426 protein-coding genes, 11 tRNA genes, 3 rRNA genes and 15 pseudogenes (2 of these 455 running past the window's edge) are annotated in these 461,373 nt (G+C 45.1%); 188 read left to right on the forward strand and 267 right to left on the reverse strand.

The annotated features are described in order from the left end of the window. The 8 genes from hemB to DYD54_RS07765 form a co-directional block, all read left to right on the forward strand. Positions 1 to 435 carry the final stretch of a porphobilinogen synthase gene (gene hemB, locus DYD54_RS07735; RefSeq protein ID WP_063514430.1) on the forward strand. It extends 570 nt beyond the left edge of the window, so only the last 435 of its 1,005 coding nucleotides appear in the window; its start codon lies off the left edge, out of view; its stop codon occupies positions 433 to 435. Positions 436 to 581: 146 nt separating this feature from the next. Then, positions 582 to 1,091 carry an isoprenylcysteine carboxyl methyltransferase family protein gene (locus DYD54_RS07740; RefSeq protein ID WP_063515014.1) on the forward strand — a complete coding sequence of 170 codons (510 nt, stop codon included), beginning with the start codon at positions 582 to 584 and terminating at the stop codon, positions 1,089 to 1,091. Between the two features lie 139 nt (positions 1,092 to 1,230). After that, positions 1,231 to 1,374 carry a hypothetical protein gene (locus DYD54_RS11420; protein WP_157079188.1) on the forward strand — a complete coding sequence of 48 codons (144 nt, stop codon included), beginning with the start codon at positions 1,231 to 1,233 and terminating at the stop codon, positions 1,372 to 1,374. Between the two features lie 35 nt (positions 1,375 to 1,409). After that, positions 1,410 to 3,743 (forward strand): NADP-dependent malic enzyme, encoded by a 2,334-nt coding sequence (locus DYD54_RS07745; protein ID WP_063514431.1) that lies wholly within the window; start codon positions 1,410 to 1,412, stop codon positions 3,741 to 3,743. Positions 3,744 to 3,837: 94 nt separating this feature from the next. After that, positions 3,838 to 5,007 carry a tRNA nucleotidyltransferase/poly(A) polymerase-related protein gene (locus DYD54_RS07750; RefSeq protein WP_063515015.1) on the forward strand — a complete coding sequence of 390 codons (1,170 nt, stop codon included), beginning with the start codon at positions 3,838 to 3,840 and terminating at the stop codon, positions 5,005 to 5,007. Continuing rightward, entirely contained in the window at positions 5,004 to 5,780 is a 777-nt protein-coding gene (locus DYD54_RS07755) for a pteridine reductase (protein WP_063514432.1), read from the forward strand. The genes DYD54_RS07750 and DYD54_RS07755 overlap by 4 nt, the downstream gene beginning before the upstream one ends. 387 nt (positions 5,781 to 6,167) lie before the next feature. Then, complete coding sequence (locus DYD54_RS07760; RefSeq protein ID WP_063514433.1) at positions 6,168 to 7,553, forward strand: APC family permease; 1,386 nt, start codon at positions 6,168 to 6,170, stop codon at positions 7,551 to 7,553. Between the two features lie 117 nt (positions 7,554 to 7,670). Further along, complete coding sequence (locus tag DYD54_RS07765) at positions 7,671 to 8,114, forward strand: DUF2799 domain-containing protein (RefSeq protein WP_063514434.1); 444 nt, start codon at positions 7,671 to 7,673, stop codon at positions 8,112 to 8,114. 107 nt (positions 8,115 to 8,221) lie between these two features. Here the strand turns inward: DYD54_RS07765 and DYD54_RS11425 are convergent, their stop codons facing one another. After that, on the reverse strand, positions 8,222 to 8,389 hold the full coding sequence (locus DYD54_RS11425; RefSeq protein ID WP_155400029.1) for a hypothetical protein: 168 nt from the start codon (positions 8,387 to 8,389) through the stop codon (positions 8,222 to 8,224). A 309-nt stretch (positions 8,390 to 8,698) separates the two neighbouring features. On the opposite strand from DYD54_RS11425, the gene DYD54_RS07775 reads away from it, so the two are divergent. The 6 genes from DYD54_RS07775 to DYD54_RS07800 all read left to right on the forward strand — a co-directional run bounded on the left by DYD54_RS07775 (position 8,699) and on the right by DYD54_RS07800 (position 14,899). Continuing rightward, entirely contained in the window at positions 8,699 to 9,586 is an 888-nt protein-coding gene (locus DYD54_RS07775; protein ID WP_063514436.1) for a LysR family transcriptional regulator, read from the forward strand. Between the two features lie 227 nt (positions 9,587 to 9,813). Beyond that, entirely contained in the window at positions 9,814 to 12,036 is a 2,223-nt protein-coding gene (locus tag DYD54_RS07780) for an NADP-dependent isocitrate dehydrogenase (RefSeq protein WP_063514437.1), read from the forward strand. 51 nt (positions 12,037 to 12,087) lie between these two features. Continuing rightward, positions 12,088 to 12,576 (forward strand): protein disulfide oxidoreductase, encoded by a 489-nt coding sequence (locus DYD54_RS07785; protein ID WP_063514438.1) that lies wholly within the window; start codon positions 12,088 to 12,090, stop codon positions 12,574 to 12,576. A 76-nt stretch (positions 12,577 to 12,652) separates the two neighbouring features. Then, on the forward strand, positions 12,653 to 13,273 hold the full coding sequence (gmk, locus tag DYD54_RS07790) for a guanylate kinase (protein ID WP_063514439.1): 621 nt from the start codon (positions 12,653 to 12,655) through the stop codon (positions 13,271 to 13,273). 6 nt (positions 13,274 to 13,279) lie between these two features. Next, positions 13,280 to 14,245, forward strand: a complete 966-nt coding sequence (locus DYD54_RS07795; RefSeq protein ID WP_323807412.1) for a multidrug resistance efflux transporter family protein — start codon at positions 13,280 to 13,282, stop codon at positions 14,243 to 14,245. Between the two features lie 3 nt (positions 14,246 to 14,248). Next, positions 14,249 to 14,899, forward strand: coding sequence for a trimeric intracellular cation channel family protein (locus DYD54_RS07800; protein ID WP_063514440.1), 651 nt, complete (start codon positions 14,249 to 14,251; stop codon positions 14,897 to 14,899). A 36-nt stretch (positions 14,900 to 14,935) separates the two neighbouring features. Here DYD54_RS07800 and hemH read toward each other — a convergent pair whose 3' ends face one another. Next, positions 14,936 to 15,898 (reverse strand): ferrochelatase, encoded by a 963-nt coding sequence (gene hemH, locus DYD54_RS07805; RefSeq protein WP_063514441.1) that lies wholly within the window; start codon positions 15,896 to 15,898, stop codon positions 14,936 to 14,938. A gap of 195 nt (positions 15,899 to 16,093) precedes the next feature. Here hemH and DYD54_RS07810 point away from each other — a divergent pair, with 195 nt between their 5' ends. The 7 genes from DYD54_RS07810 (at position 16,094) to DYD54_RS07840 (ending at position 23,663) form a co-directional block, all read left to right on the forward strand. Beyond that, positions 16,094 to 17,659: an ABC transporter substrate-binding protein gene (locus DYD54_RS07810; protein WP_063514442.1), complete on the forward strand. Its 1,566-nt coding sequence runs from the start codon at positions 16,094 to 16,096 to the stop codon at positions 17,657 to 17,659. 103 nt (positions 17,660 to 17,762) lie between these two features. After that, positions 17,763 to 18,698 (forward strand): ABC transporter permease, encoded by a 936-nt coding sequence (locus tag DYD54_RS07815; RefSeq protein WP_063514443.1) that lies wholly within the window; start codon positions 17,763 to 17,765, stop codon positions 18,696 to 18,698. A gap of 45 nt (positions 18,699 to 18,743) precedes the next feature. Then, entirely contained in the window at positions 18,744 to 19,544 is an 801-nt protein-coding gene (locus DYD54_RS07820; protein WP_218563650.1) for an ABC transporter permease, read from the forward strand. 2 nt (positions 19,545 to 19,546) lie between these two features. Further along, the gene (locus tag DYD54_RS07825) at positions 19,547 to 20,992 is read left to right on the forward strand and encodes an ABC transporter ATP-binding protein (protein ID WP_063514444.1); all 1,446 of its coding nucleotides are present in this window, start codon (positions 19,547 to 19,549) and stop codon (positions 20,990 to 20,992) included. 129 nt (positions 20,993 to 21,121) lie between these two features. Then, on the forward strand, positions 21,122 to 22,360 hold the full coding sequence (gene metX / locus DYD54_RS07830; RefSeq protein WP_084260668.1) for a homoserine O-succinyltransferase MetX: 1,239 nt from the start codon (positions 21,122 to 21,124) through the stop codon (positions 22,358 to 22,360). Beyond that, a complete protein-coding gene (gene metW / locus DYD54_RS07835; protein ID WP_063514446.1) occupies positions 22,353 to 22,976 on the forward strand; it encodes a methionine biosynthesis protein MetW in 624 nt (207 codons plus the stop codon). Before metX ends, metW begins: the two co-directional genes overlap by 8 nt. A 108-nt stretch (positions 22,977 to 23,084) precedes the next feature. Further along, positions 23,085 to 23,663 (forward strand): tetratricopeptide repeat protein, encoded by a 579-nt coding sequence (locus DYD54_RS07840; RefSeq protein ID WP_063514447.1) that lies wholly within the window; start codon positions 23,085 to 23,087, stop codon positions 23,661 to 23,663. A gap of 49 nt (positions 23,664 to 23,712) precedes the next feature. Here the strand turns inward: DYD54_RS07840 and DYD54_RS07845 are convergent, their stop codons facing one another. From DYD54_RS07845 to DYD54_RS07890, 12 genes are all read right to left on the reverse strand, one after another. Beyond that, entirely contained in the window at positions 23,713 to 24,606 is an 894-nt protein-coding gene (locus DYD54_RS07845) for a DUF72 domain-containing protein (protein ID WP_084260669.1), read from the reverse strand. After that, on the reverse strand, positions 24,545 to 26,089 hold the full coding sequence (locus tag DYD54_RS07850; protein WP_063514448.1) for a pyridoxal phosphate-dependent decarboxylase family protein: 1,545 nt from the start codon (positions 26,087 to 26,089) through the stop codon (positions 24,545 to 24,547). Before DYD54_RS07850 ends, DYD54_RS07845 begins: the two co-directional genes overlap by 62 nt. A 49-nt stretch (positions 26,090 to 26,138) precedes the next feature. Further along, positions 26,139 to 28,748, reverse strand: a complete 2,610-nt coding sequence (locus tag DYD54_RS07855; RefSeq protein ID WP_063514449.1) for a restriction endonuclease — start codon at positions 28,746 to 28,748, stop codon at positions 26,139 to 26,141. A 15-nt stretch (positions 28,749 to 28,763) separates the two neighbouring features. Continuing rightward, positions 28,764 to 30,314 (reverse strand): site-specific DNA-methyltransferase, encoded by a 1,551-nt coding sequence (locus DYD54_RS07860; RefSeq protein WP_063514450.1) that lies wholly within the window; start codon positions 30,312 to 30,314, stop codon positions 28,764 to 28,766. Positions 30,315 to 30,544: 230 nt separating this feature from the next. Continuing rightward, positions 30,545 to 30,721, reverse strand: a complete 177-nt coding sequence (locus tag DYD54_RS11980; protein ID WP_440589616.1) for a PT domain-containing protein — start codon at positions 30,719 to 30,721, stop codon at positions 30,545 to 30,547. A 136-nt stretch (positions 30,722 to 30,857) separates the two neighbouring features. Continuing rightward, positions 30,858 to 32,234, reverse strand: a complete 1,377-nt coding sequence (locus tag DYD54_RS07865; protein ID WP_063514451.1) for a diaminobutyrate--2-oxoglutarate transaminase — start codon at positions 32,232 to 32,234, stop codon at positions 30,858 to 30,860. Between the two features lie 432 nt (positions 32,235 to 32,666). Further along, positions 32,667 to 35,291: a bifunctional aconitate hydratase 2/2-methylisocitrate dehydratase gene (locus DYD54_RS07870; RefSeq protein ID WP_063515019.1), complete on the reverse strand. Its 2,625-nt coding sequence runs from the start codon at positions 35,289 to 35,291 to the stop codon at positions 32,667 to 32,669. A 194-nt stretch (positions 35,292 to 35,485) separates the two neighbouring features. Beyond that, positions 35,486 to 35,809 carry a hypothetical protein gene (locus tag DYD54_RS11595; RefSeq protein ID WP_218563651.1) on the reverse strand — a complete coding sequence of 108 codons (324 nt, stop codon included), beginning with the start codon at positions 35,807 to 35,809 and terminating at the stop codon, positions 35,486 to 35,488. An 18-nt stretch (positions 35,810 to 35,827) separates the two neighbouring features. Further along, positions 35,828 to 36,229 (reverse strand): TSUP family transporter, encoded by a 402-nt coding sequence (locus DYD54_RS11600; protein ID WP_218563652.1) that lies wholly within the window; start codon positions 36,227 to 36,229, stop codon positions 35,828 to 35,830. A gap of 218 nt (positions 36,230 to 36,447) precedes the next feature. Next, the gene (locus DYD54_RS07880) at positions 36,448 to 37,947 is read right to left on the reverse strand and encodes a tripartite tricarboxylate transporter permease (RefSeq protein ID WP_063514452.1); all 1,500 of its coding nucleotides are present in this window, start codon (positions 37,945 to 37,947) and stop codon (positions 36,448 to 36,450) included. A gap of 8 nt (positions 37,948 to 37,955) precedes the next feature. Continuing rightward, the gene (locus tag DYD54_RS07885) at positions 37,956 to 38,417 is read right to left on the reverse strand and encodes a tripartite tricarboxylate transporter TctB family protein (protein ID WP_063514453.1); all 462 of its coding nucleotides are present in this window, start codon (positions 38,415 to 38,417) and stop codon (positions 37,956 to 37,958) included. 70 nt (positions 38,418 to 38,487) lie between these two features. Next, positions 38,488 to 39,525 carry a tripartite tricarboxylate transporter substrate binding protein gene (locus DYD54_RS07890; RefSeq protein WP_063514454.1) on the reverse strand — a complete coding sequence of 346 codons (1,038 nt, stop codon included), beginning with the start codon at positions 39,523 to 39,525 and terminating at the stop codon, positions 38,488 to 38,490. A 372-nt stretch (positions 39,526 to 39,897) separates the two neighbouring features. Here DYD54_RS07890 and lipA point away from each other — a divergent pair, with 372 nt between their 5' ends. The 17 genes from lipA to DYD54_RS07975 all read left to right on the forward strand — a co-directional run bounded on the left by lipA (position 39,898) and on the right by DYD54_RS07975 (position 56,858). After that, complete coding sequence (lipA, locus tag DYD54_RS07895; protein ID WP_063514455.1) at positions 39,898 to 40,962, forward strand: lipoyl synthase; 1,065 nt, start codon at positions 39,898 to 39,900, stop codon at positions 40,960 to 40,962. 481 nt (positions 40,963 to 41,443) lie between these two features. Then, a complete protein-coding gene (gene accB, locus DYD54_RS07900) occupies positions 41,444 to 41,917 on the forward strand; it encodes an acetyl-CoA carboxylase biotin carboxyl carrier protein (protein WP_084260671.1) in 474 nt (157 codons plus the stop codon). Positions 41,918 to 41,926: 9 nt separating this feature from the next. After that, positions 41,927 to 43,306, forward strand: a complete 1,380-nt coding sequence (gene accC, locus DYD54_RS07905; protein WP_063514456.1) for an acetyl-CoA carboxylase biotin carboxylase subunit — start codon at positions 41,927 to 41,929, stop codon at positions 43,304 to 43,306. A gap of 8 nt (positions 43,307 to 43,314) precedes the next feature. Further along, positions 43,315 to 44,007 (forward strand): 5-oxoprolinase subunit PxpB, encoded by a 693-nt coding sequence (pxpB, locus tag DYD54_RS07910; protein WP_063514457.1) that lies wholly within the window; start codon positions 43,315 to 43,317, stop codon positions 44,005 to 44,007. Between the two features lie 18 nt (positions 44,008 to 44,025). Continuing rightward, entirely contained in the window at positions 44,026 to 44,949 is a 924-nt protein-coding gene (locus tag DYD54_RS07915) for a 5-oxoprolinase subunit C family protein (RefSeq protein ID WP_063514458.1), read from the forward strand. Positions 44,950 to 44,979: 30 nt separating this feature from the next. Further along, the gene (gene pxpA / locus DYD54_RS07920) at positions 44,980 to 45,732 is read left to right on the forward strand and encodes a 5-oxoprolinase subunit PxpA (RefSeq protein ID WP_063514459.1); all 753 of its coding nucleotides are present in this window, start codon (positions 44,980 to 44,982) and stop codon (positions 45,730 to 45,732) included. 69 nt (positions 45,733 to 45,801) lie between these two features. Beyond that, complete coding sequence (locus tag DYD54_RS07925) at positions 45,802 to 46,983, forward strand: NRAMP family divalent metal transporter (protein WP_063514460.1); 1,182 nt, start codon at positions 45,802 to 45,804, stop codon at positions 46,981 to 46,983. Positions 46,984 to 46,985: 2 nt separating this feature from the next. Further along, on the forward strand, positions 46,986 to 47,396 hold the full coding sequence (locus DYD54_RS07930; protein ID WP_172459597.1) for an acetyl-CoA carboxylase biotin carboxyl carrier protein: 411 nt from the start codon (positions 46,986 to 46,988) through the stop codon (positions 47,394 to 47,396). 287 nt (positions 47,397 to 47,683) lie between these two features. Next, on the forward strand, positions 47,684 to 48,085 hold the full coding sequence (locus DYD54_RS07935) for a hypothetical protein (protein WP_147285086.1): 402 nt from the start codon (positions 47,684 to 47,686) through the stop codon (positions 48,083 to 48,085). Positions 48,086 to 48,365: 280 nt separating this feature from the next. Then, complete coding sequence (locus tag DYD54_RS07940) at positions 48,366 to 49,325, forward strand: alpha/beta fold hydrolase (RefSeq protein WP_063514463.1); 960 nt, start codon at positions 48,366 to 48,368, stop codon at positions 49,323 to 49,325. Between the two features lie 56 nt (positions 49,326 to 49,381). Next, the gene (gene dapD / locus DYD54_RS07945; RefSeq protein WP_063514464.1) at positions 49,382 to 50,200 is read left to right on the forward strand and encodes a 2,3,4,5-tetrahydropyridine-2,6-dicarboxylate N-succinyltransferase; all 819 of its coding nucleotides are present in this window, start codon (positions 49,382 to 49,384) and stop codon (positions 50,198 to 50,200) included. Positions 50,201 to 50,313: 113 nt separating this feature from the next. Then, positions 50,314 to 51,033, forward strand: a complete 720-nt coding sequence (queE, locus tag DYD54_RS07950) for a 7-carboxy-7-deazaguanine synthase QueE (protein ID WP_063514465.1) — start codon at positions 50,314 to 50,316, stop codon at positions 51,031 to 51,033. Positions 51,034 to 51,120: 87 nt separating this feature from the next. Beyond that, positions 51,121 to 51,390, forward strand: a complete 270-nt coding sequence (gene rpoZ, locus DYD54_RS07955; protein WP_036361719.1) for a DNA-directed RNA polymerase subunit omega — start codon at positions 51,121 to 51,123, stop codon at positions 51,388 to 51,390. A 232-nt stretch (positions 51,391 to 51,622) separates the two neighbouring features. Continuing rightward, positions 51,623 to 53,824 (forward strand): RelA/SpoT family protein, encoded by a 2,202-nt coding sequence (locus DYD54_RS07960; RefSeq protein WP_115265748.1) that lies wholly within the window; start codon positions 51,623 to 51,625, stop codon positions 53,822 to 53,824. Positions 53,825 to 53,921: 97 nt separating this feature from the next. Next, positions 53,922 to 54,101: a hypothetical protein gene (locus DYD54_RS07965; RefSeq protein WP_063514467.1), complete on the forward strand. Its 180-nt coding sequence runs from the start codon at positions 53,922 to 53,924 to the stop codon at positions 54,099 to 54,101. A gap of 47 nt (positions 54,102 to 54,148) precedes the next feature. Beyond that, the gene (locus DYD54_RS07970; RefSeq protein WP_063514468.1) at positions 54,149 to 54,532 is read left to right on the forward strand and encodes a RidA family protein; all 384 of its coding nucleotides are present in this window, start codon (positions 54,149 to 54,151) and stop codon (positions 54,530 to 54,532) included. A 43-nt stretch (positions 54,533 to 54,575) separates the two neighbouring features. Then, entirely contained in the window at positions 54,576 to 56,858 is a 2,283-nt protein-coding gene (locus DYD54_RS07975; protein WP_063514469.1) for a primosomal protein N', read from the forward strand. On the opposite strand, the gene DYD54_RS07980 is transcribed toward DYD54_RS07975, so the two are convergent. Both DYD54_RS07980 and DYD54_RS07985 read right to left on the reverse strand, forming a co-directional pair. After that, positions 56,859 to 57,590: a TraX family protein gene (locus DYD54_RS07980; protein WP_063514470.1), complete on the reverse strand. Its 732-nt coding sequence runs from the start codon at positions 57,588 to 57,590 to the stop codon at positions 56,859 to 56,861. A 1-nt stretch (position 57,591) separates the two neighbouring features. After that, entirely contained in the window at positions 57,592 to 58,533 is a 942-nt protein-coding gene (locus tag DYD54_RS07985; protein ID WP_063514471.1) for a DUF2628 domain-containing protein, read from the reverse strand. Between the two features lie 94 nt (positions 58,534 to 58,627). Here DYD54_RS07985 and trmB point away from each other — a divergent pair, with 94 nt between their 5' ends. The 3 genes from trmB (at position 58,628) to DYD54_RS08000 (ending at position 62,184) form a co-directional block, all read left to right on the forward strand. After that, positions 58,628 to 59,452: a tRNA (guanosine(46)-N7)-methyltransferase TrmB gene (gene trmB / locus DYD54_RS07990; RefSeq protein WP_084260746.1), complete on the forward strand. Its 825-nt coding sequence runs from the start codon at positions 58,628 to 58,630 to the stop codon at positions 59,450 to 59,452. Between the two features lie 660 nt (positions 59,453 to 60,112). Continuing rightward, a complete protein-coding gene (gene recA / locus DYD54_RS07995; protein ID WP_063514472.1) occupies positions 60,113 to 61,219 on the forward strand; it encodes a recombinase RecA in 1,107 nt (368 codons plus the stop codon). 26 nt (positions 61,220 to 61,245) lie between these two features. Continuing rightward, on the forward strand, positions 61,246 to 62,184 hold the full coding sequence (locus DYD54_RS08000) for a regulatory protein RecX (RefSeq protein WP_063514473.1): 939 nt from the start codon (positions 61,246 to 61,248) through the stop codon (positions 62,182 to 62,184). On the opposite strand, the gene DYD54_RS08005 is transcribed toward DYD54_RS08000, so the two are convergent. From DYD54_RS08005 to DYD54_RS08105, 21 genes are all read right to left on the reverse strand, one after another. Continuing rightward, positions 62,181 to 63,059, reverse strand: a complete 879-nt coding sequence (locus DYD54_RS08005; RefSeq protein ID WP_228703541.1) for a PHP domain-containing protein — start codon at positions 63,057 to 63,059, stop codon at positions 62,181 to 62,183. The two genes, DYD54_RS08000 and DYD54_RS08005, sit on opposite strands and share 4 nt — an antisense overlap. A gap of 58 nt (positions 63,060 to 63,117) precedes the next feature. Next, complete coding sequence (gene ftsZ, locus DYD54_RS08010) at positions 63,118 to 64,263, reverse strand: cell division protein FtsZ (protein WP_063514475.1); 1,146 nt, start codon at positions 64,261 to 64,263, stop codon at positions 63,118 to 63,120. A 39-nt stretch (positions 64,264 to 64,302) separates the two neighbouring features. Then, positions 64,303 to 65,598, reverse strand: coding sequence for a cell division protein FtsA (ftsA, locus tag DYD54_RS08015; protein WP_063514476.1), 1,296 nt, complete (start codon positions 65,596 to 65,598; stop codon positions 64,303 to 64,305). Between the two features lie 207 nt (positions 65,599 to 65,805). Then, complete coding sequence (locus DYD54_RS08020; protein WP_063515022.1) at positions 65,806 to 66,579, reverse strand: cell division protein FtsQ/DivIB; 774 nt, start codon at positions 66,577 to 66,579, stop codon at positions 65,806 to 65,808. Positions 66,580 to 66,763: 184 nt separating this feature from the next. Beyond that, positions 66,764 to 67,681 carry a D-alanine--D-alanine ligase gene (locus tag DYD54_RS08025; protein WP_063514477.1) on the reverse strand — a complete coding sequence of 306 codons (918 nt, stop codon included), beginning with the start codon at positions 67,679 to 67,681 and terminating at the stop codon, positions 66,764 to 66,766. A 36-nt stretch (positions 67,682 to 67,717) separates the two neighbouring features. Further along, on the reverse strand, positions 67,718 to 69,163 hold the full coding sequence (murC, locus tag DYD54_RS08030) for a UDP-N-acetylmuramate--L-alanine ligase (protein WP_063514478.1): 1,446 nt from the start codon (positions 69,161 to 69,163) through the stop codon (positions 67,718 to 67,720). A gap of 26 nt (positions 69,164 to 69,189) precedes the next feature. Beyond that, positions 69,190 to 70,272 (reverse strand): undecaprenyldiphospho-muramoylpentapeptide beta-N-acetylglucosaminyltransferase, encoded by a 1,083-nt coding sequence (gene murG, locus DYD54_RS08035; protein WP_063514479.1) that lies wholly within the window; start codon positions 70,270 to 70,272, stop codon positions 69,190 to 69,192. Positions 70,273 to 70,399: 127 nt separating this feature from the next. Then, positions 70,400 to 71,236, reverse strand: coding sequence for a glycosyltransferase family 2 protein (locus tag DYD54_RS08040; protein WP_147285087.1), 837 nt, complete (start codon positions 71,234 to 71,236; stop codon positions 70,400 to 70,402). A gap of 72 nt (positions 71,237 to 71,308) precedes the next feature. Continuing rightward, on the reverse strand, positions 71,309 to 73,426 hold the full coding sequence (locus DYD54_RS08045; protein WP_063514480.1) for a PhoX family protein: 2,118 nt from the start codon (positions 73,424 to 73,426) through the stop codon (positions 71,309 to 71,311). A gap of 223 nt (positions 73,427 to 73,649) precedes the next feature. Continuing rightward, positions 73,650 to 74,600 (reverse strand): glutathione synthase, encoded by a 951-nt coding sequence (gene gshB / locus DYD54_RS08050; RefSeq protein WP_063514481.1) that lies wholly within the window; start codon positions 74,598 to 74,600, stop codon positions 73,650 to 73,652. Positions 74,601 to 74,603: 3 nt separating this feature from the next. Further along, positions 74,604 to 75,248 carry an orotate phosphoribosyltransferase gene (pyrE, locus tag DYD54_RS08055; protein WP_063514482.1) on the reverse strand — a complete coding sequence of 215 codons (645 nt, stop codon included), beginning with the start codon at positions 75,246 to 75,248 and terminating at the stop codon, positions 74,604 to 74,606. Between the two features lie 143 nt (positions 75,249 to 75,391). Then, positions 75,392 to 76,270: a translation elongation factor Ts gene (gene tsf / locus DYD54_RS08060; RefSeq protein WP_046697017.1), complete on the reverse strand. Its 879-nt coding sequence runs from the start codon at positions 76,268 to 76,270 to the stop codon at positions 75,392 to 75,394. Positions 76,271 to 76,426: 156 nt separating this feature from the next. Then, positions 76,427 to 77,182 carry a 30S ribosomal protein S2 gene (gene rpsB, locus DYD54_RS08065; RefSeq protein ID WP_063514483.1) on the reverse strand — a complete coding sequence of 252 codons (756 nt, stop codon included), beginning with the start codon at positions 77,180 to 77,182 and terminating at the stop codon, positions 76,427 to 76,429. A 190-nt stretch (positions 77,183 to 77,372) separates the two neighbouring features. Beyond that, the gene (locus DYD54_RS08070) at positions 77,373 to 77,843 is read right to left on the reverse strand and encodes a pilin (protein ID WP_063514484.1); all 471 of its coding nucleotides are present in this window, start codon (positions 77,841 to 77,843) and stop codon (positions 77,373 to 77,375) included. 138 nt (positions 77,844 to 77,981) lie between these two features. Further along, a 5S ribosomal RNA gene (rrf, locus tag DYD54_RS08075) occupies positions 77,982 to 78,095 on the reverse strand. A gap of 162 nt (positions 78,096 to 78,257) precedes the next feature. Then, positions 78,258 to 81,115, reverse strand: a 23S ribosomal RNA gene (locus DYD54_RS08080). Between the two features lie 233 nt (positions 81,116 to 81,348). Next, positions 81,349 to 81,424: transfer RNA gene (locus DYD54_RS08085), tRNA-Ala, on the reverse strand. Between the two features lie 9 nt (positions 81,425 to 81,433). Continuing rightward, positions 81,434 to 81,510 (reverse strand) — tRNA-Ile (locus DYD54_RS08090). A gap of 61 nt (positions 81,511 to 81,571) precedes the next feature. Further along, positions 81,572 to 83,101, reverse strand: a 16S ribosomal RNA gene (locus DYD54_RS08095). The 16S, 23S and 5S rRNA genes sit together here with 2 tRNA genes alongside, the layout of an rRNA operon. Positions 83,102 to 83,651: 550 nt before the next feature. Then, on the reverse strand, positions 83,652 to 84,458 hold the full coding sequence (gene pssA / locus DYD54_RS08100; protein WP_063514485.1) for a CDP-diacylglycerol--serine O-phosphatidyltransferase: 807 nt from the start codon (positions 84,456 to 84,458) through the stop codon (positions 83,652 to 83,654). Positions 84,459 to 84,461: 3 nt separating this feature from the next. Then, positions 84,462 to 85,340 carry a 23S rRNA (adenine(2030)-N(6))-methyltransferase RlmJ gene (locus tag DYD54_RS08105; protein WP_063514486.1) on the reverse strand — a complete coding sequence of 293 codons (879 nt, stop codon included), beginning with the start codon at positions 85,338 to 85,340 and terminating at the stop codon, positions 84,462 to 84,464. Positions 85,341 to 85,417: 77 nt separating this feature from the next. On the opposite strand from DYD54_RS08105, the gene DYD54_RS08110 reads away from it, so the two are divergent. Together DYD54_RS08110 and DYD54_RS11805 are read left to right on the forward strand one after the other, a co-directional pair. Beyond that, a complete protein-coding gene (locus tag DYD54_RS08110; RefSeq protein ID WP_063514487.1) occupies positions 85,418 to 86,014 on the forward strand; it encodes a 2OG-Fe(II) oxygenase in 597 nt (198 codons plus the stop codon). Then, positions 86,004 to 86,129, forward strand: coding sequence for a hypothetical protein (locus DYD54_RS11805; protein ID WP_256594038.1), 126 nt, complete (start codon positions 86,004 to 86,006; stop codon positions 86,127 to 86,129). The genes DYD54_RS08110 and DYD54_RS11805 overlap by 11 nt, the downstream gene beginning before the upstream one ends. A gap of 60 nt (positions 86,130 to 86,189) precedes the next feature. Here DYD54_RS11805 and DYD54_RS08115 read toward each other — a convergent pair whose 3' ends face one another. Both DYD54_RS08115 and DYD54_RS08120 read right to left on the reverse strand, forming a co-directional pair. After that, complete coding sequence (locus tag DYD54_RS08115; RefSeq protein ID WP_063514488.1) at positions 86,190 to 88,724, reverse strand: TonB-dependent receptor; 2,535 nt, start codon at positions 88,722 to 88,724, stop codon at positions 86,190 to 86,192. 147 nt (positions 88,725 to 88,871) lie between these two features. Continuing rightward, on the reverse strand, positions 88,872 to 89,870 hold the full coding sequence (locus tag DYD54_RS08120; RefSeq protein WP_063514489.1) for an extracellular solute-binding protein: 999 nt from the start codon (positions 89,868 to 89,870) through the stop codon (positions 88,872 to 88,874). 209 nt (positions 89,871 to 90,079) lie between these two features. Between DYD54_RS08120 and DYD54_RS08125 the strand changes: the two genes are divergently transcribed. The 3 genes from DYD54_RS08125 to dapE all read left to right on the forward strand — a co-directional run bounded on the left by DYD54_RS08125 (position 90,080) and on the right by dapE (position 94,018). Beyond that, positions 90,080 to 91,684, forward strand: coding sequence for an ABC transporter permease (locus tag DYD54_RS08125; protein WP_063514490.1), 1,605 nt, complete (start codon positions 90,080 to 90,082; stop codon positions 91,682 to 91,684). A gap of 4 nt (positions 91,685 to 91,688) precedes the next feature. Then, complete coding sequence (locus DYD54_RS08130) at positions 91,689 to 92,705, forward strand: ABC transporter ATP-binding protein (protein ID WP_063514491.1); 1,017 nt, start codon at positions 91,689 to 91,691, stop codon at positions 92,703 to 92,705. Between the two features lie 134 nt (positions 92,706 to 92,839). Then, entirely contained in the window at positions 92,840 to 94,018 is a 1,179-nt protein-coding gene (dapE, locus tag DYD54_RS08135) for a succinyl-diaminopimelate desuccinylase (protein ID WP_063514492.1), read from the forward strand. Between the two features lie 50 nt (positions 94,019 to 94,068). Here dapE and DYD54_RS08140 read toward each other — a convergent pair whose 3' ends face one another. Next, positions 94,069 to 95,637 (reverse strand): AbgT family transporter, encoded by a 1,569-nt coding sequence (locus DYD54_RS08140; RefSeq protein ID WP_063514493.1) that lies wholly within the window; start codon positions 95,635 to 95,637, stop codon positions 94,069 to 94,071. Positions 95,638 to 95,852: 215 nt separating this feature from the next. After that, positions 95,853 to 96,053: a Fe-S cluster assembly protein IscX gene (gene iscX, locus DYD54_RS08145; protein ID WP_046697028.1), complete on the reverse strand. Its 201-nt coding sequence runs from the start codon at positions 96,051 to 96,053 to the stop codon at positions 95,853 to 95,855. A gap of 95 nt (positions 96,054 to 96,148) precedes the next feature. On the opposite strand from iscX, the gene DYD54_RS08150 reads away from it, so the two are divergent. Both DYD54_RS08150 and katG read left to right on the forward strand, forming a co-directional pair. Next, a complete protein-coding gene (locus tag DYD54_RS08150) occupies positions 96,149 to 96,895 on the forward strand; it encodes an epoxyqueuosine reductase QueH (protein WP_172459598.1) in 747 nt (248 codons plus the stop codon). A 215-nt stretch (positions 96,896 to 97,110) separates the two neighbouring features. Continuing rightward, the gene (gene katG / locus DYD54_RS08155; protein WP_228703542.1) at positions 97,111 to 99,354 is read left to right on the forward strand and encodes a catalase/peroxidase HPI; all 2,244 of its coding nucleotides are present in this window, start codon (positions 97,111 to 97,113) and stop codon (positions 99,352 to 99,354) included. A 73-nt stretch (positions 99,355 to 99,427) separates the two neighbouring features. Here the strand turns inward: katG and DYD54_RS08160 are convergent, their stop codons facing one another. Together DYD54_RS08160 and DYD54_RS08165 are read right to left on the reverse strand one after the other, a co-directional pair. Next, positions 99,428 to 100,555: a restriction endonuclease subunit S gene (locus DYD54_RS08160; RefSeq protein WP_084260673.1), complete on the reverse strand. Its 1,128-nt coding sequence runs from the start codon at positions 100,553 to 100,555 to the stop codon at positions 99,428 to 99,430. Between the two features lie 8 nt (positions 100,556 to 100,563). Next, positions 100,564 to 102,618, reverse strand: coding sequence for an HsdM family class I SAM-dependent methyltransferase (locus tag DYD54_RS08165; protein ID WP_063514494.1), 2,055 nt, complete (start codon positions 102,616 to 102,618; stop codon positions 100,564 to 100,566). 200 nt (positions 102,619 to 102,818) lie between these two features. On the opposite strand from DYD54_RS08165, the pseudogene DYD54_RS08170 reads away from it, so the two are divergent. Both DYD54_RS08170 and DYD54_RS11430 read left to right on the forward strand, forming a co-directional pair. Beyond that, a pseudogene (locus tag DYD54_RS08170) lies at positions 102,819 to 104,398 on the forward strand (catalase). Between the two features lie 103 nt (positions 104,399 to 104,501). Beyond that, entirely contained in the window at positions 104,502 to 104,666 is a 165-nt protein-coding gene (locus DYD54_RS11430; protein ID WP_157079189.1) for a hypothetical protein, read from the forward strand. On the opposite strand, the gene DYD54_RS08175 is transcribed toward DYD54_RS11430, so the two are convergent. The 5 genes and pseudogenes from DYD54_RS08175 to DYD54_RS08195 form a co-directional block, all read right to left on the reverse strand. Further along, positions 104,646 to 105,233 carry a transferrin-binding N-lobe domain-containing protein gene (locus DYD54_RS08175; protein ID WP_084260674.1) on the reverse strand — a complete coding sequence of 196 codons (588 nt, stop codon included), beginning with the start codon at positions 105,231 to 105,233 and terminating at the stop codon, positions 104,646 to 104,648. The genes DYD54_RS11430 and DYD54_RS08175 overlap by 21 nt on opposite strands. Further along, positions 105,161 to 105,388, reverse strand: coding sequence for a hypothetical protein (locus tag DYD54_RS08180; protein ID WP_063514496.1), 228 nt, complete (start codon positions 105,386 to 105,388; stop codon positions 105,161 to 105,163). Before DYD54_RS08180 ends, DYD54_RS08175 begins: the two co-directional genes overlap by 73 nt. A gap of 419 nt (positions 105,389 to 105,807) precedes the next feature. Beyond that, entirely contained in the window at positions 105,808 to 108,615 is a 2,808-nt protein-coding gene (locus DYD54_RS08185) for a lactoferrin/transferrin family TonB-dependent receptor (RefSeq protein WP_063514497.1), read from the reverse strand. A gap of 30 nt (positions 108,616 to 108,645) precedes the next feature. Beyond that, complete coding sequence (locus DYD54_RS08190; protein WP_063514498.1) at positions 108,646 to 112,386, reverse strand: transferrin-binding protein-like solute binding protein; 3,741 nt, start codon at positions 112,384 to 112,386, stop codon at positions 108,646 to 108,648. Positions 112,387 to 112,662: 276 nt separating this feature from the next. Further along, positions 112,663 to 113,061: pseudogene (locus DYD54_RS08195) on the reverse strand (aminotransferase class I/II-fold pyridoxal phosphate-dependent enzyme); the annotation flags it as partial. A 24-nt stretch (positions 113,062 to 113,085) separates the two neighbouring features. On the opposite strand from DYD54_RS08195, the gene DYD54_RS08200 reads away from it, so the two are divergent. Beyond that, the gene (locus DYD54_RS08200; RefSeq protein WP_063514500.1) at positions 113,086 to 113,364 is read left to right on the forward strand and encodes a hypothetical protein; all 279 of its coding nucleotides are present in this window, start codon (positions 113,086 to 113,088) and stop codon (positions 113,362 to 113,364) included. 328 nt (positions 113,365 to 113,692) lie between these two features. On the opposite strand, the gene DYD54_RS08205 is transcribed toward DYD54_RS08200, so the two are convergent. The 9 genes and pseudogenes from DYD54_RS08205 to DYD54_RS08245 all read right to left on the reverse strand — a co-directional run bounded on the left by DYD54_RS08205 (position 113,693) and on the right by DYD54_RS08245 (position 122,812). Next, the gene (locus DYD54_RS08205) at positions 113,693 to 114,709 is read right to left on the reverse strand and encodes an L-lactate permease (RefSeq protein ID WP_147285088.1); all 1,017 of its coding nucleotides are present in this window, start codon (positions 114,707 to 114,709) and stop codon (positions 113,693 to 113,695) included. Positions 114,710 to 114,726: 17 nt separating this feature from the next. After that, positions 114,727 to 115,377, reverse strand: a complete 651-nt coding sequence (locus DYD54_RS08210) for an IS1595-like element ISMov1 family transposase (protein ID WP_063514502.1) — start codon at positions 115,375 to 115,377, stop codon at positions 114,727 to 114,729. 505 nt (positions 115,378 to 115,882) lie between these two features. Beyond that, a pseudogene (locus DYD54_RS08215) lies at positions 115,883 to 116,218 on the reverse strand (MFS transporter); the annotation flags it as partial. A 369-nt stretch (positions 116,219 to 116,587) separates the two neighbouring features. Then, a pseudogene (locus DYD54_RS08225) lies at positions 116,588 to 118,112 on the reverse strand (NAD-dependent succinate-semialdehyde dehydrogenase). A 128-nt stretch (positions 118,113 to 118,240) separates the two neighbouring features. Further along, a complete protein-coding gene (locus DYD54_RS11810) occupies positions 118,241 to 118,366 on the reverse strand; it encodes a hypothetical protein (protein WP_256594039.1) in 126 nt (41 codons plus the stop codon). Between the two features lie 251 nt (positions 118,367 to 118,617). Further along, positions 118,618 to 118,749 (reverse strand): hypothetical protein, encoded by a 132-nt coding sequence (locus tag DYD54_RS11815; protein ID WP_256594040.1) that lies wholly within the window; start codon positions 118,747 to 118,749, stop codon positions 118,618 to 118,620. An 88-nt stretch (positions 118,750 to 118,837) separates the two neighbouring features. Next, a complete protein-coding gene (locus tag DYD54_RS08235) occupies positions 118,838 to 120,142 on the reverse strand; it encodes a serine hydrolase domain-containing protein (protein ID WP_063514506.1) in 1,305 nt (434 codons plus the stop codon). Positions 120,143 to 120,436: 294 nt separating this feature from the next. Beyond that, positions 120,437 to 121,645, reverse strand: coding sequence for an NADH:flavin oxidoreductase/NADH oxidase family protein (locus DYD54_RS08240; RefSeq protein WP_063514507.1), 1,209 nt, complete (start codon positions 121,643 to 121,645; stop codon positions 120,437 to 120,439). Between the two features lie 282 nt (positions 121,646 to 121,927). Then, positions 121,928 to 122,812, reverse strand: coding sequence for a 3-hydroxyacyl-CoA dehydrogenase (locus DYD54_RS08245; protein WP_063514508.1), 885 nt, complete (start codon positions 122,810 to 122,812; stop codon positions 121,928 to 121,930). 372 nt (positions 122,813 to 123,184) lie between these two features. Here DYD54_RS08245 and DYD54_RS08250 point away from each other — a divergent pair, with 372 nt between their 5' ends. Beyond that, positions 123,185 to 123,673, forward strand: a complete 489-nt coding sequence (locus DYD54_RS08250; protein WP_063514509.1) for a YajQ family cyclic di-GMP-binding protein — start codon at positions 123,185 to 123,187, stop codon at positions 123,671 to 123,673. 107 nt (positions 123,674 to 123,780) lie between these two features. Here DYD54_RS08250 and DYD54_RS08255 read toward each other — a convergent pair whose 3' ends face one another. Continuing rightward, complete coding sequence (locus DYD54_RS08255) at positions 123,781 to 124,830, reverse strand: enoyl-CoA hydratase/isomerase family protein (protein WP_084260675.1); 1,050 nt, start codon at positions 124,828 to 124,830, stop codon at positions 123,781 to 123,783. Positions 124,831 to 125,005: 175 nt separating this feature from the next. Here DYD54_RS08255 and yaaA point away from each other — a divergent pair, with 175 nt between their 5' ends. Further along, positions 125,006 to 125,788 carry a peroxide stress protein YaaA gene (gene yaaA, locus DYD54_RS08260; protein WP_063514510.1) on the forward strand — a complete coding sequence of 261 codons (783 nt, stop codon included), beginning with the start codon at positions 125,006 to 125,008 and terminating at the stop codon, positions 125,786 to 125,788. 81 nt (positions 125,789 to 125,869) lie between these two features. On the opposite strand, the pseudogene pta reads toward yaaA, so the two are convergent. Next, a pseudogene (gene pta, locus DYD54_RS08265) lies at positions 125,870 to 126,907 on the reverse strand (phosphate acetyltransferase); the annotation flags it as partial. A 519-nt stretch (positions 126,908 to 127,426) separates the two neighbouring features. Further along, a complete protein-coding gene (locus DYD54_RS08270) occupies positions 127,427 to 128,614 on the reverse strand; it encodes an acetate/propionate family kinase (RefSeq protein ID WP_063514512.1) in 1,188 nt (395 codons plus the stop codon). 243 nt (positions 128,615 to 128,857) lie between these two features. Here DYD54_RS08270 and lptM point away from each other — a divergent pair, with 243 nt between their 5' ends. From lptM to DYD54_RS08290, 4 genes are all read left to right on the forward strand, one after another. Then, the gene (gene lptM / locus DYD54_RS08275; RefSeq protein ID WP_080945935.1) at positions 128,858 to 128,998 is read left to right on the forward strand and encodes an LPS translocon maturation chaperone LptM; all 141 of its coding nucleotides are present in this window, start codon (positions 128,858 to 128,860) and stop codon (positions 128,996 to 128,998) included. A gap of 45 nt (positions 128,999 to 129,043) precedes the next feature. Continuing rightward, positions 129,044 to 130,381 carry a diaminopimelate decarboxylase gene (gene lysA, locus DYD54_RS08280; RefSeq protein ID WP_063514513.1) on the forward strand — a complete coding sequence of 446 codons (1,338 nt, stop codon included), beginning with the start codon at positions 129,044 to 129,046 and terminating at the stop codon, positions 130,379 to 130,381. 264 nt (positions 130,382 to 130,645) lie between these two features. Continuing rightward, positions 130,646 to 131,548, forward strand: a complete 903-nt coding sequence (dapF, locus tag DYD54_RS08285; protein WP_063514514.1) for a diaminopimelate epimerase — start codon at positions 130,646 to 130,648, stop codon at positions 131,546 to 131,548. Positions 131,549 to 131,588: 40 nt separating this feature from the next. Further along, the gene (locus DYD54_RS08290; protein ID WP_063514515.1) at positions 131,589 to 132,611 is read left to right on the forward strand and encodes a tyrosine recombinase XerC; all 1,023 of its coding nucleotides are present in this window, start codon (positions 131,589 to 131,591) and stop codon (positions 132,609 to 132,611) included. A 640-nt stretch (positions 132,612 to 133,251) separates the two neighbouring features. On the opposite strand, the gene DYD54_RS08295 is transcribed toward DYD54_RS08290, so the two are convergent. Beyond that, the gene (locus DYD54_RS08295; protein WP_063514516.1) at positions 133,252 to 135,414 is read right to left on the reverse strand and encodes a TonB-dependent receptor; all 2,163 of its coding nucleotides are present in this window, start codon (positions 135,412 to 135,414) and stop codon (positions 133,252 to 133,254) included. Positions 135,415 to 135,792: 378 nt separating this feature from the next. On the opposite strand from DYD54_RS08295, the gene DYD54_RS08300 reads away from it, so the two are divergent. Genes DYD54_RS08300 through DYD54_RS08310 form a run of 3 tightly spaced genes read left to right on the forward strand, consistent with a single transcriptional unit; the run spans position 135,793 to position 138,137 of the window. Beyond that, positions 135,793 to 136,683 carry a TonB-dependent receptor plug domain-containing protein gene (locus DYD54_RS08300; RefSeq protein ID WP_115265751.1) on the forward strand — a complete coding sequence of 297 codons (891 nt, stop codon included), beginning with the start codon at positions 135,793 to 135,795 and terminating at the stop codon, positions 136,681 to 136,683. 6 nt (positions 136,684 to 136,689) lie between these two features. After that, the gene (locus DYD54_RS08305) at positions 136,690 to 137,601 is read left to right on the forward strand and encodes a TonB-dependent receptor domain-containing protein (RefSeq protein ID WP_115265752.1); all 912 of its coding nucleotides are present in this window, start codon (positions 136,690 to 136,692) and stop codon (positions 137,599 to 137,601) included. Between the two features lie 8 nt (positions 137,602 to 137,609). Further along, positions 137,610 to 138,137: a TonB-dependent receptor gene (locus DYD54_RS08310; RefSeq protein WP_115265753.1), complete on the forward strand. Its 528-nt coding sequence runs from the start codon at positions 137,610 to 137,612 to the stop codon at positions 138,135 to 138,137. A gap of 50 nt (positions 138,138 to 138,187) precedes the next feature. Here the strand turns inward: DYD54_RS08310 and DYD54_RS08315 are convergent, their stop codons facing one another. After that, positions 138,188 to 138,445, reverse strand: a complete 258-nt coding sequence (locus DYD54_RS08315) for a YfhL family 4Fe-4S dicluster ferredoxin (protein ID WP_063514517.1) — start codon at positions 138,443 to 138,445, stop codon at positions 138,188 to 138,190. Between the two features lie 248 nt (positions 138,446 to 138,693). On the opposite strand from DYD54_RS08315, the gene DYD54_RS08320 reads away from it, so the two are divergent. Next, complete coding sequence (locus DYD54_RS08320; protein ID WP_063514518.1) at positions 138,694 to 139,092, forward strand: MliC family protein; 399 nt, start codon at positions 138,694 to 138,696, stop codon at positions 139,090 to 139,092. A 94-nt stretch (positions 139,093 to 139,186) separates the two neighbouring features. Here DYD54_RS08320 and DYD54_RS08325 read toward each other — a convergent pair whose 3' ends face one another. Both DYD54_RS08325 and trhP read right to left on the reverse strand, forming a co-directional pair. Next, positions 139,187 to 139,480 carry a DUF4298 domain-containing protein gene (locus DYD54_RS08325; protein WP_063514519.1) on the reverse strand — a complete coding sequence of 98 codons (294 nt, stop codon included), beginning with the start codon at positions 139,478 to 139,480 and terminating at the stop codon, positions 139,187 to 139,189. 54 nt (positions 139,481 to 139,534) lie between these two features. Continuing rightward, positions 139,535 to 140,938 carry a prephenate-dependent tRNA uridine(34) hydroxylase TrhP gene (trhP, locus tag DYD54_RS08330; RefSeq protein WP_063514520.1) on the reverse strand — a complete coding sequence of 468 codons (1,404 nt, stop codon included), beginning with the start codon at positions 140,936 to 140,938 and terminating at the stop codon, positions 139,535 to 139,537. A 201-nt stretch (positions 140,939 to 141,139) separates the two neighbouring features. Here trhP and DYD54_RS08335 point away from each other — a divergent pair, with 201 nt between their 5' ends. Both DYD54_RS08335 and DYD54_RS08340 read left to right on the forward strand, forming a co-directional pair. After that, a complete protein-coding gene (locus DYD54_RS08335; protein WP_063514521.1) occupies positions 141,140 to 141,610 on the forward strand; it encodes a hypothetical protein in 471 nt (156 codons plus the stop codon). Positions 141,611 to 141,656: 46 nt separating this feature from the next. Beyond that, entirely contained in the window at positions 141,657 to 143,054 is a 1,398-nt protein-coding gene (locus DYD54_RS08340; protein ID WP_063515027.1) for a D-2-hydroxyglutarate dehydrogenase, read from the forward strand. A gap of 94 nt (positions 143,055 to 143,148) precedes the next feature. Here DYD54_RS08340 and groL read toward each other — a convergent pair whose 3' ends face one another. The 3 genes from groL to DYD54_RS08355 all read right to left on the reverse strand — a co-directional run bounded on the left by groL (position 143,149) and on the right by DYD54_RS08355 (position 146,696). Further along, a complete protein-coding gene (gene groL, locus DYD54_RS08345; RefSeq protein WP_063514522.1) occupies positions 143,149 to 144,786 on the reverse strand; it encodes a chaperonin GroEL in 1,638 nt (545 codons plus the stop codon). A gap of 50 nt (positions 144,787 to 144,836) precedes the next feature. Next, a complete protein-coding gene (locus tag DYD54_RS08350; RefSeq protein ID WP_046697049.1) occupies positions 144,837 to 145,121 on the reverse strand; it encodes a co-chaperone GroES in 285 nt (94 codons plus the stop codon). 99 nt (positions 145,122 to 145,220) lie between these two features. Then, on the reverse strand, positions 145,221 to 146,696 hold the full coding sequence (locus DYD54_RS08355; protein ID WP_063514523.1) for an alpha/beta fold hydrolase: 1,476 nt from the start codon (positions 146,694 to 146,696) through the stop codon (positions 145,221 to 145,223). Between the two features lie 290 nt (positions 146,697 to 146,986). On the opposite strand from DYD54_RS08355, the gene DYD54_RS08360 reads away from it, so the two are divergent. Further along, positions 146,987 to 147,628 carry a DUF3108 domain-containing protein gene (locus DYD54_RS08360; protein WP_046697583.1) on the forward strand — a complete coding sequence of 214 codons (642 nt, stop codon included), beginning with the start codon at positions 146,987 to 146,989 and terminating at the stop codon, positions 147,626 to 147,628. 70 nt (positions 147,629 to 147,698) lie between these two features. Here DYD54_RS08360 and DYD54_RS08365 read toward each other — a convergent pair whose 3' ends face one another. Then, positions 147,699 to 148,103, reverse strand: a complete 405-nt coding sequence (locus DYD54_RS08365) for a hypothetical protein (protein WP_063514524.1) — start codon at positions 148,101 to 148,103, stop codon at positions 147,699 to 147,701. 12 nt (positions 148,104 to 148,115) lie between these two features. Further along, the gene (gene wrbA, locus DYD54_RS08370; protein WP_063514525.1) at positions 148,116 to 148,709 is read right to left on the reverse strand and encodes an NAD(P)H:quinone oxidoreductase; all 594 of its coding nucleotides are present in this window, start codon (positions 148,707 to 148,709) and stop codon (positions 148,116 to 148,118) included. Between the two features lie 351 nt (positions 148,710 to 149,060). Between wrbA and DYD54_RS08375 the strand changes: the two genes are divergently transcribed. After that, positions 149,061 to 150,560, forward strand: a complete 1,500-nt coding sequence (locus DYD54_RS08375; protein ID WP_063514526.1) for a YihY family inner membrane protein — start codon at positions 149,061 to 149,063, stop codon at positions 150,558 to 150,560. A gap of 54 nt (positions 150,561 to 150,614) precedes the next feature. On the opposite strand, the gene DYD54_RS08380 is transcribed toward DYD54_RS08375, so the two are convergent. Both DYD54_RS08380 and DYD54_RS08385 read right to left on the reverse strand, forming a co-directional pair. After that, positions 150,615 to 151,769: a dihydroorotase gene (locus tag DYD54_RS08380; RefSeq protein WP_063514527.1), complete on the reverse strand. Its 1,155-nt coding sequence runs from the start codon at positions 151,767 to 151,769 to the stop codon at positions 150,615 to 150,617. Positions 151,770 to 152,062: 293 nt separating this feature from the next. Then, the gene (locus DYD54_RS08385; RefSeq protein ID WP_063514528.1) at positions 152,063 to 153,091 is read right to left on the reverse strand and encodes an aspartate carbamoyltransferase catalytic subunit; all 1,029 of its coding nucleotides are present in this window, start codon (positions 153,089 to 153,091) and stop codon (positions 152,063 to 152,065) included. Positions 153,092 to 153,129: 38 nt separating this feature from the next. On the opposite strand from DYD54_RS08385, the gene DYD54_RS11435 reads away from it, so the two are divergent. Further along, entirely contained in the window at positions 153,130 to 153,279 is a 150-nt protein-coding gene (locus tag DYD54_RS11435; protein ID WP_157079190.1) for a hypothetical protein, read from the forward strand. A gap of 138 nt (positions 153,280 to 153,417) precedes the next feature. On the opposite strand, the gene DYD54_RS08395 is transcribed toward DYD54_RS11435, so the two are convergent. From DYD54_RS08395 to DYD54_RS08410, 4 genes are all read right to left on the reverse strand, one after another. Then, positions 153,418 to 154,251 carry a hypothetical protein gene (locus tag DYD54_RS08395; protein ID WP_063514530.1) on the reverse strand — a complete coding sequence of 278 codons (834 nt, stop codon included), beginning with the start codon at positions 154,249 to 154,251 and terminating at the stop codon, positions 153,418 to 153,420. An 18-nt stretch (positions 154,252 to 154,269) separates the two neighbouring features. Continuing rightward, positions 154,270 to 156,732, reverse strand: coding sequence for a carboxypeptidase-like regulatory domain-containing protein (locus tag DYD54_RS08400; protein WP_147285089.1), 2,463 nt, complete (start codon positions 156,730 to 156,732; stop codon positions 154,270 to 154,272). Positions 156,733 to 156,754: 22 nt separating this feature from the next. Next, positions 156,755 to 157,324: a fimbrial biogenesis chaperone gene (locus tag DYD54_RS08405; protein ID WP_063514532.1), complete on the reverse strand. Its 570-nt coding sequence runs from the start codon at positions 157,322 to 157,324 to the stop codon at positions 156,755 to 156,757. Positions 157,325 to 157,456: 132 nt separating this feature from the next. After that, positions 157,457 to 158,206 (reverse strand): hypothetical protein, encoded by a 750-nt coding sequence (locus DYD54_RS08410; protein ID WP_147285090.1) that lies wholly within the window; start codon positions 158,204 to 158,206, stop codon positions 157,457 to 157,459. Positions 158,207 to 158,456: 250 nt separating this feature from the next. Here DYD54_RS08410 and DYD54_RS08415 point away from each other — a divergent pair, with 250 nt between their 5' ends. Then, positions 158,457 to 159,455 carry a class 1 fructose-bisphosphatase gene (locus DYD54_RS08415; protein ID WP_063514534.1) on the forward strand — a complete coding sequence of 333 codons (999 nt, stop codon included), beginning with the start codon at positions 158,457 to 158,459 and terminating at the stop codon, positions 159,453 to 159,455. Positions 159,456 to 159,503: 48 nt separating this feature from the next. On the opposite strand, the gene DYD54_RS11440 is transcribed toward DYD54_RS08415, so the two are convergent. Next, positions 159,504 to 159,656, reverse strand: coding sequence for a hypothetical protein (locus tag DYD54_RS11440; protein WP_157079191.1), 153 nt, complete (start codon positions 159,654 to 159,656; stop codon positions 159,504 to 159,506). 46 nt (positions 159,657 to 159,702) lie between these two features. Here DYD54_RS11440 and DYD54_RS08420 point away from each other — a divergent pair, with 46 nt between their 5' ends. Both DYD54_RS08420 and DYD54_RS08425 read left to right on the forward strand, forming a co-directional pair. Further along, positions 159,703 to 160,485 carry a TrmH family RNA methyltransferase gene (locus DYD54_RS08420; RefSeq protein ID WP_063514535.1) on the forward strand — a complete coding sequence of 261 codons (783 nt, stop codon included), beginning with the start codon at positions 159,703 to 159,705 and terminating at the stop codon, positions 160,483 to 160,485. An 11-nt stretch (positions 160,486 to 160,496) separates the two neighbouring features. Continuing rightward, positions 160,497 to 161,363: a metallophosphoesterase gene (locus DYD54_RS08425; protein WP_063515028.1), complete on the forward strand. Its 867-nt coding sequence runs from the start codon at positions 160,497 to 160,499 to the stop codon at positions 161,361 to 161,363. Between the two features lie 44 nt (positions 161,364 to 161,407). Here the strand turns inward: DYD54_RS08425 and DYD54_RS08430 are convergent, their stop codons facing one another. The 11 genes from DYD54_RS08430 to DYD54_RS08485 all read right to left on the reverse strand — a co-directional run bounded on the left by DYD54_RS08430 (position 161,408) and on the right by DYD54_RS08485 (position 169,766). Further along, entirely contained in the window at positions 161,408 to 162,340 is a 933-nt protein-coding gene (locus DYD54_RS08430) for an electron transfer flavoprotein subunit alpha/FixB family protein (protein WP_063514536.1), read from the reverse strand. A 122-nt stretch (positions 162,341 to 162,462) separates the two neighbouring features. Beyond that, positions 162,463 to 163,212 (reverse strand): electron transfer flavoprotein subunit beta/FixA family protein, encoded by a 750-nt coding sequence (locus DYD54_RS08435; RefSeq protein ID WP_063514537.1) that lies wholly within the window; start codon positions 163,210 to 163,212, stop codon positions 162,463 to 162,465. A 244-nt stretch (positions 163,213 to 163,456) separates the two neighbouring features. Beyond that, positions 163,457 to 163,669: a cold-shock protein gene (locus DYD54_RS08440; protein ID WP_036364195.1), complete on the reverse strand. Its 213-nt coding sequence runs from the start codon at positions 163,667 to 163,669 to the stop codon at positions 163,457 to 163,459. Positions 163,670 to 163,988: 319 nt separating this feature from the next. Next, positions 163,989 to 164,420, reverse strand: a complete 432-nt coding sequence (locus DYD54_RS08445; protein WP_063514538.1) for a hypothetical protein — start codon at positions 164,418 to 164,420, stop codon at positions 163,989 to 163,991. 175 nt (positions 164,421 to 164,595) lie between these two features. Then, entirely contained in the window at positions 164,596 to 165,618 is a 1,023-nt protein-coding gene (gene ilvC / locus DYD54_RS08450) for a ketol-acid reductoisomerase (protein WP_036364200.1), read from the reverse strand. Between the two features lie 61 nt (positions 165,619 to 165,679). After that, a complete protein-coding gene (locus tag DYD54_RS08455) occupies positions 165,680 to 166,552 on the reverse strand; it encodes a DMT family transporter (RefSeq protein WP_063514539.1) in 873 nt (290 codons plus the stop codon). Positions 166,553 to 166,573: 21 nt separating this feature from the next. Then, positions 166,574 to 166,984, reverse strand: coding sequence for a fatty acid desaturase (locus DYD54_RS08460; RefSeq protein ID WP_063514540.1), 411 nt, complete (start codon positions 166,982 to 166,984; stop codon positions 166,574 to 166,576). Between the two features lie 21 nt (positions 166,985 to 167,005). Beyond that, positions 167,006 to 167,236 carry a hypothetical protein gene (locus DYD54_RS08465; protein ID WP_063514541.1) on the reverse strand — a complete coding sequence of 77 codons (231 nt, stop codon included), beginning with the start codon at positions 167,234 to 167,236 and terminating at the stop codon, positions 167,006 to 167,008. A 15-nt stretch (positions 167,237 to 167,251) separates the two neighbouring features. After that, positions 167,252 to 167,536, reverse strand: coding sequence for a putative quinol monooxygenase (locus tag DYD54_RS08475; protein WP_063514542.1), 285 nt, complete (start codon positions 167,534 to 167,536; stop codon positions 167,252 to 167,254). Continuing rightward, the gene (gene ilvN, locus DYD54_RS08480) at positions 167,536 to 168,048 is read right to left on the reverse strand and encodes an acetolactate synthase small subunit (RefSeq protein ID WP_063514543.1); all 513 of its coding nucleotides are present in this window, start codon (positions 168,046 to 168,048) and stop codon (positions 167,536 to 167,538) included. The genes DYD54_RS08475 and ilvN overlap by 1 nt, the downstream gene beginning before the upstream one ends. Further along, positions 168,048 to 169,766 (reverse strand): acetolactate synthase 3 large subunit, encoded by a 1,719-nt coding sequence (locus tag DYD54_RS08485; RefSeq protein WP_228703626.1) that lies wholly within the window; start codon positions 169,764 to 169,766, stop codon positions 168,048 to 168,050. The genes ilvN and DYD54_RS08485 overlap by 1 nt, the downstream gene beginning before the upstream one ends. 574 nt (positions 169,767 to 170,340) lie before the next feature. On the opposite strand from DYD54_RS08485, the gene DYD54_RS08490 reads away from it, so the two are divergent. Continuing rightward, a complete protein-coding gene (locus DYD54_RS08490) occupies positions 170,341 to 170,706 on the forward strand; it encodes a hypothetical protein (RefSeq protein ID WP_063514545.1) in 366 nt (121 codons plus the stop codon). Between the two features lie 65 nt (positions 170,707 to 170,771). Here the strand turns inward: DYD54_RS08490 and lysM are convergent, their stop codons facing one another. The 6 genes from lysM to DYD54_RS08520 all read right to left on the reverse strand — a co-directional run bounded on the left by lysM (position 170,772) and on the right by DYD54_RS08520 (position 174,795). Further along, on the reverse strand, positions 170,772 to 171,257 hold the full coding sequence (gene lysM / locus DYD54_RS08495) for a peptidoglycan-binding protein LysM (protein ID WP_063514546.1): 486 nt from the start codon (positions 171,255 to 171,257) through the stop codon (positions 170,772 to 170,774). 257 nt (positions 171,258 to 171,514) lie between these two features. Further along, positions 171,515 to 171,748, reverse strand: a complete 234-nt coding sequence (gene acpP / locus DYD54_RS08500; RefSeq protein WP_036364227.1) for an acyl carrier protein — start codon at positions 171,746 to 171,748, stop codon at positions 171,515 to 171,517. A gap of 195 nt (positions 171,749 to 171,943) precedes the next feature. Continuing rightward, on the reverse strand, positions 171,944 to 172,672 hold the full coding sequence (gene fabG / locus DYD54_RS08505) for a 3-oxoacyl-ACP reductase FabG (RefSeq protein WP_063514547.1): 729 nt from the start codon (positions 172,670 to 172,672) through the stop codon (positions 171,944 to 171,946). After that, positions 172,669 to 173,622 (reverse strand): ACP S-malonyltransferase, encoded by a 954-nt coding sequence (gene fabD / locus DYD54_RS08510; protein WP_063514548.1) that lies wholly within the window; start codon positions 173,620 to 173,622, stop codon positions 172,669 to 172,671. Before fabD ends, fabG begins: the two co-directional genes overlap by 4 nt. 189 nt (positions 173,623 to 173,811) lie before the next feature. After that, positions 173,812 to 173,994 (reverse strand): 50S ribosomal protein L32, encoded by a 183-nt coding sequence (gene rpmF / locus DYD54_RS08515; RefSeq protein ID WP_046697072.1) that lies wholly within the window; start codon positions 173,992 to 173,994, stop codon positions 173,812 to 173,814. A gap of 237 nt (positions 173,995 to 174,231) precedes the next feature. Next, on the reverse strand, positions 174,232 to 174,795 hold the full coding sequence (locus DYD54_RS08520) for a YceD family protein (RefSeq protein WP_063514549.1): 564 nt from the start codon (positions 174,793 to 174,795) through the stop codon (positions 174,232 to 174,234). A 147-nt stretch (positions 174,796 to 174,942) separates the two neighbouring features. On the opposite strand from DYD54_RS08520, the gene DYD54_RS08525 reads away from it, so the two are divergent. The 3 genes from DYD54_RS08525 (at position 174,943) to DYD54_RS08535 (ending at position 176,217) form a co-directional block, all read left to right on the forward strand. Continuing rightward, positions 174,943 to 175,662, forward strand: coding sequence for an elongation factor P hydroxylase (locus DYD54_RS08525; RefSeq protein WP_063514550.1), 720 nt, complete (start codon positions 174,943 to 174,945; stop codon positions 175,660 to 175,662). A gap of 20 nt (positions 175,663 to 175,682) precedes the next feature. Continuing rightward, on the forward strand, positions 175,683 to 175,898 hold the full coding sequence (locus tag DYD54_RS08530; RefSeq protein ID WP_063514551.1) for an L-threonylcarbamoyladenylate synthase: 216 nt from the start codon (positions 175,683 to 175,685) through the stop codon (positions 175,896 to 175,898). Positions 175,899 to 176,034: 136 nt separating this feature from the next. Next, positions 176,035 to 176,217: a hypothetical protein gene (locus tag DYD54_RS08535; RefSeq protein WP_063514552.1), complete on the forward strand. Its 183-nt coding sequence runs from the start codon at positions 176,035 to 176,037 to the stop codon at positions 176,215 to 176,217. 64 nt (positions 176,218 to 176,281) lie between these two features. On the opposite strand, the gene rplQ is transcribed toward DYD54_RS08535, so the two are convergent. From rplQ to DYD54_RS08685, 30 genes are all read right to left on the reverse strand, one after another. Next, positions 176,282 to 176,641: a 50S ribosomal protein L17 gene (gene rplQ / locus DYD54_RS08540; RefSeq protein ID WP_036364248.1), complete on the reverse strand. Its 360-nt coding sequence runs from the start codon at positions 176,639 to 176,641 to the stop codon at positions 176,282 to 176,284. A gap of 17 nt (positions 176,642 to 176,658) precedes the next feature. Continuing rightward, positions 176,659 to 177,663, reverse strand: a complete 1,005-nt coding sequence (locus tag DYD54_RS08545) for a DNA-directed RNA polymerase subunit alpha (RefSeq protein WP_063514553.1) — start codon at positions 177,661 to 177,663, stop codon at positions 176,659 to 176,661. Between the two features lie 26 nt (positions 177,664 to 177,689). After that, on the reverse strand, positions 177,690 to 178,331 hold the full coding sequence (gene rpsD / locus DYD54_RS08550; RefSeq protein WP_063514554.1) for a 30S ribosomal protein S4: 642 nt from the start codon (positions 178,329 to 178,331) through the stop codon (positions 177,690 to 177,692). A 12-nt stretch (positions 178,332 to 178,343) separates the two neighbouring features. Continuing rightward, positions 178,344 to 178,736, reverse strand: coding sequence for a 30S ribosomal protein S11 (rpsK, locus tag DYD54_RS08555; protein WP_036364258.1), 393 nt, complete (start codon positions 178,734 to 178,736; stop codon positions 178,344 to 178,346). A gap of 20 nt (positions 178,737 to 178,756) precedes the next feature. Then, complete coding sequence (gene rpsM, locus DYD54_RS08560) at positions 178,757 to 179,113, reverse strand: 30S ribosomal protein S13 (RefSeq protein WP_036364261.1); 357 nt, start codon at positions 179,111 to 179,113, stop codon at positions 178,757 to 178,759. Between the two features lie 129 nt (positions 179,114 to 179,242). Next, complete coding sequence (gene rpmJ, locus DYD54_RS08565; RefSeq protein ID WP_036364264.1) at positions 179,243 to 179,359, reverse strand: 50S ribosomal protein L36; 117 nt, start codon at positions 179,357 to 179,359, stop codon at positions 179,243 to 179,245. A gap of 22 nt (positions 179,360 to 179,381) precedes the next feature. Next, the gene (gene secY / locus DYD54_RS08570; protein WP_063514555.1) at positions 179,382 to 180,728 is read right to left on the reverse strand and encodes a preprotein translocase subunit SecY; all 1,347 of its coding nucleotides are present in this window, start codon (positions 180,726 to 180,728) and stop codon (positions 179,382 to 179,384) included. Positions 180,729 to 180,732: 4 nt separating this feature from the next. Beyond that, positions 180,733 to 181,173, reverse strand: coding sequence for a 50S ribosomal protein L15 (gene rplO / locus DYD54_RS08575; RefSeq protein WP_063514556.1), 441 nt, complete (start codon positions 181,171 to 181,173; stop codon positions 180,733 to 180,735). Further along, complete coding sequence (gene rpmD, locus DYD54_RS08580; protein ID WP_036364273.1) at positions 181,173 to 181,352, reverse strand: 50S ribosomal protein L30; 180 nt, start codon at positions 181,350 to 181,352, stop codon at positions 181,173 to 181,175. Before rpmD ends, rplO begins: the two co-directional genes overlap by 1 nt. A gap of 17 nt (positions 181,353 to 181,369) precedes the next feature. Continuing rightward, on the reverse strand, positions 181,370 to 181,867 hold the full coding sequence (gene rpsE / locus DYD54_RS08585; protein ID WP_063514557.1) for a 30S ribosomal protein S5: 498 nt from the start codon (positions 181,865 to 181,867) through the stop codon (positions 181,370 to 181,372). A gap of 2 nt (positions 181,868 to 181,869) precedes the next feature. Further along, positions 181,870 to 182,220, reverse strand: a complete 351-nt coding sequence (rplR, locus tag DYD54_RS08590; RefSeq protein WP_063514558.1) for a 50S ribosomal protein L18 — start codon at positions 182,218 to 182,220, stop codon at positions 181,870 to 181,872. Positions 182,221 to 182,235: 15 nt separating this feature from the next. Then, positions 182,236 to 182,769 carry a 50S ribosomal protein L6 gene (gene rplF, locus DYD54_RS08595; protein ID WP_063514559.1) on the reverse strand — a complete coding sequence of 178 codons (534 nt, stop codon included), beginning with the start codon at positions 182,767 to 182,769 and terminating at the stop codon, positions 182,236 to 182,238. A gap of 165 nt (positions 182,770 to 182,934) precedes the next feature. After that, on the reverse strand, positions 182,935 to 183,333 hold the full coding sequence (gene rpsH / locus DYD54_RS08600; RefSeq protein ID WP_063514560.1) for a 30S ribosomal protein S8: 399 nt from the start codon (positions 183,331 to 183,333) through the stop codon (positions 182,935 to 182,937). 11 nt (positions 183,334 to 183,344) lie between these two features. Continuing rightward, on the reverse strand, positions 183,345 to 183,650 hold the full coding sequence (gene rpsN, locus DYD54_RS08605; RefSeq protein ID WP_036364291.1) for a 30S ribosomal protein S14: 306 nt from the start codon (positions 183,648 to 183,650) through the stop codon (positions 183,345 to 183,347). Between the two features lie 10 nt (positions 183,651 to 183,660). After that, positions 183,661 to 184,197 carry a 50S ribosomal protein L5 gene (rplE, locus tag DYD54_RS08610; protein WP_063514561.1) on the reverse strand — a complete coding sequence of 179 codons (537 nt, stop codon included), beginning with the start codon at positions 184,195 to 184,197 and terminating at the stop codon, positions 183,661 to 183,663. A 20-nt stretch (positions 184,198 to 184,217) separates the two neighbouring features. Beyond that, a complete protein-coding gene (rplX, locus tag DYD54_RS08615) occupies positions 184,218 to 184,535 on the reverse strand; it encodes a 50S ribosomal protein L24 (RefSeq protein WP_036364296.1) in 318 nt (105 codons plus the stop codon). A gap of 17 nt (positions 184,536 to 184,552) precedes the next feature. After that, entirely contained in the window at positions 184,553 to 184,921 is a 369-nt protein-coding gene (gene rplN, locus DYD54_RS08620; protein WP_029102638.1) for a 50S ribosomal protein L14, read from the reverse strand. A gap of 133 nt (positions 184,922 to 185,054) precedes the next feature. Next, positions 185,055 to 185,327, reverse strand: coding sequence for a 30S ribosomal protein S17 (rpsQ, locus tag DYD54_RS08625; protein WP_063514562.1), 273 nt, complete (start codon positions 185,325 to 185,327; stop codon positions 185,055 to 185,057). Then, positions 185,324 to 185,521, reverse strand: a complete 198-nt coding sequence (gene rpmC, locus DYD54_RS08630; RefSeq protein WP_036364307.1) for a 50S ribosomal protein L29 — start codon at positions 185,519 to 185,521, stop codon at positions 185,324 to 185,326. The genes rpsQ and rpmC overlap by 4 nt, the downstream gene beginning before the upstream one ends. Next, positions 185,521 to 185,934 carry a 50S ribosomal protein L16 gene (gene rplP, locus DYD54_RS08635; RefSeq protein WP_029102635.1) on the reverse strand — a complete coding sequence of 138 codons (414 nt, stop codon included), beginning with the start codon at positions 185,932 to 185,934 and terminating at the stop codon, positions 185,521 to 185,523. The genes rpmC and rplP overlap by 1 nt, the downstream gene beginning before the upstream one ends. Before the next feature lie 3 nt (positions 185,935 to 185,937). After that, a complete protein-coding gene (rpsC, locus tag DYD54_RS08640) occupies positions 185,938 to 186,663 on the reverse strand; it encodes a 30S ribosomal protein S3 (RefSeq protein ID WP_046697085.1) in 726 nt (241 codons plus the stop codon). A 2-nt stretch (positions 186,664 to 186,665) separates the two neighbouring features. After that, positions 186,666 to 186,995, reverse strand: a complete 330-nt coding sequence (gene rplV, locus DYD54_RS08645; protein WP_036364312.1) for a 50S ribosomal protein L22 — start codon at positions 186,993 to 186,995, stop codon at positions 186,666 to 186,668. A 9-nt stretch (positions 186,996 to 187,004) separates the two neighbouring features. Next, a complete protein-coding gene (rpsS, locus tag DYD54_RS08650; protein ID WP_036364316.1) occupies positions 187,005 to 187,280 on the reverse strand; it encodes a 30S ribosomal protein S19 in 276 nt (91 codons plus the stop codon). A 12-nt stretch (positions 187,281 to 187,292) separates the two neighbouring features. Beyond that, positions 187,293 to 188,120, reverse strand: coding sequence for a 50S ribosomal protein L2 (rplB, locus tag DYD54_RS08655; protein WP_063514563.1), 828 nt, complete (start codon positions 188,118 to 188,120; stop codon positions 187,293 to 187,295). A gap of 11 nt (positions 188,121 to 188,131) precedes the next feature. Beyond that, the gene (gene rplW, locus DYD54_RS08660; RefSeq protein WP_036364324.1) at positions 188,132 to 188,461 is read right to left on the reverse strand and encodes a 50S ribosomal protein L23; all 330 of its coding nucleotides are present in this window, start codon (positions 188,459 to 188,461) and stop codon (positions 188,132 to 188,134) included. Next, positions 188,458 to 189,060 carry a 50S ribosomal protein L4 gene (gene rplD / locus DYD54_RS08665; protein WP_036364327.1) on the reverse strand — a complete coding sequence of 201 codons (603 nt, stop codon included), beginning with the start codon at positions 189,058 to 189,060 and terminating at the stop codon, positions 188,458 to 188,460. The genes rplW and rplD overlap by 4 nt, the downstream gene beginning before the upstream one ends. A 14-nt stretch (positions 189,061 to 189,074) precedes the next feature. Next, on the reverse strand, positions 189,075 to 189,713 hold the full coding sequence (gene rplC / locus DYD54_RS08670) for a 50S ribosomal protein L3 (protein WP_036364330.1): 639 nt from the start codon (positions 189,711 to 189,713) through the stop codon (positions 189,075 to 189,077). Between the two features lie 48 nt (positions 189,714 to 189,761). Then, positions 189,762 to 190,073 carry a 30S ribosomal protein S10 gene (gene rpsJ / locus DYD54_RS08675; RefSeq protein ID WP_003656991.1) on the reverse strand — a complete coding sequence of 104 codons (312 nt, stop codon included), beginning with the start codon at positions 190,071 to 190,073 and terminating at the stop codon, positions 189,762 to 189,764. A gap of 499 nt (positions 190,074 to 190,572) precedes the next feature. After that, positions 190,573 to 192,075, reverse strand: coding sequence for an Rne/Rng family ribonuclease (locus DYD54_RS08680; RefSeq protein WP_063514564.1), 1,503 nt, complete (start codon positions 192,073 to 192,075; stop codon positions 190,573 to 190,575). A gap of 75 nt (positions 192,076 to 192,150) precedes the next feature. Beyond that, on the reverse strand, positions 192,151 to 192,756 hold the full coding sequence (locus tag DYD54_RS08685) for a Maf family protein (RefSeq protein WP_063515029.1): 606 nt from the start codon (positions 192,754 to 192,756) through the stop codon (positions 192,151 to 192,153). A 136-nt stretch (positions 192,757 to 192,892) separates the two neighbouring features. Between DYD54_RS08685 and gatC the strand changes: the two genes are divergently transcribed. The 10 genes from gatC to DYD54_RS08735 all read left to right on the forward strand — a co-directional run bounded on the left by gatC (position 192,893) and on the right by DYD54_RS08735 (position 204,180). Further along, on the forward strand, positions 192,893 to 193,186 hold the full coding sequence (gatC, locus tag DYD54_RS08690; protein WP_063514565.1) for an Asp-tRNA(Asn)/Glu-tRNA(Gln) amidotransferase subunit GatC: 294 nt from the start codon (positions 192,893 to 192,895) through the stop codon (positions 193,184 to 193,186). 197 nt (positions 193,187 to 193,383) lie between these two features. After that, entirely contained in the window at positions 193,384 to 195,942 is a 2,559-nt protein-coding gene (locus DYD54_RS08695; RefSeq protein WP_063514566.1) for a TonB-dependent receptor, read from the forward strand. Between the two features lie 127 nt (positions 195,943 to 196,069). Beyond that, a complete protein-coding gene (gene gatA / locus DYD54_RS08700) occupies positions 196,070 to 197,548 on the forward strand; it encodes an Asp-tRNA(Asn)/Glu-tRNA(Gln) amidotransferase subunit GatA (RefSeq protein ID WP_063514567.1) in 1,479 nt (492 codons plus the stop codon). A gap of 55 nt (positions 197,549 to 197,603) precedes the next feature. Further along, complete coding sequence (locus tag DYD54_RS08705; RefSeq protein WP_063514568.1) at positions 197,604 to 197,840, forward strand: hypothetical protein; 237 nt, start codon at positions 197,604 to 197,606, stop codon at positions 197,838 to 197,840. After that, positions 197,837 to 198,232: a type II toxin-antitoxin system VapC family toxin gene (locus tag DYD54_RS08710; RefSeq protein ID WP_063514569.1), complete on the forward strand. Its 396-nt coding sequence runs from the start codon at positions 197,837 to 197,839 to the stop codon at positions 198,230 to 198,232. The genes DYD54_RS08705 and DYD54_RS08710 overlap by 4 nt, the downstream gene beginning before the upstream one ends. Positions 198,233 to 198,247: 15 nt before the next feature. Then, positions 198,248 to 199,717, forward strand: coding sequence for an Asp-tRNA(Asn)/Glu-tRNA(Gln) amidotransferase subunit GatB (gene gatB, locus DYD54_RS08715; protein WP_063514570.1), 1,470 nt, complete (start codon positions 198,248 to 198,250; stop codon positions 199,715 to 199,717). A 71-nt stretch (positions 199,718 to 199,788) separates the two neighbouring features. Then, entirely contained in the window at positions 199,789 to 201,711 is a 1,923-nt protein-coding gene (locus DYD54_RS08720; protein WP_063514571.1) for an HsdM family class I SAM-dependent methyltransferase, read from the forward strand. After that, the gene (locus DYD54_RS11445; protein WP_172459599.1) at positions 201,704 to 202,882 is read left to right on the forward strand and encodes a restriction endonuclease subunit S; all 1,179 of its coding nucleotides are present in this window, start codon (positions 201,704 to 201,706) and stop codon (positions 202,880 to 202,882) included. Before DYD54_RS08720 ends, DYD54_RS11445 begins: the two co-directional genes overlap by 8 nt. Then, a complete protein-coding gene (locus DYD54_RS08730; RefSeq protein WP_084260679.1) occupies positions 202,879 to 203,373 on the forward strand; it encodes a restriction endonuclease subunit S in 495 nt (164 codons plus the stop codon). The genes DYD54_RS11445 and DYD54_RS08730 overlap by 4 nt, the downstream gene beginning before the upstream one ends. Positions 203,374 to 203,418: 45 nt before the next feature. Next, positions 203,419 to 204,180: an SIR2 family NAD-dependent protein deacylase gene (locus tag DYD54_RS08735; RefSeq protein WP_370446612.1), complete on the forward strand. Its 762-nt coding sequence runs from the start codon at positions 203,419 to 203,421 to the stop codon at positions 204,178 to 204,180. Positions 204,181 to 204,312: 132 nt separating this feature from the next. Here DYD54_RS08735 and DYD54_RS08740 read toward each other — a convergent pair whose 3' ends face one another. Further along, complete coding sequence (locus DYD54_RS08740; RefSeq protein WP_063514573.1) at positions 204,313 to 204,798, reverse strand: FKBP-type peptidyl-prolyl cis-trans isomerase; 486 nt, start codon at positions 204,796 to 204,798, stop codon at positions 204,313 to 204,315. A gap of 216 nt (positions 204,799 to 205,014) precedes the next feature. Between DYD54_RS08740 and DYD54_RS08745 the strand changes: the two genes are divergently transcribed. After that, entirely contained in the window at positions 205,015 to 206,775 is a 1,761-nt protein-coding gene (locus tag DYD54_RS08745; protein ID WP_063514574.1) for a M61 family metallopeptidase, read from the forward strand. Positions 206,776 to 206,803: 28 nt separating this feature from the next. Here the strand turns inward: DYD54_RS08745 and DYD54_RS08750 are convergent, their stop codons facing one another. Continuing rightward, positions 206,804 to 207,547: a pseudouridine synthase gene (locus DYD54_RS08750; RefSeq protein ID WP_063514575.1), complete on the reverse strand. Its 744-nt coding sequence runs from the start codon at positions 207,545 to 207,547 to the stop codon at positions 206,804 to 206,806. 95 nt (positions 207,548 to 207,642) lie between these two features. Next, positions 207,643 to 209,301, reverse strand: coding sequence for an OmpA family protein (locus tag DYD54_RS08755; RefSeq protein ID WP_063514576.1), 1,659 nt, complete (start codon positions 209,299 to 209,301; stop codon positions 207,643 to 207,645). 520 nt (positions 209,302 to 209,821) lie between these two features. On the opposite strand from DYD54_RS08755, the gene DYD54_RS08765 reads away from it, so the two are divergent. From DYD54_RS08765 to epmA, 8 genes and pseudogenes are all read left to right on the forward strand, one after another. Beyond that, the gene (locus DYD54_RS08765) at positions 209,822 to 210,430 is read left to right on the forward strand and encodes a rhomboid family intramembrane serine protease (protein WP_063515031.1); all 609 of its coding nucleotides are present in this window, start codon (positions 209,822 to 209,824) and stop codon (positions 210,428 to 210,430) included. Position 210,431: 1 nt separating this feature from the next. Then, on the forward strand, positions 210,432 to 211,343 hold the full coding sequence (locus DYD54_RS08770) for a metallophosphoesterase (RefSeq protein ID WP_063514578.1): 912 nt from the start codon (positions 210,432 to 210,434) through the stop codon (positions 211,341 to 211,343). Positions 211,344 to 211,434: 91 nt separating this feature from the next. After that, complete coding sequence (gene purE / locus DYD54_RS08775) at positions 211,435 to 211,971, forward strand: 5-(carboxyamino)imidazole ribonucleotide mutase (RefSeq protein WP_063514579.1); 537 nt, start codon at positions 211,435 to 211,437, stop codon at positions 211,969 to 211,971. A 131-nt stretch (positions 211,972 to 212,102) separates the two neighbouring features. After that, positions 212,103 to 213,197, forward strand: a complete 1,095-nt coding sequence (locus DYD54_RS08780) for a 5-(carboxyamino)imidazole ribonucleotide synthase (protein WP_063514580.1) — start codon at positions 212,103 to 212,105, stop codon at positions 213,195 to 213,197. A gap of 38 nt (positions 213,198 to 213,235) precedes the next feature. Continuing rightward, positions 213,236 to 213,682 (forward strand): annotated as a pseudogene (locus DYD54_RS08785) (YaiI/YqxD family protein); the annotation flags it as partial. Positions 213,683 to 213,880: 198 nt separating this feature from the next. Next, on the forward strand, positions 213,881 to 215,044 hold the full coding sequence (locus DYD54_RS08790) for an AI-2E family transporter (protein ID WP_063514581.1): 1,164 nt from the start codon (positions 213,881 to 213,883) through the stop codon (positions 215,042 to 215,044). A gap of 2 nt (positions 215,045 to 215,046) precedes the next feature. Further along, positions 215,047 to 216,117 (forward strand): 4-phosphoerythronate dehydrogenase, encoded by a 1,071-nt coding sequence (locus tag DYD54_RS08795; protein WP_063514582.1) that lies wholly within the window; start codon positions 215,047 to 215,049, stop codon positions 216,115 to 216,117. A 12-nt stretch (positions 216,118 to 216,129) separates the two neighbouring features. Then, positions 216,130 to 217,086, forward strand: coding sequence for an EF-P lysine aminoacylase EpmA (epmA, locus tag DYD54_RS08800; protein WP_063514583.1), 957 nt, complete (start codon positions 216,130 to 216,132; stop codon positions 217,084 to 217,086). Positions 217,087 to 217,089: 3 nt separating this feature from the next. On the opposite strand, the gene DYD54_RS08805 is transcribed toward epmA, so the two are convergent. The 16 genes and pseudogenes from DYD54_RS08805 to DYD54_RS08875 all read right to left on the reverse strand — a co-directional run bounded on the left by DYD54_RS08805 (position 217,090) and on the right by DYD54_RS08875 (position 239,164). Further along, positions 217,090 to 217,899: an HpcH/HpaI aldolase/citrate lyase family protein gene (locus tag DYD54_RS08805; protein WP_063514584.1), complete on the reverse strand. Its 810-nt coding sequence runs from the start codon at positions 217,897 to 217,899 to the stop codon at positions 217,090 to 217,092. A gap of 157 nt (positions 217,900 to 218,056) precedes the next feature. Continuing rightward, positions 218,057 to 219,325 (reverse strand): molybdopterin molybdotransferase MoeA, encoded by a 1,269-nt coding sequence (locus tag DYD54_RS08810; RefSeq protein ID WP_063514585.1) that lies wholly within the window; start codon positions 219,323 to 219,325, stop codon positions 218,057 to 218,059. 51 nt (positions 219,326 to 219,376) lie between these two features. Next, positions 219,377 to 220,399 carry a peptidylprolyl isomerase gene (locus DYD54_RS08815; RefSeq protein ID WP_084260682.1) on the reverse strand — a complete coding sequence of 341 codons (1,023 nt, stop codon included), beginning with the start codon at positions 220,397 to 220,399 and terminating at the stop codon, positions 219,377 to 219,379. Between the two features lie 180 nt (positions 220,400 to 220,579). Further along, entirely contained in the window at positions 220,580 to 221,284 is a 705-nt protein-coding gene (gene narI, locus DYD54_RS08820; RefSeq protein WP_172459610.1) for a respiratory nitrate reductase subunit gamma, read from the reverse strand. An 11-nt stretch (positions 221,285 to 221,295) separates the two neighbouring features. Then, the gene (gene narJ / locus DYD54_RS08825; RefSeq protein WP_063514587.1) at positions 221,296 to 222,093 is read right to left on the reverse strand and encodes a nitrate reductase molybdenum cofactor assembly chaperone; all 798 of its coding nucleotides are present in this window, start codon (positions 222,091 to 222,093) and stop codon (positions 221,296 to 221,298) included. An 11-nt stretch (positions 222,094 to 222,104) separates the two neighbouring features. After that, the gene (gene narH / locus DYD54_RS08830) at positions 222,105 to 223,643 is read right to left on the reverse strand and encodes a nitrate reductase subunit beta (protein ID WP_063514588.1); all 1,539 of its coding nucleotides are present in this window, start codon (positions 223,641 to 223,643) and stop codon (positions 222,105 to 222,107) included. Positions 223,644 to 223,771: 128 nt separating this feature from the next. Further along, the gene (locus DYD54_RS08835; RefSeq protein WP_063514589.1) at positions 223,772 to 227,527 is read right to left on the reverse strand and encodes a nitrate reductase subunit alpha; all 3,756 of its coding nucleotides are present in this window, start codon (positions 227,525 to 227,527) and stop codon (positions 223,772 to 223,774) included. A 250-nt stretch (positions 227,528 to 227,777) separates the two neighbouring features. Next, entirely contained in the window at positions 227,778 to 228,509 is a 732-nt protein-coding gene (locus tag DYD54_RS08840; RefSeq protein WP_063514590.1) for a single-stranded DNA-binding protein, read from the reverse strand. A gap of 204 nt (positions 228,510 to 228,713) precedes the next feature. Then, the gene (adhP, locus tag DYD54_RS08845; protein WP_084260684.1) at positions 228,714 to 229,751 is read right to left on the reverse strand and encodes an alcohol dehydrogenase AdhP; all 1,038 of its coding nucleotides are present in this window, start codon (positions 229,749 to 229,751) and stop codon (positions 228,714 to 228,716) included. A gap of 240 nt (positions 229,752 to 229,991) precedes the next feature. Further along, positions 229,992 to 232,856, reverse strand: a complete 2,865-nt coding sequence (gene uvrA / locus DYD54_RS08850; RefSeq protein ID WP_063514591.1) for an excinuclease ABC subunit UvrA — start codon at positions 232,854 to 232,856, stop codon at positions 229,992 to 229,994. 85 nt (positions 232,857 to 232,941) lie between these two features. Further along, positions 232,942 to 235,026: pseudogene (locus tag DYD54_RS08855) on the reverse strand (peptidase domain-containing ABC transporter). A gap of 60 nt (positions 235,027 to 235,086) precedes the next feature. Next, positions 235,087 to 235,920 (reverse strand): HlyD family secretion protein, encoded by an 834-nt coding sequence (locus DYD54_RS08860; RefSeq protein ID WP_228703545.1) that lies wholly within the window; start codon positions 235,918 to 235,920, stop codon positions 235,087 to 235,089. Then, the gene (locus DYD54_RS11820) at positions 235,917 to 236,210 is read right to left on the reverse strand and encodes a hypothetical protein (RefSeq protein WP_228703546.1); all 294 of its coding nucleotides are present in this window, start codon (positions 236,208 to 236,210) and stop codon (positions 235,917 to 235,919) included. Before DYD54_RS11820 ends, DYD54_RS08860 begins: the two co-directional genes overlap by 4 nt. A 149-nt stretch (positions 236,211 to 236,359) precedes the next feature. Continuing rightward, positions 236,360 to 236,713, reverse strand: a complete 354-nt coding sequence (locus tag DYD54_RS08865; RefSeq protein WP_063514592.1) for a hypothetical protein — start codon at positions 236,711 to 236,713, stop codon at positions 236,360 to 236,362. Positions 236,714 to 237,003: 290 nt separating this feature from the next. After that, on the reverse strand, positions 237,004 to 238,149 hold the full coding sequence (locus DYD54_RS08870) for a cupin domain-containing protein (protein ID WP_063514594.1): 1,146 nt from the start codon (positions 238,147 to 238,149) through the stop codon (positions 237,004 to 237,006). A gap of 262 nt (positions 238,150 to 238,411) precedes the next feature. Beyond that, the gene (locus DYD54_RS08875) at positions 238,412 to 239,164 is read right to left on the reverse strand and encodes a JmjC domain-containing protein (RefSeq protein WP_063514595.1); all 753 of its coding nucleotides are present in this window, start codon (positions 239,162 to 239,164) and stop codon (positions 238,412 to 238,414) included. A 149-nt stretch (positions 239,165 to 239,313) separates the two neighbouring features. Here DYD54_RS08875 and nadD point away from each other — a divergent pair, with 149 nt between their 5' ends. The 4 genes from nadD to bioD all read left to right on the forward strand — a co-directional run bounded on the left by nadD (position 239,314) and on the right by bioD (position 242,464). After that, positions 239,314 to 239,970, forward strand: a complete 657-nt coding sequence (nadD, locus tag DYD54_RS08880; RefSeq protein ID WP_084260685.1) for a nicotinate (nicotinamide) nucleotide adenylyltransferase — start codon at positions 239,314 to 239,316, stop codon at positions 239,968 to 239,970. Positions 239,971 to 240,017: 47 nt separating this feature from the next. After that, the gene (rsfS, locus tag DYD54_RS08885; RefSeq protein ID WP_046700339.1) at positions 240,018 to 240,401 is read left to right on the forward strand and encodes a ribosome silencing factor; all 384 of its coding nucleotides are present in this window, start codon (positions 240,018 to 240,020) and stop codon (positions 240,399 to 240,401) included. Between the two features lie 87 nt (positions 240,402 to 240,488). Then, positions 240,489 to 241,796: an adenosylmethionine--8-amino-7-oxononanoate transaminase gene (bioA, locus tag DYD54_RS08890; RefSeq protein WP_084260686.1), complete on the forward strand. Its 1,308-nt coding sequence runs from the start codon at positions 240,489 to 240,491 to the stop codon at positions 241,794 to 241,796. Further along, on the forward strand, positions 241,793 to 242,464 hold the full coding sequence (bioD, locus tag DYD54_RS08895; RefSeq protein ID WP_063514598.1) for a dethiobiotin synthase: 672 nt from the start codon (positions 241,793 to 241,795) through the stop codon (positions 242,462 to 242,464). Before bioA ends, bioD begins: the two co-directional genes overlap by 4 nt. Here bioD and DYD54_RS08900 read toward each other — a convergent pair. Next, a complete protein-coding gene (locus DYD54_RS08900; protein WP_063515034.1) occupies positions 242,461 to 243,225 on the reverse strand; it encodes an NUDIX hydrolase in 765 nt (254 codons plus the stop codon). The two genes, bioD and DYD54_RS08900, sit on opposite strands and share 4 nt — an antisense overlap. Before the next feature lie 48 nt (positions 243,226 to 243,273). Between DYD54_RS08900 and DYD54_RS08905 the strand changes: the two genes are divergently transcribed. Beyond that, positions 243,274 to 243,849, forward strand: coding sequence for an NUDIX hydrolase (locus DYD54_RS08905; RefSeq protein WP_063514599.1), 576 nt, complete (start codon positions 243,274 to 243,276; stop codon positions 243,847 to 243,849). Between the two features lie 36 nt (positions 243,850 to 243,885). Here the strand turns inward: DYD54_RS08905 and DYD54_RS08910 are convergent, their stop codons facing one another. The 7 genes from DYD54_RS08910 to DYD54_RS08940 all read right to left on the reverse strand — a co-directional run bounded on the left by DYD54_RS08910 (position 243,886) and on the right by DYD54_RS08940 (position 253,827). After that, positions 243,886 to 246,036, reverse strand: a complete 2,151-nt coding sequence (locus DYD54_RS08910) for a M3 family metallopeptidase (RefSeq protein WP_084260687.1) — start codon at positions 246,034 to 246,036, stop codon at positions 243,886 to 243,888. 122 nt (positions 246,037 to 246,158) lie between these two features. Further along, positions 246,159 to 247,460: a glycerophosphodiester phosphodiesterase family protein gene (locus DYD54_RS08915; protein WP_228703547.1), complete on the reverse strand. Its 1,302-nt coding sequence runs from the start codon at positions 247,458 to 247,460 to the stop codon at positions 246,159 to 246,161. Between the two features lie 155 nt (positions 247,461 to 247,615). After that, complete coding sequence (gene tuf / locus DYD54_RS08920; RefSeq protein ID WP_063514600.1) at positions 247,616 to 248,806, reverse strand: elongation factor Tu; 1,191 nt, start codon at positions 248,804 to 248,806, stop codon at positions 247,616 to 247,618. A gap of 140 nt (positions 248,807 to 248,946) precedes the next feature. After that, positions 248,947 to 251,073, reverse strand: coding sequence for an elongation factor G (gene fusA, locus DYD54_RS08925; RefSeq protein ID WP_063514601.1), 2,127 nt, complete (start codon positions 251,071 to 251,073; stop codon positions 248,947 to 248,949). A 167-nt stretch (positions 251,074 to 251,240) separates the two neighbouring features. Continuing rightward, a complete protein-coding gene (rpsG, locus tag DYD54_RS08930; RefSeq protein ID WP_036364066.1) occupies positions 251,241 to 251,714 on the reverse strand; it encodes a 30S ribosomal protein S7 in 474 nt (157 codons plus the stop codon). 115 nt (positions 251,715 to 251,829) lie between these two features. After that, on the reverse strand, positions 251,830 to 252,204 hold the full coding sequence (gene rpsL, locus DYD54_RS08935) for a 30S ribosomal protein S12 (protein ID WP_029102685.1): 375 nt from the start codon (positions 252,202 to 252,204) through the stop codon (positions 251,830 to 251,832). Between the two features lie 180 nt (positions 252,205 to 252,384). Then, complete coding sequence (locus DYD54_RS08940) at positions 252,385 to 253,827, reverse strand: EcsC family protein (RefSeq protein ID WP_063514602.1); 1,443 nt, start codon at positions 253,825 to 253,827, stop codon at positions 252,385 to 252,387. A gap of 284 nt (positions 253,828 to 254,111) precedes the next feature. Here DYD54_RS08940 and DYD54_RS08945 point away from each other — a divergent pair, with 284 nt between their 5' ends. Continuing rightward, complete coding sequence (locus DYD54_RS08945) at positions 254,112 to 255,344, forward strand: beta-ketoacyl-ACP synthase II (protein WP_063514603.1); 1,233 nt, start codon at positions 254,112 to 254,114, stop codon at positions 255,342 to 255,344. Between the two features lie 100 nt (positions 255,345 to 255,444). After that, a complete protein-coding gene (locus DYD54_RS08950) occupies positions 255,445 to 256,791 on the forward strand; it encodes an anthranilate synthase component I family protein (protein ID WP_063514604.1) in 1,347 nt (448 codons plus the stop codon). Between the two features lie 43 nt (positions 256,792 to 256,834). On the opposite strand, the gene DYD54_RS08955 is transcribed toward DYD54_RS08950, so the two are convergent. Further along, complete coding sequence (locus tag DYD54_RS08955) at positions 256,835 to 258,631, reverse strand: aminopeptidase P family protein (RefSeq protein ID WP_063514605.1); 1,797 nt, start codon at positions 258,629 to 258,631, stop codon at positions 256,835 to 256,837. Between the two features lie 163 nt (positions 258,632 to 258,794). Here DYD54_RS08955 and DYD54_RS08960 point away from each other — a divergent pair, with 163 nt between their 5' ends. After that, complete coding sequence (locus tag DYD54_RS08960; RefSeq protein ID WP_370446613.1) at positions 258,795 to 259,961, forward strand: sugar transporter; 1,167 nt, start codon at positions 258,795 to 258,797, stop codon at positions 259,959 to 259,961. 54 nt (positions 259,962 to 260,015) lie between these two features. Here the strand turns inward: DYD54_RS08960 and DYD54_RS08965 are convergent, their stop codons facing one another. The 4 genes from DYD54_RS08965 to DYD54_RS08980 form a co-directional block, all read right to left on the reverse strand. Next, positions 260,016 to 260,447, reverse strand: a complete 432-nt coding sequence (locus DYD54_RS08965; RefSeq protein WP_115265755.1) for a hypothetical protein — start codon at positions 260,445 to 260,447, stop codon at positions 260,016 to 260,018. A 145-nt stretch (positions 260,448 to 260,592) separates the two neighbouring features. Continuing rightward, entirely contained in the window at positions 260,593 to 262,197 is a 1,605-nt protein-coding gene (gene lnt / locus DYD54_RS08970) for an apolipoprotein N-acyltransferase (protein ID WP_063514607.1), read from the reverse strand. A 125-nt stretch (positions 262,198 to 262,322) separates the two neighbouring features. Further along, complete coding sequence (locus tag DYD54_RS08975; RefSeq protein ID WP_063514608.1) at positions 262,323 to 263,189, reverse strand: CBS domain-containing protein; 867 nt, start codon at positions 263,187 to 263,189, stop codon at positions 262,323 to 262,325. 181 nt (positions 263,190 to 263,370) lie between these two features. Continuing rightward, on the reverse strand, positions 263,371 to 263,850 hold the full coding sequence (locus DYD54_RS08980) for a YcgN family cysteine cluster protein (RefSeq protein WP_063514609.1): 480 nt from the start codon (positions 263,848 to 263,850) through the stop codon (positions 263,371 to 263,373). A gap of 144 nt (positions 263,851 to 263,994) precedes the next feature. On the opposite strand from DYD54_RS08980, the gene DYD54_RS08985 reads away from it, so the two are divergent. Then, complete coding sequence (locus tag DYD54_RS08985; protein ID WP_063514610.1) at positions 263,995 to 264,714, forward strand: dienelactone hydrolase family protein; 720 nt, start codon at positions 263,995 to 263,997, stop codon at positions 264,712 to 264,714. A gap of 72 nt (positions 264,715 to 264,786) precedes the next feature. On the opposite strand, the gene DYD54_RS08990 is transcribed toward DYD54_RS08985, so the two are convergent. Next, a complete protein-coding gene (locus DYD54_RS08990) occupies positions 264,787 to 266,289 on the reverse strand; it encodes an aminoacyl-histidine dipeptidase (RefSeq protein ID WP_063514611.1) in 1,503 nt (500 codons plus the stop codon). 121 nt (positions 266,290 to 266,410) lie between these two features. On the opposite strand from DYD54_RS08990, the gene DYD54_RS08995 reads away from it, so the two are divergent. Next, entirely contained in the window at positions 266,411 to 267,226 is an 816-nt protein-coding gene (locus DYD54_RS08995; RefSeq protein ID WP_063515037.1) for a Cof-type HAD-IIB family hydrolase, read from the forward strand. A 31-nt stretch (positions 267,227 to 267,257) separates the two neighbouring features. On the opposite strand, the gene DYD54_RS09000 is transcribed toward DYD54_RS08995, so the two are convergent. The 18 genes from DYD54_RS09000 to DYD54_RS09085 form a co-directional block, all read right to left on the reverse strand. Then, entirely contained in the window at positions 267,258 to 268,094 is an 837-nt protein-coding gene (locus DYD54_RS09000) for a WG repeat-containing protein (RefSeq protein WP_063514612.1), read from the reverse strand. Between the two features lie 76 nt (positions 268,095 to 268,170). Then, positions 268,171 to 269,532: a glutathione-disulfide reductase gene (gene gorA, locus DYD54_RS09005; protein WP_063514613.1), complete on the reverse strand. Its 1,362-nt coding sequence runs from the start codon at positions 269,530 to 269,532 to the stop codon at positions 268,171 to 268,173. Positions 269,533 to 269,644: 112 nt separating this feature from the next. After that, a complete protein-coding gene (serA, locus tag DYD54_RS09010) occupies positions 269,645 to 270,871 on the reverse strand; it encodes a phosphoglycerate dehydrogenase (protein WP_063514614.1) in 1,227 nt (408 codons plus the stop codon). Between the two features lie 204 nt (positions 270,872 to 271,075). After that, a complete protein-coding gene (gene rpoC, locus DYD54_RS09015) occupies positions 271,076 to 275,308 on the reverse strand; it encodes a DNA-directed RNA polymerase subunit beta' (RefSeq protein ID WP_063514615.1) in 4,233 nt (1,410 codons plus the stop codon). 82 nt (positions 275,309 to 275,390) lie between these two features. Next, a complete protein-coding gene (rpoB, locus tag DYD54_RS09020) occupies positions 275,391 to 279,500 on the reverse strand; it encodes a DNA-directed RNA polymerase subunit beta (protein ID WP_063514616.1) in 4,110 nt (1,369 codons plus the stop codon). A gap of 423 nt (positions 279,501 to 279,923) precedes the next feature. Continuing rightward, on the reverse strand, positions 279,924 to 280,298 hold the full coding sequence (gene rplL, locus DYD54_RS09025) for a 50S ribosomal protein L7/L12 (RefSeq protein WP_063514617.1): 375 nt from the start codon (positions 280,296 to 280,298) through the stop codon (positions 279,924 to 279,926). A gap of 69 nt (positions 280,299 to 280,367) precedes the next feature. Then, positions 280,368 to 280,871, reverse strand: a complete 504-nt coding sequence (rplJ, locus tag DYD54_RS09030; RefSeq protein ID WP_036364004.1) for a 50S ribosomal protein L10 — start codon at positions 280,869 to 280,871, stop codon at positions 280,368 to 280,370. 340 nt (positions 280,872 to 281,211) lie between these two features. Beyond that, positions 281,212 to 281,913, reverse strand: a complete 702-nt coding sequence (rplA, locus tag DYD54_RS09035; RefSeq protein WP_046697142.1) for a 50S ribosomal protein L1 — start codon at positions 281,911 to 281,913, stop codon at positions 281,212 to 281,214. Beyond that, positions 281,913 to 282,344, reverse strand: a complete 432-nt coding sequence (gene rplK, locus DYD54_RS09040) for a 50S ribosomal protein L11 (RefSeq protein ID WP_036364000.1) — start codon at positions 282,342 to 282,344, stop codon at positions 281,913 to 281,915. The genes rplA and rplK overlap by 1 nt, the downstream gene beginning before the upstream one ends. A 124-nt stretch (positions 282,345 to 282,468) precedes the next feature. Further along, positions 282,469 to 283,002 (reverse strand): transcription termination/antitermination protein NusG, encoded by a 534-nt coding sequence (gene nusG, locus DYD54_RS09045; protein ID WP_063514618.1) that lies wholly within the window; start codon positions 283,000 to 283,002, stop codon positions 282,469 to 282,471. A gap of 13 nt (positions 283,003 to 283,015) precedes the next feature. Next, complete coding sequence (secE, locus tag DYD54_RS09050) at positions 283,016 to 283,495, reverse strand: preprotein translocase subunit SecE (protein WP_063514619.1); 480 nt, start codon at positions 283,493 to 283,495, stop codon at positions 283,016 to 283,018. A 67-nt stretch (positions 283,496 to 283,562) separates the two neighbouring features. Beyond that, a tRNA-Trp gene (locus DYD54_RS09055) sits at positions 283,563 to 283,638 on the reverse strand. A gap of 201 nt (positions 283,639 to 283,839) precedes the next feature. Beyond that, on the reverse strand, positions 283,840 to 285,030 hold the full coding sequence (tuf, locus tag DYD54_RS09060; protein ID WP_063514600.1) for an elongation factor Tu: 1,191 nt from the start codon (positions 285,028 to 285,030) through the stop codon (positions 283,840 to 283,842). 259 nt (positions 285,031 to 285,289) lie between these two features. After that, entirely contained in the window at positions 285,290 to 285,775 is a 486-nt protein-coding gene (locus DYD54_RS09065) for a DUF411 domain-containing protein (RefSeq protein WP_167541398.1), read from the reverse strand. 263 nt (positions 285,776 to 286,038) lie between these two features. Continuing rightward, positions 286,039 to 286,113 (reverse strand) — tRNA-Thr (locus tag DYD54_RS09070). 12 nt (positions 286,114 to 286,125) lie between these two features. Continuing rightward, positions 286,126 to 286,199, reverse strand: a tRNA-Gly gene (locus DYD54_RS09075). A gap of 29 nt (positions 286,200 to 286,228) precedes the next feature. Further along, positions 286,229 to 286,312 (reverse strand) — tRNA-Tyr (locus DYD54_RS09080). Between the two features lie 82 nt (positions 286,313 to 286,394). Then, positions 286,395 to 286,470: transfer RNA gene (locus DYD54_RS09085), tRNA-Thr, on the reverse strand. 267 nt (positions 286,471 to 286,737) lie between these two features. On the opposite strand from DYD54_RS09085, the gene DYD54_RS11825 reads away from it, so the two are divergent. The 3 genes and pseudogenes from DYD54_RS11825 to DYD54_RS11945 all read left to right on the forward strand — a co-directional run bounded on the left by DYD54_RS11825 (position 286,738) and on the right by DYD54_RS11945 (position 287,944). Next, positions 286,738 to 286,950, forward strand: a complete 213-nt coding sequence (locus DYD54_RS11825; protein ID WP_228703548.1) for a hypothetical protein — start codon at positions 286,738 to 286,740, stop codon at positions 286,948 to 286,950. Then, positions 286,896 to 287,473: pseudogene (locus tag DYD54_RS11940) on the forward strand (alanine racemase); the annotation flags it as partial. The gene DYD54_RS11825 and the pseudogene DYD54_RS11940, both read left to right, overlap by 55 nt. A 93-nt stretch (positions 287,474 to 287,566) precedes the next feature. Beyond that, on the forward strand, positions 287,567 to 287,944 hold the full coding sequence (locus DYD54_RS11945) for an alanine racemase C-terminal domain-containing protein (protein WP_370446614.1): 378 nt from the start codon (positions 287,567 to 287,569) through the stop codon (positions 287,942 to 287,944). An 81-nt stretch (positions 287,945 to 288,025) separates the two neighbouring features. Here DYD54_RS11945 and DYD54_RS09095 read toward each other — a convergent pair whose 3' ends face one another. The 12 genes from DYD54_RS09095 to DYD54_RS09145 all read right to left on the reverse strand — a co-directional run bounded on the left by DYD54_RS09095 (position 288,026) and on the right by DYD54_RS09145 (position 303,923). Continuing rightward, a complete protein-coding gene (locus DYD54_RS09095; protein WP_063514620.1) occupies positions 288,026 to 289,531 on the reverse strand; it encodes an anthranilate synthase component I family protein in 1,506 nt (501 codons plus the stop codon). Between the two features lie 116 nt (positions 289,532 to 289,647). Further along, positions 289,648 to 290,061 carry an Ohr family peroxiredoxin gene (locus DYD54_RS09100; RefSeq protein WP_036365737.1) on the reverse strand — a complete coding sequence of 138 codons (414 nt, stop codon included), beginning with the start codon at positions 290,059 to 290,061 and terminating at the stop codon, positions 289,648 to 289,650. A gap of 131 nt (positions 290,062 to 290,192) precedes the next feature. Beyond that, complete coding sequence (polA, locus tag DYD54_RS09105) at positions 290,193 to 293,087, reverse strand: DNA polymerase I (RefSeq protein ID WP_063514621.1); 2,895 nt, start codon at positions 293,085 to 293,087, stop codon at positions 290,193 to 290,195. A 110-nt stretch (positions 293,088 to 293,197) separates the two neighbouring features. Then, positions 293,198 to 293,470, reverse strand: a complete 273-nt coding sequence (locus DYD54_RS09110; protein ID WP_228703550.1) for a hypothetical protein — start codon at positions 293,468 to 293,470, stop codon at positions 293,198 to 293,200. Between the two features lie 133 nt (positions 293,471 to 293,603). Further along, a complete protein-coding gene (locus tag DYD54_RS09115) occupies positions 293,604 to 294,419 on the reverse strand; it encodes a putative RNA methyltransferase (RefSeq protein ID WP_063514623.1) in 816 nt (271 codons plus the stop codon). Positions 294,420 to 294,431: 12 nt separating this feature from the next. Then, positions 294,432 to 295,070 (reverse strand): DedA family protein, encoded by a 639-nt coding sequence (locus DYD54_RS09120; RefSeq protein ID WP_063514624.1) that lies wholly within the window; start codon positions 295,068 to 295,070, stop codon positions 294,432 to 294,434. 106 nt (positions 295,071 to 295,176) lie between these two features. Beyond that, a complete protein-coding gene (locus tag DYD54_RS11450; RefSeq protein WP_157079194.1) occupies positions 295,177 to 295,314 on the reverse strand; it encodes a putative RNA methyltransferase in 138 nt (45 codons plus the stop codon). Between the two features lie 60 nt (positions 295,315 to 295,374). Then, complete coding sequence (locus DYD54_RS09125) at positions 295,375 to 295,872, reverse strand: hypothetical protein (protein WP_063514625.1); 498 nt, start codon at positions 295,870 to 295,872, stop codon at positions 295,375 to 295,377. Between the two features lie 19 nt (positions 295,873 to 295,891). Continuing rightward, positions 295,892 to 297,475: a peptide chain release factor 3 gene (locus DYD54_RS09130; protein ID WP_063514626.1), complete on the reverse strand. Its 1,584-nt coding sequence runs from the start codon at positions 297,473 to 297,475 to the stop codon at positions 295,892 to 295,894. 190 nt (positions 297,476 to 297,665) lie between these two features. Further along, positions 297,666 to 300,302: a type I DNA topoisomerase gene (gene topA / locus DYD54_RS09135; RefSeq protein ID WP_063514627.1), complete on the reverse strand. Its 2,637-nt coding sequence runs from the start codon at positions 300,300 to 300,302 to the stop codon at positions 297,666 to 297,668. A 164-nt stretch (positions 300,303 to 300,466) separates the two neighbouring features. Continuing rightward, positions 300,467 to 301,039 carry a hypothetical protein gene (locus DYD54_RS09140; protein WP_063514628.1) on the reverse strand — a complete coding sequence of 191 codons (573 nt, stop codon included), beginning with the start codon at positions 301,037 to 301,039 and terminating at the stop codon, positions 300,467 to 300,469. A gap of 7 nt (positions 301,040 to 301,046) precedes the next feature. Continuing rightward, positions 301,047 to 303,923, reverse strand: coding sequence for a DNA translocase FtsK (locus tag DYD54_RS09145; protein ID WP_063514629.1), 2,877 nt, complete (start codon positions 303,921 to 303,923; stop codon positions 301,047 to 301,049). Positions 303,924 to 304,139: 216 nt separating this feature from the next. Here DYD54_RS09145 and trxB point away from each other — a divergent pair, with 216 nt between their 5' ends. From trxB to aat, 3 genes are all read left to right on the forward strand, one after another. Then, a complete protein-coding gene (gene trxB, locus DYD54_RS09150) occupies positions 304,140 to 305,078 on the forward strand; it encodes a thioredoxin-disulfide reductase (protein WP_063514630.1) in 939 nt (312 codons plus the stop codon). A 239-nt stretch (positions 305,079 to 305,317) separates the two neighbouring features. Then, positions 305,318 to 305,719, forward strand: coding sequence for a tetratricopeptide repeat protein (locus DYD54_RS09155; RefSeq protein ID WP_218563656.1), 402 nt, complete (start codon positions 305,318 to 305,320; stop codon positions 305,717 to 305,719). Positions 305,720 to 305,867: 148 nt separating this feature from the next. Further along, positions 305,868 to 306,614: a leucyl/phenylalanyl-tRNA--protein transferase gene (gene aat / locus DYD54_RS09160; RefSeq protein WP_115265756.1), complete on the forward strand. Its 747-nt coding sequence runs from the start codon at positions 305,868 to 305,870 to the stop codon at positions 306,612 to 306,614. Between the two features lie 3 nt (positions 306,615 to 306,617). Here aat and DYD54_RS09165 read toward each other — a convergent pair whose 3' ends face one another. Next, positions 306,618 to 307,877, reverse strand: a complete 1,260-nt coding sequence (locus DYD54_RS09165) for a BaiN/RdsA family NAD(P)/FAD-dependent oxidoreductase (RefSeq protein WP_228703551.1) — start codon at positions 307,875 to 307,877, stop codon at positions 306,618 to 306,620. Next, the gene (locus tag DYD54_RS09170; RefSeq protein WP_084260690.1) at positions 307,852 to 308,022 is read right to left on the reverse strand and encodes an oxidoreductase-like domain-containing protein; all 171 of its coding nucleotides are present in this window, start codon (positions 308,020 to 308,022) and stop codon (positions 307,852 to 307,854) included. Before DYD54_RS09170 ends, DYD54_RS09165 begins: the two co-directional genes overlap by 26 nt. A gap of 124 nt (positions 308,023 to 308,146) precedes the next feature. Between DYD54_RS09170 and DYD54_RS09175 the strand changes: the two genes are divergently transcribed. From DYD54_RS09175 to DYD54_RS09195, 5 genes are all read left to right on the forward strand, one after another. Continuing rightward, positions 308,147 to 308,968 carry a M48 family metallopeptidase gene (locus DYD54_RS09175; protein ID WP_063514633.1) on the forward strand — a complete coding sequence of 274 codons (822 nt, stop codon included), beginning with the start codon at positions 308,147 to 308,149 and terminating at the stop codon, positions 308,966 to 308,968. Positions 308,969 to 308,984: 16 nt separating this feature from the next. Then, entirely contained in the window at positions 308,985 to 309,305 is a 321-nt protein-coding gene (locus tag DYD54_RS09180; protein ID WP_063514634.1) for a BolA family protein, read from the forward strand. Positions 309,306 to 309,347: 42 nt separating this feature from the next. Beyond that, a complete protein-coding gene (locus tag DYD54_RS09185) occupies positions 309,348 to 309,749 on the forward strand; it encodes a hypothetical protein (RefSeq protein ID WP_063514635.1) in 402 nt (133 codons plus the stop codon). Positions 309,750 to 309,837: 88 nt separating this feature from the next. Further along, complete coding sequence (locus tag DYD54_RS09190) at positions 309,838 to 311,547, forward strand: SulP family inorganic anion transporter (protein ID WP_063515040.1); 1,710 nt, start codon at positions 309,838 to 309,840, stop codon at positions 311,545 to 311,547. 132 nt (positions 311,548 to 311,679) lie between these two features. Beyond that, entirely contained in the window at positions 311,680 to 312,009 is a 330-nt protein-coding gene (locus tag DYD54_RS09195; protein ID WP_063514636.1) for a protein tyrosine phosphatase family protein, read from the forward strand. Between the two features lie 57 nt (positions 312,010 to 312,066). Here the strand turns inward: DYD54_RS09195 and DYD54_RS09200 are convergent, their stop codons facing one another. After that, positions 312,067 to 312,819 carry an RluA family pseudouridine synthase gene (locus DYD54_RS09200; protein WP_063514637.1) on the reverse strand — a complete coding sequence of 251 codons (753 nt, stop codon included), beginning with the start codon at positions 312,817 to 312,819 and terminating at the stop codon, positions 312,067 to 312,069. Between the two features lie 187 nt (positions 312,820 to 313,006). Between DYD54_RS09200 and trxA the strand changes: the two genes are divergently transcribed. The 3 genes from trxA (at position 313,007) to DYD54_RS09215 (ending at position 315,554) form a co-directional block, all read left to right on the forward strand. Next, a complete protein-coding gene (trxA, locus tag DYD54_RS09205; RefSeq protein WP_063514638.1) occupies positions 313,007 to 313,327 on the forward strand; it encodes a thioredoxin in 321 nt (106 codons plus the stop codon). Positions 313,328 to 313,558: 231 nt separating this feature from the next. Then, positions 313,559 to 314,827 carry a transcription termination factor Rho gene (rho, locus tag DYD54_RS09210; protein WP_063514639.1) on the forward strand — a complete coding sequence of 423 codons (1,269 nt, stop codon included), beginning with the start codon at positions 313,559 to 313,561 and terminating at the stop codon, positions 314,825 to 314,827. Positions 314,828 to 315,158: 331 nt separating this feature from the next. Beyond that, complete coding sequence (locus tag DYD54_RS09215; protein ID WP_063514640.1) at positions 315,159 to 315,554, forward strand: hypothetical protein; 396 nt, start codon at positions 315,159 to 315,161, stop codon at positions 315,552 to 315,554. A gap of 100 nt (positions 315,555 to 315,654) precedes the next feature. Here DYD54_RS09215 and DYD54_RS09220 read toward each other — a convergent pair whose 3' ends face one another. The 4 genes from DYD54_RS09220 to DYD54_RS09235 form a co-directional block, all read right to left on the reverse strand. Further along, complete coding sequence (locus DYD54_RS09220; RefSeq protein ID WP_063514641.1) at positions 315,655 to 315,942, reverse strand: hypothetical protein; 288 nt, start codon at positions 315,940 to 315,942, stop codon at positions 315,655 to 315,657. A gap of 113 nt (positions 315,943 to 316,055) precedes the next feature. Further along, positions 316,056 to 318,842 (reverse strand): preprotein translocase subunit SecA, encoded by a 2,787-nt coding sequence (secA, locus tag DYD54_RS09225; protein ID WP_063514642.1) that lies wholly within the window; start codon positions 318,840 to 318,842, stop codon positions 316,056 to 316,058. A 73-nt stretch (positions 318,843 to 318,915) separates the two neighbouring features. After that, positions 318,916 to 320,202 (reverse strand): glutamate-1-semialdehyde 2,1-aminomutase, encoded by a 1,287-nt coding sequence (hemL, locus tag DYD54_RS09230; RefSeq protein WP_063514643.1) that lies wholly within the window; start codon positions 320,200 to 320,202, stop codon positions 318,916 to 318,918. A gap of 51 nt (positions 320,203 to 320,253) precedes the next feature. Then, positions 320,254 to 320,592 (reverse strand): zinc ribbon domain-containing protein YjdM, encoded by a 339-nt coding sequence (locus DYD54_RS09235; RefSeq protein WP_036365670.1) that lies wholly within the window; start codon positions 320,590 to 320,592, stop codon positions 320,254 to 320,256. Positions 320,593 to 320,753: 161 nt separating this feature from the next. Here DYD54_RS09235 and ygfZ point away from each other — a divergent pair, with 161 nt between their 5' ends. From ygfZ to DYD54_RS09250, 3 genes are all read left to right on the forward strand, one after another. After that, the gene (gene ygfZ, locus DYD54_RS09240) at positions 320,754 to 321,473 is read left to right on the forward strand and encodes a CAF17-like 4Fe-4S cluster assembly/insertion protein YgfZ (protein WP_063514644.1); all 720 of its coding nucleotides are present in this window, start codon (positions 320,754 to 320,756) and stop codon (positions 321,471 to 321,473) included. Beyond that, positions 321,466 to 322,785, forward strand: a complete 1,320-nt coding sequence (locus DYD54_RS09245; RefSeq protein WP_256594041.1) for a D-amino acid dehydrogenase — start codon at positions 321,466 to 321,468, stop codon at positions 322,783 to 322,785. Before ygfZ ends, DYD54_RS09245 begins: the two co-directional genes overlap by 8 nt. Before the next feature lie 130 nt (positions 322,786 to 322,915). Then, the gene (locus DYD54_RS09250) at positions 322,916 to 323,365 is read left to right on the forward strand and encodes a hypothetical protein (protein ID WP_063514645.1); all 450 of its coding nucleotides are present in this window, start codon (positions 322,916 to 322,918) and stop codon (positions 323,363 to 323,365) included. Positions 323,366 to 323,697: 332 nt separating this feature from the next. Here the strand turns inward: DYD54_RS09250 and DYD54_RS11455 are convergent, their stop codons facing one another. The 4 genes from DYD54_RS11455 to asd all read right to left on the reverse strand — a co-directional run bounded on the left by DYD54_RS11455 (position 323,698) and on the right by asd (position 325,277). Further along, complete coding sequence (locus DYD54_RS11455) at positions 323,698 to 323,841, reverse strand: hypothetical protein (RefSeq protein WP_157079196.1); 144 nt, start codon at positions 323,839 to 323,841, stop codon at positions 323,698 to 323,700. Further along, positions 323,838 to 323,987: a hypothetical protein gene (locus DYD54_RS11460; RefSeq protein ID WP_157079197.1), complete on the reverse strand. Its 150-nt coding sequence runs from the start codon at positions 323,985 to 323,987 to the stop codon at positions 323,838 to 323,840. The genes DYD54_RS11455 and DYD54_RS11460 overlap by 4 nt, the downstream gene beginning before the upstream one ends. 6 nt (positions 323,988 to 323,993) lie before the next feature. After that, positions 323,994 to 324,275 (reverse strand): type II toxin-antitoxin system RelB/DinJ family antitoxin, encoded by a 282-nt coding sequence (locus DYD54_RS09260; RefSeq protein WP_063514647.1) that lies wholly within the window; start codon positions 324,273 to 324,275, stop codon positions 323,994 to 323,996. 165 nt (positions 324,276 to 324,440) lie between these two features. Continuing rightward, positions 324,441 to 325,277: an archaetidylserine decarboxylase gene (gene asd / locus DYD54_RS09265; RefSeq protein WP_063514648.1), complete on the reverse strand. Its 837-nt coding sequence runs from the start codon at positions 325,275 to 325,277 to the stop codon at positions 324,441 to 324,443. A gap of 105 nt (positions 325,278 to 325,382) precedes the next feature. On the opposite strand from asd, the gene DYD54_RS11465 reads away from it, so the two are divergent. The 3 genes from DYD54_RS11465 (at position 325,383) to dtd (ending at position 326,778) form a co-directional block, all read left to right on the forward strand. After that, on the forward strand, positions 325,383 to 325,700 hold the full coding sequence (locus DYD54_RS11465) for a hypothetical protein (RefSeq protein WP_167541399.1): 318 nt from the start codon (positions 325,383 to 325,385) through the stop codon (positions 325,698 to 325,700). Positions 325,701 to 325,735: 35 nt separating this feature from the next. Beyond that, positions 325,736 to 326,176, forward strand: coding sequence for a PACE efflux transporter (locus DYD54_RS09275; RefSeq protein WP_218563657.1), 441 nt, complete (start codon positions 325,736 to 325,738; stop codon positions 326,174 to 326,176). Between the two features lie 164 nt (positions 326,177 to 326,340). Next, positions 326,341 to 326,778, forward strand: coding sequence for a D-aminoacyl-tRNA deacylase (gene dtd, locus DYD54_RS09280; RefSeq protein ID WP_063514649.1), 438 nt, complete (start codon positions 326,341 to 326,343; stop codon positions 326,776 to 326,778). A 101-nt stretch (positions 326,779 to 326,879) separates the two neighbouring features. Here dtd and DYD54_RS09285 read toward each other — a convergent pair whose 3' ends face one another. Next, positions 326,880 to 327,236, reverse strand: coding sequence for a DMP12 family DNA mimic protein (locus DYD54_RS09285; protein WP_063514650.1), 357 nt, complete (start codon positions 327,234 to 327,236; stop codon positions 326,880 to 326,882). A 91-nt stretch (positions 327,237 to 327,327) separates the two neighbouring features. Here DYD54_RS09285 and DYD54_RS09290 point away from each other — a divergent pair, with 91 nt between their 5' ends. Continuing rightward, the gene (locus tag DYD54_RS09290; RefSeq protein WP_063514651.1) at positions 327,328 to 327,942 is read left to right on the forward strand and encodes an IS607 family transposase; all 615 of its coding nucleotides are present in this window, start codon (positions 327,328 to 327,330) and stop codon (positions 327,940 to 327,942) included. Further along, entirely contained in the window at positions 327,939 to 329,129 is a 1,191-nt protein-coding gene (locus DYD54_RS09295; protein WP_063514652.1) for an RNA-guided endonuclease InsQ/TnpB family protein, read from the forward strand. Before DYD54_RS09290 ends, DYD54_RS09295 begins: the two co-directional genes overlap by 4 nt. Positions 329,130 to 329,409: 280 nt before the next feature. Here DYD54_RS09295 and DYD54_RS09300 read toward each other — a convergent pair whose 3' ends face one another. Beyond that, positions 329,410 to 329,763 carry a hypothetical protein gene (locus DYD54_RS09300; protein ID WP_147285091.1) on the reverse strand — a complete coding sequence of 118 codons (354 nt, stop codon included), beginning with the start codon at positions 329,761 to 329,763 and terminating at the stop codon, positions 329,410 to 329,412. 584 nt (positions 329,764 to 330,347) lie between these two features. On the opposite strand from DYD54_RS09300, the gene DYD54_RS09305 reads away from it, so the two are divergent. Further along, positions 330,348 to 333,302: an insulinase family protein gene (locus tag DYD54_RS09305; RefSeq protein ID WP_063514654.1), complete on the forward strand. Its 2,955-nt coding sequence runs from the start codon at positions 330,348 to 330,350 to the stop codon at positions 333,300 to 333,302. 85 nt (positions 333,303 to 333,387) lie between these two features. On the opposite strand, the gene glyS is transcribed toward DYD54_RS09305, so the two are convergent. From glyS to DYD54_RS09325, 4 genes are all read right to left on the reverse strand, one after another. Then, positions 333,388 to 335,481 carry a glycine--tRNA ligase subunit beta gene (glyS, locus tag DYD54_RS09310; protein WP_063514655.1) on the reverse strand — a complete coding sequence of 698 codons (2,094 nt, stop codon included), beginning with the start codon at positions 335,479 to 335,481 and terminating at the stop codon, positions 333,388 to 333,390. 77 nt (positions 335,482 to 335,558) lie between these two features. Beyond that, on the reverse strand, positions 335,559 to 335,894 hold the full coding sequence (locus DYD54_RS09315; RefSeq protein ID WP_063514656.1) for a hypothetical protein: 336 nt from the start codon (positions 335,892 to 335,894) through the stop codon (positions 335,559 to 335,561). Between the two features lie 38 nt (positions 335,895 to 335,932). Next, a complete protein-coding gene (glyQ, locus tag DYD54_RS09320; protein WP_063514657.1) occupies positions 335,933 to 336,874 on the reverse strand; it encodes a glycine--tRNA ligase subunit alpha in 942 nt (313 codons plus the stop codon). Between the two features lie 106 nt (positions 336,875 to 336,980). Further along, positions 336,981 to 337,223: a PspC domain-containing protein gene (locus DYD54_RS09325; protein ID WP_063514658.1), complete on the reverse strand. Its 243-nt coding sequence runs from the start codon at positions 337,221 to 337,223 to the stop codon at positions 336,981 to 336,983. A gap of 251 nt (positions 337,224 to 337,474) precedes the next feature. Here DYD54_RS09325 and nadR point away from each other — a divergent pair, with 251 nt between their 5' ends. From nadR to DYD54_RS09340, 3 genes are read left to right on the forward strand one after another with little or no spacing between them, the layout of a single operon-like run. Beyond that, positions 337,475 to 338,485 (forward strand): multifunctional transcriptional regulator/nicotinamide-nucleotide adenylyltransferase/ribosylnicotinamide kinase NadR, encoded by a 1,011-nt coding sequence (gene nadR / locus DYD54_RS09330; protein WP_063514659.1) that lies wholly within the window; start codon positions 337,475 to 337,477, stop codon positions 338,483 to 338,485. A gap of 11 nt (positions 338,486 to 338,496) precedes the next feature. Continuing rightward, positions 338,497 to 339,240 (forward strand): nicotinamide riboside transporter PnuC, encoded by a 744-nt coding sequence (gene pnuC / locus DYD54_RS09335; RefSeq protein ID WP_036365642.1) that lies wholly within the window; start codon positions 338,497 to 338,499, stop codon positions 339,238 to 339,240. Positions 339,241 to 339,274: 34 nt separating this feature from the next. Continuing rightward, the gene (locus tag DYD54_RS09340) at positions 339,275 to 339,703 is read left to right on the forward strand and encodes an Mpo1 family 2-hydroxy fatty acid dioxygenase (RefSeq protein ID WP_063514660.1); all 429 of its coding nucleotides are present in this window, start codon (positions 339,275 to 339,277) and stop codon (positions 339,701 to 339,703) included. A gap of 38 nt (positions 339,704 to 339,741) precedes the next feature. Here DYD54_RS09340 and pgsA read toward each other — a convergent pair whose 3' ends face one another. After that, a complete protein-coding gene (gene pgsA, locus DYD54_RS09345; protein WP_063514661.1) occupies positions 339,742 to 340,389 on the reverse strand; it encodes a CDP-diacylglycerol--glycerol-3-phosphate 3-phosphatidyltransferase in 648 nt (215 codons plus the stop codon). Between the two features lie 375 nt (positions 340,390 to 340,764). Here pgsA and DYD54_RS09350 point away from each other — a divergent pair. Continuing rightward, positions 340,765 to 340,840 (forward strand) — tRNA-Gly (locus DYD54_RS09350). A 23-nt stretch (positions 340,841 to 340,863) separates the two neighbouring features. Beyond that, positions 340,864 to 340,939, forward strand: a tRNA-Gly gene (locus tag DYD54_RS09355). A gap of 214 nt (positions 340,940 to 341,153) precedes the next feature. Here the strand turns inward: DYD54_RS09355 and DYD54_RS09360 are convergent. Beyond that, positions 341,154 to 341,369 (reverse strand): helix-turn-helix domain-containing protein, encoded by a 216-nt coding sequence (locus DYD54_RS09360; protein ID WP_063514662.1) that lies wholly within the window; start codon positions 341,367 to 341,369, stop codon positions 341,154 to 341,156. Positions 341,370 to 341,486: 117 nt separating this feature from the next. Between DYD54_RS09360 and DYD54_RS09365 the strand changes: the two genes are divergently transcribed. The 4 genes and pseudogenes from DYD54_RS09365 to DYD54_RS09380 all read left to right on the forward strand — a co-directional run bounded on the left by DYD54_RS09365 (position 341,487) and on the right by DYD54_RS09380 (position 343,664). After that, entirely contained in the window at positions 341,487 to 341,702 is a 216-nt protein-coding gene (locus DYD54_RS09365) for a hypothetical protein (RefSeq protein ID WP_063514663.1), read from the forward strand. Positions 341,703 to 341,714: 12 nt separating this feature from the next. Next, positions 341,715 to 342,973: pseudogene (locus DYD54_RS09370) on the forward strand (Arm DNA-binding domain-containing protein). Continuing rightward, on the forward strand, positions 342,970 to 343,281 hold the full coding sequence (locus tag DYD54_RS09375) for a hypothetical protein (protein WP_063514666.1): 312 nt from the start codon (positions 342,970 to 342,972) through the stop codon (positions 343,279 to 343,281). Before DYD54_RS09370 ends, DYD54_RS09375 begins: the two are co-directional and overlap by 4 nt. Positions 343,282 to 343,352: 71 nt before the next feature. Next, complete coding sequence (locus DYD54_RS09380) at positions 343,353 to 343,664, forward strand: hypothetical protein (RefSeq protein ID WP_063514667.1); 312 nt, start codon at positions 343,353 to 343,355, stop codon at positions 343,662 to 343,664. 186 nt (positions 343,665 to 343,850) lie between these two features. Here the strand turns inward: DYD54_RS09380 and DYD54_RS09385 are convergent, their stop codons facing one another. Together DYD54_RS09385 and DYD54_RS09390 are read right to left on the reverse strand one after the other, a co-directional pair. Then, the gene (locus tag DYD54_RS09385; protein ID WP_063514668.1) at positions 343,851 to 344,240 is read right to left on the reverse strand and encodes a hypothetical protein; all 390 of its coding nucleotides are present in this window, start codon (positions 344,238 to 344,240) and stop codon (positions 343,851 to 343,853) included. Next, entirely contained in the window at positions 344,204 to 345,001 is a 798-nt protein-coding gene (locus DYD54_RS09390) for a hypothetical protein (protein ID WP_063514669.1), read from the reverse strand. Before DYD54_RS09390 ends, DYD54_RS09385 begins: the two co-directional genes overlap by 37 nt. A gap of 200 nt (positions 345,002 to 345,201) precedes the next feature. Here DYD54_RS09390 and DYD54_RS09395 point away from each other — a divergent pair, with 200 nt between their 5' ends. The 14 genes from DYD54_RS09395 to DYD54_RS09465 all read left to right on the forward strand — a co-directional run bounded on the left by DYD54_RS09395 (position 345,202) and on the right by DYD54_RS09465 (position 363,608). Continuing rightward, on the forward strand, positions 345,202 to 350,070 hold the full coding sequence (locus tag DYD54_RS09395) for a two-partner secretion domain-containing protein (RefSeq protein WP_063514670.1): 4,869 nt from the start codon (positions 345,202 to 345,204) through the stop codon (positions 350,068 to 350,070). Between the two features lies 1 nt (position 350,071). After that, positions 350,072 to 350,494, forward strand: a complete 423-nt coding sequence (locus DYD54_RS09400) for a hypothetical protein (protein WP_063514671.1) — start codon at positions 350,072 to 350,074, stop codon at positions 350,492 to 350,494. A gap of 235 nt (positions 350,495 to 350,729) precedes the next feature. Continuing rightward, positions 350,730 to 351,497, forward strand: coding sequence for a VENN motif pre-toxin domain-containing protein (locus DYD54_RS11830; RefSeq protein ID WP_063514672.1), 768 nt, complete (start codon positions 350,730 to 350,732; stop codon positions 351,495 to 351,497). Beyond that, positions 351,487 to 351,705, forward strand: coding sequence for a CPCC family cysteine-rich protein (locus DYD54_RS09415; protein ID WP_167541400.1), 219 nt, complete (start codon positions 351,487 to 351,489; stop codon positions 351,703 to 351,705). The genes DYD54_RS11830 and DYD54_RS09415 overlap by 11 nt, the downstream gene beginning before the upstream one ends. 81 nt (positions 351,706 to 351,786) lie before the next feature. Further along, positions 351,787 to 352,086, forward strand: a complete 300-nt coding sequence (locus DYD54_RS09420; protein ID WP_063514673.1) for a hypothetical protein — start codon at positions 351,787 to 351,789, stop codon at positions 352,084 to 352,086. A 304-nt stretch (positions 352,087 to 352,390) separates the two neighbouring features. Beyond that, entirely contained in the window at positions 352,391 to 353,299 is a 909-nt protein-coding gene (locus DYD54_RS09425) for a VENN motif pre-toxin domain-containing protein (RefSeq protein WP_063514674.1), read from the forward strand. Between the two features lie 18 nt (positions 353,300 to 353,317). Beyond that, positions 353,318 to 353,665: a hypothetical protein gene (locus DYD54_RS09430; RefSeq protein ID WP_063514675.1), complete on the forward strand. Its 348-nt coding sequence runs from the start codon at positions 353,318 to 353,320 to the stop codon at positions 353,663 to 353,665. 223 nt (positions 353,666 to 353,888) lie between these two features. Beyond that, on the forward strand, positions 353,889 to 353,990 hold the full coding sequence (locus DYD54_RS09435; RefSeq protein WP_440589626.1) for a recombinase family protein: 102 nt from the start codon (positions 353,889 to 353,891) through the stop codon (positions 353,988 to 353,990). 447 nt (positions 353,991 to 354,437) lie between these two features. Continuing rightward, positions 354,438 to 359,609, forward strand: coding sequence for a two-partner secretion domain-containing protein (locus DYD54_RS09440; RefSeq protein WP_063514676.1), 5,172 nt, complete (start codon positions 354,438 to 354,440; stop codon positions 359,607 to 359,609). A gap of 3 nt (positions 359,610 to 359,612) precedes the next feature. Further along, positions 359,613 to 360,074, forward strand: coding sequence for a hypothetical protein (locus tag DYD54_RS09445; protein ID WP_063514677.1), 462 nt, complete (start codon positions 359,613 to 359,615; stop codon positions 360,072 to 360,074). Positions 360,075 to 360,202: 128 nt separating this feature from the next. Beyond that, on the forward strand, positions 360,203 to 361,039 hold the full coding sequence (locus DYD54_RS09450) for a VENN motif pre-toxin domain-containing protein (RefSeq protein WP_063514678.1): 837 nt from the start codon (positions 360,203 to 360,205) through the stop codon (positions 361,037 to 361,039). A gap of 2 nt (positions 361,040 to 361,041) precedes the next feature. Next, complete coding sequence (locus tag DYD54_RS09455; RefSeq protein ID WP_046699401.1) at positions 361,042 to 361,488, forward strand: hypothetical protein; 447 nt, start codon at positions 361,042 to 361,044, stop codon at positions 361,486 to 361,488. Between the two features lie 166 nt (positions 361,489 to 361,654). Further along, positions 361,655 to 363,133, forward strand: a complete 1,479-nt coding sequence (locus DYD54_RS11510; RefSeq protein ID WP_084260692.1) for a polymorphic toxin-type HINT domain-containing protein — start codon at positions 361,655 to 361,657, stop codon at positions 363,131 to 363,133. Between the two features lies 1 nt (position 363,134). Then, complete coding sequence (locus tag DYD54_RS09465; RefSeq protein WP_046701465.1) at positions 363,135 to 363,608, forward strand: hypothetical protein; 474 nt, start codon at positions 363,135 to 363,137, stop codon at positions 363,606 to 363,608. Between the two features lie 42 nt (positions 363,609 to 363,650). On the opposite strand, the gene DYD54_RS09470 is transcribed toward DYD54_RS09465, so the two are convergent. Beyond that, entirely contained in the window at positions 363,651 to 364,142 is a 492-nt protein-coding gene (locus DYD54_RS09470; RefSeq protein ID WP_046701466.1) for a thermonuclease family protein, read from the reverse strand. Next, on the reverse strand, positions 364,143 to 364,421 hold the full coding sequence (locus DYD54_RS09475) for a hypothetical protein (RefSeq protein ID WP_046701467.1): 279 nt from the start codon (positions 364,419 to 364,421) through the stop codon (positions 364,143 to 364,145). On the opposite strand from DYD54_RS09475, the gene DYD54_RS09480 reads away from it, so the two are divergent. The 24 genes and pseudogenes from DYD54_RS09480 to DYD54_RS09585 all read left to right on the forward strand — a co-directional run. Continuing rightward, positions 364,399 to 367,356 carry a pyocin-S2/colicin E7-DNase domain-containing protein gene (locus tag DYD54_RS09480; protein WP_063514679.1) on the forward strand — a complete coding sequence of 986 codons (2,958 nt, stop codon included), beginning with the start codon at positions 364,399 to 364,401 and terminating at the stop codon, positions 367,354 to 367,356. The genes DYD54_RS09475 and DYD54_RS09480 overlap by 23 nt on opposite strands. After that, positions 367,353 to 367,841 (forward strand): hypothetical protein, encoded by a 489-nt coding sequence (locus tag DYD54_RS09485; protein WP_063514680.1) that lies wholly within the window; start codon positions 367,353 to 367,355, stop codon positions 367,839 to 367,841. Before DYD54_RS09480 ends, DYD54_RS09485 begins: the two co-directional genes overlap by 4 nt. 48 nt (positions 367,842 to 367,889) lie before the next feature. Then, on the forward strand, positions 367,890 to 368,081 hold the full coding sequence (locus DYD54_RS09490; protein WP_063514681.1) for a GH-E family nuclease: 192 nt from the start codon (positions 367,890 to 367,892) through the stop codon (positions 368,079 to 368,081). Next, positions 368,081 to 368,620 (forward strand): ankyrin repeat domain-containing protein, encoded by a 540-nt coding sequence (locus DYD54_RS09495; RefSeq protein ID WP_063515042.1) that lies wholly within the window; start codon positions 368,081 to 368,083, stop codon positions 368,618 to 368,620. Before DYD54_RS09490 ends, DYD54_RS09495 begins: the two co-directional genes overlap by 1 nt. A 74-nt stretch (positions 368,621 to 368,694) precedes the next feature. Further along, a complete protein-coding gene (locus DYD54_RS11835; protein WP_115265757.1) occupies positions 368,695 to 369,561 on the forward strand; it encodes a hemolysin in 867 nt (288 codons plus the stop codon). 6 nt (positions 369,562 to 369,567) lie between these two features. Then, positions 369,568 to 370,095, forward strand: coding sequence for a hypothetical protein (locus DYD54_RS09505; protein WP_063514682.1), 528 nt, complete (start codon positions 369,568 to 369,570; stop codon positions 370,093 to 370,095). Between the two features lie 250 nt (positions 370,096 to 370,345). Continuing rightward, positions 370,346 to 371,272 (forward strand): VENN motif pre-toxin domain-containing protein, encoded by a 927-nt coding sequence (locus tag DYD54_RS11840; RefSeq protein WP_256594044.1) that lies wholly within the window; start codon positions 370,346 to 370,348, stop codon positions 371,270 to 371,272. Between the two features lie 8 nt (positions 371,273 to 371,280). Next, the gene (locus DYD54_RS11305; RefSeq protein WP_063514684.1) at positions 371,281 to 371,649 is read left to right on the forward strand and encodes a hypothetical protein; all 369 of its coding nucleotides are present in this window, start codon (positions 371,281 to 371,283) and stop codon (positions 371,647 to 371,649) included. An 84-nt stretch (positions 371,650 to 371,733) separates the two neighbouring features. After that, a pseudogene (locus tag DYD54_RS09515) lies at positions 371,734 to 372,027 on the forward strand (restriction endonuclease fold toxin); the annotation flags it as partial. A gap of 9 nt (positions 372,028 to 372,036) precedes the next feature. Next, the gene (locus DYD54_RS09520) at positions 372,037 to 372,249 is read left to right on the forward strand and encodes a hypothetical protein (protein WP_063514686.1); all 213 of its coding nucleotides are present in this window, start codon (positions 372,037 to 372,039) and stop codon (positions 372,247 to 372,249) included. After that, positions 372,212 to 372,436, forward strand: a complete 225-nt coding sequence (locus DYD54_RS11950; RefSeq protein WP_370446615.1) for an Imm7 family immunity protein — start codon at positions 372,212 to 372,214, stop codon at positions 372,434 to 372,436. The genes DYD54_RS09520 and DYD54_RS11950 overlap by 38 nt, the downstream gene beginning before the upstream one ends. Positions 372,437 to 372,501: 65 nt before the next feature. Then, the gene (locus DYD54_RS09530) at positions 372,502 to 373,107 is read left to right on the forward strand and encodes a hypothetical protein (protein ID WP_063514687.1); all 606 of its coding nucleotides are present in this window, start codon (positions 372,502 to 372,504) and stop codon (positions 373,105 to 373,107) included. A gap of 2 nt (positions 373,108 to 373,109) precedes the next feature. After that, positions 373,110 to 373,514, forward strand: a complete 405-nt coding sequence (locus tag DYD54_RS09535; RefSeq protein ID WP_046700391.1) for a hypothetical protein — start codon at positions 373,110 to 373,112, stop codon at positions 373,512 to 373,514. Positions 373,515 to 373,645: 131 nt separating this feature from the next. Beyond that, positions 373,646 to 373,948, forward strand: a complete 303-nt coding sequence (locus DYD54_RS11845; RefSeq protein ID WP_228703553.1) for a hypothetical protein — start codon at positions 373,646 to 373,648, stop codon at positions 373,946 to 373,948. Between the two features lie 26 nt (positions 373,949 to 373,974). After that, entirely contained in the window at positions 373,975 to 374,214 is a 240-nt protein-coding gene (locus DYD54_RS11850) for a toxin C-terminal domain-containing protein (protein WP_227512559.1), read from the forward strand. Positions 374,215 to 374,216: 2 nt separating this feature from the next. Beyond that, positions 374,217 to 374,774, forward strand: a complete 558-nt coding sequence (locus DYD54_RS09545; RefSeq protein WP_046698694.1) for a hypothetical protein — start codon at positions 374,217 to 374,219, stop codon at positions 374,772 to 374,774. 50 nt (positions 374,775 to 374,824) lie between these two features. Then, complete coding sequence (locus tag DYD54_RS09550; protein ID WP_063513404.1) at positions 374,825 to 375,475, forward strand: IS1595-like element ISMov1 family transposase; 651 nt, start codon at positions 374,825 to 374,827, stop codon at positions 375,473 to 375,475. A 440-nt stretch (positions 375,476 to 375,915) separates the two neighbouring features. Next, complete coding sequence (locus DYD54_RS11605; RefSeq protein WP_063514688.1) at positions 375,916 to 378,828, forward strand: DUF637 domain-containing protein; 2,913 nt, start codon at positions 375,916 to 375,918, stop codon at positions 378,826 to 378,828. Between the two features lie 12 nt (positions 378,829 to 378,840). Beyond that, complete coding sequence (locus tag DYD54_RS09560; protein ID WP_228703554.1) at positions 378,841 to 379,677, forward strand: Imm49 family immunity protein; 837 nt, start codon at positions 378,841 to 378,843, stop codon at positions 379,675 to 379,677. 58 nt (positions 379,678 to 379,735) lie between these two features. Beyond that, positions 379,736 to 380,119 (forward strand): polymorphic toxin-type HINT domain-containing protein, encoded by a 384-nt coding sequence (locus DYD54_RS09565; protein WP_256594045.1) that lies wholly within the window; start codon positions 379,736 to 379,738, stop codon positions 380,117 to 380,119. A 178-nt stretch (positions 380,120 to 380,297) separates the two neighbouring features. Further along, complete coding sequence (locus DYD54_RS09570; RefSeq protein ID WP_063514689.1) at positions 380,298 to 380,840, forward strand: hypothetical protein; 543 nt, start codon at positions 380,298 to 380,300, stop codon at positions 380,838 to 380,840. Between the two features lie 55 nt (positions 380,841 to 380,895). Then, complete coding sequence (locus DYD54_RS09575; RefSeq protein ID WP_228703555.1) at positions 380,896 to 381,300, forward strand: hypothetical protein; 405 nt, start codon at positions 380,896 to 380,898, stop codon at positions 381,298 to 381,300. Continuing rightward, positions 381,297 to 381,680, forward strand: coding sequence for a hypothetical protein (locus tag DYD54_RS09580; RefSeq protein WP_003663351.1), 384 nt, complete (start codon positions 381,297 to 381,299; stop codon positions 381,678 to 381,680). Before DYD54_RS09575 ends, DYD54_RS09580 begins: the two co-directional genes overlap by 4 nt. 245 nt (positions 381,681 to 381,925) lie before the next feature. Beyond that, positions 381,926 to 382,192: pseudogene (locus DYD54_RS09585) on the forward strand (polymorphic toxin-type HINT domain-containing protein); the annotation flags it as partial. On the opposite strand, the gene DYD54_RS09590 reads toward DYD54_RS09585, so the two are convergent. From DYD54_RS09590 to DYD54_RS09640, 10 genes are all read right to left on the reverse strand, one after another. Next, complete coding sequence (locus tag DYD54_RS09590; protein WP_084260694.1) at positions 382,189 to 384,231, reverse strand: ShlB/FhaC/HecB family hemolysin secretion/activation protein; 2,043 nt, start codon at positions 384,229 to 384,231, stop codon at positions 382,189 to 382,191. The pseudogene DYD54_RS09585 and the gene DYD54_RS09590 sit on opposite strands and share 4 nt — an antisense overlap. Before the next feature lie 52 nt (positions 384,232 to 384,283). Next, positions 384,284 to 384,712 carry a hypothetical protein gene (locus DYD54_RS09595; RefSeq protein ID WP_063514692.1) on the reverse strand — a complete coding sequence of 143 codons (429 nt, stop codon included), beginning with the start codon at positions 384,710 to 384,712 and terminating at the stop codon, positions 384,284 to 384,286. Positions 384,713 to 384,813: 101 nt separating this feature from the next. Next, positions 384,814 to 385,746 (reverse strand): hypothetical protein, encoded by a 933-nt coding sequence (locus tag DYD54_RS09600; protein ID WP_147285093.1) that lies wholly within the window; start codon positions 385,744 to 385,746, stop codon positions 384,814 to 384,816. 119 nt (positions 385,747 to 385,865) lie between these two features. Then, complete coding sequence (locus DYD54_RS09605; RefSeq protein WP_063514694.1) at positions 385,866 to 386,465, reverse strand: site-specific integrase; 600 nt, start codon at positions 386,463 to 386,465, stop codon at positions 385,866 to 385,868. 7 nt (positions 386,466 to 386,472) lie between these two features. Continuing rightward, the gene (locus tag DYD54_RS09610) at positions 386,473 to 387,687 is read right to left on the reverse strand and encodes a hypothetical protein (RefSeq protein ID WP_063514695.1); all 1,215 of its coding nucleotides are present in this window, start codon (positions 387,685 to 387,687) and stop codon (positions 386,473 to 386,475) included. Then, positions 387,684 to 387,971 (reverse strand): hypothetical protein, encoded by a 288-nt coding sequence (locus DYD54_RS09615; protein WP_063514696.1) that lies wholly within the window; start codon positions 387,969 to 387,971, stop codon positions 387,684 to 387,686. Before DYD54_RS09615 ends, DYD54_RS09610 begins: the two co-directional genes overlap by 4 nt. Before the next feature lie 68 nt (positions 387,972 to 388,039). Beyond that, on the reverse strand, positions 388,040 to 388,303 hold the full coding sequence (locus DYD54_RS09620; protein WP_063514697.1) for a hypothetical protein: 264 nt from the start codon (positions 388,301 to 388,303) through the stop codon (positions 388,040 to 388,042). Between the two features lie 90 nt (positions 388,304 to 388,393). Further along, a complete protein-coding gene (locus DYD54_RS09625; RefSeq protein WP_063514698.1) occupies positions 388,394 to 389,107 on the reverse strand; it encodes a hypothetical protein in 714 nt (237 codons plus the stop codon). A gap of 327 nt (positions 389,108 to 389,434) precedes the next feature. Beyond that, a complete protein-coding gene (locus DYD54_RS11485; RefSeq protein WP_157079198.1) occupies positions 389,435 to 389,590 on the reverse strand; it encodes a hypothetical protein in 156 nt (51 codons plus the stop codon). A 1,625-nt stretch (positions 389,591 to 391,215) separates the two neighbouring features. Beyond that, complete coding sequence (locus DYD54_RS09640; RefSeq protein WP_063514662.1) at positions 391,216 to 391,431, reverse strand: helix-turn-helix domain-containing protein; 216 nt, start codon at positions 391,429 to 391,431, stop codon at positions 391,216 to 391,218. A gap of 117 nt (positions 391,432 to 391,548) precedes the next feature. Between DYD54_RS09640 and DYD54_RS09645 the strand changes: the two genes are divergently transcribed. Beyond that, the gene (locus DYD54_RS09645; protein ID WP_063514663.1) at positions 391,549 to 391,764 is read left to right on the forward strand and encodes a hypothetical protein; all 216 of its coding nucleotides are present in this window, start codon (positions 391,549 to 391,551) and stop codon (positions 391,762 to 391,764) included. A 12-nt stretch (positions 391,765 to 391,776) separates the two neighbouring features. Then, on the forward strand, positions 391,777 to 392,388 hold the full coding sequence (locus tag DYD54_RS09650) for an Arm DNA-binding domain-containing protein (RefSeq protein WP_063514701.1): 612 nt from the start codon (positions 391,777 to 391,779) through the stop codon (positions 392,386 to 392,388). A gap of 39 nt (positions 392,389 to 392,427) precedes the next feature. On the opposite strand, the gene pcaD is transcribed toward DYD54_RS09650, so the two are convergent. The 15 genes and pseudogenes from pcaD to DYD54_RS09725 all read right to left on the reverse strand — a co-directional run bounded on the left by pcaD (position 392,428) and on the right by DYD54_RS09725 (position 407,315). After that, on the reverse strand, positions 392,428 to 393,198 hold the full coding sequence (gene pcaD / locus DYD54_RS09655; RefSeq protein WP_063514702.1) for a 3-oxoadipate enol-lactonase: 771 nt from the start codon (positions 393,196 to 393,198) through the stop codon (positions 392,428 to 392,430). 1 nt (position 393,199) lies between these two features. After that, complete coding sequence (gene pcaF / locus DYD54_RS09660) at positions 393,200 to 394,411, reverse strand: 3-oxoadipyl-CoA thiolase (RefSeq protein ID WP_063515045.1); 1,212 nt, start codon at positions 394,409 to 394,411, stop codon at positions 393,200 to 393,202. Between the two features lie 26 nt (positions 394,412 to 394,437). Further along, positions 394,438 to 395,088, reverse strand: coding sequence for a 3-oxoacid CoA-transferase subunit B (locus DYD54_RS09665; RefSeq protein ID WP_063514703.1), 651 nt, complete (start codon positions 395,086 to 395,088; stop codon positions 394,438 to 394,440). 10 nt (positions 395,089 to 395,098) lie between these two features. Further along, a pseudogene (locus DYD54_RS09670) lies at positions 395,099 to 395,795 on the reverse strand (3-oxoacid CoA-transferase subunit A). 9 nt (positions 395,796 to 395,804) lie between these two features. After that, positions 395,805 to 397,010: a benzoate/H(+) symporter BenE family transporter gene (locus DYD54_RS09675; RefSeq protein WP_063514704.1), complete on the reverse strand. Its 1,206-nt coding sequence runs from the start codon at positions 397,008 to 397,010 to the stop codon at positions 395,805 to 395,807. A 44-nt stretch (positions 397,011 to 397,054) separates the two neighbouring features. After that, complete coding sequence (locus tag DYD54_RS09680; protein ID WP_063514705.1) at positions 397,055 to 397,855, reverse strand: 1,6-dihydroxycyclohexa-2,4-diene-1-carboxylate dehydrogenase; 801 nt, start codon at positions 397,853 to 397,855, stop codon at positions 397,055 to 397,057. A 79-nt stretch (positions 397,856 to 397,934) separates the two neighbouring features. Beyond that, complete coding sequence (locus DYD54_RS09685) at positions 397,935 to 399,329, reverse strand: MFS transporter (protein ID WP_063514706.1); 1,395 nt, start codon at positions 399,327 to 399,329, stop codon at positions 397,935 to 397,937. 19 nt (positions 399,330 to 399,348) lie between these two features. Further along, positions 399,349 to 400,545 carry a M20 aminoacylase family protein gene (locus DYD54_RS09690; RefSeq protein ID WP_084260696.1) on the reverse strand — a complete coding sequence of 399 codons (1,197 nt, stop codon included), beginning with the start codon at positions 400,543 to 400,545 and terminating at the stop codon, positions 399,349 to 399,351. 116 nt (positions 400,546 to 400,661) lie between these two features. After that, on the reverse strand, positions 400,662 to 401,675 hold the full coding sequence (benC, locus tag DYD54_RS09695; protein ID WP_063514707.1) for a benzoate 1,2-dioxygenase electron transfer component BenC: 1,014 nt from the start codon (positions 401,673 to 401,675) through the stop codon (positions 400,662 to 400,664). A 102-nt stretch (positions 401,676 to 401,777) separates the two neighbouring features. Next, positions 401,778 to 402,278, reverse strand: coding sequence for a benzoate 1,2-dioxygenase small subunit (benB, locus tag DYD54_RS09700; RefSeq protein WP_063514708.1), 501 nt, complete (start codon positions 402,276 to 402,278; stop codon positions 401,778 to 401,780). Then, positions 402,278 to 403,657, reverse strand: coding sequence for a benzoate 1,2-dioxygenase large subunit (gene benA / locus DYD54_RS09705; protein WP_063514709.1), 1,380 nt, complete (start codon positions 403,655 to 403,657; stop codon positions 402,278 to 402,280). The genes benB and benA overlap by 1 nt, the downstream gene beginning before the upstream one ends. Positions 403,658 to 403,711: 54 nt before the next feature. Further along, complete coding sequence (locus DYD54_RS09710; protein WP_063514710.1) at positions 403,712 to 404,755, reverse strand: MBL fold metallo-hydrolase; 1,044 nt, start codon at positions 404,753 to 404,755, stop codon at positions 403,712 to 403,714. A gap of 87 nt (positions 404,756 to 404,842) precedes the next feature. Next, positions 404,843 to 405,766 carry a catechol 1,2-dioxygenase gene (gene catA, locus DYD54_RS09715; RefSeq protein WP_063514711.1) on the reverse strand — a complete coding sequence of 308 codons (924 nt, stop codon included), beginning with the start codon at positions 405,764 to 405,766 and terminating at the stop codon, positions 404,843 to 404,845. A 107-nt stretch (positions 405,767 to 405,873) separates the two neighbouring features. Further along, positions 405,874 to 406,164 carry a muconolactone Delta-isomerase gene (gene catC, locus DYD54_RS09720; protein ID WP_063514712.1) on the reverse strand — a complete coding sequence of 97 codons (291 nt, stop codon included), beginning with the start codon at positions 406,162 to 406,164 and terminating at the stop codon, positions 405,874 to 405,876. Positions 406,165 to 406,202: 38 nt separating this feature from the next. Then, positions 406,203 to 407,315, reverse strand: a complete 1,113-nt coding sequence (locus tag DYD54_RS09725; RefSeq protein ID WP_063514713.1) for a muconate/chloromuconate family cycloisomerase — start codon at positions 407,313 to 407,315, stop codon at positions 406,203 to 406,205. Between the two features lie 1,096 nt (positions 407,316 to 408,411). Between DYD54_RS09725 and DYD54_RS09735 the strand changes: the two genes are divergently transcribed. Further along, the gene (locus DYD54_RS09735; RefSeq protein ID WP_084260697.1) at positions 408,412 to 408,633 is read left to right on the forward strand and encodes a hypothetical protein; all 222 of its coding nucleotides are present in this window, start codon (positions 408,412 to 408,414) and stop codon (positions 408,631 to 408,633) included. A gap of 369 nt (positions 408,634 to 409,002) precedes the next feature. Here the strand turns inward: DYD54_RS09735 and DYD54_RS09740 are convergent, their stop codons facing one another. Beyond that, positions 409,003 to 410,346: an MFS transporter gene (locus DYD54_RS09740; protein ID WP_063514715.1), complete on the reverse strand. Its 1,344-nt coding sequence runs from the start codon at positions 410,344 to 410,346 to the stop codon at positions 409,003 to 409,005. A 339-nt stretch (positions 410,347 to 410,685) separates the two neighbouring features. Here DYD54_RS09740 and DYD54_RS09745 point away from each other — a divergent pair, with 339 nt between their 5' ends. After that, a complete protein-coding gene (locus DYD54_RS09745) occupies positions 410,686 to 411,660 on the forward strand; it encodes a LysR family transcriptional regulator (RefSeq protein WP_063514716.1) in 975 nt (324 codons plus the stop codon). A gap of 86 nt (positions 411,661 to 411,746) precedes the next feature. On the opposite strand, the gene DYD54_RS09750 is transcribed toward DYD54_RS09745, so the two are convergent. From DYD54_RS09750 to DYD54_RS11615, 4 genes are all read right to left on the reverse strand, one after another. After that, positions 411,747 to 411,884 carry a DeoR family transcriptional regulator gene (locus tag DYD54_RS09750; protein WP_084260698.1) on the reverse strand — a complete coding sequence of 46 codons (138 nt, stop codon included), beginning with the start codon at positions 411,882 to 411,884 and terminating at the stop codon, positions 411,747 to 411,749. A gap of 42 nt (positions 411,885 to 411,926) precedes the next feature. Beyond that, positions 411,927 to 412,205, reverse strand: a complete 279-nt coding sequence (locus DYD54_RS09755) for a helix-turn-helix domain-containing protein (RefSeq protein ID WP_063515047.1) — start codon at positions 412,203 to 412,205, stop codon at positions 411,927 to 411,929. 68 nt (positions 412,206 to 412,273) lie between these two features. Next, complete coding sequence (locus DYD54_RS11610) at positions 412,274 to 412,459, reverse strand: hypothetical protein (protein WP_063514717.1); 186 nt, start codon at positions 412,457 to 412,459, stop codon at positions 412,274 to 412,276. 42 nt (positions 412,460 to 412,501) lie between these two features. After that, the gene (locus DYD54_RS11615; RefSeq protein ID WP_218563658.1) at positions 412,502 to 412,675 is read right to left on the reverse strand and encodes a hypothetical protein; all 174 of its coding nucleotides are present in this window, start codon (positions 412,673 to 412,675) and stop codon (positions 412,502 to 412,504) included. 742 nt (positions 412,676 to 413,417) lie between these two features. Between DYD54_RS11615 and DYD54_RS09765 the strand changes: the two are divergent. Continuing rightward, positions 413,418 to 413,700, forward strand: a pseudogene (locus DYD54_RS09765) (transposase); the annotation flags it as partial. 84 nt (positions 413,701 to 413,784) lie between these two features. On the opposite strand, the gene DYD54_RS09770 reads toward DYD54_RS09765, so the two are convergent. The 3 genes from DYD54_RS09770 to tauD form a co-directional block, all read right to left on the reverse strand. Then, positions 413,785 to 414,090 (reverse strand): PepSY domain-containing protein, encoded by a 306-nt coding sequence (locus DYD54_RS09770; RefSeq protein ID WP_063514719.1) that lies wholly within the window; start codon positions 414,088 to 414,090, stop codon positions 413,785 to 413,787. Between the two features lie 176 nt (positions 414,091 to 414,266). Further along, complete coding sequence (locus DYD54_RS09775; RefSeq protein ID WP_063514720.1) at positions 414,267 to 415,700, reverse strand: APC family permease; 1,434 nt, start codon at positions 415,698 to 415,700, stop codon at positions 414,267 to 414,269. Positions 415,701 to 415,770: 70 nt separating this feature from the next. Beyond that, positions 415,771 to 416,646: a taurine dioxygenase gene (gene tauD, locus DYD54_RS09780; RefSeq protein WP_115265759.1), complete on the reverse strand. Its 876-nt coding sequence runs from the start codon at positions 416,644 to 416,646 to the stop codon at positions 415,771 to 415,773. A 279-nt stretch (positions 416,647 to 416,925) separates the two neighbouring features. On the opposite strand from tauD, the gene DYD54_RS09785 reads away from it, so the two are divergent. Continuing rightward, positions 416,926 to 417,375 (forward strand): universal stress protein, encoded by a 450-nt coding sequence (locus DYD54_RS09785; RefSeq protein ID WP_036367234.1) that lies wholly within the window; start codon positions 416,926 to 416,928, stop codon positions 417,373 to 417,375. 79 nt (positions 417,376 to 417,454) lie between these two features. Next, on the forward strand, positions 417,455 to 418,456 hold the full coding sequence (locus DYD54_RS09790) for an adenosine kinase (protein ID WP_063514722.1): 1,002 nt from the start codon (positions 417,455 to 417,457) through the stop codon (positions 418,454 to 418,456). A gap of 64 nt (positions 418,457 to 418,520) precedes the next feature. Here DYD54_RS09790 and nfuA read toward each other — a convergent pair whose 3' ends face one another. Beyond that, the gene (nfuA, locus tag DYD54_RS09795) at positions 418,521 to 419,144 is read right to left on the reverse strand and encodes a Fe-S biogenesis protein NfuA (protein WP_063514723.1); all 624 of its coding nucleotides are present in this window, start codon (positions 419,142 to 419,144) and stop codon (positions 418,521 to 418,523) included. Positions 419,145 to 419,293: 149 nt separating this feature from the next. Between nfuA and DYD54_RS09800 the strand changes: the two genes are divergently transcribed. Beyond that, positions 419,294 to 420,298, forward strand: a complete 1,005-nt coding sequence (locus DYD54_RS09800; protein ID WP_063514724.1) for a bifunctional nicotinamide-nucleotide adenylyltransferase/Nudix hydroxylase — start codon at positions 419,294 to 419,296, stop codon at positions 420,296 to 420,298. 133 nt (positions 420,299 to 420,431) lie between these two features. On the opposite strand, the gene DYD54_RS09805 is transcribed toward DYD54_RS09800, so the two are convergent. From DYD54_RS09805 to rlmD, 5 genes are all read right to left on the reverse strand, one after another. Then, positions 420,432 to 421,490: a hypothetical protein gene (locus DYD54_RS09805; protein WP_063514725.1), complete on the reverse strand. Its 1,059-nt coding sequence runs from the start codon at positions 421,488 to 421,490 to the stop codon at positions 420,432 to 420,434. A 120-nt stretch (positions 421,491 to 421,610) separates the two neighbouring features. Further along, on the reverse strand, positions 421,611 to 422,873 hold the full coding sequence (gene gltS, locus DYD54_RS09810; protein ID WP_063514726.1) for a sodium/glutamate symporter: 1,263 nt from the start codon (positions 422,871 to 422,873) through the stop codon (positions 421,611 to 421,613). Positions 422,874 to 423,118: 245 nt separating this feature from the next. Continuing rightward, a complete protein-coding gene (gene purL, locus DYD54_RS09815) occupies positions 423,119 to 427,063 on the reverse strand; it encodes a phosphoribosylformylglycinamidine synthase (RefSeq protein ID WP_063514727.1) in 3,945 nt (1,314 codons plus the stop codon). A gap of 245 nt (positions 427,064 to 427,308) precedes the next feature. Next, positions 427,309 to 430,260 carry a hybrid sensor histidine kinase/response regulator gene (locus tag DYD54_RS09820; protein WP_370446598.1) on the reverse strand — a complete coding sequence of 984 codons (2,952 nt, stop codon included), beginning with the start codon at positions 430,258 to 430,260 and terminating at the stop codon, positions 427,309 to 427,311. Between the two features lie 54 nt (positions 430,261 to 430,314). Continuing rightward, positions 430,315 to 431,721 carry a 23S rRNA (uracil(1939)-C(5))-methyltransferase RlmD gene (gene rlmD, locus DYD54_RS09825; protein WP_084260699.1) on the reverse strand — a complete coding sequence of 469 codons (1,407 nt, stop codon included), beginning with the start codon at positions 431,719 to 431,721 and terminating at the stop codon, positions 430,315 to 430,317. A gap of 141 nt (positions 431,722 to 431,862) precedes the next feature. Between rlmD and DYD54_RS09830 the strand changes: the two genes are divergently transcribed. Continuing rightward, positions 431,863 to 432,600: a sulfite exporter TauE/SafE family protein gene (locus tag DYD54_RS09830; protein ID WP_063514729.1), complete on the forward strand. Its 738-nt coding sequence runs from the start codon at positions 431,863 to 431,865 to the stop codon at positions 432,598 to 432,600. 59 nt (positions 432,601 to 432,659) lie between these two features. On the opposite strand, the gene DYD54_RS09835 is transcribed toward DYD54_RS09830, so the two are convergent. The 7 genes from DYD54_RS09835 to DYD54_RS09865 all read right to left on the reverse strand — a co-directional run bounded on the left by DYD54_RS09835 (position 432,660) and on the right by DYD54_RS09865 (position 439,147). Continuing rightward, positions 432,660 to 433,178, reverse strand: a complete 519-nt coding sequence (locus DYD54_RS09835; RefSeq protein ID WP_063514730.1) for a hypothetical protein — start codon at positions 433,176 to 433,178, stop codon at positions 432,660 to 432,662. 162 nt (positions 433,179 to 433,340) lie between these two features. Next, positions 433,341 to 434,114 (reverse strand): 3'-5' exonuclease, encoded by a 774-nt coding sequence (locus DYD54_RS09840; protein ID WP_063514731.1) that lies wholly within the window; start codon positions 434,112 to 434,114, stop codon positions 433,341 to 433,343. A gap of 19 nt (positions 434,115 to 434,133) precedes the next feature. Continuing rightward, complete coding sequence (cysM, locus tag DYD54_RS09845) at positions 434,134 to 435,039, reverse strand: cysteine synthase CysM (protein ID WP_063514732.1); 906 nt, start codon at positions 435,037 to 435,039, stop codon at positions 434,134 to 434,136. An 84-nt stretch (positions 435,040 to 435,123) separates the two neighbouring features. Continuing rightward, complete coding sequence (pnp, locus tag DYD54_RS09850) at positions 435,124 to 437,214, reverse strand: polyribonucleotide nucleotidyltransferase (protein ID WP_063514733.1); 2,091 nt, start codon at positions 437,212 to 437,214, stop codon at positions 435,124 to 435,126. A gap of 184 nt (positions 437,215 to 437,398) precedes the next feature. Next, on the reverse strand, positions 437,399 to 437,665 hold the full coding sequence (rpsO, locus tag DYD54_RS09855) for a 30S ribosomal protein S15 (RefSeq protein WP_036367197.1): 267 nt from the start codon (positions 437,663 to 437,665) through the stop codon (positions 437,399 to 437,401). 157 nt (positions 437,666 to 437,822) lie between these two features. Further along, complete coding sequence (gene truB, locus DYD54_RS09860) at positions 437,823 to 438,746, reverse strand: tRNA pseudouridine(55) synthase TruB (protein ID WP_063514734.1); 924 nt, start codon at positions 438,744 to 438,746, stop codon at positions 437,823 to 437,825. Then, the gene (locus tag DYD54_RS09865) at positions 438,746 to 439,147 is read right to left on the reverse strand and encodes a ribosome-binding factor A (protein ID WP_063514735.1); all 402 of its coding nucleotides are present in this window, start codon (positions 439,145 to 439,147) and stop codon (positions 438,746 to 438,748) included. The genes truB and DYD54_RS09865 overlap by 1 nt, the downstream gene beginning before the upstream one ends. A gap of 703 nt (positions 439,148 to 439,850) precedes the next feature. Here DYD54_RS09865 and DYD54_RS09870 point away from each other — a divergent pair. Both DYD54_RS09870 and DYD54_RS09875 read left to right on the forward strand, forming a co-directional pair. Continuing rightward, positions 439,851 to 440,702 carry a DUF2382 domain-containing protein gene (locus DYD54_RS09870; RefSeq protein ID WP_172459612.1) on the forward strand — a complete coding sequence of 284 codons (852 nt, stop codon included), beginning with the start codon at positions 439,851 to 439,853 and terminating at the stop codon, positions 440,700 to 440,702. A gap of 185 nt (positions 440,703 to 440,887) precedes the next feature. Further along, the gene (locus DYD54_RS09875) at positions 440,888 to 441,397 is read left to right on the forward strand and encodes a YsnF/AvaK domain-containing protein (protein ID WP_063514737.1); all 510 of its coding nucleotides are present in this window, start codon (positions 440,888 to 440,890) and stop codon (positions 441,395 to 441,397) included. A gap of 129 nt (positions 441,398 to 441,526) precedes the next feature. Here DYD54_RS09875 and infB read toward each other — a convergent pair. From infB to tpiA, 7 genes and pseudogenes are all read right to left on the reverse strand, one after another. Continuing rightward, positions 441,527 to 444,082: pseudogene (gene infB / locus DYD54_RS09880) on the reverse strand (translation initiation factor IF-2); the annotation flags it as partial. Positions 444,083 to 444,258: 176 nt separating this feature from the next. Then, entirely contained in the window at positions 444,259 to 445,740 is a 1,482-nt protein-coding gene (gene nusA / locus DYD54_RS09885; RefSeq protein ID WP_063514738.1) for a transcription termination factor NusA, read from the reverse strand. Between the two features lie 48 nt (positions 445,741 to 445,788). Continuing rightward, positions 445,789 to 446,286 (reverse strand): ribosome maturation factor RimP, encoded by a 498-nt coding sequence (rimP, locus tag DYD54_RS09890; RefSeq protein ID WP_063514739.1) that lies wholly within the window; start codon positions 446,284 to 446,286, stop codon positions 445,789 to 445,791. A gap of 195 nt (positions 446,287 to 446,481) precedes the next feature. Next, positions 446,482 to 446,558, reverse strand: a tRNA-Met gene (locus DYD54_RS09895). Between the two features lie 110 nt (positions 446,559 to 446,668). Then, a tRNA-Leu gene (locus tag DYD54_RS09900) sits at positions 446,669 to 446,753 on the reverse strand. A 68-nt stretch (positions 446,754 to 446,821) separates the two neighbouring features. Further along, on the reverse strand, positions 446,822 to 447,148 hold the full coding sequence (gene secG / locus DYD54_RS09905; RefSeq protein ID WP_063514740.1) for a preprotein translocase subunit SecG: 327 nt from the start codon (positions 447,146 to 447,148) through the stop codon (positions 446,822 to 446,824). A 43-nt stretch (positions 447,149 to 447,191) separates the two neighbouring features. Next, entirely contained in the window at positions 447,192 to 447,929 is a 738-nt protein-coding gene (gene tpiA / locus DYD54_RS09910) for a triose-phosphate isomerase (protein ID WP_063515049.1), read from the reverse strand. A gap of 217 nt (positions 447,930 to 448,146) precedes the next feature. Here tpiA and pilB point away from each other — a divergent pair, with 217 nt between their 5' ends. From pilB to coaE, 4 genes are read left to right on the forward strand one after another with little or no spacing between them, the layout of a single operon-like run. Continuing rightward, the gene (gene pilB / locus DYD54_RS09915; RefSeq protein ID WP_063514741.1) at positions 448,147 to 449,802 is read left to right on the forward strand and encodes a type IV-A pilus assembly ATPase PilB; all 1,656 of its coding nucleotides are present in this window, start codon (positions 448,147 to 448,149) and stop codon (positions 449,800 to 449,802) included. Beyond that, the gene (locus DYD54_RS09920; protein ID WP_084260702.1) at positions 449,795 to 451,042 is read left to right on the forward strand and encodes a type II secretion system F family protein; all 1,248 of its coding nucleotides are present in this window, start codon (positions 449,795 to 449,797) and stop codon (positions 451,040 to 451,042) included. The genes pilB and DYD54_RS09920 overlap by 8 nt, the downstream gene beginning before the upstream one ends. After that, positions 451,039 to 451,941 carry a prepilin peptidase gene (locus DYD54_RS09925; RefSeq protein WP_063514742.1) on the forward strand — a complete coding sequence of 301 codons (903 nt, stop codon included), beginning with the start codon at positions 451,039 to 451,041 and terminating at the stop codon, positions 451,939 to 451,941. The genes DYD54_RS09920 and DYD54_RS09925 overlap by 4 nt, the downstream gene beginning before the upstream one ends. 43 nt (positions 451,942 to 451,984) lie before the next feature. Beyond that, positions 451,985 to 452,623 carry a dephospho-CoA kinase gene (gene coaE / locus DYD54_RS09930; RefSeq protein WP_063514743.1) on the forward strand — a complete coding sequence of 213 codons (639 nt, stop codon included), beginning with the start codon at positions 451,985 to 451,987 and terminating at the stop codon, positions 452,621 to 452,623. Here the strand turns inward: coaE and DYD54_RS09935 are convergent. The 5 genes and pseudogenes from DYD54_RS09935 to recG form a co-directional block, all read right to left on the reverse strand. Continuing rightward, a pseudogene (locus tag DYD54_RS09935) lies at positions 452,620 to 453,175 on the reverse strand (DUF924 family protein). The gene coaE and the pseudogene DYD54_RS09935 sit on opposite strands and share 4 nt — an antisense overlap. 13 nt (positions 453,176 to 453,188) lie before the next feature. After that, complete coding sequence (locus DYD54_RS09940) at positions 453,189 to 453,737, reverse strand: GNAT family N-acetyltransferase (protein WP_063514744.1); 549 nt, start codon at positions 453,735 to 453,737, stop codon at positions 453,189 to 453,191. A gap of 12 nt (positions 453,738 to 453,749) precedes the next feature. Then, complete coding sequence (locus tag DYD54_RS09945; RefSeq protein ID WP_063514745.1) at positions 453,750 to 456,773, reverse strand: efflux RND transporter permease subunit; 3,024 nt, start codon at positions 456,771 to 456,773, stop codon at positions 453,750 to 453,752. Further along, on the reverse strand, positions 456,773 to 458,026 hold the full coding sequence (locus tag DYD54_RS09950) for an efflux RND transporter periplasmic adaptor subunit (protein WP_063514746.1): 1,254 nt from the start codon (positions 458,024 to 458,026) through the stop codon (positions 456,773 to 456,775). Before DYD54_RS09950 ends, DYD54_RS09945 begins: the two co-directional genes overlap by 1 nt. 91 nt (positions 458,027 to 458,117) lie before the next feature. Continuing rightward, complete coding sequence (gene recG / locus DYD54_RS09955; protein ID WP_063514747.1) at positions 458,118 to 460,220, reverse strand: ATP-dependent DNA helicase RecG; 2,103 nt, start codon at positions 460,218 to 460,220, stop codon at positions 458,118 to 458,120. Between the two features lie 99 nt (positions 460,221 to 460,319). On the opposite strand from recG, the gene DYD54_RS09960 reads away from it, so the two are divergent. Beyond that, positions 460,320 to 461,373, forward strand: the 5' portion of a protein-coding gene (locus tag DYD54_RS09960; RefSeq protein ID WP_084260704.1) for a patatin-like phospholipase family protein. Its footprint extends 89 nt past the window's final position; the window shows 1,054 of its 1,143 coding nt (coding positions 1–1,054); the start codon lies at positions 460,320 to 460,322; its stop codon lies beyond the right edge, outside the window.

Genomic DNA, 461,373 nt, shown 5'->3' on the forward strand with positions numbered 1-461,373 from the left:
TCTGAGGGTCATCACAACACCGCCATCATGGCATACTCTGCCAAATACGCTTCTGCTTATTATGGACCATTCCGTGATGCTGTCGGCAGTGCTGGCAATCTCAAAGGGCATAAAAAAGGCTATCAGATGAACCCTGCCAATCGAAGCGAGGCTCTGCACGAGGTGGCTTTGGACATCAGTGAAGGGGCAGACATGGTGATGGTCAAGCCTGGTCAGCCTTATTTAGATGTCGTGCGTGAGGTCAAGGACAACTTCGGTGTACCGACTTTTGCCTATCAAGTCTCTGGCGAATACGCCATGCACATCGCAGCCATTCAAAACGGCTGGCTGGCTGATAGCGTGATTTTAGAAAGCCTGCTGGGGTTTAGGCGTGCAGGTTGTGATGGCATTTTGACTTATTTTGCCCTAAAGGCAGCTCGTATGATGAATGCTTGATTTTCACGATGGGTGCTGATGGCACACCAGCTTTTGCAAGCTGTCTGCTTCATCAGCCCCATCCACTTGATTTATCCTTCGCTGGTCTTAATGAGCCAGACTTATACCCACATCACCTCTACTTTTTTATTTATTGGGAAAGAAACATGACCGCCATCGTGGTATTTTTTGTGATTTTTTTTGCCATTCGTTTGTATTTTTTGGGCATCTCCATCAAACATGAAAAGGCTCTCATCAAAAAAGGTGCAACCCAAGTTGGTGAACGCCATTCCAAATTGCTTGCTGCTGCACACATCGTTTATTATTTTTCTGCGTTGGCGAGTGCTGTCGTCGCTGGCGTACAGTTTGATGTCATCTCCGCCGTTGGTGCAGCGATGGTGAGCGCTTCTTTGCTTGTGCTTTGGTTCATCATCAAGGCACTTGGCGAGATTTGGACGGTCAAAGTCTACATTTTGCCCAATCACACCATCAACCGCTCATGGCTGTTTCGCACTTTCAAACACCCCAATTATTTTTTGAACATCATACCAGAACTCATTGGCATCGCCCTGCTTTGTCAGGCTTGGTGGGTTTTATTCATCGGCTTGCCCATCTATGGCGTACTGCTTTTTATTCGTATTCAGCAAGAAGAACTGGCGATGAAGCATCTGTTTTGATTCAGCTGCGAATCACGTAGCTTATCAGTTCACGCTTGTATCACCCCCACGGCTTAGTGCTGATGGGGGATTTTTTAAAGCCTGAGGTTTTAAAAAAAGACCAAACACATCATGGCGTCTGACACACGGCGGCTTTGTCATGCCAAACCCATCAATCACTGTCATCATGCCAAAAGCTGGGGTGAATGCGTTGATTTTTGTCTTTTTGATGTGCTACTTTCTTGGGCAAGTGGCATCTTTTTGCCACCAAACAGACCTAGCGCTCACCCAAAAATCATGCTAAAATATTCTCATTTTATCCCATCATAGGAACATCACATGGCACACCAACATGTCCCTGCACAGGACAAAACCAAAGACACCACATTTGCCTCTGAGATAGACGCCCAACGCATTCAATTTGAACAAGCCGCCCTGCATTATCACGAAAATCCAAGACCTGGTAAGATTTCCATCACCCCAACCAAACAAATCGCCAACCAGCGTGATTTGGCGCTCGCCTACTCACCCGGTGTTGCCGTACCATGCCTTGAAATCGAAAAAGATCCAAAACTTGCCGCTAAATACACCGCTCGCTCTAACTTGGTTGGCGTCATCACCAATGGTACCGCTGTACTTGGCTTGGGCAACATTGGCGCACTGGCATCAAAACCTGTGATGGAAGGTAAGGGCGTACTGTTTAAGAAATTTGCTGGCATTGATGTATTTGACATCGAAATCAACGAAACCGACCCAGACAAATTCATCGAAACAGTGGCAAGTCTTGAACCGACCTTTGGCGGCATCAACCTAGAAGACATCAAGGCGCCAGAATGCTTTAAAATTGAGCGCGAACTTCGTCGTCGCATGAACATCCCTGTGTTCCATGACGACCAACATGGCACAGCGATCATCTCGGCAGCCGCTCTACTTAACGCCCTAAAATTAAACGGTAAAAACATCAGCGACATCACGCTGGTCTGTTCAGGCGCAGGCGCAGCAGCCATCTCATGTCTTGATCTGGCAGTCGCTTTAGGCGTACGCAAAGAAAACATCTACGTACTAGATTCAAAAGGCGTCATCACCACCAGTCGTGAAAATCTGGATGAATCAAAAGCGCGCTTCGCCAGAAACACTGACAAAACCACTTTGGCAGAGGTCATGGTGGGTGCTGATGTGTTCTTGGGGCTGTCAGGTCCTGGCGTCGTCTCTCAAGACATGGTGCGTTCGATGGCACGAGATCCAATCATCTTCGCGCTAGCCAACCCAACCCCAGAGATCATGCCAGAGCTTGCCCACGCGGTACGTTCTGATGTCATCATGGCGACAGGTCGTTCAGATTATCCAAACCAAGTAAATAACGCGCTTTGCTTCCCGTATATCTTCCGCGGTGCGCTAGATGTAGGCGCAACAGTTGTGAACGAAGAGATGAAGCTTGCCTGCGTGCACGCCATCGCAGCCATGGCACACACAGAATCTACCGAACTAGAAGATGACGGCAAATCTGCCAAATCATTCGGTCGTGAGTACCTGATCCCTGGCCCGCTAGAACCAAACCTAATCCTGGAGATCGCCCCTGCCGTTGCAAAAGCGGCGATGGATACAGGCGTTGCGACACTGCCTATCGAAGACTTCGATGCGTATCGTCAGAAGCTATCTGAATTCGTGTACAACACCGCCCTTGCGATGAAGCCTGTATTCAATAAGGCCAAACGCAATCCAAAACGCATCGTCTATGCAGAAGGCGAAGACATCAACGTACTGCGCGCTGTGCAAGTTGTGGTTGATGAGAAGATCGCTACGCCAATTCTTGTTGGTCGTCCTGAGGTTATTAAGCAAGAAATCAATGCACTTGGTCTGCGTCTGATCGACGGTGAGAATATCACCATCATTGATCCGAACAACAACCCACGCTACGAAGAATACAGTCAGCATCACTACACTACCAACCAGCGCAACGGCGTCAGCCTAGAACTGGCTCGTCGTGATGTACGTCGTAAGACAACACTGATCGCATCGTTGATGGTAGAGCTTGGTGACGCTGACGGTCTGATTTGTGGTACGTTTGGCTTCTACCACCTGCATCTAAAATACCTAAACCAAGTCATCGGCAAAAAAGAAGGCATCAGCAACTTCTACGCGATGAGCGCCGTATTGATGCAAAACCGTAACCTATTCATCGCCGATACCTACATCAATGACGACCCAACCGCAGAAGAGTTGGCTGAGATGACCGTCTTGGCAGCCAAGAGCGTGCGCCGCTTTGGCATCACACCAAAAGTTGCCCTGCTGTCACACTCAAACTTCGGCGCGTCAGACCGTGAATCTGCTGTGAAGATGCGTAAAGTTCATGACATCCTAACTCAGATGAATGTTGATTTTGAATTTGATGGCGAAATGCACGGTGACATCGCATTGGATGAGCGCATGCGTAAGCAAAGCTACCCATTTAGCTCACTCCAAGGCTCAGCGAACCTGCTGATCCTACCGACGCTAGATGCTGCAAACATCGCTTTCAACCTTCTAAAAACTGCCACAGGTTCGGCGGCACTAGGTCCGATTCTACTAGGCGCAGACAAGCCTGTGCACATTCTTACCCCATCGGCCACCGCGCGTCGTATCGTCAACATGACGGCACTGACTGTGAACGATGTTCAAGAAATGCAAGCTTAAGCATACCCATAGACGAAAAGACCTTGCCACACAGGGTCTTTTTTTGTGTCAAAAAAAACAGTACAATCAAACAAATTTCAATGGTGATTCATCGATGCAAATTTATCTGGTGGGTGGCGCGGTGCGCGATACCCTGCTAAACCTCCCTATTAAAGACAAGGATTTTATGGTTGTGGGCGGTTCGGCTGAGCAGATGCTAGCGCAAGGCTTTGAGCAGGTGGGTGCAGATTTTCCTGTATTCTTACACCCCATCACTCACGCTGAATATGCCCTAGCCCGTACCGAAAGAAAAAGCGGACACGGTTATCAAGGCTTTAGTGTAAGCACGAATAACGTCAGCCTAGAAGGCGATCTCATGCGCCGAGACCTTACCATCAATGCGATGGCGATGCCTGTGCGATCGCTTTTTGATGATGCATTGACAGGTCAGATCGTAGACCCTTATGGCGGGCAAGACGATCTTGACAAAAAAGTCTTACGCCACATCTCGCCTGCCTTTAGCGAAGATCCGCTTAGGGTGCTTAGGGTGGCGCGGTTTTATGCGCGGTTTTATGAAATGGGCTTTGTGGTGGCAGATGAGACCGCCGCACTCATGCAAAGCATCGCCAAAGATGGCGAGCTAAACCACCTAAGTCGCGAACGCATATGGAGCGAATCTGCGCGCGCCTTAGGCGAGAAGCACGGATACGCGTATTTTAAGCTGCTATTAGAGCTTGGTATTTTAAAACACATCTTGCCAGAACTGTCTGACAGCCTGCAAGACAAAGCGCGACGAGAATCCGCCTTTGCTGCACTTGAATACCATTCAGATGCGTCTCTAACAATCAAATTTGCCTTGCTCATGTCGGTATTTTTGGGCGATCCTGATGCCTTGGACAAACTACAACACACCGCCAATCGCCTGATGACTCCCAATCACATCAAGAACTTTGCCAAGGCATTCATTACGCATCAGGGTAACATCCTAAAGCTGCCAAATATCGATGCAGACACCCTGCTGTCTTTGATCGAGCAGACACGCGCGCACAAAGATGATGAGACGATACGCCTATTGATACAGACAGTAAATGCACTTCATGAGACCAACATATCAATGGATTTCATGATAAACGCCATCAAAATCCACAATAAAATTGGCATTAATGACGTCAATCCCAACCTAAAAGGCAAAGCAATCGGTGATGAGCTGACACGCTTAAGAAAAATCCAGCTCGCAGATTATATAGATCAGTATTTAAAAGATATAACAAGGAAGCACTCATGAATTCATCTAAAGTCGCCTTAATCACAGGTGGCGCCAAGCGTATCGGGCGCGTAATCACTCAGGCATTGCACACACAGGGCTACGATGTCATCATTCATCACAACCACAGTCAAGATGCTGCCAAAGCACTGCGCGATGAGTTAAACGCCATCCGCCCAAATTCTGCCAACACCATCCAAGCCAACCTTAGCATCGTTAATGACAGTGTTCTACTAAATCAATTCACCAACGATGTCTTATCACTGTTCGGGCGGCTGGATCTGTTGGTAAATAACGCGTCTAGCTTCTATTCGACCTCACTGAATGACGATCATGCAACTTGGCAGTCGCACTGGGATGATTTATTTTTGACCAACGCCAAAGCGCCGCTTTTTTTGAGCCTAACTTTTAAAGATGAGCTTGCCAAGCGACACGGCGCCATCATCAGCCTGCTGGACATTCATGCGCGCGATAAGCCCTTTGTCGGCTACCCGATTTATAACATAGCAAAGGCTGCCCACCACATGATGGTGCAAAGCCTTGCGCTTGAGCTTGCGCCCAACATTCGCATCAATGGCGTATCGCCAGGCGTGAACATTTTTCCTGATGATAACCAAAACAGCGAATTAAACGACAGCACAAAACAAACCCTGACCGACTCTGTGCCACTCGGTAAAATCGGCACGCCCAAAGACATCGCAAATGCTGTGGCGTTCTTGGCAGGCGCAAATTACATCACAGGTCAGATACTCGCCATCGATGGCGGTCGCAGCTTAACCTTAAAAGGTGGTTGATTAAAATTATCCTATCAGCTTTATCGGTTAAAATTTCCAAAACTTGTAAAACCTTTGTAAAAATAAGGATTTAAAATAAGCAAAAATCTGGCTCAAGTTACAAAATTGTTGCCAAATGTGGCTTATTTTTATCAAAAATAGCTGACAATGCTATTTTTTTACGGTACAATGCACTTCTATTTTTCATCTGAAAAATCCCAAATCTGCCACATTGGCGTTTTTGGGTTTTATTTTGTAAAAAATTCTTGGAGTTGATAGCTTAATCAAATCTCAAACACGCCCAAATCAGATTATCCCAATCTGTCATTAGCACGTTTGAAACAGTATTACGCACCCCAACGCCTTTTCTCTTTTTTGCGTTTACGCACGCTTTTGGAGGATAATACGTTGAGTATTTCACCTGTTCCTGCTAATGCTGCCAAGTTGCAGCGTAATCTTGGTCTATGGCACGTCATCATTATTGGTCTTGCCTACATTCAGCCGATGACACTACTTGATACCTTTGGTATGGTATCTCGCGACAGTGGTGGTCATGTGCCGATGTCTTATATTTTTGCACTGTTTGCTATCTTGCTTACGTCCATCAGCTATGGTCACATGATCAGAGCGTATCCTTCTTCAGGTTCTGCCTACACCTACACCCAAAAAGCAATCAACCCATCAATGGGCTTTATGGTTGGCTGGTCAAGTTGGCTAGACTACCTGCTTTCGCCGATGGTTAATATCATCTTGGCGGTGCTATATCTTGAAGCTCTATTCCCTTCGGTGAACCATTGGGTTTGGGTGATTGGCCTGACAGGTCTGATGACCATCGTCAATATTTTTGGCTCAAAGACCGTTGCCTACTTTAACAGCTGGATCGTAGCGGTGCAGTTGGTGGTTATTGCTGTATTCACCTATTTGATTTATAGCAAGCTACAAATGGCACAGTACGCTGCCAATACTCGCCCTGAAGACATCTATGAGCTGTGGAGCTTGAAGCCATTCTGGGATGAGATGACCAGCGTTGGTGCGTTGATCACAGGTGCGACCATTCTATGCTTCTCGTTCACAGGCTTTGACTCGATTTCTAGCCTTGCTGAAGAGACCAAAGACGTTAAAAACACCCTGCCAAAAGCAATGATTCTAACAACGCTGATCGCAGGTATTGTATTCATCATCAGCGGCTACTTCATGCAAGCCTACCTACCAAGTAGCCCTGAACTGTACTTTGAAGCAGTGGATGAGACTCAAGCAGAGATCTTGCTACTTGTGGGGGGTTCGGCATTCCAAGCGATCGTACTGGGCTTTGCGATTGTCACAGTAATGGCGTCTGGTATCTCAGCTCATGCTGGCGTATCTCGTCTGATGTATGTGATGGGTCGTGACGGCGTGATCAGCAATAAGATTTTTGGTCAATTAAGCCCGAAATTCTTCACTCCAGTGAACAACATCCTGATCGCAGGTGGCGTGGCATTGACCGCAGGCTTTATTAGCCTAGAGACAGTGGTAAACCTAATCAGCTTCGGTGCGTTGACTGCATTTAGCTTTGTGAACTTATCGGTAATTTTCCGCTATGCGGTGCGTGATAAGATGGTTAAGACACCTAAGCAAATCCTAAGCTACGTGATCGTACCTGTGGTTGGCTTTATCAGCATCTTCTTGATGTGGCTAGAAGTGGACAGCACCACCTTTGGTGTGGGTATCTTCTGGGCATTCCTGGGCTTTATCTGGCTAGGCATCAAGACAAGCGGCTTCAAAAAGCCAGTACCTCAATACCGCGAAGACGTGTAATACGTTTCGCATCCAAAAACCCTGTCAAGTTGGCAGGGTTTTTTGTTAAAATAATCATACAATTTTTCTTAAAAATCGTATTATAATAATAAAATAATCCCACCCTTAGGTGACATCATGAAAAAACCAATACTGCTGTCTGCATTCGTCCTAGCCCTCGCCATAACAGGCTGCACCACCAAACAGCCACAGTTCAACGTCAATGACTGCGCAAGTGCAGACTGGCAGAATATCGGCATCAAAGACGGTCAAAACGGCTACAGCGCCCAACGCATCCTAAGCCATCAAAAAATCTGCCAAGCAGCTGGCATCAGCCCAAACCGAGCCGCTTGGGAAGAAGGTCGTCAAATCGGGCTAAAAAGCTACTGCACGAAATCGAATGCCTACGAGATGGGCAGACGCGGCTATGAATTGACCGGTGTCTGCGATCATAACTTAGAAGAGCTGCACCATGCCAACATGATGGGGCTTCAACAATACGAGATGAGTCAGCGCATTCACCGCCCTTATGGGTACGGCTACTACGGTGGCTATCCGTTTTTGCCTTGGTATTTTTATTGATCCATACAAAACCCCAATGGTATTCATTGGGGTTTTTGGTTTATGGGTAATTTTCCATTATGAGGACTTATTTATAAACTTTCAAATCTCAACCAAGCTACTTGATATTAAGCATTGAATGCCATAACAATAACACTCACAAGAACAATCGCCAGCATCACCCAGCCCAGTCGCTTTGCAAATTTATCAATCTTGGTTAAATCCACGCCATGCTCTAATTTTATCGCAATCCAGCGCCTCGTCAGATATCCTGACACCATCCCAAATACTGCCAAACATGCCGCGTGCAACAGCCCAGCCCAGACCCCATCAAGGTTAAAGACCTCAAGCGTTGGACAACAATACCAAAGCCCAAACAAAATCAACGCATAAAGCGCATGCCAAACCCGCGGCCAGCGTCAAGAATGTGCTTATAAGTCCCATCTGAACGGTTCATTATTCACCCACCCCCATAATCTTTAAATAAAATTTAAGAACAATTTGCAATGGTTTAATACCACAAACTACCGTCATTTTAACATGAAAAAATTTTAAATCTTATGCTAAAATATTGAATAATTTTAAATCACTAGGTTAAGATTATCATGCTAGAAATCCGTCATCTGCAAATGCTCTCTATGCTGGCTCGTCATGGCTCACTGGCGACCACCGCCGATGAGCTAAATCTGACCGCATCCGCCATCTCTCATCAGCTCAAAGAACTTGAAAGTTTTTATGACATATCTTTGGTGAATCGTCGCATGCGCCCTGTGAGCTTCACGCCTGCAGGCAAACTCTTACTGCAGCTGGCCGACAGCATTCTACCGCAGGTCGCCCGCACCAAATCCGACATCAAACGACTGGCACACGGTCAGGCAGGGCAATTAAGGCTTGCCAGTGAATGCCATAGCTGTTTTGATTGGCTAATGCCAATTTTAAACGTTTATCGTAAAGAATACAGCGATGTTGAGCTGGACTTTACCTCAGGGTTTGAGCCTGAACCACATCAGATGCTCATTGATGGCGACATCGACTTACTGATCACCGCAAGCAACTTACCCATTGAAGGCATCCTGTACGAGCCGCTATTTACTTATGAAAGCCGTCTGGTGCTCTCGCCTTCACATCTGCTAGCCAGTCATAACACCATCGAACCCAAGGACCTCATCGATGAGACTCTCATCGCCTATCCTGTAGAACAAAAACGCCTAGACATTATTGCTAAATTCTTAGAGCCTAATGGCGCCATGCCAAAACAAATACGCACAACTGAACTTACTGCCATGCTCATACAGCTGGTCGCCAGTGAACGCGGTGTGGCGGCACTACCTGACTGGGTGGCAAGCGAATACGAGAAAAAAGGCTGGGTGGTCAGCCGCCCACTGGGCGCTGGCGTGTACTGCCAACTGTACGCCGCAATTCGTAGCGACAGTCAGGAACTGGCTTATATGAAAGGTTTTCTAAGCTTACTAGAAAACATCCAAAAACCCTAAACAACTGAATGATGATAGACAATTTAAATGATAGTATTTTTTAAATAAATGATAATAGCAGTTTTATCATCCAAACAATATAGTTATGCATCCGTCAAAGGTGGTATAATAGCCACGCGACAAATGGATTTAGTTGCAAGTCATCCGCTTGCAGCGATTGAATAATGTGTGACATTAGGCGCATCAACCATTCACCCTATTTATGAGACAATAACATCGGAGTTTTTATGAGCAAATCTACCATCATCTATACCTATACTGATGAAGCCCCTGCCCTAGCCACCCATTCACTACTACCTATCGTACAAGCCTTCACTAAAAGTGCTGACATCGAATTTGTAACCAGCGACATCTCTCTAGCCTCACGTATTTTGTCACAATTTCCAGAATATCTGACCGAAGAACAACGCAAAGCTGACGCATTGGCTGAGCTTGGTGAGCTGGTAAAGCAACCTGATGCCAACGTCATCAAACTACCTAACATCTCAGCTTCTGTACCACAGCTACTGGCCACCATCAAAGAGCTACAAGGCGATGGCTATAACGTGCCAAACTACCCAACCGAAGTAACCACCGACGAAGAAAAAGAAATCCAAGCACGTTATGATCGCGTTAAAGGCTCTGCGGTAAACCCTGTACTTCGTGAAGGTAACTCTGACCGCCGCGCACCTAAAGCCGTTAAAAACTTCGCTAAGAAATTCCCACACTCTATGGGTGCATGGACTGCCGACTCTAAGACGCACGTAGCGACGATGACGGACAATGATTTCTTCCATAACGAAAAATCATTCACCGCACCGACCGCAGGCAGCGTATCTATCGTATTTACCGACAACGCTGGCAACCGCAGCGAACTTCGTAAGCCTGTTGCACTACTAGAAGGCGAAGTGTTTGATGCAACCGTACTGAACAAAAACGCCTTGGTAGCCTTCCTAGATCGCGAAATCAAAGACGCCAAAGACAAAGGCGTGCTGTTTAGTCTACACATGAAAGCTACCATGATGAAAGTCTCTGACCCAATCATCTTCGGTCACGCAGTTAAAGCATTCTTCGCACCAGTCTTCGAAAAATTCGGCGACAAGCTAAGCGCAGCAGGCGTGAACGCGAACAACGGTCTGGGCAACCTATTTGCCAACCTAGATAAGCTAGATGCCGAGACTCGCACCGATGTTGAGACGCTGATCGCCAAGTCTTACTTTGAAGGTCCTAGCATCGCCATGGTTGATTCTAACAAAGGCATCACCAACCTACACGTACCAAGTGATGTTATTATTGATGCATCTATCCCTGCGATGATCCGCACCTCAGGTCGCATGTGGAACCGTGATGGCGAACTACAAGACACCAAGATCGTCATCCCTGACAGTACTTATGCGCCACTATACGAGACCGTAGTATCATTCTGTAAAGAACACGGCGCATTCGACCCTGTTACCATGGGCACTGTGCCTAACGTTGGTCTGATGGCTCAAAAAGCTGAAGAATACGGCTCACACGACAAGACCTTTGAGATCCCTGCTGATGGTAAAGTTGAAGTGATCGATGAAACTGGCAACGTTCTACTAAGTCACGACGTACAAGCTGGCGACATCTGGCGCGCCTGCCAAACCAAAGACGCTCCGATCAAAGACTGGGTACAACTTGCCGTGAACCGCTCTCGTCTGTCTGACACTCCTGCTGTGTTCTGGTTGGATGAGAACCGTGCACACGACGCTCAACTGATTAAGAAAGTCAATGCATATCTGGCTGAGCTTGACACTGCAGGTCTAGACATCCGCATTCTAGCGCCAGCTGATGCTACTCGCTTCACGCTAGAGCGCCTAAAAGCAGGGAAAGACACTATTAGCGTCACTGGTAACGTACTGCGAGACTACCTGACCGACCTATTCCCAATCCTAGAGCTGGGCACTTCAGCGAAGATGCTGTCTATCGTACCGCTAATGAACGGCGGCGGCATGTTCGAGACTGGCGCGGGCGGTTCTGCACCTAAGCACGTTCAGCAGTTCAACGAAGAGAATCACCTACGCTGGGACAGCCTAGGCGAATTCTTAGCATTGGCAGTATCGCTTGAGCACCTATCACAAAAAACCGGCAACACCAAAGCTCAAGTACTGGCTGACGCACTAGATGCCGCCACAGAGAAGCTTCTACTAAATGACAAGTCACCTAAGCGTAAAGCAGGCGAGCTTGACAACCGTGGCAGCCACTACTACCTAGCAACTTACTGGGCGCAAGAGTTGGCAGCGCAGAACACCGATGCGCAGTTGGCGGCTGAGTTTGCACCAATCGCCAAGGCATTGACCGAAAATGAAGCAACCATCGTGAACGAACTGAACAGCGTTCAAGGCAAAGCCATTGACACCAAAGGCTACTACTCAGCCGATCGTGACGTACTGACCCAAGCGATGCGCCCAAGTGCAACATTTAATCAAATCATTGCACAACTTTAATCCATTCTCACAAAATACCATCTTTTTAGGTGGTATTTTTATTTTTGTATTATGAAAAACATCATCTTAAACGCGTTAAAATATTTACTGATCTTCATCGTCATCTATATGGCGGTGAATCTTTGGCGCGCACCCACTCTGCCCGACACGCCAGAGCTTCGCTATCAGACCAATCAAGGTCAGATCATTGATGCCGTCGCCCAAAGCCATGACACGCCTGTATTGGTGTATTTTTGGGGTACATGGTGCTCGATCTGTCGCATCACCACGCCGAATGTCGAGACATTACACGAGAATGGTACGCCTGTGATTACGGTTGCCACACGATCGGACAGCACGGTCGAATTGGCAGATTATCTCACCAAAAATCAGCTTGATTTTATGGTGATTAATGACTTGGATGGTCAGGTTTTTCAGGGCTGGCAAGGCAAAGTAACGCCATCGTTCGTCATCCTAAAAGACGGTAAAATTCATCAAAGCTTTACCGGCATCGCGCCACTTTGGTCGTTAAAATTAAGGCTTTGGATGGCGCGCCTTTAATGAGATTAACATTAGGCGGCTTTTTAGGCTTATGTTATAATAATCGTTTTTATTCTGTATTCATCAAGAGCACCCCATGAGCGCACAAGGCACATTATTCATCATCACCGCCGCCTCAGGCACCGGCAAAACCAGCCTCGTCAAAGAGCTACTCGCCACTACGGACAACCTAAAGGTCAGCATCTCGCACACCACCAGACAGCCACGACCTGCTGAATCTGATGGCGTGCATTATTATTTTACTGACAAGACGGCTTTTGAGCAGTTGATCGCGAAAGGTGCTTTTTTTGAATATGCTGAAGTCTTTGGCAATTATTATGGCACGAGCAAGCAAGCAGTGGATGACTTACTTAACCAAGGTATCGATGTTATCTTAGAGATCGATTGGCAAGGCGCATTACAAGTCAAAGAAAAATCCCCGCAAGCTGTGATGATCTTCATCTTGCCACCAAGTCTTGACGCGCTGCGCAGCCGATTGTCTAATCGCGGACAGGACAGCAGCGATGTCATCGAGACACGTCTGGCGGGCGCGGTCACTGAGATGAAGAACTACCATCACTTTGATTATGTTGTGATTAATGACGACTTTGGTACCGCATTGGGCGATCTACAAACCATCATCAAAGCACAGCGCCTAACCCTAACGCAGCAGACAGCTCGTCAAAACGCACTTATCGAATCATTGCTAAGCGACTGATCGCCCATGATGGCTCGCTTGGTACTGCTTGGGCTGCTTGCAGGGTTATTTTTTAGTACAACGTTTGTACTTAACGAACTGATGGCAAGCCAAAACGGTCATTGGTTCTGGTCGGCAAGTGGCCGCTACATCTTTATGTGGTTCATATTAAGCGCGCTCATCGCCCTAAAAGACGGCGTTAAGACCTTGGTTGGTCTTAGTGCGCTGTTCATGGATTATTGGAAATTCTGGTGTGTGACAGGTGGCATTGGCTTTGGTGGGTTTTATGCATTTTTGTGCTTTGGTGCAGATCACGCATCCGGCTGGATCATCGCCGCGACTTTTCAATTAACCGCTGTGGCAAGCTTGATTGTCTTGGCTGTATTTGGCGAGCGTCTGAACAAGCGCATCATTGGCACAAGTCTACTGATATTCATCGGTGTCCTAATTGCCAACCTTGGTGAAGGGCCGAACCACACCACAAGCAGCACAAGCACTTTATTACTGATGAGTGCACTGCCAGCATTCATTGCAGGATTTTGTTTCCCTGTGGGTAATCAGCTGGTCTGGTATGGTACTACTAAGCCCACGCATCACAACGCACTCACCCAAGCCATCCTACACATCACATCGCCACTCATGCACAGCGCCTTAAATAAAGTATGGCTGCTGACCACAGGCTCTTTGCCGCTATGGCTTGTGCTTGGCTTTGTCATACAGCCAGATTTGCCAAATACATCTCAAGTATTTAATACGTTTTTTGTGGCGTTATTTGCAGGTGTGATCACAACGGGTATTTTTCTGTTAGCACGCTCCAAAGCCACAACCATCGCGCAGATCGCCACCATCGATGCCACACAAGCGAGCGAAGTGCTATTTGCCATCTTAGGTGGCATGGCTTTATTAGGTACATCAGCACCGTCGCTCATTAGTATGATTGGGGTATTGATGATCATGGTGGGATTATTTGGCTTTGCCAAGATGCAGGCTTAAGTTATGCTGAATATTATCTTTGAGAACATCACGCCTGATTTTATGATTTACCTGCTGGATATGGTGGGTGTGGTGGCATGTGCGATCGCAGGCACGACACTGGCGCTGCATAAGAAGTTTGATTTTTTTGGTTGTATCTTGGTGTCCATGGTGAATGCCATCGGCGGCGGTACGATTCGTGACGTCATGCTCGATCGCCATCCGCTATTCTGGATGACTGATTTGAACTATGTCATCGTGATTACATTGACATCCCTTATTTGCCAGGTATTTTTTAATTATTATCAAAAAATCGATTGGACGCTCAAGTTCTTCGATGCGATCGGGTTGGCGGCATTTAGCGTGATCGGGCTCAAAGTCGGACTTGCACTCGAGGCGCATCCGATGATCGCTGTGATGATGGCGGTCTTAACCAGCATCGCCGGTGGTATCATGCGCGACATGATTTGTAATGAGATTCCGCTCGTTCTACAAAAAGAAATCTACATCAGCGCAAGCATCACGGGCGCTTTGCTGTATTTTACACTTGGGCAAATTGGCGCATCAGATGTCATTCAAGACACCTTAACACTCGTTACCATCGTCGGGGTTCGAATGCTGGCGATTCGCTTTGATTGGCATTTGCCCTCCATTCGCCTAAATTCCGACGTATAATAAAGAAAACCTGCCAAATTTAGCAGGTTTTCTTTATTATAAATATCGTCCGACCACATCCGCCATCAGCTCAATGTGCAGCGCATCGGTGTTCAGCGCAGGGATATACTCGTAAGACTTACCGCCTGCATTCATGAAGTTATCACGGTTCTCCGCCGCGAGCTCCTCTAAGGTCTCCAAGCAGTCAGCCGAGAAAGCAGGACTTAGCACCTGTACAGACACCCCTTTAGCCCCCCACTCACCAAGCAGCTCATCGGTATAGGGCTTAAGCCACTCTTGCGCGCCGAAACGTGACTGGAAACTCACCGCCCATTCATCAGCGCCCAATCCTAACTCGCTGGCGACCAGCACGGCAGTCTTACGGCATTGCTCAGCATAGGGGTCGCCCTTATCTGCATAGGGCTTAGGAATGCCATGAAAGCTCATTAATAGTCTATCAGCTCGTCCATGCTCCGCCCAGAACTTGCGAATGCTATCCGCAAGCGCCTTGATATACAGCGGATGATCATGATAATCGCGCGTGAACTGAATGGCAGGCATGTTGCGCTTATCCATGCAGTATTCCGCTACCTTATCAAATACCGCTGCCGTAGTGGTCGCCGAATACTGTGGATAAAGAGAGAAGACGATAAAGTCATCATAGCCTTTATCTTGAAGTTCCTTCATCACATGCTTAATGTTCGGATTACCATAAGTGGTAGCAGGGAACACAGGGGTTGGCGTGCCATTTTCGATGAGTTTGTCTTGTAGTAACGCAGCTTGCTGTTTTAGGATTGCAAGCAGCGGCGAACCGTCTGCCGTCCACACACTCTCATAAGCATGAGCCACTCGCTTGGGGCGTGTGGTCAATACGAATAGATTTAGGATGATTTGCCAAATGAATGGCGGAATCTCAATCACACGAGTGTCGGACAAGAACTCACGCAAATAGCGGCGCACACCTTGAGGCGTGGGCTCGTCTGGCGTACCTAAGTTCACAAGAATAATGGCGGTTTTCATGAATGTTTACCATTTAAAAATTTGACTTAGTTTAGCATTTTTTGACAAAAATAGCAGTTAATTTTATCAATTAACGACTTTATAGATAAAAAATATTCTTATTTGCATTGTTAAGTAGCATCGCATTCTGCTTGCAATTTATCTTGTTATAGAATAACATAAGCCAAATTTTTTATACTCTTACAGGATATTTTTATGAAAACCAACACTTGGCTACGCCCTACCGCCCTTGCCATCGCGCTTATCGGCTTGACCGCCTGCGGCAATGACGACAAGGCAACTACCACCACAGACAATGCCACGCCTGCCACGAGCGATAAGACACTCACGGTCGTTACCCCTTGGGAGATTACCAATGCCGACCCTAGCACGTCAGGCTTTGTCTATCAGCGTATGGGTATCGGCGAAACCTTGGTAGACGTGGACGAGGCAGGGGCAATTATCCCTGCCCTAGCCGAAAAATGGGAGACAGCCGACAACGGCAAAACATGGGTGTTTACGTTGCGTGATGATGTCAAATTCCATGACGGCACACCCATGACCGCCAAAGAAGTGGTAAACAGCCTAACGCTCGCCCTAAACAAGCCCACCGCCCTAGAAAGTGCTAATATCAAGCTTATCAAGGCAGTTGATGATAAAACGGTAGAATTCACTCTTGCTGAGCCTTTGACCACCCTACCGTCTTATTTGACACACGCCACTGCCATTATCCTAGCCCCAGCTTCCTTTGATGACGAAGGGCAAGCCACCAAAATCATCGGCACAGGGGCGTATCAGGCGGATAAGGTTGAGCCACCACAAAAGATTGAGCAGTCCGCTTATGCCGACTATTGGGGACAAAAAGCCCACATCAGTCGCATTAACTACCTTGCCAACTCTCGCAGTGAGACTCGCACCCTGCTTGTCGAGAGTGGCGATGACCATTTGGTGTACACCCTAGACAGTGCCAGCCTAAAACGCCTACAAAACAACAGCGACCTACAAGTGGCAACCCAAACGCTCGCTCGCACCATTGTCATTAAGATGAACATCGCCAATCCGCTCTTTACCGATAAGACCACTCGTCAAGCCCTATCTGATGCCATAGACCGTGAAGCCATTGCCAAATCGGTGCTACGCATTGGCGATGCGGGAGCGTATGAGCTACTACCGCCCATGTTTGGCGGTTGGCAGGCAGGCGTGGCAAAATCCACCCCTGATTATCCTGACATTAAAGCCAAACTGCTCGCCAATGGCTTTACCGAAGGGGCAAATGGCGTGCTACAAAAAGACGGTAAGCCCTTTACCATATCGCTCATCACGTTCTCCGACCGCCCGGAGTTACCGCTTATCGCCACCGCCTTACAAGACCAATGGCGTAAAATCGGTGTGGATTTACAAGTTAATATCACCAACTCATCAGAGATTCCCAAGGCTCATCAAGACGGCTCACTGCAAATGGCTCTGTACGCTCGTAACTACGGCAACACCCCAGACCCATTGGCTTCACTACAATCCGACCTAAGCCCACAAGGCAGCGACTGGGGCGTGATGAATTACCAAAACTCTACGCTTACCCAAGCCTTGCATGACATCGCCACCACAGCCGATGATGTCAAGCGAGATGAACTCAAAAAACAAGTCGCTACCATTTTGGCAGATGAGCGTCCGCTTATCCCTGTCGTGTACTACCAACAAAGTGCGTCCGCTCACAAGTCGCTACAAGGCTTGACCCTTGACCCCTTTGAGCGTAAATACAACCTAAATCAGCTTAAATGGTAATACTACGCCATGATAACCCAAAGAGCGACACACCATCGCTCTTTGATTTGTTTTTGGCTCTCTTAATTTGCTTTATACCTAAGTTTATGGTAACCATATCATTATGCTAAAACTACTCACATCACGGCTTATCCAACTGCTCTTGGTCGTCTGGTCGGTCGGCACTTTGACCTTTGTTCTTATGCGAAGCCTGCCCGGCGACATGGCGTATCGTATCGCTGCGTCTCGCTATGGCTACGACCAAGTCACCGCAAGCTCTGCCGACCAAGTGCGAGCCGAACTGGGGCTTGATTTGCCGTGGCATGAGCAGTATATAGCATGGTTTGGCGACCTGCTCCGCTTGGATTTGGGAGACTCGCTCGTCAGTGGGGCAAGCGTGTGGGAAGAGATAGCCCACCAGTTTGGACACACGCTGTCGCTGGCGTTTGTCGCTTTGATTATCTCACTCATCATCGCCCCACCGATAGGCATACTCTCTGCCCTGCGACCTAATGGGGTCTTTGACCGTTTTACCTTATTTATCGCCACCTTGCTCCGCTCCTCCCCTGCCTTTATCATTGGCGTGCTACTCATCACCATTTTTGCGGTGCATTTAAAATGGCTACCTGCCATCGGCTACGGCAAGCCGATTAACTACATCCTACCTGCTCTCACACTCGCCTTAGGTCTGTCGGCGGTCTCCATTCGGGTCAGTCGTAATGCGGCAGTGGCAGTGCTTGACTCTATATTTTATGAATTTGCCAAATTAAAGGGGCTAAGCCCTTGGCAGGCATTTAGACGACATGGCGTGCGTAACATTGCCATTCCCATTGTCGCCTATCATGGGGTACAGCTCATCTATCTCATCGAAGGCGTGGTCATCGTGGAAAGCCTGTTTGCATGGCCGGGTATCGGTCACGCCCTAGTTCACGCCATCATCGCCCGAGACATTCCAATGATACAAGGCTCGGCTTTGGTCATGGGTGGACTGTTCGTGGTGTTAAACGCCGTCTTGGATGTCATCAATCGCTACATTGACCCCCGTTATGAAGCTCACTAAACCTTATCAGCATTTGCCAAACTCCGGTATCAATTTGCCAATATTATGATGAAATACTTAAAAAACCTAACCCCCACTCAGCTTATCGGACTTATCATCTTGGCGGCACTCCTCATCTTTGCCTATGGTAGTCCACTCATACGCCCCCATGACATGGCACTGCAAAACCTAGATGTTATCCTATCTGCCCCCAGTGGCGAACACCCCTTTGGTACTGACCATCTAGGGCGTGATATGATGGCTCGCCTTGCGTCCGCCATTCGCTTGTCTTTTTCGCTCATTGTCGGCTCGGTGGGGGTGTCGCTCATCTTTGGGCTACTGTTTGGCTTGCTGGCGGGGATTTTTGGGGGGATTTTGGATAAGTTTTTTAACTTTATCTGTGATTGTATCATGGCGTTGCCCGGTTTATTGTTTATCCTACTGTTTGCATCTATCGCCCCCAACAGTTTTTGGTCGCTGTATCTGGGCGTATCACTTGTCATGTGGGTGGAGTTTTTTAAGATGACCCGTGCGATGAGCCTAAACCTACGCAAATCAAGCGAAGTACAAGCCAGTACACTCATGGACATGGGGCTGTGGTACATCATCAAACGCCACTATCTGCCACGGCTCGCCCCTGTCATGTGGACACTCTCGGCATTTGGGGCGGGTAATGCGGTGCTAGCCCTTGCCACGCTTGGCTTTGTCAATGTCGGTCTTAAACCGCCGACCGCCGAGCTGGGTCTGATGATGACCGAACTGTTTCCTTATTATTATGAAGCGCCTTTGGTGTTCTTTTTGCCGATTATCACCGTGTTTTTACTCGTGCTTTCATTTCAATTATTATCAGGCAAACAGGACGGCTAGTCATGCAAAATACCCAACCATCACCAGATATCTTAATCCGAATCAATAACTTATCTGTCCACACCACAGACGGTGCTACCTTAGTCGAGCCCATTAGCCTTAGCATAAAAAAGGGGCAAAATTTGACCATCTTAGGTGAGACAGGCTCGGGCAAAAGCCTGCTTGCCCGAGCGGTCATGGGGGCATTGCCTAAGGGCTTGACAGTCAAAGGACAAATTCTCATCAACGGCAAAACGCTCCATGACGGACAAGGCGAACTTGATGAACATCAATTTGCCAAGCTGTGGGGGCGTGATTTGACCATACTCCCCCAAGAGCCAGTGCGTTCGCTTGACCCCACCATGACGGTGTTTCGCCAGATTTGGGAAAGTCTGCATTTTGTCAAACGAACCGATGACTCTGCCGCCAAAGACACCACCTTACGCACCTTAGAGCAACTCTCGCTAGCCCACGCCAAAGACTACTATCCGCATGAGCTGTCAGGGGGCATGGCACAACGTGCATCCTTTGCGTCTGCCACCGTGAGTGGGGCGTACATGGTTATCGCCGATGAACCCACCAAAGGGCTTGACCACACCAATAAAATCGCTGTCGTGGACATGCTCGCCCAAGTCGCCAAACAAGGCGGCTGCCTTTTGACCATCACGCATGACATCGAAGTCGCCAACCGTCTAAGCACTGATAACGACCTGCTTATGGTCATGAAAAAAGGTAAGCTCTTAGAGCAAGGGCAAGCCACCGATGTCCTACAAAATCCCAAATCCGACTACGCCAAAGAGCTGATGAGTGCCAACCCTGCCACATGGACAAAGGCGGACATCGCACCTATTGACAAGCCCCTTTTGACCTTAAAAGACGTGGCCATCAGTCGTGGCAACAAAGAGCTGTTTAGTGGGCTAAACATCACGCTCCATGCAGGGCAAGCGGTGGGACTCATCGGCGATAGCGGTATCGGCAAAAGCTCGCTGGGGGACGCCATTTGCGGGCTTATCAATCCATCCAAAGGGGTGATGACATGGCACACCAAACCCAAACGCCACCAAGTGCTAAAACTCTACCAAGACCCACCGTCCGCTTTCGCCCAAAACATCACGCTCGGCACACTCATCAATGACGTGGTCAAGCGTCATCATCTTGATAAAAGCCAAATCGCCCCGCTCATGGAAGCCTTACAGCTCCACCCTGACCTACTGCACCGTACAAGCGAGAGCGTCTCAGGGGGCGAGCTTCAACGCATTGCCATCATGCGAGCTTTGATGATGAAACCTGTGCTACTGTTTGCCGATGAAGTTACCAACCGCCTAGACCCCATCACCCAAAAAACCACATTAGATTTACTCACGCACGCCTGTCGCACCCAAAACTGCACACTGGTTATGGTGAGTCATGACCACGATTTGACACGGCATTACTGTGATACGATGGTGGATTTGACGGATTATCGTTAGTCTGGTGTAGAGAGTTTGGTGTTTTAGCGACAAGAATTTTTGTCAAAATTATGCTAAAATAAATAGGTGTCAGTTATTAGCTGACACCTATTTATTTTATTCACAAAAACAACAATGCACGGAACGATCGTGAGCGAACAAGATAATAACACACCCACCCTTTTAGACCCCACATCGGTGGGCATCGTCACACCCCAGACACTACACTTTGATGAACCACTGCAATTAGAATGCAATCGAATCTTGCCATCATTCGAACTTGTCATCGAAACCTATGGGACACTAAATACCGACAAATCAAATGCCATTTTGATTTGTCATGCTCTATCAGGATCACACCACGCCGCAGGCTATCACAGTGAGAGCGACACCAAAGCAGGCTGGTGGGATGCTCTGATTGGTCCAAGCAAGGCGATTGATACTGATGAGTTTTTTGTGGTATGCCTAAACAACATTGGCTCATGTCATGGCTCAACTGGACCCACCACCATCAATCCAGACACAGGCAAGCTGTGGGAGGCTGACTTTCCACTCATCACCATCAAAGACTGGGTAAAAACGCAGGTGATGCTCTCTGACAAACTGGGCATTGACAAATGGCACGCCATCGTTGGCGGCTCAATGGGCGGTATGCAGGCGTTGCAGTGGTCGGTGGACTATCCTGACCGCTTGGGTCGTGCCGTCATCATCGCCAGCACGCCAAAATTGTCCGCCCAGAACATCGCCTTTAATGAAGTGGCACGCCAATCCATCTTGTCCGACCCTGATTTTCATGGTGGCTCATATGTCAGTCACGGCACCTACCCAAGGCGAGGACTCGTCTTAGCTCGCATGGTTGGGCACATCACCTACATCACCGAAGATGCCATGAAGGCAAAATTTGGGCGTGATTTGAAGTCAGGCAAGTTCATGTATGGCTATGATGTCGAGTTTCAAGTCGAGAGCTATTTGCGTTATCAAGGCGAGCGGTTCAGCAAAAACTTTGATGCCAACACCTATCTGCTCATGACAAAGGCTTTGGACTATTTCGACCCCACACGAGACCACACCCCTGACGGCTTGGACGAAAAAACCGCCTTACAACAGACGCTTGCTCGCACCAAATGCCAGTTTTTGATTGTCTCATTCAGCACTGATTGGCGATTCTCACCAGAACGCTCCATCGAAATCGTCGACGCACTCATCGCTGGTGGCAAAGATGTCAGCTTCATCAATGTCGATGCACCGCATGGTCATGACTCGTTTTTGTTTGACATTCCACGCTATGTCAATGCTATCAAGGGGTTTTTATCCGCCCCAAATCACAATCTTCCCCCAAAACACCCACAAAAAACCCATGACCGCCACGACGAGGAGCATCATGAATAACATCGACCATCAACTTGCCGAAAAATGGATACGCCCCAACGCCCGTGTACTGGACTTAGGCTGTGGTGATGGGACGCTGCTGGCACATTTAAAACATCGCTTGGGCGTGTCGGGTTATGGACTTGAAATCGACCCAGACAAAATCAATCAAGGCATCACCAAGGGGTTAAACATCATCGAACAAGACCTAAATGATGGCTTGGCTCGCTTTGCCGATGGCAGCTTTGACACGGTTGTCATGGCTCGTGCCTTACAAGCAGTCAAAAATCCCCAAATCCTCCTAAATGAGATGCTCAGGGTGGCAAAAGAAGGCATCGTCACTTTCCCAAATTTTGCCTATTGGCAAAACCGAGTGTCCTTGGGCATCAAGGGCATCATGCCCATGAGTGAGACTCTGCCACATCAGTGGTATGACACCCCTAACATTCATCTTTGTACTTTCAAAGATTTTGAGCGGCTGTGCCAAGACAGTGGCATCACCATCTTAGACACGGTCGCCATCAATGATGATGCCAATCTGCCAAACAAGCTCATGCACAAGCTTGTCAAATACGCACCAAACCTACTGGCTGATGTGGCGGTGTATCGTATCACCAAAAGCCAAGAGACGTCTTAGTGATTCACGATTGACCGTAGGCATTTTTTGTAACATCTGGTTGATTGAACTTTATTCATCGAAATGCTAAGATAGAAGTCAAATTTTTATTCTTGATTTGGAGGTCTCATGAAAATGCTCAAAACCGCCCTACTTTTGGCAACGCTCGGTGCGTCTGTCGCTCACGCCAGGACCACCACGATTGTCACAAGCTTCGATGGGGGGTTTGAGGACATGGACATCAGCAGTCTGACCATCAAGGCATCGCAAGGCAACCAGCACGCCCAGTTTTTTCTGGCCAAGCGCCTACAAAAAGGGCAAGGCGTTGCCAAAGACCCCAGCACCGCTGCCTACTGGTACACTCGTGCTGCCGAGCAGAATGCTTCGCCTGCCCAGCTCAATTTGGGTCTGATGTATTTGCGTGGCGAGGGTGTGCAAGCCGACATGGATGAGGCTCGCAAATGGTTAGAAAAGGCCGCTCACTTAGGTGACAATCGTGCCAGCTATGCACTCGCCATGCTTGATGAGCGTGAAAAACGCTTCGTTGATGCTTACAAATGGTACGATTTATCAAGCCGAGATGGTATGCTCGACGCCAACATCAAACATAAAGCCCAATCAAAAATCGGACAACTTGCCTTAAATTTATCCTCCCAAGACATCGAAAAAGCCAAAACCAGTGCCAATTATTGGTTTCAGAACCAATAAGTCAAATACTCGGTTCAATTTGGCTGTTTTGAGCGGTATCTTTTGCAATTCATGAAAACAAGTCGCCCTGCCCCACCAGATGGGGCGATTTTGCGTCCAGTCCTAATGCCAAAAGCTTGTGCTTTAATGTCTTAATGTCATAAAAAGCGTGGGCGTTGGTGGTGTTTTGAAAATAAATAAATATTTCATCAAAGTTTTGCTCATTCGTTGCAATGCTGCCAGCAATAACATCAAGCCCCTTCTCACCATAACGGTAGTCATGACGGGCTTTGGCAGTCGTCTCATGCCACCAGCGATGATTGTTGCCGTGCAAGCGGTAATAAGCGGTACGATGACTTGACCAAAAAGGCGTGTTCGGCAGACCAATGCCTTTGGGGTAATCGGCATTAACCCAAATGAGGTCAGGCGAATTCAAAAAATGCTCGAACACTGGCATGATGTGCCAGCTGGGGTGACGCAATTCTATCGCCAAAGGATAACCAGCGAACCATTTGACAAGCTCGCCCAAATAACGGCGGTTGGCTGGATGTCTTTGAAAGCTGTGCGGAAATTGCAGCAGCAAGGGTGCCAAATGCTCGCCCAAGGGCATCACAGTCTGCAAGAACTCTTTGGCTGTTTGGGCGGTTGCCGTGCGAGTGTGACTAAAAGACTGATGCAGCTTTATTGAAAATTTGAGTCGACCTGCCGCCTTGTGCTGCATACCAAGCAAGGCTTTTCGTCCAATGGGAGCATGAAAACTGCTGTTAATCTCGACACAGTCATAGTGATTGGCATAATAAGACAAAAAATCACTCGGTCTGGCATGGTGCGGGTACAGCGTACCAATCAAATCGGTGTCGCTGTACCCACCTGTGCCGATGTAGATGGCAGGCTTCACTCGGTCAGTCAATGGGTGGTGTGTAGGTGCCGTCTTTGATGTCGTCCTTGATGCGCTCTGCTTCATCAAGCACTTGGGCAAGCAGTGCTTGAACATCGCCCAGCGTGGCAATCGGGCTTAGCGTCGTCATTTTCAACGACTGAACATCTTGCTTGGCATCAATCACACGGGTAACACCAATATTCGCCTCGCCACGGGCAAACAGCTCATCAGCGACATTTTGGTTTAGGCTATCAATAAACTCATCAGGATAACCAGTTGGCACGACACGAAACAGCACAGAGGCAAATTGTGGCTCAACAAGTAACTCCAAGCCGTCTGTATTACGAATATAATCCGCCACCTCTTTTGTCAAATTCACCCCGTGGTCAATCATTGAACCATAAAGCTCTTCGCCCAATGCCTCCACTGTAAACCACAATTTTAACGCATCAAAGCGGCGTGTTGTCTGCAAAGACTTTGACACCAAGTTTGGCACGCCATGTTCTTCATCATAGGCTGAATTAAGATATTCTGCCTCATAGTGCATGAAGCGATAGTTCGCCTCATCTTTGAGCAAAAACGCCCCACAAGAGATACTTTGAAAATAATGCTTATGAAAATCAAGCGTTACCGAATCGGTCAGCTCAATGCCATCTAAAAGATGACGGTATTCATTAGACAGTATCAACGCACCGCCCCACGCCGCATCCACATGTAGCCATGCTCCGAATTTGTCGCACAAGGCACGGATTGCTTTGATGTCATCAATCGCCCCTGCGTCGGTCGTTCCTGCCGTTGCCACGACACACGCCACAATGTTGCCTTTGGCGTGCAAGTCCGCCATGATGTCGGCTAGGGCATTGGTATCCATTTGGGCGTTGTCATTGACAGGCACGGTAACCACTGATTGAAAGCCCATGCCCATCATCGCCATGTTTTTTTGTACGCTAAAATGGGCATTTTCCGAGCATAGCACTTTAACTTTTTTCATCGCATCGTTTGGCACACCATCACGCTGTACTGACCACGCTTTGCCGTTGTCGTCTTGGTAATTTTTGCTAATCGCCCAATCACGAGCCAACAGCACGCCCATCAAATTAGACTGCGTACCGCCTGATGTGAACACGCCTGCCTGCCCTGAGCCATAGCCGACCTTTTGGCGAAGCCAGTCAATCAGCTGCACCTCCATCAGTGAGCCTGCTGGCGACTGATCCCACGAGTCCATAGATTGGTTGGTGGCGTTAATCAGCACTTCGGCAATTTGCGATGCTACCATGGTTGGACAATGCAAATGAGCGAGCGAATGGGGATGATGAACTTTTAAACTTTTGTTTAAAAATAGCTCTACCAGTCGCTCCAACGCCTTATCCACACCCAAGCCTTCTTTGGCAGGGTTAAAGGCGATTTTCGAACGTAGCTCTTTAATGCTACCGCCTGTGTACATTTTGTCGTTTTTAAGCCATGCCGTTACCGCTTTGACAGCGTCCGTCATCGCACGTTCATAGTCGGCGATTGACTGGCTGTCATTGCAAAGTAGGGCTTGGCGGTGTTGTTCAAAAGTTGGCATGGCTACATCCTAAAAGTAAAAATTCTTTATTTTAGCATATTTGCATCATTTAATACACCTTATTATTTTCGGTTAATTCATTAATTTTTTGCACCACTTGATAGCCTACTTCATCATTTATTTCAAAAAATCGTTTGGCACAAGCAACTTTGAATTGTTCTTTTTGTCGTAATTTGTCCAAAACCACGCCATCTTGTACATTATCGCCTGTATTTTTGGTTTCAGCAATAAAATAAACCTGCTCGCCATTTTTACGCATGATTACCGCCCAATCTGGGTTGTAATTACCAATCGGTGTTGGAATTTTAAACTTTTTGGGTAATTTAAAATAAAACGCCACTTGCTCATCATAATTTTCACAATCGGTTGCAAACTGATGCTCGGTGGTTGAATCCAAATCTAGCACACCATTATAAATGGTTTTATCCATTTTATTCACATCAAAGGTGTATTGATTGGTATAAATTTGATAAGTCTCAAACAGATTTTGTTCATAGATTTCATCTAATTTTTGATAATAAATGCCGTTTTTCATCAAATCGTACAGTTCGTTATTGATGATTTCTGCCACAATTTCAATAAAGCGTTGTGGGTTATTTTTAATCTCATCAATTCTACCAGATTGCCTTAAAATCTCTACCAAAGTCTGACGAGTTAATCCCGTTTTATTTTGCAATGCCTTTAAAATATCAGGTATGGCAATTTTTTTGTCCAAATACTGATAATCAGAATAAATTTCTTCTGTCTGTACGCCCATTTCACTGTTTTGAATCAGTCGTGCTTTTTTAATTTCAATTTTTGGTTTGGCAATGGCTGGCATTTTGTTTAATGCTTGGCTTGCCAATTTAATCAATTCATCACTATCAAATGCAACACGATATTTGGTTTTTTGACGGATACGCTCCCAAATTTGTAAAAATAGTGGGTCGGTAAACGCATCCAAACGATAAGTTACCGTGCGTTCTTTTCTACCATCTTTTACAAGTGATTTTTCAAATTTAACACCGCAATCATCAACATATTCCTGCTGTAAAGTGCTGGCGAATTGCTCATAACTTTCATTAGGAATCACGGTCAAAATATTGATTTTTTCATCATAAATCCGCTCGCCTTGTTGATTGACAGGTAAACGAAGTCCACGCCCAATTTCTTGGCGTTTTTTAATGGTAGATGTGGTTTCGTTAAGCGTACAAATTTGAAAAACATTGGGATTATCCCAACCTTCTTTTAATGCCGAATGACTAAAAATAAATCGCACAGGTTCATCAAAGGATAGTAAGCGTTCTTTATCTTTCATAATCAATTCATAAGCATCGTTATCATCTTTGGTTGTGCCGTTACTATTTTTTGCATTGCCTTTTTTATCTTGGCTAAAATAGCCTTTATGTACGCCACTTGCTGATTGCCCTGTTTCTAATTGATACAATTCTTCAAACCACTCATAAAATTTCCCCAATTCGCCTTGTGCATTAGTGCGATAATTTTCCACTTTATCAATAAAAAATAGCGACAATACTTTAATGCCCAATGGATTTAGCTGCTTTTCACGCTGCAGATGTGCTTTAATTGTGGCGTGAATTTGTTGTTTCATAATATCATCTTTTAGATAATCCAAATTTACGCCATGGACAATTTCTACGCCATTAGAAAATCTAACTATTTTGTTTTCTAAATCAATGCCTGTAACCATAAACCCTTGATAGTTGGGATTTTGTTTTGATTTTTCATATAAATCATCGCCCATTTTTACTGTAATAGTCTTTCTTTTTAATTGCTTTTCTCCATTAACATCAATAAGTATTTTGGCTTTTAATCCGCCTTTATTGATGACTTCTTTTAATTCAATAAAAGCATTATTTTTATCCTGCGACACCACAGAATTGACGACAATTTGTTTTACCAAATTCTTTTCAAATGCTTGCACGGGATTTAGGCTATATACTTTATTGATAATTTCTTTATGCGTTGCTGAATACCCAACCGTAAATAATGGATTTAAATTTTCAATGGCATTTTTGCGTTTATCACTGCTGATATTTTGTGGTTCATCAATAATAATGATTGGGTTTGTTGCTTGAATCAAATCCATTAACACGCCATTTTCTCGCTGCTGATTGATGATATTACTTTCTTTTTCAAAAGATTGAATATTCATCACCAAAATTTCAATATTTGTGCTTGTCGCAAAATGCTTTAAGGCATTTGCTTTTTGTCCGCTATACTCGTAATAATGATAAATGGGCGAATGAAACTCATCTTTAAAATAGTCTTTTGTACTATTTAAAGTTTGCAATACCCCTTCACGAATAGCAACACTTGGCACAACAATGATAAATTTTCGCCAGCCATAGCGTTTATTCAGTTCAAAAATGGTATTTAAATAAACAAAAGTTTTGCCTGTGCCTGTTTCCATTTCTACGCTAAAATACAAATTATCCAATTTGTCAGATAAAGAAAGCTGATTTTGCGTTTGGATATTTTTTAAATTATCAAAAATATCATCTTTGGATAATGATAATTCATTGGCAATCACACGCATATTGCCTTTATCCGACAAGCTAAAATCATCTTGATGATGTGTGATTTCGCCTTGAAATAAATTCACAATACTATCAATCGCCTGTTTTTGATAATCTAAATGTTCGTATTGGATTTGCATTGCCTATTCCCCTTATTAAATGCTTTCAAAATTTAGCCCAGCATCTTTAAATTGCAAAATCACATTGGATTTTTCGCTGTCATTTAAAAATGCTTTATCTAAGACAACGGTTTTGGTGGGTTTTTTGGCAATAATGGCATTAAAATCATCTTGGGATAACAAATTTAGTACAACGGCGTACGATTTATTTTCACAAGTTAGCCAATAAACGCCGTTATCAAATTTAATATCCGCCGTTAATTTTAAACCCATTTTTAATAGCAATTCATAGATGATATCTATTTCATTGGCATTATCTTTTAAGGGGTCAATATACATTTCTAATTGCTTGGATATGTCGTCATCGTCAATTTGCCACGCTTTAAAATTACCATCACTTAATTTAAATACCTTAAATCCTGTATCAAGGGTTTTATTGGGATTTTGCTCTTTGATTTTTACCCCTGCACGGCGAATGCGTTCTTTGGAAATATCACTAATCGCTTTAAAACCCGCTTTATAGGCTTCAGATTTTTCATCAGTAAGCTCTGGTAATTGCACCATAATAAATTGACGATTGCCGTCATCTTCTGCGTTTAATTGCATGACAGCGTGGGCGGTGGTAGCACTGCCTGCAAAAAAGTCTAGGATTGTTGAGTTTTTATTGGTTCCAATGTTTAATAAATTTTGTATCAATGATACTGGTTTTGGAAAATCAAAATACCTTGCATTAAATAAATTTTCTACTTCTAAACTAGCTCGTTGATTTGTACCATATTCAATACCCCAGAAGTCATTTGGAATTTGACCTTTACTATCTGTTAAATACAATTTACCATAAGGCTGTTCATCTCCGCCCATTGTCCAATAAATCAAACCTTGTTCATCTAGTTTTTTAAACTCTTCTTCTTTTATCATCCACGGTCCAGTTAAAATATTTCCTGAAATTGTTCTTACTTCATAATGATGTCTTCCACGAGTTTTATCTAATAAAATTTTTCTACGAAATAATCCCGTATCATCAGAATAACGATACTCTTTTAATGCTTTCTCACTTAAGGATAATTTACCAAGTGTTAAGTTATCATAATTTTTAGCATAGCAATATAAATATTCTTTTACTTTCGCAATATTCCCAATATTTGGTTGATTATCTGTCCTACGCCAAGCAATTTGAGTAATAAGATTTTCCTCTCCAAAAATCTCATCACACAATAATTTTAATTGAGCCTGTTCATTATCATCAATGCTAATAAAAATCACACCATCATCGGCTAATAGCGTGCGTGCCAAATGTAGGCGTGGCAACATCATATTTAGCCAATTAGAATGATAATGTCCATTGTCTTTGCTGTTCTTTTTAAAGGATTTTAACAATTCGCCATTGATATTTCTATCGCCTGTGGCAATGTCATAGTCTTTTTTGGATTGGCGAAAATCATCGTGATAAATAAAGTCATTGCCCGTATTATAAGGCGGGTCAATGTATATCATCTTGATTTTGCCTGCATAGGATTTTTGCAAGATTTTTAGCGCTTCTAAATTATCGCTTTCAATAAAAATGTTTTGCGTGGTATCAAAATCCACACTTTCGGCAGGACAAGGGACTAATGTGTTGTGGGTGGGGCGTTGTAGGGCTTGATAGGCGGCTGATTTGCCTGCCCAATTTAAGCCATAGCGTTCGTTTTGGGCAGGGTGGTCGCCCAGTAGGGTTTTGAGTTTTTCTAGGTCTAGGGCGTGTTCGCTAAAAATTTCAGGCAGAATTTGACGAAGTTTGGCTAATTTTTCACCAAAAAAGTCGGTATTATGGGCAGTTTTTAGGCTATTGGTTGGTTGGTTGGTTGGTTGGTTGGTTGGTTGGTTGGTTGGTTGGTTGGTTGGTTGGTTGGTTGGTTGGTTGGTTGGTTGGTTGGTTGGTTGGTTGGTTGGTTGGTTGGTTGGTTGGTTGGTTGGTTGGTTGGTTGGTTGGTTGGTTGGTTGGTTGGTTGGTTCATTTTGCGATTTTCCATAGCAAGTGTCAAGTAAAATTTTTTATTTTAACAAATTGTTTGATAAACATAAAGCCCATTTCTGGCAAAAAATAAAGGCGTACCATTTAGCACGCCTTTATTTTTAAATGACAATTAACGCCTAGCCACGCACCGCTTTTATCGCTTCGCCCACCGCCTTTTTAAAGCGAGTGATGACCTGCTCACACTCTTCACGAGTAATGGTAATCGGACACAGCAAACGCACCACCGTACCGCCACGACCACCACGCTCTAACAACAGCTTATTATCAAAGCACGCTTTTTGGATAGCGACCGCAAGCTCACTGTCGGCAGGGTATGACCCCATATGGTCGGCAGATTTACGCTCGTCCACAATCTCAATACCAGTCATCAGACCACATCCACGCACATGACCGATACAGTGGAATTCTTGTGCCACTTTACGCAGTTCATCACGCAAAAACTCGCCTTGAATGCGTGAGTTTTCGGCAAGGTTATTGTTGGTGATTTGTTCTAGGACATTATAGCCTGCCGCCATGGCTAGCTGATTGCCACGGAATGTACCTGTATGCCCAGCAGGTAGCCACGCGTCAAACTTTTTGTTAATGGCAAGCACGGCAAGGGGTAAACCACCGCCCACCGCCTTAGACATGACGACCACATCAGGGACAATCTCGGCGTGTTCAAAGGCGAACATCTTGCCAGAGCGAGCAAATCCTGCTTGCACTTCGTCTAGGATAAGTACGATGTCGTGGCGGGCGGTAACTTCACGAATCTTTTGGAGCCATTTTTTGGGAGCAGGAACGACACCACCCTCGCCTTGAATGGCTTCTAGGATAACGGCAGCGGGTTTTACCACACCACTTTCTACATCTTCGATGAAGTTTTCAAAATAATAAGTCAAAGCGTCCACGCCTGCCTCGCCACCAAGCCCTAGCGGACAACGGTATTCGTGCGGATAAGGCATAAACTGCACGCCCGCCATGAGATTGCCCACTTTTTCTTTGGCGGATAGGTTGCCTGTCATGGCAAGTGAGCCGTGCGTCATGCCGTGATAACCGCCAGAGAATGCGATGACATTATCACGCCCTGTGTAGGTTTTGGCAAGCTTGATGGCAGCTTCTGTACCGTCAGCCCCTGTTGGACCACAAAACTGCAAGACAAAATCTTTTGGGAAAAAGGAGAGTAATTTCTCGGTGAATGCGTCTTTGATTGGCGTAGTGATGTCAAGGGTATGCAGTGGCAAACCGCTTTCTAGCACGTCTTTAATGGCATTGATGGTGGCAGGGTGATTGTGTCCTAGGGCAAGTGTCCCAGCACCTGCCAGACAGTCAAGGTATTCATTGCCCTCAACATCAGTTACCCAGCACCCTTGTGCTTTGGCAATGGCTAGGGGGAGTTTGCGTGGGTAGCTACGAACATTTGACTCCATCTCGTTTTGACGAGTCAGATAGTAGTCGTTGGTTGCACCGTCTTTGGGGGCTGTTGGGGCATGATTTACAGAATGAACGCTCATATCGGATTACCATCTCAGATAAGGGTTAAAAGAAAAACCTATGAATACAATCTCAATCTTATCAATCACATATGAAAATTTGATGACTGCATCCCTAAACCCAAACCCAATTTATCAACTAAAATTTGGGTTTAACAAGGTCATGACGTTCGGCGTGTGGTTCAATGGACCATAAAGGAAAAATGAAAATCCATTGCACACCAGTTTTGCAAGAGTAATCATAAATAATGATTTGACCGCTTGCACGGCAATAATACTTTTAAATTTAATAGAACAAATGTAAACTCATTAAAATTCAAAAAGTGGCAAATTATAACACACAGGGGGTATTTGGCAAGGATTTTATGATCAAAATCTAAAAAAGATTGCTCAAAATACACTCAAATAAAAACACCGCCAATCGCTTGACGGTGTTTTTTTAATCAAATCAGATTAGGCAAGCTGTGCCACGCTGATTTTGTCTGATTTTTCGGTGTACTCACTCATTTGGTCGAAGTTTAGGTAGTTGTACACTTCGGCCTCCATAGACTCAAGCTTACCTGCATACGCCATGTACTCTTCCACGCTTGGCAGTTTACCAAGTACAGAAGCGACAGACGCAAGCTCAGCAGAAGCTAGGTATACGTTTGCACCTTGACCTAGACGGTTCGGGAAGTTACGAGTAGAGGTCGAAACCGCTGTAGAGTTAGGAGCGATACGAGCTTGGTTACCCATGCACAGCGAGCAACCTGGCATTTCGGTTCTGGCACCTGCTTGGGCGTAAGTGTTGTAGTACCCTTCGTCCATAAGCTGACGTTCGTCCATTTTGGTCGGTGGTGCAATCCACAGACGAGTGGTCAAGCTACCTGCTGGTACTTCAGACAGAAGCTTACCTGCGGCACGGAAATGCCCGATGTTGGTCATGCACGAACCGATGAATACTTCATCAATCTTATCGCCAGCCACTTCTGATAGCAATTTGGCATCATCAGGGTCGTTCGGGCAGCATAGGATTGGCTCTTTGATGTCGGCAAGGTCAATCTCATACACTTTAGTGTATTCTGCATCAGCGTCGGCTTTTAGCAGGCTTGGGTTGTCTAACCATTTTTGCATGTTCTCAGCACGACGAGCTAGGGTACGAGCGTCGCCATAGCCTTCGGCGATCATCCATTTTAGCATGACGATGTTTGAGCGTAGGTATTCAGCCACCTTCTCTTCTGATACCGTGATCGCACAGCCAGCAGCTGAACGCTCGGCAGATGCATCAGACAATTCGAATGCTTGCTCAACAGTTAGGTCGTTTTCCATCTCGGTTAGGTCGATCTCTAGGATACGGCCAGAGAAGATGTTTTTCTTACCTTTCTTCTCAACAGTCAAGTCGCCTGCTTGGATTGCATAATAAGGGATAGCATGTACTAGGTCACGAAGCGTGATGCCAGGTTGCATTTTGCCTTTGAACTTGACAAGTACAGACTCAGGCATGTCAAGTGGCATCACACCAGTTGCGGCAGCGAACGCCACCAGACCAGAACCCGCTGGGAATGAAATACCAATCGGGAAGCGAGTGTGTGAGTCACCGCCGGTACCTACAGTATCAGGTAGTAGCATGCGGTTTAGCCATGAGTGGATAACACCATCGCCTGGGCGTAGAGACACACCACCGCGGTTCATGATGAAATCAGGTAGCGTATGATGAGTTACCACGTCAATCGGCTTAGGATAAGCTGCGGTGTGACAGAACGACTGCATCACTAGGTCGGATGAGAAGCCTAGGCAAGCCAAGTCTTTTAGCTCGTCACGAGTCATCGGACCTGTGGTATCTTGTGAACCAACAGTAGTCATCTTAGGCTCGCAGTAGGTGCCTGGACGAATGCCTTGACCTTCTGGCAGACCACATGCACGACCAACCATTTTTTGAGCCAAAGTAAAGCCCTTGCCTGTGTCAGCAGGTTGATCTGGGGTGCGGAACAAAGTAGATGGCTCTAGACCTAGTGCTTCACGAGCCTTACCTGTTAGGTTACGACCGATGATTAGGTTGATACGACCGCCAGCACGTACTTCGTCTAATAGTACAGGAGTTTTTAGTTTAGACTCGGCGATTTGCGAACCGTTTTTGAATGCAGTAACAGTTGCGGTGGCGTGGTCGATTTTTAGGGTAACTTCATCGCCCATGTTCATGTCAGTAACATCAATCTCCACAGGCAACGCACCAGCGTCTTCCATGGTGTTGAAGAAAATCGGAGCGATCTTACCACCTAGACACACACCGCCGTCACGCTTGTTAGGGATGTGCGGAATGTCGTCACCGAAGAACCATAGTACTGAGTTGGTTGCTGATTTACGGCTAGAGCCTGTACCCACAACGTCACCCACGTAGGCAACAGGATTGCCTTTAGCGATTAGGTCTTTGATTTGGCTTAGTGGACCAACTTCGCCATTTTTTTCTGGGTTAATGCCGTCTCTGGCATTTTTTAGCATGGCGTTGGCGTGTAGTGGGATGTCAGGACGGCTCCACGCATCTTGGGCAGGCGATAGGTCGTCTGTGTTGGTCTCGCCTGTTACCTTAAATACAGTAATGGTCATCTCGGTGGGGACTTCTGGGCGATTTGTGAACCACTCGCCTTCCGCCCAAGACTGCAATACCGCTTTGGCGTTGGCATTACCTGCTTTGGCTTTTTCTTCTACGTCATGGAACGCATCAAATACTAGCAGAGTCTTCTTAAGTGCTTCAGCAGCCAATCCGCCAAGCTCAGCATTGTCTAGTAGGTCAACCAGTGGAGCTACGTTATAACCACCAAGCATCGTGCCTAGTAGATACACTGCGCGCTCTTTGGTGATTAGTGGTGAAGTTGCTTCACCTTTAACAATAGCGTTCAAGAAAGCAGCTTTAACGTAGGCAGCTTGGTCAACACCTGCTGGTACGCGATTCTCTAATAGATCAACCAAATATTCTTCTTCGCCAGCTGGTGGGTTTTTTAGTAGTTCTACCAGATCTGCTGTCTGTGCGTCGGTCAATGGCTGTGGTGGCACGCCTAGCGCTTCACGCTCAGCGACGTGGGCTCTGTATTCAGTTAGCATTTGCGACATAGCTTTATCTCCATGTGAGGTCATAAGTGCTTGATAGTGGTTATCATTATACAAACAATTATCAAGTGCCTAGACGTTGATTTTACAGGCATTTTCGCCTAAATTTATTCTTAATTATAATAACTGAAATTTGACATAAATTCAAAAAATTATCTCTCATAACCAACATTTATTTAAAAAATACCCTAAATCCAGCCAAGCTTGACGGCGGTATCATAGATGATTTTGATGGCAATGAGCGTCAAACTCCAAGGCAGTAGCGCTTTGAGCCAGTGGATAGGAATGATGTGTATTAGCCTTACGCCCACCCAAGACCCCAGCGTGGCAAACACCACCATCATCACAATCACCCGCCAATGCGCCAAAAATGAAAAAACAAAAATACCATAAACAATGAGCTTGGTGCTGTGAATGATGGTCGCCATCAGTGCGCCTGTGGTGACGACAGTGTTGTTATTGTCGTATTTTTTATTGAGCAGTGCGATGCTCATGGATCCTGACACCCCCACAAACAGCCCTGTGCCAATCTAGATAAAAGCGATGGTATAAAAATTATTGGCTCTTTTTAGCAGCCTATCAAAGGTCTTCGACCATTGCATCAGCAAAATATAAATGCCGATGAACAGCGGAATCAGCTCCAAAGACACAAAACGCACCGCCACACCAAAAACGATGGCACCGGACACCGCCCCAATCAAAAACTCCTTCATATAATCCAAGCGCAGATCTTGCCACCCAAACCACACACGACTGGCGTTACTGGCAAGCTGACTTGCGCCATGCACAGGAATGATGATGCTTGCTGCCATAAACATCGACATAATCCCAATTAAAACAATGCCGCCGCCAACGCCTGTGATGGCAGTGACGCCCGAGGTGATGAAATTGATGACCGAAAGAGCGATGTCATTGAAAAGCTGCACATTCATGGTTAAAATTTGAAGTGTATCCGCTTAAAATCCCAGCTGAGTATCAGTATGGATGGTTTTTGATGCATACCACTCTCGGCTGGCTTGTCGTATTTTATCATCAATGTTGAGACTTGGGATTAAAAAGTGGAAAATTGATGGAATGATCATATTGACTAGAAAACAGTGCAAGAATAAGAAAAGCTGCAACCGACCTTATGCTGATTGCAGCTTTTGGATTAAGCAACTTGATTTCTTCTGGATTTGATTGCACGATAAATCGGCAATAGTACCATAAAGATCGCCAACAACCAAAGAACAATGGTAATCGGACTGCCCCACAAGATACCAAGCTCACCGCCCGAGATGGACAGAGCACGGCGCAAGTTGGACTCCATTAGGTGACCAAGCACATAACCCAAGATCAGCGCTGACAATGGAAAATGCAGCTTACGCAAAAAGTAACCAAAGAAACCCAATCCCACCATCAAGATCAAATCAAAAGTGGTGCTGTGGATAGAGTACACACCAACAAAACTTGCCGCAGCGATGGCCGGAATCAAGATGTAGTTTGGTGTGTTAAGCATTTTTGCAAAAAAACCTACCAACGGAATGTTTAGTGCAAGCAAAATCACATTACCCACGAACAAACTGGCAATCAAACCCCATACAATGTCAGGCTGCTCGGCAAACAGCTGAGGACCTGGCGTGATGTTATATAAAGTCAATGCACCCATCATGACCGCAGTCGTACCCGAACCAGGCACACCAAGAGTAAGCATCGGAATGAATGAACCACAAGCTGAGGCGTTATTTGCAGCCTCAGGTGCTGCGATACCACGCAGATCACCCTCACCAAATTTACCTGTTTTACCTGCAATTTTGCGTTCATTAGAATAAGTCATGGCAGAAGCGATGGTAGCACCAGCACCCGGCAAAATACCCACCACAAAGCCCGTCAGACCACTTCGGATGATGGTACCAAAAGCAGACATGAACTCTTTAAAACTCACCAAACTTCTTTTGCCTTGCTCTAATGCTTTTTGACCAATACTGGTCTGCTCCAGCATGATTAAAATCTCACTCACGCTAAAAAAGCCAATCACAATCGTGGTGAAAGCGATGCCATCGGATAGGCTGACCGAATCAAAAGTAAAACGATACACGCCTGTAACCGCATCCACGCCCACCGTCGCCAAAGTCAAACCAATTAGCGCAGCAACCGCAGTCTTGATTGGTGCATCACCCACCAAGCCACTCAGACAAGTCAAAGCAAATACCATGAGGGCAAAGTACTCGGCAGGACCAAATGAAATCGCCCATTTTGCCAGTAACGGTGCAAACAACACAACCCCAATGGTCGCCAAAATAGAACCAATGAACGAGCTGAATGCTGACAACGACAAGGCAATGCCCGCCTTGCCCTGCTTGGCTAACGGATAGCCATCAAGCGTTGACATGATGGCTGCCGCATCACCCGGCACATTGATTAAAATTGCTGAAATTCGCCCACCGTACTCACAGCCCAAATATACTGCCGCTAACAAAATCAAGGCAGATTCAGGCGGCAAACCAAACGCATAGGCAATTGGTAACAAAATTGCCACGCCGTTAATCGGTCCAAGACCTGGCAGCATACCAACGATTGTCCCAACAAACGCCCCAATCAACGCAATCATGAGGTTCTTTGGGGTCATGGCAATGGCAAAGCCATGCATCAAAAATTCAAAAGTTTCCATTCATACCCCTACAAGCCAATGACTGACAATAATCCAGATGGTAAAGTAACATCCAATGCCTTTTCAAACAGCAGGTAAGTCAAAATCGCCATAATCACAGAAGCGATTGCTGTCGGTATTTTTTTACCATCAAACAACAACCCCACCGCAAATGCCATTAAGCTGGTGCTAATCACATAGCCCAAAATCTCAAATAAAATGCCGTACAACAATAGCGCAAGACCACAAAGAACAAGGTTTTTGACAACAGGCTTGCTCCAGCCATAGTCAATCAAATCCATGAATTTGGCGGGACGGAACGCCAGTGTCGCCGTACCAATCGCCATCAAAATCAATAACAACATCGGATAAGGTCGAGGACCGATGGGGTCGTAAGCAATGGGAGCGGTATAGCCCCACGCCATCACCATCATCATGATGGACACACCAAGCAATATCGCTGAGAATACCCGCTCTACTTTAGTATTCATAAATACTCCAATGAGTGTAAAACGAAGGCTGATGAACCCCATCAGCCTCACAAAACACCACCATCAAAACTTATTTAGCAACATTCTCAATCAAATTCATTTCAGCAGAAAGCTGACGAAGTCTTTCAGTCTCTTTATGAACATACTCGGTCAGCTCATCACCCGTCATGGCAAATGGGAACAGCTCACGATTGGTGCGAAGCTCAGCAAACTTCGGATCAGCAAGCATCGTATCGATATTTTGTTTCCACCATGCATAGCTTTCTGCTGACACATCTGGACCCATGTAATAACCACGAATGACAGGCCATTCAATGTCATAGCCTTGCTCTTTGGCGGTTGGAATGTCTTTGGCATTGCCTTCTAGACGCTCTGGGGCAAATACCGCAAGCACACGTAGCTTGCCTGCCGCTACCTGTGGCATGACCTCAGCCAGACCTGAGCTGACCACTTGAATGTGGTTACCCAGTGCTGCGGTTACCGCCTCACCACCACCTTCCATTGCCACATATGACATATCGCTTGGATTGACACCTGCTGCTTTTGCCAAAAGTGCGGTTTGCAGCCAGTCTTGACCGCCGACGCTACCACCAGCACCAAAACTTACCTTTTTCGGGTCAGCTTTTAGCGCATTGACCAGATCGCCTAAGTTTTGGTAAGGCGAATTGGCACTTACCGAGACTGCACCGTAATCCGCACCAACAGCAGCCAGCCACTTGACATCTTTTTCGGTAAACTGTCCAAATTTACCTTGTGACAGATTGAGCAAAGAGCCCGTTGAAAAAGCAACAATCGCATCGCCATTGGCACGGTCGTTGGCGACGATTTTGTTATACGCCACCGCACCCACGCCACCTGGCATGTAAGTCACACGCATGGGCTTGGTGAGCAACTCGGTATCTTGCAGACCAGACTGAATAAGCTTACAAGTCAAGTCAAAACCACCACCTGGCTTGGCAGGTGCGATACATTCAGGTCTCTTAGGTTCAGTAGCCGCTACCGCGGCACCATCGGCACTGGCTGCTTGATTGGCGACAGGCTTGTCATTGCCGCACGCAGCCAGCAAAATGGTAGAGCTGATGACCAGTGACTTTGCTAAAAATTTCATAAAAAATCCTTCTAAAAATGATGACAAACACATTTATCATTTATTCACTGCTGTGACTTAAAATTACTGCATAGTAAAACACAACTACTTGTTCAGTAAAAACACTTAAAGATAAACAAATGTTTTGATATAGTAGTAAGCTTATAGAAACTTGTCAATACAAAATTTTTCAAATTTACAAAAAAAATTAAGAAATTATTAAGGAATAATTTTCATTTCCATCATCTCCAACTCACCAACAACCAGCACAAATCCAAAACCCGACTTCTTTTTTGTATTTTATCCCCATAAAGCGTATAATAAGCAGCATTAACCATTCACACCTCATTCATCATCATATTGATTATTGAAAATTAAAAAATTGGAACTCATATGACTGTCCAAACCTTCACCCCAGAAGCCCGCCCCGCCCCCAAAAAAGCCATTCAGGGCGAGAAACTGCGTGGCTATGACAAAGTCGCTCGCATTCCCATTAAGGTCATTCCCACCGTTGAAGCCCCCAAAAAGCCCGACTGGATTCGTGTCAAATTATCCAGTCCTGCCGAAGTGGAGCGTATCAAAGGCACGCTACGCAAACAAAAGCTCTACACCGTCTGCGAAGAAGCCGCCTGCCCAAACCTACCGCAATGCTTTGGCGACGGGACAGCGACCTTTATGATTATGGGCGACATCTGTACACGTCGTTGCCCGTTTTGTGAAGTCGCTCATGGCAGACCCAACCCCCTTGATGTGGACGAGCCACGCCACACCGCCGAGACGATACTGGGACTTGGGCTAAAATATGCCGTCATCACAAGCGTGGATAGAGACGACCTAAAAGACGGTGGTGCAGGGCATTTTGTGGAAGTTATCCAAGAATCCAAAGCCCTAAGCCCCAACTGCTTGATTGAAATTCTCGTGCCTGATTTTCGTGGACGTGAAAAAATCGCCATTGACCTACTTGCCGAGACTGCCCCCGATGTCTTTAACCACAACATCGAGACCGTGCCACGCCTATACAAGGCATTTCGCCCCGGCTCGGACTATCAGCACTCACTAAACCTACTAAAAGAATACAAGGCACGCCGTCCCGATGTTGCCACCAAATGCGGATTTATGGTGGGGCTTGGCGAGACTGAAGAAGAAGTCTATGCCCTGCTTGACGACCTAAAAGCTCATGACGTGGACATCATCACAATCGGGCAATACCTAGCCCCAAGTAAAAACCACGCCCCTGTGGATAGATATGTACACCCTGATGAATTTGCTAGATATACCGAATATGGCAAAAAGTTAGGCTTTTTTAACATTTGGGCGAACCCAATGGTGCGTTCAAGTTATTTTGCTGACCGCCAATATTATGGCGAGCCTTGCCCACCGCCTGTGCGTTCAGCCAAAGCACTTGCCGAAGAGAAATTGGCAAAAGCCGAAAAAGGCGAGAAAACCGGGTGCTTTTAAGCAAATCACAACAAATCAGGGGCAAATATTCGCCCCTGTTTTTATTATTAAAAATGTCGTTTTATTTTTTGATACAACAAAGGCAATGTCAAAGACCCTGCTGTTTTTTACTTTAAAATAAGGGATAAAAGCCGTATTTTTTTGGCACCAAACTTTTAAGAATGCAACACAGCTCTACATTTGCCAATGTGAAATTATAAAAACAAATCAGCCGTAAAAAAATAAAAAAACCAGCCGCCATAGCCCATGGTGCAAGCAATCACAAAACAACACCTGCCTTATTAGCAAGAAAAGAAATTATTCTGCATGATGACTATTTAATGCAGGATTGTATTTAGAAAGTGGTTGAAGCGGTATTGCAACCTGGACTTTTTTAATCCAGCACATCACGCCACAAAGACCATCAAGTGTCATAGACAATCTCCAATCATTTACTATATAATCACACCCCGCCCATAACTTAAATTTTAGGGATATCGTTATGAACATTGATTTTGATACACTGGCTCGCCTCATTCAGTTGACCGAAACCGCCAAGATTCACTCACTTCACATTCAAGATGGCACGCAGACGGTTATTTTGACCAACCCAAGCCAACCTTTGCCCCAAGTGTTATCTCAGGCTGCGCCTCACGCCTTAGCCCAAACGTCGCTCCAAGACCTGTCAGACGCACCCCAAAACCAAATCAGCTCAACTACGCCACCCACCGCACCCACCAATTTTCACACCATCACCTCACCTATGCTTGGCACTTTTTATCGTAAATCCGCTCCTGATAACCCCAATTTTGTTGAAATTGGCGATGCCGTCAAAGCAGGCGATACCTTGTGTATTGTGGAAGCCATGAAAATCATGCACGAAGTCAAGACAGGCAAGGCAGGGGTGGTGCGTGAAATTTTGGTGGACGAAGGTCAAATGGTGGAATACGACTCGCCTTTGTTTGTGATTGAATAGGATAAGAACATGAGCAAAAAATTTAACAAAATTCTCATCGCCAACCGTGGTGAAATCGCCCTGCGAATCATTCGGGCGTGTCGTGAGCTTGGCATTGGTTCGGTGTTGGTGCATTCTACCGCCGATAAGGACAGCCTGCCTGCTCGCCTTGCCGATGAGACGGTTTGTATTGGCAGTCATTTGCCCAAAGACAGCTATCTGAATCAGCGATCCATCTTGGCAGCAGCAGAATTGACGGGCGCGGACGCCATTCACCCTGGTTATGGGTTTTTGAGCGAAAATGCCGATTTTGCTGAATTTGTTACCGAGCAAGGCTTTGTTTTTATCGGTCCTACCGCCCAAAACATTCGTATGATGGGCGATAAAGTTACCGCCAAGCAAACCATGCTTGCCTCAGGCGTGCCTTGCGTTCCAGGCTCTGATGGGGCGCTGCCTGATGACGATGAAGCAGTCATCAACATCGCCAAACAAGTTGGCTTACCTGTCATCATCAAAGCCTCAGGGGGTGGTGGCGGACGGGGTATGCGTGTGGTTGAGAGTATGGACGAGCTGCTAGGAGCGGTCGCTATGACCAAAAAAGAAGCGATGAGCGCCTTTGGTAACCCTGTGGTCTATATGGAACGCTATCTAAAAAATCCTCGTCATATTGAGATTCAAGTGATTGCTGATACGCATGGCAATGCCATTCATTTGGGCGAGCGAGATTGTTCTATGCAACGCCGTCATCAAAAAATCATCGAAGAAGCCCCCGCCCCCTTTATCAGCCAAGATGAACGAGACAAAATCGGACAAGCCTGTATCAAGGCTTGCTTGGATATGGGCTATCGTGGGGTCGGGACTTTTGAATTTTTGTATGAAAATGGCGAATTTTTCTTTATTGAAATGAACACCCGCATTCAAGTAGAACACCCCGTTACCGAGCTTGTAACGGGCGTGAATTTGATTGCCGAACAAATCCGAGTTGCCGAAGGTGATCCTTTGCAATTTAGCCAAGACGACATTCGCTTGACAGGGCACGCCTTTGAATGCCGTATCAATGCCGAACACCCTTTTAGCCTGATGCCATCGTCAGGGACGGTGAGCTATTGTCATCTGCCTGCAGGCTATGGCACACGGATGGACAGCCATCTGTATACAGGCTATCAAATTCCTGCCTATTATGACAGCTTGATTGGCAAATTATGCATTCATGCCCCCACCCGTGAGCTTGCCATTGCCAAAATGAAATCCGCCCTGACAGAGCTTGACATTCAAGGCGTAGAAACCAACAAAGCCCTACATCAAGCCATGTTTGATAATGAATCTTTTTGTCAAGGCAGGGTCAGCATTCATTATTTGACCCATTGGCTTGACAATTATCACAACAATCAGCCCAATCACAAACACTAGGGGGCAAGATGGACATTAATACCACTTGGCAATGCTCATCAGAAAGTACACTTGTGCTATTTTTAGGTGGGGAAATTAGCCTTGATAAACAAAAACTGTGCTGGGCGTTAGCAAATCACCTAAGAGCCGACAATACGCTTGGCGTGCGTGAAGTGGTGGTTGGTATGAATGCCTTAACGGTGTATTTGGATAAACAGGCGTTGTACCAAGACCCTAGCCAATTAGCGGTGTGCGAAAGATTGCTCAATGAACTAACACACGACTTTGCCCAAAATTTGGATAATTTGCAAGGCATTCAAGGCAAGCACATTGACATTCCTGTGATTTATGGGGGAGAGCGTGGCGTGGATTTAGTCGCCAGTGCCAAAACGCTTGGCATAAGCGTGGACGAACTGGTCAAACAGCACACCGCCCCACTTTATACGGTGTATTTTATTGGCTTTCAGGCAGGATTTCCCTATCTTGGTGGCTTACCTAAAGCCTTGCACCTGCCCCGCCACGCCAAGCCCCGCACCAAAGTTCCCCAAGGCTCGGTCGGTATCGGCGGCGGGCAAACAGGCATTTATCCGTTTGAATCCCCAGGGGGTTGGCAACTTTTAGGGCGTACCACTTTGTCTTTATTTGATAAAAGCCAAAACCCACCAACACTACTCCAAGCAGGCGATACCTTACGCTTTGTAGCAACGGAAATTTTGGCATAAAGATAATAAGGAGCAATTATGTTAAAAATCACTCACTTATCCGCCATTGCCAGTATTCAAGACTTGGGGCGTGAAGGCTATTTGGGGCTTGGCATTGGGCGTTGTGGCGCAATTGACCCTTTGTCGTTTCGGCTTGGCAATGCTCTGCTTGGTAATGATGACAACACGCCTGCCCTTGAAATTAGCCTTGGCGGACTGACCGCCACTTTTGGCAAGGACACCGCTTTTTGTCTGACAGGGGCGGTTGTTGATGGCAACCTTGACGAAACACCCATCATCACAGGCTATCGGTATTTTGCCCAAGCTGGACAAACCCTTACCCTAAAACGCCAAACAAAAGGTATGCACAGCTATTTGTGCGTACAAGATGGCTTTGATTTTGCCAAAGAGCTTGGCTCTGCCAGCACCGACACCAAAACAGGACTTGGCGGGCTTGGACGCTGTGTGATGGCAGGCGATGAACTGCCTTATCAAGCAGGCATTCCAATGAGTGCGATGGGCGTGGCAAATTTGTACCGCTTTGAGCCTGTGACTGTGATTGATGTCATCAAAAGCAGCGAATATGACCGCATTGTACAGACGATAGACACATTTTGTGAACAGGAATTTACCTTGTCGCCAAACAGCAACCGTATGGGCTATCGCTTGGACGGCACGCCCTTGCAATTTGATGCCATTGAAATGAATTCGCACGGCGTGGATTTTGGCATGATACAAGTTCCCCCCGATGGCAAGCCAATCGTGTTGATGGCGGACGCTCAGACCACAGGCGGTTATCCCAAAATCGGAGCGGTAATTGGGGCGGATTTGGGCAAATTGGCACAGGTGCAATTTGGCAAAAAAATTCGCTTTAACTATGTCAATGGCACAACTGCCCTACAAAAACAAGCTCATTATACCACCCACCTTGCGCAAATAGCAAAGATGGCAACGCTTTTTTAAAGTAATTTTTAAACCAATAAAGGAAAAACGATGGCACACATTGATTTAAATGCCGATGTGGCAGAAGGCTTTGAATTTGACGAACCCTTGATGTCCATCATCAGCTCGGCAAACATCTGTGCAGGATTGCACGCAGGTAGGGTTCGTCAAATGATACAAACGCTTGCTTATGCCAAAGCCCACAATGTCAGCATTGGCATTCACCCAAGCTATGACGACCGTGCCAATTTTGGGCGGAGCAATCAAGATTTGCCAACAAGCGAAATACAAGCATTGATGGCTTATCAAATGGGGGCGGTTGTGTCCGTTTGCCAAACTTTGGGACTAAAACCAAGCTATGTCAAACCACACGGGGCTTTGTACAATCAAGCCAGCACCGATGCGACCCTTGCCCATGCCATCGCCCAAGCGGTTTATGATTTTGACCCCAAGCTGGCATTGATGGGGCTGTCTGGTGGTGAGCTTGTCGAGGCAGGCAAAGCCCTTGGGCTAAAAGTGATTTGTGAGGCCTTTGCCGACAGACGCTACAACAGCGATGGCACTTTGGTGTCTCGCACCCTGCCAAACGCCCTGATTGAAGACGATAATGAGGCGATTGCCCAAGTTGTCCGTATGGTAAAAGATGGGCAAGTGGTGGCTGTTGATGGCAATGTGATTGACTTACAAGTGGACAGCATTTGTTTGCATGGTGATGGCAAGCACGCCTTGGTATTTGCCCAAAAAATCAAAGCATCCTTGCAACAACAAGGCATTGCCATTACATCGTTTATGACAAATAATTGATTTATCAAAAAAAATCAACGCCGATACTTCATCGGTCATCTCTTTTAATTTAGGTTATAAGGAAATTTTATGAAAAACACTACCCAAAAATCCGCCATCTTAGGCGCTGCCTTTTTGATGGCGACTTCTGCGGTCGGACCTGGATTTTTGACCCAAACCGCCACCTTTACCGAAAAACTGGGGGCAAGTTTCGGCTTTGTGATTTTGGTCTCTATTTTGATGGATATTGGCGTACAGCTCAATGTTTGGCGAGTGATTGCCATTTCAAAAATGAAAGCTCAAGAAATTGCCAACCTTGTCCTACCTGGCATGGGCTATGTTTTGGCAGGACTGATTATTATGGGCGGACTTGCTTTTAATATCGGCAACATTGGCGGTGCAGGTCTTGGTGTGCAGTCGGTCTTTGGCATCGATCCTGTTATCGGAGCGTTGGTCTCTGGCGTGATTGCGGTGGGAATCTTTTTGAGCAAAGAGGTAGGCTCTTTGGTGGACAAATTTGCTCAATTGATGGGCTTTGTGTTGATTGCCCTGATTATTTATGTGGTTTTTAATACCAATCCACCTTTTGGCGAGGCGGTTGTTCGTACGGTTGCTCCTGAAAAAATTGATGCGATGGCGATTGTAACTTTGGTCGGTGGTACGGTTGGCGGCTATATTACCTTTTCTGGGGCGCATCGTCTGCTTGATGCAGGCATTACAGGCAAAGAAAATCTTTCTGCCGTCTCAAAAAGCTCCATCAATGGCATCTTGGCAGCGTCCGTGATTCGTGTGTTTTTATTTTTGGCGTGTCTTGGTGTGGTGAGTTCAGGCGTTGCCATGATGATAGATAATCCTGCCTTGACACCGTTTGTTCACGGACTTGGCGACACAGGTCGTGTGATTTTTGGCGTGGTAATTTGGGCAGCGTCCATCACTTCGGTGATTGGCTGTGCTTATACTTCGGTGTCGTTTTTGACCAATTTCCATGCAGGCATTGCCAAACATAGCCGTTATTTTATCATTGGCTTTATTGCTGCCTCAACGCTAATCTTTGCTACGATTGGCAGACCCGCCCAAGTGCTTGTTTTGGTTGGCACGCTAAACGGTTTGGTCTTGCCGATTGCTTTGGTGGTGATTTTGCTTGCCGCTTACAAGAAAAACATCATTGGCGATTATAAGCACCCTGTTTGGATGGCTGTCTTTGGTTGGATTGTGGCGGTTGCCATGTCAATCCTAAGTGTGATTACCATTTTTAAATATTTGGCAGGATAATGATGAATTCCATTTCTTTTGATGATGTACAACGCTTTGTTACGCTTGTCTCACAAAGCACGCTGGCAGAAGTTGAAATCAGTCATGGCACAAGCAAACTCAAGGCGGTCAATCATCTGACCACCCCACAAGCACCTTGTGCTATGGCTATGCCGACTACGCCAAGTCACGAAATCCCAAGCCCAGCAATCAATCAAAACACCATCGTCTCAAAGGCGGTGGGTGTTTTGTGTCTTGATGGCATTACCCTAAAAGCAGGCGACACCGTCAATGTGGGCGATACTGTGGCAGGTGTGTTGGCACTTGGGGTTTTGACGCCGATTGTGGCGGACAAGGCAGGCGTCATTGAATCATTTTTGCTCAATGAAGGCGATAAGGTAGAATGGGGGCAGGCAGTGATTGCTCTGGTCTAGCATTGAAATCACAAATGCCGACATTAAATTTAAAAACATCACACCATTTGTTTGAATGCTTTATCGGGAGAATTTCTTAAATCCTGATTGACAAACAAAAGGCGCTCCCAGAAAATTAAAGCAAAAATACACTTTTGTTTTAAATAATAAAAAAACCGATATAATAAGTTATGTCGGTTTTTATTTTACAATTAAGAAATAAAAGCGGTTCGTTTGGCATTGGGTTTTTTAAGAGCGTATCACAATCCCACATTCGCCAATATTAAATGATAAAAAACCAATCAACCATGCAAAATAACAAAATCTATACCGTAACAACCCATTGTGCAAAAAATCACAAAAGCAACATCTCTCTTACCTTATTGGAAGTGGCATTTGATTTGTTTGACAAAAATAAACTTTGGGATACGCCTTGTGCGATTTGTGGTGGTAAAATAGAAAGTGTGTCAAAATCCAATTTTGAAATTACTGATAAGCTTTTTAATATTTGGGCAAATAATCCTGATTATCAATTTTCAGAAGGATTTTATGAAGATTTAGACCTTGCCGAAATGAAGTATTTGCCAATGCTTTTAAGGGCGATTGATGATAAAAATTTTCCAAATTCCAAAAAGGCGGTGGTTGTCAAAGCATTGTGTGCGTTGTGGTATAATAATTGTGAATTTCCCAAGAGCGATTATGCACATTAGAACTAAGACAAATGCGTGAAAATAGCGAAATTTTAAAGCCTATTTTATTAGAAAGAAAGACATTATTTTGTATTATAAAGACTTGATGCGGGATTATATCTGGGAAGTGGTTGAAAAAATTATTGTAGGCATGGTTGTTCATTTTTATAATTGATGCCACAAACAATAGACCATACCAAACACTTACACGCTCATATCCGCACCAACACCAAGCGCAAAAAACCCAACACATCGGTAAAAAATTTTGTATAATAATAAAAATTAACAACTGTACACAAAAATGACCCAAACCATTCTTTCATCAAACGGCATTCATCGCCTGCATCACACTTTTTTTATCCCCAAAGGCAATATCACCGCCACCTTGCTTATCGTGCATGGCATGAGCGAGCATAGTGGGCGTTATGCCGATTTTGCCCAGTTTCTGGCGGATAATGGCGTGCTGGTGGCGACTTACGACCAGCTTGGGCATGGGCAGACAGTTAAGGACAAATACGAGCTTGGTTTTATTGACGAAAAACACCCTGTCCAAGCCCTGTGCAAAGACGTGGTTATCATGGCGGATAAACTAAAAGACAAGGCACGCACGCTGACCGACCGCCCCACGCCTCATTACATCATGGGGCATTCTATGGGGTCATTTATCGTGCGGACGGTGCTGACCCACCACGCCACAAGCTTTGACGGGACGATTATTATGGGGACGGGCAACAGCTTTGGGCTTATCAACCGCTTTGCTCTAACCGCACTTGGGGCGATGAATTACATAAACCCAAAACGCCCCAACGCCCGCTTTGCCACACTCCTAAACCACTATCTGCTCTCGCAAATCCGCTCACCCATATCGGCATCGCCTTTTGCGTGGCTTGCCGAAAACACCGACAGCATCAAAACCTTTGAAGCTGATCCCTTGTGCGGTTTTGCATTTAGCAATAATGGCTTTGTCGCCTTGCAAGCCCTTATCAAAAAAGCCACATCGCCCACATGGTACGCTCACACGCCCAAAGATTTTCGCATTTTGCTCGTCAGTGGCAAAGATGACCCGGTTGGACGCATGGGGCAAGACATTGATGAACTTCAAAGCGAGCTTATCCGCGCAGGACAAAACGTCTGTACGCACCTACATCCCAACATGAGACACGAGCCACTACACGAGACGGATAAAGATAGGGTGTATGGGGATGTTTTGGCGTGGCTAAAAAATCACGCCATTGATAAAACCAATCAAAAACCTCAATAAAATCAGTTTAAATTGTGCTAGAATAAAGTGTTTTTTACTTCACTTAGGAAATTATTATGTCTTTACAAAACATCATCGAAACCGCCTTTGACAACCGTGCTAACTTCGGCGCGACCGACTGCCCTGCTGACGTGCGTTCTGCCGTTGAAGAAGTGCTTGCAGGTCTTGATAATGGCTCACTTCGTGTTGCCGAAAAAATTGACGGCGAATGGGTGGTTCATCAATGGGTCAAAAAAGCCGTACTATTGTCATTCAAAATCAATGACAACAAACCCATGAACACAGGCGAGCTTGGTTTTTATGACAAAGTAGACACCAAATTCAACGGCTGGACAGAAGAAGATTTCAAAAACGCTGGCGTGCGTGTCGTTCCGCCTGCAGTGGCTCGTAAAGGCTCATTCGTTGGCAAAAATGTCGTGCTAATGCCGTCTTATACCAACATCGGTGCGTATGTGGACGAAGGCACCATGGTGGATACTTGGGCGACCGTTGGCTCATGTGCCCAAATCGGCAAAAACGTCCACCTATCAGGCGGTGTCGGTATTGGTGGCGTGCTAGAACCCCTACAAGCAAACCCCACCATCATTGAAGATAACTGCTTTATCGGTGCTCGTTCTGAAATCGTGGAAGGCGTGATTGTTGAAGAAGGCTCAGTCATCTCTATGGGCGTGTATATCGGTCAATCCACCAAAATCTACGACCGTGAAACAGGTGAAATCCACTACGGACGTGTGCCAGCAGGTTCGGTTGTCGTACCAGGTAACTTGCCAAGCCCATGCGGAAAATACAGCCTATACGCTGCCATCATCGTCAAAAAAGTAGATGCTCAAACTCGCGCTAAGACCAGCCTGAACGACTTGCTTCGCACCGAGTAATTTTTAAGATTTAAAAATTAAAGCCGTCCTTTTTTAAGGGCGGTTTTTTATAGAGTTCATGCATTAATCATAAAAATCCCTTATAATATTAAATTTTGCCAATTTTAATATCAATGCCAAATTCCACCCGTTTACGCAATACCTTTATCCCCACCACCGACCCGTCCTCAGGTCTTCGTTTGACGGAGATTTTTTATTCCTTGCAGGGTGAAGCCTTAGCGATGGGTTTGCCGACCATTTTTATTCGCCTGACAGGTTGTCCGCTCCGCTGTGTCTATTGCGACACGACTTATTCATTTACAGGGGGCGAGCGTTGGGGGCTTGATACGATTTTGGAATATATCAAACAATACCCTTGCAAACGCATTTGCCTAACAGGGGGTGAGCCACTTGCCCAGCCCAACGCCATTGCCTTGATGAAATTATTACTAGAAAATGGTTATGAGATTTCATTAGAAACCGCAGGGGCGTTGTCGGTCAAGGACGTGCCAGTAGCGGTGTCAAAGGTAATGGATCTAAAAAGCCCGTCATCGGGCGAAGATGGCAAAAATTTGTGGGAAAATTTGGATTATCTCACCGCCCACGACCAGCTAAAAATCGTCATTGCCGACCGTGCCGATTATGACTGGGCAAAAGAAATGCTACAAAAATACGAGCTTGATAAAAAATGCGGTGTGGTGTGGTTTTCGCCCATGTTTAACATAGACGAGCGTAAATCGGACGTGCCAAATTTGGCGGTAGAGCTTGCCGAATGGATATTGGCGGACGGTTTGCCTGTGCGTTTTCAATTGCAACTGCACAAAATCATCTGGGCGGACGCTAAGGGCAAATAAGCCTGACAAAATACTTTAAAAGCTGAATTGGATTTGATACAATAAGCGCTTATTTTTCCAAATTCATCCAATTAAAAGAGAGTAACCATGGCACGAGTGACCATTGAAGATTGTCTTGATAATGTTGATAATCGCTTTGAGCTAATTTTAGTGGCAAGCAAACGTGCCCGTCAGCTTGCCAAGGGTAGCGCTGAGCCTACTGTTGCGGTTGATAACGATAAGCCAACCGTGCTTTCTCTGCGCGAAATCGCCGCCGGCAACGTAACGCGCGACATCCTAGATGAGCCAGAAGAAGAAATCGTCATCAAAGTTCCTGAGCTGATGGATTTTTCCAAGCTGACTCCTGCTGATTTTTAATTTTAATCACAACGATTGATTTAATTAAAAATCAAAAACCGCATCATCAAAATGCGGTTTTTTTAATGATAAATCAATCATTTATCACATCCACTGGACATTCATTAATAAGCTGAATGCCACAATGATAAAAATCAATAAATCAAGCTATTGACAATGTGGTCGATACTTGATATTTATATTGGTTTTATGGTCGCGTCTGCGTCCTTTTATTTACGAGTTAAGAGTACCTATGCTAGCCAACTACCGCCCGCATGACATCCCCGCCCATTTAAGCCATCCCTTGGTTGATGAATCACGTGACAGCTTGATGCACTCGGTGAGTTATTTGGACAAGGTGGAACGCCAAGACATCCTGCGCGCCTGCCATTTTGGTGACGTGGCACACATCAAGGACAAGCGTAAATCAGGCGAGCCGTACATCACCCACCCGATCGCCGTGGCTGAGATCTTGGCAGGCTTTCGCCTAGATCGCAATACCATCATCGCTGCCATCTTACACGATACGGTCGAAGATACCGACGTGACGGATGAGATACTCGCTCAGGAATTTGGCGAGACGGTGTCACGCTTGGTAGATGGCATAACTAAGCTTAAATCATCAAGCATGAATAAGCAGCAAAGTCAAGCTGCGACACTCCATAAGATTCTAACCGCAACACTCATCGATCCGCGCGTCCTAATCATCAAACTCTCCGACCGACTGCACAACATGTCAACCCTTGACGCTGTCAGCGAAGAGAAGCAAAAACGCACCGCCAGCGAGACGCTTGATTTTTATATTCCGTTCGCGCGCATCATGGGATTGAACGACATCGCCGACTACATTGAGCTGCTGTGTTATCGCAACCTAAACCCCGAGATGTACACCAAGTTCACCGATAAGCTACTACAGCACGGGCTTGGGCGCAACTTTCAAAAAATCGAAATCAGTACCTATCTGCAGAATCTACTTAGCCATCTAAACCTAAGCGGTCACGTTCAGGTACTGGATAACCGCACCTCAATGTATCGCCAATTCTTCAAAAACCGCGGCGAGATTAACCGACTCATTCGCCAATACGACTTTGAAGTGGTGCTAGACGACATCGAATCGTGCGATAAATTGGCATTCTATTTGGTGCAAAAATACGAAATCAGCAACGACCGGATTCGTGATAACATCCGCAAACCTCAAGCGGGCGGCAATCAATCACTAACGCTGATCTATGAGCGTGATTATAATCACATCAAAATCACCCTACTTACCAAACGCATGCAAGAAGCTGCCCGTCTTGGCATCATCAGTAACGACAAAGGTGACATCAGCCAATCGGTCATCCAAGCAAGTCTTCGCAACATGCGCGATCTGGCAAACAGCAAATCCGGCCAAGACAGCCAAGAAGACACGGAGCGCTCTGTCGCCATCATTAACGAGCTACTCAATTACCTACATGAACGCAAGATCGTCTGCTACAGCCCGCACGGCCGCGCTTACGAGCTGCCGCGCGGTGCTACGGCGCTAGACTTCGCCTATGCGGTCGGTCCTGCCATCGGTAACATCGCCACAGGTGCAGACATCAACGGTGAGCATGGTAAATTGGGATTGGTACTGGCTGATGGTGACTCGGTGCATATTGACACAGACAAGAACGCCATGCCAAGAGCTGACTGGCTGGGCTTCGTCGCCACCAACAAAGCACGTAGCGAAATTCTAAAATTCCTAAAACACCTGCCAGAAGATCAAAAAGAACACGCAGGCAAAGAAGCCCTAATGCGCGCCCTAAGCGCCTATGACAAGTCGATTGATGACATCACCGAACACGAATGGTCTGATATCTTGGCGTGGCGTGGCGTGTCCGATCAGCGTGAGATATTTTTGCAGATTGCGACTGGCTCGCTATTGGCTCAGCTGGTGGTGTCTCGACTATTTAGCGAAGAAGTAGACATCGCTGATGGCAATGAGATCACCCAATCCAAGCACCTGATCGCAGGCGTAAAAGGCGTGGAGCTCACCTTTGCCAAATGCTGCAACCCCATCTATGGCGACCATATTGTAGGACATCTGTCAGCACGTCAAGGCTTGGTGATCCACCGCCACAAATGCTACTCGCTAGATGCCATCCGCGCAGACAACCCCTACCAGATCATCCAAGTTCACTGGAAAGATGGCGTGAAGATCGATCATAATGCGCACCAGCTGCATTTCTCAGCGACTTTACGAGTGTTCGCGATGCTCAACGAAGAACAGATCAGTCAGGCGATCTACGAGCTGCGCGCACTTAACATCGGCGTTGAGAATACTTCTGTCAAAGCCGATGTTAAAGATAAGAACAGTAAAGTCGGCACCACCACCTTAAATGTGGTCGTGCGCTCACGAACCCACCTGGAAGAAGGTATCCAAAGATTGCGTCAGATACTAGGTTATCCGAACATCATGCGCTTATACCAGTAATTTAGGCTTTTTTGGACAATATTCAAAAACCACTTGAATTACAGGTGGCAATTGATTTATGATAAAGATAAGTAATTAACCATACAGAAGGTGTATTATGTGCTGTAATATCGATCTTAATTCTAAAGCAGAAGCGGCGCATTTCTTGGGTAAATGCGAACCAAACATCCTACCTAAGACTGCTGACAATGTGGCAGGTAATATCGTCTATACGGACAAGCCTGCGATGAGCTTGTTTGATAAGTTGGTTGCTTATTTTGGGCGCACCAAAGCCTAATTATCCCGATTGATTGCTCATAAATTATTAAAAATCAAGGACATCTCATGGCAAAACAAATCATTCATACAGATGATGCACCAGCAGCAGTTGGCACATACTCCCAAGCAGTGAAAGTAGGCAGCACTGTCTACATCTCAGGTCAGTTAGGCCTAGATCCTAAGTCAATGGAACTAAAAGACGGCTTTCGCGCGCAAGCTGAGCAGGCTTTTGATAATCTAGCAGCCATCGCCAAGGCTGCAGGTGGCTCATTGACTGACACAGTTAAATTTAACGTATCTTTGACTGATTTGAATGATTTTGCTGTGCTGAACGAAGTATTTAATGACAGACTAAGCTCGCCTTATCCTGCGCGTGCCGCGGTTCAAGTGGCTGCTCTACCAAAAGGTGGCGTGGTTGAGATCGAAGCCATCTTACATCTAGACCCTTAACCTAAGATAACATCGAGCTTGGTCATCGCCAAGCCTTTGTTTTATGCATCATACCCTATTGCGCATCGCCCTGTCGACCCCTTTGTATCGGCTATTTGACTACCTATGTCCCAACGAACACCTCATAGATGGTAATTTACCGCCCATCGGTTCTCGCGTGCGTGTACCTTTTGGCCGCCAAGACTTGGTCGGCATTGTCATTGCGCACATCGATCCATCGGATACTGACGTCCCACATCATAAGCTAAAAGCCATTCACGAGTGCCTAGATGATCACGCCATCTTAGATGATAGATTGCTTGATTTGGCAAATTGGCTCTCTACCTATTATCATTATCCACTGGGTGACACCCTGTCTGTGATGCTGCCAAGCTTGATTAATCAAGGCAAATCCCTCACGCAAAAACTCACCTTCTGGCAGCTGGCTGATGCGGCGATGGATAATGATTTTGTCACAGCCAATATCAGTAAAACCGCCAAAAAACAATGGCATATTTTTAACACCATCAAAGACAGCACGCCCAGTATTAACGAGGCGGAGCTGCTACAGCTAGGCGCCACTAAAGCCCAGTTAAACACCCTAAAAGACAAAGGGCTGATTCGTTCTTTCATTCTCACACGAGATGAGACACCCCTGCCCAAAGCGCCTGCCCTACTGGGTGAACCGCTCACTTTAAATGCCAAGCAGCAGTTGGCATTTGATGGTATTCGCTCAGCCATCGATGATGGCGTTTATCAGGGTGTGTTATTAAATGGCATTACAGGCTCGGGCAAGACAGAAGTGTATCTACATGCGATGTGGTATGCACTACAGCTGAGCAAGCAAGTGCTGATCTTAGTCCCCGAAATCGGGCTAACCCCACAGACCAAGGCACGATTTAGCTCGCGTTTTGATGCTCAGATTTGTGTGCTGCATTCTGGCATGAATGATGGTGAACGCCTAGAGGGTTGGCAAGATTGCAACTCAGGGCGCGCTCAGATCATCATTGGCACCCGATCGAGCATCCTCTACCCCTTTGCCAATCTCGGTCTTATCATCATCGATGAAGCACATGACAGCTCTTATAAGCAGCAAGACCATCTTCGTTATCATGCTTCTGATGTTGCTTTATGGCGTGGTTTTCACCATAAGATCCCAACGATTCTAGGCACCGCCACACCCAGCCTTGAGCAGCTAAAGCTCTCCAAAGATGGTAAGCTCACAGAGTACAAGCTACCCACGCGTGCAGGGGTTGCTACCGAGGCTGTTATGCGCTTGGTTGATATTCGTCTTGGCACTCGCTCGATCGTGCAGACTGACGGCACACCACAAGAGACCCTGTTGTCTGATGACAGCATTCTGCATATCAGGCGTTGCCTTGAGCTTGGTGAGCAGGTGTTGATTTTTTTGAATCGTCGTGGCTACGCGCCCATCTTGATGTGTGATGCCTGTGGTTGGCAGGCGGATTGTCCGCACTGCGATGCACATCTCACAGTACATAAGCATCCATTTAATCACTTAAAATGCCATCACTGCGGCCATCGGACGCACGAACCACAGACCTGCCCAAATTGTAATAGTCGCAACCTGCAGACATTAGGGCTAGGCACGAGCAAGCTGTCTGAGCAGCTACACGCCCTATTTAGCAATCCACAGACGAACCACCAAACTTATCCCATCTGGCAGATTGACCGCGACACCATGCGCAAAAAAGGCGCTTGGGAGACGATGTATCAACAAATCCTGACAGGCGAGCCTGCGATATTGGTCGGCACGCAGATGATTGCCAAGGGACATCACTTTCCGAATGTAACACTGGTGGTCGTGATTGATGCGGATTTGGGGTTTTTGTCGCCTGATTTTCGCTCGCCAGAGCATACCGCCCAGCGCATCATTCAGGTGGCAGGGCGTGCAGGGCGCGCCCACAAACCAGGCAACGTCATCATTCAGACACGCCAACCTGATAACACCCTACTGCTAACCCTCATCAAGCACGGCTATCTGGCATTCGCTGATACACTACTAAAGGAGCGTCAACTTTTAGGCTTGCCGCCGTACAGTCACGCCGCACTGATTCGCGTAGAAAGTCATGATCAGACACGCGCCCGCGATGCCATCAGCCGGATCGCAAGAGAACTGCCCGACACGCCAAATCTTGCCAAAAGTGGCGCCATCGATGCACCCATGAGCAAAAGAAACAACCGCCATCACACGCAGTTGTTATTACTCGCAAAAGACCGAAAGACACTTCATGGTGTCTTATCAGAACACTGGCAACATCTGCTCAATCTACCAAGCGTCAAAGGCGTCAAAGCCACTCTCGACATCGACCCAATGGGTTGGTAATCACCCAAAGGCATAAGCCAGCAGTGCGATGATTAATAAATGCACCGGATAAAACCAATAAAACAAATACCTACCGCCAAAGCTCGATCCCTTTTCGCCATTAAAGTAATAAATCATCACAGCAGCCGGCAGCATGCCAAAATGCATGTAGCCAAGACCCACCGTCCGCTCAAATCCATAGGTCAACACATAAAACGCAGGACAAGCCAGCACGTAGGCGGTGATGAGTTTTCTTTTGTCATGATAAAAATACGCAAACAACAGCGCCATTGCCACCAAGGCAAATCCATAATCAAATAACTGCACGACAGGATACATTAGCACAATCAACACAAGTTTAACTATTGTGCTGTGAGAGTTATGATAGACGATGAGCGCCATTAACGCACAAAACAAGGTAAATAGTACGTTACCATGTCCATAATCCTGCCATGGCATGCCCTGCAATATCGATTCAATGGACAGGCTGAACAACCAATAAGGCAGCTGCGCGATCAGCGCAAAGACCAATAGCCGCCTAGCATAAGCCATGACATCATGCGTGTGATAATACCCCACCACCAGCAGATAGACCATGATGGGCGCAACCATACGGCCAATGAAGTGCAGCCATTCGGACAGATGGCTATCCACCTCCAAAAACGCCCACGCCACATGATCAAGCGTCATCGCCAGCATGGCAAGACACTTAATCACGAAGGCATTTAGTCCGCCAAATGCCCTATCTGACATGCTAACCAACACAGCTTTTTGGGTGGCGCTTTTTGTTTAGCGATGTTTGACATCGCCATATGTGATGTTCTTGGTCATTCTTGGTGTGATAGATGACTAAGGTTTCACCATTTAGGTAACGCACTGGATAAGTCGCACCCGACACAGTGGCGACAATTGCACAATCCGTCTGCACGCCTGCCACACGATCTGTTACCACCATGGAGACGCGCTGATTATCAGCAGAGACGGGCAGATTAACAGGGCATTGATGGCTGGCATCGTAGATCGCTGCGACGCGTTTTTGTACAGCGTTGGCAGAACGATAGCTTTCAAAGATGACTTCTTGTTCTTTTTGCATGGCGATGATCGGAACGAACTGACCGATGATGATTGAGAGCATCACTCCAAATATGGCAAAGGCGATACTCATGCCCACAAGGCTGGTGCCACCCTCACGCTTTAGGTGTGCTTTTTGAGATTCTTGATTGCGCGGATAAAAGTCCAGCACATCAGCGATCTCTCGGCGCGCCATGCGATAATAGTACGCATCTGCCCATCTGGCCACCATGGACGCCCAGAACAGCCAAACAGAGCCACCCACGATGACGCGCGCCCACATTTGATACTCTTCGGGCAAAAACCCAATCACCGTAAATTCAAATACCGCTAAGATAATGGCGATATTCACCTTAATGAACGACCAGCCTGCCACGCAGTACACCACGCAGTCCAGATAACGCTTGCGATAAAGCAGCCACCCAAAGGTACAAAAGAACGCCGCCCAATGCCAACGCGCATGCAGCTTACCAGCATGATCGAATTCCTCGAAGCGCTTTAGGTAATACTTTTGAGAACGCAGCCCAATGAACCATTTGTCAAGCTGAGTGCGCTCATTAGGCGTCAGATGCGCCTGATAAAATGGCGGTGGCGTGGTATCTTCTAAAAATGGCAGGCGAATCATACATCTATCATAAAATCGTTTGCGGTTATGGTTGGCTTGGCTTATAATTACCAAATTTAACCTATCATTTTACGACTTTTTTGCCAATAATACCATGACCCAAAAAGCAGAATTTCTCGCACCTGTTGGCGGTGATCGCCAAACCCCCGACACAGACCGCGACACCATCAGCGAACAGATCAGCCGCCTAAACCAAACCCCTGAACAATTTCGTCAAATCGACACGTTCATGAAGCGTCGCACGCACATGAGCCAATCAAGCGAAATCGCCCTAACCTCTGATGAGTACGCACCTTATATCATCAATCAAGGCTTTGAGCTTGGCAAGTTGGGTAATGTCAGCGATATTCACAATCTAAGGGTTTATTTTAAAGACACGCCAAACGGCGAGAATGCGCCCATCACGCTAGAAATTGGCTTTGGCATGGGTGACAGCCTAATCGAGATGGCGAAAAACAACCCAACGCGCAACTTCGTTGGCATCGAAGTGCACGAACCCGGCATCGGGCGCACCGCCTACATCGCCCACGAGCTTGGACTGACCAACCTCAAGGTACTAAGCGGTGATGCCATCGAGCTACTGACGAATCTGCCCGAAAATCACCTTGATACCGTTCAGCTATACTTCCCAGACCCATGGCAAAAAAAGCGCCATTACAAACGCCGCTTCGTCACCACGTACCGCATGGAAATCGTGGCTCGCACCCTAAAGGTAGGCGGTACTTTCCACGCAGCCACCGACTGGGAGCATTATGCTCTATGGATGCTTGAAGTGCTTGATAATATGCCTATTTTTCGCAATACCGCAGATCAAGGTAACTTCACCCCGCGCCCAGATTTTCGTCCTTATACCAAATTTGAAAAGCGCGGCTTTGATTATGGGCGCAGCTCTTGGGATCTCATCTACCAAAAAGTATAAAATCCCAAAATCACCTCAAAGACGGCATTTAGTGTCGTCTTTTTTATCCATCACATCAACGGTCAAATTTCACCCAAATCATGCTGTTTCACAAAAAATTACGTTTGTCATATTTGTGAAACATGCTAATTTTAGCGCAAAACTCATCCTTTAAAAAATCTTAAAAATCAGCTAAAAATTGAATCTCATGCGTGCAACCCTTTGAGTTTATTGGGCTTGAAATATTATCCACAAAAACTGTGGATAACTTTGTGGAAAAGGTCGGCTTTTTGTGAGCAAAGCTATATAAATAGGCGCTTTAACCGTACTGTCATAAATCCACAATGATTGTAGATAACTTTTATTTTATAAATAAAATCAATAACTTATGAATTTATAAAATTAGATATTGACAAATCTATTTTCATAATAATACATTTTATTAGGCTGTATAATGTTCCACAAATTGTTGCATTTTTTGATGTGGAACTTGTGGATAACTTTTATTTTTGTTGATTGTACTAGTCCCAAATTTAAGTTTTATCATCCCATATTTAATGCAAACTTCAGGCATAAAAACACTACGATAAATCGTAATTTACGAACAAAATTATGTTATAATAAACAAGAATTTATTAGATGTTTAACACCTTACTTATTAATATCAATTAGGCAAAATATATGAACACAAAAGCGAAGGATGCGACCACCAGCGTCGATGAAAATAAAGAAAAAGCACTCAAGGCGGCACTTGCACAGATCGAGAAAAGCTTTGGTAAAAACACCATCATGTACCTTGGTGACGAGTCGGCAAAAATCGACGTGGATGTGGTCTCCACAGGCTCATTAAGTCTTGATATCGCATTGGGCATTGGCGGCTTACCAAAAGGTCGTATCATCGAGATCTTCGGCCCTGAAAGCTCTGGTAAAACCACCCTCACCCTACAGACCATCGCCGAATGCCAAAAGCAAGGCGGCACCTGTGCATTCATTGATGCTGAGCACGCTCTAGATCCAATCTATGCGCGCAAGCTAGGCGTGGATATTGATAAGCTGATGGTCTCACAGCCCGACAACGGCGAACAAGCCCTAGAGATCGCTGACATGCTGGTGCGCTCTGGCGCGGTGGACATGATCGTCGTGGACTCTGTGGCAGCACTCACCCCAAAAGCTGAGATTGAAGGCGAGATGGGCGACAGCCACATGGGCCTGCAGGCACGTCTGATGAGTCAGGCACTGCGTAAGATCACCGGCAACGCCAAGCGCTCCAACTGCATGGTGATCTTTATTAACCAGATTCGTATGAAAATTGGTGTTATGTTCGGTTCACCTGAGACCACGACAGGTGGTAACGCGCTTAAATTCTACGCCTCGGTGCGTTTGGATATTCGTCGCACAGGCCAAATCAAAGAAGGCGAGGACATCGTCGGTTCAGAAACCCGCGTCAAAGTCATTAAAAACAAAATGGCACCTCCATTCCGCCAAGCCGAATTCCAAATCATGTATGGCGAGGGCATCAACCGCCTAGGTGAAGTTGTGGATCTGGGCGTAGATATCGGTGCGGTTGGCAAATCTGGCGCATGGTACAGCTATGGCGAAGGCAAGATCGGTCAAGGTAAAGCCAATACCGTCAAATACTTGGCAGAGAATCCTGACATCGCACAAGAGATTGAAAACAGAATCCGCCAAGAGAAAATGGGCAATACCACACCCATCAGCGAATCTCACGCTGATGATGGTGAGCCACCTGAATTCATCGAAGGCATGGAAGATGACAACCTGTTTTAAGGTTCGATTTGGCGTGACATCTTAGTATGACCACCATCAAAACATTGGCAGAAATATTGGCGGATATGGGCGAACCTGTATCCGCTGATTCATCTGATGGTAATGTCCACCAACCATCAACTAAAATCAAAAAAACACAATCTACCCAATCGGATAATCCAACCGCCAAGAAGTCAACCCAAAACCCTTGGCAGGATTTTCGTGAATTGACATTATCAGAGCCTAAGAAAGCCCGATTGTCAGACGATGATGCAATTAATGAACCTGATCTGCCAACCCCACCCAATACGTCCAAAAAACTCAAGTCTCGCAATAAGCCCAAAGCAGTCCCACAGCCAAACATAACTCATGTCTTGGCAGATAATAATCAAACCATTTTGGATGAGAGCACCATCCAAGCTCTTCAAAAAGTTGACATTGAGCCGGTTTACCAAAACGATAAAACAGTTAACAGGCTAAGATGGCTTGCTTTTTATTATCTATCCAATCATGAATTATCACAAAAACAGCTGCGTCAAAAGCTGCTCGATAAAGACTGCGACCCTGACATGGTCTCGGATTTATTAGATGAATTTGCTGATAAAGGCTATCAATCGGATGAACGCTGCGCCCACATGCTGATCCGCGAAGGTGTGCGGCGCGGGCGCGGCAAAAGACACATCAATCAAAGTCTAAAAAAAGCCGGCATAGACTTGCCCTACTCGCTTGATGAGCTCATCGATCAAGCAGGCATAGAGAGCATCAGTGACGGCACCATCTTAGACGATGAGACAAGTGCTCAAGGCGAGATCAATTGGCTAAAACTCGCCATAGAAGCTCGCTGCAAAAAATACGGCAATACCATCCCAAAAGACCCAAAAGAAAAAGCCCGTCAATTGCGATTTTTGCAATATCGAGGCTTTGAGATGGGGGTATGTTTTGATGCACTTAAATACACGCTTGATCATTTGGATGAACTGATCTAGAAACGCTCCCACACAGCGATCTGATCTACCTTGGGCTTAGCAGTTACCCCAAGCCTGCGCCAAGGCATATTATCACCATGATAGTCGCTACCCACTGATACCATGAGTCCCTGTTCTACGATACATCGATCAATCATTGCGCGCAGGCTCATTGGTTCATTATTTGGCAATTCGCATGCATCGCCGCCCATCTGAGCAAAATCCTCAATCAGCCTTCGCGTACGTGTCGCCGATAGTCCATAGCGAGTCGGGTGCGCCAACACAGCCAAGCCACCACATTCATGAATCAGCTCGATCGTCCTTGCCATGGTCATGGTCTCTATCTCGACATAGGCGCATTTGCCATCCGCCAGATATTTATCAAAGGCAGCTTGCACGCTGTGGACAAATCCCAGCTCATGCAGCACCTGTCCGATATGCGCTCGGCCAATGGCTCGCGGGTTATTATCTGCTTTGATTAATACTGCCTGCCACAAAGTCTCGGTGAGCGTCTCGCTGTCATCATCAGTTAATATCTCGCCCAATTTCTCAATCATCCGCCGCCCACGATGATGGCGGCTGTCTTGTAGTGCCTGCAGTGCTTCATGCATTCTTTGAGTGTCAGCGAAATTCAATGCGACGACATGGATGATTTTTTGTAGTTCTTTATTTTTGCCATACCCACCTGCCAGAGCATGTGCGCAACTGATCTCAACACCATTAATCAGACGAATGCCACACTCTTCTGCGGCTTGCTTCGCTTCTGCCACGCCTGCAATGGTATCGTGATCCGTCAACGCAAAAATCTTGATGCCAGCATCAAACGCTTTTTTTACTAGAGCGGCAGGTGTGTTGGTGCCATCTGATGCTGTGCTGTGGCTATGTAGATCTATCATATCTATCCCTAAAAACAAAAGCCCCATACATGGTATAGGGCGATTGCATTGACATTGATTAGTCGTTTTTGTTTTGCTGCTGTTGCAGGTAGTTGCCAACACTGATTGGCTTAGTCACTAGGCGTGGCTGAGCTTGAGGCGCAGCTTGTTGTTGTGGCTGTTGGCTGGCAATCGCGCTTACATGATCTGCAGGTGCAGATTGTTGATTGGCTAGCTGGGTTTTAGGACGCTCATCCACTGTTAAACCTGTTGCAATCACGGTTACATAGATGTCATCACCCATTGACTCATCGTCCACAGCACCAAAGAAGATGTTGCCCTCATCGATGTTCGCAATACGGCTAACCACTTCGGCAACTTCATACGGTTCGCTCATGCCGATGTTCGCACCCACGATATTAATGATCACACCTTGAGCGTTCTTCAGTAGTAGATCGTCAAGAAGTGGAGAGCGAATCGCTTTTTCTGCTGCTTCTGCCGCACGACCTTCGCCACTAGCACGGCCAATACCCATCATTGCATGACCTTTTGCCGTCATGGCAGTGTGTACGTCATTAAAGTCGATGTTAATCACACCAGGCTCACGAATCGTGCGAGTGATGCCATCAACCGCCTGCAGTAGAACGTCATTCGCCTTGGCAAATGCATCTTTCATGGTCAGACCGCGATAGACTTGTAGTAGTTTTTCGTTTGGCACTGTGATGATTGAGTCAACGTACTGAGCCAGCTGATCAATACCTTCTTGAGCAAGCTTAGCACGCTTACCACCTTCAAATTTAAATGGTGTGGTCACAACTGCAACGGTCAAGATGCCTTCTTCTTTGGCAATACGAGCAATCACAGGAGCTGCGCCCGTACCTGTGCCGCCGCCCATACCAGCAGTGATGAACACCATGTCATAATCAGACAGTAGCGCACGAATTTCAGCTTCGTCACTCTCAGCTGCTTCACGACCCACTTCAGGGTTAGCGCCGGCACCCAAGCCACGAGTTAGCTCGCTGCCAAGTTGTAGTTTGTTTGGCGTGGTAAGCTTGCCAAGTGCTTGACGGTCAGTGTTTGCCGCCACAAAATTGATGCCCGTAACGTGTTGATTTACCATGTGCTCAACTGCGTTGCCACCGCCACCGCCAACACCAACAACGATAAAACGTGCTTGTCCATCTGAATCAAACTGTGTGTCATCTGACATGCTGTACTTAACCATAACTCACTCCAAGAATTTGAAAATCATCGCCCAAAGGCATTAAAACCATTTTTTGATTTGGTTGGTGAATACTCGCCAACCTTCAGAAACTTTATTTGTCAGCCTGTCTTGAGCTGACACCTCGCCATAGCTGTCTTTGATGAATTGTTCGCCATTCTGATAAAGTAGCGAACCTATCACGCTGTGCAGCTTATTATCTTTTAGATAACCATTAAGTAGCGCAATATTGTCATCGGTTAGATTTTTTGGACAAATGCTGACGCGTCCATTCGTGGTCATCATACGGACCGGCAGACCCCATTGACGACCCACAAAATAGCTAAGACCATCAATCTGAGTGGCACCGCCTGCCAAGACAACACCCGCTTCGATCTGCGATGACAGGCCCAAATCATCAAGGCGCTTACTGATGCGCATAAAAATGTCATCATAACGCGCCGCGATCACACTACTCAATCGACGCAAGCTCACCGTTGATTCTCCTCCCAAGCGACGCTTTAGAGTTACAAAAGCTGCACGCTTGGCAGGGTCGAGCTGAACAGTGCCCTGCTGATGCTTTAGACTCTCAGCTTCAGACACCGACAAGCCAAGCTCTGTCGCAATGTCAAAAGTAACCGTCTGACCACCCACGTCCAAACAATCGGAAAACAAAAGCGAACCACCACGATACACACAAACTTTCGTCGTACCTAGGCCAATGTCAATAAAACAAACGCCGCGCTCTTTTTCTTCTTTGGTTAGGGCATATTCAGCACTGACCACGCCATCAAACAATGTCGCCCCTACCGATGCCTCTGCTGAATTAACCACATCAAGAATCTGCGCATGGTAATTGGCAGGCAGCGCCATGACATGGTTTGCTACGCTAATCTCATTGGCGTGCATGCCAATTGGATCTTTAACCTCTTGGACGCCGTCTAGATAGCTTAGCAGCTGACATGATTGCAATAACGTATAATCTTCAGCACGCAGCTTATCAGCAATCAGCTCTTTGGCGCGATACAGATCGCTTTGTTGAACTGTGGTGTGCGCTCTGCTCTTGTGCAAGCTAAGCTTTTGCATGTCGTTCATTGAGGTCATGAGAGGTGATGCAAACGATAAGCACACCTCATGGATATTCACCCCTGCCATGTCGCCTGCTTCTTGCAGAGACTTATAAACCGCGCTTAATAAGTGCTCACGACGTTCGATCTTACCGCCAACGAATGCATCTGTGCGCGCCAAACCCACCGCCGAGACCTTGATCTTTGGCTGTTCAGGCGTACCTGTTGCATAGCCGACTACTGTATAAGCAGCAGTTGAACTCAAATGCAACGCAACCTGTAGGTCTGACATAACTATCCTCAATTAACCGGCAAAACGCCACAAAAAAATCTCAAAAAACCACAACAACCATCGACTTACGTCGCACGCACGAGCTTTGTAATATTTTAGCATTGATGATGATTTTATAAAAGAGCAAAGCCCATAAAAATCAGGGATTTATTTCCCATTTGAACAAAAATCAATCGAAATTAAACGCTTTTTAAAAAACATTCTTCATCAAGAAGTTTTCAAGCCTGAATCAGACGGTTTTTGAGGTATTTCAGCAGTTTTCCAAGCAATGGCAAAACCGTTTTTATAGCGCAAATCTACCGACTGAATTTTTGGCAATTCTTTGGCAAGACTGCCCGCCAAAAGTGACGACAAACTAAACAGTTTTTGTTCGGTGTTCTCATGATCGACAATCACACGAAGCCCATTATCAAAACGAATCAGCCAAGTCTGGCGTGACGTTAATGTCATGTCCTCTGCCGTCATACCAAGCGGAGAGAACCATTCATTGACTCGCTGCATCTGGCGCATCATGTCCGTTGCATCATTGGTGTGACCGCTGTACAGATGAACCAGATTCTTATCCATTAGCTCGCGCTCATCAGCCGGCACGAACACCGCACCATTGGCATCAAGCAGATGCTGACTACCGAAATTAGCCACCGCACGTCGCGGCACGACAGAGACAATAGCGCCTTGCTGCCAATCGCGCTTAACGCTGGCACTCTCAACCCACGACAAGCTAGACACCACTTGATGAATACCCATCAAATCCGCGCCAAAAAACTGAACCTGCCCAAATGGTGCGGTCGCGGTTTTTAGCGAATTCGCCTGAGATTCGGTCAAATTACTCAATTCTAAGACAAGTGGGCGTTTTGGCGCCTGCTCAATACCCTTCATCGCTGCAACAATCAAGCCGCCAAGCACAATGGCTACCATGAGCAAAATCTGCCATAGTTTTAGAACTCGACGTGCATTTTTAGTATTGACTTGGGAATTCATGGGGAATTTGCGATAAATACGATAAATTTGTATATAATAACGCATTTTATCGATAACACAAAGCAAAATATCAACCAAAGCATGATTTTTTACATCAAGTTACAGTTTAAATCTGCAATCATCGCTTGTCTTTAGACAATAAAAAAGCCGAATCACGTTTCGGCTTTTTTATTGAATTTAAATATTAAGACAAGGTCTGCTCTAAGATGGTCACACATAAGGTTGCAAAATCAATTCCCGCTTGCTTTGCCGCCATCGGTACCAAGCTGTGATCCGTCATGCCTGGCACAGTATTGATCTCTAATAGGTATAATTTACCATCGTCAGACTTTAGAAAATCGACGCGCGCCCAACCACGACCACCAATACCACTAAAGGCACGTCGCGCAAGCTCGCCCATTTCACGCTCCTGCTCATCCATCAGATCTGATGGGCATTGATATACCGTGTCGTCGCGCAGATATTTGGCTTCATAGTCATAGAACTTACCCTTAGGGATGATGCGAATACTTGGCAGCACCTCATCGCCCAACAGCGAACACGCGTACTCACCGCCTGTGATTGCTTTTTCTGCAAGAATCTCGCCGTGATACTGCTTAAGCTCAGGGTATGCTTTTGCCAAATCGCCTACCCTCTCAATCATCATCACGCCAACGCTAGAACCCTCAGCTGCCGGTTTGACAAACAAAGGAAAACCCAACTCTTTTTCTACTTGCTCAAAATCACTGTCGTCATTTAAGACCACATAAGGTACATTCGGAAGCCCCAATGACTGCCACAATAAGCGATTGCGAAATTTATCCATCGCAACAGCAGAAGCCAACACGCCACAGCCTGTGTATGGGATATTAAAACCATCGAGCACGCCTTGTAAGCTGCCATCCTCGCCAAATGTACCATGCAGCACATTAAACACACGGTCATAGTCACGCAGCTTCGAGATGTCGGTCTCTTTGGGGTCAAAATGATGCGCGTCCACACCTTTTGAAAGCAATGCATTTAGCACCGCCTTGCCACTATTTAAAGAAACTTCGCGCTCACTGCTCGTACCACCGCAAACAACAGCCACTTTACCAAAAGCAGTTGGATCAATCTTTGTCATATTATCTCTCAAATGGTTTAATTATTTATCTATGAATTATTTTAGATACAGTTCGTTATCTCTTAAATCCAAACAAATATGTCCCACATTGCCCGCGCCTTGAGTGATTAGAAGATCGCCGGCTTTTAGGACGCGCTGCATGACTGGTGCTAGATTTTCTTTATCCACGAGCGTTGGCTCGACTTGTCCACGTAGGCGAATGCTGCGCGCCAATGACTTAGTATCGGCACCCACAATCAACGCCTCGCCTGCTGGATACACATCCAACAAAAGCAGTTCATCGACATTCGACAACACCTCAACAAACTCATCAAAGCAGTCACGAGTACGGCTATAACGGTGCGGCTGGAACATCATCACTAAGCGGCGCTCGGGATAGCTTTGGCGAGCTGCCTTGATGGTTGCCAGCACTTCGGTTGGATGATGCCCATAGTCATCAATCAGTAGTACATTGCCGCCATCTACAGCAATGTCTGCCTGCTGTTCAAAGCGGCGACCCACGCCTGCAAACTTACTCACCGCACGAACGATCGCCTCATCATCCACGCCTTCATCAGTCGCCAAAGTGATGGCAGCCAGTGCATTTAGGACGTTGTGCTCGCCAGGGATGTTTAAAGTCAGGCGAAGTGGCTCGCGATCCTTGCGCAGTACAGTAAAATGCGTGCGTGCACCTTCCACCTCTAGGTGGGTCGCCTGCACGTCATTATGCGAACCGAAACCGAAAGTTAGTACAGGGCGCGCAATGTCATCAATCATGCCAGACAATTCTTGATCATCGCCACAAATTACCGCCAATCCATAAAAGGGCATGTTTTGCAGGAATTGGATATAAGCCTGCTTTAACTTATCAAAGCTGCCGCCATAGGTCTCCATGTGATCTTCATCGATGTTGGTCACGATCGCCGCCATCGGACGCAGCGACAGGAATGAGGCATCTGACTCATCCGCCTCAGCAACCAAATAGCGAGAGCTGCCCAACGATGCGTTCTTACCCGATGCGTTTAATTTACCGCCAATGACATAGGTAGGATCGAGACCCGCTTCGGTAAGCATCATGGTCAGAAGGCTAGTGGTTGTCGTCTTGCCATGCGCACCCGCCACCGCGATAGAATGACGGTAACGCATGAGCTCGCCAAGCATGTCAGCGCGACGAACCACCGGCAGACGCGCCTGTAGCGCGGTTTGAATTTCAGGATTCGTCTTATCAATGGCAGATGACACCACCAGCACGTCAGCGTCCTTAATATTAGATGAATCGTGCCCGATGAATACCGTCACACCAAGACTCTCTAGACGCTTGGTGACGGGACTTTCTTTGATGTCCGAACCTGTTACGGTATAGCCTTGGTTGAAAAGCACTTCTGCGATGCCGCACATGCCTGCACCGCCAATACCCACAAAGTGAATCGTATTAATTCGTCTCATTTCAGGGATTTCGATAAGCTGCTTGGCAAGTTGTTTTGATGAATTATTATCTGTCATGTGTTGTCCCAGAGATTCTATTGTTTTTATTTAATTGACCGCTCGATGATGTCCGCCACATTCTGAGCAACGTTGTCTTTGGCGTGGCTGCGAGCCTTGATCGCCATTTCTTTGCAGTCTGCTCGGGTTAATGCATCTAACTTCGCCGCCAACGTTGCGCCAGAAAGTTCACTTTGTGGCAGCAAGATACCCGCACCATCGTTCGTCAGACTCTTGGCATTGGCGGTCTGATGATCATCCACAGCGTGTGGAAGCGGAATGAAAATCGGTGCAACGCCCACACTTGCAATCTCGGTCACTGTCAATGCGCCTGCTCGGCACACGATCACATCCGCCCAAGCATAAGCTACCGCCATGTCATCAATAAACGGCATCACTTCAAAAATATGGCGCGACGTGTCAATATTCGCACGAGAATATGCCACGATCATGTCTTGATGATTGTCCTTACCACATTGATGGCGCAGACTGATTGGGCGGTTTAGATAGCTAAACATTTCAATGACCGCCTTATTGATCGCTGCTGCCCCAAGACTACCACCAACCACCAGCACCTTAAGCGGAGATGTGTCATTATCGTCATAACGCTCATTAGGCGGTGCAATCTGACTAATATTGGCACGCACGGGGTTGCCCACAGTCACTAGGCGTTGACCAAATCCATCGCCAAAAGCGCCATCAAACGCCTGTAGGATCTTATCCGCATGACGTGCTAGGTTTTTATTGCTCATGCCGACGATGGCGTTTTGTTCGTGGATGATGAGTGGTTTTTTTGAAAGCTTGGCAGCCAGTCCGCCAGGCGCAGTGACATAACCACCAAAACCCACCACAACATCGATGCGCCCTGAGTCAATGGTATTTTTGGCTTTCATGACAGCCTTGAATAGCATGAATGGCAATTTTACCACGCGAGCCAAACCCTTGCCGCGCAGGCCTTGCATGTCCACGTGATGCATCTTATAGCCGTGTTTTGCAACCAAATCATTCTCCATGCCATTGGGCGTACCCAACCAATGGACAGTTGCGCCGCGCTTGGTTAGCTCATCCGCCACCGCCAGCGCAGGAAAAACGTGACCGCCAGTACCGGCCGCCATCATCAAAATATTCATTACTATTCCAGATTAATTCGTTAAATAACAGGATGTTAAAAACAATATTGTGAAACAAAATGCCGACAAATACAAGGGAAAAATATCATTCACAAAAAAAATTCATCAAACAGTAACATTTAAGCTACTAAGATAATACGATTGGCATTTTGCCCGTTTTGGTGTTGATGATCTTGCGTAGCTTTTTAATTCTATTGATGGCATTTTGGGTGGATTGATTGGCCTTATGGAGGTCATCTTGAGTGACGCTTCGAGTATTCTCACCAAACAATAATGCATGAAATAGATGGTTTGCAAACATGTTCTGATGGCAATGATAATCCACTCCAACCTCATAATCAGGATTGTCAAACAATGTGGCAATCATTGATGTATCAATGGTGGCAAGCCCTAGCGCACCATCTTCACCGCCAAACCTCTTAAAAATCTCATCGTCATCAAACCCACCCAATGCCAAAAAATAAGGACGGTAAAACACCATGTTACTGCCCGCGGTCATCTCAAAGGTACGCCAAGCGATATCAAATTCAGGATGATCAGCAAACTCTTTAGGAAGGTTGATCGGAGTCATTGGCAGTCGTATCATCCCCACATCAAACTGCGAGAACACCATCGCGCACGCTGGCAACACTTGGCTCTGATAGCTGTCATCAGCATCCAAAAAACCAATAAAATTAGACTTGGCAAGCATCGCTCCCCAGTTTCTGGCTGTGGCAACACCTTTATTGATGGGCAGTCTTTCAATATGGATTAGATTGGGATGGTTCTTTTGCAATCTAGTAATGACCTGCCAAGTCTCATCGACTGAGCCATCATCAATGAGATAAATCCTACCTAGATTCGATTGGATAAGCACGCTCATCACCGCTCGCTCAATGGTATCAGCAGCGTTATAACAAGGGATGATGACGTCGATGGAGAGTTCTGGCATGAGATGTACGATATTTTTTGTGTATTTTAGCACAACCAAGCCATTCAATTAAACACAAAAAAGAGCAGATGCTCACCTGCTCTTCTTTAGTTAAGATTGATAAAGTTATGCGTCTAATGATTCGCCTAGAATTACACCGCCGTCTTTTTTGGTGATGACGACCGTGCCTGAGCGCGGCGTCTTACCACCTGCCACCACACCAAAAGTTCCTTCTGGATGCTGGATATTGATGAACAGTGCCTTAAAGTCAGGAGTTATGGTGATGCCCGTCACTTCTGAACCAGCAGGACCTACAAAGAAACGCTTTAAGGTGTCAGGCGTAGCGGTCGCCCCAACATGTGTCATCTTGCCAGTGGTGGTAGATACAGTCTCGCCATCACCAATCTTATTCGGCAGTGCTGCAAGCAGCATACAGTTGGTCGTCTTAGTATAAGCACCGTCATCCGTCTGAATCCACAGAACGCCGCGTGGGTCAAAGAACAGACCATCTGGCGATGACAGATCGTTCTCAGCGGTTAGCTTAGATAGATTCTGCTCAGCCTTATCATGTGGAGAGGCGAACAGGTAAATGTCCCAGCGGAACTTATCGCCAGTATTGCCCGCCAATTCTGCAAATCGGATGATGTGTCCATGCTGGTTGCCTTTGCCATCGTAGCTACGAGGGTTGGCAGCATTCACATCTTCTTCTTTACGCTTAGAGTTATTGGTTAAGGTGACATAGACTTCGCCTGTGATTGGGCTGACCGACACCCATTCTGGTCTATCCATCTTGGTTGCACCTACTTTGTCAGCAGCCAAACGGGCAAAGACAGCAATCTCAGCTTCATTTTCAAAATCAGCCAATGCAGGGTTTTTCTTTGATAATTCACGCCACTCGCCTGTGCCGTCATCATTAAACACCGCAACATATAGCGTGCCTTTATCAAGGTATTTATCACCCACTTTTAGACCACCACCGATGTCTTTGTTTGACCACTTGGCATCTGAGACGAACTTATAGATGTACTCGCCACGCGCATCATCACCCATATAGAACACCAAGTTCTCACCCTGCTCTGGCGGTACAAAAGCACAGTTCTCATGCGCAAAACGACCCAAGCTTGTACGCTTCACCGCTTGAGCTTTAGGATTAAACGGGTCAATCTCAGTGATATAACCAAAGGTATTAAAGGTATTACGATGGTCGTCGGTAGGCTTCTTGGAGTCAGGTTTGGCAGTCACATCCCAGTGATCGAACTCGCCTTTTTCGCCATCGGTTGGTGTGTGCCAACGATAGACATCATCACCGATGGTGTGCTCTTTTAGACCATAACGAGCCAATCGCTTGTCGTCTTTTTCGCTGATGATTGCTTTGTCTTCACTTCTGGCGAAGACATTTAGGAAGTTTTCTTCTGTGGTCAAATACGTTCCCCATGGTGACAATCCGGCGCCACACTGGTTATTAATACCAACGCTCGTTAAGCCCTTAGGGTCAATTTTCGTCTGTAGATACTCACTGCCTTTGGCGACGCCTGAGATTTTGGTTGTCGTGCCGCTGGTATAACGCTTGTTAAACGGAGAATCTTTTACCAATTCATAACCTGTCGGTGTGCGCTTTAGCTCAACCACAGACACGCCATGTGCGTGAATTTCACGGCGAACATCGTTTGCAAGCTTTCTTTTTTGATAGATTTTGGTTGCGCTTAGATCTTCTTCTGTATAATTTTCGATCGGGTTTAGGTTTGGATTGGTGTACTCATGGTTCATGGCAAGCAGTCCACGCTCCGAAACTTCGGGCGCATACTGACCATTTTTTAGACCAAAAAACCACATGCCGTCATGGTTATCACCCATGCGGTATTTGAACGATTCGCCCACCACCATACGATCGTCCGTCCAGTCATCGATACCACTGACCAACGGTGTACCCAGCGGCAAAATCAACTCAGCACGATAACCCTCAGCCACTAGCATATCACCACCTGTATAGTGTGGCACCGCGGTGAATTTTAGCGAGTTTGGACGTTGTAAATTTTTGACAGTATTAGCTGATGGCTTAGCCAGCGCCGACAACGGGAAACTGCCAAAAAACGCTGCGGCAGTCAGACCAGCGCCGCCTTTTAGAACGCTGCGGCGATGCACAGAATTCATCATCGATGCAAATTCAGGGTTGTCTGTTGGGTTGGAATCCTCTACAAATTCCTCATCTTGAAAATCAAACTCATTAGGGCTGTGCGATAGCATGGCATACTCCAAATACGATAAAAATACAGTTAAATTAATCCAAAAGTGTGATTAACACTGCGTTCAACATTGCGGTGAGTATCAGACACTTTCAAATTAACAAACCATTAAAAAGTATGCATAGCATAAGATATATTTATGACAATTTCGTGAATGAAAATTGCGATTAGATAATAAAGAATAAGACGGTAAATAACCGTCTTATTGCCATATGGATACTATATCAATCTACCAATTTCTCTATGAATTCGATAAAATCAACCGTGATCTGCGTGCCACATTGATCATCAATCTCTCGCACACAAGTTGGCGATGTTACGTTAATTTCTGTGATTTTTGCACCGATTAGGTCAAGCCCGACAAAGTACAGACCATTTTGTAATAATGTTGGCGCCACTTTTTCGGCGACAGCACGCTCAGCATCAGTCAGTGGCATGGCAACACCGCGGCCACCTGCGGCCAAGTTACCACGAGTCTCGCCCCCTTGTGGGATGCGTGCCAGACAATACGGCACCACTTGTCCGCCAACAATTAGCACGCGTTTATCGCCCTCTTTAATCTCGGGCAGATATTTTTGCACCATAATGGGCAAGCTCTCCATCTGGGTCAGCATCTCTAAGGTTGAGCCGATGTTCGGACTGTCTGCAGTCAACCGAAAAATCCCCATACCACCCATGCCATCTAATGGCTTGACAATCACATCTTCATACTCATTGATGAATTCACGAATGTGTGACTGCTTGGCGGTGACAATGGTTGGGCTCATGTATTCACTAAACTGCGTCGCGAATAGCTTTTCGTTGCACGCACGCACTGAATTAGGATCATTCACCACAAGCACTCCTGCGCGCTTGGCATATTCTAATAAATGCAAAGCATACAAAAAGCTCATGTTAAATGGCGGATCTTTGCGCATCAAGATCACATCAAAGTCCGTAGCCTTAACGGTGGTTTTTTCATCAAGTTCGTAAAATTTTTCAGGATTTTTAAAAACTCTTAGATCCTGCTTATCCACACAAAGCTTACCCTTATCAAGCCACAGATCATGAATACCGCAATACGCCAAGCCATGATTACGTTCGCTAATTGCCCACATCATCGCAAGAGATGTGTCTTTTTTATAGCTGATGGTGGCAATATCATCCATGACAATTAGAAAGTTTAATTTTTTCATGGCTCAAATCCCGTATTGCTGGCGATAGGCTTGCATTTTTGCCAGATACTCGGTCTCACCTTTGGCTTCTAGAAATGCAATAATATCATCAATATCTACAAGGGCATGAACAGGCACGCCAAAGTCATCATTGATCTGTTGCACTGCTGAACGTTCATCCTGCCCACGTTCTTTGCGATCAAGTGCAATGACAATTCCCGCAAGATTTGCGCCGGCATTTTTTAGAATCTCAACCACCTCACGCACCGCCGTGCCAGCTGTCATGACGTCATCGATCACCCATACTGATTTCCCAGTTAGATCTGCACCGACTAAGTTACCACCCTCGCCGTGTGTCTTAGCTTCTTTGCGGTTATAGCCCCAAGCAGCGTCAATATCATGAGATTGCCATAGAGTCTGTGCCGTAGTCGCCACAAAAGGAATGCCCTTATAAGCCGCGCCGAAGATGGTAGGACTTTCGGTGTTTTTTAATTCATTGGCAAGGATTTGGGCATAACCTTTTGATAGCATATCAAGCGCCTTACCACTTGATAATAATCCAGCATTAAAAAAGTATGGACTGACTCGGCCTGATTTTAGGGTAAATTCGCCAAATTTTAGTACACCATAATCAAGCAACAGCTGAATAAATTCATTCTTATTAAACATGAACACCTCCAATTTTTAAATTAATATGCAAATAAAACAAAGCTATTGTACCCCCATACTTTATTTTTATCAATTTACGATTTGCTCAATTTCAATAAAAAACGCACTGAATATCAGTGCGTTTTATCTTAATCAAATAAGAATTAAGATTGTGCAGCAGCTTGAGCAGCAGCAACTTCAGCAGCGAAGTCTTCTTGCTTCTTCTCGATGCCTTCGCCAACTTCAAGACGTTTAAAGCTTAGAACAGTTGCATTTTCAGCTTTCAGTACATCACCAACTTTCTTCTCATTGTCGATAACGTATGGCTGATTTACAAGCGTTACTTCGTTTAGGTACTTTTGAACACCACCGGTGATCATTTTCTCAATAACCGCTTCGGGCTTACCTGATTCTTTAGCTTTAGCTTCGATGATGTCTTTTTCACGCGCTAGGATGTCGGCAGGTACGCTTTCTTCATTAACCGCCAGTGGGTTGAATGCAGCTACTTGCATGGCAACAGCTTTACCGATTTCTTCTGAACCGCCTTCGTAAGATACAACAACACCGATACGGATGCCGTGACGGTATGCAGCAAGGTTAGCGCCTTCGATGATTTCAGCGCGGCGAACTTGGATGTTTTCGCCGATTTTTTGTACCAATGCGATACGAGCTTCTTCAACAGTCGTGCCATCGCCATAAGGTAGTGCAGAGATCGCTTCAACATCAGTTGTATTGTTAGCCAGCGCAAGCTCAGCTATTTTGTTAGCGAATGCAGTGAAGCTCTCGTCTTTAGCAACGAAGTCAGTTTGGCAGTTTACTTCTAATAGCAGTGCTTTACCAGCAGCTTGAGCAATAACGATTGCACCATCAGCAGCGATGTTACCTGCTTTTTTAGCAGCTTTAGCTTGACCTGATTTACGTAGGTTATCAATGGCAAGTTCGATGTCGCCATTTGCTTCTTCTAACGCTTTTTTACATTCCATCATGCCAAGACCAGTACGGTCACGCAATTCTTTTACCAACTTTGCAGATACTTGAGACATGGTTTTCACCTTTTAAATGTATAATACTTAATATTTATTCAATTCAATTGTAGTCATAAAAAATGAAAATTTCATGACTAACATGGGCTGTTGTTAAAAAAGGCATGAACGTTAATCAATAGACATTCACGCCTTTAATTGCTAAATAATTAAAGATTATTCAGCAGCAGCTTCGACGCCTACTTCTTGTTCTGAAGCTTTACCTTGAGTTTTTGCATACTCTTTACCAGCGATGATCGCGTCAGCCATGGCAGTTGCATATAGGCTTACTGCACGGATTGCGTCGTCGTTAGCAGCGATAACATAATCAACGTTATCTGGATTAGAGTTAGTATCAACGATACCGATAACAGGGATACCTAGGTTTTTAGCTTCTTTAATAGCGATTGCTTCGTGATCAACGTCGATTACGAATAATGCATCTGGCAAGCCACCCATGTCCTTGATACCGCCAAGTGCGCGCTCAAGTTTCTCCATGTCACGGGTACGCTCAAGAGCTTCACGCTTAGTTAGTTTTGCAAAAGTACCATCTTCAGCTTGTTTCTCTAGCTCTTTTAGGCGAGTGATTGACTGACGAATGGTTTTCCAGTTAGTCAAAGTACCACCTAACCAACGGTGATCGATGTAAGGCATGCCAGCACGTTGTGCTTGTTCGCGGATTACACCACTTGCTGCGCGCTTAGTACCAACAAAAAGGATTTTGTTACGGTTAGCAGCTTGTTGGTTAGCAAAAGTCAGTGCTTCATTGAATTGCTTAACAGTGTGCTCAAGGTTGATGATGTGAATGCGGTTACGTGCACCAAAGATATATTGGTTCATTTTTGGATTCCAAAAACGAGTTTGGTGACCAAAGTGAGCGCCCGCTTCTAGCAAATCACGCATTGAAATTTGAGTTGGGTTTTTATCTGACATAAAAAATCCTAAATTAATTAATGGGTTACGCCTCCACGAAATCAAAATATTGAATTTAAAGGCACGCATCTGTTGCCAGATTAATCAAACCTTCAAACACCCCAACATTCTGCGCCTACAGGCAATTTTCGTGTGTGTAGTGTTGATGAAAAATACGCCTATTAAAAATAGACGCATTATTATACCAAAACTACTGACCACGAGCAACACCCCCACACCCCTGCGTCCGATATTCTTCTGCCACATCTGTCGTACATGCCCACACGCCTTTTTCATCGCGTGTCCAGATGATTTTCTTACCATGCAGTGAGGTGGCAGCATCTTGTCCTAAGGTGGCTTCAATGCTTGAAGTGGTACCAAGCTTAACCGATAAGCCTGATTGACCTGTGGCAGGGTTTGTATTGCTCTCTGCAGGCGCCGTACCACTTTCTTCAATCAAATTACTCTTTGTCCAGCCTAATTGACAGCTTGACCCTGTCATGCCTTGTAATAAACAAATATCCACCGCACTGCGCAGCTGACTGACCTCCATGGTCACACGGCTCACCTGCGCCACAGCCGTACGATTTTGAAATTGCGGAATGGCAAACATGGCAAGCACACCAATGATCACAATGACGATTAATAATTCAATGAGGGTGAATCCCTTTTGTGAGATCATGAAGAATCCTTTGGGCAAGAAATTAGCAATAAATGAGTATGGATAATGACAGATTTTAGTCCAAAATGCAAGTAGATTAAGTTATAAATCGGTAATAAAAACCACCCCCATTAATGACGGGGGTGGCTTCAAATAAGATGCTGACGATGACCTACTCTCACATGGGCGAACCACACTACCATCGGCGCTAAGACGTTTCACTTCTGAGTTCGGGAAGGGATCAGGTGGTTCCATCTTGCTATTGTCGTCAGCGTAAAAGGATAACAACGCTATTTATGAGTCTGTTGTTTTATTTTTTACTTTAAATTTTAATTTTTAAAGTTTTAACTTTTTAAGTTAAGTTATTCAAGATTGATTCAAGCTTGTTAGGTAAAATCTTTACACTTATCTCATACTAAACCACTTGGGTGTTGTATGGTCAAGCCAAACGAGCAATTAGTATTGGTTAGCTACACATGTCACCATGCTTCCACACCCAACCTATCAACGTCGTCGTCTACAACGGCTCTTTGGGGAAATCTTATCTTGAGGTGGGCTTCCCGCTTAGATGCTTTCAGCGGTTATCCCATCCGAACATAGCTACCCGGCAATGCTTCTGGCGAAACAACCGGAACACCAGAGGTTCGTCCACTCTGGTCCTCTCGTACTAGGAGCAGATCCTCTCAAATTTCCAACGCCCACGGTAGATAGGGACCGAACTGTCTCACGACGTTCTAAACCCAGCTCGCGTACCTCTTTAAATGGCGAACAGCCATACCCTTGGGACCTGCTTCAGCCCCAGGATGAGATGAGCCGACATCGAGGTGCCAAACACCGCCGTCGATATGAACTCTTGGGCGGTATCAGCCTGTTATCCCCAGAGTACCTTTTATCCGTTGAGCGATGGCCCTTCCATACAGAACCACCGGATCACTAAGACCTACTTTCGTACCTGCTCGACTTGTGGGTCTCGCAGTTAAGCGCGCTTTTGCCTTTATACTCTTTGAACGATTTCCGACCGTTCTGAGCGCACCTTCGTACTCCTCCGTTACTCTTTAGGAGGAGACCGCCCCAGTCAAACTACCCACCATACATTGTCCTTGATATTGTTGTATCTAAGTTAGAACCCCAACATAACCAGGGTGGTATTTCAAGGATGGCTCCATGCAAACTGGCGTTCACACTTCAAAGCCTCCCACCTATCCTACACAAGTTAGGTCAAAGTTCAATGTAAAGCTGTAGTAAAGGTTCACGGGGTCTTTCCGTCTAGCCGCGGGTACACAGCATCTTCACTGCGATTTCGATTTCACTGAGTCTCTGCTGGAGACAGCGCTGCCATCATTATGCCATTCGTGCAGGTCGGAACTTACCCGACAAGGAATTTCGCTACCTTAGGACCGTTATAGTTACGGCCGCCGTTTACTGGGGCTTCGATCAAGAGCTTCGCATACGCTAACCCCATCAATTAACCTTCCAGCACCGGGCAGGCATCACACCCTATACGTCCACTTTCGTGTTTGCAGAGTGCTGTGTTTTTAATAAACAGTTGCAGCAGCCTGGTATCTGCGACTGCCAACAGCTCATAAAGCAAGTTTAATTACCGTCGGCAGCGTACCTTCTCCCGAAGTTACGGTACCATTTTGCCTAGTTCCTTCAGCAGAGTTCTCTCAAGCGCCTTAGTATTCTCTACCTGACCACCTGTGTCGGTTTCGGGTACGATTTGTTTATGACTATCGCTTAGAAGCTTTTCCTGGAAGCAGGGTATTTGCCACTTCGCCAGCAAGCTGGCTTGCTATCAGATCTCAGTAATAGCTTGGCGGATTTGCCTACCAAGCCTACCTACATCCTTTCACCTGGACAACCAACGCCAGGCTGACATAACCTTCTCCGTCCCTCCATCGCATCATAAACAAGTATTGGAATATTAACCAATTTCCCATCGACTACGCCTTTCGGCCTCGCCTTAGGGGTCGACTCACCCAGCCCCGATTAACGTTGGACTGGAACCCTTGGTCTTTCGGCGAACGGGCTTTTCACCCGTTTTGTCGTTACTCACGTCAGCATTCGCTCTTGTGATACCTCCAGCATACCTTACGATACACCTTCACAGGCTTACACAACGCTCCCCTACCACTTAATTGAAACAATTAAATCCGCAGCTTCGGCTCCTAGTTTGAGCCCCGTTACATCTTCCGCGCAGGCCGACTCGACTAGTGAGCTATTACGCTTTCTTTAAATGATGGCTGCTTCTAAGCCAACATCCTAGCTGTCTGTGCCTTCCCACATCGTTTCCCACTTAACTAGGAATTTGGGGCCTTAGCTGGCGGTCTGGGTTGTTTCCCTCTTGACGACGGACGTTAGCACCCGCCGTCTGTCTCCCGGATAGTACTCATCGGTATTCGGAGTTTGCATCGGTTTGGTAAGTCGGGATGACCCCCTAGCCGAAACAGTGCTCTACCCCCAATGGTATTCGTCCGAGGCGCTACCTAAATAGCTTTCGGGGAGAACCAGCTATCACCGAGTTTGATTAGCCTTTCACCCCTATCCACAAGTCATCCCCTGGCTTTTCAACGACAGTGGGTTCGGTCCTCCGGTGCCTGTTACGGCACTTTCAACCTGCTCATGGATAGATCACTCGGTTTCGGGTCTATACCCTGCAACTAAGACGCCCTATTAAGACTCGGTTTCCCTACGGCTCCCCTAAACGGTTAACCTTGCTACAGAATATAAGTCGCTGACCCATTATACAAAAGGTACGCCGTCACCCAACAAGTGGGCTCCGACTGCTTGTATGCACACGGTTTCAGGTTCTATTTCACTCCCCTAACAGGGGTTCTTTTCGCCTTTCCCTCACGGTACTGGTTCACTATCGGTCAGTCAGGAGTATTTAGCCTTGGAGGATGGTCCCCCCATCTTCAGACAAGATTTCACGTGTCTCGCCCTACTTAATGTGTCGCATTTGCAGTTTCGCATACAGGACTATCACCTACTATGGTTGGCTTTCCCACGCCATTTTGCTACTACAAGTTTGATCGGCTACTCCCCGTTCGCTCGCCGCTACTTGGGGAATCTCTATTGATGTCTTTTCCTCGGGGTACTGAGATGTTTCACTTCTCCCGGTTTGCCTCCTAACCAAAGGTTAGGATAGCCAACTTATGTTGGCTGGGTTTCCCCATTCAGAAATCGCCGGGTCACAGGATATTGCCACCTCACCGACGCTTATCGCAGGCTATCACGTCTTTCATCGCCTCTGACTGCCAAGGCATCCACCATGTGCACTTCATTACTTGACCATACAACCCCAAGTAGTCTTGGTGTCATAAGGGTAATGTGTAACGATTTACCTATGTTTACGCTTGATTCAGTTCTCTTTACTTTGGTTAATTATTTTGTTGGAAATAAATAATTAACCCAGACTCATATATACGTTGTTAAATAGTGATATAAACTTCGTCAGTTTATAAAGTTAAAGCATAAATAAGAAATCTTATTTAAATTGCTTATGTATGCTTTTGATGTTTAATAATGGTGGAGTTAAGGAGAGTCGAACTCCTGACCTCCTGCGTGCAAGGCAGGCGCTCTACCAACTGAGCTATAACCCCATTTGTTAATGGTGGGTCTAATAAGACTTGAACTTATGACCCCCGCGTTATCAACACGGTGCTCTAACCAACTGAGCTATAGACCCGTTTTAAACATCTTACTAAAGAACAACTTGTTGTGAATTCTTGCCAATCAGATAATATCGTTAAGGAGGTGATCCAGCCGCAGGTTCCCCTACGGCTACCTTGTTACGACTTCACCCCAGTCATCGACCCCACCGTGGTGAGCGCCCTCTTGCGTTAGGCTACCCACTTCTGGTGAGATCAACTCCCATGGTGTGACGGGCGGTGTGTACAAGGCCCGGGAACGTATTCACCGCAGCATTCTGATCTGCGATTACTAGCGATTCCGACTTCATAGAGTCGAGTTGCAGACTCTAATCCGGACTACGATTGGCTTTTTGAGATTGGCATCACATCGCTGTGTAGCAACCCTTTGTACCAACCATTGTAGCACGTGTGTAGCCCTGGTCGTAAGGGCCATGATGACTTGACGTCGTCCCCGCCTTCCTCCAGTTTGTCACTGGCAGTATCCTTAGAGTTCCCGACCGAGTCGCTGGTAACTAAGGAAAAGGGTTGCGCTCGTTGCGGGACTTAACCCAACATCTCACGACACGAGCTGACGACAGCCATGCAGCACCTGTATTCTAATTCCCGAAGGCACTCCCGCATCTCTGCAGGATTCTAGATATGTCAAGACCAGGTAAGGTTCTTCGCGTTGCATCGAATTAAACCACATGCTCCACCGCTTGTGCGGGCCCCCGTCAATTCATTTGAGTTTTAACCTTGCGGCCGTACTCCCCAGGCGGTCTACTTATTGCGTTAACTGCGTCACTAAGTCTTTAAAAGACCCAACGACTGGTAGACATCGTTTACGGCGTGGACTACCAGGGTATCTAATCCTGTTTGCTACCCACGCTTTCGCACCTCAGTGTCAGTATGATGCCAGGAAGCTGCCTTCGCCATCGGTATTCCTCCAGATCTCTACGCATTTCACCGCTACACCTGGAATTCTACTTCCCTCTCACCTACTCTAGTTGTCCAGTATCAGATGCAGTTCCTAGGTTAAGCCCAGGGATTTCACATCTGACTTAAACAACCACCTACGCGCGCTTTACGCCCAGTAATTCCGATTAACGCTCGCACCCTCTGTATTACCGCGGCTGCTGGCACAGAGTTAGCCGGTGCTTATTCTGTGGGTAACGTCAGGGCTTGTGGGTATTAACCACAAGCTTTTCCTCCCCACTTAAAGTGCTTTACAACCAAAAGGCCTTCTTCACACACGCGGCATGGCTGGATCAGGCTTTCGCCCATTGTCCAATATTCCCCACTGCTGCCTCCCGTAGGAGTCTGGGCCGTGTCTCAGTCCCAGTGTGGCTGATCATCCTCTCAGACCAGCTACAGATCGTCGCCTTGGTAGGCCTTTACCCCACCAACCAGCTAATCCGACTTAGGCTCATCTAATAGCGAGAGCTTACGCCCCCTTTCACCCGTAGGTCGTATGCGGTATTAGCCATCCTTTCGGATGGTTATCCCCCACTACTAGGCAGATTCCTAAGCATTACTCACCCGTTCGCCACTAATCATATCCAGCAAGCTGGATACTCATCGTTCGACTTGCATGTGTTAAGCCTGCCGCCAGCGTTCAATCTGAGCCATGATCAAACTCTTCAGTTTAATCTTTTTAAGATGCCTATTAAGTATCTTAGTAAACTAAGATAAGTTAGGACTTGGCTCATTTATTATATTACTAGCAAAATTTGATACTAATTAAAGTATCAGCTCATCGTGTAAATGAATTAACTTTGAGTATTTTTGTCTTAATAACTAATAAATGAATATTTATATATTATTTATTGAATTATCTTGTATTGACAAAAATCCACACAAGTTGTTCTTTAGTTTGGATTTTAAATAGTGTGCTAATCATCGTCTGATTTAGCTTATGACCTTTTTGTCGGTCAAGGCTTGTTATTATAATCGATTTGATTGTAAAGTCAAGCACTTTTTTAAATTTTTTCTTAATGCTGTTTCAGATGTTTCGCTGATCGCGTTAAGTGGTGCGTATTATACGGATTATTTGGATAACGTCAATCATTATTTTTGATAAATTTAAATATATTTTATAAGTATATGATTTTTATAATAATTATACTATTTAATTTGATCATTAAAAAGACCCAAAGATCAATTACTTAACTTTGGGTCTTTTTAGATGAATGTTTATCTATCTTTTGGCTCTAAATGTGGTGACAAAACCCGACAGTGCATAAATAATGCCAATGGCCAATATACCCACGGGCAGATCATAAAGCGCCGCGCCCATGACGAGCACCCCAATGATCAATGCCACGAACGGAACTTTCTGGCGGTCAAATTCCTTAAAGGAGTAATACTTAACATTACTCACCATGAGTAATCCGCAGATCACAACCCATGCAGCAAAGGCAAATTCTGCCACACCGATATTATTGCCCACGCTCCCCAACCAATCGGCATGATCAATCGCAACCATGACACTTGATGCTAATAGAATGGCAGCCAAAGGACTTGCCAATCCAATAAAGTACTTCTTGTCAACTTCGCCAATCTGCACATTAAAACGAGCCAAACGAAACGCCGCGCAAGCTGTGAACACAAAAGCGCACGCCAAACCAAAGCGTCCTAACTCGTGCAGGACAAATTGATAAACAAGCATTGCGGGTGCAAGTCCAAACGCGATGCAATCCGCCAAACTGTCAAACTGCTCGCCAAATGGGCTTTGTGCATTTAAGATGCGTGCAGCTCTCCCATCCATGCCATCAAGCACAGCGGACAGAAAAATTGCCAAAGCCGCCTTATAGTAAGCACCTTCACTACTAGCGACGATGGAGAAAAACGCACACAACATAGATGCAGTGGTGATAAGATTGGGAACGAGATAGACGCCCTTTCTTACTTGTCGCTGTCCATCAATGGCCTCACTTTCAACAACTTCAAAAGTGATGCCGCCTGCATCATCAAAGTCATTTAGATGATCGTCTGACTTCTTCATACATCATTCTCCGACCAGCCATTTCACGACCGCCATGTCTTCAATAGTCATGGCAGGTGCATCTGCTGGTTTTAGAATTGGCGCGAGTGTCTGCAGAATTTCTTTGGCATGCACATCAAACTGCCAAGGCGGATTAATAATGTGCAATCCTGTGCCATTCATGCCCACCGCCACATCATTAGGATATAAATTTAGCTCACATACCAGCTGACGACGGATTTCGGTACGTTTCATTTTTTTGTAGAACAGCTCTACCGCTTCTTTGTTCTTAATGGGATACCACAGCACAAATGTCCCCGTGGCAAATTTCTTATAGCTTGCCACAAGCAAATCCACCAAACGGCTAAAATCTTTATACTCTTGTTCAAATGGCGGGTCAAGTAGGATAATACCACGCTTCTCTTTTGGGGGTAGCACCGCAGGCACGCCTTCAAAAGCGTCACGATGATGAACGCCAATCGGCAGTTGGTATAACTGATAATTTAGCGCATCGTATTCATCGGCCACCACTTCAAAGGCTTCGGCACGCAAAGGTGCATATTTAGAATGATTAAGTGCATGATTGGCAATCCACCATGGCGAGCCAGGATAGACGTGTTTATCATAGGTCTTGCGAGCGGTGTCAAGATCTAACAAATACTGAGCGATGGCTTTTGGCGGCGTGTCAAGATCGGCATTCTCTAGCGCAAGAATGCCTTTATTTGCCTCACCTGTCTTGGTGGCTTCCGTACTCTCTAGCGAGTACAAACCGCGCCCACCATAAGCATCCAATACATAATAAGGCTTGGCTTTGGCGGAGAATTGAGAAAGCAGCTGTAATAACAAAATATGCTTGGCAACGTCAGCGAAGTTACCTGCATGATAAGCATGTTTATAGTTCATGTTGGTCTATTATGGTCTGTGTTTTTTGGATGCGTTTATGGTAACATAGTTGATTGTTTTTAGCTATTTTTATTTGTATGACAACCTTTTATGCCGACTGGCACGCCTTGATTGATGCCAAGCTTGATGACTTTATCGCCACAGGCACGATGGTGCTTGATGATGTCTTTGCTATGGACGACTTGACCGCCTTGCAAAATGAGAGCGGATTCATTGACTACAAAGAAGCCAAGCTCACACACGGTGAGAGGCAAGCTGCCATTCGTGGCGACAGCATTCGCTGGATTGATGAGGCTTGCCCTGTGGGGCTGGCGTATCTCCATGCCATCGATGAGCTTGGACGATATTTTAACGCCACGCTATATGCTGGCATTCGCTCATCAGAAGCACACTATGCTTGCTACCCTGCTGGCTTTGGTTATCGGTGGCATTCAGACAACCCCAAAGGGCGAGACGAACGAATCATCTCGGCGGTGTTCTATCTCAATGACGCATGGCAGGACACTGATGGTGGTCAAATCACTGTCATCGACAGCATGGGCGACACCATACAACTTGCCCCGCAGCCAAACCGCCTTGTCATCTTTGACAGCAATTTACAGCATCAAGTTGAAATCACGCACCGCCAGCGTTTCTCCATCGCCACTTGGCTACGGCGAGACGATGGCATCTGACGACACCGATGACAAAGCCATGCCCAGCTCATCGGTCGTCAGCTTAACATCAGCAGCAAAAATCCAAATACTCAAACAAGCTCATCAGATTGGCAGCAATCAACTCTCTACTTAGACTTCTCCAATCAGGGCGAATGACATCGCCCTTTCATGTCGCTTTTTTATTAAAGCACCCTTAGAACTTCACATTCAAAGACATACTCACATTTCGTCCTTGTTGTGGCACAAAGGGCAAAAATGAGTTGTGCACATAGATTTTCTCGTTCAACAAATTATTGGCACGAACCGACCATGTGTAGTCGAGACGCCCTGTGTTTTTACGATAATCTAGACCGAGATTGAGCAGATTGTAGCCATCGGTGGCGTCCTCATTGATATAAATGGGGCAAAGTTTGTTGCGTCCTGCGTTATGATAGGGGCATTCGCTGTCGTATTTGGCGGCGACAGACTCTGATGTGCGTTTTTGGGCAAAGACCTTGCTAAACTCCAAAGACGACGACCAATTACCGTGTTCGCCATTGATACGAAATCCAAGACGGTCAGGCGACATTCTAGGAGCGTGGCGGTCAGGGCGTGTGATGGTCTCTTGACCGATGATGGGGCGTTTGTAGATGGCACACTCTTCTTCATAATCTGGGTGCGTTCTGCTCCACCCACACTCCTCTGGGTCTTCGTAGCCAACCAGCTGTCTGTCACCATAGATATTACCCACAAAAATCGGCTCAAAGTCATACAATCTGCCACGCACTTTATCGCCAAAGACTGCTACTTTATAATTGGGGTTCACTTGATAGCCGACTTCAAGCTCCGCCCCACGAATCTTAGCTTTGGACTGGGTGTAGCGTCTCATCGCAAGGTTGCCGACCTTGTAGAGATTTTCTGGGTGAATAAAGTTATCAAAATTATTGCCATAGACACTGCCTTTGACGCTCCATTTATCACCCTTAAAGGTCGCCCCAAATTCTAGGTTATCCGACTTTTCTTTATCAAGATTTTTGTTGCCAAACATAAATGAGTTGGTCGCCAAATGCTTGCCGTGATAATAAAGGTCCATCGGGCTTGGTATGCGTTCGTTATGCGAATAAGTGGTATCAAGGCGAAGCTTTGGTGTGATGTCGTACAAGGCGGTAATGGCGTAGGATTTGGCGTTTTGCTTGTAGGTCGTCAAATCAGGATACTCTTGGCGAACCGCTCGCCCATAGCGTTTTAGGGTGTGGTCAATCTCATCTAGGTCATAATGCACAGGGATTTTGGTGTTTTCAAAACGATAGCCAGTCTCTAAAGTGAGCTTGCTAAACTTGGCATTGGTCAAGGCAAACAGCCCCAATGATTTTTGGGTGTTCTCTACCAAAGGTCGGCGGTTTTCTGACTTTTCTTTAATGCTAGGGATTAGGGCGTGCGTGCGGTTTTGGGCGTAGTCAGCTCCCCATACCAGACCGTATTTGTCTTTAATGCTGTGATGAAAGCTTAATTTGCCCAGATAAGCATCATTGCCATAATAAACAGGATTGCCCTGCACAAACCGCTCTTTGCTCCCTGTCATAATGGGCTTGCCTTCGTCAAACTCAGTGTGCTTGTAATTGGTGTAGCCTAAATTTAGCTTGACTTTGTCTAGCCAGTTAAATGGCTGATTCAGCTCGCCTTGAATACTTGTGGAGCTTGACCGCATTTCAAGCCAAGGGGCTTTGTGATGATGGTCGTGCTTATGTCCATAGACATGGTCGTGGCTGTGCTTTGGGTCGGCTTCATGGTCGTTGCCGCAGTGGAAATGGAGCGAATCAAGCATGTCGGTGTCGTCCATCAGGTGCGGATAAATCGTCAAATAGTGGCGACCTCGCCCAAGTTTGTTATGAGGGTCGATGACATGGGCAGCACATTCGTCATATTTATGATTGTGTCCCACAAGCCCATAGTTCTCACGGCGTAGGGTATGGGCAATCCCCAGATGACCTTTGTCGCCGATGTAGGATAAGCCTATGGTGCTGGCTTTGGTGTTGTTGTATGAGTCAGGCAAGTATTTCAAGGTTTCTTCATCAAACTTGATGGCAGGCACATTGTAAGGATTGGCATCTCTTGCCAAGCCCTCCACACGCATCGCCAGATGCTTGCCGATGGGGAAACTAAGTGCAGCAGTAACCAGTTTTTCGTCAGAGCCTGTGGTGTAGCGTGTCAACACCTCGCCTTGCGGCATCGATGGCATACGGCTAGGCAGTCTTTCGTCCACGACATTGATGACCCCAGCAGGCGAAGCGTTGGCGTGCATAAGCGTGCTTGCCCCACGCACAAGCTCCACACGACTGGCAAGCAAGGTATCCACCCCCACAGCGTGGTCAGGACTGATGTTTGACATATCCGCCACACCCAAGCCGTTGTTTAAGACCTTGACACGCACACCCTCTTGCCCACGCACAACAGGAGCGGATGCACCACCCCCAAAAGGATTAGAATGAACACCTAGCTCGCCTGCCAAAGCATTACCCAGTGTAGCAGAGCGTTGTTGCAACTTGGATTTTACAACGGTGGTATCAGAGGCTTTTTGGTTATCATCGAAAGCAGCACCCGCCAAGGGGGTTTTATTGAGCGTAACAATGAGCTGCTCTAATTCTACCGATGGTTTGTCATCGTTATTCACCTGCGATGGTTGATTGGCATAGGCAGCTTGTGCCAGCAGAGTCAATACCGCAAGCGGCAAGGCTTTATAACTTGTCATGTCATGTCCTAAAAATAATTGCCCATAAAAAATTATATTATAACATAATATTTTTCAAAGACAGCATGATTTTAGCAACATTATTTAAAAAGTGTAAAAAAACCGCACCAATCACGGTGCGGTTTCTCATCGTCGAACAGCAGACAGTCAGTTGTAGCCTGCCTTTCTCATGAGCATGATGGCTTTTTGCTGATTTTGACCGGCAACAGCGACATTGATGATGTCTTGCTTGAAAGTACCCCATCCAGAGACAAGCGGTGCAGGAGCTGCACGGCTGCTGGCAGGATATTCAAAGTTACGGTCGGCATAGAGTCCTTGAGCCTCTGGGCTAGATAGCCACTCAATGAATCTTTGAGCTTCGGCAGGGTTTTTGCTGTGTTTGAGTACGCCAGCACCAGAGACATTGACATGAGTGCCTTTACCATTTTGATCAGCAAAGAATACTTTGACATTGTTGGCTACTGCTGGATTTTTGTTCACCAAACGACCATAATAGTAAGTGTTAGCAATACCCACATCACAGCGGCCAGCGTTGATGGCTTCTAGGAGTGAAGTGTCGTTCGGGAATGGAGCGGCTGCTAGGTTATTCACCCAACCTTTTACCACACGCTCAGTTGTTGCTTCGCCGTGATTGGCAATCATGGTGGCGACCAGCGACTGGTTATATACATTGTTTGAAGTGCGTAGGCACAGTTTGCCTTTCCATTTTGAATCCGCCAAATCAGCATAGGTAGACAGCTGACTTGGATTGACTGTTTTAGGATTATAAAAAATCGTTCTTGCACGCACTGACAGACCAAACCATTGGTTATTAGCAGCTCGTAGGTGTGGCGGAATGTTGTTTTTTAGTGTCGGTGAATCAATTGAGCGTAAAAGACCCATCGTTGAGGCCTTCCAAAGGTTACCACCATCAACGGTAATCAACACATCGCCTTTGGTATTTGCACCTTCGGCTTGGACTCTTGCCATGAGCGGACCATCTTTGTCATTAACCAGCGTGACCTTTGTTCCTGTCTTTGCTTGGTAAGCTTGGGCGATTGGTCTTAGCAATTCATCGGCACGAGATGAATAAACCACCAACTCACTGGCAAATGCTGGCAACGCCATCAATGCAGCCACTTGAGCGACTAAAATTTTCTTTAACATAAGTTCATCCTTCTAAAAAGCCAATGGCATGGCATGGCTTGACAAAACAGAGCTGACAACAACAGCGAAAATACAATTTTTTGACAAAAAAGCCCAAAAAGATTGCCATTTCCTGTTGTATTATAATACCATATTCATTTTTAAACAAGGATTATTATCATTATTGTTTATATGATGATGAGCCATCACCAACCAAACACAGCAGACTTATGACACATTCAACATTGCTTGCACGCCTTTGGCTTGGACTTTGTTCCTTGCTGGTCATCATTCCTTTGGGAGTGATTTTATCCTCGCTGGGCGAATTTGATGCCGAGATTTGGCATTTTTTGCTCGATCACGAATTGCCAAAGCTACTCAAAAACACCTTATGGCTGGTGTTGTCGGTTGGGATTGGTGTGGTGGTGCTTGGAACAAGCGCTGCATGGCTTGTTACCATGTATGATTTTCCGATGAAGCGTGTGTTCGGCTGGGCGATGATGTTGCCTTTGGCGGTGCCTGCCTATGTTCTTGCCTTTGTGCAGCTTGGTTTGTTTGATTATACCGGTCCCATCAGCACCCATCTGCGAGAGGTTTGGGGCTTTGAACAAGGGCTGCCAGACATACGCCATGGCGGTGGTCTGGCGGTCGTGATGAGCCTGACCTTGTATCCTTATGTGTATCTTTTGTCCAAAAATGCCTTTGGCAGCATGGGGGGGCGTATCTTGGAGGTTGGTGCTTCTTTGGGCTTGTCAAATCGCCAGTCATTCTTTAAAATTGCCCTACCCATGGCAAGACCTTGGGTAGCAAGTGGAGCAACCTTAGCACTCATGGAAGTATTGGCAGACTTTGGGGCTGTGTCAATTTTTGGTTATGACACCTTCACCACCGCCATCTATCAGGCATGGTATGGTTTTTTTAGCATCGACACCGCCAAGCAGCTTGCCAGCATTTTGATTGGTCTTGTGTTCGTATTCTTAGTGGTAGAGCAGCTCAGTCGTGGGAGAAAAAACTTTGAGAGTGTCGGTCGTGGCAGCCATCATCACAGTATCGCTTTGAGCGGCATCAGACGCTGGCTGGCATTCGGCTACTGTGCTGGGATTTTGTTTTTGGCATTTTTATTGCCTGTGATTCAGCTTGGGTTTTGGGTTTTGGATACCTGGCAAGGGATTGATTTTGTGGCGGTTTTTGAGCAAGCAAAAAACTCCATCATCGCAAGCTTATCTGCCGCCATCTTGGTTACCGCCGTTGCCTTTTTCATCAGTCTGGGCGTTCGGCATGACCGCAGCAGATTTGCCTTAGGCAGTGCCAAAATCTCAACGCTTGGCTACGCCATTCCCGGCTCTGTGCTTGCAGTAGGCGTATTCATTCCTGTGGCATTTTTTGATAATTATTTGATTGAATATGTGCCAGCGTTCGCTGGTCGTGATGCCATTTTTAAAGGCACGGTTCTGGTACTGCTCATCGCTTATTTGATTCGTTTTTTGGCATTGGGAGTGCAGACGGTAGACGCTGGCATGAAGCGTATCAAATCCACGCACACAGAGGTCGCAAAGAGTCTGGGAGTCACACCACTTCGCTCGCTTTTTAAAGTGTATCTGCCACTCATTAAAGGCTCACTGGGTACTGCATTGCTCATGGTGTTTGTCGATACCATGAAAGAGATGCCAATCACTTTGATGATGCGTCCGTTCAGCTGGGATACGCTGGCGATACGCATCTACTCATTCACCAGTGAAGGTATGTACGAGGCGGCGGCCTTGCCTGCCTTGACCATCGTCTTGACAGGACTGATTCCTGTGATTTTATTCACCAAAATAGACCAAAAGAGCTAAACTTATGCTGACCGTACAACGCTTGTGTGTCAAATTTGACAACAAACCCATTTTAAACCATGTGGATTTTTCTTTAAATACCGGTGAGATTGCCTGCCTGCTTGGGGCTTCTGGATGTGGCAAGACAACGATACTGCGTTGTCTGTCTGGCTTTGAGACCCCCAAAGAAGGCACCATTAGCCTCGATGGTCGCACACTGTTTGATGACAACACCAACATCGCCACGCATGAGCGACGAATCGGCATGGTATTTCAAGATTACGCTCTTTTTCCGCATTTGACAGTGGCAAAGAATGTCGGCTTTGGGCTTAGTGATTTAAATCGTGCAGAAAAAGACGCTCGCATCGATGAGCTGCTTGCATTGGTAGGTTTGAGTGATTGCAAGCATCGTTATCCTCATGAGCTATCAGGCGGCCAGCAGCAGCGTGTTGCTTTGGTGCGAGCTCTCGCCCCCAGACCAAAGCTTATTTTGCTTGATGAGCCTTTCTCAAACTTAGACATTGAGCTGCGTACCACACTCTCCAAAGAGGTACGCAATCTGCTCAAATCACAAAATGTGAGTGCCATCTTGGTCACACACGACCAATCAGAAGCCTTTGCGATGGCAGACATGGTTGGCGTGATGGCACAAGGCATCATTCAGCAGTGGGACAGACCAGAGATGCTCTATCACCACCCCAAAAACGCCAAAGTCGCTACTTTTGTCGGCGAAGGCGTGCTGTATGACATCACCAAGACACGCACCGACGGTGTGGAATGCTCGCTTGGATTCATACCTGCCGCCGCCAAAGCGACAGACACACAGATACTCATCAGACCCCATGATGTCACACTCGCCCCTGATGGGTGTGTGAGCGTTAAGGTCATCGACCGAGATTTTCGTGGGGGTAATTGGCTTTATACCCTACAAAATGACAAAGGCGACACGCTCTTAATGCAGACTTCCATGGACAAAAGCTGCATCAGCCATCAGATTGGTGATGTGATTGGCATCAATATCCATCAAGGTGCGACCTTTTAATGCCAAGCTCAACCAACACTCAGCCCAAGCACAATCAACGCTCTGTTCGGTTGCATCATGACTGGCATGGATTGTTCTTTTATGACAACAAGCCATGATGATAATCTTGATAACATCTACCCTAGGAGAGATTCATGACCACTTATTTGTCTTTATCCACTCGCCTGCTCAAACAACCCTCCATCACACCCAATGACTGCGATTGCCAGAACATCTTGGCAGAGTTTTTGAGTGGTTTGGGCTTTGATTGTGAATTCATGTACTTTGGCGACCCAAACGGTCAAGGCGATGATGCCCAGGTCAAAAATCTTTATGCCAAGAAAAAAGGCAGCGACCCAGACGCAGCTCACCTATGCTTTGCAGGACATACTGATGTCGTCCCCACAGGCGATGAAAGCTTGTGGACATACCCACCGTTTTCGGCGACGCTGGCGGACGGCTGTCTGTGGGGGCGTGGAGCATCTGACATGAAAACAGCGATTGCCTGCTTTTGTGCGGCGGTGGAGCGTTTTGTTTGTGCTTACCCGAACCACAAAGGCGACATTTCACTACTCATCACCGCCGATGAAGAGGGTGTGGCAATCAACGGCACAAAAAAGGCAGTGATGGAGCTGGCTCGGCGTTCTGAACGCATGGACTTTTGCCTTGTGGGTGAGCCGTCCAGCACAGCGACTCTCGGCGATGTCATCAAAAACGGGAGGCGTGGTTCACTAAGTGGCAGACTTGTTGTTACAGGCAAACAAGGACACATCGCTTATCCACATCTGGCAATCAATCCAATTCATGAGCTTGCCCCCGCTCTTGCCGAACTTGTGGCGTGTGAGTGGGATATGGGCAACGACTATTTTCCTGCCACCAGTATGCAAATCAGTAACGTGAGCGGTGGTACAGGGGCGACCAACGTCATACCCAATAGCGTGGAAGTGCTGTTTAACTTTCGCTTTTGCACCGAGAACACCGCCGAGAGCTTACAGGCAAAAACTCACGCCATTTTGGATAAGCATTTTGGGAGTTCAAAAGCAAATTATACGATTGAATGGAATTTATCAGGCGAGCCGTTTTTGACACCCAAAGGCGAGTTTGTCGATGCGGTCGTCCACGCCATCAAAGCAGTCACAGGCACCGATGCTGCTCTCTCGACCAGTGGTGGCACCTCTGATGGTCGCTTCATCGCCCCCATCATGAATGCTCAGGTGGTTGAACTTGGCGTATTGAATGACACCATTCATCAGATAGATGAAAAAGTGGCGGTCGATGATTTGGAGAAATTAACGCTGATTTATGGCAAGATTTTGGAAAAATTGATTGCTTAAAATATAAAATCCCCTGTCATCAAACAAGGGATTTTTATTATCTGGCAAGATTAAGGCGTGTAATAAGTCGCAGCCCCTGGTCCTACGGGCAAACCTAAGGCAAATACCCAAATACAGAAGAGTACTGTCCACCCCACCAAGAACAAGAGCGAGTATGGAATCATGAGCGACATGAGTGTGCCGACCCCTGTGTCTTTTTTGTAACGAATTGCCACCGCCATGATAAGACCAAAGTAACTCATCATCGGCGTGATGATGTTGGTGCTACTATCTCCGATGCGGTAAGCCGCCTGAATCATTTCAGGAGCATAACCTGTGAGCATCAACATAGGAACAAATATCGGTGCAGTCACCGCCCACTGTGCCGACGCCGAGCCGAGCATGAGATTGACAAAAGCACAAATCAAAATAAAGCCCACGAGCAACAAAGGTCCTGTCAGTCCGATGTCATTTAGGAAATTCGCTCCCGATACCGCCATGACCGAACCGATGTTTGACCAATTAAAAAAGGCGGTAAATTGAGCAGCAAAGAACACCAGCACGATGTACATACTAAGGGAACTCATGGCGGCACTCATGGCATCCACCACGTCATCATTGCTCTTGATGGTGCCTGTAATCTTACCATACACAATCCCTGGAATGGCAAAGAACACAAAGATAAACACCACAATCCCATGTAAAAATGGCGACCCTGCCACAAGCCCTGTCTCAGGATGTCTTAAAATCCCATCGGCAGGCACAATCGTCCATGCCAGTAGCAAACAAAAAATTAGCATGGACACGCCCGACCAAACCAGCCCTTTCTTTTCTAAGGCGGTCAGTCGCTCCACCTTGCTGTCAAGCACGCTTGGGTCATCGGCATCATCGGGGTTGTATTTGCCCAAAGATGGCTCCACGATTTTTTCGGTGACAAAGTAGCCAATGCCACTTACCAAAAACGTACTTGCCGCCATAAAATACCAGTTGGCTTCTGCCCCCACGACATAGTCAGGGTCAATAATGCGTGCTGCTTCTTGGCTAATACCCGACAGTAGTGGGTCAACCGCACCAAGCAATAAGTTGGCACTATAACCGCCCGACACGCCTGCAAAGGCAGCGGCAAGTCCTGCCAATGGATGCCTACCCAACGAATGAAAAATCATCGCCGCCAGAGGAATCAGCACCACATAACCAAGCTCTGATGCGGTGTTTGACATAATACCTGCAAAAACAATGACAAAAGTAACCATTTTTGGCGGGGCATTCATGACAAGCCCCCGAAGAGCCGCCGAAATCATGCCTGACCGCTCAGCAATGCCCACCCCGAGCAGAGCGACAAGCACCGTCCCCAGTGGCACAAAGCCTGTGAAGTTGGACACGATATTCTCCACAATCTTGGCAAGCCCATCGCCATTTAAGAGATTAACAACATAAATCATGCCGTCTTCACTACGACCCTTTGCCCCTTCTGGACGTGGGTCAACTACTGATACGCCCATCATCGACATGATTGCCGATAGTACGAGCAAAATAACTGACATCCATACAAATAAAATGGCAGGGTGTGGCAACAGATTGCCAAGCCACTCTACGCCCTTTAAAAAACGCCCCATGCGGGTAGAATTTTGTTGTTGCATATTTACTCCCTCACAACAAAATAGATAAATATAATCCAATATTTATCATAGAATTAATCGTTAAATAATAAATACTTACATTCAAACCTTACCATTAAAACACAATCTTGTAAGAAAAACAAACTTTTGATCACATTACTCATAAAGAACGGTTATTACTTTTAGCATGGCAATAAAAAAGACAGCCTGAGCTGTCTTCTGTTTCGGATGAATGATTAATCCAATTCCTCAAGCCACGCCATCTGAATGGCTTCCAATATGGCTTCATTTGACTTGTTTGGATCATCGCCGAAGCCCTCAAGCTCGCACACATAGCGATGTAAGTCAGTAAAGCGAATGTATTGCACATCCTCATCTGGGTATTTTTCAGACAGCTCAATGGCAATGTCTAGCGTGTCGTGCCAAGTTAATTTCATAATCACTCTCTTTATTTGGTCGAAGTTTGGTAAATTTTATCAAAGTTAGCCAAAAAATGATATAATAAGCACATTTTTAACAGTTAAAAACTATCATGACCGTACAAACACACAATCCCCAAAATCAACAATCTCAGCCCAAAAAAGGCAAGCAAATCGCCAAAGCCGACCCCACCAATCCGCACCTAACGCCGATTGACCGTGAGATTTTGACCCCGCCAAACGGACACAAAAAAGTGCTATTACACTCATGCTGTGCCCCTTGCTCGGGCGAGGTGATGGAGGCGATGCTTGCCAGTGGCATTGAATTTACCATTTATTTTTACAATCCCAACATTCACCCCAAAAAAGAATACGAGATTCGCAAAAACGAGAACATCGCTTTTGCCGAAAAGCACGGCATACCGTTCATTGATGCTGATTATGACATGGACAACTGGTTTGCTCGTGCCAAAGGCATGGAGCAAGACCCCGAGCGAGGTCGCCGTTGCACCATGTGTTTTGACATGCGATTTGAACGCACCGCCCTATACGCCCATGAGCATGGCTTTCCTGTAATGACAAGCTCCTTGGGTATCAGTCGCTGGAAAAACATGGCTCAAATCAACGACTGTGGTCATCGAGCCGTCGCCCCTTATGAGGGTCTTGATTATTGGGATTTTAACTGGCGTAAAGGCGGTGGCAGTAGCCGTATGATTGAAATCAGTAAGCGTGAGCATTTTTATCAACAAGAGTACTGTGGCTGTGCTTATTCGCTCCGTGATACCAATAATTTTCGCCGTAGCCAAGGGCGTGAACCCATTAAAATCGGCGTGAAATATTATGGCGATGAGGATGAGTAATCCCCCTTCATCCAAAAGACCACTCATGTTGGTGGTCTTTTTTATTGACAATTTTACAAGCCAATCCATACTTGACGATTGAGATTTAATTTAAAAAACAAAACAAAGAAATAAAATTATTATATTTTACCAATCAATAAAAAACCCTTTATAATCTGTCCGTAGCTAACAGAGACTCTCTGAAGGCGATTCTTTTTTCACATAGGAAACACACCATGAGCAAGCAAGACATCGTCCTAGATGAACTTAACGACAGCAAAAAACCTTTCGCACCACAAGGTGGTTGCCCGTTTCACGGCAGTAACACCAGCGACGGTCAAAGCGTGATGACTTGGTGGCCAAAAGCCCTAAACCTTGACATTTTGCACCAACACGACAGCAAAGTAAACCCAATGGGCGAAGACTTCAACTACGCCGAAGAACTTAAAAAGCTGGATGTGGATGCCCTTAAAAAAGACCTAGAAGAAGTGCTTCGCAACAGCCAAGACTGGTGGCCAGCTGACCACGGCTACTACGGCGGCTTGATGGGTCGTTTGTCATGGCACGCAGCAGGCTCTTACCGCGTGGCAGACGGTCGTGGCGGTGCAAATACTGGCAACATCCGCTTTGCCCCACTAAACAGCTGGCCTGACAACGCAAACCTAGACAAGGCTCGCCGTCTACTACAACCCATCAAACAAAAATACGGCAACAAAATCTCTTGGGCAGATCTTATCGTCCTAGCAGGCACGATGGGCTATGAAGCCGCTGGTCTAAAAACCACAGGTTTTGCCTTTGGTCGCAAAGACATTTGGCACCCAGAAAAAGATACCTACTGGGGCAGCGAAAAAGAATGGCTTGCCAAAACAGGCTCAAAAGGCAACCGCTGGTCTGGCGATCGAGACCTACAAAACCCGCTTGCCTCTGTAATGATGGGTCTGATCTACATCAACCCAGAAGGCGTGGACGGCGTACAAGATCCAATCAAAACTGCCCGTGATATGCGTATCACTTTTGCTCGCATGGGCATGAATGATGAGGAAGTGGTTGCATTGGTTGCAGGTGGTCATACCATCGGTAAGCATCATGGTAATGCAGATGCTTCTACCGTTGGTGCAGAGCCAGAAGCTGCTGACATCACCGATCAAGGCTTGGGCTGGAAAACCGCTGACAAAGATATCGCCAAAATCACTTCTGGTCTTGAAGGTGCGTGGACAACCCACCCTGACCGCTGGGACAATGAATTCTTCAAACTACTATTCAAATACGAAGATAAGTTTGTTAGCGTAAAATCGCCTGCTGGTGCAAATCAATGGGAGCCATCTGAGATGGACATCGAGGATATGCCAGTTGACCAAAACGACCCATCAATCAAGCGTAAAATCACCATGAACGATGGCGATATGGCACTGATCAAAGACCCAGAATATCGCAAGATTTCTGAGCGTTTCTTGAACGACCAAGCTGCCTTTGATAAAGCCTTTGCTGATGCGTGGTTCAAGCTGACTCACCGTGACATGGGACCTGTTAGCCGTTATCATGGTCCGCTGGTGCCTAGCGAAGAGTGGATCTGGCAAGACCCAATCCCTGCCCCCAAATATGTGCCAACCGCTGACGAGATTAACTCTTTAAAAGAAAAAATCTTGGCATCTGATTTGAGCATTGGCGAGCTTGTGGCAACCGCTTGGGACAGTGCTCGCACTTTCCGTGGGTCGGACTATCGTGGTGGTGCCAACGGTGCAAGAATTCGCCTAGCACCCCAAAAAAACTGGGTGGGCAACGAGCCAGAGCGTCTACAAAAAGTGCTAAGCGTACTTGAAAAAATTCAAGCCGACTTTGCCGATGACAACGGTGGCAACGAAGTCTCAATGGCGGATTTGATTGTATTGGCAGGCACAGCAGCCGTTGAAAAAGCGATTAAAGACGCAGGGCTTGATGTAGCAGTGCCATTTGATGCCGGGCGTGGCGATGCGGTACAAGAGATGACCGATGCCGAGAGCTTTGAGTACTTAAAGCCAGTTCACGACGGTTTTAGAAACTTCCAAGAAGCCCACTATGCCCCACAGCCAGAAGAGCTTTTGCTTGACCGTGCACAGCTTTTGGGCTTGACAGCGGTGGAAATGACCGTGCTTGTGGGTGGTTTGCGTGTATTGGGTGCTAACTTTGAAGGCAACAAGCACGGCGTGTTTACCGACAAAGTGGGCGTGCTAAGTAACGACTTTTTCCGTAACCTTGTGGATATGAACTACACTTGGGAGCCAACAGGTCGCAATAGCTACAACATCAATGAGCGTAAATCTGGCGAAACTAAGTTTACCGCCACTCGTGTGGACTTGGTGTTTGGCTCAAACTCAATCTTGCGTGCCTATGCCGAGCTATATGCCCAAGACGACAGCCGTGAGAAGTTTGCTCGTGACTTTGTCAAAGCGTGGACAAAAGTAATGAACGCCGACCGTTATGACCTAGGCTACAACTGCTAATTGCTTTTAATCGCTAGTTTGTTCTAAAAAACACTCCCGATTGGGGGTGTTTTTTATGATAAACAATTTTTAATTATCTGTGGCTGATGTTATGCACGACATCTCTAATCAAATATTTTTGCAATGCAAAAATCAGCGTTTGCATTTTTTCAATATCTGGTGCATTATCTTTTGTGGGTACTTGAATGTATTTATCTTTAACCCTATTCCAACCGCCCAATTTGTTTTTATATGAATAAATGGGCAAATCAGTTACTTTATTGATACTTGCTACCATAAATAAAAATAATTTGGCATCATATTGTTTATCATCATATTTCCATTTTATCGCATAGGCATCGGATAATACCGTAAAATCACGAGATTGGAAATAAGCTCTATACACATCGCTATTAGACGGAATAGAAATCACATTTTTTAAAATCGTTGCATTATCCGTAGGAGCAAAGTAATTAAGCCCTTGATTTTGAAAACTGGAAGTCAAGCAAGGTAAAACATAATCATCAATTGGTTCTTTGGGTAGACTTTTGGCTGGATAGGGTAATTTTTTGGTTTTGACTTTTTCAAATAAATCACCCATTTTATATTCAGCCCATACAATTTTACCTTTTTGAAAATCACTTAATACCTGCCATTCATCATCAGTTAAGGTGCAGTCCATTAAACCTGCTTCTTGTAAATGTTTATTGAGCCGTGCCAAGCGTTCATTTTCAATGGTACGAATAAAGCGTTCCATGAACTCAAAATCAATTTGACTAATTTTATCTAAATCTGGATTTTGTTTTATTGGGAGAAAAATTTTGTCTGTTTTTAGTTTGTTTAGTGTAGGATAATCTGTATAGCCATCACCATATTTTTTTAATAGGAAGTTGATAACAGAGTTAAGAAAATTATAATTTTCTACTGCTTGTACATTTTTTGGTGATAGTAAAAATATATTTTGACTAGCATACCATTGTCTATTTCTAAATTGACAAACATTTTTTCCTATTTGAGTAAGTGAAAAAGTATTTTTTGGATTGGCTGAAAAATCTAATTCTTCTATAAAACCCTGAACACCATTATTTAAAGATGTTCTTCCAATAAAATCAAAATCAGATTTTTTATCAGAAATATCTAATTTTCCTTTATCTACACTTTTGGAAGTGTTAATATCAAACAATTCCTGCAACTCAAATTCCGCCCATTTAACCTGTTGCAATTCTTGGATTAAATGGGTTTGTGCTTTTTTATTTCATCACCGATATTGGATTGTGTTTTAATGATGTTTGCCACTTCCCACGCCAAATACTCTTTGACGGTTTTTTCAAAGTCATCAAGCGTTGGTTTGCCATCTATGGGTGCTGACTGGTTCCAATCCGCCCCATTTTTGGGGTCAATCGTGCCTTCAAAATATTCTTTTTCGGTCAATAATTTTAATTTTGATTTACCAAAACGCACCAAATTTACCACTTCTTCATAGCGTTCTTTGGCATTATTGATGTCTTTTAAATTATTGGTAGATTTTTTTCTGTCCGAACGAGCATAACCATCATTACTAAAATCAATAAATTTAACCATTTCATCAGCGTGATGTTTTTCATTTACTTTAAAAACATAGATATGCGTTTGTACGCTGGATTTACCAATAAATAAATCAAGGGGCATTCTAATACTGGCAATTAAAGTGTGTTTTTGTAAAATACGCTGATTGATTTCTTGTGCTTTACCATTACCTGCGGTATCTTTAATCAAAATAGCAGCATAGCCTTTATTCATCATATTTAAGGCGGTTTCTACAAAATTCATTCCATTGCCATTGGCGGAATAAGGCGGATTTAACACAAAAGCGTCCGCAGGGAATTTATCGTCCGTATTATCAAACCCATAATTGCCATTAAAATCCACTAATGAATCTTTATTGATGATATTAGAACTGCCATCACCCATCATAATCATATTTAAAATGGCAAGCATATAAACGCTGGATAATAATTCTAGCCCCAATAATTGTTTGGCTTTGATATGAACTTCTTTTTTGCGTAACTCATCAGGAGAATGAATATTTTCTCTGGCATCTTTAAGCATTTCATTCATTGCTGCCACCAAAAGCCCTGCCGAACCTGTGGCAAAATCCCAAACAAAACTATCTTTATTAACCCTTGCTAATTTTGCCAATAATGTTGCAACATAAGCAGGTGTTAATACGACATCATTTAATTTGTCTTGGGTAAAACCCAGCCAAGAATACATTTCATTAAAAAGTTTGCCTGTAAAATCTGTGGTTAAACCAATTTTATAATAAATACCCAAATCATCTACAATTTTGGCAAATACTCTTTTTAATTGGCTTTCACCATCGTGTGCTTTGTTGATATTGTCTGTTAAAAGTGTATTAGACAATGTACGAACAATTAACTCTTTTTTATCTTGTGGCAATTGTTTTTCATTAAAAAATGCGTTAATTTTTCGGATAATAATATCGCCATCTCTATCGCCTTCTTCTTGACTGGATTTTAAATCTTCTTTTTCTAGGGGTTTTACCTTACCAGCAACGCCAATCGTTGCAATAATTGCAGCAGCAACAAGATAAACACGGTCATTTTCTCCCAGACCTTTTTCATTTTGGTAAATGTCATTATTTAATTTTGTTAGGCTGGCGGAAATTTCCTTTTCACGCTTTTCTCTTATTTTTTCTAATTCATCTGGCGAAAGTGATAATTGTTTGACTTGTGCAATAAAATCATCAAAATTATCTTTGGTTAGAAATGAAAAATCATTAAAATCGCCAACCTTTTGCCCCACGCCAAGATTGGATTTTGAAACATAATACACGCCGATTTGATGACGAATATTGCCTTTCTCATCTTTTTCGCCTGTCATACCAATTGCGATAATGTTGGTATAACTGGTATGATGCAGTAAAGCATTGGCATAATGTACCGCACCATTGACCGCATAAGAATTGATATTCTTAAAATTAGGTTCATTTTTGGCTGTGCGATTATCTACGTTACCATCTTTATCTAGTTTAACAAGTTTGTCCGCATAGCCTTTATATTCAATCAAAATAGGATAATAATCGGTATTGCTATCTTGCAAAAGTAACTTGACATCGGGGCGATTACCGCCTGTACCGCCATTTTTTGAATAATAATATTGCAATGCTTTATCAATTTCATCATTCAATGATTCTTGCTCTAATTTATAAGCCAAACAATGACCTTTAAGCCAGCCATTTGCCAAATCTGCAATGTTAGGTTCTACACTCTGTTTTTTTGCCATCCCAACCTCAACCATATAAAAATTATAAAATACTCCATTATAACACAAGATAGAACTTGACGCTTGTAACCATCGCGCAAATATCTTACAAAAACCAACAAACCCACACTCACCATTCTGTTATACTAACCCACTTATTTAACCCTAGCCATCTTTAACCCTAGCCATCGCCGAGGACCATTATGACAGACAAAAAAGCCATGACAGACAACAAAACCAACACGATTAACCCCCAAACGCTTGAACCACAAGACGCCCACAAAGCCGTTTGCCCTGTTACCCACCTGACACGCCAAAACGGTGCGCCTGTGGTCTCAAATCAAAACTCAATGACCGCAGGGGCAAGAGGTCCTATCCTACTGCAAGATTTGTGGCTTAACGAAAAACTTGCCGACTTTGCCCGTGAAGTCATTCCAGAACGGCGTATGCACGCCAAAGGCTCTGGGGCGTTTGGCACATTTACCGTAACAAAAGACATCACCCAATACACCCGTGCCAAAATTTTTAGCCAAGTTGGCAAAAAAACCGAAATGTTTGCACGCTTCTCAACGGTGGCAGGCGAGCGAGGGGCGGCGGATGCCGAGCGAGACATTCGTGGCTTTGCCCTAAAATTTTATACCGAAGAGGGTAACTGGGATATGGTGGGCAACAACACACCAGTGTTTTTCTTGCGTGACCCCCTAAAATTCCCTGACCTAAACAAAGCGGTCAAAAGAGACCCACGCACCAACATGCGTAGTGCCACCAACAACTGGGATTTTTGGACGCTACTGCCAGAAGCCTTCCATCAAGTAACCATCACGATGAGCGATCGTGGCATTCCCAAATCTTATCGCCACATGCACGGCTTTGGCTCGCATACGTATAGCTTTATCAATGCCGATAATGAGCGTTTTTGGGTCAAATTCCACTTTCGTACCCAGCAAGGTATCCAAAACCTAACCGATAGCGAGGCCGAAGCGGTCATCGCCAAAGACCGTGAGAGCAATCAGCGTGATTTGTTTGATGCCATTGAGCGTGGCGATTTCCCAAAATGGAAAATGTACGTACAAATTATGCCCGAGCAAATGGCAGAAGAAGTGGATTTTCACCCCTTTGACTTGACCAAAGTTTGGTCAAAAAAACAATTTCCGCTCATTGAAGTGGGCGAGTTTGAACTAAACCGCAATCCAGAAAACTTCTTTTTGGATGTGGAGCAAGCTGCCTTTGCTCCAAGCAATCTGGTACCAGGGATTAGCGTATCGCCTGACCGTATGCACAAGCTCGCCTGTTTAACTATGCCGATGCACAGCGTTATCGCTTGGGCGTAAACCGCAACCAAATCCCTGTCAATGCCCCACGTTGCCCTGTGTACTCAAACCACAGAGACGGTCAAGGGCGAGTGGGCGACAACTATGGCGGACGTCCGCACTATGAGCCAAACAGCTTTGGGCAATGGCAAGAACAGCCCCAATATGCCGAGCCACCCCTAAAAATCAGTGGCGACGCCAAGCAGTGGGATTTTCGTGAAGACGACAGCGATTATTTTAGCCAGCCACGAGCCTTGTTTAATCTCATGAGCGATGAGCAAAAACAAGCCCTGTTTGATAACACTGCAAGGGCAATGGGTGATGCGTTAGATTTCATCAAATACCGCCATATCCGCAACTGCCACGCCTGCCACCCTGATTATGGCATGGGTGTTGCCAAGGCGTTGGGCATGACGGTAGAAGATGCCATTAAGGCGTATGACACCGACCCTGCCAAACATTTGGCGAGTTGTTTGCCACCAAAGGCGTAACGTAGTCTGTTGTTTTTAAAGAAAGCCACTCTGGATAGAGTGGCTTTTTGTTTTGATTATTATAAAATATAACTGTCGATCTACCAACTTAAAAAGACGTTTGATGGAAAAATTACTCGCACTTGCGCTATTGCTATCATCTACTGCTTATGCCAATAACATTCCTGATAGTTTTGATAACCGCCCTGTTTTGCCAACGGTACAAAAATTAAGCACATTTGACTGGACGTGGCAAAATGTCGACCAATTACCCAACGTTTCTACCTGAGAAGCCAACCCTGACCACGCAGGGCGACTCATGCAAACCTTGACCGTTAGCGAACAAAACCCCCACTTTTGCCTCTTTGATGCGGTTGTTGACTGCTGCCTGTAAAGAGGTGGCACCTGTCAGATTCCCTGGGATGGAGGTGTCGCTCATGTTCTCTTGGGTAAACCCTTCGGCAAGTGCCGTTCTGTTTGCTGTGGCATTGCTGACGAAATCCCATGTGCCTTTGTAATGCACCTTTTGATTGGACATGACGGTCGCAGGGTTGCTGCCTTGATAAAACAGATGACCGTACTGTCCTGCTGGCACTTGATAACGCCCATCGTTGGCATTGATGAATTGCAATCTAGACTCGCCAATCACATAGCCTGAGTGCACATATTTTAATGGGCGGGTGTTTGATGGGCGTGAGTCGTCGTGCGAATAATACACGCCATCGTCATTGTATTTGGGAGTGGCGATGATGCCATGGCCCAAATCGTTTGCCTCTGGATTTTCTATTTTTTCTTTGTAAATTTTAGGAAATTCTTCAAGAGTATGGTTGATGGCAACGATTTTGGCTGGGTCAATATGACCGTCTCATCAGGCTTGATCTCACCTCGCATACGGACCACTCGCTTGGGGATTTGTGTCAACACATAACCCAAAGCTGGCTCTGACGCATCGGCATCAAAAGTGCGTCTTTCGACCTTGTCGTCTTGATAGGTGGGTGCTTTGGGAGCCACTGGTGTCTGTTGGGTTTGGGTCTTAGCTTGCGTGTTGGCACTTTGTACCGTACCTAAATCGAAACTGTCCTGCCACTGGCACCAAGCAATAACGCACCGATGAGTACACCCAAGGGTTTTGCAGAGAATTTCATGCCATCTCCATGTTGTGATGATAAATAATGATAAATAATCATCAATATCTATTGATATTTGTGCATGATTGTAAATGATATTTATTATTATGTCAATTATTTGGCAATATTATTGCACGCTCATCGTCCTTTGGTTGATTTGGTCATGCCTTATCATTGACATGACGATCAAGACCACCCAAAGGTACTTTTGTTGTCATCCAAGCGTTCAAAGAGCATGAAAAAAAGTCTGACCCACTGTCTTGGTGAGTCAGACTCGACGCTTTGCTCTTTAACACCGCATCATCAATACTTCATCTCAAGCGACACGACAAAGTTGCGACCGGGAGCTGCGTACTGATTGGATGAGTTTTGACCATGGCGGTTGCCAGAGGTAATGGAGGTCTGTCTGAGCGACTCCCAAGTACTATAGCGATAATTTAAGGCATTCTGCACGCTGCCACGCAAGGTAATGTGCTCACTTGGACGATAAAACGCTGACAAGTCCAAAGTATTCCAGCTGCGACTCTTGGCACTGGTTGCTGTTCTTTCATACGCCTCACCGCTTGGTACATGAGACTTGGTTTTAAGCTCATCAGAGTTTTTGGCACCTGTGATTGTCCAGACAGCATTCATGCCCCATTTGTCGCTGTCGGCGGTATAATCAAGCCCAAGTACATATCGGGTTGGCGTGATGGTATCTAGGAAATAGCCGTCTGCATCGACAAAGACCTCTTTCAGCTCATTGGACTTGACATTGGTACGCAGATAGGCGGCACTGCCTGTCAAGCCTGCTGGGAATTTGTCGGACAAAGCATTAAAGTACAGCTTGCCGTTCACACTGATGCCGTCTAGATGTACATCTTGGTAGTTGCGATATGCCCAGATGTTACTGCTTGGCAACATCGGGGTGGCACCAGGGAAGCTTTTTAGCGTCAGGTCAATCAAGTCCTCATAGCGGTTGTCAAAGTAGCTGACTTCCAAATTGCCAAAATCGCCACCAAACACCACGCCAACCTCTTGGTTTAGAGCTTTCTCTGGGCGTACATTGGTCACCTCATGACGGAAAATTCTGTCATATGGTGGCGTTTTTGTTTGAGCTTTGGTCTGTCCATCTAGACGATAACCGAACAGCTCTTTGAAACTTGGGACACGATAACCTGAGGAGATGCGATACAGCAGCTCGATGCGGTCGGTAGGTCTAAATGCCAAACCCACATTCCAAGAAGTGTTGCTGTATTTGCCTGTACCTGTCCAGTCATCATCACTGTTAAAGTCGTGCTTATCATAACGCAGCCCAAGACTCAAATCAGTACGCTCACCAAAGCGAATCGTGTCTTTTAGGTTAGCGTAGGCATTATAACCTGTAATGACGCTGTCGCCGCACTTACGAGCCTCACCCAGCGTCGTCGACATGTCTCGGCAGACATCAAGATGATCCAGCGTGGGCTTACCTGCTGACCACACTTGGAGAAATTCGCCGTCTTTGTTCCTTTTGTCAGCCAAGAACTGAAAGTTTTGCAGGTATCTTTTTTCGTGCAAATCACTGATGCCACGAGTCGACTTGAATCGGTCAAAGCCAACACCGCCTTGAATGTTGTGCGTGATTTTCTCACCATACCAGCTTTTGGCAAAGTTGGCACGAATCAGATTATGCAATTCGTTATAAGTCGTGCGGTTGGTTACCTCACTAGAATTTGGCTTGTCAGGACTTGGCTTACAGTCTTTGTCCACATTCGGATAAACCGAACAAGCTTTTGTGATGGCAAAGTTGTCGATGTTGACAGACTGACGGTCAAAGCTGATGTTTGCTTCATCAAACACGCCCAAAACATTGCCACCTTTGAGCTGATAGTCCAGACCCCAGCGGGTTTTGTTGTGTCGCTCATCGATGAATCTGGCTTGGGCATAATGAGCTCCCATGAAGTCTGCTTTGACAAAGCCTTCATGGTAGTTTTGACCTGTATAGACCTTTTTGCTGTTCGTGCTGGCGTTTAGTGGACCGCCTTTAAAGTTCGGATGGTCCACCAAGTGATACGCCTCTTTGGTCATGTCCCGTGTGTCGTACTGCTGTTTGGTGTTTTCATAGATGACTTCTAGTCTTTGGTCATCGCTGATGTTGTAACCAAGTTTTGCCAAGTAAGACCCTGATTTATAGTCCATCGGGTCGCCCATCACACGGCTTTTGCCAGTGTAGTCTTTGGCACTCATCTCCTCTACGACCGGCTTACTAGAAACGGTTGGTTTGGCTTGACAGTCATCGATGTTGTTTTGGTAGTTTGCACATTCCTCGGCGATGACGAATTTGTATTTATCAAACTCAATGCCACCATTTCTAAAATCATCAGGCGTGCTTGCCCAACGCCAAACACGATACTGGGTTTTAAGAATGTCTTTATGTGGCTGCACCGAGTCTTTGGTGCGGTCGGTATATTGCACGAGTGCGTCTACTTTGTCGCCACGAAAGGCAGCACCCACCGAGTGCATGATTTGCTTATCACGGCTGGCATACGCACCTTTATAAAAAGTGGTGAACTTCTGGTCGCCATCTAGCACATCATCAACACTCTTAGTGCGGAAACTCACCGCACCACCTAACGCCCCACTGCCAGACTCTGTACCGCTGGCACCTTGGCTGATTTGTACAGCACTCACATTTTCAAGTTCAATTTCATTGATGGCACCACTGCCCTCACGACCATCGTCATCTTGGCGTTTTTGTACCAAATAAGATTGTGCTTGATTCAGACCATCTACCGTAACCGCCACACGGTTTTTGTCCATACCGCGTACTGTGTAACCAGAGCTGGCACCACGCCCTTGTTCGACAACAGCTACACCAGGGGTGTCTCTCACCAAATCACGGATTGATAAGATTTGTTTTTCGCTGATTTCTTGGGCGGTCTTGACGGTTTTGCCCAGTCCCGTCACCTCTTCACTTCTCTTGGTTGGGCGTTTGGTGATGACCGCTTCAATCTCATCAAGCACGACGACTGGTGCGTCGGCATCAGGCACAACCCCGTCATCTGCCGCCATCGCAGGTGCAATGCTGCCAAACAGCACCGCACAGACCGCTACGCTCAGATGCGTTAAACGATGATTCATAACTTTCATATTTTCCTCTTTAACTCTCTAATCGTTGGGTCATTTTGACACATTGTCAGTGTTGTCTTTGCCATCTTTGGTGCCATAGAATACGCCACCACCAATCGCCGGCTCCTTTTCGCCCCCGATGTCTTGTTCGCCATCAAAGGAGAAGCCACCCGCCAGATGTTGTGCATTTTCACCGTAGAATGCACCATGCAGATTGTCATCAAATAAGGCATTTTGTTTGATAATACCACCTCCAATATCTAGCACCTTATCTAGATACAAGCCTGTGTCTCTTGCAATGGCTCTGCCGGAGAAAGTATTGTCCTTGATGGTAGCTTGGATATCAAAAGCTGGCTTAGCAAGACCCTTCTCGATCAGCTGACCAACCAAAGATTTGTCATCAAAATTGACATGGAATTTTGCCTGGCTGTCATACTGCCCTAAGCCTGGCTCCGTACTCCAAGTACGACCGCTCTCAATTCTGGCGTGCCAAGTGCCACGATAGTAAGCCTCGCCCTGCCGTGGAATTTCGCTGACTGGCGTGCGTTCGCCCATCACATAAAAACCGCTCAATGAGTTGTCCAGACCCATGTCCTCAGTCAAAGGTCCTGCTTTTAGGAAGCTTAGTAGATTGTCCTCGTTGTCTACATTGGCTTTGTCGCCTTTGGCAACCAATTCAACAAGCATTCTTTGTGGTTCTGCACTGGCTTTTTGTAGCTTCTCTAGTGCTGCTTGCTGTTTGTTGTAAATTTCACCGGCTTCTTTAAGCTCTTCGATAGCAACTTTCACCGCCGCATCGATTTTTTCCAGCACGCTTTTTAGCTCTGCTTTGACTTGACCCTGTTTCTCGCTACTATAATACGCCAAAACTCGGCTTTCGATGCGTGACGGTAGAGCCTGTTTGATTTGCTCAATTTCTTTTTCATCGCGCTTTTCATCATAGTGTGCCAGCACTCTTTCACGCACATTCTCGTCTACATCAGCAAGTATCTTATCAAGTGTTGATTTATCTTGTTCGCCCGCAAAGTATGCAGCAAGCTTACCCTTGGTATCCTCTGGAATTTCATCCAAGATTGCTTTTAATTCAGCTTGTTCGTGCTTTTGCTCATAAAAAGCAAGCACTTTTCTTTTCATGTTTTTTTCAAAGGCTTCAATTTCTGTTTGTGCTTCTGCATCGTGCTTTTTATCAGCGTAATACGCCATTGTTTTGGCTTTTAGATGATCATCAAGCTTTTTGATGGCTTGCTTATACGCATCATCTTTTTCATCGCTCTGGCGTACATCTAAGACGTTCTTGATTTCTTGAGGCACGCCAGCCAAAATCTTTTGTGTTTCAGGGTCATTAGCCAGATCTCGGCTTGATGGCATTTGATGGTCACGATATTCACCCAAAAGCCCGATCAGCTCGTCTTGATCACGAGACAGCTGTGCTCTAAAATCGTTTTTCGCCAATCTGATCGCTTCTGCACTGTACTCTACTTTTTCCATCTCTTTTGGCTTGATGGTAGACTCTTTTGGCAAGAATACTTTCCAGTTTTCTTCTTTGCTTGGGTCAAATTTATCGCCATCTTTGATGAGTGCGACGATTGCCTCAACCGTACGATCTCTTTCGGCAAGGTTGTCAGCCCCAAGAGTTTCATCATCGCCATGCTCATCTTTATCAATGATCTCTTTTAATTGAGTTACCAGCTTTTTCACTTTCTGCTCAATCTCTTGTTTGTTGCCATTTTTGTGGGCACTCAACACTTGCTCTGACAATTTTTTCTCAAGCTCATCTTCTTCTAGCTCACCGCCTTCATAGTTAGAGATGATGTCATTCAGTCTGTTCTCGGCACTTCTAAGAGAGGATTTTAGCTGATTTTTCGCTTTAGTGATGTCTTCTACATTGTATTTACCTAGAAGATCGCCTGCGGTTGCCAATGCTAAGGTTTCTGACTCTATTTCTAAAAACTCAGCCCATTTATCTTCGTTGCCCTCAGTGATTTTATCGCCCTTTTTGAATATGGTTGTTATTTTTTCTGACACAGCAAAAAAGTCGTCATCGAATTTCTCAAGCTCGTCATCAATGCTACCACCTTTGTCCTTGTTAGCATTCTGGCTAGCCTGATTTTTAAATTCATCCACTTGCCCCAGCAACTCATCAATCTCTTTTAGAACATCATCACTTCTTGTGCTATAACTGGCAAATACTTTTTCAATAAGTTGTTTGCGCAATTCGTGCTTATCTTGATCTTGCCCAAGACGATAATTATCAAAAGCCTCGTCTAAAGCGTCATTCAATTCCTGAGCTTTACTGTTGCGTCGCTCTGCCACCTGTGCTTTTGCCTCCGCCACTTTGGCAGCAGCAGCTCTTTTCTCAGCATCCTCAGCAGCCCGTTTTTCTGCCGCAATTTGAGCAGCAGATTTTTTGTTTAAGTCTTTGGTTCTGTTGATGTAACCCAAATTGACCAGCCCATCGGTCGTACCAAAGTTGGTGATGACCGCCTTTTGACCTGTGGGCAAGTCAACGCTTTGTTGGGCGAATTTGCCATTGGTTACTGGCAGCAGCTCGATGAGCTGGTTGTTCACGCTGATTTGCTTGATGTCGCCCAAAAGGTCAAAATCACTGATGCTGCTTTTTTGTCTTGGGTTGACATCTTTGTCTTTGGTCATGTCCACATACAAAGAACCATACGCTCTGTCAACAGACACCTGCTGGTCTTGATTGTCTTTATCTCTTTTGGCAGCAAACACACCAAACACTGACTCATCATCAGTTAAAAACTTACCTGCCAACTCTTGGGCTTGAGGACCGTAAAAACCACCCTCTAAGCGATTGGTCGCATCGGTCTTAAATAAAGTAAATGTCTTTTCCTTTATTTCATTAAGCACAATTGCACTACCTAGGAAACGATTGCCCTTGATGTTCGCTTCGATGCGATATCTGTCTTCTGTTTTTGGCTCTTCGTTCAGCAAGCTTCTGGTTTCAGCCCTAAGTGTGCCGGTAAGCTTCTTATTGTCAAAATCTGCTTCAAACACAGCCTTGTGATGCCCCTGACGAGGCGGCTGATCGCCTTCATATCTTTCAGCAAAGCTGACTGCACCAACATCATTTCCAAAGCTTTTATCCATATTATAGAACGCTCCACCGCCGATAGCTTCTGGACCAAGCCCTTTATCACCATCAGTGTTTTTATGGCGAATCTGTTTGGCATCGGTGGCAAAATCCCAATGACCGTTATAGGTTGCTTTACCCTTAGCAATTCCCATGGTGGGTTGTTCGCCATAATAATAAACATAGCCATCGCCTTTTTGATAGCGAGTTTCTTGCTCACCTGCAGGATTGTGGTTGGTATCGTCAGTATAAAGATGATTAGAAAAAATCCAGCCTGCCTTTACAAATTGATAATTCTTATTGGTTTCATCATTTTTATGGATAGGTTGGTCAGGATACCACTCTTTGATTTTAGCTTCCAGTTCAGCAACGGGATCGCCATTTGTCTTAATGACATCATCCACAGCGATCTTTTTTTCTTTTTCCTTGTTGGCATACAGATTGCGCTTAGGAATAAGAGAGAACGCACCCAATGATGGTGCATTCAATTTATCCGTCTCAGCCTGCTCTGCGGTTTTTTCAACCTTTTGAACAGAATCTTTATTGGTCGGTTTGGGAATATCTGTGGGGTCAAGACCCATCTGTATGTTATTAGGGTTGCTAAACCCGCCTGTACTACAAGCAGTCAGCAATGCAGCACTGACGGCAAGCACGAGTGGTAGGGGCGTGAATCTTTTGGTGTTGAATGAATCAGACATGGTGCCTCCAAGCAGACAGATTGATTTGATTGGCCGAACTGAACAGACGGCAAGCGTTGTAGATGGGTGATGATTGTTGCAACAAACAATTATCAATGTTGATTGTTTGTTGCAAATAACACTCTTTCTTATTATAATTGATACAAAATAAAAAGCAATAATAATTATTATCAATAATCATTATTGCTTGAAGGTTCATGCCACATTCTGTCAATGTGTCAAGCCGACATCTTTATTGGGCATCGAGCAGCTCATGGCACACTGATGTGGCAGGTGTTATCTCAATACTTCGGCAATCGCATGAGCGACATGGTCGATGTTGTCATGGTTTAGACCAGCCAGACACATACGACCATTTTCTACCATGTACACCGCAAATTCTTCTCGCAGACGCACCACTTGCTCGGTGGTCAGCCCCGTAAAACTGAACATACCACGCTGTTTGGTAAAGTAGCTAAAATCACGCTCAGGCAGCTTAGCGGTGAGTGCATCTTGGAGTTTTTGACGCATTTCGCGAATGCGATCACGCATCTCATAGACCTCGCCCACCCACTGCGTGAACAAAGCATCATCATTCATGATAACATCGACCACCGCACCGCCGTGCGATGGCGGACTAGAATAGATGCGGCGTACGGTAAATTTGAGCTGACCCAGCACACGCTCTGCCTCTTGTGGCGATAGCCCCATTGGAGCAAAATGAAATTTTGTATATGGGGAGGCAATTATCAAAGCCGAGCAGAGAAAGATGGATATAAAATTTCCGATTTGATACAGCAAATTGAAAATGCTTTATCCGAAAACAGCCAAGTTATTATGGCTCAAAGAATGACTACCATTCAAAACCAAACGCCACGCAACGACGGTTATGGAAATATGGTAAATGACCGAGCCATTTTTGAATTAACCAACAAAAAACCACGAGCAGAATTATTTTCAGTCATACCCAAAGGCGACAACAACAAGCCGCCAAAATAAAAAAGATAAAATCCGCCTATATGTTGCCATATAAGCGGATTTGATATTATAAACGCAATCTTGGGTAACTTAAAACTCCAACGCCCTTGCGTTCATTTTTAATATAATGCATTTTTGCATAAAAATCAATGCCTGATATCACTTTATTTGTAATGATTAATCCATGAACCTGCTTTTATTTTAAAATTAGATAAATAAGATTATACAATATCCAATTTGTATTCAGGCTAGATAGGCTGTTGCTAGTAATATTACATAAATTGCCATCATGCATCGCATGCCAAAATTCAACATTCTTTTTTCATCAACTTTGACTTTCATGCTATTATCAGCAATAGTTTTGATAAGAATAATAATAGGCATCGAAGCAAATACAGCATAGCCAGACCCTACATTTTGAATTGCCGAAAATAGCAACGAGTCTCCAATAGATTCTCCCAGGTTTTTTTTGAATGCCCATTAGCAGTGCATTACCACCAAGATTTGACCCTGTTATAAAGCCGCTAAGCATTGCAAACATAGGGGAGATAGATTTTATAAAAAAATCATTGTTTTGACTGTTAATATGAGCAGCCATGTTTTGAATAAAGCCAGAAAAATTCATAAATTGAGCAAGAAAAATAAATATGAATAATACTGAACAAGCTTTGTAAGCCTTTGTCACCGGCACTTTAATGTTTATTTTTTTATGATAGGCTAAACAAAGCACAGCAAGAAAGATGGCAAATAAAGGGCTGGATGCAAGAGAGAAGTTGACTCCATACCCATGAATGGTCGATAACGATGATAGCAATGGAAATATCCACAAAAGAAATTTATTAATTATAATAAAAAAAATGATTAAAAAATAAGGACTTATGGCTTTCAAAAGATTTTTAATTTCCTGAAATAGAGATCTTTTATTTTGTAGTGTAAAAAAACAAAAGAAAGTAAAAAATGTAGTCATTCCAGCGATAACACCCGCAATTTCAACAAGTTGTAAACGGTTAAAAATATAGAGTAGTGCACATAATAAACTTGATAGTGTAGATGCAAAGAAAAAGTCGCGAAATGAATAGCTCTTTGTCTTAACAAGATATAAGGTTAAATTGCTTAATAATAGAAATATTGGCAATATTAAATACGATGATTTCAATCCAAGTTCAAGAATAGTATATCCTGAGATTTGTGAACCGACCAAGGTTGCAAGACCTAAGGTGCCCCAAGGCATAATATTCATACTAAGCATCGAAAGCCTTTCCGCTGTTCTTTGTTCAAATAAACCAAAAAATAATGGAACAGCCAGAATAAGAGAAATGCCAAAGCCCATAATGGACTCAATGGCTGGTAGTAAGCCAAAAATCAAGGGGCTGTCCTAGATAACTAACCCAAACTGCCCTTAAATAATTGTTTTAAAATGGAAATTTGAGATTTAAGGTCACTGTTATTAAAATGCCATTCGCATTCTTTAAGATAAAGCTCAAAGTGTTCTTTGGGAACACCGTTAAATTTGCGTAAATGGCGTTTTGCCTGATTCAAAAAATTCTCTATTCCGTTAATGTGATTTTGTTTTTCTGCAAAGTGCGTACTGTGATTGATTCCAAAGTGATTAAATTCACTAACATCAAGCACATCATAGCTTTCGTAGAAATCTGTGTAAACAATGCTGTCAGGCTTTACTTTTTCTCGTATAATGGGCAATAAAGTGGCTGACTTTGTATTAGGTACGGCAACGGTATAAACCTTGCCATTTCGCTTTAATAAGCCAAATACCGCAGTCTTACCGCTTGCACCACGACCACACTTACCTTTGCGTGTTCCGCCAAAATAGCTCTCATCAGCTTCAACTTCGCCATCTAGCATTTCTAGGTGCTGACTGTGTTGATAGATGAGTAGGCGTAATCGGTGAAAATAGTAAGCAGCTGTTGTTTTATTTACATTAGCTAATTGAGCTGCCGTTCTTGCAGTAACACCTGCAACAAACAGCTCAATGAGTTTGTTTTGTTTGTACTGACTTAGACGACTTTTTCTCACTGGGTTATTTTAACCTAAATGGAGTTTTTAGTCATTATCTAGGACAGCCCCTAAAATAATTTTATTTTTAAAACATAGGAATTTCGGTTCTTTTTATAAATTTTTCCAATGCTTTTTATCAAATCTAACATCTACAATTCTTAACAACTCAGGAGTATTAAAGGGCTTGATAAAATACCGCCATGGCATTTCACAACCGCGACTATCCATATAAAGAACATCCCTGCTGTATTGAATCGGTTGCATGTCGATTAATTCTTTCACTTCTCCAAACCACTCAAAATAGATGGTAGCACCTCACCCCATACCACTATATATTCTTATGTCTTCTGGAGGTAAAAGATTAAGGCAAAAATCTTCACACTTCCAAACATCGGCTTTGGTTCCAAGTATAAAATAGGAAATATATTGTTGAGTTTCTAGTATTGATATAGCATTAGATACGCCAGTAACATGTTTAACTATCATTTATCTCTCCAATGATTTAACATTCCGCCACATCATCAGCAAACTCCTCGCTGACATAGGCGATGGTAACGACCGTGATGCCAGGCACACAAAGCCCCTGTAAAAATCGCAACAACTTTACTTGATTGATGCTTTCGGTCATGCCCATCAATGCCGTTGGTATGGCAAGCAACAACAGACAGCCCACCATAAAGACCTTGCGACCGATGGCATCTGACAACATACCCATGAATGGCGAGACCAAGGCGACCGCCATCACCGTCATACCCACCGCCAAACCCACCTCCACTTCTGTGGTGGCAAAGTGTCGTATCAGCGTCGGCAATATCGCTTGAATGGCATAAACCTGCAAAAAAGCAAACATACCAATCATCGCAATCATCAGCTTTAATAACAATGGTGGTGAGGATTTTGGAACAACCTTGATTATTGACATGAAATCACCCAAATTAAACAGCGACCACAAACCCACCAAACTCCCACCATGCCCAAGAGCGGTCTGTCGTGATCAAATAAGCACAACGAAGCAGCGTCAATCATGCTTTAAAATCACCAAGCTTACAACCCCATCAAGAACAAGCTGCCTTGATGGGGTTGTAAGCTTGGTGCCAGATTGCTTGATGACAAGCCTGCTTATTTGGTCAACTTCACAACTAAGCCTGCTATTTGATGAGTGATGAGCCTATTTTGTGCATGGTGATGCAGCAAGTACAGCACAATCCAAAGGCGATGTGCCGACTTGTCACTCGCTGATGTCTACCGACCAAAGCTTGGTTACCACATACTCCTCGATGCCATATTTTGAGCCTTCACGCCCAAAACCTGACTCTTTGACACCGCCAAAGGGGGTCGCTTCTGATGAGACCATGTTGGTGTTTTGAGCAACCATGCCCACCTCCAAGCCTTCGGTCACTCGCCAGGCTCGTGCATGGTCTTGAGTATAAAAATACGCCGCCAAGCCCTGTTTGGTGTCATTTGCTCGCTCAATCACTGATTGTTCATCATCGAACACAAACACAGAGGCTATCAGTGCAAAAATCTCCTCATTGGCGATACGCATGGCATCTGTCACATTGGTGATGATGGTCGGTAAAAAGCAGCCAGCGTGCTCTTGGTGAGTTGTGCCGCCTGCGACCAATGCCGCCCCCTTGTCCAATGCATCTTGAACCAATGAACGGGCATTATTGACCGCCTTTTGACTGATGAGACAGCCCAAATCGACATCACCAAACCCATTACCAACGCTCAAAGCAGCCACCCTATCGCTCAGTTTTTTGATGAACTCATCATGAATGCCGCGCTGCACATAGATGCGGTTAGGACAGACGCACACTTGACCGGCATTGCGGTACTTGGCAGCCATCAGTCCATTGATTGCTTTGTCCAGATTGGCATCATCAAAGACGATGAATGGTGCGTTACCACCCAATTCCAGCGACAGTTTTTTGAGCGTTCCTGCACATTACTCCATCAAAAGCTTGCCCACTCGGGTCGAGCCTGTGAACGACAGTTTTTTGATGTTGGCGTCTTGGGTCAGTACTCCACCAATCACGCTCGGCTCACCTGTAACGATTTGGAGGACGCCTGCAGGCATACCTGCTTGAATGGCAAGCTCGCCCAATGCCAGTGCAGAAAAAGGCGTTTGGCTGTCTGGTCTGACAATCATCGAGCAGCCAGCCGCCAAAGCAGGAGCGACTTTACGAGCCATCATTGCCGATGGAAAGTTCCAAGGCGTGATGGCAGCACACACCGATGGGCTCTTTTAGGATGATGTGGCGTAGATTTTTATCCTTAGCGGCGATGGTGTCGCCATAGATTCTTTTGCCCTCCTCGGCAAACCAGCGAATCAGACTGCTGGCATAGTGAATCTCATTGGTTGACTCTTTTAAAGGTTTGCCTTGCTCGATGGTCATGATGATGGACAAATCCTCGATGTGTTCATCGATGAGTTCTGCCCAGCGATTCAAGACAACGCCGCGTCCATGTGCCGTTTTTGCTGCCCAAGCCTTTTGTGCTTGTTTTGCAGAGCAAATGGCGGCGGTAACTTCATCGACCGACAGATTGGGTACGGTGCCGATTTTTTCGTCATTAAATGGATTGAACACATCGATGCTCTCACCAGATTTGGCGTCTTGCCAAGTGTTGTCAATCAGTACCGCTTGTTTGAATAAATTTGAGTGAGTCAATCTCACGACATTCTCATTTTTGGTAAAATGTTGCAATCTTTGGTGCGGTCGCTGAGCGTGATGGTCGGTTGCTTCAAGCATGATGTTTGCACACGGTTTTTGTGATTTTAACATCACGCTTGTCTTTGGTATAACTTGCCAATCGGCAATACGGCTTGGGGTTAATTCAATGGTTTTACTGACTGTGTTTTTTATCGTGTTGCTTGTCATCATGTGGCGACTGGCTTTGTCATGTCCCACTCTTGGCAGTCAAGGCTGGACTGTGGGTCAATCGAACGCTTTTTTGTCCACAATTTTTGTAGTGCGACATTGCACGCCCAGAGAACGCACTGCATCGCCTGACCAACCAGTGATGTCTTGTGTGATGAGTACACGCTTTAAGATGGTTGTTATTGGCAAAATCCGACATCAAAGAATCACCAGCCTTCAATCAGTCACATTCTTGCCACAAAACACGCCAAGCCATCAAAAGATAGCACACCTATCATGGACTGTCAAGAAACCACACATCAAGAACCGTCGGCTGTCAAAGGACATCAAAGCCACTCATCGTTGTCCATCAAACACATCTTTTTGAACCAACTTTTTAAAGGCAAACGCTCATCTTAGCTGTCACGAACCAGTCATTTGTGATGGCTGATGCTTGGGCTAAACCCACAGCATCATAACAATCGCTCATCAACAATGCCAATAAACCCATACCGACCGGTTGTGTCATCAAAGCCCCCTTTGGTAACACTAAAAAAAGAAGGGGTAAGACCCCTTCTGATTGTATTTGGTGTGAACCAGCAGATGCAAACTCATGCTCATTTTTTCATCAAATAATCTGCCATTGCCTGATAGGCTGGTAGAGAATATTTGTCGTTGTGGGCGTTGCTTGCCACAGGGTTGGACGACATACGAGCGATGACCATCTGGGCTTTTGGGTCGATGTAGATGGCTTGTCCGTACACGCCTCGTGCCATGAAAGCATTGTTGGCGTTGTGAGTAACCCACCACATATTGCGGTAGCTCCAACCTTTCAAGTTAGGATAGCCACCTTTACTAAACAAGGCACGATTACCACCTCGCTTGATGTCATCGATAACCGCCTTAGGAACGATTTGCTTGCCATTAAAATGCCCATCACGACGCATCATTTCACCGAATCTTGCCATGTCTTGCAAATTGATGTTCAAGCCACCACCCAAAAACGGCGTACCCACACTATCCACCAAGAAATAACCCTCATAATTAGCACCCAAAGGCTGCCAAATTTTCTCACTCATGAGTTCTGCCAAATCACGACCAGTCGCACGGGCGATGACCCAACCCAAAACATCGGTGTTGACGGTCTTGTATTCAAAGGCAGAATCGTGACGACCTTGCTTTTTGACACCCGTTAGGTATTCATAGAAAGTCTTAGCCCCTTGGTAACCTTCTGGCTTAGGATAAGGTGAACCTGCCATGTTGTATTCCCAAATGTCTGCCTTAGGGTCGGCATACTCCTCTGAATAATCAAGGCTTGCCGTCATGTCCATGACTTGACGCACGGTGGCATCGCCCCACGCACTGTCTGCCAATTCAGGCACATAGTGTTTGACGAGCTGTTTATCATCAATGACGCCTTCATGTACCAAAGTGGCAGCAAGCGTACCAGTAAAGCTTTTGGTGATGGACATGATGATGTGCTGACCATTAGGCTTTAATTCGCCCAGATAGTTCTCATAGACGATTTTGCCTTTGTGGAGAACGACGACGCCATCGACATAGTTTTTATCCAGACTCTCACGCCAAGTGATGGGTTGTTTCTCGCCCATCGGTACAAAGCGTACATTGTCAATCTGTGAATCGATGGCATAGTCAAAGCTGTGACGGTCTTTATTGATGACAGGCATCGTCTTGGTCGGCATGAACTCACGCACATGGCTATAAGTGTAGCGAGTGGCAGGAAACTGCGTAGCGCTGCCATCAAAAAATGATAACACTTTGTCTTTGGGTGGTGGCGACCCTGCCATGAAACCAAGCTTGTCAGGAGTAGTCTCGGCGGCGGTCGGATACTGTTTGTCTGATTGGGCGTGTGCTGTCATGGTCAGGCTCGCTGTCAAAATTGCCAAAGTCAGTTTTTTCATAAAAGCTCCTATCTAAGTTTAACAAATAATGAGTAAATAAAACATCTTTACAATCGCCAAATGTGGCACCATCAGCAGGTCTTATGTCAATCATCAAAAAAAAATGTCAATTGTCAAAAAAGTTGGTGCTATCAGACCACTGATTTTAGATGATGCTTCGACCCGAAAAATCCTAAAGGTTTGCAGTCTTATGCCACAGCACTTAAAAGCTTAAAGTCTGATTGTGTGCTCACACAGACATTGAGCCAATCATACTGCCTTAATCACTGCTTTTAATAGCGTCTTGATGGCATTCTAGCTTCTGCCTGTGGTCAGCTTCTCCTCACCAGCACCCTGCAACCCTTGAACGATGAGCATTGGGTCAAGATTGGGGTCGGGGTCAATGCCGTGAGCAATACGCTTCATCTGCACCATGTACCAAGACAGCTCCAAAAACGAACCAACATTTTCATCAATCTTGGCATTGCCTGTTCGAATCGGCGTGATTTGTATGGTGTCATAAGTGCCTTTTTGCATCTGATGCGGCATATCAGGCTGCATGATGAGTGGGCGACCCACCCCCACAAAGTCAAGCTCGCCACTACTGATTGCCTCATTCATCGCCGCCTGACTTCTAAACCCGCCCGTGATGATGAGTGGCGTTGTGCTGACATCGCGCACCTTTTGGGCATAGTCCATGAAAAACGCTTCTCGCTTCTTAGTACTGTCTTTTGCCCCCATCATGGCTGGACTTTCATAATTACCGCCAGAGATTTCAATGAAATCTATGCCAGCTTCTGAGAGTTTTTTGACCACCTCAATGCTGTCTGATTCTTCAAAGCCGCCTTTTTGAAAGTCGGCGGAGTTTAATTTGACACCCACCAAGAAGTCGCCACCAACTGCACCTCGCACAGCCTCGTACACTTCCATCAAAAAACGCATACGCCCGTCGAGACTGCCACCATAACCATCATCTCGCACATTGTGATGCGGCGATAAAAACTGGCTAATCAAATAACCGTGAGCCGCATGAATTTGTACGCCCCCAAAGCCTGCTTGCTTTGCAATTTTAGCGGTATTGGCAAATTGGGAGACGATGGTTTTGATTTCATCGGTCGTCAAGGCACGAGGCGGATTCATTTTATCGCCCATGCCTTGTAGGGTAACCGCACTGGGAGCGACAGGGGCTGGATTGACATCTTTGCTCACTTGCTTGCCTGCGTGGTTGATTTGCATGATGCACACGGTGCCATCGGTGCTGCCAGCCGTTGACCATGCTTGCAACCGTTCAAGGTCGCCATCGCCATCCACCACGACATCGCCCACCGACCCTTTGCCCTCACGGCAAACAGCGACATTACCTGTTACCAAGATGCCACTGCCACCCCTCGCCCAAGCCTCATAAAGCTTGGCGTGTTCATCGGTGGGACGGCTGTCTTTTGCCAGACCCTCCTCCATGGCGGATTTAAAGATGCGATTTTTGGCGACTGTGCCATTGGCAAAGGCAAACGAATCAAAGAGCATAGCATTCCTTAATGATTTAACAACAATCCTTCACGAAAACAATCAAGAACGGTCATCAAAGACCAAAGTTCATTAAAATTCATTTTAAAACCTAGGTAGAGCTTGACAAAACTTAGAGCCTGAAACATTTAAAGCCTGAATCTTTTAAGTCTCAAATAAGCCTTAAAAAACAAACAACACACAAGGTCTTTACAAGCATTCTACACAAAAAACCCAACAATCACATCAAGCAATTGTTGAGTTTTGTTATCATCACGGTAAACAATCGTAAATTAGCACAACTTAATCAATACGATTGCCATACTCATCGTAATCATAAAACCCTCTATTAACCTCTTTACCAAAGCGTCCTTTGTCCAGATACTCGTTTTTAATCATCTCCACAAAACGCTGACTCAAAGGGTCTGCCGATGACTGTGCCTTGACTGAATGAATGGCATACACGGTGCGCAGCCCAACGATGTCCATCGCCTCAAACGGACCAAAAGGTGCACCAGTCGCCATACGCCATACCTTATCAATATCTTGAAACTCTGCCACTCCATCTGCCAACAGGTGGCTGGCAGCGTGTAATAAAGGCACAACAAGACTATTCATGATGTAGCCAGCGTGTTCTTTTTTCACCTCAACAGGCACCATGCCCATCTGTTTGCCAAATTCAAGCGTTGATTGGACACACGCAGGGTCGGTGTCGGCGGTGGCCATGATTTCCACGATGTTTTGCACCCAAATATTATTGGCAAAGTGCATCGCTAAAAAGCGAGATGTGTCACCAGAAGCGGCAGCGAACTGGCTGGGCAACAGTGTTGATGTGTTGGTGGCAAAGATGCAGTCTTGTTTGGCGAATTTGCCCACTTGCGTCCATACTTGGCGTTTAAGGTCGATGTTCTCTGGAACAGCTTCAATGACGATGTCGGCGTCCTTGACCGACTGCTCTAGGTCTGACGACTGTGTCAAATTGGCAAAAGTCGCCCAAATCGCATCGTCATCTGCTCCCAAATCACGGCGATAGTTCTGTGCAAGTTTGTCAAAACGCATTTTTGCCGCTTGCAGTGCGTTGTCATCGATGTCATAGCTGATGACTTTGGTGCCATGATACGCCGCTTGAAAGGCGATTTGTGCTCCTAATACACCTGCACCCAAGACGGTCAATTGCTGAATACTCATACGCTGTTACTCCTGTTGGTCGTCATGAATTTTTTGAGCTTTAGGATTTTTGGTGGTATTCTGTGATACATGAGTTCATCACCACCAAAAACCATTAAAAACCCAAGCTGTCCAGCTCTTCATGTCTGCGATGTTTGCAACATGAACCATGTCAATCAGCATAAATCAAAAAATCAACGAAATCAACCAAGATTCACAAAACTTTACAATCGGTAGCAATGCGGTCGCATTGCCACAAAATCATCGCTTTTCCTGGCATTGTGTGATACCATGATTTTTATGAAGCATCAGAATTGGGCATCTGAACAAGACGCAGCCAATCAAGCACCCAGTCTATATCAACAAAACAACCACCCATCATAAGGAATTCTCATGCCATCATTTGACATCGTTTCAGAACTCAACACCCAAGAGGTACGCAATGCCATCGGCAATGCCGAAAAAGAGATTGCCACTCGTTTTGATTTTAAAGGCAGCGACATCACGATTGAACTTAACGACAAAGCCAAAACCGTCGTCATCACTACCGACAATGAACTACAAGCAGACAATGTCTATGCCATCTTTGAAAAACAGCTCATCAAGCGTGGAGTCGATTTGCAAAGTCTAGACCCTCAAACCAAAGCTCAATCAGGCAAGCACACCAAACAGACCATCAATCTAAAAGACGGTCTAGACTCAGACACCGCCAAAAAGATCAGCAAAGCCATCAAAGAGTCTGACCTGAAAGTCTCAGCGAGCATACAAGGCGACAAAATCCGTGTGTCGGACAAAAAAAGAGACAATCTACAAGCCTGTATGGCATTTTTAAAAGAAAAATCATTTGGCGTGCCATTACAATTTAATAATTTTAAAGACTGATTACCTATTTGGTACACACAAGTCAACGCACGCAAGATGACTTTGGCAATCATTGGGCAGCAATCACGCACCAGCACCGACAATGACCCTGTGAATGTCCGAACCCCCTACACGCAGTCTCCAAAAAACCCATCAATATATCCCACAGGCATATCGGCAAGCGTATATCGCCATTTGGGGTTTTTGTCTTTATCGATGAGTAGGGCTCGCACCCCTTCTTTAAAATCTCCACGCATGACGCAATTTACCGCGACCTTGCGCTCCATGTCGAACATCTCGGCGATAGAGTATGGCTTAACCTCATGGTAAATACGCCATGTTAGTGCCTTGGTGGTGTCAGAGCCTTTGGTATAGTTTTCAATGGCAGACTTGATGAATTCACTATCACCTTGATAACCACGAAGTGCGCGATCCACATCAGCCAGCGACCCTGCATTCATGAGTGCACTGATGGCATGGAAGTCTTTTAGGATTTGGCTGTCGTGGTCTGGCGCTTGATAGAATTTGGCTAGGATTTGATTAAGCAGTCCATGATGATCACCTTGCCAGTCGGCAGACGTGAGCGCCTTAATAACATCACCATAGCTGTCTGGTGCTACATAGACATCCGCAAGCCCTAGATATAGCGCATCCACTCCAGAGAAGCGCGCGCCGGTAAGCCCTAAGAATAGCCCAACCTTACCCATCATACGGTTCAAAAACCAAGAGCCGCCCGCATCAGGGAATAAGCCTATCGACACCTCAGGCATTGCCATCATGGTCTCACTCGTGACTGCCTTGTGACTACATGCCGACAACAGACCCAATCCGCCGCCCATGACCACGCCATGACCCCATGCCAAGATTGGCTTGGGATATTCATACAGCATCTGCATGAGCCCGTATTCATGTTCAAAAAATTCCTGAACATCGCTTAGACCTGTCGCCTGTGATAGTGTCTTGATGTCGCCACCGGCACACAATGCGCGCTCGCCAGCGCCACGCAGCACTATGGCAACCACACTCTCATCATCTCGCCAATCGCTAAAAATCCGCATCATCGCCTTTACCATGTCTAGGCTTTGGGCGTTCAGTGCTTTTGGGTTATTTAAAGTGATGATGCCGATGGATCGACCATCATCGATGGGCAATTGTTCGGCTAGGATTAGATCTGTCATGGCGACTCCTTAATTCACTGATTTATCATTCCTTGGACGGGTTAAGCATATCAAATTTATAACACCCAATCAATCCAGCAAGCCACCAAAAACGTGGCGATTGGTAATTTAAATTTTATATTTTTGGTATTTTTGCCTATAATAAGATAAATTTAACAACACAATAGGACGTACGATGTATTTTTTATTATCCCCTGCCAAAAACCTAGACGAAAAGACTGCCCTGCCACTTGAGCTAGATGATCAATACAGTGAGCCTGCTCTCATCGAAGGAGCCATTGAGCTCATGAAAACCCTAAAGACAAAAGACGTGCTCGACCTACAAGAACTCATGCACATCTCTGCCAAGATTGCCGAATTAAATGTCGCACGCAATCAAGCTTGGGCTTATCCTTTTGATGATAACAAAAAACCTGCCGTCTATCTGTTCGATGGTGATGTCTATACTGGACTGGATGCTTATCAATTATCTAAAGAAGAAATTTTATATCTTAATAAACACTTAGGCATCTTATCTGGTCTGTACGGACTGTTGAAGCCTTTGGATTATATGCTGCCCTATCGCCTTGAGATGGGCACCAAGTTTAAGACACCAAATGCCGATGACCTGTATCAATTCTGGGGCGACACCATCACTGATTTGATCAATGAACGCATTCAAGACAGCGGCTCTGATGTCTTGGTAAATCTTGCCTCAACCGAATATTATGGCGCAGTCAAACCAAAAAACATCAACGCCACCATCATCACGCCAAAATTCCTTGATCAAAAAAATGGCAAATACAAGATCATCAGCTTCTACGCCAAAAAAGCCCGCGGCATGATGGTAAATTTCGCCACCAAAAATAACATCACCAATCCTGAAGACCTAAAGAAATTCGACAGCGATGGTTATTATTTTGATGAGGCGTTAAGCAATGATGTCGAATGGGTGTTCAAGCGCGATGAGCAAGCTTAATATAAATTATTGCCATTCAAATCAAAACTCGCCCAATAAAAATCCCGCCATCGAGCAGGGATTTTTATTGGAATGGACGTCTTATTGACCAACCGCCTGAATGGCAGTCAATGCAATCGTATAAACAATGTCATCCACCAAACAGCCACGAGATAGGTCGTTAACAGGTTTGTTTAGGCCTTGTAGCATCGGACCTACGCTGATCACACCTGCAGTTCGTTGTACCGCCTTATAGGTGGTGTTACCCGTGTTCAGATCAGGGAAGATAAATACATTTGCCTCGCCTGCCACTTGTGAGTTCGGTGCTTTTTGCTTACCCACAGATGGTACAGATGCCGCATCAAATTGTAGCGGGCCATCAACTTTTAGGCTTGGCGCTTTTTCGCGAACGATTTGCAAGGCTGATTTTACCATTTCTACGTCTTCGCCCGAACCTGAGTTCATGGTAGAGTAGCTGATTAGAGCAACTTTAGGATCAATGCCGAATGACTTGGCAGATTCAGCTGACTGGATGGTAATCTCAGCCAGCTGCTCAGCGGTTGGATTTGGATTCACCGCGCAGTCGCCATAGACCACCACTTGATCAGGCAGTAGCATGAAGAACACACTAGATACCAAGCTGTACTCTGGCGCGGTCTTGATCAGTTGGAACGCTGGGCGAATCGTATCAGCAGTCGTGTGTACCGCACCTGATACCAGACCATCCACGTCGCCAACTTGTAGCATCATCGTGCCAAGATAGACGGTGTCTTGAAGTGCTTGTCTTGCACCCTCTTCATCGATTTTGCCTTTGCGACGCTCTACCATTGGTGCGACATATTTTTCGATCACGGTAGCTGGTTCGATAATTTCGATGCCGTCAGGCAGAGTTACACCGCGCTCATCCGCCACCGCACGAATCTTATCAGCGTCGCCAAGCAGAACACATTGAGCGATGCCACGACTTTGGCAAATCGCTGCCGCCTCGATGGTGCGCGGTTCATCACCTTCTGGTAGAACGATGCGTTTTTTGGCGTTCTGAGCAAGGCGAACCACTTGGTTACGGAATGCATAAGGAGACAACTTTTGGGTGCGATCAGCGGTTTTATAAGCCTCAAAGGCATTGCTGTCAATCTCAGACAGATTACCACCGTTGTCAGTGCGTGCCAATACTTGAACCTTGCCTGACAGCTCAGCAGTGCCAATTACACCCCAGATACGCTCACCTTTTAGACCACCGAACACAGATGCAAAGACAGGCAGGCGAGTATCACTATCACCCACTAAGATCACATCCGCATCAAAGCCTGTCGCAAGCTCACGGTTTACACGGTTGGCATACGGTCTGCTCTCATCAGCAAGTACACCCACAACCACGCTGATGGGTGCTGACTGCTTGGCGATGACCGCCTCTAGTAGGTCGTCAAGGTTGTTATTAGCAATCGCACTGCAGAATTCTTCATGGCTTGGTGTCGCAACAATCTCGCCAACAACTAGGCTAGCGACACTTTGAGACAATGTTTCCATGTTGATCTGGCTGGTGGTAGGAACTAGCAATACAGTTTTCATTTCATATCCTTTATTAAATTTATCAATAAATATAAGTCGTAAAATCAAGCAAAAAGTCAGAGCATCACAATCTGACTTTTATGATTTGATTTACAAGCCTAGAACTTCGCGAGTCTCGCTCATGATTTGGAATTCTTCATCAGTTGGGACAACCCACAGCTCTACAGCAGAACCCTCAGCATGGAAGCTGCCTTCAGCACCACGTGACAATTCAGCATTCTTCGCTTCATCCATCTTGATGCCAAAATGACGCAGATGAGAGACCATTTTTGCACGCATGCCAACAGCATTCTCGCCCACACCGCCTGTGAAAGCAATACCTGTAAATGTAGGCAGAGCACAGCTTAGGCTGGCTAAGTATTTTGCCACACGATACGCGAAGATCTCCAATGCCAAGACGGCATCTTCATTACCTTCGTTTGCCAACTGCTCAACCGTTCTCATGTCGTTCGATACACCTGATACGCCTAATAGACCGCTCTTTTTATTTAGCAGTGTATCAACCTCTTCGATAGACAGACCCAGCGTGCGATGTAGATGAATGTGCAAGCTTGGATCAACGTCACCTGAGCGCGTACCCATCATCAGACCTTCAAGCGGCGTTAGACCCATAGAAGTATCAAGGCTCTTGCCATCATAGACAGCCGTCGCCGAGCAGCCATTACCCAAGTGGGCAACCAACCAGCCTTGTTTGTCGCCCTTATTGGCAAGTTCACTTGCGCGATTTGAGACATAATTATGAGACGTGCCATGGAATCCATAACGGCGAATTTGATGCTCTGTATAAAGATTTTTAGGAATGGCATAACGATAAGCGTGAGCAGGCATCGACTGATGGAATGCCGTGTCAAAAATCGCTACCTGCGGAAGCTCTGGGAACAGCTCATTAATCGCATGGATGCCCGCAGCGTTAGCAGGGTTATGAAGCGGCGCTAGGCTGGCAAGCTCTTCAATGTGAGCTAGAACTTCTGGCGTGATGATGGTTGCCTTGGTGAACTTGTCGCCGCCATGCACCACACGATGGCCTACCGCCACAGGCTTGTGATCAGCGATCAGCTCACCTAGGATAATTTTTAGCGCTTCAGTGTGTGCGCCAGAATTTGGGATGTTGATATCTACTTTAGACCCATCTAGGTTTTTGTGCCTAATACGAGCATCGGCATTGCCTAGCGCCTCAGCAAGACCCTCGATACGTTGTTCGCCATCCTCACTGATTAGGGCGTATTTTAGCGATGATGAACCGCAGTTTAAGATTAAAGTTGGGTTGTTAAGTGCCATTATGTCTTCCTTAAATGTGGGTTGAATGCGCGGCCTTGGCCGAATGAATCTTTGGCATTATAACATAAAATTATCAAAAGTCTTTAGGGAAAATTAAAGGATTTTGGGTAAATATTTTGTTTTGATTTTAATCAATTTTTGTCTTTTAAATCATGTATTTGCGGTGTATTTTTATAAAAGTCGTTGGTATTTTGGCAAAATTTAGGTAAAATAATTTTTCAATTTTAAGCCTATCATACATCAATGAAAACAGTCATTTTATCCATCACACTTTGTGCATTATTAACCGCCTGCGGTCAAAAAGGCGCACTCTATCTTCCTACCAAAACCACACCCACAGAACCCATCAACGAAACCATCAGTACCAACCCGAACGACTACTAATAACTATTACAATCATCCATCATTCATACGGATCATTAATTTATCATGACTTTTAGCCCTGTAAGCCAAACCCAAGACGGCGCGATGTCAATTGATGCCGCCAAGCTGACCGAATACTTGCCATTCATCGAATATCAAGACAACACACTATACATCGATGGTGCAGACACGACAGAGCTTGCCAGACTATACGGCACGCCGCTGTATGTGTATTCTAAGAACGCATTGCTTGCCAATTATGCCGCTTATGTTGAGAGCTTTAGCGCGCTCAACGACGTGCAAATCTGCTACGCTGTCAAAGCCAACTCCAATCTTGCCGTTCTGTCAGCACTTGCCAAGGCGGGTGCTGGTTTTGACATCGTATCGACAGGCGAACTTGCCCGCGTCATAAGAGCAGGCGGCAACCCAGCCCAAATCGTCTATTCTGGCGTCGGCAAGACCGCATCGGACATCCAAACCGCCCTAGAAGCAGGCGTCGGCTGCTTTAATGTCGAAGCCTTGAGTGAGCTAGACACCATCAACATTGTCGCCGCAGAACTAGGTAAGAAAGCACCGATCGCACTACGCATCAATCCCGACGTAGACGCCAAGACCCACCCTTATATCTCAACGGGCATGAAGGATAATAAATTTGGCATTGCGCATGATGTGGCGATCTCCGCTTATGAATACGCCAACACCCTGCCGAACCTTGACATCATCGGCATCGACTGCCATATCGGCTCTCAGCTAACCGAAGTCAAGCCTTTCGTGGATGCGCTTGATAAGGTAATTGAGCTGATCGATGAATTATTCACTCGCGGCATTAAGCTGTCTCATGTGGATCTAGGCGGCGGACTTGGTGTGCGCTATATCGATGAGAACCCTGCCAGCGTCCACGAGTTCGCTGAAGCACTGCTGCCCAAATTACTCGCTCTACAAGCCAAATATAAGCTAGGCTTACACCTGGAGCCAGGGCGCAATATCGCCGCCAATGCAGGTGTGCTGCTCACGCGCGTAGATGTGCTTAAACCCACCGAGCACAAAAACTTCGCCATCGTCGATGCCTCCATGAGCGAGCTGATTCGCCCTGCTTTATATGAGTCAGTCATGGCAATCATCCCCGCCAAGCTTACAGACACTCAAGATAACGAACAGCCTCAAGTGTGGGACGTGGTCGGTACAGTCTGCGAGTCGAGTGACTTTCTGGGTAAAGAGCGTGCACTGTCTTTGGAGGTTGGTACACTGCTGGCGGTGACTGGTGCTGGTGCGTACGGCTTTACCATGGCGAGCAACTACAACAGCCGCCCTCGTCCTGCCGAGGTTATGACTGACAACGGCGCTCATCGCTTCGTACGCGTCCGTGAGAACCTAGACGACCTATGGCGCGGCGAACAACTCTAAACTGCCGACCTGAATGCACCGATGATTCGGTGCATTTTTTTATGCATGTGAAGCATCTTGATATTCATCAACTTTTCTTTGATGGCTTTGGCGTTGCCCGATGATTTTTGGATGGCAAAATTCTTTTACAATTTAAATCGCATTCACCAAAACATTTGCCAAATTCATTAGGCAAATCAGCATTCATCTGTTAAGATAGACATACGAGCACACGGACGTAACCAGATAAAAGGAATTAGAACTTAGAGCTAAAAAGGAGTGATGATGTTAATTGAATTTACCAAAATGCATGGGCTGGGCAATGATTTTATGGTGATTGACCTAGTCACCCAACGCATGAATCTCACCACTGACTTGGTGCGCCTACTTGCTGATCGTCATCTTGGCGTGGGCTTTGATCAGCTGCTTATTGTTGAGCCACCAAGTCGTCCCGACGTAGATTTTAAATATCGAATTTTTAATGCTGATGGCACAGAAGTCAGCCAATGTGGCAACGGCGCTCGTTGCTTTGCTTCCTTCGTTCAAGCGCGTAAATTATCCTTTAAGCAGCGTCTGCGCGTGGAGACGGCCAGCGGCATCATCACTCTGACCACTGATCGCTATGGATGGGTGCAGGTTGACATGGGCAAACCCAAATTTGATCCTGACGAGATTCCATTTGCACCAAAGGCGATCACCAAGGTTGGCAACTCGTACCGTCTGGTCGTGGATGGCACGCCTGTTCAGCTATATATCGCCAACATGGGCAACCCTCATGCCGTCATCAAGGTGGACGATGTACTCACCGCTGATGTGGGGCGTCTGGGACGACTACTAGAGTCGCATGAGGCTTTCCCCGAGCGCGTGAATGTCGGGTTCATGCAGGTGGTGAATCAGCGACACATTCGCCTTAGAGTCTATGAGCGCGGTGTGGGTGAGACCCAGGCGTGTGGCACGGGCGCCTGCGCAGCTGTGGCGACAGGTATTCGCGAAGGCTGGCTGGATGAAGGCGTGGACATTCGCGCTCAGCTATACGGTGGTAGCCTTGCGATCCGCTGGCAAGATGGCTACTCTGTGATGATGACAGGCCCAACATCATTCGTCTATGAAGGCGTGTTCAGCCCCGATGGACTTGCCACTCAAGCAGGCATCAATCTCACCCCCGACAAATCAGACGACTACCAATAACCCACAAAAAAGGCGTAATTAATGCGCCTTTTGACTTATCATGCGTCTAAATAATCTACTCAACAAACTAAAATCTCCCACGCCTGCCGATGCATCTGACGCCGCCAAGCCAAAATCTTGGTTGGTGGCTCAGGCATGGCTGGATGAATTAGCCCTACAAAATTACTCCGACAACACCATTAGCGCCTATACAACGGCACTCATGCGCCTGATGCACTTCATCGATGAAGACGTACGGTTACAGGGTGATTACTTGTCATTCGACAAAAAAGACTTGGCAAGATTCTTGAGTCTGCGCCTAGAGCGGGATAACATTAAAGCCATCAGCGCCAAACAAGAACTCTCTGCCATTCGTAAATTCTACGCCCACCTCATCAAGATCGGCAAAACCAATCACAATCCCGCCACAGGCTACCGCCTAAAGCCCGAGCCGCGAGCCCTGCCTAAGGTCGGCGATGTTGATATGATGATGCAGCTGCTCGATCAGCCCATGCCAGATGACGCCAACAAAGCACGTCTATGGATCCGCGACCGCGCGATGTTCGAACTCATGTACAGCAGTGGTCTTCGGCTGTCCGAGCTGGCAGGGCTTGATATTCAAGACATCGATCTGCGTGGCGGCGTGGTCAGAGTATTAGGCAAAGGCAATAAAATAAGGCTCACCCCCGTTGGTAAAAAAGCCATCGATGCCATCAACATCTACCTACCTCACCGCGATCTGTGGCAAGAAGGCACAGACGCACTGTTCATTAGCGAACGCCACGGCACGCGGCTCACACCCAGAGCGATTCAGCTGCGCCTAAAGGTGTGTGCCGCCAATGCAGGCATCGCCAAAAATCTACACCCCCACCTACTGCGCCACTGCTTTGCATCGCACATGCTGTCATCAAGTGGCGACCTACGCGCCGTCCAAGAGATGCTTGGGCACACCGACATCAGCACCACCCAGATCTACACCCAAGTAGATTTTGGCGCACTTACTCGCGTCTATGATAAAGCCCACCCTAGAGCAGTGGCGCATGTGTTAGACGAGCCCACCAAAAAGCTTAAGCATAACGACTAGCTCATCAATCCAATCATGCCATCCCTTATCGATATTTTCCAAGATTGCTTTTGGGGGATGAACGCGTTTACCGCCGCCAGTCTCAATCATTCAAAAAAGATAAGATAACTTTATACTTTGAAATAACGACAAGTATTTATTCTAACAAGCTTAAAAGTCAGCTTTATGACATCGTGGAACCTTGATAAAATTCTAATATCTTACACTGGACATATTCACCCCCACATCACACTCAAAACCTTAATCACACCACCATTAATTCCAATAATACGCGCAATCCCTTATCATTATTAGCTTTCGATAGAGTGTGATTTTTTTATCCACAAAATCTGTGGATAACTTTGTGGAAAAGCAAACAATTTATATCGAAAGCCCTTATATTATGGCACTTTCACCGTACTTTAATATTTAGGAATAAACTGTGATTAAAATATATTTTATAAATATAATCAATAACTTATGAAAATTAGCCTATTTATATATTGACTTTTTAAGCGCTGTTTATAAACTGCGCAATTGTTCCACAAAATCATGATAATACATCGATACTATCTGTGGATAACTTCTAAGAGTATAGACATTTATTAATAAAAAAACACCCCGCCATTAGACGGAGTGCGTGGAGAAACTAGATTCTAAATTAGTAAGTGAAGTTCACACCAACACGGTATTCACGACCAGCACCAGGCAAACCATTGATGGCAGAGTGTGAATAGTAGAACTCATCACCCACATTGTTCACAGCCAAGTTCACATTCAACTTGTCGTTATTTAAAGGTTTCCAGTTGGCATAAACATCGGTAACATCGTAGCCATACTTAATCATGTTCAAGTCATTACCACTATTACCAGCGATGTGAGTCATGTAAGCACTTTGACCTTTGACATCGTCAACTCGGCGATGATTAACACCCACTTCCAGATTTGGGTTGGTGAAGCGGTAGGCAAGACCTGCGGTCCAAGTGCGACCCAGCGTGCTACCAAATTCACGGTTGTCAAAGCGAATATCTTTACCTTGGGCGTCTTTAACGCTGTGATATTCAGGGTTGCTCTGTGCAACACCCAGACGAGCCGTGAACCCATTCACACGATAACGAGTGTTGATTTCATAACCTCTGTTTTTACCATAGCCAACATTAGAGATGCCATTAAAAGTATCCGAACTGTCGCCGTGACGAGCAACCTGTCCTTTTTCTAGCAGATTGTCAATTTCTTGCCAAAAATAAGTACCATCGACCGACAGATTACCATTATGATAGTTAAAGCCAACTTCGGTGTTTTTGGCCTGTTCAGCTTTCGTGCCAGGAGCGATGTCTGCCGCACGACCACCAGCTGCCAGTAGTACATCCACCAGTCTTGGGCTACGAGAGGCATGGTTATGTACCGCATTGAAGCTTAGGCTTGGCGTTGCTTGGTAAATTAAGCCGATGCTTGGGCTAAATGCACCATCGGATACCTTTCTGCCAGTTACCGAAGTATAATCAAAATGATCATAACGCATACCACCAGTCAGAGTAAGCTTACCGATGTCTGCAATGACCTCACCATACACACCAATGTCGTCTTTTTCGGTGGTTTGAATTTTACCATCTGTGTTTTTCATATGAGGCGTGGTCTCTTGATGACGATAGTTCGCACCATATTTAAACAAAGTGTCGTCGTTGAGCTGCTTGTCAAAGCCCAAATTCAATCCAGTGGTTTCTACCGAGGTCTTACCATTGGTGTTGCCGGCATAGCCACTAAAGCGTGCGTCGGCGTACTCACTTGAATTTTTCATCAGATAAGCATTGGCTTCTGCCTTACCCAGAATGCCTGCATTGCCTGTATATTCTAGGTTGGTGTTTTCCATTTTAAGCTTACGATAGCCGCCGTAGTTGACTGCACTCTTATCCGACACTGGCGGTCTAAACAGCCACTCAAACTCCTCACGGACATTGCGTACGCCGTTGTTGGCAGTATTAAAATGCGTCAAGGCAATACGACTTTCATCATCAAAATTATAGCCAGCTTTAACCAGATAGCTCTGTCTTTCTAATGCCTGAAATGCTACCTTATCGCTCGGGTGCTTAGGATCTTGGCAGAACTCGTGGCCATATTGTGTCACACATTTATCGCCAGTGTATGAGCTAAAATATTTACCCGCTTCTGTGGTACTGTCCTTTCTTCCCACTTTTCGACCTGGTCGATAGTTATCTTGATCAACCTTATTGGCACTGACCAAAAAGTCAAAATTACCCACTTTACCAAAACCAGTCACGCCATAGCTGTGCTCGTCGTTCGAGCTGTAACCTGCATTTACTTTAATGCCCCAATCTTTATCACTGTCTTTTAATAAATCACGAGCATCTAACGTTTTGGCAACGATGGCACCGTTGGTTGCACCGATACCAGCAGAGGCAGACCCTGCACCTTTTTGAACGCTGACAATTTTGACCAACGCTGGGTCAAGCATATGACGACCTTGATGGTAGAGAATCTGGCTGTCAGAATAGCCGTTATCCACCTTGACATCAACCGAGTTTTGACCAATGCCACGAACGGTCAGATATTGAGCAGTACCTGTACCACCACTAAAATCAATGGCAGGTTCTGACTGTAGCAATCCACGCAAATCTGTGGCGGTGCTTTCATCTTTTTCTTGCAAAGTAACGACATTCGTCTTAACTTTTGTTCCTTGGCGGTCGACAGTTACATTCAACGTGTCTAGAGTTACTTTTGGCTCATCTTGTGCCATTGCTGCTTGAACGCTTAGTGCGCCCAATACTGCTACCGCAAGTGGTAGGCGTTTTAGTGTGTGTTTCATACATCACCTTAAGTTGTTGAAGTGCTGGGTTAGGCTAGACTTTTGTATACTAACTGCAAAAATCTAGAGCTTTTGTAAGAAAGTGTTAAGAATTATACCAAATAAAAAACGTTTTGCAAATAAAAATTGTTATTATTTCAATATACGAATAATAGTTATATGTACATACATCAAATCACCAAAAGTAACGCTATTAACTCATTATGTTATAATATTAATTTTTGTTGTATTGGATGTTTTTACTATGGTCAATTTCTACTCTCGCCCTACTGTGCTTGCACTTAGCATCGCCTTGATCAGCCATCAGCTCATGCAGATGACACTGCTACAGAACCAGAAGTTACTCTAGACACTCTAAATGCCGTCGTCAATAGCGGCATGCAAACCGCCCCCATCCTCAAAAAACCCAGCGACATGGTCATCGGACGCGACACCCTACAGCAGCGCTCGGCAACGCTGGGTAATGCCTTGGCAGGCGAGCTGGGTATTCACTCCAATCCCTTTGGCGGTGGGGCGAGTAAGCCCATCATTCGTGGACAGGACGGGGTGCGAGTGAAGATTCTACAAAATGGCACGGACGTCATTGATATGTCTGCCCTATCGCCTGACCATGTGGTCGCCGCCGATACATTGCTGGCGAGCCGTGTGGAACTGGTGCGTGGAGCAGGTACGCTACTGTATGGCACAGCGTCTCAGGCAGGCGTGGTGAATGTCATCGATGAGCGGATTCCTAGCCGTATGCCACAGGGTAACATCAAGGAGAACATCGAAGGCGAGACGTTGTTACGCTATAACACAGGCAGTAACGAGAGGGTTGCCACTGCCAGTCTTAGTATGGGAGTGGGGCAAAACGTGGCGGTGCGAGTCGAAGGACTGACCCGCCGTGCCTATGATTATGATGTTCCAGAATTTCAGTCTGATGTCATGCTAGACTACCTGCCTGACAGCCATAACAAATCAACCGTTGGCACGGTGGGCGTGTCCTATATCGGCGATAAGGGGCATATTGGCGTGTCATACAGTCGCCGTCAGGATAAGTATGGCATACCAGGGCATAATCACGGCTATGATAACTGTATTGCACATGTAATCACTCCAAAAGCTAGCACCTCGCGCTATTATCTAAAAGCTTATCCCCATCTAATACAGAATATGGATTTTAGTTCATCCGCCCATTTTTACTGCGGTACAGCTCATGCTCATGACCCAGGACAGAGTCATGAGCACCCTTTGGGCTATGAACACGATCACACGCACCCTGGGCCTTGAATTGACATGGAGTCTAAGCGTACCGATGTTAGAGCACAGTGGGAGAAGCCATTTAAGGGGTTAGATAAAATCGCATTGTCTTTTACATCATCAGACTATTATCGCGAAGAAAATGACCATGAAGTTGAGAGACTCAATAAATACACAGGCAGACTACAAACCATTAATAACAAACCAGGTTATTTTGGCAATCAAGGCAAAAATGCCCGAGTCGAATTTCATCACACACCTGTCAAAGATGTATCGGGACTGTGGGGTGTGCAGTGGCAAAAGCAAGAGAGCTTTGCTCATCTGCCCCATGAAAGAGAAGAAGGACAAAGATACCCACTCATTGCCAATACCAATAAGCAAGTCAGTATTTTTGGGTTGGAGAGATGGCGGGCTAATGACAAATGGGCATTTGAATTTGGGACGCGTTTTGAAAAACAAAGCATTCCGATTGATTATAGTGAAGACAAATTAGACCGCCATCGTCCAAAGCCAAAATGTTGGGACTGGGGATTTAGCAGTGGATGCTTGCCTGCAGCAAATTATGAAGAGCCAGATTTAACGACTTATAAAGACAAAGCCACTTCATACAGTATTGGTACCACGTGGTATTTTAAACCCGATTACCGCCTGTCTGCCACTTATTCGCATAATGAACGCCTGCCTACACCCATGGAGCTTTACTATCATGGTAAACATCTAGCGACTCATTCATTTGAATTTGGTAATATCGGACTGGATAAAGAGAAATCTGATAATTTAGATTTGGGCATTTCTTTTTTTGGGGATAAATGGAGTTATGCGGTTAATGCCTATCACAGTCGTTTTAAAAATTACATTTATAACGAAAACATCTACCGTGAAGGCAATCTGTTCATGAGAAGACATAGTCAAGCCAAAGCAGATTTTTATGGATTAGAGGGCAGGTAACTTATCACATGGACAAGCATGCCATTAGCTTGTTTGGCGATTTGGTGCGTGGCAAGTTAAAAGATTTGCCTAATGCTTACGCCAAGGCTTACTATTGTGATGGAGCTTACACCACGACAAAACCTGAAGATACAGAAGAGAATATGCAAAGATGTAATTATAATTATTTTACCTATGATTTTAATTATAGCTATGAGCCAATCATTGCCCAACCAAACATGACAACACCCAGATTGCCACCTGCTCGTTTGGGGTTGCGTTGGCAAGGGGATTTGTCAGCCAACTGGTCAGCAGATGCAGAATATATGCACGTCTTTGGACAAAATTGCATATCTAAGCTAGAAAGTGCGACCGCCAGCTATGATATGCTCAATCTCGGCTTGGGCTATCATAACCACTGGGGCAACGTAGACTACACCCTATCTTTGCGAGCCAATAACGTGCTTGATGCGAAAGTGTATATCCATAACTCATTTTTGCCCTTTGTGCCACAAATGGGACGTAATTTTAGCCTAAGTGCGAATTTTAAATTCTAGCCTACTCATACAAAACACCCCAAGTCAGCTTGGGGTGTTTTTTTGATCGATTATTTTTTCCAGATTTGCTTATATTTTGCCATCAGGTCGTCAGGTGTCTCGGGTCGGCTGTCGTCCTTGATAATGCAATCAATTGGGCACACCTTATCACAGGTCGGCTCATCATAAAAACCCACACACTCAGTGCATAGGTCGGGATTGATGACGTAGGTTTTTTGCCCTTTTTGGTCGTAGCTGATTGCATCGTTTGGGCATTCAGGCTCGCAGATGTCGCAGTTGATGCAGTCGGTGGTGATTTTTAGTGCCATAGTAAACTAAATGTATTGTAAGATTGGATCGATTGATATACCACATATACCAAAAGAGCGATTATTTAAAAAAACTATAATATATAATAACAATTTTATTATATACAAATGCATCGTATTTTCATATAATGATTAAAGATGTAACAAAGTTGCATCTTGGTTAAGCTGATTTTGATAGCTTAAATCGCCAATCACCTCCTTTTTAACTGTTTGCATCAACCTTTCCTATATTGCAATTTGGAGTTTTTATGAAAAAAGTTACATTCGGTGCAGTTGTCACCTGCTTAGGTCTTGCCCTAATGGGTTGTAATAATGTCAAACCTATGACAGCAACAAACACGCCAACATACCAAGCAAAAACTACTGCACAACAATACCAAGCTTATAGCCAACGATTCTTGTGCACCACAGGACTTGAACCTGTGGTTACTTTTATCAACGATAGTCAAATTCGATTACAAGTAGCTGGTGCGACAACCACCACACTTGACATTGCTCCTAGCGGTTCTGGCTCACGCTATGCTAGCAATACAGGCTTGTTTGGTAATCATGGCGGGCAGTGGCATCAAAAAGGCGACACGGCAGTCTTTGAATATGCCAATATTCACAGCGGTGAAAAAATCGAAGACATTTGCCAACTTCAATAACCTTAACAACTCCATAGAAGACCAACCAGCACCTTTAAATGTATATTTAAAGGTGCTTTTATGGTTTTGAATATATTTAGAGGCAATTTATCACCTAATCAGGACTGATAAGCTTTTCCAACTCTTCATACAACTCTCGTTCTTCAACAAAAACATTCCATAGAGCATCTTCACTCATAATGCTATACTCGCCCTTTGTAGTTAAATCAACAGAAGCACCACCATCTATTGCATCATAAAATTTACGGTAGTCGCTTTCATAAAACGCCAGTAGTTTCTTGATGATTTTTTGGCGTTGACACAGCTCGTCTAAAATACGTTCACTATTTTCGTTAAGTTTCAACCATTGGCGGTATAGTTCCTGTATTTCATTGATACGTTCTTGCACAATCTACTCTCTTTATTAATAAATTTTTAAGATAATTGTTTGTGAAAACCTATGTTAGGTATAAATTGCTTCACTCACACTTTTCATAACAAGGGCGAATTTTAGGTCATCATGAGAAATGTCGCTAAACGGATTTTTGATTTTGGCAATCCACCCCGATCCCAACGCTCCGTCTATGGCATTACCTTTTTTGTCCCACATATCGGTAAGCCGATAAGTCAAATTGCCTTTTGGTGTCATAATCTCCACATCATCGCCGACCATGAGTTTGTTTTTTATCTCTAAGGTCAAAAAGTCGTCCGATACGTCTGACACTTCCGCCACAAACTGCTGATTGTAGGTTTTTGATGAGCCGTACTCATAGTTTTGATAGTCCGAATGCACATGACGGCGTAAAAACCCTTCGGTGTAGCCACGATTGGCAAGTCCGTCAAGGGCGGTGATAAGCCCTGCATCAAACGGCTTGCCCGCCAACGCATCATCAATGGCACGGCGATAGACCTGAGCCGTGCGAGCGACATAATAATGCGACTTGGTACGCCCTTCAATCTTCAACGAATGCACACCCATGTTCACAAGGTCAGGCACCAGCTCCACCGCACGCAAGTCCTTAGAGTTCATGATATAAGTGCCGTGTTCGTCTTCGTACATCGCCATCAGCTCGCCTTTGCGACCTTCTTCTTCAATGAGTACAACCTCATCGGACGGCTTTTCTACATAATCATCACCCATGACGACATCGCCATTTAGATTGACGTTTTTGATCTCGCCTTGACTGGGGACAAACACTTCTGGATTGGCAGGGACGATATCACCTGTTTCATTCTCCACCGCTTTATAAGTATTATAAGACCAGCGACACGCATTGGTACAAGTGCCTTGATTGGCGTCTCGTTTGTTGATATAGCCAGATAAGAGACACCGCCCCGAATACGCCATACAGAGCGCCCCATGCACAAAGACTTCAATCTCCATATCAGGCACTTCTTTGATAATCTCGTTAATTTCTTTTAAGGATAACTCACGGCTCACAATCACCCTTGTTACGCCCATTTGTTTCCAAAACTTCACTGTTGCCCAATTCACGGCATTGGCCTGCACCGACAGATGAATGTCTTGATGCGGAAAATGCTCTCGCACCATCATAATCATGCCAGCGTCCGACATGATGAGAGCGTCAGGCTTCATCTCAATGACGGGGCGAATGTCTTCAATAAAGGTTTTTAATTTGGCGTTGTGGGCTTGGATATTGACCACCACATAAAACTTTTTGCCAAGCGAATGGGCGTAGGCAATGCCCCTGGCAAGGTTTTCTTCATCAAAATCATTATTACGCACTCGCAAAGAATAACGGGCTTGCCCTGCATACACCGCATCCGCCCCATAGGCAAAGGCGTATTGCATATTTTTAAAGGTGCCAGCAGGGCAGAGAAGCTCGGCTTTTTTTTGGCTTGTCATTGTTTGGCTCATTATTGGCTAAATTTATTAAACTCATTATTATAACAAATTTCGTCGATTAAATTCATACTAAATTTGTAAGGTATCGCCAAAAGCTCCCGAATAAGCGTTACAAAACTTAACGACAACGCGACACATCACTTGAAATTTTGACGTACAATTTATTACAACTCAAAATCAACCATCCAATCGGATAAAAACATGAGAACCATCGGACTTATCACCACTCTATCAGGCATCGCACTACTAACCGCCTGCGCAAGCACCACACCTGCCAGCCAAATCAACGAAAACAACGTTCAAATCACTGGCTTTAGCAAGGCTGATGAAGCAAGCCCAAAAGACCAGCTAACCCAAGGTCTTAAACGCGAACTTGTTAAGATTAACACGCCAGTTGCGATCACTAACATCACCAGCGCTCAAGAACTCACCAGAAATGCCGATGGTAAAACCCATCGAGTGCTGGTCATTAAGACCGCTGATGGTAAGACTTATCACTCACGCCCAATCAGCACCCCTCTAAGCGCTGAGCAAAAGGCTCGCCTATCAAAACTAAAAGGTGCCACCCTACGCGGTGTCATCGCCATTCAAGATCGCCCGAACGAGTATTTCTTTAGTGTGATTGAGAACCCTATTTATGGAGAAAGGGTTATTTTTGGCATGATTTTTTGATGGGTGTGTTTTATAATGCGTGATGAATTTTAAAACAGAGCATGCCATGAACACTTCTCAATTTCTCCAAGATCTAACCGCCACCCTACCCACTCTCATCATCAAAACCGACCCCGACAGCCTAGACAACTGGGGCAAAGACTGGACGAAGCATTTTGCCCCTGCGCCGAGTGCGGTGGTGTTTCCTAAGACGACAGAGGAAGTGGCTAAGATTGTAAGGCTTGCTAATGAGCATCAAGTATGTTTGGTGCCTAGTGGTGGACGTACAGGATTATCAGCAGGTGCTGTTGCCAGTAATGGTGAAGTGGTGGTAAGTTTTGATAAGATGAACGCCATTGGGACGTTTTATGAAGCTGATCGTATGGTAGAAGTAGAAGCTGGTGTGGTGACTAAGGCTTTGCAAGAATTTGCTGAATCTAAGAACTTACACTATGCCGTAGACTTTGCTTCATCTGGATCAAGTCAGATTGGCGGTAATATTAGTACCAACGCAGGTGGCATTAAAGTCATTCGTTATGGCATGACAAGAAATCAAATACTAGGATTAACTGTCGTTACTGGTAAAGGTGACATCTTAGAATTAAACGGCGGCATGTTGAAGAATGCCACAGGTTACGATTTTCGTCATTTGTTTATCGGAGCAGAAGGCACGCTTGGCTTTGTAACTCGTGCATTGATAAAACTTGAAAAACAGCCGGTTAATTTGACCGCGATGGTATTGGGTGTGCCTGATTTTGGGTCGGTGGTGAGGTTGCTGAATCATTTTAATAAAGCTCTAACGCTGACGGCTTTTGAGTTTTTTAATCATCAAGCCTTAGGCAAGTCTGTCGCGGCAGGTCATGTCAAATTCCCCTTCGAGCAAGACAGCGCCTTTTATGTACTGCTTGAATTCGAGGCGACCTCTGATGACGTGATGGATGTCGCCATGAATGCCTACATGGCAGCCTGCGACATGGGCATCGCGACCGATGGCGTGATGAGTCAGAGCGTCGGGCAGCTTCACGAATTATGGAAGCTGCGTGAGACCATCCCCGAGGCGATTTTGGCCAAGACGTCATACACCAATGACATCTCGGTGCTGATCAGTCATCTAGATGGCTTTATTAACGACATCGAGACCGTGATTTGTGAGAACTATCCTAACTTTGAAGTGAACTGGGTGGGTCATATTGGCGATGGCAACCTGCATTTAAACATCAGTAAATCTAATGATCTGTCTGATGATGAATTCTACCAAAAATGCGAGATGGTCAATAAATACGTCTTTGAAACGGTCAAAAAATACAAAGGCTCAATCTCTGCCGAGCATGGCGTGGGCATGACCAAAAAGCCGTATTTGGATTATACCCGTTCGCCTGCCGAGATTGAGTATATGAAAGCCATCAAGGCGGTATTTGACCCTAATGGCATCATGAACCGTGGCAAGGTCTTTGACATGGATTAATTTTAACGCTATTATCATAAATTCAAATTAATAAAAAATCCTGCCATAACGACAGGATTTTTTATTGGGTAGTCAATAGCTGACAGCTAGGCGATTACATCATTCCGCCCATGCCACCCATACCGCCCATGCCAGCACCCATATTAGGGGCTTCTGGGGCAGGTTTGTCGGTAATCATCACTTCGGTAGTGAGCATAAGACCTGCCACGCTGGCGGCGTGTTCTAGGGCAGAGCGAGTTACCTTGGCAGGGTCAAGAATACCCATTTCTAGCATATCGCCATACTGACCTGTGGCAGCGTTGTAGCCGTAGTTGCCAGAGCCGCTTTTGACTTCATTGACAATCACAGACGCTTCATCGCCAGCGTTGGTTACGATTTGGCGAAGTGGGGCTTCCATAGCACGGCGTAGAATATTGATACCTGCGTTTTGGTCGTCATTGTCGCCTTTGAGTTCAGCCAATGCAGACAACGCACGCACTAGGGCAACACCGCCCCCTGGTACGATACCCTCTTCTACCGCCGCACGAGTGGCGTGTAGAGCGTCATCAACACGGTCTTTTTTCTCTTTCATTTCGGTTTCGGTGGCAGCACCGACTTTGATGACCGCCACACCGCCAGAGAGTTTGGCAACACGTTCTTGCAGTTTTTCTTTGTCGTAATCAGACGTGGATTCTTCGATTTGACGTTTGATAGACTCAACACGGCTGTCAATTTGAGCCTTGTCGCCTGCTCCGTCCACAATCACGGTGTTTTCTTTGCCAACGGTGGTTTTCTTAGCTGTGCCTAGGTGTTCAAGTGTGGCAGTTTCAAGAGACAGACCCACTTCTTCTGAAATCACGACACCACCTGTCAAAATGGCAATGTCTTGGAGCATGGCTTTACGTCTGTCGCCAAAGCCAGGGGCTTTAACGGCACAGGTTTTTAGACCGCCACGCAAGTTGTTTACCACAAGTGTCGCCAACGCTTCATTTTCCACATCTTCGGCGATGATAAGCAGCGGACGGCTGGTTTGCATGACTTGTTCTAGTAGTGGCACAATCTCACGGATATTGGCAATCTTTTTGTCCACTAGCAGGATGTAAGGATTGTCAAATTCGCACGTCAAGCTGTCTTGCTTATTGGCAAAGTATGGGCTGATATAGCCACGATCAAACTGCATACCCTCAACAACTTCTAGGGTGTCTTCAAAGCCAGAGCCTTCTTCTACGGTAATCACGCCTTGCTTGCCGACTGTTTTCATCGCCTCTGAGATTAGCTCGCCAATCTTGGTATCGGAGTTGGCTGAAATTGAACCCACCTGAGCAATCGCTTTAAAGTCATCGGCAGGGGTAGATAAGGCGTGGATTTGCTCAACGGCAACACGGGTTGCCTTGTCAATGCCACGTTTTAAATCCATAGGATTCATGCCAGCAGCGACAGTTTTCATGCCCTCGGTTAGGATAGCTTGGGCAAGTACGGTGGCAGTGGTGGTGCCGTCCCCTGCCACGTCATTGGTTTTTGAAGCCACTTCACGGACAAGCTGAGCACCCATGTTTTCAAATTTGTCTTCAAGCTCAATCTCTTTTGCCACACTCACGCCGTCTTTAGTGATGGTTGGCGCGCCGAATGACTTATCGATGACCACGTTACGACCTTTTGGGCCTAGGGTAACTTTAACAGCGTCTGCTAGGATATTGACACCGTCAATCATTTTTTCACGGGCGGATACGCCAAATTTTACATCTTTTGCCATGTTTATTCTCTCTTTTAATATGATTTAATGTAATTTAGGATGGGTTTAATTTATTCCAATACACCCAATACGTCAGATTCTTTCATAATCAAAAGCTCTTCGCCGTCCACTTTGACGGTTTGACCTGCGTATTGACCAAATAGAACCTTGTCACCAACTTTCACATCCAGCGGACGCACGCCATTGTCCGTCACTTGACCATTGCCCACAGCGATGATTTCGCCTTGTTGGGGTTTTTCTTGGGCGGAACCAGGGAGCAGGATACCACCTGCGGTTTTTTGCTCTTCTTCGGTACGGCGAACGACAATACGATCGTGTAAAGGACGAATTGACATAAGATTTCTCCAAATTATTTTAAACTTACCGTAAAACGGATTAGCCCAAAAATGGCGGTTACTTAAAAATTTTTCAAGGGGCAAAATTAAAATTTTTCATCACAGCTTGGCACAAAACAAAAGTTTATCGCCAAAATCGCTCTTGGGGTCAAGCAAATAACGGCTGACATAGTCGTCCACACAAGCATTTGTGCCAAATAAGCTCACCGTATGCCCATATTGTCCTGATAGCACGATCAAAGGGTCGTCAAACTTTTTTGCCATCGTCATTGCGTTGGGCAGTGGGGTGGCAAGGTCGTATTCATAAGAGACAAAAAGTAAGTTGGGTGTGTCATCATTGACCAAGTTTTCATTTAAATCGTCCGTTGCCGTCCACTGCCAATAATAGCAAGAATCTAGATATTCATCGTCAGGACGAGTTTTGTAATTGTCAAATTGGCTTTGGTTGTCAATGGCTTTGGCGGATTTGATGTAATCGTCTTTGTCAAGTTTGGGGGCAGAGTCGGCACAGTTGATGATGGATAAAGCGTCCGAGCTAAAACTTTTTTCGCCAATTTTGGCAATTAGCTTTTCAAAGTCATAAGTGTCGGTTTTGCCCTGCATCAGCTCATCAAACATTTGGTGCATTTTTTGCCAAGCACTCTCATCGTTCATACTCTCGCCAAAAACGCCTATCAGTGCCTTTTGGTCAATGACTTTGCCGTCTTTGTCTTTTAAATCTTTTTGGGCGATGGTGTTTAGAGTGTCTAAAAAGGCTTGGTTTGGCTCTTTATTTTTGTCAAAGACACAAGGGGCTTGGCAGGACTTCATAAAACCATCAAGGGCGATTTGGGCGTGTTTTTGCTGGTTAAATAAAATGGTCTCCAAATCCTCCGCCGTATCCACCACGCCATCTGCCACGCCTGCACGCAGATGGGTGGGATAATGCTCGGCGTATTTGGCAACCAGCTTTGTACCATAAGAGTAGCCAACCATTGACCAAGTGTCGTTTTGTAATGCTTGACGGATACTGTCCAAATCAATCACCACTTCTTTTGAGCTGACAAAGGGCAAAATGTCCGCCCCTGTATGCTGTATGCAAGCGTCCATATAGGCTTTGGCATTGCCCTCTTCTTCTACCCCACCGCAGTCAATGGCAGGGGTGGAGGGCTTAACCCCTCGTGGGGCATAGCCTAAGATATGAAAACGCTCTTTGATGGCTTGACTGTATTCATCAGACCCCATCGTTGTACTCATATCAAGGCTATGACCGCCTGGCCCGCCGCTTAGTAAGAGCAAATCGCCAACAATGTCATCGCCTGTGGCTGACAGGCGTGTCAAGGGAATGGTAAAGTGCTTGCCGTCAGGCTTGGCATAATCCACAGGCACAGACAAAGTGGCACATTGTAAACTGGTGGGTGGCGGTAGGATAAACCACGACCAGTAAGTGGGGCGATAGCAAGAATGCCAAGTAATGTCGCCTTGTTTGGTAGACCCACTAATGAGATACAGATAAAAGCACAGTAAAATGGCGATAAGTGCGACGATAAAAATAGTGATATATTTTAAAAATGATTTTAATAATTTTAAAGTCATACAAAACCCACAAACTAGCAAATTTTAAAAGTTATATGATAACATAAAATGTAACAAAATATGCATAATGATTAGTTTGCTTTATGATAATGGCAAATAAAATATGGTTTGAGAAATTTTTCTCACAAAATGCTACAAATGATCACGCCATCGCCCTTGTAATTGTAACAAAAGATGTCAATAATAAGCCCATGTTTTCAATTAATTTACAAAGCAAGAGAGTGATTATGTCTATATTAAATAAATTTTTCAAAACTGCCACCACTGCCACTGTTGCCACAGGCATTGCCATGGGGGCAACCTTATCTGCCAATGCGACGGATTTATCGGGCTTTTCTGCCACTTATGTGGTCAAAGCAGACGGCAGATCAGGCACAGCGACTCGCACCCTGACTAAATCGGGCAATAACTACAACTATACCGTAAAGGCGTCAGCTGCTCGCATCGCAAGTGTCGATCAGTCGTCTAAGTTTAGTCTGTCAGGCGGCAGAATTCTACCATCGAGCTCATCAATGTCTGTGCGTCTATTTGGCGTAGGTAACACACACAGCATCAAATTTAATAACTCTGCCAAGACAGCTGTTTCAACTTATAAAGGAAAATCGACCACTCTAAAAATGAGCTCTCAGGCCTATGACGATCTAAGCCTAGAAGCCCAAATCCGCCAAGAATTGATTAACGGCAGATTCTCTGGCAACTATCATTTGGTGCGCAAAACCAGCATCGATACCGCCAAATTCAAACGCTCAGGCACAAGTAAGCTGACCGTCCCTGCAGGTACTTATGATGTGGTTCGTATTGACCGAGTACATGACGATCGTGACCGTGCGACGAGTTTTTGGTTAGCACCTAGTCTAAACTACCTACCCGTCAAAGTCAGTCAGACCAACGACGGCAAGACCATCTCTATGGAGCTAACCAAGACGAACTGATCTGATGGGTCAGCTACCAATAAAAACAGCAGGGTTATCGCCCTGCTGTTTTTATTATGTCTGCCTAAGATTATTTGTGCATCGGTGGTAGGCGTTTTAGTAGAATGAACAGATAACAATTGATAAATAACAAGACAATAAACTCTACCAATCGCATCCCCCAGATGCCAGCACTCACCCCTTCGTAATAGCGAATCAGCGCAAGCACGCCTGCCACGCTCAGATATACCAACGTAACAATACTGGCAAAAATCAGCACATAAGGTGAATTGCCACGCATGATCGCAGGCGTAAATAATAACGCAGGCAACATCGCCAGAATCTGCACAACCACACCATTCATGACATTAACATCTGTTAGCATCATGATAGACAGCGGATAAATGATGATAGCAAGCACCACCCACAGCCACCAGCACAGCTTTAGGCGTTGATGAATGGGCTGGATGGGTTTTTTAACAAATGGTTTTTTCATGAGTGTGTTTTATTAATTGGCTAATTTTTTGGCGATATTGGCAAGGCGTACGCCCTGAGCGATGGCAAGCGCTCGCTCATCTGCCGTCATGGCGAATTCATGAGTCGCGCCTGTGACACTACTCACCCCATATGGCGTGCCACCACGAACCGTACGACTAAGCTCGGCGTGTGCATAAGGCAGCCCCACCACCAGCATACCATGATGAAGCAGCGGCATCATCATGCTGACCAATGTCGTCTCGTTGCCACCGTGCATCGTGCCTGTGCTGGTAAAGACGCACGCTGGTTTGCCTTGCAACGCCCCCGAAAGCCATTGACTGACCGTGTTGTCCCAAAAGTACTTCATGCTGGCTGACATATTGCCAAAATGCGTCGGACTGCCGACCGCCAGAGCTGCACAATCTGCCAGCTCGTCCATCGTGCAATACAAATCGCCTTCATCAGGAATGGCAGGTGCCATCTGCTCGGTGACGCTTGAGACCTTAGGCACGCGGCGTATCTTAACCGCTGCACCTGTATTCATCACCCCCTCTGCGATGGCATAGGCAAGCTCTTTGGTGCGGTGGTGGTTGGTGTCATACAAGACTAAGACATAAGAAGTCATGGCATTTTCCTTTAATTAGTGAGTGAGCACTGGTGTGAATGATACAGCAAAAATCACAATCTGACTGAACAATCTGACCTTATTCCAATCATCAAAGCCCAGCACTCAAAGACGCTGTATCATTATAGCCCAAAAACAGCTCAAAACTTAATCCGCCCGCCAAAAGATGCGTGAATCTTTTTTAAAATCCATCAGTACGCCATCTTGGCGTGTATGATGGGCATTCTGTTTAGTAGTTTTGTAATGTTTAAGCAAAAAAAACTTTAAAAACGCACGATATTTGTTACACTATAAGCTTTATTGGGTGCTGGTTTGCACGCTTAACTCACTGCTAAATTTGAACGAACAACCATGACAAATCTTTTGAACAAACTTCCTTTCGCCCATCACCGCTGGTTCATGTACTTACGACTGCTGCTGCGTCATTTCACAGAGGACGACTGCCAGCAAAAAGCTGCAAGCTTGACCTACACGACCTTGTTGTCGCTCGTGCCGATTTTGACGGTGATGCTGGTGGTGTTTTCAAGCGTCCCTGCCCTATCAGGTATGCGTGAGCAGATGCAGGAGATGATTTATAACAACCTTTTGCCATCATCAGGAGCTCAGCTTGGGGCGTACTTTGAAAGCTTCGCTGAAAAATCCAGCAATCTGGGCATCGTTGGTGTGATTGGTCTGTTCATCACCACCATCATGACCTTGATGACCATCGAGACAGCATTCAACAAAATCTGGCGCGTCAAAGAGCGTTCTGGCGGTGCAGAGAGCATCATTCGTTACTGGGCTCTCATCACGCTAGGACCTGTCGTTCTTGCGGTGGCGTTTGGTGCATCCAGTGCCATTCAAAGTGTTGATTTTCTCAATCGTCAAATCGCAGGTTATGGCATCGATTGGTCGATTTGGGCGTACTTGGTGTCGGTATGCATCACGATGGGTGGCTTCATTGGAATGTATTGGTTCATTCCAAAGGTACAAGTCCCCATCAAAAATGCCGTCATCGCTGGTGTGGCGGCAGCGGTGCTTTTTGAGAGCCTGCGTGCTGTGTTTGGTACGGTGATGAGCAACTTCACAAGCTACGAGGCGATTTATGGGGCATTTGCTGCTTTGCCGATTTTTCTGCTTTGGGTGTACTTGTCGTGGAACATCATTCTTTTAGGTGTAGAAATCAGCTATACCTTGACCATCTTTGATGACAAAGAAGTGCCTGTACGCCACCCTTTGCTAAGCTTGTTAGATATGCTCAACCTGACCTACAAGCGTTACAAAGAAGGCAAAACGGTCAGCGAGCACGAGCTGCGTGAGGTATTAGGAAGAAGAGAGCTGCCCAAATGGAGCTTGTACATCGAACAGCTCATCGAGGACGAACTCATCACACGCACCAAAAACGATGAGTATGTCTTAAAGACTGACCTAAGCAGCATCAGCCTTTGGCAGTTTTACAAAACTTTGCCCTATCCACTGCCCATCAAGGACGAACTCGATGCCTTGAAAGCTGCCGATTATGACCCTTGGTTTGTTGAGCTTTATAAGAATTTGACCAAAGTTGAACGCACGGCAAAAGGCGAGCTTGATGTGCGACTGTCTGAACTGTTTGAAAGTACGCCACTTCGCCAAAAAGAGGAAATCGTACGCATCACAAGCACAAATGCCGATGCCCAAAGCGATGTCGAGGGCTTCACCAACGGCACACGCCGAGAGGTCGACGAAAATGGCGAGACGTTCATCGTGCCTGATGGCAAGGCAGCGTTTACCGAAAGTCGTCTGACCAAGCTGATACGCCTGCTCAAAAAAGCCCATCATCTGTTTGGGCAAGGCAAAAAGTCGGTCAATGATGTCAAGCAAGGTCTCAAATGAACAAAAAAATCGCCAAACCAGCCAGTTTGGCGATTTTTTTTGACAACCCAAAACTCAATCAAAGAAAGTCGCCACCGTCTTACCGGTCAGCTGTTTTGTCAAAAACGGCGTGTTTTTGCCCGAGGAGAGCATGGTGCACTCGTCCACACGCCATGACAGCTTAGGGTCAATCAACACGGCACCGCCAATCATCTCATAGTCATGAATGCCAGCGATTTTGGCAGGATTTAGGCAGATTTTTTCTACCAGTGTCTCAGCACTCAAAACGCCGTCTGCCACCAGCTGACAGCCAAGCGACACGAAAGTATCTAAGTTGCTGATGCCTGCTGCACACTCACCAAAAGGTGCTTGTTTGGCACTGGCAGAGAGTGGCTCATGATGAGAGCAGATGGCATCAATCGTGCCGTCTTGCAGACCCTGAATGAGTGCCCGCTGATCGGTATTAGAACGCAAAGGCGGATAAACAAGAGCATTGGCATCATAGCCTTCTAGGGCATCATCAGTCAGATGCAGCTGGTGCATGGCGACATCACAAGTGATGGGTAGCCCTTTTGCTTTCGCCCATCGAATCAGCTCCACCGAAGTGCGACAGCTCAACTGGCTAAAATGAGCTGTGATGCCCGTTTCCTCGACCATGAGCAGCTGTTTAGACAAAGCGATGGTTTCGGCCAGCCATGGAATGCCCGCCAGACCATGAAATGAGGCGATGTAGCCATCATGAGCCACGCCTTGCTCTGACAGGCTGGGTTCGTTGGGATAAAAAAACACTTTTAGCCCAAAGGTGGCGGCGTATTCCAGCGTGCGTAACATGACCAAATCAGACTCAAAGCCACAAGCCGTGTTGGTTACACCAATCACGCCACCTTGTTTTAATCCTGCCAAATTCGCCAGCTGCTTACCTGCCAACCCTTGTGTCAATGCCCCTAAGATGTGCAGATGAATGCCGCCATCTTGGCGAGCTTTGTCACGCAGACCCTTCAAAAGTGAGCCATTTTCGAGCACAGGGTTGGTGTCTGGTGGCAGCACGATGTGCAAGATGCCATTATCACGAGCGGCCCTACCCTCACTTGCCAGCGTGCCATGTGACTGATGACCCGGCTCACGCAGGCGAGCACACAAATCCACGATGGGCGGAATGAGCCATTTGCCTTCGGTGGGTGTGTCATTCAAGGTGGGCTGTCTCCAAGTAGTAGGAAGCAGATTTTTCATCGTTATTTCTCTTGTTTTTTAGGTAAGCTTGATTGTCTAAGCACTGTTTACTGCGATGCTACGGATTGATTGTGTTGATGGCTGTCATAGATGGGCACCAGACGCTGTCTTAGCTTGGCGTGTGCGGCGTTCACAAAAGCCAAAATCGACCGCCACAGCACAAGCAAGAATGAATTTTAAGCCAAACAAGGATAGACTGATGTCAAAAACCTTTTGGCATTTGACACACAGCAACCAACGACGCGGCAGCGGTCTGTCTTATGATGGCAAAATCATCCGTCAAGCCTTTGGCATCAAGCCTGCCTTCTCATCTCGTCTTGACCACGCATCGCCATCGCCATCACCGCCATGCGAACAGCGATGCCGTTACTCACCTGCTTTAAAATCACCGACTGCTCGCCATCTGCCACACCAGACGCTATCTCCACGCCACGGTTCATGGGGCCGGGGTGCATGACCAACGCATTTGGTTTGGCAAGAGCAACACGAGTCTCGGTAATGCCATACATCTTGTAATACTCAGACGTGGATGGCAACAGTGGCGAGCCGATGCGTTCGTTTTGAATACGCAAGCCGATGACCACATCTACGCCTGCCAGCCCCTCTGCCATGTCCTCAAACACACGCACGCCATAACGCTCGATGCCTTTTGGCAGAAGCGTTCTGGGTGCGATGACACGAATGTCACGCAAGCCCAAAGTGCTCAATGCCGAGATGTCCGAGCGAGCCACACGGCTGTGCTTGATGTCGCCCACGATGGCAATAGACAGCTTGTCGAAAGTAGTGTTGTGTTTGAGACAGTATTCACGATGAATGGTGAGCATATCCAGCATGGCCTGGGTGGGGTGGGCGTGCCAGCCATCGCCTGCATTGATGACGGCGACATTTGGGGTAACTTCGGTCGCCATAAAATGAGCCGCCCCACTTGATGAATGACGCACCACGAACATATCAGCACTCATCGCCTCCAAGTTCCACAGCGTATCACGCAAAGTCTCGCCTTTGGAAGTGGAGGATTTGGCGATATCAAGGTTCAGCACATTTGCCCCCAGTCGCTTTTGGGCAGCTTCAAAAGTGGTGCGAGTGCGTGTGGAGTTTTCAAAAAAAAGATTCATGACCGTCTTGCCTGCCAACTCATCGGTATTGATGAGTCGCCCATCTTTGTCAAAGTAACCCATCGCCTTGTCGATGATGTTTTCAAGCTGAATACAAGACAGCCCCTCAACACCGATGAAATGGCGAATACCGCCCTCTTTGGTGTCATGTAGCATGAGTTGTGGGCGGGCGAGTGATTGATTGAGACGCTCGGTGATGTGATACATGATTTCCTCTGATTATCCTAAGTGTGCATCTGTATGTCGTGAAAAAGCCCCCAACCGACACGCCAAAGCTTTTGGCAGGCTTGACACCGCATGAATGCCGTGCACTTGCCTTATGCTTTAAGCTCATGATGAATCTGTATGATCATCAATATTTGGGCAAAGCCACTCTTTTGGCTGTATTGTCTTGATGTCAAGCTGCCATCTTGAGCACATGTGGACATAAAGACTTTTGATGACATCAATAAGCCTTGTGCTAACACGCATTGTATCAAAAAAGCCAACGCTTGCAAACGAAATTCACGCAAGATGAGCCATGTCAAACGCCATCACTGGCTGCTGTAACCGATTCTTAGATTGTAATCTTTGGGCTTGGCGGTGTTCATATCAACGCTTGCTTCCACACCTACTGTCATCAGACAGTAGATGTGGTCTCTGTTTTTATTTCGGTGATAAAAACCATCTCGTTTTCTGGCGATGAAGTTGACTGTCATGTCTGCTCCATCAATGACCAGTGTTACGCTGGCGAATTGCTGGTTATTTCTATCAATCCTCTTAAAACTTGGAGCGGCAGGCTGACCATTGACCGTGAACCGATGGGCATTGGCTGTCAAATAGTCGAGAATGTTTTGCTGATGGTTGACAGCACCATGCGGCACAACCCCTCTGCCTTCACAGTAAGCATCATAAACAGATGGTTGCTGATCACCTCTGATAGTGCCGCCATTATCCCTCGTGTATGTGAAAAATTGAAATCGCTCCCTAACAGGTTCACGCTCACGATTGTGTGTCTTAAAGATGAAATTGCTTGGCAAGCTTAGATTGTCGGTAACATCAAAACCATCAAGTTCAACACTGCCGACCCCAAAGTTTACCAAGCCATTAAGCTCACCCATGCCAATCCCTTGACTGCCACCTCTGATAACTTGGCTGTCTAACACAACAATCTTTCTATCCAAATTGGGGGCTGGTTCATCACGAAAGCACGAATAGATGGTCTCACCACCACTACTCCCTACAGCAATGAACTTATCATCAAATCGACCACCTGAAATATTGTTCAATGTGGGAAAGCAGTTTTCGGCATATGCTGATGTCATTGCTCCCAAGGGCAGTCCCAGTAAAAGCAACCACGCACGCTTGTTTAATTTTGGTTTTGTCATTATTTATCCCTTGACTCCCTACTGATTTAGTTTAGATAAAGCCACCCCTAGCACATAGTCATCTACCACAACGACTCGCTTGGGGGTATGGCCATCAGCACGCACGATGTATTCGCCCTTTGGCAGTCCATCTAATAAGAAATAGCCATTTTGATCGGTCTTAGTATAGGCAATGATTTTATCATCTTTCCATGCTTGCACCTGTTCGCCACCAACCGAAATACGACCACGAATACCATAGGACTGGGTCATCTGCCACTGAATATGGGTAGGCAAGCGTGCATCTATCTTTGCCACCGCCTTATTTGGCAAGGCGTATTCAATCGGTATGTTGCGTCCGTCTAGCTCAATCTCATACACACCTTTGGGTAGGTCTATCAGATAGGTACTTTTTTTGTTGGTGCTAGACAGCGGATTGGCTGATGTCAGTTTGTTATTCACATTAAAGAACATCGGCTCATCAGGCGATTGTATGAAATCTTTATTGTCATGCAACAAGGTAATCACCGCCTGCCCACCAGCATTGCCACTGGCGACATACCTACCCAATTTTGGCAAGCTAGCAGGGGGTTTGTAGGCATTTAGACCAATACGCAAGAACCATTCGCCTTCGCTACGCTTGGTGTCGCTAAGATCCACCTTGCCGATGCGGCTCTCATAAGACCCACGCCAAGCATTACCGCCATGACGATAGCCTGCACTGATATCAATGCCGTTTTTCGTGTGGTGTTGCCAATAAAACTGCAAAGCGACATTGTCTTTTTTGGTCAAGTTATGCCAAGACGCACCCACAGACAGCGATTGATGGCTAGATAGGCGGTGTTGCAAGCTACTTTCAATACCAAAGGCTCGCTTGTTGCCATGGGTGCTATTACCACTATGCCCCACATACACCCCTGACTGTAGCGTGGTTCTGTCCGTTAGGCGTAGCGATGATGACAAATGGTGTTTATGCGGATCAACGCTATATTGATAATTGCTATTAAATCGGCTCTGTAGATGGCGATAGCTAGCATGATAACGCCAATAGTCATTATGCGACTGATACTGCAAGTCATGACTTAACCGATCACTTAGATGAAAACGAGCATATAAACTGGTATTATCGCCATCTTGGGTGACTGACATGTGCGTGCGTTCATTAGGGGTGTAATACAGTCCTAGATGATGGCGGTCATCATAAGTGGAGCGAGCATAGCGATAGTTCGCTCGCCACACTTCTTTCTCATAGCGAGCATCTACACGAACATTACCATCTCGATGATAGTCCACATCTATGTTGGTGTAGCGGTTCGGTGCTATGTTCGCCCCCACCTGCCAGTCGTTATCTTGATTTTGCTGATACTTTAGCCCTGCTCTTAGGCTAAGTTTATTATGCAAGCCATAAGCAAGGTGTGCGTAAGCGGTCTGTTCGCTATGCTCATCAAACACGCCCAGACGACCAACACCGGCTTGCACCAATAGCTCATTGGTCGCCACCGAGCCATAACGCTTGCCCAAAGACACACGCTCTACACGCATAGGCACAGCCGATAGCGGATTGTCAAATATCGCCACCTCAATCAGACTGTGGCGGTCAATGGCTGACATATCCAGATTTAAAAACTCATACCGACCATTAAGCAAACTTTGTACACGAGCCACCGTCCTACCGTTGATACGAAGTTCTGCCAGACCGCCTGCCACACCCACACCTTTGATGTGCTGATAATCATGGCTAGGTGCGTCTATTAGCGTACTAGTCTTGCCATCTACATGACCTGTTAGGTGTCTTGCGATATTGGCACTGCTAAAAGCCACATTCAGACCTGTGATGGTATTAAACACGGTATTGGTGCTACCAAGTCTGATGGCTGTCTTGGGCGTTGATGTTAGCCAGTAGGCATTATCAAGTTTGGTTTTTTCGTCATTGTCTTTACTGACTGATACGCCCCAAGTACCGCCCAGTGCATAACCAAAAGCATCTAGCTGATGATGATCACGCACCTTATCATCGTTGTTCGTACGACCTGATAGCTGAGTGTTCATCTGCAAGCCCTGTAAGCCTGCCACACTTGGCGTGTGCGTAACAATGGGGCGTGGTTTTGGGGTAGGTTCTTTTTTGGGTAGGGTTGCTACCATCAGATGAATCTGTAAATCCGATGGCAGATACTCTGACGTAATGCCCAGTAGCTTCAGTGAATCAAACGAAATATACACCAAGCCATCATGATATACTAGCTCATCAAAAGCAATCTTCGCCTCTCCAAGCGGTGTCTTAAATAGCATGCCCTCTTCTTGGTCGTCAGTGGTGATGTCAAGCACAGCCAAATCAGACACACTAACATAATAACGCTCATCATGCCACAGTGCATCAATACCACCTTTGTCTTGGTGGTTAATCTTTAGACCGACCAACTGTAGCTCGCCTGCCCATGCAGGCAATGCCACAGCCCCTGTCATCGCTACAATGATCGCCCCACGAAGTACTCTATTTATCATAGCCACGCCTCAACATCTGTCATCAGCGGTGCATGATACGAATGGGCAACTGATACTGCGAGCCGATTTTTACCACCGCTGACGACTCTGTCTGCTCTACGATGGGGTTTTGGATTTTTTGATTGATGACCAATAGTCCATAATGGGTCGTTTTGGGCAGGTCAGCAGGTGGGCGAAACGACAGACGAATGGTCTGATAGCCCCCAGATGGCACGGTGAATGACTGCGGTGCGACCACAGTCCAACTTTGCATCTTGGCCTCATCTTCTATGGCTGTCAGCTGTTCGTCAGCGTCTAGCAAAGACAGCTCTATCAGCTTAGGCTCGGTGCTGTAATTATAAAAAGTTACCGACGCATCTGTCCGAGTGCGAGCCATCAGGTCAAGGCTGGGCGGCGAGATGCCCAGCTGCGGCGGTGGCATATCGAGCGTGCGTCCTTGCTCGTCTTTTTGGACGACAACAAGCCTTGCTCCCCCATCGCCTTGCTCTAAGCTTGTCTGCAAGGTGGTGGCGTGGGCGGTGGTCATCGCCAAAGCAGTCAGCAGACAGATGGCAGCGTGTCTTATGGGCAGATGGGTCATGGTGTTACTCATATTGGGTGCTTTGTGGTGCACTCTGTGGTGCGGCGTATACGACCGCAAAGGCTTATGATATCACAAAAAAAGAGCATTAAAACCTGTGTCTAATACTCTTGTTAGGTCGATGATCGAATACCGAGCGGGGCATTACTTAGCAGTCAGCGTCAATGTAAAAGTTTGATCATCTGATTTGTGTAGTCCTGCTTTTTTAGCTTCAGAGAAATCCAAGTCGAAAGTGATATCGCCTTTGATAGGCTTCCACTTAGAATTTAATTCAATTTCCTCTTCTGCAGTCTTGGTTACAGCATCAGAGCTTTTTACCTTAACGTTTTCTGTCTTAACTTTAGAGTTGCGATCGCCATCATGAAGATGAGTAGAATCTGTGTTTTCAACCTTTAACTTGACACCGTCATTCGATATGCTACGCACCGCCCAAGCATCCTTTAATGTAACTGTAACTTTGTTGGTATCTGCTTGGTTATTTAGAACGGTAGTGGTAACCAATGGATCATCCGTTAAATCCGCAGCACTTTCACTATTATTGTCCAAAACCTCAATGGTGTCTTGATTAAGACCGTAAGTACCAACACCTCTTCCAACCCCTATACCTTTTACGATAGGATTGAACTCAATACCCGCATTCGTCCAATGGTATAATACCAGCACCTCTGGCAACTGCACCTGCAGATCCATGGTGCCGCTAACGCTGTCAGCGTGTGCTGAGGCGGCAGCACCTGCCATGACTAGGGCAGCGAGTGATTTTTTAAACATGTCAGTCTCCATAACAAATAGATGGTCATAATCAAATAGCAACCGCCAAGCCTTGCCGTCTGTCATCTGCCAAGTACTGGCGACAACGTGAGCAGACAGTGCTAACTTCTTTAATATTATAGACAAATACCCGTAAAAAAGCAAAACAAAAATGAGCGTTTTATGTAACTTTTGTCTGGGCGATTGAGTGATTATGTCTGATTTGTGTGTGTTTTGTTGATCGTGCTTGGATTGTTGTTCTGTCGTCGTTTTGTGTTTGGCTCTTTGAGTCGTTTCATCAAAAAAAGGCCGCCCAGCACCCCAAATCGTGCTAGAATAACGCATCAGATGCCGTGCTGTGGCATGGCAGTTTTTATCAACGAATAAAGGGCATTCTATGACGACACTCACCGACTATCTAAGCACACACACCACCCCACAGATGACCAGCACCATGACGACACTTGCTACCGCCAGCATCGCCATCAGCGACTTGCTCGCTCGGGGGGCTTTGGCTGGCATTCATGGCAATGCCGGTGGTCAAAACATACAAGGAGAAGCCCAAAAAAAGCTCGATGTCATCGCCAACGACCTACTGCTAAACGCCCTGACCCAAAACCCCAACTGTGCTGGTGTCGCCAGCGAGGAGCTCGATGACATCAGTCCTGCCAATGCCGATGGCACACTGCTTGTTACCTTTGACCCACTAGATGGCTCATCAAACATCGACATCAACATGACAGTTGGGACGATTTTTTCGGTATTGCCTCACCCTCGTCAAGGTCAGGCGGTCTGCGAGCAGGATTTTTTGCAGCAAGGAGACCGTCAGCTGGCGGCAGGTTATTTCATCTATGGCACCTCTACGATGCTGGCAGTTACCTTTGGTCAAGGCGTGGCGATGTTCGCCCTAGACCCTGCCACACAAAGCTATGTACTCATCAATGAGCGTGTTACCATCAGCGATACGACCGCCGAATACGCCATCAACGCCTCAAACCGTCGCTACTGGCTGCCCCCTGTTCAGCAGTACATCGAGGAGCTGACCCAAGGCGACACAGGCGTGCGAGCCAAAGACTATAATATGCGTTGGGTGGCGGCGATGATTGCCGATGTGCATCGCATCTTGATGCGTGGTGGCGTGTTCATGTATCCTTTTGACACAAAAATAGCTGGCAAAGCTGGCAAGCTCCGCTTGATGTATGAAGCCAATCCGATGAGTTTTGTCATCGAACAGGCAGGCGGTGCCAGCACCGATGGCGTGTTTCGCATCATGGACATCAAGCCCACGCACATTCATCAGCGGATTCCTGTGGTGCTGGGTGCCAAAGAGGAGGTGGCGTATGTCAAGGCACTGCATGAGCAAGCAAAGATATTGGCAAATGGCGAGCCAGCCTGACTGACGCCTTCGCCAAAACCCAAAATGCGGTCAAAAAAGACAGACTGCCTAACAACAAAAGGGGGAGCACACGCCGCCCACCGACCAAGAGGTCATCTGCCAAAAGCCTTGTACGCCAGCACAAAGAGCGTACAAGGCTGGCAAGGCCAAACCAAGCACCCCAACCACCAGACTCAAAGACACCAAACCTAAGAACATCATCTGATACTAAGCATTCACCCAACAAGCATCAAGACGCACCCAAGCCATGAACCCAATCACCTCCTTAAACAACCCCACCATCAAGCACGCCACTGCCCTGCTCACGCAGCATCGCCATCGCAAAAAAAGCAAGCAAACCGTCATCGAAGGCGTGCATCTGCTGGACGCTTATCTCCAGCAAGGCTTTTTGGTCGATAAGGTCATCGCCACCCACGATGCCCTAGACCATGCCGAGACACAACAGCTGCTACCAAAACTTGGTCATGACGACATCGTGATGACCACCGACGCCGTTTACAAGCAAATTCGCACCTTAGGCGATGGCATAGACATCATGGCAATCATCGACACGCCAACGCCGACACTCGGCAGCATCACAGGCGATGCCCTGATTTTAGATGGTCTGCAAGACGCTGGCAACATCGGCACATTGCTTCGTACCGCCTCTGCTGTCGGCATCGAAGCCGTCATCACCACGCCACACACCGCCCATCTGTGGTCGCCCAAATGCCTGCGTGCTGGCATGGGGGCACATTTTGCCTTGGACATCTACGAGCACATCAGTCATGATGAGATTTTGTGTCAAGTCAAGACCCCTTTATACGCCACAAGCAGCCATGCCGACAAAGTCATCTATGACCACAACCTGACCACCAGCATCGCTTGGGTGCTTGGGCATGAAGGGCAAGGCATCTCTGACACGCTCCTGCACAATGCCACGCCCATCGCTCTGCCCCAGCCCAATGGTCAAGAAAGCCTAAATGTCGGTGTGGCAGGCTCGGTGTGTCTGTATGAGATGCTGCGTCAGCGTCGCTTTGCTCGGTCGTGAGGTTTGATGCCATGTTCTTTTTATCACGACAAAAAACATTAACCGTCGCCTTTGTGCTTGTGGCTGTGGCCGTTCTTATGCTCGTTGCCATCGATGACCGTCTCACCACCCAAGAATACACCGCAAGTCATGCCACCACCGACAGAGCAATCACGGTGGCAATCATCACCGATTTGCACAGCTGCTTTTATGGTGATGAGCAGCACGAGCTGATGAAGCCCCTAAAAGACCGCCGCCCTGATGTGATTTTGTTGGGTGGGGACATCTATGACGACGAACTGCCCCAGACGCACGCCGATGTACTGCTTCGCCAGCTTACCGACATCACGCCTCATGTGTACTATGTCAATGGTAACCATGAACTGTACCTGCCTGCTGATGAATACACCAAAATAGAAAACAAAATCACAAGCTACGGCATCAAAATCCTACACGGCGACACAGCCACCATACCGATTGATGGCAAAGACAGCAAGCTGCGTGTCTATGGCGTGTCCGACCCTGTATTTATGACCAAGTTTCGTGAGGATTTACGCACGGTTGGTGAGCTTGCTAGACCTGACGACATCAACATTCTACTCACTCATCGCCCTGAATACATCGATGAGTATTTGACATATCCCTTTGATTTTGTGGTGAGTGGTCATGCACACGGTGGTCAATGGCGTATCCCTTATGTGCTAAATGGTCTGTTCGCCCCAAATCAAGGACTGCTTCCAAAATATGCTGGTGGTGATTATCACTTTGTCAATCCAGTCTCTCACAGCCAGCACACCCAGTTCATCGTCAGTCGTGGACTTGCCAAAGAGTCCACACGCTTCATACCCAGAGTATTCAATCGACCAGAGCTGGTATTTTTGACCATACCTAGCTCCTAACCAAAAAAATCCCCATGTATGTGGGGATCTTTGCGTCGCATCGTTTAGAGCTTGGCAGTCAGCTCTGGCAATGCCGTGAAGATATCCGCTTCTAGGAAATAATCGGCCACTTTAGCGATTGGCGCTTCTGGGTCGTTATTAATAGCAACGATGGTCTTAGAGTCTTTCATGCCCGCCAGATGTTGAATCGCACCAGAGATGCCAGCGGCGATGTATAAGCTTGGCGCGACGATTTTACCAGTCTGACCAACTTGTAGATCATTTGGTACGAAGCCTGCATCCACCGCCGCACGGCTGGCACCGACCGCTGCACTCAGTTTGTCCGCCAAAGGCTCGATGTACTTGGTGAAGTTTTCGCCACTTGCCAAAGCACGACCGCCAGAGACGACGATATTAGCAGAAGTCAGCTCTGGACGGTCAGACTTAGCCAGCTCTTCTTTAACGAAGGTTGATTTGCCCGCATCGCCGCCTGCGCTCACGCTCTCAATCGCTGCACTGCCGCCAGTCGCTGCCGCTGCATCAAAAGCAGTGCCACGCACGCTAAGCACAACTTTATCTTCAGAGGTCTGCACAGTTGCAATCGCATTACCTGCGTAAATCGGACGCTCAAAGGTCTTCGCATCGATCACAGCCGTGATGTCAGATACCATGCTGACATCTAATAGCGCTGCCACACGTGGCAAGAAATTCTTACCTGTCGTAGTTGCAGGAGCGATGATGTGTGTATAGCCGCCCGCCAACTCAACAACCAATGGCGCAATGTTCTCTGCCAATTGATTGGCAAAGGCAGCATTATCAGCAAGCAAAACTTTGCTCACGCCTGCCACTTGAGCTGCGCTGTCCGCGACAGCTTGGGCATTGGTGCCTGCCACCAATACATGCACATCACTATCAATCTTGGTAGCGGCAGTAATGGTTGATAAAGTAGCAGATTTTAATTCGGTATTATCATGTTCAGCATAAACTAGTACGGTCATGGTTTTATCCTTTTAGCAATTTTATAATACAATTTTGTCAAAGTTGATTGCTGACTCGTGAGACTCTGACAATTAAGATGGTTAATTTATCAGAGCTTGGATGCACAAGCCATGCTTTGGCATTAGATTACTTTCGCTTCGTTACGAAGTTTATCGATCAGCTCATCAACGCTACCCACTTTCACGCCCGCACCACGCTCAGCTGGCGCTTTGACTTTCAGTGTAGTTAGCTTGGACGTCATGTCCACGCCAAAATCAGCTGGCGTCTTATTGTCCAATGGCTTCTTCTTAGCTGCCATGATGTTCGGTAGTTTCGGAAAACGAGGCTCGTTCAGACGTAGGTCAGTCGTGATGATTGCAGGCAGTGCCAATTCAACCGTCTGCAAGCCACCATCGATCTCACGGGTTACTTGTACTTTATCGCCGCTCACCACAACTTCTGACGCAAACGTACCTTGTGACGCATTCATTAGCGCCGATAGCATCTGACCTGTTTGGTTATTGTCATCATCGATGGCTTGCTTACCCAATAGAATCAGCTGTGCACCCTCTGCTTCAGCCACGCCTTTTAGAATCTTGGCGACTTGTAGCGGATAAGGCCTCTCATCAGTCTCTACCAGAATGCCGCGATCAACGCCCAATGCCAACGCCGAACGGATCTGCTCTGCAGCTTGTGCTGTGCCGATAGATACCGCCACAACCTCGGTAGCCACACCTTTTTCTTTTAGACGAACCGCTTCTTCAATGGCGATTTCACAAAATGGGTTTACACTCATTTTGGCGTTAGTCAATTCCACACCCGACTCATCCGCTTTAACGCGAACTTTTACATTATGGTCAACAACGCGCTTTACCGCTACTAATACTTTCATGATAGCTCCGTGATTTGTTATGGATACGCTCTTCTTTATATCATTTGCAGGCAGATTTGTAAATATCAATTTGCAAATAAAGACTTCGCACCAATTACTTTGATGTTCCTGGTATTTTGATTATCAGAAAAATCACCCGATTGGGTCAAATCATTTTTGTGAATCATCAGTCACTTTTTTGTTTTGGCAATAAAAAACACCGCTGGATAAGCAGTGTTTTTAATCATAGGCTTAATTCTGTGAATTAAAGCGCTTCGATTTCTTCAGCTTGTGGACCTTTTTTGCCTTCGCCTAGGATGAAAGATACTTTTTGACCTTCAGCTAAGGTTTTGAAGCCAGAACCGGTGATTGCGCTGTAGTGAGCAAATACGTCTTGACCGCCGTTGTCTTGAGCGATGAAACCAAAACCTTTAGCTTCGTTGAACCACTTAACAGTGCCTTGAACTTTGTTTGACATGGGAAAATTCCTGTATGATCGAAAAAATGGCAAAATTGCCTGTTTAAAATATTTATGTTGCCAAAACGTGCAAAATAAGTCTTAATGTAAAAAGACGTCTAAATTTCAACCAATACAATAAACAACGTTCAAAGATAGTTCAAATACGCCCTAAAACCCACTTGTCCGCAAGTTTCAAAGTCGTTTTAACACTCGCCCAGAGGCGTCTTGCAAAAACTTACTAATGGTACATAAATACCATGGGTGACAGTATAACAGACTTTGGCCACAAAAGGGGGATTATTTTGGCACATTGGAGATTTATTTGCAACCAAGGAAATTAAATGGGTAAATATGGCTTGGCAAGCACAAAGCCGCACAGTAACGCAAAGACAAGAGCAAAAGAACGACAAAAATTTAGATACTTTGCAGGTAGTACAATGTCCTTTGGGTCGTCGATGTCCTTAGTGGAGATCAAACGTGCGCCATAAATCCACCCCATCAATGAATAGATCCCATAAGCCACAGGCACGCTCATCGAAAGCCCATTAAAATCCAAGAAAAACAGCGCAAGCCCAGACACCACAAGCCATGATGAGGTCGTAAGACTGACCACCGCAAAGATATTGGACTCAGGGAGCTTACCGTCATTATTCAGCACCCAAGTTGATTCAAGCCAAATGAAAACGGCGATGATGTAGCTCGCGACAATATACAAAGTCTCAAATTCTGATAAAGCACTCAAAAGATTCGTAAAATTAATATCAACCATGTTTCGCTTATTTTGTATTTTCAGATGAAGTTTAATGAGATAGGCAGCTATTGTACACCAAATTTGATTTTTATGTGCTTATTTGGGTTTTTTAGAAAATGGTTTAAACCACAAACAAACACCCAAACAAAACAGCCGCCCAAAAGGGCAGCTGTTTTTATCTTTAAAAAGAAAATTAGTTTTTCTCTTTGTCGATGATTTTGCTCTCGGTGATCCAAGGCATCATGGCACGTAGTTTTGCACCAGTTTTTTCGATTTCGTGCTCAGCAGTTTGACGGCGACGAGCGGTCATTGATGGATAGTTCAACTGACCTTCAGAGATGAACATTTTCGCGTATTCGCCAGATTGGATGCGTTTTAGCGCGTTACGCATGGCCGCGCGGGATTGATCATTGATCACTTCAAGACCAGTCACGTATTCGCCGTATTCAGCGTTATTCGAGATTGAATAGTTCATGTCCGCGATGCCGCCTTGATACATCAAATCAACGATCAGCTTAAGCTCGTGCAAGCACTCAAAATACGCCATCTCAGGTGCATAGCCTGCTTCTACTAGGGTCTCAAAGCCCATTTTAACAAGCTCAACCGCACCACCACATAGAACGGCTTGCTCACCGAACAAGTCAGTTTCAGTTTCGTCTTTGAATGTCGTCTCGATGATGCCAGAGCGACCGCCACCCACGCCTGATGCGTAAGATAGCGCTACTTGCTTGGCTTGACCTGATGCGTCTTGGTAGACAGCAATTAGATCAGGAATACCGCCGCCATTCACGAATTCAGAACGTACAGTATGGCCTGGTGCTTTTGGTGCAACCATAATCACATCAAGGTCAGCACGTGGCACAACTTGGTTGTAGTGGATGGCAAAACCATGAGCAAAGGCAAGCGTCGCGCCTTGTTTAATGTTTGGCTCGATCACTTCTGCGTATAGCTGCTTTTGGAATTCATCAGGTGTTAGGATCATTACCAGATCAGCACCTTTTACCGCATCACTAGTTTCAGCGACTTTTAGGCCCGAATTTTCAGCTTTTTTCCAAGATGCAGAGCCGGCACGCAGACCTACAGTCACATCAACACCGCTGTCTTTTAGGTTTAGGGCGTGGGCATGACCTTGTGAGCCGTAGCCGATGATGGCAACTTTTTTGCCTTGGATGATTGATAGATCACAATCTTTATCATAAAAAATATTTAAGCTCATACGAGTTTTCCTTAAAAATTTGCCATAAATGGCGTTGGGTTGAATTAAATAGATAAAAAAATCACTTTGATGATTTTATCATAATGATGATACCAACAAAAATAAATAATGCTCCAATATATCCAACAAGGCTTAGAACATCGCCAAAAATTATTAATGCCAATAAAGTAGCAAATAATGGGTCGCTTGTCTCAATAATCTGAACTTTGCTTGCCTCGCCATATTCAACTGCTTTGGTGGTTAAATAAAATCCTCCAATGGTTGGCAATAATACAAGGCAAAAAATCATCAACCAAGCCATACCATTTGGCAGATATAAGTCCCAAGAATAAGGTATAAAAAGATAAACACTACCAAAGGCAAACAACCAAAAAAGCTGAGCAATACCGCCACCAACTTTTAACACCTTTGATACAAATATAAATAAAGCATAACCAAGACCACCAAGTAAAGCCAGTACAAAACCTAGGTAACTACCATATACATCATTATTAAATAAGAATAAACAAGATACGCCAAAAATAATGCTAAAAAAAGCGATAATTTTATAAATATTTAACCTTTCTCCAAGAAAAAATACCGATAAAAGTAATGTTACTCCGCCTGCTGCATAAGTTAAAAATGACACTAAAGGGATAGAGGCGTGATAAAATGCCCAAGTCTCAAAGAAATACAGACAAAAAATACCCAAAAACCCCAATAAGGCAAATTTATACCAGTACTTTGAGTGATGTATTATCTCTTGTTTTATTTGTCCATTACCAAAACCAATCAAAGCTATTAACAAAAAAGCAACAAAACACTTCCAAAATGCTAAGGCAGTAGGAGACAAACCACCATCAAAACCAAAGGCAAATCTGGTAAATATGCCGATAGACCCATTTAAAATAGCCGCAAAAAGAGCAAAAATCTCTGGTTTTATCAATATCTTCATACCAGCTCTTGATGTTACTTATTATTTATTAATAAAATCAAGCAGGCTGACTCTACTTGGTTCTGATGACGAAAAAATACCTCCCCAATAATTATCCCATCTACAAAAATTATCATCTTCTTTTAAGATTTGAGTTGCCTTTTTTAAATTCCAATGAGATATTGCAGGGAATAAATGATGAGTTAAATGCAAATTATCAGAATGCATACCAATAAAGATTTTTTCAAAAAATCCTGCATATCTATTTCTTGAATAAAATCTTGGTGTATCATCAGATAAATCCATCATTGGATAATGCTCAGAAAGCTCGCTAAACCAACCAATAATAGGGTGTATCACCAAGAATGGCATCCACCAAAATAGTACAAGCTCCAACCACCAATTAAATATTATAGCAACGGAAAAAATAACCGTATGAAATAAAATAATCAAAACAATTTCAACTCTTTCATTTTATTTGACAATCCAGCAAGCCAATTCTTCTTCACTCATTCGCTCAAACCAAAAATCATCATCGGTATGAATGTTCAAATGAGCAAGCAAACCTGGGGTTCTTGGCTTTGATGCAAATTGATGTAAGGGCGTTAAATGCACCTGTTCGCCTTGCACAACAAGCTGTACTTTTTGCTCATTTTGAATATAAGTCTGCACCGCAAGTGGTAGGCTTGCCAATTCTACAATCATATTTTTCTCACAAAATCAATCAACAACAATCAAAGGTTCATAATATCTCTGTACACCACAAGAAACACGCCCCCAATCCGACAAACGCACACGAGCTTGATGAAAGTCGAAGGCTTCTTTGTTCACAAATTCTTCATAAACCCAAAACTTATCGGCATCGCTGTTGTCTTGTGTGATTTGAAATATCAAACAACCACTTTCTTGACGTGTTAAGCCAATGTGTTTTTTAAGTTCATCTAAAATAACTTGCCGATTGGTTTTAGGAATGATGATATGACCTTTTAAGACAACTTTTGCCATCACAAAGAAAGCGTCCGCTCGCCCCTTGCAATACCAATCACGCCAGAGCGTACCACTTCTAGGATTTTATCGCGTCCGATGACATCAATAAAGCCATCTAACTTGCCTGCGTCCCCTGTGATAAGAATGGTATAAAGGTTTGCCGACACGTCCACGATTTGGGCTCGGAATATGTCTGCCGTGCGGTACACTTCTTCACGGTATGCCCCTGTCGCTCGCACTTTGATGAGCATCAGCTCACGCTCAATCTGACTACCGCCAGAGACTTCCGATAGGTTTTGGACTTTAACCACTTCAATGAGTTTATGAAGTTGTTTGGTAATCTGCTCAATCTTATCAGCCGTGGTAATCGTGGTCAAGGTTAAGCGAGACAGCGTGGGATCTTCGGTGGCGGCAACGTTTAGCGTATCAATGTTGTAGCCACGCTGACTAAACAGTCCAACCACACGAGACAGCGAGCCTGCTTCGTTTTCCATAAGTACCGAAATCAAGTGTTTTTGTAGCTGTGCCATTAGGTACGCTCCCCTTTTGATAACCACATATCACGCATGGACTGTCCTGCCACTTGCATGGGATAGACGTGCTCACTTCTGTCCACATACACATCAATAAATACCAAACCGTCCATTTCTAGGGCTTCTTTTAGCTCTTTTTCCATGGTGGCGGGATTGGTGATTTTTACGCCTTTATGCCCATAGCTCTCGGCAAGTTTGACAAAATCAGGCAGCGATTTCATATAACTTTGGGCGTGGCGACCTTCGTACAGCATATCTTGCCATTGTTTTACCATACCAAGTTGGGCGTTATTTAAATTCAAAATCTTAACGGGCAAATTATACTGCAAGCACGTTGATAGCTCTTGGATATTCATCTGAATGGAGCCCTCACCCGTGATACAGACCACTGTTTTTTCAGGACAGGCAAGTTTTGCCGCCATGGCATAAGGCAAGCCCACGCCCATGGTGCCAAGTCCGCCAGAGTTTAGCCATTGGCGTGGCTCGTCATATTTATAATATAAAGCGGCGAACATTTGGTGCTGACCAACATCGGAGGTGATAATCGCCTTACCGTCTGTCAATTTGCACAGTGTTTCAACGACACGTTGTGGCATGATCGCATGGACATCGGCGTCCGTATCATCACCGTAGCGCAGACCATGACGCTTACGCCATTCGCCTATTTGCGTCCACCAATCAGCAAGAGCGTGTTCGTCTAAACGTTTATCACTCGACTTGATAAGCGCAACCATTTCAGTCAAGACAGGCTTGACATCGCCTACGATAGGGATGTGGGCACTGATGGTTTTTGAGATAGACGTTGGGTCAATGTCAATGTGAATAATGGTAGCGTTCGGGCAGAATTTTTTGACGTTGTTGGTAACTCGGTCATCAAACCTTGCCCCCGCCGCTAGGATAACGTCCGCATGGTGCATGGTCATGTTGGCTTCATAAGTGCCGTGCATACCCAACATGCCCACAAACTGCTCGCCTGTGGCAGGATATGCCCCAAGCCCCATGAGCGTGTTGGTAACGGGCAGATTTAACAAATTGGCAAGTTCACGAAGCTCATCACTTGCATTGCCTTGCACCACGCCACCACCTGAGTATAGCACTGGGCGTTTGGCAGAAAGTAGTACGTCTAGAGCTTTTTTGATTTGGCCGCCATGCCCCTTGGAAGTTGGCTGATATGAGCGAATGTGAATCTCGCTTGGCATGACATAGTCAAATTTATCAGCAGGGTTCGTCATGTCCTTAGGAATGTCCACCACCACAGGGCCAGGACGGCCCGAGCTTGCGATAAAGAAAGCTTTTTTGATGATTTCAGGAATGTCAGTAGGGTTGCGCACTTGGAAGCTGTGCTTGACCACTGGGCGAGAGATACCGATCATGTCGCACTCTTGGAATGCATCATCACCAATCAAGGTGCTTGGCACCTGCCCTGCCAGCACCACCATAGGAATGGAGTCCATGAACGCTGTGGCAATGGCGGTTACGGTATTAGTAACGCCAGGCCCTGACGTGGCTAGTACCACACCCGTACGTCCTGTAACACGGCTATAAGCGTCCGCCATATGTCCTGCCGCCTGCTCGTGACGAACTAGGATATGCTCAATTTTATCTTGCTTAAATAGGGCATCATAGATATGCAGCACCGCACCGCCAGGATAGCCAAAGATATGGGTCACACCTTCATCAACTAAGGCTTGCACAAGCAGTTCTGCCCCGCTCATGGCAACAGTTTCGCCACGGGCAAGTTTTTCTTGATTTTCACGGAAATGTTTGGCGGCGTCTGCCGTCTGAGTATGGCCCGTCATGTTGGGGGCTTGGGTGGTTTGCTCTGTCATTGTCAATCCTTTTTACCAGATGGGTAAATTAAACAAACACAATAAAGTTGCTATAGACAAAAGACAATTGCAAGTATGAACCGACAAAGACGAAAGAGTATTGACAGGATGTTCGTCTTGCAGACCGATAAGTCTAAAGCAATGTCAGATCAGCATGAACAAACGGTAATTTGTTAAATTTAATCTGACAAACGCAATTTTGGATAAAAATTACGCCGACTTTAAATTCATTTATAACTAATTTTTATGATAAGTATGAATAAATACGAAATTAGTTATCAAAAATACTACACGACTATATTAACCCAAAAGCCACCTTTTGCCAAGCCCATTTTGCACATATGTTCAGATTTTTTGTAATTTATCATCTTGCCAATCTTTAATCATGAAATAACCCGTCAAATCCCAACATTCTGATCGCATCAATGCTACAATACCCCAAATCCTAATGATGACACTCATGCGAACATCCCTTCATTACATCCTATCGTCTATCGCGCTGATGATGGCATCAGCCAATGCTCAGGCTGTCACTGTTTATCAAAGTATCGGTAAATATGGTGAGCCGCGTTATAGCCAGCTACCACCTCAAGGCAGTCACACAGCTCTTAATTTTTATCAACCAAGATCAGCAGCGCCACCAATAGACGCCACAAGGCAAAAACAATGCCAAATCCTGCGGGACAATCTAGCAACACTAAACGCAGGTGGCGACGTCCATGAGATTAGCGATGATGGCTCCCAAAAAGCCTTAACCGCCGATGAAGTTAGACATCGCATTCACCAAACTCAAGATGCGCTCAACCTCCACTGCCAAAATAGTTAAAACAGCAAAAAAAGACCGCACGATGGCGGTCTTTTTAACTAACTTTTTAATCAATCTGGGTAAGATTATGCAGGGATTCGCAATACTTGACCTGGATAGATTTTGTCTGGATGTGAAAGCATAGGCTTGTTCGCATCGAAGATCTTCATGTAGTCATTGGCGTCGCCATACATTTCTTTGGCGATTTTTGATAGGTTGTCGCCTGATTTTACGGTGTAGAAACGAGACTCAGACTCTTGAGATTCTACTGTGATGTTATCAACAACCGTCTCAACGTGTTGGACATTACCCACCGCCAAGCGTGCGCGCTCGCGATCTTCTTGGGTCTTGGCTGCACCCGATAGTGTTACGGTGTCCGTATCGCTGTTATAGTTTACTGACAGATTGCTGATCTGAACGTTCTGAGCTTGTACGCGAGCCAATAGCAAGTTTGCAATTTCTTGTGCAGTTGGCTCAGCTGGTGCTGCTGTGTTTGCAGCTGGTGCTGCATCTTTCTTGTTACGATTAAAGATTTTATCACCGATGTCTTTGGCAAAACTAAAAATACTCATAATAGACTCCTGTTTGTTTATTGACTGCCCTACACTTAACATTTAGTGGGCAAATTTTTGGATAACTCATCATAATGAGCTTAATACAAAATCGCTCATCAATTAAGATCATCTTACCAAAAATTAATCCGCAGAATCGCTAAGTTTTGCTACGAAATTGTTATAAATTGTAGTTTAGATTGCTACTTAGTGCCAATCAATGGCAATAAAAAACCACCCAAAATGGGTGGTTTTGTGATCTGACTTTAATCAATCAATTAAAGCTTAGCAGTCACGTAGTCGATTGCTTTTTGAACAGTAGTAAGCTCAGCAGAATCTTCATCAGGGATGGTGATGCCGAAGTTGCTTTCAAATGCCATTACAAGCTCAACTAGGTCTAGAGAATCTGCACCTAAATCGTCCATGAATGACGCGTCATTATTGATGTCAGCAACGTTTAGACCAAGTTGTTCAGCCACTGCGTCTTTTACTTTAGCTTCGATATCGCTCATAGGTATTTCCTTTAAATCGATGGATAAATGCTACTTATCAGCACCATACTGATTTTAACTATTTATCAGAAATTTAGCGTATCATAAAACATTTTCACGGATAGTGCAAGTTTTATGAATACAGTTGTGCACAATTTAAGATAAATAATAATCACAAATCAAAAATTTGTCAATTATTTTATAAAAAATATGTGATTACATGTACATGCCGCCATTGACAGCCAACACCTCGCCTGTGATGTAACTGGCTTCGTCGCTCGCCAAGAAAGTCACCGCTGCAGCGATCTCTTCAGGCTGCGCCATGCGTCCTAGCGGAACAGCGTCTAGCATGGAATTGATTAGACGCTCATCAAGCTCTTCGGTCATGTCGGTCTCTACAAAACCAGGTGCAACGCAGTTTACAGTCACGCCACGCGATCCGATCTCACGAGCCAATGCGCGGGTAAAGCCCTCAACACCTGCTTTACTAGCAGCGTAGTTGGCCTGACCAGCATTACCCATCTGCCCTACCACCGACGTGATGTTAATTATACGTCCAGAGCGAGCCTTCATCATGCCTTTAATGGCGCGACGAGAGGTACGGTAAATAGAAGTTAGGTTGGTGTCAATAACATCGGACCAGTCCTCATTTTTCATGCGCATTAAAAGACCGTCTTTGGTGATGCCGGCATTATTAACAAGCACATTGACGCTACCATAAACACTGTCGATCTCTTCAAATAGGTTATCGATCGCTTCTTCATCGCAAACATCCAACACGCGGCCGATACCACCAGCTTCACTTAAATATTCTTCGATAGCTTCAGCGCCCTTTTCACTGGTCGCTGTGCCGATAACAAAATGACCTTCTGCTGCAAATTTTTGCGCGATGGCACGGCCGATACCTCGGCTAGCGCCCGTTACTAATACAATCTTTCTGCTCATGCTAAATTCTCCAATTTCTCAAGGCGCACCAATTTATCAGTAGGCAGAGCTGTGATTGGCTCGGCCTGGCGCTTGGCAAGATTTGATAGGACATTACCAGGGCCGCATTCGATGATAACATCGATATGTTTATCAGCCAGTTTTCGCATGGTTTTAGCCCATTGAACAGGCATAGACAGCTGCTCAATCAATGAAGTCTTAATGTCATTAATGTCATCATGAACGACAGCGTGGCGGTTCTGAATGACAGGGATCTCTGCTTGTTTGAATACCGTGTCGCTCAGTAGCGCTGCCAACTTATCTGTTGCAGGATTCATCAGCTGACAATGTGATGGCACGGATACTTTTAGTGGTACGGCTTTTTTACCTAGGTTTTCAACCGATGCCAGCACATGGCTAACACCCACTTCTGTGCCTGCGATCACCACTTGACCTGGGCTATTAAAGTTAGCAGGGTTCACGATGCCAGCATTCTGAGTTGCGTCCTCACACAGGCTGGCCACTTGTTCATCATCAAGACCGAGCACGGCTGCCATTTGAGTGTCAATACCTGCAACCGCTTGTGTCATGTATTTGCCACGCTCATGAACCAATTTAACAGCATCCGCCAAGCTTAATACGCCGCCTGCTACCAAGGCACTATATTCGCCCAATGAGTGACCGGCCAGACATACGGGCTTAACGCCTTGAGTGCCTAATTTATCCTTAACAATATGCCAAATCGCAACACTCGCCGCTAATAATGCAGGCTGCGTGTATTCTGTCTTATGTAGGCGTGACTCATCCTGAGTGATTTCCCAAAGGTCAAATCCAAGCGCTACACTCGCCTCATCGAAGGTTGACTTTACAATAGGAAAATGCTCTGCCAGCTCATTCATCATGCCAACCGCTTGCGAACCTTGACCAGGGAAAACCACCGCAACGCGTTTCATGGTATTATTTTCTGCCATACGATACCTATTTTGTGTTTATGACTATTTATTTTATTGGATAATGAATCCAAATTAGGTGCATTCTAACATAAAAAATAAACATTTGTTTACTAATTTTAGCAGCTCAAGCTTAGTGAACTTGCCAAAATAAAAAGCCAAGCGCATTGAACAAACAACACGGCTTGGCTTATTGGTATTATCTACCGATTAGCTGTCTTGGCTTACCTTGAACAGCTGACGACCACGGTAAAAACCGTCTTTGGTCGCGTGGTGGCGAAGATGTTTTTCGCCAGTAGTAGAATCAATGCTTAGAGTGTTCACTACCATACGGTCGTGTGAACGACGCATGTCGCGGCGTGAACGGCTTTTGCGGTTTTGTTGAACTGCCATGATAGCTCCTAAAATTCGTCAGATCAAGACAATCATAATCGTCCCGATCGCCAAAATAAAGTGAAAATTGGTTTGCTTAGGATGATATTGTAAAAATACAGCCAAGACATAGCACCTTTTGCCTTGCTCATCTAACCTAAGCACAATAAACGCTGTATTATACCGAAAACTTTTTGATTTTTCAAAGCCTAAACATAAAAAATTACAAAACTTTTTCTAAACTAATCAAACATTAAGTTAATTTAATTGTTCCTTTAGTGCAGCCAATGCTGCAAATGGGTTATCGGCCGCCTCCTCTTCATCTTCTAACATCTCAATTGGCATATCACAGTCGTCATGGCGTGGAGATAATGGTAGCACAAGCAAAAGCTCATCCTCTAGCAGATCCTTGATAGGCAGCATTTTACGAGAGTCAGAAGGGTTTAGTTCATCAACCAACACATATTCAGCGTCCTGCACTTGATCAGCCTGAGATTCATTGAATAAAATCGCCAATCGATAATCCCCTGTGACATCCACGGTCGTCGATTCAAGACATCGCTGACACGGGGTAATAAGCTTACCTGCAACTTCATAGTTCAGCCACAGGGTGCCGTCTATTTTTTGCAGATTCACTTTAAGATTAAGATTCTTGACCTGTTGATTTTGCTCTTGTAGAATTAAATTTTTTGAAAGTCGCTCGAAACTCTCTACAGCCACCTCGCCAGACCAAGAAAAACCAATATCAGCCCATTTCTCAAGCAGAATATTGGCAGGCAGCTCTTGGCTGGGATTAGATTGATTGATTGATTGCGTCATCATAGATTTCCTATTTTAATATTAGGCGTATTATTTCATAAATTAGGAATATTTTCACGGCTATTTTGTATGAGCTTATTAACCCATCATCAGATTTATCTTACAGAGACAAATAATGCTATAATACAAAAAATTTGCAATTCAATAATCATGACTTTCATTTCATTTTACGACCTCTCACCAGACCTTGCACTTAATCAGAGTGACAACAAAAATCACGTTTTCAATCTTTGGCAAAATCTATTCAAGTTGCTGTCAGATCAAGATGACATCAAAAAAATCACCCAAAATTTCACCGTCAGAGACTTAGGCAATTTTCGTGACACATGGCAGAATATCGATCATAACGATGATGATGCACTGACAGATTGGCTTATAAAACTATTCAACAAAATGTTTGATCAAAAAAACATTGATATCATGCCAACCATACTGGTGCGAGGCGAAAACGAACCCGAATATTTCCCAAGCGAAGCAGGAAGCCCTGCACGCATTGAATTTGCCCATGGATTCTTTGCCAGCGCCTTGCATGAGATCAGCCATTGGTGTATCGCAGGCAAGCATCGACGCACACTTAATGATTTTGGCTATTGGTATGAATCTGACGGCCGTGATGAGCAGACTCAAGCCATCTTTGAACAAGTAGAAATCAAACCGCAGGCGATAGAATGCCTACTCAACCAAGCCTGTGGGCGATATTTTTATGTATCGCAGGATAATCTAAACGCTGATTTTGATACAACAAAAAGTACTTTTGCCCATGATGTGTATGAGCGGGCCAATCAATATCTTAACCATCCAGACAAGCTACCAAGAGATGCTCGTCGGCTTATATGGTTGTTTTTAATAATCTGTCAAAAATTTCAATGACCCAATCAAAAAGGACAGCCATGAATACAATTTATCCACATCCAGAAAACCCTCAGCCAAGACTACTAGAGCAAATTAAACAAGCACTCCAAAACGGGCAGATCGTCGCATACCCTACCGAAATCGGCTACATGCTATTAACGCACATCTCTGCTAAAGATGCATTGGCAAAGGTTTTAAAAATACCCACCGTTAAACAAAAAGATCAGCAATGCATCAACCTATGCCGACATTAACGACGAACAGTTCCGCATCATCAAAAACAGCAGTCAAGGGAATCAATTCATCCTACCGTCTAGCAAACAAACACCCAAATACCTTATAAATCCAAAAAATAAAAACATCGGTATTTATATCACGGCATATGAGCCATTGCTGGCATTGCTTGAATTACTTGACGATGCAGTGGTTATTCATGAACTTGATAATGAAACCATAGAAGTAAGCTCACCTTATGACATTGAGGATCTACCAGATGGTCAAATTGATGTGTTGGCTAATGTTGATGTCATTAATACAATAGATCATGAGGTATTAGATCTTTCTGACTTATAGGTTTTAGGAAAATAAAAAAACCCCGATAGGAATCGGGGTTTTATTGAGTCTAAATCACCATAAATTATGGGCGATCTACCAACTCAACGTAAGCCATCGGTGCGTTATCGCCATCGCGATAGCCACACTTGATGATGCGCAGGTAGCCACCTGGGCGAGTTTGGTAACGAGGACCAAGTTCGTTGAATAATTTACCAACGATAGCCTTGTTACGAGTGCGGTCAAACGCCAAACGGCGGTTGGCAACGCTGTCTTCTTTTGCCAAAGTGATCAAAGGCTCAGCTACACGGCGTAGCTCTTTTGCTTTAACCAAAGTGGTTTTTATTAGCTCATGTTCAAACAGAGAGTTAGTCATGTTTTGGAACATTGCCTTACGATGGCTGCTGGTGCGACCCAGCTTAACGCCACTGTTACGATGTCGCATGGTCAGTATCCTTTAAATTAACGGCTACGATAAGAAAAGCGATCATCAACTCGTAGGTCGCTTGGTGGCCAAGTTTCTAAGCGCATTCCAAGTTCAAGACCTTTAGATGCAAGAACATCTTTAATTTCAGTCAATGACTTCTTACCAAGATTTGGAGTTTTAAGCAGTTCAGTTTCAGAACGTTGTACCAAATCGCCAATATAATAAATGTTTTCAGCTTTCAAGCAGTTTGCTGAGCGAACCGTTAGTTCAAGATCATCCACTGGACGTAGCAGCACAGGATCAATCTCTTCTTTTTCTTTGACAGGCTCAACCACTTCCTCAGCTTCCAAATCAACAAAGATTGCGATTTGCTGTTGAAGAATAGTTGCTGCTTTACGAATCGCTTCTTCAGGGTCAATCGTACCGTTAGTTTCAAGCTCAATAATTAGCTTGTCAAGATCGGTACGCTGCTCAACACGAGCATTCTCAACATCATATGCCACACGTAGAATTGGGCTAAAGCTTGCATCAAGTTTTAGACGACCAATTGCTTTTGAGCTAGCATCTTCACGACGTTGATTGGCAGGCTCGTAGCCACGACCAGTTACGACACGTAGGCGCATTTTTAGATGGCCACGGTCACTTAATGTACCAAGCACCAATTCAGGATTAGCGATTTCTACATTATGTGGCAACTCTAGGTCGGCAGCAGTAACAATACCTGCGCCCTGCTTATCCAAAGTCAAATATGCTTCATTCTGATCGTGCAAAGTGATTGCTAAACCTTTCAGGTTTAATAGCAAATCCATCACGTCTTCTTGCAGACCTTCAAGTGTTGAATACTCATGATCAACACCTTCAATCTCTGCTTCGATGACGGCAGCGCCAGACAATGAAGAAAGCAAGATGCGGCGAAGAGCATTACCTAGCGTATGCCCAAAGCCACGTTCTAACGGCTCGAGCGTGACCTTAGCAGTCGTTTCATTAACCGCATCTACGTGAATGGTGCTAGGTGTTAGAAACTCAGTTGCATTTGTCATAGTGTCACCTCGATGGTTAATTCGGATTATTTAGAATATAGCTCAACAATCAAGCTTTCGTTGATTTCAGCAGGTAGTTCACTACGTTCTGGAGCAGTCTTGAAAGTACCTTGAAGTTTGCTGTGATCAACTTCTAGCCATTCTGGAATACCACGTTGTGTCGCTAGCTCAACAGCGTTTTTAATACGTAGTTGTTCTTTAGATTTCTCATGAACAGCAATTACGTCGCCATCTTGAACTTGGATTGAAGGAATGTTCACACGAACAAACTCATCACGACCTGCTTTCTTAAGCAAAATTGAGCGGTGGCTAACCAACTGACGTGCTTCTGCACGAGTAGCACCAAAACCCATACGATAAACAACGTTATCCAAACGACGCTCTAGCATACCAAGTAGGTTTTCACCTGTTGCGCCACGCATACGAGCAGCTTCTTTATAGTAGTTAGAGAATTGACGCTCAAGTACACCGTACATACGTTTTACTTTTTGCTTTTCACGAAGCTGTGAAGCGTATTCAGAAGTTTTGTTTTGGCTGTTGCCATGCTGACCAGGCGCACGACTTGCTTTTTTAGTTTTCACATCATAAGGCTTAACGCCTGATTTTAGTTGCAGGTCAGTACCTTCACGACGTGACAATTTTAGTTTTGGACCAATATAACGGGCCATGTGTCTTTCTCCTTAAACGCGGCGCTTCTTAGGTGGGCGGCAGCCGTTGTGTGGAATTGGTGTTACATCGCTGATGCTGTTAATTTTATAACCCAATGCACCTAATGCACGAACCGCAGACTCACGACCTGGTCCTGGACCTTTAACCAAGACATCAACATTTTTTACGCCGTAGGTTTCTTGAGCTGCTTTGCCAGCAACTTCAGCAGCAACCTGTGCAGCGAAAGGCGTTGATTTACGTGAACCACGGAAGCCTTGTCCACCTGAGGTGGCCCAAGCCAATGCATTACCTTGACGATCGGTAATGGTTACAATGGTGTTATTAAAAGACGCATGAATATGGGCGATACCTTCAGATACCGAACGACGTGCCACTTTTTTGCGGCTACGAGTGTCTTTTGCCATCTTTTAGCTTCCTAAATTAGTTACTTTTTAATTGCTTTGCGTGGACCTTTACGGGTACGCGCGTTAGTTTTTGTACGTTGACCATTTACAGGTAGACCACGACGGTGGCGAAGACCACGGTAGCAACCCAAATCGACCAAACGCTTGATGTTCATTGAAATTTCGCGGCGAAGGTCACCTTCGGTAGCGTAATTTGCAACTTCTGCACGGACAGCATCTAGCTGTGCATCATCTAACTGACCAATTTTGGTAGTTTCGTTGATACCAACAGCAGCAAGAATTTGCTTAGCGGTAGTACGACCGATACCAAAAATATAAGTTAGTGAAATCACTGCGTGTTTGTTGTCCGGAATGTTTACACCGGCAATACGAGCCATTGATTTCTCTCCATTAGCACAAATGCATGGCATTTGCTAAGTTTACTCTACTGTTGTAAATAACAACAGCATGGAAAGTAGCGGATAATACATTATCCGCTACTAATTTGCAAGTATTAATTTGTAAAATTAACCTTGACGTTGTTTGTGGCGCGGTTCTGAACTGCAGATTACAAGAACTTTGCCTTTGCGACGAACGATTTTACAGCTGCCGCAAATCTTTTTAACTGATGCTTGAACTTTCATGTCATGCTCCTATGATGCACCATTAGTTATTTAGTGCTTTAATTAACGTTTGATCATGATATTGATGGGTCATCAAGTGTGCTTGAATTTGTGCAATAAAATCCATCAATACAACTACCATGATCAACAAAGAGGTACCACCTAAAGGCAAGGCTTGATTACCAAACCATGACTGTACAACCATTGGCATCAAGCAGATGATCGCCATGTACATGGCACCAATGAAAGTTAGGCGATTTAAAACAAAGTCTAAGTAACGTTTTGTCTGTTGTCCAGGGCGAATGCCAGGGATGTAAGCGCCGCTACGCTTTAGGTTCTCAGCCACTTCTTTTGGGTTAAACATTAAAGCTGTATAGAAATAACAGAAGAAAATGATTAGTGCACCAAAAATTAAAAGATACAACGGCTGACCTGGCTGCAACACCAAAGTCATATTTTGAATGATGCTTTGGAAAGTCGTTGGATTCTCAGTTGGTACTGATAAATGGCCAAGACTGGCTGGCAGCATAAGCAAAGAGCTGGCAAAAATAGCTGGAATAACACCTGCCATATTAATTTTTAACGGCAAGTGAGATTGCTGCTGCGCATAAACCTTACGACCCTCTTGCTGCTTTTGAGCATAGTTGACAGGCACACGACGCTGAGCTCGCTCAATGAATACAATCGCTGCAGTAACAGCAACACCCAAAAGGATAAAGATAAATGAAGTTAATAGCTCTTTACTACCGCCTGTACTGCTGGCAAACATACCACCAATCATTCCTGGTGCACTCGCTACAATACTCGCAAGGATTAGCATTGAGATGCCATTACCAATGCCACGCTCAGTAATTTGCTCACCAAGCCACATTAAGAACATGGCACCAGCGACTAAGGAAGTAACTGCAGGAATATAAAAACTTAATCCTGTAGAAAGGGTTAGGTTTTGTGAAATAAGACCTGCAGACATACCAATCGCTTGTACGAATGCAAGGGCTAAAGCACCTTGACGAGTGTACTTATTAAGCGTTCTACGCCCTGCCTCGCCCTCTTTTTTGAGTGCCTCTAAGGATGGAACCACCACCGACATCATCTGCACCACAATCGATGCTGAAATGTATGGCATGATACCTAAAGCCATGATCGACATACGCTCAAGTGAACCACCTGAGAACATGTTAAACATACCTAAAAAGGTATTCTCGCCAGCTTTAAAGAATTCTGCCAAACGGATCGGGTTCATCCCAGGCACAGGAATGTGCGACCCTAGACGGTAAACAATCAACGCCCCAATTAAAAAGAGCATACGATTCCATAATTCATCATATTTACGAATAAATACGAATGGATTTAATGGAATGCCTGATTTAGACGCTGATTGCTTTGACACGACATTACTCCTCGACACTACCGCCGGCAGCTTCGATTGCTTGTTTTGCACCTTTAGTTACTTTTACGCCTTTGAAAGTAAAGGCACGAGTAATTTCACCAGATAGGATGATACGAGCACGCTTCATGTCACCACGAATGATGTTAGCTGCTTTTAGAGACTCAACACTGACAACATCGCCATCAATCTTGTTCAATTCAGAAAGACGTACTTCAGCAGTAGTAAGCGCCATTTGGCTGGTAAAACCAAATTTTGGCAAACGGCGATAGATAGGCATTTGACCGCCTTCAAAACCTGCTGGGATGCTTGAGCCTGAACGTGAAGTTTGACCTTTAATACCACGGCCACCAGTCTTACCTAGACCAGAACCGATACCACGGCCGCGGCGCTGAGCTGTCCTTTTTGCACCCAATGCTGGTGCAAGTTCATTTAAACGAAGACCCATTACGCTTCCTCCACCTTGACCATGTAATTTACACGATTTACCATACCGCGAACTGAAGGAGTATCTTCAACTTCTACGGTATGACCAATACGACGTAGCCCTAGGCCTTTTAGACAAGCTTTGTGGCTTGCTAAGCGATGGCTACTCGATTTTACTTGAGTAACTTTGATTGTTTTCATCGTAACTTACCTACTTCTTAGCCCAAAATTTCTTCTACAGATTTGCCACGTTTCGCTGCAACTTGATCAGGAGAAACCATGTCACGAAGACCCTTGAAAGTTGCTTGTACAACGTTAGCTGCATTGGTTGAGCCGTAGCATTTTGCTAATACGTTTTGAACGCCAGCAACTTCAAGAACAGCACGCATTGCACCACCAGCAATTACACCAGTACCTTCTGAGGCAGGTTGCATATATACTTTTGATGCGCCATGACGAGCATTGATTGGGTGTTGTAGTGTGTGACCAGCTAGCTCAACAGTAATCATGTTGCGCTTAGCAGCTTCAAGAGCTTTTTGGATAGCAGCAGGCACTTCACGTGCTTTACCACGACCAAAACCTACACGACCATTACCATCACCAACAACTGTCAATGCGGTGAAAGAGAAGATACGACCGCCTTTAACAACTTTTGCAACACGGTCAACGGCAACCAATTTTTCCACCAAACCGTCAGTTTGTTCAACTTTTGCCATGATTAGAACTCCAATCCATTTTCACGAGCAGCGTCAGCTAGTGCTTTAACACGGCCATGATATTTAAAACCACTACGGTCAAATGCAACCTTAGTGATACCCGCAGCTTTTGCACGCTCTGCAATCAACGCACCAACAGCTTTTGCTGCTTCAACGTTACCAGTAGCGCTAGAACGTAGGCTAGCATCAAGAGTTGAAGCTTGAGCAACAACAACACCGCCTGTTGGCGAGATAACTTGAGCATAGATATGACGTGGAGTGCGATTCACGGTCAAACGGTTTACACCTAGGTGACGGATGTGTGCACGGGTTTTTTTCGCTCGGCGAAGACGAGCTGATTTTTTATCGAACATGTTTGCTCACCTTACTTATTTTTTCTTAGCTTCTTTACGAAGAACCACTTCATCGCTGTAGCGAACACCTTTACCTTTGTAAGGCTCTGGTGGACGGAAACTACGAATTTTCGCAGCTGCTTGACCAAGTTTCTGCTTATCGCTTGATTTTAGAACGATTTCAGTTTGGCTTGGGCTTTCTGCGGTTACACCTTCAGGTAGCGTATATTCGATTGGGTGTGAAAAACCTAGGTTTAGGTTTACTTTATTACCTGCAACTTGTGCACGATAACCAACACCGATAAGTTGTAGGCGACGCTCAAAACCGTTGCTCACACCTTGAACCATGTTATTGACCAATGCGCGAACTGTGCCGGTATGCATCCACGCTTCTTTGGTATCAGCAACAGGAGAAAGCGTAACAACACCTTCTTCTTGTTTTAGCTCGACCAAATCATGCAGGCGTAAAGACAAAGAACCATTCTTGCCTTTAACTTCAACCTGCTGACCGTTCAAAGTAACGCTAGTGCCAGCTGGCAACGTTACTGGGGCTTTAGCCACACGAGACATAGGAATTTCCTTTAATGATAATAAAAACCATCGAATTGATGGCAGTGAAACAATGATTTTCTAATCAGTATTTGATAGCTAATTAGAAAAGCACGCTATTATAACAGAAAAAATCCTTGGCGTAAACCAAGGATTTCATCTTTTTGTAATTTAACTAGTTGGATATTAAGCAACTAGCGCAATTACTTCACCACCGATACCAGCGGCACGAGCTGCACGGTCACTCATGATACCTTTACTGGTAGAGATGATAGCAACACCCAAGCCTTTTTGTACGCTTGGAAGTTCATCTTTGCCACGGTATTGACGTAGACCAGGACGGCTATAACGCTTAAGTTCAGCGATGACGCCTTTGCCTTGGTAGTATTTCAACTCTATAGTCAAAACTTTTTTACCATTCTCAACTTCGCTTACTTCTGCGCTAGTCACATAACCTTCGTCAACCAAGAGGTCAGCGATAGATTTACGTAGCTTAGAAGCAGGCATTGATACTGATGGTTTGTTTCTTGATTGTGCGTTGCGGATGCGGGTTAGCATATCAGCAACAGGATCTTGCATACTCATTGCGATACTCCTTACCAGCTTGCTTTACGAACGCCAGGTACATCACCTTGCATTACGCGCTCACGTAGTTTATTACGTGATAAACCAAATTTGCGGAAATAACCATGCGGACGACCAGTTAGGCCACAGCGATTACGCAGGCGCACTGGAGAAGAGTTGCGTGGTAGTGATTGAAGTGCTAGCATTGCATCTAGACGATCTTCATCACTTGCATTGATGTCGCTGATTATTGCTTTTAGCTCTGCACGCTTTTCGGCGTACTTAGCAACTGTTTTTTCGCGCTTTAATTCGCGATTAATCATGCTTTTCTTAGCCATAACGTTTACCTTATCTGAATGGGAAGCCGAATGCTTTTAGCAATGCACGACCTTGATCATCGTTAGCAGCAGTGGTAGTGATGGTAATGTCCAAACCACGGATACGATCGATTTTATCAAAATCAACTTCTGGGAAAACGATCTGCTCTTTGATGCCTAGCGAATAGTTGCCACGGCCATCAAATGCTTTTGCTGAAAAACCACGGAAGTCACGAATACGAGGAATCGCAATGGCAATAAGACGATCTAGGAATTCGTACATCTGTTCGCCACGTAGTGTAACTTTGCAACCGATTGGCCATTCTTCACGGATTTTGAAGCCTGCCACTGATTTGCGTGCTTTGGTTACTACTGGTTTTTGACCAGCGATTGCAGTCATGTCTGCTAATGCGCCTTCAAGTAGTTTTTTATCTTGTGCTGCGCCACCAACACCCATGTTTAGGGTGATTTTGGTGATTCTTGGCACTTGCATAACATTTTCCAAGCCAAGCTCATCTTTGATTTTTTGCTTTAGCTGGTCATTGTATAAAGATTTTAATCTTGCCATTACTATATACCCTTAGTCTCTTATGCAGTCGCCACTACTTCACCAGTAGAACGATAGATGCGGACTTTTTTGCCCTCTTCGTTTACTTGGTAAGCAATACGATCTGCCTTTTGGGTTGCTGCGTTATAAATCGCAACGTTTGAAATATGTAAAAATGCTTCTTGCTTAACGATACCACCTTCTTTACCTAGCATTTGATTAGGTTTTTGGTGTTTAGTTACAATGTTAATGCCTTCAACTTTTACACGGTCTGCTTTAACCGCCAAAATTGCGCCTTGCTTGCCTTTATCTTTGCCAGCAATCACAACCACGGTATCGCCTTTGCGTAACTTTGCCATAGGATGCCTCTAAAAGGTTACAGTACTTCTGGTGCTAGTGAAACAATTTTCATGAATTGTTCACCACGTAGTTCACGGGTAACAGGTCCAAAAATACGAGTTGCAATCGGGGCTTTGTTATTGTTTAGAATAACTGCCGCGTTGTCATCAAAACGTAGTACAGAACCATCTGGACGACGTACGCCTTTTTTGGTACGTACAACGACCGCATTCATCACGTCGCCTTTTTTAACACGACCACGAGGAATGGCTTCTTTAACCGTTACCTTGATAATGTCGCCAACTGATGCGTAACGACGATGCGAGCCACCCAGTACTTTAATGCACTGTACACGTCTTGCACCACTGTTATCTGCAACTTCCAGCATTGTTTCAGTCTGAATCATCGCATTACTCCATAATAAATAAAGCAATAAAAGCCATTCGCCACTAAATATGCGCCATATTTGCACATATTTAGTGGATGAACATCTAAAAAGACGTACATTATACTAGCAAATGACTTTTAATGCAAATAACTTAAATTTTTACCGCAGTCCCAACCACGTCTACTAAAGTCCAAGTTTTGGTCTTTGAGATAGGACGAGTTTCTTTGATACGAACGATATCGCCTTCTTGACAAACATTGTTCTCGTCATGAGCTTTAAGCTTAGTAGAACGGCGAATTTGTTTGCCATACACTGGGTGGCGAATTTGGCGCTCAACCAGAACGGTGATAGACTTGTCCATCTTGTTGCTGATTACTTTACCAGTTACAACGCCAACTTCTTGAGTTTGGGTGTTCTCGCTCATGCGTCGCCTCTTTGTTTTTCGTTAATCAAAGTTAAGATTTTTGCAATCGTACGACGATTTGCTTTAACTTCGTGAGTGTTGCCTAGCTGACCCGTAGCTTTTGCCATACGCAGACGGAATGCATCAAGCTGCTTTTCGTCAAGCAATTGAGCCAACTCTTCTACTGATTTTTCGCGTAATTCGTTGGTTTTCATTACATAACCGTCCGTTTAACAATAGTCGTTTTGAAAGGTAGCTTCGCTGATGCCAAAGTTAGAGCTTCACGCGCCAATTCTTCGCTAACACCTTGGATTTCGTAAAGCATTTTGCCTGGCTTGATTTCAGCTACCCAGTACTCTACTGGACCTTTACCTTTACCCATACGAACTTCCAATGGTTTTTCGGTAATAGGCTTGTCTGGGAAAACACGAATCCAGATTTTACCGCCACGCTTAATGCGACGAGTGATGGTACGACGAGCTGCTTCAATTTGACGAGCAGTCATACGACCACGACCGATAGATTTTAGACCAATTTCGCCAAATGCAACAGTGTTACCACGTTGGGCAAGGCCAGTATTACGACCTTTGTGCATTTTACGGAATTTGGTACGTTTTGGTTGCAACATAGCTTACCCCTTGTCTGAATTACGACGGTTGTTGGTACGGCCACGGCGTTTTGGTGCGCGAGCCTTCTCTTCAACCACTGGGTTATAGGCGCTGTTCATGCCATCTAGAATCTCACCACGGAAAATCCAAACTTTAACACCGATAGTACCGTAAGTAGTTTCTGCACGCACTTCTGCGTAATCGATGTCAGCACGAAGCGTATGTAGAGGTACACGACCTTCACGATACCACTCAGTACGAGCAATTTCAGCACCGCCTAGACGACCAGATAGTTCAACTTTAATACCTTGAGCGCCTGAACGCATGCTGTTTTGTACAGCGCGTTTCATCGCACGACGGAACATCACACGACGCTCTAGCTGGTTAGCGATGCCAACAGCTACTAGACGAGCATCTAGGTCAGGTTGAGTGATCTCTTGAATGTTCACTTGTGCAGGAACACCCATGATTTTGGTGAGCTCTTTTTGAAGTGCTTCGATGTCAGCGCCTTGCTTACCAATGATCACACCAGGACGTGCTGAATGGATGGTAATTTTAGCTGCGCCAGTAGGACGCTCGATGCTGATGTTGCTGACCATTGCTTCTTTTAGCTTATTGCGCAAGAAGTCACGCACTTTAAAGTCGTTTAGCAAATACTCTGAGTATTGCTTTGGGTTTGCATACCAGTTTGCATTGTGCTTTTTGATAACGCCCAAGCGAATACCAATAGGATGAACTTTTTGACCCATGATTATGCTCCTACTTTAACAGTGATGTGACAAGTGCGCTTGCTGATACGGTCAGCACGACCTTTGGCACGGGGCATAATACGCTTCAAAGTGATGCCTTCATCAACGTAGATGGTAGATACACGCAGTGTGTCAATATCTAGACCGTTGTTGTGCTCAGCGTTAGCAATTGCTGATTGTAGGCATTTTTTGACCAATTTAGCACCTTTTTTGTTGCTGAAGGTCAAGATGTCTAAAGCGCGCTCAATTGGCTTACCACGAACTTCGTCCGCAACCAATCTTACTTTTTGTGCCGAAATGGCGGCACCACGTAATTTTGCAGTTACTTCCATGGTAGCACCTTATCTCTTAGATTTCTTATCAACGCCGTGACCGCGGTATGAACGGGTCGGAGCGAATTCACCAAGTTTATGGCCAACCATTTGCTCATTCACGATAACTGGCACGTGAGTACGGCCATTGTGAACTGAGATGGTTAGACCTACCATTTGTGGTAGAATCATCGAGCGACGAGACCAAGTTTTGATCGGCTTGCGGTTGTTGCTTTCTAGAGCGTCTTCAACCTTAGCAAACAAATGCGCATCGATAAATGGACCTTTTTTCAATGAACGAGGCATGAAACTTTTCCTTTATTTCTTGGCACGACGGCGACGGATGATCATACTGTCAGTACGCTTGTTAGAACGAGTCTTAAGACCCTTAGCTTTCTGACCCCAAGGACTGGTTGGATGTTTACCAAAGTTACGTCCTTCACCACCACCATGCGGGTGATCAATCGGGTTCATCGCAGTACCACGAACGGTAGGACGAACGCCACGCCAGCGCGATGCACCTGCTTTACCAAGTGATTTTAGGTTATTTTCAGTGTTAGAAACTTCACCAATAACCGCGCGGCAGTTTGCGTGGATACGACGAGTTTCGCCAGAACGCAAACGAACGATCACATAAGCACCGTCACGACCCAACAATTGAACCGCTGCACCAGCAGAACGAGCGATTTGCGCGCCTTTGCCAATTTTTAGTTCGATGTTGTGAATAACAGTACCCACTGGGATATTTTTAAGTGGCAAACAGTTACCTGGGCGGATTGGAGAGCCCTCACCAGATTGAACCTGATCGCCTACAGCCAATTTTTTAGGTGCAATGATATAACGACGCTCACCATCTGCGTACTTCAATAGTGCGATGTGCGCGGTACGGTTTGGATCGTATTCAATGCGTTCAACAGTTGCAATGATGCCGTCTTTATTGCGCTTAAAGTCAATCAGACGATAGTGTTGCTTGTGACCACCACCGATATGACGGGTAGTGATACGGCCGTTGTTGTTACGGCCACCAGTTTTAGCTTTTGATTCAACAAGCGGTGCATAAGGACGACCTTTATAAAGGTGTGGATGCACTACTTTTTCAACAAAGCGGCGACCTGGTGACGTAGGTTTTGCTTTTACGATAGGCATGATTCTAGTCCTTATTCGTTAGTCGCTGTTTCACTAGTGACTTCTTCACCAGCACCGATTTGTACGTCTGAACCTGCTTTTAGGGTAACATACGCTTTTTTCACGTCTGAACGCTTACCAACCACACGACCAAAACGCTTAGTTTTACCTTTAGTATTCAAAGTGTTTACTTTAACAACTTCAACACCTTCAAACATTAGTTCAACTGCTTGTTTGATCTCACGCTTAGTAGCATTGCTGTCAACTTTGAAAACCTGTACACCAAGGCTATCGCCTAGACGTTGAGATTTTTCAGAGAATACAGGTGCTTTTAGCACTTGATACAATCTTGCGTTACTCATGCTAGTGTCTCCTCAAATTGTTTGGCAGCTTCAACAGTCATGATAACTTTATCAAAAGAAACCAAGCTAACTGGATCAACTTCACGAGTACCAAGTACATTCACGTGTGGAATGTTACGTGCAGCCAAGTACAAGTTTTCGTCAACTTCGTGAGTTACGATAAGTGCACGTGGTGCATTTAGTTCAGCCAGTTTTGCAACTAGGCCTTTAGTTTTTGGGCTATCTACAGCAATATCATCAACCAATACTAGACGCTCTTGACGTACTAGCTCAGCTAGGATGCACTGCATTGCACCGCGGTACATTTTACGGTTTACTTTTTGAGACCAGTCTTGTGGTTTTGCTGCGAATGCACGACCACCACCAACCCAAATCGGGCTACGGATAGAGCCAGCACGAGCGCGACCAGTGCCTTTTTGACGCCATGGTTTTTTACCACCGCCTGATACTTCGCCACGAGTTTTTTGTGCACGAGTACCTTGACGAGCGCCAGCTAGGTAAGCAGTTACTACTTGGTGTACCAAGGCTTCATTGAACTCACGACCAAATGTGATCTCTGAAAGTTCAACCGCCGCACCTGTAACAGTTTTTAAATTCACGTTAATCCCCTTTACTAGGCTTTGACTGACGGACGTACGATAACATCGCCACCATTAGCACCTGGAAGCGCGCCTTTGATGACCAGTACACCTTTTTCAGCATCAACAGACACGATTTCAAGGCCTTGAACAGTAACACGCTTGTTACCCATTTGACCTGGCATCTTTTTGCCTTTAAATACTTTACCTGGTGTCTGGTTTTGACCAGTAGAACCAAGTACACGATGCGATACAGAGTTACCGTGAGTTGCGTCTTGAGTACGGAAGTTATGACGCTTAACACCACCTTGGAAACCTTTACCTTTAGATTGACCAGTTACATCAACCAACTGACCAACTTCAAATAGGTCTGCCAAAATGTTTGCGCCAACTTCGCGACCTTCTAGTTCGCTCTCGTCTGCACGGAATTCCCAAACACCACGACCAGCAGCTACGCCAGCTTTTGCGAAGTGTCCTTTTTGAGCAGCAGTCACACGGCTGTCACGACGCACGCCAGTGGTTACTTGGATTGCGCTATAGCCATCGGTGTCTACTGTTTTGATTTGCGAGATGCGGTTTGCGTCAACCTCAACCACTGTTACAGGGATAGATACACCTGCTTCAGTAAAGACTCGGGTCATGCCGCATTTTTTACCGACTAAACCAATCGCCATTTTAGACCTCTTACTTTAATAATCGTTTATATTAAACCAGTCGTTCAATTAGCCTAGGGCGATTTGAACATCAACACCGGCCGCTAGATCAAGCTTCATCAACGCATCGACAGTTTTGTCGGTAGGCTGTACGATGTCAATCATGCGCTTGTGGGTGCGAATTTCGTACTGGTCGCGAGCGTCTTTGTTGACGTGTGGTGATGTCAATACGTTGAACCGCTCAATACGAGTCGGCAAGGGAACAGGTCCACAAACTTGTGCGCCTGTGCGCTTTGCAGTATCGACAATCTCTTGTGCCGACTGGTCAATCAGACGATGGTCAAAAGACTTTAGTCGGATACGGATTCTCTGGTTAGCCATGCCAACAAGCTCCTAAATTAAGTGCTTTATAAAACTTCCATCATCAAAAGATGACTTCAGCTATACCATTTTCATAATCTTTTGCCGAAAGCTAGGCTTTAGACAAAATAATCCAATCCCTGCCCATCATGCACAAATGGCTAGACAGCAGGGGTGTTGTTATAGTGCCAAAAACGATGCTTCGGCTGTGGCGTTGTCCTTTTTAAATTCTCTATCGTTCTTGTAGAGAACCAATTTTTATCAAATTTTGTTCTTTTCAATCACGACACAGCGGATTAAAAAGCGCAACGCTAAAACATAATGAGCCCATATTATACATCAAAATAGGATGGATGCAAGGCTTTTATTAAGTTTTTATGAATAAATTACAATATTTTTACAAAACATTCTTCGGCGCAATTTTGCTCAAAAAACGTATTATTTTTATGCCCCGTCGTGTGATAATTTATTCATCTCTTATCAATTTACTTAAATATAATAACATTTTTTATTTATAAAATCAATCAAAAATGACCTCATACTGTTCTTGGTGGTAATGCTGACTAATTTTAAATTGTATCGTAGTATTAGTTGGTTTAATGATATCGTTTATTGTGTCTATGTGATTATCCTTTAGATAGTCCGTCATGACCTGACTAGCAATGATTGTAAAGTTATTGACTTTCGTAGTTTGGCTTGCTAACTGCAATAATCGTCTGATGATATCAAATGCAATGGTATCTTTGCTTTTGATTATGCCCTTTCCTGCGCACACCGGGCAAGGCTCACACAGCTGCTGAGGCAAGCTTTCGCGTGTGCGCTTTCGCGTCATCTCAACCAATCCAAGCTCACTGACACCCGTGATTTTAATGCGCGCAGGGTCATTCTCTAGCGCACTCTGCAGAGCTTCTAATACCGCATCTCGATGAGATGACTTATCCATGTCGATGAAGTCTAGAATAATGATACCGCCCAAATTGCGCAGACGAACCTGATGAGCAATGGACTGTGCCGCTTCTAGGTTTGTCTTATATACCGTCTCTTCTAATGATCGCTTACCTATGTACGAGCCTGTATTGACATCAATGGTCGTCATCGCTTCGGTCTGTTCAATGATGAGATAGCCACCTGATAACAAATCAACACGCTTTATCAGCGCGTCATTTAAGGCACTCTCTACGCCGCGTACATGAAATAACGGCGTATTATCCGTGTAGTGATGAATCTTATCAGCGATGGCTGGCATGAATTCATCTGCAAATGCACGTAGCTCCCTATAAACCATCTCACAATCAACCACGATGCTGGCAGTATGTTCATTCGCCAAGTCACGAATGCAGCGAAGTGGTAGCGATGGCTCTTGATAAACAAGCTCATGCTTGGCTTTACGAAGCTTGGCAGATGATGTACGCGCTAGTATGGTGCGCCACAACTGAAGCAGATAATAAACATCTTCTTCTAGCTTAGCCTGTGCGATATGCTCAGCCGCGGTGCGGGCAATCAAGCCGCCTTTAAAATTAAGCGCCTGTATCACTGTAGCCAACTCACCTCTAAGGCGATTGCGCTCCTTCTGATCACTGAGACGAGTGGAGACACCGACATAGTTGTCATCATCAGGCAAGTACACCAAATAACGACTCGGCAGCGAGATATTCGTGGTTAGGCGTGCACCTTTAGTGCCCAGCTCATCTTTGATAACCTGAACTAAGATTCGCTCACCTTGATACAGTCTGCGCTCAATCAAATCATCTGGACTTGCTTTTGGTTTGGGCTGATTTGGCTTGTCCATCGGTGCAGCTTTTTGCATGTCATCTATGTGCAAAAACGCCGTGCGCTCACGTCCAATCTCCACAAATGCCGCCTGCATCCCTGGCAGCACTCGCACTACCGTGCCTAGATAAATATTACCAACCAAGCTCACATCTTGGCATCTTTCAATAAAAATCTCACTCACCACATCATCAATGATGAGCGCCACACGCGACTCTAGCGAGCAATGATTAATTAAAATCTCATTAGCCATAATAATTTAACAGCGCAAATCTATCATAGTAAGTTAAATTCCTTACAGACGCAAGCCTCATCATATCAAAGACAATCATTCAACATGAGCTTGCATCTCGTTCATCAATGCCAGAGTCTGTGACAATGGCAAGCCCACCACATTCGTATAGCTTCCATCAATACGTTCAACCCATGCCATCGCGCCGCCTTGGATAGCATATGCACCCGCCTTATCAGCTGGTTCACCCGTCTGCCAATAGCGCTCTTTCATCTCGTCTGTCAGCGGTATAAAATGTACTTGCGTTGGACAAATAACATACTTTTGATGTCTGATTGCGCCATCTTCAACGATGCTGACACAGACGGCTGTCCATACCTCGTGCGCCCTGCCTGACATTTTTTGCCACATGGTGAAGGCATCTGCCTTATTGATGGGCTTGGTTAGCACCTCATCATCGATGACACCAATGGTATCTGCTGTGATGATCATGGCAGGATTCTGAGTTCGATTACCGTCATCACTTAATATCGAAGTTGCGCGCACTGCCTTATTCTGCACCATTCTAATAATGTATTCTTTGGCGCTCTCACCAGTCTGCCAAGTCTCATCAATGTCCGCCGCCATCACCTCAAATTCCACGCCTGCAACCGATAATAACTCTCGACGACGCGGTGAAGTTGATGCCAAAATCACCTGCATCATACCAAAACCCCCATTCTTTAACAAAAATACCTAACTTATCCTTGATTAGTGATTTTGTCAATTACTAAGATATGCTACAATTAACGCCATTTATGATTTCAATTTTTTATTCATTGTAAGATAAGGGCAATTTATGAGCGACACATTATCCAGTAGCGACATTCTAAATGCCGCCAAGCTATCACGTCTGGCGATCGATGAAAACCTAGCATCTGACTATGCCAGCGACATCAGCAAAATTCTGTCCATGATGGACACACTATCAGCCGTTAATACTGATGACATCAAGCCACTGGCAAACATTCATGAAGCCTGCCAAGAGTTGCGCGCAGATGTCGCCAATCCTAACATCGACAGAGACGCGTTCCAAGCCGTCGCGCCTAGCGCACAAGATGGCCTGTATCTGGTGCCACAAGTGATTGAATAAATTCACCAAACCATATTAGGCAAATCTGAGCATGTCGCCAGATTTGCTTGTTTTATGCCCATCTTTAAATCACACTTGTAGTTTGCCAACCGCTTTTTAATTACATTATATCTACATTAACACAAAATTGTGTTTCTCTAATTGACTATATTTTATATTATAATATATGTTATTTTATACCATACTAGGGAACACGCATGAAATACAGTACGCTAACACTTGCCATCTTGGTTGCCATCACAAGCACCCAAAGCCATGCCGACAGCACTGACGATGATGGCACACCCACCGTACAGCTAGAAGCACTGCAAGCAACTGTCAGTAGCAACTTTCAATCAAGTTTGGCGTTTGGCGACAGCAAGAAGGCGAGCCATATCTTGGTTAAAAAAGAGGCACTCAAAACTCGCCCCACCACGCTTGGTGATGCCTTAGATGGCGAGCTGGGCATTCATTCTAATCAGTTTGGTGGCGGTGCGTCTGCCCCCATCATTCGTGGACAAGAAGGCAAACGCATCACCATTTTGCAAAATAATGCTGATGTGATTGACATGGCACACCTATCGCCAGACCATGCGGTGATGGTAGATACCATACTGGCAAGACAGGTAGAAGTCGTGCGGGGCGTCAATACTCTACTGTATAAATCAGGCAATCATGCTGGCGTGGTCAATGTGATTGACCAAAAAATCCCCGCTCAACTGCCCACCAAAGCCATTGAGGGCGAGGCAGGGATTCGCTTTAACACGGGCAACGATGAAAAGTTGGTTACGGGCGGATTAACAGTGCAAACAGGGTCAAATCTTGTCTGGCACGTTGAAGGTCTGCACAAAGATGCCAAAGACTACAAAACACCTGCTTATATATTGCATGAATTTACCGACCTAGACCAACTCAACCGCTTTAGTAAAGCACCAGACAGATTGGCAGGCTTACAAAAAGAATATGAGGCGTTTAAAAATGGCGTCAAATTGCATTGGCGAGATGAAAATTACTTCATTCGCTCCGAAGAAGGCTATCAAGCCTTAAAAGATGAATTCACCAAAGACATCACTGATGTTAAAAGCCAAACCGCCAAGCGACTGCCAGAGAGCTGGGCCAAATCAAAAGCAGGCAGTTTTGGGGTATCATGGGTCGGCAATAACGGTTATATCGGCATGGCAGTCAGCGAACGCAAAGACAAATATGGTCTGCCGGCACACAACCACCTGTATGAAGGCTGTGAAGTCATCTCCATTTTTGACAGCCTACCTGACCGCCCCTATTTGGCAAGATACCCACAGCTCATCGATGAAAGTGATGTCAACTACATCAACCCACGCCCCAACTGCGTCAAAGAACACGTTCATGCCAATGGTCACAGTCATGGCTTGGTGCTTAAGCATGAAAAACTTGCCGAGCCTCATGTTGATTTGACCACACGCCGTTATGACGTGCGTGGTGAGTGGCACAATCCCATCGCAGGCATCAGTAAGGTGCGAGGCAATTTAGGCTATGTGGATTATCAGCACCAAGAAAAAGAGGCTCATGTCGTCAATACTTCCTTTAAAAACAAAGGCAAAGTCGCACGTCTGGAGCTGACACATGACATCACGCCACAACTAAAAGCTCTGTGGGGCATCCAACATACCGAGCAAGACAACAGTGCATTATCTCCCCAAAATGACTGGCGAAAACAACAGCTTTTAACACAAAATCAGTTAAAAAACTCAAGCCTATTTGCCAGTGGGCGATATGATGTTGGTAAATTACAAGTGGAATTTGGTACACGCCTTGAAAAGCAAAAAGTAGCCATGGATTATGACCTTAACTATATTGACCAAACCATGCGACTTCATAGCGTGGGTCTAAGAGATAAAGCACTAGAAGATGCCATCGCTTATGCCAAAGATGCCACCAATCCCCACAAAAAGACTGCCCATTCTTATGCACTGGGCTTGCATTATGAGATTTTACCAACTTATACGCTGTCTTTTAATGTGGCTCGTCAAGAGCGTCTGCCCAATCCCCAAGAGCTATATACACATGGTATGCACCTTGCGACAAACTCATTTGAAATCGGCAATCGCCATCTGACCAAAGAAAAGACCAACAACTATGAATTAAGCCTAAATCATCAAGGCGATAAGTTGGATTTTAAGCTATCAGGCTATCTGTATGATTTTGATAATTATATCTACCTACAAACCATCAATGAACATCTAGGCACTGCCAAAGTCAATCATTATCGCCACCTACGCATCAATCGCTACGACCAAGCACCTGCCAAGTTTTACGGTTTTGAGGGCAGTATTGGCTATCAATTTACCCCCAAATATCACGCGTCAGTCTTTGGCGATACCGTCAAGGGCAGACTGCATGATTTGCCTGACATTGTGACTGATTTTAAGGCATTTTGTTTTGGCCCTTGCCAACGTAAAACCTACGGCCCTCAAGAAGACCGCTACACGCCACGCCTGCCACCCATGCGACTTGGCACTCGCCTAAAAGCCCATTTTGATGACCAATGGTCAGCAAATCTTGAATACATTCGCACCTTTGAGCAAGACAAAATCTCCAAATTTGAAAGTCCCACCCAAGGGCATGACATGCTCAATCTTGGCATTGATTATCATGGCTATTTAGGCGGTCGTGATTATTCGGTCTTTATGCGAGCCAACAACCTGCTCAATGAACGTGTGTATGCTCACGAAACCTTTTTGCCATACATTCCACAGATGGGACGTCATTTTAGTCTAGGCGTTAATTTTAGATTTTAACCCCAAGCCCAAGCCCGCCCATTACGGTGGGCTTTTTTGGGGAAGTTTGGCACACCTCATCTGATTTTGGGCATTTTTATGATAGAATAATACCCATCTCAGTTAGACATTGATTTTAAGGGTATTTATGACACAGTTTCACCACTTATCCGTCCATGAGCTTGTTGATGGGCTAAAAAACAAAACCTTCAGCAGTCGCGAATTGGTTCAGCATTTTATCAATCGCATTGACCGCCTAGATGGACAGATCAACAGTTTCATCACCAAAGATTTTGACAACGCCCTATCTTTTGCCCAACAAGCAGACGAACTACGAGCAGGTGGCGATACTCGTCCCTTGCTGGGCGTACCGATGGCACACAAAGACAACCTATGCACCCAAGGCGTGCTGACCACCGCAGGCTCAAAAATCCTATCCAATTTCGTCTCGCCCTATAACGCAACCGTGGTGGAAAACATCGCCAACGCTGGATTTATCAGCCTAGGTAAGCTCAACATGGACGAATTTGCCATGGGGTCAGACAACGAAAGCTCGTATTTTGGTCCAGTACACAACCCCTGGGACACCGCTCGCGTACCAGGTGGTTCATCAGGCGGATCTGCGGCAGCGGTCGCCAGTGGGTTCATTCCTGTGGCGACAGGCTCGGACACAGGTGGCTCTATTCGCCAGCCAGCCAGCTTCTGTGGTATCACAGGCATCAAGCCTACCTATGGGTGTGTGTCTCGCTATGGCATGATTGCTTATGCGTCAAGCCTTGACCAAGCAGGCACTTTTGGCAAATCCGCCCTAGACTGTGCCTACCTGCTTTCCCCGATGACAGGACACGACCCCAAAGACGCAACATCCATCAACCGCCCCACCGAAGATTATGTGGCGGACATTTTGGTGACAAAAACAGACGGCAAACCCCTAGCAGGCAAAAAAATCGGCGTGGCAAAGGCGTATTTTGGGGCAGGTCTTGATAGTGAAGTAGAAAAATCCATTCGCACCGCCCTAGCCAAATATGAAGAGCTGGGGGCTCAAATCGTGGAAGTGGACATCACCGACCCTGTCGTAACTCTTGCCACTTATTATCTGCTCGCCCCTGCCGAAGCCAGCTCAAACCTGTCTCGCTATGACGGTGTGCGCTTTGGTTATCGCTGCAAAGATCCAAAAGATCTGATCGATCTATATACGCGCAGCCGCTCTGAAGGCTTTGGTACTGAAGTTCAGCGCCGTATTATCATGGGAACGTATGCCCTATCGGCAGGGTATTTTGACGCTTATTATACCAAAGCCCAAAAGGTTCGCCGTCTTATCGTGGACGACTTTAAAAAGGCGTTTGAAAAATGCGACATCATCGCAAGCCCTACTGCACCGACCACCGCCTATAAGCTGGGTGAGAACTTAGACCCTGCCAGCATCTATCTTGGTGACGTATATACCATCGGCGTGAACTTGGCAGGTTTGCCCGCCCTATCGCACCCCGTAGGACAAGCGAACGGCTTGCCTGTAGGCTTGCAACTCATTGGCAAGCATTGGGCGGAAAGCGAACTATTAAAAACCGCTCATATTTATCAGGCGGATACCGAGTTTCATAAAGAGTTATCAAGCATTGCCAAATAATCAGATAAATTAGCATAAGGCAAAACTGTCTTATGCTAATGATAAAGGAGTAATCATGCAAACTGTTACTTTACAATTTGATGATATTTATTATCAAAAGTTAATTAACCAAGTGGGCAAAGATAATTTGGCGGAGTTTTTTCAAAAAATTTCCGAGCCTTATTTTTTATTAAATAAAACAATGGATACGCCAATTTCGCCAAACAATCGCCCTTACCGTTTGGGTGCATTATCCCATATCAAAGTGCCTGATAATTTTGATGACATTGAAATCACGGATTTTGATGTATGAGATATTTATTAGACACGCACATTTTATTATGGGCATTGCAAAATAGCCCCAAACTGAGCAAGCAAGCCAAAGACATTATTACCAATCCAAATAATGAATTATGGTTTAGCTCTGCCAGTATTTGGGAAGTTGCCATCAAACTTAGTAGCGGTAAAGTAAAAGATGATGAATTGATTGGCCCTGATTTATTATATCAAACGCTTTTGCAAGAAAACTATCAAGAATTAACCATAAACGGTACGCACAGTAGTGAAGTTGGGCGTTTGCCATTTATCCATAAAGACCCTTTTGGTAGAATGCTCATCACCCAAGCCAAAACCGAACGGTTCATCCTAATGACGGCTGATGATAAAATCAAGCAATATGATGACGTAACCATTTTAATGATTTAAATCCAAGGAAACCCTATGACCCAACAAGCCCCCCTAATTGACGGCTATGAAGTCGTGATTGGTATTGAAATTCATTGCCAATTAAACACCGACAGCAAAATCTTTTCAAACGCCCCCACCGCCTTTGGGCAAGAGCCAAACACCCAAGCCACCATAGTGGATTTGGGCTTTCCAGGGGCGTTGCCTGTGCTAAATGAAGGCGTGATTGAGCGTGCCTTAAAATTTGGCATGGGTGTCAATGCCGAGCTTGGCACATACAACACCTTTGACCGCAAAAACTACTTCTACCCCGACCTACCCAAAGGCTATCAAATCACGCAAATGGCAAACCCCATTGTCGGACGTGGCTACATTGACATTCTTGTAAACGCAGGGCAAAAAGACGAATACACCAAACGTATCGGTATCACACGAGCCCACCTAGAAGAAGACGCTGGTAAATCAGTGCATGACGCTGTACCGCAGATGACAGGCGTGGATTTGAACCGTGCTGGTACGCCACTCATCGAAATCGTCTCTGAGCCTGATATGCGTTCGGTGGGCGAAGCGGTTGCTTACGTCAAGACCATTCATGAGCTGGTTACTTGGCTTGGCATCTCGGACGCGATTATGGCAGAAGGTAGCTTCCGTGCGGACATCAACGTGTCTGTACACAAGCCAAACACGCCTTTTGGCACTCGCTGTGAACTCAAAAACCTAAACTCGTTCCGCTTTATTGAGCGAGCCATTAAATCCGAAATTGAACGGCAAATTGACGTCATCGAAGACGGCGGTAAAGTCGTGCAAGCCACACGCCTATACGACCCCGAAAAAGACGAAACCCGCGCCATGCGTACCAAAGAAGAAGCCAACGATTACCGCTACTTCCCCGACCCCGACCTGTTGCCTGTTGTTATCTCTGATGAGACGCTTGCCAAAGTGCGTGCCGACATGCCAGAGCTACCGAGCGTGCGTAAAGAGCGATTTTCCAGTGAGTTTGGCTTGACCACTTATGATGCCAACGTGCTAAATGGTAGCCGTGAGCTGTCGGATTATTTCTTGCAAGTGGTTGAAATCATTGGCAAAAATAACGCCAAAATCGGGGCAAACTGGGTCATGGGCGAGCTGTCAGGTTCACTCAATAAAAACGAGCTGACCATTGACAAATCACCAATCTCTGCCGAACGCTTGGCGGGTCTTATTGCTCGTATTTTGGATAATACCATTAGCGGTAAAATCGCCAAAGAAGTCTTTAATTATCTTTGGGAATCTGATAAAAGTGCCGATGAGATTATCGCCGAGAAAGGCTTAAAACAAGAAACCGACACAGGGGCGATTGAAGCCATTATTAAAGAAGTGCTTGCCAATAATCAGGCTATGGTGGACGAATATAAAGGCGGAAAAGAAAAAGCCTTTAATGGACTAGTCGGACAAGTCATGAAAGCAAGTCGTGGTAAAGCCAATCCAGCTCAGGTGAATGAATTGCTTAAAAAATTGATTGGTTAAAGTTAGGTAAACTTTTATAAATGCCTTATCTTAAAATAAGGCATTTATTTCTATTAAATTTTGGATAAACAATGGCAAAGAAAGAAAAATCTACCGACTTTTGGGTATATGATTTATTAAAAAATGCTGATATTGCAGATAATTTTGACGCACAAGGTAGTTCTATTTTAGAAATAGATACCGCCCTAAAAAGTGCATCAAAAGCCAAAACAGGCAAAGTCGGTATGCCTGAATTTGTCGGTGTGGTAAAAGATTTTTTGATTGTCATTGAAGACAAAAAAGATGTCGCTTTGCATCAAAAATACAACACACAAAAGATTGTTTGTCAAGAAATAGATAGTATCAAAAATTATGCAATAAATGGTGCAATACATTATGGCATTCATTTAAGCCAAAACACTTCTTATAAAAAGATTATTGCCATTGGTGTATCTGGCGATGAAAAACGCCATCACATCACACCCGTTTTTATCAATGAGCGTGGTGAATATAAAGAATTAAACAATATTGAAACCTTTATTTCTTTTAATGAAAACAATATTGACGAATATTATATTAAAGAAATCCTAAAAGAAAAAACACCAGAAGAAAAAACCACCGCAGAAATTCTAAAAAACGCCAAAGACCTGCACGAAGATTTGCGGAATTATGGGAGCATTCAGGACAAAGACAAGCCTTTACTTGTCTCTGGGATTTTATTAGCTTTACGAGAAATGGAATACAAAAACTTCTCCATTGATGATTTGATTGGCGATGACATAACAACCGATGGCGAAAAAATCTATACCGCCATTGAAAATCATCTAAAAAGAGTCAGAGTATCGCCAGAAGTCAAAAAAGACAAATTGCTTAATCAATTTTCGGTCATCAAAGACACCAAAATCATCAATGAAATTAATGACAACTTAAAGAAAACACCCCTAAAACATTATACCGAATTTTTATACAGACACATTTATCAAAACATAAAATACACCCAATCCGCCGAAGATTATTTGGGGCGGTTTTATGGCGAGTTTATGTCATATTCTGGCGGTGATGGGCAAACGCTGGGCATTGTTTTGACACCCAAACACATTACCGAAATCTTTTGCGAACTTGTCAATCTATCGCCCGATGATTGTATTCTTGACCCGTGTTGTGGCACGGCTGGATTTTTGATTGCAGGTATGCACCATATGCTCCAAAAAGCCACCAGCGATAAACAAAAAAACAACATTCGCAAAAATCAACTGCACGGCATTGAATTACAGCCGTATATGTTTACCATTGCCACCACCAATATGATTTTGCGTGGCGATGGCAAAAGCAATTTAGACCAAGAAGATTTTCTAAAACAAAACCCTGCTAAATTACAATTAAAGGGATGTAATATTGGTATGATGAATCCGCCCTATTCGCAAGGCTCAAAGCAAAATCCCAATCTGTATGAAATTGCCTTTACCGAGCATTTATTAAACAGCTTAACACCAGATGGCAAGGCGGTTGTTATTGTTCCACAGTCATCAATGACAGGCAAAACCAAAGAAGAACAAGCCATCAAAGCCAATATTCTAAAACATCATACCTTAGACGGTGTGATTACTTTAAATAAAAATACTTTTTATGGCGTGGGAACCAATCCGTGTATTGCCGTATTTACCGCAGGCATACCGCACGATAAAGAAAAACTGGTCAAATTTATTAACTTTGAAGATGATGGCTTTGAAGTCCAAAAACACAAAGGCTTAATAGAAACCGAATCCGCCAAAGACAAAAAAGAGCATTTACTCAATGTATGGCGTGATGAAATCACCGCTCCAACCAAGTTTTGTGTGGAGACCACCATTGAAGCTGACGATGAATGGCTACACTCATTTTATTATTTTAATGATGAAGTTCCCAGTGAAGCCGATTTTGAAAAAACGGTCGCCGATTATTTGACTTTTGAAGTGAATATGATTACGCACGGGCGTGGTTATTTGTTTGGGATTGGGGAAAATGATGATGAATAAGTTAAAATTAACGGATAGGGAATGGAAAGGTTTTGCAATTGAGAAATTCTTTAATATCTATACAGGAAAAGATTTAATTCTATCAAAAATAGAGCAAGGTCATATACCAATAGTTAGCCATAGCGAAATCAATAATGGAATTCAAGCATTTAGTAAAAAAATGCAAAACTATATAATGTTTAATAGCAATACAACTATTAGTCTTGCAGATAGGGGTACGTTTAAATCTTTTGTACAGCCAAGCAACTTTTATATAGGAACCCGTGTTAAAGCACTGGAAATCAAAATAAAAATCTCCAAGAATACCTTGAAATTTATAACAACCTGTATAGATAGACAAAGCATTTTATTTTCTTATGGAAGAAATGCTTGTCAAAGATTAAATAAACTAAATATATTACTCCCTGTTGACAATCAAGGAAATCCCGATTGGCAATTTATGGAAGATTATATTAAACAGATTGAAAAAGAAAAAATCAAGCAGTTAATTGGTTATTATCAAAATAAACTACTTGACAGCCAGCTAAAGAATGGTATAGGGGGTGGTAAAACCCTTAAAATTCAATGGGATATATTCAAAATTAGTGATTTCTTCAACTTTATGCGTGGCAATCAAAACAATATGGCAAAATGTGAAAAAGGCAATATTCCGCTAATTTCTGCTCGTAAAGTAGATAATGGCTATAAAGATTTTATAGCAAATAATGGCAAAAAACTATTTCCCAAGCATATTATCACCTTAAATAATGATGGCGATGGCGGTGTTGGGCTTGCCTATTATCAATCCACGCAAACAGCACTTGATACACACGTTACCGCCCTATTGCCAAAAATAAATTTAACAAAAAATGTAATGTTTTATATTTGTCTAATGATTTCTATCCAAAGGGACAAATTTAGTCACGGATATTCTATCAACAATGAAAGATTATCTGTACAAAAAATTATGCTACCCATAGATAAAAACGGCAATCCAAACTGGCAATTTATGGAAGATTATATTAAACAGATAGAAAAAGATAAAATAGAGACTTTACTTTCTTATCTTAATCAATACAATACCTTAGCCGAGCCGAGCCGAGCCGAGCCGAGCCGAGCCGAGCCGAGCCGAGCCGAGCCGAGCCGAGCCGAGCCGAGCCGAGCCGAGCCGAGCCGAGCCGAGCCGAGATAGTATGGGCGAAATTTAAATTAAGTCAAGTGTTTTTTATTAAATCTGGTGTGCGTTTAACCAAATCAGATATGATAGCAGGCGATATGCCATTTATTGGAGCGACTGAATTTAATAATGGCATTACTGAATTTATAGGTAATGCCAACGCCAGTCTTGATCAAAATATTTTGGGGGTAAATTATAATGGTAGCGTGGTAGAAAATTTTTATCACCCTTATGATTGTATCTTTTCTGATGATGTCAAAAGACTGGAATTAAAAAACAAAGATTATGCTAATAAATGGGTGTATTTATTTTTAAAAACCGCTATTTTGCAACAAAAAGAAAAATATCAATACGGTTATAAATTTAACGCCCAACGAATGCAAAAACAAACCATTGTGCTACCCACCGATGATAACGGTGAGCCAAATTGGGCGTATATGGAAAATATGATGAAAGCAGTTGAGATGAAAAAGATTTTGCAAATTTTACAGCACTATGAATACTAAAATGCCCACCATCAAACCCTACTTCAATCCGCCGATAGCCTACTCATCACCGCAGGAGCAGGCATGGGCGTGGATTCTGGCTTGCCTGACTTTCGGGGCAATACTGGTATGTGGCAAGCCTATCCCGAGCTTGGCAGACGGCAGATGGACTTTGCCACCATCGCCAACCCCCAAGCCTTCGCCCAAAATACACGCCTTGCTTGGGGATTTTATGGGCACCGTTTGGCACTGTACAAAGCCACCACGCCCCACGCAGGCTTTGGCAAGTTACTGGCACTTGCTGACCGCCTTGATTTGCCTTATTTTGTCCTTACCAGCAATGTGGACGGGCAATTTGTCAAGGCAGGGTTTGACGCTGACAAAGTTTATGAATGCCACGGCTCTATTCATCATTTGCAATGTGTCATACCCTGTTCTGATAAGATTTGGACGGCGGACGACTTAACGCCTGTGATTGACAATGACAAATGCGAGTGGCTTGGGGAGCTACCCACTTGTCCTGACTGTGGCGGGTTGGCACGCCCAAATATCTTGATGTTTGGCGATTTTGCTTGGCAATCTCATCGCACGGACGAGCAAGAAACCCGCCTGCACAAGTTTTTGACAACCCACCAAAATCCTGTTGTCATTGAGATTGGAGCAGGAACAGCAATCCCGACGGTTAGACGCTTTGGCGAGCAGTTCGCCCCACGTCTGATTCGCATTAACCTGCGAGAACCTGCCACACCCCAAGGCGGTATTGGGCTTGGTATGACGGGCATACATGGGATAGATGAGATTTGGCGGGCGTTGAATGCTCATGATTGATATTGTGTAAAATGTACGTATGACTTTGACAGTTCACAGAATTGTGAAGATATAATAACCCAGATCAAATCCTTTGAATTAAATTAATAAAAAAGACCCCAATAAATCAGGGTCTTTTTTATTAATCATCAATTAGTGATGATGGCCGCCTTCGCCGTGTGCGTGGCCGTGTGCGATCTCATCAGCAGTCGCTGCGCGCACTTCTACGATCTCAACATCAAAAGTCAATGCCTGACCTGCCAATGGGTGGTTACCATCAACCACAACTTCTTCGTCAGTCACTTCTTTAACAGTAACCAACATCACATGACCGTCATCAGTCTGTGACTGAAATTGCATGCCCACTTCGATATTATCCACACCTTGGAAGTTCGCGCGTGGCACAGATTGCACCGCTTCTGCGATGTATTCACCGTACGCATCTTCTGGCGCGATGGTCGCAACGAATTTATCGCCAGCAGACTTGCCTTCCATTTTAGCTTCTAGGCCTGGGATAATGTTGTGGTGACCGTGTAGATATGCAAGTGGCGTGCCACGAGATTGATCCAATGTCTCGCCTTGATCGTTGGTTAGTGTGTAGTTAAATTGAACCACAGAATCTTTTGTGATGGTTGTCATAAGAGAATTCCTATTTTTGATGAATAAATTTACGCGTTGGTACTCCAATCGCGATAACACGAGTTTCATTATAGCAGACTTTTTGGCTGATGTTGCTGCTGTTACAAAAAACATTCAAATCCATCATAACGGTCCAATCATCTGTTATTTGGTTATATGATGGATTAATGCTATGATAATGGCGCCGATAAATTAATAAACGTGCACAGGAAAAATATGAAATATATTGTTGATTTTACTAGATTTAATGAACATCTTGTCGATATTCATCTTAATTTTAAGGCGCGGGTAGGTGCACCAACATTATGGCTGCCGACATGGATTGCAGGCAGTTATCTGATTCGCGAGTTTAGCAAAAACATCACGCTCGTACAGTACGATCATGATGATACACGACTCGATGCCGTTAAGCGCTCAAAGAATACTTATGAACTCACCCACATTAAGGCAGGAGATGTCGTCGATGTGCATTATGAAGTGTATTGTCACGATCTGTCGGTGCGCACAGCATTCTTGGATAATACGCGCTTGTTTGGGAACTTTAGTTCGCTGCTCGTCGTTCCAACAGGGCAAGAGAGCAATGGCGCGAACATCTCGCTGCATGTGCCAAATGCTTTTTATGCACTCAATCCCAACGCGACACTCGCCTGCGGCCTAAAGCATACTTGCGCTGATGATGCTGTTGGCAAGACCTACCATTTAGAGCCTGTAGCCGCCTTTGATAGCTATGATTATCCATTTGAAATCAGTATTCAGGATGAATTTGCCTTTACGATCACAGACAGTGACGGTAAAGGCCTGCCGCATCGTTTTTTTATCGCGGGCAAGCATCATGGGCACCTGCCACGCCTACAACAGGACATTCAAAAAATTTGCCAAGCCTACCTAGACGAACTGGGCAGCGCGCCATTTGAAGATTATACCTTCATGACCATGGTGACGGGTTCAGATTATGGCGGTCTTGAGCACATCAATTCTACCGCGTTGGTTAGTCCACGTACCGACCTGCCGAGCACTCATGAAGGCACAATCCCAAGTGGTGATTATCAGCGCTATCTAGGGCTGTGCAGCCATGAGTATTTTCACGCATGGTGGGTAAAAACAGTACGCCCTGACGTGATGATGGATTCACAATTACAAACCGAAGCGCCTTCGCCATTATTATGGGTCTTTGAAGGATTTACCAGCTATATCGATGATCTGATGCTGCTGCGTTCGGGCGTGATTGATAAAGCGTCCTACCTAAAACTGCTCGCCGCACAGATTAATCGCTACTATCAGACCGCTGGTCGCGATTTACAAAGCGTCGCTGAATCCAGCTTTGATGCATGGATTAAGCTCTATCGACCCGACGAGAACTCCACCAACCAAGGCGTAAGCTACTACAATAAAGGCGCACTCATCGCCCTACTGCTGGATCTTACCCTACTAAAACACTCCGATGGCAAATATCGCTTATTCGATGTCGTCAGAGCCTTCTACGCCAAGGCACTCGAGCAGGACAATCGTCGCTTTGGCATGACACATGAGAATCTTGGTGAGGTGGTTGGCGATATGATCGGGTGTGATGTGTGGCAGGTGTTTTTTGATAATTATGTCATCGGTCGCCAATCACTACCCATTGAAGAGATGCTGGCAGAGTTTGGCATTGAAATCACCGCCAAAGCTCAACACAGAGCCTGGGGTATGACGACAGAAGAGCTGCCAAGCGGTATCAAAATCAAGCATCTCATCCGCCAAAGCCCAGCCAGTAAGGCAGGTCTGTCCGCCAATGATGTCATCGTCGCCATCGACGGCTTAAAAGCAAGTCAAAAACTCATCGAATCCACCACGAAGCGTCAAAATCATGATGACAAGCCCGTCGTCGTTCATGCATTCCGCCGAGATGAGCTCATGACATTTAATGTGCATGGTGGATCATTTGAATACCGACAGGTAAGCTTGGTTGATAACACCGATAGCATCTGGCTAAACTAATTTAAAGCTTATCATGAATAAAAACGCCCTAAAATTTTGGGCGTTTTTTATTATTTGCTTGATGGTGGCGATTCTTTGGGTGATTAGGCTTTGTTGATTTGGGTGAGAATTTAGATGTCTTTGATGGCTTGGATTTTGATGGCTTGAGTGTGTTATTTTTGCTCACGCTAAGCTTGTTAAGCTCATCATCAGATAGCTGAATAGGCAATTGTTCACCCACACCGAGTTGTTGCACCTTATCACCCAACGACCACTGACCGACCTGATAGCGTATCAACCTTAGACATGGCAAGCCAACGTGTGCAACCATTCGACGAACCTGACGATTCTTACCCTCAAAAATCGTCATAGACAGCCACGATGTCGGGATGGATTTGCGTTCGCGGATGGGTGGATCACGCCGCCACAGCTCGATCGGCAGCTCATCTTCGGACAGATGCCTGACTACAGCGGGTAAAGTTTTACCATCTTTTAATGGCACGCCTGATGATAATTGATGCAGCTGCTCAGCAGTGGGTATATTCTCCACCTGTACCAGATAAGTCTTGCCATGTTCTTTGGCGTTGCCTTTATTCGGTGGTGTGGTGATGGCATGATTGAGCGCACCATCATCAGTCAATATCAACAACCCTTCGCTGTCTTTATCAAGCCTGCCCGCCACACGCAGCGTCTTATCAGCAAAAAAATCTGCCAACGTCGCCATGTCATCATTATCTTTACGAAATTGACTGTGAACACCATATGGCTTATTAAATAAAATCACATTTGCCATGTCGTTATTTTAGCTTATCCAATAAAAAACCAGATGATATGGTAACATCATCTGGTTTTGAATACTAACTTTGATTATTCAAAGATAGGACTTTATTATTTGCTCTCGGTAGCTGCAGGTGCTTTAGCAGGTTGTGCTGCTTCGGCTTGATTTGCTTCTACTTGAGTAGCTTTGCTGGTTGGTGCATTACCAACTGCGGCAACTTGCTTACCAGCTTGAGATAGAGTGAACTCAATACGACGGTTTTGGAAGCGACCTTGTTCAGTTGCGTTAGATGCTACTGGGTGGTCATAGCTTGCACCTTGAACACTTAGACGCTCAGCAGGTACACCTTTTGATACTAGGTAATCACGAACAGCGACAGCACGCTCCTCAGATAGCTGCTGGTTGTACTCGTGAGACGCTTGATTATCGGTGTGACCGATGATTTTTAGTGTTGCTCCTGGTAGTGCGCTTAGCTTCGCTGCAGCAAGATCAAGAATCTCTTGGTTCTCAGCAGGGATTTCGCTTGAGTCAGTTGCAAAGTTGATGATTTGTAGATTTAGAGCGCGTACTAGATCATCAGCAGTCGTGTTGTCGCCAAGACCTGAGATGGCTTGCTTAGCAGAATTGATGCTACCTGCAACAGCAGCGGCTACGTCAAGCTGTGGCTCTGCTTCTACAGTGAAGTCTGCTGGTAGGATACCTTTAGCACTTTCGATTAGCTTAGCCACATCAGCTTCGTTACCTGCATTGAAGCGAACAGTTTTATCTGCGATGCTCACACTAGAGCTGGGTACGCCTTTCATCAGACCCAGGATTGCAGGTAGGTGGTCTGCCGCTGGCATGGTGTCAGAGTAGCCAGTCGCTGTCTCTAGTGAACACTTATCAGTGCCGAATACGCCCGCGATCGCAGTACGGATAGAACCAAGCACACCTTCAGAACCTGCTTGACCACGGCAAGAATAAACCGCATTACCAGTCTCATCTACAGCGATGTTTAGAGTAGCAGGCGTTGCGTCAGCAGCGGTCGTTGATGCTGGTGCTGCAGCTGTTTCGTCAGCATTTTGGGCAGGTGCTGCAACAGGCGCTGGCTTGTCTTGACAGCCACGTAGTAATAGCCATGCAAGACCACCTAGGATGATCAGACCGATGATTGGCAAGATGCTCTTTAAGAAACCACCTTTCTTCTCTTCTTCGCGTACCACGTGAGTGTTTGCTGCAGCTGGCTCAACGCGTGCATGAGCAGCAGGCGCAGCTTCTGTCTTAACAGCAGTAGCGGCGGCGGGCTTAGTGGCTGCAGTTGCAGCAGCGGCACCGCCTAGAAGACCAGCTGGTAGTAGCGCATATGCCCATGAAGGCAGTAGCGAGCTGAATGTTGATAGGTTGTCTTTTAGGAATACAGGCAAAGAAGTTGAACCAGACAATTCTTTTAGCTTGCTAAGTACCAAAGGCGCTGACACAGCAGTTAGTGCGCTGGTAGTCGCAGTAGATAGGTTGAATTCTTTGGCAAGCTGATCATTTAGCTGAGCTGTTTGATTGATGGTATTGTTATCATTGAATACGGCATCAAGAATGCTGCGGCCATTATCTAAATCCAGTGGATTTAATGCAGACAGACGAGAAAAAGCACTACCATCAGTTAGGCGTGAAGCAAAGATGGCATAAAACGCTGAAAGCAATTTGCTCTTAGTCGTGTTATCGCCTTCATAGGTCGCTGTCGCAGCCAAAACGTGCGGGGTAACCAGCTCAGATAAAGTATGGATAAGGTTCATAAGAAAACTCCTTTGTTTGTGTGTTTGTTTTTAATAAAATCCTAAGCCTGATCACACCTAGAACTTGATTGTGTGTTATTGTGAACCATTTTTGAGAAATAAAAAAGACCTTAACACAATAGTTAAACAAAACACCTGCCACAAAAACCATCTGGTGACATGTTTTTACAAAACCACCGTACAGCCCACCCATTGGTTACCTAAATACTGACATAATCCACTGTTTTATTAAGCTCTGCGGTTGCCAAACACATTTAAACTGATATACTAACACGCACCAAATCACAAGTTACAGGCTGTCATTTGAAGTCTAATTTGGGTATTTTAGATCATCAGAGCTCTATTGCGCCAACTTTTGCTGCAACATAACAAGGCTTGCTATTTTTTGACATCACTTTCCATTTTATGGGTGATTTGGATAAGTTTTAACTTTTTTAATTATTAGCCAATCGATGGGCATATTAGCTTGCTCATGCGACAAATTTATTGCCTCTTAGTCGTATTTATTTTATTTGACATCATGAATCACACCACCGCCATAATCATCATCACCGTCATCATCAGCCTTATCGCTTGGCAAAATCGCACACTCATGGGACGGTTGATTTTTGACCCCATTTCCATCACGCGCTTCAAGCAGTATGATCGCTTCGTCACGCACGGCTTTATTCATGCGGACGGCATGCACCTGCTTTTTAATATGTTTACGCTGTACTTCTTTGGACGTGTGATTGAGCAGTTTTATATCAGTCGATTCGGTTCATTGGGCTTTGTGGGGTTTTATGTGCTGGCCATCGTCGCTGCCATCATCCCAACCTACCTAAAAAATAAAAACAACTCACGCTATCTGGGGCTTGGCGCATCAGGCGCTGTCTCAGCTGTATTGTTTAGCTTTATTTTATTTGCGCCGTGGGAGACTTTGTATTTCTTTGGAATCCTGCCCACTCCTGCCATTATCTTTGCGGTGCTTTATACAGCTTATAGCATCTATGCAGATCGCCGCGGCACAGGTAATGTCAATCATTCAGCGCATCTATATGGCGCGGCATTCGGTGTCATCGCCACCATTCTCATTGAACCAAAATTGGCGATGCATTTCGTTTCAGCATTATTAAGCCCAAGATTTTAATATGATTTATGACATCATCGGCGACATCCACGGGCAGGTGGATAAGCTATTAGGATTATTGGATAAATTGGGCTATCGACACGATGGTAGTAGCCACATCGCACCGCCAAATCATAAGGCCATCTTCGTGGGTGATTTTATCGATCGTGGCGACGCTCAGCTTGAGACGCTGGGTATTGTCTTTGACATGATTGACAATCATCAAGCACTGGGAATGATGGGCAATCATGAATATAACGCCATCGGTTACGCCACCACGGACGATCAAGGCAAGCGCATCTACAACCCCACGCCACGCCAGCATGAGACACATCAGGTATTCTTGGAAGCGGTTGGCGAAGGCTCGGCGCTGCACCAGCATTGGCTTAATCGATTCTTTGAATTGCCACTGTGGTTAGAACTAGATGGCTGCCTAATCATCCACGCCTGCCCCGATGCTAAGGCGATGACAAACCTTATGCCTTATCTGCATGATAATCGCCTAAGCCCAAATGATTTTAAAGATCTACCTAAGATTGCCCATCAGAACATCCTAAAAATCCTAACAGGCGTACAAGCACACCTACCCGATGGCGTGTTCATCAAAGACGGTCTGGGGCATCTACGCCAAGACGTGCGCGTCAAATGGTGGAAAGATGATTTAAATCAGCCTGTCGTGAAGCTGTCTGCCGCGAGCAACTGTGACCTATCAACACTGCCTAACGATCTGGTTTGCCCCATTGATTTTACGCTTGGTACTGATAAGCCTGTCATCATCGGACATTATTGGCTGACAGGCGACTCTGCGCCGCTGTCGGATCAGGTGATTTGTACAGACTATTCTGCAGGCAAAGACGGCTATCTGACTACCTATCAATTTGACACAGACAATCCAAGACTATCTGCTGAGAACTTTGTGCAGTTTTATGGATAAAATTCGCTAAGTTTGTGCTGTTAGCGACAGCTTTTGTGGTGATTTTTTGTTATAATAATGCGTTTAATCACTCTATTTTTTAAGGAAAATTATGTCTAGCCAAGCCCAACCTGCTGCTGCCATATCACCAGCTGGCGCACCAAAAGTCGGCATCATCATGGGCAGCCAATCTGACTGGGCAACCATGGTTGAAGCTGCGGATGTATTAACACAATTTGGCGTGCCTTTTGAGTGCGAAGTCGTCTCTGCACATCGCACACCAGATAAGCTATTCGACTACGCCAAATCCGCCAAAGAGCGTGGCTTATCCATCATCATCGCAGGGGCAGGCGGTGCCGCTCATCTGCCTGGTATGTGCGCGTCACAGACCGATCTTCCTGTATTAGGCGTACCTATCAAATCATCCACCCTATCAGGCTGGGACAGCCTGCTGTCAATCGTACAGATGCCGCGCGGCGTATCGGTCGGCACACTCGCGATTGGTGGTGCTGGTGCTTATAACGCTGGACTGCTGGCGGTGCAGATGCTTGCCATTCACGATGAAGCTCTGGGCAAGAAAGTCAGCGAATTTCGCGCAAAGCAAACCCAAAGCATCCTTGACAACCCAACGCCTGGCATCATCGGCTAACCACCCCAAAAACTGCCCTTCACTGGGCGATTTTTTGCGTTAATTCTTATAAAATTTACACTAAATTTATGTCAAATGTGCGATAATAGCCGCCAAATTTTATCATTTTATTATTGATTAAAGAGACCATCATGACTACACTTGCTCCCGTTCGCACCATCGGCATCTTTGGCGGTGGTCAATTAGGTCTTATGCTTGCCAATGCTGCGCGTCCGCTTGGTATTCGTAGTGTCTTTTTGGAAGATGCGCCAAACTGCCCTGGGGCACTTGCAGGTGAAGTCATGACCAACGCTGACTATGATAAATTTGCCAATGTGTGTGACACTTTCACGCTAGAATTTGAGAATACACCGTTGTCATCAGCGCAAAGCATCGAATCTCATGCCAAGCTATACCCGCCATCACAGGCATTATTCATCGCCCAAGACCGCCTAAACGAGAAAAACTTATTCAATGAACTTGGCATTACTACTGTGCCATTTTTAGCGGTGAATTCCCAAGATGAGCTGAATGTAGCCTGCGAGAAACTTGGCTTGCCGCTGGTACTAAAGACCACTCGTGGCGGCTATGACGGTAAAGGGCAATTCGTTATTCGCACTCAAGATGACATTAAGGCAGCCTGGGCAGAGCTTGGTGACGCCACCAAGAGCGCACCGTTAATCGCTGAGGGCTTTATTAATTTTAGCCGCGAAGTGTCATTAATCGCCGTGCGCGCCCAAGATGGTGACATCCGCTATTACCCACTGGTTGAGAACACTCATCACAACGGCATCCTCGCCAAGACTGTCGCCCCTGCACCAAGCGCTGAGCACCTCAATGAACAAGCCCAAAGCAGCATCAAAAAACTGCTCGAGCATCTAAATTACGTGGGCGTCATGACTTTAGAATTATTCGTGACAGACTCAGGACTGATCGCCAACGAGATCGCCCCACGCGTGCATAACTCTGGACATTGGTCGATTGAAGGCGCGGTGTGCAGCCAGTTTGAAAACCACATGCGCGCGGTGACAGGCCTACCATTAGGTAGCACTGACATCATCAAGCCATCCGTCATGCTAAATGTCATCGGCAAATACCCAAACCTACAAGACGTACTGGCGATTGACGGTGTGCATTTTCATCATTATCACAAAGATGAGCGAGACGGTCGTAAGATTGGGCATATCACGGTAATGTGTGATGAGCTTGAAGAGACTGTTCTAAAAGTTGAGCAATTATTAAAATAACACCACCAAGGGTATACTACTGCCCTTTTTTTTATCTTATGAATATCTACATAGACGCCGACGCCATTCCCGCCATCGCCAAAGAGCTCATCATTAAGACCGCCAACCGCACAGACGTTATGGCAATCTTCGTGGCGAACAATTTTATCAAACTCCCGCCATCCCCACACCTGAACATGGTGGTCGTATCACAAGGCTTTGATGTGGCGGACAATTACATCGTCGATAACACTCAAGCAGGCGATCTAGTCATCACATCTGACATTCCTCTTGCTAATGATGTACTGGAAAAAGGCGCTAGAGTTCTGACTTCACGAGGCGAGGAATTTACCCTAAATAACATCAAACCCAAATTAAATGCTCGGGATTTTATGGAGTCGCTTCGTGGCACGAACGTGCTGGACCCTAAGCAGATGGGCGGACAAAAATCATACAGTGACAAAGACAAAATCGCCTTCGCCAATGGTCTTAATCGCCTTGTCAAAGCCAAAACCCAACCTAACCCAAAAACTACCCGCATCAATCACGAAACAGAAATTGTAAAAATATTTGCAAATTCCTGCATCTGTGACAAGCTATTTTTAAAAAATTAAGGCATAATAAAGGGCAAAATTTTCACCTCAAAAATCACACGCTTTTTGGCACTTTAAAATAAAAATACGAACAGGACGCTCACAACCGCCATGTTAGAAACTTGGACAAAAGAACTCGTCATCCAACGCTTGCTCGCGCTCACTTTGCTTACCATTTTGATCATTCTGTGTTTTCAAGTGGTGCATTTTTTTATTTCGCCTGCGATTTGGGCGGCAATTTTGGCGTACATCACCTTTCCTTTGTATCGTTTTTTTCATCAAAAAGTCCATCTTAGCCCAACCATCAGCGCACTGATCATGACCGCCTGTGTGTCTTTGATGATCGGCGTGCCTTTGGTGGTGGGTGTGTTTTTCTTACAACAAGAAGTCATCAATTTCTACAGCATGGCGATTCACCGACTGCAGGCAGGCTATGTTGATCTACCTGACAGCATCAAAGATCTGCCCGTGATCGGTCAGCAGGTCAAAAACCTCCTGTGGGAAATCAACAAAGACCCTGAGGCCTCTATGGCAGCGGTGCGTAACTGGGTTCAGTCGCATCTATATTATGGCAAAATTGCGTTTGATGCCGTTCTTAAGAACCTTACCAAACTGGGCATGGCACTTATGACGCTGTTTTTCTTTTATCGTGATGGCACCAGCCTCATGCGCCAAATTCGTCAAGCACTACGTAATATCATCGGCGATCGCATCGATGATTACATCAACTCTGTCGGCGCAACCACGCAAGCCGTCATCTATGGCATCGGTCTGACTGCTCTGGCTCAGGCGCTATTGGCAGGTCTTGGCTATGTCGTGGCAGGTGCACCGAACCCGATTCTGCTGACTTTGGTTACTTTTGTGGTGGCATTAATTCCTTTTGGTACGCCTTTTGCATGGGGTGCGGTGGCACTGTGGCTACTGTCTCAGGGTCATACCACCGAAAGCATCGGTCTTGTCCTGTGGGGCATCTTGGTCATCAGCTGGGTGGATAATCTCATTCGCCCCATCGTCATCAGTGGCGCGACCAAGATTCCATTTATTATTATCTTTATCGGTGTGCTTGGTGGCTTGACCGCATTCGGCTTCGTTGGTCTGTTCATCGGCCCTGTCTTACTGGCAATCGGACTTGCGGTGTGGCGCGAATGGATCAGCCAGCACAAGAACGAGATCTTCGCTGCCAAAGACGGTCACTTTGCCGTGGCAGATGGTGAAGGTTTATTGGCTGATACAACACCGAAGCCAATTTTAAACGAAGACAAATTGGACGATTAATCATGACTCATGCCATCACCATCTTAGCCGATGAAAATATCGCCAATATCGATGATTATCTGTCGCATCATGACATCGACGTCATTAAGCTAAAAGGTCGCGACATCAATCAAGCCGCCATTGATACCCATCGCCCGCATGCTCTGTTCATCCGCTCCGTCACGCCGATTCATCAAGGCAGCATTCAGGATTTTGGTGATGTGCGCTTCATTGGCTCAGCGACCATTGGCACAGATCATGTGGATACAGACTATCTGGCAGAACGTGGTATTAGCTTTACCAATGCCAAAGGGTGTAGCAAGCATTCGGTGGCTCAGTATGTCATCACTTCCATTCTCACACTTCATCCAGATAGTGTACATCAACCGATCACACTTGGCATCATCGGCCTTGGCAATATTGGCTCAACATTGGCGCATTATGCCCATGAGCTAAATTGGCAAGTGCTGGGTCATGATCCATTTTTGGCAGCTTCAGCCATAAACAACAGCAGCCTTGATGATGCACTTAGCAGAAGCGATGTCGTTAGCATTCATACGCCGCTGACACACACCGGCGAGAACCCCACCCATGAGATGCTAAGTGCTGACAACCTATCCAAATTAAAAAACAACACCCTACTCATCAACACCGCCCGTGGCGAGATCATCAATCAAGATGATCTATTAAACAACATTCGCACCAAAAATCTACAAGCGGTTCTGGATGTATTCCCCCATGAGCCTCACATTGATCAAGTGTTATTAGACCATCTTGACATCACCACACCGCACATCGCAGGCTATACCCTAGAAGGCAAGCTTCGTGGCACGGACATGATTTATCAGGCGTTCTGTCAAGAATTTGGCTTACCAGTTATTCAGCAAATTAATCCATTACTGCCTGATAATCCTTATAAATGGCCTGATTTTTTGGCGGGTGTTCGAAGTCAACCTGGGCAGACCCTAAATAACTATTATGACATTGCCAAAGATGATCGCGATCTGCGTGCAGTTGCCAATGATGGTGTGCACCCTGCTGATTTTGACCATCTTAGAAAAACCTACAACCTACGCCGTGAATGGCTATCTTAAGCAGCACATAACATGAGCTACAAACCCACCCAAACCCTCGCCCAAGCCCAAAGTCGCGCCGCCATACTCTTCGCCATTCGTCAGTTCTTTGCTGATAAAGGCGTGATGGAGGTGACCACGCCGATATTATCCAATGCCAGCAATACTGATACTTTCATAGAATCGGTTGTGGCGCATTTTCATCAATTGGGCAAACCCACCACGGGCTACCTGCACACCTCACCTGAGTTTGCAATGAAAAGACTGCTCGCAACTTGGCAAGTACCGATTTATCAGATCTGTCAGGTCTTTCGGGACAATGAGCGTGGCACGAAGCATAACATCGAATTTACCATGTTAGAATGGTATCGTCCGCATTTTAGCTTGGATGATTTGGCTGAAGAATTAAGACAGCTGATTAGCGTTGTCATGGATAAGCCCATCGCCTTTAGGAAGCTAAGCTATGCCGATAGCTTCTCACCTCTTGGGATTCATCCGTACAGAGATTCGATCGAAGCCTTTAAGGCATGTGCCATCGCTCACGAAATTCACCTAGACATGGCAGATGACAGACAAGGGTGGTTGGATTTATTATTCAGCCATCTAATTGAGCCGGACTTGGGTAAAGATGTGCCGACATTGGTGGTGGATTACCCGCTTGCCACCGCTGCACTTGCCAAGGCAGAGCACGACGCGGAAGGGCACTTGGTGGCGAAGCGCTTTGAATTGTATATCGATGGCATTGAGATTGCCAACGCCTATGATGAGCTGGCTGATGGCGACGAGCTATACGCCAGATTCACCTCAGATAATGCACAGCGGCAACAACTGGGCCTGCCCATCATGCCGATAGACAAGCACCTCATCGCTGCCTGTGATGAGATACCGCCATGTAGTGGCATCGCCCTAGGCGTGGACAGACTACTCATGGTGCGCGATCGACTGCCAAGCATCAACCACGCCATCGCCATTACTACAGATAAGGCGTAATAATTAACGCTCAAGAACTCCTCTCGCCCATTCGATGACAGGCAGATCAACCATCCTGCCCTGCACAGAGAACACCGCCTCACCTGTCGCCTCGTGATGATCTAACACCGCCTTGGCAAAGCCAAGCATCGCATCATCGTGGGCGGTGGCGCGGCGAATGGGTGCGATCTGCTTAGGGTGAATGACAAGCTGACCATCAAAACCAAAATCTTTGGCGAATTTGGCGAATTTACCTACGCCGTCATCATCATTAAAATCTACAAAGATCGTCTCAATCGGCGCATTAAGTTCATTCACCGCAGAATGCAGTAATAAATCAGCACGAATCCTATCCAATACCACCTTAGATGCTGGCGTATCAAGTGTCATGCCAAGCGATTTTGCCAAATCCAGACAGCCATAAGTCATCGTCAGCAATCCAGTCGCAGTGGCCATGCTGTCAATATTTAGGACACCCTTGGCTGTCTCAATGACCGCGATGATGGGCAGATTGGTCGCTTGATGCAGCGCTGTGATTGACAGAGCAGATTCTGCCTTTGGCAATAACACGCCTACCACATGATCGAGCGTCTGAATCATGGCAACATCATGCGCATAATCAGCGGTATGGGCGGCATTGATGCGTAGCCAGTATGACTGATTGACAGCTTTATCGAATTCTTGCAATGACGATCTTACCGCATCCTTATTCCAAGCCTCTACTGCATCCTCTAGATCGATAATGACATGATCGGCATCGCCATCTAGCGCCTTGGATGCTCGATCCAAACGCGTGGCAGGGACAAATAGGTAAGTCTTAAAGGCATTATTCATAGCTCTTCCATCATGAGTTGTTGGCGTCTTTAGAGCTTTACCTTATCACATTCATGACGGACTGTAAATTATCGACTGCTATGGTCGCTGCGATTTGTATCAATTGCAATAAAAACGCCGCACAATAATAATCGTGCGGCTTTTTGTTGGGTATAATTTACCCAAAGCACCATTCAAAAGGCTCAATCATCACTGTATCGCCCGCCTTTACACCCGTGCAATCACATGGCAGTACAAGCAAGCAATTGGCATGGCTCATCTGCTTGACTCGATGGGAATCTTGAGCACCTAATGGCTTGACACTCAATCGACCACTATCAAAAACAAATACCGCTCTTAGGAATTCTTGGCGCGTGCCTTTTTTGGTGATGTCTGTCTGGCAGACAGCAGGCATTGCCGAGGCGTACGGCAGATCATGACTGGCACACCCTGACAGTTGCCAAAGTGCAGGACGCACGAACTGTAGCATCCCAACTATGGTGGATAATGGATTGCCCGGTAGACCAAAATACAGCACCGGTTTATCAGCTCGATGAAACTCACCAAATACAAATGGCTTGCCCGGCTTCATGTTCACCTTATAATGATGCACCCGACCGAGCTGACCGACAACTTCAGTAAGATAATCATAATCACCCACCGACACGCCAGCACTTGAGATGATGACATCACATTCATCGATGGCGCGCTGTACTGCTGCCTTGGTCTGATCTAGGTCATCAAAAATGATGCCATAATCACGCACCTGCACCGGCAGACGAGCAAGTAGCGCCTTAATGGTTGGCGTGTTCGAGTTATAAATATTAGCAAGGCTTGGCAGACTCTCACCCACAGCAACCAGCTCATCTCCTGTCGCAATCACGCCTACAGTCAGTGGCTGACACACTAAGACACTTGCCACACCAAGACTGGCTAACAAGCTGATGTCTGCAGGGTTAAGCCGCTTACCAACATCAAGTAAAGCTTCACCCTTAGTGATCTCTTCGCCTTGTCGTCTGATGTTCGACCCCGCCGTCGCTACCTGTGTTAACGTCACAGCATAAGGGAAGTCCGCAATCGATTGATAATCGGTGTTCTCCTGCATCACCACGGTATCAGCATCACTAGGTACGACCGCCCCTGTAAAGATTCGCACCGCTTGATTAGTCTGAATCTGCCCTGTAAATGGCGAACCTGCGCAAGACTCGCCAATCACTTCAAAGGCGGTCTGATCTGATAAATCAGAACCTGCACCAAGCGCAAAGCCATCCATCGCAGATAGGTTCTGTCTAGGTACATCAAAATCAGCCACTACCTGCTCTGCTAAAATACATCCCAGCGCATCATCAAGCTGGCAGGTGTGTACAGGACGTGGGTGCGCCTGCGCGTGATCATGCGCGCGCAAGCTGATGGCTTGTTTTAGGTCTTTGACAGGTATTAAGGACATGTGACTCCCCAGAATTTGATTAATGACACATTCGGATGAATTACTGAATAATTAGCCACGATACACGTTTTCTTGATTAACATCAATCTCAATGCCTACGATGTCGGCATTTTGTTTTAGGGTGTATAGATAATCAATCAGCCCATGATGGAACGCTTCTTGTGCCAAGCGGTTGCGAATCATTGGTAGCACCTCATCGAATGACAGCCCTTTACCATCCATACGGCTCAATACCTCCACGACGTGCATCCCATAACGCGTCTCAATAGGGCTTGGAGCAAGCCCTATTGGTAGTGCGAATACTGCTTTTTCAAATTCAGGTACAGTCGCGCCCTTTTGTAGGATGCCCAATTCACCGCCTTCCGTCTTAGATGGACAGGCAGAATGTTGCATCGCCAGTGTGATGAATTCTGCTGCTGGGTTGGTGCTGGACTTGATGACATCAATTATCTCATAAGCGCGTTTTTTAAGTTCGATGCGCTCTTCGCCTTCTTCTGGTGGACAAGCCAACAGAATATGGCGCACGTTCATCACAGGTGGCGTACTAAATTCCGACTTATTAAATTCATAATATTGGCGGCAATTGTCTTCGGTGGGCGTGTTGGCTTTGACATTTTTGGCGATGAGTTTTGAGATTGCCAATTCATCATCTACCTCCCACTCTCCTGCAAGCTCCTCATCCTCAAGCACCGCTTGACGCAATAATTCACGGATAACGAGCGCCTGCGCTGATAAGAACAGCGCCTCATCTTGGCTATTCGCTGGATGATACTGCACTTCTTCACCGATGGCTTTTTCGCTAATCTCCACGCCATTGACATAGATGCTAGGCACAGTCTGTCTGGATGATGCGATGAGATTGCTGTGATTAGATTTTTCTTCAGCCAATGCTCGTTCGATAAGCTTAGCATCCGATGATAGGCGCTTTAGGTCGTCAGAAGTTGGCATGACACGAATGCCATCATCTTCAAAATCATGATGGGCTTTGGAAGCTGGTTCTTGGACTTGCACCAAATCAGACGTTGATGCCGGTGCTTGCTCTGGATTTTTTGGGTTGTAGGCTTGGACAGTCATGAGGAATTCCCCTAAGATTGGTTTTGGATTATTATTCTCCTTTCTGTGACAATTTGCTATACTCCTTTGGTTTTAGATTGATAAAAATCAATTTTGAGCACATAAAAAAACACCGCAAGCTGGCTGGAAATCTTGCGGTGAAAAGGATGTGTCGTTTATTATTATTGTTATTCTTTTGGGTTACTGCGACGTTTTTTGACGAACGATCTGACAACGTCTACCCAAGTACCAGATTGGTGCTGAGATAATGTGAATCAGACGCGTGAACGGCACCAATAGGATCAGCGTTGTTCCTAGGAACATGTGCAGCTTATAGATCAGTCCGGCATCTTGTACCAAAGATGCTGCATAGACAGGTCTTAAGATCACAAGGTTCTGCGCCCAGCCTGCCAGTGATACCATGAGCGCGCCATCTTTGTGTTCAGGATAAGAAAAAATCGTACCCAGACCCATCAAAAGCTGCACAAGGATAATGACAAGTAGCATCTTATCGCTGAACGTCGAAGTATGGCTGACACGCGCATCGGTAAAGCGTCGCCAGATCAGCATCAGCAGACCGATCAGACACATTACGCCTGCGATACCACCGACGATGACCGCCAGAAGCTGCTTCTGAGGTGCGGTAATGATACGCTCATAGACGAAATGCGGCGTCATCATACCAAAGAAATGCCCCAATAACACCACGATGATACCAACGTGGAATAAGTTGCTCGCCACACGCATATAACCATCAGACAGCATTTGGCTTGAGCCTGCACGCCATGTGTACTGCGATAGATCGAATCTCGCCCAACAGCCCAAAATACACACCGTCAAGGCGATATAAGGATAAATACCGAACAAAAAGACATGAAGCCAATTCTCGGGGGTCGTTGCTGTGATTGCTGCTGCTATCATGATAACACTCCTTCGTCAGCGTTTTTATTGGTTTTAAAATCCACCCAATGCACAGGGATTTCGCTTGTCTTTTGGGCTTGTCTTGCCAAGGTCTCGGCAATGCGAATGTCGGTTTGGCTTGACGGACAGCGTTCTTCTTGCTTTGCCGCCAAAAAGTCCACGGCTTCTTCTTCCCATTCTTTGTCAATGGCATCAAAAGTCGTATCATCTACCTTGTCTTTGCCCATCTTGGCAAGCTCATCATCAATGACAGTCAAAGGCTTGCCTGCAATTTGCAATAACGCCTTAAACAGCCCAGCATAACTACTGCCTTTGTCCACCAGTCTCGCCCCCAGTAGAGCGATGATGTGGCTAACATCAGCAATCTCCATGCGAATCTCAACGTCATCTGCAAAGCCTGCCTTATAAGACAAAAATTCTAGATACATGGGCAAATAGTCGGGCAATTCTTTGACATCAATGGCAAAGCCCACCTGTTCATACTGCCCCATCAAATCCACCATCGCCTGCCCACGGTCTCGGCTCTCACCATGCACGTGTTCAAATAGCCAAAGCGACAACGAACGCCCACGCTCAAACAGACTGTCATACGCCGACTGAGCCTCAATCAAGCCTTTGCTTGATAACTCATCAACAAAGGCGTTAATCTCTTGGCGAACCTCGGGGCTGATGAGCTTTGATGTTGCCACAATGTCTTTGCACGTATCTAGCGTATCATCGGCAAACAACTCATCAGACGGATAATCCATAAGCAGGCTTATCACTTTTAATAATTTAAAATCAAGATGATTCATACTAGCCCCCATCAGTTGTCCCACGTCTGCACGGTCTCAATCATCTCACGGCGATTGGACTTACGCTGACCGAACATACTGACATCATTACCGCCTGTACAGCCATTACCAAAAGTAAAGCCACAGCCGTTTTTGTCGGCAAAGGCATCAGACAACGCCTCTTCACGGTGAGCGGTCGGAATGACAAAGCGGTCTTCGTAGTTGGCGATTGCCAAATAGCGGTACATCTCTTCGACTTGGTGTTTGGTCAAGCCCACGTCATCAAGCACCGCTTGGCTTTCAACCTTATCGACAAGTTGCATACGCTTATAAGAACGCATGGCAAGCAGACGTTTTAGGGCAAGTTTGACAGGCACTTCATCGCCAGCGGTCAACATATTGGCAAGGTATTTGACAGGGATACGCAGACTATCCACATCAGGGATAAGCCCGTCCATGCCCACTTTGCCCGCTTGTGCAGCATTTTGGATTGGCGATAGCGGTGGCACATACCATACCATCGGCAAGGTGCGATATTCTGGGTGCAAAGGCAAGGCAAGTTGCCAATCCATCGCCAGTTTGTACACAGGTGATTTTTGGGCGGCCTCGATGACACTCATCGGCACGCCGTCTTTTAGAGCTTGCTCAATGACGGCAGGGTCATTGGGGTCTAAGAACACATCAAGCTGGGCTTTGTACAAATCTTTTTCGTTCGGGGTGCTGGCGGCTTCTTTGATTTTGTCGGCATCATACAAAAGCACGCCAAGATAGCGAATACGCCCCACACACGTCTCAGAACAGATGGTTGGCTGACCTGACTCAATGCGTGGATAGCAGAAAATACATTTTTCGGATTTGCCTGATTTCCAGTTATAATAAATCTTCTTATAAGGACAGCCCGAGATACACATACGCCAGCCACGGCATTTGTCTTGGTCGATAAGCACAATGCCATCTTCTTCACGCTTATAAATCGCTCCCGATGGACACGACGCCACACACGTTGGGTTAAGGCAATGCTCGCACAAGCGTGGTAAGTACATCATAAAGGTGTTTTCGTACTCACCATAAATGTCGGCTTGGACTTGGTCAAAGTTCTTATCGGCACGGCGTTTGGCAAATTCAGAGCCTAGGATTTCTTCCCAGTTTGGTCCCCATTCGATTTTTTGGATACGCTTGCCTGTGATGAGCGAGCGTGGGCGTGCAATCGGCTGATGGTCGCCTAATGGGGCGGTGTGCAGGTGCTGATAGTCAAAGTCAAACGGCTCATAATAGTCGTCAAGCGTTGGCAAATCAGGGTTGGCAAAGATATTGGCAAGCACACGGAATTTACCGCCAATGCGTGGGTTGATGGAGCCGTTGGCATTACGAATCCAACCCCCCTTCCATTTTTCTTGGTTTTCCCACTCTTTGGGGTAGCCGATACCAGGCTTGGACTCTACATTGTTAAACCATGCGTATTCCATGCCTTCACGGCTTGTCCAGACGTTTTTGCAGGTAACAGAGCAGGTGTGGCAACCGATACATTTATCAAGGTTTAACACCATGCCAACTTGTGAGCGAATTTTCATAGGATTCCCCTTATGCCTAGTTCTTTTTAATTAATTTAAAAGAACATCGGTAGGTCAAAATTTGGTTTAGTTTATCCCTTTTGTCAAAGGCTTGCTATCCTACCAAAAGGGATAAACAGGGCGGTTTATCAGTCCAAAGTAGTAGGCAATGGACGTGGCAGACTGTCATCAGGCTTGCCTTCTAGCCAATCGATGTTCGCCATCTTACGCACCACCACGAATTCATCACGGTTACAGCCGACCGTACCATAGTAGTTAAAGCCGTACGCTTGCTGGGCATAACCGCCAATCATGTGCGTGGGTTTTAGAATTGCCCGAGTTACTGAGTTGTGAATACCACCGCGGGTGCCTGAGTTTTCAGAACCAGGGATGTTCACAAGCTTTTCTTGGGCGTGATACATCATCGTCATACCTTCTTTGACACGCTGAGAGACGACCGCACGGGCGGTGATGGTGCCGTTGTGGTTAAAGACTTCAATCCAGTCGTTGTCTTCGATACCTGCTTTTTTGGCATCAATCTCACTCATCCACACGATAGGACCACCACGGGACAGCGTTAGCATGAGCAGGTTCTCAGAGTAAGTACTGTGAATGCCCCATTTTTGGTGTGGCGTTAGGAAGTTTAGTACAATCTCTTTGTTGCCGTTTGACTTATAGCGTTTTAGCTCGTCAGTCGCTCTTGTGTCAATTGGCGGACGGTATTGTTGCAACTGCTCGCCAAAGGCCTGCATCCAAGGGTGGTCTTGGTAGAACTGCTGACGACCTGTGATGGTACGCCAAGGGATGAGCTCATGCACGTTGGTGTAGCCTGCGTTGTAGCTCACCTTTTCGGATTCTAGCCCCGACCAAGTTGGGGATGAGATAATCTTACGGGGCTGAGCGACAATATCACGGAAACGGATTTTTTCATGCTCGGACGATTTGGCAAGGTGCGTGTGGTCTCGTCCTGTATTGCTTGACAAGTCCGCCCATGCCTTGACCGCCACGTGTCCGTTGGTCTCAGGGGCGAGCATGAGTACCGTCTCAGCAGCATCCACGGCGGTATTAATGCGTGGGCGACCGTGAGCCGCGTTGTCTTCGGTAACGGTGTAGTTTAGCTCGCCAAGTAGTTTGACTTCTTCTTTGGTGTCCCATGTGATACCTTTGGAGCCGTTGCCGAGCTTATCCATGAGCGTGCCAAGCGATGTAAATTTGGCATAAGTGGACGGATAATCACGCTCCACGACTTTGATGTGTGGGCAGTTCTTACCAGGGACTGGGCGTACGCCTTGGGTTTTCCAGTCGGTTCCGCCAAAGGGCTGGGCAAGCTCGCCCTCTGAATCGTGCTGCATGGGCAAGGTTACAATGTCTGTTTCCACGCCAAGATGACCGACTGACAGCTCGGAGAATTTTTGGGCGATAAGCTTATAAATCTCCCAGTCCGTCTTGGACTCCCACGCAGGGTCGGTGGCAGCGGTCAATGGGTGGATAAAGGGGTGCATATCAGACGTGTTCAGGTCGTCTTTTTCGTACCATGTGGCAGTCGGTAGCACGATGTCTGAGTACAGACAGGTGGACGACATTCTAAAATCAAGCGTGGTAACAAGGTCAAGTTTGCCCGTTGCCCCATTTGGCTCAAAGTCAATCTCAGTTGGGCGAATGCCGTCATGAATGGTCTCTTCGCCTAGGATACCGTGCTTGGCGCCTAGTAGGTAGTGAAGCATATATTCATGCCCCTTGCCCGATGAGCCAAGCAGGTTTGACCGCCAGATAAATAGATTTCTTGGGAAGTTGGCAGGATTGTCAGGCGACTCGGCAGCAAAACGCACTTTGCCACTTGCCAGATTGTCCACGACATAGCTCTCAATATCCTGCCCTGATGACTTGGCAAGACGACCAAGCTCCAAGGGGTTCATGTTAAGCTGTGGGGCGGACGGTAGCCAGCCTGCTCGTTCGGCACGCACGTTGTAATCAAGCATATGCTCAGGGAACTGTGATTTGTCAGCGTGGGGCGACAAAATCTCATGAGCCGAGACTTTTTCGTGTCGCCATTGTGAGCTATGGTTATAAAAGAAGCTCGTGCCATTCATGTGGCGTGGCGGTCTGTGCCAGTCTAAGGCAAAGGCAACAGGAGCCCAGCCTGTCTGCGGTCTTAGTTTTTCTTGACCGACATAATGAGCCCAACCGCCCCCTGACTGACCGATACAGCCACACAGCATAAGCATATTGATAACGCCGCGGTAGTTCATGTCCATGTGATACCAGTGGTTCATGCCTGCCCCAATGATGACCATCGATTTGCCATGAGTCTTGTCGGCATTGTCGGCAAATTCACGAGCGATTTGAATGACTTTTTCACGGCTTACGCCTGTGATTTTCTCTTGCCAAGCAGGCGTGCCTGCCACGGTTTCATCATTATAATCATCAGTTACGTGCTGACCGCCCACGCCATTGTCCACGCCAAGATTGGCAAGCATTAAATCAAAGACTGTTACCACTTTGACTGTTTCGCCATTGGCTAGTGTAAGCGTTTTGCAAGGCACATTTTTGTACTGGATATTATCCCCTTCGGCGGCGGTAAAGTAAGGGTGTTCATCACCGCCAAAGTAGTCCATGCCAACCGTTGCCGTCTCGCCTGAGCCTTTTAGGGTCAAAGCCAAATCCACGTCTGTGTTGTTTCTACCTTCTTTACTCTCCAAGTTCCAGCGACCGCTCTCGCCCCAACGGTAGCCAATCGCCCCATAAGGCGACACCAACTCGCCATTATTATTGATGGCGATGGTTTTCCATTCGGGGTTGTTGTCTTGACCTAGGTTGTCCACCAAGTCAGACGCACGCAAAAACCGCCCTGCTCGTGCCGATTGCCCTTCGCCTTCGACCATGACAAGCATGGGCAAATCGGTGTAGCGTTTGGCATAGTCGGTAAAGTAGGCACTTGGATTTTTTAGATAAAAGTCTTTGATAATCACATGACAAAACGCCTGAGCAAGAGCGGCATCTGTGCCTTGTTTTGGGTTTAGCCATAGGTCGCACAGCTTGGCAATCTCAGCATAGTCAGGGGTGATGGCGACAGTTTTTGTGCCTTTATAACGCACTTCGGTAAAAAAGTGAGCGTCAGGGGTACGGGTCTGCGGTACGTTTGACCCCCATGCGATGATGTAGTCAGAGTTGTACCAGTCGGCAGCTTCTGGCACGTCTGTCTGCTCACCCCAAGTCATCGGAGATGCTGGTGGCAAATCGCAATACCAATCATAAAACGACAAACACACCCCACCGATAAGCGACAAATAGCGAGAGCCAGCGGCATAGCTAATCATACTCATGGCAGGAATGGGTGAGAAGCCAATGATACGGTCAGGACCAAAGGTCTTGGCGGTGTAGATGTTGGCAGCAGCGATGATTTCCACCACTTCATTCCATGACGAGCGGACAAAGCCTCCCATGCCACGCTTGGATTTGTACTGCTCGGTCTTGGTTGGGTCAGTTACGATACTTGCCCATGCGTCCACAGGGTTTTTGTGGACTGCCTTGGCTTCACGCCAAAGTTTTAGCAATGGCTTACGCACTTTGGGGTATTTGACACGGTTGGCAGAGTACATATACCAACTATAAGACGCACCACGGGGACAGCCACGAGGTTCGTGGTTGGGTAGGTCTGGACGTGTACGTGGGTAGTCGGTTTGCTGAGTCTCCCACGTTACCAGTCCGTTTTTGACATAGATTTTCCATGAGCATGAGCCTGTACAGTTCACGCCATGAGTTGAGCGGACGATTTTGTCAAACTGCCAACGACTGCGATAGCTGTTCTCCCAATCACGATTTTCATCACGAATCTCGCCGTGTCCGTCAGCGTATTCGCCCGTTTTTTTCTTAAAAAAACGAAATTGGTCTAATAAATGGCTCATAAATCCCCCTTGTGGGTTGGCTAAACTTAAAAAGTTTTTGGCTAAATTGATGAGCTTACTATAAAGAAAACCGCCAAATTAAGGTATTAACTTGACGGCTAGGGGGATAATACTAAGGGGGTAGGGGTAGGTATTTGCTTGATTTTTAGGCTTGATATTTATCAATTCATCAGCCAAATCATAACCATAATAAACAAAAAACAGTCCGCTAAGGACTGTTTTTTGTTTGGCTTAAATTTCTAAAGCCAACTTAGAATGGGATGTCATCATCTTCAACATTTGACGCTGCAGGCTTGGCTGCAGGTGGCGCAGATTCTGCTTTTAGTGCTGCAGATGGTGCGCCAAATGAGTTATTATTCGCCATGTTGTTCTGAGTTGGTCTAGGCGACTGGGCAGGGGCTTGGCCAGCAAAGCCATTTTGAATTTGCGTGTTCGGGTTTTGACCGAAGTTACCACCTTGATGACGACCAAAGCCGTCTTGACCGCCCTGATTATAATCATTAAAACCTTGACCCTGCTGATAGCCTTGGTTTTGATTAAAACTGCGGTTCTGGTTATTGCCCCATTGTTGGTTATTCTGGTTTTGATAACCACCAAAATTATTGCCGTAATTGCCACCTTGGTTGCCATAGCCACCGCCCTGCTCATTGTTTGAGCTAAGCATACGCATCTCTGATGCACGAATCTCGGTGCTGTATCGCTCAATGCCCTGAGCGTCTGTGTATTTGCGAGTTTGCAGGCTGCCTTCGATATAGACCATGCTGCCTTTGCGTAGGTATTGAGCGGCAATCTCGCCCAAGCGGTTAAATAGGCTGATGCGGTGCCACTCTGTCTGCTCTTTACGCTCGCCTGTGTTCTTATCCGTCCAACGCTCACTGGTCGCTACCGAAATGTTGGTTACGCCGCCGCCATTTTGAAAGGCACGCACTTCTGGATCATTGCCCAAGCGACCGACGATGATGACTTTATTTACACTACTCATAATTTACTCTATTCACTGACATAAAATTTGACCATTACAGACCGCTCTTGTTATTCAACTAAGTCTGTATGCCTACTTTAACGAAAATTTATAAAAAATACCAGTCTTTTTTGTATTAACTTATAGATATTCGCCTTGCTGATGCCCAAATAAAAAATCGCCCAGACCTTCCCGAGCGATTTTTGTTGATTGACAAATCATCATCTAGTGATGATGACAGCACTGCTTCATGTCAATCACCATGCGTCCTGTGATTTTGCCATCATACATCTCTTGGAAAATCTCTTGCACTTCGTCTAAGGCTCGAAGCTGTACTTTTGGCACAACCAGACCTTCAGCACCAAATTGGAATGCTTCTTCTAAATCTTTACGAGTGCCGACCAGCGAGCCGACCACTTCGATGCCGTCTAGCACGATGCGTGGGATGGACAAATCCATACTCTCAGGCGGCAGACCAATCGCCACCACTCGTCCGCCTGCTCGCACAGCATCAACCGCTGAATTAAAGGCAGCCTTTGAGACGGCAGTTACGACCGCTGCATGAACACCGCCCACCTTATCTTGTAGGACTTTGGCAGCGTCTTCTTTATTTGGGTTGATGGTCAAATCCGCCCCCACTTCTTTGGCGAATTGCAGTTTTTCATCATTGATGTCAATGGCGACCACATGAGCCCCAAAAACTTTTTTGGCATACTGTACACCCAAATTACCCAGACCGCCTGCACCATAGATGGCAATCCACTGACCTGGACGCACGCCTGACACCTTGATGCCTTTATAGGTGGTAACCCCTGCACAGGTGATGCTGGACGCTTGGGCTGGGTCTAGTCCGTCTGGCACTTTGACCGCATAGTCGGCATTGACGATACAATGTGTCGCCATACCACCATCGACCGTATAGCCTGCGTTTAGTACATTGCGGCATAGCGTCTCACGCCCTGTGTTGCAGTATTCACAAGCACCGCAGCTCTTCCACATCCATGCGATGCTCACACGGTCGCCAACTTTCAACGCCTGCACGCCATCAGCGATTTCTTTGACGATGCCGATGCCTTCATGTCCCAGCACAACACCCTCTTTATCGCCATAATCACCAGCAGCGACATGCAGGTCGGTATGACACACGCCACAATACTCAACCTCAACCAATGCCTCATTATATGCCAACGGGCGAATGTCTTTTTCAACCACTTCAACACAGCATTGAGCATTTGCATTGACGATGGCAGCTTTCATTTTCATTACAACCTCCTATTGTTCTTCAATGATTGACATACCAAAAGCACCTTTGCCGTTTTGTTGTACAAAAAGTGCACATCTGGCAACTCAATTATGCAAAAAATCATCCACTAATGCAAGTGCATTTCATAAAAAAATCCATAAAATTCATATAGTTATATTATAACATAATTTATAAAGAATGCCGACGAACGAAAAAACCGCCCAAGATGAGCGGTCTGTTCGATATTTTTTATCCCAATTCTACATACCAAGCATCGGCTTTAAAAACCGCCCTGTATGCGACCGCTCGTCCTGTGCCACCATCTCAGGCGTACCCACCGCCACAATCTGACCGCCACCATCTCCGCCCTCATAGCCCAAATCCACGATATGGTCAGCCGTCTTGATGACGTCCAAATTATGCTCAATCACCACCACCGTGTTGCCCTTGTCTCGTAGAGTGTGCAAAATATCCAAGAGTTTGGCAATGTCATGAAAATGCAGTCCTGTGGTCGGCTCATCTAGGATATAAAGGGTTTGCCCTGTGTCTCGTTTGGCAAGCTCTTTGGCGAGCTTAACTCGCTGTGCTTCGCCCCCTGACAATGTCGTGGCGGATTGCCCAAGCGTGATGTAGCCCAAGCCCACCTGCATCAGGGCTTCTAATTTGCGATGAATGGCAGGGATTGCTTCAAAAAACGCCAACGCATCTTCTACCGTCATGGCAAGCACGTCCGATATGGATTTGCCCTTGTAGTGGACTTCTAAGGTCTCACGGTTGTAGCGACTGCCTGCACAGACATCGCACGGCACATACATATCGGGCAAAAAGTGCATTTCCACCTTTATCATGCCGTCCCCTTGACAGGCTTCACAGCGACCGCCCTTGACGTTAAAGCTGAACCGCCCTGCCTTATAGCCCCTTGCCCGAGCTTCAGGGGTTTGGGTAAATAGGTCTCTGATGAGCGTAAACACGCCCGTATAAGTGGCAGGGTTGGAGCGTGGCGTGCGACCGATTGGACTTTGGTCTATGTCCACCATTTTATCAAGGTGTTCAAGCCCTGTGATTTTGTCATAAGGCTCAGGCGCGAGCGTAGTTGCGTTGTTTAGGTGTGTGGCGGCAAGGGGCATGAGCGTGCGGTTGATGAGCGTGGATTTGCCTGAGCCTGATACGCCTGTGATACAGGTCATCACGCCGATTGGGATGGCTAGGTTTACATTTTTTAGATTATTGCCCTTGGCTCCGTCTAGGCGGATATATAGGGGTTCGGTAATGGTTTTTTTGCCTTTTTTAATCTCGCCTGTCTTGGCACTGTGGCGGATTTTGGGAATTTCAATGCGTTTTTTGCCAGATAAATATTGCCCTGTTAATGAATCATCATTTTTGGCAATCTCGTCCGCCGTCCCTGTGGCAATCACACGTCCCCCATGCACGCCTGCCCCCACGCCAATATCAATAATATGGTCAGCGGTGCGAATGGCGTCTTCGTCATGCTCCACGACAATGACGGTGTTGCCTAGGTCTCGCAGGTGCGTCAGCGTGGATAACAGGCGGTCATTGTCTCGTTGGTGCAAGCCAATGGACGGCTCGTCAAGCACATACATAACCCCCATAAGCCCTGCCCCGATTTGGCTGGCTAGCCTGATACGCTGGGCTTCTCCGCCCGATAACGTCTCGGCAGAGCGGGCAAGGGTCAAATATTCTAGCCCCACTTTGGTCAAAAAGCCCAAACGCTCACGGATTTCTTTAAAAATCTTATCCGCCACTTCGCCTTTGTGTCCGCCAATGTGCAGGTTTTCATAATATTCCCACGCTTGCCCTATCGGCAGGGCAATGATGTCGCCCACGCCCCGTCCGTCCACTTTGACGTTACGGGCGATGTCATTTAGGCGAACACCATGACACACGTTACAAGTCGTATCGGATAAATATTGGGCAAGCTCATCTCGCACGATGCTACTGGTGGTGCTGTGATAACGGCGTTCTAGGTACGGTAAAATCCCTTCAAATGGCAAGGTTTTGGTTGTTTTACGCCCACGCTCATCGGTAAAATTAAAGGTCAGTTTTTCTTTGCCCGAACCGTTTAAAATGATAGTTTGCTCTTTTTTGGTTAAGTCTTGCCACGGCTTATCCATATCAATACCAAAATGCGTGCAAACGGTTGTCAATAGCCCAAAATAATACGCATGGCGTTTGTCCCAACCGTGTATCGCCCCTTGATTTAAGGATTTGGCAGGTTCGGTAACGATACGTTCGGCAGAGAAATACTGGCGTTTACCAAGCCCATCGCAGGACGGACACGCCCCAGCGGGATTGTTAAAGCTAAACAGGCGTGGCTCTAACTCACTCACCGCCCTATCACAGGCAGGGCAAGAGTGCTTGGCGGACAGCACCGTCTCGCTCTCATCGTCCATGTTGTGCAAAATGGCAATGTCCGAGCCTAGGCGTAACGTGGTCTCCAAACTCTCCGCCACTCGGTTTCCCAAATCATCTCGCACCTTAAATCTATCCACCACTACATCTATGGTGTGTTTGTGCGTTTTGGCAAGGGTTGGCAACTCGTCCATGTCATAGACTGCCCCGTCAATGCGAACTTTGGTAAAGCCCTGTGCCTGTAAGCTCTCCAATAGGGCGATATGCTCGCCCTTACGCTCACGCACGACAGGGGCAAGGAGCATGAGCCGTGTGCCGTCAGGTTTGGCAAGAATGTCGTCCACCATTTCGCTCACCGTCTGGGCGACCATGGGTAAACCATGCTCGGGGCAATGGGGCGTGCCGACACGAGCAAATAGCAAACGCAAATAATCATACACTTCGGTAATCGTGCCGACGGTGGAGCGAGGGTTGTGGTTGGTTGATTTTTGTTCAATGGCAATGGCAGGGGATAAGCCTTCAATGCTATCTACATCAGGCTTTTCCATTTGACTTAGAAACTGGCGAGCATAAGCAGACAAGCTCTCCACATAACGTCTTTGCCCTTCGGCGTAGAGCGTATCAAAAGCCAACGATGATTTGCCCGAACCTGATAAACCTGTAATCACGACTAACTTGTCTCGTGGAATATCGACATCGATGTCTTTTAGGTTATGGGTTTTTGCCCCTTTGATGCTGATGTATTCGTGTGCCATGGGTTTTTGCCTTATTGTTCGTCTTTTATGTTTCAATCATATGATAAAACATAATGGGGCAAATGGCACGCTTTTTAAAGTACGCTTAGATTTTATTTAGGCAAATTACTCTATCTGCACTCGCTATCGTCTCTGGGCGATGGGCAATCATTATTCTTGTGATATTTAAAGATTTAATCATTTCATTAATTTCTTGTTCTTTTTCAACATTTAAATGACTGGTTGCTTCGTCCATTAATAAAATTTTCGGTTTTTGATACAAAGCCCGTGCGATAAATATTCGCTGTTTTTGTCCACCTGATAACACACTCCCCATATCTCCTACTAAGGTTTGATAATTCATCGGCATTGCCATAATTTCATCGTGAATGCCAACCATTTTGGCACATTGTTCTGCCCATTCTCTATCCAATTTATCATCAAAAAAGCTGATATTTTCCAATAAACTACCTGCAAATAATACATCATCTTGACTGACACACGCCACACAGTTTAAGGCATTGACATCATTCATGGTTTTAATTAATTTCCCTGCAATTTTAATTTCGCCACTATTGGTGGTTAATTCGCCTAATAATAAACTCATTAAGGTGCTTTTACCACAACCAGTTGCTCCAACAATCGCAACTGATGAATTTTCTTTGATATAAAAACTTAAATTTTCAATAATATTTGGCTCATCATCACTATATTTAAATGATAGATTTTTCACTTCAATGTCATATTGTTCAATTTTTGGTTAATATAATATAAATTCTTGATTTTCTTTTTCGGTCAAAACAATATCAGCAAGTCTTTCGGCATGTAAAGACAGCATTTTCACTTCTACAAATTTATCAATCAAACTACTGACTCGTCCACCAAATTGATTTTTATAAGCAATGAATGCCATCAAAATCCCAACAGTAAACGTACCATCTATCACATAGCTTGCCCCTAAATAAATAATAATCAGATTTTCCAATCCAAAAACAATGCCATTAAAAAAACCGAATGCCAAACCTAATTTTTGCGTTTTTAATCCTGCATTGATTTGATTAACGAATAAAGCTTGCCAGGTGTTTTGGCGTAAAGTTTGTTTGTCAAATCGTTTAATCGCCCGAATGCCCCGCATTGTTTCCATAAAATGACTGCTTTGCTTGGCACTATGAATAATGGCTTCTTCGCTGGCTCGTCTAAGTGGCATATACCAAGCCCATCTTAAAGTGCCATAAATCGCCATTGCACCAATGGCAATCCAAGCCAAAGTTGGACTATAAAAAAACATCAAAATTAAGGTAAAAATCGTCATTAAACCGTCCAAAATGGCGGTTAAAAAACTTGTGGTTAAAGTAGACTGAATGCTGTCAATAGAGCCAAAACGAGAAATAATATCGCCCAAATGCCTTTTTTGAAAAAATGAACTTGGCAAATGAATTAAATGATTAAAAATATTGGCTTTCCATTGCACATTTAAGGTGGTTGCTAAATACATCACAATCCACGCTTGTAATAAACTAATCAGTTGTGTTAAAAACATTAACAAGCCAAAACCAATCACAAGTGTGGTTAATAAATTTAAATCAGCCGATACGATGGCGTGGTCAATTACCCATTGCATAAAAAAGGGGCTGGTTAAAGCAAATATTTCTAATATAATGGCTAAAATTAAAATCTGATTTAACGATTTCCATAGTCCTTTAATTTCACCAAAGAGTTTAAAAATTTTGATTTGTGTTTTTTCTTCTTTTTTCTCAAAATAATTATCCGCCCATATCTCTAAGGCAATGCCTGTAAAATGCTTGGAAACTTCTTTTAATTCTAATACTCTAAGACCGACTGCAGGGTCAATGATGGTAATTTTATTTAAGCCAACAGATTTTAATACCACAAAATGATTTAAATCCCAATGTAAAACACAAGGCGTACGCAGTTCTTTTAATTCATCTAATTCTAACTTTAAAGGACGAGTGTTTAATTTTATTTGTTGGCAAATTTTAATTAGGGTGTGTAGCGTTGCACCCTTTTGTGAAATGGGATATTTTTGTCTTAAACTAAACAAATCCGTATGATAACCATAATAATGAGCAATCATTGCAATGCACGCCAATCCGCATTCGGAATTTTCGGTTTGCAATATTACAGGCAATTTATGCCCAAAACCCAAAGAAATATTTTCCCAGTAATTCATAACCATCCATCATTAAAAAATAAAAAAGGTGCCACGCACCCAACGACAATAAATGCTTGATTAGATTTTGCCAGTAATGCTATATAAAGGCTCCAATACCCACTCATAGAGCTTCCTAGTTTCGTGCAATATATCACCCTCTAATGTCATACCCACTTGTAAGGGCAGGTCATTGCCATAGGCTTTTATCGTTTGCTTTTCTAATTTTGCACGTACAATGTATAAAGGTTCATTAGTCATTTGCTCGTTTTGTGACACAATGCCAATGCTTTGGATGTTTTGTCCTGCTAAGGCGGTTTTTGCTACCGAGATGATTTGTGCATTGGCGTGTCCAAATTTTTGATAGGGATAGGCTTGATAGCGGAGCAGTACCTCATCACCAGTTTTGACAAAACCAATGGCACGACTTGGTACATACATTTCGGCAATGATATGATGGTTATTTGGCAGTAGCGTTAATAATGGCTTTGAACTATCAATATACTGTCCAATTTTAATATGCGTATTGCTAATCACCCCATCAATCGGAGAATAAATGGCAATAATTTCATTTGCTTTGTTTTGGATATTAGATTGAACATTATCAGACAAAGATTGTTGCAATTGTCCAATAGTGGATTTGTGTAATTGCTTGGTTCTATTGAGCGTAATTTCTTGCTCTTTGATTTGTTGAATGAGATTATTGAGTTCTCTATTTAGCGTATTTAGTTGTTCATTTTGAGCATTGTATTCCATTTGGCGATGATTAACATCGGTAGCCGATACACCATCAATCAATTGCACCTCTTTATAGCGATTTAGATTATCAAAGGCTAATTGCACTTGGGTTTCTTGCAATTTGATTTGAGCAATCAATTTTTCTTGGTCTGATTTTAATCTGTCTATACCAGTCAAAATTGCTCGCAGTTCATTTTCATTAGATTGTTTGGTGGTAAGATTTGACTTTTTATTAATTCATTTTTGATAGCCAACTGTTCGCCAATCGCCTTTTGAGTATTGCCATTTTCGCCATAATGGGCAGTAGAGATTTTATATAGCAATTCGCCCTTTTTTACAACTTTACCATCATAGGCATAATTTTCTATTATCACGCCACTTGTAGGGCTATGGCTATATATCAGTCCCCGCTCTGGGATAAGCTGACCCTTTACTGTGCTTCGTTTGGTATAGTCGCCCCAAATCAAAAAAGCAACCAATACCAAACCAATTAACAAAGCACAAAAAGTAAGAAAGGTAAAGCTAACTGGACGGGTAAGAATAATCGTCCCGTCCAGTTCGTTTTTTGAGCATCTAGGGCTTCTTGGCGGAATAAGTTGGGCATAAAATGACTTAACTAATGACCGTAGTAATTGCCTGATTTGTCCTGATTTTTATCATCTGGTCTAAGTATGGTATTGACACCATTAACACTTCTTTCAGCTAATCCACCTGCCGTCGCACCTGCAAAAGCGGCACTAAATTTGCCACCAAATCTAACACCAAACATACCTGCAACGGTAGAACCAGTTGCTCCTGCTACTGTCATATCATTGCCAGCGGCTACATTGCTGGCAACGTATGTTGCACCACCAGTTGCACCGCCTTGAGCTACTGGATTTTTAGCAAGTGCTTTCGCTCCTTCTACCAATGGTCTAAGCCATCCAGCACCTGACACAAAAGACAATTCATGAATAGACAATTCACGCATAACATTCTCCAATGGTTAAGAAAAATTAAAAAACATTCTATATATTTGTAGAAAAAATAGTGGAAATAAAGGAATTGCCATTAGAAAAAAAGAAACTCCAACAATAACCCTGCATGTTTCCACATGTTTATTATCAAGTGGTTTTACGGTGTTTTCCTTTATAAGTAGTGTAACAATACAAATAAAAGAAATAATTGTTAAATATGTCTTTAACCAACCTTCAATAATCATAACTATATACTTTGCCTATGCAGTTTGTAAATACAATATTTGTTGAATAATAATTTTACCTATCTTAGGACATCCATAATATCAAAATTCGCCAAATCATAAGCAAGTTTTTGAATGTGTTCATGTTGTGCCTTATCAAAATGTGTTAATACTTCCGATAAAGCAATGGGTTGGTGATTAATGATGATGTTGATGAATTTTTTACTCAGCTCATCCACATTAATCTTGGTGCCATTTGAAATCAGATAGCCTTTATCCAATGTGCGTATGTCTACCACATTGAGGCTAAGTCTACTTTCTGGTGGCAACTTATCATTGTTGGGATTGCCAAACAACTCCATATTAAAGCGAGTATCTAGGCGATGATTACCCAAAAATTCCTGCATGAACCTATCATACATAATAGGGTCGGTCATCATGGCAGATAGTTGGGTGCAGGCTTGGGCGATGTTGTTTTTGTCGGTTTCCCAATCAGATAAGTTATAACGCAATGGTAAGATGTTGGGCATTTGCTTGGTAAGCCATTCCATGTAGTCATAGCCTGTTGGGGCAAAAGTGCCGATTGCCAAATGAAAAGTTTCACAGCCCATCGGTACAGGGTTGTGCCACCACCCTCGAGGGATATACAGCACATCGCCAGCCTCCAAGACCACTTCCATGTCGGGTATGGTCGGTTCTGGCACATCGACATCTTTGGATTGCTGCATGTATAAGGGACTTTCAAAATTGGGTTGATATAACGCCCAATGTTTTTTGCCCATGAGTTGCACCGCAAAGACATCACGAGTATCCCAATGACTTTTAAAGGAAGCGTCCGAACCAAAAGCAAGATAGCCACTAACCACCGTAGATGCATCGACAAACTGGGCGACTTGCTTTGCCAAATCATCAACAAAAGGCTCATTATTGATGCGATTATAAACAATCGTTGCACCGTTTTTCAGGTGGTGATAAATGGCGGGTTTGATAAAACGGTGGCGAGTACGCCCAGTGTCATCAAAGCTCTCCACGTATTCAGAGATAGGTACAATCTCGCCTTTACGCAGACGAAAAAGCTCGTCCATTGGGTTGGCTCGTTGATACAATTCATTGATTTGTCGCCATGTGATGTCTAGGTTTTTGACAGCACCCTTAAACAGCTTAGGCTTTTGGTATAGTACCTCTCGCCTAAACTCATCAGACGACATATTAAAATCCAGTTTCATATAGTTCCTGATATTGATTAAAAACAAGAGTAATGCTCATTTATATGAATTATGATATAATATACTCAAATGCAAAAAAAAGACAATACGATTCATCATAAAAAATATACCGTTTGTTGTTATTTTTTTGGATTAAGCGCCTTAAATTTATCATGAAAACATTTGATAATAAAAGCAAAACTGACTGGGCGAGTCAGAATAATCGTACCCGTCCAGTTGGTTTTTTGAGTATCTAGGGTTTCTTGGCGGAATAGAGACATTGTTAATAACTAACCACTTCTACAATATCGTTCAGACATAATCCATATAAGGTATTCATTAATTTTTCTTGCTCTATGTCTTTAAAGTTATCAAAAATATCTGACACAGAGGCGGTCGAATGATTGGCAATATAAAGAATAATTGATTTAAAATCATTATCCAATGTTAGTTTTACACCGTTTGCTATAATGAAATTATCGTTCTCATTATAAGATTGGTTGGAATTTAGTCTTAACATAGCAGTCATTGGCAATTCATTGATTTTTCCATTGCCCAACAATTCCAACGCCAAATTACTCTCCACTCGTTTTTCACCAATAAATTCTTGCATAAATTCATTGTAGGTGGATTGGTCGGTGATTAAGTCGGCTATTTTTTGAGACAATATTTTTAGATTATCATTATCATTTTGCCAATTTGACATCGGCTTTCTGATTTCGTGAAAATCGGGCAATTTCTTTAAAAGCCACTCCATATAATCCAAGCCAAAAGCAGGAAATGTTCCAATCGCTAAATGCACCGTTTCCTCCCCAAGTGGAGAAGGGTTATGCCACCAACCACAAGGCACATACAACATATCGCCCTCTTCTAGGACAATATCCATATAAGGCGTATCTGGACAAGGGTGTGTATCTTCAAAATATTTGCTTTGTTGCATATATAAGGGATTTGGGAATGTTGGCTCATAAATCACCCAAAGCTTAGCCAAAGGATGCTTTAAGTATCCATAAAATATAATGATACCATTAATCATTATCAATTAATCAGATATGATATATCATAAGTTTAATCTCTGCGAGTATTATTTTAGACATTATTTCAATTATTTTGATGGGCAGTCTTTGATTTGCCACCCTGCCTAACTTCTGCTACACTAACTCAAATCCATTTAACCAATCAGCCATGACCATTCGCGCCTTTCTTGGCGGCTCATTCGACCCTGTACATCTGTCACACCTACAGATGGCGACACACGTGCATCAGGCGATTAGCCAATTCATTCAAAATGATCCACGTGGTCAATTTGCCCAGATTGATGTCAGTCTACTGCCCACGGCAGGCAACCCCTTTAAGGGCAAACCCACAGCAGATACTCATCGCCTAGAGATGCTGCACCTTGCTACCCAAGGCACGCCCATTAACATCGACACGCACGAGCTGACTCAGACGCCACCCGTCTATACCATCAATACTGCCCGTCATCTGCGTCAAATTTACCCCAATGATCGGCTGATTTTTATCATGGGACAAGACAGTCTACACGCCCTACCTACTTGGAAAGACGGCGATGAGATTTTGGATTTTGTGAATATTTGGGCGTTCATGCGCGGTGATTTTAAGCCCGTTGGTGATTTATCCGATCAAGTATTAGAAAATTTAACGGATGATTTAGGTGAATTTTTGCCCCAAAACGGCAGAATCTATCAAGACAGCACGCCCATCACCGCCATGTCATCATCCATGGTTCGTAAGATGCTTACAGATCACAACCCAGAAGCAAGGCAATTTTTGACAAAAATGGTGCTGGATTATATTGACAAACACGCCATTTATGCCTAAATTATGCTATAATAATCAGTTATTCAACACGAAAGTCGATCAAACACATGACCAACAAACAAAACACTCAAAACCTAAGCCTAGATGAGCAAGTTAAACTTGCCACCGAAGCTCTGGACGACCTAAAAGCCAAAGAAATCACCGTAATGACGGTTGAGCATTTGACCGAAGTTGCCGAGCGCATCGTCATCGCTAACGCCACTTCAAAACGCCACGTTAAGGCACTTGCTGACAAGCTCGGCGCTGCTGCCAAAGAAGCAGGCCTGATGCCACTGGGCCGTGAAGGCGATAAAGACAGCGACTGGACATTGGTGGACCTAGGCGCGGTTGTGGTGCACATCATGACCCCGCAGGCTCGCGAATTCTATGACCTAGAAGGTCTTTGGTCATCACCAGAAGCCCTGCAAGCTCTGGCTGTCCAAAAAGCGTAATTCACACACCCTAAACCGCCCTAACTCACTAGGGCGGTTTTTTATTTGCCAAAAATCTTTTATAATAAGTGATTTAAAATTTGGAAAATGATACTTATGGACTTGGACGACCTTATCAGCTTTGACCGCACCCACCTTTGGCACCCTTATGCCAGCCTGCCACCTACCTATGACAATCATCTCATCAGTCATGCTGATGGTGTACAGCTCTACATGGCGGACGGCACGCCACTCATAGACGGTATGTCGTCATGGTGGGCAAGCATTCACGGCTACAACCATCCCCGCCTAAACCATGCCATGACAGAACAGCTTGGCAAGATGGGCCATGTGATGTTTGGCGGACTCACCCACGCACCTGCCATTGAGCTTGGCGAGCGACTTTTGGGCATCACCCCCAAAAACTTGACCAAAATATTCTATGCCGACAGCGGTAGTGTGGCGGTGGAAGTCGCCCTAAAAATGGCACTGCAATACCAACTGGCACGGGGTCTGCCCCACAAAAACGCCTTTGCCAGCACGCACTCGGGCTATCATGGCGACACATGGCATGCCATGAGCGTATGCGACCCTGTGAACAGTATGCACGCCATGTACGGTAAACAGCTCCCCACGCAGTATTTTTTGCCGTCTCCGCCTTTGGGTTTTGATACGCCACTGAATGATGAGACACGGCTTGACATGGATAGGTTTTTTGGGCGGTATCATGACAGATTGGCAGGGTTTATCATCGAGCCGATCGTACAGGGGGCAGGTGGTATGCGGTTTTATTCACCCGAGTATCTGTCGCACCTGCACGCCCTTTGTCAGTATTATGACGTGCTACTGATTTGTGATGAGATAGCCACAGGCTTTGGGCGAAGTGGGGCGATGTTTGCGGTCAATCACGCAGGTATCTGCCCTGACATCATGACCCTTGGTAAGGCATTGACGGGCGGTTATATGAGCTTTGGGGCAACCATGACCACCGATAAAGTGGCAAATACCATTCATGACAGCCTCTACCCTGCTCTCATGCATGGCCCTACATTCATGGGCAATCCCTTGGCGTGTGCGGTGGCGTGTAAGAGCATTGATATGGTACTGGCTATGGATAGCCCAACTGTCGCTCGTGCCATGCAGGACAAGCTCTCTGCCCACCTGTCGCCATTAACATCATGGCAACAAGTGGCGGACGTACGAGTGCTTGGAGCGATAGGCGTGATTGAGATGAGGCAGCCGATAAATATGCCCATTTTTCAGGCACTGTTGCCAAAATACGGCATTTGGGTGCGACCCTTTGGCAAACTTGTGTATCTAATGCCTGCGTATGTGATGAGTGATGAGGATTTGGCGTTATTGTGCGGTAAATTGGTTGAGCTTTTAAAAGAGTATTTTTACGGAGACACGCCATGACCACCCTATTCATCACAGGCATCGACACTGACATCGGCAAAACTTATGCCACAGGGGTACTGGCTCGCCACCTGCTTGATTATGGTAAATCGGTCATCACCCAAAAGCTGATACAAACAGGCGTGACAGGCAACATCGCCGATGACATCATCACGCATCGCACGCTGATGGGGATAGACTTATATGAAGTGGACAAAGATGGTACGACCTGCCCCATTACACTTATCAAGCCTGCCAGTCCGCACTTATCGGCTCGCCTAGAAAATCAAACCATCGATGTTTGCCAAATTGACCACGCCACCCGTCTTTTGGAGCGTCAATTTGATACCGTGCTGTTAGAGGGGGCAGGTGGAGTACTTGTGCCTTTGACAAACCATCTTTTGACATTAGATTACATCAAAACGCACGACTATCCTGTGATTGTGGTTACATCGGCTCGCTTAGGTAGCATCAATCACACCCTACTGACCTTAGAGGCGATACACGCTCGGGGGCTTAGACTCTTTGCGGTAGTGTTTAACCATCACTTTGATACTGATGGCGACATCAGTGCCGACACGCTAAGCTTTTTGCAAAACCATGTGAGAGAAAATTACCCCACCGCCTTATTTTTGCGACTTGATGGCGGGCAAATCATGGCATTTGATGAAGTGGCGGATAGGTTTTAGACAACCTTATAATACCACGCATACCGCACCCCAAAACCAATCTCCATAAGGCTTGCCAAAATCCGCCCCGTCAGCCCCCACACCACCTCAGGCACACCGTCATCATCGCAGTCATAGACCCACGCAGGGGTGTGGAGTTTGGCAGTTTTGTTGGGTGGCATTCTTTGAAATGCCCGATCCATAGGGACGGTTTGTAGAACTTCAAAGGGTAGCCAAAACAGCCGAGCTATCTCGTCCTCGCTGGGGACGAGCTTATCCACCACCTCCGCCCCCACGCAGGCGACCACAGGACGAACCAGTAAGCCCTTTTTGGAAATCTGCATCGGCAAATACCCCAAAATCTGGGCGTCCGCCCCAACAAGACCCACCTCCTCGCACGCCTCACGCAAGGCAACTTCTGCCGAGCTTTTGTCCGTGTCATCTCGTTTGCCACCGACTAAGGACACCTCCCCTGCATGGCTATTTAGACTAGCCGACCGCCGTGTGAGAAGAAGGCGTGGGCGCGGCTCATCGGTGATGACAATCAGCACACACGCCTGTGGGGGTGGGTTGTCATTTAATAATTTTTGATAATGCTTTATCGCACCCTCACGCACCAGCCCCGTCAAAAGCTCGTTGTTATCCGTATAAGGCAAAATATCCACGCCCCGATAGTCCGCTAGGGCTTGGGCGAGCGTATAAAAGCGGTGCGTGATTGGTAAATTTACCGTTTGTTTATCTATAAATACGCTGTCTTTATCATTCATAAAATCATTTGTCATTTTACTTATTTTCATTTAAACTGACCCTATTTATCCTATCATACCATCATGTCCTTTTGCTTACAATGCGGCCGCCCCGCCGCCCACGCCATCCCCGAAGGCGACACTCGTCCACGCCTGGTCTGCACGTCCTGCGGTCATATTCATTACGAGAATCCCAAGATGATCTGTGGGGTACTTGCCCTTCATCAAGATAAAATCCTGCTGTGTCGCCGAGCCATTGAGCCACGTTATGGACTGTGGACACTCCCTGCTGGCTTTATGGAAAATGGCGAAACCATGGCGGACGGCGCAAAACGTGAAACGATCGAAGAAGCCGAAGGCGTGGCGGAGAATCTGAAACTCTACGCCCTATTTGATTTACCCCAATGGGGGCAGATTCACGCCATGTATCTTGCCAACTTACAAGACGGTAAATTTGGCGTTGGTAGTGAAAGCTTAGAATGCGGACTATTTTCCCCTGATGAAATAGACATGGAAAATTTGGCGTTTGAGACGGTCAAGCAGACCATTGAACATTATTTGGCAGATAAAGCAGCATTGGAAAAATTAGGCAAAGACAGTGATGACTTTAGCAATTATCCCCTGCATGAGATCTGTATTGATACCCACCTTGTAAAATAAATAAAAACCACAGAATCACTCCTGTGGTTTTTATTTTTAGATGATGCCTCTTGATTTTAATAAGGCCGTGATATCGGGCTTTCTGCCCATAAATTTTTCAAATAGTGCCATCGGCTCATCCGACCCACCTTGGGACAAGATGACATCCACGAAATCCTGCCCTGTCTTGCGGTTGAACAACCCTTCTCTTTCAAATCGGGTAAAGCCATCACTGGCAAGCACTTCAGACCATAGGTAGCTATAATAGCCCGCCGAATAGCCACCTGAGAAAATATGATTAAAGCTATGCCCCGTACGAATCCACTCAGGGTCATTCATCACAGAGATATTCTGACGAATGTCTTCGCGAATTCTTGCAATCGCGCCGTGATCGCCCGCCTGATATTCAGAATGTAACCTAAAATCAAACAAGCCAAATTCAAGCTGACGAACGATATTGGTCGCTGATTGATAATTCTTGGCCTCAAGCATCTTATCAATGATGTCTTTTGGCAGCGATTCGCCCGTTTGGTAATGCTTAGAAATAAGCGCAAGCGTATCTACATCCCACGTCCAATTCTCAAGCATCTGACTGGGAAATTCCACCGCATCCCACGCCACGCCATTAATGCCTGACACCGCCTGCATATCAACCTTAGTCAGCATATGATGCAACCCATGCCCAAACTCATGGAACAATGTCTCCACTTCGCCATGCAACAGTAGCGCCGGCTTATCATCGCTGGCACCGCCAAAATTACATACAAGCATCGAGACTGGCAGTTGAATCTCGCCATCGCTCGTCTTATAGCGCCCAATCACACTGCTGTGCCAAGCGCCACTTCGCTTATTCTCACGCGTAAATAAATCCAAATAAAAAGACGCAACGTGCTTACCACCCTTGAATAATTCAAAGAACCTCACACCCTCATGGATGACAGGCACACTCGTCTTTTCACGCACACGCACACCAAACAGACGCTCGGTCAGCTCAAACATGCCCGACAGCACCTGATCAACAGGGAAATACACTCTTAGTGCCTCCCTGTCAATGCTGTAGCGTTCTTGTTTTAACTTCTCAGACAGATAAGCAAAATCCCAAGGCATCAGCGTGTCAGATTCTGCCAACAGTCCATTTTGTTTGGCGTATGCTTCTAATTCTTTGACTTCTGCTTTGGATTTGTCATGTGTTTTTGCCAATAAATCATTTAAGAACTCTAACACTTGTGCTGGGCTTTCTGCCATTTTTTTGGCAAGCGAATATTCGGCATGCGAATTAAATCCTAAAAGCTTGGCGCGTTCTAGTCTTAGTTCTGCCAGCTCATTCATGATGGGTGTATTGTCCCACTTGCCGGCATTAGGTCCTTGATCGGATGCGCGAGTGCGATACGCCTCGAACATTTGTCGTCTTAATGCTCGATCATCAGCATAGGTGACGATGGCGGCATAGCTTGGATAGTCGAGTCCGAAGCAATAACCCGCGACACCCTTCGACTCGGCTGCCTTCTTAGCACTTGCCAAGGCGATGTCACCAAGGCCTGCCAGTCTTGATTCATCATCAATGACAATCTCAAAACCCATCTCGGCATCCAGCACATTATTACCAAACTGCGTGCTAAGCTCGGAGAGTCTGGCGGAGACTTTGGCGTAACGCTCAGCAGCCTCACCTTCTAAAGTCACGCCCGACAACTTAAAATCAAGCAATGCATTATCAATCGCCTTTTTTTGAGCCTTGGAATAAGAGGCGTACTCTTTGCCCTGTTTTAGCTTATTAAAGGCATCATAAAGCGGTCGATACATCCCAAACCACGTATCAAACTCCGTCAAACTTTGCTTAGCTTCATTGAATACAGCACGCAGCGCGTCGGAACTTTTTAGCGAATGCAGCTGGCTGACCGCTGACCATGCACGCTCAAGCTTATTCTGCGCGTCTTCTAGCGGCGCATAGAAATTCTGCCAAGTGATGACGTCTTGCGCTGTTAATGTCTTAACGGCATTGGTGTTATATTCAATCAGATAGGTAATGGCAGGCTTGATGTGTTCAGGCGTGATCCTTGGGAAATCGGGCAAATTATGAAAGTCCAGCAAAGGATTACCCTGTAATGACTCGCTTAGCACAAGTGGTACAGAATTAGCCATACCAAACTTAGGCAAACTCATGGTAAGTGCAGTCCCCAATCCAAACTGCAAAAAACGACGGCGCTCCATATACTCTCCTTATAAATTCTAATCAGTGAATGAATCTAGTTAGCTTATGCAAACTTCGCCATCAAGTCAAGCCATTAATAAAAACACCGCCCATCATAGGCGGTGCGGTATGCTACAAGTTATTATATGCCGCGGCAGTTAGCATAATAAGTTACGCTGGCTGGCCAATCCGAAAAGATGCCCTTGACCCCAACCTCTCTATACAGCACATCGATCAATCGATACATGTCACCATCGTTATTTATGATGTCTTGGATGCCTGTATAGTACCAGCCACCGCCAGATGATAGCGGATATGAACGCTCAACCGTCCACGTCACAAGTCCAAAACCGTTCGCTTTGGCTTGTCTTGCAAATTCGCTCATCCGTAATTCACCGCCTTTATTGGTGACCAGCATCCACGTGGCAGGCGCAAGGTTTTGAATGCCTTTTTGTTTCAATTGTGCCAAATCATATTTCCAAGTGACAGGATTCTGCGGATCGAAATTCTTGCCATCTTTGGCACTATTGGCATCCTCCATCAAAAACACCGCCGTCTTGGCATAATCAGGATAATGCTCAATCCAATAAGTCAAATCATCAATATTAAATGACTGCACGCTGCTGTCATTCGCATGATAGCCTGCTTTCTTTAATGCCTTAATCAGATCCGCCCGATAATCATCATAAGTATAACCTTGATGCGGAATCACGGTTGGCTGCTTAAGTTCTGGCGTGACTTTTACGCCCATTTTCTTATAAAGTGCCAATGCTTCATCTAGGCTCATCAGCGTCGCATTTTGAGAATACAGATCTGTACGGAAAGCAGGCGTTGCATTTACGTACTCATCTACAGTGCGCGCCTTAGGATTGGCGGCATCTTGTTTACCTTTTAAGGTCTTAAATTCTGCCAATGTGATGTCGGAAGTTAGGCATTTGGCAGAAGCTTCCTTGATGAGCTTACCTGATGCGCCAAACTGGGCAGGCGTGAAATTCTGGGTGCATTTATTAGCAAGCGGAGTTTGCAAGATGTTCGTCGTGGTATGCAAATCAGCATCAGAATGACGACAGACCAGCTGGTGATCCTTGGTAAAGGCAACATCGCATTCTTGGATGCCTGCGCCTTGTCTGTTAGCGGCGATGTAGCTTTCGGCAGTATGTTCAGCGAACTGCAATGGAGCACCACGATGCGCGATTGAAAATTCTGTGCGTTTTGGCGTTTGGGCTTGGCAGCTTTTTAATTCTTGCTTTAATTTACCCTCATCCATGTCATCCAATAGATAAAAAGGCCTAGCACCGTAGCTAATGACAGGCTTGGCAAGTTCATCGCGAGCACCGTGAATTGGTGTGGATTTCGGCATCGATTGACACGCCATCATCAGCGGCAAAATGGCAAAAATACCCATACAAGAAAGCTTTTTAGAAAGCTGTTTTGAAGATTTCATAAATGACTCCATAAAAAACGTGAAGCCATCTTAATAAATATTTATGACAATTTAATAACAACACTTAAAACCACAAACCCCCCACCATCTCTGGCAGGGGGTTTTGACTTTGGTAAGTCGTTTGGCTTGTTTGCTGTTAAGACAATCTTATTAGATTAGTTCTTAACGTTAGCAACAACACCAGCACCTACGGTACGGCCACCTTCACGGATCGCGAAGCGTAGACCTTTGTCCATGGCGATTGGGTGGATAAGCTCAACGCTCATCTCAACGTTGTCACCAGGCATAACCATTTCAGTACCTTCTTGTAGAGTGATGGCACCAGTTACGTCAGTAGTACGGAAGTAGAACTGTGGACGATAGCCGTTTAGGAATGGCGTGTGACGACCACCTTCTTCTTTTGACAGTACGTATACTTCTGCGTCAAATTGGGTGTGCGGAGTGATTGAACCTGGCTTAGCAAGTACTTGACCACGTTGAACTTCTTCACGCTTAGTACCACGTAGTAGAATACCACAGTTCTCACCAGCACGGCCTTCGTCTAGAAGCTTACGGAACATCTCAACACCAGTACAGGTAGTCTTAGCAGTGTCTTTGATACCAACGATTTCAACTTCGTCACCAACTTTGATGATACCAGACTCAACACGGCCAGTTACAACAGTACCACGACCAGAGATTGAGAATACGTCTTCGATTGGCATTAGGAATGGACGATCGATGTCACGCTCTGGCTCAGGGATGTAGCTATCTAGAGTGCTTAGTAGCTCTAGGATAGCTGGCTCGCCATATTGACCTTGGTCGCCATTTAGACCTAGTAGTGCAGAACCTTTGATGATAGGAGTGTCATCACCAGGGAAGTCGTAGTCAGATAGAAGTTCACGCACTTCCATTTCTACTAGCTCTAGTAGTTCTTCATCATCTACTAGGTCGCACTTGTTCATGAATACCATGATGTAAGGTACGCCAACCTGACGAGATAGAAGGATGTGCTCACGAGTTTGTGGCATTGGGCCGTCAGTAGCTGCTACAACTAGGATAGCGCCGTCCATCTGTGCCGCACCAGTAATCATGTTTTTAACATAGTCGGCGTGGCCTGGGCAGTCTACGTGCGCGTAGTGACGTGCTTCAGTGTCATACTCGATGTGAGAGGTATTAATGGTAATACCACGTGCTTTTTCTTCTGGTGCTGAGTCAATTGCAGCGTAGTCCTTTGCTTCACCGCCGTGGTGCTTAGCAGCAACAGTTGCGATGGCAGCAGTCAATGTGGTTTTGCCGTGGTCAACGTGACCGATGGTACCAACGTTTACGTGTGGTTTGTTACGTTCGAACTTGGCTTTGGCCATGATACTATTCCTTTTAGAATGGTCTTAATCTGATTGATATAAGACAATTTAAACAATAAAAATTTAAATCTGCTACATTGATTGCAAGACATTCAAATAATGCTTGCAATCAAGTATTGTTAGATGAACAGATGAGTAAATTACTCGTCGTCGTCTTTAGCAGTGAACTTCTTGATGATCTCATCAGCAACGTTCTTCGGAGTCTCTTGGTATTTTGCGAATTCCATAGAGTAAGTCGCACGACCTTGAGACATAGAACGCATTTGGGTAGCATAACCGAACATCTCAGCAAGCGGTACTTCAGCGCGGATGGCTTTGGTGCCGCCAGGTAGATCGTCCATACCTTGAACCATACCACGACGACGGTTCAAGTCGCCCATGATATCGCCCATGTAGTCTTCTGGAGTCTCAACTTCTACCTTCATGATAGGCTCAAGCAATGCTGGAGAGGCTTGCATAAAGCCTTTCTTGAATGCCATAGAACCTGCCATTTTGAACGATAGTTCGTCAGAGTCAACGTCATGGTATGAACCATCATATAGAGTTGCTTTAACGTTAACTACTGGGTAGCCTGCTAGAACGCCGTTTTTCATACGCTCTTGGATACCTTTGTCTACTGCAGCGTGGTATTCTTTAGGTACAACACCGCCCACGATTTCTTCAGCAAATTCGTATTCCACTTCACCTTCAGGATCAAGCGGCTCAAGACGTAGCCAAACGTGACCGAACTTACCACGACCACCAGTTTGACGAACGAATTTACCTTCAACTTCAACAGTTTGACGGATCGTTTCACGGTATGCAACTTGAGGAGCACCGATGTTCGCTTCAACGTTAAATTCACGCTTCATGCGGTCAACGATAATGTCAAGGTGTAGCTCACCCATACCAGAGATGATGGTTTGACCTGATTCTTCATCGGTGCGTACACGGAATGAAGGGTCTTCTTTAGCCAGACGGCCTAGAGCGATAGACATCTTCTCTTGGTCAGCTTTGGTTTTTGGTTCAACCGCTAGGCTGATAACTGGATCTGGGAATTCCATGCGCTCAAGGGTGATAACATTGTCATTATCACATAGTGTATCACCAGTAGTTACGTCTTTTAGACCTACGAATGCTACGATGTCACCAGCACGGGCTTCGCTCACCTCTTCTTGTGAGTTAGCGTGCATCTCAACGATACGACCGATGCGCTCACGCTTCATCTTAACAGGGTTATATACGCTGTCACCTTGCTGAGCAACACCAGAATAGATACGTACATAAGTCAAGTTACCAACGTACTTATCGTTTTGAATTTTGAATGCCAAACCAGCAAATGGTTCATCATCAGAAGACTCACGAGTACCTTCGGTTTCATCTTTGTCATCTAGGATACCACGGATGGCTTCAACGTCATTTGGCGCAGGTAGGAATTCGATCACCGCGTCAAGCATACGCTGTACGCCTTTGTTTTTGAAGGCAGTACCACATAGCATTGGTTGGATTTCACATGCTAGTGTACGAGTACGAAGACCAGCTACGATGTCTTCACGAGACAGATCGCCTTCTTCTAGGTACTTGTCCATCAGCTCTTCTGAGCTTTCAGCTGCTGCTTCAACCATGTTGTTGCGCCATTCTTTAGCAACATCAACCAGGTCGGCAGGAATTTCGCCGTATTCAAACTTCATGCCTTGAGATTCTACATCCCAGATGATAGATTTCATCTCAAGCAGGTCAACAACACCTTCAAAGTTATCTTCAGCACCGATTGGCACAACTACAGGTACAGGGTTACCACCTAGACGAGTTTTTACTTGCTCAACTACGCGGAAGAAGTTCGCACCAGTACGGTCCATTTTGTTGACGAACGCAAGACGTGGCACTTTATATTTGTTAGCTTGACGCCATACAGTTTCTGACTGAGGCTGTACACCGCCAACCGCACAGTAAACCATACACGCACCGTCTAATACACGCATAGAACGTTCAACTTCGATGGTGAAGTCAACGTGGCCGGGGGTGTCAATTAGGTTGATGCGATGCTCTGGGAATTGATTAGACATACCTGACCAAAAGCAAGTGGTTGCTGCTGATGCGATGGTAATACCACGCTCTTGCTCTTGCTCCATCCAGTCCATGGTGGCAGCACCTTCGTGCACTTCACCTAGTTTGTGGTTCTTACCTGTGTAGAACAAAATACGCTCAGATGTGGTGGTTTTACCAGCATCGATGTGCGCAGAGATACCGATGTTACGATATCTGTTTAGGGGGGTTTTACGTGCCATAATTTTTCCTAGAAAAATTCTGATTAATTGGGTGTCTGATGGATAATATTAATCAACATTCATGACCAAAACATGACAATCAGACTTATATGGGCTGACTTGGATGATAAGGCATCATCCAAGTCAATGCACCTGTTATTAAGAAATGCTTGACAGCACTTCTTAAATTAGAAGCGGAAGTGCGAGAAAGCTTTGTTCGCATCAGCCATACGGTGAACATCATCACGTTTCTTGATGGCAGCGCCTTTACCTTCTGCTGCATCGTTTAGCTCACCAGCTAGACGTAGAGCCATTGATTTTTCAGAGCGCTTAGCAGCGGCGTCAGCCAACCAACGCATTGCTAGGGCAGTACGACGGGAGGGACGTACTTCCATAGGTACTTGGTAGGTAGCACCACCAACACGGCGAGCTTTAACTTCCACCGTTGGGCGAACGCTTTCTAGCACTTCTTCAAAGAATGCAACTGGATCTTCAACGTTGCGCTTAGCAGCAACAGTTTCTAGTGCGCCGTAAACGATTTTTTCAGCGACTGATTTTTTACCATCAACCATTACGTGGTTGATGAATTTTGCAATGGTTTGGCTGCCGAATTTAGGATCTGGTAGGATTTCACGGGCAGCGACGACACGACGTCTTGGCATAATAGTTTCCTTATATCTTCAGGATAATCTGGTATAAAAGCTAGCTTAACCAGCCTTACTGCATATGTGGGTTTGACACACCAAACCCTAAAATACGCAAATGATGTCTTTAGGCTTATGCCTTAGGACGCTTAGCACCGTACTTAGAACGGCCTTGTTTACGATCTTTCACGCCTGCACAGTCAAGTGCGCCACGCACGGTGTGATAACGAACACCTGGAAGGTCTTTTACACGACCACCACGGATCAATACAACACTGTGCTCTTGAAGGTTGTGACCTTCACCGCCGATGTAGCTAGATACTTCGTAGCCAGAAGTTAGACGTACACGGCACACTTTACGCATGGCTGAGTTAGGTTTTTTTGGAGTCGTAGTATATACACGAGTACAAACACCGCGACGTTGTGGGCAGGCTTGTAGTGCAGGTACTTTCGACTTTTCAGTAATGGTCTTACGACCTTTACGGATAAGTTGGTTTGTAGTTGCCATTGGCAATTTCTCCCGTTATTAACAATATGGCTATTTTTTATGTAATAGCCGACTATCCCCCTTTGGGGGCACTATATTATAGAGTCAAAGTCAAAAAAATTCAAGCACAAGCAAAAAATAACTTAGCTCATGCTTGAATATCATCAGTGATAACCAGCTTATGACAGCTGATAAGGCAATTTACTCATTTTTATCAGCGGGTTTTTCATTGACGTCTATTTCTTGTGAGTGCTGATTTTCGGTCAGTAATTGCGGACGTTCTGGGCGAAAAGTAGCCATCGCTGTACCCAGTACCTCTTCGATCAGCTCGCGGTTATAATACGAGCCAACACCTACCGAAGTAACCGACAGCAGCTTACCAAACCAGCCTAATTTTAAGTTATCGATATTGACGTATTTTGAAAGTTCATCAAGCTGTTTGTTGAACGATTCACCGACACTGTATTTTAGGCCGACATTCTGCAGCTCTTGATTTAAGCTTGAACGCTCTGCATTGGCAAATACGGTATTACCTAAGGCGAGTGCAGTTAGGATGATTTGCTTTTCTTGAAGTCTGGTCAAGTTAGCGCCTGACAGCACGCCATAGGCGATCTTAATGCCTTCTTTGCCGGTTAATGGCTTATCATAGATCAACGCCAACTGATACACCGCCTTTAATGACACCATCAAAAGCCATCCAGCATCTGCGATCAGACCCTTAATACCTGCAAGACCTGCCAACCCACCCATCACCGCCAAGGCACGGTTCTGATTGGCGACATCGCGCGCAAAATCATCGCGCTCCATATCGGTCAGACTGGATAACTTGGCAAAACGAGAATCTCTGAGCAGATCTTTTTTTGCCCAATTATTCGCCCAACTAGCTGCTTTATTAAAAATAAAATCAGTCATGCTGTCACTATTAACGCTCGGAGCAACTTTGCCCACCAAAGATTGGGCAGTGGTGAATTTTGGACCGAATAACTGAGCGCTCATGCTCGATGTCTGCTTACGAAAAGCGTCTTGTTTGTATTCTTTGGCGTTAAGATCGACCGCATGATAAGGCTTGCTAGTCGATTTTGAGCCATTCATCGCACTTAAGAATGCGCCAAGTTTGCCAAGTGCGCCAGCCAGACCACCTTTGGCATCGCCATCAGTCCCTTGCGCTTCGACTGTCTCTTTGATTTCTTGAATGTTTTGGGTTATCTTTTCTTTGGCATCATTCGTACGCTCTTTGGCATCTTCAATAAGATTGCCTAGCTCATCTTGGGCTTTTTGCTTAGTGCTTTCAACCTTGTCCCTGACGTCTTCGATGGCCTCTTTGGCAGCATTCTGTAAATCATCTAGACTAACCTGCTCGCCCTCGCTAATGTTAGCAGCTTTAGACGCGATTTCATCCAGTGCGTTATCAACTCTTTGTTTGATAGACGTGGATTCGTCCTGATTGGTCTTATCTTGACTGTCTTGAGCATTGCCTTTGGGCTCTTGGGCATCACGAGAATCCTTAACCACCAACACGTCTTGTACAGATTTGTTATTAATATCTACTTGCGCCACGACTTCGACGCCATCTGTGGCATCTAGTGAGTCAGCCAGATTGTCTAGGTTATCTAAATTGTCGTTGTGGAATTTTTTATTTGGCATCATGATCTCCTTGGATGCTATATTTTTTGAATAAATTTTACACAATGTCTACCTTGAATACTATCATAAAGACCACGCCCCTGCCAAATAAAAACTTAGCAAAAATGTTATTCTGCGCGCCAAATATTACTGGCAGATTAAGGAAATGAAAACTTTGGCAATTTATGTAGGCAATGGCGCATGCTGCAAATTCTACACTTTAAAAATTTCCATTTTTATCAAATAATTTGTTACAATAACCAAAATACAACTGTAAACTTTTTATATCTCACAAGGAACATTCCATGAAACGAGTCGTCATCACAGGCATGGGCATTGTCTCAAATATCGGCAATGACCTAGCCACCGTTACCGACAGCCTAAAAAATGGCAAATCAGGCATTGTCTTTAACCAAAGCTATGCCGATAATGGCTTTAAATCGTGCGTGTCAGGCTCTATTGACCAAAGCACGCTTGATACGTCTGCCATTGACCGCAAATTAAAACGCTTTATGTCGGACGCAAGCCTTTACGCCTATGTGTCCGCCTTGTCTGCCATAGATAACGCAGGTCTCACCCTTGATGATGTGGCGGATAACGTGCGTGTGGCGGTTGTGGCGGGCTCAGGCGGAGCAAGCACGGCAGACGTGGTAGGCTCAGTGGATAACATGAAAGCCAAGGGACTGCGTGGCGTGGGAGCCATGGCAGTACCAAAAATCATGAGTAGCACGGTGTCCGCCACGCTTGCCACAGGGTTAAAGATTAAGGGCATTAGCTATTCGTTGTCGTCCGCTTGTGCCACGTCTAGCCACTGTATCGGTCATGCCATGGAGCTTATCCAGCTTGGCAAGGCGGACATGGTCATCGCGGGGGGTGGGGAGAGTGAGCATTGGACACAGTCGTGCATGTTTGATGCCATGGGGGCGATGAGTACGAGCTACAACGACACCCCCACAACTGCAAGTCGCCCTTATGATAGCACCCGAGACGGCTTTGTCATCGCAGGTGGTGGCGGTATGGTGGTTGTGGAGAGCTTAGAGCACGCACAGGCTCGTGGAGCGACAATCCTAGCGGAAATCATGGGCTATGGGGCAACATCAGACGGAGCGGAAATGGTCGCCCCAAGCGGAGAAGGGGCAACTCGCTGTATGCAAATCGCCCTATCGAAGGCAGGGCTTGACACGGTGGATTATGTGAACTCACACGGAACATCAACGCCACTTGGCGACATCACCGAGCTACACGCCATTGCAGACGTGTTTGGCGGCGCGGACAAAACTCCCCCCATTAGCTCAACCAAATCCATGACAGGGCATAGCCTAGGGGCGGTGGGTGCACAAGAGCTGATTTATTGCGTGCTGATGATGAATAATGGCTTTATCGCCCCAAGCATTAACATCACCGACATGGACGAAAGAGCCAAGCCTTTTGACATTGTTGAGACTACACGCCAAACCGAGATTAACACCGCCATGAGTAACAGCTTTGGTTTTGGCGGGACAAATTCGGCGTTGGTGGTGAAAAAGTTTAAGGGTTAAAATAAAAACCCAAAATCATAATAAAACCCTATTTCAAAAATAGGGTTTTATTTTTACCGAACTTGCATTAAAATTCGACTTTTCCTATTTTCCTTTAAAAATGCTCACACACCCCATTGCTACCCCGCACACTCCAAGCCAGCTTGTCGCACTCATCGCCACGCACCACCCTGACTGGCAGGTGTGTTTTTTGCACAACGCTCATCGCCCCGTCATTGGCATTTACCCTGCTGTTTCGTGGACCGCCGTCTTTACAAATGGCTTATCCATTCACAAAAAAACTCGCCAAAACGACAACCACACCTACCCTACCACCTACACCGATTGGCAAAACGAGCTTATCGCCTACTGCCAAGCCCACACCCCAAGCCCCACACGCCACGGCGAATATACGCACGGCTTAATGGGCTTTATCGGTTATGACCTATCAGCTCATGAATTAAATCCTAACATCGCTATCAAGCCCAACCAGCCTTGTGCTTATTTTGGGCATTATGATATTTATATTAAGCCGTGCGAGCATGGATTTGACTTGATTGGCATAAATGCTAATAAAGAGATTTTTGATGAAATAAAAAATAGTTTAACTGATTTATTAAATCAACAATTACCAAAACCAACACCTGCCCAATTTATCTCATCATGGCAAAATCAAGATTACAATCACGCTTTTAACCAAACCCAAGAATATATCAAGGCAGGCGATACTTATCAAATTAACCTGACCCAAAAATGGCAAGCAGATTTGGGTAATTTAGCCAGTTATTTGCCCCATTTGCAAGATAAAATCAATGCCCCATTTGCAGGGTATTTAAAATTAGGAGAATTTGAAATTTTATCAGTATCGCCTGAATTATTTTTTGAATTTCATAAAATAGAAAATACCATTTATATTATTACCAAACCGATAAAAGGCACACGCCCACGCCATGATGATATTGATATAGACAATGAATTAAAAAATGAATTAGCGAACAGCGAAAAGGACATTAGCGAAAATTTAATGATTGTGGATTTACTTCGTAATGACTTAGGCAAATACGCCCATATCGGCACGGTAAAAACACCCAAACGCTTTGCCATTGAAAGTTTTAAAAATGTACATCATATGGTCAGCACCATTACCGCCCAATTAAAAGACGTACATAGCCTAGAAGTCTTATTTGGCAGTTTGCCCGCAGGGTCAATCACAGGCACACCCAAAAAACGGGCGTGCGAGATTATCCATGAATTAGAAATATCTCCCCGTGGGGCATATTGTGGAACCATGGGCTATATGAATTTTGACGGTACGGGCAATTGGAACGTACTCATTCGCACGTTGCAAAAATGGCAAAAAATAGAACTTTGGGCAGGAGGCGGTATTACGATAAAATCGGACATGGAGAGTGAATATCAAGAATGTTTGGATAAAGTGGGGAATATTATTCAAATAATGACAGATTAAGCCAAAAAAAATCCGCCCAGAATGGACGGATTTTTTATTGACATTATATTGCTTGGGTGCGCTCGATGAGCCACGCTTTGGCATCGCCATCAACACGATCAATCAGCGCATCGTTTACTTTTTTGTGATAATCATTGAGCCAGTTTTTTTCTTCGGTGGTCAATAATTCTGGCAATAGCAGACGAGTGTCAAACGGACACAAAGTCAAATCTTCAAACTTAGCAAATTCACCAAACTCAGTGCTGTGCGCAGGCACGGTCGCCACCAGATTCTCAAGGCGAACACCCCACTTGCCTTCACGGTATAGTCCCGGTTCATTACTGGTGATCATGCCTAATTGCATGGTACGCTCTGTCGATGCTGGCGCATTACGCGAGATGACCTGCGGACCTTCGTGGACATTTAGAAAGTAGCCCACACCATGCCCTGTGCCATGCCCATAATCTAGACCCAGCTGCCACAGCTGATTACGCGCCAAGACATCCAGCTGAGATGATGGAATACCCACAGGATAGACTGCGGCTGCTAATGCGATGTGCGCCTTTAGGACATAAGTGACATCGCGCTTCTCATCATCGCTGATGTCGCCAATGCCCACCATGCGTGTGATGTCGGTGGTGCCGTTGTAATACTGCGCCCCAGAATCGATCAGCAACAGCCCGGAACCTACAATCTGAGCGTGGTTATCTTTATTGGCCTTATAATGCACAATCGCCCCATTACCCTTAAAGCCTGCAATGGTGTCAAAGCTTGCCGAAACGTGGTTTGGCTGCTCGCTGCGTGCATCGTTCAGCATGGTGTTAATATCCAGCTCGGTAATCGCATCGCCTGCTGCCACACGCTGCTCAAGGCGACTAAAGAAATGACACAACGCTGCACCATCTTGACGCATCGCTTCTTGCACGTGGTTCAGCTCGATGTCCGATTTTATTGCCTTTAACACCGTACTTGGATTCCTCGCGCGCAAGATAGTTACACTGCCCGGCACTTGCTTGATGGTGCTGATGGCAACTTTAGCAGGGTCAATTAACAGCGTGCCTGTTATGTCTGCCAAGGCTGTAGTAACAGCGGAATAATCTGCCGTGGCGATGCCTGCATTCTGTAGGGCAATCTTGGCATCGTCATTTAATTTTTGTTCATCGACAAACAGTACCGCGCTGTCTTTACCAACCAATAAATGCGACAAAAACACAGGGTTAAATGACACGTCGCTACCACGCAAATCAGTCAGCCAAGCAATGTCATCAAGGCTAGAAATCAGATGAAAATCCGCGCCAAGCTCATTCATTTTGGTGCGTACTTTGGCAAGCTTGTCGGCTGATGTACCGTCCAAAAATTCACTTGGATGCGGATAGATGGTCTCAGTTGGTAGGCTTGGGCGATCATCCCAAACTTCCGCCAACAAATCAAGGTGTGTGACCAGCTCAATACCCTTATCTGCAAAAGTTTGGCTTAAGCTATCAAATTCTGCCACCGACAACACAGCGCCATCAATGGCAACCCTGGCACCATTTGGTAAATTGTCCACCAAAAACTTGCCAAAGGTTGGACGCCCCTGTTCCATCTTTTGAAGTTCGATGCCTGTATCAGCAAGCTGCATCGGTGCCTGCACCCAATAGCGACTGTCCGTCCACACGCCTGCAAAATCTTGAGTGATCGCCAGTGTACCCACCGAACCTGAGAAACCTGACAGCCATTTTCGGCCTTGCCAGTACTTGGGCAGATACTCAGACATGTGTGGATCTGCCGACGGCACAACGATGGCATCGATGCCGTTTTTTTGCATGAGTACGCGAAGCTTTGTGATGCGTTCGCGACGAATTTGGGCTGATACCGCCATAGATACTCCTGATTATTCTTATTAGATTGAATGCTGAAATTCTATCATAATCCGTTATTTTTTACACGATTGCGATTTTAATGACCAGGCATCGTCATCGATTTATCAAAAAATCGTGGTACAATTCACCCCCCTCCAAAAAAACTTATCAGCAGCCACAGCCATACTTACCACCACCCAAATCGACCGCTTACGCACTTATCGAGTGATGCTTCTTGCCTTTGCAGCATTCATTTTTAATACCACAGAATTCATTCCCATCGCCCTACTCTCAGACATCGGCACAAGCTTTAGCATTCCTGTCGATAAAGTAGGCATCATGATGACCGTCTATGCCTGGATCGTCGCACTTGCCTCGCTGCCACTCATGCTTGCGACCGCCAAAATGGAGCGAAAGCGATTGCTAGTTGGCGTCTTCACACTGTTCGTGGCAAGTCATATTTTATCGGCGGTGGCGACTAGCTTTGGCGTTTTGCTCATCGCGCGTACAGGCGTGGCCTTGGCTCATGCGATCTTTTGGTCGATTACCGCAAGCCTCGTCGTGCGTCTTGCCGCCAAGGACAAACGCACCAAAGCATTAGGCCTGCTTGCCACAGGTTCGGCACTTGCTACCGTGCTGGGCTTGCCGATCGGGCGATTGGTGGGTCAGCATCTAGGCTGGCGAGCAAGCTTTGCACTCATTGGTGTATTGGCATTGATTTGCCTTGTGATCTTTTGGAAAATCCTGCCAAATCTACCCAGTCGTAATGTCGGCAACATCAAAAGCCTGCCCGACATCCTAAAAAACACACCGCTATTATTGGTGTATCTGATGATAATACTCATCGTGACCGCGCATTTTACTGCTTATAGCTATATTGAGCCATTCATGTTAAACGTGGTGAATTTCTCGGCGAATTTTGCAACTTGGATATTGCTAATGTTTGGGCTTGCAGGCATTATGGCAAGCATACTCTTTGGTCGTTATTATGAACGTATGGAAAGATCATTTTTATGGCTTGCCATGATGGCGATCGCCTTGGGACTTAGCACATTATTCTTGTCTTCTGACATGTCGGCGCTTTGGGTTATTAATGCCTTCTTGTGGGGCATTGGTGCGACCACCATCAGTCTGGTGCTACAGATACAGGTGCTGCGCCTCGCGCCAAAAGCCACAGACGTTGCCATGAGTCTATTCTCAGGGATATTTAATATCGGCATTGGCGGCGGTGCGTTGCTTGGGGGCATCGTCATCGCACAGATGAGCTTGATTCATATTGGACACGTTGGCGCGGCAGTCGCACTTCTTGCGATGCTGGCTGCATGGGCGTACACACGACGCTTGGCATAACACCCAAAAATAAAACCCTTAGCAGTTGCAAGGGTTTTATAATGACGTCTGAATTTATTCAGTTTTCGCTACTTCTTTATCTTCAGCGGATTCAGGTGCAGGCGCGGCATTGGTTGTGTCGCTCGGTGCAGATGCTGCAGCAGGTGTCTCAGCAGTCGCGGTTGCTTGAGTTGGCGCTTGCGCGTTTTTTGGTGTTTGGTCTAGCTTGTCTTGAGCTTCAGCCACTGCAGCATCGCTGGCTTGCGTTGCTGGTGCTTCAGCAGTGTCTGTGCTAGCTTCTGCAGCAGGTGCAGTTTCTTCTGCAGGCGCGACTGTGGCCTCTGCAGCAGCTTCTTCAGCTGTTGGTGCTTTTGGCTGATGCTCGCCTGCTGGACGCAACCAAGCAAAAATACCGATCGCCGCAATCATTACAAGTAAAAGAACGGTACCAACCAATGCTGTTAGCGTCTCTTTGGTTGGGTTATTATTTGATGCATCATGTGCCATAAATCACCTGTCATTAAGATGGGTTAATTGTAAATACAAAATAAGATAAATTTACCCTATTATATACCAAATTTTGCGGTTTTGTACAATTCCTTTGGTCGATTAAGGAATTATTACACAAAATTTGGGTAAGATTCATTAATTTTTAATCACGAACGCCCTTGCCAGTGTAGTATTTTTGGGTTCTGCTGGTTTTTGATTTGCCGTATTTCGCAACGAAACTCAGCAAAATCAGCAGCGCGCTCAACACCAAAATCGGATAGCTGCCGAATCTTACAAATGGCGTCACGCCCGACATCGATTCAACTTCACCGCGTAATACCGTACGCTCGAACTGTGGTGCTTGATTGACGATTTGACCTTTTTGGTTGATGATGGCGGTCACACCTGTGTTCGTCGCACGCACAAAATAACGCCCCGTCTCAAGGCTTCGCATCTGAACTATCTGCAGATGCTGCCAAGGACCTGCCGAACTGCCGAACCACGCATCATTAGAGATCGTCATGAGAAAATCAGTATTCTTAGCATTATGACGGGTGGTCTCAGGATATGCCACCTCGTAGCAGATGGCAGCACCAACGTTTTGCCCTTTGATGGTAAATGGAGCTTGATTGCTTGAACCACGACTGATGCTCATCGCACCCTGCATGTTCGCCAAATCAGGCAGCAAGTTAAACAACCCTTCGAACGGCACATATTCACCAAATGGTACAAGACGCTGCTTCTTATAAAGCGCCTGTGTCTCGCCAAGCACCGCCACACTGTTATAAATTGGTGGGTAGGCGTGGCGATTCTCATCGTAATTCTTAAGGTCGCGATAGATAATTCCTGTCACCCAAGTTGAGTCGTTGTTACGAGCGCGATTAATCATGCCTGCGATGAATGGCTCCGCTTCATCATGGAACATCGGGATCGCCGCTTCTGGCCAGATGACAACATCTTGCCCCCATTCACTCTTAGACAGATCTTCATAGATCTCAAGTGTGCGCACACGGTATTCGGTCAGCCACTTCATGTCTTGTGGGATATTACCCTGCACCAAAGAGACAGACAGCTTCTCACCCGATGGTTTCACCCACTCCACAAGGCCCAACCCAAAAGACACAACCAAAGTCAGCGCGCTTAGCCCGATAAAGGCAACTTTATGGCGGAACAGCTCAACCACCGATGCGGCAAACAGCACCGCCACGAAACTTATGCCAAACACCCCCAAGACTGGCGCAAGTCCGTTCATCCAAGTCTGTTCAGTGAATGCATAGCCTACAAACAACCAAGGAAATCCTGACAGTAGCCAAGTTTTTAGCCATTCTTGAATCACCCAGAACGAGGCAAATGCCAATGGTTGACGACCCAAGAAACGCACAAAGCCCCATGCAAAAAACGCATGAAAAAGCCCCATGATAATCGCCATCACACCAATCATCACATAGGCAAGCCATGAAGGTATCGCGCCATATTCATGTATTGAATTATAAAGCCAAAAAGCACCAATCACCCACGTACCAAACCCATACACCCAGCCAATCCAAAAGCCTCGGCAACCGCTATCTTCACCCACAAGTAGCGCATACAGTGCCATCACCGAGAACAGCGCCAAAGGCCACAGATAATAAGGCGCTAACGCAAAGCTAAACCCAAGACCAGCGACGAGCGCGATGATGAGCTTGATGCCTATGGGTAGACGAATACTCTTGGCATTACTACGAGTATTGGTTGGGATATTGGGATGATAAATAGGTTTGGTGGTCATGGCGTGATTAAATATAGCTAAATTAACCCATTATTTTAGCAGAATTTGAAAGATTTAGCGACGAAATTACAACAAAAAACCAATAAGACCTAAGCCTTATTGGTTTATTCACTCAATCTAATCGTTTAGATTGTACTATTTGGGTTTAGCGTCATCTCAAGCAGATGAATGTAACGCCCTTCGACATCTATGATGACAATCTGCCAATCATTAATCCGCACCGTCTCGCCCTCTAGGTGGCTTACCGAGCCCAGTGCCTGCATGACCAATCCGCCCATGGTATCGACATCTGCATCATCGAAATTCGACCCCAAAATGTCATTACAATCACTGATCAATGTCGATGCCTGCACGAGCCAGACGCCATCTTTGGTGGGATGTGGTACGATGTTATTAATGTCGCTGTCTTCATCGATGTCATCATGCTCATCAACGATGTCGCCCACGATCTCCTCTAGCAGATCCTCCATCGTGACGATGCCAGAGACCGACCCAAATTCATCGAGCACCACCGCCATGTGCACTTGCGCCTTTTGTAGTAGGCGAAGCAGTGTATCAGAGCGTGCGGTTTCGTTAATGTATAGCGGCTTTCTGACGATGTCTTTTAAGAGAAATGGGTGATCAATGCCTTCAGCGCGACTCGCCAAAATCGGAATCAAATCTTTGGCAAGTAAAATACCCAAAATCGCATTATCATCATGACTGTCAAACACAGGATAACGAGAATGCTCAGTCTCAAGCAATACCGCCAAAATGTCTGAGATGTCAGCATCACTACTGATGGCAGCAAGCTGTGGACGCGGCGTCATGATCTCACGCACTTGGGTGGCAGGTAGATCCAGCACACCTTCTAACATATCGACCATATCTGGCTCTAGGAATTGGCGCGAATCTTGAACCAATTTTAACAAATCATCGCGAGTTTCAGGGGTGGTGGACAGCCAACGTTTCAAGCCGCGCGTCCAACCACCCGAATGACTGTCGTCTGACATAAGAAGACTTCAACCTCTATTGTGGGAAATTTTTGGTTAATGTAACGGATTTGGCAGGATTATTCAAGCGTTATTTGGTTACTGCTGATATGCTCAAAGTGGTGGATTTTTGATTGATACACCTCTACGCCGCCAGGAAACACAACAAACCATCAAAACATCTGAACAGGCTTATAAGTCGCTAAATCTTCACCCATCTGATGATGCGCTCTTCTATCTCGTCATCATCAAAATCAAGCTCAGAATAACAGCGGCCACGCACGCCGAATTTATCCATCGCCTGATCATGTCGCGCCTGCCCTGAGATCAGGTAGTGCCAATGTGGCAAGCCCTGTCCTAGATGCAGTCGCTTATAAGCGCAGTGCCGCGGCAACCACATCATGCCAGACACCATCTCATACGTAAGGCGAATGCAATCAGACACATAAGACTTACGGTTGGCATAATCAGCACAACGCCCTGTCGAACAGTCCAAGAGCCAACATGCCACGTCAGTATATTCGGTAAATCTTGGATCGTCATCGTCCAAGAACTTCACCAAACAGCACACCCCGCACCCATCACAAAGCGCCTCCCACTCGCTGTCATTGAGCTCACTTAGTGGGTATTTTTCCCAGAAAAGCTCTCGCAATTGACTTGGTTGTTCTGCTGATTCTCTCATGATGCTAACTTATTAAAATTTCGATCATTGTAACAAAAAAGCACCATAAATTTAAGCCCAAACCCCATTGTCAAAGCTCAAAAATCCTGCTAGTCTAACGATAGTGATAGTTTTTTAATGATTTTAATTAACAAGGAGTGACCTATGACCACCCAAACCCTAACCACCATCGCCGCTGATGGCACTCGCTTATTAAGCCACGTCTGTCTGCCTGACACCACGCCTGCTCGAGGTATCATCGTCGCACCTGAATGGTGGGGCGCAGAAGATACCCATCCAACAACTGTCGCAGAAGATCTTGCCAAGGCAGGCTTTGCCGCGGCTGTCTTGGATGTCTATGGGGAAGGCAAGCTAACCACTGATGCTGCCCAAGCCAATGAATGGATGAGCGCCGTTCTTAATAACCCAAGCGAACTCATGGACAGATGTCGCCGCATTTATGAAGATTTTATCGCGTTAGATGAAGTGGATGGCGCACGCATTGGTGCGGTGGGCTATTGCTTTGGGGGTAAGCTTGCCCTTGATATGGCACGCACAGGCATCCCCTTAAAAGCCGTCGCCACTTTCCACGGCAACCCAACGCCCATCCAGCCTGCTGATGCGTCTTTTGGGGCAAAGGTGCTGGTGGCACATGGCGGTGCTGACAGCATGATTCCCATGAGCGCCATCGATGGCCTAAAAACCGAACTTGATCGCGCCAATGTTGACTATCAGATCGATGTCTATGACGACGCCAAGCACGGCTTTACCAATCCATTGGCGGACAAGCGAGCAGCCAATAACGGCATCGATCTAGGCTATGACAAACATGCCGCCAAAGCCAGCTGGGATAAGATGCTGTCATTCATGAATGAATATGTATAACCTCTAACTAAAAAGCTTGTCGCAACGACAAGCTTTTTAGTTTATACAGCTAATCAATATCTTAGCATCCGATCACGTCCGAACTGGTGCATTTGCCAGAATCTGCGTGAGCAGCTGCCAGTATGTCGCCACGCTGTCAACATGCACCATCTCTTGGGGTGAGTGGGCATTTTTGATGGTGGGGCCGATGGATACGATGTCCATGTCTGGGTGACTTTGTTTGATCAGACCGCACTCAAGCCCTGCATGAATCACCTTGATCTGTGGTTCATGTCCAAGTATCTGCGCATAGAGCCGAGCGGTCAGCGGCGTGATGAATGACTGATCATCAGGATTCCATCCCACATAATCCCCTGTAAATTCAGCTGCTGCCCCCATAATGCTCGCCAGATTATCCAAGCTCGTGCAGACCGCCGCCTTACCCGATTCAACCAATGAGCGAATCAGCAGATTGGCAGACAGCCCTTGCTCATCAATGCTCGCCACCCCAAATGATAGCGAAGTCTCAACCGTATCCTCTACTAAGTCAGACTGACGCACCACGCCACTCGGTAGCACATTTAACAGACGGATTGCCTTGGCAGTATCTTCATAAGTTAAGGCAGTTCCTGCATGATCTGCGTCAGCCACCTGACACATCACATCAGGCTCTGCTCGCATCACCTCGTTACGCAGCACATCAAATGACGCCTGCAACGCTGCTACAAGCTCATCACGGCGATCAGATGAGAATGCCAAATTGACGCTCGCCTCTCTAGGGATGGCGTTGCGTAATGTGCCACCTGTCAGCGTTTGGATGGCAAAATCACCATAAAACTTCGGCAACACTTCTGCCAAAACACGCGCCATCATCTTAATGGCATTGCCGCGATTCTTATGAATATCTAGCCCAGAATGACCGCCTTTTAGGCCTTTGATGGTAAAGCTAAGCGCATCACTAAAGCCGTGATTCGTCTGAGATAGTGGCAGATGAATATTCGACTCAATCCCGCCAGCACAGCCGATATATATCTCACCAATCTCCTCAGTGTCGGTATTTACCATCAGCTTCGACTGTAGCTCGCCTGCTTGCAGTCCGAACACGCCCACCATTCCCGTCTCCTCGGTCATGGTCAAGAGCACTTCTATTTGTGGGTGCGCCAGATCGTCAGACTCTAGCGCCGCAAGGCAGCTTGCCATGCCAATGCCATTATCCGCGCCAAGCGTCGTGCCTGTCGCCATCAGCCAATCTTTATCATCAGGGTTGACTCTTAGCAGGATCGGATCAGTGCTAAAATCATGCGGCGTATCGGCATTCGCCTGAGGCACCATGTCAAGGTGTGCTTGTAGTGCGATAGATTCACGATTTTCCATGCCTTTGGTGGCAGGCTTAACGATGATGACATTACCCACATCATCACGGCGCACGGACAGCCCTCGCGATTTCGCCCAGTCAACGATATGGTTTGCGATCGCCTCTTCATGGTAGCTTGGATGTGGGATTGCGCAGATCTTGGCGAACCATTGCCATAGCAGGCGCGGTTCTAGATTCTCAACCACAGATAGGTTCGTTTGATAGGCAGTATTATTAAGCATGGATTCTCCCATTGGGTCATAATTTAGCTAATTTTAGCACATTCTGCTGCAGTTTATACATTTCATCAATCCATCATGGTTTTATGATAGAATCTATGTAAATCCTTAAAAAATGACCGCCATGAAACCAACACCAAACATCCCAAAGATCATATTTTTTGACATTGATGACACCCTATACATCAAGTACGATAACTACATCCCAGACAGCACAAAAGCCGCGCTAAAAGCACTCAAAGACCAAGGCATCATCGTCGCCATCGCCACAGGTCGCGGCATGTGCGTGTTCCCACCTTGCATTAATGATTTGATTGATGAGGTTGGCATTGATTTATTTGTTACCATCAATGGGCAATATAATGAGTTTAGGGGCGAATTATTAACCCATTTCCCATTAAATTCACGACAAATCCAAGACACCACCCGTTACCTAAAAACCAATCAAATCGCCCACGGCTACATGACCAAGGATGAAATCGTCGCCTTCGATGAGAACCAGTACATGAAGAATGCACTGCAATCATTGCACATCCCCTACCGTGTCGCTGACAACTTTGATTTTGCGACGCCCATTTATCAGATTTTGGCATTTTATGAAAATAACAAAAACGCCAGTACCGCCTTACAAGATGGGCTAAACGATGACCTAAAAACCGTTCGCTGGCACATCTCTGGGGTGGATATTCTTGACAAACACGGCTCAAAGGCGCGCGGAATACAGGCAGTGCTGGATGCATTGGGATTGGACATGGCGGATGCATGGGCATTCGGCGATGGTCTAAATGACATCGAAATGCTCTCATCGGTCGGCTTTGGCGTGGCAATGGGTAACGCCCACCCCGACCTAAAAGCTGTGGCAGATTTTGTGTGTCCTAGCCATAAAGATGATGGGATATTTAAGGGGCTTGTGGCTTTGGGGATACTTCAACATCAATAATGGCAAGGATGGCTCCTTGCCATTTTGTTCGTTAAGGCACTCGTTTGCCTGTTTTGTCAATATAAAACTCTTCATCACTACCATCTTTTCTTGCTAATGATAAACCCAAGTGAAAGCCTTTAACAAAATCATAAATGATAGGAACAGCTTCCTTGCCATCAGTATCAATAAAGCCATATTTGCCATTTAAAGAAACTTTTATTCTGCTGTCTAAAATATTCTCAATTTCATCATATTTAAATGGTGTTAATAATTCACCTGTCTCTAAATTTAATAATCCAGCTTTTTTATTTTGATTATAAGCAATCAATAAAGATGGATTTGGGTAAAAGTCCAAATCTACCAATGCACTTAATTTGTGATAAATTGGTGGTATGACCATTTTTCCTTGATTATCAATAACGCCACACAACATAGCCCCTGTATTGTTCTGACAAAAAATAATCCTATCATCTGTTATATATTGGACAATGGGATGATGGTTTTGTGGGGAAATAATTTCTCCTTGTTTATTCATAATGGTATAATAACGAGATTCAGCAATAATAAAACCATTTTCTCCAGTATCTCGTTGATGAAAAAGATGATACTTGGGCGGTATTATCATTTTTCCCGAAAAGTCAAGCATGCCAAAAAGTCCGTTTTGACGAACGGTAATATTATTTTCCCTTATGTCAATATCATCATATAGGGCAGGTACGCTAATATTGCCCACATTGTCCTTAAATCCATATTTGTAAGTGCTTTCATCTTGAAAGGTGGTGCATAATTTTTCAGAAATAACGCACAATTCATCTTGGTTTACTTCATTTGAAGAGGCATTTGTATTAACCACTAATAGCGATAAAATCACTAATAACTTTTTCATAAATATACCTTTTCATAAAACCCATATTAATAGAAACAATAGGAATAATCCGTAAAATTATTCCTATTTTGTTTTTTTATCTCATCGTAACAAACTCTTCAGACCCTGTCGGATGAATGGCAACAGTGTTATCAAAATCACGTTTGGTCGCCCCCATTTTTATGGCGACAGCGAAGCCTTGAATCATCTCGTCCACGCCAAAGCCCACGCCGTGCAAGCCGACCACTTTTTCATCATCGCCCACACACACAAGTTTCATGCGACACGGCTCACGATGAGCGGTAATGGCAGAGTACATGGACGTGAAGCTGGATTTATAGACCTTGACCTTGTCCGCCCCAAATTCATCAATGGCATCTTTTTCACTCATGCCGACTGTGCCAATGGGTGGATGGCTAAACACGACCGTGGCGACATTGCTATAATCTAGGTGTTCATCGGGCTTATTGTTAAACAGGCGTTCGGACAGTCTGCGACCTGCCGCCACTGCCACAGGGGTCAGCTCAATGCCGTTTTCAATAATATCACCGACCGCATAAATGCCGTCCACCGTGGTGTTTTGGAATTTATCCACGATGATTTGACCCTTTTCGTTGGTTGCCACGCCTGTTTTGTGCAAGTCAATGACATCAGTCGCTGGCACACGCCCTGTCGCCCAAATCAGGCATTCCACATTTAGGGTTTCGCCATTGTCAAAATACACGGTCAAGCCGTCATTTTTTTCAATTTTAACAGGATTTACGCCCGCATGGAACGTAACGCCGTCTTTGACCATGACATTTTGCAAAACTTCTACAATATCTTTATCAAAACTCTTTAAAATACCGCTACGCACGCACAAATGCGTATCCACGCCCAAGGCATTCATCACGCCTGCAATCTCAACGCCAATGTAGCCACCACCAACAATCGCCACCGATTTTGGCAATTCGGTCAAATCAAAAAAACCGTCCGAGTCAATGCCGTATTCTGCCCCCTGTATGTTTGGACGGTGTGGGCGACCACCTGTGGCAATCAAAATATGGTCAGCGGTAATGGTCTCGGTCTCGCCATTGTCATAGCTGACTTCTACCGAATTTTTATCCAAAAATTTGGCAAAGCCGTTGATGAGCGTTACGCCATTTTTTTCAAAGGTGTTTTTATAAGATTGATGAATGCGGTTGATGTAGGCGGTGCGGTTTTCAACGAGTTTGGCAAAATCAAAGTTTTTGACATCAAGCTCAAAACCATAATCAGGGGCGTAGTTGTGAATGGCGGTTGCCATGTTCGCCCCGTACCACAACACTTTTTTTGGCACACAGCCCACGTTGACGCACGTTCCGCCAACGTGTTTTGCTTCAATCACGGCAACTTTTTTGCCGTACATACTGGCACGGTTAGCAGAAGCGATACCACCACTGCCACCACCGATGGTAATATAATCAAAATGTCTGGTCATGGTTATTTTCCTATCTATTTAGAAATTCGATTTATTATATCACAAAAAACCAAACCGCCTATGTCTAGACGGTTTGGTTTTTTTAAACACTTAGATTTAATAAATGCGCAAATTAGAATAGCACGCGCACACGGATGGTCTCAGGCACAGCGCGCAGACGCTCCATCGCCTTGGCAGAATCGTTATCATCAACGTCCATCACCAGATAGCCCACATCGCCACGAGTCATCAAAGACTGTGCAGCGATGTTAATGCCTGCATCAGCAAATGATGCGTTGATTTGCGATAGTACGCCTGGCACGTTGCGGTGAATATGTAGCAGACGGTGTGTGCCTGCGGTGAACGGGATAGACACGTTCGGGAAATTAACCGCGCTGGTGGTGTCGCCTTGGTCAGAATATTTAACGAATTTCTCAGCAACTTCCAGACCGATGTTCGCTTGAGCTTCTTGAGTTGAGCCACCAACGTGAGGCGTTAGGATGACGTTGTCAAATTCACGAAGTGGTGATACGAACTCTTCATCAGCAGATTTCGGCTCTTTTGGGAATACGTCAATCGCCGCACCCAAGATTTTACCGCTCTTAAGCGCATCTGCCAGTGCATCGATGTCCACACAGCCGCCACGAGCTGCGTTGATGAAGAACGCGCCGTCTTTCATTTTGTCAAATTCAGCCTTGGTCATCATGTTGCGCGTGCTTGGTAGGTCAGGCACGTGCAAAGTTACCACGTCCGCTTTGGCAAGTAGCTCATCCAAGCTGCCGACCTGTACCGCATTACCTAAAGGAAGCTTGGTAACAGCGTCATGATAGATGACATTCATGCCCAAGCTCTCAGCAAGTACTGACAATTGTGAACCGATAGAGCCATAGCCAACGATACCCATGGTCTTGCCACGCACTTCATAGCTGTCTTTGGCAGACTTGTTCCAGCCGCCACGGTGCACAACAGCGTTCTTCTCTGGCACTCCTCGCATCAGCATGATGGTCTCAGCCAACACCAACTCTGCCACCGAACGGGTGTTTGAATATGGTGCGTTAAATACAGGAATGCCCAATTCAAGCGCAGCATCTAGATCAACTTGGTTCGTGCCGATGCAGTAGCAGCCAATGGCGATAAGTTTTTCGGCAGCTTCTAGTACTTTGCGAGTTAATTGGGTGCGCGAACGAATGCCCACGAAATGTGCCTCTTTGATTTTTTCGATCAGTTCAGCTTCATCAAGGGCTGATTTGATGTATTCGATATTAGTATAGCCTGCAGCGTTCAATGTTTTTAGAGCGTTATCATGTACGCCTTCTAACAACAAAAAGCGAATTTTGTCTTTTTGAAGAGATAAAGTCATGGAAAAATCCTTAAAGAAGTAGCAAAGCGAAAAGACAGTTATACACCGAATGTCCAAATTTTGCAATGCGCAATCATCAAATAACAGGAAATTTTCTGATGTCATCTTGAAAATATCCCACGTTATACAAATACCGACTAAGACGCCATTTGCAATATTCTATGAACAAAAAAGCCCATCGTTGGATGAGCTTTTTTGCTTAAATCATTCGCTATCTTGACCGAGTTCGTCAGCAAATGCCTTAGCAAAGCTGTCTTCGGTTGGTAGATTTTCGCTGCTTGTTAGTAGCTCATCATCAAGCGCGATGTCATCAGCTGATGCATTACCTTCAAGTGCAAGCTCTGCCTTACGTTGGCGGTTTTGATGATAAGCCAGACCTGTACCTGCTGGGATCAGACGACCCACAACAACGTTCTCTTTAAGACCTGTCAAGTCATCAACTTTACCCATGGTTGCAGCAGCGGTCAAGACACGGGTCGTCTCTTGGAACGATGCCGCTGAGATAAAGCTTTCGGTGGCCAGTGACGCCTTAGTAATACCTAGAAGCTGACGCTCGAATTGCACTGGGAATTTATTATTCGCCACCAGCTCTTCGTTCAACGCACGGATCTTCGTGTATTCTGCTTGGTCGCCCTTAAAGTAGCTAGAATCGCCACCGTCGGTAACTTCAACTTTGCGCAGCATTTGACGTACGATAACTTCAATGTGCTTATCGTTGATCTTAACACCTTGTAAGCGATAAACTTCCTGAACTTCGTTCACGATGTAGTTCGCCAAAGCGGTTTCGCCTTTTAGGCGTAGGATGTCATGCGGGTTCTGCGGACCGTCAGACACCACCTCACCACGCTCTACCGTCTCACCTTCAAAGACGTTGATTTGACGCCATTTTGGAATCAGCTCTTCGTGAACATTGCCTTCTTCGTCGGTGATGATGAAACGGTTTTTGCCTTTAGTTTCTTTACCGAATGATACCACACCGCTCATCTCTGCCATGATGGCATGATCTTTTGGACGGCGCGCTTCGAACAGATCAGCAACACGTGGCAGACCACCAGTAATATCCTTGGTACCTGAGGTGGCTTGTGGCACACGACCAAGTACAGAACCTGCGGTTACTGCCTCACCTTCAGACACGCGAATCACCGTCTCAGCAGGCAGGAAGTAAACCACTTCTTTACCTTCTGTGGTATCTAGAATAATGGCTGGACGCAAGTCTTTGGCGATACTTGGACGGTCTTTACTTGCCAAGATCTCAAATGAGCTCATGCCTGTGGTTTCGTCAACTTTTACAGTAGCCGTCATGCCATCAGTGATGTCGCTAAAGCGAGCCGTACCTGCGAATTCTGTGATGATCGGATGAGTATGCGGATCCCATTTAGCGATCACATCACCCGCTGACACTTCTGCACCATCACGCACCAGTACGTTCGAGCCATAAGGCACCTTATAGCGCTCACGCTCACGGCCTTGGCTATCAGCAACGCCAATCTCAGCAGAACGAGACACGGTAACCAAGTGGCCATCGACATGCTCTACGGTCTTCATATTATGGAAGCGAACCGAACCGTTACTACCTACTGATACGCTGTTATCCACTGCTGCTGCCGATGCGGCACCACCCACGTGGAAGGTACGCATGGTAAGCTGGGTACCAGGCTCACCGATCGACTGTGCCGCCATAACACCTACAGACTCACCGATGTTCACCAAGTGGCCACGAGCCAGATCGCGGCCGTAACACTTAGCACACACACCATGGCTTGATTCACAGGTAATCACCGAACGTACATATACTTCATCAATCGCATTAGCGTCTAGCTTCTCAACCATGCGCTCATCGATCAATGTGCCTGCTGGTGCGATCACTTCACCATCTACGTTTACCACGTCTTTGGCGGTAACACGGCCAAGTACACGATCACCCAAGCGTTCTACGATTTCACCACCGTCAATCACCGGGGTCATGCGCTGACCTGCATCCGTACCACAGTCGTCATGCGTAATCACTAAGTCCTGAGCTACGTCAACCAAACGACGAGTCAAGTAACCCGAGTTAGCGGTTTTCAAGGCGGTATCAGCAAGACCTTTACGCGCACCGTGCGTCGAGATAAAGTACTGCAGAACTGTCAGACCTTCACGGAAGTTCGCCTTAATTGGCGTCTCAATGATCGAGCCGTCTGGTTTTGCCATCAGACCACGCATACCTGCAAGCTGACGAATCTGGGTTGCGCTACCACGAGCACCAGAGTCTGCCATCATGTAGATTGAGTTGAATGATTTTTCTTTTTCAACTTCGCCATCTGCATTAACAACTTCATCAGTTGATAAGTTTTCCATCATCGCATTAGCGATTTTGTCAGAAGTACGAGACCAGATATCAACAACTTTGTTATAGCGCTCACCTGCAGTTACAAAGCCCTGCTCGAACTGTTGTTCAATCTCGCGTACTTCTGAGTCAGCGGCATCCATGATTTCTTTTTTGGTTGGTGGGATGACCATGTCTTCCATACCAATCGAGATGCCTGATAGAGTCGCTTGAGCGAAACCTAGATACATCAAATGGTCAGCGAATAGTACAGATTCTTTTACACCCAATTTACGGTAGCAGGAGTTTAACAGCTTAGAGATGTTTTTCTTTGTCATCTCAGTATTACACTCACTAAACGCCATACCTTCTGGCATGATGTTCCAGATCAACAGACGACCTGCAACGGTGTCTTTGATTTCGGTTTTGGTGGTTTTTTCACCTGTTTTTTCGTCTAAGATGGTCTCAGTAACACGCACTTTGATTTTAGCGTTTACAGACAAATCTTCAGAACCGATTGCGCGCAAGGCTTCGTTCACGGTACTAAATACCATGTTCTCGCCTTTAGCATTTACATGGCTACGGCTGATGTAGTACAGACCCAAAACAACGTCCTGTGATGGTACGATGATCGGCTCACCGTTGGCAGGTGACAAGATGTTATTGGTAGACATCATCAACGCACGCGCTTCAAGCTGAGCTTCTAGGGTTAATGGCACATGTACCGCCATCTGGTCACCGTCGAAGTCGGCGTTAAATGCCGCACACACCAATGGGTGTAGCTGAATCGCCTTACCTTCAATAAGCACAGGCTCGAAAGCTTGTAAGCCCAGACGGTGAAGTGTCGGTGCACGGTTTAGTAGTACTGGATGTTCGCGGATGACGCTAGCCAGCATGTCCCAAACTACAGGCTCTTCACGCTCTACCATTTTTTTGGCAGCTTTGATGGTCTGAGCGATGTTATTCTGAAGCAGCTTAGCGTAGGTGAATGGCTTGAACAGCTCCAACGCCATTTTCTTTGGCAGACCGCACTGATGTAGGCGCAATGTCGGACCTACCACGATGACCGAACGGCCAGAGTAGTCAACACGTTTACCCAATAGGTTCTGACGGAAACGACCTTGCTTACCTTTGATCATGTCAGCAAGCGATTTTAGTGGGCGCTTGTTAGAACCAGTAATCGCACGGCCACGACGACCGTTGTCAAGCAATGCATCCACCGCTTCTTGAAGCATACGCTTTTCGTTACGAACGATGATGTCAGGCGCGTTCAATTCCAAAAGACGTTTTAGACGGTTGTTACGGTTGATCACACGACGATATAGGTCGTTTAGATCAGACGTAGCAAAACGACCACCCTCAAGCGGTACCAGCGGACGTAGATCAGGGGGCAATACTGGCAATACAGTCATCACCATCCACTCTGGCTTGTTGCCAGAATCGCGGAAAGACTCTAGCAGCTGCAGACGCTTAGACATCTTTTTAAGTTTGGTTTCAGAATTGGTTTGCGGAATTTCTGCACGCAATTCATCTATTTCGCCATCAACATCGATGTCTTTTAGTAGATCTTGAACCGCTTCAGCACCCATCTTAGCGATGAATTCATCACCGTACTGCTCAAGTGCATTGAAGTACTCTTCATCATCAAGCAGCTGATACTTATCAAGACCAGTCATGCCAGGATCAGTTACGATGTAGCTTTCAAAATAAAGTACACGCTCAATGTCACGCAAAGTAATGTCAAGCAATAGACCAATGCGGCTTGGTAGTGATTTTAGGAACCAGATGTGTGCCACAGGGCTAGCAAGCTCAATATGACCCATGCGATCACGGCGAACTTTTGCCGCGGTTACTTCAACGCCACATTTTTCACAGATGATGCCTTGGAATTTACGGCGTTTGTATTTGCCACACAGACACTCAAAATCCTTCACAGGGCCGAAGATTTTGGCGCAAAACAGCCCATCACGCTCAGGCTTAAAAGTGCGGTAGTTGATGGTTTCAGGTTTTTTAACCTCGCCATGCGACCAAGATTTGATGGTGTCAGGACTTGCCAAAGAGATTTGAATGCTGTCAAACTCTTTAATGCCGTTATCGGCAGGGCCTTTCATGATGTCTAATAAATCTTTCAAAAGGTTTCTCCGTTATATTCGTCAATTCGGTGCGCCCAAGCATTATCGGAACGCTTGGGCAAATGCTATCGTCTGGGCTGACTTATTTTTTCTTTTCTTTTAAGTCAATGTTAATGCCCAGCGATCGAATCTCTTTGGTCAATACATTAAACGACTCTGGCATACCTGGGCTCATGTACTGTTCGCCATCAACGATGTTTTTGTACATACGGGTACGACCTTCAACGTCATCCGACTTCACAGTGAGCATCTCTTGTAGCGTGTAAGTCGCACCGTATGCTTCAAGTGCCCAAACCTCCATCTCACCGAAACGCTGACCACCGAACTGAGCTTTACCACCAAGCGGCTGCTGAGTAACAAGACTGTACGAACCCGTTGAACGAGCGTGCATCTTATCATCAACCAAGTGGTTCAATTTCAGCATGTACATGTAACCCACAGTCACAGGACGGTCAAATTTCTTACCGGTACGTCCATCATACAGAGTCTGCTGTCCTGACTTATCAAGTCCTGCAAGCTCAAGCAATTCTTTGATTTGAGTTTCTTTAGCGCCATCAAAAACTGCTGTACCCATTGGCACGCCCTGACGCAGGTTCTCGGCCATTGCCATGATGTCTTCGTCAGACAAGCTGTCTAGATCAACTTGCTCGCCACCAACTTTGTTATAAATCTTATCTAAAAATTCACGAAGTTCGCCAACAGCTGCTTGAGCGCGCATCATCTCGTTTATCTTGTCACCAAGGCCGCGAGCTGCCATACCAAGGTGAGTCTCTAGAACCTGACCGATGTTCATACGTGATGGTACGCCCAGAGGGTTAAGTACGATATCAACAGGGTTGCCTTTCTCGTCATATGGCATGTCTTCAACAGGCATGATACGCGATACAACACCCTTGTTACCGTGACGACCTGCCATCTTGTCACCAGGCTGGATACGACGCTTAACTGCCAGATAAACTTTAACGATCTTTTGAACGCCATGCGCAAGATCATCACCAGCTGTTAGCTTGCGTTTTTTCTCAGCGAACTTATTGTCGATGTCTTTTTGCTTGTCGCTTAGGTATTCGGCGATTTGTGTCAAACGCTCAGACACTTCTTCTTCCGCAGGCTGGATGTCAAGCAGATTTTCAAGAGATAGATTCTCAAGATCAGCTGCTGACAATACCGTGCCTGCCTTAAAGCCAGAACCGCCACTGATGGTCTTACCTTCTAGTAGATGTACGATACGACCGCGAGCAGCCGCTTCGAAGATGTTTAGCTCTTCTTTTAGGTCTTTACGATAGTGATCAAGCATCGCTTTTTCGATGGCTTTGGCGCGGCTGTCTTTTTCTAGACCATCGCGGGTAAAGACTTGTACATCAATGACCGTACCCTTAGTTGAAGATGGTACACGTAAAGACGTGTCTTTCACATCAGCAGCTTTCTCACCGAAGATAGCACGAAGCAGTTTTTCTTCTGGAGTTAATTGGCTCTCACCTTTTGGAGTAACTTTACCCACCAAGATATCGCCAGCATTTACTTCAGCACCAATATAAACAATACCCGCTTCGTCAAGGTTGGCAAGTGCTGCCTCACCAACGTTTGGAATATCACCAGTGATCTCTTCAGGGCCAAGCTTGGTATCACGAGCGACACAGGTAAGCTCTTGGATATGAATGGTGGTAAAGCGGTCTTCTTGAACTACACGCTCAGATAATAAGATCGAGTCTTCGAAGTTATAACCATTCCAAGGCATGAACGCCACACGCATGTTCTGACCAAGTGCAAGCTCGCCCAGATCTGTCGAGGGGCCATCTGCCAAAATATCACCACGAGCGATTACGTCACCTTCATTGACGATGATGCGCTGGTTGATACAAGTGTTTTGGTTAGAGCGGGTGTATTTGATGAGGTTGTAGATGTCAATACCTGCCTCACCTGCAGTCATCTCTTCTTCGTTAACACGCACGATAACACGGCTGGCATCAACCTCTTCGATCACACCGCCACGCTTAGCAACCACGCAGACACCGCTGTCGCGCGCTACGTGACGCTCCATGCCTGTACCTACAAGCGGCTTATCAGATCGCAAAGTCGGTACCGCCTGACGTTGCATGTTCGCACCCATCAAGGCACGGTTAGCATCGTCGTGCTCTAGGAATGGAATCAGCGATGCCGCCACCGATACAACCTGACGTGGCGATACGTCCATGTGGGTTACTTTATCAACGCCCATACGTACCGATTCACCTTGATAGCGCACCATCACCATCTCTTCGGTAAGCTCGCCATTTTCGTTCATTGGCGAGTCGGCCTGTGCGATGACAGAACCTACTTCTTCGATGGCAGACATGTATTCGATGTCATCAGTTACTTTACCATCGATAACACGGCGGTAAGGCGTCTCTAGGAAGCCAAAGTTATTGGTTTTAGCAAATACTGCTAATGAGTTGATCAGACCAATGTTTGGACCTTCAGGTGTCTCGATCGGGCATACACGGCCGTAGTGAGTGTTATGTACGTCACGCACCTCAAAACCTGCACGCTCACGGGTCAGACCGCCAGGGCCAAGGGCAGAAACACGGCGCTTATGAGTAATTTCTGACAGTGGGTTGTTTTGGTCCATGAACTGAGACAGCTGTGAAGAACCAAAGAATTCTTTGATAGATGCTGCCACAGGCTTAGAATTAATCAAATCTTGTGGTGATAGATTGTCAGATTCAGCAGTGGTTAGACGCTCTTTAACAGCACGCTCAACACGAGCCAAACCGATACGGAACTGATTCTCAGTCATCTCACCAACAGAACGAATACGACGGTTACCCAAGTGGTCAATGTCATCCACTTCGCCACGGCCATTGCGAATTTCAATCAGCTCTTTTAGTACGTCGATGATGTCTTGATTTGACAATACGCCTTGATCTCGCTGAACATCAATGTCATCAGTCTCAACAAATTCACGACCCAAACGACGGTTGAACTTCATACGGCCAACGTTAGACAGATCATAACGCTCTTGGCTGAAGAACATTTGCTCAAATAGCTTCTCAGCAGTCTCTAGCGTTGGTGGCTCGCCTGGACGCATGACTTTATAGATCTCGATTAGCGCTTCTTCACGGCTCATTACAGTGTCAGCACGTAATGTATCAGCGATATAAGCACCGTGGTCGATGTCGTTGGTAAATAGAATCTTAAAACCTTTAATGTTTTTATCGGCTAATTTAACCAAAAGCTCATGGTCAATTAACGTGTTCGCACGAGCGATTACTTCATCGTGATAAACGATGTCCTCTGCCAAAATACGCTCATATAGATATTCATCAGGCACGGCAAGTTTGGTCATACCAGAGGCAACGATTTCTTTGATGCGGCGGGCATTGATACGCTTACCTTGCTCAACAATCACCTTGCCATCTGGTGATACGATATCAAACTGAGCCATCTCGCCTTGCAGACGTTCAGCCACCAGCTCAACCTCAAAAGACTCTTCGCCTTTATAAACTTCAACTGTGTCAAAGAAAGTCTCTAGAATCTGCGCAGTATCCATACCAATAGCGCGCAAGATGATGGTCGCAAGTAGCTTACGGCGGCGGTCGATACGTGCGTATACTAGGTCTTTAACATCAAATTCAAAATCAAGCCATGAGCCACGGTAAGGAATGATACGTGCATTGTAAAGCACTTTACCGCTTGAGTGTGATTTACCCTTATCATGATCAAAGAACACACCTGGCGAACGGTGTAGCTGCGATACGATCACACGCTCAGTACCATTGATAATAAAAGTACCATTATCCGTCATTAGCGGGATTTCACCCATAAACACACTTTGTTCGCGGATGTCTTTGATTGCCGCTTTAGAATCTTTGTCTTTACTGTCTTTATCTTTGATGATTAGACGGATTTTTACGCGCAAAGGTGCAGCGAAAGTTGAGCCACGCATGATACATTCACGCTCATCAAACTCAGGCTCACCCAAATAGTACTCGACAAACTGAAGCTCAACGTTGCCAGAATGGCTGGTGATGGGGAAAATAGACGAGAAAGCCGCTTGTAAGCCCACATTTGCACGGGCTTTTGGCTTTTTATGCTCTTGCAAAAACTGCTCGTAAGAATCTACTTGGATTGCCAATAGATATGGCACATCCATGACGTCTGGAAGTCTAGAAAAACTTTTACGAATGCGTTTCTTTTCGGTATAAGAATAAGCCATTAAGATTCCTTACGTTAACTTGGCGCACCGCGATTATCACAGCAACACCTTTAAATAAAAGACAATTTCAACCATCTGTAAACATCATGGACATTTTAAATTATTAGAATATCCATCACAAAAAGTCAAAAACACCATCAGCACGCCCCTACTGCATGCCAATAAAAACCCCATACACAACAAAGCGCCAAATACCAGAGGTATTTAGCTTAAATTTGGTTATTACAAATTAGGTCGTTTTGCATAGGGTGTGTTTGTCCTTTTGCATTGTACTCACCTATAGCGCTTAAGATAAGTACAAAAGGTCAAATACTAAATTATAATAAAAAAAAGCCAATAATGCAAGTGCAAAATTGGCTTTTTGATAAATAATTAGCTGTTTTCAATATCGCTTAGGCAGCGATTGGTTGAAAACCATCTAAATTATTTAAGTTCAACGCTCGCGCCAGCTTCTTCAAGCTTCTTCTTAAGCTCTTCAGCTTCAGCTTTAGATGCGCCTTCTTTGACAGTTTGTGGAGCGCCTTCAACTAGATCTTTAGCTTCTTTTAGACCTAGGCCAGTTACTTCACGTACTACTTTAATAACAGCTACTTTCTTGTCGCCACCGCTGGTGATAACAACGTTGAAGTCGTCTTTTTCTTCAGCAGCACCGCCAGCGTCGCCGCCAGCAGCTGGAGCAGCTGCTAGTGCAGCAGCAGATACGCCGAATTTTTCTTCCATCGCAGAGATAAGCTCAACGATTTCCATTACTGATTTTTCCGCGATCGCGTCTAGGATTTGTTCGTTAGTTAGTGACATAGCAATTGTTCCTATGAAATAAAAATGTTAATTATATAAAACGAATAATTTTAAAAGTGAAAAATAAAATTATGCCGCTTCTGCTTGCAATTTGTCGCGTAGAGCAGCTAGAGTACGGGCAAGTTTGCCTGCTGCTGCTTCTTTCATTGTACCCATTAGACGTGCAATAGCTTCGTCGTAAGTAGGTAGAGTTGCAAGTTTATCGATTGATTTAGCGTCAATAAATTCGCCTTCAAAAGCTGCGCCTTTGATCTCGAACTTGTCGTTGCCCTTTGCAAATTCTTTGAACAGACGTGCTGCTGCACCTGGGTGTTCATTTGAGAATGCAATTAGAGTAGGACCAACGAATACATCGTTCATGCAAGCAAAGTTAGTGTCTTCTAGCGCGCGACGTAATAGAGTATTACGAACGATACGCATATCAACACCTGCTGCACGAGCCGCTTTACGAAGTTCGGTCATCTGTGCTACTGTTACGCCGCGAGAATCGGCAACAACAGCAGAGAGCGCACCTTTGGCAGCTTCATTTACTTCAGCAACAATTGCTTGTTTGTCTTGAAGATTTAGTGCCATGGGTTGTCTCCATATTTATTATCTGCAACTGCAAATAATAAGCAAATTTCACAAATCACAAAGTGATCTGCACCAAATACGGTGACTTGTCGTCTTACCGTCTGCGTAGGCTGATGATTTTATTCATCGATTATGTCATTGTTTGAGAACAATCAATGACACCTACGGTCTTAGACAGCACAACCCGCTGTGCTGAACTAATCAATTCTGTTTACCAATAAACTTAAATACGGGGAAATTCATTGATAAATGCGCTATTATAAGCGAAAAATACGACAAATCAAGTAAAATCTACGTTTTTCTTAGGTTTGTGTATTTCACGCTCATAAATTAGGCAGGATTATTTGTTCGCACGGTGTGGAACTGGATCGATTGCGATACCAGGGCCCATGGTGCTAGACAAAGTAATCTTCTTGATGTAGATACCTTTAGAGGTAGCTGGCTTAGCACGTTTAAGATCGTTCAACAACGCAGTGGCGTTTTGTTCGATTTGCTCGCCAGTAAAGCCTACTTGACCGATAGAAGCGTGGATGATACCAGCTTTGTCTACACGGTACTGAGCCTGACCTGCTTTGGTGTTTTTAACAGCAGTCGCTACATCAGCAGTTACTGTACCAACTTTAGGGTTTGGCATAAGACCACGTGGACCTAGGATGGTACCCAGTTGACCAACAACGCGCATCGCATCTGGAGAAGCGATTACTACGTCAAAGTCAAGGTTGCCAGCTTTGATGCTGTCAGCCAGATCTTCAAAGCCTACAACATCCGCACCAGCTTCTTTAGCAGCGTCAGCAGCAGCGCCTTGAGCGAATACAGCAACACGCTTAGTTTTGCCAGTACCTGCAGGTAGGTTGGTTGCGCCACGAACTACTTGATCAGATTTACGCGGGTCAATGCCTAGGTTGATCGCGATGTCGATAGACTCTTTGAATTTAGCCGCTGGCAAATCGTTTAGAATCGCAACCGCTTCTTCGATGGTGTATAGTTTGTTGCCATCAACTTTCTCGTTGATTAGCTTTTGACGCTTAGTTAGCTTAGCCATTACACACCCTCCACATTTAGACCCATTGAGCGTGCAGTACCTGCGATGGTACGGATTGCAGCTTCAAGTTCAGCAGCGGTCAGATCTGCCTCTTTAGTTTTTACGATTTCTTCTAGTTGCGCACGAGTCACAGTACCAACTTTATCTTTGTTAGGTACACTTGAACCTTTAGCAACACCAGCTGCTTTACGTAGTAGAACTGCCGCAGGTGGCGACTTCATTACGAAAGTGAAAGACTTATCGTTAAAAACGGTGATTACAACTGGAATTGGCAAGCCTGGTTCAAAGTTAGCAGATGCTGCGTTGAACTCTTTACAGAACGCCATGATATTAACACCTTTTTGACCCAATGCTGGACCAATTGGTGGTGATGGGTTTGCCTTACCAGCAGGCACTTGTAGCTTGATGTAGCCATCAATCTTCTTTGCCATGAAATATACTCCAATGGTGGGTAGTAACGCTAAAAATTAGCTCCCCAAGGTTATGAATTAGATTATCTAATTCGACGAAAAGCCCCGAGCAACGCTCAGAGCCAAAAAATCTATTATAGCAAGATTATACGATTTTTTCAACTTTCGTGAATTCAAGCTCAACTTCAGTTGGGCGATTGAACACACTAACAGTTAAGTGCAGCTTGGATTTGTCATAATCTACTTTCTTGACAAGTCCTTTAAAATCAGTAAATGGACCGTCAATCACAAGCACTTCCTCACCCGGCTCAAACATTGTCTTAGGACGAGGTGCATCGCTGCCTTTTTGAATACGATTCAGAATACGATCTGCTTCAACTTGAGTGATTGGCGCTGGATGCTCCGGCGTGCCCCCGATAAATCCTGTGATGTTCGGGCAGCTTCTTACGATGTGCCAAGTATCCTCATTCATGTCCATGTTAATTAGGACATAGCCAGGGAATAATTTATGTTCAACAGTGCGTTTTTTACCTTCGCGCATTTCAATGACTTCTTCGGTTGGCACCAAAACATCACCAAAAGAATCAGTAAATTCACTGCGCTTAATACGCTCGATTAGTGAGCGCTGAACTTGTTTTTCGTAACCAGAAAATGCTTGGATAATATACCAACGCATCACATCACCCCATGAATTAATTTAAAATAAAACCAATAATCTTATTAAAAATATTGTCAAGCAACCAGATGATAAAACCAATAATAATCATCGCCAAAATCACTTGCCATGTATAACGGAAAGTCTCATCTTTGCTTGGCCAAGTCACACGGCGCAATTCGATGCCCGCGTCTTTTAATAGCGTCTTAAAGGCGCGACCTTGATTGGTAAATACCAGACAAATAATAGCAAAAACAACCAAAGCAACTGTAATACCCAGCTGCACCCAAACATTATTACCTTCCGCCCAATATCTTGGCAGATATTCCGTCACCAAGGTAGCACTAATTAAAGAAACAATTGCCAATAGCCACAGAATATAGTCTTTGGCTGAGCGTCTTTTAGCAACCTCAACAACGTTTTCTTTAGAGATGGTGACAGACTGTTTTTGCTGAGCTGGACCATTTGACGCCACAGTTTCAGCTTGGGTATCAAAATTATCTTTATTATCGCTCATGCAGGAATTTGCCTTGGAGTGACCAATTTTTTTATAAAATTAAAAGAATGGTATGGAAAATATAAGATGGCAGGCGATGAGGGACTCGAACCCCCAACCCTCGGTTTTGGAGACCGATGCTCTACCAATTGAGCCAATCGCCTAAGGAGTTAAGGACTGCTATTATAGCAAATATTTTTTTAAATACAAGCATTTTTATCTTAAATCACAAACTTTTTATCGATCCCGTCGATGAGCATTAATTGAAAAATTCCCCAAACCACAAACCCCCCACCATCTCTGGCAGGGGGTTTTGACTTTGGTAAGTCGTTTGGCTTGTTTGCTGTTAAGACAATCTTATTAGATTAGTTCTTAACGTTAGCAACAACACCAGCACCTACGGTACGGCCACCTTCACGGATCGCGAAGCGTAGACCTTTGTCCATGGCGATTGGGTGGATAAGCTCAACGCTCATCTCAACGTTGTCACCAGGCATAACCATTTCAGTACCTTCTTGTAGAGTGATGGCACCAGTTACGTCAGTAGTACGGAAGTAGAACTGTGGACGATAGCCGTTTAGGAATGGCGTGTGACGACCACCTTCTTCTTTTGACAGTACGTATACTTCTGCGTCAAATTGGGTGTGCGGAGTGATTGAACCTGGCTTAGCAAGTACTTGACCACGTTGAACTTCTTCACGCTTAGTACCACGTAGTAGAATACCACAGTTCTCACCAGCACGGCCTTCGTCTAGAAGCTTACGGAACATCTCAACACCAGTACAGGTAGTCTTAGCAGTGTCTTTGATACCAACGATTTCAACTTCGTCACCAACTTTGATGATACCAGACTCAACACGGCCAGTTACAACAGTACCACGACCAGAGATTGAGAATACGTCTTCGATTGGCATTAGGAATGGACGATCGATGTCACGCTCTGGCTCAGGGATGTAGCTATCTAGAGTGCTTAGTAGCTCTAGGATAGCTGGCTCGCCATATTGACCTTGGTCGCCATTTAGACCTAGTAGTGCAGAACCTTTGATGATAGGAGTGTCATCACCAGGGAAGTCGTAGTCAGATAGAAGTTCACGCACTTCCATTTCTACTAGCTCTAGTAGTTCTTCATCATCTACTAGGTCGCACTTGTTCATGAATACCATGATGTAAGGTACGCCAACCTGACGAGATAGAAGGATGTGCTCACGAGTTTGTGGCATTGGGCCGTCAGTAGCTGCTACAACTAGGATAGCGCCGTCCATCTGTGCCGCACCAGTAATCATGTTTTTAACATAGTCGGCGTGGCCTGGGCAGTCTACGTGCGCGTAGTGACGTGCTTCAGTGTCATACTCGATGTGAGAGGTATTAATGGTAATACCACGTGCTTTTTCTTCTGGTGCTGAGTCAATTGCAGCGTAGTCCTTTGCTTCACCGCCGTGGTGCTTAGCAGCAACAGTTGCGATGGCAGCAGTCAATGTGGTTTTGCCGTGGTCAACGTGACCGATGGTACCAACGTTTACGTGTGGTTTGTTACGTTCGAACTTGGCTTTGGCCATGGGTATGTCCTCTTGTTAGAAAATTCACCTATGGGATAAACCCATAGTATCGTTCATTATAACACACTAAACCACACTTTCAAATACTAATTATCAAGACACAATTCACACTGTCAACGAACGCCACGCCCAAAAACACGCTCAGCGTCCATGCATAAAACCCTCTAAAATACAATCAACTCAAAAATCAAAAGCCGTCTCACCAAACAGACGGCTTTCTAACAAGACCAAGATTTTAAGAAAAACCAAGCCTAGATTTTTAATGAGATGAAAAGACGCTATGGCTGCCATCACGACCCAGCAACAGCACATCATATGGGTGCTTGACTCCTCGATACGCAGCACCGTCCATACCAGGTGAGCCAACCACCATGCCTGGCACCGACAGACCCACCGCATCTGCTTTTATGTCAAGCAGTCGATTGATGTCCTCGGCAGGCACATGACCTTCAATCGCATAACCATCCACAAGTGCCGTGTGGCATGAGCGATGGTGAGGAGCGATGCCTTGTTCTTGCTGCTTTTTTTGGTTACCCGTGTTGTGAGCCTTAATCACAAAACCATGATTTTGCATGTGCTTAATCCACTCATTACAGCAGCCGCAGCTGGGGTCTTTCCAAACTTCTACTGTCGTGGCGTGAGATGCTCTGGTGGTGAACAATCCTGTCAATAACACAGACATCAAAACCGCCATCCCGATGCCAATCACAGCCACTGCTTTTACATTGATGCCAAATCGTTGCATGAACACACTCCTAAAATAAAGACAACCCAAAAATTTGATAAGCCCCATTCAGACGCAGTGCTACAATCTGTCGCCTCTCTGTGCTTTACCAGCCGTTCGCATTTAAAGGCGGCTTTTGGCTCTATGAACAATCTTGCTGGGCTTTTTTGAGTATTGTACACATTTTTCATTCAAAATGCACAAAATGCAACGAATTTTTTTGCTAAAATGACCCAAAGAAAACAAAAACCCCTTGAAGCCATTGACTTCAAGGGGTATGAATATGGAGCTCTTATCGAGAATTGAACTCGAGACCTCTCCCTTACCAAGGGAGTGCTCTACCGCTGAGCTATAAGAGCGAAACTGATATATGGAGCGGGTGGCGGGAATCGAACCCGCACCATCAGCTTGGAAGGCTGAGGTTCTACCACTAAACTACACCCGCAGGGTAGTAAAAATAAGGTAGGGAAATAATGGTGGTGGGGGAAGGATTCGAACCTTCGAAGCTTTCGCGACAGAGTTACAGTCTGTTGGGTTTGACCGCTCCCCAACCCCACCAATTGGTACAGGTGTATCTTTTACTGGTCTTTTAAAAGATTAAGCCCGATAAAAGAGCTTGACCTGAAAGATTTCTTAGGAGTGGTGCCGGCTGCCGGAATCGAACTGGCGACCTACTGATTACAAGTCAGTTGCTCTACCAACTGAGCTAAGCCGGCGGTATTTCCTAAGTGGTGCGTATAATAACATAGATTTCAGATTGTGCAAGTTATTTTTTTATTAATTTTTAAATTTTTATATAAATAACTGATTTTTATCATTTTATTTTTATATATTCTATTACCCTGGCCATCATCAAATTTCTAGCTTTTATTGAACACCCTGCTCTATTTATCATATGTTATGGTTATTAGCAAAGGTAAAAAATCGTGTTATAAATAATCGCTTTTTATAGCTAACCTAAATACTTTCATTAAGGATTCATCATGAGAAAACCCCTTGCCTTGGCAGTATTGCTCAGACTGGGTCTGGCAAGCACCGCTCATTCTGCACCCATCTTACAAGTCAATGGTGACTACAGTATTGCGCAGCGCAATCACGCCAAGCATGGCTTGAAATTGATGTCAAAGCTTTTGAAGACAACATTACACGCCTTCAGCAACAGCTTGGCGACAAGAGCCAGATTTGCGCCATCATGAAAGCAGACGCCTATGGTAATGGTATTGACCTGCTTATGCCTAGCATCATCAAATTAGGTGTGCCTTGTGTTGGCATCGCCAGCAACGAAGAGACAAAAGTTGTCCGAGCTCATGGCTATCAAGTAAAATCGCCCGTGTACGCTTAGTCAGTGTAGAGGAAGTTCAGTCAGGACTTGATTATAACATCGAGGAGTTGGTTGGTGACTTAACACATGCCACAGCACTTGACAAACTGGCGCAAGAACACGGCAAAAACATTAAGGTGCACCTTGCCTTAAATTCAGGCGGCATGGACAGAAACGGCATTGACCCAGCCCATAAGCAAGGTCAAAAAGACGCGGTGGCAATCACCAAATTAAAAGGGCTTGATGTCGTTGCCATCATGACACACTATGCTGTGGAAGATGAGGATTATGTTCGTGAGCGTTTGGCGCTGTTTAAAGAACAAAGCTCGTGGCGTATCAAAAACACTAAGCTAGATCGTAGCAAACTCACCTTACACACCGCCAATTCATTCGCCACCATTGCTGTACCTGAAAGCCATCTTGACATGGTGCGTCCTGGCGGTCTTATCTACGGCGATACAATCGATGCCAAGCCTGCTTACAAGCCCATCATGAGCTTTAAGGCCAAAGTTGCCAGCGTGCAATTTTATAAAGCCGGCACAAAAGTCGGTTATGATGGTACGCACGCGCTTACCCGTCATTCTTATTTGGTGAACCTGCCCTTTGGTTACTCGGACGGTTATCGTCGTGCCTTCACCAACAAAGGCGTGGTACTCATTGGCGGCAAACGTGCCAACGTACTAAGCAAAGTGTCAATGAACACAACCATGGTGGACGTAACCGACTACGTTAACGATGTCAAAATCGGCGATGAAGTGGTCATCTACGGCTCGCAAGGCGAGGATAGAATTAGCCAAGCTGAAATTGAGGAAATCAATGATGCTCTACTGGCGGATCTATACATGATTTGGGGGCAATTCAAATCCTAGATTTATCAAAGCTGATTGATTCAAATAATTCAGAAAGTAAAAATCCCACCTTGTGTGGGATTTTGTTTACCAAGAATTATGTTATACAGAAAGGCCTTCGCATGCCATTTCCACCGCCTTGACGATTGCCAATGCTTTTTTGTTGGTTTCGTCCCACTCTGCCACAGGGTCGGAGTCCGCCACCACGCCTGCCCCTGCTTGGATATGGACTTGTCCGTCTTTTAACACAGCAGTACGAATAGCAATGGCGGCATCCATGTTGCCCGCCCAGCCCAGATAGCCCACCGCCCCACCAAACACGCTACGGCGAACAGGCTCAACCTCATCGATGATTTGCATGGCTCGGATTTTGGGAGCTCCCGACAGCGTACCTGCTGGGAATGTCGCACAGAACACGTCCAGAGCGTCCTTATCAGCCGACACCACGCCTTCTACGTTGCTTGCGATGTGCATGACTTGCGAGTAGCGTTCAATAAACATCTTATCGGTTACCTTGACCGTGCCGATGTCGCATACCTTGCCGATGTCATTACGCCCTAAGTCAATGAGCATCAGATGTTCAGCGATTTCTTTTTGGTCGGAGAGTAGCTCGGCTTCTAGTGCCAAATCTTCTGCCATGTCCACGCCACGACGGCGAGTCCCTGCCAATGGTCGCACGGTAACTTTACGCTCATCGCCCACCGTCTCAATGCGAGAGAGAATCTCAGGCGACGCCCCCACGATGTGAAACGGTTCGTCATTGGCAAGCTCGCCTTGAATGAGAAACAGATAAGGAGACGGATTTAGGTATCTCAACGCCCGATACACCGCGAGCGGGTCGCCACTGTACTCACCCGACAGGCGTTGGGCAGGGACAACTTGCATGACGTCCCCTGCCTTGATGTATTCCTTAATGCGGTTTACGTCCGTGCAGAATTTGTTTTGCCCTGTTTGCGAGACAAAATGCGGTAAGGGCTGTTTTTTGACGGTCAAATCAGGCTTGTGCGACAGCAAATTCTCAATAATATCAAGCTGTTTTACCGCTTTTTTGTAGCCGTCTTTGGCTTGTACGTCCGCATAGACCACGATAGATAGGGTATGTTCTAGGTTGTCAAATACCACGACAGACGATGATAGGGTCAGCCACATATCAGGCAGAGCCAACGGATTGGGCGAGTTTGACACACCAACAGTCGGCTCAATCACTCGTATCATGTCATAGCCAAAATAGCCCACGAGTCCGCCACTAAATGCAGGCAAATCGGGCATGACATCTTGGCTTGGGGTTTTGTACTCCGCCATAAAGGTGCGGATAAAATCAAAGGGGTCGGTGTCGTGCGTGGTCGTCTCGTCCTTGCGAGTGTCCTTTACCACCACTTTGTCGTCATGATACTGAATAGTAATGTCCGAACCCAGTCCAATCATGGAATATCTTGCCCAGCGTTCGCCCCCCACCACCGACTCAAACAAATAAGCGGACGCAAAAAATTTACGCAGATTGGCAAACACCGACACAGGGGTGGCATCGTCCATTAGGCGTTTTTTGATAAGTGGAATGTGGGTATAGCCTTGCTCAGAAAGGGTGTAAAAATCGGATAAAGATAGCATGTTTTTCCTAATTGTTATGTTAATTTTCTTATTTTATCACAAGTAACATGGCATGGTAATATCACCATAAAAATAAAAGCCTTGTCAAATGACAAGGCTTAGGATGGCGAATAAAACTATTGGATTTCTGATGACAATGTAATATCTACATTGCCTGCCACGGCTTTTGAATATGGGCAGACGTGGTGCGTTTTTTCGACAATACGAGTAAGCGTGTCAGCATCGATGTCGGTGTTTTTGGCGATGACATGGATATTGCCCGACAAAAAGAAATTATCATCGCCTTCTTTGCTTAAGTTAATAGTGACTTGTACTTCACTGTCAAAGCTTGCGCCCTCTGCTTTTTTGACCAATCCCAGTGCGCCATCAAAACACGCCCCGTAACCTACGGCAAACAGCTGTTCAGGGTTGACACCATCTTTGCCTGAGCCGGGGCTCACCAGATTAAAAGTAGTCGCGTTATCGCTTAAACTGGCGGTACCGTTTCTGGCGCCAATGGCGGTGGCGGTGGTTGAGTAGATTTGAGCCATGTCATTCTCCTTTTTGGGTGTTTTTAGGTGCTCGTTATTGACTCCATTGTAAAGATAAAATATGACAATTTCAAGAAAAACACCCGCGCCTTTACACGACTACCACAAAGCAGACAGCCACCATTGATCTATCAATGAGCCTTCTCCCAATTCTCCCCCACACCAATCTCCACAACAAGTGGCACAGCAAATTCCACGTCCCAGCCTAAGCTTTTGGCGGTATCGGTCAGTACGTTTTGCATGGCAGTTTTGATAAGCTCGCCTATCTCGTCCGCCTTATCGCTATCAACTTCAAATACCAATTCATCATGCACTTGTAGCAAAAGTTTGGCATGGTCTTTGGGTAGGATTTTATCCACGGCTATCATGGCAAGTTTGATGATTTCGGCGGCAGAGCCTTGTAGTGGGGCGTTAATGCTTGCCCGCTCCGCCCCTTGTCTTATCATGGCGTTTGATGAATTGATGTCGGGAGCGTAGAGCTTACGTCCTAAAATGGTGGTAACATAGCCTGTTGATTTGGCGTAACTTTTGGTATTTTCCATGTAGTCATGTATGGCAGGATAGCGGGCAAAATACCGCTTGATGTAGTCCTTTGCCACGCCATTTTCTACGCCCAATTGTTTGGCAAGCCCAAACACACCCATGCCGTATAGTAGCCCAAAATTCACCGCCTTTGCTGAACGTCTCTCGTTTGGCGTTACGTCTGATAGCTCCTTACCCATAATCTCGGCAGCGGTGGCGGTGTGAATGTCTAGGTTGTTTTTAAAGGCATTAATCAAACTCTCATCGCCACTAAAATGAGCCATGAGCCGCAGCTCAATCTGCGAATAATCCGCCGCCATAATCACACGCCCTGTCGGTGCGATAAAGGCTTCACGAATGAGTCGCCCTGTGTCGGTGCGAATGGGGATATTTTGTAGGTTGGAGTCTGATGACGACAGTCGCCCTGTACTCGTCAAGGCTTGGTGGTAGCTGGTATGCACTCGCCCCTGTTTGTCGGCAACTTTGGCAAGAGCGTCCGTATAGGTGCTTTTGAGCTTGGACAGACTTCTGTGTTCTAGCACCACGTCCACAAGCGGGTGGTCAATCTTGGCAAGGGTCGCCTCAGACGTGGAATATTGCCCTGTTTTGGTTTTTTTACCGCCTGATATGCCTAATTTATCAAACAAAATCTCGCCAAGCTGTTTGGGGCTTGCCACGTTAAAGCTCTCGCCTGCCAGCTCAAACGCCTTTTGTTCTAATTGACTGATTTGATTGTCAAAAGCAAGCGACAATTTACCCAAAAATTCGGTCTTTATCAAAATGCCGTCATGCTCCATTTGGGCTAAGATTTGGGCGGTGGGGATTTCTAATTTATGCAAAAGGCTATTGGCATTGGTATCTTTTTGCAAATAGTCATCAAACACACTAAACAAGCGATAAGTAATGTCCGCATCTTCACACGCATAATCGCTCGCCTTATCCATGTCCACTTTATCAAAGCTAAGCTGTTTTGCTCCTTTACCTGCCACGTCTTCAAAGGTGGTGGTATTTACGCCCAGATAGTGTCGTGCCAAATCGTCCATGTTATGCCGTGTCGCCACGCCATTGATGACATAACTGGCTAACATGGTATCCATATGCCAATTATTTAGCTCAATGCCATATTTTTTAAAAACATGACTGTCGTATTTAATGTGCTGTCCGATTTTGCCGATACTCTGATTTTCTAAAATGGGTTTTAACTCATTTAAAACAAAGTCCCTATCTAATTGATTATCAAGCAAAATATCAAAATCGCCCGTATGCCCCACAGGGATATAATAGCCTTCATAAGTAGCGGTGGCGATAGATACCCCAACCAACTCTGCCTTTTGCCAATCAATGCTGGTCGTCTCGGTATCAATGGCAAAATAAGGCACACTCTTTAATTTATCAATAAGCTTATGAAATTCATCAAGGCTATTTATGGTTTTATAAGTACCTTGTTTAATGGGTAAGGGTTTAACGGTTAATTCATCGCTGTTATCGGGCAAATTATCATCAAAAGGATTGTCTAATTCATTATCGGCATTGTCATTATTAAATAAATCATCAGTAACAGGCAACTCCGCCATTTTTAATAACGCTAACTGCTCTGCCATTTCTTTTTTAAATTCTAATGTCTTAAATAACTCATATAATGCTTTGGCACGTTTTATTTGTGTCTCTTTATTGTTGTCCAATTTTAATTCGTCAAATGAAATCGGCAGTTCTAGATTGGTAACAATCGTGGCAAGGGTGCGATTTAGAGGGATTTCGCCTTGATGTTCGTATATTTTTTGCCCAACCATCCCCTTAATGTTTGCCAAATTTGCCAAAATGCCGTCAATGTCTCCATATTCGGTAAGTAGCTTGCTTGCCGTCTTCGCCCCAACCTTAGGAATGCCTGCAATACCATCCGATGAGTCGCCCATGAGCGTGAGATAATCGGCGATTTGGGTGTTGTGTACGCCAAATTTGTCAAATACGCCCTGTACGTCCGTGATTTTGTCCTTAAAACTGTCTTCCAAAATCACACAGTCATTAACCAGCTGTGCCATGTCCTTGTCGCCTGTGGAGATGACAACAGGGTAGCCTTGCATACAGGCGTTACGGGCAAGCGTGCCGATGATGTCGTCCGCTTCAAAACCGTCAATTTTGATGAGGGAAATGCCTAATTTTTCAATCATCTCATGAATATACGGAATCTGCACTCGCAAATCATCGTCCATCGGCGGACGGTGAGCCTTATAAGCGTCCGATAATTCGTGGCGAAAGGTGGGGGCTTTGGTATCAAAAGCGACCGCCATGTGGGTAGGCTTGTATTTTTTGATGAGCTTGCCCAAGGCATTTAGCACGCCACGAGTGGCATTGGTGGGCAAGCCGTCTTGGTTGGATAAAGGAGGCAAGCCGTGAAAACAGCGAAACAGATAATACGAGCCGTCCACGAGAATGACAGGTGGTTTGGATTTATCAATGGTGGACGTGTCAAAAGTGGCAAGGTTGGGGATGTCGGTGTAGGTCATGATTTTAATAACTTTTTTGATATAAAATTTGAACTATTATACCCAAAAAAGTAAAATTAGGAAAATTTCCCCATAAAAAAGCCCTGATGCTCAGGGCTTAGGTTTACCGTTTAGTCATATTCGGTGCATTCCACGTCTTCATCACGGCAAAACATTTCATGGTGCTTGGCTTGGCATTGTTTGAGTACATCTAGGCGAGCCTTGCCACGACTGGTGTTTTCGGCGCGGTAAGTTTCGGTAAAGGCTTTGACTTTGCAGACATGAACACTGTCTTTATTTTCTTTGACAAGCACAGGCACGCCAACAGGTACAGGCACGACAACCGCCCCTGTATTTGGTGCATCAATGGGCGCAACACAGGCAGATAAAAAAAGGCATGGCAAGAGCAATCGGCGCAATACAAGTTTTCATAGCACCAACCTACAAATAGAACAAAAAATAATACCCTAAAAATTGTAAAGTATTATACAAAGACAATATAACGTAAATTTTTGGAATATGTAACAAATTATAAAATTAATCAGCCTTCAAAAGATACAAACAAAAAGACGCCACCGCCTCAAAACTTGACTCACGCTTTAATGCTGTCTTCTTATCAAGCTTGGTTTTATAAGTGTAAGGGGTCATGTCAATCAGATCAATCAAACTTTGATTATCCAGAACCATCGGATTGTCGATTTGCCATTCATCCACCAGTTTGAATTCTGGCGCAAGCTCATCGATGAACTTGGTCGGCTGGTGCGGATTTACCGTATCAAACAGTCTTTCGCGCATGGCATATAGGTGCTGTGGTGCAGGTGTCGCCATCAGGAGATGACCGCCAGATTTCAACACTCTTAACAGTTCTTTTTTTGGCAACGGGCTAAAAAAGCTCGTGCACACATCCACACTGTCATCTGCCACAGGCAACACCGAACCTGTACCCACCACCCAAGTGATGTTCTTGTTAACATCCTGATTTTTGTAAGTTTTTGACGCAGTGATGATGGCGGTCTTAGCGATGTCTAGGCCGATGACTTGTGCGCCCTGCTCTGCCAGAACACTCGTGTAATAGCCTTCGCCGCAGCCGACATCCAACATGGTTTTTGGGGAGATCTCGCTGACAACTTGACCGATTTTATCGCGTAATGGTGCATAGAATCCATTGGCTAAGAAACGCTTGCGAGCCTGAACCGAGACAGCCGTATCGCCCGCACTGCGGCTGTTCTTGTGCTGAACGACATGCAGATTGACGTAGCCATCTTTGGCGACATCGTAGCTATGTCGATTCTGACAGCTGTAAGTTCTACCATCTAAGATCAGATCGGTATAGCAAATGGGGCAAGTTAGCATAAGTGTTTGATGTTATTTTATTTTTCGATGGCGAATGATTTCGATGATCATCGGAACCACTGACAGCACAATGATGCCAATCATAAAGAAAGTGAAGTATTTTTTGACAAATGGCAATTGCCCAAAAAAATACCCAAGCATGGTAAACGACACCACCCACAGAATCGCCCCAATCACATTATATCTGGCGAAGTCCCTATACGGCATGTTCCCCATTCCGCCAACGAACGGCGCAAATGTACGCACGATCGGCACAAATCTTGCGATGATGATCGTGCGACCGCCATATTTGGCGTAGTAGCTTTGGGTCTTGTGTAGATAGGCTTGTTTGAAGATCTTAGAATCAGGACTTGAGAACAGACGTCTGCCAAAGTGCTTACCAATCTCAAAATTCACAAAATCACCAATAATCGCAGCGATGATCAGTAGCAACATCAACAGCCAAACATTCATCTCGCCGACAGCTGCAATCGCCCCTGCCGCAAACAGCATTGAATCACCCGGCAAAAACGGCGCAACCACCAGCCCTGTCTCACAAAAGACAATGACAAATAAAATGGCGTAAATCCACTTTCCGTGATTATCCACCAATTCCTGAAGATGATCGCCAATATGCAAGATAAAATCAACGATGCCTAAAATAAAATCCACAATCAACTCTAAGCTAAATAATGAGCGCCTATTTTATCATGGATTAATGGAGAATAAATAGTTGAATTGGGCAACTTACTGACCAAAAGTCATCTGCGGAACTGTGTCAAAGGCATGCTTTTTGCTGAACCACGTGAGGATTGATGTAGCCGTCTTTGCTTAAATCATAGCTGTGGCGGTTGTGGCAGGTATAGGTTTTACCGTGCAGGGTTAGGTCGGTGTGGCAGATGGGGCAGATGAGCATAGATTTCTTTGCTTAAAAATAAAAGGCACACTATATCATGAATTTGAAAAAATACCCATGCTAATACTTATTTTTATAGACCAGTCGCCGACAATCATCATATTTATAAAAACTAACATATAAACGCACATGATATAAATCATCAAAATTATAATCACCTACTGATATTGCATTTTCACCTACGCAAAGCCGTCTATAAAAAGAATGCTTGGCGGTATCATGTTCTGATAATTCAACATCATCGGCAATTTTTTGAATATTTGCCAATAAGGTCTCAATATCGCCTGCTTTTGGATTATGATAATGGTAGGTAATAGAAATGGATTGAGCACTGGTTTTTTTATGGTCATCTCGTTTATCAAATGGGGGTAAGCCGATAGTAATGGCGTCCAAGATTTGTTGCAATTCAGCTTGCTTTTTATCATAATCCAATGTTATTGGGGCATGAAATTCAGGGTTTTTAAATTGGTCTATCCTGTCATAAATCACAACGGATAGCACCAAAATACCAACAATACCAATAAAAATGCTGCCAAACATTTCTTTGTTGCCTTTCATGCTACCCAACTTAAAAAAATCAATGCTCCCTAGTCGCCCGAAACTCCACCTCAGGATACCGCTCTTGCATAAGTTGCAGATTGACACGGCTTGGGGCAAGGTAGGTCAGATACCCACCACCGTCCACCGAGAGTTGGTCGTGGGCTTTTTTCTTAAATTTTTCAAAGGCAGCTTTATCATCACAATGCACCCAACGCACGGTGGCGATACTAATCGGCTCAAAGGTGCATTGTACCTTATATTCTTCTAGCAGGCGATGTGCCACCACTTCAAATTGTAGCACGCCCACCGCCCCCAAAATCAGGTCGTTATTGATTTGGGGCATAAATACTTGCGTTGCTCCTTCTTCGGAGAGTTGTTGTAAGCCCTTTTGTAATTGCTTGGATTTCATCGGGTCTTTTAGTACCACACGGCGGAATAATTCTGGGGCGAAGTGCGGAATGCCTGTAAAGTTTAAGGTCTCACCACTGGTAAAGCTATCGCCAATCTGGATTGTGCCGTGATTGTGCAAGCCGATGATGTCGCCAGCGTACGCTTCGTCCAATGCTTCACGGTCGCCCGCTAGGAACATGAGTGCGTCCGACACTCGCACTTCTTTTCCGATACGCACATGGTTCATTTTCATGCCACGCTCGTATTTGCCCGAACACACACGCATAAAGGCGACACGGTCTCGGTGCTTGGGGTCCATGTTGGCTTGGATTTTAAAGACAAAGCCCGTAAAGGCAGGCTCGTCCGCTTTGACGGTGCGTTCTACCGCCACATGATCTTTTGGGGGTGGAGCGTATTGGGTCAGCACGTCCAAAATCATGTTTACACCAAAGTTACCCAACGCCGTACCGAACAAAACAGGCGTTTGTCGCCCTGCCAAAAACTCGTCCACGTCCCAGTCTTCATACGCCATTTGGGCAAGTTCAATGTTGTCCATAAACTCGTCCCATAAAATCTGCCCAAGCCTGTCCTTGATGTCGGCATGGTCGTAACCGTCTCGGCTCTCGATATCCGTGATTTGTGAGCCAAAGCCTTTTTTATAAAAGTAAGTCTTGTTGTCCACAAAACTATACACGCCCACAAAATCCTGCCCCATGCCAATCGGATAAGCAAATGGCACGCATTTGATTTTTAGGACGCTTTCAATCTCATCAAGCAGGGCAAGCGGATTTTGGATTTCACGGTCAAGTTTATTAACAAATGAAATAATGGGCGTATCACGCATACGGCACACTTCCATGAGCTTAATCGTCCGCTCTTCCACGCCTTTGGCTCCGTCAATAACCATAAGAGCAGAGTCCACAGCGGTCAGCGTGCGGTAAGTGTCTTCTGAAAAGTCAGCGTGTCCAGGGGTATCTAGTAGATTAACCACATGATTTTTATAGGGAAATTGCATGACCGATGTCGTGATAGAGATACCACGCTCTTGCTCCATGCTCATCCAGTCGGATGTCGCATGGCGGTCGGCTTTACGTCCACGCACCTCGCCTGCGACTTGGATTGCCTTGCCCCACAGTAGGAGCTTTTCGGTCATGGTGGTTTTACCTGCGTCAGGGTGCGAGATAATGGCGAATGTACGGCGTTGGTTGATTTCTTGGGATAATTGGCTCATGATGTCTGATCGTTAATTAAAAAATGGCTAATTATATCATGTTTTACATTGGCAAATACAGCCTTGACCTCCTCCCCTTGCTAAAGCAAGAGGATTCCTAATATCGCTACTGGGTGTTTCCTAATTCAACGAGATTGGCTTATGCAGAATAAATATAGCAAAACCCCAAAGCAACTCTTTGGGGTTTTGATCACTCCTCAATCCATTTACCATCTCGCCACACCAAGGCAAAACGTGTCGCCTTGCCGTCTTTTTCTGAGCCGACATATTGCTCGGCATTCTTGCGAGACCATCTTAAGATGGTAGGGTTGCCCTTATCATCGACATCTGGCGCCTCGAACAGATAGGCGAATTTCGGTTCTAGCTGGTCTTTGATGGGGCGCAGCTCAGCAAGCTTAGGCGGGCGCGTTTCGCGCACTTTGGGGAATTTGGACGCTGCTAAGAACAGTCCTGCTGCTCCTTCACGCAGTACATAATGATCATCGAACTTCTGCGAGCGCAGATTTGGCATGCTGATGGCAGTCATGCGTGGCGGTGCTGCTTCGCCGTTTTTTAATACCTTACGCGTGTTGTCACAGCTGCCGCAGGCGAAGTACGCGCCGAAACGACCGGTTTTTAAGGTCATCTTGCCATCGCATTTATCGCAATCGATGGTGGGTGCGTCTTGATTGTCCGTACCTGCTACCTCGAACACACCGCGCTCTAGCTCATAGCCATCACAGTCTGGGTTATTACCACAGATATGCAGCTTTAGACCACCATCGACGATGTAGCTCTCCATAGCTGTGTGGCACTTTGGACAGCGTTTTTTCTCCATGAGTGCATTAACTTCTGCCGAGTCATCGTCCGCATCGAAGGCAAAAGCAGATGCCGGCATGAGGTTCTTAGTGCCTTTGCAGCGCTCTTTTGGCGGTAGATTATAGCCAGTACAGCCCAAGAATACGCCCGTTGAGCCTATGCGAATCTGCATCGGACGGCTGCACAGATCACAGTGGATGTCTGGCACATTCGTCGGGTCGTTCGGGCGCATGCCGCCTTTACCTTTGGCGGTTTCTAATTTACCCTTAAAATCACCGTAGAAATTGTCCAGCACACGCTTCCAATCTTGATGGCCTTCTGCCACCTCGTCAAGCTCATCTTCAAGCCCAGCGGTAAACGCATAATCCATCAGATCGGGGAAACTCTCGATCAAGCGCTCCGTCACGATGTCGCCCATCTTCTCAGCGTATAGGCGCTTATTCTCTAGGCGAACGTAGCCACGTTCTTGGATGGTGGAGATGATGGATGCATAGGTTGATGGTCGTCCGATGCCACGGCTTTCAAGCTCCTTGACAAGACTGGCCTCAGAATAGCGCGCAGGCGGCTTGGTAAAATGCTGACTCGGCTCAATGTTAATCAGTGGTAGATGCTCGCCCACTTGTACGTTCGGCAGTAGTACGTCATCGCTCTTGGCAGGTGGCTGAACCTTAGTATAGCCATCAAATACGAGCGTACGCCCTTTCGCCTTAAGTTCAACACCATTAGCATCAACAATCAGGCTCACCGAACGATAGCGCGCAGGCGTCATCTGGCAAGCCACGAACTGACGCCAAATCAGCTCATACAGGCGCTGAGCATCACGCTCCATCGCTGTCAGCTGGGTTGATTTGATGGCAACATTAGATGGACGAATCGCTTCGTGCGCCTCTTGTGCGTTTTGTTTGTTGCCATAGAAATTCGGCTTTTCTGGCAGGTATTGATTGCCAAAATTATCCGTAATGTAGCCACGCACCGCACCAAGCGCATCTTGGCTCAAGAAAGTCGAGTCGGTACGCATATAGGTAATGAAGCCCGCTTCATAGAGTCTTTGAGCCAGAATCATGGTTTTTTTGACTGAGAATCCCAAGCGTGTGCTTGCTGCTTGCTGCAACGTCGATGTAATAAAAGGTGCAGACGCTCTAGACTGCGTAGGCTTCTCATCGATGCTAGAGACGATGAATTTGGCATCAGACAGGACATTCACGATGGCATCGGCATCGTCTTTATTGCCAAGCTTTAAGGTCTTGCCTTTATATTTGGTGGCTTCTAGGCGCAGATCCTCTCCAGCGGCTTGGTTATTGGTGTGAATCTCCCAATATTCCACCGGCACGAAGGCACGAATCTCACGCTCACGCTCCACCACCAGACGAGTCGCCACCGACTGCACGCGCCCTGCTGACAGACCACGAGCGACCTTTGCCCACAGTAGCGGCGACACCATAAAGCCCACCACACGATCAAGGAATCGGCGCGCCTGCTGGGCATTGACACGATCGATGTTTAGCTTGTCGGGATGCTCAAATGCTTTTTGGACAGCGGTTTTGGTGATTTCATTAAATACCACACGGCTGTACTTATCATCACTACCGCCAATCACTTCCTTTAGATGCCAAGCGATCGCCTCCCCCTCTCTGTCCAAATCGGTCGCCAGATAAATGATATCAGCGTCTTTAGCTAGGGATTTTAGTTCTTTGATGACCTTGGTTTTATTTGGCAAAATCTCATACACCGCCGCCCAGTCATGCTCAGGATCCACACCCATGCGACGAACCAACGCACGCTGCGCTTTCTCTTCGCGGGACAATCCCGTCTCATCTGCTTTGGCCTTGGTCTTGTCTGTGCCAGATACAGGTAGGTCGCGCACATGCCCCACGCTAGAACGTACGATATAGTCATTACCCAAGTATTTATTAATCGTCTTGGCTTTGGCAGGCGACTCCACGATAACAAGCGACTTACCCTTGGCGGATGCCTTGGGTGCAGTCGTGGTGGACTTGGTAGTTTTTTTGGTGGATTTGGTTGTCGACATGAAGCTGCCTTAAAAATGATTCAAAACGGTTTAATTTACTTTATTAATTATCCAATTTGTCCAAAACTGGAATCATCCCAAGAGTTACAAAAATATTTCTATTTATAAAATACCACACTACCCACACTCTGACAAGTATGTCAATATGTCATTAGGTGAGCATGTTATATTAATATGGAGTTAATTCTTGGCTGATTTTTGCGATTCATCTCATCGCCCCATGCAGTAAGCTGCGCTTGCAGGGCGGTTAATTCCTGTTCGGCAAGGGGTTTGTCAAGTTTCTTGGTGCCTTGCCAAGATTGATAACGCCCATCATGCCAGTATATGATCACGCTGTTGGCTTTGGCTTGTAGTCCCACGACGTGATCGCCGATGTCCTTAGGTAGGTCGATCAATACGTCATCTAAAGTATGACTACCCTCGATCGTCTGCCATGTAGAATCTGTTGCTGCCAGCCTCACTAAGGGCAGACGCCATTCATCATTAATGACCGCATAGGCCGTTACCATCTGATTCTTAACCGCGTGGTTGTTGGCTCGCACGCCTGTCTGAACAACAGCAGGCAGCCAGTCAGGACGGCTCACGAATTTTGGGTTAAATCCCAATCGTCTGGCCAATAATCTAAAATCTGACGTGCGTACCTCGTGCGCCTTTGGCTTGGCAGCGAACATGTTGCCAAGCAAAAATCCTGCCACGACAAGCACCACGATCAGCGGCAATGAGCCTTGAATATCCATACCGTCCTTACATTAGAATTTGGCGTTTGCCGCTATTATCCGCCGCGCTCACCACGCCGCGCTCTTCCATCATGTCCACGATGCGCGCTGCTCGGTTATAGCCGATGCTAAATTTACGCTGCAATGCTGAGATGGATACTTTACGCGTATCAAGCGTGTGCGACACCGCCAAATCAAAATACTCATCATCACTGCCCGTACCGCTGTCGCCACTGCCTTCACCCTCGAAAGTAAAGCTGTCTGTCAGGTCGATATAATCAGGCACACCGCGCTCACGCCATGCGTCGGTCACACGGTTCACCTCATCATCCTTGACATAGGCGCCATGTACACGCTCGGTCTCGATCGCACCTGGCGCTAGGAACATCATGTCACCATGACCCAGCATGTTCTCCGCGCCCGACTCCTCGATGATGATGCGGCTGTCTGTAGCAGAGTTCACGCGCAGTGCCACACGCGATGGGATGTTAGACTTAATCAAGCCTGTCACCACGTTCGCCACAGGGCGCTGGGTGGCTAAGATAAGATGGATACCTGCTGCACGTGATTTTTGGGCAAGGCGGACGATTGGCTCTTCTGCGGTCTTGCCAAGCTGCATGATCATGTCGGCGAATTCATCCGCCACGACGACGATTTTTGAGAGTGGTTTTAGTTTCGGTGCGATGCCACTCACGTGGTCAGACGCACTCCATAGCGGATCAATAATGGGCTCGCCTGATGCTTGGGCTTCTAGCACCTTTTGGTTAAAGGCAGCAAGGTTACGCACACGAAGCTTGCTCATCAGTAGATAACGACGCTCCATCTCAGTCACACACCAGTTAAGCGCGGCGGTCGCCTCGGTCATGTCAGTGATGACAGGCGTTAGCAGATGCGGGATGTCAGCGTAGTTCGCCAGCTCAAGCTGTTTTGGGTCAATTAGAACCAGCTTTAATTCATCAGGTGTATATTTTAATAGCATTGACATCAAGAATGAGTTTACCAGCACCGATTTACCCGAGCCTGTCGTACCTGCCACCAGCATGTGCGGCGCCTTGGCAAGGTCAGCAATGACAGGCTTGCCGCTGATGTTCGTACCGATGGCAATGCTGATGCCTGCATTCAGATCCTTATAATTAGGGGTGTCGAGCAGTTCAATTAGGCTGACAATCTGACGCTTACGATTAGGCACCTCAATACCAATATAAGGCTTACCTGCGATCACAGGAATCACGCGCAAAGACGCCATCGACATAGATCGCGCAAGATCTTGAGCGATCTTACTAACGCGGCTCGCCTTGATGCCTGCTGCCAGATCCACCTCGAAGCGCGTCACCACAGGGCCTACCATCGCTGAGACGACTTCTGCCTTGACGTTGAATTCTTGCAGTTTAATCTCAAGCAGTGCCGACAGCTGGTCTAGCTCTTCTTGGGTGTAGGTGATGGTCTTGGCAGGCTTAGGATCTAGGATGTCAAGCTCTGGCACCGCGCTTAGACTCATGCGATATTCTAGCGTGCTCATCGCGTGCGACTTTGGTCGCTCGGTGCCTGATGACATAGATTTTGGCAGATGATCAACAGGCAGAATCTCCGCTTCATCAATCTCTTCCACCTTGGCATAGACAGCTTCATCTTGATGAGTGGCATGAGATGTATGATTGTTATCGCTTAGCACCTCTGATTGGCTATGCGTTTGCCGATCTTGGATGGCTTGTTCGTCAGCTTGCTCTATCAGAGCATTATTTGACAATCCTGCGAAGTCCACCCCGCCGAAGGCAGTATTCTCATCAGATACACGCTCGGCGCTGATGACTGGAGCGACTTGACGGGCATCAGTAGTCTCTTGATGGCTGTCAAAATAATCATCCTCGTGGCGAATCTGCTCATCTATCACATACTCATCAGACTGCTGAATGGCCTCATATACAGGCTCATCGTACGCATTGACATCATAAGTCGTATCGATCTGTACGCTGCCGTCTTGATGAGTTGCCTTGTATGCATACGCGGTGCGATCATAATCCCTATCCTCCATGGTATCATCAGGTGCATCCATCTCTTCATAGTCAGGCTGAATATGCTCCTCATGTAGCGGCACTGCCTGCGCCTGCTGCTGAGCCAATTTCTCCGCTTCGGCATCGGCTTGTTTTTTGGCGATGAGCTCTTCACGAAGCCCAGAATTCACCAAGAAGCTCTCCAGCGCCCCTTGATGGTTATGCGCCTGATAGACGGGTGTTCTTGGGGTGATTTGGCTGATAATCAGTTCATCATCTTCGGATGCATCCGCACCGCTCACCTCGTCTGATGCATCTGTATAGATATCATCTTCGGTGGTGGTTTTGCGCTTGGCGAATTTTGCCCATAGTAGCGACCAGCGCACCTCAAAGGTCAATGTCGCCACCAATAACGTCATCAATACCAAGAACGTCATCGCGACAGGCACACCCAGCACACTAGTCAGACTACCTAGCAGCTCATAGCCCAACATCCCACCAAAGGTCGCTGCACTGTCCGCCTGCCACCACGCGCCCAGCTGAGCGAACATCGCACTGATGCACGCCAACAAGAACGCATATGCAATCAGACGCAGCACCCACATTACAGAGCCGCGCGTCCACCACAGATGCACCAACTCATAGGCGAGCACCGCTACAAAAAACCACGCGCCCAACCCAAAAAACGCACGCAGAACGTCCGCCACCCACGCGCCCAGACGACCACCGACATTACTGATGTCGCTGCTGCTACCGACATGAGACCACGCAGGGTCCGCAGGGTTATAAGACAGCAACGAGATGAATAAAAACGCCAAAAGCCCCACACCAACCATACTAAAAAACAGGCGCTTGATGATGGGTAATTTACCTAAGAATTGATTGACGGATTCGTGTTGAAGCAGTTGATTCATGGTGGATGCTTAGAGATTGGTGCATTAACAAACCCTACATTATATAGGATAACCGCTTGACATATCAAAATTTTTATTGCAGGAAGAAAAAATTTTATGATTTTTTGATGTTTGGTTTTATTGATGGTGGTGTTTTGGCGGATTTGGCTTGCAATTTTGGCAAAATTTCCCATATACTAATCAACTTTTTATCATATTCACCCATTGGACACACTCATGAATCACCATCGCTTAATCATCCTAGGCTCAGGCCCTGCTGGCTACTCTGCCGCCGTCTATGCCGCGCGCGCCAACCTAAACCCCGTCATCATCACCGGCCTACAGGTGGGCGGACAGCTGACCACCACCACCGAGATCGACAACTGGCCAGGCGGTCGCCACAGTCTGACTGGCACCGCACTGGTCGAAGAGATGAAAGAGCATGCCGAACGCTTCGGCACTCAGCTGATCTATGACCACATTCATAGTGTTGATTTTGAGCAGCGCCCATTTACCCTAACTGGTGATAGTACCACCTACACCTGCGACGCGCTCATCATCGCCACTGGCGCCACCGCCCAATACCTAGGTCTAGAATCCGAGAGTAAATTCATGGGTCAAGGCGTATCTGCCTGCGCCACCTGCGATGGATTCTTCTATAAGAATCGCAATGTCGCTGTCATCGGCGGGGGCAACACCGCGGTCGAAGAAGCCCTATACCTATCGAACATCGCAAACCACGTGACCCTAGTGCACCGCCGCGACAGCCTACGCGCTGAGAAGATCATGCAAGATCAGCTGTTCGATAAAGTCAAAAACGGCAACATCAGCATCGAATGGAACTCAAGCGTCCAAGAAGTCGTGGGCGATGAGATGGGCGTCACCGGCATCATCATTAAGAACATCGACGGCGAAACCAAAACCCTAGACGTGATGGGCATGTTCGTCGCCATCGGACATAAGCCAAATACCGCCATGTTCGATGGTAAGCTTGCCATGACGGACGGCTACATCGTGGTGAATAGCGGCCTTAATGGCAATGCCACCGCCACCAGCGTGCCGGGCGTGTTCGCAGCAGGTGACGTCGCCGATCACATCTACCGCCAAGCCATCACCTCGGCAGGCACCGGCTGCATGGCAGCCCTAGACGCCGAAAAATACCTAGACAGCTTATAATCTACACAAAGGGACGATCATCGTCCCTCTATTATTATCGGTCATCTTGCAAAAAAAGTTACGGGCATCCTACAATAGGGTAAATCCTACCCCAGGAAGACCCATGATCCTCAGACACTCTCTCATCGCCCTACTGCTGGGTATAAGCCTAAGCCTGACCAGCCCTGTTATGGCACAAAGCTGAATTTGCACAAGCCTTATCATACGCCAACAATCAAAACCATGGCCAAGCTTTTGAATTGTTTAATAAATTAGCCAAGCAAGGCTATTCCGGTGCTCAATATAATCTGGGTCAGATGTATTACGGTGGCCATGGTGTACGTCAAGATTATGCTCAAGCGACAGCTTGGTATCGTAAAGCAGCTGAGCCAGGCCATGCAGATACTCAATTTAATCTAGGTAATATGTATAACAATGGTCGAGGCGTGCGTCAAGATTATGCTCAGGCGATGGCTTGGTATAAAAAAGCCTATGCCCAAGGGCATGCCAAAGCCGCCTATAATATTGGGGTGTTCCACTATAACGGTGAAGGCGTACGCCAAAATAAAAGCACCGCCAAAGAATGGTTTGGTAAAACCTGTGAATTGGGCAATCAAGATGGCTGTGATGAATATCGCAAGCTCAACCAACAGGGCTATTGATCCACACTGTATCAAGCACAAAAAGGACGTTATCGCGTCCTTTTTGTGGGCTGATGGTACGATGGCTTGGTATTTTTGGGGCGATGTGCTAGAATTGAGATTATCAAGAATCATTCTTAATTTCTAAGTTTATCATCTGATTCATCTTATGCCATCTTTAGACCTTGCCGACTTGCATACCATCGCCGACCGCGCCGCCTTTGATTTTGGGCGGATTATCGACCTTGCTGATGATGATGGTTTTATCGGCGCGGGGGCGGACTTATCCACCGCCACGCTGCTAAATGCCTATCGCAGCGGTGTATTTCCTTGGTTTGGGGCGGATGATCCCATCTGCTGGTGGTGCCCACCTGTGCGCTGTGTGGTTCATCCTGATGACTTTCGTCCTGCCAAATCTCTCATCCGCACCGCCAAAAAGATGCCGTGGTACATCACCACGAATCGAGCCTTTGGGTCTGTCATGACAGCCTGCGCCGCCCCACGCGCCTACAGCGATGATACTTGGATTAACGATGAGATGATAGACGCCTACACTAAGCTGCACGACATGGGCGCAGCCATGAGTGTGGAAGTATGGGACAGCGCGGCAGATGACGCTAAGCTCATCGGTGGACTGTATGGCGTGCAATATGGGGCGGTATTCTGCGGCGAGAGCATGTTCCACACCCAAAAAGACGCCTCAAAGATCGCCTTCTGGGCGCTCATGAGCCTCGCCACATCCTCTGGCATCCGCCTGATTGACTGTCAGCTTGAGAATCCACATCTGATGAGCCTAGGCGCAACCTTAATGCCACGCGATGAGTTCCTGACCGCCCTAACAACTCTCAACCGCGCACCGACACCGCCTTTATCTGGCAGTATGAGCACGCGCGAGCTTGCGCTCATTGGTGGTTGATATCTACCAATCCATGCCGATGTCTTGAGCGGCAGCATAGCCACTTGCCCACGCCCATGCAAAGTTATACCCACCCAGATGACCCGTCACGTCCAGCACTTCCCCGATAAAATACAATCGCTCGCACAGCCTGCTCTGCATGGTCTTGCCAGAGATCTCATCGCACGCCACACCACCACGGGTGACTTCTGCCACGCGGTAGCCTTCGGTGCCTGATGGCTTGATTTGCCATGCGTTTAAGGTTCTGCCCAAATCGGATAACTCTTTGTCCTTGATATTAGCAAGTTCAACATCCTGATACCGCACCCAAAAATGCGCCTGCAATACCAAGAGCAGCTTCTTGGGGAAATATGGGGTCAGCACGGTACGGATAAGCTGTTTTGGGTGGGATTTTTTAGCGGTGATTAATAGCTCTGCAGCATCTAGCTTGGGCAGTAGATTGATATTAATGCACTCGCCAAGCCGCCAATAATTTGACAGCTGTAGCATGGCAGGACCAGACAGCCCACGATGAGTGAACAACATGGGCAGCTCAAAGCTTGCCTTATCATTAAAGGCGATGACGTCAAGGCTCACGCCTGCCAACGACTTAGCCATCTCACCCACGTGATCGGTGAAGGTGAACGGCACAAGAGATGCCTCGGTTGGCACGATACGATGCCCAAACTGAGTCGCCACCTGATACCCAAACCCACTCGCCCCAAGCGTAGGAATAGACAGCCCACCGGTAGCGATGACCAGATGACGGCATGACAGCTCATAAGTCTTGGCGTTCTTTAGGCTGACACCAATGGTAAAGTCGCCATCCTCATCGTCTTTGGTGATGCTGTCGATGGTGGTATTAAGTCGTATGGTCACGCCTGCCTGCTCACACTCGGTCAGTAGCATGTTTAGGATGTCTTTGGATGAGTCGTCACAGAACAGCTCGCCGTGTGATTTCTCGTGATAGGCGACGCCGTGTTTTTGCACTAATTTAATAAAATCATCGCTGCTATAACGACTAAGGGCCGATTTGACAAAATGCTCATTTTGTCCGATGAACTCATTGGCAGTGACGTTTAGATTGATGAAGTTACACCGCCCACCGCCAGACATGAGGATTTTTTTGCCAGCTTTGTTGGCGTGGTCGAGCACCAGCACGCGCTTGCCGTATAGCGCAGCATTGAACGCACAGAACAACCCCGACGCCCCTGCCCCGATAATGATGACATCAACGCATTCGCGATCAGCACGAGTCTCACTCATCAGAGGCACTCGAGTCATTGATCAGGTGAGCGTACTTGGTGTCATAGTCAGCTTTTTGCATTTTATAGATTTCAAAGACGCACAAATCATCGCAGCCATTATCACAGCATTCATAATCTTCGGGCGGCTCTGGTGGGGGCGGGATGTCATTGGGATGGGTCATATTGGCACACTTGTTAAAAATTTTGTGGCTTTTTGTAGCCGTCGCTTGTATTTATTGTGGCATTTATTATAATTGAAAGCATGAGAAAATACACGCATTGTGTGCATTGTTACAGGATAACATTATGAAATTACTCAAAAAATCCCTACTCGCCGCAACATTAACCGCCACCGTCGCTCTGCCGATCGCAGGCTGCTCTAGCACCACCGATGGCGGTGCCGTGGGCGCTGATCGCAGACAGCTGTTATTGGTATCTAGTAGCGAAGTCATGCAGCTATCGAACCAAGCCTACCAGCAAACCATCGCACAGGCACGCGCTCAAGGCAAGCTTGACACCAATGCCGCACAGGTCGCACGCCTACGCCGCATCGCTAACGACCTGATTCCTCAGACTGCCGTATATCGTCCTGACGCGACACGTTGGCAATGGCAAGTACACGCCATCAACTCAAATGACATCAACGCTTATGTCATGCCAGGTGGCAAGATTGTGTTCTATAGCGGTATCATCGACCGCCTAAGCCTAACCGATGCCGAGATCGCCGCCATCATGGGGCATGAGATGGCACACGCTCTGCGCGAGCACAGCCGTGAGAAGGTGAGCCGCAGCGTCGCCACATCTGGCGTGCTATCCATCGCAACTGCTGCACTGGGTCTGTCATCAGGTCAGCAAGAGCTAGCAGGTCTAGCCAGTCAGCTGGGTCTAAACCTACCACACTCGCGCACCCAAGAAGCCGAGGCGGATAAAATCGGTCTAGAACTGATGGCACGCGCAGGCTACAACCCAAATGCCGCCATCACCCTATGGCAAAAAATGCAGCGCGCAGGCGGCGGCTCAACCCCGCAATTCCTAAGCACCCACCCAAGCAGCGCAAGCCGCATCCAAGCCATGCAGGCGCTCATGCCGACGGTGACACCGCTGTATAATTCATCGAACAAGCGCTAAGAGTTAAGGTCATCCTATGAACACTCCAACCGCTGACGCGATTATTAGTAACTTACAAAGCCTGAGCCATACACACATCACGCTTGATAACGAAAGCCACATGCATGCAGGTTATTATGAAGGCAAAGAGAGCCACTTTAAGCTTGTCATCGTCAGCGATGCCTTTGATGGCAAGCGCTTGGTGGCTCGTCATCAGCTCGTTTATGCACTGACGAATCCCTTAATGATGGCGAATGGTGGCACGATTCATGCCCTCGCCATTCATGCCTACACCCCTGACGAATGGTTGGGGCAAGCGCCTGACAGCCCCAACTGCGCAGGTCAAAATCGCGGCTAAACTCCACCCATTTTTATCTTTTATTCATTTTTGAGAATTGTTATGAAAAAAATCCTATCACTAGGCGCATTGGCTGCCATCACCGCACTGACTGGCTGTGCCACCACGAGCAACATCGCGCCACAGTACGTGAACCCAAACAACTACAACAGCCATGACTGTGCTTATCTTCAAAGTGAAGTCGCTCGCGTGACCAACCTGGTCGAAAAAACCCAAAACCAACAAACACCACTATCAGCGACAGGTGTAGGCATTGGTATCGCAGGCGGTCGTGGTGGCATCTACCCGAGCATCAGCTTTGGCATAGGTTCGGGCAGCTCAACTCGTGCCGCGCGCACCAACACACTTGCCCGCCTATACGGTGAGCACGATGCCATGGTCATCGCCGCCCGTCAAAAGAACTGCGCATTTGCCCAAAACATCAAAATCTACGGCGAAAAATAATCCAAAACATCAAAAATCAAAAAAAATTTTGACAAGTTGTTCAAAATCGCCCAAAATAAGCCGCATCTATTGTGACTTATTTTTTGTGATGTCTATTCTTCCCAACTGGCTTGGTACACTGCGGCAAAACCCAAAGCTCATCAGTAACGATCTGATGGCAGGGCTAATGATGGCGGTATTGGTGATCCCTCAGAGCCTAGGTTATGCAGCACTGGCAGGACTGCCACCCATCATGGGGCTATACGCATCCATCGTCCCGACTCTAGTGTATGCTTATCTTGGTGCAAGCAGCATTAATGCAGTAGGCCCTGTTGCCATCACTGCGATCATGACATCCAGCGCGCTGTCTGGCTATGCCGCAGGTAGCGTGCAGTATGTGACTTTATCCATCACGCTTGCCATGATGGTGGGCGGAATATTGTGTCTAGCCAGCATCCTAAGGCTAGGCTGGATCATGCAGTTCGTCAGCCGCGGCGTGTCCTCAGGCTTTATTAGCGCGGCAGCGGTACTGATCGTCATCAGCCAACTAAAAAACCTCATCGGCGCGCCCATCACAGGTGGCAGTCTCATCGACATCATCAGGAGCCTATCGAACACTTCCATCACCATTAAACCATATACCGCCCTATTAGGCATCGGCGCACTCATGATTTTATTGGTCAATCGCTACGTTGGTGCGCTGTGGGCATGGCTACCCAAGGCACGGGCAGACTTCGCCAAGCGGCTTGTGGTAATCATCGTCACGATACTCTCCATTATCCTTGCCACACGCCTTGGATGGGGCGCACTTGACATTCGATTGCTTGAGCGTTTGCCTACTGGATTGCCTGCGTTTAAATTTTTGCCGTTATCACTTGGCACCCTGTTAGACCTACTACCATCGGCATTATTAATTGCGCTCATCGCCTTCATCTCAAGCTCTGCCATCGCCAGCAATTATGCACGCACCCATCAGCAGCCTTTTGATAACAACAAAGAGCTGCTGGGCCTAGGCTTTGCTAACATCGCCAGCAGTGTCACGGGAGGCTTTACGGTGGCGGGAGGTCTGTCACGCACCAGCCTGAACATCAGTCTTGGTGCCAAGACGCCCTTTGCATCGATCGTGTGTGCGCTTGGCATTCTATTTATTTTGTTGTTTTTTGGGCAGTATTTGGCAGGCCTGCCTTATGCGGTGCTGTCCGCCATCATCGTAAGCTCCGTACTGTCGATGATTGACATACAGACCCTAAAAGCCGCCCTAAAACACGACAAGGCAGATGCACTATGTCTGGTGCTATGCTTTGGGGCGGCGATTATCTTTGGGCTTAATATCGGGCTTGTGGTTGGGCTGTTGGTTAGCTTTGTGCTGATGATCTATCGCTCGCACCGCGTGAACATCGCCATCCTCGGACAGCTTGGTAATAGCGAGCATTTTCGCGACATCTCCCGGCATAAGGCGACCACCTTTGATAATCTGCTGATGGTGCGCATCGATGAGAGCCTGTATTTTGGTAATGCACTGACCATTCATGAGACACTGCGAAAGCTCTACTATGAGCACCCAAAGGCCACTGAGGTCATTCTTATCATGACGGCAGTGAATCACATCGATCTAACCGCCCAAGAGATGCTCTCATCCTTCAATCAAGAAATCCAAAGCCAAGGCAGACGCCTACATCTGGCAGAAGTCAAAGGCCCTGCCATGGATGTTCTAAAGGACAGCGAGCTCTTTAAGCACCTGTCTGGCGAAGTATTCTTAAGCACCAAGCTGGCTGTAGATAAATTAAAATACCAAGGCGATGATTGGTGCGGCATGTGATGGTTTATTCCTAAATTTTGAATTCTTATCAGAAATTTTAATTTTAGGAATAAGATTATGCGCAATCAACATTGAATCAACCAAAAAATTTCGCTAAAATAATCGCATCTTTTACGAATCTGGATGATAACAATGAACACCCAAACCATCACTTTATATAAGCAAATCCACCCCTGTCAATGCCAAACCTTATCAACGCTTGGCTTTAAGAGTATCATCAATCTACGTTTTGATGATGAGTGCGATAATCAGCCCAAGGCAGCAGAATTAGGGTTAAGCGCAAGCAGTACAGGACTAGAATATCGCCACCTGCCTGTGGATGGTGAGAACCTGCCTTTCGATGTCGTGCAGCGATTTGCCCAACTGATCAATGAGCTGCCCAGTCCTGTGATGGTGTTTTGTGGCACGGGCAGCCGTGCCAAGCGCATTTATCAAAGCGCGGTGGTGAGCGGCCTTATCTAGGCTGATAATTGATTAATATAAAAGACCGCATATGGCGGTCTTTATTTATAAAAAACCTTAAAAAGTCACTTCACTTTCCCAGTCCATCCACACCCCATGCATAGGATGCTTTAGGCGAAGTTTATGGGCATGCAGGTTTAGACGTGGCGCGATCTGCAGCGCTGTGCCTGTGGCATAGATGGGATCGCCAATCATGACATGCCCCAGATGCACCATGTGCACTCGCAGCTGATGGCTTCTGCCTGTGATGGGCTTTAGCGCGACCCGGGTCACCGGATGTAAGACACCCTGATCATCAGTGCGCAGCTCATGATGCAGCACTTCATAATGCGTAAGCGCACTCTTATTCCAGTTCATGTCCACAATGTGACGCGGCTTAGTACTGGGCTCGTAACGCACGGGCACATCGATGATGCCTTTTTTGTCATCTTTGGCGATCGTGCCGAAGACGACCGCTTGATATTCCTTGGTAGGAATGCGCTCGATGAACTGCTTTGAGATGTGAGTCTGCGCCGCCGCATGCTTGGCAAAGATGATCAAGCCTGATGTATCCATGTCCAGCCTATGTATGAGCTTGATGTTAGGATTTACCTTAAGCAGCCGCGACTGCAAGCTAACCTTTAACACTCGCCCATCCACACTCAAGAGTCCCGCAGGCTTATCCCCCACCCAGATGTCCTCATCTTCATAAACGGTGATGGACTGGATAAATTCCCTAAAAAATACATCTGAGCGTACCTGCTCATCAGCATTCATCTTGGCAATGGCTTCGTCATTTAGGCGGTCGTGGCGTTCTTGGGCGTGATTCATAATGGCGTTTGATGAAGTTAATCAGGATAATTGGCAAATTTAATGAAACAAAGTCTGCCTTTTTATGAAAAGTTTGCTATTATAGCACAAACAGATGCAGCGATTTGACATTCAACCATCTTGAAAAATCCCCCAAGCATCTCCATATATTTACCAAATTAACCAACCAAATAAGGCAGGAATAATCATGTCAATCATCAATACCACAGACGCTAATTTTGACCAAGACGTACTTCAAGCCGACAAGCCTGTGCTTGTAGATTTTTGGGCCGCTTGGTGTGGTCCTTGTAAAGCCATCGCGCCAACCCTAGAAGAGCTTGCCGATGACTATGCCGATCGCGCGCAGATCGTTAAAGTTAATGTCGATGACAACCCTGAAGTTGCGGCACGCTTTGGCATTCGCAGCATTCCAACGCTATTCGTCTTCAAAGGCGGCGAGAAAGTAGACACCATCGTTGGCAGCCGTCCAAAATCAGAATTCGCTGCACTGCTTGATAAGCACCTATAAGCGCATTCACACCACAAAAAAAGACTTGTTTTGCAAGTCTTTTTTGTTTTAGTCCTTTAACACTCTTGATTTTCGGGATAAAAACTCGTATCATTATGCCCTAGCCGTTATCCTGTAAAAAACACCACTCCCAACGGCATTCTCAATATCAAATCATTAACAGATTTTTTTCGGTCAAGCATTCGCAAGGCCGCTCAACTTTTCATGATTAATTTCTCCTAAGACCTATCCATGAATCTAACCGAACTCAAAAGAAAGCCAGTCGCCGAACTGCTCTCCATCGCTGAGCAAATGGGACTTGAGAACATGGCTCGCAGCCGCAAACAAGACATTATTTTCGCCATTCTAAAAACCCACGCCCGCAACGGTGAGCCCATTTATGGTGATGGTGTGCTAGAAATTCTGCCTGATGGCTTTGGATTTTTACGTTCATCTGAAGGCTCCTATTTGGCAGGCCCTGATGACATCTATGTCAGCCCAAGCCAAATTCGCCGCTTCAACCTGCAAACCGGCGACTCAATCGCAGGGCAGATTCGCCCACCCAAAGAACAAGAGCGATATTTTGCGTTACTGAAGGTCAGCGAGATTAACTTTGATACGCCGGATCGCAGCCGTCATAAGCTGATTTTTGAGAACTTAACACCCCTATTCCCCACCAAGCAGCTCACACTTGAGCAAGGCAACGGCACCACCGAAGACCTAACCGGTCGCGTGATTGATCTCATCGCCCCCATCGGTAAGGGTCAGCGCTCCATCATCGTAGCGCCACCCAAGGCAGGTAAGACCGTTCTGCTACAGAACATCGCCCAAGCCATCGCCAAAAACCACCCTGAATGCTATCTGATCGTCCTGCTCATCGATGAACGCCCCGAAGAAGTCACCGAGATGCAGCGCACCGTACGCGGTGAAGTGGTAGCATCCACCTTTGATGAACCGCCACAGCGTCACATTCAAGTCGCTGAGATGGTCATCGAGAAAGCCAAACGCCTAGTTGAGCACAAGCAAGATGTCGTGATTCTATTAGACTCCATCACCCGTCTGGCGCGCGCCTATAATACTGTCATTCCATCGAGCGGCAAAGTACTGACAGGTGGTGTGGACGCCAATGCACTCGAGCGTCCGAAACGCTTCTTTGGTGCGGCGCGTAATGTCGAAGAAGGTGGCAGTCTGACCATCATCTCAACCGCGCTGATCGACACAGGCTCGAAGATGGACGGGGTGATCTTTGAAGAATTTAAAGGCACGGGCAACCAAGAGATCACCCTTGAGCGTGATTTGGCGGAGCGTCGCATATTCCCTGCCATCAACATCAAAAAATCAAGCACTCGCCGTGAAGAGCGCCTATTAGATGAAGAGACTCTGCGCCGTGTCTGGGTTCTGCGCAAGCTGCTGCAACCGATGGATGACTCCCAAGCGACTGAGTTTTTACTTGACCGCCTAAAAGACTCTAAGACAAATGACGAATTTTTTAGCAATATGACCAAAAAAGCGTCCTCCTAAGTCACCAAAAATCCTTGACTTGAAACGGTCATAATTCTATGCTACTATAAAGTACTATTTTAAACGAAAAATTCTCGATTATATGGTGGATTTTTAGGCGTTTTGAATAGAAATTCGATACTTAGCAATCAATTAGAAATATTTTGTTACATTTTTTCTGATTTTGCTAAAAAATATCATTTTTTGTTTATGCTGAATTACTATATAATTTGTGATGCAGTAAAGTATTTCAGGGATTTTTGCAACAAGGCGAGAGCAATCCTTTGTTCTCGCCTAGTGCCATTAAGAACTGTAAATACAATTGCTAACTTACTATCCTATGGAGATCACCATGAAAACTAAACTAGTTCTATCTGCTCTAATCGCTTCTCTAGCTCTAACTGCTTGCTCAAAGCCAGCTGAAGAAGCTTCTAAAGCTGCTGAAGAAGCACAAGCTGCTGCAAACGAAGCACAAGCTGCTGCTGACGCTGCTCCTGCTGACGCTGCTGCACAACAAGCTGCTGACGCTGCACAAGCTGCTGCTGACGCTGCTGCTACTGCTGCTGTAGACGCACAAGCTACTACTGGCGCTGCTGCTGAGCAAGCTGAAGCTACTGCTGAAAACGCACAAGATGCTGCTGAAGAAGCTGCTGACGCTGCAAAAGACGCTGCTGATAAAGCTGCTGCAGACGCTGCTACCGCTCCTGCTGCTGAAGCTGCTGCTACCACTGAGACTAAGACTAACTAATTTGTCTTTTTTCTTAAAGCACATAAAAAGAGAACCTTTTGGTTCTCTTTTTTTATCTGTTATATTAATAATTGCATACTAGCACATATTTGTCGTGTGATTAATTTGTGGTAACTTCCTCATCCATCGATTCGATAGGTACTGCCTGAGTATCGCCCTGCTCTACTTCCGCTGATGCGTCAGATTCCAATACATCGCCTTCAACGGGTTCAGTTACCAGCGGATCTTGAATGCTCGGCTCAGTTCTGATGATCGGATCAGCAGGCTCAGCAGACATCGGAACAGCTTCTACTTCTGCAGACTCTTCTGTAGTCGCCTCTTTTTTATCACCACAGCCTGTCATCATAACCACAGATAATATAGAGGCCAGCCAAATTAGTTTTTTCATTGAAACACTCTTAAATTCATCAGATATTGTAAATGATAGTTCTTATCATTGATGGTTGATTCACACAGTATATCACAAAAAATAGACAGGCAAAGACCTGTCTATTTAAGTTTTTACGATAGTTTGCCATGGCATTGCTTGTATTTTAGTCCACTACCACAAGGACACGGCGCGTTACGATTAATGTTTTCGGGTATAGCCACATCTTTTTCCGCCATACGCGCTGCTTGTTCTGCGCTCACACCAGCTGCACTTAATGTGAAGGTGATGTTTTGATTTGATGCTGCGCGATGTTCGCGTGGTTCGCTCGTCTCTTCATTGGCTTGATTATGCTCGAACTGCATGCGCATCTGCTCGATTTGGCGACGACGCTCTTCTTCTAGTGCAGCAAGCTCTTCAGGGGTTGGTACATGAACACGCGCCAAATCCTGAACGATGTCAGATTTAATCGCACCAAGCATTGAGCGGAACAATTCAAAAGATTCGCGTTTATATTCTTGCTCAGGGTTCTTCTGAGCGTAGCTGCGCAGATGAATGCCTTTACGAAGCTGATCCATCTGGGTAAGATGCTCTTTCCAGTGACGATCTAAACTCTGTAGCATGAAATGACGCTCAAGCTGTGCCGCGCTGTCTTCGCCCATCTGCATGCGTCTGTCTTCGTAGCGTGCGATTGCGGTACTGATGATCTTATCGCGCAGACCTTCTTCATCAAGGCGGCGATCTGCATCCAGCCAATCATTGATCGGCATGTAGAATCTGAACGCGTCTTCGATTTCATCTTCTAGGCCATCGATATTCCACTGATCATCCACTGAACCTGCTGGTACGAACTGATTAATCAGTGCATTATAGACCTCATGATGCATCTCTTTAATGGATTCTTGCAAGTCTGCTTGCCCTAACAAGTCATCGCGCTGCCCATAGATGACCTTACGCTGCTCATTCGCCACATCGTCATATTTGAGTAGGTTTTTACGCGCATCGAAGTCACGCGCCTCAACCTTACCCTGCGCACCTTCGATTGAACGAGAGACCATCTTATGCTCGATCGCTTCATCTTCTTTTAGACCCATCGCACGGAACATATTCATGACACGATCGCCAGCGAAGATGCGCATCAGGTCGTCTTCTAATGACAAGAAGAAACGCGATTGCCCCGGGTCGCCTTGACGACCAGCACGACCACGCAGCTGGTTATCGATACGGCGAGATTCATGGCGCTCTGAGCCGATGATGTGTAGACCGCCTGCCGCTTTTACCGCTTCGTTCTTATTTTGCCAATCGGCTTGTAATTGCGCTTTTTGCTCTTCGGTCAGCTCATGCAGATTATCAATCTGAGCTTGCCAGTTACCACCTAGGATGATGTCTGTACCACGACCCGCCATGTTGGTGGCGATGGTTACTGCTTGTGGGCGACCCGCCTGAGCGATGATCTCTGCTTCGCGCTCATGCTGCTTGGCGTTTAGGACGTTATGAACGATACCTTCTTGATCCAGTAGGTACGACAGCTCCTCACTTGCCTCAATCGTTGCCGTACCAACCAGCACAGGTGCGCCCTTGGCGGTGATTGATTTGATCTCTTTGATGATGCCTTGGTATTTACCAAGCTTGGTTAAGAAGATCTGATCATCCATGTCGATACGAGCAATCGGACGATGTGTTGGGATGATGACCACATCAAGATCATAAGTGGACTTAAATTCTGCCGCCTCGGTATCTGCCGTACCTGTCATGCCGGACAGCTTGTCATACAGACGAAAATAGTTCTGAAAGGTAGTGGTTGCCATCGTTTGGTTTTCGGCTTGAATCTCAACACCCTCTTTGGCTTCTACCGCTTGATGCAGACCCTCACTCCAGCGACGGCCAGGCATGGTACGACCCGTGTTCTCATCAACAATGATGACCTCGCCATCTTGGACGATGTAGTGAATGTTCTTAACAAAAATGTGGTGCGCACGAATCGCCGCCTGCACATGCGCCAGCAATGGCAAACGCGCAGGGCTGTACAGACTCTCATTGGCGCCAAGCTCACCCACCTCAACCAAGAATCGCTCGATCTTCTCGTAGCCTTTTTCACTGATCTCAATGGCACGGTTCTTCTCATCAATCCAAAAATCGCCGTCTTTATTATCTTTATTCGCCTCTTCATCTTCAGAGCGAGTCAGGCGAGGCACGATGGTGTTAATCAGTGCATACAGCTCGGCTGAATCTTCTGCTTGACCTGAGATGATGAGCGGTGTACGCGCCTCATCAATCAAGATACTGTCGATCTCATCGATGATACAGTAATTAAGCGGGCGCTGTTTTTTCTCGGCAAGGCTAAACACCATGTTATCACGCAGATAGTCAAAGCCGTATTCGTTATTCGTGCCGTAAGTGATGTCAGCGCGATAAGCCTCAAACTTCTCCTGTGGTGGCTGCTGGCTGTAAATCACGCCCACCGTCAACCCCAAAAAGCTAAATAAAGGACGGTTCAGCTCGGCATCACGCCCTGCCAGATAGTCGTTCACCGTGACGACGTGCACACCCTTACCACTGATCGCATTTAGATAAATGGCAAGGGTCGCCATCAAGGTCTTACCCTCACCGGTCTTCATCTCGGCAATCTTGCCTTCATGCAAAGTCATACCACCGATGAGCTGCACGTCATAGTGGCGCATGCCATTAACACGAATGGACGCTTCACGACATACCGCAAAGGCTTCTGGCAGGATGCTATCTAGACTCTCACCCTGTTGATGGCGCTCTTTGAATTCAAAGGTTTTTTGGCGCAGCTCTTCATCGGACAGCGTCTGAATCGTAGGTTCATAGGCGTTGATTTTTGCGACAATTTTGCGCATGCGTTTGAGCTCGCGCTCATTTTTAGTGCCAATGACACTGCCGATAATTTTACTTAACATGAATGTTCCAACAAATTTAAATTTTTAACTATATAATGATAAACAGACCAAATACAAGGAGAGATCATTTTAATCACAACGATGCAAAGACTTCATCCGCCGCCACCAGCGTCTTTTTAATGTCATCATCAGTGTGCGCAATCGACATGAACGCCGCCTCAAAGGCAGAAGGCGCAAGATAAATGCCACGTTCTAGCATGCCGTGGAAAAACTTATTAAAGCGTTTGGTGTCGGCGCATGCCACGTCATTAAAGTTTTTAGGCAATTCTTTGGCAAAAAACAGCCCGAACATACCGCCCACATGACAGCTTGCAAAATCTATGCCGTGTTTGTCGGCAAGTGCTTGCAAGCCGTTTACCAGTTTGGCGGCTTTGGCGGTTAATTCTTCATAAAAATTCGGACGAGTTAATTCATCAAACATCGCCTTACCTGCACGCATGGCTAAGGGGTTGCCAGACAATGTCCCTGCTTGGTAAACACCGCCCAAGGGGGCTATACATTCCATAATCTCACGCTTACCGCCAAATGCTCCCACAGGCAAGCCAGCTCCGATGATTTTGCCAAAGGTGCTAAGGTCAGGGGTAATGCCAAAATGATGGCTTGCCCCTTTTAGCCCCACACGAAAGCCCGTCATCACTTCATCAAAAATCAACACCGCCCCGTGCTTGGTGCAAAGCTCGCGCAGGGTGTTATGAAACTCTTGGCTCGGGACAATCATGTTCATGTTACCCGCTATCGGCTCTAAAATCACGCACGCAAATTCATCGCCAAATTTATCAAAGGCGGATTGCAACGCATCAATGTCATTATAAGGCAAAGTTACAGTATGCTTGGCAAAGTCGGCAGGCACGCCCTTAGATGTCGGCTCACCAATGTCTAGCATGCCAGAACCTGCCTTGACAAGCAGGCTATCTGAATGCCCATGATAGCACCCTTCAAATTTGACAATCTTATCTCGCCCTGTGTAGCCACGAGCCAGACGAATGGCACTCATGGTCGCCTCCGTGCCTGATGACACCATGCGAACGAGCTCAATGTGCGGGATAATGTCGGCAATCAAATCCGCCATCGTGGTCTCAAAGGGCGTGGGAGCTCCAAAGGACAAGCCGTCATCGGCAGCCTTTTTGACCGCATCAATGACTTTGGGGTGAGCATGACCCAAAATCATAGGTCCCCACGAGCCAACGTAGTCGATGTATTCACGCCCTTCGGTGTCGTACATATACGCTCCCTTGGCACGGCTTACGAACACAGGCGTACCACCCACCCCTGCAAAGGCACGCACGGGCGAGTTTACACCCCCCGGAATGTGGCGTTTAGCTTTTTCAAATAAGACTTGGTCGGCAGTAAGTGTCGTCATGGGAGCTCCTTGTTATTTGATTTTATGAATGCATATAGAAAGAAAATAGAACTAGGCTTTTTTTACCACGCTGGATTTTAGTTTCATTGCACCAAAGCCATCGATCTTACAATCAATATCATGGTCATCTGGTGCGTCATGAATCAGGCGGATGGATTTGACTTTTGTACCTACTTTGATTGGCGTTGATGAGCCTTTGACCTTCAAATCCTTAATCACAGTTACGCTGTCGCCATCATTTAGCACGTTGCCCACTGCATCCTTAATAATAGGCATGTCATCCGCGTCTGCATCTGCTGACCATTCATGCGCGCACATTGGGCAGATCAAGAGATCGCCATCAGCATAAGTGTAGTTTTCTTCGCATTTTGGGCAGGCAGGTAGATTCATGATACATCCTAAATAGAGCTAAAATTATGAGCGCCTAGTATAGCAGATTTTGCGAATTTTTTGTTGATACAAAATGTTAATCTTGCCTTGAAAATGCTACAATTACAACCATAACATAACTGCTTTTTTATTTATTTCACAACAAACAATAAGACACAATCATGACAACGACAATCCCCACTTTTGAGCAAGTCACCCTAATCGGTAAAGACGCCACCAAATTCTTACAAGGTCAATTAACCATCAATGTCGAAAAATTAACCGATGATTTTTCGCCCTGCGCCATCAGCGATCTAAAGGGTCGCGTGCAGTTTGGGCTATGGGTGAGACGAATTGACGATGAGTCTTTCGCGCTCGTCACCTCAGCAGACTGCATGAGCGATCTGACCGCACACATCAAAAAATACGGCGCATTTTCTAAATTCACCCAGTCTGATGTCGCGCCCATTTATCCTGCTATAGAGCATGGTCAGCCAACCTTTAGTGATGATGCCGATCAAGCCGATGCTCAGAATTGGACAAGCTTAAGCATCCAAACAGGCAACTATTGGATCACCAAAGCAACCCAAGGATTGTTCCAACCCCAAGAGCTGCGCCTACACCAGCGTGGGGGCGTGGACTATGATAAAGGCTGCTATCTAGGGCAAGAGATCATCGCCCGGCTGTGGTTCAAGGCAAGCCCAAAAGCCTACCTGCACCGTATCCTGCTCACAGAACAGACAAATGATGGCGATAAACTTGGCAAAGTACAAATCGTCAATAGCGTACCTACCGATGGTGGCTTTGACGCCCTAGTCATTGGCTCGCCTGAGAATGTAGCGGAAATCGGGGAGATTTTACCCTTGCCCGATAAGCTTATGGATGATGTGGCGCGTGGCTAATACCAATAAGCCAACCGTTACGGTGCTCGGTGCGGGCGTTACGGGTGTCACTAGCGCTTGGTATCTGTCTCAAGCAGGCTTTGATGTAACGGTCATCGACCGCCAAAACCTGCCCGCCATGGAGACCAGCTTCGCCAATGGTGGTCAGATCTCAGTATGCCACGCTACGCCATGGGCTAATCCCAGCACCCCTCTAAAAGCCCTAAAATGGCTCAGCCAGCCCGATGCGCCTCTGCTTTATCGCATCAATGGCAACATAGAACAGATGCGATTCATCTATAGATTCTTAAGAGAATGCACCGCCAAGCGTGCCGACGCCAATCTGGTGCAGATGGTCAATTTGGGGCTGTATTCTCGTGATGCGCTAAAGGATCTGATGGCAAAGTTGCCATTGGCATTTGAACAGCGGCTACAGGGCATCATGCACTTTTATACCAGTCATGCAGAATATCAATCCGCAATCACGCCCACTCAGAGAATGCAGACATTGGGCTGTCATCGCACGCTCATCAGCCCCGATCAAGCTCGGCACATCGAGCCTGCACTTGGCATGCTGGGTGATGCCTTAGTAGGGGCGACTTATACTGATGCCGATCTGTCTGGTAACGCTCATCTATTCACCCGTGAGCTCGCCAAGCGCTGCCAAGCACAAGGCGTCAAATTCCTACATGATACGCACATCGATAGCATCCATCAGACCAACGGCACCATCACCCATCTGACACTAACCCACAAAGACAACACCATCACCCATAAAAGCGACCATTATGTCGTCTGTCTGGCAAGTCATGGCAAGGCATTACTTGATGCGATTGGGGTGTTTTTACCGATTTTTCCTGCTAAGGGCTATTCAGCCACCTATCAGGTGCTTGATGGCGCTCGAGTGCCACAAGTCAGCCTGATCGATGATGAATATAAGCTCGTTATAAGCCGCTTTACCTCCGATCAGCGTGATGTGCTGCGTGTGGCAGGCACGGCAGAATTTAACGGCTATAATACGGATCTCGATAAGACGCGCTGTCATGCCTTGACCCGCCGCGTTCGATCTCTGTTCGGCGATGCGTTAAGTTATGATGAGCCAAATTACTGGACAGGACTGCGCCCCATGACACCGTCCAATGTGCCACTCATCGGACAGGCACACTTCGGGCAGGTACGTCACGGCTCGACAGGGGAGACACTGGATAATCTATGGCTGAACACAGGTCATGGCACGCTTGGCTTTACGCACGCCTGCGGCTCCGCCAAAGCATTGACTCATCTCATGGCGGGCGACGAACCTAATCTGATGTTTGATTTGATAGGGTTGTAGTGGTTCTCTCTATGACAAAGATATTTGTTGATCCAATTAATATCTTTGCAACAACGCCAGCGCCGACATCTTGTCACTGTGTCTTTTATTTAATCCCAAACATATCCATAAATATTTATTTAGGTAAAATATGGCATTAGCAAAATACTATGAAGATATTTTGGAGCGTTTACATGATAGCATAAACTCTATTAATTATCTAGCAAAACCAGAAAATAGGCATTTTATTTCTGATGAAAGATGGCAGCAAATTTTTACCAATTTGAAAAATCAAGTAAACAAAGCAGAGCAACTACTAAATAGTTCGGCAGACAAAGATTCTATTAAACTACAGCACGAAGTTAACCGTTTAAAACAAGAGAATCGCGAACTTAAAACAACTATTGCCTTACTAAATAGCAAAACTTCAAAAAATAGAGATGTCACCATGCATAAAGCCATTATATTTCGTCATAATATCAGCCAAGGAGTGACACAGCTTTTAACAAAGGATGATGAAAGCGAACTTATTGTAAAACACAAAGAATTCCCGGAAATTCTTTATTGTTTGGAAGGTCAAATTTTAAGATATTATCAATAATTCTTTTGGACATATTTTAAGCATCAATATATCCCAAGATAAGAAGATACCGGAATTTGCTAGATACTATAGTGGCACATTGAAGATGGTAATTGGGGCTAAGTACGCCATCATTAAATCTTATTGTAAAGTCTATGTCCCTGCATGGATTTGTGAAAATTTCTACCAATACAACAAGCGATATACGGTATATTTTTTAGCAGTCGATAAAAACATCACGGACGAATCGGGAAAATCTTATGAAAAAGTTGCTTTGCAAATTTTCATCATTGAAAAATAAAGATCTTCTTAAATTGGATTAGTACCGCACAGCCTAATTTACCGCAATCGTCCTACCCCCTTGTCCGAGCAACCGATCTCGCCAGCCCCACTTGTCCGCTATCGGTCAAGCCTTGCACCACGCTGTCAAAATCGCCCTGCTCTCGGTTTTGGCTCAGTTTAAATTTACCAATCATCTCACCGACATCCACCGTCAAGCCCAAAATGCCCTGTATCTCGTCCGCCAGATAGTCGGCAGGGGCGTGTCATGGATTAGGGCGTGCAATACGTCTATCAGCTCGCTTGATAAACCCAAAGCCTTTAAATCCTTATCAAACTGGCGTGTGGTGATGATTTTTTTCATGGCACGTTATGATTTGGAGGTGGTGTCGTACGCCTTAACAAAATCATCCAAGCTGTCATAGGTCAACACATCGCCCTGCTCCAACTCGCTAATGGCGTTTAGCAGTTTGTCGGTGGGGATTTTGTCGTTTTTCGCCCAATCAAAGGACAAAGGGATAACCCCTGTTTTAATGACTTGATTGGCAAATAATTTAAATGCTTGTGGCACAGTCAAGCCATATTCACCAACCACTTTGGCAAATTGTTCTTTGGCGGTAGGGTCAAAACTCATGTTAAAATTATTGCTCATCGTTATTTTTCCTTATAAAACTAATGACAATCTAACGATTTTTCTTTATTTTAAAATGAAAATCGGCATAAATCAAGCCATCTGTTTGATTTATGCCAAGTTGTAATGATTGGGCAAATGGTGCATAGTACGCACCCTACCATTTTGGCAAATTTAACTGATAAATTAAGACTGTGTAACCGCCCCAATCCTCTGCCCCATTACCACCGTCTTACCATATACAAACTCATCGCCCCATGTGGTATTTGCCGATTTTGGTAGCACGATAATGGCGGTAGAACCCAGATAAAACCGCCCAAGCTCATCACCTTTTTTGAACGTGATGTCATGCGTGCGGTGCTGAATGTAGGGCGTGCGTTTGATTGCCCCTGTCGCCACAGACTCAATCCCCGCCACAATCATCGCCCCAACCAGCACCACGCACGCACGCCCAAAAGCGGTGTCAAATTCGCACACCAACCGCTCGTTACGGGCGAACAGGTCAGGCACGTTCTCGGCGGTGGTGTTATTGACCGAAAACAGCGTACCTGGCACGTAACGTGTGGCAAGTAGCGTACCGTCAAACGGCATATGCACACGGTGGTAGTTGGTGGGGGCAAGATAAATCGTGGCAAATGAGCCGTCCGCAAACGCCTTACCCAGCTCAAAATCCGCCAAAAGTTGCCCCACGTCATAATCTCGCCCCTTGGCTTGGAGAAGTTGCCCGTTTGTGATTGCTCCGATTTGGCTGATTTTACCGTCAGCGGGGCAGGCAATGCCGTCTGCCGTCTCGTCAATCGGTCGCATACCACTCTTTAATTCACGAGTAAAAAAGTCGTTGAAGCTCTCATAATCGTCCAAATTGCCACGTTCATATTCTGTCAAATCAATGTTGTAAGCCTTGGCAAAGGTATGGACAAAGGCTTTTTTGATGTACGGATTTTGGCTTTTGGCAAGGTAGCCTGCCACTTCGGATAGGGTTTGCTGTGGGGCTAAGTTTTGGGCTAGGGTAAATAGGTTCATATTCATGCCTTACAGTTAAAATAACAAATCAACCACGCTATTGTAACGTATTTTTGTTAAGATAAGGACTTCTTTTTTTTAATAAGGCAGATAAAAATGCTCAAAATGACGTTTGCAAAAACCTTTAAAAAGACATGGCAAACCACCTATGACGGCATGGACATTGTTGTTAATAATGGTTGGAATTTTCTGGGTCAGACCACAGAAGAGATCATCATAGACGGCAAACAGGTGCATTACTACAAAGGGAGTAATTTTAAAAGATTTGGATTTGCCAAAGATTTTTATGTCAATGACACCAAAATTACCGTAAAAGTCGGTAGCAGTTGGCATTGCTGTGGCGTGGCGTGTCAGATTTTTATCAATGATGAGTTTTATTATGGCGATAAAAAGGTGCTGTTTGCCAATTTTTCGGCGGGTTAATGTTTGGTATAATAACTGTTTTTTAGCCAAATTTTATGCCAAACACCCCCAATCCCATGACCGCCAAAGAACGCCTATTTCATGCCATGCTGTTTGAGATTGGGGCGATTGGGCTGACGGTGGCTGTTTTTGCCCTGTTTGGCGACAACCATAGCCATGCCCACGCTACAGGCTTGGCGGTGGCAATCTCGGTGCTGGCGGTGGTGTGGAACATGGTGTTTAATTTTTTGTTTGACAAAGTGGTAACGGGCGAACGCCTTTACCGCTCGCTTGGCACTCGCCTTGTTCATATGGGCTTGTTTGAAGGTGGGCTGTTTTTGGCAACCGTGCCGATGATTGCCTACGCCCTAGATGCCTCGCTGTGGATGGCGTTTGTTATGGATATTGGCGTGGTGGCGGTGATTGGGTATATATGCTACTTTTTAATTGGGGGTATGATTGGGTGCGGTATAAGATACGGGCAAGGTAATTTTTAAAATGGTTAAAATTTGGCATTGTTCCATTAAAATAATTTTTGCAATAATATGGGCGTGTAGGGGCAATTTATTCGCCCAAAAATCATAATTTGCACTAGAATAAATTCTACCAAAAATAAATCACCCCGACAATTCCATTTAAACCCAACCCAAAGGAAAAACCCATGAAAGCCCTAATCCAACGAGTTAAGTCCGCCCATGTCAATGTGGGCGGTCAAATCATCGGACAAATCCAATCAGGCGTGCTTGCCTATATCGGCATTGGCAAAGATGATGATTTTGATAAAGCGTGTAGACTGGTGGATAAAATCATCGCCTATCGCATTTTTGAAGATGGCAACGGCAAAATGGGCAAATCAGTATCCGATGTGGGCGGTGGCTTGCTACTGGTGTCGCAATTTACGCTCATGGCAAAAACCAACAAGGGTCGCCGTCCTGATTTTGCCCCTGCCATGCCCCCAGATGATGCAAGGGCGTTGTTTGATAAGTTGGTAAATTATGCCAAACAAGCCTATCCAAGCGTTGCCACAGGTGAATTTGGGGCGAATATGGCGATCATGGCGGTCAATGACGGCCCGATTAATTTTTTGCTTGACGTGTGATTGTTGATATAAAATTAGCTCGTAGATTGGGCTAGATAGCACAAGCCAATAAATTAAATTTTGGAAAATGTTGGGTTTTGTTTGAGAGCCCAACCTACGGATTATAAATAAAAAACAACTGATTTTTTGTTTTTGATTGCATAATCCAATATAAATAATATTTTGCTAATGTTATCATCAATAAGAAAATTATTTTTGAAAATTGAATCAATGATATTTTGCATGACATCAAAATCAAAAATCCAATCGTCTTCATGGATTCCAAACAGCCAATTTCCCGTTTCATTGGATATGATTTCCCATAAGCCCCTATCTTGATAATACCGAACGTCTTTTTCATCTAAGATAAGAACGGTTTTCTCGTCTTTATTTTTGTAAGCCCAATCAATCATCTCATGAAATTCTTCTATTTCCATACCTTTTGGTAAGCAAAGAATAGGACATGATTTAAAATTCATCACCGTCTGCATCCTTAATATGAGTTTGCTATTAACAGGGCAAAAAACAGCTACTTAAAGTCTACCTAAATCTACTCTATAATGTGTAATTATGAATAGATTAATTAGTATCAACGAAGCTTCCAAACAACTTGGTGTGTCCATCTCAACATTACGCAGATGGGACGAAAGTGGTGTGCTTGTTGCCGAAAGAACACCTAAAGGACACAGACGTTACGATATTAGTAAAATCAACCCAAACCTACTGCATGGCATAGGCAACAAAGACCGAAAAACCATTGCCTATGCACGAGTATCCAGCCACGACCAAAAGGACGATTTAGAGCGTCAAATCCAAGTTTTAGAACTCTACTGTGCCAAACAAGGCTGGACTTATGAGGTCATCAATGATTTGGGTTCTGGCATGAACTACCACAAAAAAGGACTTAAACAACTGCTTGACGGCATATTAAACAATGAAATCGGCAGATTGGTTTTAACCCATAAAGACCGCCTATTACGCTTTGGTTCGGAACTGATCTTCGCTCTATGCGAAAGAAAGAATGTGGAAGTTGTCATTATCAATCAAGGCGAAAACCTATCCTTTGAAGAAGAGCTTGCTCAAGATGTGTTAGAAATCATCACCGTATTTTCCGCTCGTCTGTATGGTTCATGCAGTAAGAAAAATAAAAAAGTGTTAGAAGCTGTTAAGGCGGTGTTAGAATGACCGCCATTCGTGGACACATCATTGAACTAAAACCCAATAACAAACAAGCCACTTATTTTAAAAAGGCTTGCGGTGTTGCCAGATTTGCTTATAATTGGGCATTGGCGGAGTGGAAAAGGCAATACGAACAAGACAAACAATATCGTGATGACTGTTTAGCAAAGAACCTACCAATTGACGAAAGCAAACTCAACAAACCCACACAAGGCAAATTAAGAAAACAGCTTAACGCCATCAAACGCACCCAATCTCCCTTTATGATGGAAGTAACCAAATGCTCTCCCCAACTTGCCATTATGCAACTAGGAGACGCATTCAAACGCTTTTTTAAAGGCGAAAGCAAATATCCCCGATTTCGCAAAAAAGGTGTGAACGACAGATTTAGCCTATCCAATGACCAATTTAAGCTAAAACTCAACAAAGACAAACCTTTTATTCAAATTCCCAATTTAGGTTTGGTAAGAATGCGTGAAAACTTACGCCATCAAGGGAAAATTTTATCCGCCAAAGTCTTTACAAAAGGTGGTAAATGGTTTGTATCCATTGCGGTTGAACTGGACAATAACACACAAGCCAAACAACTTAAAACCAATCAAACTCTTAAAACAGGTAATGCTGTTGGCATTGATTTAGGCATTACCGACCTTGCCACACTTTCAACAGGAGAAAAGATACAAGCACCAAAACCTTTAAAGAATAAACTTAAAAAACTTCAAAGATTATCAAAACAACTTAGCCGTAAACAAAAAGGCTCTAAAAATCGTGAAAAAGTGAAAACCAAGCTCTCACGGTTGTATTACAAAATCAGTTGTATCAGAAAAGACTTTTTACACAAACTTAGTACCAACTTGGTTAAAAAGTTTGATGTGATTTGTATTGAAAGCCTAAATATCAAAGGCATGGTAAAAAATCGCAAACTAAGCCGTACTATCAATGATTTAGGGTTTTATGAACTTAAAAGGCAACTCATCTACAAAGCAAATCAATGGGGCAAGACCATCAAAGAATTGGATAGGTTTTATCCAAGCTCTAAAACTTGTTCAAATTGTGGTTTTATTATGGCAAAAGCGGATTTGACTTTGAATGTGCGTAACTGGCAATGCCCTAGCTGTCACAAACAACATGACCGTGATATAAATGCCAGTATCAATATTTTAAACAATGCAACAAAAGTTTTAACTGTCTAACAGTTAAAAAGGCGGTGAGTTCCACCGTGTCAGTCTATGGAGTTGATGTAAGTCCAAGTTCAAACGAATAAGGCAAACAACGGTGAAGTAGAAAGAAAACGCTAAATTTGCCTTTGGGTAGGTTTGGGTAGGTTTTTTGGAACGGTTTCTAACATTAGTCTTGCAGGATACACGCCCTACGGAACTGTTGATGACTTAGGTGGTGTGGTGTCGCCTGTAAAATCCACAAAAAGAGATGTAAGCCATCTGAAATGATGGTTTGTTTCACTTTATGACTTATCTATTTATAAATCGACTCTTTCCATAATTTAGGCATATGCGGAAACCGAACAAATTCATCATCTATCCTAACTCTATAATTAGACAAATCAGCTTCTACAAAGGGTTCATTGAACCATTTGCCCCATAGGATAAGTAGGAAATTTTTGTATAATCTATCAAATTCTTGTGAGTGTGTTTCGTTATGAACGCCTTCTATGGGCACATAGTCAATACCTGGCAGCCATACATCAGCATTTAAATATCCATCTTTAGTAATCGCATAACGCAAACCCTCTTTATAAATAGGTTTTTCATTATTTCTCCAGCTGCGACCATCTCCATTCTTTAACCATTTTTTTATGGCGAATTTCACATTTTTCTTCTTTAGAGAAGTCCAAAGCATAGTATTCTTTATCTTCTTGATAATGCTCTAAAGTTTCTAAGTGCTAAGCACCCTCAAGAACTCTTTCAATAATTTCTGGATTAACATCAAACACATTCATCTCACTTTCAGCGAATCTGCACCAACCACCAAAAATCCTAAATTTGATGATTTCACAAGGTAAAATTGCAATTTACCCCCTGCAAATTTATCCAAAATTATCACCAATTGCAATACCTAAAAACATATTGGTGCGTGATGCACATTCTGCTGCACTGTAGTGGTGGGTCTTGGATTTTATAAGTTTAATTCACACAATGGGATTTATTGTTGATATTGCTTTTTTAAAAAGTTTGGGGCTGTACTATAGCAACATCAATGTTATACCAGTACAGCCCCTTATCTTAAACCTTCGATAAATATAAAAATCGCAAGCTAAACCACTTGCGATCTTTTATTTTGACGGCATTAAATGGGGTATGGTGATTTTAATCTCAACACCTTGAATTAATTATGCTAAACTAGCGATTTTTGATGACTTTATTCATGCATACGAACAATTATTAAGGATACTCATGACCGCCAACAATCCTGCTTTTGAGCTCATATCAACAACGAAAATCGACGCACTAAACATTGATGTGGCATATTATCGCCACAAAGAAACTGGGCTCATGCATTATCATCTGGCATGTGATAATGATGAGAATGCACTGATGATCGGTTTTGCCACACAGCCGATGACATCGCGCGGTGAGGCGCATATCTTGGAGCATGTGGTGCTGTGTGGCTCTGAAAAATACCCTGTGCGCGATCCGTTCTTTAGCATGATTAAGCGTTCCTTGCAGACATTCATGAATGCCATGACGGCAGCGGATTGGACGGTTTATCCGTTCGCCACTCAGAACAAGAATGATTTTTTTAATCTGCTGTCTGTGTATGTGGATGCGTGTTTTTTCCCCAATATTCATGAGCTGGATTTTGCCCAAGAGGGTATCCGCATTGAACTGGATGGAGCGGGCAAGCCACAATATCACGGCATTGTCTTTAATGAGATGAAGGGCGCGATGAGCGGTGAGATCGATCAGCTGTATTATGCACTGACGCATCATCTGTTCCCGACGACGACCTATCATTATAATTCTGGTGGCGATCCTAAGCACATTGTTAATCTAACCCATGACGATCTGGTGAAATTCCATCAGGCGCATTATCATCCATCGAACGCCATCGTGATGAGCTTTGGGGACATTCCTGCCAAAGACATTCAGGACAAATTACAGAATGATGTGTTGGCGCGCTTTGATGACATCAGCCGTCCCAAGGTGGGCAAAAAGTTCACCTCAGCCCTAGAGAAACGCCTGACCCAGCCTGTACAAGCCTTTGATACTTATACCGCTGATAATAACGGCAAACAGATGACCCACCATGTGCTGTCGTGGCTATTACCAACCATCAGCGACCCCCGTGAAAGATTGTCACTGCGTCTGATGGAGGGGGTTTTGGTGGAGCACTCAGGTTCTCCACTGCGTGCTTATCTTGAGAGTTATCCACAGTCTGTGGCGCCAAGTCCTCTGCTTGGCTTAGATGACAGTCATTATGAGATGGTGTTCTATGCTGGTGTGCGAGGCTCGGACGTCGAATATGCCGATGATGTGGAGCAAGGCATCTTAGACCTACTCTCAGAAGTCGCCACAGAAGGCGTTGATGATGAGACCATCGAGACGGTGCTACATCAGATAGAGCTTGACCAAAGACACATCGGTGGTGACAGCATGCCTTATGGCTTGACGCTGATGCTTGAGGCGTTTAGCACGGTGGTGCACGGTGGTAATCCGCTGGATGTGTGGCAGATTGATGAGCATCTGACCTGGCTAAGACAGCAGGCGAAGGATCCTAAATTCGTGCCATCACTCATCAAAAAACATCTGATCGACAACCCACATCGCGTGCGCCTAACTGCTTCACCTGACAAAGACAAAGCCCAAAGGCTCATCGATGATGAGCGGGCGGCACTTGACCAGCTCAATGAGGCACTTAGCGACGAGGCGCGTGCCACCATCCAACAAAAAACTGCTGAACTGCAGGCGCGCCAAGCGATGATTGATGATGTGAACTTACTGCCGAAAGTGGGTCTGTCAGACGTTCCAAGTGATGTTGCCTTTACACACGCCATCAAAAAACCCATCAACATCGACGGCGACACGCGCACGTTGTATGAATATCATGCGGGCACGAATGGGCTGTATTATTATCAGGTGGTCGCTGATCTGGGCGATGCCGCTGACGATATTTTAAATAACCCATTGCTGCCAATTTATCTGACGCTACTGTCAGAGGTGGGGACGCATCAGCATGACGCGCGTGAATTCCAAGCGGTGCAAGCAGCGTGCTCATCGGGGGTGACGGCGCGCATCAGTCAGCGAACCGATGTGGCGGATAAAGACAAGATGAGCAGTTATTTTGTGGTGGCGACCCGTGCGCTTAACCGCAAACTAGACGCCGTTAATCTGGTGAGTGAAGTACTGGATGAGACGATATTCACCGAGACGGATCGCATTCGTGAGCTTCTACAACAAAAACAAACCAACTGGCAATCACGTCTGACGGGTGCAGGTCATGCTTATGCCATGCAGACAGCCAGTCGCAATATGAGTCACCTTGCTAAGATTGAATATGCCTTTTCAGGCTTACCTGCACTAAGTGCGTTAAAGGTGTTCTTAGCGGATGAGAATGAAGATAAATGGGAGGTCTTATGTGCGCGTTTGGCAGCCTTGCATAATGCCATCACCAGCCTACCTAAGGATGTGATCTTAGTCTGCGAGTCCGACTCTGCAGTCGTGATCAGCGATAAGATCACCAGCACTTTGAAGAATCGCAAGGCATCTGGTGAACAATCGACGTCGCCGCTGCCTTTTGATGCTTTGACAGGCATCATCGAGGATGACGCTCAAGATGACATTGCTTGGCTCATCTCAACCAATGTCTATCATAATGCTGCCGTCTATGCTGCGACCACATCGGATGACGATGATGCGCCTGCGCTGATGGTGCTTGCACCATTCTTGCGTAATGGCTATCTGCATGCCGCCATCCGTGAGAAAGGCGGAGCGTATGGCGGCGGGGCTAGCTTTGATGCGAATGCAGCAGCATTTAAATTCTACAGCTATCGCGATCCGAACTGCGTTGCGACTTTTGATCACTTCATGGCAAGCATTGATTGGCTGCTTGATAACGATCATGATGATGAAAAGCTTGAAGAGGCGATTTTGGGCATCATCGCAGGCATGGACAAGCCTGGATCCCCAGCGGGCGAGGCGGTTAAGTCATGCTTTGGTGAGCTGCATGGGCGTGATAAGGCATATCAGCAGGCGCTGCGTGCCAAAATCCTAGCAGTAAGTGTCGATGATCTAAAGCGTGTCGCACAAACCTACCTAAAAGATAAGCCATGCACCAAGGCCAGTCTTGCACCACTAGAGCAAGAATCTGTAATGGCAGAGCTTGGATTTAAGATCAAAAAATTGGCATGATCAATAAAATCCATCTATTGGCGGATTTATCGGTATCATAAAAAAGCCTTGCGTCTTGCAAGGCTTTTTTGATGTGGCATGCAGATTAGCTTTGAAGCACCCCAATATCCGCCACGCTCAAAAACAGCGTACGCACCTGCCCAAGCAAGGCTAGGCGGTTGTTTTTGAGATTTTCATCATCGGCATTTACCATGACATTATCAAAAAAATCGGTCAATGGGCTTGCCAAGGCGGTCAAGGCGGTCAATACCCCTTGATAATCGGCATTGTCCTGCAAGGGTTTCACCATCTCTTTGGCGCTTAGAATCGCCTGATACAACGCCTTTTCTGCCGTCTCGGTCAATAGGCTCTCATCTACATTCTCGCCCACGTTGTCGGCTTTGGCAAGGATATTGGCAACACGTTTATTATTCTCTGCCAGCACCTGTGCCTGTGGCAACGCACGAAACGCCTGCACCGCACGGATACGCTCATCAAAATCAAGGGGCATGTGCGGATTTATCGCTTGCACCGCTTGAATGGTGTCCACATTCACGCCCTGCTCGGTATACATGGCACGATAGCGTGAGCTGACAAATTCCATGACGGCATTAAAGGTCTCGCTCATGTTATTGATTTTATTGCCATAATTTTTAATGGCTTCGTGGGCAAGGCTTGCTAGGTTTAATGGCAATTTATTTTCAATCAAAATACGCAGAACGCCAATGCTTGCCCGTCTTAGGCTAAATGGGTCTTTTGAGCCTGTTGGAGCTTCGTTAATGCCAAAAATCCCCACCAAAGTGTCTAGGCGGTCGGACAAGGCAAGGGCGATACCGATTGGTGTTTTTGGCAATTCATCGCCACTAAATTTGGGCAGGTATTGCTCGGCAATGGCGTTCGCCACGTCCGCTTTTTCGCCTGATTTGTGGGCATAATACGTCCCTGCAATGCCTTGCAATTCGGGGAATTCACCCACCAACGTGGTCGCCAAATCCGCCTTCGCCAAAACCCCCGCTCGCACCACATCATCGGTCGGCACGTCCCAGCCGTGCGGACGCAAGTTTTCGCTGATAAAGGCGGACAGTTTGGCAATACGCTCGCCCTTTTCCCAAATCGTGCCAAGTTTGTCTTGGAACACTCGTGTTTTTAGGGTTTCGGCAAAGTCGGCAAGCGGACGTTTTTGGTCTTGCAAAAAGAAAAATTCAGCGTCCGACAGGCGTGGGCGTACCACTTTTTCATTACCCAAAATCACCGCAGATTTATCAAGGCTGTCAATGTTGCTGACAAAGATAAAGTTGGGTTTTAGCTTGCCGTTATCGTCCGTGAGGCAAAAATATTTTTGGTCGGCTTGCATGGTGCTGATAAGGGCTTCTTGGGGAACGGCTAAGAAACGCTCTTCAAAACTGGCTCGCAAGGCAACAGGATAGTCCACAAGGGCGGTAACCTCGTCAAGCAACTCATCAGGGACAATGGCGGTCGCACCGATTTCATCGGAGAGTTTTTGGACTTGGGCGACAATGTTCGCTTGGCGTTTGGCAAAATCCGCCACCACAAACCGCTCGGCAAGCAGGCTTTCATAATTCTCGGCATGGTCAATCACAAAAAAATCAGGGGCGTGATAGCGATGACCACGAGACTGCCTGCCTGTGTCATGCCCTAAAATGCGTGCAGGAATGACAGTATCGTCCGCCATGAGTACCACCCATTGTACAGGACGGACAAACTCGTCCTTGCTCGCCCCAGAACGCATACGTTTGGCAATCGGCAAGTCGTCCAATGCCTTTTGGATAAGGCTTGGCATCAGGTTGGTAACTTTCTCGCCTTTAATGGTAAGCGTATAAGCGACATATTCGCCTTTTTTGTCGCTGATTGTGACTAAATCGTCTTTGGTAAGGTTTAAGCCGTTTGCGTTAAGCCCCTGCAAAAAGCCCTGCCCTGCACGAGACAAATTCCCATCAGCGTCAAAACTTGCCTTGATGTTTGGGCCTTTTTTGGTTTCGGTGCGGTCAGGCTGATAGTCACCCACGCCTTTGATAAGTAGTGCCAAACGGCGTGGGGCAGAGAATGCCTTGATGTCATCAAAAGCGATGTTTTGCTCGCCCAATGCCGTTTTGACATGGTCGTATAGGGCATTTTGTAGGGTTTTTAGGGATTTTGGCGGCAATTCTTCGGTGCCAAGTTCAAATAGGATTGTGCTCATTTTAACCTTTTACATTTAATTAACTATAAAACACGATACAGGTTTTTATCAATAACCGATATGATATTTATTTGGTATTAATTTTTGTCATCGTCGTCATTATCACGATCGTTATCTCTGTCGCCGTCTTGGTCGTCATTGCGATTGTCATTTCTCTCATCATCATGCTCATTGCGGTCATCACGATTGTCATTGCGGTCATCATCGCCATCATTATCACGACGGTCGTCATTTTGATTGTCACGATTGTCATTTCTGTCATCGTCATTATCACGGTCTTGACGGTCGGAATATTTGGTGCGGTCGTTTTCACGTTCGTTATTGTCATTATCATTATTACCACCAAAACCACAAGCAGTCAAAAGAGCGATAAGTGATAATACAGATAGTGATTTAATCAATTTGGTGTTCATGATGCGTCCTAGTTAATAAAAAGGTTGTGATGGTCAAATCAATCTTCTTCTTTGGCAAGCCATTTTTCAAGAGCTTCTGCTTTATGTTCTTCATCAGCAAGAGGAAAACCCAGTTTAGCACGAGCTTGCACATAGCTGACCGCCACTTTACGAGCCAATGTCCGCACACGTAGGATAAAGCGTTGGCGTTCGGTGACCGAAATCGCCCCTCGTGCATCAAGCAAATTAAAACTGTGAGACGCTTTTAGCACCATTTCATAGGCAGGCAGGGGCAGATTTACACCCACTAAGCGGTCGGCTTCATGCTCATAAAAGTCAAATAATTCAAAGAGTTTGGCAACGTCTGCATATTCAAAATTATAAGTAGATTGCTCCACTTCGTTTTGATGAAACACATCGCCATAGGTAACACGCCCAAACTCGCCGTCCGTCCACACCAAATCATAGACGCTGTCCACACCCTGAATGTACATGGCAAGGCGTTCCAAGCCATAAGTAATCTCGCCCGTTACAGGGAAACACTCAATCCCGCCCACCTGCTGAAAATAGGTAAACTGGGTAACCTCCATGCCGTTTAGCCACACTTCCCAGCCAAGCCCCCACGCACCCAAAGTTGGACTCTCCCAGTTGTCTTCCACAAAACGCACGTCATGGGTTAGTGTATCAATGCCCAACGCCTGCAAAGAACCCAAATACAGCTCTTGGATATTGGCAGGGTTTGGCTTTAAGACGACTTGGAATTGATAATAATGTTGCAAGCGGTTGGGGTTGTCGCCATAACGCCCGTCTGTGGGACGGCGAGACGGCTGAACGTAGGCAGCGTTCCATTTTTCGGGCGTTAAAGCACGCAAAAATGTGGCGGTATGAAACGTCCCTGCCCCCATTTCCATGTCATAAGGTTGCAAGACCACACAGCCACGCTCTGCCCAGTAGTTTTGTAGAGTTAGGATAATTTGCTGAAAGGTTAATGGTGTTTTCATGATTAGTCACTTTTATGGCTAAAAATTTATCCGTATTTTAGCATAATTTACCAATGACAAAAAACAAAAACCACCGTTTTCACGTGGTTTTTGTTAATAAGGTAGCTTAGTAGCGGTGTTCGTGCTCGATGGCATATGAAGCAGGTGTGGCTTCAGGCATGACTAGCCACATCACCAGATAGGCGAATAATGCCACAGGCAAGGTAACGCCTGCGCTAAAGATAATGACCGCCCAAAACAACACGCGGACGGTGGTTGGTGACCAGCCCAGATATTCTGCAAAGCCACCAAGTACGCCTGCTAATAAGCGGTGTTTGGTTGAGCGGTGTAATTTTGTCATTTTGGTCATGATCATTCCTTAAAAAATTCATTGACTTGCTATTAATTTGAGGCTTGTTAGTGCGATTTTCAATTTAAAATCAGCCTAAGTTACCAAAGCACTACAAAACCCAAATGCTAAGCGTTAAGCGGCGTTTTGTTGTTTTGTAATCTTTTTGGACTTTTGTCGTGGGCGGTGTGGAAATTTGTTATAATGACAAATCTTTTAAATTTTTTAGTCTTTAATAAGGCGTCGTAATTTTTTGGAATACAAGGATTTTCATGAGTATAGGGCTTTTGATGGGACGGTTTGAGCCGCTGCATTTGGGACATCTTCAGGACATTAACATCGCTGCAGGGCGGTGCGACACATTGCACATCATTGTCACGCCCAGCGAGCATCAGTATCATACCCAGACCTTGCAGGATAAGGCTCGATGGGTGCAGGTGGCGTGTGAGTATTTTGATTTTATTAAGGTGCATACATCGGACAGTCTTGAGCTACCCGTAACAGGTGATTATGTACAAGGGGATCTGCCCGATGAGTCGATGATTCAGCAGGTGCTAGCCAAGGTGGCTACTGATTCTGCTGATGCTGATGTGATCACATTCATCAAAAAAGACACGGATGGCAAATCAGCGCTGGTCACCAATGAATATGATAAATTAGATATTGGCGCCAATCCCATTTTATACTTTGATAAATTAGCACCGTCCGCCAAGTCCGACCATGTGCAGACGGTGTGTATCGTTGGCGGTGAGAGTTCGGGCAAGACCACCTTAGTGCATAAGCTTGCCAATCACTACGGGGCGACAGTTGCGCTGGAGATGGGGCGGCTATACACGCACAGTGATCTGGGTGGCACTGAGGTCGGTCTTCAGTATGTAGATTATACAGCCATCGCAGTGAATCATGCACGCGCCATCCTAGATGCCAAAAAACACGCCACAGCACCGATCGTGCTGGTGGACACGGACTTTGTGACCACGCAGGCATTCTGTGAAGAATACGAGGGGCGTACCCATCCTGTGGTCACAGCATTGGCCGATGAGATGTGCATGGATCACACCATCTATCTGGACAATAATGTCAAATGGGTGGCGGATGGCATGCGCCGCCTAGGCAGTCAAAAGCAGCGTTCTCAATTCGCCACAAGATTATTAACGGTGCTCGAGCGACACGGGATATCGCCTTATATGATAGACGATGATGATTATCACCAAAGATATCTGCAAGCGGTTCGATATATTGATGATCATGTGCTTAGATTAACGCATGACAGCGTGCAATGAGTGAGGGTAGGATGAAGATTGCATTTTTGGATAATATCACAGGTTTTGGTGAGAAGGATTGGACCAAGCAGTGGATTTTGACTTGGTTCATATTCGGGGCGGCAGCACTGTTTACCGGATTTTGGCGTACCACAGCACATTCAGGATTGGATTGGTTCTATTTTGGCGTGTCTATCATCGGGCTTTTATGCGTGGTGGGATTGTCATTTCGTAAGAATCTGGTTGGCAATGGCTTAGGCGTGCTGGCGACGGCAGGCGAGGTTGTCGTACAGGGCACGTCTGGCGCGGTCGGGCTAATGCTTGCGCCGATGTTTAACTTTTTTACCCATGTCTATGGCATGATTAATTGGCGTGGGCACACCGATGATGATGGCAACATGATTCCCAAGACCGCCAACAAATACATCTGGGGTGTAACGGCTGTATTCGTCGCGGTCGGGCTGATGCTGTTTCCTGTGATTAATGAATGGCTCATCGCCCAGGGTTATGGCGTGATCGAAGATGATGGCAGTCGGTTCTTTGGGGTGAGCTTCTTTTGGATTAACGTGGTGGCGTTCGTGCTGTCTATCACGGCTCAGGTGACGATGATTCTGCGTTATTCGTTCAACTGGTGGCTGTGGATCGGTGTGAATTTCGTGTGGCTGATTGTCAATATCATGTCGGGCAACATCATCTTCGCCATTCAGACCATGGTGTATCAGATTAATGCCGTTGTGGGATTGTACGGTTGGCAAAGAAGCGAGCAGCAGTCATAATTGCTGCTTGATTGATGAATAAAAAGGAGTTTGTATGTCGTTATTCGTAAGTAATAAATCGCTACAGTCGTGGCTTGATGAATACGCGGTCAGCCATCAAGACCACACCAATAAGCTCATTCATGTCATCTGCGTGCCTGTGATTTTTTTGACCATTGTGGCTTTGATCATGAATATTAGCCCGATATTGATGGCTGTGACTGCTGTCGGTGTGCTGTGGTTCTATCTTAGATTATCCTTATCGCTGTTCTTGGCGATGGCGGTATTCATTGCGCTGTGTGTTGGCTTTGTGCTTTTGGTTAATTGGCATGTTGGCGTGTGGATTGCCATCTTCGTGGTAGCGTGGATTGGGCAGTTCGTCGGGCATAAGATAGAAGGGGCTAAGCCGTCTTTCTTTGAGGATTTGCAGTTTTTACTCATCGGGCCTGCTTGGGTTGCCATGAATTTATTTAAAAGAGCTTAAACGTCAACAAAAAAACCCATCGCGATGATGGGTTTTTTCTAAGGTTTTTTTAGATAAGGCCAAGCGGCTTTTAGGTAGATCATCATCGACCACAGCGTCAGAACCACCGCGATGATCATCAGGATGTAACCTAGAATCTCTAGACTTTGCCAGTTTAGCAGCAGCACTGAGATGGCGATCATCTGGAAGGTGGTTTTTAATTTACCGACATAAGATACCGCCACGCTGGTTCTTGCGCCCAATTCTGCCATCCATTCGCGAAGTGCAGACACCGCGATCTCACGCGAGATGATGACGATGCCACAGGTTGCCATGACGATGTTAGGATGCCACTGCACCAAAATGATGAGCGCGGCAGCGACCATCAGCTTGTCCGCCACAGGATCCAGGAATCGACCAAAGGCAGAAGTAATGTTCATCTTACGCGCCAAATATCCATCCAGCCAATCAGTAATCGCCGCCAAAATAAACAAAAAAGTCAATAAAAAATGCCGCAACATGCTGTCACTGTATTCAAGCATCCCAAGTCGCGCAATGGCGTTATTAGGAATGGCAGGAACGCCGATACCAAGCGCAGGCGGCCAATAAGCAATGGCAATAAAAAGCGGAATCGTCACGATGCGTGCGATGGTCAGATTATTGGGCAGGTTAAAGATGGTGTCCTTGGCGTGGCTTGATTGGGTCATGGTTGACTTTGCTCGTTGCTTGGCTGTTGGGTGGATAATTTTGGGCTTATGATACCTTACTTTTGATGATTTTTGCCAATTTATTTGTCATTTTTTATTGTTCGGGCGACCAATCATGGCTTTTAGCTTGATTATATGGATATCGCCCCCATATCTATATCTAAGACTTGTTGATAGTTTTCCTCAGCCCGCCATGTTTTGTTTTTGGTGGGCTTTTTTAATTTTTTAAAAAGTATAACTGATTGAAATTAATGATATTTTTAAAATTTTACTAAAATTTTTTATATTTTTATCAAAAAAATCTTGACGTATGAATAAAAATCTATATAATACGCACCCATGCAATGATTTGTTGAATTGACAATCTTGAAAATTGCGGGAATAGCTCAGTTGGTAGAGCACAACCTTGCCAAGGTTGGGGTCGCGAGTTCGAATCTCGTTTCCCGCTCCAAATTTTCAATACATCGCAACATTGCGGGAATAGCTCAGTTGGTAGAGCACAACCTTGCCAAGGTTGGGGTCGCGAGTTCGAATCTCGTTTCCCGCTCCAAATTCTAAAAAGCCTAAATCGATAGATTTAGGCTTTTTTATTGTTTAAATTCAATAGGTTATAATAAAAATTTATTTATAAAAAATTACTCAGGGAAAGAGAGGCGATTCGTGCTTAGAGCTTTGCGTGACCAAAACATGACCATCGTGAAAATTTCATATTTTTTAAAAAGCCTGAATTGACACCAACTCTCATTTTTCATTTCGCCTATTTTTTATTCATTCTCATCATCTTTTTCATAGATAATGATGTCTCCCGGTGTGCAGTCTAACAACTTGCAAAGCTTATTCAGAGATTCAAAATCTATACGAGTCACTTCGTTGTTGTACATTCTATACAATGTAGATCGTCCTAATTTTGACATTCGATCTGCATCGGCTACTCGTATGCCTTTTTGGGCAAATAAAACTGGTAAATTAAGCTTAATCATCAAAAAAATCCTATAAATGATAAAAAAATAATTTCAAATGATAATTTTATAAGATATAATCATTAGTGATAACAAAGATATCACTAATGAAAACTTTATCTCAAATGGAGAGTTATTATGACACAAACCTACCTCACAACTCAAGAGCTTTCCCATCGCATCAAGTATGATGAGAGAACCATTCGTAACCAATTAAAAGACAGTGTTTTGCTTGAAGGTGTGCATTACATACGTCCCTTTGGCGGTCGTAAAATCCTGTACATCTGGGAGCGAATCGAAAAAGACATGGCGGAGCATTTCAATCATTCTTCACTTTGTATGGCATTACAGTAATAGGGAGGCACTATGGCTAGTATTAGAACTAGAAAGGGTAGTTCGTTCCTTTTTATCGATTTTACCTATATGAACACACGCTGCCGAGAAAAAACCAATCTAACCGACACACCTGCCAATCGAAAGAAGCTTGCAAAGATTCTAGAGAGAATGGAGGCTGAAATATTGCTTGGCAGTTTTAGTTATGAGCAGTATTTCCCAAAAAGCGACAAGGTTGACTATTTTGAAGAGCTGGGTGAAAGACGACAAAACTTACAAAGTGGCGCACCACTCTTTGGAGAGTTTGTTTGGCAATGGTTTAATGAAAGGTGTATTGAATGGCGGGCAACTTATCAAGAAAAGCTTAGAATCGTCATCAATAAGTATTTAATACCTGTCTTTGATAAGCGTGCCATATCAAGAATAGATAGAGCGGATGTGTTGGCGTTTCGTGCTTCTCTCGCCAAAGTGACCCACAAAACGACCAAACACACCCAGTCAGCTACCAGAATTAACTCAATCATGGCAACTTTGTACATGATACTAAAAGAAGTGTCAAAACGCTACAATTTTAATGATCCTACCGTTGACATCAGACAGCTTAAGGTTGAAAAAAGTGACATCACACCGCTGAGTATTGATGAAGTGTGGCGTTTTATTGGTGCGGTCAGAGCTGACTTTAAAAACTACTACATCGTCCGATTCTTTACAGGAATGCGAACCAGTGAAATTGATGGATTGACGTGGGAGCATGTAGACTTTGAGAAGCGCCAAATCAAAATCAGACAGGCGCTGGTCAATGGTGTGATGGGCCCTCCTAAGACCATCAATCCTCTCGTGAGATTGACATGGCTCCATTTGTATATGAAGCACTCTTGGCACAAAAGAAAGTGACCTTTGATAAGTCTGAATTTGTGTTTTGCACCCGTGATGGTGAACCACTTAGCTATCGCAACGTAAATCGCAGGGTCTGACATCCTACTTTAAGGTTTTTAAGGCTAAAAGCAAGAAGCGCCCATCAGACGCGTCATACAGCAGCCACGCTATGGCTGGCAGCAGGAGAGGCGCCAGAGTGGATAGCCAAACAGATGGGTCATGTTAACACCATGATGCTCTTTAAAGTCTACAGTCGCTACGTACCTAATGCCACAAGACAAGATGACAGCGCCTTTCATGCACTGTTGATGCAAAGCAAACATGGTAAAGATGCGTTTTATTTGGCAAATTTACCCAAGCCAGATACCAACGATTTAACATGGGATAATCACGAAGATGAGGAGGTGACGGCATGATAAATCATCTATCAAGCAATATGCTATTGACCGATGTCTTAAAAGACATGAAGGATCATCAAGATGTGATCAGGCTTTCATCTAAGATTACAAAAAGAGTAATTAAAGAGCTGCAGATTCAACGAGGATTTGGCACGGGCATGTTTTTAGAGGTGCCTAACTACTTAAACAACCATGAGGCAGTATTAACATGGGTAAAAGAACAGCTACATCAAATCAAAGACAGACAGCTTTATGATGATGACAGTCTTTATCTGGCGTTAAGAGATGAGCTTATCACTCATCTGCCAAGCCATGAGCTTGACTGATGTGATGTAAAGCTAAACCATCCTAAATTAACATACTTTATTTAAATAGATTTAAACCAAAGGAAATTAACATGACCATTCATTATGTATTTCAATCATATGTAACACAAGAACAAAAAGCACTGTGCCAAGCATACTTTGAGCATGTGATCAATCCTAAAGAAGACAGTGCCAAAGCGATTGTTAAGCTGTGTAGTGATCATGAGGCAAGCCCTGAAAGCTTAAGCAGGCTATTGCTTGATGTGAGGGTCTATGACAGCGCAATACAATGCCAAGGCTGCGGTAAATACTACGAAGTAAACCCGCCTTATTATCACAGACCCAATACTGATGCTGGTTATTATTGTCGAAGCTGTGAAGCGTTTATAAATGCGCCCTTTTAGCTGCTGATTTGCTGTAGATTGATAAACTAGCACTCTTTTTATAAAAAAACCAAAGGCATTGTATTGCTGACTGTAGGAAGTAATACAATGCTGAGGCTGCAAATATTAAGAAGTAACCGCGCCTTATATCTGCCACAATCCAGCACCGATACTATATTTTACCAATTTAATTTGTAGGGAAAGTGGTTAATTTATTGTCCACTGTATGGTGAATAGATGTGCAATCTTTGTATCTTGGGTTAATTGAGATTGTATTCTGCTAAACAATTCATCTCGTTGCTCTTCAATTTCATCCTGCACATCAAATAAAGATTGGCGTAAACGACGTCGTTGCCTCTCTGTATTTTTTAAATCGCCTTCTATTTGTGCTAATTCCTCCAAATTTCTAGCTTGATTTTTATCGCGTTTGATCTGTTTGATTTTCTCATCAATATCGGCAATCTCTTGTTCACTGGCTTTTATTTTATCTTCCGCCCATTTGTCTAGTCTTTGACTTTCTTGTTTTAATAAAATACTTTGGCTTTCGCTATGACGTGCGGTTAGGGAAGCAATGGCTTGTTGGGCATTTTTCTCCAAATGCTCTGGAATGGATTTATTCTCTCCATCACTTTGTGCTTCAATACCCAGTAGTTTTTGGCAAAAATCATCGTCCAGCCACTCACCTTGTTCGGTGCAGGCGGTAAAAACAATTTCTTCATGTGTTTGTTTTTCGCCATAAACCCCACTTTATCCACCCAAAGCCAACCTGATTGCCCTTGGTTTTGTTCAATAATAGATAGTTTGCTGTGATGATTGATATAGTCAAAGCAAAGTGAAACTGTCGGTGTGTGGGTATTTTGACAAACGGATAAACAATACTCGCCAAGCGGGTGATGTAGGCGATAATCATGTCCTCTTTGCTCATTTTGAGCTTGCAAAACATAACTAGCAGCCTGAAAGCCTTTTGGCGGGCTGTGCAAATAAAAACTGCGGTTTTTTTCATCAAAATGGGCTTGATTATTTAAAGCAAATTGCGTGGCTAACCAAAAATAACGACTGGTTTTATCCAACAGTCTTTGACTTTGCGACAATTGCAGTTTTAGTTTTTCTTGCACATCTTCGTCAAAATAATCCAAAATTTGACTGCCCGCTCGTTCCAGATTTGCCTGAATTTGACTTTCCAGTTCTTTTTGCAATTCATTAAAAGCGGTTTTGATTTCATCGGAAGTACGACATTTATCGTAAATTTGACTAATGCGTTTTTCAAAATCAATGCCATTTTCTATACGCCCCAATATTTCATCAGAAGCACCAAATACGCCGTCAAATAACTTAAATTTTTCGCCAAGTAATTCCAAAATTCTCTGGTCGGCTTAATTGCGTTTGTTCAAAAAGTTAATCACAACCACGTCAAATAATTGTCCATAACGATGACAACGCCCTTGTTTATCTGATTTTAATCAAGTAAAATCGTAACTCTTATAAAACACCCTTCATTCTTAATTCATTTATTGGTAGATGGACATCCAGTTAAATCAAGCCTTCACCAGGGGTCATCATGAATCGTAACCGCTTTCGTGTCATATTCAGCAAGACACTGGCTCGGTTGGTGGTTGTTTCTGAAAAGTCTAAATCTGATGGTAAATCTTCTGGTTTTGGTGGGTTTTTACCTTTAAGTTCCAATCAAGGCAAAGTGATGCGGTTAACCGCCCTACACACTGCCATCATAGCTTTCTTTCTCGGTGCCTCAAATGCAAGCCTTGCCAACATCAAAGCCGATCCAGCCGCCACCAATAACCAAAAACCCATCATTGCAGCTACTAAAAACAGTGCTGGTCAAACCATCCCTGTGGTACAAATTCAAACACCCAATCAGGGCATCTCACACAACAAATACAGCCAGTTTGATGTTCATGCTCAAGGTGCTATCTTAAATAATGCTCGTACAGGCAGCCAGACGCAGCTTGCAGGAGCAGTTGCTGGCAATCCATTTTTAAAACAAGGTGAAGCTCATACCATCATCAATGAAGTGCGTAGCAATAAAGCAAGTCAGCTGACAGGTACGCTTGAGGTGGCAGGTCAAAAGGCAAAAGTCATTATCGCTAATCCATCAGGCATTAATGTTGCAGGGGCAAATTTCATCAATGTCCATGAAGCTACCTTATCCACAGGACACATCGCCCATCAAGAGCAAGGGCGATTTAGCCACAATATCACTCAAGGCAGCATTACCATCAATGCGCCTAAAACAACTGCTAATTCAAATAATAATACAAGCAATAATCCAAACAACACCGACAAACAAATCATCGGACTTGGTGAGACGCATACCGCTGACTACGTTAATCTATATGCCAAAGCTGTCAGTATTAATGCTCAGATACAAGCAGAACACGCCATCACAGCAGTAGCAGGCAGCAATCAAATCAGTGATACAGGGCATATCACGCCAAATCCCAACCAAAACAGTCAAGCTACAACAACAAACACCAACAAAAACCCCACCACCGCCATTGATGTCAAGCTACTGGGTGGCATGAGTGCTGGTAGCATCACCCTGATTGGTACAGATAAGGGTATGGGTGTAAACACAGCAGGAGCGCTAACCGCCAAACGAAGCATTCACATCAGCAGTGATGGTAAAATCACCCACACAGGCAAGTCACAAGCACAAACAGGCGGTATTAATCTTGCCAGTAATACCACTATTGAGATTAAGCAGCATAACAGTCCAAATAATAATCAGGCAGCTGTTCAAAACCCAAACTTACAAGCCAATACCAACATTACACTGTCAGCACCAACCATTACTGCCAATCAAGCTGTCATCACCACCAAAACAGGTGATATTGGTGCCAATGCCAAACAAAACCTAACTTTCACAAACAGCACGCTAACTGCTGGTAAAAATATTGAAGTAATTGTTGCTAACGCTAACAGCAACCAAGCTAACAATCAAAAACAAAAATACACCGCCATACTCACCAATAACACGCTCACCACCAAAGGACACATCACCACCGCCAATCTACATGGTGATTTAACTCATGCCAATAATAAACTGGTTGCAACAGGTAACATCTCAAGCTTTGCTAATTTAAACCAAACCCTAACAAACACAACCATTACAAGCAAACAAAACAGCCAAGTTAGCTCCAATCAAAACCTAAACTTTACAAGCAGTCAAATCAACTCAGATAAACACACCACCATTCACACCAAAGCCAATCAAACCAGTACAAACAGTCAGTTTAGCGCCAAAGGCGTGGTCAGTGATGTGGTGGATGGAACATACACCATTAAGGGCAATGTCAGCCTTCAAGGCGGTGCAGTACTTATTGAATCTGATAGCTTGGCAATCAATAATCAAGATAAACTAAACATCAGCACAACCAACAGCGCATTATTATTAAGCCACAACCACACACGCCATCTAGCAGGTGATATCAGTGTACAAACCAACAAAGATTTTAATCTAACAAACAGCACCAAACTCACCCAAACAGGCAATCAAGGTGATATCAGCCTAATCAGCAAACAAGGCAAGCTGACGTTAACAAGCCAACTAAACGCACCCAAAGGCGACATTAGCCTACAAGGGCAAAGTGTTGCGCTAACTGCAGCCAACATCAGCGCCAAGCAAGGCATCAACGTTTATGCCACGGATGGCAGTGTACAGATTGATGGGGCAAGAAGGGATTTTGTGAAGGGAAAATCCACTCAAGCATTACCACAGCTTATTTCACAAAAACAACAATTAGAACAAAAGATTAATGCCATTAAAAGCAATCCAGAATATATCAAAGATAAGCAGCGGTTATATGCTGCAATGAATGATTGGTATTATACTCAAAAGCTTGATAAATTAAATCGTAAAATTCTGCTGGTATCCCAAAACACCTCAGGCTATGAACATATCCCATCATCGCTAACCACTCAAACAGGCGATATCTCCATCCATGCCAAAGATGCCATCATCGCAAGTGGTGCTAACATCAATGCTGCTGGCAATATTACGCTAAATGCTCAAGGATTTGCCCCAAACAGTGATGAGTTTAACAATCAAGCTGGTAAAAATTCTCAAAACCTAAATACCAGCATCATCTTAGATGGCTTACAAAACCACTATGAAATCGGCTCACAAGGTAATAGTTATCATCGCATCATTGCCTTTAATACGCCAACCACACTGACCGCTGGCAAAGACATTAACATCACTGCCACCACCAAACAGCCTAATACACATCTGGTATTGCAAGGCAGTCAGGTTGCTGCTGCTGGCAACCTAGCCATTGCTGCCAATCATCATTTGTTATTAGATGCTGCCATCGACCATGAATATGGCTATGATAAAACCACACGCAAACATGGTAAGCGGTATAAACGCAAATACACCACAACCACAACAATCAACGAGTGGGCAGATGCTGATGCGGTTAGCCTAACCGCCAATAACATACGCTTGCAAACCCATGCCAATAAAGCAAACAGTCATATCAACATCTATGCTGCTGATATGACAACCACAGGTGGTGATATTCGTCTCATCTCCACAGGTGATATCAACCTATACGCTCTGACCAATCAGCACAGCAATGAACAGCATAGTCATACCAAGAAAAAACTCTTAGGCATTCGCTATAACACCACAGACAATCATAACCAAAGACAGCAAATCACTGCCCTACCAGCCACACTGGTGGCAAACTACATCAATAGCCGCTCTGAGGGTGATACTACCCTTGAAGGCACACGCTTTGAGTATCTGTCAGGAGCCAGTTTCTACGCTGGTGATAAGATTAATCTATTAGCCGCCATCAGCACCCTACAAGAACAAGCACAAACTGATAGCAACTCTGTGATTTGGCAAAGCATACAAAATACGGGCAAGATAGAACAATCTGCCCTGCTGCCAAGCTTTACAGGTCCGACAAACCCCACCTTTGAAGCCAAAGGCGGTCTAAATGTCCAAATCCCCATATCTGAAAAGGATGCTCAAAAAAGACAGCTCAAAGATGAAATCATCACCCTTGCCAGTCAACCAGAGTATAGCTATCTAAACGATCTCATCAATCGTGATGACATCAACTGGCAACAAGTCATCTTAAGTAACGATGAATGGAACTACAAACAACAAGGCTTGACAGGTGCTGGTGCTGCCATTGTGGCGATTGCAGTGGCTTATGCGACAGGTGGTCTTGGGTCGGAACTTGCGGCATCTATTGTGAGTTCAGCAACTAATGCTGGCATCGCTGCTAGCACAGCAGGTACTTTGGGGGCGATGAGCTCTGCTGCATTTGGATCACTGGTCAGCACAGCCAGTATCAGTCTTATCAACAATCAAGGAGATATTAAGGCAACATTAAAGGAGCTTGGTAGTAAACAAAACATCAAGCAACTGACCTTTGCCATTGCCAGCGCTGGGATTGGTAGCAAAATCAACCAAACACTCTCAAAAAGTCTTGGTGTGGGTGATATAGCCAACTCCCACAATTTTAGCCATAAAATCAGCAAAGGTATCGCCAACGCCACTTCAACTGCGCTGCTTGAAAGTGCCATATATGGTACCAGTCTTGAAAAGTCATTAATTAAAAATCTACGTGGTGAAGTTGCCAATGCGGTCGCCAGTGAGATCTTTACCGATTATGTCAAACCACTGGACAAAGATACCCTAATAGATAACATTACCCATAAACTTGCCGCAGGCATGACAGGCTGCCTCTCTGCCAAAGCGGCAGGAAATCGTTGTGAAGCAGGCAGCATCGGTGCTGTCGTTGGTGAGATGTGGGGTGATTATCAAGTAGATGACCCAAACACCCTAACCCAAGCACAAAAAGACAAACTCATAAGCCAAGCCAAACTGATTGCAGGCATCACTGCTGCTTATGCTGGTGAAGATGTCAATGTGGCTGCTGGTGTGGTAGCGGAGGCGGTGAGGTGGAATGGTACTTATCAGAATAAAGTGCGTAGCATTGCTAGTCTTAGAAGAGAATTTAGCGATAATGACAAGCTGTTGGTTAGCAAAATAGAAAGTGGTGAAATTCCATTTAATAAAAATGTCGCAGATTATTTATTCCTTATCAATACTGATGAAAATTTGGTTCTACATGTGAAATTTAAAGAACCAATTCGTGTTAAGTTAACCAGAGCGAATGAACCATGGAAAAATAATAAAAGCGTGCCAGGAGAAGAAATACACTCTGCTACAACAATGGTAAGGAATGCAGAATGGACAGTTTTAGGAAATGTAACTTTAAGTCGACCTATTGGTACTGAAGAATACCGTATTATACCAGATGAATATGATTTTGATATAAAATCATGGCGTGAATATCCTATTAGAAATACAGCAACGATATTAGGTCGTCCTGGCAATGGCAAGAAATTTAAAATTATACCAGTCGGAAAGGTTATTCTAGGGAAGTAACATGAAGTTAAAAATTATTTATGTAATCATATCGATATTTCTTGCACTGATTGTTTTTTATGAATTTGCAGATAGAAAAATTGGCAACTACACTATCACAAAATCTGCTAGTCAGATACCTGTTTTTAACTATGTTTTAAGCGGGTACGATAAAAACAATTACTACATGGCAGAAGATTTTGTTAATGACTACACTGTCGACGATGGTTATTTATACTATACATATATATCAGGTGGATCTGGAGCGAGTGGCTGGTGTTACCTTGATGACAGACTGATTTTATCAAGAATAAATCTAAAAGAGAATATCATTGAAAAAGATATTGATACTATTAAATATGAACACATGTATAAAAAAATAAACCAGATTCATGACAGGGATAAAAAATGGTTAATAGAATTAAATAATAAATGTATAAAATGATATTTGGTACAAATTTTAAAAATGCAAGCTAAAATGAAACACGATAATGGAAAGATAGTAGTGATATTTGTCAATACAATCATAAGACAAGCAAGACTTTGATGTCAAAATAACTTTGGCTGAATAAAGGCTAAGTACTGCAGGATGAACTGAATCCACCTTATGCTACTGTCTATCCGCCAAAGCAAAAGACCAGTCTTGCGAGGCTGCTGCGGTTGGTGCTATCATAGATGAAATGCGGGGTGATTATCAAGTAGATGACCCAAACACCCTAACCCAAGCACAAAAAGACAAACTCATAAGCCAAGCCAAACTGATTGCAGGCATCACTGCTGCTTATGCTGGTGAAGATGTCAATGTGGCTGCTGGTGTGGCAGCGGAGGCGGTGAGGTGGAATAGCTCTTACCCCAATTATGGCTCAATGTCCAAAAATCAACAAGCTGAATGTAGGCAACTGGGTATATCAACTTCCGACTGTGGTAAATATCACGGTAAGAAAAGCCTTGAAACCCTCAGACAAATAGGCTTGTTCATTATACCAACCACTCCAGAGGAAATTGCTATTGCAGTTGTAACTGGTGGTGCTGGCAGATATGTGATTAAAGCTGGAGGGAAAATTCTTAGCAAGACTTTTGAAAGCAAAGAGGCTGCTAAAAAAGTGTTAGCGGAGGCTAGGAGGGTTGAGAATAATGTTTATAGGGACGATAGTTATGGTTATACTTGGTCGCAAGGAAAACCACGAGATTTTAATCAAAATTTAACTATTCATTGGAATAAACACAAAAGTGAATTTCCTGAATTAAGATTTCAGAATGACTATTATAGATTTGCAAGAGATTTTGTGGAAAATCCACCTGCTGGAACCTTAACAAAAACTAGATCTAATGGGGATGTTCTTTTTTATCAACCATCTACGAATACTTTTGCTATCAAAGATAAAAATGGTAATATTAAGACAATGTTTAAGCCAAAAGATAAGGAGAAATATTGGAATGCTCAATAAGATAACATTTATTAATGATGATGAATTTTTATGTCCGTGTTGTAATCAAGCAAAATTTCATCAAGATGAAGAATTTGATATATGCCCAATATGTTTATGGCAATATGATAAAATTCAAATAATAGACCCAGATTACTGTGGCGGTGCTAATGGATTATCTATTGAAGAATATAGAAAAAATTATTTATTACAAAAAGGTAAAAGGTGATTGAGCATGCCTACACTAAGAAAAATTTCCGGCGGTGTTTAAATAGTAAGTTTTCGATACTCTAAGGCTTTAATAGATAGTATGAATATTGTAAAATCGGATAATATGTATATATTGGAAATAGAGATTCCTTCAGAATGTATGCATTGTTTTCATAATAGTATTGGAGATACTATAGAAAATTTTTGTAAAAAAAATAATTTACTTTATGATTATTATGAGCAATACATTGATTTTGGAATTGGTCAAATATATTTTCAAGATAAAGCCATTAAGATTATTTGGGAAGAATTTCCTAATAGCATATCTTTGTTTATAAGAAGTTATAATGATTGCTTATTAATTATGGATATGATAAAAAATGATTTTTATCAAAAATAAAAAATTACTATTTTGATGGGGCTATAACCCCAACTCGTTGGTATGAGGCAAAATCTGGAAATTATTAGAAGATGATAATGTCCGATTCTTAAAAAATGAGTTGTTTTAAGTCCAGCTCGGTAGGTTGGGTTGAGGAAATAAAACCTAGCATTTTTATCCCCAATCTTTGAATTTGCTAGTTCCTTAGGTAGATACCAACAACCTCTCTTGCAAACTTGCCGCAGGTCTAACAGGTTGTGTCGCCGCCAAAGCAAAAGACCAGTCTTGCGAGGCTGTTACGGTTGGTGCTGCCGTTGGTGAGGTAGTGGCTGAATTAGCTTCCACAACAAATTACTTTTATGCTGACGATGAGGAGAAAATACAGTTATATGCCCAGTTAGCGGGCAGTGTAGTTACGGCTTATACTGGTTATGATGTAGATATCGCCACTAAATCAGTCAAGGTTGCCGTTGAAAATAACAATCTAAGACTACTATCTTCAACAGGAAAAATTTTAGCCAAGGTTTATCGTGGCTATAAAAAACTCGGTAAAAAAGCAACAAGTAACGATATTGTTCGACTATTAAAAGAACAAGGTGCTGATGAGCTGATCGGTATTGCAGGTGATTTATATACCGTATTTGGAAAAGGGCATTCCTCTTCTGATAGATTGATTGCTGCAATTGATCTTGTGATTGGTGCAGATTTTAACAATAAGGGTAAAACAGAGATTGCTCGAAAATCGGCAGAAATTACTAGCAGTTTTCGCAAGCATGATAAATATGCATTAAGTCTAGCAACAATTAATAAAACTGACTTTACAAAGCTAAACTATAGACAAATCCAAGTTATTTTCGATAATATGTCTCCAAAGGAATTTGCTCAGTTGTGGTCTAATGCCCAGGCTCAATCAAAGATAGTCTCTGTTTTAAGAAAGCCAGGTGGATATCATGAATGGATGATGGTTGCAAAAGCTGATAAATTTCAGAGGTGGGACGTGAGAGCTGATGAAGTTTGGTCTTATCGTACCAAAATCAAGAATTTGACTTGGATTATTCCCAAAGATCTTCCTAGTGGTGGTCAAAAAGGTGCTCACGGTGGCAAAGGTTCGGGCGCTTTTCATTATGAGCTTGGTGTTCTTATTGACAATAGTCGCAATTTACAAGAATTTCGTGCTGGTCTAATAAAACTGGGTCAGCGTTGGAGCATTCCCAATATTCCATTACCAAAATAACCTTTAAGGAGTAATTTTATGCATCGTATTTATCTTGGGTATTTTACAGAAACTGATACAGATAAGCTACACGCTGCTTTTGATATTGATGGAGAATTTATGAGAGTTCTTGCTAAAGATTATTTAGAAGATGGATGTGTGGAAATGTACACGAAACAAGATAGTTCTTGGTTTTTTGATAGCTACATTGCTTTACAAAATAATTTTCCCTTTGATATAAGTATGGAAATTCTTGAAAAAATAGATATAGATCAAGTCTTTGGTGTATTTTGGGTTAATTATGAAAAAGATCTTGTCTGCAAAAAAGGGGGAATACTAACTGTTGTTGATGATTTTTATATTGAAAAATTTCCATGGGAAGGTTAATAGGATACTAAAAGCTTATAAATATAGCCTTGATTGCAATGAAAACCTTATATTTTTACAGTGTTTTATTAGGTTTCTTATTAAAAACATTTTTATAAAAGTCTTATTTTTGATAATTTAATTTATCTCAAATATAAACTAAAATAAATAAAAATGGCAATATCTCCAAACTAAGATTACTGCTTATTATGGTTAGATATAGAAACTGCCACATGGCGATACAGTGATTGTTCATAGTCTTGACCGTCTGGCAAGGGATTTTGATGATTTGCTTGCCATCATCAAAAAACTCAACCAAAAAGGTATTGAAAAAGCTAAGAAATAAGGAAGATACAAAGGGAGAAAGCCTGCATCGGATAAAAAGCAGCTTGAATAATTAAGTTTCATGCTTGATGAAAAGAACAGTTCGCTTGAGAACGACAGGCAAATGACCTTAGCCTCTGTGGCAAAATATTTTAGGGCATATTTACCAACAACAAATCGCTATGTGAAAAAGACTAAAACAAAATAAGAATTGCATTTATCATTGCTTGGTGGCTCATCATCTTATATGTAGTAATTCAGACTTCATCTGACAGTTGCCCACAAAAAGGGCATCGGCTGTCAGATTAAATGTGGTCCGTGGTAAAAACTTTGTTTGTTTTATAAAGATTCTCTTGTCTATTTAATTTTAATCAAGTAAAATCGTAACTCTTATAAAACACCCTTCATTCTTAATTCATTTATTGGTAGATGGACATCCAGTTAAATCAAGCCTTCACCAGGGGTCATCATGAATCGTAACCGCTTTCGTGTCATATTCAGCAAGACACTGGCTCGGTTGGTGGTTGTTTCTGAAAAGTCTAAATCTGATGGTAAATCTTCTGGTTTTGGTGGGTTTTTACCTTTAAGTTCCAATCAAGGCAAAGTGATGCGGTTAACCGCCCTACACACTGCCATCATAGCTTTCTTTCTCGGTGCCTCAAATGCAAGCCTTGCCAACATCAAAGCCGATCCAGCCGCCACCAATAACCAAAAACCCATCATTGCAGCTACTAAAAACAGTGCTGGTCAAACCATCCCTGTGGTACAAATTCAAACACCCAATCAGGGCATCTCACACAACAAATACAGCCAGTTTGATGTTCATGCTCAAGGTGCTATCTTAAATAATGCTCGTACAGGCAGCCAGACGCAGCTTGCAGGAGCAGTTGCTGGCAATCCATTTTTAAAACAAGGTGAAGCTCATACCATCATCAATGAAGTGCGTAGCAATAAAGCAAGTCAGCTGACAGGTACGCTTGAGGTGGCAGGTCAAAAGGCAAAAGTCATTATCGCTAATCCATCAGGCATTAATGTTGCAGGGGCAAATTTCATCAATGTCCATGAAGCTACCTTATCCACAGGACACATCGCCCATCAAGAGCAAGGGCGATTTAGCCACAATATCACTCAAGGCAGCATTACCATCAATGCGCCTAAAACAACTGCTAATTCAAATAATAATACAAGCAATAATCCAAACAACACCGACAAACAAATCATCGGACTTGGTGAGACGCATACCGCTGACTACGTTAATCTATATGCCAAAGCTGTCAGTATTAATGCTCAGATACAAGCAGAACACGCCATCACAGCAGTAGCAGGCAGCAATCAAATCAGTGATACAGGGCATATCACGCCAAATCCCAACCAAAACAGTCAAGCTACAACAACAAACACCAACAAAAACCCCACCACCGCCATTGATGTCAAGCTACTGGGTGGCATGAGTGCTGGTAGCATCACCCTGATTGGTACAGATAAGGGTATGGGTGTAAACACAGCAGGAGCGCTAACCGCCAAACGAAGCATTCACATCAGCAGTGATGGTAAAATCACCCACACAGGCAAGTCACAAGCACAAACAGGCGGTATTAATCTTGCCAGTAATACCACTATTGAGATTAAGCAGCATAACAGTCCAAATAATAATCAGGCAGCTGTTCAAAACCCAAACTTACAAGCCAATACCAACATTACACTGTCAGCACCAACCATTACTGCCAATCAAGCTGTCATCACCACCAAAACAGGTGATATTGGTGCCAATGCCAAACAAAACCTAACTTTCACAAACAGCACGCTAACTGCTGGTAAAAATATTGAAGTAATTGTTGCTAACGCTAACAGCAACCAAGCTAACAATCAAAAACAAAAATACACCGCCATACTCACCAATAACACGCTCACCACCAAAGGACACATCACCACCGCCAATCTACATGGTGATTTAACTCATGCCAATAATAAACTGGTTGCAACAGGTAACATCTCAAGCTTTGCTAATTTAAACCAAACCCTAACAAACACAACCATTACAAGCAAACAAAACAGCCAAGTTAGCTCCAATCAAAACCTAAACTTTACAAGCAGTCAAATCAACTCAGATAAACACACCACCATTCACACCAAAGCCAATCAAACCAGTACAAACAGTCAGTTTAGCGCCAAAGGCGTGGTCAGTGATGTGGTGGATGGAACATACACCATTAAGGGCAATGTCAGCCTTCAAGGCGGTGCAGTACTTATTGAATCTGATAGCTTGGCAATCAATAATCAAGATAAACTAAACATCAGCACAACCAACAGCGCATTATTATTAAGCCACAACCACACACGCCATCTAGCAGGTGATATCAGTGTACAAACCAACAAAGATTTTAATCTAACAAACAGCACCAAACTCACCCAAACAGGCAATCAAGGTGATATCAGCCTAATCAGCAAACAAGGCAAGCTGACGTTAACAAGCCAACTAAACGCACCCAAAGGCGACATTAGCCTACAAGGGCAAAGTGTTGCGCTAACTGCAGCCAACATCAGCGCCAAGCAAGGCATCAACGTTTATGCCACGGATGGCAGTGTACAGATTGATGGGGCAAGAAGGGATTTTGTGAAGGGAAAATCCACTCAAGCATTACCACAGCTTATTTCACAAAAACAACAATTAGAACAAAAGATTAATGCCATTAAAAGCAATCCAGAATATATCAAAGATAAGCAGCGGTTATATGCTGCAATGAATGATTGGTATTATACTCAAAAGCTTGATAAATTAAATCGTAAAATTCTGCTGGTATCCCAAAACACCTCAGGCTATGAACATATCCCATCATCGCTAACCACTCAAACAGGCGATATCTCCATCCATGCCAAAGATGCCATCATCGCAAGTGGTGCTAACATCAATGCTGCTGGCAATATTACGCTAAATGCTCAAGGATTTGCCCCAAACAGTGATGAGTTTAACAATCAAGCTGGTAAAAATTCTCAAAACCTAAATACCAGCATCATCTTAGATGGCTTACAAAACCACTATGAAATCGGCTCACAAGGTAATAGTTATCATCGCATCATTGCCTTTAATACGCCAACCACACTGACCGCTGGCAAAGACATTAACATCACTGCCACCACCAAACAGCCTAATACACATCTGGTATTGCAAGGCAGTCAGGTTGCTGCTGCTGGCAACCTAGCCATTGCTGCCAATCATCATTTGTTATTAGATGCTGCCATCGACCATGAATATGGCTATGATAAAACCACACGCAAACATGGTAAGCGGTATAAACGCAAATACACCACAACCACAACAATCAACGAGTGGGCAGATGCTGATGCGGTTAGCCTAACCGCCAATAACATACGCTTGCAAACCCATGCCAATAAAGCAAACAGTCATATCAACATCTATGCTGCTGATATGACAACCACAGGTGGTGATATTCGTCTCATCTCCACAGGTGATATCAACCTATACGCTCTGACCAATCAGCACAGCAATGAACAGCATAGTCATACCAAGAAAAAACTCTTAGGCATTCGCTATAACACCACAGACAATCATAACCAAAGACAGCAAATCACTGCCCTACCAGCCACACTGGTGGCAAACTACATCAATAGCCGCTCTGAGGGTGATACTACCCTTGAAGGCACACGCTTTGAGTATCTGTCAGGAGCCAGTTTCTACGCTGGTGATAAGATTAATCTATTAGCCGCCATCAGCACCCTACAAGAACAAGCACAAACTGATAGCAACTCTGTGATTTGGCAAAGCATACAAAATACGGGCAAGATAGAACAATCTGCCCTGCTGCCAAGCTTTACAGGTCCGACAAACCCCACCTTTGAAGCCAAAGGCGGTCTAAATGTCCAAATCCCCATATCTGAAAAGGATGCTCAAAAAAGACAGCTCAAAGATGAAATCATCACCCTTGCCAGTCAACCAGAGTATAGCTATCTAAACGATCTCATCAATCGTGATGACATCAACTGGCAACAAGTCATCTTAAGTAACGATGAATGGAACTACAAACAACAAGGCTTGACAGGTGCTGGTGCTGCCATTGTGGCGATTGCAGTGGCTTATGCGACAGGTGGTCTTGGGTCGGAACTTGCGGCATCTATTGTGAGTTCAGCAACTAATGCTGGCATCGCTGCTAGCACAGCAGGTACTTTGGGGGCGATGAGCTCTGCTGCATTTGGATCACTGGTCAGCACAGCCAGTATCAGTCTTATCAACAATCAAGGAGATATTAAGGCAACATTAAAGGAGCTTGGTAGTAAACAAAACATCAAGCAACTGACCTTTGCCATTGCCAGCGCTGGGATTGGTAGCAAAATCAACCAAACACTCTCAAAAAGTCTTGGTGTGGGTGATATAGCCAACTCCCACAATTTTAGCCATAAAATCAGCAAAGGTATCGCCAACGCCACTTCAACTGCGCTGCTTGAAAGTGCCATATATGGTACCAGTCTTGAAAAGTCATTAATTAAAAATCTACGTGGTGAAGTTGCCAATGCGGTCGCCAGTGAGATCTTTACCGATTATGTCAAACCACTGGACAAAGATACCCTAATAGATAACATTACCCATAAACTTGCCGCAGGCATGACAGGCTGCCTCTCTGCCAAAGCCAAAGACCAGTCTTGCGAGGCAGCTGCCGTTGGTGCTATCATAGGTGAGATGGTGGGTGATTGGATGAGCAATGCTCATGAAGTTACCCTACCTGATGGTGAAAAAGTCCTTATCCTAAGTGATGAAGATAAACAAAAAATCCTAAACACCGCAAAACTTGCCGCAGGCAGCTTCGCCCTACTCTATGACTTTGATGTGGATACCGCAGCGAATGAAGCTGGGGTGGCGGTGGAGAATAATGCTTTAGTAAAATTTGGTGACATACAAAACTTTCGTCTGCATTATAATAGATTTTGCTCCCCTGGACCTTCTGCAGCTTGTGATTCGATCATACATCAATGGAAATATATCAGCTATGATCATGCTGGCATGACTTCTCAAGAAATAGCCGAGTGGGAAAAAGGCGTTACACAAATTATTGAGCATTATAATCGTCAGTGCAAAAATGATGTATGTCGCAAGCATCTAAGAGCTCAAAAATATCGATATATGATTGAACATGCGGGCACTCCTAGGTATTTGTATCAATTGGAAAGCTCGCTTATTACTTATATTCATGGGCCAAGAGCTGCTATAGCTACTGCAGGTCATCAAATTGCAGGTTCTGTTGTAGAAGCTTATGATGCGGTTGCGAGGCGGTCGGTTAGGGGTGTCAATCGAAAGCAAGTAAATAATTCAGAGAAAAGTCAAAAGCCATTGGATGGTGCAACACGAACCTCCATCCGTCGATTTGAGCTCACTGGACAGAAACCCAATGCTGTATTATATAGACAAGATAATGACGGCACTATCACAAGCTATGCAGTATATGACAGTAAAGGTATGATTCTTAAGCGTGTTGATATGAAAGGCAAAGCTCATGGAGGCGTCCCCACTCCTCATGTGATAGAATACGGTAGGAACTATCTACCCAATGGCGAAGTCAAGGTGCATAACCCTAGAGGAAATCCAAGACCAGCTAGACCCGATGAAATTCAATATATTAAAGAGGATTAAATAATGTTTACCAATAATTGGAAGTTTAAAAAATGGCAGCAAGAAATGCAAGATTCTATATATAATTCAGATTCTAGTTTACGTACCTATATGAATCTTGAGATTTACCCTGAAGACATAGAGATATTTCTTAATGTATTAACACCAAAAATCTTTGAAATAGGCGATAGGGTGTTTTTTGATATAGACGGTGAACAAGAAGTGATTATTAGAGAGGGTTATGAAAAAAAAGACCCTATTGATAGATCTGACTCAGAAAGACAAAAAGACTGGAACTCTACAAACGTTGCAGAGATATTTTTTAATAATATGGATAACTCATCCGATGAAACCATAATGAATATTGCAAACCTAATTAAAAACAACTGGGAGTGCTATTTATCAAATAAATACCCCAATATGAAATTTAATGTGGAAATTTATGGGGAGTATTTTGAACCTTGGGTAACATTTTATCAACCATAAAATTACACTGGCGAGACAGCACAGTAGGTCGGGTTGAACGAATGTGAAACCCAACATTTCAGATACGACCCATTGAATCTGTTGGGTTTGCAAGCAGAGCCCAACCTACCGATCTGACCAATCAACTGGTGGATGCTGCAGCAGCTGGTATTTATACTCATGGTGTCAAACCACTGGACTTCAATGATACAGAGTTTATCACTAATGTCGCTCATAAACTTGCCGCAGGCTTAACAGGCTGTCTATCTGCCAAAGCCAAAGACCAGTCTTGCGAGGCAGCGGCTGTCGGTGCTATCATAGGTGAGATGGTGGGTGATTGGATGAGCAATGCTCATGAAGTTACCCTACCTGATGGTGAAAAAGTCCTTATCCTAAGTGATGAAGATAAACAAAAAATCCTAAACACCGCAAAACTTGCCGCAGGCTCTATTGCCCTACTGTATGACTTTGATGTGGATACCGCAGCGAATGAAGCTTTAGTGGCGGTGAGGTGGAATGCGACAGGGAAGCACCCGCAACAACACAGGAATACGAAAAGAGACATTTTTGGTGAGAATTCCGCTATAGCCAAGTTTGGAGATATGATAATTACAAATGTATCAGGCTCTATCTATGGTTATACAATGGTTATTAACGCCAAAAATGGCAAGGTATATGCTACTGACAAATTTGAAGTTTCAGCCTCATCATCTATACTTACTGGCGTAGCAACCTCAATTAATTTTGGCAATGTAATTGGGGGAAATTATTCAGCTGATGATTTAGATAAAATTATCGCTGGGTCATCTTTTAATATGCAAGCATGCTATACAGCTTGTGCTGGCATATCCAAAACTCAAACCAACACCATTGTTACTTATGGTGTAGGTACACCCCAAATTGGCATGTCAGGTGGATCTTTAAAATATACAGGCTTACAACTTTCTCAAGCTGATATAAATCAATTGTCCTTAAAGAGTAAATAATAATGAGATCCAACGGATATCTACATATTATAATTGCCACTGCTTTTATATTTTATATGGTAATTGAGATAAAGGATTTTTATGAGTCAAAACCTCACAATGATCGTGATAGAAAGCAGTTATTGACTACTAAATTTCCAGCATTAATGGATAGTCTTGTATATAACTTGCCAAAGCCAGATAGACAATGGCAACTAGATAGACACGGTGGGGCTGTTACATTTAATTATTATTATTATCATCCAAATGAGTATATTATAAAAACAATACATGAAAATATAAAAAAGAATGAGTGGAAATTGAACAAACATGGCGTAAATGAAACTTTGTATTGTAAGGAAGGTATAGTGTTAATTGTAGGTAATGGCATAACACCTGAGAATACTCCTTATGTATATCTGACCTTGTCGTGGCAATCAAGAAACTCAGAATGCAAAAGTGGGCATTGAAGCACGGTAGGTTGGTTTAAACGCTAATCAATTTCCAGCAAATTTAAGGGCACACCCTTGATAATATTGGGTTTTCTCAAGACTAATCCAGCCTACAAGCCAACTTTGTAGCACTAATAGGCTGCCTATTTAGTAAAGCCAAAAACAAGTCTTGTGAAGAAGAGCAATGATTGGTGAGATGATGGTGGGTGATTGGATGAGCAATGCTCATGAAGTCACCCTACCTGATGGTGAGAAAGTCCTTATCCTAAGTGATGATGATAAACAAAAAATCCTAAACACCGCAAAACTTGCCGCAGGCTCTGTGGCTCTACTCTATGACTTTGATGTGGATGTGGCAGCACAGAGTGCTAAACATGCTGTGGTGAATAATACACTATATCAAGAACATCTTAATATATATTTAAAATTAATTGAAAAAAATAGAAGAACAAAAAAATTTGATGAATATACTTTCATCAAAGAAGTAATTATGCCAGCAATGGCAGAAAACAGTGAACAAACATACAAAGAGTTTGATGCTTGTATCAGTAGCCCTCAAGCATCTTCTTGCCTACCTCGTATACAAAATAGACTAAAACAAACAGATTATACAGCCCTCTTGAGGGAGGTTAGCATCATTCCAGAATCGTATAATCAAGTATTGGCTTATGCCCAAAGAAATCATGATTTGGCATATTGTAATGAAAGTTCTGGAAATGGTTGTTTAAATCTTGCACAGTTTAAGAGAAACGTTGAAAGTGGAGTATTTTTTCCTGCAATTTCAGCAAGAGGGGTTAGAACACCGACACCTAAACCTGAAACAGCTAGCAAAACCAGTCGGAATACAGCTACCTGCACCACTGGCACAGTCTGCTTTACTGCAGGTACCTTGATTGAAACTGATAAAGGTCTGAAAGCCATTGAAACCTTCACAGGTGGTGAGCTGATTTGGACAAGAAATGACATTACCCTAGAATATGGCTATCGTCCTGTCATTGCCACCAAAGCAACGCCTAACCAACCCATTTTCCAAGTAACGGTCAAAAACCATCAAGGAGACATAGAAACCCTAGAAACCACAGCCGAACACCCATTTTGGATTAAAGACACAGGCTGGCTAAAAGCCTCCTTGCTAGAACAAGGGATGATACTGCTTGATAGAAATAATCAAGAAGTTGAAGTTATAAGCCAGTTTGTACTACCCAACCACACCGACACCGTCTATAATATTGAAGTAGATGACTTCCACACCTATCATGTGGGTAGATTGGGTGTGTGGGTGCATAATGCGGATTGTTGTGGGGTTGATGTTAAAACGTCTCCTTTGCCAGTTGCTGAAGCTAAAAAGTCGGAAAAAATTGGTGAAACTTATAAGTCAAACCCAAAACATACATTAGGTCAAACAGGAAATCGTCCGAATGCTGGTATTGAGCCGAGAAACTCTTTTGAATTATTTGAAGAAAGTAAAATAATTGGAAAACAAAGATTTTCTGTTGATGAAAATGGCGATATACACCGTTTTATGAATTCTAACTCTCCTGATGGTTGGCACTGGGCTGGTTCAACAGCTGATAAATCAGCTCCATTACAACTCACAAATGAACAAAAGGCTACTTTGAAAAGGTTATTTCCAGAGCATAAAAGTAATAAAAGGTTAAAATAATATGACAACGTATGAATTGTTTGATCCTTTGAAAAAAATTGGCATAAAATGGTGCCTAAATAAAAATTTAGGTTCTGACTTTGGCAGTGCTTCATTTTATTTTGATGGAGTATGGTACCCAAAGGAGCCATTGGACAATTATAATTTACACACTATTTTTTCAAATTTAAAAAATAGTATAACAGAACCCTATTATAGTGGCGGTACAACAGGGCAGGAGTTTGGTGAAAAAGAATTTGATATAGAATTATTAAATAATCTTGAGTTACCAAATTTAATTTCCATAGAGACAACAGAATTAACTGGAATAGCATCAGATGATTACTCCTATGGGTGCCTGGTTATTTATATTGGATTTAGCGGAAAAACTGAAAGGATATTTTATTCATTTGACTTAGGTTCTACATATAAAGAATTAAGATTAGCAAGGGGATCTTTTGAGAGTTTAATACATCAACTTCCTGTTCTGAAATAATGTTAATTGAACTAAATAGAAAAATTATCTAGAACTTTTCATTTATTTATTGGCTTTGCGCCATTCGGACGGTTTGACCACATCACCAGCACCCCACAAGCCCAGTTTTTTATGTTGTGCATGGTAGTGAGCATAGCGGTACTTTTGGCGATCAATGGGAATTTGCTCATTGGCAAAGTCTTCATACCACCATGCAGCACCAGCGGCGACTTGGTTGTAATTGCAGTCACGCCCATCGACCACCAATTTACCCAGCAAACGACCGTATCCGTCCTTTTTCTTGTAGGTGACTTTGATATCTTTACCTTGCAAGCAATGCTTGAGCTGCGCTGCGCTTTCACGCCCATACTGCTGCTTGCTTTCAGGTGCATCAATACCCACCAAACGCACACGCACATTATCGCCTTTCATGCGAAAGCTTAGTGTATCGCCATCCGATATTTTCACATCGAGCGGATTTTTGATGATGATTGTATTGTCGGCATAAGCTTGTATTGACAAACCTAATGCCACTAAACATAGTAAGTATCGCATTTATCGCCCCTTATCTTGGCTGGTATTGACTAATTCTTTAATGGTTTTTTTGACTGCGCCTTCAGGCAGTTTTTTGGCGTACTGCTCATACGCCTTCATCGTTTCTTTGTTCATCTTCTCAAGCTTGGCTTTGGATTGTATGCTTGGCGGTTTAGATTTGTAAGGCTTGCCATCACGATTGGATTTGTGTATTTTCCACTGTTTTTTGTTGCCTTTTGACTTAAAGCGGCTAACATTGCGGCTAGCAGTGGCTTCAATGCCTTTTCCGCTACTTGGCAAGAAAACTGGCAATACAGATACACAAACAGCCAACGCCATCATTGACAAGCTTGTCTTTGATGAGGCTGCTTTTGATAGCGATACCAAGCTTGACGAGCATAAAGCCAAGCTCAAAAGCACCTATGCAGCCGCTTTGGGTGGCGACACTGATAAATTGACCGAGTTTAAACGGTTATTGTCACAAATACCACCTGTCCAAAACATCGATATTGCTATTAGTATTGAGGGCTTGCACGATGTCTATGAGCGTGGTGAATTTGAAGATGATGCTTATGCATTGCATAAAAATTATCAGCCAAGCACCATCACGGCCAAAGATGGTATTGTCATCCAAGCCATTAGCAACCCCCAAACAGGAAACCCTTCATCACAGCCAGCATCAGACAGCAACATCTTACTGATAGGCGGCACTTATCAAGCAGGCGATGCTGGCATTACCATCCAAAGTGTTGGCAGTACCATTCTGCAAGCTGGTCAAGACAGTATCTATGATAGAGAAACCAACACTTTCAAGAAAAAAAGCTGGGGTGGTGTCAAAAAGAAAGTGACTGTCACAACTACCACAGAGCAAATCGCCGATAGCGAGGCAGTCAAGCTAAACGCCAATGCCATCTCAGTGCAGGCGAATGATAATCTATATGCCTATGCTACTGAATTTAATGCACCAGCAGGTCAAATTCAGCTTAAGGCTGGCGAAGCTTTGGGTCTTTATGCTGTACAGGAAGTGGATGTCAAAGAAGTGGAGTCTAAAACGACTTCTAGCTTTGCTGGCATCAAATATAGAAAAGTCAATACCAAAGACAGCAAGCAAATCATCAGCGAGCTGCCAACCAGCCTGATTGCTAACTATAGTCAAAGTGAGTCAGGAGGCAATACCCAGCTACAAGGCACTCGCTTTGCCAATCTACAAGGGGCGAGCGTCACGGCGGGTGTGGGTGATAAAGCAGTGGCTGATGCTAGGATCATCCTAGACACCATCAGCACAACCGTCAGCGTCAGTCAATCTCGCCAATTTGAAAATCTAGTCTGGCAGTCCATTTTAGAGTCGGGTTATATCAATGAAGATGCCAAGCTGCCCTCATTCATTGGCGTTACCCCCACTCTCAATGCCACAGGTGGTCTGGCTGTACAAGTACCCATCAACAAAGACGACCCAGATGACAAAGACCATCTGGTCAATGTCCTGACACGACTAAGCCACAACCCAGGCTTTGACTACCTAAGTGACATCATCCAGCGTGATGATGTGGACTTCACCGCCATCAGACTTGCCCAAGAAGAATGGGACTACAAACAAGAAGGACTCTCCCCAGCAGGAGCAGCACTACTGGCGATTGCTTTATCGATGGTAACGGCTGGTGGCGGTGTGTCTGTGCTAAGCTCGATGGGCGTATCTGTCACAGCAGGTTCTGCGACAGCAGCAATGGCAAATGCTGCCTTCACCTCCTTAGTCACCCAAGCAGGTACTACCCTAGTCAATAACAAAGGCGATGTCAATAAAACACTCAAAGACCTAGGTAAATCACAAACTGCCAAAAATATGGCAAGAGCCGTGCTGACAGCTGGGGCAACTGCCAGTCTGGATAAATTCTTAGCTCAGACTCTGCAAGTAGATATCTCGACCACTGCCACCATCGGTGATAAATTCACTCGTGCCTTTGTACAAGGTGCAGGTCACGCTCTGACAGATAGCTTAATCTATGGCGAAAGCCTAGAAGAGTCCCTAAAAAGACATCTGACCAATCAACTGGTGGATGCCGCAGCAGCTGGTATTTATACTCATGGTGTCAAACCACTAGACATCAATAATACAGAGCTTATCAGTAATGTCGCTCATAAACTTGCCGCTGGCATGACAGGCTGTCTATCTGCCAAAGCGGCAGGAAATCGTTGTGAAGCAGGCAGCATCGGTGCTGTCGTTGGTGAGATGTGGGGTGATTATCAAGTAGATGACCCAAACACCCTAACCCAAGCACAAAAAGACAAACTCATAAGCCAAGCCAAACTGATTGCAGGCATCACTGCTGCTTATGCTGGTGAAGATGTCAATGTGGCTGCTGGTGTGGTAGCGGAGGCGGTTCAAAATAATGCTTTTGCAGAGATGTATCCCAATGAATGGGATGAAATCGTAAATAATACTGACGGCTCTTACAGTCTTGAGTTGTATGAAGCCATCAGTCGTAACAAGCAGTACATCTTAATCGGTACTAGCTTTATTCCCATTGTCGGTGACATACAAGGCTTTGCAGAGGCTCAAACTGCTGGTGATTATGTTTTTGCAACCATAGGTCTTATACCTGGTTTGGGGGATGTAGCTCAAAAAGCTCATAAAGCAAAAAAAGCTTATGATACTGCCAAATCCGCCAATGATGTGAAGGGCATGAAAAGTGCCATTCAAGAGGGTGTGGATGTTTTAAAGGCAGAAGGAAGAGCGACAAAAATTAATGGTGCTCAGGTTATTAAAAAAGTGGAGCGTGGAGAGATAACTCCTGCTGGCACATTACCATCACCAAAAAAAGCAAGTGAGCGACGAAGTAGTCCAGGAAAAGCATTTTCATCAACGAGTTTGCAAGAATTAAAAATCGGAGAGAGTTTGTTTAAAGGTGGCAACTCCGCTCCCGTGCCAAAACAAGTAGCTGATAAATTATCAGGGAGAAGTTTTAGCAATTTTGATGAATTTAGAAGTGCTTTTTGGAAAGAAATGGCTAATGACCCTGCAGTTGCTCAAAATTTTAACCCACAAAATCTAGCCCTTATGAGACAAGGTAATGCTCCAATTGCTCCAAAATCTCAGTATAATGGCAATAACAAAAGATATGAGTTAGATCATAACATAGAAATCAGAGATGGTGATACAATTTACAATCTTGATAATATTATTATCAGAACTCCCAAAGATCATGCTGATAAAACAAGTAAGAGAGGTAAAAAATGAGTAATCTAAATGCAGAAAAAATCATCAAAGCAAAGTCTTTAATACAAGAATTGTTAAATGCTGAAAGTTCAGAAGACAGAGAGAATGATATTATGCTTGAATTGGATGACATATTGCCAGACCCAAAATGGGGTGACTATATCTTCTGGACTAACGACTATTGCACAAAAGAAAATGGACTAGATTATGAAAAATTTTTCCAAAAAATAGAAGAATACGAACTTTCTGATGAGTATAAGCGAAATAAATATATTATCTCGTTGGTCAATGATTTATTAAATAAAAATTTTAACAACAAATTGGAAATGGATATTGTTAATGAGCTTCGCAAGTTAATCCCAAATGAAGATTGGATTGATTGCCTATTTGTCAGCAAATCTTGTTTTTTGGAAAATGGACAGCTTGATGAAAAAGAATTTTTGAAATCCATGGGATTGATTGAGTTTGATGAATCTAACTTAGTATTCCATTTTGAGCACAATTAAGTTTGATATACTCGTAGGCTGTAGATTTTTAATAAATACAGATGATTAGTGTTAGTTGCAGAGCAAACAGGTCTGACCCAAACTCAATTTAATGACTTGATTAATTCTCGTCCTGATTATTTTAGACTTGAAAACGCATCGGATAATATGGGTCATCGCAATGAGAAACCTGGCAATGGTGATTTACAAGACATCATCAATGATATCAATGAATTTAAACGCAAAAGAGGTATTAGATGATGAGTTATGATATGAGCGGTGTGGAGATTTTAGATGCATTATGTTTAGGCAATATTACTCTTGCTGAAAATTTATTAAAACAACACCCCCAACACAACTTATCCACTGTCAATAGAGATAAAAAAAATTGGCTTCACAAAGTCACGGATTCTATGAATCCTGATGAGCCACCACCTGTCACCATCAGCTATCTTATCAACCAAGGTATTCCTATCAACGCCCAAGATGTTTATGGTATGACCCCATTACACTATGCCATGCGGTCAAAGAATGCTGATGCTGCTATCGCCTTACTGGAGGCAGGGGCTGACTCCAATATTCCTAATAAAGATGGATTGAGACCTTTATCCATGGTTGGCTATACCAAAGATAGGTTGGATGTACTTGAACTGATGCTCAAAAAAGGTGGCAATGTTCATAGCATGATGGGCGATGGCTCTAATAGAACCATTTTGGAAAGTTGGTTGCCAACAGAAAATGAAGAGCAATGGGTGTTTGATATCTATAATTTAATGAAAAAATATGCTCAAAATTTTTAGCATCTGATAACAACAACACCCTAAACACCGCTCGCCTTACCGCAGGTGCCATCTCCCTACTCTATGACTTTGATGTGGATACCGCAGCGAATGAAGCTTTAGTGGCGGTGGAGAATAATGCTTTAGTAAAATTTGGTGACATACAAAACTTTCGTCTGCATTATAATAGATTTTGCTCCCCTGGACCTTCTGCAGCTTGTGATTCGATCATACATCAATGGAAATATATCAGCTATGATCATGCTGGCATGACTTCTCAAGAAATAGCCGAGTGGAAAAAAGGCGTTACACACATTATTGAGCATTATAGTCGTCAGTGTACAGATAATGCCTGTCGTAATCATTTAAGAGCTCAAAAATATCGATATATGATTGAACATGCAGGCACTCCTAGGTATTTATATCAGTTGGAAAGCTCGCTTATTACTTATATTCATGGGCCAAGAGCTGCTATAGCTACTGCAGGCCATCAAATTGCAGGTTCTGTTGTAGAAGCTTATGATGCGGTTGCGAGGCGGTCGGTTAGGGGTGGTAATCGAAAGCAAGTAAATAATTCAGAGAAAAGTCAAAAAAATAGTAAGGTTACTGTAGTCAGCACTCCCACCGTCCGCAATTACCAAGGAGTATCACAAGACACTAAAGATAAAATAAATGACATCATTTATTTTGGTAAGGACACATCAAGCGGCAAAAGTCTTACCAATATTGATTTGCCGTCAGGCAGAGATCCTGTCGCTGATTTTAAGAAAATTTCGAAGAATTTGCAAGTTGCATCCCGAACAGCAAAAGATGGCTCCGAAATTCAAACTGTTATTTTGCCAGACGGTTCAAAGGTACAACTTCGCACTGTATCCAAAAGCAATCCGGAAGGAACAACGATTGATTTTACCCCGCCTGGCAAAAAATCACCCGCATTAAAAATTCGCTATCCAACAAGGTAAATTATCATGACAAACCAAGAAATCCACCTGCCATTTTTTAATCTAAATTTGAATGAAATCAAGCCGCTGTTTAATCCAACAGAACAATCAGTCAAGCTGCTGTATGATTTTTTAAAAACTTATAATCGAGATATTCGTGATGAATTATTTGTTAGGGCTGGTTATAGCAAGCTAGAATTTCCTTATGCTGTTGATTTTACCGATGATGATTTGGAGTTTGAAACCAATTATTGTGAAGTGGTAATTCCAATGTTGCTACAAAGCTATTGTTCAATAGACGATACGCTTATCTTCTTTTCCGATTCTGAAAAAAAAGGCACAGCCATTATTGAAACACTTGAATGGTACACTCCACCGATGATTGCCGAAACTCCTTGTAACGCTGAATATTATTACATGTTGCTTGGTGATTTTATGGGTGCTCTTGCTACTGATAATCATACCGAGTTTTGCGTGATGACGAGTTCACAAAACTTATTTTTATTCGCTGCTAATCCAGAGTATATCGTTGCTTATGTAAGGCGGTCTTTGTAGGTTTTTAAGCATAGCCCGTATAGACCGGGTTGAGGTAGTCATGTAGGGTGGGCTTAGTCCACCTACGCTACCTACCGCAGGAGCGTTTATACACATGGTGTCAAACCCCTAGATAGATATCGCCACCACCAGCAAGCTTATCAGCAATCTCTCTTACAAACTTGCCGCAGGCCTAACAGGCTGCCTCTCTGCCAAAGCCAAAGACCAGTCTTGCGAGGCAGCGGCTGTCGGTGCTATCATCGGTGAGATGGTGGGTGATTGGTTAGTAACAGGAGAGTTAAGACAGCGATTTGAATCTGGTGAGATAAAACCAGGCTCAGATGACTACAATAAAGTATTAAACACCGCTCGCCTTACCGCAGGCTCTATTGCCCTACTGTATGACTTTGATGTGGATACCGCAGCGAATGAAGCTGGGGAGGCGGTGGAGAATAATGCGTTAAAGCAGTCGGATGTTAATGAATTAATAAGGTTGATCAACGCCACCAAAAGAAGAGGATTGTCCGATGCTGAACTTGATGAAAAAATGCGCTACTTTGGTAGTTTGGCAGCCAAATGGGCAAATGATAACTATCAAGAAATATTACACTGTCAAAACAACCCAACAACAGGTTGTTTAAATAAAATTAAGCATGACTACAGCAATGTAAAATTTAACGAATTAAAAGATGTATTTCATGAATACCCTGAAATACAAAGAAGTCTAACAATCTATCAAAGTCGCAATAATCATGTAGTAAACTGCAATTCGTCATACCCTGCAGACTGTATTATCATACAAGGTGGTATAGAAGTTGTTCATTCGGGTATTGCTTCGGCGACTGGTCGCGTTAATAGAGCTAGCTTTTCAAGTTCTCGACAAACACCCCAAAACAATACCAATCGAATAATCGACCAAAATCAAATTCTTGGTAATATAATATCCGATGCCAAAAAAGGGAGGGTCACAAAAGGTAGGACTGACCAATACGAAAAAGATGGTGGTCTTTTACAAGCAAATAGAGAATTTGATTTATTGGAACTGAGCAATGTTAGACCAATAAATAATCTTGGCAGGATTGGTCAGATGAAAGATGGAACCAAAGTGATTGTAAGAAATAGAAGTTCTGATGGTAGACCTACATTAGAGATTCAATCTCAGCCAAGAAAAATTGAAATTAGATACAATACTGATTAGGATTAAAAATGAATACATGGCAAGATATTACCCCTTTGATAAATATTAAATTTGGAAATCTTGAAACTATACAAGTCATAGATGATGTTTTGTATATAAAAATTGATTCTAATTCACAGAAAATGATAATTTCTTTTAGGAGTTTTTTAAGTTATCAATTGACTTTTGAAAGCTATGCTTTAAAAATATTGAGTGAGCATAATTTGGATGGTAAATCTTGGGTGTTTAAATCAGAAAAAGGTGATTTTTATGATTGGTTTAATAATCAAAATTATGGTATCTATGGTGAAAATATAAGCACCTATCGATTAATATTTTTTCATCACATTGTTGAGGTTTTAAGCGATTCATTTCCTGAAATTCAAGAAAGCTCGTAGGCTGAGTTAGCGATAGCGTAACCCAGCATTTATGGTACAACCCATTGATTTTATTGGGTTTCGAAAGCTCAACCCAACCTACGGGCTGACAAATTGGCTGCCAGATTAGGGGGAGTGCCTAGAGTTAGATATAAGAACAGAGATAGAGAATTTGATACTATTAGTCTTAGATATATCGCTCAAGCAAAACCAGGTAATTATAAATTCAATAAGTCCGGTAGAGATCAGGCAAAAGCAACCTTTGAGGCAGCAAGAGATAACGGAAAAATTGTTTACTATCATTTTAATGGATCAGCACATCCAGATACTATCAGAAAATTAAATGAGTATTCAAAATATTATGGTGTTAAAGTGGTAATAGACACCAATCCATTTTAAGGAGTTTCTATGATTGAGATTCATGGTTGGGTTGTGATTAGAGACTGCTACTCCGAGAAGGATGAGGGCGTCTTTGATATGAACACCATTATAAAAAACATACAAAATGCATTAAGCAATATGTTAAATGTTGTTGACATTGATTTTTCTTTAAGGGCAAAAAAATGGAAGTTATCAAATTTCCATTTTTGGCAATTCCAATCATTTAGACTCATCTTATGAATATTTATTTTCATTCTTAAAATGGATTTCTAATCACGCTATAGGCTCTTATGGATTGATTTATATTCTAAATGATGAAGATGAGAAAAACCCAGACAATTTTGTTGTTTGCTCTTTAAAAAAGGGTCATATTTACCTGCATAAAGATAAATTTCTTTCTCCTATAAATCCCGAAATAGAAGAATAAACAACAAAATCTTAAACACCGCAAAACTCACCGCAGGCTCTATTGCCCTGCTCTATGACTTTGATGTGGATGTCGCAGCGAATGAAGCTGGAGTGGCGGTGGAGAATAATGCCATCCATAAAATTAATGAAAAAGGGCATTGGATAGTTTGTTATGAAGTATTTGGGTTGACTTGCGAATTAAGAGATGGGGAGCGTTATGCTACAGATAAAGAAATTGCAGAGCATGCGTTGAATTTTGTGAATAATTTAACGCCAGCTGGTCGAAAGTCTGGCAAAATTCAACCCACTTCTAGTTCAAGCTCTACATCAAAGCCTGCCAATACTGCAACAAGTGAAAATATTGTTAGAATATCCAATATTCCAGATTTTAAATTTGAAAACAAACAACTTGGAAAAAAACTTGGTAAACATGTCAGTGATTTTGGTGGAGATCCATCAAAATCTGAAGATAGAGCTATGGTTGTTCGGATAATTAATGATATAGCTCTAAAACCAGAGATGGTTGTCTTGGGTGATTTTGCAGGTCAGGGTTCTAATGGGTCGAGGGGCAATGTTTATTTTAGAATCAAGGGCAATGATGTTGTAGTTACAAAAACAGATGGTACTTTTGTTACTATTTTAAAAAATGGCATCAATAATACATCCGTAAAAAAAGCTTTGGGTAAGTAATTATGGTAGATGTGAAACAAATTATTGGAAAAACATTGAAAAATGTAATGGCAAGTATTTACTTTGTGGATAGTTATCAACAAGAAATTTTTATGGAGGACATTGTGGATATTTGCCTCATAATTGATGATGCTGCCATAACAGTGTCCTGCAATGAAGATGGCGAGTCTTTGGATATAACAGCAGGCAATTGTTTGCAGAAAGTTGATATGGGTGATTACGGTGTGATAAAAATAAAAGATATGTTTGATTTTTTAAACTTAAAAGACTCAACATGTATTTATGACGCACGCATGATTATTGATGAAAATCTTATCAAGATAGGACTTGAGTTAAGCCTTGATACATGTAAAATAATCATTAAAAATGAAGGAGATCAGATGGTCATACGCAAGTATGATGTATGATAGTTCGTAGGCTTAGGTTAGCGATAGCATAACCCAGAATTATGTCATAACTCATTGATTTTGTTATATTTTGTGTCTCAACACAACCTACGGCTTCATCGCAAGCTCTATTGTCCTACTCTAACTTTGATGTGGATACCACAGCGAATGAAGCTGGGGCGGCGGTGGAGAATAATAGCTTAAGAGCTGTTGTTCAGACTGTAAAAATGGCAGGAAAGCTCGTCAAAGTTGCTGTAAAGAATAGCAAGGTTACAATTAAAGACCTTAAAGATGTGTTAAGAAAAGAAGGTTTTGATCTTGTTGATGATTTAATTACTTTAGCAGATGGTCAATTAACATTTGATGATGCAAAAGCCATTATTGATTTGGTTGTGGGTACGAATTTAAACAATCGTCAAGAAAAAATTGATATGATTGTTAAAAAAGAGGTTTAAATACAAATCCTTACTCGTTTAGTGATTTGGAAAAAATTGCTTCTAAATTTGGATATGAAAGTAAAACAATTGGTGGAGTTAAGTTATTTTATAACAAAAAAGGAAACCCTAAATACCTTATACGTTCAAATACAAGCCATAGTGGGGATGTTTTTAAGGGAGTAAACGATGAAAGATCAGCAATAAATATAGCATCTAGAGGCAGTAGTAAGACTGGTGAAAGATTGGGTAGTTATAATATTCATTTAGAAAGAGTAGGAGATTAGCAGTGTTTAATTTTTATAACATATCTAGATTTAAACCTGATTATAACTTCTCAGGCAAGGTTTGGAATGACATTTCTGATGTTATAAAATGCAAAAATGACGATATACTAAGTCACTATTTGTGGTTAGAAAAGCAACATGTAAAATTTATTAATATGTTTATAAATTATTTCTCAGTAGATAGATTAGGATATGCAATATTTCTTGAAGACTTGAAAAAAATCTCTAGTGACTATTTTTTCGATATGGAAGAACCTATAGAAAGAATCAATAATTTAAGTCGTTATAATTTAAAAATATTAAATACAAATGATTTGAATTTTTTATTAAAGTCTTGGGTTCGTGGTTTATGTTATTTGCATTTTTTTGATACCTTGACAGGTAGTTTTATAAGGAAGACGGATGATTTTAATTTTCTATTAATGTTACATAAAAATTATAATATTGACGAAATTTTTAAACCTACAAAAGGAGTATTTGTTTCCGTCGATATGGATATAATTAGTTATGACGCTGTTTTAATGCCAAAAAATTATGGTGAATTTTTGTTAAAAATTTAGGGGCTGTCCTAGATAATGACTAAAAACTCCATTTAGGTTAAAATAACCCAGTGAGAAAAAGTCGTCTAAGTCAGTACAAACAAAACAAACTCATTGAGCTGTTTGTTGCAGGTGTTACTGCAAGAACGGCAGCTCAATTAGCCAATGTAAATAAAACAACAGCTGCTTACTATTTTCACCGATTACGCCTACTCATCTATCAACACAGTCAGCACCTAGAAATGCTAGATGGCGAAGTTGAAGCTGATGAGAGCTATTTTGGCGGAACACGCAAAGGTAAGTGTGGTCGTGGTGCAAGCGGTAAGACTGCGGTATTTGGCTTATTAAAGCGAAATGGCAAGGTTTATACCGTTGCCGTACCTAATACAAAGTCAGCCACTTTATTGCCCATTATACGAGAAAAAGTAAAGCCTGACAGCATTGTTTACACAGATTTCTACGAAAGCTATGATGTGCTTGATGTTAGTGAATTTAATCACTTTGGAATCAATCACAGTACGCACTTTGCAGAAAAACAAAATCACATTAACGGAATAGAGAATTTTTTGAATCAGGCAAAACGCCATTTACGCAAATTTAACGGTGTTCCCAAAGAACACTTTGAGCTTTATCTTAAAGAATGCGAATGGCATTTTAATAACAGTGACCTTAAATCTCAAATTTCCATTTTAAAACAATTAGTTAAGGGCAGTTTGGGTTAGTTATCTAGGACAGCCCCAAAATTAATGAACCCTATACTCAAAAGCTTGATAAATTAAATCGTAAAATTCTGCTGGTATCCCAAAACACCTCAGGCTATGAACATATCCCATCATCGCTAACCACTCAAACAGGCGATATCTCCATCCATGCCAAAGATGCCATCATCGCAAGTGGTGCTAACATCAATGCTGCTGGCAATATTACGCTAAATGCTCAAGGATTTGCCCCAAACAGTGATGAGTTTAACAATCAAGCTGGTAAAAATTCTCAAAACCTAAATACCAGCATCATCTTAGATGGCTTACAAAACCACTATGAAATCGGCTCACAAGGTAATAGTTATCATCGCATCATTGCCTTTAATACGCCAACCACACTGACCGCTGGCAAAGACATTAACATCACTGCCACCACCAAACAGCCTAATACACATCTGGTATTGCAAGGCAGTCAGGTTGCTGCTGCTGGCAACCTAGCCATTGCTGCCAATCATCATTTGTTATTAGATGCTGCCATCGACCATGAATATGGCTATGATAAAACCACACGCAAACATGGTAAGCGGTATAAACGCAAATACACCACAACCACAACAATCAACGAGTGGGCAGATGCTGATGCGGTTAGCCTAACCGCCAATAACATACGCTTGCAAACCCATGCCAATAAAGCAAACAGTCATATCAACATCTATGCTGCTGATATGACAACCACAGGTGGTGATATTCGTCTCATCTCCACAGGTGATATCAACCTATACGCTCTGACCAATCAGCACAGCAATGAACAGCATAGTCATACCAAGAAAAAACTCTTAGGCATTCGCTATAACACCACAGACAATCATAACCAAAGACAGCAAATCACTGCCCTACCAGCCACACTGGTGGCAAACTACATCAATAGCCGCTCTGAGGGTGATACTACCCTTGAAGGCACACGCTTTGAGTATCTGTCAGGAGCCAGTTTCTACGCTGGTGATAAGATTAATCTATTAGCCGCCATCAGCACCCTACAAGAACAAGCACAAACTGATAGCAACTCTGTGATTTGGCAAAGCATACAAAATACGGGCAAGATAGAACAATCTGCCCTGCTGCCAAGCTTTACAGGTCCGACAAACCCCACCTTTGAAGCCAAAGGCGGTCTAAATGTCCAAATCCCCATATCTGAAAAGGATGCTCAAAAAAGACAGCTCAAAGATGAAATCATCACCCTTGCCAGTCAACCAGAGTATAGCTATCTAAACGATCTCATCAATCGTGATGACATCAACTGGCAACAAGTCATCTTAAGTAACGATGAATGGAACTACAAACAACAAGGCTTGACAGGTGCTGGTGCTGCCATTGTGGCGATTGCAGTGGCTTATGCGACAGGTGGTCTTGGGTCGGAACTTGCGGCATCTATTGTGAGTGCGACAAACAGTGCAGCATTAGGAGCAGCAGGAAAAGCAGCTTTAATCAGCATCAGTCAAAAAGCCAGCATCAGTCTCATTAACAATCAGGGAAATCTAAAAGCCGTATTTAAAGAGCTTGGAGATGATAGTACAGTCAAAGGCGTTGTTACTGGTGCAGTTACAGCAGGCTTACTAGAAAAAATAGGCGGCACGGACTGGGCAAAAGATTTAGGTAAAAACACCCAAAATGGATTTGATGACAAACTATTTAAAAGCATCATTGACAGCACAGCTTCTGCTTTGGTTCAAACAGGCATTCAAGGTGGGAGTCTTAGTAAGAACTTAGAAAATTCCTTAAAGGTAGGTCTAGTCACAGCCTTACAATCAGAAGCTGCCAATCGCATCAAAGGGCTTGAAGATACCAACTGGTTGCTACACAAAATCGCCCATGCCGCTACTGGCTGTGCTGCTGGTGCATTACAAAAACAATGTGAGGCTGGAGCAATCGGAGCTGCCGTTGGTGAGGTGGTGGCTGGACAGCTATCTAGGCCATATTACCAAAATATTGATGGTAATACCATTCTAATTTTAACAGACGAACAAAGAAACTCAATTATTAAGCAAAGCCAGCTTGCCGCATCTGTAATCGCTGCTTATTCAGGGTATGATGCACAAATTGCTGCAAATACTGCAGAAACCTCTGTAGAAAACAATGCGTTCTGGGCGGCGATTCCAGCGGTTATTTACGTAGTTGATAAGGTCTATACCGCTTATCAAGTCTATCAAGACATTAAAGCCTTAACTGATGGCAAAACCAGTGTTGATAAGCTAGCAAAAGAAAAGGGCGAATCGTACATTACGCAAGCCATTGCTGGCAATATTGGAAAGTATGGCTACAAGATTATTAAATCAGGTGGCAAGAGGGTTGTACAGGCTGTGCAATCCAAGACCGTCAACCACGCATGTACCGTCTATTGCTTCACCGCAGGCACACTGATCCATACCACTGATGGTCTAAAACCCATTGAAACCATCACTCATGGTGATTTAATTTGGTCAAGACAAGAGTTTGGCGATGAGTATGACTACCGTCCTGTCATTGCCACCAAAGTCACGCCCAATCAAGAAATCTATGAAGTTGTTGTCAGACACAGCAATCACACCACAGAAACCTTTAAAACCACTAAAGAACACCCATTTTGGGTAGAAGGTATTGGTTGGCTTAAAGCTTCTTTACTAGAACAAGGCATGACCCTACTTGACAAACATGGTCTGCCTAATGTTACAATCATCAGTCAAACAAAGCTAGACCACACCGACACCGTCTACAACTTTGAAGTACAAGACTTCCATACCTACCATATTGGTGAATATGGGGTGTGGGTGCATAATGCGGATTGTTGTGAAGTTAATCAAGTTGTTGATAAAACAAAAACTTTATCACCTGCAAGTACGACCCCATCAGGTAGAATTAGTGGAAAACTCATGGATACTCATGGTGGTTTAGTAGAAAAAAGGAAACTTTCCCCACAACAACAAAAAATGGTTGATGAAATCATGAAAGGTGATAAAGGTGGCGAAAAAACAGAGAAACTGACTAGTTCAATTCTAAAAGATAGTGGTTATAAAGAGTTAGCAGGTGCAAAATATCATGGTGGTAGTAATAAAGGTTTTGACCATGTCATTCAAAATACAGATGGTACAGTTATCATCATAGATTCCAAACAACTTGCTAATAGCGGAGCAACTAAATTAGGAACTAGCAACGCAGGTGTTCAATTAAGTGAAAATGCTATTAGAGCTACCCTGCCAAATTTACCTATAAATTCAGCAGCTAGAAAAGCTATCGAAAAAGCCCTTGATAGTGGTAAATTAAAAACAGCTGTTATTGGTGTGGATAAAAAAACTGGTAATGTTTTATTTACACCTTTTACAGTTAAGCCTAAAAAGTAATTTGGAGTTAATATGAAAATGAAAAATCTCGATAAAAAGAAATTTCAATTAAGATTGGCTTATGTGTCAGATTATTGGAATTCAAGTTGGATTGATGATCCTGAAAGGGAAAAAAACTTAACTCAAAGAATTATTGATGTAAAAGACAATTTTTCATGGTGTTTTTTAGCATTCCAAGATTTAATATTAATGAAACTTATTATAAATTGGTTCCATAAACACGATATTAATGAAACTAAAAATTATGCTTATAACTATGCAAAACTACAATATGTGATGGCTCAATCACCCTATGATTATTTAGGTCAAGAATATGCCTATGAAAAAAGAGCGTTTGAAGGGTTGTGGTTTCTATTATCCAATCATAAACCACTGATTGAATGGTACTCAAATCTAGCTCATATTTTTAGTCAATCTGCGGACAACCCTAAATCAGAGCAATTTTTTACCAAACAATTTTTTATTGCATTACGTGGAGATTGGAAAGTTTTACAAGAGCGTTGTGAGAAAGTGTTAGCAGATCCACCGACATCGGGTCGTGGCAAAAACTACTTAATTGACCACACTTTTTACTTATCTCTTTCTCAAGGGGATATTGATGGTATGATAAATGCTATTTCCCAACTTTTAGAAACCAAAACTTTTAATCGCAGACAACGCATGGATTTAGAAAGCGGTTATACAAAAGATTTAATAGATACTCCAGCAACGCTTTATACTAAACTGGCATGGTATCATGGCTATCAAATTCAAATTGAAAGCGATTACATTCCCAAAGAATGGTTAGAGATGACACCTTTGGAAAACTATCAAGATGAATTTGAGTTTATGAAAAAGTATAGTATATAATCAATCAAGATTGCTGTCCTCATTTTGGATTAAAGACACAGGCTGGCTAAAAGCCTCCTTGCTAGAACAAGGCATGATACTGCTTGATAGAAACAATCAAGAAGTAGAAGTTATAAGCCAATACCTACTACCCAACCACACCGATACCGTCTATAACATCGAAGTCAATGACTTTCACACCTACCATGTGGGTAGATTGGGTGTGTGGGTGCATAATGATGGATGTTGTGGGGTTCAGCAAAAGCCGATAGAAAACCTTTCAAAACCATTAAGTAAATCGACAACAGACCATATCAGCAATAGACACGATTATAATTTAGTTAAAAAGCAAATAGAAGCGATTGTTAATAAAACAGGTAAAACAAAAGAAGAAGCCATTAAGATGTTAAATATTGGTGATAGAACTTTTTTAATAAGAATTGGAGTAATGAAACTATTATAAAAGCAACTGAATACGCAAGACAAGATGCTATAAAGAACAATGTATTAAGTGGAAATCATAGTGTACTATATCGTGGAGAAAAGATTACCATAAATATATCCAATGAAGGTAAAGTTTCTACAGCATACGGAAATCATAAATATGATTTAAAAGATTTTTAATTAATGGAGATTATAATATGATAAATATTGAATATAGGATAAACGAAGAATCTATATATGACTGCAGTACTAATATTTGTGAAAAGCCAATCATATATGGCGTTTTTGTGATTGAAAGTGATTTTGGTCTATCCTTGAGAGATAGATGTATGCTTGACGATGAATTATTTGATTTACTTAAATTTAATGATGATTTGTTCAATTGGTTTTTTAATATTCAATTAATTAATATTAAATTATTAAGCAATAATAATTGTAACACGCTTGATTATGATTTGGATAATGACCAGTATGTAAATTCTATTTTATTTAATAGAATTGGTAATAAATTAAAAATATATGATATAAAGTATGAAAAAAATTTTAACACATCCAATCCGATTGACATTATTTCACATCCTTTATGTGAAATAATGTCAAGTTCAGAAATTGATATAAATGATTGGATAGTAGAAACATCAGAAAAGACAGAAAAATTTATCAAAGATTTAATATCTATAAAAGATGATTTGCAAAATTTTGAATATGTAAAATTACTTAGAAATAATATTAATAATTAGAAAATATTTAATTTTCAAGCAGATAAATAACCCTGTGGGTAGATTGGGTGTGTGGGTGCATAATGCGGATTGTTGTGATTTGAGCAATTTAAAAACCATCAATACAAGACATTATGCAGATAAAGTAACTCAAAAGAGTGTTGCAAAAGAGAAAAATACTGTTGTTAACAGAAAAGCTGTAGATATTTCTGCCGATGTTCAAGCAATTAGAGATGGAAAAGCAACCATTATAAATAACCAGTTCCATGTCAATGGTAGGATTTATGGGCATCATGACGGTACACTGTACCCCATATCTGGCACAGGATTTTATACCTTAAATAGAGCTGAGTACAAAGTATTGGGGGTTTATAATCAATTTGGTAATAGTCAAAAATCCAAGCAGATATTGAGTAATATGGGTATAGATAAAACTACCCAAAATAAAGTTTTAGAAATATTTCAAGAGTTAAACAAATGATAGATTTTTATTCTAACAATAAATACGATGTAAGTAAAGCTAAATATTTAATGCAAAATATTTTTTGTTTAGATGAAGAAAAAATATTTGTTTGTCAACTATGTGAATTAAGTGAAATTTTGATTGATGACGACATAGAATGTTTATGCGTTATATCAGATGTTTGCGGTTCTGTAAAAAGTTTACTTCAGATTTATAGAGCGGAGATATATCTTTCTGTATTCTTAGACAAGTTAAAGCATTTTTCAGAATACCATAATGACACATTTTTTGTTCCATATGATGATTTTAATGGATATTATAAGATATCTGGAAATAGTGAAATTCAGGAAGTATCTTTAAATGAAGAAAAGTCCAATGATGACAAAATTGTATTTTAAATCCTTGATTTTTTCTGATTATGCAAATAAAAAACTGGTAAACTCGACTGATGTGCATTAACCAATCAATCCCTCCAGAACTGGTGCCAAGAAACCATGATAGATGTTACACAAACTAAAACCTATCAACAGGCTTTGGCTCATACCATTCAATATGCCACTTTTAACCAAGAAAGAAAACTTTTAAAACCACTAAAGAACATTCATTTTGGATGGAAGGTATTGGTTAGCTAAAAGCGTCTTTACTAGAACAAGGTATGATACTGCTTGATAGAAATAATCAAGAAGTAGAAGTTATAAGCCAATACCTACTACCCAACCACACTGATACCGTCTATAATATCGAAGTCGATGATTTTCACACCTATCATGTGGGTAGATTGGGTGTGTGGGTGCATAATGCGGATTGTTGTAATTTAAAATATGAAGCGGCACCTTATTATGGAAATGTTGGTAATACAGTAAAGTCAAAGGCTCCAACTGTACCGGTACAAACAAAAAATAAACCCTAAAACCCAATCCCAGCCCCAACACCAATTACCCAATCATCTTTAATCCATTCTGGAGCTTTGATGGCTTTACCGATGAATAAATCGATGTAGGCTGTATTTGGGGTGTTGTTTAGTTTGAAGTTAGATTGGTTGTGTGTGGATTGTTTTGCTTGCTCTTTGGTTTGATAATGATGACGAATACCAATGGCGGCAGCTGATAGGTATCTTTGGTTTTTGATGGTGTTTTGACCATAGACCATGCCTTGATCTAAGCCTATATATAGCTGTGTGCTGTGCTGGTTGTTTGATGATTGATAAGGCAGATGCCAAGCAAGTTCTTGAGATAGCCTAACACCATGCTCACCTGATAGATAATCGCCTTCTTTGATGCCTTTGGTATCGTATCCACCTAAGTAGAATAAATCAGATGGTGTAGGCAGCTGTCTTGCATATTGAGCTTGTAGCTTGGCAGTGTAGTTTAAATGAATTGGGTTTTTGGCTTTGGTATTTTGGGTAAAGCTGTTTTGATTTAGAACAATTGGCTTTTGAAAGCTGGCAAAGACAGACCAAATCGGCGCTCGAGCAAAGCCTTCACTAGGCAATCTTTGTCCAAAGGCGTTGTAAATATCTTCTTCAGGGGCAGGCTTAGCTTTTAATGCACCTGTGCCTTGTCTATATTCTAGGTTGGTGTATAGATAGGCGTTATTACTAAAATACTGCTGATAAGTAATGCCAATGCCATAGCCTGTGGTACGTCTGTTTTGCACTTCAATCTGTACATCATCGATAAAATTACGACTTTGCTTATGATGGGCTTTGATGTAGCCTTCGGTTTTGTGTGTGGCGTTTCTGTGTAGTAGTCTCGTTAGCCCAAGGCTACTTGTCTTGGTCGTGCCATGATACATCAAAGGATTATCTAGACCTTCAATAAACTGCTTATACTGATAATGGCTGTGTGATAGATTGGCTTTGTATAAGCCATAAGGCAGGGTTAGGCTTGTGTGATAATTAAGCTGTCTATCCCTATCTAGCTTAACACCCAAATCATCTTGCATGGCATCAATCAATCTAAATAAGGGATAATTGGCAGAGACTTGCCATTCATCATTCACACCCAGTAAATTATTAGCACGCACATCAATGCTTGCCAGATAGTTATCATAAGCATCAGATAGGCTATTATCAACGTGAAAACCAAGATGGATGCTTTTGGTTCTATCCATCGTGATGAGTAAATCACTAAAGCCTGTATCTGACGTATTACCAATACTTTGCTGTTCATCTAGGCTATTTGTTTGGTTTGAGTTTGTTGGTATGATTTGTAGATTGGCAGTAGGGTCAATCTTCTTTAGGGTATCCATCCCATGCTCTAAGGTTGGTAGATGAAATATTTGATTGGGTTTGATGGCAAGTGCTTGACGAATAAAGATGGGGGTTTTGTGATGCTTGTTTGATGATGGATTTGGTTCATTTAGTTTGACTGATTTGTTTGATTGAAAAGCGATGTTTTTAATCTTGCCTGTACTCACAGCCAATACTAACCTGCCAGATGATAAATCCTGCTCATCAATACTGATACGACTGGTTAAAAATCCACGCTTTAACAGCTCATTATGGGCGATATCAACAATCAAAGACAAATTATGCTGACCAATACAGCGACCGATGGCAAAGGTGGGCTTATTATAATCAAGCAAAGGGTATAACACAAAATCAAAGCGGTTATCAGCCCTTAACCCATCATCAACCTGTAAGCTAATCTCATCAATCACAAAACATGGTGTATCAAAAGCTTCATCAAGCCAAGTAGGACTGCTGACATCAACCATGTCAGCATCCGAAGTGTCATCCACAACATCAATTCCACCAAAATCAAAGTTTGGTTCAAAGTCTTGTCTGGCAAGATGAGTTAATTCAGCTTGGCGTAACTCGCTGCTTAGGGTTTTTGGTAGAAGTATGCTACCAGTAGTCGTGCTTTGAGTGTTTGCGTAAGTAGCCTTACAATACATACAAAGCATGAACAGTAGTAGGGTTTGGATGCGTGGAATTGACGGGTGCATGGGTTGTGTTTATGTTGGGTTAAGATTATAGTGAAATACGAATTTAATTTTGTCAAAATGGATGAATTATATTTATGTCATAAAACAAATAACACTGCGACCTTTTATCTAAAAGAGCATCTAAAATATCACTTTCATCAAATGACTCATCACCCCAGTGAACAGATTGAGCTGCACCAAATAAACTTGTTTGATATGCCTGAATGATAACATTTAAAACTTTCTGCGAAAAAATACCCTCTTGATTGGAAAATTGACCCCAATCGTAAATGTAAATATCGTGCCATTTTAACCAATTTTCAATAAAATAATCTGATATGACATCATGTAGAGCATCAAGAGATTCGCCATTAGTTAGGGTGCTTTCTTTACCTCTTAATTTACCACCAATCAATGCAACTTTCTCAGTAGTACTTTGGCAATCAGATAGATATATCGAGATTTTTTTTGTTGCTTTTTGGCAGCTCTTTTTTATAAGCAAACTTAATCATTTTATTCTCCCAAAAGCCTTTCTGTCATTATCACCATTGGACATAATTTTACCATGATGATTGTCTGGCATCAAGGACTTGTACCGGTACACTATTGCGTTATTTTATCAGCTAGACTTGTCAAGATAAGCCCCCAGTGTCCCAAAAATTTCATTAAGACCGATGATTTTTGCTGGGGGTTTACTTTGTCTTTATGGGTCGGTCTGATGATGCTTAAGGTGTAACCACTATAATCTGTATGCTTATTAAGAACTAAGGTGTTAGGAAATCTAGTTCTAAAACCTTCAGTTTCTTTTGCAATGAATTGTTCGATTTCTTTTGCATTGACTCCTTCGGCAACAGAGTTTAGATTGATGTTGATACGCCAATATTTTTCAGGAATGATTTTCTGGGCTATATCTAGATAGCGATACACAGTCTTTCTATCCTTGAATGGAAAACGTATTGCGCTTTTAGAGCCAGACCCCTTATTGTAAAAAGTCTCTAAAAACCACAATAGTTCTTTCCTACCCCCCTTGTCTTGCCATAGCTTATCCATATTCTCAAAACATAAGTGGGATAAGGCAATATCACTTTGGAAATGAAGTGGTGCAGGGGCGATGAGAGGATGATCAGACTTAGAAATTCTGTCCTTGCCAATGAGTTTGTGATGAGGCTTGCCTTCATCAATAGCTAACGTAAGTGCGCTTGTATAGATGGCACATGCATCATCATAATCAAAGCTACTACCACAGCTTTCCACTAAAGACTTGCCCTCCTCTAACTGTGCAAGTAGGTCGTAAATAGCCTCACGACTATACTTAGTAAATAGACCTTTGTTTTTAACCAGTTGACCGTCGATTGTATTGGGCACTGGGTTATCATCTTGCTTTTGTCGATGGGTTTTTTTCGTGATGGGTATTGCATTTAGCTTATTGCTGAGTTTGCGTCTAAGTCGTCTAAGGTTGACAGTGTTGTCTTTAAAATTTGCAGCATTGGGACTGCCTCGATTTAGGTTTTCGCGACGCAAACCTGTAAGTTTCATGACAAGTCCGATAGGCATATTTATATCAGCAGAACTGAGCTGATGACTTGCTATTAAATCAGCAGTATGGATGTATGAATTAAAGGTGGTGTTTAGGTCTGCATGCCCAGCAAAGCTAATTAGTGCATGCCAATAGTTGGGCGATAGTTTCTTGCTGGACCTAAAAAATGCGTTTTTATCAGCTTGATTTGATCAGCAGAATAGTCGCTAAACATTCCAACAAAACTAGCATCGCAGCGCAATATCATTGCCATCATAGAAATGGAATGATGGCGGAAACTGTGGGCAGTTATCGCTTCCCCTCCATATTTGACCTGCCTTAAAACTTGCTCTACACCATGATAGTCTATGGGCAGGCTGTGATTTGCTAAGGTAAAAAGGTATCGACTTCTTTGGCTGTACTTCATTAAAAAAAGTTTTCTCAGCCATGCTTTTTCTTTTTCGGTAAGCAAGATTGAAAGAGAAAGTCGCCTTGTGCCATCATCTGATTTGATCTGGCAATGTTCATTACTGCGAACAATTACGCTAAAATCATTTAAGGATAAGCTGCCATATTCAAAGTCGCTAAGTTTCAGGCCGAGAACTTCATTAATTCTCATCCCTGTGCGATACAATAGACTTATGATGACCTTGAGTAAAAGTTTGTTGTGATCATTTAATATGTCCTTCTGTTCATCAATGATGGCAAGTAAGCGGTGATATACCTCAGGAGCGATCATGCGCGATCTAACAATCATGGGGTCGTTTTGTTTGAGAGATGGATATTGGGCGCATTAGAATATTTTTTAGTGTGGCGTGAAGAGAAAGTAGTACTTGCTGCGTATAGCCCACTTTGGACACCCCAATTTTTGGTTTGCTTTCGAATTTTTGAGTGAGAATCAGTTGGTAGGCATACTCATAATCCTGTGCCTGCCAAATGTCAAATTCGGCATCACGAGTTGCCCACATGAAATCATTGCCAATCTCACTTAAATATCGCTTTAAGGTTGATACAGTGTTATTCTCCCCCAGTAATTGCAGCATCCAAGCAATAAGTCGCTGCCCGTTCGGTGGCACTTCTTTTGACAGCTCTGTAAGACTGGATTTGATTGATGATTTTTCTTTTAAATTTTTTCGTATCATGTTGACAACATCATAGCGAGGAATGACTGTCCTTGATTTTGAAATTCGAGGTTTGATCAGTAAATTTGTTAGGTCATTATCTTGAATTGTGAAGAATTTGGGTAAAGTGGGATTAAAATATGACTGCCAATGTGCCTTGGTCAGTGTGGTATGGCGTTGTTTACCTATGCGAGTCTGCACTAAGCAGTTGTCAATACGTACATTATCTAATGTTTGCCAATAAATATTAACATGGGACAAATACTCCCAGTCACTTAGGTCTTCTAAAATAGGAGTTTTTTTGAAAGTGCGAAGATTGGTAATGTCCAACAGTTTATTTCTGCATGATTTAAAGGCGGGGAATTTACGGGTAGTACTAATATCCGAAATATGTCCCTCACTTTCGTGCAATAGTCTTTGGAGATATGAATACCACATAAGACTCACATCATCCAGGACTATAAAACGGCTATAAGTAATGACAGTTGCAGAGCTGTTTACCTCACCATCTTGGTTATTAATCTGATTGCCATACATTTGTGATGGTATGTCAATAACAAAACCATAGTGTCCATTGAATTCGAGTAATGGCTCGTGACAGATGGCTTGATAAATTGGTTCTAGTAATTCGGCTTCATTATAGCCAGCAAATCTAATAAAGCTAAAGAGCAGGTAGCATATCGCGTCCCGAATGTTGAACTTGTCTTTCTTAATCCAGCGATCAATGGTGTTGTTAATCACCGTATTGGCGGTCTGATGGTATAAAAAAGTTTCCAGGTCGTTAGTATTGGCGGGACGCTTTGGCTCGTAAACAGTTGCGGGTGCAGGTAGAGGACTCAATCCATTTTTTTGTCTCGATACGTTGAGACGATAAAAAATGATGTGCGTGCTTTTAAAGCAAGAACCAGTTGCTTATTAGCAAAACGTTCTGAGAGCTTGTTAAAAATTTTATCATACAAAGCATAAACTTGGTCGTCGGTATACCCGTCTTTATGTTCTTCTAAGAACGTCAAAAGTTCATATTCACAAATATTTTTCGACTGTTGGCTGATATTTAATACTTTTTGTTTGCGGTTTTCCGCGCGCTTTATGTAGCCATAGCTGGGTTTTTGTTTGTTTTTCATAGTTTTAAATTTTGTTCTCTTGTATATGTAAATTCTAGAAAATTATTAGCATATTAATTCGATTGCTCTCATTTTATATGCTGCAAACGAAGCTTATCCGCTAAAGCCTGGTAAGTTGATTTCACTGCTATAATATCCCCCTTTGATAGGGAGCTGAATTTTTGGTGGCTCTCTTGCCCGGCCATCTCATGTCCAAAAATTGCCATAATAATTGCCTCATCTACGCCTGATTCATGCAAGAATTTTTGCCCAAGATGGCGAAGCCAATCGGTTTTAAAAGCGAAATAAGTCTTCAGTGTATCCATGATAAATTTGGGGGAGATGGCAGTCATTTTTCCCTTGCCATTATAATAATTGAGAAGAGGCCTGCGGGAGTTCAATATATCACCAATATCATTGCCAAGGTTAGGATTTAACTTTCTTTATTTGGCATCAAACTCCTCCAGGTATTGTACAAAGTCCTCAATGGCGCTTTTCAAGAACGTGCAAACAGGCACAAGCCTTTGAGCCTCAGAACCAGCGCGTTCTTCTTTATCTTGAATCCAAGCAAGCCCAAAATCCAAATTGAATTGATTGAGGAATCCTGGCGCACCTTCTACAGAGCGCACGGAAGTCAACAGTAAGCATATGTGCCATAGCCATAGATTGTACAGATTAAACTTATCAATATAATTAGAGGCTTGGATAACTTGCGCGCGCAAATGAAATAAAAATTTTTCAACCAATGAGAAGCTGGGAGTGCTCTGACTACCAATGTGATAACTTTGGTATAGCGCGTAGACCTGAAAATGATCTTGGTCACCTACTAAAGAAGAGTGGTTGTTTTTGAGGATGTTAATGGCCCTTCTGTAAAGACTGACAATATTACCGATATCGTTAGAGCTGTACCAAATATCGGCACGCTTACGTTCATTTCTACCTGTAACAATGGTAGCAATCTGGCTATTGGTCAATGTACAAGCAAGTGTGGTGTAAAGTATTTTTTCGATTCGGTTGAGACTAAGGTAGGGGAGATGCAACTCACTCTTTACCTGTGCGATTACCGTCGATATAGTATTAGAGTCAGGCAAGGTTTTATTTGGATTTGCTAGTGCTTCATACAGTTTTTTTGGCAGTGGGATATTAACTGGCTCCAATCTGTTGGCAAGTGCAAGACGGATATTCTTACTCTTAATTTTTAGTGTTGTTATATTAAGATTGATGATGAAATATAATTTATCACTTTGAAGATCAACCTTTATTATTTGTTTTTTATTGCGGCCAATGCTTCTGTTAACAATCTGACATTGCGACCTGTATACACTGAAAGCAGTATAAAAACGATAGCACTATGGTGTTTATCATTTGTAGGGGTTCTATTCAGATACTCCCAAAGCTTCGACAGAACATTGCGTGCTACAAATAGCGGCAAGATTCTTGGGTTGGAGATGATAAGCATCTCATTTTTATTGGCATGTGTATATTTACTTTTGGTTCGCTTGTACAATTGAATGCTTGCAAATTTTTTCAGCCTCCTGTATGGAAGCCTGCTCCAATTGGACAAATGCTGGAGGCTCATCAAGACCAAAAGCGGCAACATCAAAGGCGGAATTATTGGAAAAAAATCTTGCTTCTTGCAAGTGATCACCATCATCATCTGTATGGTGAAAAGTGGTAATAGGCCGTATTTTATTGGAGCGAGAGACAATGTTTCGTGTAATTTTTTTCTTTGGTGATATGCAAATTCTATTGTCCGGCACATACCCTGGAATTTCGATGTGAGTAAGGAGTCGTATTCTTTAGAGATTACATCTTTTGTCTTTTGAAAACTTAAAAACGTCTCCTCGAGGGTGTCACCCTGTAGTTCGTAACACAACATGTTCCATAATCTATGGTAATCCTGCGTACTATCCATAAGTTTTCGAGATTCGGTAGCTGTCTCGATGATGCGTTGAGGGAGGTCGTGAGAAGCAAAGTAAAGCAATAAATGACATAATTTCGATATCCATACCCATTCTAGAGATGGGCTTTTATGGTTTAAAGGGGATAATCGATATGTGCTTGCTAGGAATATAGACACGACATAATCATCGTGCGTCATTTTACGTTCTTTTTTGTACGCGTTAAAGATATCGCATAAAATTGATTGGCTCAAGAAAATGGGGTCATCATTCTTAAGGGGGATGCAAATCCCCATGAATTCGACATTAGTCAGGGAGGCAAGCGCCAAAAAATTTCCCGTAATAAGTAAGCGTGACTATTGTTATTGGGCAATAAATGAGCCAATGCTAATCGGATATCATGCTCATTCATGTAGACTCTCCTCAATAAGATCAGCAAAGGTAGGCATGGGGATGTTCTTTGGGGCTTTGGCTAGATAGTAATCCCAGCTTTTCCTGCTAATATTTTTTTGATTAAAATTTTTTGAATGGTGGGCTTACCACCGAGTGTATCAATAACTGTACCAGAGGGGCATTCGGACAGTAATTTTGGGAAGATGTGCAAACTAACATTTGACACAAGAAACACATCAAACAAATGATTCCAAGCCTTCTTATTGACTTCGTTATCGCTAAGCGTTACTTCCTTGACGTAGATTCTATCCCCATTCTTTATTTTTAGGCAGGATGAAAAATTGGTATAGAAGTAATAGCGACCCTCTCGGTGAACTACTTCGATATAGGAAGTGTCAGAGGTGGAGAGTGGTAGATTGGCAGAATTTTCACATACAAATTGATAGCACTTTTTTGCATGTTGATGGACTATCAGATTGTCGTGGACAATTATCGATTTGACGTGCGTTTTTTTGTTAGCGGGTTTCATTTTTTGTGCGCAATTAAAATTAGGTTGGTATAATTTTACCCTAAATTTAGGGTGTCTGCAAAGACACAAAATCAAATAAATTATGTATCAGTAAATGAAAATATATTAAAAAAATTCCATCAAAATCCTTTAAAATACTAGCTTTACATATAATATAGGTTTATATAATTTAGGTGGCTGACATTGCCAAGGTTGGGGTCGCGAGTTCGAATCTCGTTTCCCGCTCCAAATTCTAAAAAGCCTAAATCGATAGATTTAGGCTTTTTTATTGTTTAAATTCAATAGGTTATAATAAAAATTTATTTATAAAAAATTACTCAGGGAAAGAGAGGCGATTCGTGCTTAGAGCTTTGCGTGACCAAAACATGACCATCGTGAAAATTTCATATTTTTTAAAAAGCCTGAATTGACACCAACTCTCATTTTTCATTTCGCCTATTTTTTATTCATTCTCATCATCTTTTTCATAGATAATGATGTCTCCCGGTGTGCAGTCTAACAACTTGCAAAGCTTATTCAGAGATTCAAAATCTATACGAGTCACTTCGTTGTTGTACATTCTATACAATGTAGATCGTCCTAATTTTGACATTCGATCTGCATCGGCTACTCGTATGCCTTTTTGGGCAAATAAAACTGGTAAATTAAGCTTAATCATCAAAAAAATCCTATAAATGATAAAAAAATAATTTCAAATGATAATTTTATAAGATATAATCATTAGTGATAACAAAGATATCACTAATGAAAACTTTATCTCAAATGGAGAGTTATTATGACACAAACCTACCTCACAACTCAAGAGCTTTCCCATCGCATCAAGTATGATGAGAGAACCATTCGTAACCAATTAAAAGACAGTGTTTTGCTTGAAGGTGTGCATTACATACGTCCCTTTGGCGGTCGTAAAATCCTGTACATCTGGGAGCGAATCGAAAAAGACATGGCGGAGCATTTCAATCATTCTTCACTTTGTATGGCATTACAGTAATAGGGAGGCACTATGGCTAGTATTAGAACTAGAAAGGGTAGTTCGTTCCTTTTTATCGATTTTACCTATATGAACACACGCTGCCGAGAAAAAACCAATCTAACCGACACACCTGCCAATCGAAAGAAGCTTGCAAAGATTCTAGAGAGAATGGAGGCTGAAATATTGCTTGGCAGTTTTAGTTATGAGCAGTATTTCCCAAAAAGCGACAAGGTTGACTATTTTGAAGAGCTGGGTGAAAGACGACAAAACTTACAAAGTGGCGCACCACTCTTTGGAGAGTTTGTTTGGCAATGGTTTAATGAAAGGTGTATTGAATGGCGGGCAACTTATCAAGAAAAGCTTAGAATCGTCATCAATAAGTATTTAATACCTGTCTTTGATAAGCGTGCCATATCAAGAATAGATAGAGCGGATGTGTTGGCGTTTCGTGCTTCTCTCGCCAAAGTGACCCACAAAACGACCAAACACACCCAGTCAGCTACCAGAATTAACTCAATCATGGCAACTTTGTACATGATACTAAAAGAAGTGTCAAAACGCTATAACTTTGACAATCCTTGTGAGGATATTAAGCAATTAAAGACACCGAAATCACTGTACCGGTACACTTATTACAGCTGAACTTTGCTACGCTAATTAACCCACCCAGCCTTAATTAATTCAAAAATTCTTAATAATCTGATTAAATGCCTCTGCTTTCTCCACATTAGCGATATGTGAAGCCTCAATGATGGCAAGTGTAGCGTTGGGAGCATGCTCCACAATAAATTCACCATCTGCCACAGTGGTTACAGGGTCGGCACTGCCCGCAATGACTAACATCGGTACTTGCGAATTTTTCAAGTCATCACGCAAATCGGCAATCGCCAATGCCTCACAACAGTTAGCATAACCCTCTTTGTCTCCTTTGGCAAGATTTTGGCTAAGATTTTTGACAACCTCAGGGTTGTTTTTGACAAAATCATCAGTAAACCATCTACCAGACGCGGTATCAGCTATGCCTTGTAAACCATTGACACGCACACTTTCTGCTCGCTCCTGCCAAGCGGTTTGGTTACCAATTTTAGCAGCGGTATTGGAGACAATGATTTTATCAAAGTAACTCGGGCAATGAATGGCAAGCCAAATACCCGTCAAGCCCCCCATAGAAATACCACAAAAATTTGCTTTTTTAACATCAAGATAATCCAGTAAATCTACTACATCTTGCCCAAGTTGTGCTATGGTATAGCTCCCCTCTGGTGTGGAGCTGTCACCATGTCCACGTGTGTCGTAGCAGATGATAAAAAAGTCTGTTTTTAGAGCATCAATTTGCGCTTGCCACATTGTGTGATTTGTTCCAAGCGAATTAGAAAAAATCAAGGCAGGCTTTATCTTATCGCCAAAAGTTTGGTAATTTAAACTTACTTCGTTATTAGTAAAAATGGACATATCACAACCCCTCAACTCGCTCAATAATCAATGCTATCCCTTGGCCTACCCCAATGCACATACTACATAAGGCATACTTACCGCCTGTTTTTTCAAGCTGATTAATAGCGGTTGTTACCAGTCTTGCCCCTGACGCACCTAATGGGTGCCCTAAGGCAATCGCACCGCCATTGGGATTGACACGACTGTCATCATCATCCAAACCCAGCTCACGAGTACAGGCTAGGGCTTGGGCAGCAAAAGCCTCGTTAAGCTCAATAACATCCATATCATCAAGACTAAGCTCGGTCATGGCAAGTAGTTTTTTAATGGCCGAAGCAGGAGCAAAACCCATAATGCGTGGCTCAATGCCGACTGTGGTGCTGGTGATGATTTTGGCTCGTGGGGTCAAGCCAAACTTTGCCACCGCTTCATCAGAGGCGATAAATACCGCACTTGCTCCGTCATTGATGCCTGAGGCGTTGCCAGCCGTTACCGTACCGTCTGCTTTGACGACTGGTTTTAGCTTCGCCAACACTTCAAGGCTGGTTTCTCTTGGATGTTCGTCTTTATTTACAATAATCGGTTCGCCTTTTTTTGGTACAATCGTAACAGGGACGATTTCTTTGTCAAAAAAGCCATTGTCTTGGGCGATTTTGGTTAAAGTTTGGCTGCGCAAGGCAAATTTGTCTTGGTCGGTGCGAAAGATGTTAAATTGCTCGGCGACATTTTCCGCCGTCTGTGGCATGGTGTCCACGCCGTACAGCTCTTTTAATTTGGGGTTGATAAACCGCCAGCCCATCGTGGTATCCTCGATTTTTTGGGTGCGGTCGTAAGCGTTTTCAGCTTTACCCATCACAAAAGGAGCTCGGCTCATGCTCTCCACACCACCTGCGATGATTAAATCCGATTCGCCTGATTTAATCGCACGGCTCGCCATCGCCACTGCGTCCAATGACGAACCACACAAGCGGTTAATGGTGGTGGCTGGCACTTGTACAGGCAAGCCTGCAAGCAGTGCCGACATACGCCCCACATTGCGGTTATCCTCGCCTGCTTGGTTGGCACAACCAAAAATCACATCGTCAACCTGACCAAAATCCACATTGACATTACGTTCCATAATTGCCTTAATAACAGTCGCCCCTAAGTCATCAGCACGAATGCCTGATAAGATCCCACCATACCTCCCAAATGGCGTGCGAATGGCATCAATGATATAAGCATTTTGCATCATAATTCTCCTTAATTCTTATGTTTTTAAACGGTCGCATCAATAAGGCTTGCCCCTGTGAATCGTTGCAACTCCTCAAAATCCAAACCACCAATTTTTTCAATGACTTTTAGCCCCTCTGATGTAACATCTATTACGCATAGGTCGGTGTAGATTCTATCCACGCATTTCTTGCCCGTTACTGGATAAGTGAGATTTTTGACGATTTTAGGGTCTCCGTTTTTGGTCGTATGTTCGGTCGCAACAAACACCTGTTTTGCTCCCACTGCCAAATCCATCGCTCCGCCCACCGCAGGAATAGCATCGCTCTCACCTGTGTGCCAGTTGGCAAGGTCGCCATCTTCATCAACTTGAAAAGCTCCCAATACGCAAATATCTAAATGACCGCCACGCATCATTGTAAAAGAATCGCCGTGATGAAAAAATGATCCGCCTGTTAGCATAGTAACAAATTCTTTGCCAGCATTGATAAGCTCTGGATCCTCTTGTCCTGTTTCTGGTGGCGGGCCAAAGGCAAGCAGACCATTTTCAGAATGTAAAAAAATCTCTTTATCTTTGGGTAAGTGACTAGCCACTTTGGTTGGCAATCCTATACCCAGATTGACATACGCCCCTTCTGGAATGTCTTTGGCGATACGGCTTGCGATTTGGTCTCGGCTTAGTTTTTGATAAGTCATGTTGCTCCCCTTATTCGTCTGTCATGGCGTGTGTTACGGATTGAAGCTCAACCACATGCTGTACAAAAATCCCCGGTGTTACGATGTGTTCAGGGTCAAGCTCGCCCAGTGCCACCACTTCGCCCACCTGAGCGATGGTAACATCGGCCGCCATTGCCATAATCGGACCGAAGTTGCGAGCGGATTTGTTGTACACCAAATTACCCCAACGGTCGCCTTTATGGGCTTTGATAAGGGCAAAATCGGCTTTGATTGGGTATTCAAGCACATAATCTTTGCCGTCAATGTGGCGAGTTTCTTTACCTTCGGCTAAGAGCGTACCAAAACCTGTCGGCGTATAAATCGCCCCAAGCCCCATGCCTGATGCCTGATGCCTGAATACGGCAAGCTAGGTTGCCCTGTGGCACAACTTCAAGCTCAATTTTGCCCGCTCGGTACAGCTCATCAAAAACATAACTGTCGGCTTGGCGTGGGAATGAGCAGATGATTTTTTTGACCGCTGCTGTTTTTAATAGTCTTGCCAGGCCATAGTCGCCATTGCCTGCGTTGTTGCTGACAATGGTTAAATTTTTGACATTGCAATCGATGAGTGCGTCAATGAGTTCAGCAGGCTGGCCTGCTGGCCCAAAACCGCCAATTAAAATCGTTGCACCATCTTTGATTTGACTCATCACCTGGGTGAGTGATTGGCTGGATTTATCAATCATTGTTTACTCCTATTTTGTTCTTTCATGAGTTTTTGGTGTTTTGGCTTGTAAAATAAAAAAACCAATCATGCCAAATACAATGCCCCAAAACACCGAACTTAGCCCAAATAAGCTCATGCCTGAGGCTGTTACCAAAAAGGTGATTAACGCAGGCTCTTTTTGTTCGCTGTGTTGCATGGCAATGCCAAGGTTGGTCAATAATGCCCCAAGCAACGCCAAGCCTGCCAGCATGGCGATTAAACTTTTGGGAAGTATGGCAAACAAGCCCACCAAAGAACCTGAAAACACCGCCCCCACCAGATAAAATACGCCATTAAACACACCGCCGATGTAACGTTTGCCAGAGTTTTCGTGGCAATCTTTGCCCATGCACAAAGCCGATGTTACCGCCGCCAGCACAATACTAATCCCCCCAAACACCGCCACAGCGAGCGACAATAGGCTTGCACTATTGATGATGGGCTGGCTGGATACTTGATAATTATTAAGCTTAATGAGTGCCATTCCAGGTAAAAATTGCCCTGTTAAATTTAAAATCACCAACGGCAATGTCAAATTAAATACTGCCTGCCACGAGAATTGTGGGGCGATAAATATGGGCTTGGCAACACTCAATTCGAAAGCTTGGCTACCATTTATGAGTCCCAATAACCACGCCACCAAAAGCCCTATCAAAAGCACCCACACAATCGCATAACGAGGCGAAAAGCGTTTGGCAGCCAAAAAACTTGCCAGCATGGCACAGGCTAACATCGGTTCACTGCTAAATGACGAAAACGCTCCCACGCCAAAACCAAACAAAATCCCTGACATCATACCACCTGCAATGCCCTGCGGAATGCAATGCAATACCTTATCAAAATAGCCACTCATGCCAATGGCAAGGCTAATCACGCCTGCGATGAGATACGCCCCCACCGCTTCATTAAGGCTAATGCTGGGAAAAAGGCTGACCAAAAGTGCCGTTCCAGGGATTGACCAAGCGAGCAAAATCGGCACTTTGTGGCGTAAAGATAAAAAAATACTGCCAACTGCCGAGCCGATCGACACCGCCCAAATCCATGAAATCATCATGGCATTATCCACGCCTGCCGACTGCCCCACCTGAATAAATATCACCAACGGTCCTGCGTAAGAAATCGTTACCGCAAGCAAACCCGCCATCATTGCCGACAAAGAAAAATCTTGCTTAAAATCCCTAAATACGCTCATCATCCACACTCCGTGTCAGCCATATTTTTCCAGTGATGGGTAAAAAGCTATCCTTGATCGCCACCGCCCACAGGCATGACCGTGCCTGTCATATAGGACGACTCATCGGACGCTAAAAACAAAATCGCATTAACCTGCTCGTCGATCGTGCCATAACGCCCCAAAAAGGTACGGTCAATGGTTTGTTCAACCACCTCTTGCATCCAGCGTTTTTCGTCCTCGCTTTGGGGATTGGTGTTTCTTGGGGTTTTGCGTGGTGGAGCGTCTGTACCGCCCGTCGCCACCGCATTGACACGAATGCCGTCTTTGGCGTGTTCAAATGCCAAACTTGCGGTCAAGGCATTTACCCCGCCTTTTGCCGCCGAATAAGGAATGCGATGAATGCCACGAGTGGCGATGGACGACACATTGACAATCACGCCTGACTGCTGGCTAATCATACAAGGTAGCACCGCATGACAACACCACAAAGTTGGAAACAACGAGCGGTTGATTTCTTTGATGATTTCATTTTCGGCAAATTCCTCAAACGGCTTCATCCAAATCGCCCCACCGACATTGTTAATCAGCACATCAATGCGACCAAATTTTTCAAGGGTTTGCTTGGCAACTTCTTGGGCTCCTGCATACTGTTCCAAATCGGCTTTGACGATGAGATGATCGCCCTTTTTGCCAGTTTTTTGTAATTTGGCAATCTCATCGGCTGTTTCTTGCACAAAATCCGAAAAATCCACCAGCACCACATTTGCCCCCTCTTTGGCGACTTGCAAAGCCACGCCACGCCCAATTCCCTGAGCTGCGCCTGTCACAATCACCACCTTATCTTTAAAACGCTTGGTTTCCGACATGATTACTCCTGTCATAATTCATGTTGTCGTGCTTTGATTTAAAATAAAAGGGTCTTTCAAATCCTTACCAGTAGCGGCGTTAAGCCGATTGCGCAGTCTTTTTAGGAATCATTACCAGCACTGCCAATGTTGCTAGTACACCAAAAGCGGCCATCGTCAAGAGGGCATATTGACCTGCCAAATGTACGCCAGCATCCTTAAAGGCGCTAAAAATAGTCGCTCCTGTGGCGATGCCAAAGGACGCACCCAAAGCACTTGCCATTTTAAACACACCTGCCGCCACGCCTGCTTTATCAAGAGGTACATTGACCATCGCGCAGTCCGCCGCAGGGGTAGAATAACAACCCAAACCAAAGCCAAACACCGCAAAAGACACAATGACCCACCACATATACACTTCGTGCGACACAAAGGTCATGGACAGCCCCAATGCTCCAACCGCCGTGATTGCCGTGCCGAGCCACATTGGGGTTTTGTAGCCGAATTTTTGTAGCAGTTTTTCGCTCACACGAATCATAATCATGACCATGACGACATAGCCCAAAGATTTGACCCCTGCTTGAAATGCAGTCAAGCCATGTCCTTTTTGCAAATAGGTATTGATAATGATAATCGTGCCTGCCATGCAGTTTAATAAGAAGTTGGACAAACACGCCCCACTATAACCACGACTGTTGAACAGCGAAAAATCCAAAAATGCCTGATGTTTTTTCTTGATTTCGGTGCGAAAAAACACAATCCCCATCACCACCGCCCCAGCGAGCATGGTTAGCGTAAAACCATTCGTAAACCCAAGCCTAAACCCTTTGGTGATGAGCAAATTTAAACACAAAAGCCCAATCACACAGCTAAACAGCCCGACATAGTCATAACGACTGGTAGAAACCTCGTGCGATTTGCTCTCTGGCGTGCCTTTGATGAGAAGCATACCGACCGCCGAAATGGCGATTGACAGCAAGAAAATGCTTTTCCAGCCCATGCTCGTGGCGATTGCCCCACCAACAAAAGACGAAAGCCCTGAACCACCGAACGAGCCAATCGACCAAAAGCTAAACGCCCTTTGTCGTTCGGCTCCGTGATAATAATTTTTGATGATGGACAAAGTCGCTGGCATGATACAGGCGGACGACAGACCTTGAAGCACTCGCCCAAGCCCAAAGGTGAAAGGATTGGTGCTAAAATACAGCACCAAACAGGCGATGATGTTTAGAGTAAAACCCACATAAGTCAAACGCACTCGCCCAAATTTATCCGCCAATCCGCCCATTAAAATGATAAAACAGCCAGAAAACAGCGAGCCTAAGCTAATCACCGCATTGAGTGAGGTATCTGACATGCCCAAATCTTTTTGAATGGACGGCACGACATTAAACATCGACTGATAAAACAGCCAAAAGGTCAAAACCCCCAGCACCATGCCGATGAGCAGTTTGTCGTTGCCACGAAACTCATTTTGTGTTTGTGTTGTTGTCATAAAAAATCCTTTTTTTAAATCACTTCAAATAGTTTTCCACAAGACCACAAAAGTACGCCCCGGCCGTAGCGGTAATCTCATCATTAAAATCGTATTCCGGGTGATGCACCATGCACGCAGAATCACCGCCCCCATTGCCGACAAAGCAGTAGTTGCCGTTGGGGTTAGCTTCTAGCATAAAGGCAAAATCCTCGCTTCCCATAAGCGGAGCAATGCCTGTATGCACTTTGTCCTCGCCCACCAAATTTTGGGCGACTTTGACGGCAAATTCGGTCGCATCACTGCCATTGACAGTGGGCGGACAGCCGTTGATGTGTTCGACTTCGGCACTGGCTCCAAAACTTTTGGCTTGAAATTCCACCACTTCTGTAATTCGAGATAGCACCTTTTTGCGGACTTCGGCATTTAGGGTGCGAACGCTTAATTTTAACAGGGCAGAATCATTGACCACATTGGGGACATTTCCAGAGGTGAGTTGCCCCACCGTAATCACCGCTTGCTCAAGCGGACTGACATTGCGAGAGACAATGCTTTGGAGGGCAATGGCGATATGACACGCCACCAAAGTCGCATCAATGCCGTATTCAGGCATCGCCCCATGACTGCCCACGCCTTTGACATGGACATGCAAAGTGTCGGAGGACGCCATGACCGCCCCAGTTTTAAAATAAAACTCGCCTGTCGCTAGGCGTGGCATGTTGTGCATGGCAAAAATCACATCGCAAGGAAATTTGTCAAACAAGCCGTCCTCTAACATGACACGACCGCCATAAAGCAGCTCTTCGGCAGGCTGAAAAATCAAATGCACCGTACCATTAAAATTGCGAGTTTTGGCAAGCTGTTTAGCACAAGCAAGCAAAATGGTGCTGTGTCCGTCATGCCCACAGCCATGAAATTTGCCTGCGACTTGACTGGCATAAGGTTTGCCCGTCTTTTCCACGATGGGCAAAGCGTCCATGTCGGCACGCAGTCCGACGACTTTATCACCGTTACCGTTTTTTAGGGTGGCAACAATGCCTGTTTTGGCAAGCCCATGATGTAGCGTATAGCCCCATTCGGTCAGGTACTTGGCGATGAGATTACTGGTTTCAACCTCTTCAAAACCCAGCTCAGGATTTTGGTGGATGGTTTGGCGAATGTTCGCAAAAAACGCCTGTTCGCTCATCAAATCACTCAAATGCTGCGGGTTTATAGCAATGGTATTAGACAGGGACATATTTACTCCTTTTGATAGATGATGACAAATTTCAGCCATTAGGTACTGACCACTAGGGGTAAAAAAGATTTTAATGACTTTTATGAAATTTGCAAGCAATCCATTTTGCCGCCATCTTAATTGGCTGAGAACTTCTCAAACAAGAAATTTTGCGCCGTGATGTTCTGAACTTCCAACCAATCACGCACCGAATCAACCATTGCCACAGGTCCACACAGATAAATATCCACATCGCCGCCATTTAGCCAGTCATCATCAATATGAGCAGTGACATAGCCTTTACGCTCATGGGTGGACATCTCATTGACCACAACTGTACGATAATCAAACCAGTCATGTTTCGCCTTAGAGTCATCTAGCGCATCAATGCCGACCAAATCCTCATCATTGGTCACGCCAAACACCATGCGAATAGGAAAATCCGAACCTTTTTCGTCAAGCACTTTAAGCATGGATAAAAACGGCGCAATCCCTGTCCCACCTGCCAAAAACAGCGTTGGGCGAACCATCGGACGCAGATAAAAACTGCCAAAAGGGCCTGTAAAGCTCATTTTGTCGCCCACTTTGGCGGTATTTGCCAAGAACGAACTCATCTTGCCATTGGGGACATTTCGTACCACAAAGCTGGTTTTGCGGTCGTTTGGCTTTGAACTGAAAGAATATGAACGAGTTTCATCAGTGTTTGGAATTTTCACATTGACATATTGCCCTGCCAAAAAGCTGATTTCTGGTTCATTTTCATCCAATTCAATTTCAAAACAAATGGTGCTATCGGAGACTTTTTGTAAATCGGTCAGCGTGCCACTGAAAGTATGGATTTGGGTTTTGCACACAGCAGAACTTGCCAAAATCTGAATGACCGAATCTGAAGTTGGATAACATTGACACGCCAAAACATAGCCTTTTTCGGCATCTTCAGGGCTTAGGGCGTCCTCGATGTACATGTCGCTATCCATGTCATAAGTCCCAGACTCATAAAAAGCTCGGCAAGTGCCACACGCTCCGTCTCGGCAATCTAGCGGAATGTTCATTTTTTGGCGGTAGGCAGCGTCTGATAAAACTTCGCCGTCACCCACTTCAATAAACCGGGTAACACCATCTTCAAATTGTAAAGCGACTTTGTGACTCATAAAAATATCCTTATATTTTTTATGCAATAAGTTGGCTGTTGGCTGACTGGTTAAATTAAGGCAAAATGGGATTGGTAATTCAACTCACCAATCCCATTTTTATCAAATATGATAAACATCAATGACTTGGTGAATGTAGTCATTTTTTAGAACGACATATTTGCTCAAAATTTTAAAGCTGTCGCCTGAAACATCGATTTCGTAGCGAGACATACCAAAATGTTGGTAAATGGTCTTATAGCGGAAGCTGAGTGTAAACCAGTTAAATCGTACGGTTGCTTTGTTGCCCTCAACCTTTTCAACTTCAATATTGTTGATGTTGTGGCTGGTGCGAGTGTCTGGAATGGTTGCTGACGAGCGCTCAGTTTTGATACGAAACACACGGTCTTCAAGACCTTGACGGTTTGGATAATAAATCAAGGAGACTTCTGTCATCGGGTCAGTAACCAGCGTGTCATCATCATCCCATGCTGGCATCCAAAATGACGCCTCTGGTGCGTAGCATTCTAGCCAATCATCCCATTGTTCATCATCCAAAAAGCGGGCTTCTTGGTACAAAAATTGGCTGATTTTGTGTTGCAATTCGGCAGATACTAAGCTCATCAGACTTCTCCTTTTTCCAATTTTTGTTCGGTTTTGATGGCTTCTTTCATCACTTCGACCCAATGCTCGTGCTGGGCAAGATACAAGCCTTCATCTTCGGTTTTGACACCGCTTAATTTTGGTTTTAAGCCGATTTCTTGGGCAAATTTGTCCGCCTCATGCACCCAGTGGCTTGCCCCACGGCACATATCATTCCATTCAATATCTATACCTGCGTAACCGACTTGGCAAGAGCGAAACTCTTCTAGGTCGTCTGGAGTTGCCATACCTGATGCGTTAAAGAAATCTTCGTATTGGCGAATGCGGCGTTGGCGGTTTTCGGCACTTTCGCCTTTTGGTGCGATACAATAAATCGTAACTTCGGTTTTATTGACCGCCAATGGGCGTAAAATACGGATTTGCGAGCCGAATTGGTCCATCAAATACACATTAGGATACAAGCACAAATTACGAGAACGCTCAATCATCCATTTTGCCATCGCCTCGCCGTAGAGCTCTTTATAAGTGTCGTATTGGGCGTAGTTTGGACGGTCTTCTGGGTTTGCCCATTGTGTCCAAAGAAGCATATGCCCATGTTCAAAACCGTATGAGCCACCGCCTTGTTTGCCCCAACCGCCTGCACTCATGGCACGGATATTGTCCGCCCCTGCTTGTTTTTCTTTTCTTTGTTGGGTGGTGGCAGCGTAATTCCAATGCACCGCGGAAACATGGTAGCCGTCCGCACCATTTTCGGCGGTCAGTTTCCAGTTGCCCTCATAAGTATAAGTTGATGAACCACGAAGCACCTCTAAGCCATCTTGAGCTTGACCGACAATCATGTCAATGATTTTGGTCGCTTCACCAAGATATTCTTCGAGTGGCAGGACATCAGGATTTAAACTGCCAAACAAAAAGCCTTTGTAGCTTTCAAAACGAGCGACTTTTTTCAAATCGTGCGAACCGTCTTTATTAAAACTTTCAGGATAACCTGCGTCTTTAGGGTCTTTGACTTTCAAAAGTTTGCCAGAGTTGTTAAATGTCCAACCGTGAAATGGGCAGGTATAGGAGGATTTGTTGCCTTTTTTGTAACGGCAAAGCTGAGCCCCACGATGTGAACAGGCGTTAATCATCGCATTTAATTCGCCATCTTTGTTGCGAGCAATGATGATTGGTTGGCGACCAATATAAGTCGTATAATAATCGTTGATTTCTGGAATTTGGCTTTCATGTGCCAAATACACCCAGTTGCCCTCAAAGATGTATTTCATTTCCAAATCAAATAAAGTTTGGTCGGTAAATACAGAGCGATGAACTTTATATTCGCCAGTTTCTGGATTTTCTACTAAAAGCTCGTCAATGCGGTCTAAATGACTGGTATTGACAACAGGAATCTTTGGCATTTTATTTTCTCCTTGCACAAGCTGGGGTCAAATACAATTTAAATGAAATAACAATTAAGGTTCATACACCTCAACGCCATTTGCGTTGAGCGAAAAACTCATCAAATCCCGTCCAACCTTTAACGCTCCTTGATAATTGGCACGAGTACGCTCAATCAATTCTTCGTCAGGAATGCCGATGATTTTTGCCGATACGCCATTGACAACATGGGTATAAACCGCCATTTTTGGCTTGGTTTGGCTAAAAATCTCACCTGCTTGGCGTGGGTTGGTATGATGAGCATAGACTTGCGGTAGGGCATTGATGTCTTTAAATTCAGCCACTTCGTGAATGAGCAAATCTACACCTTTGCCGTATTTGATGATATTTGGCGAGGGAATGGTATCGACACTAATGAGCACCGAACGCCCTGCATAATCCACACGATAGCCCAAGTTTGGCTTAATCGCTCCTTTGGTATCATGTGGCACATCAAAGGCGGTAATCACCACACCATTTTGGTTAAACACGACGCCCTCACCCTCAAATTCATGAGCAACAAGCCCCGTCGTTTCCGCTTTTAGTTCACCATCAGCAACACGCACTTTAATGTCATCAGCATGGGCGATTTTTAAGCCTTCAACCAATGCTTTTGCCCCAGTCGGACCATAAACATTTAATGCACCGCTACTGCGACCACCAAACGCAGGAATATAACCCGTCATCCACAAATCGCCCAAACCATTGGTATGGTCAGAGTGATAATGGGTAAAAAATACCGCATCAATTTTGCCAAGTGGTACACCCGCTTGGGTCAAACGCACCGCATTGCCACGCCCTGCATCAATCAAAATATTAAGACCACCAGCTTGTACCAAAGTTGCAGGTCCATAGCGATGAACGCTCGGCACTGGGCTACCTGTACCCAATAAGGTTACTCTCATTTCACCTTCTTTTGGGGCAAGGCGTGCTGGGTGGGTGCTTGGTGCGTGTAGGTATTCAGGATTTGCCTGAACAGCCGATTGGGACGAAACCGATGTTGTCGAACACGCCATCAGACTTAGGGACAATGCCGACACCGCCAAAACAGACAATCCTTTTGTAACTTGATAACTCATTTACCACTCCTTTTGTAGGTTATGTTGTGGATTATGGGGATTGTATCTTAACCCTATTACTAAGATACAATCTACCGATAACAACGATCAGCCCTGAGCTCGTCTTCTGTCCACTTCGGTAGTTGGGGCGGTTTGGGTGTCTTTGGTTAGTTTAAAATCAAAGGTGATGTGCTTAAATGGCTTATCAAGTCCATATTTTGCCAAATCCTGTACACTTGATTTGTCGGTCGCCACCGCCACCAAGCCTTCACGAGTACCGAACGCAAAGTCGTCCCAGAGGTATTTGTCGCCTTCGATGTTAAACTGAGTGGTGAGCTTACGGAAGCCGTCAGCCGTGATGAAGTAGTGAACATGCGATGGACGCTGACCATGACGACCTAGCTTGTCAAGCAGGGCTTGCGTTGGTCCATTCGGTGGACAACCATAACCAACTGGCATAGTAGTTTGGGCACGATAGCGACCGTTTTCATCGGTATAAATGGTACGGCGAAGGTTGAAATCAGATTGTGATTTATCAAAGAATGAATAGTTGCCCTGACCGTTAGCGTGCCACATTTCCACTTTGGCATTTGGTACGATGTTGCCATCCACATCAGTCACCACACCCTCAATGATGAGCGTGTCAATCTTGTCAGATTCAGAGCCATCGTCCATGCGGGCAAAGCCCACGCTCTCAGGAGCTCCCGCCACATACAGTGGACCTTCGATGGTACGAGGTGTACCGCCTTGTTCTACGCCAGCTTGACGGTCTTTTTCGTCTTCAAGCAAGTCCATGAAGTGCTCTAAACCAAGACCAGGTACAAGCAATCCTACTTCGTTGGCCTGGCCCAAATCAGAAAGGTACTCCATGCCTTTCCAAAGCTCAGTTTGGGTGATGTTCAAATCCACAATGGCTTCAAACAAATCACCCAAAAGACGAACCACAATCTCTTGCACACGAGCGTCCACTTCACCTGTAGCGGTGTTCACATTCATTTTTTTAACCAAAGCATCAATTTCTTGACGGTTCATACTTCTTCTCCTTGTCATGGTGTAGCTGGCATCTTCAAATGGCTGGCTACGGTTGGGTTAATTGCCATGAGAGTGCATAGCCACTTTTGTAAATTAAAAATTAAAAATCAGCTGTCATCATCACGAATCGATGAAGGATGGCGATTTAAGGGCATAACCTCAATATTCATAAAGGGATAAAGCGGTAATCCCTGCAATATGGTGTGCAACTCCTCATTACTCTCCACATCAAAAATACTGATATTGGAGTATTGGCCAGAGATTCGCCATAAATGTCGCCATTTACCTTGTCTTTGAAGCTCCTGCGAGTAGGCTTTTTCAACCACCTTAATCTCATCGGCTTTTTGTTTGTCAAAGTCAACTGGGATGTTGACGTCCATTTTGACATAATAAAGCATAACGTCTCCTTATGTTTGTGTTTTAATACACTTAAAACTTATGAATGTCTTGTTAATGCCAATATTTTTTCTTCATCAGGCTCAATGCCAAGCCCTGCACCCTTTGGTACTTTTAATTCAAAATTCTCATAAACCAAAGGTGTTTTTAAAATTTCTTCAGTCAAAAGTAGCGGTGCAAACAGCTCTGTACCATAAGCTAAACTCTCAAAGGTGCTAAAGACATGAGCAGAAGCAATCGTTCCCACCGCCCCTTCTAGCATGGTACCACCATATAGGTCAATCCCTGCAAAAGTCGCAATTTTGCCAATGTCGCGTGCCTCAATAAGTCCGCCCGCTTGCTCAATTTTTACTGCAAATACATGAGCATTATGATTTTTAGCAAGTTTGTAAGCATGTTTAGGGTACATGACCGATTCATCCGCCATGATTGCCACATCAAATCGCTGAGTGAGTTTGGCAAGCAATTCGATATCATCAATGGCACAAGGCTGTTCAATCAGGTCTATACCACCGTCTCGTAGTGCTCTTATCCCTTGTAAGCATTGCATTTCGCTCCATGCTCGATTTACATCAACGCGAATACTAACATCTTTACCCAGTGCTTTTTTGATGGCAACTACGTGCTCCACATCTTCTTCCACCGAACGTGAACCGATTTTTAGCTTAAAGGTATTATGGCGCTTAAGCTCAATCATTTTTTTCGCCTCCGTGATATCTTTTTGTGTATCTCCAGAAGCCAAAACCCATAAAACAGGTAAGCTATCACGTAATCGGCCACCCAATAATTCACTGATAGGCAAACCCAATTTTTTACCCCAAATGTCAAATAATGCTGTTTGTACTGCGCATTTGGCAAAACGATTGCCAATAATATTCTTATTGAGAATTTGCATGATCTGAGCGATATTTAATTCGCTTTTGACAGTGGTTAATAGTGGAGCAAAGTAGATATCTAGATTAGTCTTAATGCTCTCGGGACTTTCTTCGCCATACGACAAACCGCCAATGGTTGTCGCCTCACCCCAACCCACAATCCCCTCATCAGAAGTTATCTTCACTAACACAAGGGTTTGCTTTTGCATGATCGCAACTGACATCTTATGCGGACGAATGGTTGGAATGTCCAAGATAAACGTTTCTAATTGATACACAGTATTCCCCAATTATTTTTTAATTAAATTTTATTACTTTCACGTGTTATGGATGGGCATGTTTATACTCTAAAAGAATATATATAAAAAAACAAATATTATTTTTGCATTTTTTTATACTATATAAGTATAATTAATGTATATGAATACTTAACCTCAATGAATGAAAAAACACCCAAATGAACCGCACCCCAAAAGTCAGGCATCAACCTTTGGGATGTTTTCACGGCAAAATATTCAGACGACTTTAAACTGCAAGTTCCTAACTATTGTTTTGATGAACACAGCTACAAACGTACAGCAAAACACTTTAATCTAGATCATAAGCTTGTATAGCTTTGGGTGAAACGTTACCAAGTATAGAGCATAGATTGTATTAAAAGACGACATACAAAAACAGTCTATTACCCAAGTACTGTATAACGAGTCATTCTTGGCAAATCCTTAACTCGGCTTGCCCTAGAGCTATACCTACCACATTATGCTATGCTCTCAAACTGGTTAAAAGCTTATCAAAATCATGGGACTGGACCCCAAGCTCATAGGTAGGAAATCTGTGCATAAATCCAACAAGGTAAACTAATCATGCAAACCTGATGAACAAAAACTGTACCGGTACAAACTCAAGCTAAACTTATTGCTGAACTACAACACTTACGCATGGAGCTTAATGTTATGCAAGAGTTAGAAGCCTTGGAGCGTCAGCAAACAAAAAGCAAATCATCTCAAACAAAATCACAGTGATTGATGAGCAATTAATGGCTTATCTTGTTATGGCACCAGCAACTTTTAATTATTGTCTCAAGCAATTAAAGCAAGTAGATAATCAACAACAAATCAAAGACAAAATCAAAAATACATATCATTCTTATCAAAGTAGATATAGTTATCGCAGAATTACCTTTGCCCTAAAACAGATGTGCTTCGCTATCAACCATAAAAAATACATCAGCTCATGAAGCATTTGGGACTTAAAACATTGATTCGGAGTAAACGTAGATTTAGTAATTATCAGGCTAAGTTAGGTAAATCTGCTGGCAATGCAGTCATTCGTGATTTTAAAGCAAGTACACCCAATTAAAAATCGGCAACAGATGTGACTAAATTTAAATTGGTGGATAAACAAGGCAATACCAAAAAGCTTTACTTATCACCCATCAACCATTTATTTAAGGAAGATATTATCAGCTATCAGATGTATATCAGTCCAAATTATGACTTGGTTAGTAAGATACTTGATCAAGCACCAAAGAGACGACAAGCAGGTGGTAATGGCAGCAATCATCATCAAATGTTCATGCATTCTGATCAAGGCTAGCACTATCAAATGCAAAACTATCAACAAACCTTAAAAGATAATAAAATCATTCAAAGCATTTCAAGAAAAGGCAATTGCTTGGATAATGCAGCGACAGAAACCTTTTTTGGCATACTAAAAGAAAAAATCTTCTTTCATGGTAAATACTAAAGAAGATTTACATCCATTGATAAACTAAAAAAATAATTGATGAATATATTGATCATGCAATCATAATAGAATTAAAGAGAAAATTAAAAGGACTAAGCCCTATGCGGTACAGACACTTAGCCCTTGGTCAAAACGCTAAATTCAAACCCAATCTTTAATCTTAATTGTCTAAGAATTGGCGGTCGGTTCATTATCAAGCGCTTTTTTATTATCCGAGCCTTACTTGGTACTAGAATTTTTGATATCCACCAAGAATATCGCTACTGCTGCAATCAGACCAGGAATTGCTATTGCCATAAAGTTCATTTGATGAGCGAGTTGCAAGCTAAGCAAAGCGCCTGTAAGTACAGGACCAACGATTGCTCCAACCCTTCCTACACCAGAGGCAAAACCCATGCCTGTGGAACGCACCGCAGACGGATAGTATTGCGAAACAAAAGTATAAAGTAAGATTTGAGAACCGATGGTCGCTGCACCTGCAATAGCAATAAGTGTATATAACACAGGAGCTGGACTATTAAACCCCAACAAAACAAGCGAGACTGCACCTAGCGTAAACATCGATACTAAAACAGGTTTTATATGAAAACGATCAGCAAGCACGCCACCGCCAATCGCACCAATCATGCCGCCGATATTTAAAGCAAACAGAAACAGCATACTTGCTCCCAATGAATACCCTGCACCAATCATCAGCTTAGGTAACCAGCTCGCAAGCGCATAAACCATTAACAGGCACATAAAGAAAGCAACCCAGAACATGATGGTGCTGACCGTTCTACGCTGCTGAAACAAAGCTTTCAAAGGAGCGGAATCCTCTGATGTTACCACAATTGGTTCAATCTCATAATCTTTATTGGAATACGCAGGGTCTATTTTAGTAATGATTTTTTTAGCCTCGTCATCAAGGCCCTTGCGTTTTAGATAAAACAACGATTCTGGCAACATCGCCCAAATGATTGGCAATAAAAGTACAGGAATACCGGCCAGCATAAACACAATCTGCCAACCATGCACAGGCACAAGAGCTTTACCTAGCAAAGCTGATGCCATACCTCCAATGGCATAACCACTAAACATCACCGCAACTAGTGTACTTTTCATACGCTTTGGAGCAAACTCGGTTGTCAGTGCCACCACATTAGGCATAACCCCACCAATCCCTAGCCCAGCAATAAAACGCAATACAGCAAACTGTATGGGATTCTTAGCAAATGCACCCAAAAAGGTAAACCCCGCAAAAAGCAAAATGCAAAGCATAATCGTCTTTTTTCGCCCCAGCTTATCGGATAATGTCCCAAAACCAATCGCCCCAAACATCATACCAAACAATGCAGAACTGGCAAGCCATCCAGCTTCCACTGATGTCAAACTCCATTGCTCCATTAATAAGGGTAGAGCCACCCCATAAATGGCCAAATCATATCCATCAAAAATAATAATAAGCAAACACCACAACAAGACCGTCCAATGAAATGTTGTAAATTTAGCATGGTCAATAAAATCATCAATACTCACCTGCTCAGGTTTGTTGGCTGCTGTTTGAAAAACCTGTTCGCTCATAACCACTCCTTAGTTAAAAAATATGGCAAAATTTTCACAAAAATCTTTTTACAACTCAACTGGCTAAATTTTTTTCAAATTTTGACTAGTTGTAGGTGCAAATTTATTTGATTCTTAAAGAAATTGCAAAATCAAATAGATATGGATTTAGACTATTTTGGTATAAAACCATACTTATCTAAACAATTAAAAATAAATATATTACATAATTAACTGAAATTATTAGTATTTTTATTTTTTTAAATACTCATTAGATAGATTACCTATAAAAAAATACTTTAAAAATATAATAATTTTTGATATCTTATACATACAAATACAAAATTAGGGAATAAAGATATGGATATTCGACATCTCAAATACTTTGTTGCTGTGGTAGAGGAGCAAAGTTTCACTAAGGCCTCCGAACGACTATTCATCGCTCAACCGCCACTAAGTCGACAAATCCAAAATCTAGAAGATGAGCTAGGTTTACCTCTTCTAGAGCGCGGTAGCCGACCTATTAATACAACCGAGGCGGGGCAATTTTTTTATCAATATGCCAAAAGAATTTTGGGCAATATGGAACAGATGGTTTCCATGACAAGAAGAGTGGGACAGGCCGATAAAACCTTAAAGGTAGGCTTTGTCGGCTCCCTGCTTTTAGGGTTATTGCCACAGGTTATTTTTGAATTTAGAAAACTATTGCCCAGCGTCAATATCGAACTCGTTGAAATGGGCACTTTCGAACAACTTGAGGCACTCAAATCAGGCAAAATTGATGTGGGTTTTGGTCGGCTAAAATTTAGCGATCCTGCCATCGCAAGGGTTTTACTCAGAGATGAATCATTGGTACTGGCAGTCAATGAGCACGAAGCACGTTTTATCAATTTTGACGGGGTGTATTTGAGTGATATCACTGATGAGGTGCTTTGGTGTTATCCAAATGTTGGCGATCAAACCTTCGCAAACTACATTGAAAATATCTTTGCTGAGCATGGTCTTAGCCCAAAAGGTATTCGGCATATTTCCAATATTCAAATGGCACTTGGGATGGTCGCATCGGGCGAAGGTATGTCCATCGTTCCACAAAACAGTAGAGCCATCTCAATGACAAACCTTAAATATCTACCCATACTAGACGCCGGTGCAGTCAGCCCTATATTTTTATCTTATCGAAATGGGGATGATGGTGAATTCATTCAATTATTATTAAAAACTATTGAAACAATCTACCGGCGAATCGGAATTAATCAACAAATAGCCTTAAACCACCAATCTGATCTTTGTACCGGTACAACTATTTTCAAACAACCCCTAAGAGGGCTCTGTTAAAAACTGCCGCTTCTTTTTAACAGAGCTTGTGTAGTTATTTAAGATGCTAAACCGCACGTCTGGGTGTCGAGCTTATCACATCAATCCTACTTCACCAACAAATACCCCTTGCCGCGACCATTACGCACAGTGGTTGCCAATCCCATATTCTCAAGTTCATTGAGTAGCTTACGAGCGGTACTGTCTGAGATGCTAAGCTCATTAGACACTTGTTTGGCGGTCAAAACTTGATCAGCCGGTGTATTTGTGAGTAGCTGAACTGATAGCTACTGATCATAAGCAAGCACCTCGGCGATGGTTTTGGGTTTGATTGCTTCGGGTTTGGTTAATTCCATAAACCGAGCAATGTCATCCAAAATCATCCACAATAACAAAAAGTTCTTTAAAGAAATATGACCTGTATTCTCAAACCGACGAATGGTTGGCTCAGGAATCAAGGATTTTTCAGCCAGCACTCGGCGTGACAGCTTAGCATCTTTGCGTTTTTGTTTTAGATAAGCTGCCAAAGCTAAGCGTGCATCAATATCGTCATACAGATGAAGCATAACCACCTCAACTTGTTTTAATTTTGATATTATTTTATCAAATTCATGTATTAACAACTTTTTTGTAGTCATCCCACAAGACAGTTCAGCTCATAACTTTGACTATGTCCAGAAGCTAGTGACTTCACCAAAATTCCTTTTTCAACCAAATCATTGGGGTCTCTTAGAGCGGTATCTGTAGATACTTTTGTGATCCCCGCCCATTTTTTGGTGGTAAGCTTGCCATAAAAACCATCCCAAAGCTTATTGATCATCACCACCTGCCGTGGATTGAGTGATGTATGGCGATACGTATGTTAAGACTGTGACTTAGCGACAACCTTTTGTGACTGGGCAAGTGCTTGTGTCAAAGCCGCTTCTAGATTGGTTAAAAACCAAATTAGCCATTCGGTGGCTAATGCTAAGCCCTTTTGAGTCTGTTCAAGTATGTGATAACACTCACGACGATTGGCAAAAATTTGTGCGGACATACTATAAAATCGCTGCGGACTACCATCGCTTTTGGCGAGCATCCTCAGTGAGTGCACGAGTCAGACGATCGTTACCATCATCAAATGAATGTAGCGTAACAAACCACAGGTATGCAAGTATATTCATGAATAAACGCATCAACCATCACCATTCTAAATTTCACTTCATCTGCGGTTATATACCACATATTCTCCGCAAAATATGCGATAAATAACACCATCAATCACCGCAAAATTGGCATACCAAATCCCAAACCCAACTGACAAATTATAAGATTTGAAAAAAGCTTAATATTATTAAATAGAAAATATAAAATTAAAATAATTCAAATCCATCAATACCTGCAACTTTCATCAGCACGCACAAGGGCAAAAAATTTAAAAATTATGATAAAATACGAAAAATTATGGGGTAAATTTACCCTATTGTTTTTCGTACCAAGATATAAAAAACCATCAAAGCGTGCAATCAGCATCCACACTGATAATAATCATAAGATATTGATATATAAAGAGATTATTTAAGGTAAAATAAGGGTATCTAGCGAAAAATAGTCGCCCGAGATTGCCAAGGTTGGGGTCGCGAGTTCGAATCTCGTTTCCCGCTCCAATTTTTAAAAAGCCTAAATCGTATGATTTAGGCTTTTTTGTTGTTTAAATTCAATGGTTTATAATAAAAATGGGGCTGTACTAGAATAACACCAATGTTATACTAGTTTTATGAAGTAACCCATTGCAAACTAAGCAAAATAGCATTGTCTATACTGATAGCTATAAAAGCTACAATGCGCTTGATATGAGTGATTTTAAGCGATTTAGAATTAATCATTCTAAAGAATTTGCAAAAGATCATAATCACATCAATGTCATTAAAAACCTCTGGAGTCAAGCCAAATGAGTACTTAGAAAATACAATGGCATTGACAAGAAAAACTTTCATCTTTTTATCAAAGAATGCGAGTTTCGTTTTAACTATGGCACACCCTAATCGGCTTAAAATACTGAGAAAATGGTGTGGGATTTAGGCTGATCTAGTACAGTCCCAAATAAAAAATCGGAAGTGGTTTACTTGCAATTTTTTTATATTTATCGAAGGTTTATGATAAGTATTAATCTTCAACTTCGCTTTTTAGAACTTTACCAGTTCTGGCATCGACAGACACGTCATATTCAACGCCGCGATCAGCCAATACTTCTACGTCAAAATGCGCACCAAGACGATTGTCGTGATCAAATTCGACTTTCTTCACGCTCACGCCTTTGACATGCGCTTTGGCGATCTCGCCTGCTTTAGCTTGGCTGATGTATTGGTCTTTATTTTGCTCATAGATGCGTACCTCATCGTCTGCCATGGCAGGCGCAGCGAGTAGTGCTGCTGCAGTAGATAGTGCTAGCGCAGATAAAATACGTTTCATAAGGTTCTCCTATTAGATCATGTTTGTATTATAACTTAAAATTGGCAAATCAGTTGGTTTGATAAATCGATGTTTTGTATTAAAAATATCAATCAAAAGACTTTTGGATGACCCATTCATCATAATTTGCCAAATGAGCTTGCCTGTTTTTTAATCATATCTAAAATTTAGCAAAATCAACTGACTTTGGCAAATAGGATTTGTCTAAGTTCTGTATCACTTTTATGCTGCAAATGATCGCGGCGCATGGCATAAAAAGCCACCCCCAAAACCACCCAAACCGCAAGGGCGTAACGCGATGGCGTGCTAAGTGCGCCCACCGAATCAGGCAGCAATAAAAGCAACAAAAAACCCACCGAAATTAGCATACCCAACAATCCAAATACCTGCTGGATTTGGCTTGGTGATTGGGCATGAATGCCGAACACCGACCCATCACGGCCCAATTTATAAGCGCAAGCACAGGTATAAAAAAACGTAATCGCAATGCCCACGCTCGTCATGTCCACAATCCACAACAGTGCCGCGCGCCCAAACCAAGGACTGATTAAGCACAATACCATGATGGCATAGAATGCTGTCGATGGCGTACCATGCCTAGGATTTAGCCTGCCAAATACCGGTGGTAACATCTGGCTACGGCTTAGCGTCAGTACGACACGGCTCGCCGCCACATAAAAGCCGTTCAAGCCCGTCAATACGCCCATGCTCACCGCCACCACCATGAGCGCAAGTCCAGACTTGCCCATCACCAATGAGATCGCCACACCCGTCTCCCATGAGCTGCTGCCAAATGCCGCCATGTTATCCCCAAAAGCGAATGCCGCTGCCGTAATGACCATAATGTACAAAAAGCTTGCGCTGATGATGCTTGCGATGAGTAACTTCATGATCTTACTGGCGGAGAATCGAAACTCGCCTGCCAACTGTGGAATTCCATCAAACCCTACGTACGCCCAAGGCGCAAACGCAACGATCGCACTCACCGCCGACCAGAATCCAACCTGTGCCGGCGGAGATAATGGCAATGATGAATCTTGTGAGGCAAAATGAAAGCCTGTACCGACCAACACCGTCACCACCGCAATTAGCATGAGCACCACCGCCAAAAACTGCACGCGACCTGAAATGGCGGTATTCTTAGCATTCAAATAAGCAAAACCAATCAAAAACAACGACGATACCGCCACTTCAGGCGCATAAATCGTCCAGCCTGATATCTCATACAAAGCACCCTGCATCATGACCTCAGGGATGATTAGGCGAAGCACTAGCGTGACTGCTGAGGCATTCAGCGAGATGATGCCTGCATAACCCAACATCAGCGCCCACCCAGCGATGAATCCATGCGTCCGCCCAAACGTCGCCAGCGCAAAGGCAATCCCACCGCCCGTCACCGGCAAAGACTTGGTGGCATAGCCATAATTCACCGCGATGACGCCGATCAATAACGTACCGATAATAAAACCTGTCACCACCGCCAGCAGCCCCGATGAAGACAGCCATTCATAGGGCAGCACAAATGCACCCCAACCCACTGCCGAGCCCACTGCCATGGCATAGACCCAGCTGACTTTAAATCCTTGTTTTGACTGACTAGATTCACTCATTGTTCGTCCTTAATAGATGGTTTTGATCATGATGGTCGGCAGAGAGCTACTGACCGACCCTCAAAGTTCATCACGCAGCACTGCTTGTATAACTTTTATAATAAGGCTCATCGCCATTTACCGTCGCTCGATGCATGATGCGGTGTGCATCGCCATAATCGAACATCGCCTTATGCTGCGTGCAACGATTGTCCCAAATTGCCACATCGCCCTCACGCCACTGCCAACGCAGACGAAACTCTTCTTTGACAGTATGCTCTGTCAAAAAATCAAGCAGCGCCCTACTTTCATCCTCAGACAATCCCTCAATATGTGAGGTAAATCCTTCACTAACGAACAAAATCGGCTTACCCGTATCAGGGTGCGTGCGCACCACAGGATGCGGCACAGGTGGGTTTTTACGGTAGATTTCTTCTAGGTGCGCCTTTTCTTCATCGCTCACCCCGCCGAAGCGCTCTTCTGGGAATGACAGACGAATGTCATGAATGGCGGTCAAGCCTTGGATTTTTTGCTTGATGTCATCATCAAGCGCCTCGAAAGCTGCCGTACCGCTTGCCCATAGAGTATCACCCCCTGACGATGGGATTTTGACCGCACGAAGTACACAGCCCAAGGGTGGCGTCTTACTAAAGGTTACATCGGTATGCCAAAGCTCGTTATCACGCAGGTCGGTTGCATGGCTGTCTAGCACGATGACCTCAGAGATGTTCGGCACAGTTGGGAAGACAGGATGGATATGCAGACTACCAAATGATCTGGCGAGCTTTACTTGAGCCTCAGTCTGCAAATCCTGATCACGAAAGAAAATCACTTGATGATCAAGCAGCGCTTGCTTAATCTCGGCCAATATCTCTTCTGTTAGATTATTTAGATCCACACCGTCAATGACGGCGCCGATGGTTGGTTTGATTGGAGTGATGGTTAAATTTGTCATGGCACTTTCCAATAAAATGGGTTGATTATCAACAAAAACTACAGTGCCATTATGTTAATAATAAGCCTGCCAAATTTAAAACAACAAAACCGAATTAAGTAAGTAGCGATCAGCATAACGATCACCCAAAGGCAATTTAATCCATTTCAAAATACTCATTGAACGCACTCAAAATCACACCCAAACACCGCGCCAGTACTGCCAAAATTTGTCAAAAATCTAGCTGACGATGGGTGGGAATTTTGTTATACTAAATCAAAAGGGCATGTCGCCCATCACAAGGAGAATGCGATGTATCAACACGTTTTATTGGTTACTGATCTACGAGATGACACGGATTTGGTCGCAGCGAAAGCAAAATGGATTTTGGATGCGTCACCTGCTGCTCAGCTGTCGGTACTGCACATTGTTGAAGAGACCATGTTGGGTTTTGGTTATGAGCTGATTCCAGCTTCTGCCCTGCATGAGCAGATTGACAATGAACGCTGCCAAGAAGCGCGTACTCGACTGGCGGAAGTCTTGGCGCGTAACAGCTTACAAGCGCACAATGTCAAAATCAAAACCGCCATCTCAGGACGTAAAGGCATCGTTGATTACTGCCAAAACAATGCCATCGACCTCGTAGTCATCGGCCGGCATAAGCGCACAGGCCTATCAGCATGGCTAGCAGGTGCGACCGCAGACAGCATCCTACCTGATGTGGATGCTGACTTACTTGTGGTACAATTAGCCGTCGAATGATTTATTTTAGAATGCAGCCAAGGTTATCTTGGCTGTGTTTTTATGTTTACTGCTTTATATTTTAATTGATAGGATTTTTATGTTTGATATCATCGCCATTGGCAACGCCCTAGTGGACACCGAATTTAAGGTGAGCGACGACGCATTGACCGCCACAGGTCTGACTCGTGGTAACATGACGCTGGCCGAAGAAGAAGGTCAGCGCGCGTTATTTGACACCCTAAAAGACCAAGGCGTAAACCCTGCCAAGCAAGCTGGCGGTGGTTCGGCAGCCAACAGTATGGTGGCTTTCGCGTCATTGGGTGGTCGTGCGTTCTACAACTGCCGCGTGGGCGGCGATGACATGGGCGATTTTTATTTATCAGACCTAGAAGAGTCAGGCGTCACGACCGACGCAGATGTCGCCATTGATCCAGATGGAACGACAGGCTCATGCGCCGTTCTGGTCACCCCAGATGGCGAACGTACCATGCAAACCCATTTGGGCACGAGCAGCCTAATTAATGGCAACAACATCAATTTTCATACTCTGGCAGGTGCAAAATGGCTATACCTAGAAGGTTATCTTGCCATGTCACCGACCATCACCCAAGGCATCAGCACCCTGCACACTAAGGCAAAAGAAGAAGGTGTTAAAGTCGCGGTGAGCTTTGCTGACCCTGCGGTGGTAAAATTCGCCAAAGAAGGTCTAGATGCCATGCTATCAGGCGGCGTGGATGCGATATTCTGCAACCTCGAAGAAGCCATGCTCTATACTGGCGCTGATGACCATGAATCGGCAGTGCGCGCACTTGGTGAATTTGCGACCTTGGTTGTGGTCACCAACAGCGACAAGCCTGCGCTCATCAAGCAAGGCGACGACATCATCAGCGCACCATCAGCCGTCATCGATAATGTGCTGGACACGAATGGCGCAGGCGATAACTACGCTGGTGCATTCCTATACGCGCACACTCAAGGTCACGCCCTGTCTGAATGCGGCGCACTGGCAGCGGCTGTGGCAGGTCGTATCGTAACTCAGTTCGGTCCGCGCTTAAGTGTATCAGTTTATCAAGCCATTAAGGCAGATATACTGGGTTAATAGACGAACACAAAAAAGACCTGAATAATATCAGGTCTTTTTTGTGTTCGTCTATCACACGTGATTATTTATAATATGCGTTTTGAGTTTGAGAATGGTCGGTCTCATCAATCACGTGCATGATCTCTGGAATTTGTTGCTTTAACTGCACTTCAACACCTTGACGCAGCGTCACATCGACCGCACTACAACCTTGGCAGCCGCCGCCAAATTTTAGTACCGCGGTCAGTCCTGCTTCATCTTCGATCAGATCTACAAGCTCAACCATGCCGCCATGGCTGGCAAGATTCGGGTTGATCTCAGATTGCAGGACATAATTGATGCGCTCTTCAACGCTGGCATCTGCACCCACTTGAGGCACCTTTGAATTAGGCGCGCGGAAAGTCAGCTGACCACCGAAGCGATCTTTATTATAATCAATCACCGCATCATGCAGATAAGGAATGCTCGGCGCATCGATGTGTGCGGTAAACGCTTCAAAAGGAATCTGCAAATCTGCCTCATCGATCTCATCAGGCTGGCAGTAGCTCATGCAACATTCGGCGCGCGGCGTACCTGGGTATTCCACAAAGATACGCACGCCAATACCTTCAACCTCTTGCTTGGCTAATAAGTCAGCAAGATAGGCTTGGGCGTTGGGTGTGATGATGATGTTGCTGGTCAATCGGGCGCTGTCTGTGTCACTCATGGCTGGCTCTTTTTGATTAAGTTATTATAAAATATTAGAAAGTCATAAATCTTGACTAAATTAGTCGGTTTATTTGCTCTTTATATGGTAACATAGCACCATTTTATCAAGCCGATTAACAAAACTTTTTTAATTTTTTAAGGATAATTATGACGTACGAATTTGATTATTTGGTATTTATTGGGCGTTTTCAGCCATTTCATGACGGGCATAAATTCGTCGTCACCGAAGCACTACAACGTGCCAAGAATATCATCATGCTCATCGGCTCGGCCAACAGCCCGCGCACCATCAAGAATCCATTTAGCTTCGATGAGCGCAAGCAGATGATTGTAGGTGCATTTGGTGACACCGAAGTCATCGATGGGGCAGCTCGCATTCATTGCCTACCCATCGATGACACGCTCTACAACGACCATCAGTGGCTCTACAACATCCAAAGCGCCCTACACCATCAGACCCAAGGACAAGATCGCATTGGCATCATCGGACACACCAAGGACGACAGCTCTTATTATTTATCATTGTTCCCCAATTGGTCAGCGATCGATCTGCCAAGTTTTGAGAATCTGTCTGCCACCCCGCTGCGTAAGGCGTATTTTGAACAAGGCATCATCGATGAGCGGATGCCTAATGCTTCGCAAAATTTCCTACAATCATTCATCAGCACGCCTGACTATATGAGACTAAAGCAAGAATATCAACACATCCAAGCCTTTAAGGCCGAATGGAAAGACGCGCCTTATCCACCAATATTCTGCACTGCTGATGCGCTTGTGGTACAGGCAGGTCACGTATTACTGATCGAACGTGGCGGCGAATACGGTCATGGATTGTGGGCATTGCCGGGCGGATTCTTGGATAAAGATGAAAAATGGCTAACTTGTGCTCTGCGCGAATTACAAGAAGAGACCGGCCTGATCGTCCATCAAGACCAGATCAAATCCCAAGAGATCTTCGACGCACCAGATCGCTCACCGCGCGGTCGCACCATCACGAACGTGTTTTATGCTGAGCTTACAGGCGATGCCCTGCCCAATGTCAAAGGAGGTGATGACGCCAGTCGTGCATTTTGGTTGCCGTTGCATGAGCTTGATGGCAAGCAGATGTTTGAGGATCATTATAGCATCATCATGAAGATGTTAGGGCTGTGACAATAAAAAGCTTGATATGGCTATATGGATTTGATATTTATAATCCTATTGAGTGCCAATAAAGAGCTTTGTACGCTTAATACAACCCATAAAAAACGGATCGCACTTGATCCGTTTTTTGGTGTTTTTACAATTAAAAGACCATTTCCACACGCCCAAAGGCAGCAACATGATGATCATGATCCTCGGCTTTGTTGTTGTAATAACTGACATCACCCTGCAAGAATAGCCATTCGCGCCATACAGGCTGACGATAGCTGACATAAGGGCCGTAGATGTTTAGATTGGCTTTTTTGTCTTCGATGTCGCCACCTGTATAGATGCCATAGCTAAACTCACGACGTCCGTGTTTACCCCTCCAATAGTGCTGCTGATAAAAACTATTACCCCAATTTAGATCTTCGGTGTCTTGACTGGTGTAGCTTAGTTGGGTTCGATTGATGAGCGTGCGCGAGGCAGATTGCGGCTGACTAAATTCTAGGATAGATAGCGTATAGTGTTCGCTTTTTGAGCCATAACGATATACCTGCTCAAATCGCATGTCGACATTTTTTGGCAGCTCCCACTCTTTTTCGGCGCGCATCTTGATGAACACATCATCAGAACGCACACCCAGATCAACATCCGTCTCAACGCCTAGTTTTTCTTGGAATTTTGACCAGCGCAGACCAAAGGATGAGTTCTGCTCACTTGCCTCGCGTCTGTCAAATCGGCGATCGGCATGTCTAACGACACGCGAGTCATTATGAATACCGCCATCACGCTCAACGTCCAAATCCTCGTCACCAAATACCAAGCTTAGACGATTTTCAAGCGCCGGCAGCTTTAATTTACCGCGCACACGGGGCTTGACCGTTGTACCATCATATTCATTCCAGTGCGTATCTACCATCACACGAAGCGATGCGCGCGCAGGCTCGTCAGGGTCGGTTGTACCGAACCACTTATCCATCTTATGCGCGGTCTTATTCAGATAGTCCTTAGCATCATAGCGCTTCTCATCAAGCCAAGTTGCCTGGGCTGCATTGCGCTCAACAGGTGGTGCACCCTCACTTTCCAAGCTCTCATCCACCACTTGAGCTGTGGCTATATCAGCCTGATCAGCTGCTTGACTTGGCTCGTCTTGAGCGTTGGCGGCAGCGCCCATCATACAAAATCCTGCAACGATGGGCAGTTTTTTTATCATGTCCATAATTTTCCCAAAATCTTACAATTGATATAAAATAATGTTTGTAGCATAATCAATTTTTACACAAATAGAAAAATAATTTTAAAATAAAAAACCTCATCACTTGATGAGGTTTTTGTTGTTTTACATAAATGGCAACTTAATAAATGCTTGTAGCACAATGGCGTTAACAATATCTACGAAGAACGCACCAACCATCGGCACGATCAAAAACGCCTTATGCGATGGCAAGTAACGATCTGTAATCGCTTGCATGTTTGCAATCGCGGTTGGCGTTGCACCCATACCAAAACCGCAGTGGCCCGCTGCCAAGACAGCAGAATCATAATCGCGACCCATGATGTTAAAGGTTACAAAGTACGCGTACAAGATCATCACGATCGTCTGAATCAACAAGATAATCAGGATAGGACCACCAAGACCTGCCAATTCCCAAAGCTTCAATGACAGCAATGCCATGGCTAGAAACAATGACAAAGCAGCATTGCCGAACACATCAATTGCGCGGTCGAACATGTCAAAATTAAACAAATTGGTCAGCACATTACGAATCACCACGCCGCCAAACAGCGCCCACACGAAGGTAGGCAGCTCATACCAAGTACCTTTGGCAACGCCAGTCATGATGTCAGCAAAAGCAAGACACGCCGCGAACAGCGCCAAAGTTTCGATGGCTGATGTGGCGGTAATCAAGCGAGTGCTGTCTGATTTTTCAAAAATCTCTTCATCGGCATAGTCTTTTAGAGCCTTATTAGGTTCGCCATCTAGCGATTTAACCTCAGATAAGCTACTCGCTTGCTCCAACTCTTTAGGTTTTAGGCCTAGTTTTGAGATTAGCTGTCTTGCCACAGGACCACCGATGATGCCGCCTGCCACCAGACCATAGGTCGCGCACGCAATACCCAAAGTTGTCGCTGCTGCCACGCCATAGGTCTGCTCAAGGTCAGCACCCCAAGCACCCGCCGTACCATGACCACCAGTCAATGAGATCGAACCTGCCACTAAGCCGAGCATCGGATCAATACCCAGCGCCATGGCTGAACCCACACCCACGGCGTTTTGAATGATGATAAACACCGATACGACCACTGACAGAACCAGCAAAGGCGTACCACCCGCTCTTAAACGGCTAAAATCAGCAGACAGACCGATAGATGCGAAGAACATCAACATACATGCGGTTTGTAATTCTTTTTGAAAAATAAAAGAATAGCCAAAAAAAGCATTCAAGCTATAAACAATAGCAGCCGCCACCAAACCGCCTGCCACAGGCTCAGGGATGTTAAAATCCGCCAAAAATTTTACACGCTTAACCAAAAAGCGTCCAAGCAATAGCACCAACGTCGCCAAAATCAGCGTGTAGTATCCATTTAACGTAATTTCCATACGTACTCCAAAATAAAAAAAGAATATGGTTGCCCGCATCCTCGTTAGGGCGTTAATAAACTTCTTTGCGATTAAGTTGTCTAGACCAAATCGCAATAATACGTCGGTATTCTATCAAGATTATCAATGATTTGTAAAATAAAAAATTATTTAAATAACACAACCCTACTTAACATCTGGTATTCATGCCACCAATAAAAACGCGCGCCTACTGACGCTCGTTTTTATTAAATATCACTATCTGATTAACGCAAGAATGCTCGAGCGTTACGGAACAGACGCATCCACGCACCGTCATTGGTCCACTCATCAGGCTTCCAAGAGTGATTCACCGCGCGCAAGGTACGCTCTGGGTGTGGCATCATCAAGGTCACACGACCATCGGTGCTACATACACCCGTGATACCCTCTGGCGAGCCGTTCGGGTTGAGCGGATAATGCTCGGTCGGATTACCTTGGCTGTCCACATAGCGTAGAGCGATCTGGCCGTGGCGTGTCAGTTCATTTAATGACTGCTCGCTCATCTGCGCATAGCCTTCGCCGTGCGCCACAGCGATCGGTAGAATGCTGTCTTGCATGCCTTTTAGCAGTACAGACTTGGTGCGCTCCACACGCACGTTAACGCTGCGCGCCTCAAAACGTGCCGACTTATTAAAGGTGAAACGTGGGAAATGTTCCGCACCCACCATCAGCTCTTTTAATTGACTCATCATCTGACAGCCATTACACACACCTAGGGCAAAGGTCTCAGGACGATGGAAGAATCTGGCGAACTGCATACGAAGCTCGTCATGGAACAAGACTGAATTTGCCCACCCTGAGCCTGCACCCAAGACATCACCATAACTAAAGCCACCGCACGCCACCAAACCTTCAAAGTCTCGTAGGTTAATGCGACCACTCATCAAGTCGCTCATGTGCACATCAACAGCGTCAAAGCCTGCGCGCACAAAACCTGCACCCATCTCAAGATGACCATTCACGCCCTGCTCACGCAAGATGGCAACTTTTGGTTGCGTGGTGCGGCTATTCACATAAGGCGCTTCGACTGCAAGGTCTAACTCATAGTTGGCATGAGCGATCAAGCCATGATGATTCACGTCATCAATCAAGGCAAACTCTTGATCAGCGCACTCAGGATTGTCACGCATTGAGGCGATGGCATGGCTGACTTTCGTCCATTCTTTTTGAAGTTCGGCACGGGTGAAGCTTAGATTTTGTCTGTCAGTCGCGATGGTTAATACATCCTGACCTGCGCCACCTGCTGGCGTGATAAAGGTCTCACCCACAGCAGTCAATAGACCATCTACGCCATGCTCTTTGGCAAGGGCTTGTAGCGCATCTACATCCGCTGGCAACACCTGAATCACCGCACCCAACTCTTCAGCGAACAGCTGACCCAACAGATTGTCATCAGTCAGATTCAGATTCACTTTTAAGCGGCTGGCAAACTGCATCTCTGCTGCAGTTGCCACCAGACCACCATCACCAATATCATGATACGCACGGATCAGCCCTGCTTCGTTCGCAGCTTGGATAAAGCCAAAAAGATTGGCAAGATCGGTAGCATCATCCACATCAGGGCAGTCATTGCCAAGCTGGCTTAATGTCTGAGCAAAGATAGAACCACCTAAGCGAAGCTTACCACGAGATAGATCCAAGCGAAGCAGCTTAGCATCAGCATTAACAAGCTCTGGCGTGATGGTCTTGGCGACATTCTGCACAGGCGCAAAGGCAGTGATGATCAGACTCATTGGTGAGCTAACGGTCTTGTCCGCGTCATTATCCTGCCAGTTGGCTTTCATGGACAAGCTGTCTTTACCCACAGGGATGGTGATGCCTAAGGCAGGACAAAGCTCTTCACCAATGGCATGCACCGCATCAAATAGTGCCGCGTCTTCTTTTTCATCGCCGCACGCCGCCATCCAGTTGGCAGATAACGTTACGTCTGATACCTTAGCAATGCGAGCTGAAGCGATGTTGGTCAATGCTTCGCCCACAGCCAAGCGCGCTGATGCCTTAGGGTTGATGAGTGCCACAGGCGTACGCTCACCCATTGCCATCGCTTCGCCAGTATCCGCCATCAGTCCTGACATCGTTACCGCGCAGTCCGCCACAGGCACTTGGTAGCGCCCAACGTACTGATCTTGGGTAACCATACCTGTGATAGAACGGTCGCCGATGCTGATTAGGAAAGACTTACTGGCGACAGTTGGATGACGAAGTACGTCTTTGATGCTCTCGCGCAGATCCACACCAGCGACGTCTAGCGGATGTAGCTCATTTGGCTCACGGCTAAAGCTACGCTTCATTTTTGGTGTGCCGCCAAGCAGCACTTGCATTGGCATATCCACAGGTTGTTCTGGCAGCAGCGTGTCGTCCACTTTTAGCTCGCGGACATTGGTCGCCACACCAAGCACCGCATAAGGGCAACGCTCACGTGCGCAGATCTCATCAAAAAGCTTCTCACTTTGCGGTGAAATGGCAAGCACATAACGCTCTTGGGCTTCGTTCGACCAAATCGCCATGGGCGACATGCCTTTTTCTAGTGATGGTACTTTACGTAGGTTTAGGTGCGCACCAAGCTCGTGATCATCTACAAGCTCGGGCATGGCGTTTGATAAACCGCCTGCCCCCACGTCATGGATTGAGATGATGGGGTTATTATCATTGCCGTCTTGTGCCATCGCCCAGCAGGTATCGATGACTTCTTGGCAGCGGCGTTCCATCTCAGCATTATCACGCTGCACAGACGCAAAATCCAAGCCTTCATCCAACTCACCGCTGTCCACAGAACTGGCTGCGCCGCCGCCCAAGCCGATTTGCATGGCAGGACCACCAAGTACGATCAATAGATCACCTTCTTGGATACTGTTTTTTTGCACCAAATTACGCTTGATATTGCCGTAACCGCCTGCGATCATGATCGGTTTATGGTAGCCACGCATTTGGCTGCCGTCTTGCTCAGCGGATGTGTCTAGTTGGAAAGTGCGGAAATAACCGTTTAGATTCGGACGACCAAATTCATTGGCAAAAGCAGCACTACCCAAAGGACCATCAATCATGATGTCCAGCGCACTTGCCATACGCTCAGGCTTGCCATATTCTTTGGCAGATACTTTGCCAGAAGTTTCCCATTTTTCAGGCATGTTCGGTAGGTGCAGATGCGACACACTAAAGCCCGCCAAGCCTGCTTTTGGCTTACCACCACGACCTGTCGCACCCTCATCACGAATCTCGCCACCTGCGCCAGTCGCCGCACCCGCAAACGGTGCGATCGCAGTTGGGTGATTATGCGTCTCTACTTTCATTAAGATGTCAATCTGCTCATCATGAAAGCCGTACTGCGCCTCGCCTGCATCATTCTTAGTAGGATAAAAACGCGCCGCCTCAAAGCCTTCCATCACCGCCGCATTGTCCTTATAAGCAGACAAGATGCCTTCTGAATTTTGTTCGTGGGTATTTTTAATCATCTTGAACAATGATTTTGGCTGTACTTCGCCATCAATCGTCCATTCAGCATTAAAGATCTTGTGACGGCAATGCTCTGAGTTGGCTTGAGCGAACATCATCAGCTCAACATCAGTCGGGTTACGACCCAGTTTGGTGAAATTTTCAACCAAATAATCAATATCTTCGCTTGATAAAGCAAAGCCAAATTCAGTATTGGCACGTACCAAAGCGTCACGCCCATGTCCCATGATATCCACATGCTCAAGGTGCGCAGGCTCACCATCAATGAACAGCGCCGCCACATCATCCAAGTCATACACCAAGCTTTGAGTCATGCGATCATGCAGAATCGCCTCAGCCGCAGCTGGCAGTTTGGCAGGCAGATCATCGCCCGTCAATGTGAACACCACCACGCGCTCAAGACGATTTACCTGAACGCCGCAGTTATTAAAAATATCGGTCGCCTTAGATGCCCACGGGCTAATCGTGCCAAAACGCGGCGCCACCACAACCTGAACCTGACTAGCTTGAGCGCCTTTTAGAGCAACTTCTTCGCCTTGGTTAAGTAGGTTTACTGCCTTAGTATGGTCAGCGCCACTGATGGCTTGATCAAAAACATAAACCTGCTGACTGTCAAGTGCGCTAATCTTTAGCCCTACTTTTTGTTCTAGCTGAGCTGCCAATTTTTTGGCTTGAAAATCCGTCAAAAAACGATGCCCTGCGATGGTGCTGATCATGGCGATACCTTTACAAAAATAGAAAAATAAATGGCGTCATTATAACAGGTTTTGGCGAATAATCGGCGATGATTTTTGGTTAAAATAAGCAAAATTACCAAAATTTCTGACATTTATTTTCACTCTGATTAATCCAAAAACAAAACGCCCACCCTGCATCAGTCACAGGATGGGCGTCATCGTCTATGGGCTAAAGTAATGACTATTAACTTATAAATCCAAAGTCAACACCGAAGTCAGCTAAGCTACATCTTCCAATTCATGCGCGTCTCATCCACCGTCTGGCCTGATAGATAAGCCTTAAGGTCGATCGCATCCAAGCTATCAAGCGCATCGATGAGCGCGCGGTAACTGGGTCGCATGCTGACAAAATGGCTGGCATTTACCGCGTGAATGTCAGCACGGCAATTCGTCTCAAAAATCTCCGCCATCTGGCGCAATCTTGGCACACCCGTATAGCGCGATGCGCCCACCATGCGGTGCGCCAATTGCGCAAGTGCGCTGCGATTTCGCTCCGCCCATGCGCGTTCTAGTTCTTGTTTTTCGTTCTCGGCATTCTCGATGATCATTGTCAGTAGTTTTTCTGCCAAGTCCGATTTATTCGCCGCGCGATTCAAGGCGTCTTGCCAATCAATATCAGCCAGCACACCTTGAGATTCGGGTGGAATGACGGTGCTGTCTTTGATTGACTCATTAATATTGATGGTAGCTTGCATAGTCTCGGCTTCTTGGGTCAGAACTTGGGCAGCGGGCATCTCTTCATCACCATGATGCAGCCAACGCTCTAACGTCTGAACGAGTTGCATGTGCCCGATCGGCTTACCTACATAATCATTCAGACCCGATGCGACCAATCGATCCTTCTCATCAGACAGTCCGTGTGCAGTCAACGCGATAATCGGCACAGGCGTCGCTAGATGAGCCTGCTCAATCTTGCGAATCTGAATGCTCGCCTCAAGCCCTGACATTCTAGGCATCTGCACATCCATAAAAATCAGGTCAATCGGCGCACTCGTGCCTGTGACGGTTTTGGTCATGATCTCGATGGCATCAAATCCACTACCCGCTGTCACAACCTCAACGCCAAGCTCACCCAAGAGTGCCTCAAGCACCAGCAGATTCGGCAGATGATCATCAACCGCCAACACGCGCGCGCCCGTGAATCTTTGTTGTCTGGTCGGCTTGTCGGTTTTATGATTTGACAATAAATCATAAAGCTGTCGTTTATCCATCGGCTCATACAGCGCGCTGGCATGATAACGCTCTAATAGTGAGCCATCCACACCCACCTGATAGCCATATGCCGCCAATCGTCCTTGATAGCGCAGGCGAATCTGCCTTAGGATCGCACCGATATCATCTTGAGCCGCATCCTGACCGAAGTTATCGACAATTACCCAATCAAAATCATGCTCGCCATCCAGCTGCTCAAGCAAATCCGCCAAACCGATAGCCTCGGTAATCTGTGCGCCTGTGCCGGCCAGACTTGCCTTTAACACCTGCAAAGCAGGTGCATGGTTAATCCACACTAAGATATTGGCTCGAATGGCAGGCGGTAATATCGCAACATCCGAATTATGCGCTTGACCTATCGGCATTTCAAACCAAAAGGTCGCCCCCATCTGAGCGATGTTTTCGCTGTTATTATCAAAAAAGCCAATCTCGCCACCCATCATCACCGTCAGCTGCTTAGAGATCACAAGCCCAAGCCCCGTACCCCCATAGCGACGCGTTACCGACAGATCGCCTTGGCTAAAGCTCTTAAATAGCTGAGCCTTATCCGCCTCGCTCACGCCTTTGCCCGTATCCTCCACCGCGATGTGTAGATAGTCGTCACGTCTGTCCGATAGGCTAACGCGTACCACCACCCCACCCGTGTCGGTGAATTTGATCGCATTGCCCACCAGATTCGTCAGTATCTGCTTAACACGCAGGCTGTCGCCCACCACATTGGTCGGCACATCGTTATAGAAAAGTACCGCCAGACGCAGATGCTTTTCAAGTCCGGCGGGTGACAGCATGTCCACCACATCATAGATTGTCGCATACAGATCAAACTCATGGCGATCAAGCACCAATTTACCCGCCTCAATCTTTGAAAAATCAAGCACGTCATTCACCAAGGCAAGCAGGTGCGCGGATGATTTTTTAATGGTTTGGACGTATAGGTTTTGTTCGCTGGTCAGACCTTCTTTTCTGGCGAGCAGATTAATAAAGCCATCAATGCTGTTTAATGGGGTGCGCAGCTCGTGACTGATGTTCGCCAAGAAAGCCGATTTGGCTTGGCTGGTTGAGACGGCGGCATCGCGCGCGTTACGGATGGAGATGTTTTGCATTTCCATCTCGTCAAAGGCTTGTTGTAGGTCGCGCTCGGTCTCTTCGGCGTGATTTTTTAGCTCATTAAAGCTGCCTTCAAGCCTTCTAATCGCCCTCAAAAAATCCCGCTGCAGCAGTGAAAATTCACCATCGGCACGCACCGTCACAGGCGTCGATAGATTATCCGCATCCAAGCGTTGCAGATACAATCGCATCTCATAAATGGGCGCGATCCAGCGCTTAGAATAAATATTTAAAATCAGCAATAACAATAAAATCGTGATCAGTCCCGTGATCGATAACGCCAGCGCCACATGATAATAAGTAATGGTCAAAGGCTCGTTGTCCATCTCGACCATGAGCCAATAACGCTCGCCGTTCACCGTCAAAGGATTGCCATATGCCGTGCCATAGCCAGTATCTAAGCGCAGTACGTGCGGCGCATTCACATCAAAATCACCCCAAGGCGCGCTTGCCTGAACCCCTATCGCATGCAAAACTGATCCGTCATTTTTGATGATGGCGAGGCGCTGTACACGTTGAGTGCGCATCGAATTGACACCCTCTAGCACACCGCTAAGCGCGCCTGCATCTTGGTGATTTTGGATGCCGTAGGTCAGCACTTTATTGGCAAGCTCAGAATCAAACAGTGCCAGCTGAGACTCTGCATCCTGACCAATTTGGCTTAATAATGGCTCGGCAGCAGTCTCATAGCGAAGCAGTGCCGCCTGCGCAAGTACGTCCTGCTCAGAAAGTACGGCACGGCGCACCTCGCTAAACACCAAATAACCACCCACCAGGGCAAGCACCACAATCGGCAAAAACACCAATAAAATCAGCTGCCCGTACGCGCTTTTTAAGCCAAAACGAAATCTATTCATGATCATCCATCATCAAAATCTCACATCATCAGTAGTTTAGCATGTTTTGTGCCATCATGACTTTTCAAATCTTACAATGCTCTCTACATGCGACGTATGGCAGAACATGTCCATCACGCCTGCATGGGTCAGGCGATAACCCTGAGCGGTGATCAGCGCTGTATCACGCGCAAGCGTGGCAGGATCGCATGAGACATATACGATGCGCTTGGCGTTAAATTTGCCAAGATATGCCATGACCTCTAGCGCGCCTGCACGTGGTGGATCAATGAGCAGCGCATCCACATCCTGCACCCATGGCTCATCTGAGAAATCTTGAGTTAAATCTTGAGCGTAGAACTTAGCATGATGAATGCCATTGGCAGCAGCATTCATCTCAGCGCGCTTGGCCATCTGAGTGCTACCTTCCACGCCAATGACTTGACCAGATTGACCCGCCATACGCGCCAACGGCAAGCTAAAATTACCCAATCCACAGAACAGATCAAGCGCGCGCTCGCCTTCTTGTAGGTCAAGCAGCTCGCACGCAAACTTAATCATCTGGCGATTCACCGACAGATTCACCTGCGTAAAATCGAGCGGCGAACACTCCATGATAAGATCAAAATCAGGCAAATGATAATACAGACCACCGACAGGCGGAACGGTCTGAGTATTCGGCAGATCCTTAGCATCAATACGGTGCACACTATCAGCACCCTTAGGCTGTAGGTACAGCCGCCATCCAACCGATCGACAAAATTCAACGAGCGCCGCCTGATCAGCACGGTTCATCGGCTTGATGTGGCGGACAATCATGGCGACTTGGGAATGCTCATCACCCACAGCAAATTCTAGATGCGTAATGTCCGTCTTGGCGGTTAGCTGTTTTAAGATGTCTTTTAAAGCCTGCAAATACTCATTGATACGCACATCCAGAATGGGACAATCAGCCACATCTGTCAAAAAATTACTCGAACGCGCTCGAAATCCCACGATCAGCTCATTACCACGAGGCAAATATCGCACACCTAGACGAGCCTTGGAACGATAGGCTGCACGATCACCAATCACAGGCAGCAGCCACACATCAGGAATGACTTTGGCGTGATGCATCAGATGGTTGGCTAGTACCGACTGCTTATGAGCAATCTGAGCATCTGCCTGTAAGTGCTGCAGGCTACATCCGCCACAGACTCCATAATGCTGACAAAAAGACATTTGTCTGTCCTGACTTTTTGTCATAATGCTAACAGCATCCGCCTCATCAAATGACTTCTTAGAATGCGTAATCTTTGCCATCACTGTCTCATCAGGCAGCGCAAAATTCACAAAGATTTTTTTACCTTGTTTGTCGCCGTGCATCTCACCATAGACTGCCACGCCTCGCCCTTCATGGGTTAGCCCATTGATGGTCAAGGTGATTGGTGATGCGGTGTTGGACGATGAGGGTCTGCGCCTTTGTCGTTGTTGTCTTGCCATGATGAGTGAATGCCTGCTTGATCGGTGGGTGGGTTGTGTATTATATCATGTTTTTAAAGGCGTTCTTTTACGCTGCTTACAAAGCTTATCAGATGACCCAAGCTATGATAAAATGACTTTCGTATTTTTAAGATAATCATCATGTCTGAATTACTGCTGTCTTTTATCAACTTTCTCACCTCAACCATGACTGGTATCACAGGGCTTGGTGGTGGCATGATTTTGGCGGGGGTCATGCCGATGTTCCTACCAACCGTTGCCATCATTCCGGTGCATGGCGCAACTCAGTTTGCCAGCAATGCCAGTCGCGCGTGGTTTGGGCGCAGACACGTGGACATGACATACATCAAGCCCTATCTGATCGGTACGTTGATTGGCGCAGTGGTATTTGGGATTCTAGTGCGCTTCATCAAGCTTCTTGACCTGATTCCGCTGTTGATTGGCTTTTATATTTTGCTTACCCAATGGTCGCATAAATTTAATGAGCTATTAAAGAGTTTTGAGAACTTTGGCATGATTGGGTTTTTGCAGACAGGTATCGGTCTTTTTGTTGGTGCGCCGGGTCCCATGCACATGCCACTACTCATCAAAAAATACAACAACAACCACGTCGTCGTCTCAACCGCCTCTGCCATGATATCCATCGTGCACTTGATTAAGCTCATCATGTATGTGTCGATGGGCTTTGTGTTTGTGGATTATTGGCAGGTAATCGTGATGATGATCATCGGCGCCATCATCGGCTCATGGGTAGGTACCAAGCTGCGCCACCGCATGCCCATGCCATGGCTCAAGCGCATCCTGCCTTGGCTACTAACCATCATCGCGATTAAAATCATCGCTGACAATGCCATAAAGTTAAATTTTGCATGGGGCTGACGTAAATAAGCCCCAAACCCCACATCATTTCCTAAATTTTTTAGCTTTTATGATAAAAATTAGTAGGGAAATTTTGGTAAAAATAACTTACCACAAAGCATTGATGAGATTCCGCCAATCATGGTAAATAGTATCATGACAGGGTATTGTTTGATAGAATTGTCATAAAGTCTGCTTGATATATAATGAGCGGGCAATCCATTTGCCAAATCATTGATAATCAAAAATAAAATGGCAAGCATCAAAAATACCACGCAGCACAAAAATCCTTTTAAAAATAGACCAATATAATCCTTTTTTTGTTTAATGTAAATTTGACTTTTAGCAATCCAAACACCCATCATCAAAGCAGGAATAATGGCGACAACAAAAGCAATGATAAAAAATGCCACGATGAGGGCAAACCCATAATTATTCATGCTTTGCTGATTTAATAAGACAATTATCAACAAACCCAAGAAAGACAGCAAAAATCCAATCATAGGGACAACAAAAGCGTAAGCCAAAATCACTTTTACTTTTGGATAAATAAACCCGGGTTGTTTACCAGAAGCTAGGATTTCTTGTTTGGTTGTCATTTTAATTACTCTTTTATTCTTGGAGCTGGCATATATAAACGCTAAATCCCACTTCATTTCCTTAAAGTTTTTAGCTTTTGTGATGGCGCACCGTAGTTAAATCTAAACTCAGATTTTTTAATCCAATAAAAAGACACCCAATCATCATTGGGTGTCTTTTTATTATTGCCAAGCATCTAAGAATCGCTCGTGGCGCAGTGTGTCATCAGGATTTTTGATTTTTGAGACGAACTCATGCGTCTGCTCAATCATCATCTCGCAGCCATCAAGGTCTGCCTTACCAGTCAAAATCAACCATCTAAGGTAAATAAGCCAAGTATTAAGCACGTCCGATTCACAATACGTGGTCAGCTTCTGCCAGTCGCCACTTTGCACCATCGGCACAACTTGAGAACCATCAATCTCACCTTTGCCTGCAAAGCCGCACAGAGCAGCGATGGTATCGAGCTTTTGCTTGCTGTAGCCATTATACAGCGACATTTTATCCATCAAATCAACATGCATCTCACCATAGCGATACAGATAATCTGGCTTGTTCGCTGAATTAAACAAAGCAGGTGCGCTGATCTTATGATGCAGTGCGCGGTATAGCAGTACAGGGACGTCAAACCCTGAGCCATTCCAACTGACCAGCACGGGCTTTTTGGCAAACGCGCGAAAGAACTTTCTTAGAATATCTGCTTCAGTCAATCGATCCAGCGCAAGTGAGTGCAGTGAGAACTCCCCATTTTCCACCCACAAGAATGACAAACAAGCAATCTTATGCAAAGGCAAACGCATAAAGTCATTGCCCGCCTCGGCTTGACGCAAGGCGATGAGTGCGGTCAAAGCATCATCGTCTGACAAGTATTTTAGCTCAGGATACAGACGTCTTCCCGTCTCAACATCAGGAATCGTCTCAATATCAAAAACCAGAATTGGGCTTGCGGTATTCATGCACTCTCCTATGTTTGGCTCAATCAATCACACCGAACAGACCCGTTGATAAATAACGATCACCACGGTCACAGACGATGAATGCGATGATGGCATCAGGGTTGTTCTTGGCGATCTGATGCGCCGCCCAAGCCGCGCCGCCACTTGATACACCGCAGAACACACCTTCTTCTTTGGCAAGTTTACGCATATAGATCTCAGCGTCTTTTTGATTGACATCCATCAGAGTATCGACCAATGATGCATCAAAAATCCCCGGCAAATACTCTGTCGGCCATCTTCTGATGCCCGCAATGCTTGAATGCTCATCAGGCTGTAATCCGATGACTTGGATGTCGGGGTTTTGTTCTTTTAGGTATTTTGATACGCCCATGATGGTGCCTGTCGTACCCATCGAACTGACAAAATGCGTTATCTTGCCGTCAGTCTGCGCCCAAATCTCAGGACCTGTGGTCAGATAATGAGCCTCTTTGTTATCGTCGTTATTGAACTGATCTAGCACGATACCAAGCCCATCAGCCTGCATCTGTAGCGCCAAATCACGCGCCTCCTCCATGCCCTGCTCCACTTCGATCAATGTCGCCCCATAGGCGGTCATTGCATCTTTACGCTCTTGGGTGGAATTTTTTGGCATGATAAGCGTCATCTTATAGCCTTTCATGGCTGCGACCATGGCAAGCGCAATGCCGGTGTTGCCGCTTGTCGCCTCGATCAGTGTATCGCCAGGCTTGATGTCGCCACGTTTTTCGGCTTGGTCAATCATGCTAAAAGCAGGACGATCTTTGACCGAGCCTGCTGGGTTATTACCTTCAAGCTTGGCAAGTAGCGTTGCGCTTGTGTCGTTGGCAAGCCGAGACAGCTTCACCAATGGCGTCTGTCCAACACAGTCAGCAAGAATGGTGGTTTGATTAATAAAATTCGTCATTAGCACATCCTAATATTATAATTTTGGCTAACAGTTTCTAAAAACCGCCCTATGAAGGACGGTTTTGTAAGTTCAATTCGCTTATTATTGCTCAATGCCTTTCATGGTGAGTTTGATGCGACCACGATTGTCGATGTCTTGCACTTGAACTTTAACAGTTTGACCTTCTTTTAGGTAGTCGCTGACATTCTCTACGCGCTCATCAGAGATTTGGCTGATATGCACTAGACCATCAGTACCTGGCAGGATGGTCACGAACGCACCGAATTCAACGATACGAGCAACCGTACCTGTGTAGATCGTGCCTAGTTCAACCTCAGCGGTGATCGCCTCAATCTTAGCGATGGCGGCACGGGTAGATGCCTTAGATTCACCAAAGATGCGAATTACACCGTTATCATCAATATCTACAGTCGCGCCAGTCTCTTCAGTTAAGGCACGGATGGTTGCACCACCTTTGCCGATCACATCACGGATCTTCTCTGGGTTAATCTCGATGGTCGCGTAGTTCGGTGCGTATGCATTGATCTCTGTGCGAGAAGTTGCGATCACTTCGTTCATGGCATTTAGAATGTGGATACGACCAGCGTGGGCTTGGCGTAGAGCTTGCTCCATGATGTCGGCGGTGATGCCTTCGATTTTGATGTCCATCTGTAAAGCGGTAATGCCGTTGACCGAACCTGCTACTTTAAAGTCCATGTCGCCCAGATGGTCCTCATCGCCCAAGATGTCTGACAATACCGCAAAACGGTCGCCCTCTTTGACCAGACCCATGGCGATGCCTGCCACAGGTGCTTTGAGCGGTACGCCTGCATCCATCAACGACAAAGATGCTCCACAGACCGATGCCATCGATGATGAGCCGTTCGATTCGGTGATATCAGATACCACGCGGATGGTGTATGGGAAGCGTTCAGCTGCTGGCAACATGGCTTGAACACCACGACGTGCTAGGCGACCATGACCGATTTCACGGCGTTTTGGACCGCCTTCACGACCGGTCTCGCCCACTGAATAGTGTGGGAAGTTGTAGTGTAGCATGAAGTGATCTTGCTTAGTGCCTGACAGGCTGTCCACCAAGTTCACGTCACGGCTGGTGCCTAGCGTGGTGGTTACCAGCGCCTGAGTCTCACCACGAGTAAATAGCGCAGAACCATGCGTATAAGGCAACACACCCACTTGAATGTCAAGCGCACGTACAGTCTCTAGATCACGTCCATCGATACGTGGCTTGCCTGATAGGATGTTGTCACGTACGGTGCGATATTTTAGAGTCTCGAACAGCTCTTTGATCTGAGCAACTTTATCCGCATAATCTTCTGCTGTCTCATCGCCTGCTAGAGCCAATGCTTCATCTTTTAGTTCGTCTAGACGTGCATAGCGATCTTGCTTAACAGTAATGGTGTACGCCTCGCTCACCTTGGCGGTGAATTGATCTTTTAGCTGTGCGTTTAGCTCTTCGTTGATCGCAGGCGCGACAAATTCAGCCTTAGCATTACCAACCGCAGCCGCAAACGCGTTGATATTTTCAATCACAACTTGCTGCTGACCGTGACCGTATAGTACCGCGCCCAGCATTTGATCTTCTGACAGCTCGTCCGCTTCAGATTCAACCATTAGCACAGCAGCCTTCGTACCAGCAACCACTAGGTCAAGTTGGCTTTCTTTCATTTGAGCATGATTTGGGTTTAGTACGTATTCGCCATTGATGAAGCCGACACGAGCTGCACCGATTGGGCCGTTGAATGGTGCAGGAGAGATGGCAAGTGCTGCAGAAGTACCAATCATCGCTGCGATGTCTGCATCTTGGGTCTTACCTGATGAGATGACGGTCGCAGTGACTTGAATTTCGTTCACATAGCCTTCTGGGAATAGCGGACGGATCGGACGGTCAATCAGACGACTGGTTAGCGTCTCAAACTCTGACGCACGACCTTCACGCTTGCCATAGCCACCAGGGATTTTACCTGATGCGTACATTTTTTCTTGGTAGTTGACAGTCAATGGGAAGAAGTTCTGACCTGCAACTGCTTCTGGACGAACAACAACCGCCACCAATACCGACACGTCACCCATGTGAACGAGTACACTATTGGCCTGACGAGCAACACGGCCCGTCTCTAGAACAACTTGTTGATTGCCATACTGGAATTCTTGGCGAATGATATTAAACATAGTATTTCCTTTAATAAACTTGGACACGGTTTAAAGCCCTAAGAGATGTTTTAACTGTAATTATTTGATTTATAAAACATTTCTTAGAGTTCTAAGACCACTGTCCACAATAAACATAAAATGACAAAAACGGCACGCAAACGCACACCGTTTTTGGTAAAAATTAGCCGAGCTAATTTTAAAATTAACGGCGTAGACCCAAAGATGCGATCAAATCAGTGTAACGATTTAGATCTTTACCTTTTAGGTAGTCTAGAAGTTTACGACGTTGGTTAACCATACGGATAAGACCGCGGCGGCTGTGATGGTCAGCTTTGTGGGCTTTGAAGTGGTCTTGTAGGTCGTTGATACGAGCAGTTAGAAGTGCAACTTGTACTTCTGGGCTACCAGTGTCATTCTCAGCGCGCTTGTATTTTGCGATGATGTCGATACGATCTTGATTAGTTAGCATAACTAAATTCCTATATGAGCAATGCGAAATAATTCGGGCAAGCATTGCATTGCTAAAGCCTGCCTAAGCCTATTGGCATGAATTTTCATTATATCATGGAAATTCAAAAATGTCATTTGAAAATCAAAACAAAACCACACACAACTCAGCAATATTTCTAAGCTGAAATGACTCTCACAGGCTGCAGCCGTCCATTTCTCTCCACCTGTCCAAGCCCGATAAACTTATCATCACAATACAGACGCACTTGTAGAACATCAGCATCAAACACCAAATCACCAATACGGTCTTTGATATTAAGCCGCTGCCCCATTTTGATGCGTGCTGTTTCGTCCGTTGTCAGTTTAACAATAGGCAAATGATCAAGCAGTACATCTATCGGTAGCAGTTTGCCAAAGCGCTCATCAAAAGATAAATCTGAAAGCTCATCGACGCTTATCGCATCCGACACGTCAAATCCGCCTGTGCTGGTGCGGTGCAAAGCGGTCAAATGCCCCACCGTGCCAAGCCGTTCAGCTATCGTCTCGCCAAGCACGCGCACATAAGTGCCTTTAGAACAGATGACATCAAGGGCGATTTCATCATTGCTTAATTTATTTAAAGCCAAATGATGAATGATAATGAGGCGTGGCTGTCGCTCTATCTCGATACCATCTCGGGCATATTCGTAGAGCTTTTTGCCGTCTTTTTTTAGGGCGGAGTACATGGGCGGGGTTTGTTGTTGTTCGCCCAATAAATCGCAAGCCAATTCATCAAGCCCCTGCTCGTCAAAGGGCACAATATCCTGCTGGGCGATGACTTGCCCTTCTTTGTCGCCTGTGTCGGTCTGCTCGCCAAGTTTGATAATCGCGGTATAGCCCTTATCAGCATCTAGCCCAAAGCTGCTAAACTTGGTCGCATCCCCTAAGCAAATCGGCAAAAGCCCTGTCGCCATGGGGTCAAGCGTGCCTGTATGACCTGCTTTTTTGCTGTCAAAATCTGCTGACATAAACAAGCGTTTGGCTTGGGCAAGAGCTGAATGGGAGCTGATGCCGATGGTCTTATTCAGTAATAATACACCCGAGACGATCTGTTTTGACATTAAGAATTATCCGTATCGCCAGCCTCAGATTCGCCAGTTTTTTGCATGGCTTGACTGACCAGATTCATCATGTGATTGCCGTGAGCGGTAACTTCATCATAATGAAAACGTAGGCGTGGCGTGGTACGAGTCTTCATGGTGTGTGACAGCTCGGTACGCAAAAAGCCTGCTGCATTTTTAAGCACATTGATGCTTTCTTGATGTGCTTCTTTATTCATGCCACCATCTTGAGATGGCTCCAAAATGGTGACATAAACATCCGCATAACCCAAATCAGGGCTGACTTTGACGCCAGAGATGGTGACAAAACCAGTCAAACGCGGGTCATTAATCTCATCGCGAATCAGCACAGAAAGCGTACGCTGGATTTGGTCGGAGAGTCGTTGTAATCGTTGGTTCATCATTGCCTCTTTTAATCGGTTAAAATCAGTTGGAAATTGTTGAAATGATTAAATCATTATAAATGTTTAAAGCTTAATCAAACAACAGTTTTTAATTAAATAACCGTGGCGCATTTTTATTGAATTTGCCATTAAATGTTAATTTAATCTTAAATCACGCCAGTTGCGACATAGTATAGCTCATTTATGCCAACAACGCACGCCAAAGACTAAGCCTCCCGCACATTTAAAATCCATCAATCGCTAAATTGGCTTTTAAATTTGTCATGAAATTAGCAAATTTAAGCTAAAATCCAGCTAAAAATCCCCAAACTGCTTCGCTGACCGATAAAAATCCGTTAAAAAAGCACCCACAAATAACAGCCCGATTACACAACCACCCAAACCCATACAGAATTTACGCAAGTTTACATTGATTTACCTTGGGTCGTAAAATGCCAAAAAAACTGCCCTATTTTTTGACAAAAAACGCCTATTATTAAATTTTGAATCGCCTATACTAGGACACATGAAGTTGTCCTACAGTGACCGGATGGAGAATATGATTTCTTAACTTTGTTGATTACTTGGAGTCATATGATTACTTGGAGTCATATAAAAAAGGCATCAAATTAACGATTAAGACCGATGCCCAAAACGCAAATCATTGATGAATTGCAACAGCAATTTACGACATTAAATTTTGAATTTGAATAAGGAACACATTATGAGCAAGCTAGTTCGTTTACATGACATTGAAACCACCAACAGTGAAGTTTTAGGTGAAGGCTATTACAACCCTATCGGCAAGACCGCATATGGCATTGGACAAGAAAAAATTGGTAAAGTAGAAGATGTATTGGTAGAAGTTGATACTGGTAAAGTTCGCTATTTGGTTGTGGACGCTGGCGGTTGGTTCTTCTCAAAAGAAGTATTAGTACCAGCAGGTCTGTCTCGCATTGTAGGCGATGAAGTATATTTCGACAGCCTAACCAAAGATCAAGTCGAAGCGATGGAAGCTTATGACCGTGACTATGTGTACAGCTACGAAGAGCAATACAACAAAGACCGTGCATTCTATGCTGCCGACACACTACCAGCTGAAAGCCGCCTAGACCTAAACGAAGCACACTACACAGCGCCAAACACGCTAGAGCTGCTTGAAGAGCGTCTGACTGTCAATAAAGACCGCATCGTCGCTGGCATCGTAAGCCTAGGCAAGCATGTCGTGACCGAAGAGCGTCGTGTAGAAGTTGACCTAGAAGAAGAGCATGCACACATCGAGCGTGTAGCGGCAGATCGCCCAACAGACCGTCGCATCGGTGATGATCTAGGCGCAGACACCATCAGCGTTGAGCTAGAAGCTGAGCGTGCTAATGTCAGCAAGCAAACTTATGTAACCGAAGAGATCACCCTAGGCAAAACCACTGACACTCGCACTGAGACCATCCTAGAAACCATCCAGCGTGAAGAGCTGAATGTCGATGACCTAGGTAATGTGGTGGACAGACACGGCAATGTCGTGAACTACGAAGGCATCACTGCTGATGAAGTACGTCGCGCTCGTGGTCTATGATTGACTGATGAGTTTGGCATCATGCCAAAGACACGAAAGTAATCGAAAAGCCAGAGTTATCGCTCTGGCTTTTTTAGATGAAAATCATCGTTTAATCATCGTTTATTATTTGTTTAATTATTTACCAGCGACCAGCATCACAATTTACCAACAGCAGATCAATTTTAAATTTAAGGAAAAATCACATGACAAAAGACATCAACGACAACACACTCACCGACCCACAAGTGCTCGAACTCTTAGAAGAGCGTGCCCACATTCACAAGGACAGAGTCAGCACAGGCAAAGTGGTGCTTTCAAAGCAGACCCGCTCTCGCACGGTGAATCTGCCCATCACTTTGACCGAAGAATACCTTGTCATCACTTATAAAGAAGACAACTCACCGCTCAATCATCATAAACCTGTGAGCGATGATGCTTTGATCGACATCATCGACAACACCGCTAACACGCACGCCCAGATCAGCATCAATGGCAAAATGCAAAGTTTGGCACTCGATGGCTCTGTTGAGATTTTGCTGTCTCGTGAGACTGCCACCGTCACCAAAAGCACACACGCCATCGAAGATGTCAGCCTTGACGCTAAGACCATCAGCAAAGAACACATCTTTACCACCGAGCTGAAAAAAGAAGTACTGGATGTCAAAGGCGACGAAACGCTCATCGCCAATGATGTACTGATTGATGGTAAGTAAGATGAATGATTGGTGATGCCAAATCTTAGCCCATAATTCCAGTCTCTAAATTCTAGACTTTATCAGCCGCTTGCTGAATTTTTGACATAAAAAAACACCCCAAATTATGGGGTGTTTTGTTGCTTTGTCTTACAGCTGGCGCTTAACTTCGTGAACCTCAAAGACCTCGATCTTATCGCCCACTGCCACTTCATAACCTTTGACTGCCAGACCACATTCCATGCCTGCTTTAACTTCATTGACGTCGTCTTTGTAGCGACGCAGTGATTGTAGCTGACCTGTGAAGATTACCTTGTCATCACGCAGAACGCGGATTGGCTTGTTGCGGTAGATGGTACCTTCTTGAACCATACAACCTGCTGCCGCGCCAAACTTACTAGAGCGGAACACGTCACGAACCTCAGCGGTACCCAAGATCTTCTCACGATGCTCTGGTGCCAACATACCGCTCATCGCAGCTTTCACGTCATCGATCAGACCATAGATGACGCTATAGTAACGAATATCTAAGCCTGCTTCATCAGCTTTACGCTTACCTGCCGTGTCGGCACGCACGTTAAAGCCAAGAAGTACAGCTTCACTAGATTCCGCCAAGATCACGTCAGATTCTGTGATGGCACCAACGCCTGAGCTGATAACACGCACTTTAACTTCATCAGTTGAGAGCTCCTCAAGGGCGCTAAGCAGCGCTTCGAGCGAACCACGAACGTCGGTTTTTAGGATAATGTTCAAGGTCGCAATATCATTACCCATGCTCTCAAACAGCGTATCTAGGCGCATCTTATTCTGACGCTCTAGAACGCGATCACGCTCACGTGCCGCACGAAAATCTGCCACCTCACGGGCTTTTTTCTCATCAGACACGACCAAAAACTCACTGCCTGCCATCGGAGCATCAGGCAAGCCCAAGATTTCCACAGGAATGGATGGTCCTGCGGTCTTGATGCGATCGCCATTCTCATCGGTCATCGCACGCACTTTACCATAGAATTCGCCAGCCAGAACCAGATCGCCTTGGTTGAGCGTGCCTTTTTTGACAAGTAAGCTTGCCACCGCACCACGACCCTTGTCAATGCGTGACTCAATCACCACACCTTGTGCCGCACCCTCAACAGGGGCTTCGAGCTCCATGATTTCTGCCTGAATGCTGATGGTTTCTAATAGATCATCGACGCCCATGCCTGTCTTGGCAGAGACTTGCACCATTGGTACATCGCCGCCCCACGCCTCAGGCACAACTTCTTTTACTGCCAATTCGTTGATAACGCGATCTGGATCGGCGGTATCTTTATCCATCTTGTTGATGGCGACAATCAATGGCGTGCCTGCTGCGCGCGCATGGTCAATCGCCTCTTCGGTCTGTGGCATCATGCCATCATCAGCCGCGACGACAAGCACAACAATATCGGTCGCCTGCGCACCACGAGAACGCATGGCGGTAAAGGCGGCGTGACCTGGGGTATCTAGGAAGGTAATTACACCACGATCGGTTGTAACATGGTACGCACCGATGTGCTGAGTAATACCACCAGCTTCACCGCTTGCCACTTTCGCTTCGCGGATCTTATCAAGCAATGAAGTCTTACCATGGTCAACGTGACCCATAATAGTCACAACAGGTGGACGCGCTTGAACGTTGCCTGATTTCTCATCAACAGCCTCTTGAAGGTCGTCTTCTAGCTTGGTATCAGACACCAACACCAAGTTATGACCAAATTCTTCAACCACAAGACCTGCCGTGTCTTGGTCAATGGTGTCAGATTCACGAACCATCTCACCCATTTTCATGAGTGATTTGATGACCTCGCGAACCTTAACCGCCATCTTCTGAGCAAGGTCAGAAACAACGATCGATTCACCAACTTCAACATTATAGACAATCTTCTCAACAGGCATCTCAAACTTATGCTTGCCTGACTGAGATGATTTTAGTCCACGCTGCTTGGTCTTGATCTCGAGCTCTTCTCTGCCTTTTTTCTTGCCGCCTTTTGAACGGCTAGAGTTGGTGTTAGTGCCACGCTTAATCTCGCGACGCTCTTTTTCAAAAGATTCTTCAAGTGCTGCACCCACCAGACCTTTGGCAAGCGGCTCGTCTTTACGAACGATGATGCTTGAGTTGTCTTCTTTGTCGCTATAACGGCTTGCCATCTGCTTCATCTGCTCTAGCGTGCGTTTTTGCGCTTCTTCGGCAGCTTTGCGGCGGTTTTCTGCTTCTAATTGACGCAGCTTCTCTTCTTCAGCTTCGCGAGCCTTACGGGCTGCTTTGTCTTCAGCAGTTTCTGATTTGGCAGGTTTTGGTGTAGGTTTCTTGGCTTTGTTGTCAGCTTTATCAGACTTATCATCAGTAGCTTCGTCGTCTTTTTTGGCTTTTTTGACGACAACAGATATTGATGATGAGGTGGTTTTTTCTTGATCATTGCTGCTTGCGCGCATGGCGGCAAGGGTAGCAGCTTGACGTTCGGCAGCTTCTTGTTTATTGCGTTCAGCAGCCTGTTTTTCTTCGGCAGCTCTTAGGCGTGCTTCTTCAGCAGCTTTGGCCTGAGCGGCGACTTCTTCAGCGATTTTGTTGGCATCTGGCTTCTCAAAAACGATCTTTTTTGTTTTGACGACATTGACCGCTTTTGCTTTACCTGATGTACCAGTTACTTTGGCAGTAGATGTGGTTTTTGATTTAATGCTAATACGTTTATTATCTTTATTGGTATCTGTCATGTATTCACCTGATTTTGTGTTTTGGCAAGGGCGACTTGTCGTCGCCTGTTGTCTTATTGCTTGCCAAATCACTCAAAAAATTAGGTGTTTTGGCAATGACTTAATTAAATGTACCCATCACAAGGCACTCACACCAGTGGCGCGCATGGTTATTCGAACCACGATTTACGAGCGTTCATGATGATCTTGCCTGCAAGTTCACTGTCCAGCCCTTCAATGTCTTCGATGTCAAAGACTGCTTGTTCTGCCAAGTCGTCTAGCGTAATTATATCGCGCTCAGACAGCTTATAAGCGATCTCAGTCGTCATGTCTTCTAGCGCAAGCAGCTCAGCACTTGGCTCTTTGATGTTCTTTTGTTTTTCAAGCTCATCAGCGATAACAACTTCTTTGGCGCGTTCTTGGATGGTGGCGATCGCTTCGTCATCAAGACCTTCGATGTCATGGAAAGTCTCAACTGGCACATAGGCCACTTCTTCGATGCTGGTAAAGCCAATCTCAACCAAAGCTTCTGCCAGATCACGATCGACTTCTAGACGCTCATAGAATAGGTCGATATAGCCTTGAGATTCTGATGCTTGGCGCTCTAGATATTCAGACTCTAGCATCATGTTTAGCTTGTAGCCTGTTAAATCAGATGCCAGACGTACGTTTTGACCTTGAGAACCGATGGCGCGAGCAAGTTGGTCATTGGTCGCAAAGATAATGTCGGCAGTCTTAGCATCTTCGTCTAGCACCAGGCTAGATACGTCAGCAGGCTCAAGGGCGCTGATGATGTACTGAGCAGGATCATCGCTCCATACCACCACATCCACGCGCTCACCATCAAGCTCTTGTTGTACTGCTTGGATGCGAGTACCACGCATGCCGATGCACGCGCCTACTGGATCGATACGATGGTCGTTCGTCTTAACAGAAATCTTAGCGCGCAGACCTGGCAGACGAGCCACATCACGCACCTCAATGATGCCCTCGCTGATTTCTGGTACTTCTTTGGTCATCAAAGCAACCAGCATGTCTTTGTGCGTGCGAGACAGCAGCAGCTGTGAACCACGACCGTCACGATTCACTTGATGCAGCAGTGCGGTCACGCGTGATTTTGGACGCAGCATTTCACGAGGCAATGCTTGGTCTTTTGGCAGATAACCCTCTGCATTGTCGCCTAAGTCAATCACATAACCATCACGGCTTTGTTTTTTGACCTCGCCTGTGATGAGTTCTCCCACACGAGCTTCAAAAGCATCGGCAACCAAAGCACGCTCGGCCTCACGGATTTTTTGAATGATGACTTGCTTGGCTTGGGTGGCGGCGATACGGCCAAATTCGATAGACTCGATTTGTTCCTCTTTGATGTCGCCGATCTTCCATTCATTCTCATCAAGATCACTGATGGCAAGCTGACAAGCTGGCATCTCATGATCTTCGTCAGCGACCACCGTCCAATAACGATAAGTATCATAATCGCCAGTCTTACGGTCAATCGCCACGCGAATCGCCACTTCTGGCTGCTCGGTATAGACTTTTTTCTTGGTAGATACGACTAAGGCTTGCTCAATCGCTTCAAAAATATCTTCAGGATTTAGCCCTTTTTCGTTACTGACCGTCTCAACAACGGTTAAAATTTCACGGCTCATCTTCGATCCTTTGGGTTAATTTTGGTTGGTTGGTTTTATGTTATTGACTCAATCTTCATAAATCAGATGAGCTTTATCCACATTATTAAATTCAATGTCAAATTCTAACTTATCTTCGGTGACGACCTTCATGCTCGTCTCGCCCACCTCAAGCAGACGACCCACGACCTTGCGGCGCTTAGTGTCGCCCTGTCCGATGGCATGAATCAGGCGCAAATTAATAATCTCACCAACAAATAACGCCACCTGCTCTGGGCTGAATAACGGACGGTCAAAACCAGGGCTTGAGACCTCTAAAATATACTCGCCTGCGATAGGGTCATGCACATCCAATACGCCTGACACCTGATGATTGACCGCAGAACAATCCTCAATGGTCACATGCTCGCCATTAGCACGCTGCTCAGCGCTGACTTCGATATAAATTCTTAGCAAAGATTTGCGACCTTGTGGCATGAACTCAATACCCCAAAGCTCAACGCCACAGGCGTTCACCGCCGGAGCGATTAACTCGGTCAATTCAGCAATTTTACTCGATGGTTTCATGTATTTTCATGTATCCTTGGTTAAATATGGCTGCTTGTATTGTAGCATCACTAAACGACAAATACAAAAAAACCCACAAAACGCGTTAGTGGGCTTTAATCGTCAATCAGCCTAGCCTTATTATCTATATAAATTCTACTAGATCGTAAGACACCTTATTTTATAAAATAAAACCAAAATAAGGATTTTAAAAAGTGGTAGCGGGGGCTGGATTTGAACCAACGACCTTCGGGTTATGAGCCCGACGAGCTACCAGACTGCTCCACCCCGCATCAATTTAGACCGCTATTATAGCATGCATTTTGATTTTGTCAAGACTTTTTTGAAATTCATAAAAGTGTTCAACATTCAGTTTAATTAATGCTGCCTAACAGCTAATATTTGGTGCGATCGGAGGGACTTGAACCCTCACGCCGTGAAGCACTACCCCCTCAAGATAGCGTGTCTACCAATTCCACCACGATCGCAAAATAGGTGCTTATTTTAACGAGTATTATTTAAAATATCAAGCGAAAAAACTAAAATTATCAACAAATCACTCGCCTGCTGGCGCACTTGGCGCTTGGGTTGGCACCGTGGTAGCAGGAGCACTCTGAGCGGTCGGCACATCAAGACGAAGCTGATCTTCTGCTTCACGCTGCGCATACCATGCCAAGGCAAGACTGGTGATAAAAAACACGGTCGCAAGCACAGCCGTGATGCGCGTCATGAAGTTGGCCGAGCCTGCCGCACCGAATACCGTGCCTGCCGCACCTGCGCCAAATGACGCGCCAGCATCTGCACCCTTACCATGCTGAAGCAAAATAAATCCAACCATGACGATCGCCACGATGATATGAACCGCTAATAATACTGTAAACATAATAAAACCACTATAAATAAACTATATAAAGACAACCCAAAGATCAGCTAAATGCCTGTGCGATGACTGTAAAGCTATCTGCCTTTAACGAAGCGCCGCCCACCAATGCACCATCAACGACATCACAAGCAGCGAAGTCTTTGGCGTTCTTATCATTCACACTGCCGCCGTATAGCACGCTGATATCTACCAAGCCTTGCTTAGTCAGCTGGTTCTTGATGTGGCGATGCGTGACTGCCACTTCATCAACGGTCGGGGTTAAACCCGTGCCAATCGCCCATACAGGCTCATACGCGATCAGTAGCTGATCGGCTGGTGCATTTAGACCATCTAGTACAGACAGCTGCTGATCAAGCACGCTTAGGGTCTGACCGCTCTCGTATTCATCTTTTGTCTCGCCCACGCACAGCACAACAACCAGACCTGATTGGAAGGCTTGGGTGATTTTTTTGGCAAGCATCTCATTGGATTCTGCATGGTAGGTGCGTCGCTCCGAATGACCGATCAAGGTAAATTTGGCGCCCAAATCCGTCACTTGTGCCGCTGACACGTCGCCTGTGAATGCACCTATCTCACCAAAAGCACATACGTCCTGCGCACCCACCCAAACAGATGAGTCTTTTAGGATGTCAGTGACCGCACCAAGATGCAAAAAAGTTGGCGCACAGCCCAAATGGCAGCTTGAATTGTCCGCCACGCCCTTCATGGCGTGAGCCAATGCTACTGCTTCGGTTAGCGTTGCTGGGTTTAGTTTCCAATTGCCAATGACATACTTTGCCATATTGCACTCTCTTTGTTCTTTGTTGATGCGCCAAGCGGTCGGCATGGTCAAAAATCATTTAAACGCATTATTATAACGCATTTTATTGTCATTACACACATAAAATTGTGTGTTTTTCGTCTCATGTCAATCTCAAAGCATAAAAATTTCAGCCAATGTGCTGTCAAATCACAGCAAATATAGTATATTACAACAATACTTATAAAATTGTTAATCCATGAACCACACCACCACAGGACTTGCTCGAATTATACTAGATAAAGCACTCATCAATCATGACGTGCTTGGGGCTGCCATTGATGACGCTAGTGCCGCGCAGATTAGCCTTGCTCGCCATCTAGTGCGACATGGCGTACTGTCCTCCGATGTGATCGCCAAGACTTTATCTGAGAGTCTGGGCATAGACTTGGTGGATTTGGATAAATTTAACATCAAAGAGCTGCCCTTGCATCTGCTTGATGATGCGCTCATTGCACGCCACGAGGTTTTACCCCTTGGTCAGCGCGATGGGCAAATTTTTATCGCCACCAGTGACCCGACACGCACGCAAGCAATGAGCGAGCTTGGCTTTGCAACCAATGCGCACATCACGCCCGTTCTGGTCGATGAGAATAAACTCGTACGCATCATGCAAAGCCTGCATCTAGGCGCGGTGCTAGAGCTTGGCGAGGACGATCATGAACTGCCCGATAATGACGGTGAGACAATGCTTGATGCGCCGACCGTTAAATTCGTCCACAAGACATTAAGTGATGCCATCATCATGGGTGCATCAGACATTCATTTTGAACCGTTCGATAAGCATTATCGGGTAAGATTTCGCATTGATGGCATCATGCAGACCATCGCAAACCCTCCCAAGGCTTCAGGCAATAAAATCAGTACCCGCCTAAAAGTCATGGCACGTCTAGACATTGCCGAACGACGAAAGCCGCAAGATGGACGCATCAAATTTCCCCTGCATGAAGGCAAATCGGTTGATTTTCGTGTCAGTACCACGCCCACACTCTTTGGCGAGAAGATCGTCTTAAGGCTACTAGATTCTGCCCAAGCCCTAATCGGCATTGATACGCTCGGCATGAATGATGCCCAAAAACAGCTGTTCCTTGATGCACTAAACCGTCCTCAAGGCATGATCGTCATCACAGGCCCGACAGGCTCTGGTAAGACGATCTCGCTATACACCGCGCTTGGCATCCTAAATCGACCCGAGATTAACATCCAAACCGTCGAAGACCCTGTGGAAATTCACCTAGATGGCATCAATCAGGTCAATATCAACCCAAAGATTGGGCTTGACTTTGCTGATGTGCTAAGAGCTTTCTTGCGTCAAGATCCCGACGTCATCATGGTGGGCGAGATTCGCGACGCACAGACCGCAGAGATTGCCATTAAGGCGGCTCAGACAGGCCACTTGGTGCTGTCCACATTACACACCAATTCTGCCATCGACACCATCATTCGCCTAAAGAACATGGGCGTGGCAACCTTTAATATCGCAAGCTCTCTAAGTCTCATCATCGCCCAAAGGCTCGTCCGCCGTCTGTGCGGTGACTGTAAGCAGCCCTTAGACATCCCTGCCCAAAGCCTGATTGAGCTTGGCTTTAGCCCAGATCAAATCGGCACAGCCAAGCTATATAAGCCCGTCGGTTGCCATCAATGCAAAGACGGCTACAAAGGACGCATAGGCATCTATGAGATGCTGCCCATCACCCCTAAGCTCGCCACGCTCATCATGAGCGACGCGCCGACTCAGGCACTTAGCGAATTTGCCAAAGAACACGGCATGATGACCCTTAGACAATCTGCCATGCATCAGGTCATCAGCGGCATCACAAGCCTACAAGAGATGGAGCGTCTCACAGGTGCCTAAATCCATCAAAACAGCCAAGCTGCGCCAAATAAATAAGCCCAAAGATAAAACCTTTAGCTATAAAGGCATCTCCGCACAAGGCAAAAAAGTAACGGGCGAAATCAATGCCGCCACCCTGCAGCTTGCTCGATTAAAGCTGCAAAAAGAAGGTATTACACGCCCAAGACTTAGCCAAAAAAAGCCGTTTTTACCAAATTTCACCAACAAAATAAAATCGCTAGAAATTACCCTGTTTTTCCGTCAGCTTACCACCATGCTATCGGCAGGTATCCCGCTCATCCAAGCACTTGACATCACCAACCAAAACAGCAAAAACCCTGCATTTAGCACCATCATCAACCAAATAAAAACAGACATCGAATCAGGCTCCAACTTCGCCAATGCGCTTGGCAAGCATAAAGCATTTAGCCGATTATCCATCGCTTTGGTGCAGGCAGGCGAACAGTCGGGCGCGCTAGACACCATGCTAGATCGCATCGCAAGTCACCAAGAAAGCCTTGAGGTCCTAAAAAACAAACTCAAAAAAGCCTTGCAATATCCTGCGCTTGTTAGCATTGTCGCCATCGCTGTAACGGTGATTTTATTGGTAAAAGTTGTGCCTATCTTTGCCAAGACATTTAACGAGATGGGCGAGAGCTTGCCACTGCCGACTCGATTTATCATGGCGTTATCCGATGGACTGGTGGCTAATTTTTGGTGGATTGTAATAAGCGTGCTTGCCATTAGCCTTGGTCTTATTTGGTACAACAAAAAAACAGGCAAGGTCAAACTTTGGCTTGATAACATCGCCCTGAAATTGCCTTTGATTGCTCCATTAATAAAAAAAGCGGTCTTGGTACGATTCTCAAGGACGCTTGCCACGACTTTTGAGGCGGGCATTCCACTATTAGCCGCGCTGGATTTATCCGCCAAAGCCACCAACCATCACGCATTCATCAAGGAGCTAAACAACATCAGCACCAAAGTAAATAGCGGTCAAAGACTCAGCCAATCCATGAGACAAAGTACACTATTCCTACCGATGACCGTGCAGATGATCGACGTGGGTGAAGAATCCGGCAAGCTCACCGAGATGCTAAATAAAGTCGCCGATTATTATGACAATGAAGTCAGCGAACAGATCGACGGATTAACCAGCCTGATCGAGCCCATCATCATCGTGATACTTGGCATCATCGTGGGCGGAGTTGTGATTGCGATGTATTTGCCAATTTTTCAAATCGGGGCGAGTGTATCATGATTGATTTGTTAAACATTCTCACCCAAAACCATGCGCTATTTTTGATAATGACAGGGATATTAGGGCTCATCGTTGGTAGCTTTATCAATGTCGTGATTCATCGCATGCCTAAGACCATGCTGAGCGAATGGCGACATGAGATCAGCGAATTTATCGCAGCAGATGAAGCACTCAAGGACGCCACCAAGAACGACGTTCAAGCGCACTATCAGCCCAACCCTTCACCCAATCCATCCACCCTACGATCACGCTGCCCACATTGCACAGCCGTCATCGCTTGGCAGCACAACATTCCCGTAATTAGCTACCTACTTCTGAGTGGTCGCTGCGCATCCTGCCAAGCAAAGATATCCCTAAGCTATCCCGTCACGGAGCTCTTAACGGCGGTGTTATCAATACTCATCGTTCATCATTTTGGTGTGAGCATTCAGGCGGGGCTGGCGCTGATCTTTTTGTGGTATTTGGTTGCTTTATCAGGAATTGATTATCACACCAAGCTGCTGCCCGATCGCCTACTTGTGCCGCTTGGCATAGTCGGTCTGATCGCCAACACTCAACATGTCTTTACCACGCCAAGTCTTGCCATCTGGGGGCTAGTGATGGGCTTTGTGGTGTTTTGGGGAATTAATGCATTGTTCAAGGTCATCACGGGAAAGGATGGTATGGGGCTTGGTGATGCTAAGCTGCTTGGCTTGCTTGGCGCATGGCTCGGGATGTTCTACTTGCCGATGATTGTCTTTATCGCTGCACTGCTTGGTGTGATCGCAGGCATCATTAATAAATATCGACAAGATGAGGAAGCCTTTGCCTTTGGGCCTTATTTGGCGATGGGCGGCTTGTTTTCACTATTATACGGCGAGAAGATATGGTCGTGGTATGGCGTGTTAGCACTGGGCTAAACGTTGGCTTGATTGACTTACCAGCTTAAGCATTGGAGGATGTATGAGTGAATTAATCATCGGATTGACGGGCGGGATTGGCAGCGGTAAGAGCGCAGTGAGTGACTGGTTCGCCATGCGGGGTATAGACGTGGTCGATGCTGATGTCATCGCTCATGCCATCACCGCTAAAGGCAGTCCTGTGCTGGATGAGCTGAAGGAAGCTTTTGGCGACTGGGTCATAGATAGTGATGGCAACTACAATCGCGCCGCCATGCGTGAACACATCCTAAAGCATCCTGCTGCCATCACCACCCTAAACGCTATCACGCATCCACACATTCAAGCACAAATCAAAGACGCCCTTACAAAGAGCACGTCTACCTATTGTATCTTATCGGTGCCGCTTTTGGTCGAAGGCATGGCAAAATCCCCAAACTTAGCCGAGCTGTGTGACAGGATTCTGGTCGTGGATGTTCCTGAGTCTACCCAAATAGACCGCGCGACCAAGCGCGACCAAATCAAGCTGTCACACCATCAAGACCCCATCGCCTACGTTAAGACCATCATCGCCAAGCAAGCCACACGCCAACAACGGCTGGCAGTGGCCGATGACGTGGTGGATAATGGTGGTACGCTAGATGAACTGTATGTACAGCTTGAGCGGCTGCATGAGGGTTATTTGGCGATGGTAAAGTGCTAAAACGACGAATTAGGCTCTTTTAAGAATTCTAATTCTTCAGCCGTGCTTTCCCTGCCCAATATCTCATTACGATGTGGGTAACGACCGAAACGCTCGATGATGTCCTTATGTCGATGCTCAAAGTCAAGCGTCACGGCATCACCAATCCGCTCAAAAATATCCACCGCACGCTCATGTATGCTTAGACTCTCTGAGTGCATGAACGGCATGGCGGCAAATATCCGAAAATCCACCGGCAACTCGTTACAGCCCACCAAAGCCACCGCCTCTTGAGCCAAAATAAGCACCAAATCATCGGCGGCGAATGCCTTTGGTGTGTCGCGATAGACATTGCGACTAAACTGATCTAGGATAATGATCTCCGCTAATCTGCCATAATGATCAGTACGCCAGCCCCAGAGCTCGCCCGCTCTCGCCTGATCGATCAAATCTTAACTGCTCAGCGATTTTATGGTCAAATTCATCAGATTTGGCAAACCAAAACGGCTTATTATCCGCATCGAACCAAAAATTTAGCACACGGTTCGCCACCTCATTCGTGGTATAAATCATCATCAATCCTTACTTATTTTCTTATCCAATATCTTCTCATGGCGCGACCATATTCAAATGGCTGATCAGGTGTGATTATGCGCTCTAGCACGCCGCCGCACTTTTCGATGACTTTTGCGCTCGCGACATTATCATCGCTACACGTTACCAACACATCACTCACGCCAAGTTCGTTCAAGGTCTGCACGCCAAATGCCAGCATCGAAGTCGCAACACCTCGCCCCTCAAAATCAGGATGCGTGGTATAACCAATATGACCGCCATACATTCCTAAGAACTCATTAAGCTCGTGGCGCAGATTCAACATGCCCACCACGCCATCGCCATATAAGGCAAGATATATTGAACTTGGCATCTTATCATAGCCAAATCGATTGGTACCCTTCGGTGCATAGACATAGCTTAGCCAATCATCATAAGCGTCGGCATCATGTAACACATCAAACGCTGACAACTCATCAGTACCATGAATTAACGGCTGACCATGTTCATCAAATGCGCGCACAAAATCAACCACAGTCTTCCTGTGTTCTGTCTTAGGTTGCACAAACAATAAATCCATCATCGCTCCAATTTATGACGCTGATTGGGCGGATCTTTTACGCTTAAAGAATCTGCCCAAATCATCCATCAAAGTATAGACCACAGGAATTACCACAAGGCTCAAAAAAGTCGACGTGATGAGACCGCCCAATACTGCAACCGCCATCGGACGGCGAAACGTCGCATCCGCACCACCCCAACCGAACACGAGCGGCAACATCCCTGCGCCCATGGCGATGGTGGTCATGATGATGGGTCTGGCGCGTTTTTTGCAGGCGTCTAATATCGCATCAAGTCGCTGCAGCCCTGCCTTCTCGGCGATGATGGCGTAGTCCACGAGCAAGATTGAGTTCTTGGTTGCGATGCCCATAAGCATAATAAAGCCAATCAAGGATGAGATGGACAAACTTGCGCCCGTAACCACTAGGCCAATGAACGCACCGCCAATCGACAACGGCAATGCCATCAAGATGGTAAAAGGCTGTAGCACCTTATGGAATAACAGCACCAGCACCCCAAAGATACAGAAAATACCCACGCTCATGGCAATGGCAAAGCCTGTAAACAGCTCCGCCATGCTGTCTGCCTGCCCCTCATCGATGGCATTCACTCCCTCTGGTAGGTTTTGTAGGATTGGCAGATTTTTCACCGTATTGATGACCTCACCCAGCTCTTCTTCAGATTGCACCGTAATCTTAATGCTGCGCATACGATCCAGACGGCGAATTTCAGCTTCCCCCATGGCATGTCTTAGAGTCGCCACTTCTGATAGCTTCACAGCGCCGGCTTCACTGGTGCTGCTTGGCACATACAGACTACTCAGTACGTTCATGTCCGCACGAGATTCATCAGACAGGCGCACCACGACAGGGATCTGGCGTGTGTCTAGATTTAACTTGGACAATGCTTGTTCATAATCACCCATCGTCGCCACACGTAAAGTATCCGCCAGATCACTGGTCGTCACGCCTTTATCCGCCATCATGACAGTGTTTGGAATGGCGCTAAGCTCAGGCTTGGCAAGCGGTCTATTGCTGGTGACTGACAACACCATGGGTAGAGACTGAATCTGCTTGATGGTCTCATTGACCGTTTGGTTAAGCAGTTCAGGATTGTCCGACATCAACGAGAACCCATACCCTGAATCCCCCGTCGCTGACAACCCCACCACGAAGCGGGCTGATGGCACGTCTTTTACCGCTTCAGCGATGGCATTTTCGATGTCGGTTTTGCTTAGGCGTTCGCTGCGTGGGTTAAGCAGAATGTTCAAGGTTGCAGTATTTTCACTGCCTGCCGAGATAAACACAGAACTTACACCATCCACCTGACTGACCGCCTGCGCTGTCATCTGACTGATGCGCGTGGTATCATCCAAAGTCGCATCAGGCGTAAGCTCAAGCGTGACTTGGGTTTGGTTGCTGTCATCTGGCGGCAAGAACGAACCAGGCAGCATCTTGGCAATACTCAATGAACCAATGAACAGTACAATCGTCGCAACCAACGTAATCGCACGATGGTTCAGCGTCCATCTAACAACAGACAGATAACGCTTCGTCATTGCGCCAGATGTTTCTTCTTTATGTCGTTTTGGTTTTAGGATATAAGCCGCCATCATCGGCGTGACAAGTCGCGCCACCAATAATGAGATGAACACACTGATCGCCGCCGTCCAACCAAACTGAGAGAAAAACTGCCCAACAACGCCACTCATGAACGCCGTTGGCAAAAACACCGCAATCAGTGTGAAGGTCGTCGCCACGACCGCAAGCCCAATCTCATCCGCCGCCTCCATGGCTGCCTCATAAGGTGTCTTACCCATGTGCAGATGGCGCATGATGTTCTCAACTTCAACGATGGCATCATCGACAAGCACACCAATGACAAGCGACAAAGCAAGCAATGAGATGATATTCAAACTAAAGCCAAATATCCACATCATCAAAAAAGTAGGAATGATGGATAAAGGCAAAGCCGCTGCCGCCACCAATGTCGCCCGCCAGTCTCGTAAGAACAAGAACACCACAACCACCGCAAGAATACAGCCCTCAATCAGCATCTTCATGCTGGCATGATAATCTTCGGCGACTGGCTCGGCGTTGTCGTAGATTTTTTGGATTTTGATGTGTGGCATCTCTTGGGCGAGTTTGGCAAGCTCTTGATCTACATCTTCAACCATCTGCACTTCGCTAGCACCGCGTGAACGCGTGATGGATAGCGCTACGACCGTTTGGCCATCTAAGATGGCTCGGCTTTTTGGATCGGCGTGAGCGTCCTTAATGTCAGCAAGTTGTCCTAGTGCCACCCCGCCTGCAGGTGTGACCATCTCTAGGCTTGCAAGCTCTCTTACGCTCTTGGCAGAGCCTAATACACGGATGGTCTGAACGCCGCCACCAACCTTGGCCTCGCCGCCTGAGCTGTCTTTTTGGGAAGCGCTGATCTGCTGAGACAGATTTGTAATGGGAAGCTGCCAGCCGTTTAATTTATTAACATCGGGCGTGATGATGATTTGACGTTCAATACCGCCCACACGGCTGAGCGTTCCCACACCGTTAATGTTGGCAAGGCGTTTATTCAGCGTATCATCCACGAACCATGACAGCTCGGCTTCACTCATGTTATCAGATGCTACAGAGTAACTCACCACAGGGAATCCTGCGGTTGAGACCTTGGTAATGACAGGTTCTTCGGCAGCGGCAGGTAAGTCGCTTGCGATCTCATCAAGTGCTGATCGTACGTCATTCACCGCTTCTGATAGGTCTTTTTCTAGGGTAAATTCGGTATGAATGGTCACAACGCCCGTCTGCAGAGTAGAGCGGATGTGCTTGACGCCTTCGATGCCGGTGATTTGGTTTTCGATTTTTTTGGCGACGTCTGTCTCTAACTGGGCAGGAGACGCCCCTGTATAAGAGACGGTAACGATGACAGCAGGAACATCGATGTCAGGGAACTGTTGGATTTTCATCGCGCGAAAACCCAAAATCCCACCCACCGTCATGAGCGTGAATATCAAGATCGCTATCAAGGGGTTTTTGATAGAATAAGCCGAAAAGTTCATCACCGCCCCGCTGCCTGATGACTGGATGAGTGTGGCGCATTGGCATTGACTGTCGCCACACGCACGATGTCGTTTTCCGCTAGAAATCCTGCGCTTTTTGCGACGATGAGCGCATCTGGCGGTAAGTTGGTCGCGGCTTTATCCCTGTCATAGCCTAGGATATCCACCTTGGTGCGCACTACTTTATACAGCCCTTCGGCTTGATCTGTTGACATCAGCGACCACACATAATCATAACCATCGGTCGTCATGATGGCAGAAGTTGGCACGGCGGGTGCACTGGACTGGCTTAGGACGAATTTACCCGTCTGATACATGCCAGCACTTAGCGGCGCGCCTTGGGGAATGGCGACATGCACCGTCATCTCACGCCCCTGATTAGCGGTCGGTGACAGGCGGATGACTTTGCCGACAATGGGCATATTCCCTGCCATGATGGTTGCTTCTTGACCGATGTTGATCTTGGCGGCATTGTTCGGTGCAAGTGTCGCTTGCCATTCAAGCGCACCGTCTTTAATGATGGTAAATAAAGGATTGCCGCTGGTCAGCACGCCCACCTGAGCTTGGCGTTCGCTGATGATGCCTGAGACTGGCGCGGTGATTTTAGTATTATTAAGGCTGGTGGCGGTATTATTCATCTTCGCTTTGGCGGCAACCACCGTGGCATCTGCCTGCTTAGCGGCTGTGCGGTAGGTATCTACCTGCTGACGGCTGATCGCATCTATCTGCAGCAACGGCTCGGTACGCGCAAGGTCGGCATGTGCCTTCTCGGCGCTGGCAATCGCTTGATCGAGATCTGCCTGAGCTTGGATGTGTGAGTCTTTGAATGATGATGCGTCCAATATGGCAAGCACCTGCCCTGCACGCACCTGATCGCCCACCTCGACCAGCACCTGCTCAATCGCAGCGCCCGTCACACGTCCACTGACCTGAGCGGTGTGACGCGCTGCGATGATACCACTGGCATCGATGGCATCAGAGATGATGGCACTGCTTGGCGTGATCGCCTCAACCGACATGACTGGTGCGGTGTTGGCTTCTTGGCTGTCCAATGACTTAACCGAAGCGCCGACCACATTGTCATTCGATGCTTTGTCACCATCAGACACACGCCCAATACCCAAGCCCAGCACCAGCCCAAGCGCCACCAAAGCAAGTGCGCTGATGGGTAGCCACCATGGGAATTTGGTGTATTTATCAAAAGCGTCATCTAAGCGCTTATCTAGTGATTCATTGCTATTCTTATCATCCATAAGTAACTCTATTTCATTACACTTTTTATAAATAAATCGATTGTAGCATCACGCACGCACCAAAGCCACATGCATTCCTTTATGAATTTGACTACGCGTTCACATATTCTTTGGTGTCCGGCAGCCACGTATTGACAATCTGATGCGCCAAAGCCTGTCTGTCAGGTGACTCGATGAGCTTATGAGCGATGCTTTGGGCAGCGGTTAATAGCACCTCATCACGCACGATGTCTGCTAAGTAATAGCCCATATCTCCCGTCTGACGCTTGCCTAATAGCTCGCCTGCCCCGCGCAATTCGAGGTCTTTTTGAGCGATAACAAAGCCATCTGTACTGTCTCTTAAGACATTTAGACGCTCGATGCCCGTAGGAGATAATGGCGTCTGATATAGCAACACACAAAAAGACTTGGCAGAACCACGACCTACCCGCCCACGCAGCTGATGCAGCTGCGACAAGCCTAGCCGTTCGGCATTCTCAATGACCATCAAGGACGCGTTAGGCACATCCACACCCACCTCGATGACCGTCGTCGCCACAAGTAGATCGATATTACCAAGCTTAAACTCATTCATCACCGCCTGCTTATCATTCGGCTTCATCTTGCCATGCACCAAGCCGATGCGTATGTCCAGTCGATCGCACAGATCCCCATACAATAGCTCTGCTGACTGCGCATCTAGCACCGATGATTCTTCTACAAGTGGGCACACCCAATAAGCCTGCTTGCCGTCTTTGCAATTGACGCGTATCCGCTCAATCACCTCATCACGGCGATCTCGGCTGATGGTAACGGTGGTGATGGGCGTGCGGTTTGGCGGCAGTTCATCGATGACAGACACATCCATGTCGCCATACATACTCATGGCAAGCGTTCTTGGAATGGGTGTTGCCGTCATGGCAAGCTGGTGCGGCGTGGAGTTCGCCACGCCTTTATTGGCCAGCCTAAGGCGCTGCTCCACCCCGAATCGATGCTGCTCATCAATGATGGCCAGCCCCAATTTGGCGAACACCACCCCATCTTGGAACAGCGCATGCGTCCCAACGACAACCTGCACCTCATTATCCACGATACGCTCTAGCATGGCAGCGCGCTCTTTGGCACTTTGTTTGCCCGCCAAGAAGCCAACACCGACACCCAGCGGCTCGAACCACTTTTGAAAATTAATAAAATGCTGCTCTGCCAAAATCTCTGTCGGCGCCATAACCGCCACCTGCCAGCCACTGTCCAGCGCATAACAAGCCGTCAGCGCCGCCACCAGAGTCTTACCTGCGCCGACATCACCCTGAATGAGTCTTAGCATGGGTCTACTTGTGCTCATGTCGGCCACCGAATCGGCGATGACGCGTTTTTGAGCGCCTGTCAATCCAAAGGGTAAGCTTGCCATGAGCTGATTTGCCAATTCGCTGTCCGTCTGACAGTGCGGTGCCTTGTGCTGGTAGATGTTATTACGTCGATATAGGAATGCCAATTGATGCGCCACGAGCTCTTCGATGATGATGCGGCGACAGGCTGGGTGCGTCCGCTCTTTTAGGCCTTCAAGTAGCGCTGTCTGCGCGAAGATGTCTGCGTCTTTATCAGGTAGGTGGATTTGCTTTAAGGCGCTTAGCAGATCTGCCTGCACCCCTGTTACGCCTGCCATCGACAAGTCTTGGATCGATAGGCAGTGCAACGGCTCACGCGAGACAGCATTGATGGCAAGGCGCACCAATTGGCGCAGCTTATTCTGGTGCAGTCCTTTTACCGCAGGATAGACGGGTAATAACCCACTCTCAAACGCCTTAGTGCCTGTGACATGGTATTCAGGGTGCGCCATCTGCACCCCATAGCGGCTGATCTTAATCTCACCAAAGGCAGTGATGTTCGCGCCAACGACCATCGTGTTTTTAAGGCCTGCATACACCTTAAAAAACCTAAGCACCAGCACGCCTGTCTCATCCTCTAACACCACACTCATGCCACTACGGCTGTTCTCGACATGCGTCACCACGCCAGCGACGAGCGCACTCATGCCATGCTGCACATCACGAATCGGCACAAGCCGACTTCTATCCTCATAGTCTCTAGGCAGATGCATGAGCATGTCAAAAATACGATGAATACCTAAGTCTGCCAGCCTACCCCCCAGACTCTCGCCCACGCCAGACAGCGCGGTCATCGGCAAATTAATCATAGAAGTAGCAGCTTGTGACATGACAGACCTTAGGTTACAAATCTTTATAATGTATTGGATGAATTTAATTTACAATACGTTTGATTTTACAACCATTTTTATTAATTGAAAAGTATCGACATGAAAAAGACCCTACTTATCGGCGCAAGCCTTAGCACCGTGCTCATCGCAGGCTGTGCCGCTCAGCACACGCAGCAGGCACAGCACACGCCGACCGTTCATGATACAGCGCCCGATGTCGCGTTGGTATTAGGCGGCGGTGGTACACGCGGCTACGCACACATCGGCGCCATCAAGGCACTCGAAGAGCACGGTATCCACCCCGACCTCATCGTCGGCACCAGTGCAGGCGCGATGGTGGGCGCCCTGTCTGCCTCGGGTAAGTCTGCCAAGGAGCTAGAACGCATCGCCATGGCACTAGATGAGGCAGATCTACTAGACATCACGCTCAGCAAGCAAGGGTTGATTGAAGGCAAGGCGCTTCGCGACTTCATTAACACTCAGGTTAATAATAAGCCTATCGAATCACTGCCCACACGATTCGCCGCCATCGCCACTGATGCGCATGCTAACACCGCGGTAAGCTTTCGTCAAGGCGATACAGGGCTTGCTGTTCAGGCATCTTCAAGCATTCCAAAGCTATTCATCGCCCCTCGTGTCCCCGAGATAGGTGGTAAAAAATACATCGACGGTGGTCAAAGTGCGGTGTTGCCATCAGCGGCTGCCAAATCCATGGGCGCACAATTCGTCATCGCTGTAGACGTGATGTCAGCTTCCAATACACAGCCAGCTGATAAGCAGGCAAATAGCCAAGGAACCGCAGGCATCAGCCGCACCGACAAAGGAATCAAAGCGGTATGGGGCGATGAGGTCATCGAATTCCCCATTAATAGCGACATCATCAAACAAAGCACCAAAGATCTACCCGTCAGCATCGATGTGGAGAAACTGCTTGGCATGATTCCTAATAACACACAGATTCCACTACCCAAAGGCTTTCCAGCCAGCCTACCCAAAGCCAAAGATGATATCATGCAAGCGGCCAACACCATCTTTATGCAAAACCAACGTCATGCCAAGCCCGCTGACGTCAAGGCATCAGATGTGATTATCGCACCTGACTTATCCAAATATGCCGTATTCGATGGCAGCGCCAAAGAAGAGATCATCCAAG

Source organism: Moraxella ovis (genome assembly GCF_900453105.1).
Taxonomy (GTDB): domain Bacteria; phylum Pseudomonadota; class Gammaproteobacteria; order Pseudomonadales; family Moraxellaceae; genus Moraxella; species Moraxella ovis.

Bases quoted from the DNA above. Each gene is read 5' to 3' on its own strand.
- DYD54_RS09480 (WP_063514679.1), top strand. From the start codon at position 364,399: ATGCCTTTTCCGCTACTTGGCAAGAAAACTGGCAATACAGATACACAA.
- trxB (WP_063514630.1), top strand. From the start codon at position 304,140: ATGAATCACCATCGCTTAATCATCCTAGGCTCAGGCCCTGCTGGCTAC.
- rsfS (WP_046700339.1), top strand. From the start codon at position 240,018: ATGACCAACAAACAAAACACTCAAAACCTAAGCCTAGATGAGCAAGTT.
- rpsN (WP_036364291.1), bottom strand. From the start codon at position 183,650: ATGGCTAAGAAAAGCATGATTAATCGCGAATTAAAGCGCGAAAAAACA.
- DYD54_RS08125 (WP_063514490.1), top strand. From the start codon at position 90,080: ATGACACATTCAACATTGCTTGCACGCCTTTGGCTTGGACTTTGTTCC.
- DYD54_RS08105 (WP_063514486.1), bottom strand. From the start codon at position 85,340: ATGAACTATAAACATGCTTATCATGCAGGTAACTTCGCTGACGTTGCC.
- DYD54_RS09680 (WP_063514705.1), bottom strand. From the start codon at position 397,855: ATGTCGGAAACCAAGCGTTTTAAAGATAAGGTGGTGATTGTGACAGGC.
- DYD54_RS07865 (WP_063514451.1), bottom strand. From the start codon at position 32,234: ATGAGCGTTCATTCTGTAAATCATGCCCCAACAGCCCCCAAAGACGGT.
- DYD54_RS09130 (WP_063514626.1), bottom strand. From the start codon at position 297,475: ATGAGCCAATTATCCCAAGAAATCAACCAACGCCGTACATTCGCCATT.
- DYD54_RS09645 (WP_063514663.1), top strand. From the start codon at position 391,549: ATGACACAAACCTACCTCACAACTCAAGAGCTTTCCCATCGCATCAAG.
- DYD54_RS08365 (WP_063514524.1), bottom strand. From the start codon at position 148,103: ATGAAAAAACCATTTGTTAAAAAACCCATCCAGCCCATTCATCAACGC.
- DYD54_RS07740 (WP_063515014.1), top strand. From the start codon at position 582: ATGACCGCCATCGTGGTATTTTTTGTGATTTTTTTTGCCATTCGTTTG.
- DYD54_RS08305 (WP_115265752.1), top strand. From the start codon at position 136,690: ATGGAGTCTAAGCGTACCGATGTTAGAGCACAGTGGGAGAAGCCATTT.
- DYD54_RS08530 (WP_063514551.1), top strand. From the start codon at position 175,683: ATGAATACAATTTATCCACATCCAGAAAACCCTCAGCCAAGACTACTA.
- adhP (WP_084260684.1), bottom strand. From the start codon at position 229,751: ATGAAAATGAAAGCTGCCATCGTCAATGCAAATGCTCAATGCTGTGTT.
- DYD54_RS09175 (WP_063514633.1), top strand. From the start codon at position 308,147: ATGAAATTACTCAAAAAATCCCTACTCGCCGCAACATTAACCGCCACC.
- purL (WP_063514727.1), bottom strand. From the start codon at position 427,063: ATGATCAGCACCATCGCAGGGCATCGTTTTTTGACGGATTTTCAAGCC.
- yaaA (WP_063514510.1), top strand. From the start codon at position 125,006: ATGTATTTTTTATTATCCCCTGCCAAAAACCTAGACGAAAAGACTGCC.
- DYD54_RS08235 (WP_063514506.1), bottom strand. From the start codon at position 120,142: ATGAAAAAACTGACTTTGGCAATTTTGACAGCGAGCCTGACCATGACA.
- uvrA (WP_063514591.1), bottom strand. From the start codon at position 232,856: ATGGCACACGAATACATCAGCATCAAAGGGGCAAAAACCCATAACCTA.
- DYD54_RS08995 (WP_063515037.1), top strand. From the start codon at position 266,411: ATGAAACCAACACCAAACATCCCAAAGATCATATTTTTTGACATTGAT.
- DYD54_RS08340 (WP_063515027.1), top strand. From the start codon at position 141,657: ATGAACACTTCTCAATTTCTCCAAGATCTAACCGCCACCCTACCCACT.
- DYD54_RS09770 (WP_063514719.1), bottom strand. From the start codon at position 414,090: ATGAAACGTATTTTATCTGCGCTAGCACTATCTACTGCAGCAGCACTA.
- rpmJ (WP_036364264.1), bottom strand. From the start codon at position 179,359: ATGAAAGTTCAAGCATCAGTTAAAAAGATTTGCGGCAGCTGTAAAATC.
- DYD54_RS08815 (WP_084260682.1), bottom strand. From the start codon at position 220,399: ATGACTGTCCAAGCCTACAACCCAAAAAATCCAGAGCAAGCACCGGCA.
- DYD54_RS08810 (WP_063514585.1), bottom strand. From the start codon at position 219,325: ATGTCCTTAATACCTGTCAAAGACCTAAAACAAGCCATCAGCTTGCGC.
- DYD54_RS08840 (WP_063514590.1), bottom strand. From the start codon at position 228,509: ATGAGTAGTGTAAATAAAGTCATCATCGTCGGTCGCTTGGGCAATGAT.
- DYD54_RS08355 (WP_063514523.1), bottom strand. From the start codon at position 146,696: ATGACTTTAAAATTATTAAAATCATTTTTAAAATATATCACTATTTTT.
- DYD54_RS08965 (WP_115265755.1), bottom strand. From the start codon at position 260,447: ATGGCACATGATGCATCAAATAATAACCCAACCAAAGAGACGCTAACA.
- narJ (WP_063514587.1), bottom strand. From the start codon at position 222,093: ATGAATCATCTTGATTTTAAATTATTAAAAGTGATAAGCCTGCTTATG.
- lipA (WP_063514455.1), top strand. From the start codon at position 39,898: ATGACTGTCCAAACCTTCACCCCAGAAGCCCGCCCCGCCCCCAAAAAA.
- DYD54_RS09400 (WP_063514671.1), top strand. From the start codon at position 350,072: ATGAAGTTAAAAATTATTTATGTAATCATATCGATATTTCTTGCACTG.
- rpsL (WP_029102685.1), bottom strand. From the start codon at position 252,204: ATGGCAACTACAAACCAACTTATCCGTAAAGGTCGTAAGACCATTACT.
- DYD54_RS08745 (WP_063514574.1), top strand. From the start codon at position 205,015: ATGAAATATATTGTTGATTTTACTAGATTTAATGAACATCTTGTCGAT.
- pcaD (WP_063514702.1), bottom strand. From the start codon at position 393,198: ATGTCCATTTTTACTAATAACGAAGTAAGTTTAAATTACCAAACTTTT.
- DYD54_RS09295 (WP_063514652.1), top strand. From the start codon at position 327,939: ATGACCGCCATTCGTGGACACATCATTGAACTAAAACCCAATAACAAA.
- DYD54_RS08270 (WP_063514512.1), bottom strand. From the start codon at position 128,614: ATGGCACTTAACAACCCAACTTTAATCTTAAACTGCGGTTCATCATCG.
- lysA (WP_063514513.1), top strand. From the start codon at position 129,044: ATGACTTTTAGCCCTGTAAGCCAAACCCAAGACGGCGCGATGTCAATT.
- DYD54_RS07885 (WP_063514453.1), bottom strand. From the start codon at position 38,417: ATGAATACTAAAGTAGAGCGGGTATTCTCAGCGATATTGCTTGGTGTG.
- catA (WP_063514711.1), bottom strand. From the start codon at position 405,766: ATGAACCGTCAAGAAATTGATGCTTTGGTTAAAAAAATGAATGTGAAC.
- DYD54_RS07925 (WP_063514460.1), top strand. From the start codon at position 45,802: ATGAAAAACACTACCCAAAAATCCGCCATCTTAGGCGCTGCCTTTTTG.
- DYD54_RS09195 (WP_063514636.1), top strand. From the start codon at position 311,680: ATGAACACCCAAACCATCACTTTATATAAGCAAATCCACCCCTGTCAA.
- katG (WP_228703542.1), top strand. From the start codon at position 97,111: ATGAGCAAGCAAGACATCGTCCTAGATGAACTTAACGACAGCAAAAAA.
- DYD54_RS07755 (WP_063514432.1), top strand. From the start codon at position 5,004: ATGAATTCATCTAAAGTCGCCTTAATCACAGGTGGCGCCAAGCGTATC.
- DYD54_RS09115 (WP_063514623.1), bottom strand. From the start codon at position 294,419: ATGCTAACTTGCCCCATTTGCTATACCGATCTGATCTTAGATGGTAGA.
- DYD54_RS09710 (WP_063514710.1), bottom strand. From the start codon at position 404,755: ATGAGTTATCAAGTTACAAAAGGATTGTCTGTTTTGGCGGTGTCGGCA.
- fusA (WP_063514601.1), bottom strand. From the start codon at position 251,073: ATGGCACGTAAAACCCCCCTAAACAGATATCGTAACATCGGTATCTCT.
- DYD54_RS08865 (WP_063514592.1), bottom strand. From the start codon at position 236,713: ATGCGTGAATTGTCTATTCATGAATTGTCTTTTGTGTCAGGTGCTGGA.
- DYD54_RS08045 (WP_063514480.1), bottom strand. From the start codon at position 73,426: ATGCTATCGCACAGCCCTAATGAGTTTGATTTTCAAGATGAGGAATTT.
- DYD54_RS09560 (WP_228703554.1), top strand. From the start codon at position 378,841: ATGAAAATGAAAAATCTCGATAAAAAGAAATTTCAATTAAGATTGGCT.
- epmA (WP_063514583.1), top strand. From the start codon at position 216,130: ATGAGCTACAAACCCACCCAAACCCTCGCCCAAGCCCAAAGTCGCGCC.
- DYD54_RS07845 (WP_084260669.1), bottom strand. From the start codon at position 24,606: ATGAAGCAGAGCGCATCAAGGACGACATCAAAGACGGCACCTACACAC.
- narH (WP_063514588.1), bottom strand. From the start codon at position 223,643: ATGAAAATTCGCTCACAAGTTGGCATGGTGTTAAACCTTGATAAATGT.
- recA (WP_063514472.1), top strand. From the start codon at position 60,113: ATGAACACAAAAGCGAAGGATGCGACCACCAGCGTCGATGAAAATAAA.
- DYD54_RS08350 (WP_046697049.1), bottom strand. From the start codon at position 145,121: ATGTCAATTCGTCCTTTACACGATCGTATTGTCGTTCGCCGTACCGAA.
- murG (WP_063514479.1), bottom strand. From the start codon at position 70,272: ATGAATATTTTGATGATGGCGGCCGGTACTGGCGGTCACGTTTTTCCT.
- DYD54_RS09650 (WP_063514701.1), top strand. From the start codon at position 391,777: ATGGCTAGTATTAGAACTAGAAAGGGTAGTTCGTTCCTTTTTATCGAT.
- DYD54_RS08465 (WP_063514541.1), bottom strand. From the start codon at position 167,236: ATGATTGTAGAATTGGCAAGCCTACCACTTGCGGTGCAGACTTATATT.
- DYD54_RS09315 (WP_063514656.1), bottom strand. From the start codon at position 335,894: ATGAACACCAAATTGATTAAATCACTATCTGTATTATCACTTATCGCT.
- benA (WP_063514709.1), bottom strand. From the start codon at position 403,657: ATGCCAAAGATTCCTGTTGTCAATACCAGTCATTTAGACCGCATTGAC.
- DYD54_RS09465 (WP_046701465.1), top strand. From the start codon at position 363,135: ATGACAACGTATGAATTGTTTGATCCTTTGAAAAAAATTGGCATAAAA.
- DYD54_RS07935 (WP_147285086.1), top strand. From the start codon at position 47,684: ATGCAAAATAACAAAATCTATACCGTAACAACCCATTGTGCAAAAAAT.
- nadR (WP_063514659.1), top strand. From the start codon at position 337,475: ATGAGTATAGGGCTTTTGATGGGACGGTTTGAGCCGCTGCATTTGGGA.
- lptM (WP_080945935.1), top strand. From the start codon at position 128,858: ATGAAAACAGTCATTTTATCCATCACACTTTGTGCATTATTAACCGCC.
- DYD54_RS11830 (WP_063514672.1), top strand. From the start codon at position 350,730: ATGCGGGGTGATTATCAAGTAGATGACCCAAACACCCTAACCCAAGCA.
- lnt (WP_063514607.1), bottom strand. From the start codon at position 262,197: ATGACCACCAAACCTATTTATCATCCCAATATCCCAACCAATACTCGT.
- DYD54_RS08475 (WP_063514542.1), bottom strand. From the start codon at position 167,536: ATGGCAAAAGTTGTCTTAAAAGGTCATATCATCATTCCTAAAACCAAT.
- rplF (WP_063514559.1), bottom strand. From the start codon at position 182,769: ATGTCTCGTGTGGCTAAAGCCCCAGTAACGTTGCCAGCTGGCACTAGC.
- DYD54_RS09100 (WP_036365737.1), bottom strand. From the start codon at position 290,061: ATGGCTCAAATCTACTCAACCACCGCCACCGCCATTGGCGCCAGAAAC.
- DYD54_RS08805 (WP_063514584.1), bottom strand. From the start codon at position 217,899: ATGAATAATGCCTTTAAGACTTACCTATTTGTCCCTGCCACGCGTTTG.
- DYD54_RS09140 (WP_063514628.1), bottom strand. From the start codon at position 301,039: ATGGATATTCAAGGCTCATTGCCGCTGATCGTGGTGCTTGTCGTGGCA.
- DYD54_RS08150 (WP_172459598.1), top strand. From the start codon at position 96,149: ATGACCGTACAAACACACAATCCCCAAAATCAACAATCTCAGCCCAAA.
- DYD54_RS08000 (WP_063514473.1), top strand. From the start codon at position 61,246: ATGACCACCATCAAAACATTGGCAGAAATATTGGCGGATATGGGCGAA.
- DYD54_RS08025 (WP_063514477.1), bottom strand. From the start codon at position 67,681: ATGACAAAGATTGATCCAACTGCTTTTGGTAAAGTGGCTGTTGTTTGC.
- DYD54_RS09375 (WP_063514666.1), top strand. From the start codon at position 342,970: ATGATAAATCATCTATCAAGCAATATGCTATTGACCGATGTCTTAAAA.
- DYD54_RS08385 (WP_063514528.1), bottom strand. From the start codon at position 153,091: ATGTATCACATCACCGAGCGTCTCAATCAATCACTCGCCCGCCCACAA.
- DYD54_RS09640 (WP_063514662.1), bottom strand. From the start codon at position 391,431: ATGATTAAGCTTAATTTACCAGTTTTATTTGCCCAAAAAGGCATACGA.
- DYD54_RS09690 (WP_084260696.1), bottom strand. From the start codon at position 400,545: ATGTCCCTGTCTAATACCATTGCTATAAACCCGCAGCATTTGAGTGAT.
- DYD54_RS08110 (WP_063514487.1), top strand. From the start codon at position 85,418: ATGACAACCTTTTATGCCGACTGGCACGCCTTGATTGATGCCAAGCTT.
- DYD54_RS08115 (WP_063514488.1), bottom strand. From the start codon at position 88,724: ATGACAAGTTATAAAGCCTTGCCGCTTGCGGTATTGACTCTGCTGGCA.
- DYD54_RS08955 (WP_063514605.1), bottom strand. From the start codon at position 258,631: ATGGCGGTATCAGCCCAAATTCGTCGCGAACGCATCACAAAGCTTCGC.
- DYD54_RS09840 (WP_063514731.1), bottom strand. From the start codon at position 434,114: ATGAATACCGCAAGCCCAATTCTGGTTTTTGATATTGAGACGATTCCT.
- pnp (WP_063514733.1), bottom strand. From the start codon at position 437,214: ATGTTTAATATCATTCGCCAAGAATTCCAGTATGGCAATCAACAAGTT.
- benB (WP_063514708.1), bottom strand. From the start codon at position 402,278: ATGAGCTTAGTATCTGCCGAATTGCAACACAAAATCAGCCAATTTTTG.
- DYD54_RS08740 (WP_063514573.1), bottom strand. From the start codon at position 204,798: ATGACAACCATCACAAAAGATTCTGTGGTTCAATTTAACTACACACTA.
- dapD (WP_063514464.1), top strand. From the start codon at position 49,382: ATGTCTTTACAAAACATCATCGAAACCGCCTTTGACAACCGTGCTAAC.
- DYD54_RS07800 (WP_063514440.1), top strand. From the start codon at position 14,249: ATGCTGAATATTATCTTTGAGAACATCACGCCTGATTTTATGATTTAC.
- DYD54_RS09615 (WP_063514696.1), bottom strand. From the start codon at position 387,971: ATGAAAAACAAACAAAAACCCAGCTATGGCTACATAAAGCGCGCGGAA.
- rplN (WP_029102638.1), bottom strand. From the start codon at position 184,921: ATGATTCAGACTGAAACAATGCTGGAAGTTGCAGATAACAGTGGTGCA.
- DYD54_RS08950 (WP_063514604.1), top strand. From the start codon at position 255,445: ATGCTCACACACCCCATTGCTACCCCGCACACTCCAAGCCAGCTTGTC.
- DYD54_RS08790 (WP_063514581.1), top strand. From the start codon at position 213,881: ATGTTAGAAACTTGGACAAAAGAACTCGTCATCCAACGCTTGCTCGCG.
- DYD54_RS09220 (WP_063514641.1), bottom strand. From the start codon at position 315,942: ATGAAAAAACTAATTTGGCTGGCCTCTATATTATCTGTGGTTATGATG.
- DYD54_RS08705 (WP_063514568.1), top strand. From the start codon at position 197,604: ATGCAAACTGTTACTTTACAATTTGATGATATTTATTATCAAAAGTTA.
- DYD54_RS08485 (WP_228703626.1), bottom strand. From the start codon at position 169,766: ATGAGCGGGGCAGAACTGCTTGTGCAAGCCTTAGTTGATGAAGGTGTG.
- DYD54_RS08400 (WP_147285089.1), bottom strand. From the start codon at position 156,732: ATGATAAATAGAGTACTTCGTGGGGCGATCATTGTAGCGATGACAGGG.
- DYD54_RS09570 (WP_063514689.1), top strand. From the start codon at position 380,298: ATGATAAATATTGAATATAGGATAAACGAAGAATCTATATATGACTGC.
- DYD54_RS09440 (WP_063514676.1), top strand. From the start codon at position 354,438: ATGAATCGTAACCGCTTTCGTGTCATATTCAGCAAGACACTGGCTCGG.
- DYD54_RS09620 (WP_063514697.1), bottom strand. From the start codon at position 388,303: ATGACTGCCATCTCCCCCAAATTTATCATGGATACACTGAAGACTTAT.
- topA (WP_063514627.1), bottom strand. From the start codon at position 300,302: ATGTCGACAACCAAATCCACCAAAAAAACTACCAAGTCCACCACGACT.
- tuf (WP_063514600.1), bottom strand. From the start codon at position 248,806: ATGGCCAAAGCCAAGTTCGAACGTAACAAACCACACGTAAACGTTGGT.
- DYD54_RS11445 (WP_172459599.1), top strand. From the start codon at position 201,704: ATGAATAAGTTAAAATTAACGGATAGGGAATGGAAAGGTTTTGCAATT.
- rplJ (WP_036364004.1), bottom strand. From the start codon at position 280,871: ATGGCACTAAATCTTCAAGACAAACAAGCAATTGTTGCTGAAGTAAAT.
- pcaF (WP_063515045.1), bottom strand. From the start codon at position 394,411: ATGCAAAATGCTTATATCATTGATGCCATTCGCACGCCATTTGGGAGG.
- nadD (WP_084260685.1), top strand. From the start codon at position 239,314: ATGACCATTCGCGCCTTTCTTGGCGGCTCATTCGACCCTGTACATCTG.
- DYD54_RS08395 (WP_063514530.1), bottom strand. From the start codon at position 154,251: ATGACAAAACCAAAATTAAACAAGCGTGCGTGGTTGCTTTTACTGGGA.
- DYD54_RS09520 (WP_063514686.1), top strand. From the start codon at position 372,037: ATGATTGAGATTCATGGTTGGGTTGTGATTAGAGACTGCTACTCCGAG.
- rho (WP_063514639.1), top strand. From the start codon at position 313,559: ATGAATCTAACCGAACTCAAAAGAAAGCCAGTCGCCGAACTGCTCTCC.
- DYD54_RS08335 (WP_063514521.1), top strand. From the start codon at position 141,140: ATGAGAACCATCGGACTTATCACCACTCTATCAGGCATCGCACTACTA.
- accB (WP_084260671.1), top strand. From the start codon at position 41,444: ATGAACATTGATTTTGATACACTGGCTCGCCTCATTCAGTTGACCGAA.
- coaE (WP_063514743.1), top strand. From the start codon at position 451,985: ATGAGTGAATTAATCATCGGATTGACGGGCGGGATTGGCAGCGGTAAG.
- gmk (WP_063514439.1), top strand. From the start codon at position 12,653: ATGAGCGCACAAGGCACATTATTCATCATCACCGCCGCCTCAGGCACC.
- rplQ (WP_036364248.1), bottom strand. From the start codon at position 176,641: ATGCGACATCGTAACAGTGGCGTTAAGCTGGGTCGCACCAGCAGCCAT.
- DYD54_RS09535 (WP_046700391.1), top strand. From the start codon at position 373,110: ATGGTAGATGTGAAACAAATTATTGGAAAAACATTGAAAAATGTAATG.
- gatB (WP_063514570.1), top strand. From the start codon at position 198,248: ATGACCCAACAAGCCCCCCTAATTGACGGCTATGAAGTCGTGATTGGT.
- DYD54_RS08720 (WP_063514571.1), top strand. From the start codon at position 199,789: ATGGCAAAGAAAGAAAAATCTACCGACTTTTGGGTATATGATTTATTA.
- tuf (WP_063514600.1), bottom strand. From the start codon at position 285,030: ATGGCCAAAGCCAAGTTCGAACGTAACAAACCACACGTAAACGTTGGT.
- DYD54_RS11450 (WP_157079194.1), bottom strand. From the start codon at position 295,314: ATGCTCATCTGCCCCATCTGCCACACCGACCTAACCCTGCACGGTAAA.
- DYD54_RS09485 (WP_063514680.1), top strand. From the start codon at position 367,353: ATGAGTAATCTAAATGCAGAAAAAATCATCAAAGCAAAGTCTTTAATA.
- ygfZ (WP_063514644.1), top strand. From the start codon at position 320,754: ATGACAACGACAATCCCCACTTTTGAGCAAGTCACCCTAATCGGTAAA.
- DYD54_RS08425 (WP_063515028.1), top strand. From the start codon at position 160,497: ATGTTCTTTTTATCACGACAAAAAACATTAACCGTCGCCTTTGTGCTT.
- DYD54_RS07960 (WP_115265748.1), top strand. From the start codon at position 51,623: ATGCTAGCCAACTACCGCCCGCATGACATCCCCGCCCATTTAAGCCAT.
- rplK (WP_036364000.1), bottom strand. From the start codon at position 282,344: ATGGCAAAGAAGATTGATGGCTACATCAAGCTACAAGTGCCTGCTGGT.
- DYD54_RS11615 (WP_218563658.1), bottom strand. From the start codon at position 412,675: ATGTCCGCACAAATTTTTGCCAATCGTCGTGAGTGTTATCACATACTT.
- DYD54_RS09925 (WP_063514742.1), top strand. From the start codon at position 451,039: ATGATTGATTTGTTAAACATTCTCACCCAAAACCATGCGCTATTTTTG.
- DYD54_RS08900 (WP_063515034.1), bottom strand. From the start codon at position 243,225: ATGACAAATGATTTTATGAATGATAAAGACAGCGTATTTATAGATAAA.
- DYD54_RS09950 (WP_063514746.1), bottom strand. From the start codon at position 458,026: ATGGATGATAAGAATAGCAATGAATCACTAGATAAGCGCTTAGATGAC.
- DYD54_RS09190 (WP_063515040.1), top strand. From the start codon at position 309,838: ATGTCTATTCTTCCCAACTGGCTTGGTACACTGCGGCAAAACCCAAAG.
- DYD54_RS08130 (WP_063514491.1), top strand. From the start codon at position 91,689: ATGCTGACCGTACAACGCTTGTGTGTCAAATTTGACAACAAACCCATT.
- DYD54_RS08405 (WP_063514532.1), bottom strand. From the start codon at position 157,324: ATGAGTAACACCATGACCCATCTGCCCATAAGACACGCTGCCATCTGT.
- DYD54_RS11430 (WP_157079189.1), top strand. From the start codon at position 104,502: ATGGAAAAATTACTCGCACTTGCGCTATTGCTATCATCTACTGCTTAT.
- rplW (WP_036364324.1), bottom strand. From the start codon at position 188,461: ATGAGTAACGCAAGATTGTATCAAGTGCTAAAAGCACCTGTATTCTCT.
- DYD54_RS08295 (WP_063514516.1), bottom strand. From the start codon at position 135,414: ATGAAACACACACTAAAACGCCTACCACTTGCGGTAGCAGTATTGGGC.
- DYD54_RS08525 (WP_063514550.1), top strand. From the start codon at position 174,943: ATGACTTTCATTTCATTTTACGACCTCTCACCAGACCTTGCACTTAAT.
- DYD54_RS08415 (WP_063514534.1), top strand. From the start codon at position 158,457: ATGACGACACTCACCGACTATCTAAGCACACACACCACCCCACAGATG.
- polA (WP_063514621.1), bottom strand. From the start codon at position 293,087: ATGACCTACACCGACATCCCCAACCTTGCCACTTTTGACACGTCCACC.
- DYD54_RS09470 (WP_046701466.1), bottom strand. From the start codon at position 364,142: ATGCGATACTTACTATGTTTAGTGGCATTAGGTTTGTCAATACAAGCT.
- pssA (WP_063514485.1), bottom strand. From the start codon at position 84,458: ATGAAGAAGTCAGACGATCATCTAAATGACTTTGATGATGCAGGCGGC.
- metW (WP_063514446.1), top strand. From the start codon at position 22,353: ATGAATAACATCGACCATCAACTTGCCGAAAAATGGATACGCCCCAAC.
- DYD54_RS08770 (WP_063514578.1), top strand. From the start codon at position 210,432: ATGATTTATGACATCATCGGCGACATCCACGGGCAGGTGGATAAGCTA.
- DYD54_RS08360 (WP_046697583.1), top strand. From the start codon at position 146,987: ATGGGGGCAACCTTATCTGCCAATGCGACGGATTTATCGGGCTTTTCT.
- DYD54_RS09580 (WP_003663351.1), top strand. From the start codon at position 381,297: ATGATAGATTTTTATTCTAACAATAAATACGATGTAAGTAAAGCTAAA.
- catC (WP_063514712.1), bottom strand. From the start codon at position 406,164: ATGCTTTATTATGTCAAAATGGACGTCAACATCCCAGTTGACTTTGAC.
- rimP (WP_063514739.1), bottom strand. From the start codon at position 446,286: ATGAAACCATCGAGTAAAATTGCTGAATTGACCGAGTTAATCGCTCCG.
- glyQ (WP_063514657.1), bottom strand. From the start codon at position 336,874: ATGAAAACACCATTAACCTTTCAGCAAATTATCCTAACTCTACAAAAC.
- DYD54_RS09820 (WP_370446598.1), bottom strand. From the start codon at position 430,260: ATGAATAGATTTCGTTTTGGCTTAAAAAGCGCGTACGGGCAGCTGATT.
- rplC (WP_036364330.1), bottom strand. From the start codon at position 189,713: ATGGCGATTGGTTTAGTCGGTAAAAAATGCGGCATGACCCGAGTCTTT.
- DYD54_RS07890 (WP_063514454.1), bottom strand. From the start codon at position 39,525: ATGAAATTTTTAGCAAAGTCACTGGTCATCAGCTCTACCATTTTGCTG.
- rpoZ (WP_036361719.1), top strand. From the start codon at position 51,121: ATGGCACGAGTGACCATTGAAGATTGTCTTGATAATGTTGATAATCGC.
- DYD54_RS07940 (WP_063514463.1), top strand. From the start codon at position 48,366: ATGACCCAAACCATTCTTTCATCAAACGGCATTCATCGCCTGCATCAC.
- rpsK (WP_036364258.1), bottom strand. From the start codon at position 178,736: ATGGCAAAAGACACTCGTAGCCGCAAAAAAGTGGCACGTCGTTCGGTA.
- DYD54_RS09420 (WP_063514673.1), top strand. From the start codon at position 351,787: ATGAATATTGTAAAATCGGATAATATGTATATATTGGAAATAGAGATT.
- rpsB (WP_063514483.1), bottom strand. From the start codon at position 77,182: ATGTCAGATAAAAACCCAACTCAAATTTCAATGCGTGATTTGCTAGAA.
- DYD54_RS09495 (WP_063515042.1), top strand. From the start codon at position 368,081: ATGAGTTATGATATGAGCGGTGTGGAGATTTTAGATGCATTATGTTTA.
- DYD54_RS08940 (WP_063514602.1), bottom strand. From the start codon at position 253,827: ATGCCAAATAAAAAATTCCACAACGACAATTTAGATAACCTAGACAAT.
- pilB (WP_063514741.1), top strand. From the start codon at position 448,147: ATGAACCACACCACCACAGGACTTGCTCGAATTATACTAGATAAAGCA.
- DYD54_RS09745 (WP_063514716.1), top strand. From the start codon at position 410,686: ATGGATATTCGACATCTCAAATACTTTGTTGCTGTGGTAGAGGAGCAA.
- rpmC (WP_036364307.1), bottom strand. From the start codon at position 185,521: ATGAAAACCAACGAATTACGCGAAAAATCAGTAGAAGAGTTGGCTCAA.
- DYD54_RS09340 (WP_063514660.1), top strand. From the start codon at position 339,275: ATGTCGTTATTCGTAAGTAATAAATCGCTACAGTCGTGGCTTGATGAA.
- DYD54_RS07870 (WP_063515019.1), bottom strand. From the start codon at position 35,291: ATGCTAACTGAATACAGAGCCCACGTCGCTGAGCGTGAAGCGCTAGGC.
- DYD54_RS09145 (WP_063514629.1), bottom strand. From the start codon at position 303,923: ATGAATCAACTGCTTCAACACGAATCCGTCAATCAATTCTTAGGTAAA.
- DYD54_RS09185 (WP_063514635.1), top strand. From the start codon at position 309,348: ATGAAAAAAATCCTATCACTAGGCGCATTGGCTGCCATCACCGCACTG.
- secE (WP_063514619.1), bottom strand. From the start codon at position 283,495: ATGAGCGATAATAAAGATAATTTTGATACCCAAGCTGAAACTGTGGCG.
- trmB (WP_084260746.1), top strand. From the start codon at position 58,628: ATGACCCAAAAAGCAGAATTTCTCGCACCTGTTGGCGGTGATCGCCAA.
- pgsA (WP_063514661.1), bottom strand. From the start codon at position 340,389: ATGACCCAATCAAGCCACGCCAAGGACACCATCTTTAACCTGCCCAAT.
- DYD54_RS08245 (WP_063514508.1), bottom strand. From the start codon at position 122,812: ATGAGTATTCAGCAATTGACCGTCTTGGGTGCAGGTGTATTAGGAGCA.
- DYD54_RS07745 (WP_063514431.1), top strand. From the start codon at position 1,410: ATGGCACACCAACATGTCCCTGCACAGGACAAAACCAAAGACACCACA.
- lysM (WP_063514546.1), bottom strand. From the start codon at position 171,257: ATGAGTATTTTTAGTTTTGCCAAAGACATCGGTGATAAAATCTTTAAT.
- nfuA (WP_063514723.1), bottom strand. From the start codon at position 419,144: ATGAGTGACACAGACAGCGCCCGATTGACCAGCAACATCATCATCACA.
- DYD54_RS07850 (WP_063514448.1), bottom strand. From the start codon at position 26,089: ATGCCAACTTTTGAACAACACCGCCAAGCCCTACTTTGCAATGACAGC.
- nusA (WP_063514738.1), bottom strand. From the start codon at position 445,740: ATGAGCCGTGAAATTTTAACCGTTGTTGAGACGGTCAGTAACGAAAAA.
- DYD54_RS07780 (WP_063514437.1), top strand. From the start codon at position 9,814: ATGAGCAAATCTACCATCATCTATACCTATACTGATGAAGCCCCTGCC.
- DYD54_RS09200 (WP_063514637.1), bottom strand. From the start codon at position 312,819: ATGAATCACGCCCAAGAACGCCACGACCGCCTAAATGACGAAGCCATT.
- dapE (WP_063514492.1), top strand. From the start codon at position 92,840: ATGACCACTTATTTGTCTTTATCCACTCGCCTGCTCAAACAACCCTCC.
- rpsD (WP_063514554.1), bottom strand. From the start codon at position 178,331: ATGGCCCGTTATATTGGTCCAAAACTAAAATTGTCACGTCGTGAAGGT.
- DYD54_RS09170 (WP_084260690.1), bottom strand. From the start codon at position 308,022: ATGACCCATCCCAATGACATCCCGCCCCCACCAGAGCCGCCCGAAGAT.
- rpmD (WP_036364273.1), bottom strand. From the start codon at position 181,352: ATGAAAACAATCAAAGTTACTCAAGTAAAATCGAGTAGCCATCGCTTA.
- DYD54_RS09945 (WP_063514745.1), bottom strand. From the start codon at position 456,773: ATGAACTTTTCGGCTTATTCTATCAAAAACCCCTTGATAGCGATCTTG.
- serA (WP_063514614.1), bottom strand. From the start codon at position 270,871: ATGACTTTATCTCTTCAAAAAGACAAAATTCGCTTTTTGTTGTTAGAA.
- DYD54_RS09940 (WP_063514744.1), bottom strand. From the start codon at position 453,737: ATGGATTTATTGTTTGTGCAACCTAAGACAGAACACAGGAAGACTGTG.
- DYD54_RS08420 (WP_063514535.1), top strand. From the start codon at position 159,703: ATGAACCCAATCACCTCCTTAAACAACCCCACCATCAAGCACGCCACT.
- rplA (WP_046697142.1), bottom strand. From the start codon at position 281,913: ATGGCTAAGCTAACTAAGCGTCAAAAGCTAATCAACGAGAAAGTTGAT.
- DYD54_RS08445 (WP_063514538.1), bottom strand. From the start codon at position 164,420: ATGGTTGATATTAATTTTACGAATCTTTTGAGTGCTTTATCAGAATTT.
- DYD54_RS09800 (WP_063514724.1), top strand. From the start codon at position 419,294: ATGACGTACGAATTTGATTATTTGGTATTTATTGGGCGTTTTCAGCCA.
- tpiA (WP_063515049.1), bottom strand. From the start codon at position 447,929: ATGGCAAAGTATGTCATTGGCAATTGGAAACTAAACCCAGCAACGCTA.
- gorA (WP_063514613.1), bottom strand. From the start codon at position 269,532: ATGACCAGACATTTTGATTATATTACCATCGGTGGTGGCAGTGGTGGT.
- DYD54_RS09590 (WP_084260694.1), bottom strand. From the start codon at position 384,231: ATGCACCCGTCAATTCCACGCATCCAAACCCTACTACTGTTCATGCTT.
- DYD54_RS09785 (WP_036367234.1), top strand. From the start codon at position 416,926: ATGTATCAACACGTTTTATTGGTTACTGATCTACGAGATGACACGGAT.
- rpsM (WP_036364261.1), bottom strand. From the start codon at position 179,113: ATGGCTCGTATTGCCGGTGTAAACATTCCGGACAACAAACACGCAGTG.
- DYD54_RS08165 (WP_063514494.1), bottom strand. From the start codon at position 102,618: ATGGCAAAAAAACAGAGTGTAGAACCTAACATTGCAGATTTGGCAAAT.
- DYD54_RS08020 (WP_063515022.1), bottom strand. From the start codon at position 66,579: ATGAATTCCCAAGTCAATACTAAAAATGCACGTCGAGTTCTAAAACTA.
- rplE (WP_063514561.1), bottom strand. From the start codon at position 184,197: ATGGCAAGATTAAAATCTTTATACAATGACCAGCTAAAGCAAAAAATC.
- DYD54_RS09380 (WP_063514667.1), top strand. From the start codon at position 343,353: ATGACCATTCATTATGTATTTCAATCATATGTAACACAAGAACAAAAA.
- DYD54_RS08835 (WP_063514589.1), bottom strand. From the start codon at position 227,527: ATGAGCCATTTATTAGACCAATTTCGTTTTTTTAAGAAAAAAACGGGC.
- DYD54_RS08985 (WP_063514610.1), top strand. From the start codon at position 263,995: ATGACCACCCAAACCCTAACCACCATCGCCGCTGATGGCACTCGCTTA.
- DYD54_RS08240 (WP_063514507.1), bottom strand. From the start codon at position 121,645: ATGCTCTTTGATTCGTTTGCCTTTGCCAATGGCACAGTCGCCAAAAAT.
- DYD54_RS08185 (WP_063514497.1), bottom strand. From the start codon at position 108,615: ATGAAAGTTATGAATCATCGTTTAACGCATCTGAGCGTAGCGGTCTGT.
- DYD54_RS08435 (WP_063514537.1), bottom strand. From the start codon at position 163,212: ATGAAAGTATTAGTAGCGGTAAAGCGCGTTGTTGACCATAATGTAAAA.
- DYD54_RS08765 (WP_063515031.1), top strand. From the start codon at position 209,822: ATGAATCACACCACCGCCATAATCATCATCACCGTCATCATCAGCCTT.
- rpsE (WP_063514557.1), bottom strand. From the start codon at position 181,867: ATGGCAAAAGTTGAACAAACTGACGGTTTGGTGGAAAAATTGGTTGCC.
- DYD54_RS09285 (WP_063514650.1), bottom strand. From the start codon at position 327,236: ATGAATTTTAAATCATGTCCTATTCTTTGCTTACCAAAAGGTATGGAA.
- DYD54_RS09805 (WP_063514725.1), bottom strand. From the start codon at position 421,490: ATGGACATGATAAAAAAACTGCCCATCGTTGCAGGATTTTGTATGATG.
- DYD54_RS08710 (WP_063514569.1), top strand. From the start codon at position 197,837: ATGAGATATTTATTAGACACGCACATTTTATTATGGGCATTGCAAAAT.
- DYD54_RS08755 (WP_063514576.1), bottom strand. From the start codon at position 209,301: ATGAACCTTATCCATACTTTATCTGAGCTGGTTACCCCGCACGTTTTG.
- DYD54_RS08990 (WP_063514611.1), bottom strand. From the start codon at position 266,289: ATGCTTAATAATACTGCCTATCAAACGAACCTATCTGTGGTTGAGAAT.
- DYD54_RS08320 (WP_063514518.1), top strand. From the start codon at position 138,694: ATGAAAAAAGTTACATTCGGTGCAGTTGTCACCTGCTTAGGTCTTGCC.
- dapF (WP_063514514.1), top strand. From the start codon at position 130,646: ATGTTAATTGAATTTACCAAAATGCATGGGCTGGGCAATGATTTTATG.
- DYD54_RS09260 (WP_063514647.1), bottom strand. From the start codon at position 324,275: ATGAGCAATAATTTTAACATGAGTTTTGACCCTACCGCCAAAGAACAA.
- rlmD (WP_084260699.1), bottom strand. From the start codon at position 431,721: ATGGCAAGACAACAACGACAAAGGCGCAGACCCTCATCGTCCAACACC.
- DYD54_RS09250 (WP_063514645.1), top strand. From the start codon at position 322,916: ATGGCATTAGCAAAATACTATGAAGATATTTTGGAGCGTTTACATGAT.
- DYD54_RS11980 (WP_440589616.1), bottom strand. From the start codon at position 30,721: ATGAACCAACCAACCAACCAACCAACCAACCAACCAACCAACCAACCA.
- rpmF (WP_046697072.1), bottom strand. From the start codon at position 173,994: ATGGCAGTTCAACAAAACCGCAAAAGCCGTTCACGCCGCGACATGCGT.
- DYD54_RS07880 (WP_063514452.1), bottom strand. From the start codon at position 37,947: ATGGAAACTTTTGAATTTTTGATGCATGGCTTTGCCATTGCCATGACC.
- rpsH (WP_063514560.1), bottom strand. From the start codon at position 183,333: ATGAGTATGCAAGATCCTGTTGCTGATATGCTAACCCGCATCCGCAAC.
- pnuC (WP_036365642.1), top strand. From the start codon at position 338,497: ATGAAGATTGCATTTTTGGATAATATCACAGGTTTTGGTGAGAAGGAT.
- pxpA (WP_063514459.1), top strand. From the start codon at position 44,980: ATGGCACACATTGATTTAAATGCCGATGTGGCAGAAGGCTTTGAATTT.
- DYD54_RS09830 (WP_063514729.1), top strand. From the start codon at position 431,863: ATGTCTGAATTACTGCTGTCTTTTATCAACTTTCTCACCTCAACCATG.
- murC (WP_063514478.1), bottom strand. From the start codon at position 69,163: ATGACAGATAATAATTCATCAAAACAACTTGCCAAGCAGCTTATCGAA.
- DYD54_RS08695 (WP_063514566.1), top strand. From the start codon at position 193,384: ATGAAATACAGTACGCTAACACTTGCCATCTTGGTTGCCATCACAAGC.
- DYD54_RS09790 (WP_063514722.1), top strand. From the start codon at position 417,455: ATGTTTGATATCATCGCCATTGGCAACGCCCTAGTGGACACCGAATTT.
- DYD54_RS08945 (WP_063514603.1), top strand. From the start codon at position 254,112: ATGAAACGAGTCGTCATCACAGGCATGGGCATTGTCTCAAATATCGGC.
- DYD54_RS08250 (WP_063514509.1), top strand. From the start codon at position 123,185: ATGCCATCATTTGACATCGTTTCAGAACTCAACACCCAAGAGGTACGC.
- DYD54_RS11610 (WP_063514717.1), bottom strand. From the start codon at position 412,459: ATGATCAATAAGCTTTGGGATGGTTTTTATGGCAAGCTTACCACCAAA.
- DYD54_RS11805 (WP_256594038.1), top strand. From the start codon at position 86,004: ATGGCATCTGACGACACCGATGACAAAGCCATGCCCAGCTCATCGGTC.
- secG (WP_063514740.1), bottom strand. From the start codon at position 447,148: ATGTTTACAGTATTATTAGCGGTTCATATCATCGTGGCGATCGTCATG.
- DYD54_RS07840 (WP_063514447.1), top strand. From the start codon at position 23,085: ATGAAAATGCTCAAAACCGCCCTACTTTTGGCAACGCTCGGTGCGTCT.
- DYD54_RS07930 (WP_172459597.1), top strand. From the start codon at position 46,986: ATGAATTCCATTTCTTTTGATGATGTACAACGCTTTGTTACGCTTGTC.
- rpsQ (WP_063514562.1), bottom strand. From the start codon at position 185,327: ATGAGCGAGAACACCCAAACTCAAGAAGTTGGCGTTGTAACTGGTAAA.
- bioD (WP_063514598.1), top strand. From the start codon at position 241,793: ATGACCACCCTATTCATCACAGGCATCGACACTGACATCGGCAAAACT.
- DYD54_RS09605 (WP_063514694.1), bottom strand. From the start codon at position 386,465: ATGATCGCTCCTGAGGTATATCACCGCTTACTTGCCATCATTGATGAA.
- DYD54_RS08795 (WP_063514582.1), top strand. From the start codon at position 215,047: ATGACTCATGCCATCACCATCTTAGCCGATGAAAATATCGCCAATATC.
- recG (WP_063514747.1), bottom strand. From the start codon at position 460,220: ATGTCACAAGCTGCTACTTCTATGATTAATTTGCCGATGACCGCGCTG.
- DYD54_RS11460 (WP_157079197.1), bottom strand. From the start codon at position 323,987: ATGAAAAAAATCATCACCACACGCCAGTTTGATAAGGATTTAAAGGCT.
- DYD54_RS09325 (WP_063514658.1), bottom strand. From the start codon at position 337,223: ATGACCAAAATGACAAAATTACACCGCTCAACCAAACACCGCTTATTA.
- DYD54_RS09505 (WP_063514682.1), top strand. From the start codon at position 369,568: ATGACAAACCAAGAAATCCACCTGCCATTTTTTAATCTAAATTTGAAT.
- DYD54_RS11465 (WP_167541399.1), top strand. From the start codon at position 325,383: ATGACGTTTGCAAAAACCTTTAAAAAGACATGGCAAACCACCTATGAC.
- ilvN (WP_063514543.1), bottom strand. From the start codon at position 168,048: ATGGCACAGCTACAAAAACACTTGATTTCGGTACTTATGGAAAACGAA.
- rplL (WP_063514617.1), bottom strand. From the start codon at position 280,298: ATGTCACTAACTAACGAACAAATCCTAGACGCGATCGCGGAAAAATCA.
- DYD54_RS09445 (WP_063514677.1), top strand. From the start codon at position 359,613: ATGTTTACCAATAATTGGAAGTTTAAAAAATGGCAGCAAGAAATGCAA.
- gatC (WP_063514565.1), top strand. From the start codon at position 192,893: ATGAGCGACACATTATCCAGTAGCGACATTCTAAATGCCGCCAAGCTA.
- rplX (WP_036364296.1), bottom strand. From the start codon at position 184,535: ATGGCAAAGTTACGCAAAGGCGATACCGTGGTTGTGATTGCTGGCAAA.
- rpsO (WP_036367197.1), bottom strand. From the start codon at position 437,665: ATGCTAACTAATCAAGATCGTATCGACATCATCGCAAAATACAAGCGC.
- ftsA (WP_063514476.1), bottom strand. From the start codon at position 65,598: ATGTCAGACCTACAGGTTGCGTTGCATTTGAGTTCAACTGCTGCTTAT.
- DYD54_RS07825 (WP_063514444.1), top strand. From the start codon at position 19,547: ATGCAAAATACCCAACCATCACCAGATATCTTAATCCGAATCAATAAC.
- DYD54_RS07975 (WP_063514469.1), top strand. From the start codon at position 54,576: ATGCATCATACCCTATTGCGCATCGCCCTGTCGACCCCTTTGTATCGG.
- accC (WP_063514456.1), top strand. From the start codon at position 41,927: ATGAGCAAAAAATTTAACAAAATTCTCATCGCCAACCGTGGTGAAATC.
- DYD54_RS08750 (WP_063514575.1), bottom strand. From the start codon at position 207,547: ATGGCAAATGTGATTTTATTTAATAAGCCATATGGTGTTCACAGTCAA.
- DYD54_RS09665 (WP_063514703.1), bottom strand. From the start codon at position 395,088: ATGACTTATCAAAAACTAAGCCGAGACCAAATCGCAAGCCGTATCGCC.
- DYD54_RS07970 (WP_063514468.1), top strand. From the start codon at position 54,149: ATGGCAAAACAAATCATTCATACAGATGATGCACCAGCAGCAGTTGGC.
- rplO (WP_063514556.1), bottom strand. From the start codon at position 181,173: ATGGGTCTTCGTTTAAATGAACTTGCACCAGCATTGGGTGCAAAAAGG.
- DYD54_RS07785 (WP_063514438.1), top strand. From the start codon at position 12,088: ATGAAAAACATCATCTTAAACGCGTTAAAATATTTACTGATCTTCATC.
- DYD54_RS08490 (WP_063514545.1), top strand. From the start codon at position 170,341: ATGCGAACATCCCTTCATTACATCCTATCGTCTATCGCGCTGATGATG.
- DYD54_RS08680 (WP_063514564.1), bottom strand. From the start codon at position 192,075: ATGGCTAATGAGATTTTAATTAATCATTGCTCGCTAGAGTCGCGTGTG.
- DYD54_RS08440 (WP_036364195.1), bottom strand. From the start codon at position 163,669: ATGTCAAACAAAGTTCAAGGCACTGTTAAGTGGTTCAACGAAGCTAAA.
- DYD54_RS08455 (WP_063514539.1), bottom strand. From the start codon at position 166,552: ATGAAGATATTGATAAAACCAGAGATTTTTGCTCTTTTTGCGGCTATT.
- DYD54_RS07820 (WP_218563650.1), top strand. From the start codon at position 18,744: ATGATGAAATACTTAAAAAACCTAACCCCCACTCAGCTTATCGGACTT.
- DYD54_RS07855 (WP_063514449.1), bottom strand. From the start codon at position 28,748: ATGCAAATCCAATACGAACATTTAGATTATCAAAAACAGGCGATTGAT.
- DYD54_RS09740 (WP_063514715.1), bottom strand. From the start codon at position 410,346: ATGAGCGAACAGGTTTTTCAAACAGCAGCCAACAAACCTGAGCAGGTG.
- DYD54_RS09180 (WP_063514634.1), top strand. From the start codon at position 308,985: ATGAACACTCCAACCGCTGACGCGATTATTAGTAACTTACAAAGCCTG.
- DYD54_RS08200 (WP_063514500.1), top strand. From the start codon at position 113,086: ATGAAATTTTGTATATGGGGAGGCAATTATCAAAGCCGAGCAGAGAAA.
- rplB (WP_063514563.1), bottom strand. From the start codon at position 188,120: ATGCCTATCGTAAAAGCAAAACCTACGTCACCAGGTCGCCGCTTTGTT.
- ftsZ (WP_063514475.1), bottom strand. From the start codon at position 64,263: ATGGTTAAGTACAGCATGTCAGATGACACACAGTTTGATTCAGATGGA.
- secA (WP_063514642.1), bottom strand. From the start codon at position 318,842: ATGTTAAGTAAAATTATCGGCAGTGTCATTGGCACTAAAAATGAGCGC.
- DYD54_RS08915 (WP_228703547.1), bottom strand. From the start codon at position 247,460: ATGAAATCTTCAAAACAGCTTTCTAAAAAGCTTTCTTGTATGGGTATT.
- DYD54_RS11825 (WP_228703548.1), top strand. From the start codon at position 286,738: ATGAGAAAACCCCTTGCCTTGGCAGTATTGCTCAGACTGGGTCTGGCA.
- DYD54_RS07985 (WP_063514471.1), bottom strand. From the start codon at position 58,533: ATGATTCGCCTGCCATTTTTAGAAGATACCACGCCACCGCCATTTTAT.
- rpoB (WP_063514616.1), bottom strand. From the start codon at position 279,500: ATGGCTTATTCTTATACCGAAAAGAAACGCATTCGTAAAAGTTTTTCT.
- glyS (WP_063514655.1), bottom strand. From the start codon at position 335,481: ATGAGCACAATCCTATTTGAACTTGGCACCGAAGAATTGCCGCCAAAA.
- DYD54_RS11440 (WP_157079191.1), bottom strand. From the start codon at position 159,656: ATGATGTTCTTAGGTTTGGTGTCTTTGAGTCTGGTGGTTGGGGTGCTT.
- DYD54_RS09675 (WP_063514704.1), bottom strand. From the start codon at position 397,010: ATGATGAGCGTATTTAGGGATTTTAAGCAAGATTTTTCTTTGTCGGCA.
- rpsC (WP_046697085.1), bottom strand. From the start codon at position 186,663: ATGGGTCAAAAAGTTCATCCTATTGGTATTCGCTTGGGCGTTATCAAA.
- DYD54_RS07775 (WP_063514436.1), top strand. From the start codon at position 8,699: ATGCTAGAAATCCGTCATCTGCAAATGCTCTCTATGCTGGCTCGTCAT.
- DYD54_RS08520 (WP_063514549.1), bottom strand. From the start codon at position 174,795: ATGATGACGCAATCAATCAATCAATCTAATCCCAGCCAAGAGCTGCCT.
- DYD54_RS08780 (WP_063514580.1), top strand. From the start codon at position 212,103: ATGACTACACTTGCTCCCGTTCGCACCATCGGCATCTTTGGCGGTGGT.
- rplR (WP_063514558.1), bottom strand. From the start codon at position 182,220: ATGTTCGATAAAAAATCAGCTCGTCTTCGCCGAGCGAAAAAAACCCGT.
- DYD54_RS09275 (WP_218563657.1), top strand. From the start codon at position 325,736: ATGCCAAACACCCCCAATCCCATGACCGCCAAAGAACGCCTATTTCAT.
- DYD54_RS08120 (WP_063514489.1), bottom strand. From the start codon at position 89,870: ATGTTAAAGAAAATTTTAGTCGCTCAAGTGGCTGCATTGATGGCGTTG.
- DYD54_RS07765 (WP_063514434.1), top strand. From the start codon at position 7,671: ATGAAAAAACCAATACTGCTGTCTGCATTCGTCCTAGCCCTCGCCATA.
- pxpB (WP_063514457.1), top strand. From the start codon at position 43,315: ATGGACATTAATACCACTTGGCAATGCTCATCAGAAAGTACACTTGTG.
- DYD54_RS09290 (WP_063514651.1), top strand. From the start codon at position 327,328: ATGAATAGATTAATTAGTATCAACGAAGCTTCCAAACAACTTGGTGTG.
- DYD54_RS09755 (WP_063515047.1), bottom strand. From the start codon at position 412,205: ATGCTTCATCTGTATGACGATATTGATGCACGCTTAGCTTTGGCAGCT.
- trhP (WP_063514520.1), bottom strand. From the start codon at position 140,938: ATGACAAGCCAAAAAAAAGCCGAGCTTCTCTGCCCTGCTGGCACCTTT.
- DYD54_RS07815 (WP_063514443.1), top strand. From the start codon at position 17,763: ATGCTAAAACTACTCACATCACGGCTTATCCAACTGCTCTTGGTCGTC.
- DYD54_RS07810 (WP_063514442.1), top strand. From the start codon at position 16,094: ATGAAAACCAACACTTGGCTACGCCCTACCGCCCTTGCCATCGCGCTT.
- DYD54_RS08375 (WP_063514526.1), top strand. From the start codon at position 149,061: ATGACAAATCTTTTGAACAAACTTCCTTTCGCCCATCACCGCTGGTTC.
- DYD54_RS08290 (WP_063514515.1), top strand. From the start codon at position 131,589: ATGCGTCTAAATAATCTACTCAACAAACTAAAATCTCCCACGCCTGCC.
- DYD54_RS08685 (WP_063515029.1), bottom strand. From the start codon at position 192,756: ATGCAGGTGATTTTGGCATCAACTTCACCGCGTCGTCGAGAGTTATTA.
- DYD54_RS08190 (WP_063514498.1), bottom strand. From the start codon at position 112,386: ATGTCTGATTCATTCAACACCAAAAGATTCACGCCCCTACCACTCGTG.
- DYD54_RS09875 (WP_063514737.1), top strand. From the start codon at position 440,888: ATGACAAAAGACATCAACGACAACACACTCACCGACCCACAAGTGCTC.
- DYD54_RS08005 (WP_228703541.1), bottom strand. From the start codon at position 63,059: ATGATAGATCTACATAGCCACAGCACAGCATCAGATGGCACCAACACA.
- DYD54_RS08980 (WP_063514609.1), bottom strand. From the start codon at position 263,850: ATGAGAGAATCAGCAGAACAACCAAGTCAATTGCGAGAGCTTTTCTGG.
- acpP (WP_036364227.1), bottom strand. From the start codon at position 171,748: ATGAGCGATATCGAAGCTAAAGTAAAAGACGCAGTGGCTGAACAACTT.
- DYD54_RS09125 (WP_063514625.1), bottom strand. From the start codon at position 295,872: ATGAAAGGCAACAAAGAAATGTTTGGCAGCATTTTTATTGGTATTGTT.
- DYD54_RS07750 (WP_063515015.1), top strand. From the start codon at position 3,838: ATGCAAATTTATCTGGTGGGTGGCGCGGTGCGCGATACCCTGCTAAAC.
- DYD54_RS09095 (WP_063514620.1), bottom strand. From the start codon at position 289,531: ATGCTATCTTTATCCGATTTTTACACCCTTTCTGAGCAAGGCTATACC.
- benC (WP_063514707.1), bottom strand. From the start codon at position 401,675: ATGAGTCACAAAGTCGCTTTACAATTTGAAGATGGTGTTACCCGGTTT.
- DYD54_RS08870 (WP_063514594.1), bottom strand. From the start codon at position 238,149: ATGAAACTGGATTTTAATATGTCGTCTGATGAGTTTAGGCGAGAGGTA.
- groL (WP_063514522.1), bottom strand. From the start codon at position 144,786: ATGGCAAAAGATGTAAAATTTGGCGTATCCGCCCGTGAAAAAATGATT.
- fabD (WP_063514548.1), bottom strand. From the start codon at position 173,622: ATGGCAGAAAATAATACCATGAAACGCGTTGCGGTGGTTTTCCCTGGT.
- DYD54_RS09455 (WP_046699401.1), top strand. From the start codon at position 361,042: ATGAGATCCAACGGATATCTACATATTATAATTGCCACTGCTTTTATA.
- aat (WP_115265756.1), top strand. From the start codon at position 305,868: ATGCCATCTTTAGACCTTGCCGACTTGCATACCATCGCCGACCGCGCC.
- DYD54_RS07795 (WP_323807412.1), top strand. From the start codon at position 13,280: ATGATGGCTCGCTTGGTACTGCTTGGGCTGCTTGCAGGGTTATTTTTT.
- DYD54_RS08910 (WP_084260687.1), bottom strand. From the start codon at position 246,036: ATGGAGCGCCGTCGTTTTTTGCAGTTTGGATTGGGGACTGCACTTACC.
- rpsS (WP_036364316.1), bottom strand. From the start codon at position 187,280: ATGCCTCGTTCATTGAAAAAAGGTCCATTTATCGATGCGCATTTGTTT.
- trxA (WP_063514638.1), top strand. From the start codon at position 313,007: ATGTCAATCATCAATACCACAGACGCTAATTTTGACCAAGACGTACTT.
- purE (WP_063514579.1), top strand. From the start codon at position 211,435: ATGTCTAGCCAAGCCCAACCTGCTGCTGCCATATCACCAGCTGGCGCA.
- DYD54_RS09430 (WP_063514675.1), top strand. From the start codon at position 353,318: ATGCATCGTATTTATCTTGGGTATTTTACAGAAACTGATACAGATAAG.
- DYD54_RS09305 (WP_063514654.1), top strand. From the start codon at position 330,348: ATGACCGCCAACAATCCTGCTTTTGAGCTCATATCAACAACGAAAATC.
- fabG (WP_063514547.1), bottom strand. From the start codon at position 172,672: ATGAGCAGAAAGATTGTATTAGTAACGGGCGCTAGCCGAGGTATCGGC.
- pyrE (WP_063514482.1), bottom strand. From the start codon at position 75,248: ATGTTTAATAAGAATGAATTTATTCAGCTGTTGCTTGATTATGGTGTA.
- DYD54_RS07915 (WP_063514458.1), top strand. From the start codon at position 44,026: ATGTTAAAAATCACTCACTTATCCGCCATTGCCAGTATTCAAGACTTG.
- DYD54_RS09365 (WP_063514663.1), top strand. From the start codon at position 341,487: ATGACACAAACCTACCTCACAACTCAAGAGCTTTCCCATCGCATCAAG.
- DYD54_RS08545 (WP_063514553.1), bottom strand. From the start codon at position 177,663: ATGACAAATGCAACTGAGTTTCTAACACCTAGCACCATTCACGTAGAT.
- gltS (WP_063514726.1), bottom strand. From the start codon at position 422,873: ATGGAAATTACGTTAAATGGATACTACACGCTGATTTTGGCGACGTTG.
- gshB (WP_063514481.1), bottom strand. From the start codon at position 74,600: ATGAAAAAATTAAACTTTCTAATTGTCATGGATGATATTGCCACCATC.
- truB (WP_063514734.1), bottom strand. From the start codon at position 438,746: ATGTCAAAACAGATCGTCTCGGGTGTATTATTACTGAATAAGACCATC.
- iscX (WP_046697028.1), bottom strand. From the start codon at position 96,053: ATGAAATTAACTTGGCACGACACGCTAGACATTGCCATTGAGCTGTCT.
- DYD54_RS09235 (WP_036365670.1), bottom strand. From the start codon at position 320,592: ATGAATCTACCTGCCTGCCCAAAATGCGAAGAAAACTACACTTATGCT.
- cysM (WP_063514732.1), bottom strand. From the start codon at position 435,039: ATGACGAATTTTATTAATCAAACCACCATTCTTGCTGACTGTGTTGGA.
- DYD54_RS11420 (WP_157079188.1), top strand. From the start codon at position 1,231: ATGCCAAACCCATCAATCACTGTCATCATGCCAAAAGCTGGGGTGAAT.
- DYD54_RS09685 (WP_063514706.1), bottom strand. From the start codon at position 399,329: ATGACAACAACACAAACACAAAATGAGTTTCGTGGCAACGACAAACTG.
- hemL (WP_063514643.1), bottom strand. From the start codon at position 320,202: ATGACGACACTTACTGCCGACCAAGTCTTATTTGAAAAAGCTAAACGC.
- asd (WP_063514648.1), bottom strand. From the start codon at position 325,277: ATGAACCTATTTACCCTAGCCCAAAACTTAGCCCCACAGCAAACCCTA.
- queE (WP_063514465.1), top strand. From the start codon at position 50,314: ATGCCAAATTCCACCCGTTTACGCAATACCTTTATCCCCACCACCGAC.
- rplP (WP_029102635.1), bottom strand. From the start codon at position 185,934: ATGTTGCAACCAAAACGTACCAAATTCCGTAAAATGCACAAAGGTCGT.
- DYD54_RS08140 (WP_063514493.1), bottom strand. From the start codon at position 95,637: ATGCAACAACAAAATTCTACCCGCATGGGGCGTTTTTTAAAGGGCGTA.
- DYD54_RS08430 (WP_063514536.1), bottom strand. From the start codon at position 162,340: ATGACCGTACTAGTTTATGCTGAACATGATAATACCGAATTAAAATCT.
- rpsG (WP_036364066.1), bottom strand. From the start codon at position 251,714: ATGCCAAGACGTCGTGTCGTCGCTGCCCGTGAAATCCTACCAGATCCT.
- DYD54_RS09600 (WP_147285093.1), bottom strand. From the start codon at position 385,746: ATGAAACTTACAGGTTTGCGTCGCGAAAACCTAAATCGAGGCAGTCCC.
- DYD54_RS08380 (WP_063514527.1), bottom strand. From the start codon at position 151,769: ATGAAAAATCTGCTTCCTACTACTTGGAGACAGCCCACCTTGAATGAC.
- DYD54_RS08975 (WP_063514608.1), bottom strand. From the start codon at position 263,189: ATGTCAGACGACAGTCATTCGGGTGGTTGGACGCGCGGCTTGAAACGT.
- hemH (WP_063514441.1), bottom strand. From the start codon at position 15,898: ATGAAAACCGCCATTATTCTTGTGAACTTAGGTACGCCAGACGAGCCC.
- DYD54_RS09415 (WP_167541400.1), top strand. From the start codon at position 351,487: ATGCTCAATAAGATAACATTTATTAATGATGATGAATTTTTATGTCCG.
- DYD54_RS08905 (WP_063514599.1), top strand. From the start codon at position 243,274: ATGTCCTTTTGCTTACAATGCGGCCGCCCCGCCGCCCACGCCATCCCC.
- rpsJ (WP_003656991.1), bottom strand. From the start codon at position 190,073: ATGGCTAACCAGAGAATCCGTATCCGACTAAAGTCTTTTGACCATCGT.
- DYD54_RS09215 (WP_063514640.1), top strand. From the start codon at position 315,159: ATGAAAACTAAACTAGTTCTATCTGCTCTAATCGCTTCTCTAGCTCTA.
- DYD54_RS09865 (WP_063514735.1), bottom strand. From the start codon at position 439,147: ATGAACCAACGATTACAACGACTCTCCGACCAAATCCAGCGTACGCTT.
- DYD54_RS11510 (WP_084260692.1), top strand. From the start codon at position 361,655: ATGATTGGTGAGATGATGGTGGGTGATTGGATGAGCAATGCTCATGAA.
- DYD54_RS08315 (WP_063514517.1), bottom strand. From the start codon at position 138,445: ATGGCACTAAAAATCACCACCGACTGCATCAACTGCGACATCTGCGAG.
- gatA (WP_063514567.1), top strand. From the start codon at position 196,070: ATGACACAGTTTCACCACTTATCCGTCCATGAGCTTGTTGATGGGCTA.
- DYD54_RS08300 (WP_115265751.1), top strand. From the start codon at position 135,793: ATGCAAACCGCCCCCATCCTCAAAAAACCCAGCGACATGGTCATCGGA.
- bioA (WP_084260686.1), top strand. From the start codon at position 240,489: ATGATACTTATGGACTTGGACGACCTTATCAGCTTTGACCGCACCCAC.
- DYD54_RS09835 (WP_063514730.1), bottom strand. From the start codon at position 433,178: ATGACAACCAAACAAGAAATCCTAGCTTCTGGTAAACAACCCGGGTTT.
- DYD54_RS11305 (WP_063514684.1), top strand. From the start codon at position 371,281: ATGAATACATGGCAAGATATTACCCCTTTGATAAATATTAAATTTGGA.
- DYD54_RS09775 (WP_063514720.1), bottom strand. From the start codon at position 415,700: ATGAGTGAATCTAGTCAGTCAAAACAAGGATTTAAAGTCAGCTGGGTC.
- DYD54_RS11810 (WP_256594039.1), bottom strand. From the start codon at position 118,366: ATGCAGTGCGTTCTCTGGGCGTGCAATGTCGCACTACAAAAATTGTGG.
- DYD54_RS08310 (WP_115265753.1), top strand. From the start codon at position 137,610: ATGGACAAGCATGCCATTAGCTTGTTTGGCGATTTGGTGCGTGGCAAG.
- DYD54_RS08070 (WP_063514484.1), bottom strand. From the start codon at position 77,843: ATGATCTCACAAAAGGGATTCACCCTCATTGAATTATTAATCGTCATT.
- ilvC (WP_036364200.1), bottom strand. From the start codon at position 165,618: ATGAGCTTAAATATTTTTTATGATAAAGATTGTGATCTATCAATCATC.
- DYD54_RS09395 (WP_063514670.1), top strand. From the start codon at position 345,202: ATGAATCGTAACCGCTTTCGTGTCATATTCAGCAAGACACTGGCTCGG.
- DYD54_RS09065 (WP_167541398.1), bottom strand. From the start codon at position 285,775: ATGCAACGATTTGGCATCAATGTAAAAGCAGTGGCTGTGATTGGCATC.
- DYD54_RS11815 (WP_256594040.1), bottom strand. From the start codon at position 118,749: ATGACACAACCGGTCGGTATGGGTTTATTGGCATTGTTGATGAGCGAT.
- DYD54_RS07980 (WP_063514470.1), bottom strand. From the start codon at position 57,590: ATGTCAGATAGGGCATTTGGCGGACTAAATGCCTTCGTGATTAAGTGT.
- wrbA (WP_063514525.1), bottom strand. From the start codon at position 148,709: ATGACTTCTTATGTCTTAGTCTTGTATGACACCAACCACCACCGCACC.
- DYD54_RS11600 (WP_218563652.1), bottom strand. From the start codon at position 36,229: ATGAATGTGCAGCTTTTCAATGACATCGCTCTTTCGGTCATCAATTTC.
- DYD54_RS09000 (WP_063514612.1), bottom strand. From the start codon at position 268,094: ATGAAAAAGTTATTAGTGATTTTATCGCTATTAGTGGTTAATACAAAT.
- DYD54_RS08255 (WP_084260675.1), bottom strand. From the start codon at position 124,830: ATGACAGATCTAATCCTAGCCGAACAATTGCCCATCGATGATGGTCGA.
- DYD54_RS09360 (WP_063514662.1), bottom strand. From the start codon at position 341,369: ATGATTAAGCTTAATTTACCAGTTTTATTTGCCCAAAAAGGCATACGA.
- dtd (WP_063514649.1), top strand. From the start codon at position 326,341: ATGAAAGCCCTAATCCAACGAGTTAAGTCCGCCCATGTCAATGTGGGC.
- rplV (WP_036364312.1), bottom strand. From the start codon at position 186,995: ATGGAAGTAACTGCAAAATTACGTGGTGCCGCCATTTCGGCACAAAAA.
- DYD54_RS09165 (WP_228703551.1), bottom strand. From the start codon at position 307,877: ATGACTCGAGTGCCTCTGATGAGTGAGACTCGTGCTGATCGCGAATGC.
- tsf (WP_046697017.1), bottom strand. From the start codon at position 76,270: ATGTCTCAAGTATCTGCAAAGTTGGTAAAAGAATTGCGTGACCGTACT.
- DYD54_RS11945 (WP_370446614.1), top strand. From the start codon at position 287,567: ATGAGCTTTAAGGCCAAAGTTGCCAGCGTGCAATTTTATAAAGCCGGC.
- DYD54_RS08875 (WP_063514595.1), bottom strand. From the start codon at position 239,164: ATGATTAATGGTATCATTATATTTTATGGATACTTAAAGCATCCTTTG.
- DYD54_RS07965 (WP_063514467.1), top strand. From the start codon at position 53,922: ATGTGCTGTAATATCGATCTTAATTCTAAAGCAGAAGCGGCGCATTTC.